This window comes from Paenibacillus sp. FSL K6-2862, from assembly GCF_038005125.1.
GTDB classification, from domain to species: Bacteria; Bacillota; Bacilli; order Paenibacillales; family Paenibacillaceae; genus Paenibacillus; species Paenibacillus illinoisensis_A.
Genome location: NZ_JBBOSN010000001.1, coordinates 2,735,856 through 3,197,228 on the forward strand (window position 1 = coordinate 2,735,856; position 461,373 = coordinate 3,197,228).

The 461,373-nt window shown below is 45.8% G+C and carries 382 protein-coding genes, 4 pseudogenes, 3 riboswitches and 1 other annotated feature (2 of these 390 running past the window's edge); of the genes and pseudogenes, 297 read left to right on the plus strand and 89 right to left on the minus strand.

Annotated elements, in window-relative coordinates:
- The 6 genes from MHB82_RS12670 to MHB82_RS12695 form a co-directional block, all read left to right on the plus strand.
- Nucleotides 1-1,067 carry the 3' portion of an ABC transporter permease gene (locus tag MHB82_RS12670; protein ID WP_341174821.1) on the plus strand. 895 nt of this gene lie to the left of the window's left edge, so only the last 1,067 of its 1,962 coding nucleotides appear in the window; its start codon lies off the left edge, out of view; it ends in the stop codon at nt 1,065-1,067.
- A gap of 190 nt (nt 1,068-1,257) precedes the next feature.
- Nucleotides 1,258-2,697 (plus strand): 4-hydroxyphenylacetate 3-hydroxylase family protein, encoded by a 1,440-nt coding sequence (locus tag MHB82_RS12675; RefSeq protein WP_341174822.1) that lies wholly within the window; start codon nt 1,258-1,260, stop codon nt 2,695-2,697.
- A gap of 191 nt (nt 2,698-2,888) precedes the next feature.
- Nucleotides 2,889-3,596 carry a response regulator transcription factor gene (locus tag MHB82_RS12680; RefSeq protein WP_341174823.1) on the plus strand — a complete coding sequence of 236 codons (708 nt, stop codon included), beginning with the start codon at nt 2,889-2,891 and terminating at the stop codon, nt 3,594-3,596.
- Nucleotides 3,574-5,013 (plus strand): sensor histidine kinase, encoded by a 1,440-nt coding sequence (locus MHB82_RS12685; protein ID WP_341174824.1) that lies wholly within the window; start codon nt 3,574-3,576, stop codon nt 5,011-5,013. The genes MHB82_RS12680 and MHB82_RS12685 overlap by 23 nt, the downstream gene beginning before the upstream one ends.
- Before the next feature lie 95 nt (nt 5,014-5,108).
- A complete protein-coding gene (locus tag MHB82_RS12690) occupies nt 5,109-6,188 on the plus strand; it encodes an AI-2E family transporter (protein WP_095358392.1) in 1,080 nt (359 codons plus the stop codon).
- A 230-nt stretch (nt 6,189-6,418) separates the two neighbouring features.
- Entirely contained in the window at nt 6,419-6,817 is a 399-nt protein-coding gene (locus MHB82_RS12695) for an Asp23/Gls24 family envelope stress response protein (protein ID WP_095358391.1), read from the plus strand.
- 95 nt (nt 6,818-6,912) lie between these two features.
- Here the strand turns inward: MHB82_RS12695 and MHB82_RS12700 are convergent, their stop codons facing one another.
- Nucleotides 6,913-7,755, minus strand: coding sequence for an AraC family transcriptional regulator (locus MHB82_RS12700; RefSeq protein WP_341174825.1), 843 nt, complete (start codon nt 7,753-7,755; stop codon nt 6,913-6,915).
- Between the two features lie 202 nt (nt 7,756-7,957).
- On the opposite strand from MHB82_RS12700, the gene MHB82_RS12705 reads away from it, so the two are divergent.
- The 3 genes from MHB82_RS12705 (at nt 7,958) to MHB82_RS12715 (ending at nt 12,039) form a co-directional block, all read left to right on the plus strand.
- Entirely contained in the window at nt 7,958-8,962 is a 1,005-nt protein-coding gene (locus tag MHB82_RS12705; RefSeq protein WP_095358390.1) for an aldo/keto reductase, read from the plus strand.
- 249 nt (nt 8,963-9,211) lie between these two features.
- Complete coding sequence (locus MHB82_RS12710; protein WP_341176631.1) at nt 9,212-10,753, plus strand: acyl-CoA synthetase; 1,542 nt, start codon at nt 9,212-9,214, stop codon at nt 10,751-10,753.
- 41 nt (nt 10,754-10,794) lie between these two features.
- Nucleotides 10,795-12,039, plus strand: coding sequence for an aminopeptidase (locus MHB82_RS12715; RefSeq protein ID WP_095287487.1), 1,245 nt, complete (start codon nt 10,795-10,797; stop codon nt 12,037-12,039).
- Between the two features lie 77 nt (nt 12,040-12,116).
- On the opposite strand, the gene MHB82_RS12720 is transcribed toward MHB82_RS12715, so the two are convergent.
- On the minus strand, nt 12,117-12,575 hold the full coding sequence (locus tag MHB82_RS12720) for an AraC family transcriptional regulator (RefSeq protein ID WP_095358674.1): 459 nt from the start codon (nt 12,573-12,575) through the stop codon (nt 12,117-12,119).
- A 236-nt stretch (nt 12,576-12,811) separates the two neighbouring features.
- Here MHB82_RS12720 and MHB82_RS12725 point away from each other — a divergent pair, with 236 nt between their 5' ends.
- Complete coding sequence (locus MHB82_RS12725) at nt 12,812-13,696, plus strand: leucine-rich repeat domain-containing protein (RefSeq protein ID WP_341174826.1); 885 nt, start codon at nt 12,812-12,814, stop codon at nt 13,694-13,696.
- Between the two features lie 45 nt (nt 13,697-13,741).
- Here the strand turns inward: MHB82_RS12725 and MHB82_RS12730 are convergent, their stop codons facing one another.
- On the minus strand, nt 13,742-14,374 hold the full coding sequence (locus tag MHB82_RS12730) for a nitroreductase family protein (RefSeq protein WP_110822426.1): 633 nt from the start codon (nt 14,372-14,374) through the stop codon (nt 13,742-13,744).
- 131 nt (nt 14,375-14,505) lie between these two features.
- Between MHB82_RS12730 and MHB82_RS12735 the strand changes: the two genes are divergently transcribed.
- Nucleotides 14,506-14,745, plus strand: coding sequence for a hypothetical protein (locus MHB82_RS12735; RefSeq protein ID WP_095358385.1), 240 nt, complete (start codon nt 14,506-14,508; stop codon nt 14,743-14,745).
- 144 nt (nt 14,746-14,889) lie between these two features.
- Here the strand turns inward: MHB82_RS12735 and MHB82_RS12740 are convergent, their stop codons facing one another.
- Both MHB82_RS12740 and MHB82_RS12745 read right to left on the minus strand, forming a co-directional pair.
- Nucleotides 14,890-15,666 (minus strand): M15 family metallopeptidase, encoded by a 777-nt coding sequence (locus MHB82_RS12740; protein ID WP_095358384.1) that lies wholly within the window; start codon nt 15,664-15,666, stop codon nt 14,890-14,892.
- 262 nt (nt 15,667-15,928) lie between these two features.
- Nucleotides 15,929-16,291, minus strand: a complete 363-nt coding sequence (locus MHB82_RS12745) for an iron-sulfur cluster biosynthesis family protein (RefSeq protein ID WP_110822424.1) — start codon at nt 16,289-16,291, stop codon at nt 15,929-15,931.
- Between the two features lie 217 nt (nt 16,292-16,508).
- Between MHB82_RS12745 and MHB82_RS12750 the strand changes: the two genes are divergently transcribed.
- Genes MHB82_RS12750 through MHB82_RS12765 form a run of 4 tightly spaced genes read left to right on the plus strand, consistent with a single transcriptional unit; the run spans nt 16,509 to nt 21,041 of the window.
- Nucleotides 16,509-17,513, plus strand: coding sequence for an ABC transporter ATP-binding protein (locus MHB82_RS12750; RefSeq protein ID WP_341174827.1), 1,005 nt, complete (start codon nt 16,509-16,511; stop codon nt 17,511-17,513).
- The gene (opuFB, locus tag MHB82_RS12755) at nt 17,506-19,020 is read left to right on the plus strand and encodes an osmoprotectant update ABC transporter permease/substrate-binding subunit OpuFB (protein ID WP_341174828.1); all 1,515 of its coding nucleotides are present in this window, start codon (nt 17,506-17,508) and stop codon (nt 19,018-19,020) included. Before MHB82_RS12750 ends, opuFB begins: the two co-directional genes overlap by 8 nt.
- A 36-nt stretch (nt 19,021-19,056) precedes the next feature.
- Nucleotides 19,057-20,400 (plus strand): dihydrolipoyl dehydrogenase family protein, encoded by a 1,344-nt coding sequence (locus MHB82_RS12760; protein WP_341174829.1) that lies wholly within the window; start codon nt 19,057-19,059, stop codon nt 20,398-20,400.
- 29 nt (nt 20,401-20,429) lie between these two features.
- Nucleotides 20,430-21,041 carry a DUF1349 domain-containing protein gene (locus tag MHB82_RS12765; RefSeq protein WP_341174830.1) on the plus strand — a complete coding sequence of 204 codons (612 nt, stop codon included), beginning with the start codon at nt 20,430-20,432 and terminating at the stop codon, nt 21,039-21,041.
- A gap of 180 nt (nt 21,042-21,221) precedes the next feature.
- Here MHB82_RS12765 and MHB82_RS12770 read toward each other — a convergent pair whose 3' ends face one another.
- Entirely contained in the window at nt 21,222-21,680 is a 459-nt protein-coding gene (locus MHB82_RS12770) for an SET domain-containing protein (protein ID WP_095358378.1), read from the minus strand.
- A 160-nt stretch (nt 21,681-21,840) separates the two neighbouring features.
- Between MHB82_RS12770 and MHB82_RS12775 the strand changes: the two genes are divergently transcribed.
- From MHB82_RS12775 to MHB82_RS12795, 5 genes are all read left to right on the plus strand, one after another.
- Nucleotides 21,841-23,397: an ABC-F family ATP-binding cassette domain-containing protein gene (locus tag MHB82_RS12775; protein ID WP_095287476.1), complete on the plus strand. Its 1,557-nt coding sequence runs from the start codon at nt 21,841-21,843 to the stop codon at nt 23,395-23,397.
- Between the two features lie 485 nt (nt 23,398-23,882).
- A complete protein-coding gene (locus MHB82_RS12780; RefSeq protein ID WP_341174831.1) occupies nt 23,883-29,093 on the plus strand; it encodes an S-layer homology domain-containing protein in 5,211 nt (1,736 codons plus the stop codon).
- A 254-nt stretch (nt 29,094-29,347) separates the two neighbouring features.
- The gene (locus MHB82_RS12785) at nt 29,348-31,183 is read left to right on the plus strand and encodes an assimilatory sulfite reductase (NADPH) flavoprotein subunit (protein WP_341174832.1); all 1,836 of its coding nucleotides are present in this window, start codon (nt 29,348-29,350) and stop codon (nt 31,181-31,183) included.
- A 50-nt stretch (nt 31,184-31,233) separates the two neighbouring features.
- Nucleotides 31,234-32,955 carry an assimilatory sulfite reductase (NADPH) hemoprotein subunit gene (gene cysI / locus MHB82_RS12790; protein WP_341174833.1) on the plus strand — a complete coding sequence of 574 codons (1,722 nt, stop codon included), beginning with the start codon at nt 31,234-31,236 and terminating at the stop codon, nt 32,953-32,955.
- Between the two features lie 288 nt (nt 32,956-33,243).
- On the plus strand, nt 33,244-33,960 hold the full coding sequence (locus tag MHB82_RS12795; protein WP_095287765.1) for a YebC/PmpR family DNA-binding transcriptional regulator: 717 nt from the start codon (nt 33,244-33,246) through the stop codon (nt 33,958-33,960).
- An 86-nt stretch (nt 33,961-34,046) separates the two neighbouring features.
- On the opposite strand, the gene MHB82_RS12800 is transcribed toward MHB82_RS12795, so the two are convergent.
- The 4 genes from MHB82_RS12800 to MHB82_RS12815 form a co-directional block, all read right to left on the minus strand.
- Nucleotides 34,047-34,532: a DMT family transporter gene (locus tag MHB82_RS12800; RefSeq protein ID WP_341176632.1), complete on the minus strand. Its 486-nt coding sequence runs from the start codon at nt 34,530-34,532 to the stop codon at nt 34,047-34,049.
- 17 nt (nt 34,533-34,549) lie between these two features.
- Complete coding sequence (locus MHB82_RS12805) at nt 34,550-35,248, minus strand: Crp/Fnr family transcriptional regulator (RefSeq protein ID WP_341174834.1); 699 nt, start codon at nt 35,246-35,248, stop codon at nt 34,550-34,552.
- A 45-nt stretch (nt 35,249-35,293) separates the two neighbouring features.
- Nucleotides 35,294-35,719, minus strand: coding sequence for a DMT family transporter (locus MHB82_RS12810; RefSeq protein ID WP_341174835.1), 426 nt, complete (start codon nt 35,717-35,719; stop codon nt 35,294-35,296).
- 251 nt (nt 35,720-35,970) lie between these two features.
- Nucleotides 35,971-36,768 carry a Nif3-like dinuclear metal center hexameric protein gene (locus MHB82_RS12815; RefSeq protein ID WP_341174836.1) on the minus strand — a complete coding sequence of 266 codons (798 nt, stop codon included), beginning with the start codon at nt 36,766-36,768 and terminating at the stop codon, nt 35,971-35,973.
- 422 nt (nt 36,769-37,190) lie between these two features.
- Between MHB82_RS12815 and MHB82_RS12820 the strand changes: the two genes are divergently transcribed.
- The 14 genes from MHB82_RS12820 (at nt 37,191) to MHB82_RS12885 (ending at nt 57,068) form a co-directional block, all read left to right on the plus strand.
- Nucleotides 37,191-37,784 (plus strand): biliverdin-producing heme oxygenase, encoded by a 594-nt coding sequence (locus MHB82_RS12820; protein ID WP_095358372.1) that lies wholly within the window; start codon nt 37,191-37,193, stop codon nt 37,782-37,784.
- Nucleotides 37,785-37,876: 92 nt separating this feature from the next.
- Complete coding sequence (locus MHB82_RS12825; RefSeq protein WP_341174837.1) at nt 37,877-40,417, plus strand: diguanylate cyclase domain-containing protein; 2,541 nt, start codon at nt 37,877-37,879, stop codon at nt 40,415-40,417.
- A 206-nt stretch (nt 40,418-40,623) separates the two neighbouring features.
- Entirely contained in the window at nt 40,624-42,213 is a 1,590-nt protein-coding gene (locus MHB82_RS12830; protein ID WP_341174838.1) for a TerB N-terminal domain-containing protein, read from the plus strand.
- Between the two features lie 7 nt (nt 42,214-42,220).
- Nucleotides 42,221-43,564, plus strand: coding sequence for an ATP-binding protein (locus MHB82_RS12835; RefSeq protein WP_341174839.1), 1,344 nt, complete (start codon nt 42,221-42,223; stop codon nt 43,562-43,564).
- Entirely contained in the window at nt 43,561-45,768 is a 2,208-nt protein-coding gene (locus MHB82_RS12840; protein ID WP_341174840.1) for a DEAD/DEAH box helicase, read from the plus strand. The genes MHB82_RS12835 and MHB82_RS12840 overlap by 4 nt, the downstream gene beginning before the upstream one ends.
- A 340-nt stretch (nt 45,769-46,108) precedes the next feature.
- Complete coding sequence (locus MHB82_RS12845; RefSeq protein WP_341174841.1) at nt 46,109-47,062, plus strand: EamA family transporter; 954 nt, start codon at nt 46,109-46,111, stop codon at nt 47,060-47,062.
- Between the two features lie 229 nt (nt 47,063-47,291).
- The gene (locus MHB82_RS12850) at nt 47,292-47,717 is read left to right on the plus strand and encodes a cupredoxin domain-containing protein (RefSeq protein WP_095358366.1); all 426 of its coding nucleotides are present in this window, start codon (nt 47,292-47,294) and stop codon (nt 47,715-47,717) included.
- A 97-nt stretch (nt 47,718-47,814) separates the two neighbouring features.
- The gene (locus MHB82_RS12855; protein WP_341174842.1) at nt 47,815-48,831 is read left to right on the plus strand and encodes an SDR family oxidoreductase; all 1,017 of its coding nucleotides are present in this window, start codon (nt 47,815-47,817) and stop codon (nt 48,829-48,831) included.
- Nucleotides 48,832-48,847: 16 nt separating this feature from the next.
- The gene (locus MHB82_RS12860; RefSeq protein WP_110822407.1) at nt 48,848-49,501 is read left to right on the plus strand and encodes a carboxylesterase family protein; all 654 of its coding nucleotides are present in this window, start codon (nt 48,848-48,850) and stop codon (nt 49,499-49,501) included.
- Nucleotides 49,502-49,613: 112 nt separating this feature from the next.
- A complete protein-coding gene (gene treR, locus MHB82_RS12865) occupies nt 49,614-50,324 on the plus strand; it encodes a trehalose operon repressor (protein ID WP_095358363.1) in 711 nt (236 codons plus the stop codon).
- Nucleotides 50,325-50,595: 271 nt separating this feature from the next.
- On the plus strand, nt 50,596-51,576 hold the full coding sequence (locus tag MHB82_RS12870) for a glycoside hydrolase family 5 protein (protein ID WP_095358362.1): 981 nt from the start codon (nt 50,596-50,598) through the stop codon (nt 51,574-51,576).
- Between the two features lie 255 nt (nt 51,577-51,831).
- Complete coding sequence (locus MHB82_RS12875) at nt 51,832-53,901, plus strand: bifunctional aldolase/short-chain dehydrogenase (RefSeq protein ID WP_095358361.1); 2,070 nt, start codon at nt 51,832-51,834, stop codon at nt 53,899-53,901.
- Nucleotides 53,902-53,918: 17 nt separating this feature from the next.
- Entirely contained in the window at nt 53,919-55,190 is a 1,272-nt protein-coding gene (gene rhaA / locus MHB82_RS12880; RefSeq protein ID WP_095358360.1) for an L-rhamnose isomerase, read from the plus strand.
- Between the two features lie 204 nt (nt 55,191-55,394).
- Entirely contained in the window at nt 55,395-57,068 is a 1,674-nt protein-coding gene (locus MHB82_RS12885; RefSeq protein ID WP_095358359.1) for a ribonuclease J, read from the plus strand.
- 122 nt (nt 57,069-57,190) lie between these two features.
- Here the strand turns inward: MHB82_RS12885 and MHB82_RS12890 are convergent, their stop codons facing one another.
- Nucleotides 57,191-58,270, minus strand: a complete 1,080-nt coding sequence (locus tag MHB82_RS12890; protein ID WP_095358358.1) for a bifunctional 3-deoxy-7-phosphoheptulonate synthase/chorismate mutase — start codon at nt 58,268-58,270, stop codon at nt 57,191-57,193.
- Nucleotides 58,271-58,810: 540 nt separating this feature from the next.
- Between MHB82_RS12890 and MHB82_RS12895 the strand changes: the two genes are divergently transcribed.
- From MHB82_RS12895 to MHB82_RS12905, 3 genes are all read left to right on the plus strand, one after another.
- Nucleotides 58,811-59,800: a LacI family DNA-binding transcriptional regulator gene (locus tag MHB82_RS12895; protein WP_095358357.1), complete on the plus strand. Its 990-nt coding sequence runs from the start codon at nt 58,811-58,813 to the stop codon at nt 59,798-59,800.
- A 161-nt stretch (nt 59,801-59,961) separates the two neighbouring features.
- The gene (locus MHB82_RS12900) at nt 59,962-61,437 is read left to right on the plus strand and encodes a glycoside hydrolase family 32 protein (protein WP_341174843.1); all 1,476 of its coding nucleotides are present in this window, start codon (nt 59,962-59,964) and stop codon (nt 61,435-61,437) included.
- A gap of 26 nt (nt 61,438-61,463) precedes the next feature.
- The gene (locus tag MHB82_RS12905) at nt 61,464-63,428 is read left to right on the plus strand and encodes a sucrose-specific PTS transporter subunit IIBC (protein WP_341174844.1); all 1,965 of its coding nucleotides are present in this window, start codon (nt 61,464-61,466) and stop codon (nt 63,426-63,428) included.
- 84 nt (nt 63,429-63,512) lie between these two features.
- Here MHB82_RS12905 and MHB82_RS12910 read toward each other — a convergent pair whose 3' ends face one another.
- Entirely contained in the window at nt 63,513-63,905 is a 393-nt protein-coding gene (locus tag MHB82_RS12910) for a hypothetical protein (protein ID WP_341174845.1), read from the minus strand.
- 478 nt (nt 63,906-64,383) lie between these two features.
- On the opposite strand from MHB82_RS12910, the gene MHB82_RS12915 reads away from it, so the two are divergent.
- On the plus strand, nt 64,384-64,773 hold the full coding sequence (locus MHB82_RS12915; RefSeq protein ID WP_341174846.1) for a hypothetical protein: 390 nt from the start codon (nt 64,384-64,386) through the stop codon (nt 64,771-64,773).
- A gap of 71 nt (nt 64,774-64,844) precedes the next feature.
- Here the strand turns inward: MHB82_RS12915 and MHB82_RS12920 are convergent, their stop codons facing one another.
- The gene (locus tag MHB82_RS12920) at nt 64,845-65,744 is read right to left on the minus strand and encodes a manganese catalase family protein (protein WP_181429961.1); all 900 of its coding nucleotides are present in this window, start codon (nt 65,742-65,744) and stop codon (nt 64,845-64,847) included.
- Nucleotides 65,745-65,870: 126 nt separating this feature from the next.
- The gene (locus MHB82_RS12925; RefSeq protein WP_341174847.1) at nt 65,871-67,595 is read right to left on the minus strand and encodes a cellulase family glycosylhydrolase; all 1,725 of its coding nucleotides are present in this window, start codon (nt 67,593-67,595) and stop codon (nt 65,871-65,873) included.
- A 450-nt stretch (nt 67,596-68,045) separates the two neighbouring features.
- Between MHB82_RS12925 and MHB82_RS12930 the strand changes: the two genes are divergently transcribed.
- The 6 genes from MHB82_RS12930 (at nt 68,046) to MHB82_RS12955 (ending at nt 76,364) form a co-directional block, all read left to right on the plus strand.
- Complete coding sequence (locus MHB82_RS12930; RefSeq protein WP_341174848.1) at nt 68,046-69,848, plus strand: sensor histidine kinase; 1,803 nt, start codon at nt 68,046-68,048, stop codon at nt 69,846-69,848.
- A gap of 18 nt (nt 69,849-69,866) precedes the next feature.
- Complete coding sequence (locus MHB82_RS12935; protein WP_110822393.1) at nt 69,867-70,622, plus strand: response regulator transcription factor; 756 nt, start codon at nt 69,867-69,869, stop codon at nt 70,620-70,622.
- Between the two features lie 153 nt (nt 70,623-70,775).
- Nucleotides 70,776-72,089 (plus strand): ABC transporter substrate-binding protein, encoded by a 1,314-nt coding sequence (locus MHB82_RS12940; RefSeq protein ID WP_341176633.1) that lies wholly within the window; start codon nt 70,776-70,778, stop codon nt 72,087-72,089.
- A gap of 263 nt (nt 72,090-72,352) precedes the next feature.
- Nucleotides 72,353-73,234 carry a carbohydrate ABC transporter permease gene (locus tag MHB82_RS12945; protein ID WP_095358348.1) on the plus strand — a complete coding sequence of 294 codons (882 nt, stop codon included), beginning with the start codon at nt 72,353-72,355 and terminating at the stop codon, nt 73,232-73,234.
- A gap of 23 nt (nt 73,235-73,257) precedes the next feature.
- Entirely contained in the window at nt 73,258-74,103 is an 846-nt protein-coding gene (locus tag MHB82_RS12950; RefSeq protein WP_110822392.1) for a carbohydrate ABC transporter permease, read from the plus strand.
- A 5-nt stretch (nt 74,104-74,108) separates the two neighbouring features.
- Entirely contained in the window at nt 74,109-76,364 is a 2,256-nt protein-coding gene (locus tag MHB82_RS12955; RefSeq protein ID WP_341174849.1) for an FAD-dependent oxidoreductase, read from the plus strand.
- A 75-nt stretch (nt 76,365-76,439) separates the two neighbouring features.
- Here the strand turns inward: MHB82_RS12955 and MHB82_RS12960 are convergent, their stop codons facing one another.
- On the minus strand, nt 76,440-77,030 hold the full coding sequence (locus MHB82_RS12960) for a TetR/AcrR family transcriptional regulator (protein WP_095358345.1): 591 nt from the start codon (nt 77,028-77,030) through the stop codon (nt 76,440-76,442).
- A gap of 178 nt (nt 77,031-77,208) precedes the next feature.
- On the opposite strand from MHB82_RS12960, the gene MHB82_RS12965 reads away from it, so the two are divergent.
- Nucleotides 77,209-77,979: an SDR family NAD(P)-dependent oxidoreductase gene (locus MHB82_RS12965; RefSeq protein ID WP_095358344.1), complete on the plus strand. Its 771-nt coding sequence runs from the start codon at nt 77,209-77,211 to the stop codon at nt 77,977-77,979.
- A 172-nt stretch (nt 77,980-78,151) separates the two neighbouring features.
- Here MHB82_RS12965 and MHB82_RS12970 read toward each other — a convergent pair whose 3' ends face one another.
- The gene (locus MHB82_RS12970; RefSeq protein ID WP_095358343.1) at nt 78,152-78,742 is read right to left on the minus strand and encodes a biotin transporter BioY; all 591 of its coding nucleotides are present in this window, start codon (nt 78,740-78,742) and stop codon (nt 78,152-78,154) included.
- Nucleotides 78,743-78,855: 113 nt separating this feature from the next.
- On the opposite strand from MHB82_RS12970, the gene MHB82_RS12975 reads away from it, so the two are divergent.
- The 7 genes from MHB82_RS12975 to MHB82_RS13005 all read left to right on the plus strand — a co-directional run bounded on the left by MHB82_RS12975 (nt 78,856) and on the right by MHB82_RS13005 (nt 84,219).
- Nucleotides 78,856-79,701, plus strand: a complete 846-nt coding sequence (locus MHB82_RS12975; RefSeq protein ID WP_341174850.1) for an ATP-binding cassette domain-containing protein — start codon at nt 78,856-78,858, stop codon at nt 79,699-79,701.
- The gene (locus MHB82_RS12980; protein WP_341174851.1) at nt 79,698-81,431 is read left to right on the plus strand and encodes an ATP-binding cassette domain-containing protein; all 1,734 of its coding nucleotides are present in this window, start codon (nt 79,698-79,700) and stop codon (nt 81,429-81,431) included. The genes MHB82_RS12975 and MHB82_RS12980 overlap by 4 nt, the downstream gene beginning before the upstream one ends.
- Before the next feature lie 143 nt (nt 81,432-81,574).
- On the plus strand, nt 81,575-81,868 hold the full coding sequence (locus tag MHB82_RS12985) for a hypothetical protein (RefSeq protein ID WP_095287440.1): 294 nt from the start codon (nt 81,575-81,577) through the stop codon (nt 81,866-81,868).
- 182 nt (nt 81,869-82,050) lie between these two features.
- The gene (locus MHB82_RS12990; protein WP_341174852.1) at nt 82,051-82,626 is read left to right on the plus strand and encodes a GNAT family N-acetyltransferase; all 576 of its coding nucleotides are present in this window, start codon (nt 82,051-82,053) and stop codon (nt 82,624-82,626) included.
- On the plus strand, nt 82,623-82,973 hold the full coding sequence (locus MHB82_RS12995; RefSeq protein WP_341174853.1) for a VOC family protein: 351 nt from the start codon (nt 82,623-82,625) through the stop codon (nt 82,971-82,973). The genes MHB82_RS12990 and MHB82_RS12995 overlap by 4 nt, the downstream gene beginning before the upstream one ends.
- Nucleotides 82,974-83,014: 41 nt before the next feature.
- Entirely contained in the window at nt 83,015-83,563 is a 549-nt protein-coding gene (locus MHB82_RS13000; protein WP_341174854.1) for a hypothetical protein, read from the plus strand.
- 65 nt (nt 83,564-83,628) lie between these two features.
- The gene (locus MHB82_RS13005; RefSeq protein WP_341174855.1) at nt 83,629-84,219 is read left to right on the plus strand and encodes an HAD-IA family hydrolase; all 591 of its coding nucleotides are present in this window, start codon (nt 83,629-83,631) and stop codon (nt 84,217-84,219) included.
- A 74-nt stretch (nt 84,220-84,293) separates the two neighbouring features.
- Here MHB82_RS13005 and MHB82_RS13010 read toward each other — a convergent pair whose 3' ends face one another.
- Nucleotides 84,294-85,841, minus strand: coding sequence for a sensor histidine kinase (locus MHB82_RS13010; RefSeq protein WP_341174856.1), 1,548 nt, complete (start codon nt 85,839-85,841; stop codon nt 84,294-84,296).
- A complete protein-coding gene (locus MHB82_RS13015) occupies nt 85,841-86,524 on the minus strand; it encodes a response regulator transcription factor (RefSeq protein ID WP_110822383.1) in 684 nt (227 codons plus the stop codon). Before MHB82_RS13015 ends, MHB82_RS13010 begins: the two co-directional genes overlap by 1 nt.
- Before the next feature lie 196 nt (nt 86,525-86,720).
- Between MHB82_RS13015 and MHB82_RS13020 the strand changes: the two genes are divergently transcribed.
- The 5 genes from MHB82_RS13020 (at nt 86,721) to asd (ending at nt 93,024) form a co-directional block, all read left to right on the plus strand.
- Entirely contained in the window at nt 86,721-88,970 is a 2,250-nt protein-coding gene (locus MHB82_RS13020; RefSeq protein ID WP_445671228.1) for a glycosyltransferase family 39 protein, read from the plus strand.
- Between the two features lie 47 nt (nt 88,971-89,017).
- A complete protein-coding gene (locus tag MHB82_RS13025) occupies nt 89,018-90,004 on the plus strand; it encodes a glycosyltransferase family 2 protein (protein WP_341174858.1) in 987 nt (328 codons plus the stop codon).
- The gene (locus MHB82_RS13030; RefSeq protein WP_341174859.1) at nt 89,997-90,440 is read left to right on the plus strand and encodes a GtrA family protein; all 444 of its coding nucleotides are present in this window, start codon (nt 89,997-89,999) and stop codon (nt 90,438-90,440) included. Before MHB82_RS13025 ends, MHB82_RS13030 begins: the two co-directional genes overlap by 8 nt.
- A gap of 1 nt (nt 90,441) precedes the next feature.
- Nucleotides 90,442-91,314, plus strand: coding sequence for a UTP--glucose-1-phosphate uridylyltransferase GalU (gene galU, locus MHB82_RS13035; RefSeq protein ID WP_095358332.1), 873 nt, complete (start codon nt 90,442-90,444; stop codon nt 91,312-91,314).
- A gap of 183 nt (nt 91,315-91,497) precedes the next feature.
- Nucleotides 91,498-91,770 (plus strand) — a binding site (T-box leader).
- 168 nt (nt 91,771-91,938) lie between these two features.
- Nucleotides 91,939-93,024 (plus strand): aspartate-semialdehyde dehydrogenase, encoded by a 1,086-nt coding sequence (gene asd / locus MHB82_RS13040; protein WP_127535993.1) that lies wholly within the window; start codon nt 91,939-91,941, stop codon nt 93,022-93,024.
- 66 nt (nt 93,025-93,090) lie between these two features.
- On the opposite strand, the gene MHB82_RS13045 is transcribed toward asd, so the two are convergent.
- Entirely contained in the window at nt 93,091-94,059 is a 969-nt protein-coding gene (locus MHB82_RS13045; protein WP_153978271.1) for a bile acid:sodium symporter family protein, read from the minus strand.
- Between the two features lie 142 nt (nt 94,060-94,201).
- On the opposite strand from MHB82_RS13045, the gene MHB82_RS13050 reads away from it, so the two are divergent.
- The 8 genes from MHB82_RS13050 (at nt 94,202) to MHB82_RS13085 (ending at nt 106,351) form a co-directional block, all read left to right on the plus strand.
- Nucleotides 94,202-94,672 (plus strand): DUF6376 family protein, encoded by a 471-nt coding sequence (locus tag MHB82_RS13050; protein ID WP_341174860.1) that lies wholly within the window; start codon nt 94,202-94,204, stop codon nt 94,670-94,672.
- A 29-nt stretch (nt 94,673-94,701) separates the two neighbouring features.
- Complete coding sequence (locus tag MHB82_RS13055) at nt 94,702-95,013, plus strand: hypothetical protein (protein WP_095358329.1); 312 nt, start codon at nt 94,702-94,704, stop codon at nt 95,011-95,013.
- A gap of 108 nt (nt 95,014-95,121) precedes the next feature.
- A complete protein-coding gene (locus MHB82_RS13060) occupies nt 95,122-95,919 on the plus strand; it encodes a sulfite exporter TauE/SafE family protein (protein ID WP_341174861.1) in 798 nt (265 codons plus the stop codon).
- Nucleotides 95,920-96,107: 188 nt separating this feature from the next.
- Nucleotides 96,108-98,492: a polyprenyl synthetase family protein gene (locus MHB82_RS13065; RefSeq protein WP_341174862.1), complete on the plus strand. Its 2,385-nt coding sequence runs from the start codon at nt 96,108-96,110 to the stop codon at nt 98,490-98,492.
- A gap of 273 nt (nt 98,493-98,765) precedes the next feature.
- Nucleotides 98,766-101,399, plus strand: a complete 2,634-nt coding sequence (locus tag MHB82_RS13070; protein ID WP_095358326.1) for a PAS domain S-box protein — start codon at nt 98,766-98,768, stop codon at nt 101,397-101,399.
- A 567-nt stretch (nt 101,400-101,966) separates the two neighbouring features.
- On the plus strand, nt 101,967-102,698 hold the full coding sequence (locus tag MHB82_RS13075; RefSeq protein WP_341174863.1) for a Stf0 family sulfotransferase: 732 nt from the start codon (nt 101,967-101,969) through the stop codon (nt 102,696-102,698).
- A gap of 141 nt (nt 102,699-102,839) precedes the next feature.
- Entirely contained in the window at nt 102,840-104,585 is a 1,746-nt protein-coding gene (locus MHB82_RS13080; RefSeq protein WP_341174864.1) for an ABC transporter ATP-binding protein, read from the plus strand.
- On the plus strand, nt 104,582-106,351 hold the full coding sequence (locus MHB82_RS13085; RefSeq protein ID WP_095358323.1) for an ABC transporter ATP-binding protein: 1,770 nt from the start codon (nt 104,582-104,584) through the stop codon (nt 106,349-106,351). Before MHB82_RS13080 ends, MHB82_RS13085 begins: the two co-directional genes overlap by 4 nt.
- A gap of 95 nt (nt 106,352-106,446) precedes the next feature.
- Here the strand turns inward: MHB82_RS13085 and cyoE are convergent, their stop codons facing one another.
- Nucleotides 106,447-107,376, minus strand: coding sequence for a heme o synthase (cyoE, locus tag MHB82_RS13090; protein ID WP_095358322.1), 930 nt, complete (start codon nt 107,374-107,376; stop codon nt 106,447-106,449).
- 404 nt (nt 107,377-107,780) lie between these two features.
- On the opposite strand from cyoE, the gene MHB82_RS13095 reads away from it, so the two are divergent.
- The 5 genes from MHB82_RS13095 (at nt 107,781) to MHB82_RS13115 (ending at nt 113,070) form a co-directional block, all read left to right on the plus strand.
- A complete protein-coding gene (locus MHB82_RS13095) occupies nt 107,781-108,704 on the plus strand; it encodes an NAD(P)/FAD-dependent oxidoreductase (RefSeq protein WP_341174865.1) in 924 nt (307 codons plus the stop codon).
- 291 nt (nt 108,705-108,995) lie between these two features.
- A complete protein-coding gene (locus tag MHB82_RS13100; RefSeq protein WP_095287417.1) occupies nt 108,996-109,583 on the plus strand; it encodes a TetR/AcrR family transcriptional regulator in 588 nt (195 codons plus the stop codon).
- A gap of 59 nt (nt 109,584-109,642) precedes the next feature.
- The gene (locus MHB82_RS13105; protein ID WP_110822687.1) at nt 109,643-111,124 is read left to right on the plus strand and encodes a DHA2 family efflux MFS transporter permease subunit; all 1,482 of its coding nucleotides are present in this window, start codon (nt 109,643-109,645) and stop codon (nt 111,122-111,124) included.
- A 291-nt stretch (nt 111,125-111,415) separates the two neighbouring features.
- A complete protein-coding gene (locus MHB82_RS13110; protein ID WP_341174866.1) occupies nt 111,416-112,060 on the plus strand; it encodes a hypothetical protein in 645 nt (214 codons plus the stop codon).
- 35 nt (nt 112,061-112,095) lie between these two features.
- The gene (locus MHB82_RS13115; protein WP_341174867.1) at nt 112,096-113,070 is read left to right on the plus strand and encodes an MBL fold metallo-hydrolase; all 975 of its coding nucleotides are present in this window, start codon (nt 112,096-112,098) and stop codon (nt 113,068-113,070) included.
- 40 nt (nt 113,071-113,110) lie between these two features.
- On the opposite strand, the gene MHB82_RS13120 is transcribed toward MHB82_RS13115, so the two are convergent.
- Nucleotides 113,111-113,689, minus strand: coding sequence for a LysE family transporter (locus MHB82_RS13120; RefSeq protein ID WP_341174868.1), 579 nt, complete (start codon nt 113,687-113,689; stop codon nt 113,111-113,113).
- Nucleotides 113,690-113,819: 130 nt separating this feature from the next.
- Here MHB82_RS13120 and MHB82_RS13125 point away from each other — a divergent pair, with 130 nt between their 5' ends.
- Nucleotides 113,820-114,374 (plus strand): helix-turn-helix domain-containing protein, encoded by a 555-nt coding sequence (locus MHB82_RS13125; RefSeq protein WP_341174869.1) that lies wholly within the window; start codon nt 113,820-113,822, stop codon nt 114,372-114,374.
- Between the two features lie 144 nt (nt 114,375-114,518).
- Here the strand turns inward: MHB82_RS13125 and MHB82_RS13130 are convergent, their stop codons facing one another.
- The gene (locus tag MHB82_RS13130) at nt 114,519-116,921 is read right to left on the minus strand and encodes a LamG-like jellyroll fold domain-containing protein (protein ID WP_341174870.1); all 2,403 of its coding nucleotides are present in this window, start codon (nt 116,919-116,921) and stop codon (nt 114,519-114,521) included.
- Between the two features lie 347 nt (nt 116,922-117,268).
- Between MHB82_RS13130 and MHB82_RS13135 the strand changes: the two genes are divergently transcribed.
- The 6 genes from MHB82_RS13135 to MHB82_RS13160 all read left to right on the plus strand — a co-directional run bounded on the left by MHB82_RS13135 (nt 117,269) and on the right by MHB82_RS13160 (nt 128,285).
- Entirely contained in the window at nt 117,269-121,039 is a 3,771-nt protein-coding gene (locus tag MHB82_RS13135; RefSeq protein WP_341174871.1) for an alpha-L-arabinofuranosidase C-terminal domain-containing protein, read from the plus strand.
- 176 nt (nt 121,040-121,215) lie between these two features.
- Nucleotides 121,216-122,121 (plus strand): ABC transporter permease, encoded by a 906-nt coding sequence (locus tag MHB82_RS13140; RefSeq protein ID WP_341174872.1) that lies wholly within the window; start codon nt 121,216-121,218, stop codon nt 122,119-122,121.
- A gap of 15 nt (nt 122,122-122,136) precedes the next feature.
- Nucleotides 122,137-123,027: a carbohydrate ABC transporter permease gene (locus MHB82_RS13145; protein WP_341174873.1), complete on the plus strand. Its 891-nt coding sequence runs from the start codon at nt 122,137-122,139 to the stop codon at nt 123,025-123,027.
- 80 nt (nt 123,028-123,107) lie between these two features.
- Nucleotides 123,108-124,883 (plus strand): sensor histidine kinase, encoded by a 1,776-nt coding sequence (locus MHB82_RS13150; RefSeq protein ID WP_341174874.1) that lies wholly within the window; start codon nt 123,108-123,110, stop codon nt 124,881-124,883.
- Entirely contained in the window at nt 124,861-126,519 is a 1,659-nt protein-coding gene (locus MHB82_RS13155) for a response regulator (RefSeq protein WP_341174875.1), read from the plus strand. Before MHB82_RS13150 ends, MHB82_RS13155 begins: the two co-directional genes overlap by 23 nt.
- A gap of 122 nt (nt 126,520-126,641) precedes the next feature.
- Nucleotides 126,642-128,285, plus strand: a complete 1,644-nt coding sequence (locus MHB82_RS13160; RefSeq protein WP_095358310.1) for an extracellular solute-binding protein — start codon at nt 126,642-126,644, stop codon at nt 128,283-128,285.
- Nucleotides 128,286-128,922: 637 nt separating this feature from the next.
- On the opposite strand, the gene MHB82_RS13165 is transcribed toward MHB82_RS13160, so the two are convergent.
- Nucleotides 128,923-129,051 carry a DUF4023 family protein gene (locus tag MHB82_RS13165; RefSeq protein WP_095358309.1) on the minus strand — a complete coding sequence of 43 codons (129 nt, stop codon included), beginning with the start codon at nt 129,049-129,051 and terminating at the stop codon, nt 128,923-128,925.
- Between the two features lie 152 nt (nt 129,052-129,203).
- On the opposite strand from MHB82_RS13165, the gene MHB82_RS13170 reads away from it, so the two are divergent.
- The 5 genes from MHB82_RS13170 to MHB82_RS13190 all read left to right on the plus strand — a co-directional run bounded on the left by MHB82_RS13170 (nt 129,204) and on the right by MHB82_RS13190 (nt 133,683).
- A complete protein-coding gene (locus MHB82_RS13170) occupies nt 129,204-129,956 on the plus strand; it encodes a TrmB family transcriptional regulator (RefSeq protein ID WP_341174876.1) in 753 nt (250 codons plus the stop codon).
- 93 nt (nt 129,957-130,049) lie between these two features.
- Nucleotides 130,050-131,213, plus strand: a complete 1,164-nt coding sequence (locus MHB82_RS13175) for an MFS transporter (RefSeq protein WP_341174877.1) — start codon at nt 130,050-130,052, stop codon at nt 131,211-131,213.
- Between the two features lie 193 nt (nt 131,214-131,406).
- A complete protein-coding gene (locus MHB82_RS13180; RefSeq protein ID WP_341174878.1) occupies nt 131,407-132,411 on the plus strand; it encodes an ROK family protein in 1,005 nt (334 codons plus the stop codon).
- Nucleotides 132,412-132,583: 172 nt separating this feature from the next.
- Nucleotides 132,584-132,877, plus strand: a complete 294-nt coding sequence (locus tag MHB82_RS13185; protein ID WP_341174879.1) for a DUF3817 domain-containing protein — start codon at nt 132,584-132,586, stop codon at nt 132,875-132,877.
- A 200-nt stretch (nt 132,878-133,077) separates the two neighbouring features.
- Nucleotides 133,078-133,683, plus strand: a complete 606-nt coding sequence (locus MHB82_RS13190) for a pentapeptide repeat-containing protein (protein ID WP_095287398.1) — start codon at nt 133,078-133,080, stop codon at nt 133,681-133,683.
- Nucleotides 133,684-133,816: 133 nt separating this feature from the next.
- Here the strand turns inward: MHB82_RS13190 and MHB82_RS13195 are convergent, their stop codons facing one another.
- The gene (locus tag MHB82_RS13195) at nt 133,817-133,948 is read right to left on the minus strand and encodes a hypothetical protein (protein WP_255247833.1); all 132 of its coding nucleotides are present in this window, start codon (nt 133,946-133,948) and stop codon (nt 133,817-133,819) included.
- A 202-nt stretch (nt 133,949-134,150) separates the two neighbouring features.
- Here MHB82_RS13195 and MHB82_RS13200 point away from each other — a divergent pair, with 202 nt between their 5' ends.
- From MHB82_RS13200 to MHB82_RS13225, 6 genes are all read left to right on the plus strand, one after another.
- Nucleotides 134,151-134,483, plus strand: a complete 333-nt coding sequence (locus tag MHB82_RS13200; protein WP_341174880.1) for a thioredoxin family protein — start codon at nt 134,151-134,153, stop codon at nt 134,481-134,483.
- Nucleotides 134,484-134,590: 107 nt separating this feature from the next.
- Nucleotides 134,591-135,607 carry a LacI family DNA-binding transcriptional regulator gene (locus MHB82_RS13205; protein ID WP_341174881.1) on the plus strand — a complete coding sequence of 339 codons (1,017 nt, stop codon included), beginning with the start codon at nt 134,591-134,593 and terminating at the stop codon, nt 135,605-135,607.
- Nucleotides 135,608-135,730: 123 nt separating this feature from the next.
- Nucleotides 135,731-136,726, plus strand: coding sequence for an ABC transporter permease (locus MHB82_RS13210; protein WP_341174882.1), 996 nt, complete (start codon nt 135,731-135,733; stop codon nt 136,724-136,726).
- A 15-nt stretch (nt 136,727-136,741) separates the two neighbouring features.
- Nucleotides 136,742-137,629 carry a carbohydrate ABC transporter permease gene (locus MHB82_RS13215; RefSeq protein WP_095287395.1) on the plus strand — a complete coding sequence of 296 codons (888 nt, stop codon included), beginning with the start codon at nt 136,742-136,744 and terminating at the stop codon, nt 137,627-137,629.
- A gap of 77 nt (nt 137,630-137,706) precedes the next feature.
- A complete protein-coding gene (locus MHB82_RS13220; RefSeq protein WP_341174883.1) occupies nt 137,707-139,350 on the plus strand; it encodes a sugar ABC transporter substrate-binding protein in 1,644 nt (547 codons plus the stop codon).
- Nucleotides 139,351-139,371: 21 nt separating this feature from the next.
- Nucleotides 139,372-140,724, plus strand: a complete 1,353-nt coding sequence (locus tag MHB82_RS13225) for a glycoside hydrolase family 30 protein (RefSeq protein WP_341174884.1) — start codon at nt 139,372-139,374, stop codon at nt 140,722-140,724.
- A gap of 62 nt (nt 140,725-140,786) precedes the next feature.
- Here MHB82_RS13225 and MHB82_RS13230 read toward each other — a convergent pair whose 3' ends face one another.
- Entirely contained in the window at nt 140,787-141,185 is a 399-nt protein-coding gene (locus MHB82_RS13230) for a hypothetical protein (RefSeq protein WP_095358301.1), read from the minus strand.
- Nucleotides 141,186-141,481: 296 nt separating this feature from the next.
- On the opposite strand from MHB82_RS13230, the gene MHB82_RS13235 reads away from it, so the two are divergent.
- Entirely contained in the window at nt 141,482-142,495 is a 1,014-nt protein-coding gene (locus MHB82_RS13235) for a glycosyltransferase family protein (protein WP_341174885.1), read from the plus strand.
- 28 nt (nt 142,496-142,523) lie between these two features.
- Complete coding sequence (locus MHB82_RS13240) at nt 142,524-143,579, plus strand: glycosyltransferase WbsX family protein (RefSeq protein WP_341174886.1); 1,056 nt, start codon at nt 142,524-142,526, stop codon at nt 143,577-143,579.
- Nucleotides 143,580-143,665: 86 nt separating this feature from the next.
- On the opposite strand, the gene MHB82_RS13245 is transcribed toward MHB82_RS13240, so the two are convergent.
- Nucleotides 143,666-144,499 carry an AraC family transcriptional regulator gene (locus MHB82_RS13245; protein ID WP_341174887.1) on the minus strand — a complete coding sequence of 278 codons (834 nt, stop codon included), beginning with the start codon at nt 144,497-144,499 and terminating at the stop codon, nt 143,666-143,668.
- Nucleotides 144,500-144,617: 118 nt separating this feature from the next.
- On the opposite strand from MHB82_RS13245, the gene MHB82_RS13250 reads away from it, so the two are divergent.
- From MHB82_RS13250 to MHB82_RS13340, 19 genes are all read left to right on the plus strand, one after another.
- Complete coding sequence (locus MHB82_RS13250; protein WP_341174888.1) at nt 144,618-146,078, plus strand: alpha-L-fucosidase; 1,461 nt, start codon at nt 144,618-144,620, stop codon at nt 146,076-146,078.
- A gap of 664 nt (nt 146,079-146,742) precedes the next feature.
- On the plus strand, nt 146,743-151,977 hold the full coding sequence (locus MHB82_RS13255; protein WP_341174889.1) for a S8 family serine peptidase: 5,235 nt from the start codon (nt 146,743-146,745) through the stop codon (nt 151,975-151,977).
- A gap of 302 nt (nt 151,978-152,279) precedes the next feature.
- Nucleotides 152,280-153,284 carry a Gfo/Idh/MocA family protein gene (locus MHB82_RS13260; protein ID WP_341174890.1) on the plus strand — a complete coding sequence of 335 codons (1,005 nt, stop codon included), beginning with the start codon at nt 152,280-152,282 and terminating at the stop codon, nt 153,282-153,284.
- 22 nt (nt 153,285-153,306) lie between these two features.
- Nucleotides 153,307-154,251: an AraC family transcriptional regulator gene (locus MHB82_RS13265; protein WP_341174891.1), complete on the plus strand. Its 945-nt coding sequence runs from the start codon at nt 153,307-153,309 to the stop codon at nt 154,249-154,251.
- The gene (locus MHB82_RS13270) at nt 154,244-155,335 is read left to right on the plus strand and encodes a Gfo/Idh/MocA family protein (protein WP_095358295.1); all 1,092 of its coding nucleotides are present in this window, start codon (nt 154,244-154,246) and stop codon (nt 155,333-155,335) included. The genes MHB82_RS13265 and MHB82_RS13270 overlap by 8 nt, the downstream gene beginning before the upstream one ends.
- Before the next feature lie 212 nt (nt 155,336-155,547).
- On the plus strand, nt 155,548-156,294 hold the full coding sequence (locus tag MHB82_RS13275) for a FadR/GntR family transcriptional regulator (protein WP_095358294.1): 747 nt from the start codon (nt 155,548-155,550) through the stop codon (nt 156,292-156,294).
- A complete protein-coding gene (locus MHB82_RS13280) occupies nt 156,294-157,505 on the plus strand; it encodes a M20 metallopeptidase family protein (protein ID WP_341174892.1) in 1,212 nt (403 codons plus the stop codon). Before MHB82_RS13275 ends, MHB82_RS13280 begins: the two co-directional genes overlap by 1 nt.
- The gene (locus MHB82_RS13285; protein ID WP_341174893.1) at nt 157,502-159,070 is read left to right on the plus strand and encodes an ABC transporter substrate-binding protein; all 1,569 of its coding nucleotides are present in this window, start codon (nt 157,502-157,504) and stop codon (nt 159,068-159,070) included. The genes MHB82_RS13280 and MHB82_RS13285 overlap by 4 nt, the downstream gene beginning before the upstream one ends.
- A gap of 104 nt (nt 159,071-159,174) precedes the next feature.
- Nucleotides 159,175-160,092: an ABC transporter permease gene (locus MHB82_RS13290; RefSeq protein WP_110822343.1), complete on the plus strand. Its 918-nt coding sequence runs from the start codon at nt 159,175-159,177 to the stop codon at nt 160,090-160,092.
- A 15-nt stretch (nt 160,093-160,107) separates the two neighbouring features.
- Nucleotides 160,108-161,037, plus strand: coding sequence for an ABC transporter permease (locus MHB82_RS13295; RefSeq protein ID WP_110822342.1), 930 nt, complete (start codon nt 160,108-160,110; stop codon nt 161,035-161,037).
- A gap of 26 nt (nt 161,038-161,063) precedes the next feature.
- The gene (locus MHB82_RS13300) at nt 161,064-163,082 is read left to right on the plus strand and encodes a S9 family peptidase (RefSeq protein WP_341174894.1); all 2,019 of its coding nucleotides are present in this window, start codon (nt 161,064-161,066) and stop codon (nt 163,080-163,082) included.
- Complete coding sequence (locus tag MHB82_RS13305; RefSeq protein WP_341174895.1) at nt 163,079-163,540, plus strand: hypothetical protein; 462 nt, start codon at nt 163,079-163,081, stop codon at nt 163,538-163,540. Before MHB82_RS13300 ends, MHB82_RS13305 begins: the two co-directional genes overlap by 4 nt.
- Before the next feature lie 234 nt (nt 163,541-163,774).
- Nucleotides 163,775-164,143 (plus strand): hypothetical protein, encoded by a 369-nt coding sequence (locus MHB82_RS13310; protein ID WP_341174896.1) that lies wholly within the window; start codon nt 163,775-163,777, stop codon nt 164,141-164,143.
- A gap of 19 nt (nt 164,144-164,162) precedes the next feature.
- Complete coding sequence (locus tag MHB82_RS13315) at nt 164,163-165,395, plus strand: sialidase family protein (RefSeq protein ID WP_341174897.1); 1,233 nt, start codon at nt 164,163-164,165, stop codon at nt 165,393-165,395.
- A gap of 122 nt (nt 165,396-165,517) precedes the next feature.
- Entirely contained in the window at nt 165,518-166,231 is a 714-nt protein-coding gene (locus MHB82_RS13320) for a glycosyltransferase (protein ID WP_341174898.1), read from the plus strand.
- A gap of 188 nt (nt 166,232-166,419) precedes the next feature.
- Complete coding sequence (locus MHB82_RS13325) at nt 166,420-166,812, plus strand: hypothetical protein (RefSeq protein WP_341174899.1); 393 nt, start codon at nt 166,420-166,422, stop codon at nt 166,810-166,812.
- A gap of 307 nt (nt 166,813-167,119) precedes the next feature.
- Nucleotides 167,120-168,820, plus strand: coding sequence for an NAD-dependent malic enzyme (locus tag MHB82_RS13330; protein WP_095358288.1), 1,701 nt, complete (start codon nt 167,120-167,122; stop codon nt 168,818-168,820).
- Nucleotides 168,821-169,001: 181 nt separating this feature from the next.
- Nucleotides 169,002-169,964, plus strand: coding sequence for an AEC family transporter (locus tag MHB82_RS13335; protein ID WP_095358287.1), 963 nt, complete (start codon nt 169,002-169,004; stop codon nt 169,962-169,964).
- A 110-nt stretch (nt 169,965-170,074) separates the two neighbouring features.
- Nucleotides 170,075-172,339 carry a hypothetical protein gene (locus MHB82_RS13340; RefSeq protein WP_341174900.1) on the plus strand — a complete coding sequence of 755 codons (2,265 nt, stop codon included), beginning with the start codon at nt 170,075-170,077 and terminating at the stop codon, nt 172,337-172,339.
- Between the two features lie 103 nt (nt 172,340-172,442).
- Here MHB82_RS13340 and dapA read toward each other — a convergent pair whose 3' ends face one another.
- Nucleotides 172,443-173,339: a 4-hydroxy-tetrahydrodipicolinate synthase gene (gene dapA / locus MHB82_RS13345; RefSeq protein WP_095358285.1), complete on the minus strand. Its 897-nt coding sequence runs from the start codon at nt 173,337-173,339 to the stop codon at nt 172,443-172,445.
- Between the two features lie 78 nt (nt 173,340-173,417).
- On the opposite strand from dapA, the gene MHB82_RS13350 reads away from it, so the two are divergent.
- The 8 genes from MHB82_RS13350 to MHB82_RS13385 all read left to right on the plus strand — a co-directional run bounded on the left by MHB82_RS13350 (nt 173,418) and on the right by MHB82_RS13385 (nt 182,397).
- Complete coding sequence (locus tag MHB82_RS13350; RefSeq protein ID WP_341174901.1) at nt 173,418-174,350, plus strand: LysR family transcriptional regulator; 933 nt, start codon at nt 173,418-173,420, stop codon at nt 174,348-174,350.
- A gap of 276 nt (nt 174,351-174,626) precedes the next feature.
- Nucleotides 174,627-175,904 carry a BNR-4 repeat-containing protein gene (locus tag MHB82_RS13355; RefSeq protein WP_341174902.1) on the plus strand — a complete coding sequence of 426 codons (1,278 nt, stop codon included), beginning with the start codon at nt 174,627-174,629 and terminating at the stop codon, nt 175,902-175,904.
- 272 nt (nt 175,905-176,176) lie between these two features.
- Nucleotides 176,177-177,331, plus strand: a complete 1,155-nt coding sequence (locus tag MHB82_RS13360) for a glycosyltransferase family 2 protein (protein WP_095358283.1) — start codon at nt 176,177-176,179, stop codon at nt 177,329-177,331.
- A gap of 33 nt (nt 177,332-177,364) precedes the next feature.
- A complete protein-coding gene (locus MHB82_RS13365; protein WP_341174903.1) occupies nt 177,365-178,645 on the plus strand; it encodes an aminotransferase class III-fold pyridoxal phosphate-dependent enzyme in 1,281 nt (426 codons plus the stop codon).
- A gap of 59 nt (nt 178,646-178,704) precedes the next feature.
- The gene (locus tag MHB82_RS13370) at nt 178,705-179,736 is read left to right on the plus strand and encodes a zinc-dependent alcohol dehydrogenase (protein ID WP_341174904.1); all 1,032 of its coding nucleotides are present in this window, start codon (nt 178,705-178,707) and stop codon (nt 179,734-179,736) included.
- Nucleotides 179,737-179,816: 80 nt separating this feature from the next.
- The gene (locus MHB82_RS13375) at nt 179,817-181,061 is read left to right on the plus strand and encodes an MFS transporter (protein WP_095358280.1); all 1,245 of its coding nucleotides are present in this window, start codon (nt 179,817-179,819) and stop codon (nt 181,059-181,061) included.
- 64 nt (nt 181,062-181,125) lie between these two features.
- Nucleotides 181,126-181,719, plus strand: coding sequence for a DUF1349 domain-containing protein (locus MHB82_RS13380; protein WP_341174905.1), 594 nt, complete (start codon nt 181,126-181,128; stop codon nt 181,717-181,719).
- Nucleotides 181,720-181,755: 36 nt separating this feature from the next.
- Nucleotides 181,756-182,397, plus strand: a complete 642-nt coding sequence (locus MHB82_RS13385; protein WP_095358278.1) for an HAD family hydrolase — start codon at nt 181,756-181,758, stop codon at nt 182,395-182,397.
- Here the strand turns inward: MHB82_RS13385 and MHB82_RS13390 are convergent.
- A complete protein-coding gene (locus MHB82_RS13390; protein ID WP_341174906.1) occupies nt 182,394-183,209 on the minus strand; it encodes an AraC family transcriptional regulator in 816 nt (271 codons plus the stop codon). The genes MHB82_RS13385 and MHB82_RS13390 overlap by 4 nt on opposite strands.
- Nucleotides 183,210-183,452: 243 nt before the next feature.
- Between MHB82_RS13390 and MHB82_RS13395 the strand changes: the two genes are divergently transcribed.
- The 4 genes from MHB82_RS13395 (at nt 183,453) to MHB82_RS13410 (ending at nt 187,282) form a co-directional block, all read left to right on the plus strand.
- The gene (locus MHB82_RS13395; protein WP_341174907.1) at nt 183,453-184,580 is read left to right on the plus strand and encodes an NAD(P)/FAD-dependent oxidoreductase; all 1,128 of its coding nucleotides are present in this window, start codon (nt 183,453-183,455) and stop codon (nt 184,578-184,580) included.
- A gap of 24 nt (nt 184,581-184,604) precedes the next feature.
- The gene (locus tag MHB82_RS13400) at nt 184,605-184,895 is read left to right on the plus strand and encodes a hypothetical protein (protein WP_110822329.1); all 291 of its coding nucleotides are present in this window, start codon (nt 184,605-184,607) and stop codon (nt 184,893-184,895) included.
- 14 nt (nt 184,896-184,909) lie between these two features.
- Nucleotides 184,910-185,803 (plus strand): TetR/AcrR family transcriptional regulator, encoded by an 894-nt coding sequence (locus MHB82_RS13405; protein WP_341174908.1) that lies wholly within the window; start codon nt 184,910-184,912, stop codon nt 185,801-185,803.
- 246 nt (nt 185,804-186,049) lie between these two features.
- Nucleotides 186,050-187,282 (plus strand): cytochrome P450, encoded by a 1,233-nt coding sequence (locus MHB82_RS13410; protein ID WP_341174909.1) that lies wholly within the window; start codon nt 186,050-186,052, stop codon nt 187,280-187,282.
- A 109-nt stretch (nt 187,283-187,391) separates the two neighbouring features.
- Here MHB82_RS13410 and MHB82_RS13415 read toward each other — a convergent pair whose 3' ends face one another.
- A complete protein-coding gene (locus tag MHB82_RS13415) occupies nt 187,392-188,831 on the minus strand; it encodes a DHA2 family efflux MFS transporter permease subunit (protein WP_095358660.1) in 1,440 nt (479 codons plus the stop codon).
- A gap of 282 nt (nt 188,832-189,113) precedes the next feature.
- Between MHB82_RS13415 and MHB82_RS13420 the strand changes: the two genes are divergently transcribed.
- The 9 genes from MHB82_RS13420 to MHB82_RS13460 all read left to right on the plus strand — a co-directional run bounded on the left by MHB82_RS13420 (nt 189,114) and on the right by MHB82_RS13460 (nt 197,388).
- Nucleotides 189,114-189,716 (plus strand): TetR/AcrR family transcriptional regulator, encoded by a 603-nt coding sequence (locus MHB82_RS13420; RefSeq protein WP_095358272.1) that lies wholly within the window; start codon nt 189,114-189,116, stop codon nt 189,714-189,716.
- A gap of 28 nt (nt 189,717-189,744) precedes the next feature.
- Nucleotides 189,745-190,383 carry an NAD(P)-dependent oxidoreductase gene (locus tag MHB82_RS13425; RefSeq protein ID WP_341174910.1) on the plus strand — a complete coding sequence of 213 codons (639 nt, stop codon included), beginning with the start codon at nt 189,745-189,747 and terminating at the stop codon, nt 190,381-190,383.
- Between the two features lie 82 nt (nt 190,384-190,465).
- Nucleotides 190,466-191,233, plus strand: a complete 768-nt coding sequence (locus MHB82_RS13430) for a hypothetical protein (protein WP_341174911.1) — start codon at nt 190,466-190,468, stop codon at nt 191,231-191,233.
- 109 nt (nt 191,234-191,342) lie between these two features.
- Complete coding sequence (locus MHB82_RS13435) at nt 191,343-192,017, plus strand: response regulator transcription factor (protein WP_095358270.1); 675 nt, start codon at nt 191,343-191,345, stop codon at nt 192,015-192,017.
- Complete coding sequence (locus tag MHB82_RS13440; RefSeq protein WP_341174912.1) at nt 192,014-193,390, plus strand: sensor histidine kinase; 1,377 nt, start codon at nt 192,014-192,016, stop codon at nt 193,388-193,390. Before MHB82_RS13435 ends, MHB82_RS13440 begins: the two co-directional genes overlap by 4 nt.
- Nucleotides 193,391-193,594: 204 nt before the next feature.
- Complete coding sequence (locus MHB82_RS13445) at nt 193,595-193,957, plus strand: hypothetical protein (RefSeq protein ID WP_181429956.1); 363 nt, start codon at nt 193,595-193,597, stop codon at nt 193,955-193,957.
- 2 nt (nt 193,958-193,959) lie between these two features.
- The gene (locus tag MHB82_RS13450) at nt 193,960-195,678 is read left to right on the plus strand and encodes an ABC transporter ATP-binding protein (RefSeq protein ID WP_095358268.1); all 1,719 of its coding nucleotides are present in this window, start codon (nt 193,960-193,962) and stop codon (nt 195,676-195,678) included.
- A gap of 211 nt (nt 195,679-195,889) precedes the next feature.
- Entirely contained in the window at nt 195,890-196,312 is a 423-nt protein-coding gene (locus MHB82_RS13455; protein ID WP_341174913.1) for a MarR family winged helix-turn-helix transcriptional regulator, read from the plus strand.
- Nucleotides 196,309-197,388 (plus strand): threonine aldolase family protein, encoded by a 1,080-nt coding sequence (locus MHB82_RS13460; RefSeq protein WP_341174914.1) that lies wholly within the window; start codon nt 196,309-196,311, stop codon nt 197,386-197,388. The genes MHB82_RS13455 and MHB82_RS13460 overlap by 4 nt, the downstream gene beginning before the upstream one ends.
- Nucleotides 197,389-197,485: 97 nt before the next feature.
- Here MHB82_RS13460 and MHB82_RS13465 read toward each other — a convergent pair whose 3' ends face one another.
- Nucleotides 197,486-198,403, minus strand: coding sequence for an AraC family transcriptional regulator (locus MHB82_RS13465; RefSeq protein WP_341174915.1), 918 nt, complete (start codon nt 198,401-198,403; stop codon nt 197,486-197,488).
- 235 nt (nt 198,404-198,638) lie between these two features.
- On the opposite strand from MHB82_RS13465, the gene MHB82_RS13470 reads away from it, so the two are divergent.
- The 11 genes from MHB82_RS13470 (at nt 198,639) to MHB82_RS13520 (ending at nt 210,486) form a co-directional block, all read left to right on the plus strand.
- Nucleotides 198,639-199,625: an aldo/keto reductase gene (locus tag MHB82_RS13470; protein ID WP_341174916.1), complete on the plus strand. Its 987-nt coding sequence runs from the start codon at nt 198,639-198,641 to the stop codon at nt 199,623-199,625.
- A 215-nt stretch (nt 199,626-199,840) separates the two neighbouring features.
- Entirely contained in the window at nt 199,841-201,007 is a 1,167-nt protein-coding gene (locus MHB82_RS13475) for an MFS transporter (protein WP_341174917.1), read from the plus strand.
- Between the two features lie 158 nt (nt 201,008-201,165).
- Nucleotides 201,166-201,798: a pentapeptide repeat-containing protein gene (locus MHB82_RS13480; protein ID WP_095358262.1), complete on the plus strand. Its 633-nt coding sequence runs from the start codon at nt 201,166-201,168 to the stop codon at nt 201,796-201,798.
- Nucleotides 201,799-201,849: 51 nt separating this feature from the next.
- Nucleotides 201,850-201,948, plus strand: a riboswitch (guanidine-I (ykkC/yxkD leader).
- 108 nt (nt 201,949-202,056) lie between these two features.
- Entirely contained in the window at nt 202,057-202,398 is a 342-nt protein-coding gene (locus tag MHB82_RS13485) for a DMT family transporter (RefSeq protein ID WP_095358261.1), read from the plus strand.
- Complete coding sequence (locus MHB82_RS13490; RefSeq protein WP_110822322.1) at nt 202,395-202,709, plus strand: DMT family transporter; 315 nt, start codon at nt 202,395-202,397, stop codon at nt 202,707-202,709. Before MHB82_RS13485 ends, MHB82_RS13490 begins: the two co-directional genes overlap by 4 nt.
- 109 nt (nt 202,710-202,818) lie before the next feature.
- Complete coding sequence (locus MHB82_RS13495) at nt 202,819-204,156, plus strand: DEAD/DEAH box helicase (protein ID WP_341174918.1); 1,338 nt, start codon at nt 202,819-202,821, stop codon at nt 204,154-204,156.
- 275 nt (nt 204,157-204,431) lie between these two features.
- Nucleotides 204,432-205,373: an ArsR/SmtB family transcription factor gene (locus tag MHB82_RS13500; RefSeq protein ID WP_341174919.1), complete on the plus strand. Its 942-nt coding sequence runs from the start codon at nt 204,432-204,434 to the stop codon at nt 205,371-205,373.
- A 189-nt stretch (nt 205,374-205,562) separates the two neighbouring features.
- Nucleotides 205,563-206,855, plus strand: coding sequence for an ABC transporter substrate-binding protein (locus tag MHB82_RS13505; protein WP_341174920.1), 1,293 nt, complete (start codon nt 205,563-205,565; stop codon nt 206,853-206,855).
- Between the two features lie 78 nt (nt 206,856-206,933).
- Nucleotides 206,934-207,824 (plus strand): carbohydrate ABC transporter permease, encoded by an 891-nt coding sequence (locus MHB82_RS13510; protein ID WP_341174921.1) that lies wholly within the window; start codon nt 206,934-206,936, stop codon nt 207,822-207,824.
- Nucleotides 207,824-208,630 (plus strand): carbohydrate ABC transporter permease, encoded by an 807-nt coding sequence (locus MHB82_RS13515; RefSeq protein WP_341174922.1) that lies wholly within the window; start codon nt 207,824-207,826, stop codon nt 208,628-208,630. The genes MHB82_RS13510 and MHB82_RS13515 overlap by 1 nt, the downstream gene beginning before the upstream one ends.
- A gap of 89 nt (nt 208,631-208,719) precedes the next feature.
- Nucleotides 208,720-210,486 (plus strand): glycoside hydrolase family 2 protein, encoded by a 1,767-nt coding sequence (locus tag MHB82_RS13520; RefSeq protein WP_095358255.1) that lies wholly within the window; start codon nt 208,720-208,722, stop codon nt 210,484-210,486.
- A gap of 337 nt (nt 210,487-210,823) precedes the next feature.
- Here the strand turns inward: MHB82_RS13520 and MHB82_RS13525 are convergent, their stop codons facing one another.
- Both MHB82_RS13525 and MHB82_RS13530 read right to left on the minus strand, forming a co-directional pair.
- Nucleotides 210,824-211,249, minus strand: coding sequence for a MaoC family dehydratase (locus MHB82_RS13525; RefSeq protein ID WP_095358254.1), 426 nt, complete (start codon nt 211,247-211,249; stop codon nt 210,824-210,826).
- Nucleotides 211,250-211,280: 31 nt separating this feature from the next.
- The gene (locus MHB82_RS13530; RefSeq protein WP_341176634.1) at nt 211,281-212,150 is read right to left on the minus strand and encodes a MurR/RpiR family transcriptional regulator; all 870 of its coding nucleotides are present in this window, start codon (nt 212,148-212,150) and stop codon (nt 211,281-211,283) included.
- Nucleotides 212,151-212,333: 183 nt separating this feature from the next.
- On the opposite strand from MHB82_RS13530, the gene MHB82_RS13535 reads away from it, so the two are divergent.
- The 11 genes from MHB82_RS13535 (at nt 212,334) to MHB82_RS13585 (ending at nt 224,589) form a co-directional block, all read left to right on the plus strand.
- Nucleotides 212,334-213,353 (plus strand): Gfo/Idh/MocA family oxidoreductase, encoded by a 1,020-nt coding sequence (locus tag MHB82_RS13535; protein ID WP_341174923.1) that lies wholly within the window; start codon nt 212,334-212,336, stop codon nt 213,351-213,353.
- 165 nt (nt 213,354-213,518) lie between these two features.
- Entirely contained in the window at nt 213,519-214,514 is a 996-nt protein-coding gene (locus tag MHB82_RS13540; RefSeq protein ID WP_341174924.1) for a LacI family DNA-binding transcriptional regulator, read from the plus strand.
- A 106-nt stretch (nt 214,515-214,620) separates the two neighbouring features.
- A complete protein-coding gene (locus tag MHB82_RS13545; RefSeq protein ID WP_341174925.1) occupies nt 214,621-215,532 on the plus strand; it encodes a helix-turn-helix transcriptional regulator in 912 nt (303 codons plus the stop codon).
- Between the two features lie 87 nt (nt 215,533-215,619).
- Entirely contained in the window at nt 215,620-216,894 is a 1,275-nt protein-coding gene (locus MHB82_RS13550) for an ABC transporter substrate-binding protein (protein ID WP_341174926.1), read from the plus strand.
- A gap of 48 nt (nt 216,895-216,942) precedes the next feature.
- A complete protein-coding gene (locus MHB82_RS13555) occupies nt 216,943-217,833 on the plus strand; it encodes a carbohydrate ABC transporter permease (RefSeq protein ID WP_341174927.1) in 891 nt (296 codons plus the stop codon).
- Nucleotides 217,834-217,848: 15 nt separating this feature from the next.
- Nucleotides 217,849-218,730, plus strand: a complete 882-nt coding sequence (locus MHB82_RS13560; RefSeq protein ID WP_095358247.1) for a carbohydrate ABC transporter permease — start codon at nt 217,849-217,851, stop codon at nt 218,728-218,730.
- 285 nt (nt 218,731-219,015) lie between these two features.
- Nucleotides 219,016-219,939 (plus strand): UDP-N-acetylmuramate dehydrogenase, encoded by a 924-nt coding sequence (gene murB, locus MHB82_RS13565; RefSeq protein ID WP_095358246.1) that lies wholly within the window; start codon nt 219,016-219,018, stop codon nt 219,937-219,939.
- 208 nt (nt 219,940-220,147) lie between these two features.
- Entirely contained in the window at nt 220,148-221,308 is a 1,161-nt protein-coding gene (locus tag MHB82_RS13570; protein ID WP_341174928.1) for a type III polyketide synthase, read from the plus strand.
- Nucleotides 221,295-222,017, plus strand: coding sequence for a methyltransferase domain-containing protein (locus MHB82_RS13575; RefSeq protein WP_110822311.1), 723 nt, complete (start codon nt 221,295-221,297; stop codon nt 222,015-222,017). The genes MHB82_RS13570 and MHB82_RS13575 overlap by 14 nt, the downstream gene beginning before the upstream one ends.
- A gap of 60 nt (nt 222,018-222,077) precedes the next feature.
- Entirely contained in the window at nt 222,078-223,223 is a 1,146-nt protein-coding gene (locus tag MHB82_RS13580; RefSeq protein ID WP_341174929.1) for an NAD(P)/FAD-dependent oxidoreductase, read from the plus strand.
- Nucleotides 223,224-223,401: 178 nt separating this feature from the next.
- Nucleotides 223,402-224,589 carry an aminotransferase-like domain-containing protein gene (locus MHB82_RS13585; RefSeq protein WP_110822309.1) on the plus strand — a complete coding sequence of 396 codons (1,188 nt, stop codon included), beginning with the start codon at nt 223,402-223,404 and terminating at the stop codon, nt 224,587-224,589.
- Between the two features lie 135 nt (nt 224,590-224,724).
- Here MHB82_RS13585 and MHB82_RS13590 read toward each other — a convergent pair whose 3' ends face one another.
- On the minus strand, nt 224,725-225,150 hold the full coding sequence (locus tag MHB82_RS13590) for a hypothetical protein (RefSeq protein ID WP_095358241.1): 426 nt from the start codon (nt 225,148-225,150) through the stop codon (nt 224,725-224,727).
- 139 nt (nt 225,151-225,289) lie between these two features.
- Nucleotides 225,290-226,564, minus strand: a complete 1,275-nt coding sequence (locus tag MHB82_RS13595; RefSeq protein WP_341174930.1) for a stalk domain-containing protein — start codon at nt 226,562-226,564, stop codon at nt 225,290-225,292.
- A 226-nt stretch (nt 226,565-226,790) separates the two neighbouring features.
- Between MHB82_RS13595 and MHB82_RS13600 the strand changes: the two genes are divergently transcribed.
- The 6 genes from MHB82_RS13600 to MHB82_RS13625 all read left to right on the plus strand — a co-directional run bounded on the left by MHB82_RS13600 (nt 226,791) and on the right by MHB82_RS13625 (nt 232,769).
- On the plus strand, nt 226,791-227,123 hold the full coding sequence (locus MHB82_RS13600; protein WP_341174931.1) for an antibiotic biosynthesis monooxygenase: 333 nt from the start codon (nt 226,791-226,793) through the stop codon (nt 227,121-227,123).
- A gap of 205 nt (nt 227,124-227,328) precedes the next feature.
- Nucleotides 227,329-227,637 (plus strand): hypothetical protein, encoded by a 309-nt coding sequence (locus tag MHB82_RS13605; RefSeq protein WP_341174932.1) that lies wholly within the window; start codon nt 227,329-227,331, stop codon nt 227,635-227,637.
- A 254-nt stretch (nt 227,638-227,891) separates the two neighbouring features.
- A complete protein-coding gene (locus MHB82_RS13610) occupies nt 227,892-229,865 on the plus strand; it encodes a 5'-nucleotidase C-terminal domain-containing protein (protein WP_341174933.1) in 1,974 nt (657 codons plus the stop codon).
- A 204-nt stretch (nt 229,866-230,069) separates the two neighbouring features.
- The gene (locus MHB82_RS13615; protein WP_341174934.1) at nt 230,070-231,098 is read left to right on the plus strand and encodes a helix-turn-helix transcriptional regulator; all 1,029 of its coding nucleotides are present in this window, start codon (nt 230,070-230,072) and stop codon (nt 231,096-231,098) included.
- Between the two features lie 256 nt (nt 231,099-231,354).
- Nucleotides 231,355-231,771, plus strand: a complete 417-nt coding sequence (locus MHB82_RS13620; RefSeq protein WP_341174935.1) for a MerR family transcriptional regulator — start codon at nt 231,355-231,357, stop codon at nt 231,769-231,771.
- 23 nt (nt 231,772-231,794) lie between these two features.
- Nucleotides 231,795-232,769 carry an aldo/keto reductase gene (locus MHB82_RS13625; protein WP_341174936.1) on the plus strand — a complete coding sequence of 325 codons (975 nt, stop codon included), beginning with the start codon at nt 231,795-231,797 and terminating at the stop codon, nt 232,767-232,769.
- Between the two features lie 106 nt (nt 232,770-232,875).
- On the opposite strand, the gene MHB82_RS13630 is transcribed toward MHB82_RS13625, so the two are convergent.
- Nucleotides 232,876-233,937: an S-layer homology domain-containing protein gene (locus MHB82_RS13630; protein WP_341174937.1), complete on the minus strand. Its 1,062-nt coding sequence runs from the start codon at nt 233,935-233,937 to the stop codon at nt 232,876-232,878.
- Between the two features lie 186 nt (nt 233,938-234,123).
- On the opposite strand from MHB82_RS13630, the gene MHB82_RS13635 reads away from it, so the two are divergent.
- The 5 genes from MHB82_RS13635 to MHB82_RS13655 all read left to right on the plus strand — a co-directional run bounded on the left by MHB82_RS13635 (nt 234,124) and on the right by MHB82_RS13655 (nt 239,174).
- Entirely contained in the window at nt 234,124-234,729 is a 606-nt protein-coding gene (locus MHB82_RS13635) for an esterase/lipase family protein (RefSeq protein ID WP_445671229.1), read from the plus strand.
- 170 nt (nt 234,730-234,899) lie between these two features.
- Nucleotides 234,900-235,487: a sugar O-acetyltransferase gene (locus MHB82_RS13640; RefSeq protein ID WP_095358658.1), complete on the plus strand. Its 588-nt coding sequence runs from the start codon at nt 234,900-234,902 to the stop codon at nt 235,485-235,487.
- Between the two features lie 207 nt (nt 235,488-235,694).
- Nucleotides 235,695-236,594 (plus strand): AraC family transcriptional regulator, encoded by a 900-nt coding sequence (locus tag MHB82_RS13645; RefSeq protein WP_341174939.1) that lies wholly within the window; start codon nt 235,695-235,697, stop codon nt 236,592-236,594.
- A 16-nt stretch (nt 236,595-236,610) separates the two neighbouring features.
- A complete protein-coding gene (locus tag MHB82_RS13650) occupies nt 236,611-237,600 on the plus strand; it encodes an aldo/keto reductase (protein WP_095358231.1) in 990 nt (329 codons plus the stop codon).
- Between the two features lie 137 nt (nt 237,601-237,737).
- Nucleotides 237,738-239,174: an amino acid permease gene (locus MHB82_RS13655; protein ID WP_095358230.1), complete on the plus strand. Its 1,437-nt coding sequence runs from the start codon at nt 237,738-237,740 to the stop codon at nt 239,172-239,174.
- Here the strand turns inward: MHB82_RS13655 and MHB82_RS13660 are convergent.
- Nucleotides 239,167-239,793 (minus strand): LysE family transporter, encoded by a 627-nt coding sequence (locus tag MHB82_RS13660; RefSeq protein ID WP_341174940.1) that lies wholly within the window; start codon nt 239,791-239,793, stop codon nt 239,167-239,169. The two genes, MHB82_RS13655 and MHB82_RS13660, sit on opposite strands and share 8 nt — an antisense overlap.
- A 133-nt stretch (nt 239,794-239,926) precedes the next feature.
- Here MHB82_RS13660 and MHB82_RS13665 point away from each other — a divergent pair, with 133 nt between their 5' ends.
- Genes MHB82_RS13665 through MHB82_RS13675 form a run of 3 tightly spaced genes read left to right on the plus strand, consistent with a single transcriptional unit; the run spans nt 239,927 to nt 243,903 of the window.
- Nucleotides 239,927-241,540: a spore germination protein gene (locus tag MHB82_RS13665; RefSeq protein WP_095358229.1), complete on the plus strand. Its 1,614-nt coding sequence runs from the start codon at nt 239,927-239,929 to the stop codon at nt 241,538-241,540.
- A gap of 13 nt (nt 241,541-241,553) precedes the next feature.
- The gene (locus tag MHB82_RS13670) at nt 241,554-242,762 is read left to right on the plus strand and encodes a Ger(x)C family spore germination protein (RefSeq protein ID WP_341174941.1); all 1,209 of its coding nucleotides are present in this window, start codon (nt 241,554-241,556) and stop codon (nt 242,760-242,762) included.
- Nucleotides 242,763-242,799: 37 nt separating this feature from the next.
- Nucleotides 242,800-243,903, plus strand: coding sequence for a GerAB/ArcD/ProY family transporter (locus MHB82_RS13675; protein WP_095358228.1), 1,104 nt, complete (start codon nt 242,800-242,802; stop codon nt 243,901-243,903).
- A gap of 37 nt (nt 243,904-243,940) precedes the next feature.
- Here the strand turns inward: MHB82_RS13675 and MHB82_RS13680 are convergent, their stop codons facing one another.
- From MHB82_RS13680 to MHB82_RS13695, 4 genes are all read right to left on the minus strand, one after another.
- The gene (locus MHB82_RS13680; RefSeq protein WP_095358227.1) at nt 243,941-244,252 is read right to left on the minus strand and encodes a spore coat protein; all 312 of its coding nucleotides are present in this window, start codon (nt 244,250-244,252) and stop codon (nt 243,941-243,943) included.
- 13 nt (nt 244,253-244,265) lie between these two features.
- Nucleotides 244,266-244,457, minus strand: coding sequence for a spore coat protein (locus MHB82_RS13685; protein ID WP_341174942.1), 192 nt, complete (start codon nt 244,455-244,457; stop codon nt 244,266-244,268).
- Between the two features lie 107 nt (nt 244,458-244,564).
- Nucleotides 244,565-245,404, minus strand: a complete 840-nt coding sequence (locus tag MHB82_RS13690; protein WP_095287311.1) for a manganese catalase family protein — start codon at nt 245,402-245,404, stop codon at nt 244,565-244,567.
- A gap of 161 nt (nt 245,405-245,565) precedes the next feature.
- On the minus strand, nt 245,566-246,084 hold the full coding sequence (locus MHB82_RS13695) for a DUF3231 family protein (protein WP_095358226.1): 519 nt from the start codon (nt 246,082-246,084) through the stop codon (nt 245,566-245,568).
- Nucleotides 246,085-246,248: 164 nt separating this feature from the next.
- Here MHB82_RS13695 and MHB82_RS13700 point away from each other — a divergent pair, with 164 nt between their 5' ends.
- Complete coding sequence (locus MHB82_RS13700; protein WP_095358225.1) at nt 246,249-247,103, plus strand: manganese catalase family protein; 855 nt, start codon at nt 246,249-246,251, stop codon at nt 247,101-247,103.
- Between the two features lie 73 nt (nt 247,104-247,176).
- Here MHB82_RS13700 and MHB82_RS13705 read toward each other — a convergent pair whose 3' ends face one another.
- The gene (locus tag MHB82_RS13705) at nt 247,177-247,524 is read right to left on the minus strand and encodes an AMP-dependent synthetase and ligase (protein WP_095358224.1); all 348 of its coding nucleotides are present in this window, start codon (nt 247,522-247,524) and stop codon (nt 247,177-247,179) included.
- 263 nt (nt 247,525-247,787) lie between these two features.
- Here MHB82_RS13705 and MHB82_RS13710 point away from each other — a divergent pair, with 263 nt between their 5' ends.
- The 4 genes from MHB82_RS13710 to MHB82_RS13725 all read left to right on the plus strand — a co-directional run bounded on the left by MHB82_RS13710 (nt 247,788) and on the right by MHB82_RS13725 (nt 251,244).
- Entirely contained in the window at nt 247,788-249,194 is a 1,407-nt protein-coding gene (locus MHB82_RS13710) for a PQQ-binding-like beta-propeller repeat protein (protein WP_341174943.1), read from the plus strand.
- 187 nt (nt 249,195-249,381) lie between these two features.
- Nucleotides 249,382-249,765 (plus strand): GntR family transcriptional regulator, encoded by a 384-nt coding sequence (locus tag MHB82_RS13715; protein WP_095358656.1) that lies wholly within the window; start codon nt 249,382-249,384, stop codon nt 249,763-249,765.
- Nucleotides 249,762-250,628: an ABC transporter ATP-binding protein gene (locus MHB82_RS13720; protein WP_341174944.1), complete on the plus strand. Its 867-nt coding sequence runs from the start codon at nt 249,762-249,764 to the stop codon at nt 250,626-250,628. Before MHB82_RS13715 ends, MHB82_RS13720 begins: the two co-directional genes overlap by 4 nt.
- Complete coding sequence (locus MHB82_RS13725) at nt 250,621-251,244, plus strand: ABC-2 transporter permease (RefSeq protein WP_341174945.1); 624 nt, start codon at nt 250,621-250,623, stop codon at nt 251,242-251,244. The genes MHB82_RS13720 and MHB82_RS13725 overlap by 8 nt, the downstream gene beginning before the upstream one ends.
- A 64-nt stretch (nt 251,245-251,308) precedes the next feature.
- On the opposite strand, the gene MHB82_RS13730 is transcribed toward MHB82_RS13725, so the two are convergent.
- Both MHB82_RS13730 and MHB82_RS13735 read right to left on the minus strand, forming a co-directional pair.
- Nucleotides 251,309-253,075: a methyl-accepting chemotaxis protein gene (locus tag MHB82_RS13730; RefSeq protein ID WP_341174946.1), complete on the minus strand. Its 1,767-nt coding sequence runs from the start codon at nt 253,073-253,075 to the stop codon at nt 251,309-251,311.
- Between the two features lie 270 nt (nt 253,076-253,345).
- A complete protein-coding gene (locus MHB82_RS13735; protein WP_095358219.1) occupies nt 253,346-253,981 on the minus strand; it encodes a TetR/AcrR family transcriptional regulator in 636 nt (211 codons plus the stop codon).
- Between the two features lie 358 nt (nt 253,982-254,339).
- On the opposite strand from MHB82_RS13735, the gene MHB82_RS13740 reads away from it, so the two are divergent.
- From MHB82_RS13740 to MHB82_RS13750, 3 genes are all read left to right on the plus strand, one after another.
- Nucleotides 254,340-258,380 (plus strand): S-layer homology domain-containing protein, encoded by a 4,041-nt coding sequence (locus MHB82_RS13740; RefSeq protein WP_341174947.1) that lies wholly within the window; start codon nt 254,340-254,342, stop codon nt 258,378-258,380.
- Between the two features lie 162 nt (nt 258,381-258,542).
- Nucleotides 258,543-261,377: a glycoside hydrolase family 2 TIM barrel-domain containing protein gene (locus MHB82_RS13745; RefSeq protein ID WP_341174948.1), complete on the plus strand. Its 2,835-nt coding sequence runs from the start codon at nt 258,543-258,545 to the stop codon at nt 261,375-261,377.
- Between the two features lie 160 nt (nt 261,378-261,537).
- Nucleotides 261,538-262,164, plus strand: coding sequence for a spore coat protein (locus MHB82_RS13750; protein ID WP_181429955.1), 627 nt, complete (start codon nt 261,538-261,540; stop codon nt 262,162-262,164).
- A 189-nt stretch (nt 262,165-262,353) separates the two neighbouring features.
- Here MHB82_RS13750 and MHB82_RS13755 read toward each other — a convergent pair whose 3' ends face one another.
- On the minus strand, nt 262,354-263,166 hold the full coding sequence (locus tag MHB82_RS13755; protein ID WP_341174949.1) for an undecaprenyl-diphosphate phosphatase: 813 nt from the start codon (nt 263,164-263,166) through the stop codon (nt 262,354-262,356).
- A 449-nt stretch (nt 263,167-263,615) separates the two neighbouring features.
- On the opposite strand from MHB82_RS13755, the gene MHB82_RS13760 reads away from it, so the two are divergent.
- Complete coding sequence (locus MHB82_RS13760) at nt 263,616-265,337, plus strand: ABC transporter ATP-binding protein (protein ID WP_341174950.1); 1,722 nt, start codon at nt 263,616-263,618, stop codon at nt 265,335-265,337.
- Nucleotides 265,338-265,453: 116 nt separating this feature from the next.
- On the opposite strand, the gene MHB82_RS13765 is transcribed toward MHB82_RS13760, so the two are convergent.
- Entirely contained in the window at nt 265,454-267,226 is a 1,773-nt protein-coding gene (locus MHB82_RS13765) for an ABC transporter substrate-binding protein (protein WP_341174951.1), read from the minus strand.
- Nucleotides 267,227-267,365: 139 nt separating this feature from the next.
- Here MHB82_RS13765 and MHB82_RS13770 point away from each other — a divergent pair, with 139 nt between their 5' ends.
- The 4 genes from MHB82_RS13770 to MHB82_RS13785 all read left to right on the plus strand — a co-directional run bounded on the left by MHB82_RS13770 (nt 267,366) and on the right by MHB82_RS13785 (nt 271,989).
- The gene (locus MHB82_RS13770; protein WP_341174952.1) at nt 267,366-268,601 is read left to right on the plus strand and encodes an MDR family MFS transporter; all 1,236 of its coding nucleotides are present in this window, start codon (nt 267,366-267,368) and stop codon (nt 268,599-268,601) included.
- 379 nt (nt 268,602-268,980) lie between these two features.
- Nucleotides 268,981-270,429, plus strand: coding sequence for an amino acid ABC transporter substrate-binding protein/permease (locus MHB82_RS13775; protein ID WP_095358211.1), 1,449 nt, complete (start codon nt 268,981-268,983; stop codon nt 270,427-270,429).
- Nucleotides 270,422-271,150, plus strand: coding sequence for an amino acid ABC transporter ATP-binding protein (locus MHB82_RS13780; RefSeq protein ID WP_095287293.1), 729 nt, complete (start codon nt 270,422-270,424; stop codon nt 271,148-271,150). Before MHB82_RS13775 ends, MHB82_RS13780 begins: the two co-directional genes overlap by 8 nt.
- Before the next feature lie 146 nt (nt 271,151-271,296).
- Nucleotides 271,297-271,989 carry a hypothetical protein gene (locus tag MHB82_RS13785; RefSeq protein ID WP_341174953.1) on the plus strand — a complete coding sequence of 231 codons (693 nt, stop codon included), beginning with the start codon at nt 271,297-271,299 and terminating at the stop codon, nt 271,987-271,989.
- 58 nt (nt 271,990-272,047) lie between these two features.
- On the opposite strand, the gene MHB82_RS13790 is transcribed toward MHB82_RS13785, so the two are convergent.
- The gene (locus tag MHB82_RS13790; protein WP_176475987.1) at nt 272,048-272,185 is read right to left on the minus strand and encodes a hypothetical protein; all 138 of its coding nucleotides are present in this window, start codon (nt 272,183-272,185) and stop codon (nt 272,048-272,050) included.
- Nucleotides 272,186-272,345: 160 nt separating this feature from the next.
- Here MHB82_RS13790 and MHB82_RS13795 point away from each other — a divergent pair, with 160 nt between their 5' ends.
- From MHB82_RS13795 to MHB82_RS13835, 9 genes are all read left to right on the plus strand, one after another.
- On the plus strand, nt 272,346-273,224 hold the full coding sequence (locus MHB82_RS13795; protein WP_246310935.1) for an ABC transporter permease: 879 nt from the start codon (nt 272,346-272,348) through the stop codon (nt 273,222-273,224).
- Nucleotides 273,224-274,093, plus strand: coding sequence for a carbohydrate ABC transporter permease (locus MHB82_RS13800; RefSeq protein ID WP_095287290.1), 870 nt, complete (start codon nt 273,224-273,226; stop codon nt 274,091-274,093). The genes MHB82_RS13795 and MHB82_RS13800 overlap by 1 nt, the downstream gene beginning before the upstream one ends.
- Before the next feature lie 23 nt (nt 274,094-274,116).
- The gene (locus tag MHB82_RS13805; protein WP_341174954.1) at nt 274,117-275,649 is read left to right on the plus strand and encodes an extracellular solute-binding protein; all 1,533 of its coding nucleotides are present in this window, start codon (nt 274,117-274,119) and stop codon (nt 275,647-275,649) included.
- Complete coding sequence (locus MHB82_RS13810) at nt 275,646-276,971, plus strand: Gfo/Idh/MocA family protein (protein ID WP_095358205.1); 1,326 nt, start codon at nt 275,646-275,648, stop codon at nt 276,969-276,971. The genes MHB82_RS13805 and MHB82_RS13810 overlap by 4 nt, the downstream gene beginning before the upstream one ends.
- A gap of 175 nt (nt 276,972-277,146) precedes the next feature.
- Nucleotides 277,147-279,423, plus strand: coding sequence for a helix-turn-helix domain-containing protein (locus tag MHB82_RS13815; protein WP_341174955.1), 2,277 nt, complete (start codon nt 277,147-277,149; stop codon nt 279,421-279,423).
- Nucleotides 279,424-279,460: 37 nt separating this feature from the next.
- Nucleotides 279,461-281,518 (plus strand): glycoside hydrolase family 65, encoded by a 2,058-nt coding sequence (locus tag MHB82_RS13820; protein ID WP_341174956.1) that lies wholly within the window; start codon nt 279,461-279,463, stop codon nt 281,516-281,518.
- 127 nt (nt 281,519-281,645) lie between these two features.
- Complete coding sequence (locus MHB82_RS13825; RefSeq protein ID WP_341176635.1) at nt 281,646-282,749, plus strand: glycoside hydrolase family 88/105 protein; 1,104 nt, start codon at nt 281,646-281,648, stop codon at nt 282,747-282,749.
- Entirely contained in the window at nt 282,746-285,316 is a 2,571-nt protein-coding gene (locus MHB82_RS13830) for a glycosyl hydrolase family 95 catalytic domain-containing protein (RefSeq protein ID WP_341174957.1), read from the plus strand. The genes MHB82_RS13825 and MHB82_RS13830 overlap by 4 nt, the downstream gene beginning before the upstream one ends.
- Nucleotides 285,317-285,553: 237 nt before the next feature.
- On the plus strand, nt 285,554-287,107 hold the full coding sequence (locus MHB82_RS13835; protein WP_341174958.1) for an acetamidase/formamidase family protein: 1,554 nt from the start codon (nt 285,554-285,556) through the stop codon (nt 287,105-287,107).
- A gap of 76 nt (nt 287,108-287,183) precedes the next feature.
- Here MHB82_RS13835 and MHB82_RS13840 read toward each other — a convergent pair whose 3' ends face one another.
- Entirely contained in the window at nt 287,184-287,630 is a 447-nt protein-coding gene (locus MHB82_RS13840) for an Lrp/AsnC family transcriptional regulator (RefSeq protein WP_095287284.1), read from the minus strand.
- A gap of 326 nt (nt 287,631-287,956) precedes the next feature.
- Between MHB82_RS13840 and MHB82_RS13845 the strand changes: the two genes are divergently transcribed.
- Nucleotides 287,957-288,703 carry an SDR family NAD(P)-dependent oxidoreductase gene (locus MHB82_RS13845; RefSeq protein WP_095358201.1) on the plus strand — a complete coding sequence of 249 codons (747 nt, stop codon included), beginning with the start codon at nt 287,957-287,959 and terminating at the stop codon, nt 288,701-288,703.
- Nucleotides 288,704-288,771: 68 nt separating this feature from the next.
- Here MHB82_RS13845 and MHB82_RS13850 read toward each other — a convergent pair whose 3' ends face one another.
- On the minus strand, nt 288,772-289,566 hold the full coding sequence (locus MHB82_RS13850; protein ID WP_095358200.1) for a helix-turn-helix transcriptional regulator: 795 nt from the start codon (nt 289,564-289,566) through the stop codon (nt 288,772-288,774).
- Nucleotides 289,567-289,799: 233 nt separating this feature from the next.
- Between MHB82_RS13850 and MHB82_RS13855 the strand changes: the two genes are divergently transcribed.
- Complete coding sequence (locus MHB82_RS13855) at nt 289,800-292,043, plus strand: AraC family transcriptional regulator (protein ID WP_341174959.1); 2,244 nt, start codon at nt 289,800-289,802, stop codon at nt 292,041-292,043.
- Between the two features lie 114 nt (nt 292,044-292,157).
- On the opposite strand, the gene MHB82_RS13860 is transcribed toward MHB82_RS13855, so the two are convergent.
- On the minus strand, nt 292,158-293,042 hold the full coding sequence (locus tag MHB82_RS13860) for a carbohydrate ABC transporter permease (RefSeq protein ID WP_341174960.1): 885 nt from the start codon (nt 293,040-293,042) through the stop codon (nt 292,158-292,160).
- Between the two features lie 414 nt (nt 293,043-293,456).
- On the opposite strand from MHB82_RS13860, the gene MHB82_RS13865 reads away from it, so the two are divergent.
- The 4 genes from MHB82_RS13865 to MHB82_RS13880 all read left to right on the plus strand — a co-directional run bounded on the left by MHB82_RS13865 (nt 293,457) and on the right by MHB82_RS13880 (nt 302,976).
- The gene (locus MHB82_RS13865; protein WP_255247859.1) at nt 293,457-294,314 is read left to right on the plus strand and encodes an ABC transporter permease; all 858 of its coding nucleotides are present in this window, start codon (nt 293,457-293,459) and stop codon (nt 294,312-294,314) included.
- A 62-nt stretch (nt 294,315-294,376) separates the two neighbouring features.
- Nucleotides 294,377-295,876, plus strand: a complete 1,500-nt coding sequence (locus tag MHB82_RS13870) for an extracellular solute-binding protein (protein ID WP_341174961.1) — start codon at nt 294,377-294,379, stop codon at nt 295,874-295,876.
- A gap of 32 nt (nt 295,877-295,908) precedes the next feature.
- Entirely contained in the window at nt 295,909-297,054 is a 1,146-nt protein-coding gene (locus tag MHB82_RS13875) for a glycoside hydrolase family 88/105 protein (protein WP_341174962.1), read from the plus strand.
- 228 nt (nt 297,055-297,282) lie between these two features.
- Nucleotides 297,283-302,976: a pectinesterase family protein gene (locus MHB82_RS13880; RefSeq protein ID WP_341174963.1), complete on the plus strand. Its 5,694-nt coding sequence runs from the start codon at nt 297,283-297,285 to the stop codon at nt 302,974-302,976.
- Nucleotides 302,977-303,099: 123 nt separating this feature from the next.
- Here MHB82_RS13880 and MHB82_RS13885 read toward each other — a convergent pair whose 3' ends face one another.
- Both MHB82_RS13885 and MHB82_RS13890 read right to left on the minus strand, forming a co-directional pair.
- On the minus strand, nt 303,100-303,654 hold the full coding sequence (locus MHB82_RS13885) for a hypothetical protein (RefSeq protein ID WP_341174964.1): 555 nt from the start codon (nt 303,652-303,654) through the stop codon (nt 303,100-303,102).
- A 129-nt stretch (nt 303,655-303,783) separates the two neighbouring features.
- On the minus strand, nt 303,784-304,563 hold the full coding sequence (locus MHB82_RS13890; protein WP_341174965.1) for a DUF817 domain-containing protein: 780 nt from the start codon (nt 304,561-304,563) through the stop codon (nt 303,784-303,786).
- Nucleotides 304,564-304,828: 265 nt separating this feature from the next.
- Between MHB82_RS13890 and bamE the strand changes: the two genes are divergently transcribed.
- The 9 genes from bamE to MHB82_RS13935 all read left to right on the plus strand — a co-directional run bounded on the left by bamE (nt 304,829) and on the right by MHB82_RS13935 (nt 312,963).
- The gene (gene bamE / locus MHB82_RS13895) at nt 304,829-305,590 is read left to right on the plus strand and encodes an outer membrane protein assembly factor BamE domain-containing protein (RefSeq protein WP_341174966.1); all 762 of its coding nucleotides are present in this window, start codon (nt 304,829-304,831) and stop codon (nt 305,588-305,590) included.
- Between the two features lie 446 nt (nt 305,591-306,036).
- Nucleotides 306,037-306,471, plus strand: a complete 435-nt coding sequence (locus tag MHB82_RS13900; RefSeq protein ID WP_181429954.1) for a CPBP family intramembrane glutamic endopeptidase — start codon at nt 306,037-306,039, stop codon at nt 306,469-306,471.
- 158 nt (nt 306,472-306,629) lie between these two features.
- Complete coding sequence (locus tag MHB82_RS13905; RefSeq protein ID WP_341174967.1) at nt 306,630-307,316, plus strand: hypothetical protein; 687 nt, start codon at nt 306,630-306,632, stop codon at nt 307,314-307,316.
- 197 nt (nt 307,317-307,513) lie between these two features.
- Nucleotides 307,514-308,899 (plus strand): ATP-binding protein, encoded by a 1,386-nt coding sequence (locus tag MHB82_RS13910; protein WP_341174968.1) that lies wholly within the window; start codon nt 307,514-307,516, stop codon nt 308,897-308,899.
- Nucleotides 308,900-309,059: 160 nt separating this feature from the next.
- A complete protein-coding gene (locus MHB82_RS13915; RefSeq protein WP_095287272.1) occupies nt 309,060-309,404 on the plus strand; it encodes a YojF family protein in 345 nt (114 codons plus the stop codon).
- Between the two features lie 23 nt (nt 309,405-309,427).
- Nucleotides 309,428-310,102: a bacillithiol biosynthesis deacetylase BshB2 gene (bshB2, locus tag MHB82_RS13920; RefSeq protein WP_110822675.1), complete on the plus strand. Its 675-nt coding sequence runs from the start codon at nt 309,428-309,430 to the stop codon at nt 310,100-310,102.
- Between the two features lie 177 nt (nt 310,103-310,279).
- Nucleotides 310,280-310,711: a MarR family winged helix-turn-helix transcriptional regulator gene (locus MHB82_RS13925; protein ID WP_341174969.1), complete on the plus strand. Its 432-nt coding sequence runs from the start codon at nt 310,280-310,282 to the stop codon at nt 310,709-310,711.
- Nucleotides 310,712-310,809: 98 nt separating this feature from the next.
- Nucleotides 310,810-311,895 (plus strand): YhgE/Pip domain-containing protein, encoded by a 1,086-nt coding sequence (locus MHB82_RS13930; RefSeq protein ID WP_341174970.1) that lies wholly within the window; start codon nt 310,810-310,812, stop codon nt 311,893-311,895.
- Between the two features lie 231 nt (nt 311,896-312,126).
- On the plus strand, nt 312,127-312,963 hold the full coding sequence (locus MHB82_RS13935; RefSeq protein WP_095358186.1) for an alpha/beta fold hydrolase: 837 nt from the start codon (nt 312,127-312,129) through the stop codon (nt 312,961-312,963).
- Between the two features lie 90 nt (nt 312,964-313,053).
- Here the strand turns inward: MHB82_RS13935 and metE are convergent, their stop codons facing one another.
- Nucleotides 313,054-315,348 carry a 5-methyltetrahydropteroyltriglutamate--homocysteine S-methyltransferase gene (metE, locus tag MHB82_RS13940; RefSeq protein WP_341174971.1) on the minus strand — a complete coding sequence of 765 codons (2,295 nt, stop codon included), beginning with the start codon at nt 315,346-315,348 and terminating at the stop codon, nt 313,054-313,056.
- 229 nt (nt 315,349-315,577) lie between these two features.
- On the opposite strand from metE, the gene MHB82_RS13945 reads away from it, so the two are divergent.
- Both MHB82_RS13945 and MHB82_RS13950 read left to right on the plus strand, forming a co-directional pair.
- Nucleotides 315,578-315,781 carry a DUF6366 family protein gene (locus MHB82_RS13945; RefSeq protein ID WP_095358184.1) on the plus strand — a complete coding sequence of 68 codons (204 nt, stop codon included), beginning with the start codon at nt 315,578-315,580 and terminating at the stop codon, nt 315,779-315,781.
- A gap of 116 nt (nt 315,782-315,897) precedes the next feature.
- Nucleotides 315,898-316,371 carry a GNAT family N-acetyltransferase gene (locus MHB82_RS13950; protein WP_341174972.1) on the plus strand — a complete coding sequence of 158 codons (474 nt, stop codon included), beginning with the start codon at nt 315,898-315,900 and terminating at the stop codon, nt 316,369-316,371.
- A 208-nt stretch (nt 316,372-316,579) separates the two neighbouring features.
- Here the strand turns inward: MHB82_RS13950 and MHB82_RS13955 are convergent, their stop codons facing one another.
- Together MHB82_RS13955 and MHB82_RS13960 are read right to left on the minus strand one after the other, a co-directional pair.
- Nucleotides 316,580-318,895 carry an MMPL family transporter gene (locus tag MHB82_RS13955; protein WP_341174973.1) on the minus strand — a complete coding sequence of 772 codons (2,316 nt, stop codon included), beginning with the start codon at nt 318,893-318,895 and terminating at the stop codon, nt 316,580-316,582.
- 41 nt (nt 318,896-318,936) lie between these two features.
- Nucleotides 318,937-319,548, minus strand: coding sequence for a TetR/AcrR family transcriptional regulator (locus tag MHB82_RS13960; protein ID WP_249280998.1), 612 nt, complete (start codon nt 319,546-319,548; stop codon nt 318,937-318,939).
- 207 nt (nt 319,549-319,755) lie between these two features.
- Between MHB82_RS13960 and MHB82_RS13965 the strand changes: the two genes are divergently transcribed.
- The 13 genes and pseudogenes from MHB82_RS13965 (at nt 319,756) to MHB82_RS14025 (ending at nt 330,170) form a co-directional block, all read left to right on the plus strand.
- Complete coding sequence (locus MHB82_RS13965) at nt 319,756-320,808, plus strand: ROK family transcriptional regulator (protein WP_341174974.1); 1,053 nt, start codon at nt 319,756-319,758, stop codon at nt 320,806-320,808.
- A gap of 37 nt (nt 320,809-320,845) precedes the next feature.
- Nucleotides 320,846-321,418, plus strand: coding sequence for a sugar O-acetyltransferase (locus MHB82_RS13970; RefSeq protein WP_110822257.1), 573 nt, complete (start codon nt 320,846-320,848; stop codon nt 321,416-321,418).
- A 223-nt stretch (nt 321,419-321,641) separates the two neighbouring features.
- Nucleotides 321,642-323,111: a sensor histidine kinase gene (locus MHB82_RS13975; RefSeq protein WP_341174975.1), complete on the plus strand. Its 1,470-nt coding sequence runs from the start codon at nt 321,642-321,644 to the stop codon at nt 323,109-323,111.
- A gap of 5 nt (nt 323,112-323,116) precedes the next feature.
- Nucleotides 323,117-323,809, plus strand: coding sequence for a response regulator transcription factor (locus MHB82_RS13980; RefSeq protein WP_095287261.1), 693 nt, complete (start codon nt 323,117-323,119; stop codon nt 323,807-323,809).
- A gap of 119 nt (nt 323,810-323,928) precedes the next feature.
- Nucleotides 323,929-325,437, plus strand: a complete 1,509-nt coding sequence (locus MHB82_RS13985) for an S-layer homology domain-containing protein (protein ID WP_341174976.1) — start codon at nt 323,929-323,931, stop codon at nt 325,435-325,437.
- 9 nt (nt 325,438-325,446) lie between these two features.
- Nucleotides 325,447-326,148: an ankyrin repeat domain-containing protein gene (locus tag MHB82_RS13990; protein ID WP_341174977.1), complete on the plus strand. Its 702-nt coding sequence runs from the start codon at nt 325,447-325,449 to the stop codon at nt 326,146-326,148.
- 808 nt (nt 326,149-326,956) lie between these two features.
- The gene (locus MHB82_RS13995; RefSeq protein ID WP_341174978.1) at nt 326,957-327,472 is read left to right on the plus strand and encodes a nucleoside deaminase; all 516 of its coding nucleotides are present in this window, start codon (nt 326,957-326,959) and stop codon (nt 327,470-327,472) included.
- Between the two features lie 82 nt (nt 327,473-327,554).
- Nucleotides 327,555-327,878, plus strand: a complete 324-nt coding sequence (locus MHB82_RS14000; protein WP_341174979.1) for a hypothetical protein — start codon at nt 327,555-327,557, stop codon at nt 327,876-327,878.
- 59 nt (nt 327,879-327,937) lie between these two features.
- Nucleotides 327,938-328,081, plus strand: a pseudogene (locus tag MHB82_RS14005) (GNAT family N-acetyltransferase); the annotation flags it as partial.
- Between the two features lie 58 nt (nt 328,082-328,139).
- The gene (locus MHB82_RS32095) at nt 328,140-328,283 is read left to right on the plus strand and encodes an NUDIX domain-containing protein (RefSeq protein WP_445671230.1); all 144 of its coding nucleotides are present in this window, start codon (nt 328,140-328,142) and stop codon (nt 328,281-328,283) included.
- A 141-nt stretch (nt 328,284-328,424) separates the two neighbouring features.
- A pseudogene (locus tag MHB82_RS14015) lies at nt 328,425-328,888 on the plus strand (NUDIX hydrolase).
- A 250-nt stretch (nt 328,889-329,138) separates the two neighbouring features.
- Entirely contained in the window at nt 329,139-329,366 is a 228-nt protein-coding gene (locus MHB82_RS14020) for a hypothetical protein (RefSeq protein ID WP_341174980.1), read from the plus strand.
- Between the two features lie 87 nt (nt 329,367-329,453).
- A complete protein-coding gene (locus tag MHB82_RS14025) occupies nt 329,454-330,170 on the plus strand; it encodes a phosphotransferase enzyme family protein (protein ID WP_341174981.1) in 717 nt (238 codons plus the stop codon).
- A 38-nt stretch (nt 330,171-330,208) separates the two neighbouring features.
- On the opposite strand, the gene MHB82_RS14030 is transcribed toward MHB82_RS14025, so the two are convergent.
- Complete coding sequence (locus MHB82_RS14030) at nt 330,209-330,547, minus strand: winged helix-turn-helix transcriptional regulator (RefSeq protein ID WP_110822248.1); 339 nt, start codon at nt 330,545-330,547, stop codon at nt 330,209-330,211.
- Nucleotides 330,548-330,756: 209 nt separating this feature from the next.
- Here MHB82_RS14030 and MHB82_RS14035 point away from each other — a divergent pair.
- From MHB82_RS14035 to MHB82_RS14070, 8 genes and pseudogenes are all read left to right on the plus strand, one after another.
- Nucleotides 330,757-331,340 (plus strand): annotated as a pseudogene (locus tag MHB82_RS14035) (arginase family protein); the annotation flags it as partial.
- A gap of 108 nt (nt 331,341-331,448) precedes the next feature.
- Entirely contained in the window at nt 331,449-331,955 is a 507-nt protein-coding gene (locus MHB82_RS14040; protein ID WP_095358172.1) for a GNAT family N-acetyltransferase, read from the plus strand.
- Nucleotides 331,956-332,204: 249 nt separating this feature from the next.
- On the plus strand, nt 332,205-332,957 hold the full coding sequence (locus MHB82_RS14045; protein WP_095358171.1) for a response regulator transcription factor: 753 nt from the start codon (nt 332,205-332,207) through the stop codon (nt 332,955-332,957).
- The gene (locus MHB82_RS14050; RefSeq protein WP_095358170.1) at nt 332,926-334,581 is read left to right on the plus strand and encodes a sensor histidine kinase; all 1,656 of its coding nucleotides are present in this window, start codon (nt 332,926-332,928) and stop codon (nt 334,579-334,581) included. The genes MHB82_RS14045 and MHB82_RS14050 overlap by 32 nt, the downstream gene beginning before the upstream one ends.
- A 212-nt stretch (nt 334,582-334,793) precedes the next feature.
- Nucleotides 334,794-336,431, plus strand: a complete 1,638-nt coding sequence (locus tag MHB82_RS14055) for an extracellular solute-binding protein (protein ID WP_095358169.1) — start codon at nt 334,794-334,796, stop codon at nt 336,429-336,431.
- Nucleotides 336,432-336,545: 114 nt separating this feature from the next.
- Nucleotides 336,546-337,493, plus strand: coding sequence for an ABC transporter permease (locus tag MHB82_RS14060; RefSeq protein WP_095358168.1), 948 nt, complete (start codon nt 336,546-336,548; stop codon nt 337,491-337,493).
- Between the two features lie 10 nt (nt 337,494-337,503).
- Nucleotides 337,504-338,391, plus strand: a complete 888-nt coding sequence (locus tag MHB82_RS14065; RefSeq protein ID WP_095358167.1) for a carbohydrate ABC transporter permease — start codon at nt 337,504-337,506, stop codon at nt 338,389-338,391.
- Between the two features lie 33 nt (nt 338,392-338,424).
- Nucleotides 338,425-339,561: a glycoside hydrolase family 76 protein gene (locus MHB82_RS14070; RefSeq protein WP_341174982.1), complete on the plus strand. Its 1,137-nt coding sequence runs from the start codon at nt 338,425-338,427 to the stop codon at nt 339,559-339,561.
- Between the two features lie 143 nt (nt 339,562-339,704).
- Here MHB82_RS14070 and MHB82_RS14075 read toward each other — a convergent pair whose 3' ends face one another.
- Nucleotides 339,705-341,762 (minus strand): GxGYxYP domain-containing protein, encoded by a 2,058-nt coding sequence (locus tag MHB82_RS14075; RefSeq protein ID WP_341174983.1) that lies wholly within the window; start codon nt 341,760-341,762, stop codon nt 339,705-339,707.
- 311 nt (nt 341,763-342,073) lie between these two features.
- On the opposite strand from MHB82_RS14075, the gene MHB82_RS14080 reads away from it, so the two are divergent.
- The 8 genes from MHB82_RS14080 to MHB82_RS14115 all read left to right on the plus strand — a co-directional run bounded on the left by MHB82_RS14080 (nt 342,074) and on the right by MHB82_RS14115 (nt 356,869).
- Nucleotides 342,074-343,222 (plus strand): GntR family transcriptional regulator, encoded by a 1,149-nt coding sequence (locus MHB82_RS14080; RefSeq protein ID WP_341174984.1) that lies wholly within the window; start codon nt 342,074-342,076, stop codon nt 343,220-343,222.
- A 157-nt stretch (nt 343,223-343,379) separates the two neighbouring features.
- Nucleotides 343,380-345,584 carry a hypothetical protein gene (locus MHB82_RS14085; RefSeq protein ID WP_341174985.1) on the plus strand — a complete coding sequence of 735 codons (2,205 nt, stop codon included), beginning with the start codon at nt 343,380-343,382 and terminating at the stop codon, nt 345,582-345,584.
- 40 nt (nt 345,585-345,624) lie between these two features.
- Complete coding sequence (locus tag MHB82_RS14090) at nt 345,625-348,720, plus strand: alpha-mannosidase (RefSeq protein WP_341174986.1); 3,096 nt, start codon at nt 345,625-345,627, stop codon at nt 348,718-348,720.
- Between the two features lie 37 nt (nt 348,721-348,757).
- Nucleotides 348,758-349,684: an ABC transporter permease gene (locus MHB82_RS14095; RefSeq protein ID WP_110822239.1), complete on the plus strand. Its 927-nt coding sequence runs from the start codon at nt 348,758-348,760 to the stop codon at nt 349,682-349,684.
- 12 nt (nt 349,685-349,696) lie between these two features.
- On the plus strand, nt 349,697-350,593 hold the full coding sequence (locus MHB82_RS14100; protein ID WP_110822238.1) for a carbohydrate ABC transporter permease: 897 nt from the start codon (nt 349,697-349,699) through the stop codon (nt 350,591-350,593).
- 67 nt (nt 350,594-350,660) lie between these two features.
- Nucleotides 350,661-352,313, plus strand: coding sequence for an extracellular solute-binding protein (locus MHB82_RS14105; protein ID WP_341174987.1), 1,653 nt, complete (start codon nt 350,661-350,663; stop codon nt 352,311-352,313).
- Between the two features lie 172 nt (nt 352,314-352,485).
- On the plus strand, nt 352,486-354,483 hold the full coding sequence (locus MHB82_RS14110) for a glutaminase family protein (RefSeq protein WP_341174988.1): 1,998 nt from the start codon (nt 352,486-352,488) through the stop codon (nt 354,481-354,483).
- Between the two features lie 220 nt (nt 354,484-354,703).
- A complete protein-coding gene (locus tag MHB82_RS14115) occupies nt 354,704-356,869 on the plus strand; it encodes a helix-turn-helix domain-containing protein (protein ID WP_341174989.1) in 2,166 nt (721 codons plus the stop codon).
- A 99-nt stretch (nt 356,870-356,968) separates the two neighbouring features.
- Here MHB82_RS14115 and MHB82_RS14120 read toward each other — a convergent pair whose 3' ends face one another.
- The 8 genes from MHB82_RS14120 to MHB82_RS14155 form a co-directional block, all read right to left on the minus strand.
- Nucleotides 356,969-358,480, minus strand: coding sequence for an extracellular solute-binding protein (locus MHB82_RS14120; protein WP_341174990.1), 1,512 nt, complete (start codon nt 358,478-358,480; stop codon nt 356,969-356,971).
- Between the two features lie 43 nt (nt 358,481-358,523).
- A complete protein-coding gene (locus tag MHB82_RS14125) occupies nt 358,524-359,405 on the minus strand; it encodes an ABC transporter permease subunit (protein ID WP_183520357.1) in 882 nt (293 codons plus the stop codon).
- A 19-nt stretch (nt 359,406-359,424) separates the two neighbouring features.
- The gene (locus MHB82_RS14130) at nt 359,425-360,348 is read right to left on the minus strand and encodes an ABC transporter permease (RefSeq protein WP_110822672.1); all 924 of its coding nucleotides are present in this window, start codon (nt 360,346-360,348) and stop codon (nt 359,425-359,427) included.
- 346 nt (nt 360,349-360,694) lie between these two features.
- Complete coding sequence (locus MHB82_RS14135; protein WP_095358648.1) at nt 360,695-361,330, minus strand: LysE family translocator; 636 nt, start codon at nt 361,328-361,330, stop codon at nt 360,695-360,697.
- 112 nt (nt 361,331-361,442) lie between these two features.
- On the minus strand, nt 361,443-362,192 hold the full coding sequence (locus MHB82_RS14140) for a YqcI/YcgG family protein (protein ID WP_341174992.1): 750 nt from the start codon (nt 362,190-362,192) through the stop codon (nt 361,443-361,445).
- 93 nt (nt 362,193-362,285) lie between these two features.
- Nucleotides 362,286-362,855 carry a YdeI/OmpD-associated family protein gene (locus MHB82_RS14145; RefSeq protein WP_341174993.1) on the minus strand — a complete coding sequence of 190 codons (570 nt, stop codon included), beginning with the start codon at nt 362,853-362,855 and terminating at the stop codon, nt 362,286-362,288.
- A gap of 43 nt (nt 362,856-362,898) precedes the next feature.
- Nucleotides 362,899-363,414 carry a DinB family protein gene (locus MHB82_RS14150; protein WP_341174994.1) on the minus strand — a complete coding sequence of 172 codons (516 nt, stop codon included), beginning with the start codon at nt 363,412-363,414 and terminating at the stop codon, nt 362,899-362,901.
- Nucleotides 363,415-363,497: 83 nt separating this feature from the next.
- Nucleotides 363,498-364,415 (minus strand): helix-turn-helix transcriptional regulator, encoded by a 918-nt coding sequence (locus MHB82_RS14155; RefSeq protein ID WP_341174995.1) that lies wholly within the window; start codon nt 364,413-364,415, stop codon nt 363,498-363,500.
- A gap of 167 nt (nt 364,416-364,582) precedes the next feature.
- On the opposite strand from MHB82_RS14155, the gene MHB82_RS14160 reads away from it, so the two are divergent.
- The 4 genes from MHB82_RS14160 (at nt 364,583) to MHB82_RS14175 (ending at nt 367,457) form a co-directional block, all read left to right on the plus strand.
- Nucleotides 364,583-365,059 carry a DUF2975 domain-containing protein gene (locus tag MHB82_RS14160; protein ID WP_095358151.1) on the plus strand — a complete coding sequence of 159 codons (477 nt, stop codon included), beginning with the start codon at nt 364,583-364,585 and terminating at the stop codon, nt 365,057-365,059.
- Between the two features lie 9 nt (nt 365,060-365,068).
- Nucleotides 365,069-365,302, plus strand: a complete 234-nt coding sequence (locus tag MHB82_RS14165; protein WP_341174996.1) for a helix-turn-helix domain-containing protein — start codon at nt 365,069-365,071, stop codon at nt 365,300-365,302.
- A gap of 165 nt (nt 365,303-365,467) precedes the next feature.
- Nucleotides 365,468-365,995, plus strand: a complete 528-nt coding sequence (locus tag MHB82_RS14170) for a sigma-70 family RNA polymerase sigma factor (protein ID WP_341174997.1) — start codon at nt 365,468-365,470, stop codon at nt 365,993-365,995.
- Nucleotides 365,982-367,457: a DUF4179 domain-containing protein gene (locus tag MHB82_RS14175; RefSeq protein WP_341174998.1), complete on the plus strand. Its 1,476-nt coding sequence runs from the start codon at nt 365,982-365,984 to the stop codon at nt 367,455-367,457. The genes MHB82_RS14170 and MHB82_RS14175 overlap by 14 nt, the downstream gene beginning before the upstream one ends.
- Before the next feature lie 47 nt (nt 367,458-367,504).
- On the opposite strand, the gene MHB82_RS14180 is transcribed toward MHB82_RS14175, so the two are convergent.
- The 3 genes from MHB82_RS14180 to MHB82_RS14190 all read right to left on the minus strand — a co-directional run bounded on the left by MHB82_RS14180 (nt 367,505) and on the right by MHB82_RS14190 (nt 372,441).
- Nucleotides 367,505-368,305, minus strand: a complete 801-nt coding sequence (locus MHB82_RS14180) for a hypothetical protein (protein ID WP_341174999.1) — start codon at nt 368,303-368,305, stop codon at nt 367,505-367,507.
- Between the two features lie 474 nt (nt 368,306-368,779).
- Complete coding sequence (locus MHB82_RS14185) at nt 368,780-369,829, minus strand: Gfo/Idh/MocA family protein (protein WP_341175000.1); 1,050 nt, start codon at nt 369,827-369,829, stop codon at nt 368,780-368,782.
- 248 nt (nt 369,830-370,077) lie between these two features.
- The gene (locus MHB82_RS14190; protein ID WP_341175001.1) at nt 370,078-372,441 is read right to left on the minus strand and encodes a beta-galactosidase; all 2,364 of its coding nucleotides are present in this window, start codon (nt 372,439-372,441) and stop codon (nt 370,078-370,080) included.
- Nucleotides 372,442-372,561: 120 nt separating this feature from the next.
- Between MHB82_RS14190 and MHB82_RS14195 the strand changes: the two genes are divergently transcribed.
- Nucleotides 372,562-373,407: a helix-turn-helix domain-containing protein gene (locus MHB82_RS14195; RefSeq protein WP_341175002.1), complete on the plus strand. Its 846-nt coding sequence runs from the start codon at nt 372,562-372,564 to the stop codon at nt 373,405-373,407.
- A gap of 111 nt (nt 373,408-373,518) precedes the next feature.
- Nucleotides 373,519-374,142, plus strand: coding sequence for a hypothetical protein (locus tag MHB82_RS14200; RefSeq protein WP_341175003.1), 624 nt, complete (start codon nt 373,519-373,521; stop codon nt 374,140-374,142).
- Between the two features lie 142 nt (nt 374,143-374,284).
- Here MHB82_RS14200 and MHB82_RS14205 read toward each other — a convergent pair whose 3' ends face one another.
- Nucleotides 374,285-375,139, minus strand: coding sequence for a bifunctional 5,10-methylenetetrahydrofolate dehydrogenase/5,10-methenyltetrahydrofolate cyclohydrolase (locus MHB82_RS14205; protein ID WP_341175004.1), 855 nt, complete (start codon nt 375,137-375,139; stop codon nt 374,285-374,287).
- Nucleotides 375,140-375,190: 51 nt separating this feature from the next.
- Nucleotides 375,191-375,272, minus strand: a riboswitch (ZMP/ZTP riboswitch).
- Nucleotides 375,273-375,446: 174 nt separating this feature from the next.
- Here MHB82_RS14205 and MHB82_RS14210 point away from each other — a divergent pair.
- From MHB82_RS14210 to MHB82_RS14225, 4 genes are all read left to right on the plus strand, one after another.
- Complete coding sequence (locus tag MHB82_RS14210) at nt 375,447-375,836, plus strand: ribonuclease domain-containing protein (RefSeq protein WP_445671257.1); 390 nt, start codon at nt 375,447-375,449, stop codon at nt 375,834-375,836.
- 16 nt (nt 375,837-375,852) lie between these two features.
- Nucleotides 375,853-376,128 carry a barstar family protein gene (locus MHB82_RS14215; protein ID WP_095358141.1) on the plus strand — a complete coding sequence of 92 codons (276 nt, stop codon included), beginning with the start codon at nt 375,853-375,855 and terminating at the stop codon, nt 376,126-376,128.
- A gap of 358 nt (nt 376,129-376,486) precedes the next feature.
- Entirely contained in the window at nt 376,487-376,732 is a 246-nt protein-coding gene (locus MHB82_RS14220; RefSeq protein ID WP_146239877.1) for a hypothetical protein, read from the plus strand.
- A 228-nt stretch (nt 376,733-376,960) separates the two neighbouring features.
- Nucleotides 376,961-377,974, plus strand: coding sequence for an ABC transporter substrate-binding protein (locus MHB82_RS14225; protein ID WP_341175006.1), 1,014 nt, complete (start codon nt 376,961-376,963; stop codon nt 377,972-377,974).
- Nucleotides 377,975-378,039: 65 nt separating this feature from the next.
- On the opposite strand, the gene MHB82_RS14230 is transcribed toward MHB82_RS14225, so the two are convergent.
- On the minus strand, nt 378,040-378,801 hold the full coding sequence (locus MHB82_RS14230; RefSeq protein ID WP_341175007.1) for an MBL fold metallo-hydrolase: 762 nt from the start codon (nt 378,799-378,801) through the stop codon (nt 378,040-378,042).
- 215 nt (nt 378,802-379,016) lie between these two features.
- On the opposite strand from MHB82_RS14230, the gene MHB82_RS14235 reads away from it, so the two are divergent.
- Nucleotides 379,017-379,433, plus strand: coding sequence for an Lrp/AsnC family transcriptional regulator (locus MHB82_RS14235; RefSeq protein WP_341175008.1), 417 nt, complete (start codon nt 379,017-379,019; stop codon nt 379,431-379,433).
- A gap of 131 nt (nt 379,434-379,564) precedes the next feature.
- Here MHB82_RS14235 and MHB82_RS14240 read toward each other — a convergent pair whose 3' ends face one another.
- The gene (locus MHB82_RS14240) at nt 379,565-380,017 is read right to left on the minus strand and encodes a hypothetical protein (protein ID WP_095358136.1); all 453 of its coding nucleotides are present in this window, start codon (nt 380,015-380,017) and stop codon (nt 379,565-379,567) included.
- 48 nt (nt 380,018-380,065) lie between these two features.
- Nucleotides 380,066-380,344, minus strand: coding sequence for a hypothetical protein (locus MHB82_RS14245; RefSeq protein WP_341175009.1), 279 nt, complete (start codon nt 380,342-380,344; stop codon nt 380,066-380,068).
- 418 nt (nt 380,345-380,762) lie between these two features.
- On the opposite strand from MHB82_RS14245, the gene MHB82_RS14250 reads away from it, so the two are divergent.
- The 4 genes from MHB82_RS14250 to MHB82_RS14265 all read left to right on the plus strand — a co-directional run bounded on the left by MHB82_RS14250 (nt 380,763) and on the right by MHB82_RS14265 (nt 384,345).
- Nucleotides 380,763-381,104, plus strand: a complete 342-nt coding sequence (locus MHB82_RS14250; RefSeq protein ID WP_445671258.1) for an iron chaperone — start codon at nt 380,763-380,765, stop codon at nt 381,102-381,104.
- Between the two features lie 177 nt (nt 381,105-381,281).
- Nucleotides 381,282-382,367 carry a threonine aldolase family protein gene (locus tag MHB82_RS14255; RefSeq protein WP_341176636.1) on the plus strand — a complete coding sequence of 362 codons (1,086 nt, stop codon included), beginning with the start codon at nt 381,282-381,284 and terminating at the stop codon, nt 382,365-382,367.
- Nucleotides 382,368-382,526: 159 nt separating this feature from the next.
- Nucleotides 382,527-383,780, plus strand: coding sequence for an MFS transporter (locus MHB82_RS14260; protein ID WP_095358132.1), 1,254 nt, complete (start codon nt 382,527-382,529; stop codon nt 383,778-383,780).
- Nucleotides 383,781-383,991: 211 nt separating this feature from the next.
- Nucleotides 383,992-384,345: an MmcQ/YjbR family DNA-binding protein gene (locus MHB82_RS14265; RefSeq protein WP_095358645.1), complete on the plus strand. Its 354-nt coding sequence runs from the start codon at nt 383,992-383,994 to the stop codon at nt 384,343-384,345.
- Nucleotides 384,346-384,462: 117 nt separating this feature from the next.
- Here MHB82_RS14265 and MHB82_RS14270 read toward each other — a convergent pair whose 3' ends face one another.
- The 3 genes from MHB82_RS14270 to MHB82_RS14280 all read right to left on the minus strand — a co-directional run bounded on the left by MHB82_RS14270 (nt 384,463) and on the right by MHB82_RS14280 (nt 387,550).
- Complete coding sequence (locus MHB82_RS14270) at nt 384,463-385,293, minus strand: carbohydrate ABC transporter permease (protein WP_095287216.1); 831 nt, start codon at nt 385,291-385,293, stop codon at nt 384,463-384,465.
- Between the two features lies 1 nt (nt 385,294).
- Nucleotides 385,295-386,167 carry a carbohydrate ABC transporter permease gene (locus MHB82_RS14275; protein ID WP_095287215.1) on the minus strand — a complete coding sequence of 291 codons (873 nt, stop codon included), beginning with the start codon at nt 386,165-386,167 and terminating at the stop codon, nt 385,295-385,297.
- Nucleotides 386,168-386,236: 69 nt separating this feature from the next.
- On the minus strand, nt 386,237-387,550 hold the full coding sequence (locus MHB82_RS14280; RefSeq protein ID WP_341175011.1) for an ABC transporter substrate-binding protein: 1,314 nt from the start codon (nt 387,548-387,550) through the stop codon (nt 386,237-386,239).
- Between the two features lie 209 nt (nt 387,551-387,759).
- On the opposite strand from MHB82_RS14280, the gene MHB82_RS14285 reads away from it, so the two are divergent.
- The 3 genes from MHB82_RS14285 to MHB82_RS14295 all read left to right on the plus strand — a co-directional run bounded on the left by MHB82_RS14285 (nt 387,760) and on the right by MHB82_RS14295 (nt 391,455).
- Complete coding sequence (locus tag MHB82_RS14285) at nt 387,760-389,523, plus strand: cache domain-containing sensor histidine kinase (RefSeq protein WP_341175012.1); 1,764 nt, start codon at nt 387,760-387,762, stop codon at nt 389,521-389,523.
- 18 nt (nt 389,524-389,541) lie between these two features.
- A complete protein-coding gene (locus MHB82_RS14290) occupies nt 389,542-391,053 on the plus strand; it encodes a response regulator (RefSeq protein WP_341175013.1) in 1,512 nt (503 codons plus the stop codon).
- A gap of 96 nt (nt 391,054-391,149) precedes the next feature.
- A complete protein-coding gene (locus tag MHB82_RS14295; protein ID WP_341175014.1) occupies nt 391,150-391,455 on the plus strand; it encodes a hypothetical protein in 306 nt (101 codons plus the stop codon).
- A 54-nt stretch (nt 391,456-391,509) separates the two neighbouring features.
- Here MHB82_RS14295 and MHB82_RS14300 read toward each other — a convergent pair whose 3' ends face one another.
- A complete protein-coding gene (locus MHB82_RS14300; protein ID WP_341175015.1) occupies nt 391,510-391,923 on the minus strand; it encodes a MerR family transcriptional regulator in 414 nt (137 codons plus the stop codon).
- A gap of 294 nt (nt 391,924-392,217) precedes the next feature.
- On the opposite strand from MHB82_RS14300, the gene MHB82_RS14305 reads away from it, so the two are divergent.
- Complete coding sequence (locus MHB82_RS14305; protein WP_341175016.1) at nt 392,218-393,258, plus strand: NAD(P)-dependent alcohol dehydrogenase; 1,041 nt, start codon at nt 392,218-392,220, stop codon at nt 393,256-393,258.
- A 145-nt stretch (nt 393,259-393,403) separates the two neighbouring features.
- Here MHB82_RS14305 and MHB82_RS14310 read toward each other — a convergent pair whose 3' ends face one another.
- A complete protein-coding gene (locus tag MHB82_RS14310; protein ID WP_341175017.1) occupies nt 393,404-394,894 on the minus strand; it encodes a glycoside hydrolase family 43 protein in 1,491 nt (496 codons plus the stop codon).
- A gap of 176 nt (nt 394,895-395,070) precedes the next feature.
- Between MHB82_RS14310 and MHB82_RS14315 the strand changes: the two genes are divergently transcribed.
- Nucleotides 395,071-395,994, plus strand: a complete 924-nt coding sequence (locus MHB82_RS14315; RefSeq protein ID WP_341175018.1) for an ArsR/SmtB family transcription factor — start codon at nt 395,071-395,073, stop codon at nt 395,992-395,994.
- Nucleotides 395,995-396,363: 369 nt separating this feature from the next.
- Nucleotides 396,364-398,349, plus strand: coding sequence for a methyl-accepting chemotaxis protein (locus tag MHB82_RS14320; protein ID WP_341175019.1), 1,986 nt, complete (start codon nt 396,364-396,366; stop codon nt 398,347-398,349).
- A 121-nt stretch (nt 398,350-398,470) separates the two neighbouring features.
- Here the strand turns inward: MHB82_RS14320 and MHB82_RS14325 are convergent, their stop codons facing one another.
- Nucleotides 398,471-399,343 carry an AraC family transcriptional regulator gene (locus tag MHB82_RS14325; protein ID WP_341175020.1) on the minus strand — a complete coding sequence of 291 codons (873 nt, stop codon included), beginning with the start codon at nt 399,341-399,343 and terminating at the stop codon, nt 398,471-398,473.
- Nucleotides 399,344-399,577: 234 nt separating this feature from the next.
- Here MHB82_RS14325 and MHB82_RS14330 point away from each other — a divergent pair, with 234 nt between their 5' ends.
- Nucleotides 399,578-400,777 (plus strand): MFS transporter, encoded by a 1,200-nt coding sequence (locus MHB82_RS14330; RefSeq protein WP_341175021.1) that lies wholly within the window; start codon nt 399,578-399,580, stop codon nt 400,775-400,777.
- A gap of 84 nt (nt 400,778-400,861) precedes the next feature.
- Here MHB82_RS14330 and MHB82_RS14335 read toward each other — a convergent pair whose 3' ends face one another.
- A complete protein-coding gene (locus tag MHB82_RS14335; protein ID WP_341175022.1) occupies nt 400,862-401,551 on the minus strand; it encodes a DUF421 domain-containing protein in 690 nt (229 codons plus the stop codon).
- A gap of 247 nt (nt 401,552-401,798) precedes the next feature.
- On the opposite strand from MHB82_RS14335, the gene MHB82_RS14340 reads away from it, so the two are divergent.
- The 7 genes from MHB82_RS14340 to nspC all read left to right on the plus strand — a co-directional run bounded on the left by MHB82_RS14340 (nt 401,799) and on the right by nspC (nt 409,686).
- Entirely contained in the window at nt 401,799-402,548 is a 750-nt protein-coding gene (locus MHB82_RS14340) for a gamma-glutamyl-gamma-aminobutyrate hydrolase family protein (protein WP_341175023.1), read from the plus strand.
- A gap of 205 nt (nt 402,549-402,753) precedes the next feature.
- Complete coding sequence (locus MHB82_RS14345; RefSeq protein WP_341175024.1) at nt 402,754-403,341, plus strand: hypothetical protein; 588 nt, start codon at nt 402,754-402,756, stop codon at nt 403,339-403,341.
- 660 nt (nt 403,342-404,001) lie between these two features.
- Nucleotides 404,002-404,580 (plus strand): TetR/AcrR family transcriptional regulator, encoded by a 579-nt coding sequence (locus MHB82_RS14350; RefSeq protein WP_341175025.1) that lies wholly within the window; start codon nt 404,002-404,004, stop codon nt 404,578-404,580.
- 169 nt (nt 404,581-404,749) lie between these two features.
- On the plus strand, nt 404,750-405,910 hold the full coding sequence (locus MHB82_RS32100) for an SDR family NAD(P)-dependent oxidoreductase (RefSeq protein WP_445671231.1): 1,161 nt from the start codon (nt 404,750-404,752) through the stop codon (nt 405,908-405,910).
- Between the two features lie 118 nt (nt 405,911-406,028).
- Entirely contained in the window at nt 406,029-406,379 is a 351-nt protein-coding gene (locus tag MHB82_RS14365; protein ID WP_341175026.1) for a DUF3221 domain-containing protein, read from the plus strand.
- Nucleotides 406,380-407,318: 939 nt separating this feature from the next.
- On the plus strand, nt 407,319-408,557 hold the full coding sequence (locus MHB82_RS14370; protein WP_095287196.1) for a saccharopine dehydrogenase family protein: 1,239 nt from the start codon (nt 407,319-407,321) through the stop codon (nt 408,555-408,557).
- 1 nt (nt 408,558) lies between these two features.
- On the plus strand, nt 408,559-409,686 hold the full coding sequence (gene nspC / locus MHB82_RS14375; protein ID WP_341175027.1) for a carboxynorspermidine decarboxylase: 1,128 nt from the start codon (nt 408,559-408,561) through the stop codon (nt 409,684-409,686).
- A gap of 97 nt (nt 409,687-409,783) precedes the next feature.
- On the opposite strand, the gene MHB82_RS14380 is transcribed toward nspC, so the two are convergent.
- Both MHB82_RS14380 and MHB82_RS14385 read right to left on the minus strand, forming a co-directional pair.
- Complete coding sequence (locus MHB82_RS14380; protein WP_341175028.1) at nt 409,784-410,662, minus strand: aminoglycoside phosphotransferase family protein; 879 nt, start codon at nt 410,660-410,662, stop codon at nt 409,784-409,786.
- A complete protein-coding gene (locus MHB82_RS14385; protein WP_341175029.1) occupies nt 410,659-411,546 on the minus strand; it encodes an AraC family transcriptional regulator in 888 nt (295 codons plus the stop codon). Before MHB82_RS14385 ends, MHB82_RS14380 begins: the two co-directional genes overlap by 4 nt.
- Nucleotides 411,547-411,703: 157 nt before the next feature.
- Here MHB82_RS14385 and MHB82_RS14390 point away from each other — a divergent pair, with 157 nt between their 5' ends.
- The 4 genes from MHB82_RS14390 to asnA all read left to right on the plus strand — a co-directional run bounded on the left by MHB82_RS14390 (nt 411,704) and on the right by asnA (nt 415,000).
- A complete protein-coding gene (locus MHB82_RS14390; RefSeq protein WP_110822199.1) occupies nt 411,704-412,615 on the plus strand; it encodes a DMT family transporter in 912 nt (303 codons plus the stop codon).
- A gap of 43 nt (nt 412,616-412,658) precedes the next feature.
- On the plus strand, nt 412,659-412,991 hold the full coding sequence (gene csaA, locus MHB82_RS14395; RefSeq protein WP_110822198.1) for a chaperone CsaA: 333 nt from the start codon (nt 412,659-412,661) through the stop codon (nt 412,989-412,991).
- 225 nt (nt 412,992-413,216) lie between these two features.
- A complete protein-coding gene (locus MHB82_RS14400; protein ID WP_095358105.1) occupies nt 413,217-413,852 on the plus strand; it encodes a LysE family transporter in 636 nt (211 codons plus the stop codon).
- 134 nt (nt 413,853-413,986) lie between these two features.
- The gene (gene asnA, locus MHB82_RS14405; protein ID WP_341175030.1) at nt 413,987-415,000 is read left to right on the plus strand and encodes an aspartate--ammonia ligase; all 1,014 of its coding nucleotides are present in this window, start codon (nt 413,987-413,989) and stop codon (nt 414,998-415,000) included.
- 51 nt (nt 415,001-415,051) lie between these two features.
- On the opposite strand, the gene MHB82_RS14410 is transcribed toward asnA, so the two are convergent.
- Nucleotides 415,052-416,422 carry an amino acid permease gene (locus MHB82_RS14410; protein ID WP_341175031.1) on the minus strand — a complete coding sequence of 457 codons (1,371 nt, stop codon included), beginning with the start codon at nt 416,420-416,422 and terminating at the stop codon, nt 415,052-415,054.
- Nucleotides 416,423-416,695: 273 nt separating this feature from the next.
- Between MHB82_RS14410 and MHB82_RS14415 the strand changes: the two genes are divergently transcribed.
- From MHB82_RS14415 to MHB82_RS14450, 8 genes are all read left to right on the plus strand, one after another.
- Nucleotides 416,696-418,957, plus strand: coding sequence for an excinuclease ABC subunit UvrA (locus MHB82_RS14415; protein WP_341175032.1), 2,262 nt, complete (start codon nt 416,696-416,698; stop codon nt 418,955-418,957).
- A gap of 92 nt (nt 418,958-419,049) precedes the next feature.
- Nucleotides 419,050-419,520, plus strand: coding sequence for a GNAT family N-acetyltransferase (locus tag MHB82_RS14420; RefSeq protein WP_341175033.1), 471 nt, complete (start codon nt 419,050-419,052; stop codon nt 419,518-419,520).
- Nucleotides 419,521-420,175: 655 nt separating this feature from the next.
- Entirely contained in the window at nt 420,176-421,333 is a 1,158-nt protein-coding gene (locus MHB82_RS14425) for a glycosyl hydrolase family 88 (protein WP_341175034.1), read from the plus strand.
- 211 nt (nt 421,334-421,544) lie between these two features.
- Complete coding sequence (locus tag MHB82_RS14430) at nt 421,545-423,146, plus strand: response regulator transcription factor (protein WP_341175035.1); 1,602 nt, start codon at nt 421,545-421,547, stop codon at nt 423,144-423,146.
- 23 nt (nt 423,147-423,169) lie between these two features.
- Nucleotides 423,170-424,909 carry a cache domain-containing sensor histidine kinase gene (locus MHB82_RS14435; protein WP_341175036.1) on the plus strand — a complete coding sequence of 580 codons (1,740 nt, stop codon included), beginning with the start codon at nt 423,170-423,172 and terminating at the stop codon, nt 424,907-424,909.
- A gap of 180 nt (nt 424,910-425,089) precedes the next feature.
- Entirely contained in the window at nt 425,090-426,406 is a 1,317-nt protein-coding gene (locus tag MHB82_RS14440; protein ID WP_341175037.1) for an ABC transporter substrate-binding protein, read from the plus strand.
- Nucleotides 426,407-426,468: 62 nt separating this feature from the next.
- On the plus strand, nt 426,469-427,404 hold the full coding sequence (locus tag MHB82_RS14445; protein WP_341175038.1) for a carbohydrate ABC transporter permease: 936 nt from the start codon (nt 426,469-426,471) through the stop codon (nt 427,402-427,404).
- A gap of 1 nt (nt 427,405) precedes the next feature.
- Complete coding sequence (locus MHB82_RS14450; protein ID WP_341175039.1) at nt 427,406-428,242, plus strand: carbohydrate ABC transporter permease; 837 nt, start codon at nt 427,406-427,408, stop codon at nt 428,240-428,242.
- Between the two features lie 146 nt (nt 428,243-428,388).
- On the opposite strand, the gene MHB82_RS14455 is transcribed toward MHB82_RS14450, so the two are convergent.
- From MHB82_RS14455 to MHB82_RS14465, 3 genes and pseudogenes are all read right to left on the minus strand, one after another.
- Entirely contained in the window at nt 428,389-429,669 is a 1,281-nt protein-coding gene (locus MHB82_RS14455) for a glycoside hydrolase family 27 protein (protein ID WP_341175040.1), read from the minus strand.
- Nucleotides 429,670-429,778: 109 nt separating this feature from the next.
- Nucleotides 429,779-430,660 carry an AraC family transcriptional regulator gene (locus tag MHB82_RS14460; RefSeq protein ID WP_341175041.1) on the minus strand — a complete coding sequence of 294 codons (882 nt, stop codon included), beginning with the start codon at nt 430,658-430,660 and terminating at the stop codon, nt 429,779-429,781.
- A gap of 57 nt (nt 430,661-430,717) precedes the next feature.
- Nucleotides 430,718-431,391: pseudogene (locus tag MHB82_RS14465) on the minus strand (YczE/YyaS/YitT family protein).
- A gap of 164 nt (nt 431,392-431,555) precedes the next feature.
- Here MHB82_RS14465 and MHB82_RS14470 point away from each other — a divergent pair.
- The gene (locus MHB82_RS14470; protein WP_341175042.1) at nt 431,556-432,074 is read left to right on the plus strand and encodes a GNAT family N-acetyltransferase; all 519 of its coding nucleotides are present in this window, start codon (nt 431,556-431,558) and stop codon (nt 432,072-432,074) included.
- 141 nt (nt 432,075-432,215) lie between these two features.
- Here the strand turns inward: MHB82_RS14470 and MHB82_RS14475 are convergent, their stop codons facing one another.
- Nucleotides 432,216-433,547 (minus strand): APC family permease, encoded by a 1,332-nt coding sequence (locus MHB82_RS14475; RefSeq protein WP_341175043.1) that lies wholly within the window; start codon nt 433,545-433,547, stop codon nt 432,216-432,218.
- Nucleotides 433,548-433,808: 261 nt separating this feature from the next.
- A riboswitch (guanidine-I (ykkC/yxkD leader) is annotated at nt 433,809-433,915 on the plus strand.
- Between the two features lie 70 nt (nt 433,916-433,985).
- Between MHB82_RS14475 and MHB82_RS14480 the strand changes: the two genes are divergently transcribed.
- The 9 genes from MHB82_RS14480 (at nt 433,986) to MHB82_RS14520 (ending at nt 446,383) form a co-directional block, all read left to right on the plus strand.
- Nucleotides 433,986-434,708 (plus strand): urea amidolyase associated protein UAAP1, encoded by a 723-nt coding sequence (locus tag MHB82_RS14480; RefSeq protein ID WP_341175044.1) that lies wholly within the window; start codon nt 433,986-433,988, stop codon nt 434,706-434,708.
- A gap of 1 nt (nt 434,709) precedes the next feature.
- Nucleotides 434,710-435,378, plus strand: coding sequence for an urea amidolyase associated protein UAAP2 (locus tag MHB82_RS14485; protein WP_341175045.1), 669 nt, complete (start codon nt 434,710-434,712; stop codon nt 435,376-435,378).
- Nucleotides 435,371-438,994 carry an urea carboxylase gene (uca, locus tag MHB82_RS14490; RefSeq protein WP_341175046.1) on the plus strand — a complete coding sequence of 1,208 codons (3,624 nt, stop codon included), beginning with the start codon at nt 435,371-435,373 and terminating at the stop codon, nt 438,992-438,994. The genes MHB82_RS14485 and uca overlap by 8 nt, the downstream gene beginning before the upstream one ends.
- Nucleotides 438,991-440,739 carry an allophanate hydrolase gene (locus MHB82_RS14495; RefSeq protein WP_341175047.1) on the plus strand — a complete coding sequence of 583 codons (1,749 nt, stop codon included), beginning with the start codon at nt 438,991-438,993 and terminating at the stop codon, nt 440,737-440,739. The genes uca and MHB82_RS14495 overlap by 4 nt, the downstream gene beginning before the upstream one ends.
- A 654-nt stretch (nt 440,740-441,393) precedes the next feature.
- Complete coding sequence (locus MHB82_RS14500; RefSeq protein ID WP_095358088.1) at nt 441,394-442,251, plus strand: aldo/keto reductase; 858 nt, start codon at nt 441,394-441,396, stop codon at nt 442,249-442,251.
- A 139-nt stretch (nt 442,252-442,390) separates the two neighbouring features.
- Nucleotides 442,391-443,827, plus strand: coding sequence for a spore germination protein (locus MHB82_RS14505; protein WP_341175048.1), 1,437 nt, complete (start codon nt 442,391-442,393; stop codon nt 443,825-443,827).
- Nucleotides 443,828-443,852: 25 nt separating this feature from the next.
- Nucleotides 443,853-445,034, plus strand: coding sequence for a Ger(x)C family spore germination protein (locus tag MHB82_RS14510; protein WP_341175049.1), 1,182 nt, complete (start codon nt 443,853-443,855; stop codon nt 445,032-445,034).
- Nucleotides 445,035-445,046: 12 nt separating this feature from the next.
- Entirely contained in the window at nt 445,047-445,274 is a 228-nt protein-coding gene (locus MHB82_RS14515) for a hypothetical protein (RefSeq protein ID WP_110822183.1), read from the plus strand.
- A gap of 14 nt (nt 445,275-445,288) precedes the next feature.
- The gene (locus MHB82_RS14520; RefSeq protein ID WP_341175050.1) at nt 445,289-446,383 is read left to right on the plus strand and encodes a GerAB/ArcD/ProY family transporter; all 1,095 of its coding nucleotides are present in this window, start codon (nt 445,289-445,291) and stop codon (nt 446,381-446,383) included.
- Nucleotides 446,384-446,449: 66 nt separating this feature from the next.
- Here the strand turns inward: MHB82_RS14520 and MHB82_RS14525 are convergent, their stop codons facing one another.
- Nucleotides 446,450-446,851 (minus strand): collagen-like protein, encoded by a 402-nt coding sequence (locus MHB82_RS14525; RefSeq protein WP_341175051.1) that lies wholly within the window; start codon nt 446,849-446,851, stop codon nt 446,450-446,452.
- Nucleotides 446,852-447,054: 203 nt separating this feature from the next.
- Between MHB82_RS14525 and MHB82_RS14530 the strand changes: the two genes are divergently transcribed.
- From MHB82_RS14530 to MHB82_RS14560, 7 genes are all read left to right on the plus strand, one after another.
- A complete protein-coding gene (locus MHB82_RS14530; RefSeq protein WP_341175052.1) occupies nt 447,055-448,224 on the plus strand; it encodes a sensor histidine kinase in 1,170 nt (389 codons plus the stop codon).
- A gap of 5 nt (nt 448,225-448,229) precedes the next feature.
- Complete coding sequence (locus MHB82_RS14535; RefSeq protein ID WP_341175053.1) at nt 448,230-448,895, plus strand: response regulator transcription factor; 666 nt, start codon at nt 448,230-448,232, stop codon at nt 448,893-448,895.
- Between the two features lie 234 nt (nt 448,896-449,129).
- Nucleotides 449,130-449,636, plus strand: coding sequence for a DUF6622 family protein (locus MHB82_RS14540; RefSeq protein ID WP_341175054.1), 507 nt, complete (start codon nt 449,130-449,132; stop codon nt 449,634-449,636).
- Between the two features lie 320 nt (nt 449,637-449,956).
- Nucleotides 449,957-450,286: an ArsR/SmtB family transcription factor gene (locus tag MHB82_RS14545; protein ID WP_341175055.1), complete on the plus strand. Its 330-nt coding sequence runs from the start codon at nt 449,957-449,959 to the stop codon at nt 450,284-450,286.
- Complete coding sequence (locus MHB82_RS14550; RefSeq protein ID WP_341175056.1) at nt 450,283-450,699, plus strand: SRPBCC family protein; 417 nt, start codon at nt 450,283-450,285, stop codon at nt 450,697-450,699. The genes MHB82_RS14545 and MHB82_RS14550 overlap by 4 nt, the downstream gene beginning before the upstream one ends.
- A gap of 17 nt (nt 450,700-450,716) precedes the next feature.
- A complete protein-coding gene (locus tag MHB82_RS14555; protein WP_341175057.1) occupies nt 450,717-451,313 on the plus strand; it encodes a YdeI/OmpD-associated family protein in 597 nt (198 codons plus the stop codon).
- 235 nt (nt 451,314-451,548) lie between these two features.
- Nucleotides 451,549-452,421, plus strand: coding sequence for a YitT family protein (locus MHB82_RS14560; protein ID WP_341175058.1), 873 nt, complete (start codon nt 451,549-451,551; stop codon nt 452,419-452,421).
- Between the two features lie 171 nt (nt 452,422-452,592).
- Here the strand turns inward: MHB82_RS14560 and MHB82_RS14565 are convergent, their stop codons facing one another.
- Nucleotides 452,593-453,690, minus strand: coding sequence for a glycoside hydrolase family 88/105 protein (locus MHB82_RS14565; protein WP_341175059.1), 1,098 nt, complete (start codon nt 453,688-453,690; stop codon nt 452,593-452,595).
- Between the two features lie 139 nt (nt 453,691-453,829).
- On the opposite strand from MHB82_RS14565, the gene MHB82_RS14570 reads away from it, so the two are divergent.
- The 3 genes from MHB82_RS14570 (at nt 453,830) to MHB82_RS14580 (ending at nt 455,207) form a co-directional block, all read left to right on the plus strand.
- Nucleotides 453,830-454,666, plus strand: coding sequence for an AraC family transcriptional regulator (locus MHB82_RS14570; RefSeq protein ID WP_341175060.1), 837 nt, complete (start codon nt 453,830-453,832; stop codon nt 454,664-454,666).
- Between the two features lie 87 nt (nt 454,667-454,753).
- Nucleotides 454,754-454,981 carry a small acid-soluble spore protein Tlp gene (gene tlp, locus MHB82_RS14575; RefSeq protein WP_095358074.1) on the plus strand — a complete coding sequence of 76 codons (228 nt, stop codon included), beginning with the start codon at nt 454,754-454,756 and terminating at the stop codon, nt 454,979-454,981.
- A gap of 37 nt (nt 454,982-455,018) precedes the next feature.
- Nucleotides 455,019-455,207: a hypothetical protein gene (locus MHB82_RS14580; RefSeq protein WP_110822176.1), complete on the plus strand. Its 189-nt coding sequence runs from the start codon at nt 455,019-455,021 to the stop codon at nt 455,205-455,207.
- A 63-nt stretch (nt 455,208-455,270) separates the two neighbouring features.
- On the opposite strand, the gene MHB82_RS14585 is transcribed toward MHB82_RS14580, so the two are convergent.
- Both MHB82_RS14585 and MHB82_RS14590 read right to left on the minus strand, forming a co-directional pair.
- Nucleotides 455,271-456,089 (minus strand): MerR family transcriptional regulator, encoded by an 819-nt coding sequence (locus tag MHB82_RS14585; RefSeq protein ID WP_341175061.1) that lies wholly within the window; start codon nt 456,087-456,089, stop codon nt 455,271-455,273.
- 21 nt (nt 456,090-456,110) lie between these two features.
- Entirely contained in the window at nt 456,111-456,644 is a 534-nt protein-coding gene (locus tag MHB82_RS14590; RefSeq protein ID WP_341175062.1) for a GNAT family N-acetyltransferase, read from the minus strand.
- 220 nt (nt 456,645-456,864) lie between these two features.
- Here MHB82_RS14590 and MHB82_RS14595 point away from each other — a divergent pair, with 220 nt between their 5' ends.
- Nucleotides 456,865-457,908, plus strand: a complete 1,044-nt coding sequence (locus MHB82_RS14595) for an NAD(P)-dependent alcohol dehydrogenase (protein ID WP_341175063.1) — start codon at nt 456,865-456,867, stop codon at nt 457,906-457,908.
- 223 nt (nt 457,909-458,131) lie between these two features.
- Nucleotides 458,132-461,373 carry the 5' portion of a glycoside hydrolase family 3 C-terminal domain-containing protein gene (locus tag MHB82_RS14600; protein ID WP_341175064.1) on the plus strand. It continues 1,210 nt past the right edge of the window, so only the first 3,242 of its 4,452 coding nucleotides appear in the window; the start codon lies at nt 458,132-458,134; its stop codon lies off the right edge, out of view.

Genomic DNA, 461,373 nt, shown 5'->3' on the forward strand with positions numbered 1-461,373 from the left:
CGGCATTTACCGGCATTGGCACCATGCTGGCGATCGCTGATCCAGGGTTGTCGTCGATGACGAACCCGTATGCATTCACTTACACGAATTCATGGGATACACCTGAGGCAGAGGGGGATATCAGTCAGATTGAGGAAACGCTTGTTGACCATGAGGTCCCCTATGTAAAAGGCAGCTACACCCAGCTGTATGAGAATAACACTGGCAGCAATATCATCAAATTGAGTGAATACAACCATCTGGCCAAGGCCCTTGGTTACGAAGAACGCACGTTGGATACGGAAAATGGGGCCTTTATGACTCCATCGAATCTGACAGCACGTAAAGAGCTGCGTAAACAAGTGGAGCAGGGGTTCTCACCAACACAGGTCGATCTTGAAGTTGAAAATTATCATCAACAGGTTCAGCTGTCTCCTCCAGCTACCGAAATCGTTATCCCTGTTGATTTCAAAGTGGACATCTACGTCATTTCCGATGAATTGTTTGAAAAGATGAAGCGAGCGTACAATGAATTCCTAGACTTGAGTGAAGATTACTATTCCAATAAAATGACTCAATTTGTGGTGGAAGACTGGATGGGCACGCGGGCCTTCGCCCCTGAACTGGTTAATTCGATTCAGGATCAGCCGCGTACGAAAGGCTACTTCATGTTCAGTGCTCTCGTTGTGGACTGGCTGAATTCGAAACAAACCAATGGGATCATTTTGATCCTGAGCGGTCTGATCGGTATTGTCTTCTTTACCTTTGCGGCAAGCTTTACCTATTTTAGACTCTACGCGGATCTGGAAAGGGATGAAGCACAGTATCGCATGATTGGCAAGATGGGACTCAGTCGTCCTGAACTTCGTAAAATTGTAACTCAGCAGCTGCTGCTTATGTTTTTCCTACCATTACTCATAGCTTTGATTCATAGTTCGGTAGCGTTTGTGGCGCTGCAGCAGTTGGTCGATTTTTCGGTTATGGGATACAGCCTGCGTATCTTCTTCGTTTTTGCCACCATGCAGATCCTGTTCTTTGCGCTTGTGCGCTGGCGGTATTTACGCCATATGTACTCCAAATTAATCTAAACTGGCATGACCTAGGCAAACATCGGACGCTTCGTTCGGTGTTTGTTGACTTTTCTATCCTGGACACAGTACTATTTCAATAGATACAAATTGTATCATAGCGTGTATCATACATAACTTGACCATATTACAGTTGTACTTTGAGATTGGTAGCCATAACAGGCTTTTTGCCTGAGAGGGAGGACTTATCATGAGCATCACGATGTCTCGCGGACAAGCTTACATACACCGATTGAATGATGAGCGAAACGTATGGATGGATGGCAAGCGTGTCCGGGTAACCGAACATCCCGCCTTTCAGGGAACACTGCAGACCATTGAGAACTTGTTCGATTTGGTGGATGATCCGGATACACGAGATACGGTAGCATACTGGGATGAACAGACGGGGAGTTATGTGCATCAGGCTTTTCGGGTGCCTCACGCTTCTCAAGATGTCAGCAGTAGAGCGGCAGCATTTCGGCTCTGGTCGGATCGAACCTATGGAGTCATGAGCAGACTGTCGGATTATGCCCGCTCGCGTCTTGTCGGATGGTATGCCACACGTCAAGATATGGCACGACACGATCCCATGTATGCAGATAAGATAGCAGCCTACTATCAGGAGGCCAAACGAAAAGATGCTTTTCTGACGATTGTCCAGCGTGACCCGCAGATCAACCGTTCTCTGCCTGTTGGGGAGGATGAAGATGCCATGCTGCGGATTGTGAAAACCAACTCGGAAGGGATTATTGTTCGGGGTGCCAAGATGGTGGCGACCGCAGCTCCTTATGCAGATGATATCATTGCGTATCCGATTCAGCGGATTCCGGGACATCTGCCGGAACTGGCACATATGGTGATTGTTCCTGTGGGAAGTCCGGGTTTACATCTGATTTGCCGTGAATCTTTTGCCGCTCCGCAGTCGGATGCTGCTCATCCTCTTAGTGCCCGTTATGATGAGATGGACGCTGTACTATTTTTTGATGATGTATGGGTTCCATGGGAGCGTGTGCTGCTGCACAACAATCCGGAAGCCGTGTGGCAGGTTCGCTGTAACGCAGCCTCTTCCAGTCTGGCCTACCATCAGAGCATCATTCGGCTGCACTCCAAGCTGGAATTCATCACCGCCGTCACAGCAGCCATAGCGCAGGAGATTGGTGTGGATTCATACCTGAATGTACAGGAACAACTCGGAGAGATGATCAGCCAGATGCAGACCATTGAGGGCTTGATCGTTGCTTCTGAGGCCCAGGCACAGCCAGATGCACATGGTAACTGGCTCCCGTCATTCAAATACATTGAGACAGCTCGTAATCTGGGCAGCCGATATTACCCGAGAGCAGTTGAAATTCTGAAAACCATTGCAGCTGGTGGACTGATTCAGATCCCTTCGGGCAGATTCGATCTGGATGAAACGGTAGGACCATTGATGGCCAAATATCTTGGTGGAGTGACACTGCAAGCGCCAGAGAAAATTCGTCTGTTTCAGCTGGCTTGGGATCTGACCGGAAGTGCACTTGGGGCGAGGCATGATCTCTATGAGCGTTACTACGCAGGTGATCCGGTTCGCAACCGTGCAGGCCAGTATATACAATATGATAAGGAAAGTTTGAATAAAAAGGTTGAGCCTTGGCTCCATATGAAGTAGTCATTGAAGCTTCAGCAGCATTGAGTTGAATGGATAGAAGAATTACGAGCCCCGGCACATGCCAGGGCTTTTATTTAGGTTATCTTTAGATTTGATTTAGGTGGATTTAAGGGACGTGGTATATAGTAGTAAGATACATGTAAAAGAATACAATGCCGATGATTGAGGAATGAAGAAATGAGAGGAATAACATGAGATACACCGTATTGATTGCAGATGATGAACCAGAGATCGTAGAACTGCTTCAACTGTACCTTGAAAAGGACTATGACATCAGGACTGCCGCGAATGGAGCGGAGGCGCTGGAATGCATTCGTTCTGTACCGGTCGATCTTGTCATTTTGGATATTATGATGCCTGTAATGGATGGACTTCAGTTAATCAAGCAAATTAGGGCAACCCATCATATGCCCGTCCTGTTTCTATCTGCCAAAAGCCAGGACCATGACAAGATTCTCGGACTTGGACTCGGTGCGGATGATTATATTTCAAAGCCGTTTAATCCGCTGGAGATTGTTGCTCGTGTAGAAGCTTTGTTAAGACGTGTGAATCAATTTGACGCCCCTGAATCCGCAGCACCCCAGGAGACTAATCTTGTTCTTGGTGAACTTATGCTGGATCGCTCCAAATGTGTGCTTTTTCGATCAGGCAAACCTGTAACCCTAACCTCCACGGAATACAAAATTGTGGATCTGCTGCTGGAGCAGCCTGGCCGGGTATTCACACGCAAGAAAATATACGAGGCGGTGTGGGGGGACTATTACGCGCATGAAGATAGCACCATTATGGTGCACATCAGCAACATTCGCGAGAAGATCGAGCGCGACTCCAGACAACCGGAATATTTAAAAACGATAAGGGGACTCGGATACAAAATTGAAGCGCCAACGGAAAGCTAGAGAAAAGCGACTTTTGCAAACGTCCCTGACACTGGACTTCCTGCTGTTCAACTTCTTTTTGCTGCTGCTCGTCTTGATTGTCTATCTCATGGTTTCGCTGGATGTCGTGGATTTCCGCATTTCGGATCAGGTGGTTGATCCTGATCTGAACGTCGAGGCGCACGTCTATGCAGCCGAATTGAACAAGCGGCTTGAGGATGACTCTTCAAGCATGGAAATTCAGCGTCTGATGGATAGCGGAGGGTGGATCGAAATTCTGGATGCAGATCGTTCGGTCATTCGCCAGATCGGTGTCAAGCAGGATGCAGTTACATATTACAGTGAGTCGGAGTTGTATGCCGGACTGGAGAATCGAAGCGATAGTACATATTATTATTCCATTTCTCCATACGCAGCAGAGAGAGATGCGAAGTATGTACTGCTGAAAATACCGCGTGATCTGGTGAGTATTCGTATGAATGAAAATCTGCTGATTACCAATCTGAAGCACCCTTTGTCATTTTACATCATGATCGGAGTTGGCTTCGTTCTGCTCCTGATATTCGTATACAGCTATTGGGTCGCACGCCGTATCAAAAAACCACTGAGTATTTTATCACTGGGGCTTACCCAGATGATTCAGGGAAATTACAGTACACGCTTGTCCATCTCGGCAGAGAAGGAATTTGTCCAGATCGGCGAGACGTTTAATTATATGGCAGATGTCATCGAGAATACCTCGGCTGAAAAGCGGTATGCGGAAGAGAGCAAACAGCGGCTGATCGTGGATCTGTCGCATGATCTAAAAACACCAATTACCTCCATACAGGGATATGCTCAGGCTCTAGTGGAGGGACGGGTAGAAAACCAGGAAAGGCAGCAGCGTTATCTGGGATATATCTATAACAAGTCCGTTCAGGTGGCACGAATGATACAGAACATGCTCGAACTGCTCAAGGTGGACTCACCCGATTATCACATGCAGATCCAGAAGAGAGAGATCGGGGAATTCGTGCGTGAAGTCATGGCGGATACCTATGGTGAGATTGAGCAGAAACAATTTGTGCTTCATGTGCTGGTACCTGATCAGGAGATATACGCCAGATACGATCCTGAATTACTGTCACGGGTTATTCAAAACCTCATTACCAATGCGCTGTCCTACAATCCGAACGGAACGGAGCTGCGGGTGGAATTGATTCCGCTTGATACGCATGTAGTCATTGAGGTTGCAGACACGGGGGTCGGTATTCCCCAGGAACTGTGGAGCACCATTTTTGATCCATTTGTACGAGGAGATGAAGCACGCACCGGTACCGGCGGAACCGGACTTGGACTCGCGATTGCCCGGCGAAATACAGAGAAGATGGGCGGACGACTGATCCTGTCCCAGCGAGGCAAGGAGACTACTGTGTTTACCATTCAAATTCCAAACTGATAAGTTGAATGTACATTTAAACGGTTAACGAAGAGGGCAGAAAAAACCTGTAGAAAAATCCTGAAAAAAGAAAAGGTTATGTGGAGGGGAACATTTTGTTTAAAGCAAGTTCGTTTGTCCGTTTCAGCATTGCGCTGGCTCTGGTGCTCGTCAATATCTACCTGTTATCACGCGTCAGCTTTATCTTTCAGCCGCTGGTGACCATGATTACAGTTATCACAGTGCCTATGATGCTGTCCGTATTCTTTTATTATCTGCTAAGGCCGCTCGTGAATTACATGGAACGGAAGAAGCTGAACCGAACACTCAGCATATTGCTGATCTATCTGGTCTTCGGTGTGCTGCTCGTCCTGTTCATTGTGGGGTTATGGCCGTCCTTGCGTGAGCAGCTGATCAATCTGGTGGACAATGCACCGAATTTGATTAATTCACTCAGTGTACAGTTGAGAGAACTGGAGCAGAACGGAGCGATCACGGCATTATTCCCAGAGGGATCCACGCCGTTTTCTCAGCTTACGGATTATATTAATAAAGGATTTACCTTCGTGACCAACTATGTGAGTGGATTGTTCTCGCTCATTTCCAGTTTTGCGATCATTCTGTTTACGTTCCCGATCATCTTGTTCTACATGCTGAAACAGGGAGAGAAATTCGGCCGCAAACTGGTGCATATCGCACCTAAACGGTTCCAAAAAGACAGCCGTGAGGTTGTTCTTGAGATCGATCAGGCACTTAGTGGCTTTATTGTCGGAAGAGTACTGGTTAATCTCGCGCTCGGTGTACTGATGTATATTGGTTTCCTGATCATTGGTCTGCCGTATGCACTGCTGCTTACCGTCGTTGCCGTAATTATGAACTTTGTTCCATTTATCGGCGCTATCGTGTCGTCCATCCCCATTGTCATTATCGGTCTGATTCAGTCGCCATCGGTGGCGATCTGGTCGCTGATTATTATTCTGGTGGCCCAGCAAATTCAGGACAATCTGGTCGCTCCGTATGTGTTTGGCAAAAAGCTCGACATTCATCCGTTGACCACCATTATATTGGTGCTGGGTGCAGGGGATCTCGGCGGCATCATTGCCATCTTGATCATCATCCCTGTCTACATGATCGTTAAAATTATTCTGGTCAGAGTCTACCAGCTGTTCTTCAAGGAAAAATGGCAGAATGCCTGATTATTCGATAAGTGTTGTCTAGAATTAACACGTTAACGGAAAGTGCAGAACCAATCTGAAGAAGCGAAGCGTTCGCGTTTATCCCCGGATTTCTCCCTTGGAAAGGGAATCAAAGAAATCTGGGGGTAACAGCGATCGGAAGATGGTACTGCAATTGGAGTGACAGAGTGTAGATTGAGTAACTACCTTATATTTTAATCATTCAATTAACCATAGAAGGAGTGGGAACCATGTCTGAAATCATCCCTAAAGAATATATCGAACCCGAATACATCGAACCTCAAGCCGTCCGGATGGGTGCCATTCACATCTCTAATGATGTCGTATCCAAGATCGTGGGTATAGCAGCTCAGGCCACCTCCGGCATCTCTTCCATGTCGGTTGGTTTGACCGAAGGCATTGCGAAGAGCATCAGCGGCAAGAGTCTGCAGAAAGGCATTGACGTTGATGTAAAAGATGACCAGGCCTCCATTCAGCTGCGTATTAATGTGCAGTACGGGTTCAAGATGCACCAAGTGTGCAAGGAGCTCCAGCACAATGTACAGCAGGCCGTGGAGCAGATGACAGGCATTCTGGTCAATGAGATTAAAGTGCATGTCGTCGGTGTATCCATGCAGGAGCAAGTGTAGCTGAGATGGTCTCTTGCGGAAAAGGAATGAAGATTATCGATGGACAGGTTATGCTGTCTGAGCTTATGTGTAAGTAAAAGAACAGCACCCTCCCGTTAACTGCTTAACCGGGAAGGTGCTGCTTTGTGTTTACGGTAATGGGTGGGGGCTTCGCCCATCACCTTTTTGAACATTTTGGAGAAGAGAAGCTGATCGGAATATCCGACAGAGCGGGAGATATCTCCAATGGTCAACCCGGTATCTAGAGTCAGTTCGGCAGCCTTGCGCATCCGGTAGTTGACCAAATAGGATTGAATGCTGGTGCCCATCCGGTCTTTGAACAGGGAGCACAGATAGCTGCGCTGCAAGCCGATATGAGAAGCAATGGATTGCACCGTGATAGGATTCGCATAGTTCATCTCAACAAAGTCCATGACCTGGGTGACATATGTTTCTTTGGAGAACTCTTGCTCGGGTGGAAGGATGTCTTCGTTTGCATGATCGATCAGAATGGAGAAAAATTGGTATAACCATCCAGTCATGCTAATCTCCCATCCTTTGTGTGTATTCCGGGAACGGATCATGCGATGCAGACAGGAACGCATTTCATCGTCATTTTCCAGTTCGAAGATCGGATGCTGCTCCGACAGACAGGCCTGCTGTAATAGTGAATGGGAGGCATTTCCTTGAAAAGCAACCCAGCTGTATTCCCATGGATCTTCCAGATCAGCCTTATAGTGCACGACGGAATTCGGGACGATGAGGAAGCCTTGGCCCTTATGCAGTTCATAGGTTTTGCCTCCGACTTCGAAAGTACCCTTGCCATCCAAAATATAATGGATTTTGTAATGATCCCGCATGGCTGGGCCGAAGTGGTGACCCGGTGTGCAGGGTTCGGTTCCATAATGAAGGAGCTGCAGATCCTGGAACGGATTGTTTTTGAACATATATGTAATCAAGGCATTCACTCCTGTGTAGTTTATTTCATCTTGCATTTTAACATGTTTTTAGTATGTGGATATGAAATAAAGATGTGATTCTATGGATAGACAACAAGTATTATTCCATATGGTTATAGCGATATGCCATATCGTTTTGGACCGAAACTGACTAAGATGAAAGGGTATTCACCCACTTTAACAAGAAATGAGAGAAAATGATATGCCTTATACTGCTAATGAACAGCGTTACGATGAGATGAAGTATGCACGTTCCGGCAAATCCGGAATCAGACTGCCGCAAATTGCACTTGGCCTGTGGCAGAACTTTGGCGGAAACCGCACGCTGGATATTCAGGAAGAGATGATTCTGCGTTCATTTGATCTCGGAATTAACCATTTTGATCTGGCGAACAACTACGGACCACCCCCAGGATCTGCCGAGGAGAACTTTGGTGTCTTGTTCAAAAAACATCTGCGCCCATACCGGGATGAACTGCTTATCTCGACGAAAGCCGGATATTATATGTGGAAAGGTCCCTATGGCGAGTGGGGTTCCCGCAAAAACCTGATTGCCAGCCTGGATCAGAGCCTTGGACGGATGGGGCTTGAGTATGTGGATATTTTCTATCATCACCGTCCGGATCCGAATACACCGCTGGAGGAAACGATGGCTGCGCTGGATCATATCGTAAGACAGGGCAAAGCGCTGTATGTCGGATTATCCAACTATGATGCGGAGCAGACAAAAGAGGCGGTCGCCATTTTGCGTAATCTGGGAACGCCTTGCCTCGTCCACCAACCGAACTATTCCATGCTTAACCGCTGGATCGAAGACGGATTACAGGATGTACTGGATGAGCAGGGCGTAGGCTCCATTGCATTTTGTCCTCTGGGGCGAGGTCAACTGACGAACAAATACGTGGACAAGATCAAGGAAGAACGTGCGAACCCGACAGGCAATATGAGAACAGAAGCCTATACAGACGAACGAATTGCCAAGTTTGAAGCTCTTCAGGCCGTTGCTGAGCGCAGGGAGCAAACCATTTCCCAACTGGCGCTGAATTGGATTCTCCGTGACAACCGCGTAACCTCTGCATTGATTGGCGCAAGCCGTGTTTCACAGATCGAAGAGAATGTTGCCGCATTGAAAGCACCTAGCCTGACAACCGAAGAATTGAATGAAATTGAAGGCATTCTGAACGGGATTGGAAATTACGCCTGGTAAAATAAATGGAACGAAAAACGTTCAGAAATCACGAATAAAATCGTGAGAATAACACAAGTCAGTTGTAATGAGAGTTCATTATAATTGACCTGTGTTTATTTTTTTTCAAAAAGGTGTTCATATCATAGCACCTGGTCCTAGGATTTAGGGTATAATATATAGATGCTATACATTTGAAATATGAAGGAGAGGCTCCATTTGAATTTTGAACAGTGGATTTCGCCTGAAACCTATAACCTGACATCCGAGATGGAGAACCACCCGTCAGATCGGATTGCACTTAGATGGCTCAGCGATCAAAAAGAATTAGAAGAGATTACGTACGGAGAGTTGTTTAAGCAGGCTAACCGTCTTGCCGGAGGCTTGCGTGATTTGGGCTTGGAAAAGGGTGATCGGGTGCTGGTCATGGTACCACGCCGCATCATTGCCTATGTCATTTATATCGCTTGTCTGAAACTAGGGATTGCCGTGATTCCTTCGTCCGAAATGCTGCGTGCCAAGGACTTGGAGTACCGCCTGCGGCATTCAGAGGCGCGTGCGGTCATTGTATGGTCCGAGACAACGGCTGAAGTGGAGAAAATGGATGCAGACCTGCCTGCACTGGCTCACCGCATAGTGGCATCACCATCTGGCGACAGCAGCGTTCCCGCTGAGGGCTGGGTTAACGTACATCAGCTGATGGAAGGTCAGTCGGATGAGATGAATGCCGTAGAGACACACCGTGATGATATCGCCATTCTGGCCTACACTTCCGGCACAACCGGAAATCCAAAAGGAGTTGTACATAGCCACGGCTGGGGATATGCCCACCTGCGTATCGCTTCCACGTTATGGCTGGATATTCAGCCATCAGATATCGTATGGGCCACAGCCGCGCCGGGATGGCAAAAATGGATCTGGAGCCCGTTCCTTTCCGTACTCGGAAGAGGAGCAACAGGTCTGGTTTATAACGGATCATTCCAGCCAAAGCGCTATTTGGAGCTAATGCAGGAGCATGGCATTAACGTACTATGCTGCACACCAACGGAATATCGTCTGATGGCAAAAGCCGATGACCTCGGTCACTATGATCTGTCCAAACTCCGCAGTGCAGTATCAGCTGGTGAACCCTTGAATCAGGAAGTGATTGAGATCTTCCAGCGTCACTTCGACCTGACCATTCGTGATGGATACGGCCAGACCGAAAGTACATTGCTGATCGGCAGTCTGAAAGATGCGCCAGTACGGATCGGGTCCATGGGACAATCGATTACGCCGGGCCTCATTGAGATTGTTAACGAGGACGGGCAACCTCAACCTGCAGGGGTAGTGGGTGATATCGCCGTTCATCAGGATATGCCTGCCTTGTTCCGTACGTATTATAAGGATGCAGGGCGGAAAGAAGCAAATCAGCGCGGGGAATATTTCGTAACAGGTGACCGCGCACGCAGGGACGAAGAAGGATACTTCTGGTTCGAAGGCCGCAGCGACGATATTATCATCAGCTCCGGATATACGATAGGACCGTTTGAAGTGGAAGAGGCGCTGATGAAACACGCCAGTGTGAAGGAGTGTGCCGTCGTTGCCAGTCCGGATGAAATTCGGGGCAATGTGGTCAAAGCCTTTGTTGTGCTCAGAGACGAGTCCCTTGCTTCACCAGAACTGGTGCGTGAGCTGCAGCATCACGTCAAGGAATGGACCGCACCATACAAGTATCCGCGCAAAATTGAATTTGTGACGGATCTGCCGAAGACGAATTCTGGCAAGATCCGCCGGATTGAACTGCGCGAGCAGGAAAAGAAAAATGCGTAAAACATGAATTAATTCTATATGAATCAGGAGTGAATGAACCTATGAGTAATTTCGAGCAAACGTTTGAGCAATCGTTGGAACAATATGCAGAACTGGTGGTCAAAGTAGGCGTGAACATTCAAAAAGGACAGGATCTGCTTGTTACAGCTCCTATCGAAACGCTTGAGTTTACTCGCCTGATCGTTGCAAAGGCATATGCTGCCGGGGCCAAGTATGTACAGGTGGATTTTGAAGACGATCAAATTACACGCAGTCGTTTCCAGCAAGGTTCTGACGACAGCTTCGATTACTATCCGGCATGGAAAGGCGACATGATGGAGAGATTTGCAGAGGCTGGCGGCGCTACCTTAACGATCAAAGTACCGGACCCGGAACTGTATAACGGAATTGATTCCGACAAGGTTTCTCGTGCTACCAAGGCGGCTGCCCAGGCACGCCGCGGTTATTCGAAATATACGCGCAACCATGAAATCAGCTGGTGCCTGATCAAGGCGCCGACCAAGGCATGGGCGAATAAGGTGTTTGCCGACATACCTGAGGAAGACCGCATCAATGTGATGTGGGACACCATCTTCAAAATGAATCGTGTGGATGGCGGTGATGCCATCCAGAACTGGAGACAGCATCTGGACACACTTAACACGAAGAGTGATCAGCTGAATCAGAAAAATTATAAGAGCCTGCACTACCGCGCACCAGGAACGGACTTGAAAATTGAGTTGGTAGACAATCACATCTGGGGTGGCGGCGGAAGTGAGAATAAAGCAGGTGTGTATACAGTTGCGAACATGCCAACCGAAGAAGTATTTACTATGCCGAAACGCAGCGGTGTTAATGGATATGTCAGCAGTACGATGCCTCTGAACTTGAACGGACAGCTGGTAGATCAGATGAGAATAACGTTTAAGGACGGCCAGGTTGTAGCTTTCACAGCGGCTTCCGGTGAAGAGCATCTGAAGAACCTGTTCGCTACGGATGAAGGAGCGCGTTATCTGGGTGAGGTGGCACTTGTACCGCATGATTCACCTATCTCGAACCTGAATCGTATTTTCTATAATACCGGTATTGATGAGAATGCATCCTGCCATCTGGCTGTAGGCAGCGCATATCCGTTTAATATGAAGGATGGCACAACGATGTCCAACGAGGAATTGCTTAAACATGAGTGTAATGTGAGTTTGACTCACGTCGACTTCATGATTGGATCGGCTGAACTGGACATTGACGGCGAGCTGCAGGATGGCACAATTGAACCAGTATTCCGCAAAGGCAACTGGGCATTTTAATATTTTTACAGAGTAGACTAGTGAAAAAGTGACTTCAATGATGAAGTCACTTTTTTTGTGCTGTCCAACGGATTAGTTTAGACCTGTTTCACAGGCACACATATTTCGCACTCATGCTGTTCGAGGAGATCCCAACGATATCGCTCCAGAACCGGTTGGTGATCCATGATATAACGGTTGTTTTGCAGATAAGGGATTATTTCATTCCATGCTTGCTGAATACCTTCTGGCGTGTGTCTAACCTTGCAGATGAGATAGTTCCCGCCCTGGAGCTCTCCAATCTCTATCGAGTCATCTTCAGGGAGTTCAAGTTCATGGAGCACGATTGCGGCATCGTATCTGCAGTGGTGCGGTGGTGTCGTTGATGGGTTATCCTGTGGTATGCCATATAATACGGCAGCTTCTGTGAGTAATCGTTTCTCGTTTGCCCACTGTTTTAACTGGTTCATAGCTTGGACGTTTGCAGAACCATAAGGACCAACCTGCCTTACATAAGCGATTCGACATGCCGCCAGATGTTCCATAGACATTTCCATTTTCTATCTTCCCTTCCCAAAGGAATTCTCTTACTTGATGGATGTTAACATGGTATAAAAAAATTTGCATAACTCTTTTCGTATAAGGAGAGACGCAGGAGGGGACTTCGTTTAACGGTGGGTTCTAGGTCTTGTATGTAAGCTTCCTGATTGATTCCTGAACCGGTTCACCATAGAATAGGGATGATATGCATGGTGGACGTTTCGATATGAAATGAGGAAGGGAGATTCCGGAAATGGATATTACACATGCCTTTACGGATGAACGTTTCAGACAGTATGTATTGGACCAATTTTGTAATCAACGGGATTCTATTCAGGAGAGTGACATCCAAGAGGTAACTTCATTGCAACTCACAAGTCAAGATGTGAGAAGTCTGAGCGGGATTGAACATTTCAGAGACCTCGAAGAACTGGACTGTAGCTATAATCAAATAACGTATGTGGATCTTGGGCGCATTAATAAGCTCAGAATTTTACACTGCAAGGAAAATCAAATTCTCTCGCTTGACCTTAGCTCGAATACCGAATTGGAACGATTGGATTGCAGCTTCAATCGACTGCGGCAATTGGATGTAAGTCATAATCCCAAACTTATTCATCTGGAATGCCATTGGAACATGCTGTCCCAATTGGATCTGGACAAGCAGGTAGAGCTTGAAGAACTGGGTTGCAGCTATAATGCTCTTTTTTCACTTGAGCTTCATCATAATACATTGCTTAAGCAGCTTAACTGCGCCAGTAATTACCTTACGAGTGTGGATCTAACGAATGGCTCATTCTCCAACTATCAACTGAATTTGCCGATCCAAGGGGGAGGTGAGCTCGTCGTTACCGCACAGGTTTCGACTAAGGCAGAGATGGAAGAACTGACTCCGTATATGGAAGAAGCGTGGAGGCGATGGCAGTCGCTTGCTGAACAAGCACTGGTGTTCATCGCCGAAGCGCATCCGGATGAGGATATATCAGAATTGGTTTTGGCAGATGTGGAATTTCAGGACTGTGAGGTTTTCAGGCTCGGGTATGACGCGGGTGATACACCAGCAGGCCGAATGTACATCTATGCGGAGTTCGATGAGAACCTACAATTGTCGGAGCAGCTGATCTATGAAATGTATTAAAGCCACGGAACCGTGGCTTTTTTTGGTATATCTATTTGAATGGATTTACTCTGCATGCATTTTATTAAAGCTGACGTACTCGTTGATGGGTTTACGATAGCCGCGTGGGCGTTGTTTGGCTTCTGACTTTTTACCAATCGTAATCATCATGACAGGAACGTAATGTTCGGGAACATTCAGACTGCTCTGCAGTTCATCGGCGTCAAAACCAATCATGGGACACGTATCCCATCCCATATCCTGTGCAATCAGCATCAGCTGCATCGCCGACAGGCTGGCATTACGGATCGCGTCTTCACGCTGAAACACACTGCCACGGGCTTCGTAGAAATCAAAAACACTTTGGGACTCCTGTTCATATTCAAACGGATTGAGCACACCCAAATGCAGTAAACCTTCGTTAATCGTGCGGATGTGGTGGTGAGCCTTGATATCACCCAGAACAACGATGACAGCCGAGGCTGTTTTTACTTTGTATTGCTGTGAGGCTTCGTATGCTTTTTCTTTTTGGGCCGGGTCGGTCAAGACCAGGTAGTGGGTATGCTGAAGGTTAAAGGCTGATGGGGCAAATTTGTTTAATGCAAACATCTGCTGCAAATCGGCTTCCGGGATTTCGATACCTTCTTCAAAAATAACGGCAGATCTACGGTTTTTGACCAAGTTTTCCAGTGCACTCATGGTGGTTTACCTCGCTTATGTATAAAGTATAAATTGACTATAACACGCTTGGTTACTTTTGGTAAGTATTATTTTCGAATAAGACAAGACCAAAGGGCCATAACCTTTAATAAAAACAGTAGAGGTGAAACATGAGGACGTTCATCACCAGATTCAGGAGGGAGAGCTCCTATCACGAATTCAAGGTATATGTCATTCAATCCTCCACATTGAAGCGATTTTTCGTCATGGAAATCATCGTTGGCACGCTTGCCTACCATGCTGCATTTTATTTGTGTCACAATGCACTCCTGGCAGGAGCAGGTTCCTGGGCGGGAACCGAAGGTTTGAAACGACTGCCTCTAGCGGTCAAAAGAATGGTCAGTTTTTAATCATAAAAATGTTGCTGCAGAAACCTATGATGTCTTAACCAAAAGCATCATGTAGTTATCGTGTAGTATGCAGGAGCAGAATGCCCCCTTCCGGGCTCCGGCTCCTGGTTCAATTTTTTTCCTTAGTGTACAGCAACCTCTTCGTTATTTGGCGCGCTCCAGATATTGTTCCAGAGTAAGTTTCTGACTTGTAATTTCCCCAGCGATATAGACCCCAACGTAACGCACATGCCAGGGTTCATAAGAGTAACCGGTCAACTTCTCCTGATCCTTGCCATATCGAATGATAAATCCATACTTGTGGGCATTGGCCTTCAGCCATTTGCCCTCTTTGGTGTTGCCGAAGCTCTGCTGCAGATCGTAGCCTACGGATGCACTGGAAATATCCATGGCAAGTCCGGTTTGATGTTCACTTTGACCTGGGCGAGCACTTGTCTTGTTGGCTACAGCTTCACCTTTGATACTTGCATTTCGTTCGAAGATGGATTTCTGTGTCGAATAGGAACGGTAACCAGATACGGCTTTGATGTCAATGCCGTCTTTTTTGGCTGCTGCAAACAGCTTTTCGATCGCGGTAGCAGCGACCTTACGCATTTGTTTCTTCGGACTGGAGCCGGAGAAGCTGAATGGAATATTCGGTACAACCAAATCTTTGGGTGCATAGGTTGAAGGCAGATTTCTTTTTTTGTTCACGAGTACCACGGTGCTGGCTAGATTCGTTACCGTTGCGAGACCGCTGCTGCTTGTTTTAATGGTGCGGCTTGGCGCGTTATCATGCAAAAATTGAGTGAAACTAGAGCTAGCAGCCGATGCGACTGGCGTCATGGATGGTACAAAGGGAAAGGCAGTGAAGGCAGCTCCTGCTACGACAGAGCCTATGAGTAGAGTGGATATGATAGATTTGCGTGTGAATGATTTCATGATGTTCCTCCTCGGGTTAATGAATCTCTGGCATGCTGCATCTGATCGATACCAGGCATGCGTTTCTATATACCGAGTATACTAGAGGATTATATCCATAGGTTCTCCAATTGTTTCCGAGTTGTAAACAAATCATGCGAGATTCATAGTTTCGGTCATTTGGCCAAAAGGAACACCAAAAAAGACTCTGCATTCAGTGCAGAGTCTTTGCTTATCGGATAAATAACGTTCTACGATTGTTTGAGATCATGAAGGTTATTGTTTACAGCATGCATGCATCAGGTGCACTGGATTTTCCCGCACTTACAGCTCGCGTATCCCTAACCCGAACGTTGCTGCTAAGTACACCGGAATCACTGCTCAACGTGAAGGAAGGATAGTTTTCCTCCGTATCCAGCTTCATATGCTGTTCGAGATTTAATTGTTGCTTCGGATCAACATAGAATGGAACCAGGTTGGTCTCGATCTGCTCATCCAGTGCAGCAGGTTCATCTACAATCAAGAGGACCAGAATTCCGTTGCAGCCACAGCCTTCAGTGTCATAAAACACTTTGAAGTAGCCAGGTTGGTCATTCAAGCTCTCGGTTAATCTCGCTGCAGCCAGATCTGTAATTTGAATATGCATCGCGCTCACTCCTTATATGTTGAAAATAATCCTGAAATGTAAATGAAGTAGTTGACTCTCCTTTCATTATACCACCTTGCTTCCAAATCAACGCAAATAATTTATACATGTCTGGTCGGATCGGAAGAAGATCTCCGTGCATGTGATGATTATTGGGGTGTTCTTTTGGGGAAATAGATGAGATATGAAAGGTTAATTAAAGGAGAGACATGTACGGATGATTGAATTCAAAAATGTATCCAAGCAATACCCTGATGGGACACAGGCTCTTCATCAGGTTAACCTCAAAATCAATAAAGGCGAACTAATGGTCATGATTGGGCCTAGCGGCTGCGGCAAAACGACGATGCTCAAAATGATAAATCGCCTGATTGAACGAACGGATGGAACGATTCGTATCCAGGAGCGGCCAATCGATGAATTTAACATTCACGAATTACGCTGGAATATCGGATATGTACTGCAGCAGATCGCCTTGTTTCCACACATGACAATTGCCGAAAATATCGCTGTTGTTCCTGAATTGAAAAAATGGAAGCCTGCCCAGATTCATGAACGGGTACATAACTTGCTAGATATGGTGGGATTAAACGGAGAGACCTACAGTGATCGCAAACCAGCAGAACTGTCGGGTGGACAGCAGCAAAGAATCGGCGTACTGCGGGCACTGGCGGCAGATCCCAAGATTGTGCTTATGGATGAACCGTTCAGTGCACTCGACCCAATGAGCAGGGAGAAATTGCAGGACGATATTCTGGAGATTCAGCGTCAGATGAAGAAAACGATTGTGTTTGTTACGCATGACATACAAGAAGCCATGAAGCTGGGTGATCGCATATGTATTTTGAAGGATGGACAAGTACTGCAGGTGGGAAAACCTGAAGAGCTGTTACAGAACCCCGCGGATGAATTTGTGCGTCATTTTGTCGGAAGTCCTGGCACAGACGTGAATCAAGATCATAGCGTGAACTTGTCTTCTCATACTCAGACAAATTTCAATCTTGAATCGATTATGACACCTATTGCACCAGGCCATGTTCCGAAGTCTGCCAAGACAGCAGTCCCGATTTCTATGACATTGACGGAGTTATTGGATGTCTTGGATGCATACGATACCTTGCTGGTCGAGAAGAATCATCAGATTGTAGGACAAGTGAGCAGGGCGGATGTGCTGAGGTACTGGTCTGGTCAGCTGCAAGAGCGGGGTGAGACCCATGAGTAAATTCTCAGAGGTATTTAATGAGCGCAAAGGGCAGCTGTTAACAGCTCTTCTGGAGCATGTACAGATTTCATTTATCGCCCTGTTTCTCGCTGTTCTCATTGCAATTCCACTCGGCATTTACTTAACCCGAAAACCCAAAGTTGCTGAACCGATCATCGGTGTTACGGCTATCTTGCAGACCATTCCATCACTTGCTCTTCTTGGGTTGCTCATTCCGCTGTTCGGTATCGGTACAGTACCAGCGATTATTGCACTAGTGGTATATGCCCTGCTTCCGATACTCCGCAATACTTATACAGGGATAACCGAAGTGGACCCTTCCATGATTGAAGCCGCCAATGCGATGGGCATGAATAGTCGACAGCGTTTGAGCAAAGTGGAGCTGCCGCTTGCAATGCCTGTCATTATGGCAGGGATTCGTACGGCAATGGTTCTTATCGTGGGTACCGCAACTCTAGCAGCATTAATAGGCGCAGGTGGCCTCGGTGATCTGATTCTGCTTGGGATCGATCGTAATGATACAGCACTTATTATTTTAGGGGCGATACCGGCAGCATTATTGGCGATTTTGTTCGATGTCCTGCTTCGGCAGTTCCAACGGCTGTCTTTTCGAAAAACGGTTGGTACACTTGGTACACTGGCCTTGATCGCTGTACTTGTGATTGCCATTCCATTACTATTCCGCAGTGAACAGAAGGATCTGGTCATTGCGGGGAAGCTGGGTGCAGAGCCTGAGATTCTCATTAACATGTACAAGCTGCTGATTGAGGAGCACACAGATCTTTCGGTTGAATTGAAACCTGGTTTGGGGAAGACTCCCTTTTTGTTCAATGCTCTACGATCCGGCGACATTGATATCTACCCCGAATTTACTGGAACAACAATATCTGAATTCTTGAAGGAAACGGCTGTTAATACGGATCGCACACAAGTTTATGAACAGGCAAGAGACGGAATGCTTAGCCGTTTTGGTATGGTGCTATTGAACCCGATGGTTTACAACAACACGTACACGTTGGCAGTCCCGGAGAAGGTTGCCGACCAATATGACCTAAAAACCATATCAGACCTTAAGTCTGCTCAGCAGCAGATTAAGGCTGGGTTCACACTTGAATTCTCGGACCGTGAAGACGGTTATCTGGGGATACAGAAGAAATATGGCATTCAGTTTCCTGACGTCGCCACAATGGAACCCAAACTTCGATATGCAGCTCTTCAGCGAGGTGATATTAATCTGGTTGATGCCTATTCCACGGATAGTGAGCTCAGGCAGTATAATCTCGTGGTGCTTGAAGATGATCAGGAGCTATTCCCGCCATATCAGGGAGCTCCGCTGCTGCGCAAGGAGACGGCAGATGCCTATCCGCAGCTGATCGAGATACTGAATCAGCTGGCGGGACGCATTACAGATGATGAGATGCGTCAGATGAATTATGAGGTGAATGTGAATGGAGCCCGTCCGGAGCAGGTTGCGTCCGACTATTTACAGAAGGCGGGTTTACTATAAATTTCAATGGGGAAAAGGGAAGAGGAGGAACAATTCATGACACAAGTATACGATCTAATTGCAATAGGAACTGGTAGTGCAGCGAATTCAGTTGTATCTCGCTGTGCTGAAGCCGGGTGGAAAATAGCCGTGATTGATGAGCGTGAATTTGGCGGAACTTGCGCCCTACGAGGCTGCGATCCGAAGAAAGTACTAGCAGGAGCTGCTGAACTGATCGACTGGAATGAACGGATGCTGGGGAAGGGTGCTCAAGGAAGGACGACCATAAACTGGCCGGAACTTATGGCCTTCAAACGAACATTTACGGCGAGCATTCCGAGAGCCAGCGAGGATAAATTCAAACAGGCCGGTATGGATACATTCCATGGCAAGGCTTCTTTTGTAGATGAGAATCACATTCGTGTGGGAGATGAAGTGCTGCATGGAAAACATATTCTGATTGCAACTGGCGCGCAGCCTGCACCGCTCCCAATAGATGGCTCAGAACATCTTCTTTACAGCGATGATTTTCTGGAACTGGATCAGCTTCCGGATCAACTGATTTTGGTGGGCGGAGGTTACATTGCGTTTGAATTTGCCCACATCGCTGCAAGAGCAGGAAGCGATGTGCACATTATCCACCGGGGAGAGCGGCCGCTGGAGCAGTTTGATCCGGAGCTTGTTGACTTGCTGGTTCAAAAATCGGAAGAGATCGGCATTCACGTTCATCTGAACGCGGAAGTGAAGTCTATTCGGAAACAGGGGGAGACCTTCGTGGTCAGTGGTACCCGGAACGGAGCCGATCATCAGTGGCATGGTGGACGGGTGGTGCATGGAGCGGGACGTATCCCTAATATGGATAGTTTGGAACTGGAAAAGGGAAAGGTCAGCTATAGTGAGAATGGCATCACCGTGAATGAGTATTTACAAAGCACCAGCAATCCCCAAGTATACGCAGCCGGTGACGTTGCTGCAACGAAGGGGCTTCCCCTAACGCCTCTGGCAGGCCAAGAGTCACGGGCTGTAGCCTTCAATTTGCTGAAGGGCAACCATACGGTGCCGAACTACAACGTTATGCCGTCCATCGTGTTTACCGTACCATCGCTGGGCTCTGTTGGTCTTAGTGTGGATCAAGCGCAGGAGGAAGGCTACGAGGTGAAGGTAAATGACATGTCGCAATGGTATACTTATAAACGGACAAATGAGAAGTATGCCATGGCCAAAGTCGTGATCGACAACGACTCAGGACGTATCCTGGGAGCCCATGTACTGGGCAGCGAGACCGAAGAGCTGATTAACCTGTTTGCCATGGCCATTCAGTTCGAACTGACAGCCGATCAATTAAGCACCATGAATTTTGCATATCCTACCGCCGCATCGGATTTGGGCTCTTTGATTTGACGTTTTGATTAGGGGAGGGTGTTGAAAACATGTCTGCAGCACAATTTCTGGGCACATCAGATGCCAAATGGACCACTGAACCGGTTGCAACCCGTACAGAGGGAGAGCGTTTCATCGTGGAGGCACAGGAAGGCAGTGATTTTTGGGAGAACACGTTCTATGGATTCAGTCACCAAAATGGACATGCCCTTCTGACGCCTTGGGACGGTTATGAAGCCGTCGAAATTACGTTTGATCTAAGTTCTTTTACTGAACTTTATGATCAGGCAGGTTTAATGCTCTGGCACAGCCGTGAACAATGGATCAAGGCTGGCGTGGAAGTAAACGATGGGATCGTTCATATCGGCGCTGTGGTAACGGATCACTTCTCGGACTGGTCGCTATCGCCTGTTCCGGAATGGGGAGGACGTAAGGTTACCATTCGAGCTTCCTACCACAACGAAGCGGTAGTCATTCGGGCGCGTACGGACGAACATCCTTGGCGAACCATTCGGGTTGCGCGGTTTGCCTATCCGGCGAACAAGCAGGCAGGTCCATTCCTGTGTTCACCCAAGCGAGCGGGATTTGAAGTTGCCTTCACGAAGTGGAGAACAACGGCACCTGATAAGGATTTGCACACCGATCCGCCCATACTGGATTGAGAACGGAAGCAACCGTTGAACGGTTCTTTCCATGCCAAACAAGCAAGTCCTTCCTGTATGGAAGGCTTGCTTGTTTACGTTTTGGGGAGGGGAGTAGACAGAATCCTCAGCAGGAATTCCGCGAGATGTGACGCTGCGATTATTCTGTCTAGTCTCTGGATTACTCATTTTTACATCAAATTACTTCGTTTCGTTGTTCTCACCATTATCATTCTCTTCGTTACGTTCCTCAGCTTCGTTCAGCTCACGCATCCGTTCTTCATAATCGTCCAGGAACCATAACGGGTCCATGTTGTCTTCTTCGCCATTGTAATTGATCAGGATCTCTTCGCCCGCTTTGATATCTGTATAAGCATAGAAGTCAAATGTATGGTTTTCAAAGTTGATATCATAGGTTGCGTTGGGCTCGTACGAATGATTGATCAAGCTGCCGTATCCCAGCAAAATGGCGGTGTGGTTGGCACCGTACTCAAATACATAATCCTCCAGGATCGTTTTTTCGACATGTTCGTGGTCTTCGTTGGGATAAGGGACAACCGGGGCCTGATGAATCAATTGACCTTTGGGAATATCCACTGTGGCAAAAACCCCTCGATTAAATTCGCCATCACCCAATTTGGATTGTTTTACTTCAATCATAATGTTCACCTGATGCTCGCCTGAGAGAGCTCCGTTCTATAGTAGTTTAAGGCCAAATTTTAACCGATTCATGCATATAAGGCAAATATGGCGTTGAGTTGTGCAGGTTATAACGATTATAATATACAGGAATGAAGTCTATATAGAAAAGGTGTCATGAATGAGCATATTAAATGTGGAAAAATTAAGTCACGGTTTTGGTGACCGTGCTATCTTTAACGACGTATCTTTCCGCCTGTTGAAAGGCGAGCACATTGGACTGATCGGGGCCAATGGTGAAGGTAAATCCACCTTCATGAACATTATTACTGGCAAGCTCCAGCCCGATGAGGGCAAAGTCGAGTGGTCCAAGCGCATGCGCGTGGGATATCTCGATCAGCATGCCGTGCTGAACAAGGGACAATCCATTCGTGATATCCTGCGCAGTGCGTTCCAATACCTGTTCGACATGGAGCAGGAAATGAACGAGATGTATGGCAAGATGGGAGACGTTACTCCCGAGGAACTCGAACAGCTGCTTGAGGATGTTGGAACCATCCAGGATACCCTGACCAACCAGGACTTTTATATGATTGATGCAAAAGTGGACGAGACTGCACGCGGTCTGGGTCTGACGGATATCGGTCTTGATAAGGACGTTAATGATCTGAGCGGTGGTCAACGGACCAAAGTGCTGCTTGCCAAGCTGTTGCTAGAAAAGCCGGATATTCTGCTCCTCGACGAGCCGACGAACTATCTGGATGAACAGCATATCGAATGGCTGAAGCGTTATTTGCAAGAGTATGAGAATGCATTTATTCTGATCTCGCATGATATTCCGTTCCTGAACAGTGTCATTAACTTGATCTACCACATGGAAAATCAGGACCTGACCCGTTACGTGGGTGATTATGATCACTTCCAGGAAGTTTATGAAATGAAAAAGCAGCAGCTCGAATCGGCCTACAAGCGTCAGCAGCAGGAAATTGCCGATCTGAAGGACTTTGTTGCACGTAATAAGGCCAGTGTGGCGACACGCAACATGGCGATGTCCAGACAGAAGAAGCTCGACAAAATGGATGTGATTGAACTCGCCAAGGAGAAGCCGAAGCCACAGTTCAACTTCCGTGATGCCAGAACATCCGGCAAGCTTATTTTTGAAACCAAAGGACTGGTGATCGGGTACAACGAGCCATTGTCCAGACCGCTGGATCTGCGTATGGAGCGTGGTCAGAAGATTGCACTCGTGGGTGCAAACGGAATCGGTAAAACGACCCTGATGCGCAGCATTTTGGGTGAAATTCCGGCCCTGGAAGGAACAGTTCAGCGCGGGGAGCATCTGGAGATCGGGTACTTCCAGCAGGAAATGAAGGATGCGAACTACAATACCTGTATCGAAGAGATCTGGCAGGAGTTCCCGTCTTATACACAATTCGAGGTTCGTGCTGCCCTTGCGAAATGTGGACTGACCACGAAACACATTGAGAGTAAGGTTGCTGTGCTGAGTGGTGGAGAAAAGGCTAAAGTGCGTCTCTGCAAACTGATCAACAACGAAACCAATCTGCTTGTACTCGACGAGCCTACGAACCATCTGGACGTGGATGCCAAGGATGAGCTGAAACGCGCGCTCAAAGCCTACAAAGGCAGCATTCTGTTGATTTCGCACGAACCGGAATTCTATCGTGATGTTGTGACGGAAACATGGAACTGCGAATCGTGGACAACGAAAGTATTCTAAATTGATGTCGAAAAGAAAAGGTGAGACTTTTCGCAATCTGAAAATACATCCGTTTTGGCCCCGATTGAATGGTGCCAAATGAGCACAAATGCGAATAAACTCGAACCAAAAAAAGAACACGTATTTTGCTTGCGGAAGTAGGCAGGATACGTGTTTTTTTGCGTGATTCTGCGAAAAATGTTCGAGCTGTGATGCGGTTGACAGCGTCAATAAGGCGATAATATAATGCGAGAAAGCACTTACATTCATGTGACATAAGCAACCTGTTTCACTACTTAGGGCAAAGAAGACACGGTAATCCGTATTGGGATCATTGCACTTAGCAGGGGAGATAGGTCTTTTTTTGCCCTCTAATGAAACCGATTTCATTAGCCGAAGGAGGTGAAACGCCTTACCGCGCGCTGGATACACAGGTAACGCCGAATAACAGCACCGTGTTATCAGGACCATGCTTTCATTTTCCAAGGCAAAGGAGAGAATGGATATTGGATAAACTCAGAAAGCCGCTCATATTCATGTTGTCTGCTACGCTCGTGTTATCTTCCGGACCTTTGATGCTGCCAGGCAAGACATATGCTGATGCTTACAGCATGGCTGGTACGCTGCTGCAGGACGATTTTTCTGATGGGGATTACTCGGCATCACCCGCATGGAACGTAAGTTCAGGTCTATGGGAGGTAAGCTCAGATCCTACAGACGCATCGAACCAGACGCTTTTTCAGAGCGATACCGGGGAAGGCATCATCTCCACCGGTGACATCATGTCCGATATGACGGTGTCCATGCGCTTTTACACGGGAGATGGTCAGGGATATCCGGGAATGCTGCCGCGGTTTCAGGATAAGAGCAATTTTTATTATTTTCAAATGCAGGTTCCAGCCAATAAACTCGTCTTCTCCAAGCGGGTGAATGGAGCGGATACCACCTTAAAGTCAGTGGATTATTCTTTTGCCAAACATACATGGTATACCCTGAAAATAGTGCTGTCAGGACCTTCCATTCGCGGGTACATCGTCGAAAACGGAGCAAATCGGTTGGTGTTCGATCTGATCGATACTACATACGGTGCGGGCAGCCTCGGCATACGAAATCGCTGGCAGTCGGTTCATGCAGATGACGTGATCATCACCGAGCCGCCGCCAGGAAACGATGCTGTGCTCTCAGTCGATGGGCAGACGTCATCCTCGGTCTCGCTGCAGTGGACCGAGACAGCAGGTGCGACCAGCTATCGCGTGTATCGTTCCACCTCGCCTGAAGCGGGATATTCCCTGGTGGCGGATACCGAATCACTTGGTTATGTAGACGATGGTTTAATCACCGATACGGTCTATTATTACAAGCTCGCCTATGAATACGGGGGAATGACGGAATCGTTATGGTCGGCACCACTTGAGGTTCGGACAGCAGCAACCGCACCGCAGGCTCCAGGAGAATTGAAGGCTCTGGCCCTGGATACATCCAGTGTGAAATTGTCTTGGCCAGCTGTGGATAAGGCAACCGGATACCGTATCGTCCGTTCTGAGGCGGGCAGTGAGCAATATGAGCAGGTGTACGAAGGCCAGGCACTCACTTACACGGATCAAGGTCTTGCATCCGGCCAAGGCTACGGCTATCGTGTAACGGCGTATAATGCCGCCGGAGAGTCCGAATATGCAGCTGCAGAGGTGACAACGTACCTGACGGACTCCCCCGCCGAATTTACCGTTTCGGACGTAACCGATACGTCGATTAGCCTCGGATGGAAAGCGCTGCCGGGTTCCGAAGTGACGTATTCCGTATCCAGGGCCACCAGTGCAGGCGGTACGTATCAGGAGGTCTATAGCGGTGACGGTAACACATTTAACGATGGCAGCCTGACGATGGGCACAGGATATTATTATATTCTTCAGGCAACTGTGGATGGGGTTCCTTCTCCTGCATCTGCACCACTGAGTGCTGCCACAATTCGCACGAGCTTTACACCGGGCCAGTTATGGCCGGATCTGAATGGCAAGCCCATCGATGCACATGGGGCTGGCTTTTTCTACGATGAGCAGACAGAAAAGTACTACTGGTATGGGGAATATCATACGGGAGGATGGCCTGCCGTTGGTATTCGCGTGTATTCATCGACGGATCTGCTGAACTGGACGGATGAAGGCATGGCACTCACCATGATTCAATCCATGGATGATTTCGAGAAGGATCCGCTGATTTCCAAATTGTATGCTGGACGTGATGATAAGGTGGACATTTGGGCCGATATCCGTAGAGGGCGAATTATTGAACGTCCGAAGGTGATTTATAACGACAAAACGAAAAAGTACGTCATGTGGGCTCACATGGATGGAGACAAGGATCCCTACAACGATAGTGCCAATTACGGAAAAGCACAGGCTGGTTATGCCATTAGCGATTCGCCAACGGGGCCGTTCGTTTACCAGAAGAGCTACCGGATGGACAGAGCTCCGGAAGGGGAAAAAGATTACTTCCCAAGCGATCGGGGCATGGCACGTGACATGACTTTATTCAAGGACGATGACGGTACGGCATACCTGATCTATTCCAGTGAGGAAAATCTGACCCTGTATATTTCCAAACTGAACGAAGATTACAGCGATGTGACAGGTTGGCATAAGCAAGGTCTCACGGATGAGAAAGGCAATCCGGTGCGAGATGCTGCGTATCAGGCGGAATACGGCGTTGATTACGTCAGAGTATTCCCGGGTGGACAACGCGAGGCACCCGCCATGTTTAAATATCAGGGCAAATATTACATTTTGACCTCCGGTGCATCTGGGTGGTCTCCAAACGAAAATAAGGTAACTGTGGCGGATAACATTTTTGGCCCATGGACCACAATGACGAATCCATTCATTCGTACCCTGCCGAGCGATCCTGATCCAGGCAAGGCATTCGGCACGCAGACTACATCGGTCATTCCTGTTGACCCTGAAAAAGGAAAATTCATATACGTGGGAGATACGTGGAACGGCGGGAATTTCTCCAATGATGGGGCTAAATACGTATTCTTGCCGATTGAGTTTGGCATGGGCTCCGACATTGCAATTCGATGGTACGACAGCTGGACACCTGATTTGCTGAATTCAATGGGCAAGGTGGACATCGCCGATCCGCTGCCTGAGGCCGTGCCTCTGGGGAAAGCACCCTCTCTACCAACAACGGTTAACGTGCGGGATGGAGGGTCGCTTGTGCCAACACCAGCAGTATGGACGGTGGATAACCGGGCGATGACTGCAGGTGATTTTGCCAAACCGGGACCAGTTACGCTGCAGGTCACGACACCGGAGTACGGCAATAAGAAACAGGCAGTCCGTGTATATGTCGTACCGGAGAACGCACTTTATTTCGTGAACAGCGGAGGCTATGAAACGGCTGATTACAAACTAATGGGTGAATATATGAAAGGTTCGCTAGTCAATCCGGGAACGGCTGACCAGCAGTATGCCCCGGCAGAAGGACGGAATTGGGGCTATGTTAGTGCTGATGCATTGCCATCCGGTTCAGATGGCGGGGATATCTACTCCACCGTGCGCTATTTGAACGGTGGCAATGTGAGCAATTCACCTAAGGGCAGTGATCTCACCTATACCTTTGAAGTTCCGAATGGAACTTATGATGTATACGCGGGTTTCAACGATCCGTGGACCAATACGTCCCGCAGAGCAAACTTCCTGATCAACGGCAATAACACGGGTCCGGTGACGTATACGCCTGCTAATGTCAGAGCTCATACAGGGATTGCCGTTACAGAGAATAAGCTTGAACTGACGGTGCGCAATACGGCTTCACAGGACCCGCTGATTAGCTGGATCGTGATCGCCAAGCCGGGTGCAGTTCCACCGATGGACAACACGGCCGGGCTGAATGCTGAAATAGCGGATGCAGCGAGTGCTACGCTTCGCTGGGATGCTCAGCTAGGTGCAGCAAGCTACAAGCTCTACCGTTCGAATAAGGAGCAGGGGGAGTATAATGTCGTTTACAGCGGTAGTCTTCGGGAATACACCGACGGTGGGCTGCGTCTTGGCACCGATTACTATTATAAAGTGGAGGCCTTTGATGCCTCAGGGCGTACCATTCGTGGTTTATCTTCTGCTTATCTAGTGCGTACCGCTGAAGAGGCCGCTGCTGATGTGGCTGCACGCATTACAACCTTGGAGCAGCCTTCTACAGGTGTCAAGCAGTTAAAACTGCCGGTCGTACCGCAAGGTTTTACAGTAAAGATCGCTGCAAGCTCGTTACCATCCGTCATTCAAACCGATGGAACAATCGTGCCTCCATCCAAGGAAACTGCGGTGACATTGGAACTGGAGGTTACTCGAACCTCGGATGACAGCAAAGCCATGACCCAGCCGTTAACGGTGTACGTACCTGCGTATACGCCTTCCCCGGGCGGATCCGGCCCCGATGGTTCGGGTGGTAGTTCAGGTGGGAATTCAAACGGAGGCTCGAGCAATTCCGGAGGCCAACCGGGGTCTGGTACTCCGTCACCAGGGAATGCTTCGCCAAAACCTGAACTACAAAAGGATCGTTCCATTCTTGAGTTAGAAGGGGTGGTCGATAAGAATGGGGTTGTGCAGACGAGTGTGGATGCTTCTGTAATCAAAGAAGCCCTCCAAGTTGCACCTCCTACAGGTAAGGGTATTCGTCAGGTTGAACTTCGGCAGAAACCAGTCTCAGGGGCGAGCACGTATGAAGTGTCCCTGCCAGCCTCCGTGTTGAAGGATCAAGGCGAATCGCATGTGTTCCAGCTCGTTACGGAACTGGGAACACTAGAACTTCCTGCAAAGCTGTCAACAGAAGACTTGGCAGGCAACGAACTGGCTAAGGTTCGATTCATCCGCACGGACCTGCCAAAAACAGTCGCCGATCAACTCGGAATACAGCATGGAGTACGCCTTGAACTCGTTTTGGATGGCGATGCTTGGCCAGAAACACATGAGCTGAAGCTTCACCTGCCTTACCGATCGTTGCAAGGTGCAGAGCGAGATAGAATCGTAGCGTTCGCGTTGAATGCGAACCATGTGGCAACCCCGCTGCCGCAAAGCCGTTACGATCAAGAAAAGAGGGAAGTAGCATTCTCCGTGGTGTCGGCAGCAGGAAATTATGCAGCCATATCTGTGCAGCAGGAATTCACAGATATCACCGATGTGCCATGGGCCAAGAATGCATTGGAGGCACTGGCTGTCCGCGGCGTCTTGGATGCAGCTGAAAACGGCAGCGAACGTCAATTACATCCGAAACAAGAGATGACGCGTGGTCAATACGTTCAGTGGCTGATTACGGCACTCGGCTTGAATGGTGCGCCTGGTATTCCGTTCTCGGATGTAAGTACTGACGCTTCGTACTACGAAGCTGTTAATGCCGCTCGCTCGCTTGGCATTACTAGCGGCACGGGAGATGGGCGCTTCAAGCCTGAAGCCACCATCACCCGTCAGGAATTGATGACGCTGACGGTAAGAGCGCTCGAGGTGGCAGGGCTGGTCGAACCCGAATCGGCTTCCACAGATAGCCTTACTCGTTTCCGCGACGCTTCTGCAATCCGTCCATATGCCCGGGACAGTGTGGCCACTCTAGTGGATCTTGGTATCGTTAGCGGGTACAACGGCGAGGTCAAGCCGCTTGCCGAGGCGACCCGTGCTGAATCGGCTGCACTTGTGTACGCAATGATGGACAAATTGGTGTGGCCTAACTAACGAAAACAATATAATGAAGTAGAAGAAGAAAAGGCTTACTGAGGCCTGGATTGAAGGTCTCAGTAAGCCTTTTTTGCATGACCATAAATGGAGTGGGTTCGTACATATTGTTCCTTTATCAGCGAAACTGATAAATGTTATAAAATGATTGAAATTGACCCCTAACACCCGGTGTGTTAGGTTCTAGAGAGTAGAAATAAATTTGATCATTTTAGTAGGAATTAAAATTGAAGCAATGCGCGAGGTGGCAAATGGTGGAACTTCAAGTGACAAACAGCCCTTTTAATCAGGAACAGGTTGAGCTGCTCAACCGTCTTATTCCTACATTGAACGATGCACAAAAGACTTGGCTTAGCGGATATTTAACAGCTATTCAGGGGATCGCAGCAGTAGCGGCCGGAACAGGTGCAGCATCAAATGTACAAGCGGAAGCGGTATCGGCTGTCAGTGTACCCCCGGCTTCCCGGGAAGTAACGGTACTCTACGGATCCCAAACAGGGAATTCCAGCGGATTATCCAAGAAGCTGGCTAAGAAATTGGAAGAGCAAGGTCTTCAGGTGACGTTATCATCAATGGGAGATTTCAAACCGAACGGACTGAAAAAAATTGAGAATCTGCTCATTGTTGTCAGTACTCACGGTGAAGGCGAACCGCCGGATAATGCGATTCCGCTTCATGAGTTCCTGAACAGCAAACGTGCTCCGAAGCTTGATGGATTAAAGTATTCCGTGCTGGCGCTGGGAGATACGTCGTATGAGTTCTTCTGCCAAACTGGCAAGGATTTCGACCAGCGTCTGCAGGAGCTTGGAGGTACGCCAATTGTTCCTCGTGTAGACTGTGATGTTGATTTTGACGAAGCGGCAGCGGAATGGATGAATGACGTTCTTGCCTCCCTTAGCAGTACGCCAGCAACTGCGGGTACCGTATCCAGCGAAGCTGTCGTCGCTGCGGTGAGTGGCGGGGAATCCGAGTACAATCGGACCAATCCATTCAAGGCAGAAGTGCTGGAGAATCTTAATCTGAACGGCAGGGGATCAGACCGGGAGACTCGTCATATCGAATTGTCTCTGGAAGGTTCCAATCTGGACTACGAGCCGGGAGACAGCCTGGGTGTATTCCCGGAAAATCATCCTCGTCTGGTAGATGAGCTGATTGCAGCCATGGGATGGAATGCCGATGAACGTGTAACGGTGAACAAATCAGGAGAGCAGGTATCGGTATATGAAGCGTTGCTGCGCTATTTCGAAATTACTGCTGTGACCAAACCTGTAGTCCAGGAGCTTGCAAAACTAAGTCCTGACAGTGGACTTGCCGATTTGCTCGCAAATGACGCCGAGTTCCGCAATGTTATGAACAGCTGCGATCTGCTGGATCTGGTGCAGGATTATCATCTGAAGGGCATACCGGCGGGAGAGTTTGTTGCCGTTCTTCGTAAAATCCCTGCACGTTTATATTCCATCGCCAGCAGTTCGAAGTCATTCCCGGATGAAGTACATCTTACGGTGCGTACGGTGCGTTACGAAGCGCGCGGAAGAGAGCGTTATGGCGTTTGTTCAGTTCATCTGGCAGAGCAGATTGAGGCAGGAGACAGCCTGCCCGTATACATCCAGCATAACCCGAACTTCAAATTGCCGGAGAACCCGGATGCCCCAATCATCATGATTGGGCCTGGAACGGGAGTAGCCCCATTTAGATCGTTCCTGGGTGAGCGTGAAGAAACGGGAGCACAGGGCAAAACGTGGTTGTTTTACGGGGATCAACATTTCCTCACGGATTTCCTATATCAAACGGAATGGCAGCGCTGGCTCAAAGACGGCGTGCTCACCAAGATGGATGTGGCCTTCTCTCGGGATACGGAGCATAAGGTATATGTTCAGCATCGGATGCTGGAGAATAGCAAAGAGCTGTATCAATGGCTTCAGGAAGGCGCAGTCATCTATGTGTGCGGTGATGAGAAGAAAATGGCGCATGATGTTCATGGCGCACTTGCTACCATTCTTGAACAAGAGGGCGGTTTGACTTCTGAGCAGGCCTCGGAGTATCTGACTAGGTTGCAACAGGAAAAACGTTATCAGCGGGACGTGTATTAATTCGGAAATACCGGATGAAGGCACCCGCAGAGACGAGAGGAGAAAGCAGCATGGCTTATAATAACTTACTGAATCCGCAGCGCGCCAATAGTGATGTGGAAGATATAAAGATCAAAAGTGATTACTTGCGCGGCAGTCTCACCGAAACACTGGCGGACCGTATTAGTGGTTCGATTCCGGAGGATGACAACCGGCTGATGAAGCATCACGGAAGCTATATGCAGGATGACCGTGATCTGCGCAACGAACGAAACAAGTCGAAGCTTGAGCCTGCTTACCAGTTCATGCTGCGTGTACGAGCTTCGGGCGGAATTGTAACTCCTGAGCAATGGCTCATGATGGACCGAGTCGCCCATAAATATGCGAACGGAACCATTCGCTTGACTACACGTCAGTCTTTCCAGCTTCATGGTGTATTGAAATGGGATCTCAAAAATACGATTCGTGAAGTGAACGACTCCCTGCTGAGCACACTTGCGGCATGTGGAGACGTGAACAGGAACGTGATGTGTAATCCGAACCCGAATCAGTCCGATGTGCATGCAGAAGTATATGAGTGGGCTTGCCAAGTGAGCAACCACCTGGATCCGCGTACTCGGGCATACCATGAGTTGTGGCTGGACGGGGAGAAAGTGATCGATACCGGAGCGAGTGACGAGGAAGTGGAACCAATCTACGGCAAAGTATATTTGCCGCGGAAGTTCAAGATCGGGATTGCTGTTCCTCCATCGAATGATGTCGATGTATTTTCACAGGATCTTGGGTTTATCGCCATCGTAGAGAACGGCAAACTGCAGGGATTCAACGTGTCGGTAGGCGGCGGAATGGGGATGTCGCATGGTGATCCGAAGACATATCCACAAGTGTCCAAAGTCATCGGCTTCTGCACACCGGAGCAAATGATTGATGTTGCGGAGAAAACGGTCACGATTCAGCGGGACTATGGAGATCGTGCAGTACGGAAGCATGCACGATTCAAATATACCATCGATGACCGCGGGCTCGGCTGGTTCGTGGAGGAATTGACGAACCGCCTGGGCTGGAGCTTGGAAGCAGCACGCGCTTACCATTTTGATCATAACGGAGATCGGTACGGCTGGGTCAAAGGCAGCAATGGCAGATGGCATTATACGTTGTTCATCCAAAATGGACGGATAAAAGATATCGACGGCTACCCGCTTATGACCGGATTGCGTGAAATTGCCAAGATTCATAGCGGAGATTTCCGGCTGACAGCCAACCAAAACCTGATTATCGGGGACATTAGCAGTCAGAAGAAGAAAAAAATTGAAGCGTTGATTCAGCAGTATAATCTTACGGATGGGGCTCATTATTCTGCACTGCGCCGAAACTCCATGGCGTGTGTGGCACTTCCTACATGTGGTCTTGCCATGGCGGAGTCCGAACGGTATCTGCCGTCCCTGATCGACAAGCTGGAACCCGTTCTGGATGAAGCAGGGCTGAGAGACGAAGAGATTGTCATTCGTATGACTGGATGCCCGAATGGGTGTGCGCGCCCAATGCTCGCCGAGGTTTCATTTATCGGGAAGGCTCCCGGCAAATACAATATGTATCTGGGTGGCAGCTTTACTGGTCATCGCCTGAACAAGCTCTATAAAGAAAACATTGGTGAAGCAGAGATCCTGAATACGTTGACTCCGATGGTGCATCAGTATGCGAGAGAACGTCATGAAGGGGAACATTTCGGTGATTTTGTTATTCGTGCCGGTTATGTGCCTGAAGTGCTGGATGGACAGCAGTTTCATGCCTGATTGAATCGGATTGTTAGAAGAGCATTCCTGCGGGAATGCTCTTTGTGCTAGATTTATTGATTGATCTGGTATTCGGCGAAGCTCCTCATACATTAGGAAATCAAAGTATATTTAGGAGGGAGCCGAAAGGTTAATGAAATGTCAAATGACGTTTCAGGCTGCATCTGACGACCGTTTGCTATGAAACATTACCATTATTTCGTCATACTGAACTTGTTGAAGCAGTCTCAACAAGATATAATAACTAGGTAGAATGCAGATTACATGTTGAAAGTGAGCGGAAACGATATGGGTCGTAAGTGGAATAATATTAAGGAAAAAAAAGCTTCAAAAGATGCAAATACAAGCCGGGTTTATGCTAAGTTCGGCGTTGAGATTTATGTAGCTGCCAAGAAGGGTGAACCAGACCCGGAGGCAAACCGTGCGCTGAAAGTCGTGCTGGAACGTGCGAAAACGTATAATGTACCAAAAGCGATTATCGATCGCGCGATGGAAAAGGCTAAAGGCAGCGGGGATGAGAACTATGAAGAGCTGCGTTATGAAGGCTTCGGACCGAATGGTGCGATGGTCATCGTGGATGCACTCACCAACAATGTGAACCGGACAGCGCCTGAAGTTCGTTCCGCGTTTAACAAAAACGGCGGAAACATGGGCGTCAGCGGTTCGGTTGCTTACATGTTCGATCCAACTGCGGTCATCGGTGTAGAAGGCAAAAACTCCGAAGAAGTGCTGGAAATCCTGCTTGAAGCAGACGTGGATGTGCGGGATATCGTGGATGAGGATGAATCCGTGATCGTATATGCGGAGCCAGACCAATTCCATGCCGTTCAGGAAGCTTTCAAAGCTGCTGGTGTTACTGAGTTCACCGTAGCCGAGCTGACGATGCTGGCGCAAAACCATATCGAACTTCCCGAGGATGCACAGGCTCAATTCGAAAAATTGATTGATGCTCTGGAAGACCTGGAAGATGTTCAGCAAGTGTACCACAACGTAGAGTTTGTATAAGATATCATGCATATGCTTGTGTCTATAAGAAAAAGAGTGTCCAATCCATCTTGCTGATGGTCGGACACTCTTTTTTGCATGTGTAATTAAGAATTGGACCGCAGAGCACGACGAGGTTTCTCTGCTGTATTGCTTTTACTGCCGCCAAATTTGAACAATACAATTCCCCCCACGATGACAAGCACACCGAGCAGCTGATTCCAGGAGAAGGGGATCTTCTCCAGCCCAAGCCAACCCATCGAATCAAACAACAGGGCAAAACTCAGCTGGGAGGTCAGGACAATGGATATGGCAAAGGTAGGCCCGAGCAGCTTCATTCCCTGAACGAGACAGAATACGACGCCTACCCCGATAGCACCGCTTACCCAGTACCATGGCTGCATATGCTGGAAGCTGAACGTGTTTTTGCCTTCCACCAGCAGCGAAATCAGGAAAGAGGCAAGGAATCCGGTGAAAAGAACCATCGTCGTCGTGGACCATGACCCAGTCTTTTCATTGACTTTACTATTAAAAACGGTTTGCAGACTGACGAGTGCACCTGCAAGTAATGCGAGCAAAATACCCGTAACAATCATTAGCTGTAATCTCCTTATTCATAGATGTTGTGACCTGCAATTTGACGCAAACCGGCTCGATCCTTGACCTGAATAAAACCTTGGTTGCGTTCAATGAACCCGTCCGTACATAGCTTTTGGATGACCCGATTTAGATGCCGGTAGCTTGTGCCGATCAGATTGGCAATGTCCGTCAGATTGAACGAATCCAGTCCCTCATGTACGACGGCACCTGCCTCCTCGGTGGAGATGGACAGCAGGTAACTGGCTAACCGCACCTCAACTGGGTACATCAGGTTGAAACTTGAGAAGTTTGAATCGATGTAGAACTTATGAGAAATGATCTTTAGCAAAAATTTAAGCAAAGGGGCATAGTCGCTGGCATGTTCGGCCAGGTGTCGGTAGTGGATACGCAGCATGACGACAGGTGTGACAGCCTGCACGGTATTAATGATATGACTTTCCCGGACATACTCCACGTCCCCAACAACTTCAAGTGGGGTTTTGAAGCAGAGCACGAGTGTTTTATCCTGGGCAGACGTCGTAAAAATCTTGATTTTGCCTTCTACCAGTACATATAAGTATTCGGATGCTTCACCTTGGCGGCAGATCAATTCACATTTTTCAAAATGACATACGGTCATCAATGGACGCAGGGGTTCGGGAAATACGGTTTCGAGCTGGTACTGCTTCAAGTAGTATAACAATTGATTTTCATCATGGATTTCTTCCATAAAGTACTTCGCCCCCGACCTGTTCTTTTGAAAACTAAAAAGAAACTACAGTTTCATAATATTAACACCCGTAATCATGAGTGCTATGCCTAGAAATTGCGGCAGCTTCATCTTCTGCTTCACGACACCAAACCACCCGTTGACGTCGACCAGAAAAGTCAGGAACAGCTGTGCAATCAGCAGGGCAGAGATCGTGAAGGTTACCCCAATTTGTTGAATGGCAGACACTTCACTAAAAATAATAACCGCACCGAAAGCTCCTCCGGCGAGATATAGCGGTTTGACTTGTTTTAATCCCTGAAGATTGACATCACGGACAAACATCAGAATGATGGCTGCCAAGATAAAGCCGGTAAACTGTGTAATGGTGGCGGCTTGCCATGTACCCATGTCCGTACTAATCCGGGTGTTGGCCACACCTTGCAGCGTAATGCAGGCACCGCCGAGTAATGCAAAAATAATTCCTTTCATGCTGTACGCTCCTTATCACTGTGTTACTTCGACTTCTATTAAATGATAGAAGTGCCCCGATCGCCAAGGACAAATGTCCTGAACTCTAAAACCATAGCCATCAGCGTACAACATTGGAGCATAAAAATCCACACGTGAGCGAAGTGGAGGTCGTACAATCTAAACTTAATCAGTCAGACAGCAACTAAGGATGTTTTGGAGGAAAAAAAAGAAGCCCTCTTCGCAGAGGGCGGCGATCAAGTCAAAATCAATTAAAGCACGTTATATACAGGCTGTTCTCCAACAAAGGTCACAGGTAATTCAGGATAGGCTTGATCCAGCTTCATTGCTAGGAGTTTCATCCCGGAAGACTCACTTTCGGCATGACCGATCATAATAAGAGCCTGCTGCCTGCCTTGCTGTACAGCATCACGTATGTATTCCGGTGTTTCCCATTCGAAGCCTTCGCCTGCAATAATCAGGTTCAATCGTTCGTTATGCAGTAGGGGGATCGTTAGATTCCCATTACCGCGAAAACCAACCAATACGGCTGCACGCTGGCAAGTCATCTCCAAGTTACCGGCAACGCGCACATATTCAATCTGAAGTGTATGTTTGATATGTTCTGCAATTTGCTGAACCGTCATACCTGGATCAAAGGAAAGAATATCTGCTTCCGGCTTCCTTTGCTCAAGGAAGGATGTCCATCCCAATGCTTGAACTAAACCTTCGGTGATGCCGTCGGGTTGAACTTGGTGAATGGAATCATGACAGCGATAAATGGCAATTCCGGCTTCATCAATGAGGTTCCGCTTGGTCTTGTAGACAGGATCTTCGGTTAGCCAATCCGTATGACTATGGTGGTTATAGAAGGGGGGCTCATGGGCGATGATCAGATTGGCTCCCTGTTGAACCGCACGTTCAATGACCTGGTGAGTGGGCATGAATGCAACAACAACACCAGTGACGAGTTGATCCATCGATCCGCTAATTAACTGATCCACGGTGCTATCCTGCAATTCAACATGAGCAGTCAAATGATCGATAATTTCTTGAACACGTACCTCCATAAATACGATACCTCCAATGACAGAATATATCCTCAGTGTATCATTTTGATGAAACGCCAGCATTAATCAGTGTAGACTTGCTATTAAATAATGGGTGGTGTATTTCATTGCTAGATTGACAATGTTAATAACGGAAATAAATTAATGGTGGCTCCCGGCAAACATGATGGTAGGGAGCATTTTACCTCGCATTACAACGAGAATGGACTACACATATGAGGGAGAACGTATTTTAACAACTGTATAAAACGTTTCAAAGGTAACGGTACGGGGTACAAGTAGTTTTCTTCTGCGAGAAAAAGTATACTTACATAGAATCTTTATCTGGATTAGTGGGCACCTATTGTAACCTGCACTGAACATCATGTTGTTTTTGTTTGTTTTAATTTTTGATAAAGGAAGTAGAGAAAGGTGATGATTACATGACAGCCAGTACCATTATGGAACGTCTGAAGAGTGAGACAGCTCATTATCACAGACAAGTGGAACAGAACGACTATGCGAAGGCTATTATGAATCAAACCGTGAGCTTAGAAGAGTATAAGGAATATTTAGCGAAATTTTATGGCTTCTTAAAACCATTGGAAGAACATGCACTAGAGCAGCCGTTTTGGAAGAGCACCGGACTGGACTACGAGATTCGGGGGAAAGCTGCATTACTTGAAAACGACCTGCGTAATTTAGGTTCCAGTGATGACGAGATCAAGCAGCTGCCAAGATGTGAGGAACTGCCGGATATATCTTCACCTGCACGATTGTTCGGGTATCTGTACGTCATTGAAGGTTCCACCAACGGAGGTCAGATCATAACCAAACGTCTATCTCAGTTTTTGCCGATTGATGCGGGTCGCGGACTTGAATACTTCAACGCTTATGGTTCCGAGACCAGAACAAGATGGGCTGAATTCATGGAGCAGCTGGTCCAATTCGCTCACAGTGAGGAAGAACAAAATGAAATGGTTCATACAGCTTCGGAAACTTTCCGGCTGCTTGACCAATGGATTAATACCAAATGAGATATATAAATAAGTAATAAGCAAATCTATGTAATGAAAGAATCCTTTTAATTTATATATGGGGGATATCATGAGAGGGGTATTTTCAGGCCATGGCCGAATCGAAGTCCAGGAAAGATAATAATCTACTTAACCGTACGCTGCTTCATCAAGGTACGTACACCAATGATCCTATAGATCTTAACAATTGTGATAAAGAACCGATTCATATTCCCGGCTTCATTCAGCCTCATGGTGTACTACTGGCTGTTAATACCCAGAATGTCCCTACCATTGTACAATGCAGTCAGAATACAGAAGAGCTTCTCGGCCTTGAAGCCGATAAAGTGCTCGGTCTGCCTCTCGAAAATCTGATTGGCAGAGAGAGTCTTCACCAGATCCTTGCACGCAGCTTCAGTGCTTCTGTAACCTCAGATCTGCAATATATGGATCTCACCATCAACATCGCTGGACATGATCAGGTGTTCACGTCGGTGATCCATGAGAGCGAAGGTTTGCTCATACTGGAGATGGAGCCTTCCAATGAGAGCAGAACGATGGAAGGTAATGATTTTGAGTGGATCTCACGCTTTTTTGGACGGATCAAGAGCACGGACAGCCGAATTGAGGCCAGTCAGATTGCAGCGGAGCAAGTGAAGGAAATGCTCGGTTATGACCGGGTCATGATTTACGAATTTGACGAGCAATGGAATGGTAAGGTCATTGCCGAAGCGCGTGAGGAACAGCTAGAACCGTTTCTCGGACATCATTATCCGGCTTCGGATATTCCTAAACAGGCGCGTGAATTATATTTGCGGAACTGGCTGCGTACCATCGTTAATGTCAACTACAAACCTGTAGAGATCATCCCTACACTGCAGCCTTTGACGGGTAAATCACTCAATCTGAGTCTTTCGGTCCTGCGCAGTGTATCGCCACTGCATATTGAATATTTACAGAACATGGGTGTTGGGGCGACAGTAACGATTTCTCTGATTCATGACAATCAGCTGTGGGGATTGATTACATGCCATCATTACTCGGCCAGATATGTACCTCATCGTGTACGAAACTTATGCAACTTCCTGGGTGCGTTTTTCTCCAGTGAATTGTTCCAGCGTCAACAGCTGGATGAATATCAGGCAGAGATCAGGTCGCGGGAAGCTGCTTCTCGGATTTCGAGCATTTTTATCGGGAATACCAGCCTTGCCCGAATTCTGGAAGAGCTTCAGAGTGAAGAGCAAACGTTACTTGGTCTCATGAGTGCCTCCGGGGCTGCCATTTGCTATCAGGACAAATTAATGTTGTATGGCGATACACCGACACGAGAACAAGTGCGTGAGCTTGCCGCTTGGCTTGCGGGTAAATCAGATGACTATAGTTACCATACATCCAAGCTGAGTTTGGAGTACAGTCCTGCGCTAGCTTACAAGGAGAAAGTGTCAGGTGTAATCTATGTTGCAATTTCACCCGGGCAGCATCATTATATGATCTGGTTTCGGCCTGAGGTGATTCAGCTTGTGGATTGGGCGGGGGATCCGGCCAAAGCAGTTATAAAGAACGATGACGGTGTGCGTCTTTCTCCGCGAAAATCATTTGAGAAATGGCGAGAGGTTGTACAATCCACCTCCTATCCATGGACAACAAAAGAGCTGAATGTGCTGCCTTTGCTCAAAAGCATTGTGCGCCGTCAAACGGAAAATCAACTGGTTCAGGCCGAAGAACAGGCACTGCAAAATGCACGTGTTTTGCGGCAAAATGAACAACGCTATTTGCAGCTGATGGAGTTCTCACCTGTAGCCTTCTTTACGTTGACGGATGGCAAAATTATATACTGCAATAACAGGGCGGTAGAACTGCTGGGGTATGAAAACTCCAAGCTTCTAAACGGCATGGACTTCAGCCAATTCGTACCTGATAATGCAAGAGCCGTCTTGCAGCAGCATCTGGAAGAGTTGAAACTGGATGATACACGTTTGTACACAAATCAGTCCTATTTCACAACAGCTGCAGGAGCTTCCCTGCTCCTGGAAGTTACACTTGCTTCGGTTATGCACGCAGGCAAACCTTCGGTTATGGTCGTTCTGAACAGTGGAGTATCCAACCACGAGCAGGAACGTTATACGGAGACAACCAATCAGCTGCAAAACTATCTTAATACAGACCCGTTAACGGAGATGCCAATTCAATCCATATTTAAATCTCAGCTTCAGGAAGATTGGGATGCGTGTTTGCAGGAAAAATGCAGTCTGGGACTGCTGATTATTGATATCGACGATTTCCGATCCTACAATGCTACCTACGGTCTCCAGGGCGGAGATCTCTGCCTGCAATGGATAGGCGAAGTGCTGGCTGTCGTTAGTGAGCAGAATGAAGCGCTGATCTCCCGCCTGCGCGGAGGAACGTTCATACTGAAACTCAAGGGCACAACGTCAGAACAGGCTGACCAGCTTGCAGAAGAGATCAGGCAACATGTACTTGCTCTTCAAATTCAGCGGGACCCGTCCAGCCCGGATGAAGTCGTTACCGTCAGTGTGGGCGGTGCTGTCATGGTGCCAGAAGAGAGTCTGGCCGTGTCTGATTTAATTGAAAAGGGAACGCAGGCATTGCTTCAATCGAAGAATGAAGGGAAAAATCGGATCACTATGGTCTGATATCCTTCACGGATCACAAATTCATTTTAGCAAGGCTGTTGATCAATTATAGGGTGGCGTTTGAACTGGAGATCAGTTTGAACGCCATTCTTTCTTTTTTTGAAAAATGCATTCTCATCGCCATTGTCACAGGACAAGTGCTATAATGATGCATATGGATACACTTGTTCGTATTATGAATGATGGAGGATGGTGAAACAGTTTCAATGAAAGACCATTCAAGACAGTTGGAATTTATGGAGATCGATCTGACCGAAGAGCCAGAAGCCTCGGCTATTCCGGTGCCTGAACGTTCAACCATTCCCCACAGGCAATTTCATTCAAGCCAGACTGGCGGCAGCATATTGTCTTCGGAGAAGCGATTCGTGGAAGAGGCGTGGCAGCTTGAAGAAGCCGAGGGAGAACCTGCTCCGTTTGTTCCTTTTATGAGCTACTGGCCGACTTATGGTGTCATGAACGAGTCCCAGCGAGAGTGGTACTTGTACTGGAGGTCGGAAGTGAGGCAAAGACGTTTCCCGGATACAGATCTGTCCTACGTATTCGTTCATACGTATGAATTGATTAACGGCGTAGGGTGGAGAGATCCTCAAGCGGGTTTCGATCAACTGAAACAGTTATGGATACATTACCGTGTACGGAATCCGCAGCTGGACATGTATATGCAGGAATGGCTCGTGGATTACATGCTGGTTCATCAACTGGACATGCCGTTGTCCGAGATTCTCGACATTTCAAGCGGATATCTTCCCGCTGAGATACAGGATATGGAGATGCAGCGGATTTTGCAGAATCGAATCTCCGATGTTTCGTTGAATCTGCTGCTTCGATATTATGACTATGACATCACGCTCAGCAAATTTTATAGGGATGGCGGCCAGGAAGTGCTGGAAGAGTTTATCCCCAAGGTTATGGTGCTCGTAGATTCCTATCTTCTACGAACACGTCAGGAAGGGATCGCGAACCAGTTTATACAGGGTAAGCCGAGAACAACGGAGCGGGTGCTCTTTCGCAAAGCGGTATATGACGATACCCTTTATGGGAAAACGGTTCCCTTATCCTATGTTCCGGTTGGAGAGAATTCGGATTTTGTTCAGTTGGTTACACGCATCTTTCGCTGTACCGAAAACAAATGCCGGGAACTGCTCGGATTCAGAGGCCGATTGCGTGGAAAGACTCTGGAACCTGAACTCGCAGGCTTGATCGAACGTTATTTGGACAAGGTATATGCTGCTAAACAAGCAGAAGCCGCCGAGAAACCAATGATTCGAATTGATCCGGAGAAACTGACGTCATTACATCAGGAGAGCGAATATGTCCGCCAGGCTTTAACGATTGAGGAAGATGTGGACAGGGGACATGAACCGGCTCCCTTCGAACATCAGGCTGCGGTTGAGGGAGAAGCGAACGACACCGTGAAATACATGACCGAACATAATAAGGATCACTCTCTCGAACCAGAGGCTGATGAGGGGTTAGCTGAACGTTCCGAAGCCGTCGTACCGAACGATAAGCCAGTCCGTTTGCAGTGGGAGGAAGCGATTGCCGGGGATTTGGATGAAGAATGGCTCCACTTGGCGGACCAGCTTGCTCCTCAGCATGTGCTGGCCATTCATGCTCTGCTCGGCGAGGACCCAGATACTGAACTGAACCTTGTGGCCGAACAATATGGAACAATGCCTGCACTTCTGCTTGATGAAATTAACGATCTGGCCATGGAAACGATGGGTGACCTACTGATCGACAGTGACCGGATTGTTTCTGAATATATGAATGTATTTGAACATGTGAAGAGGTGAGAGGACAATGACAGATTTAAAAATACCGAAACGGCTGACCACCGCGCTGGTGAATTCATTGACAGCGGGTGTTGTACCGCGAATTGGATTGGAGCAGATTGCCGTCGGCCGCAAGCCCGAAGTGGACGCGATATTGCGTGATCTGGATAACATTGCCGAAGGCGGAGCAGCATTTAAACTGATTACAGGAAGGTACGGCAGTGGGAAAAGCTTTCTTTTACAAATGATTCGGAACTATGCGATGGACCGGGAGTTCGTTGTAGCAGATGCAGACCTATCCCCAGAGCGAAGATTGGTAGGTACCAAAGGTCAAGGACTCGCAACGTATCGAGAACTGATGACCCGTCTGTCCACGCGCACACGTCCGGATGGTGGAGCACTTGAACCGATTCTGCAAAAGTGGATTGCTGCCCTGCAGCAGCAAACGATGCAGAACCAGGGCTTGCGACCTGATGATCCTGCCCTGCCGTTAGAGGTAGAGAAGCAGATATACGCGGTCACGAACGAAATGCAGAACCTGGTGCATGGCTTTGATTTTGCCAAAGTTCTTGCTTCGTACTGGAACGGATACAAGCTTGGAGATGATGATCGCAAACAGGCTGCGCTTCGCTGGCTAAGAGGGGAGTATGCCACCAAGACGGAAGCCAAAAAGGAACTTACTGTCGGCGTGATCATCGATGATGACAACTGGTATGATTATTTCAAATTATGGTCGGAGTTTACGGCACGTATAGGTTATAAAGGATTACTGCTCTTTATTGATGAAGCGGTGAATCTGTACAAGATCACAAATAGCATCTCTCGGCAAAGCAATTATGAGAAATTGCTGACCATGTTTAATGACACGATGCAGGGCAAGGCGGAGCACCTCGGCATCTTTGTTGGCGGTACGCCGCAATTTGTAGAGGATGAGAGACGCGGATTGTTTAGTTATGAGGCGCTTCGTTCCAGACTGATCGATGGTCGTTATGCAGCGAGAGAATATGCGAATTATACAGGGCCTATTCTAAAGCTTGCGATGTTATCTCATGAAGAGATTCTCATCCTGCTGCAGAAGCTGCGTCAGATTCATGCCCTTCATTTTGGTTACCGGGCCAGCTTGACGGATAAAGATCTGGTTGATTTCATGCAAACAGCGGTGAACCGTCTCGGGGCGGATGAGCTGTTAACAACCCGTGAAGTAGTACGAGATTTTATGGATGTACTGCATACGCTCCACCAGAATCCGGAAGTGACCTATGCCCAATTGCTTGGTGAGCGGGCAGCCGAGCCACAGGATGGCGGAAAAGGAAATGCATCATCTTCTGCTCCGGATGAGATGGACGATTTTCTGGCGGAATTTGAATTATGAGGGACAATCCTTTTTACAGACTGGCGCCTTTTGTCCAGGAATTTATATATAAAAAAAGATGGGATTCGCTTCGCCCTGCACAGATTGAGGCTTGTCATATCTGCTTCGATACCCCGCATCATATGCTGATCGCGGCAGGAACGGCATCAGGCAAGACGGAAGCAGCCTTTTTTCCAGCACTGACAGAGTTGTATGAACGTCCTTCCAAATCAGTGGGCATTCTGTACATCGGACCACTTAAGGCACTGATCAATGATCAATTCGAGCGCCTGAAGGATCTGCTATCTGAGGGCAACATACCGGTGTGGCACTGGCACGGGGATGTGCCTCAAGCGGAAAAAACACGATTGGTGCGAAATCCGTCCGGCGTGCTCCAGATTACACCGGAATCGCTCGAGGGCTTGCTCATGAACCGTCCCAATGCCATACCAGCGCTGTTTCATGATTTGCGGTACGTTATTATTGATGAGGTCCATGCATTTATGGGAGCAGATCGGGGAATTCAGGTATTAAGTGAACTGGCCCGGATTGAGCGGATGGCTGGCTGCAGACCCCGCAGAGTTGGATTATCTGCGACACTGAGTGATTATGAGGCAGCAACTTCATGGCTGGCAGCAGGAACGCAGGAAGGGGTAGATGTCGTGTCTTCTCCAGGCGGCCGCAAGCTGCGCTTGCGGGTGGAGCATTTCTCTTTTCCGGATGCCCGGGATGAGGAGCAGGCTGAACATCTGCACAACGCACGCAAGGCCTTTTACGATTTCATCTATGAGAGTACCCATCGTAAAAAGGCGCTAATCTTCACCAACAGCCGAACGGATGCCGAAGTAACCATCCTTGAAATGAGAAGAGTCGCTGCACGCCGGGAAGAAAGGGATGTATTTCATGTGCATCATGGGAGCATATCATCCATGCTTCGCGAAGAGACGGAGGCGGCCCTGCGGACCGGGGTAGGTCCGGCAGTAGCTGCGGCTACGGTAACATTGGAACTGGGGATTGACCTCGGTGAATTGGAACGGGTTGTGCAGCTCGGTGCCCCTTACAGTGCTTCGAGTTTTGTCCAGCGTCTGGGAAGGTCAGGAAGACGGGATGACATGGCTTCGGAAATGTTATTCGTTTGTCCGGAAGAAGAGGATGAAGAAGCGCAGCTTCCAGCTCGCATGCCATGGACGCTGCTGCGTGCGATTGCTGTCATAGAACTGTATGTGAAGACCAAATGGGTCGAACCGCTTGATGCTCGCAAAATGCCAATGGGTGTTCTCTACCATCAGACGATGAGCATGCTGAAAAGTATGGGGGAGGCAGAGCCTCGCGAACTCGCGTATGCCGTGCTGTCACTTGCGCCGTTCAGTCAGATCCGGCCCGATCAGTACCAGACATTCTTAAATTATCTGATTGAAACTGATCATCTGCAGTGGACCGAGGAACAGACATTAATCATTGGGCTCACTGGCGAGAAAACGGTCAATAATTATCGCTTTTACGCGGTTTTCAAAGATGATGAGGAACACAAGGTGCTGAATGGTTCAGAGGAAATCGGTTCGATAACGACAGTTCCACCGCCAGGCTATTGCTTTTCCCTTGCAGGAAAGCTGTGGAAAGTCGAAGAAGTGGATCATAAACACAAAGCCGTATATGTGAAGGCGGCCAAAGGCAAAGTGGACACCCTATGGCTTGGAGCAGGGGGTGACATTCATACGCTGGTCATTCAGAAAATGCGTGAGGTCCTGTCGGATTCAGTGATCTATCCTTATCTGTCTCCACAAGCAGTGAATCGCTTGGAGCGTGCACGCCGGTTGGCACGGGAAAGCGGATTGCTGAAGCAGGTGGTTATTCCGGCTGGTGGTGATTCCCTGTATGTTCTCCCTTGGGTGGGAAGCAAATCGTTTCGTACACTGGAACGACTGATGAAGCATAATCTGTCCGATCGATTTGCGCTGCGGTCTGTCGTGCCCATGGAGCCTTATTATTTTGTCGTCTCTGGTAAAGTGGATGCACGAACACTACTGGCAGAGATTATGAGCGAATGCCGAACCGTTGAGGATGCTTCAGGACTGCTGGCGGAAGACGAGGCCCCGTATCTAGGCAAATACGATGAATTTGTGGCCCCGGCACTGATCCGGGAAGCTTTTGCCGTGGATGGCTTGGATCTGCAAGGTTTACAGGAGGGTTTGGAACAAACGCTGGCTTGGGAATCTCCTGAATGAGATAAGGCCGTGAATGATATCGTTCGATACGCCTAGCTGTCCAATTTCATTTTCGATTGAATGATGGGGTTGACACCATCTCACCTGCCATGTAATATATGAAAAGTCGTCACATACGTAACATCACAAAAGCATACTTCATTTCGTATAACCTCGCAGGCCAAACGTGTACACAGGGCGAGGGTCTCTACGGGAAGCCTATACTTCCTAACTACGATGCCAGGAATTTCATTTATTCCTTGCACGAAGTTAGGATTTTTTGCGTTTGGATGGCAGGTTGTGACCTTGGCATGAATTAGACATGCGGACGTATTATCGATCATCAGGAGGTTTATTCATAATGAAATACTATTTGTCCGTTCTCGCTGGAGCGATGAGCTATGGCATCTTATCAACTATAGTTGTGCTGGCATACGGTGAAGGATATCAACTCGGAGAGGTTGTCGGTTCACAGCTGGTCACGGGGTTCATCCTGTCCTGGTTGCTGGCATTATACACGAAATTTAAAACAAAACGCAGATCACAAACTAGCAAAACAGCAGCAGCAGCGACCCGTGTGTTTACGCGACTTACATGGAAGCAGCGTCTACTGTTAATGGCTGCAGGTACGCCAACAGTTATTACAGGTTTGGTGTATTATCAGTCATTACGTTACATTCCCGCATCCCTCGCCATTATTCTCTTGTTTCAGTTTACTTGGATTAGCGTGTTGATTCAGGCGGTAAGTAAACGGCAACGTCCAGACAAAGTAACCTTCCTAACACTGATTATCCTGTTCGGAGGTACTCTCCTTGCTGCAGGATTCCTGGAGCAGGGACTGAGCGAGTTTAACGGTCTGGGAATTGCACTCGGACTGATGGCGGCTGTGAGTTATTCACTGTTTGTGCTGTTTAGCGGCAAAGCTGTCCCGTCAGCTCATCCTGCTTTTCGCAGCGCGTGGATGGTTACCGGCGGATTGATTCTGCTCTGCATTCTGTTCCCGCCGACATTCCTGTTTAACGGACTGATCTGGAGCCAGCTGCTTGTGTTCGGATTACTGCTCGGTTTCTTCGGTGCTTTCATTCCGCCAGTGTTGTTCGCCATTGGGGTTCCTCATATTGGGGGCGATATGGCAGGCATTCTGGGTGCAGTTGAGCTTCCGGTTGCGGTGCTGTTATCCTCCATCGTCCTTCATGAGCATGTCAGCGGACTGCAGTGGTTTGGCGTCATTATCGTTCTGATCGGCGTTGCACTGCCAGAGTTATATAAGCTAAGGCTGAAACGGAGTCGAAGTGCTCCGCAGTATTCCTCTTAACTAACCCAGTAAGCCGGGGATGCGCTAGAGTTATCATGGATATAAATATAAAACAGTAGAGAAGCCTGAGTAATCAGGCTTTTTCTAATGAAACGAAGTTTTCAGTTGGATATACAGCCCTCACTTGCTAAGTATGATCAGACATGGCCCATAGGAGCCATTTTCTTCTGCAGTGGGTTAAGGTATGATATAGGCTGTACATTTATTTCAGGAAAAGAGGCATGCTGATATGAATAGCTCGATTAAGAAAATGTGGCCGTGGCTTACGCTGGGCCTTGCTGTTATTGTATTACTCGGATCATTTTTGGTTTATTTCATGGGCAAGGACATGTCTCCAGGGGCAGGAAGTTCGGTAACGGCGCAAGCGAAGACGTCTGAAGAATTGGAAGGATATGAAGTTATTGATGTGAATGTGAGTAATGACGGATTTGAGCCTGGGGTGATTGAAGTTAAAGCCGGAGTTCCCACTAAAATTAATTTTATTCTTACCCGGTCAGTCACCCATGTGAAATCGGTTGGTTCACAGGATCTGGGAATGGATTTGTACATGCAAAAAGGAGACAACTACTACACGGTTGATGAAAATTTGCAGCCTGGAGAATATGAAATTCACTGCGGCATGTACATGATATACGGAACAATTAAGGTCGTTTAAACGAGAGGAGCAGAGTCGGTGACAAGCTGGCTTTGCTCCTCTTTTGCATGCGTGCTATCATGGACTTGTGAGACATTTCATCTGGAGGTGGCTTAATATGAAAGCGCTATTTATTGGAGGAACGGGTACAATCAGTACAGCAATTACGCATCAGCTCGCGAGTCAGGGTTGTGAGCTTTACTTGATCAATCGGGGCAATCGTAATGATGATCTGCCCGCGGAAGTCAATGTGCTGCAGGCCGACATCAATGATGAAGAACGGGTGGCAGAACTCATTGTGGATCTTGAATTTGATGTCGTTGCAGACTTTATAGCTTTTGTACCGTCACAGCTCGAGAGAGATTATCGTTTATTTAAAGACAAAACCAAACAGTTCATATTCATAAGCTCGGCATCAGCTTATCAGACACCACTTGCCGACTATCGCATTACGGAAGGCACACCATTATCCAATCCCTACTGGGAGTATTCACGCAATAAAATCGCCTGCGAAGATTATCTGATGAAGCAGTACCGGGAGCATGGTTTTCCGGTGACGATTGTACGTCCAAGCCATACGTATGGTGACCTGTCTGTGCCTCTGGGCGTGCATGGTGCCAAAGGAAGCTGGCAGGTTCTCAAGCGAATTCGTGAAGGCAAACCCGTAATCATTCACGGTGACGGCACATCACTATGGACGATTACGCATAATAGTGATTTTGCCAAAGGTTTTATCGGTCTTATGGGTAATATCCATGCCATTGGTGAGTCTGTACATATTACCTCGGACGAGTCCGTGACGTGGAACCAAATCTATGAAATTATCGCTGGAGGACTTGGTGTCAAGCTGAATGCGGTTCATGTCCCTTCAGAATTCCTGGCTGCATGCAGTGATCAGGACCTTCGCGGCGGTTTGCTTGGAGATAAGGCCAATACGGTTGTATTCGACAATAGCAAACTCAAGAGGCTTGTACCTGAATTTGTAGCAACAACGAGAGCGGATCAGGGAATACGGAAAACGATACAGTATATGCTGGATCATCCAGAGCTGCAAACCGAAGATCCTGAATTTGATGTTTGGTGTGACAAGGTGGTTGGAGCTCTGGACGAAGCGTTGAAGAAGATTAGAGAATAGAAGTGAGGGGACAGTCATGACCCAGACGGGGCATCGAATCGTCAAGGAAATAACCAAAACGTTGACATTGGACTACTTGCTGCACATTCCGGATACGGAAGAACAACCAGCAGATAAGAAGTGGCCTGTTATTCTGTTTCTTCACGGATCAGGCGAACGTGGCAGTGATTTGAATAAGGTGAAAGCGAACGGACTTCCGAACATTGTAGATCAGGACAAGAGCTTTCCGTTTATCGTCATATCACCTCAATGTCCGGAGGATGAATTCTGGGCAATGGAAAAGGAAGCTCTGCATGCCATTGTTGAACATGTGCTGGAGAACTATCCTGCAGATCCGAAGAGAGTATATCTTACCGGATTAAGCATGGGCGGTTACGGGGCATGGCATCTACCCATCGACTATCCCCATGTATTTGCTGCCGTAGCCCCCGTGTGCGGGGGAATCGATCCTTCCAAAGCAGAAGCCTTACGTGATGTGCCGATCTGGGCATTTCACGGTGCCAAGGACGATGTCGTTCCTCTCTCGGAATCACAAGGAATTGTGGATGCCCTTGAAGCGATAGAGGCAAACGTGAAGCTGACTGTCTATCCGGAAGGGAACCATAATGCTTGGGATGAGACATACAGCAATCCGGACCTGTACAAGTGGTTTCTGAGTCACTCCTTGTAAACTTTTATGTATCATCCTTGCTGGTAGAACCACCAAGTGCATTAACCCTGCCAATAATGCTATAATAGGTTGCTAATATGATAAAAAGGGTAATGAACTATGGTGATGACTGATGAATAACAAGTTTATCCGAATCTACGAAGATATCGCAGCTCATATTCGGACTGGAGAGATCGAGGCTGGTTCGCTTCTGCCATCGGAGCTTGATTTGTCCGAAAGCTATCAGACGTCCAGAGAGACGATACGCAAAGCGCTGAAAATGCTGTATGAAGAAGGTTACATTCAGAAAATTCAGGGTAAGGGATCCATTGTATTGGATATCCGCAAGATTGATTTTCCCATTTCGGGACTGGTCAGCTTCAAGGAACTGGCCAAGAAAATGGGACAGCGGGCAAGAACACATGTTGAGGAACTAGAGGAACTGAAGGTAGATCAGGCCTTGTTTAAAACCATTCATTTTGGGATGGGCGAACAAGTGTGGAAAATCGTGCGTGTAAGAAATGTGGATGGAGAACGTGTCATTCTGGACAAAGACTATGTCAGTCAACGTCTTGTTCCGGGATTAACCAAAGAGATATGTAATGATTCCATTTACGAGTACATTGAGGATCAGCTCGGATTGTCCATTTCTTTTGCCAAGAAAGAGATCTTGGTGGAAGAGCCTACCGAAGAAGATCGAAGACTGATGGATCTGGAAGGTTTCCACAATGTTGTCGTTGTACGCAGCCAGGTCTACCTGGAGGATGCGAGTCCTTTTCAGTTCACGGAATCCCGGCACCGTCCGGACAAATTCAGGTTTGTTGATTTTGCAAGACGAAAATAATTGTATTGGATCAAAAAGAAATGCCTGTCCACTTCTTCATCATTGGACGGGTATTTCTTTTTTTCCATAAAGAGTTAAGAATGAGTTGACTAGTAAGCGTTTTCATTTTATTATAATCTCATAACTTAAACGATAAAGTAAATTATAAACATAATATTTAAAATTGTTTATTCTTATAACTTTATTTATTAGTTGATAAATTTGATTTTAGTTAACCTGTTGCCTTATGTAGGGTTAATTGAAATATAAAAAACTCAGGAGGTTATATGCCATGGCCAAGTTGCAAAAGGGTACAATCTTAACAGTCATTGCAGCACTGATGTTTGTCATTTTGGGGAGCGCGGCGCCCAAAGCCGCAGCAGCTACAGGTTTTTACGTGAATGGAGGCAAATTGTACGATTCTACGGGTAAACCATTTTACATGAGGGGTATCAATCATGGGCACTCCTGGTTTAAAAATGATTTGAACACGGCTATCCCTGCGATCGCAAAAACGGGTGCCAATACGGTACGAATTGTTTTATCAAACGGTACACAATACACCAAGGATGATCTGAATTCCGTAAAAAACATCATTAATGTCGTAAATGCAAACAAGATGATTGCTGTGCTTGAAGTACACGATGCCACTGGGAAAGATGACTACAATTCGTTGGATGCAGCGGTCAACTACTGGATAAGCATCAAGGAAGCACTGATCGGGAAGGAAGATCGGGTTATTGTAAACATTGCAAACGAGTGGTACGGAACATGGAACGGAAGCGCGTGGGCTGACGGGTACAAAAAAGCTATTCCGAAATTAAGAGATGCGGGTATTAAAAATACCTTGATTGTAGATGCAGCAGGCTGGGGTCAGTACCCTCAATCGATCGTCGATTACGGACAAAGCGTATTCGCCGCGGATTCACAGAAAAATACGGTGTTTTCCATTCACATGTATGAGTATGCAGGCAAGGATGCGGCCACCGTCAAATCCAATATGGAAAATGTGCTGAATAAGGGGCTGGCCTTAATCATTGGTGAGTTCGGAGGATATCACACCAATGGAGATGTCGATGAATATGCAATCATGAAATATGGTCAGGAAAAAGGGGTAGGATGGCTTGCATGGTCTTGGTACGGTAATAGCTCTGGATTAAACTATCTTGATTTGGCAACAGGACCTAACGGCAGTTTGACGAGCTATGGTAATACGGTTGTCAATGATACTTACGGAATTAAAAACACGTCCCAAAAAGCGGGAATCTTTTAAAGCTATACCTATTTCAATCGATATTGTTCGGTAAGCATGATTGAATTTTAAACGGCATGTTAAAACTCTACTGGTTTTCACTGCATTCTTGACACTCTGACGGCAGCGTCAGGGTGTCTTTTAATTTAAACGAATTAGCAGGGAGATCGATCTTTTGAATATTTCCGTTTATATTTAAAATCTTTTGTTTTCAAAACAAAACAAAGATGTTAAACTCTGATTAGGAATAAAACAAACATTATCGGAGGGAAATGAATGGTACAGAGTTTATGGAATTCTTCACAGGCTTCTGAGCAAACAACGGGACTTGAGCAGCTGGTTTACCGATCCAATCTGATTGGCGCAGACCGCAGTGTATGCAACATTTATGGTGGAAATACGTCTACCAAAACAACAGTGAAGGATTTTCGTGGACGTGATGTAGAAGTCATGTACGTGAAAGGAAGTGGCTCCGACCTGGGCTCAATGCAAGCGAAGCATTTTACAGGCCTGGCTCTGGAAGACATTCGTCCCCTGATTGAACGTGAATCAATGACGGATGAAGAGATGGTTGAATATTTGGGTCATTGCATGATCGATTCCAAGCACCCTCGTGCTTCGATCGAGACCTTGCTGCATGCATTTCTTCCATATAACCATGTGGACCACACACATCCGGATGCAATTATCAGTCTGTGCTGTGCAGATAACGGGAAAGAGTTGGCGAGAGAGATTTATGGAGATCGGTTTGTATGGGTCCCATATGTTCGCCCAGGTTTTACATTATCCAAGATGATTGCTGAAAGCGTATTCGCGAATCCGAATGCGGAACTGGTTCTAATGGAGAAGCACGGACTCGTCACTTGGGGAGAGACGTCCGAGGAATGTTACGCACAGACCATCAAGATTATCAATGAGGCGGAAGCGTTCATTGAAGCTCGTGTGGATGAAGGAAGTTTGTTTGGTGGCGTTAAACATCCGGCGCTTGCTGCTGAAGTGCGGCGTGAGATTGTAGCCAAAATCATGCCAACGCTCCGCGGTGCAGTATCGGATAGCAAAAAAATGATTCTGTCCTATGACGATCAGGACGATGTACTTGCTTTTGTCGGTGGAGCCAATTCACCAGAGCTGTCACAGGTGGGGGCGGCATGCCCGGATCATCTGGTACATACCAAAGTCGTTCCGTTGTTCATCGACTGGACGCCGGATGCCGAGGATATCGATGGTCTGAAAGCCAAGCTGACCGAAGGCGTAGCTCAATACAAAGAGCAGTACAAACAGTATTTTGAAAGCAACAAAAACGACGGCGATGTCATGTTTGAAGCAGCCCCTCGCGTTATTCTCATCCCGGGTGTGGGCATGATCAACACAGGCAAGAGCTGGGCGCTATCCCAAGTAAGCGGAGCACTGTATCACCGTGCGATTGCCGTCATGCGGGGCGCGACGAGCCTGGGTAAATTCGTATCCCTTAGTGCAAATGAGTCTTACAATGTAGAATACTGGCCGCTTGAATTGTATAAATTGTCCCTTGCACCGGCCGAGACGGAATTCTCCCGGAAAGTAGCGTTTATTACAGGTGGCGCCGGTGGGATCGGCAGTGAGACTGCACGCAGGCTGGTATCCGAGGGGGCTCACGTCGTTCTGGCTGACCTGAACCTGGAAGGGGCTCAAAAAGTAGCCCAGGAAATCAATGACCAATATGGTGCTAATCGCGCATATGCGCTAAAAATGGATGTAACGGATGAGGCAGCTGTGCAATCGGCATACGCTGAAGTAGCTGTACAATATGGTGGAGTGGACATTATCGTTAACAATGCGGGTCTTGCCACATCGAGTCCATTTGACGAAACATCCCTGAAGGAATGGAACCTCAACATGAATGTGCTGGGTACCGGATACTTCCTCGTTGCCCGTGAAGCGTTCAAGCTGATGAAACAGCAGGGAATAGGCGGCAGTATGGTCTTCATCGGGTCGAAAAACTCGGTCTATGCTGGTAAAAGTGCATCGGCATACAGCTCGGCGAAAGCCCTTGAAGCTCACCTTGCACGTTGTATTGCAGCTGAAGGCGGCGAATATGGCATTCGTGTCAACACGATACTTCCTGACGCGATTCTGCAAGGGTCTGCGATCTGGAATGGTTCCTGGAGAAACGAACGTGCGGCAGCGTATGGTATTGAGCCCGATCAACTGGAGGAGTACTACCGTAAGCGTACGACATTGCTCGTAAATATTTATCCGAAAGATATTGCGGAAGGAATTGCCTTCTTTGCTTCTTCCAAATCCGAGAAAACAACCGGATGCATGATGACCATTGATGGCGGTGTACCGGCAGCATTTACACGTTAAGAGGAGGGTTTCTGCGAATGGATAACCAAGTCAAGCAAGCGTATGAAGCAGCCAAATTGTTATATGCCCAGCATGGAATTGATACGGATGAAGTATTGGAGAAGCTTGCAGAGATCAAGGTATCTGTGCATTGCTGGCAAGGTGATGATGTGAAAGGCTTTTTGAACCAGGATGGAGAGTTGACGGGAGGCATTTCCGTTACAGGTCAATATCCGGGTGCAGCAACCACTCCTGCTGAACTTCGGGCGGATCTGGAACAGGCCTTTTCGCTGATACCAGGCAAGCATAAGGTCAATCTGCATGCGATCTATACCGATACGGACGAAAAAGTGGAGCTGGATCAGATTGAACCCAAGCATTATGAGAAATGGGTGCAATGGGCGAAGGAGCAGGGACTGGGGCTTGATTTCAACCCGACGTGTTTTTCTCACGAGAAATCGAGCGACGGGTTTACACTGAGTCATCCTGATCCGGAGATCCGCAAGTTCTGGATTGATCACTGCAAGGCGTCTCGGCGCATCGGCGCTTATTTCGGCGAGCAATTAGGCCAGACGTGCGTAACCAACGTTTGGGTTCCTGATGGCTTCAAGGATAATCCGGTTGATCGCATGACACCACGCAAACGCCTTAAGGATTCGTTGGATCAAGTATTTGCAGAGAAGCTTGATCCGAAGCATAATCTGGACGCGGTTGAGAGTAAACTGTTCGGCCTTGGTTCGGAAGCTTACGTGGTTGGGTCACACGAGTTTTATATGGGATATGGATTGCAAAATGATACCTTGATCTGCTTGGATGCAGGCCATTTCCATCCCACAGAGGTCATCTCCAACAAGCTGTCCTCCCTTGCACTCTTTACAAGTGGCATTCTGCTGCATGTGAGCCGTCCAATGCGTTGGGATAGTGACCATGTCGTCATTATGGACGATGAACTGTTGGAAATTGCACGCGAACTTGTTCGTCACGACCTGTTGCCAACGACGCATGTGGGTCTTGATTTCTTTGATGCCAGTATCAATCGGGTAGCGGCTTGGGTTGTTGGAACGCGTAACACGATCAAAGCTCTGCTGCGTGCCATGCTGGAACCGGTGGATGCACTAAAAGCCGCTGAACTGCAAGGTGATTATACGGTTCGGCTTGCACTGACTGAAGAATTCAAATCCTATCCATTTGGTGCCATCTGGGATTATTATTGTGCCCAGCAGGGAGTGCCTGTTCGCGAGAAATGGATCTCCGAGATCAAAACCTATGAAGAAGATGTTTTGCTGCAGCGTGGTAAATCGCTCGTTTAACTTAATCTTGTAAAGCAATTTTGTATTACTTCATCCTAAACTGATAAAAGTCCGCATTGGAGCCTGCGTTCCATTGCGGGCTTTTTGGCGTTGCAATCATTCACGATGCATAAGTAAACCGAGAAATAACATACTACAAATACATAAACAGACTTATAGAATAGCCCAGCTACTGCAGCAAAGCGAAAAGGAGGATGCTTCAAATTGAATCTAGCCCACAATAAGTTGTATGTCGCTGCACTTGGCGGCGTAAACGAAATTGGTAAGAACATGTACATTATTCAGTACAACAAGGATATTATCGTCATCGATTGTGGTTCCAAATTTCCGGATGAGACCTTGCCGGGCATCGATCTGATTATTCCGGACGTCTCCTACTTGCTGGAGAATCTGGACCAAGTGAGAGCACTTGTGGTTACTCATGGACACGAAGATCACATTGGGGGCATACCCTATTTTCTGAAACAAATGAATATCCCTGTATATGCATCCAGGCTTACCCGAGGGTTGATTGAACTGAAGCTGAAAGAGCATAACATGCTGCGAACGGCAGATCTTCATACAATCGATGCTCACTCCACTGTAAAGCTGGGGGATATCGACGTTTCCTTTTTTGCAACGAGCCACAGTATCCCGGACTGCCTGGGTGTCTTCTTCCGTACACCTGGTGGAAATGTGGTACATACCGGCGATTTCAAGTTCGACATGTCACCCGTGAATGGGCCTTATCCTGACCTGTATCGAATGGCTGAGATTGGTAAACAGGGCGTTCATCTATTGCTGTCCGAGAGTACGAATGCTGAACGGCCTGGATTTACACCCTCGGAGCGAGTTGTAGGTGATCGTATTCTGGATGCATTTATTCGAGCCAGGCAAAAAATATTTATCTCCACCTTCGCTTCTAATGTCAGCCGGGTCCAGCAAATTGTGAATGCCACCTTTGAGACTGGGCGCAAACTGGCCTTGCTGGGCAGAAGCATGGTTAACGTCGTGTCGGTTGCCAGTGAACTGGGATACCTTGATGTTCCTGATGGTCTGCTGATTGAAGCGATCGATGTGGATCAGTTTCCTCCCGAACAAGTGGTCATTCTCTGTACGGGAAGCCAAGGTGAACCTATGGCTGCACTGTCTCGGCTCGCAACAGGTAAGCACCCTCATGTGAGAGTGGCAGCAGGTGACACCGTCATTATTGCAGCAGGAGCAATTCCGGGCAACGAACGCAATTTAGCCCACGTTATTGATAACCTGTATGTACTGGGAGCAAGAGTACTATATGGTTCGAGCGGGTCGGGGGGAATGCATGTATCGGGGCATGGCAGTCAGGAAGAGCTAAAGCTGATGCTTACACTCATGAAGCCGGATTATCTGGTTCCTATCCACGGCGAATTCCGCATGCTGTACCAGCACCGATTGCTGGCTGAAGCGGTTGGCATAGACCCGGATCACGTATTTATCGTAAATAATGGTGACATGATTCAGTACAAGGACGGCGAGGCATCACCGGGTCCCAAAATCGCTTCAGGCAACAGTCTGGTTGACGGCTTGATTATGGGGGATGTAGGTAATATTGTGCTTCGGGATCGCAGACAGTTATCGTCAGACGGTATGCTAGTCATTGTGACGACACTTAGCAAAACGGAGAAGCAAATGGTCACATCTCCAGAGATCATTTCCAGAGGATTCGTGTTTGTGAAAGACTCGGAGGAATTTATGCAGGAGATTCATGCCCTGGTACTGTCCAGAATGGAAGAATTGACCGGAGCCGGAGTGAACCAGTGGAATGTCATCAAAAGAAAGCTTAAGGACGAGATCGGACATTACATTTATGCCCAGACGAAACGAAGACCGATGATCCTGCCTATTATCATAGAGGTATGAAAAATGGTTAGAATAAGAAAAAGCCTGAGGAATGCTCATTCATATTTAATGAATAGGCAACTCCTTCAGGCTTTTTGTTTATTGTTTGATTAAAAAATTCTGTTCACTATCTTCTGCGACTATTAATCCTTCAATAAACCGGATTGTCTCACAGAGGAGAAGAACTGATGGAATTGTTCGATGTTCAACTGCTGCGCACTATCGGATAGCGCGACCGCTGGATTGGGATGCACTTCCACCATAACGCCGTCGGCACCAGCCGCCAGAGCAGCTTTGGCGCATGGAGCCAGAATATCTTTGCGTCCGGTAGAGTGGGTTACATCCACCAAAACGGGAAGATGGGTTTCCTGTTTTAGAATAGGAACGGCAGAGATATCAAGGGTATTGCGTGTGGCTTTTTCATAAGTGCGAATCCCTCGTTCGATCAGCATGACTTGTTTATTCCCACGGGACACGACATACTCCGCAGCATGCACGAATTCATCAATGGTTGCTGCCAACCCTCGTTTTAGCAAAATCGGAATACGAGCGTCGCCTGCTGCTTTGAGCAACTCGAAGTTTTGCATGTTTCGGGCACCGATCTGGATCACATCGATGTAATCCGCTGCCAGCTCGATATGGCCTGGATGCACAATCTCACTGATCGTTTTGAGACCGAACTCGTCAGCCACTTCCTTGAGAATTTTCAGTCCTTCAATCCCTAGGCCCTGAAAATCATATGGAGAGGTACGTGGTTTAAACGCTCCGCCGCGCATAACCGAGATCCCGGCTTCTTTCAAAGCTTTGGCAACCTCCCGGACTTGCTCGTAACTCTCGACGGAACAAGGTCCGGCAATCATTATTGGTTTGCCCGCCCCAACCTGAATGTCACCAATGGAAACGATCGTATCCTCCTGCTGGTTTTTACGGCTAACGAGAAGCTGTTTCTTGTGATCGTCGACCTGCAAATGCAGCGAAGCCTGAAAGATCTGCTTGAACAGCAGCTTGATGGCATCATCATGGAAAGGCCCAGGATTGGCTGCCGTCAATTCTTCGAGCATTTCTTTCTCACGAACGGGGTCAAACTTGGGAACGCCCTGTTTTTCCTTGATCTGACCAATTTCCTGTGTGATTTGCGCCCGCTCTGATAGTAAGTGAAGCAGATCATGGTTAATCTCATTCAATCGGCTTCGTAATTGTTCCAAGGATTTGTTCTCGTCCATTTACAACCACTCCTCCATTACGTTGGATATGAATTCATTTTATTGAAAAACAAAAAAGCCCTTCATCCGCAAGGGACGAAGAAGCCGTGGTACCACCCTAATTAGAAACGGTTCAGCCTGATTGCAGGCATGCCGAATCTCACTTTGACCTTTTAACGCAAGGAACGGATTGTCCTAGAAGCTGACTCTTGAAGAAGCCGCTTTTCAGCAATCGGCTCGGGAGTGAACTTCGGCGGATGGTTGCCTCGGGTGCTCTCAGTCTTTGGCACCACGTCCCTGTAATCAACGCCAGATTCCGCTTACTCTTTCCGTCATAGCCTGTAAACTGTTTATTGATATGTTAGTATTCCATCGTGCACGATATGAATTGAAGTTATACTAGCATGTACACCATATACATGCAATGAATTGAAGTGATGCCGCACATCAATAACGCTGTACTGCAGCACAATGCTATTCGCCACATTGACGTCAACCAAGTATAATAAGAAGGGTGCTTTATCCATTTTCATTTTTAAGCTGTACACAAGAGGAGTAACTATGAACAAAACCATTTCTGATATCGCTCAACTGGCCGGCGTGGCCAAAAGCACCGTTTCCCGTTTTCTGAATGGCGGTTCGGTCAGTGAAGATACACGTCAGAAGATTGAGCGCATTATCAAACAATATAATTACGTACCGAACACCTTTGCACAGAGCCTCAAAGCGAAGAAAACCAGTATTATCGGAACAGTCGTCCCGCGGCTGGACTCATTTGCAACTTCACAGACGCTTATCGGCATAGATGAGGAATTAAGAACCAATCAGTACCAGATGTTGATTGCCAATACAAGCCAGGATATGCACCGCGAGATCGACGCCATTTATGATTTTGCAAGGCAGAAGGTATCCGGCATTATTCTGCTTGCCGCAGAAGTGACTGAAGCACATCTGAAGGCAGTCGAAGAGATTGGCATTCCGGTGTTATTGGTGGGACAACAGCATGAACGTCTGCATAGTCTGGTTCACAACGATGACCAGGCCGGATACGATATGGGCAAATATGTGGTGGAGAAGGGGCATCGCCAGATTGTTTATATTGGAGTAACGGAGAGGGACCAGGCCGTCGGCATACATCGCAGACAGGGATTTCAGCGTGCCATCGCCGAAAATGGCGGGGATCTGTGTAATGTTACCTACTATGAGACAAGCTTCAAAATGTCCGAAGCGATCGTTACAGCAGAAGCCATTCTTCGGGACAATAAACCGAGCATCATTGTAGGTGCCACGGATAACATCGCACTTGGTGTTATGAAGACTGCTTTCTCTAACAAGATTCGAATACCTCATGAATTGTCAGTAGCTGGATTTGGCGGATACGATATCACGGAAATGATTCATCCGGCGCTGACAACAGTGAAATTTCATTATTTGCAGGCCGGTAAACTGGCTGCGAGCCATATGATTCGTCAGGTTACAGGTGAGCCGGTAGGGAAGCAAACTATACTTGATGTGGAATTGATTCCCCGAGAAAGCGTTGACAACGTATAAACGTATCCTTTATGATAATTCCATCGAACCGGTTCCATTCGTTTGAGATACTCGAATTGGAATAGTGGTTTTGGCTGTATGCCGTGGAATTATTTTTTTATTTGCGTTGGAACCGGTTCCTCTTCAATGTAATGATTTTAGGCAAGGTTAGGAGATATGTTATGAAAATGACCAGAGAGCAGCGCTACCGATTCATTGAGCAGGCGGAAGAAGGAGAGATTGATAAGCTGAAAGCGTTGATTTCCGCTTGCTCGTGGAGACAATCCTATCATATTCAACCTGTTACGGGTTTACTCAATGATCCTAACGGATTCTCATACTACCAAGGACACTATCATCTCTTCTATCAATGGTTTCCTCTGGGAACAGAGCACGGAATGAAATATTGGTATCATGTTCGCTCGACAGATCTTGTGAACTGGGAGCAGGTGGGCATCGGCATCCGTCCCGGTGATAAGTTCGATTCGCACGGAGCTTACTCAGGAAGTGCCATTGTCAAGGATGACAAGCTGCATTTGCTCTATACAGGCAATACCAGGGATGAAGCATGGATCAGACATCCGTTTCAATGCTTGGCGATCATGGATGAAAGCGGTTCAGTTGTGAAAGCCGAGCAGCCGGTTATATCGTCAGTACCGTCCGGGTACACAGAGCATTTCAGGGACCCGAAGGTTTGGCAGGATGGGGATACCTATTATTGTGTAATCGGAGCACAGCGGACAGACATGACAGGATGCGCGGTGTTGTATCGATCATCCAACCTCACCGCGTGGGAGTTTCTGGGTGAGATTCAGACACAGCTCTCGCAATTCGGCTATATGTGGGAGTGTCCAGATTACTTGGAGATGAATGGCAGAGGCGTGCTTCTTTTTTCACCGCAGGGTATCGAAGGTGAAGGGGATTTGTACAACAACATTTTTCAGTCAGGTTACCTGATTGGTGAGCCATTGAATCTACAGACGAGAGAGTTTGATCACGATTCTTTTCAGGAATTGGATCGCGGGTTCGATTTCTATGCGCCACAATCGATGGAAGCGCCGGACGGAAGACGCATATTGATTGGATGGATGGGACTTCCGGATGTGGAGTATCCAACCGATGCGAGCGGATGGGCACATTGCCTTACGATCCCGCGCCAGTTGTCCCTGAAAGACAGCAAACTCATTCAGCAGCCTGTAGATGAGATGAAGAAATTGCGTCAACAATCCGAGGGGCACCGTTATCAAACGACACTTGATAACAGATCTGAAAGTGTTGCTGCATTCAGCGGCACTGCCTATGAGCTGGAGTGTGAAATCAGTCATTTTGATGCTGAACGATTCGGGATTGAATTTCGAACAGGCGGTGAAGAAAAGACTGTTTTGCAATACGACCGTCTCCAGCAAAAGTTGATACTGGACCGAACCTTATCAGGTGCTCCAATGGGGGGCATGAATGGCACGGTACGCCAGTGCAAACTGAACGGAGATCGGATCAAGTTACAACTGTTTGTAGATACGTCATCGGTTGAAATATTTGTCAATGATGGGGAAGAGGTATTCACAAGCCGAATTTTCCCAAGCCCCGAAAGTACGGGAATTCGTTTTTTTGCGAGTGGAGGCAAGGCTGAGTTCAAAGCGACCAAATGGGATTACTAGATATCAGGTGAGGGGAATGAAATACCATGTCGGATAACCAACAAATAGCCAAGGAAGTCATTCAAGCCATTGGGGGCAAAGATAACATCGCATCATTTGCCCATTGCGCGACACGTCTTCGCATTATGGTGAATGACAAAGAGAAAATCGATCAGAAGCAGGTCGAGAATATAGACAAGGTCAAGGGTGCCTTCTTCAATTCCGGACAGTATCAGATTATTTTTGGGACAGGTACCGTGAACCGGATCTTTGAAGAGGTCGAGAAGCTTGGAATCGAAGGTACCTCCAAGGAAGATGTGAAGAATCAGGGGAAAAAGGAAGGCAATGCATTTCAACGAGCAATCCGCACGTTCGGAGATGTGTTCGTACCTATTATTCCTGTACTGGTGGCTACAGGGTTGTTCATGGGGCTGCGCGGACTGCTTACCCAGAATGAAATATTGTCCTTGTTCGGTGCAACCCCTGAGGACATTTCGCCCAATTTCCTGTTGTTTACGCAAGTTCTGACGGACACTGCATTCGCATTCCTGCCTGCACTGGTGGCCTGGTCTGCATTCCGCGTATTTGGCGGCAGCCCTGTGCTCGGGATTGTGCTCGGACTGATGCTTGTCAATCCGGCACTGCCGAATGCTTATGCTGTGGCAGATGGATCGGCTCAAGCATTGCACATGTTCGGATTTATACCCGTTGTAGGCTATCAGGGGTCCGTTTTACCTGCATTTTTTGTGGGACTTATTGGAGCGAAGTTCGAAAAGGTTCTGAGAAGACGCGTGCCGGAGGCACTGGACCTGATCCTCACGCCTTTTATCACACTAACGGTTATGATCACATTGGGACTCTTTGCCATCGGTCCTGTCTTTCATTCGCTTGAAGAGTGGGTGCTGCATGGGACGACAGCTGTCCTGGACCTTCCATTCGGTATTGCCGGATTAATTATTGGTTTCTTCAATCAGATTATTGTCGTTACCGGTGTGCATCATATCTTTAATTTTTTGGAAATCCAGCTGCTGGAGAAAACCGGTTATAATCCGTTCAACGCCATCGTAACTTCTGCAATGGCTGCACAAGGAGCCGCTTGTTTAGCGGTAGGATTAAAAACAAAGAATACGAAACTCAAGGCACTTGCCCTGCCATCGTCCTTATCCGCTTTTCTCGGGATTAGTGAACCTGCCATTTTTGGGGTAAACTTGCGCTTCATGAAACCGTTCATTATGGGACTGATTGGTGGCGGAGTCGGTGGTTTTCTCGCATCCTTGTTCCATCTGAAGGGCACAGGCATGGCCGTAACGGTGATTCCGGGTACATTGCTGTATCTGAACAGTCAGCTGCCTCTGTACATTCTTGTGAATGTGGTTGCTGTGGGTGTGGCCTTTGCGTTAACCTGGTTCTTCGGTTACAAGGATCAGCCATTTGCTGTAGAAGAGACAACGAAGAGTGGCAATGAGAGTGATCCTTCGGCTGTCCAAACCGCAGGTATGGATGATCGTATCAATCAAACAGCTGTACATCGGCCTCAGGTGGATATGTTAGAAATTGCTTCGCCGATGACCGGTACAGCGGTGGCTTTGGCCAACGTGCCTGATCCTGCATTTTCAGAGAAGCATATGGGAGAGGGGATTGCCATTGAGCCTACGGAGGGTAGAGTGTTCGCACCTTTTGATGGCGTCGTAGCCCATGTGATGAACAAGAGTAAACACGCTGTTATTCTGGAGCATGAGACTGGCCTGCAGATGCTTGTTCACGTTGGAATCAATACCGTAGGTCTAAAGGGAGAGGGCTTTACCGCTCATGTCCAAAGCGGAGAGGTAGTCACCGCTGGACAGTTATTGATTGAGTTCGACATGAACGCAATCCAGGCTGCGGGGCTGCCACTCATCACTCCCGTTCTGATCCCGAACGGAAATGAAATGATAGAAGAAGTGCAGACGGCCAAGATTGGCAGCGTACAGGCGAATGGGGACAACATCCTTGTCGTGAAGTTTAAACAATAATGAACAAAGCAGGCAGAGAGAGCTGATGAATTTGACCAGGCTCATTGCCTGCTTTTTTTGCTATTCCTTCATGTAACAAGTGTATTAAAACGAATAATAGGTGAGTGCATATTCCATCAAAAAGGCACGCACCTGTTCCTGGCTCATAGGCAAATTCCCGCAGTTATCCAGATTGAAGATCAGATTGTCCAGGCATTTTAGAAGAAAATGAGCACGAACCTCTCCCCACAGACATTGGTGCTCGGTGATGTAGTGGATAGCTTGCTTCGGTTCCAGCCCTTTTAACCCTCCGAATACCGTAGCCCATTTGACCAGATCGGCGGGCTCTGAACCTCTCGGTAAATTAAATTCTGCAAATCCGTGAATGGCTCCACATGAAATTTTGAACAATCCACAGTAGCTGTCTGAATGTTTGTGGGGGAGTAAGGGCAGCTTTCGCATATCGTACCGAATGATTTCCATGGAAGTAATCTTCATTTCATGGTTTATTGTTATTTGATTTATGAGTTTACAACTCGGAAACACGCCACCGACCTCCATCGAATGTATGCGATTTTAAGTTCTTCAACCATTGGTTTATGTTACGGCTGAGTGACGATGAAGTAAAATGTCGGGGGTCTTTTATTTACCGCATTTAAGTGCTTCCGGATGGACATTTCCGTGATGTAAGCGATTAAATCGGGATCAGTCTGCTATTTTTGCTGATTACATCCGTTTATTCCCTTGGCTTATTTCCTCCACGGTAAATTGAAGCTAGATGAAGCCAGGAGTAGATTATGGTTAAAATGAACTTGAGTTTCGTCAGAATTGGCTGATTTACGCAGTAAATCGTTCCCTAACTGCCTTGCAGCCCTGCAAGTACAGGACTATGATTCGCTCATACCGTGCTAGCGGATATTTATTATTGCTGGCTTGGAGACGAAGGTGAGGGAGTACGATGGCGGAGGACGCTGTAATGTTGGTTTCAACGGGACAGAGCTCAGCAGGAATGGAGTTTGTTCGTTTATTGCTGAAGAGAGGAATGGATGTAATCGTGCTTGTCCACAATCCAGAAGAGGAGCAGCAGCTGATTGAATTGATCGATAAAATCTCTGTGTATCGCCTCTATCCCTCTGGTTCGGCAGACAAGACGCCCGTTACTATAGATTGTGCGGTGAAACATGCCTTTGTATTTGAAAGAAATCTGCCAGAGTGCTGTCAGGACATTCAATTATGCCATAGCTGGTGCCCGCAGCGGCTTTATGTAGTTACAAGCAGCCTGAATCCGGTTCAGCTGGTTTACCGCGGGTTGGGAGCCTCATATGTCATACACAGCCGAAGTGGGGATATATCGTTTGTATTGTGATAGGACGTTCATGCAAAAATAACAAGCGGTGATCTCGAATAATGAGATGACCGCTTGACATATGTTCGGCTCTACAATCCTGCTTGCCGCTTCAGCCGTTCTGCAATCTGTAACAGATCTTCCGCAGAGACGCCAGGGGCGAATTCTTCCGGTAGGTCCGGCAGATCGGGAATAGCGCCACTGTGTCCGGGCAGCCCTGCGAATGCCTCCAGTTTTCCGCCATCTGTCGGATGTGTGCCTTTCCAGATCTGGGCGATGTTCTGGTAGTCCTTGTCACTAAAGGTGTAAAGCCTACGATGTTCACCCATGGCTTCCCATTTCCGGGTCGTATCAAACACCTTATTGTCCAGGCGGGGAATAGGGAACATCTTGGTCACATCAACGCCAGTTGCAATCTGCAGCGCTTTGGCATAAGCGAGAATATGTACGCCACCACGGACGAGCAGATAACCGGTCATCTCCCGGGCAGTTGGATGATCCGTCATCTCGTACACTCTCATCTTGTGGGTACGTGCACCACATTCGAGGAAAAAATTATGCAGCAGGTCGAAGATTAGATTGCCGCTGTTCACGACATATGAACCGTTCCAGGGTCTGCCCATGGAATCAAACGGGAGCGCAGTCTGAGCCGATTCAATGAAATGTGAAGTGATTCGAGCATCCTTACCTGCACGAAGCGGGGTGGTATCAGGGTCTCCTGGAGTAGTAGTACCAACCAGCATCAGATTAATGGTATTGGCGACAAGCTCCACATGACCGAATTCTTCAGCTGTAATACTTGCCACAATGTCATAAAAGGCACGCAGCTTTTTTTTGCCCCGGAAGTTGAAGGACTGAAACATATAGTTGTTTAACGTGGACATCTCGCCGAACTTTCCACCAAGCAGTTCCTGGACTGCGCTTGCTCCATTGGGGTCCGGGTTATTGGAGATCGGCAGTTCAATTGCAAGGCGGTCTACCCGTTTAAACATGATATTGCCTCCTCAAGCCAAATTACTGTAAAGGTATGAGGCATGACTTGTACGTTATTCGGACTTTGGTCAAAACAAAAACGTTCTGTCAGAGCCTTGCTCTGAACAGAACGTTCGCATTTGTGACTAGGACGTTTTACCAACAACACTTGTGCCGTCCTTCGTTATTTTGTAGGTGAGTACTTCTCCACTCCAGAAGTGGAATTTGAGAATAACCTCACCATCATTGGTTTCGTTGAAGAAGTTTGGTTTGAGTTCAATAATATTGCGGCTATAATCCGGGCTAAAGGTGTAAGAGAACTCCTTGAAGGATGTCCAGTTTTGCGGCCCGGCGTTACCTCCTGTGGCATAAGTCGCTTCCATCGTGGCCAGCTGGTTTCCGTTAAATGTGGTTGGAATTGCAAAAGAATCGGTAGTTCCTGTAACATCGCCCAGCACAGGCGTATCATACGTAATGATATTCAGGTTCCAGTCGGCGCCTTTGTTGAATTTCGCTGTAAGCTTCGCATTGACACCAAGATTGCCGGAAGCGGTCAGTTTGGTTAACAGACTGGATTTAAGGGTCAGCACGTTATCCTTAATCGTGTAATCCTTGCCTTTAGACAGTTTCTTGTTACCGTTAACCAGGGATTTGAAGGTGTTTCCATTCAGATTCAATCGGATCGTTTGATCTTGAACGGCTGCTCCTTTTTTGAGGTGCACCAGATCGGATTCGGCTGTGGACGAACGACCTTTCCAGCTCGCTTTCATCGTATTATAGAGATCAGGGTCAGACCAAGTATAGTTTGTACGACTGAAATGCTGCCCGTTATCCCACAGCATAGTGGTCATCTTCTTTTGACGCAGATACTGTCCAACGAATTCGAAGAATTTCAGTTTCTCACCTTGTTCGATGACACCCGTATGCTGATCAAAGCCCAGCAAGCCATATTCACCTACAATAACTGGAATGCCTTTGGCTACAAAAGCGTTGTATACGCGATCGAATGTATCCGTGATGTCTTTTTGTACTTCTTCATTAAACTTGGTAAAACCAGCGATGTTCACACTAAATGGCCAGAAGCCATAATAGTGAACTGTTGCAATAATGTTAGGATCGTTTAATTTCGTGATCGTCTCATTTAATGCATCCAGATCGGCTTGTGCGGATGAGGTGTGCATCGTTGGGAGTACGAGTGGACGTGTCTTGTTGTTTCCGCCAGAAGACCTTACAATTTGATGAAAAGAAGTATTAAGCTCATCGAGCATACGGTACCCGACAGCGGCATCGGTTGTTCCACCTTCTGTGAAACGGGGCTCGTTAATACTTTCGAACATCAGCTTGGAAGGAGCATTTCTGAATTGTTTGGCAATCTGGGTCCATACGGAATTATAGCGTGCTAGCACAGCGTCATGATCCTGCTCCATGTAACTGACCCATCGCCAGGAATCATGGTGGATATTAAGCATGACATAGAGATTGGCATCGAGTGCCCAATCCACAACTTCCTGTACACGGTTCATGTAGGCGGGATCGATGGTGTAGTCGGGTGCGTCGCCGATGTGGGCTTCCCAGGTCACAGGAATGCGAATGCTCTTATAACCTTGCTTGGCAATCTGCTTGATCAGTTCCTTGGTAATCCGCGGGTTACCCCAGGCCGTCTCATCTTCGCCCACAGCGTCGAGCGAATTACCCAAATTCCAGCCTGGTTCCATGGCGCTGACGTAGGACTGGATTTTGGTTGGGGCAGCAGGTTTACTTGGCTTGCCTTTGTGATCAGGAGCTGCAGAGGCCATGGCAGAAGAGAACAGAGACAGAATCAGTGCTGTGATCAGTGTGAGGGATAGAACATTTTTACGATTTTTCTTCATTAACAGTATCTCCTTCATTCTTGGAATAGTTGAACTGATAAATTATGCTTGCTCAGATGGAGAAAAAGCTCAGTTATAAAACAGTCCAGACAGGTTGTACGAAGGAAGGATCACCTCCAGAATATGTATTGAAAGCGTTTTCGTAGATGTTAATATAACATAGAATAAAAGAAGCGAATACCATCACAATTGGAACAGAAATCAGTTGTAAATTAGTGATCCATTTCACGATAATAGGATGAACGAACTTTTCGTATATGAAAGCATAAGTTTTCGAAGAGAAGCGGGCTTTAATGTGTAGATATGTTCTATGCAATGAGAAATATGTTTCTATGACTCGAGTGCAGGGTTCTTTAAAATGAAGATATCGTTAGCAAAATCAGCCGTCCAGCTGCATGAACAGGGTGATATAATAAGTTCACCAGAGGGCTGCAAAAGGAGTCGGTTCATATGCGGAAGTGGCTGGGATGGATGATCCCCCACAAGCTCAAATACCGTTTGTTTGCAGGATTCGCGCTTGTCATTCTGCTTCCATTCAGCATTCTCAATCTGTACAACTACGAAAAAATTGAATCGCTTGTGCAGCAGAAGATCAGTGAACAGAGTCATGAACAGCTGGATAATCTCCACCAGTCGCTGGAAGATCAGCTCAGTATCGCTTTCAAAACATTGATCTTCCTGGAACAGGATTCCGAGGTTCGCCGAATTCTGCAAAACCCTGGCGAGCGCAACGTCCTGGATAACAAGGAGCGTATGGAGGACAAATTCAAAGGATTGAATAACAGTTTTTTTCTCTACAATCCATCTGTTTATTTTACGCTGCTCGATGAAGACGGGCATATCTACACCTCATATCAGCCCAAGGTCCCGCTAGATTATGAAACTGTTGCCTCGGATCGTTCCTTTTTGGCTCTTCAGGACAGCGGAACCTCATATGTGTGGACATCGAATGATGAGAATTACGTATCTCGTGATGTGACCAGGAGCCCAACCCTGTTATCCTTGTACGCCAAACTGCGTGACCGGAATAACAATACATACGGACTGGCAAGAATCAGTATTGATTTCTCCTACTGGTTTCAGTCTGTATTGCAGAAGTCCGAGAGTGACCAGCTCTACTTTATCATGACCCGCCAGGGTGAAGTGATTGCTCGTTCCAACTCCGAATCTAAGCTGCCTGTTGAAGTTGTTCGGGAGGTTTCCCGCGAGCCGAGTAATGGATACTGGACTGACAAATCCAGTGAGTCACTCATTAACTATAGTTATCTGCCTTCACTGGATTGGTATATGATAAACCGCATTCCCTTACAATTGTTGTTTGGTGAGATTGAAAGTCTCAAGAAGCATTATTTCGCAACTTTTTATGCCATCACGGCCCTTTTTATTGCTATTGCTTTCATGATTGCTTATACATTTACAAGGCCGTTATCCCGTCTACAAGTCAAGATGAAAGAAGCAGTTGGCAAGGATCTCCGCATACGTCTGCCAGAGGAGAATCACCGGGGAGAGGTGCTGGATCTTACACGGACCTTCAATACGATGATGGTAGACATGAACCGACTGGTTCAACAGCTTCGTGCCGAAGAAAGGCAGAAGGATGCCGTCCATTTTCAGATGCTTCTGGCTCAGATGAATCCACATTTTCTGCTCAATACGCTCAATACATTGAAATGGATCGGCCTGCGGAACGGGAATGAAGAAACGGTGGAAATATGTCTTTCACTCGGTAAATTGCTGGAAACCAGTCTCAATTCAGATGTGGATCTCATTCTCCTACGTGATGAAATGGATCTGACGCGAGCTTTTCTGTATATCCAACAAGTCAGATATGGAAATGTGTTTGCTATAGAGTTCAGTTATGACGAAGAGCTGCTGTATGCCCTGGTTCCCAAGCTCAGTCTGCAGCCTTTGATTGACAATGCGATTCGCCACGGGATTGGCAATATGTCAGAGGGAGGCCGGATCCAGATCCGGATGTTTAGAAATACAGCTGTGCCTGATCGTTTGACGCTGGAGGTCGAGGATAACGGGGTAGGAATGGATCATTCGAAGAATAACAGGGAGCAGGGTCGTCAGAGACCGAGTATTGGGCTGCAGAATATAAGGGAGCGACTAAGACTTCTATTCAAGGACAAAGGCGAGCTCGAGGTGATCTCGTTGGAACAGGGTACACTGTGCCGGATTCATCTGCCTGTTTTGTTGTCCGAACCATATGCGAACCAAAACCTGGGCAACAAGAATGACGAGGATTAACGGAATGGAGGGACTACGATGTGGAAAGTATTACTGGTAGAAGATGAGACATTCGTCCGGGAGTCCGTGAAGGAGATCATTCGTTGGGAGGACATGGGGTTCACGCTAGCAGGAGAAGCAAGCAATGGATTGGAAGCGTTACCAATGATTAAGCAGGATCCTCCGGATCTTGTTCTGTGTGACATTGTCATGCCGCAGATGGACGGATTAATGTTACTTCAGGAAACAAGGAAGGCTGGCATCCAATCCAAATTTGTCATGCTGACATGTATGGGCGATTTTGAATCCATGCGGCAGGCGATGGAATACGGAGCTTCCAATTACATTCTGAAGTTGTCGATGAGTGTGAAGGATTTGCGGGAAACCCTTGTTAAGGTAAGCAAGGAATTATCGAGTAACGGAGTGCCACAAGAGCGGGCCATTCGTCCCGCGTCCACAGCGCCCAAGGAGAAAATTACACATCCGGAAGTGAATAAGATCATCCAATACATTGAACAGCATTATGATCAGGATATTACACTGAAGTTCCTCGCACGTTACGTCATGATGGGGGAAAACTACGTGAGTGCCCTGTTTAAAAAGAAGACCGGGGAGACGCTGATTCATTATTTGCATCGAACACGAATTAACAAAGCGATCGAGTATCTGACGGATACCGATTGGCCTGTGAACCAGATTGGCCACCAGGTCGGTTTTATGAACGATAATTATTTTATCAAAATCTTCAAACGAATGACGGGTACAACCCCGAGTCAGTATCGTCATCAGAAATAGAACAAAATGACTTGACTGAAGGATGATAACGGTTTCAAATGTGTATTTCTGTTCCATGGCAATCATGATTCTGTTACTTACGACCATTCTCACTCATTTGCTATCCTTAAGTTGCAAACTTCAATCCAGAATTTACGAGGGGGTCGTCTCTTGGTGAGAAAAAAAGGCTTGGTAGCACGAATGGTATCACTTGTCCTTGTTGTGGGCATGATCGCAGGTTGTTCCAATGATTCAGGTTCCAATGCTCAGACCGGTGCGTCTGACAATGCGGGTGATACAGTCAAATTGAAAATGTGGGGAGGCGTGCCGCCTGAAGCGGGGCCGCAGGCAGTCATCGATGTGTGGAACAAGGAGCATCCCGAAACACAGATTGAATACGTGCGTTATGTGAATGATGACGAAGGCAATCTTAAATTGGATACCGCCATCATGACAGGTCAGGATGTGGATTTATTTGTGAACTATACGATTTCCCATACGGCCAAGAGGGTAGCATCCGGTGCTGCGGCTGACCTGAGTTCCTTCACCGACTACAACATCGACGAGAAAATGGGTCCTGATGCGGAGGGTTGGAAAATTGATGGGAAGTATTATGGTGTCCCTACCACGAAGAGCACCTATTTCGTAGCACTGAACAAGGAAGCACTCGATGCGGCCAATCTGCCTGTCCCGAAGGACTGGACCTGGGATGAGATGAGAGAATATGCGAAAAAGCTAAAAAAGGATAGTGGATATGGGTTCATTCAAAACACAGAACCGTTCGTTGATTCGATGGATTCCGTCCTGTCACAGGAAGGGTATACCAAAGCAGACGGAACGTCTAACCTGGATCATCCCATGGTGAGAAAATGGTTGGAAACCCTGAATGCCATGATGGCTGAGGATAAAACGACACCGCCGCTCGGAGAGCAGCTGACGTCGAAAATGCCTGTGGAGCAGATGTTTCTGAGCGGGGAAGTACCTATGCTTAACATTGGCGCATGGCTTCTACGCAGCTCGAACAATTTTACCGATTACCCGCGGGATTTCACCATCGCCTTCGCACCAGTACCGCGTTTGTCTGAAGATAAGGAAGGCTATGTTATGCGAGGTGGACTGGGTGATTACATCTCCATTAATGCCAAATCGAAACATCAGGAAGCAGCCTGGGAATTTCTGAAGTGGTATGCGGATGGCGGCATGGCCCCAATGGCTGAGGGAGGACGATTCCCAGCTTCCAAGGATGCAGATCAGGATAAGGCGATGGAGAGCATGCTTGGGGACAAGAAAGATACGTATGATCTGGAGTCACTCATGTATGTCATGTTTGATTATCAAACCCCAACCTATGTCCGGACTGTGCCTCAGGAAGTGATGGATTTGCGAGCGCAGGAGTACGAAAAGTATTTTCTGGGCGTACAGGATCTGGACACAACGATCTCCGCAATGGTCTCCAGACATAATGATTATCTCAAGACGGCCAAATAAAAAGAGCAACATTATTCGTGTACTCCAAAAGGTTGAAATATCGAGACTGCTCCATATTTATGGTGGCAGTCTCTTTGTTTTGACAGCAGAGGGATAGGCATTTGCGGAATAGAACAAATTGATGTTTCTCTATGATCGGACCGCCTGTGGCAAAGCATTTTTTGCATCATTCTGTTTTATGAACAAGGTGGATTTGTTACTTATGGGAACATTGCCGGGTTGGTAGACTTGGGTTATCCCTGGAAGAAACGAGGCGAAGAACAATGCACAACAACTGGATGAGAAGACAGCGCATGCTGGGATATATTTTTGTCGGTCCAAACATGCTGGGCGTTTTGCTTTTTTTCCTGATCCCGGCCATCTACTCTTTTGGTCTCATGTTCACGGACTACAAATTTATGAACCCGGATATGACGTTTATAGGTTTGGACAATATCAAGCGACTGATGAAAGACCCGCTGTTCTTTCTATCCTTGCGTAATACCCTGATATTTTTGCTCGCCGTACCTGTCTCAATTGTGCTTGGTTTTATTGTAGCCGTGATCCTGAATCAAAAGATTTATCTGAAAAAGCTGCTGCGCGGGTTGTACTTTATGCCTTATATCACGAGCGGAGTGGCCGTGGCATTTGTCTGGATGCTGCTGTTTCAGCCGAATCAGGGTCCGATCAACGGTTTCTTGCGCAGTATTGGCGTAGATAACCCACCGGGATGGCTTTCCACGACAACCTCTTCCATGTACGCCATCGATATCATCTGGATCTGGTTTATGCTGGGCTACAACATGATTATTTACCTTGCTGCCTTACAGGAAGTGTCATCCGAACTGCTGGAAGCAGCCAAGATCGATGGAGCGAGACCGCTTCAGATTTTGCGCAGAATCATATGGCCTCTGGTTAGTCCAACCACATTTCTGCTGCTAATTACCGGACTGATCATGGCTATCAAAACGTTCGGAATCATCCAGGCCACGACACAGGGGGGACCTGGTAATAGTACAACCATCCTGTCTTTGTATGTATACCAGAATGCGTTCCGTTATTACGACATGGGGTACGCCGCTACGGTCTCCTGGGCACTGTTCGCCATTATTCTGCTGATTACCGTTCTTCAGTGGGTAGGGCAAAAACGCTGGGTCCATTATTAAAATGATGAGAGGAGACCGAAGAAATGGAAATCAAAAAACGCCTATCCATCCTGCAGCCAAGCAGTTTGTTCATCACCATCATCATGTTGGCTCTGGCCGTGGTCATGATTATTCCTTTTCTATGGATGATCAGCACCTCGCTGAAGACACCTGCTGAAGTTTTTAAGTATCCGATTGAATGGATTCCATCCAATCTGACCTGGGAGCATCATCAAAAAGTATGGTCAGGCGCCAAAAGCTTCGCCACGTATTATTTGAATTCACTCAAGATATCCATCATTGGCATGGTAGGCGCGACATTTCTTTCCGCTTTTGCCGCATACGGATTCGCCCGAATTGAATTCAAGGGTCGGAATACGCTGTTTCTGCTCTATCTGTCGATGATGATGATTCCGCCGCAAGTGCTTTTCGTTCCGAAGTTTATCATGTTTGAGTGGGCGGGAATCTATAATACACATCTGGCATTGATTCTGCCTGGTTTGTTCACCATTTTCGGGGTGTTCATGCTTCGTCAATTCTTCCTGTCCATTCCGAATGAAATATCGGAGTCAGCCTTTATTGATGGTGCGGGACATTTCCGCATATTCTTTCGCCTGATTCTTCCGCTTGCCAAGCCGGCGCTTGCCACACTGGCCATTATTGATTTTTCCTGGCAGTGGAACGACTATGAGAATGCACTTGTATTTCTGATCGACGAGAATCTGTATACGGTACCTCTGGGACTGCAAAATTTCATATTGGAAAATACGGTGGATTATAATGGCATGATGGCTGCTGCTTCAGCGGGGATTATCCCCATGATCATTGTATTTGCTATAGGGCAGCGTTACATCATTCAGGGGTTGACCAATTCTGCCGTGAAAGGGTGATGAACATGAGAACTGAACAGATTACCAGTGATATTACGATTGTCGGGGCCGGGCTCTCGGGCATCTGTGCTGCCATCGCAGCGGCGAGATTGGGAAGTACCGTGTCATTAATTAATAACCGGCCTGTGCTTGGCGGTAATTCAAGCAGTGAAGTGAGAGTGTGGGTTTGCGGAGCAACAGCACATGGAACGAACCGGTATGCCCGGGAGACGGGCATCATGGGGGAGCTGTTTCTGGAGAACCAGTACCGCAATCCGGAAGGCAATCCCTATTTGTGGGATCTGGTTCTAATGGAAGCCGTTCGAGCGGAAGAGCGGATCAGCCTGTTTTTGAATACGGATGTACACGAGGTGGAAGCAGAAGGAACAGAGGAAGACCGCCATATTCGATCGGTGACGGGGTGGATGATGGGATCGGAACGGCGCATTCGCTTTGAAAGTCCGGTGTTTCTTGATTGTTCAGGAGACGGCTTAGTCGGATTTCTGGCAGGAGCTCGCTATCGTCTGGGCCGGGAGGCGGCGCATGAATATGGAGAAGAGTGGGCGCCTGAGACGGCGGATCAAATAACGCTGGGAAGTACGCTGCTATTTTACACGCAGGATGCAGGTAGACCTGTTCGTTTCGTGCCGCCGTCCTTTGCCAAAAACATTGAGGAAACGCCCATTCCAATCAAACGTGTCATTCGCAGCGGTGATTCAGGCTGTCACTATTGGTGGATCGAATGGGGAGGGGAGCTGGACACGGTTCACGAGAATGAAAGGATCCGGGATGAACTTTGGTCGGTCATTTACGGCATTTGGGATTATATTAAAAATTCAGGGCAGTTTGATGCAGAAACGATGACACTGGAGTGGGTGGGTTCCATTCCGGGGAAAAGGGAATACAGACGTTTTGTGGGAGATTATGTACTTAACCAAAATGATATTCTTGCCCAGGAGCCTTTTGCCGACCGGATTGCTTTTGGCGGGTGGTCCATTGATCTGCATCCACCGCAGGGCATGTACGCCGAAGCCAGCGGTTCCAAGCATATGCATGCCGACGGCATCTATCATATTCCTTATCGCTCACTGTACTCAGTGAATGTGTCGAACCTGCTCTTTGCGGGAAGAAATGTAAGTGCTTCACATGTGGCCTTCGGTACGACGAGAGTTATGGCTACCTGTGCGGTGATGGGTGAAGCTGCCGGGACGGCTGCTGCGCTATGCGCAGCCAAAGGGGTATCGCCACAATTGATTCATAGCCAGCATCTGGAGGAATTGCAGCAGACCCTGCTGCGGCAGGATGCATCGGTCATCGGTTTGAGAAATGAAGACAGGCAGGACCTGGCTCCTAAGGCTGTAGTAACTGCTTCAACCTCGTGTATGACCATTGCAATTGATCAACCGGCAGCGTCCTATGGATTGGAGAGAGATATCGGAATTCTATTCCCTGTTGATCCTTCGCTTCAGGGGATGGAGTTACTGGTATCGGCAGAGGAAGATACAGAGCTCCAAGTAGAACTCTGGGATACAGGGCGGGAAGAGAACTACGTTCCAGCAAAACAGATTACCGAAACGACCATTCGTGTAGCTAAGGGTGAAGAGCAATGGGTTCATGTTAACATCCAATGGGAGCCTGTCCAGTCGCAGAATGCATTTGTTGTTATCAGGCAGAATGACAGAATTAGACTCTATCAATCTAGTCAGCAAGTAACTGGTGTGTTGGCCTTTGAGAAGGGTGCTGCCCCGCACGCGGTCGCTTCCCTTGAGGATCACGATGAGTCTCAGCCCGTTGTTGCATGGAGTATGAAGGCGCTGAACCGCAAACCATTTTGTTTTAAAATTACAGGAAAGACGGATGCCTATCTGCCGGAAAAAGTAATCGATGGCTATAAGCGCCCTTATGGCGGCCCTCATTCTTGGATGTCCCTTCCTCTGAATGAGAACGAAAACGGGGAAGCCTGGGTGGAGTTGGAATGGGAGCATGCGGTGTCCATCCGTGAGATTCTTCTGACGTGGAATGATGATGTGAATGAAGATCTCATTAATCTGCATCATCACCGGACTCCGTTCGAGATCATTCCGGAGCTCGTAAAAGCGTACCGGATCGAGGCAGAGGTGGAAGGCAAACGGGTTCTGGTTGAATCCGTAAAGGACAATCGTAAACGAACAAACCGAATGGGTTTGAAGGATAGTCTATCAACTAAAACGTTACGTATCATAATTGAGGAGACCAACGGCGCTCCTTGTGCCGAGCTGATTGAAGTCCGTGTATATTCCTAAAAAAGGCAGCGCCGACGGCGCTGCCCTTTCATTTTAAATTTGTCTCGAATGGAATGGGTTAAAGCGATCAAGGGATTACTTTTTTACATGGAAAACTGCTGTGGATAGCAGCATTAATTCTACAATTTGAGTACTCATATACTCAGGAGTGGTGGGGAAGTCCTCTTCAATCCAGCGAATCAACAGTCCAGCAACGCCATGCGCCCGGTAGATAAACAGCCACTTCGGATCAATCCGTGATCCTTCCTCCAGTTCATATTCATATTCAGCGACAAACAGGTCTTCGATCGTCTTCGCCAGTTGGTAGCGAAAATCAACCTGGATATGGTCACTAAGCAGCAGCTTATATATAGAAGCATGTTCTTTCAAATACAGAAACAATGTGATGTCTTCGGTGTGCATTTCTTTCAGGTTTACTCTCGTTATGTACCGATAGGGATGCTTGATTTGATTAACAAATTCTTCGAGAACATCCTGAATAATTTCACCTAGCAGATCCTCTTTAGTTGCAAAATTGGCATAGAATGTTCCCCGATTATAGCTCGCTTCCCTTACAATCTCCGAAATGGAGATCTGTTGAAAAGGTTTATCCTGAAGTAAACGCAAAAATGTATGTTTAATATCAGATTTGGAGCGCAGAATGCGCTTGTCCAGCTGCATGGTCATCTTATAATCACCTCTATTACAGTATGGTTGAATTGTCATAATGACGCAACTTAATGAACAGAACGTCATGTTCTGTTCATTAACATACAGATAAGGACATATTACGGATTGAATAAGGGTAATGATATGGATATATTGAGGATTGTTTAGAATTCATATTAAATTGGAGGTATTCATAATGACATTTCCCGTTTTGGAAGGAAAAGTAGCAATCGTAACAGGTGCAGCCATGGGCATGGGCGAAGCAACAGCTAAACTGTTTGCCGCAGCCAAAGCCAAAGTCGTGGTAGCGGATTTTAACGAAGAAAAGGGACAAGCAGTTGTGGAAGCAATCCGTGCGGAAGGCGGTGAATCCGCTTTCGTGAAAGTGGATATTTCCAAATCCGAAGAAGTACAGTCTATGGTTAAATTTGCAGTGGATACGTACGGACAACTGGATGTGGCTGTGAACAATGCCGCCCTTACTCCGGATGATAAACCAGCAGCGGAATTCGACGAAGCCTACTGGCACCGCCTGATGTCCGTTGACCTGACAGGTACTGCGCTCTGCATGAAATATGAGCTTCAGCAGATGCTGAAACAAGGCAAGGGCGGATCCATTATTAACATCTCGTCCGTGAGCGGGTTCCGTCCTCAACCAAACAACATCGCTTATGTTGCTGCCAAACACGGTGTTGTCGGCATGACCAAAGTTGCCGCTATGGAAAACGGACCGCACAATATCCGTGTCAACACGGTTGCTCCAGGCGCGATCGACACGCCGATGCTGCGTGGTGCACTGGATCAATTCGGCTTCACGGCAGAAGAGTATGCACCACAGCTCAGTTTGCTGAATCGTTTTGGACAACCTGATGAGATTGCTCAAGCAAGTCTGTGGCTCGCATCCGATGCATCTTCATATGTGACTGGCACGACAATTCATGCCGATGCAGGATACACATCACGATAAAAGTTCTCATTTCGCTAACTGGTCGTTAGAGCTGGGGGCAAGGATCGCCTTCATGCTTCAATTCACTAGCTAAGTTCCTGATTGTATTTAAAAGTCGTTTCCAGCGTGAATGTAAGTACCTTATCACGCGGAAACGACTTTTTTGCTTGAGAATTTTTATACGATGTGTTCCTTAGGAATCTGCCTTCACAATGGTCGAATTCAGATTACCTGTCAGTCGCTGCGGTGGGAATACCATACGAACTGGGGCGATAATGATCGCAGCAAAGATTGCTTTGATCAGATCTCCGATAATGTAAGGATAGAAACCTTGAATCATGGCTTCCGGAAGAGACATTTTATAGGCATAAGCCAGCCAAGGTACGCCCGAAACATAGATCAGCAGCGATCCGAACAGTTCAAACACGACAAATGCCAGTACATAACCGCCGATCCCTTTCAGCTTGATTCGTGCCAGCAATAATCCAATGAGCAGGGCTGCGAAAGGCCACATCATGACGTATCCGCCTGTTGGACCCAGGAGTACGGCGAGGCCGCCGGCCCCGTGCAGAAGTGGGAACCCTAGAGCAGTCAAAATAACGACAAGAGCAATACTCAGAAAACCGTATAACGGGCCCAGTAATCCTCCCGCCAGCATGACGGCAAGTGTCTGCAGCGTAATAGGGACGGGTGAGAAACCGATGGGAATACTTATGTAACCAAAAAGAACTAGTATAGCTGCCATGAGTGCACTAAATACAATACCCCGCAAAGATAATTTCATGATTGAACAATCCTTTCGATTTTGGTAATCTTATTGTTAACCAAAACAGGAAACGGTGGTTAACGATTTGGATCGTACCACAAAAGAAGCAAAAGGGAAAGGACCAAATTTCGATGCAGGACGTTATACCTTTAATTACACTGGAACAAGCGCGAGTTCATTATGCGGCCGAATCCGGCCAGGTTCGCAAGGCAGTCGATGGGGTTTCCCTGAACGTATATCCCGGAGAATGGATCAGCATTGTGGGAGCCAATGGCAGCGGGAAAAGTACTCTGGCCGCAGTGCTGATCGGCTTCACACAACTATCAGGCGGAACAAGACAGGCCGCTCCTGAGCTTGCCGTTCGCGGAGTGCTTCAGCAGCCTGATGCGCAGGTGCTTGGAGATACGATTGAGGAAGAGTTTCATTTCAGTCTATCGCCGTTCGTTGATTCCGTAGAGGAACAATTACGGCGTAGAGAAGACGCTTTACATATGGTTGGCCTTCAATATTCCCCGGACACATCCATATCTCGTTTGTCTGGCGGTCAAAAGCAGCTGCTCAATATTGCGGTAGCCCTGGCCTCGAAGCCGGATGTTCTCGTCCTGGATGAACCTACAGCCATGCTGGATCCGGGAGCGAGAGAGCGGATAGAATCCATTGTGGAATCTGTCGTCCGGCAAGGAACCGCAGTTGTCTGGATAACGCATCACCTGGAAGAAGCAACTCTAAGTAATCGGATTATGGCTATGGAACAAGGACAATGTGTATATGATGGGATACCATCGTCATTTTTCTATGGAAGTACGGTCGAGACTCCCCCGGCAACCAAGGCTGAGGAACGTACACCCTGTGAGCGACTGAGACTAGACCCACCCTTTACAGTAAAAACAGCTCTCCTTCTCAAACAGCAAGGTTTTTTGAATCAAGCCGCCACACCACTCCGGCCAGAACAACTGGTGGAGGAGGCTGCCCGATGACTATTGAACTGGATCACCTAACCGTAGAAGCGCCTGAATCCGGAACGAGGGCACTTTTGCAGGACATGTCCCTCCAGTTGAACAGCGGTGAAATAACCCTGTTATTAGGCTGCACAGGATCCGGTAAAACCACTTTATTGCAGACCATAGCAGGTCTCAAACCACCAAGTGCTGGTCACATTGCATTGAACGGTGAACCATTCTGGCAAAATGGGAAGGTACCGCAGTCTATTTTGCTGCAGATGGGATTGGTGTTCCAGTTTCCCGAGCAGCAGCTATTTGCCCGAAGCATTCAGCGGGAATTCTCGTACTCGCTTCGCCCGTACCCACTATCGGATGAACAAAAGAAATGCCAGATGACCGAGTCGCTTGTACAATGGGATCCGCCAACGGATCCAGATGAGATGAAACAGCGCTTCAATCCGGATAGATCTCCTTTTGCGCTGAGCGGGGGTGAACGAAGAAGGCTCGGCCTCGCACTCGGGATGGCAACGAAGCCTGAGTGGCTTCTGCTTGATGAACCCAGCGCTGGATTGGAAGCGCAGAGCGTTTTGCTTCTGCTTGACGTGCTTAAACGGCACCGGAATGTAGGTAAGGGAGCCATTGTGGCCACGCACGACCTGGATACATTTTTGCCGATTGCGGATCGTGTTCTTTTGCTGCGGGAAGGACGGTTGATTGCGGATCTTACACCGAGAGAACTTCATATGCATCCCGAACTGCTGGAAGAGGCGGAGATCGGGTTGCCGCCTTCCATGCGACTTGCCCAGCAGTTGAGAGCGGCTGGTATGGACTTGCCCACTGCAATGACACCTGAAGAGATGGCTGCAAGTATAGCTCAGACTTCTTTCCAGGCTTCGAATGAGCTTCGTCAGCAGGGAGAACAGTCCAGGAGTGTGCCAGGGACAAGTGAAGCGAGCCAGCAAGAGTTAGCAAAAATGGAGCATTCCATTGAAGCTCAAGAGGCAACTCCACCCAATGACCTTTACCGTAACATGGACCCGCGTCTTAAATGGCTGCTGTATATTCTGCTCGTAACGGCAGCAATGCTTCAGCACCGCTGGATTGGGTTATCCCTCACACTGGTACCGGTCGTTTTGGCGCTAAGTATATTGCCCCGTCAGACTCTGGCAGGCTGCGTGAAGTTAATGAAGCCCTTATTGCTGTTCTTCATTATATCAACAGCGTTATCTGGAACCACGCTTGCTACAGAGGGAGAGAGTCTACGCTTCGGTTTTTCCTTGCTGCAGGCGGAGGCAACACTCCTGAATGTGTATCGTTTGTTTATCGTTACTTTGGCGAGTCTCTGGTTTTCGCTAACCACGCCCTATGGCCGAATGGTAGAAGGGTTAAACTGGGTACTGGGCATAGGTAAAAAAATTAGGCTGCCTGTTGCTTCGTTTGCACTTGCCGTTTCATTGATCTTCCGGTTTATTCCGATGATCTGGAGCGAGTGGCAGCGCTTCTCGCTTATCGTTCGATCACGCGGTAAAGCTGCCCTGAAACCCAATACGGTTCGGGTCCGGGACATCGGACCGATGGTTATCCCCTTATTAATGTCGTTATTGCAGCGAGCGGAAGATATGACGATTGCCATGGAGATGCGGAAAGTGCGGGAAAATCCGATGCTTGGCGTACGTTCTACCCTGTTGGTATGGTCCAAAAGGGATACGATCATCTGTTGTATTGGACTTATTGTATTTGTTTTGTTTATATCGATACGTAAGTGATGACGAGAGAGCAATGCTCAGATTCATTCTGTGAATCAAGGTATGAAACGCAGTGTTTTCCAGGGATGATGCATAAATGGTATGGTTTTCGCTCAAAATAGACGTGCTTTGGAAACCTCAAGGCGGATATGGAGGGACGAACAATGAAGGACAAATTTTTGCACGAAGAACGGCGCGAATATACCGATCTGTCCACGGTGGAGTCGCAGCGGAATGATCTCGCACTAGAGGAGTTTCCGGAAGGGCCTTACGGCTCATCGTTACTGTCAGAATCACTTGGAAAGAGTTCGCCGTGGCGAGTGGATCAGCGATCCGCACATCGGTTTGACTATGAGAACCACGAGCTTCATGAAGGGGAAGTACGGGATTATCCAGGTCAGGATGTCTTCGACGAATCGGTTCCTGATCGCGTGACAAAGCCCCAATATTCGGAATAATCAGAGCGGTTCATCGTATACAAAAATAAATCACAGTCTCCTGGCATAACGTTCTGCTTGGGGACTGTTTGGCGTTCATTTCAGTGAAAAAGAATCTACCACCGGTTCCACAATTTGGGTTATCATAGGTTTAGTTCAACAGATGGTGAGTACAAGAACAGACGGGAAATGGGGATGAAGAAATGAGAGAGATTGACTATAGCCATTACTTTTGGCAGGATGAGCAGATCAGGCTGCGTGCTCTGCGCGAGGAAGATTGGGAAGCTCATTATTATAATCGGTTTGATACACCTGCCCGTCGTCTGCTCGAATGTGCAGTGGAACTGCCGCCGACGTCTGCCGAGGCCAAACATTTTACAGAGAGCTTCTCCAATTTCTCCAGTACACATGGACGCATCATGTTCTCGATTGAGGATTTGCATGGAACGTACGTTGGGGGCGCGAACATAAACAGTATAGATGAGAAGAATGGGACATTTAGCATTGGAATCCAGATCGATCGTGATCATCGGGGCAAAGGGATTGGAACGCGAGCCATTCGGATTATGCTGAAGTATGCCTTCTTCGAGAGAAGACTGAACAAATTTAACGATAGCGTCCTCGAAGGGAACGAACCCTCAGCAGCCATGATGAGAAAGCTGGGTTGCGTTCAGGAAGGTGTTCGACGCAAGGTCATATATACGAACGGCAGGTACCATGACATGATCCTTTTCGGATTAACCAAGGACGAGTTTGTGGAGAAGGAGGGAATGGTATGAGCCCGATATTAAATCAGATCGGTACAGTGTTTATACCCGTCCGTGACATTGAGCGTGCAAAAGATTGGTATTGTGACCTCTTGGGCTTGCCTGCGGATGGCGAGATCCTGTTTGGTCATTTATACATCCTTCCAATGAACGGAACACGGATTGTGCTGGACAGCAAAATTTATGCCGAAGCGCATACGTTCAAAACGCCTGCATTCCATTTTGATACGGAAGATATTGAGAAAGCCTATGCGTTTATGCAATCCAAGGATGTTCACATAACGACACCCATTGAGCATGATCACTGGTTTAACTTTCAGGATCTGGATGGAAACCTGTTAATGGTGTGTAAGTGTTAGCTCGTAAAATGAATAAAAGGTGAAGTGTAGTAAGGGGGAGCATGAAGAAAATAATCTGGATAAGCACCATCCTGTTTGTGCTGTTGATTGTAGGTCTCAACCTTTTCTGGAATCGGATATTCGGATATCCAACATTGGACCAGGCTGTCCAATCCAATTGGAAGACACCGGTGAAGATTGTGAATGTTGATCAGGAGAATCAGTTGGTCCTTTATCTGGACGAAACACAGTATGTATTTGCAGCCTATGAACAGAAGCGTGGGAGATTTCATGTAAATGCGGACACCGAGTCGGGTTGGACGGCCAGTTCAGATCTGGGTCCTGCGTTCCTCGTTGTCGCGGCCCCCAAAAACAATAGCGGAAATTTCATGTGGGGTGCCTTATATTCTGACATATCCATTGCCAAATTCCAAATTGAATATATTAATGGAGAGACTCATGCTGTAGAAGCAATAAATAATACGTTTATCGTGAGAATGCCAGTAGCCTTTCAAAACGAATCGCAGCTTAGTCTCATGGAGACGTTCGACAATATCCATGCCATCGATGCCAATCATCAGGTGATCCAGTCATGGAAACCGGAGAGTTAGTATGAGTTGGGGATATGGTGAGGAAACATTTACTCGAGAAAATCAATTTTAACAGAGGTGATGGAATGGAAGATAAACCTCAGCTTGTTTTGGATATGGCCGGAGTTCTGATTACGAATCTTTCCTCTTCATTTTGGCAGGAGCTTGCAGGTCATGCAGGCACGACTTTTTCTATATTCATTGAACAGCTGAGCGCTATTCGGAAAGACCTATGGACAGGAAAATTGAAAGAGGAACAGTTCTGGATCTGGTTGCAATCCCAATACCCCAAGATTGACAAAACTTATGCTTATGAATTGCTGGAGCGTACGACACAATTATTACCTGCGATACATTATCTTGAACGATGGAGTCAGCACGCTGATATACATCTGCTAAGTAATCATTGCCATGAATGGGTTAAACCGATATTGCTAATGATTGAAAAGCACACCGAGAGCATTACCATTTCGAATCAGGTCGGGTTCTGCAAACCCTATAGAGAAATTTATGAAATCGTAGAATCTCATATGAATTCCAGAACTCGTATTATATTTGTGGATGATCAATTGAAAAACTTTAAGTCTGCTGTGGAGCTGGGATGGGGAACAATACTTGCAGATGAACAACATTATTGGATTGAAAAAATAGACCATATACTTACCGTAGGAGTTTAGAATTGAAAAAAATGAGTATTAAGCCAATAACCCTTTCACAGTCTATTAGGAGCTGGAAAGGGTTATTGGTCATGCTAATGATCGAAAGTTGCCTCAGATAAGTCAGACAAAGGCAGTAAAATGGTAAACGTTGTTCCGCTGCCTAACTTGCTGTTTACCGCAATACTTCCGCCATGCGCTTCCACAATGGAACGTGTAATGGCTAGGCCGAGGCCAGCGCCGCCTTCCTTTCTGGAACGGGAAGAGCTGGTCCGGTAGAAGCGTTCAAAAATATAGGGAAGATGTTCCGGTTCAATTCCGGTGCCGTTGTCTTTTACGGTCAATTCGGCCTTGTTATGAACAGCATATAGCGCCACAGTAATGGAACCGGATTCCGGGTACGTATGCTGCACCGCATTGTGGAATAAATTGAGAACCACCTGCTTCAGCTTGTGCGGCTCAGCCATTATGGTTAAACCGGCAGTCAGGTCAAAGTGTACATGGCGCTCCCGTGCCATCATGTTCAGCTGGGGCTGCATCTCCATCAGCAAATGATCCAGCTGAACAATCTCCTGTTCTTGCTTCGGAGCTTGATCAAGCTTGGTTAGCATAAGCAAATCTTCAACCAGTTTGTTAATACGGACAGACTCCCCATACATGCTGTCCAGTGCCCGATACAGTTGTTCATGATTGGACGCTGCGCCCCGCTGGAGAACTTCAATGAATCCGTGGATGGACGTCAATGGAGTACGCAGTTCATGGGAAGCATCGGACAGGAAACGCTGCATCTGTTCTTTGGATTCACGTTCCGCTTCAAATGATTGCTCGAGTCTTTCGAGCATGCCGTTGAACGACTGCGCGAGCTGATCCACTTCCTGTTGACCCTGGGTGGCGGGAAGACGTTCTGCCAAGCTGCCTGCATCGATCCGCTGGACGGTATCGACCATACTGGATAACGGAATCAGTGTACGGCGGAGCGTTTTGGTATAGAGAATGAGACCTGCCACCATCGCCAGAATGGATAACATGACGAAGATGAGCAGCTGTTTAACCATGAGATCTCTTATCGGTTTCGTGGGGGTACCCATCTGAACCATGGTGAAATCCCGATTGCGCGGACCGGGCGAGGCAAAAACGATTAACTGCTCACTGCCTGTACGATCCGTCACGATCTGGTATGGAGCATGTCGTTTGTCCAATAATTGGTCCGTGATTGTTTTGTATTCAGCGGCAGTGAGTTGGGGTGCTGCCAGACCGTCTTCTTTACCGAATACATCCTCGAATGTACCATTTCGATCGAATAGGGCAAGTGAACGATCGGGAATGTAGAGCATCCTGTTACCCGACACGCGCGAATCCAAGCCTGCCTGTCCGGCAAATGGGTTGTTGAATGACTCATTCCGCGAAGATAAGCCGAGCCAGACAGGAGGCATGGACATGATCTGCTCTTCCATCGTTTTCGCCTGATTGCGATACAGAAAGCTCTCCATAATCCAGAACTGAAAAATGCCAATTAACAAGAATAAGGCAGCAAGAATAAACAGAGAACGTGCGAGCAGCTGAGAACGGAGCGAACGGGGCCAGATCAATCGCTGCAATTGTCCCAGAAGAGATTTGGTGGTTGGATTCGTCGAATGACTCATCAGAGATCCACTCGATATCCAACACCTCGAAGAGTGCGAATGAGTTTGTGCTCTTTATCCCCAAGTTTGTCACGCAGTGATCTTATATAGACCTCGACAATATTTTCTTCACCACCAAAATCATACCCCCACACACGACTAAGAATTGTCGCCTTGCTTAGCACGATACCGTGGTTTAGCACAATGAACTTCAATAGTTCATATTCCGTAGGGGACAACTCAAGAATCTGATCATGATAGGTGATCTCCTTCCGCTGATCGTCGATTCGGAAAGGACCATGTGTCACGGCCCCAATGAGTAATGGAAACTGATTACGCAGCCTTGCCTGAATCCGGGCGAGCAGCTCATCGAAGGCAAAGGGCTTGATCATATAATCGTCAGCACCAAGCCATAGACCTTTAACCCGGTTCTCGACTTCGTCCTTGGCTGTGAGCATGATGACGCCAACCTGGGCTCCAGTCTTGCGCAGACGTTCAACCACCTCGAATCCATCCATTTCCGGCATCATGACGTCCAAAATGGCCATATGCGGACGGAACTCAAGTGCGAGTTCAAGCGCTACAGCACCATCCGGAGCCGTGCGTACATCGAAGCCCTCATTACTCAATCCAAGCTCCAAAAATTGCAAAATATGTGGTTCATCATCCGCCAAAAGGACTTTAATCCCGGTACTTAACTTCATAAGCGGGCATGCCTCCCTGTTAAATCCATCTATTGAATGCCTCAAAAAGTTGAGGGCTTTATGTTGTATTATCGCTTGCCAAGCTGAAAATTAGCTGAAAGGTTTGGAACTTATCCTCAGTTAACATTCAGCGGGGACTCATCCCAATTTTATTTTGGCATGTCACAATACAGTCATGAAGAACGATAAGGAGTGATTGACATTGAAAAATGCCAAACGAAGGATTGATCTGGTCCTTCTGCCGATTGTCATATTGGCGGCAATACTGAACGGATACGGAATTTGGAACGATCAATATGCCAATTCCTACTATACGACCGCCGTAGGGAGCATGCTGAGAAATTTCCACAATTTCTTCTACGCATCCCTTGATTCGGCTGGCTCCGTAACGGTAGATAAACCACCCGTCGTGTTTTGGATTCAGACGGCTTTTGCCTATGTTTTCGGATTGCATGGATGGAGTGTTATTTTGCCGCAAGTGTTAGCGGGAATCGGTTCGGTACTGATCATTTATTTCATGGTTAAACCAACCTTTGGACTTGCTGCGGCACGTATTGCTGCTCTGGCCATGGCTACGGTTCCCGTTGTGGCGGCAGTAAGCCGTACCAACAATATCGACAGCATGCTGGTGTTTACGCTATTGCTCGGTTCCTGGTTTTTGTTCAAAGGTACCAAGCAGGGCAGTCCGTGGCGGATCCTCGTAGCATTTGGCCTTATTGGACTGGCATTTAACATGAAAATGCTTCAGGCCTACATGATCCTTCCGGCATTTTATATCTTTTACCTGCTTGCATTCCAGGCGAAATGGAGAAAGAAGATCCTTCTGCTTATTGGTAGTACCGCAGTACTGGAAATTGTTTCCTTATCCTGGGCAGTGACGGTCGATTCTATACCGGAAAGTCAGCGGCCTTACATAGGAAGCAGCGAAACCAATTCGGTGCTGGAGCTTGCATTTGGCTATAACGGTCTGTCCCGTCTTACAGGTCAGCAGAACAGAACCGCTGGCGCAGGCATGCCTAACATGGCAGATGATAGAAACCGTGACGATGCTTCAGCCGCAGCCTTGGATTCTGATTCATCAGACAACTCCGTTGCTGCAGGCAAGCCATCCAGCGACGGTTCAACGGGTGAGATGGGGCAAATGAACAGAATGAATTTCCCGCAAGGCGGACTGATGCCGAACAGCGCTGAAATGCCAAACGGAAGGAATTTCGGCGGCAATGGTGGCGGAATGGGTGGCATGTTCGGCACAGGGGAAAAAGGTGTGCTTCGATTGTTCCAGACTGAACTGTCGGGGCAGGCCAGCTGGCTTCTGCCAACGGTACTGCTGGGATGCATTGCTCTCTTTGCGGGGCTCAGACGGAGAAATATTAAGATGAAACATAAGGAAGCTGCGTTTTGGCTGATCTGGTTGCTTCCGGTTGCAGCATTCTTCAGTGTGGCTGGTTTCTTCCACCAATATTATCTGATCATGCTGGCCCCGCCAGTTGCAGCTTTGACTGGTGCCGGATTTGTAGCCATGTGGCAGGCCTATCGAGAACGTAACGGATGGCAAGCCTGGCTGCTTCCTCTTGCCGTTCTGCTTACGACGATCTTCGGCTGGTATATCATGCAGGTCTATGATGACACCATCGGTGCAGGCTGGTCGATCAGCGAACTCATTGCAGGTATTGTGATTACGCTCATCCTAATTGTTATGCTCAATCGTTCACAACAATGGAAGCAAGGCATCATCGTGGCAGGGTTTATGGTTATGCTTATTGGTCCAGTCTATTGGGCATTCACGCCAATAACCTACGGCGGTAACAGCATGATTCCTGCGGCGGGTCCTACGGGTTCGAATGGAATGTTCGGCGGCATGGGCATGGCTATGGGAGGCAGACAAGGTGATCGAGATAGCGAGATGACTCCACCTAATGCTGCAAGTGATACGGACTCATCCTTCCCTGGTGCTTCTGACAGCGGAACTGCTGATGATAATTCGAGTACAGGAACACCTCCGGCATCTGGTGGAAACATGTTTGGCGGTGGTGGCATGGGAGCAGCTGGCGGACGAGGCGGAGCCGGAAACAGGAACGAAGAAGTAGATAAAACAACACTGAATTATCTCAGAGAAAATAACACAGGAGAGACTTATCTTTTCGCAACGACAGATTATAACCAGGCAGCTCCATACATCATTGATGAGAACGAGGCTGTCATTACACTCGGAGGCTTCTCCGGTTCTGATCCGGTGTATACGACCGAGGAACTGGAAGAGCTTGTGAAGAGCGGACAAGTGAAATACTTCATGGTTGGCGGCATGGGTGGCCGAGGAGGCAATTCGGATATCAGCAGCTGGATCATGGAACATGGTACCGAAATTCCGACATCTGAGTGGATGACAGGTACGGATAGCGGAGCTGGCTTCGGCGGACAGAGCACCCTATACGAAGTGAAGTTATAGAGATGGTCAAGTGGAACGAACCGAAATTGAAAAGGGAGGGAACGAATATGGCCCAAAAGTGCCGTTACAGCATCATTATTCCGATGTACAACGAAGAGGCAGTCATTGAAGAGACCTATCGACGTGTCAAAAAGGTTATGGGCAGTACTGGAGAAACGTATGAACTGCTGTTTGTCAACGATGGCAGTATCGACCGAAGTGCGCAGATGATCCGTGACTATGCACGTTGGGATGAAAGTGTAAAATTAATTGATTTTGCACGCAACTTCGGTCACCAGATCGCTATTACCGCAGGGATGGATTATGCAGCAGGTGATGCAGTAGTCATTATTGATGCAGACCTTCAGGACCCTCCCGAACTGATTCTGGACATGATTGCCAAATGGAAAGAGGGCTATGAGGTAGTCTATGCCCGCCGAACCAGACGAAGCGGGGAGACCCGATTCAAGAAATGGTCTGCAAGCATGTTTTACCGCGTACTCCGGGCTTCAACCGATACGGATATTCCAGTGGATACTGGAGATTTCCGCTTAATCGATCGCAAAGTGTGCGATGAAATGAAACGCCTTCCGGAAAAAAATCGATTTGTCCGTGGTTTGGTCAGTTGGGTTGGATTCAGACAAACAGCGATCGAATACGAACGGGATGAGCGTCTGGCAGGCGAGACGAAATATCCGTTGAAACGCATGCTGAAGCTGAGCCTGGATGGCATTACTTCCTTCTCGTATAAACCGCTCAAGCTTGCGGGTTACGTGGGCGCTATTCTGTCCGTAGGCGGATTTATCTACATGCTCAGTGTGATCATTTCTGCGATTTTTACCGATTCAACGATCAAAGGCTGGCCATCCATCGTCAGCATCATGCTGATATTTAATGGATTTATTCTCATTATGCTGGGCATTCTGGGGGAATACATTGGCCGCATCTATGATGAAACCAAGGCGAGACCCTTATACATTGTGCGAGACGTGTATCAATCGGAGAGTCAGTCCGGACAAGTGCGAATGACAGGCAGAGTTGCTCACCATGATTAATCGGTTGGCCACTCTGATCAAATTCGGGATCGTGGGTGTGATGAATACGGCTGTGGATGCATTGGTGTTTACCATGCTCGCCGCCCTGGGCAGACCCGCTCTGATTGCCCAGCTCATTTCCTATAGCTGCGGCGTATTGAACAGTTATTGGTGGAATAGACGATGGACGTTCAGGGATGCCAGAAGACAAGGTCCAAATAATGAATTGCTGCGTTTTGTGATTACAAATCTGATCGTTCTCGTCATATCATCCCTAATCTTGTTTCTCTCGAACCACATACTTGGCTGGAATCTGGTCATAAGCAAAGCAGCAGCGACCATCTTGGGGATGATTCTGAACTATATTGCCAGTCGATATTGGGTTTTCTGTGCTGTCTCTGCCACAGCGTCCTATCCGAATCCGAATACAGATACGAACGAAAGGAGTATTTCATGATATGAGAATCAAAAAGGCAGTCATTCCGGCAGCCGGACTCGGAACACGCTTCCTGCCGGCAACCAAGGCTCAGCCGAAAGAAATGCTGCCCATTGTGGATAAACCCGCCATTCAATATATTGTTGAAGAAGCGGTTCAATCGGGCATTGAAAATATTATCATTGTGACCGGACGCAACAAAAAATCCATCGAGGATCATTTTGACAAATCGGTGGAACTGGAGCATTCCCTCTATGCCAAAGGCAAAAAGGATTTGCTCGAGCAAGTGCAGGCGATAAGTGATATGGCCAGCATTCATTTTATCCGTCAAAAAGAACCACTGGGACTAGGACATGCCATCGGATGCGCGCGTCAGTTTGTGGGAGAGGATCCGTTCGCAGTGCTGCTGGGGGATGATATTATGGTATCCGATCCGCCGGCACTTGCACAGATGATTCATTTGTATGAAAAGACCAACAGTCAGGTCGTGGGTGTACGTCAAGTGCAGCCTGCAGATGTAAGCAAATATGGAATTATCGATTCAGCAGGTGCAGAGGATCGGGTCCACCGAATTACGAATCTGGTGGAGAAGCCCTCAATGGAGGAGGCGCCATCAAGGACTGCGGTAATGGGACGTTATATTCTGAAACCATCGATATTTCCCATTTTGGATCGGATCGAGAGAGGCGCAGGAGGAGAATATCAATTAACCGATGCGTTAAAAGAAGTGAGTCAGTTGGAAGAGCTGCTTGCTCTTGAGCTTGAGGGCCGCCGCTATGATATTGGCAATCAGTTCGGTTACATCCAGGCTATTTTGGAAATCGGACTTATGCGCAAGGAGCTGCAGCCGGTACTGTCACCATACCTCAAACAGCTCGCAACGCAGTGGGGCTGATTGTATAATGTTTAGCTGCATTAGGTAATGAGGTAGGATATGGTAATCTGAGCATAATGCAGCTTGTCCTTCTGGTAACGAATGCTTTTGTCACTAAAACGTAGTAAATAAATATCCAATTGCAGCAAATTATAAAAAATATGTTTACTTCGCAATGGTAACTTTGATATTATAATCGCAATATCAAATGCGACGAAGAGACGAGTAAATAAAAGTATTCTTTCTCAGAGAGCCCCGGCAGCTGAAAAGGGGTAAAGAATTTTTATTGAATAAAGACTCAGAGCAGCACATCGGAACTTGGCATATAAGGGATGGTGTGACAGGAGCTCCTGTTACAGAGCTGGAGTATAGGCTGTTACAACGGATTAACGGTTGTATCCTTAACTCTTAGAGGCTGATATGGCGACATATGGGCGAATCTGGGTGGTACCACGAGTGTTCAATCTCGTCCCTGAGACTTTTGTCTTGGGGGTGGGATTTTTTTGGTTTTTCCGGGGTGCTCGCAACACGCTTTGGAATCACCTGAATAGTGTTTACTAAGGGAAGAATCATGAAGTCCCATCAACCGATGCAGGAATGAAAATAGCGATTATTGAACTCACACCGAAAGGAAATGATGATTATATGACAGCAAAATTGAAAGTCGGTATTGTCGGAGGAACAGGAATGGTAGGCCAGCGTTTTGTGGACCTGCTGGATGGCCATCCATGGTTTGAAGTAACAGCTATTTCGGCAAGTGCCAACTCGGCAGGCAAAACATACGAAGAATCCGTTCAAGGCAGATGGAAACTCGCAGTTCCCATCCCGGAAGCTGTGAAACAAATCGTTGTGCAGGATGCCTCCCAGGTTGAAGCGTTTGCCAGCCAGGTTGATTTTATCTTCTGTGCAGTAGATATGAAAAAGAATGAGATCCAAGCGCTTGAAGAAGCTTATGCCAAAACCGGCACACCGGTTGTCTCCAACAACTCGGCTCATCGCTGGACTGCCGATGTACCTATGGTTATTCCAGAGATCAACCCAGGACACTTGGAAGTGATTGAAGCACAGCGCAAACGTCTGGGCACCAAAACAGGATTCATCGCAGTTAAACCAAACTGCTCCATTCAGAGCTATGTACCTGCACTGCATGCGCTTCGTGAGTTCAACCCGACTCAAGTGGTTGCTTCCACGTATCAAGCCATTTCGGGAGCAGGCAAAAACTTCACGGATTGGCCTGAAATGCTGGATAACGTCATTCCATACATTGGTGGCGAAGAAGAGAAGAGCGAGCAAGAGCCGCTTCGCATCTGGGGAAGCGTGCAAAACAACGAGATTGTGAAAGCTTCGTCTCCACTCATCACGACGCAATGTATCCGTGTTCCGGTAACGGATGGGCATCTGGCTACGGTATTTGTCAACTTTGAGAAAAAACCTTCCAAAGATGAAATTCTGGAGCGTTGGTTGCAATTCAAAGGGCGTCCACAAGAGTTGGAATTGCCAAGTGCACCGAAACAATTCATTACGTACTTTGAAGAAGAGAACAGACCACAAACGAAGCTTGATCGTGACATTGAACGCGGAATGGGTGTATCCACAGGAAGACTACGTGAGGACTCCCTGTATGATTACAAATTTGTGGGATTGTCCCACAACACGCTCCGCGGAGCAGCAGGCGGTGCAGTTCTGATCGCGGAATTGCTTAAAGCTGAAGGATATATTCAACCGAAATAAAAAATGATCATTTGAAATACCAAAAAACGCCAACCGTTGTTGGCGTTTTTTTTGGTTTTTACGTCCCTAGGCTGCCGACGTTTTGTCTGCATTTTGCAGCAGTTGAGAGCGCCGTCCTAGCAGATAACCTGTCAGGGAAGCCAGCATTTGCTGAAATACCATTCCGAGAACAACCGGCACAGCAACGGGAGGTGGGAAATAGGATACGGCAAGCACCGCTCCTGCGCTGATATTGCGCATGCCTCCATTGAAAACGAGAGCCACCTGGTCAGCCTCATTCCAACCCAGCAATCTTGCAATGAAATAACTGAGTGCATAGCCTAAGGAAGCCAGGAAAATGATAATTGCCGCCAGACCTGCCAGTCTCCAGTTGAAATCGGCCAGGTAAGGAGCAACGACCGATCCGTTGATAGCCACTACCACCGCCATAAACAACTTGGAAAATGGATTCAGTCTTGGGCCCCATACCGGTACAATGGCTCCCTTGGTCCATTCATTCAGCAGCATACCCACCAATGATGGCACAACGATCATCCAAAACAGACTGCTCATGATCGCTCCCATATCCAGCGTAACGCTGGTGCCGATCAGGAGTGAAAGAACACCCGGAACGACGAATGGGGCCAGCATGGTGTCAATCAGGATAATGGATAGCGTCAGTGCAATATTGCCACGGTAAATGCTAACCCAGATGAAGCTGCTTACACCAGTCGGAATTACGGCTGCCAGAACAAGTCCGGTTATCGTATAAGCGTCCATGGGAAAAACCAGATGCCCCATACCGAGTGCGATCAAAGGCATCGCCAAATGTAATATGAATAGACAAACAAACAGGGGAAAAGGCTTTTTCAAAACATTCAGAAAATCCCTGAACCCTAGACTGATGCTTCCTGCAAACGTCATAAATGCAAAAAGCCAAGGTGACAAAAAGGTGTACGAAGAAAGAAAACTTCCGCAAAGTACGCCAATGATAATGCTGGTTGGAGTAATCAGTGGCATGATGCGGTTCAAGCGCTGATTCAAAGCCTGAAGCATATTCATGACATCCCTTTACCGTGTGATTCTTCCATTATACATGTTCAATCCTATGAGTGCAGACCGATTTGCATTCAGGTATCCGGAACAGCTATCATTCAATTAGGTAAATGACTTCTGAAACAAGGAAGGGAAGATGCTCATGATTTTACGTAAACGAAGGCAAACACTGATCATGACAGGCTTTATTGCTGCAAATATTTTTGTCATCTCGGCTTGTTCTGTTATGGAGCAGGCAAACGAAAGTTTAAACTACGTTAGCGGAGCAACGGACTATATTGAGCAAATATCCAGTGCTGGCGCGGAGCTCCAGCAGCTCGCATCGGATGCCGTCAACAATCCCCAGATCACCGAGCAGATTCAAACGAAAATTGATCAGATTCAAGCGGAAGCAAGTGAATTCTCACAGCTTACGGCTCCGGCTATCGGTGAGAGCATCCATGAAAATTTGGTCAGTTATAACAATCAGTTAACCGAAGTTGTGGATCAATTCGAGACCACCATAGCAGAGCAAGGCTTCACTGCAGAAAACTGGGAAAAGACCGGAATCCCGGATCTGATCAATAATATCAACAGTCTAAAAGATCCGTTGAGCGGATTAGGGAATGAATAAGCTAAATATTCAAATATGAAGTAAAAAAGGTGCGAAACGATGTAATTCGTTTGGCACCTTTTTTTATATTTCTACATGTTGGAGTATTCGATTTCAATTGCTCTCAGGGCTTACCGCTTATCGAGCCAGCGGAGACGTGGTACAATGAGCAGGAATGTTTTTTATCATTTTGTGGTGTCATACACAATGCGTACACCGAGAGAGCCGTAGCTTTCTTCCTTATAATTGCACTGGCTGCAGGTCTTGGTGGCGCAGAGCGGATCACTGGACACATGCAGTTTTTCGTTGCAGTGAGGGCATTTATTTTCAAAAAGAGTCTTGAACAGATTAAGCATGCTTAATCACTCATTTCTGATTAATTTACTTGGTTTTTATTATAGCCGATAAATTTCGCCGCGTATACAGTTTTTTGACAAGGTTTTTCAAGCGCAAGAAAGGAAGAATTACCGATGGATGTTCTGCTTTTTATCATCATGTTTATACTGGGTCTGGTCGGTTCCTTCTTTTCCGGTTTACTGGGTATTGGTGGAGCTATTATTAACTACCCCCTGCTGCTGTACGTTCCCTCTCTTATGGGTATTGAGCCTTTTACTACACATGAGGTTTCCTCCATTAGCATGTTCCAGGTATTCTTTTCTTCGTTGGCAGGTGTAATCGCATTTCAGAGAAAGAAGAGGAGGGCCGGGGACGGGCATGCTTTGGTGAATAGGACGCTCGTGGTATACATGGGCTTCAGTATTCTCATCGGCAGCTTAATCGGAGGCATCATATCCGGCCATCTGGATGGAGATGTCATTAACCTGATTTACGGCATATTGGCGGTCATCGCCATTGTCCTCATGTTGATCCCTGGAAGAGGTACAGAAGCTTCTTCTGATGTAGTGGAATTTAACCGATGGATTGCGGCAGGTTCGGCTCTGGCAGTGGGCGTTGTCTCGGGAATTGTTGGCGCTGGCGGTGCATTTATTTTGATTCCGATCATGCTGACGGTGCTTCGTATTCCTACGAGAACGACGATCGCCTCGTCCCTGGCCATCGTGTTAATATCCGCGATTGGTGGAGTCATCGGGAAAGTCAGTGGTGGAAGCATTCCGATTGAGCCGATCATCTACACCGTTATAGGGAGTCTGATAGGAGCATCACTTGGCTCGAGAGTCAGTTCAATGATGAATGTAAGTGTGCTTCGCTATGGTCTAATTGTTCTTATTGCTGTTACTGCCGTTAAAGTGTGGGCTTCTATCTTATAAAACAAGGATCAGTGGAGTGACCTTGACGATTACGTAACCAAACGCTTCAAGCGCCGTATAAAGGTTATGAACATGAGCTGGCGAATTTGATACAGCATGAATTCACAACAGTTTTCGTCCATGGAGCACCCTCAATCTCCTCTCATGGATACATGTTTAACATTAATAGAAGTTGAGGTATCCATCCTATGAATAACGCACTTATAGATCATGCCGAAGCAGGATATCAGTTAGCCGAGCATAAGGCAGCCCAGTACTTTGCTTCCCTTCATAACCAGCTAATGAATAACTCATATACGACGGTTCTAATGCAGGATTTTCATCAATGGCAAAAGAAACATATTCATCGATTCTCATGGTTACCCTGGATATCACGAACCGCAAGAAAACCCGATTCCCGGGATGTATATAGATATATCCACTGGTTGAACGTAACCGGCAAACTGGACGAGTACCTCGATCGCAGCATCTCCTATATTTATATGAGAGATCTGGGCAAGGCGCTGGATACCCCTGAGACGCAGGCTCGTATTCAGCGGGTTGTGCAGGATACGAAGAAATACTTCATGCGTAAGGATGGAGCGAAACGACAGGGCCAGCCCGATTTTATCAGCCTGGCTGCATTGTATCGCTGGGCTCAGAAGGAAAACGTGGAGACTGCCGTAATCTGGCTGATTCAGAAACTCGAAAACGTCGCTTCAAATATCCCGAAGGAGCTCGATGCAGAGCAGGCACAACGCAAGCTGATTAAGATCATTCTTGGCGTTGTTCTGCATGTGAATGATGAATTGGATGAGACGACGCCAATTCCGGAACGTTCGAAGAGATTTGATGCAGCCATCAGATTGGGATATTCATACGGGTTAACCTATCCATTTATAGACGATCTGTTGGATTCACAGGCCCTGACTTCCCAGGAGAAAGAACAGTATTCCCTCCTGATTCGAAAGGCGCTGCTTACAGGAATTGTACCTGACATTGGCGAGTGGAACGGAGACAGTGAGGAAGTCATCCGCTATGTTCACTCGGAGCTGCGGGAGGCATTTGAATACATCAAGAATTACCAGCGACCTGAGATGCAGCGAACTTTTTTTGAGCAATCTTATGTTTTTTTTCACTCCCAAGAGCTGGACCGGGCGAAGAAACTTACCAATGCGAACTATACCAATGAAGAGCTCTATATCCCGATTATTATCAAGTCATCTTCATCCAGGCTGATTGTTCGTTCCGTTCTGAGCGCTTCGGAGGATGAAGGCTTTGATGTCCGCACGTTCTATTATGGAATTTACAATCAACTGGCAGATGATTTTGCAGATATGTTTGATGATTTGGAAGAGGGGGCAGTGACTCCGTACACGTATTATTTGAAGTACCGGGATCTGCGTCCTGACTTAATTAATCCATATGAGCTCTATTGGACCGTGATCTCTCACTTGATCCATAATGTGTATGACTCGGATGCCAAGACACGTGAGGTCATACTGGATCGTGCGATCAATGGCCTCAAACGCAGCAGAGAACGACTGGGACCGGCGAAATATAATGAAATTATGGACATCTTTGCTTCGGGTCAGCCTGAATTTAACGATCTCATTCAACGAATGGTTCGAAAAGCGGATGACGTGGACTTTCTCGATAAATTGCTCAGGGATCAGGTTGTTGTCCATCTGAAGAATGACAAAAAGGAAAAAGAGGATTTTATTCAAACGGTTCGAAACGTTCGTGAACGGATTAACATGGAAGTTCAAATATCCAAACCGATTGCAATTCCGGAAATGAAAGAAACGCTGATTGATGCAGCCAATTACAGCCTGCAGGGCAGCGGCAAACGGCTGAGGCCGATCTTGACCTGGGTTATGGGTGTGCGAGAGTATGGGCTGTCAGAAGCATCGATCGTTCCGCTATTAAGGTCACTGGAGTATATGCATACCGCTTCGCTCATTTTTGATGATCTGCCAACGCAGGATAATGCTTCAACCAGGCGGGGCCGTTCAACCTTGCATCAGGTGCATAACAGCGCCACAGCTGAATTAACAGGCCTCTTTCTGATCCAGAAAGCCATTGGAGAACAATCCTCGCTAAGTCAATTCGATGCTGCAACGGTGCTAACCTTGATCCGATATTCGGCTGAAAAAGCAGAAGACATGTGTATGGGGCAGGCGATGGACCTGAACGCCAAAGGTAAAGCGCTAACGTTGGATCAGCTGAACATGATCTGCTTCTACAAAACAGGCATTGCCTTTGAAGCGGCGCTTGTCATGCCTGCTATTCTGGCACAGGTCAAGGATTCTGAAATTTCCGCCTTGAAGACATTTGCCTACCATGCGGGTATCGCTTTTCAAATCAAGGATGATCTGCTGGATCTGGACGGGAATGACATGGTGCTTGGTAAACCAGCCGGGCAGGATGTCCGCAACAACAATTCAACCTTCGTTTCCATCCTTGGGGAGGATGGAGCGAAAAAAGCAATGTGGGAACATTATGGTCTCGCAACGGATGCACTTGCCGAAATGCCGAAGCATATCCCTTTTTTGAAACATCTGTTGGATTACATTGTTGGGCGTGAGCGCTGACAGATTTTACTCGCGATTTCGTGCACCATTTGACTTATAATTAACTTTAGCGACAAAGGTCGGGAATTCCATGTCTATGGGATCCAGGCCTTGTTTCCGTTTGAATGACACAAATCACTTGGAAAGAGATGTTTCAATCGCTATAATACGGGGTACTAAGCAGTTATTATGGTTCTAAAACCACTATTCCTTTCGGAACGGACAAGATAAAGAAAAATTTGAAATTTCGACAATCTATTGCATGAGTATATATATCAAAAAGGAGATCTTAAAATGCAGGTTCAAAAGGTTGACCATCACGAATTGTTCGAACAGATTTATAACCAAGCACCTATTGGAATTGCACTTGTAGCTCCTTCAGGTCAATGGATGAAAGTAAACCCTGCATTTTGCTGCATGATGGGCTACACCAGTGAGGAACTCATGAATCTCAGCTACCAGGATATTACACATCCGAACGACTGCCCGCAGGATATAATCTATGCTGGCGATTTGTTTGAAGGCAGATCAAATGAGTATACGTACGAAAAGCGCTACATCAAAAAAAATGGTGACGTACTCTGGATTTCATTGCATATAGCCTTGGCTCGGGATGAAAGTACAGATGAGCCGCTTTATTTCATTTGTCATATTGTAGATATCACAGATCGTAAGTTGTCTGAACAAAAACTTCTGCACAGTGAAGAGATGTTCAAACTGATTTCGGATAACGCACAGGAGATCATCTACATCGCCAATTTTGAAGGAGTTTGCCGGTTCTGCTCACCTTCTGTTCAAGATCTGCTGGGTTACTCTCCAGAAGACATTATCGGTCAAAATAACAATGCCTATTTCCATCCGTTTGATTTGGAACAGATCTCACAGATGGACTTGACTACGGGGAATATTCTGAATATCAGAGTTCGCCATAAAGATGGACATTATCTATGGTTTGAGACCACATACAAGATTATTGGGGATGCCGAGCAAGAACGGCAGATACTTACCATTGGACGAGACATATCTGAGCGAAAGAAACATGAAGAGATCAGTGCAGAGGCCGAACGGATTGCGATGATTGGTAGTTGGGAATGGGATATGGTCAATGACCAAATCGCCACTTCAGATCAGGTACTTGAAATCTTCGAGCTCGAGCGCACACACAAACGCTACCGGGCAAGGGATGTTCTTCGGGTGATGAATCCCGCGGATGCAGCATCCTTGCAAGAAAAAATCAGAGGCACGAAGCAAGGAGAACCGCTTGATTTCGAATATAAACACATACGCTCTGATGGGAGTGAGAAATATCTTCATTTGCGCGGTCTGATTACGTTCGATGAACATCAACAGCCCGTACAATTGAACGGAACATTGCAGGACATCACCGAACGGAAACTTATTGAATTTAAACTTCAGGAATCCGTGGAACGTTACACTTCACTTAAGAAATATAATCATGACGCCATTATCTCGTTTAACATGGACGGCAACATCATGAATGCGAACCCGGTCGCAGTGAAGATGACAGGTTGTCCTGTGTCAGACATGATCGGCACGAGTATTAGCAGATTCATCGGAGCTGTCAATCTGGGGATGATCCTGCGCAGCAACTACGAATTGGCTGAGAAGGAAATTAACGCTGTTCGTCACACGGATGGCAGTGAGACAGAAGTGTTGGCTACACTTGCTCCGATCATCATCAACAAGACCAATGTTGGATTCTATCTGATTGCGAAGGATATTACGGAACAGAAGAAGCTGCTTGTGGCCAAAGAGACCGCCGAGAGAATGAACAAGGCCAAAAGTGAATTTTTGGCCATGATGAGCCATGAAATTCGCACACCGATGAACGGTGTTATCGGTATGACAGACCTGCTTCTGGATACGCCGGGACTTAGTGAGGAGCAAGAGGAATATATTCGTATTATTCAGAAGAGTGGAGATTCCTTGCTGGCCATCATTAATGATATTCTGGATTTCTCAAAAATTGAGTCAGGTAAAACGGATCTGGTAGATGATCCTTTTGATGTTGGGGAAATCGTGACAGAGACCGTGCAAATTGTGAAACCACTGGCTCGTGAAAAGAAGCTGGATATTCGTTTATGTCTGGATGAGGCCATACCGACTCCGCTCTATGGCGATGCTTACCGTTTGAAACAAGTACTTACCAACATTATCGGCAATGCGGTCAAATTTACGCCAGAAGGCAGTGTGGCAATTGAAGTCGGAGTTAATGAGCAGTGCAGCAATAACATCCTTCTGCAATTTAAGGTGAAGGATTCGGGCATAGGGATTCCTGCTGAGAAAAGACAACAATTGTTTGAGCCGTTCTACCAGTTAGAGAACTTTATGACCCGTAAACCTCAAGGGACTGGTCTGGGGTTAGCCATCAGTAAGAAGCTGGTAGAGCTCATGCAGGGAGATATCTGGATCGAGGAATCGGACGAACCAGGTACAACATTTATATTTACGGCTTCCTTCAAATTAAATAATGATGAAGGTAGCAACCAGTTTGATCAACAGCAGAAAAAGAACAGAAGTACACCTCTGCGCATTCTGATTGCGGAAGACAATGAGGTTAATCTGCTTGTTCTTAGCCGGATGGTTGAGAAAAAAGGGCATTTTGTAGATCATGTGGCAGATGGTGTGGAAGCAGTTGAGAAGGTCAAACGTAATGCATATGATATTGTTTTTATGGATGTGCATATGCCGCACCTTGACGGATTTGAAGCCACCAGAGCGATTAAGGAACTTTCGGACCCTGAAGCATGTCCATATATTGTTGCGGTTACGGCAAACGCCGTCCGAGGCGATAGGGATAAATGCTTGAAGGCAGGCATGGATGATTATGTAAGCAAACCTATTAAGAACGAGTCCATCATGCAAGTGATGGAGAGGTATTACCACAAGAAACAAATCCATCACTGACCTCGTAATAAAGGATCATTTCTGAACGAGTCAGCACTTGATGGGCATTGGAGCCGCTAGCTTATCCTAGATAAGTTAGCGGTTTTTTGGTCCGATTCCTAATCTGGGGTATGATCGTTAAGCTTACCTCATATGATGATCAACATGTAGGAAATAACAATTTAGACAAATTGTTCTTGACGTAATGTAGTGGAGCGAATACAATAAACAACAAATATGTGTAACGGGTGGGTAGATGAATATGTTCATGCCAATAAGGGATTTACATTCAATAACTGAATAAGCATGAGCATAGATACGATCTTAGGATGAATGTCAGTGTGTAGACAGTCGTGCTTGTGCAGCCCCTGTCGTGGACACTATTCATTTTGCGATGCAGAGGAGAAATCCGGAAACGATTTTTGATTTCATATGGTTCTCTTGTTGATACAAAGCTGTAGATGAACATCAGTTCATCTATGGCTTTTTTGCATGCATCCCGCCAATCGGTTTCACATGGAAAGGAGATCTTGTAGGCTACGGGCTTCAATTCATTTTATATCCTAAGGGAAGAAAGTTGGTAAAGGTATGAATAAACCTTCTCAAAGCTATACGATTTGGTTTTCTCAACGCACAGGCAGTACACTGCTCGGTGAAGCTTTAAGTTCAACAGGCGTTGCAGGTAAACCTGGTGAATGGCTGCATTTCCAGCACAAGAGTCCGGAAACGTTGCAGCACGCAGATCTGGAGCAAATCTGGAAGCTGGGTACAACACCCAATGGGGTTTTCGGCATCAAAATTAATTTTGAACAGCGTTGGATCGATGCCATTCGCAAATTGTATCAGCTGCCATCCGAAACGCCGAGGGCGGAAGTATGGAGTACAGGTTTCCCGAACTGCACGAAGCATATTTATATGACACGTCGAAACAAAGTGAGATTGGCTGTTTCCTGGTGGAGGGCTATTGTTTCAGGTGAGTGGCATCGTCAGCATGGTGCTCAGGCTGAAGAGAAAGATATTGCAGATCAATACCATTTTGATGCCATTAAACATTTGCTAGTTGAGAGCAGTATGTGTGAAGCTGCCATCGAAGATTTCCTTTCAGAGTCAGGCATTGTTCCTTTAACGATCGTATACGAGGATTTCATACAAAATTACGAGGGGACTGTCCGGAAGGTGCTGGAGTACTTGGATGTTTCGTCTGCTGACGTTACTATAGCGTCCCCGGCTTTTGACCCTATCGCAGATGAGATATCCGAACAATGGGTTCAAAGGTTCCGGGAAGATTGCCAGAAGGGTTGGGAGAATACAAGATGGTAAAACAACAAGTCAAATATGATGTTTGGGTGCAAGAGAAGGTATTTCATGTTGTTCTGCATGATTCGTCTTAGCTATACATCATGAAAGTCATAAAGAGTTCATTGAAAAAGGAATTTAAATAGACGTAAAGGGGTGGGCAGCATGCCCAAACAAGAAAAAAGATCCATGACCTGGCTCTTCCGTTATCTGAAGCCTGTAAAAGGTCGACTCGCTCTGCTGCTGGTAATGCTGCTGACTTCTACCGGCTTGCAGCTGCTGAATCCGCAGATCATCCAGCGGTTTATTGATACAGCCGCTAGCGGTGGAATGCTCACAAATCTGATTCAGCTCGCGGGCCTCTTTCTGGTCGTTGCTGTATGTAATCAGTTGATTACGGTGGCAGTCAGTTATTTTGGAAATGATGTGTCGTGGCGTGCAACTAATCAGCTGCGGGGAGATCTGCTTAAACATTGTCTGCAACTGGATATGCGTTTTCACAATGTAAAAACACCCGGGGAGATGATTGAACGTGTCGATGGAGATGTTACGAGCATTTCCAACTTTTTTGCCATGTTTATTGTTCAGGTCATCGGGAGTTTTGTATTGCTTGCCGGCATACTCGGATTTATGTTCACGGTGAATGTACCTATTGCAATCGTTATGACCGTGTTTACGTTATTATCGATTTTATTTATGGTATTTATCCGTAATCTGGGCGTACAATCTTCCAAAAATGAGCGAGAAGCAAGTGCATCCCTGTTCGGCATGATCGAAGAACGGATTGCCGGAATTGAAGATGTACAGGCGAACGGGCACGTGCCGTATGTCATGAGCCGTTTCTACAAATTAATGCGGATGGTATTCCTGAAAGGCCGGAGAGCCTGGATGCTGCGAGTAATTCCGTGGAATACCACCGTGATTTTATTCGCCATTGCTGTTACAGTGGTTCTCTTGCTGGGTGTTCATTATTTTATGGAAGGGGCGATTAGCATCGGAACCTTGTTTCTGATCTATCAATATACCCAGATGCTAAATGATCCGATTGAGATGCTGGGAGATCAGGTGCAGGAGTTTCAAAAAGCGAAATCCGGTATGCTTCGTTCCAGGGAACTGCTTGCCCTGAGCAGTGAAATCAAAGACGGAGACCAGGAACAGCTGCCGCATGGTGCGCTTGGTCTTGAATTTGAACATGTACACTTCAGCTATAACATCGATAAGCCTGTTTTACAGGATATTCATTTTAAGATTGAGCCTGGGCAGAGGCTTGGAATTATTGGTCGCACAGGGAGCGGTAAGTCAAGCCTGAGCCGGGTGCTGCTTCGTTTATATAATCTGGACCGGGGTGTTATCCGCGTTGGCGGTACGGATATTTCCAAACTTAGCTTGAAGGCACTGTACAGACGGGTGGGTATGGTCACGCAGGATGTTCAGCTGTTCGATGGCACACTGCGGGATAACCTGACACTGTTCAATCAGGAGGTGTCGGATGACATGATCCTGGAAACGACGGATCGACTGGGTCTGCGTCAATGGATTGATACCCAGCCAAATGGGCTGGATACTCATTTGACGGCGGGTGGTTCATCCTTGTCCGCTGGGGAAGCGCAATTATTTGCTTTAACCCGGGTATTTCTGACCGAGCCGAGTCTGGTTATTCTGGATGAACCATCCTCACGTCTGGATGCGGCTACGGAACACTTGCTCCAGTCGGCTGTCAACCAGTTGATGCAGCAATGTACGGGAATTATTATTGCTCATCGTCTGGCTACGCTTGAACAGGTAGATCAGATTATGGTATTGGGGGATGGCCGGATATTGGAATTCGGTGCGAGGGAAGATCTGGCGAATAATCCGAATTCTCATTATGCACGGCTGCGAATGACAGGCAGAGAGGAGGAACTTGCGTGAATGTGGCAGGGTTTATTGGACGGCTGTTTCGATTTAGAACTGTATTATTCATCATTAACGGTTTGTTGTGGTGTTTGTTTCATTCCTTGCCATTAGCTATTGGTATTGGGATGCAGTGGTTTTTTGACCGGGTGACGATCGGATCCAGTGACTACTTATGGCTGGCAGTGCCGCTAGTATTCATTGCGCTAGTAAGATTAGCCAGAGTAGGCACGTTCTTTGCTGCTTTCTATGCGTGGATTACATATGTCTTTCACATTCAGGCCATTCTTCGTACCAATATGCTGGCTGGCATTATGCGTTGGCCTGGACGTAATCTTCCGGCTTCACCCGGAGAAGCGATGAGTCGCTTTCGTGATGATGTGGACGAAGTTGTCGAGTACGCTGAGTCCTGGGTAGACTTCTGGGGAAGGCTTGTGTTTGCAATTGTATCCATCGTCATTATGGCGAACATCAACTGGAAAATCACACTGGTTGCCGTCATGCCATTACTTGTAGTTACGCTGCTGAACAATCTGTCAGGTAATCGCGCACGTAAATACGCCCAGAAAAATCGGGAGGCGACAGGGCGGATTACGAGTTTTATAGCGGAAACGTTTGGTGCTGTGCAAGCGTTGAAACTGGGGCAGGCTGAGCAGCATGTTTCAGCCCGGTTCAATGAACTCAATGAGGATCGTCGTCAAGCAGCCTTAAGGGATAATCTGTTCAAACAGTGGATGAGATCCCTGAATCAGCATGTGCTCAGCATTTGTACAGGGTTAATCCTGCTGATGTGTGCAGCCGAAATGAGAACCGGACAATTCACTGTAGGTGACTTTGCCTTGTTTACATCGTATCTTGCTAATATAGGCTTTAGCATTTCCTTATTCGGGTACATGGTATTCCAGCATAAACGACTGAAGGTCTCATTTGACCGCATGCGCAAGCTGTTTCGTCCTGGTGAAGAGGATTGCATCATCGAATCAAGAGAGATCTATCTGTATGAGGATCCGCCGGAACCAGTTGAACTACAGAGAGAAAAGGACGATAAACTTAGGGAGCTGGAAGTCAGCAATCTGTCATACCATTATCCTAATTCTTCAAAAGGAATTCAGAATATTAACCTCCGACTGAAACGTGGACAATTTATTGTGATTACCGGACGAATCGGATCGGGAAAATCTACACTGGTGAGGACACTTCTTGGATTATTGCCGAAACAGGAGGGGCGTATTCGGTGGAACGGGGAAGAGGTAGATCCAGCAACATTCTTGATGCCGCCTCGTGCGGCTTACACGCCCCAGGTCCCTCGATTGTTCAGTGATACATTGAAGGAGAACATTGTGCAAGGCAAAAAGGGTAGAGTAGGCGAATCGCTCGCACGTGCCATTCGCCTGGCTGTTATGAAAAAGGATATTGAACACCTCGATCAGGGATTGGAAACCTCCGTTGGTCCAAGGGGTGTCATGCTGTCAGGTGGACAGATTCAGCGTGCAGCCACGGCACGGATGCTAATGACTGAAGCGGATCTGTATATCTTCGATGATCTATCGAGTGCACTGGATGTGGAGACGGAAAAGCAGGTGTGGGAGGGTTTATCCAACGAGCAGCATGTAACATGTATTGCCGTTTCACACCGGCGGGCAGCACTCTCCAAGGCAGATCATATTATTGTATTAAAAGATGGCCGTATTGAAGCAGAAGGAAGCTTGAGCGAGCTGCTTGCGACCAGTGAAGAAATGCAATTGCTCTGGCAGGGAGAGCAAGCGCCTGTGAAAGTGGGATAAGATCAGATTCAACAACCACATAAAAAGCCGTACAGTTAACTCTTTGCAAGAGTTTGTCTGTACGGCTTGTTTGTATTCAACTTTGCTGCAATTCTTTATCTGAGCAGCTGTGCAATCAGGGAATAAGCGATGATCACCAGGAATACAATCGTAATGTGATTAATGGAGAAAATGAACATTTTATGTGACCATTTCTTGGTTTGGTTACGATCAAATGTTGCCACGCTAAGAATGAGCCATGCCAAGCTGACCAAGAAAGCAACAATTGCCACTAACGGGCTAAGCGGCCAGAATAAAAAGCTGGAGAGCAATAACAATACCAGATACACATTCGTTTGAATATACGTGCGTCTGATTCCTTTGACAACAGGAAGCATTGGGACACCAGCTGCCTTATATTCGTCAAATCGGCGGATGGCAATACCGTAAAAGTGTGGCATCTGCCACAAGAGCATGGTAACCACCAAAGCCCAGATTTCGAAATGTCCGAGTTCCGGTGAGATTGCAGCCCAACCAATCAGTGGTGGAACGGCACCGGACAAGCTGCCTACTTCCGTATTGTAAATTGTTGTGCGTTTGGTCCACATGGTATATGGGAAGACATAAAGCAACAATCCCAGGATACCAAATACTGCTGCGGAAGGCGAAGCAATATACAGTAGAATGCCCCCAATCACCGTAATGGTGATCCCCAGAATCAGTCCGGACTTGGTATCAACTTGACCGGTAACGGTCGGACGTGTTCTTGTACGTTCCATAATCGCGTCAATATCCCGGTCGTACAAGTTGTTGAACACACCAGCAGCCCCGATGATCAGAGAGGAGCCGATGACAGACAGTATGATCGGCACAATGTTGGCTATGAATGAGGCATCAAATACATACAATGCCAGACACAAACCGGCAAGCATGGCGATCAGATTGGACTTGATGATTCCGACTTTGATCGTATCAAAGAATACTTTCGGAATGGAGCTATACTCTAGTTCAATTTTGGGTTGAGACCCCTTATTCAATGTTTTCAAATGCTCACTTCCTATATCTATACTTATATATCTCGTGCCCTTATTATAGCATTTAGTTTACTATGTGAATTAAAACACGTTTTTGTTTAAAAATACTGTCAATTGATTGTGAACAATTTAAAAACAAGGTTTTTTTTAATTGTTAAAAATGAATTTCTGTGCTACAGAAGTCATGAAAAAAACGAAGATATATTAATAATTGAGAAAAATATACTTGCGTTTTTGAAAGTAAGGCTCTATTGTAGATATAAAGGATCTTTAATTGATTTTAAATTCATTCTCTTTATTATAGCCTATATGGTTGTTATTGTCAGGGGAAGCTGTTTTAATCCATAGGCGATGAAGGAGAGAATCTTTTTTGGGGTTAATTAGAGACTTTAAGTATCTGGAAAGGGTGTTTTAAAATGAAAGAAACAGTAGATGTGATTATCATAGGCGGGGGACCATCCGGTCTGAATGCCGCATTGGTCTTAGGAAGAGCCAGAAAAGAGGTTGTAGTGATCGACGAAGGGCGCCCCCGTAATATGGTGACTCGTGAAACTCATGGTTTCTTGACAAGAGACGGGGCAACGCCTAGTGAATTCCGCCAAATTGCCAAAGAGCAGATCCGCGCCTATCCTTCTGCACATATCATAGAGGACACAGCCGCTGCGGTCACAGGAACGGAAGGTTCATTTGAAGTAACAACGGTAGAAGGAAAGATCGTAAGAGGCCGGAAGCTTCTTTTTGCAGTCGGAAAAAAAGACCAGCCTCTCGACATTCCCGGACTGTCTGCGGTATATGGCAAGAGTGCCTTTGTATGCCCATACTGTGACGGCTGGGAGTTAAGGGATCAACCACTTGGCATCATTGTGAGTGGGGATAAAGCCGTACACATGGCCAAAGTCATATCGGGTTGGACGAACCGATTCACCATACTAACGAACGGAACTGAAATGACGGAGGATCAGCGGGAGGAATTGAAGCAGCATCGGGTGTCTGTATTAGACGCACCGATCCAATCCATTGATTCGGAGGAAGGAATGGTTAGGCAGATTGTGCTGGAGGACGGAAATACCGTGGAGTGCACAGGCATTTTCTTCGCACCCAAGCTTGTCATCGGTTCGCACCTGGCTCAAACACTGGGGTGTGAAGTAACGGATTCGGGGACAATTAAGGTTGATGAGTTGGCCAAAACGTCCGTACCGGGCGTCTTCAGTTCGGGAGATGCAGCATCGGAAATATATCAGGCGATAACTGCAGCTTCGTTGGGCGCGCTCGCGGCCGTTAGCATGAATAGTGAGCTGAACGCCGAGGCCTGGGATAATTCAGGAAAGTTACAAATGTGATAGTTGAGTAGAGTAGATCAGCTTGGTTTTTAATGAAACTTGTCGGCAGGTAAACGGAATGTTGATTTTTCAGAGATCGAGTACAAGCAACGTACTAGGATCAAGGCGGCGAAAAGCCGCCTTTTTCTATTCTTAGCCGATGATCAGGTCCCTTCACTACTTTTAATATGAAGATAACAAACTGTTAGCGTTTCCATAACATTTCTTTGATAAAGTTGTTGACAGTACTTCTGGAAACGGGTTTAATTATGTAGACCGATTGTTATAATTCAGATTAAGGAAGTGGCTCCATTGAGTGAAAAGTCTAATGCTAAAGAACAAATTGTCAGCACAGCAGCCAGACTGTTTTTTTCACAAGGATATCATGCGACCGGTCTTAATCAGATTATTAAGGAGAGCAGTACGCCGAAAGGATCGTTATATCATTATTTTCCGCACGGCAAGGAAGAACTCGCACACGAGTGTATCCAGAAAGCCAATGAACACATCATGCAGAAATTCGAGGATACCTTTGCAGCACATGAGAGCACAGGGGACGCCATCCAGCGATTTATACATGACATGGCTGATGAAACGGAAGCGGCTGGTTTCACGGGGTTTCTGCCATTCAGCTTTTGGGCAGCCGTGGAGACTTCCTGTATCAGTCATCAACTGCGTGTGGCATGTCAGGGTGTATTCGCGAACTGGCAGAACATCATTACGAAACATCTGATGATGGAAGGCGTTGGTGAGGAGAAAGCACGAGAAACGGGTCTTTTGGTCATCTCTTTAATGGAGGGAGCACTGATTATCAGTCTGACCAATCAGGATAAACAGCCTCTGCTGACGGCTGCTGATTATTTGTCAAGTGTGGCTAAGAATGCCAGAGGGATTCATTAAGTCTGCACAAAGAAAGAAACAGTTATAACGTTTGAGGAGGATGGATCGTGGAGGTTTCCATGAAGGCTGGTTCTGTACAGGACCAAGAAGAAACAAAGCAATATAAGGTACTGCCCATATTATTCGCGATGCTGTTGAGCGGATTCATTGGCCTGTTCGGTGAAACAGCGCTTAATGTGGCACTGACGCCGCTGATGGCCCTGCTTGAAGTTGGACCCACAACGATTCAGTGGTTGACGACAGGTTACCTGCTCGTACTGGGTATTTTGGTGCCGGTTTCCGGTATGTTATTACAATGGTTTACAACGAGACAGTTGTTTACAACCTCTCTGATATTTTCGATTGCGGGAACCATTGTTGCTGCACTCGCACCAAGTTTTGAACTGCTTTTGGTTGCAAGGGTGCTGCAGGCTGTAGGTACAGCCCTATTGCTGCCATTGATGTTTAACACGATTTTGGTTATTTTCCCGATTGAAAAACGTGGTGCTGCCATGGGACTAATCGGTCTCGTAATCATGTTTGCTCCAGCGAGCGGTCCGAGTATTTCCGGATTGATTTTGGCTAATCTGAGCTGGCACTGGATTTTCTGGATTTCATTGCCGTTCTTCATTATCTCACTGGTGTGCGGCTTGTTGTTCTTACCGAATATTTCGAAACTGACCAAGCCGAAAATTGATGTTATTTCCATTATATTGTCTACCCTCGGTTTTGGCGGAATTGTATATGGATTCAGCAGCGCGGGTGGACATGGGGATACAGGCGGAGGCTGGACCAGTCCGGTCGTGGTAATTACCCTGGTTGTCGGAGTAGTGTCCTTGCTGCTATTCAGCATTCGTCAGTTACGAATGAAACAGCCAATGATGGATTTGCGCGCATTCAAATATCCGATGTTTACGATCGGCTTGATCCTGATCTTCATCTGTATGATGATGATGTTGTCTTCAATGCTGATCCTTCCAATGTATCTGCAGCAAGGTATGGCTGTGACAGCACTGACTGCAGGTCTGGTATTGCTGCCGGGCAGCTTGCTGAACGGATTCTTGTCTCCAGTTATGGGACGTTTGTTTGATAAATTTGGTCCAAAATGGCTCGTTATCATTGGCCTGGCGATTGTGGCTGTTGTTCTGTTCATGTACACAGGCATTACGCCGACGACGGCTTTGGGAACAATCATTACCATGCATGTGTTCATGATGATCGGGATTTCCATGATCATGATGCCTGCTCAAACGAACGGTTTGAACCAGCTGCCGCCAGAGTATTATCCTCACGGCACAGCGATCATGAATACATTACAGCAAGTATCCGGTGCGATCGGTACTGCGGTTGCCGTAAGTATTCTGAGCGCGGGTCAGACTCGCTTCTTGAGCAATGTAACTAACCCGGAGAGCCCGGAAAACCAGCTCGCTGGTTTCACGTCAGGGGTACAGAATGCATTTGTATTTGCACTGGTTCTTGCCGTGATTGGTCTGGTGATCTCTTTCTTTGTTAAACGGGTGAAGGTTGGATCACAACAAGGTCAACAAGGCCCTATGCATTAATTCAATATCACTTAACATTAAACGATGTTCTTCCAGCTGCGGCTGGGGGACATCGTTTTTTTATATTTTGTCACCTTGACATGGAACGGGTTTCATCCATTAAAGTGGAAAAAAGTCAGCTGCAGTACGTCAAAAGTCACATATATGAACATGAAAGCAAATAGTTCATGTTCTGGCGAAATTGGATATGTTCAACTTCTAGTTTAGCGACAATAATAGTGAAGTGAAGTAAGATTCATCACAAAGTGGAAAACGTTTTAGCTTTGATAATCGACCAAGGAGAACTCTTTTATGAAAATCATTCAACCATTACCACCACATCTGGAAGATATGCTAATGCGTTATGAACGGAACGGGCACCTGAACATGCAGGCTTCGCTGCTGGGAAAACAGTCTGTTGTCTATAAAGTACAGGAATACTGCCTCAAAGTGTACACCAAGCGTGGGAAGATCGGTGGAGAACTCGAGGGCGAAGCCATCATGTCCATGCAAAGCAACAGCCATGTCCCCAAACTGTATGCCTACTCTCCAGGATATTTTATCTTGACCGAATGGATTGATGGATATAATCTGAGACAGTATCGAGAGTACTTTGGGCATATTCCGTGCAACCTGATCTACGATATGTTATATTCCGAACTTGAGCAGATTCAGTCTGGCTATCGGGATTGGGATGTGATACGTTATGAAAATTTGCTCTGGACCCACGAGGGAAAAGTGAAAAGAACTGATTTTTGGCTATGTGAGCCTGCAGGACCCGAGCGAGAAGGAATGGAAGAAGCGGTGATCCGTAGAATCAATGGAGTTCAGGCTGGTGATGAAGCCGAAGTGAAGGAATTACAGGAGTATCTGTTTCGGCACGGCCTTACAGCTTCAGAAGTTAAGCACGCATTGGAGCAGTTCCAATCCCAGGTTAATGAATCCATTATTTCATAGTGAACCTGCCATTATGAAGAACAGAAGGTAATAAGATGACCAAATACGAAAATCAGATTCCAACATCGATGAATGTGAGCTTGAAGGCTATGCTGAGCATGCTTCGGGATTCCCTTAGAAGTGGTCAGGACCGAAGACCTTTAAGTCATATACCGATAGTGAAAAGTGAGTTTAGCGAAAGGTTGAACGCTGATGATCATCCACAAGTAACATGGTTCGGACATTCGGCTTTTCTGCTTGAAATCGAAGGAACCAGATTGCTTTTTGATCCCATGCTGGGGAACCGTCCATCTCCGGTATCATGGGTGGGGACGAAGCGCTACAACGTCAATTTGCCAGTTCAGCCAGAAGATCTTCCGCCGCTGGATGCCATCATCTTATCTCATGATCATTATGATCATCTGGATTATTCCTCCATTCGGAGGCTGATGAATAAAACCGCACGGTTTATCGTACCTCATGGCGTACGCCGGCGTTTGATTCAAATCGGTGTGCCTTCGGATAAAATTACCGAGCATGGCTGGTGGGACGAGCTTCAATTCAAGAGCCTGACACTGGCATGCACGCCTGCAAGGCACTTTTCGGGGAGAGGATTATTCGATCGTAACTCCACGCTATGGTGCTCATGGGTGATCTCGGGACATGAGACAAAGGTGTTTTTTAGTGGAGACAGCGGGTACGGACGTCACTTCAAGGAGATCGGTGACAAGTATGGGCCATTCGACTTGACGATGATGGAATGTGGACAATATGACGAACGGTGGGCCAACATACATATGATGCCGGAAGAAACCGTACAAGCCCATCTGGATGTAAAAGGAAAGCTTCTCATTCCTATTCATTGGGGAGCATTCACTCTTGCCTACCATGCTTGGACCGATCCGGTTGAACGAATTACCCAGGCAGCACAACGCGCGAATGTCGACATCGCGACTCCGAAAATTGGAGAAAAGGTGCAAATCCACAACGGAATTTATCCAATGGAACGTTGGTGGAAATCCGGCTTCTAGTAATATTACAGCGTCTACTCAGCACATGAGTGGACGTTTTTTATTTTAACATTGATAATGCACTATAAATTAAGAGGATGCCCATAGCCATATTGAATGGACGCTCATATCTCACGAGTACACTCTGAAATATCACTCCGCATAAGGCCCATGTCATATTGGCACTGATCCCTACAATCGTTAACAATACAGAGAATACCATCATGTGAGCATGTGACTGGGCAAGCGGCAAGACAAACACTGAGATTGCGGTTAAACCATACAAAATGACTTTGGGATTCATGAACTGTAGAGTGAAGCCAAACCAAAATGAATAGGGATTGGTGCGATTGTCTACCTGTTGTGAAGACGTACTACGCATAATTTTGAACGCCAGATAGATGAGATAGACACATCCCAACACATTCAAAACGGGTCTGATTCTCGGAATAGACTGATGCAGAACAAGATTGAAATAACTGGATAGAAACATAATCAGCAGGCAGCCCGCGGCTACACCACCAACAAAAGGCAATGTCTTGGCAAATCCCCGAAGTCTAGCTTGAGTCAAGGCGATAATGTTATTGGGACCCGGTGTAAATGATGCGACAATGGCATACGTCAATAAAGGAATAATCATGATTGTCCTCCTCAAAAAGTTCGTTGTATGCTATAATTGCATAAAATGTACACTATAACGTTTGTGCGTTATTATTGTACGATATGGACTATATATTGCACAACACCATTTTTAAAGAGGTGGTTACAGGTTGGAAAATATCAATGTTGTACTTGCTCAAAATCTGAAGCAGATCCGAGAGCAAAGAAAGCTTAGTTTAGATAAGGTTGCCGAAATGTCAGGGATCAGCAAGACCATGTTAGGTCAGATTGAACGGGGAGAATCGAACCCTTCCATCGCTACCGTCTGGAAAATTGCGAACGGCCTCAAAGTTTCGTTCACCGCATTAATTCATGAGCCGAAATCGGATGCGTCGATCGTGACGGGTGATGATATTCACGTGTTAACGGAGGAAAACGGAAGAGTACGGATTTATCCGCATTTTCTCTTTGAAGAGGGGCGTCGGTTCGAAATGTATGTTCTGGAGATGGATGAGGCAGCTTCATGGAATGCAGAGCCGCACATTGATGGAACAGAGGAGTTTATTACCGTCTTTGAAGGGGAAATTACGATTCATGTCGGGGGAGAAGATTTTAAGGTGAAGCGGGGGGAGTCCATTCGCTTTCGAGCAGACAAGCCGCATCGTTATATAAACTCTGGAGTTTCGGAGAACCGACTTAGCATGGTTATTCATTATCCGGGTTAAATAAATAGTAGGTGGGAGTCAGCAGCTTGGAATTGATTTTCAGATGTCCATACAACAAAAAATAAAGTAGCCGGTTATGCGTGGCTACTTTATGTGGAATTATCTATTTCATTCAGATAATAAGGGGGAATCCAGTTCAACCGTTCAAGGCTGGACTGCTGCTTGACGCTGGATTTCTTTGGCGCTTAGCGCTTTGTCATACACTCTAACTTGATCCATTTTGCCTTGATAGAACGGATCGGCAGCATATCGACTTTTGCCCAGATAGGCTTCCGAAGCTTGTAGATCCTTCGGATTGAACGTGATTTCAGAGCTGCTCGCTACTGATTTGCCGTTTACATATAAGGTGCCCGTGTCTCCTTGCAATGTAACGGCGACATGAACCCATTGATTGCTTGGCAGCGCTTCAGTCGCGATCAGACTCTGATCACGACCCTGATCATGAATGGTGAATTGCAGAGCACCGTTATGTTGGGATGGTGTAAGGAACATATGTCTGGTCAAGCCATTACCGAAGTCGAATATACGCTGCCAAGCTCCGCCCCCATCCCAGTTTACCCAAGCACTGAACGTGAAGTCCGTTGTGTCTGTGAGGAGTCCAGGCAGTTGAATGTAGCTGTCTTTTCCGTTAAAGGCAACAGCCTGATTCTTGTTGCTAACCGCTGAGCTTACTACATTAAAAGACTGGCCATGATAACCGTTTTTACTAAAATCCTGTGCGATTTTAGCGAGTTTTTTGTTGTCAAACGTATACTCGCCCAGCAGTGGGCCAACTGCCTGTTCAGGTACGGTCACGCTGAATGTTTTGCTGGCTGTGGCCGTCCCTTTTCGAATGGTTGCGGTCAATTTTACTTTGGCATCCCCTTTGCCGCTGCGTGGCCGATTTACTGCTCCATCAGCCGATAGGACAGAGGGAAGAGAAGATTTCCATGTGATCTGACTATCACGTGTACCTGTGGTGGGGAGGGAGAGATCATAGAAAATATTCTCCGTATTTCCAAGCGTCAGATCCTTCTTCACAGCCTGTACCACATCCTGATCTTTCATGGCATTCATCTGGCTTCCCCAGACCGCTACACCGGATGAAGAGAGAGCACTGAAGGTTAGCGCGTTCTGCTGGGATTCCGCATCCCATTCCTGGGTGAAGACACCTTCGTATACTACATTATTGGTCGTTATTTGTACCTTGTTGTCCTCCAGGAGGCTCCATGTCCCTGTTACAGCACCAGTAACCTGGCCGTTTGCCGCAAACTGAACGATCTGGGATGACTTGATCTCAGCTGTGATATCCTTCCCATGATTAACCCACTTATATGAACCAGCTGCACTTTGTTCGGTCACTTGAACTGAATCGCTCTCCATGCCTGCATAACGGTAAGGAGATACGACAGGCCATCCTTCGGAGTTCATATGCATCTCATGAACCCGCACCTCATGTTCTTCTCCTCGATTCGGAAAGCGGGAGTGGAAGATGAGGAAGTGCTTGCCGCTCTCTTCATCATAATAAGCAGAGTTGTGTCCTGGAGATACATATCCTGTCCCCTGACCCGTACCAGGGTCGCCGATCTGTCTCTCGAACAGGTAGTTCCCGAGTAATTTTACGCCAAATGGCTCAATGGATTCATCATCAAACAAAGGTTTATTCTTGTCTGCCATAACCTTGATCATATCGTTGCCTTCAGCATCGTAGAAGGGACCGTCCGGTGTTTTGGAGCGGGCAACACGAATGTTATATCCACCGTCAGCCGCGAGTCCTCCATAAGACAAGTACAGATAATAATAATCGGTTTCGGGACTGTAGAGCATATAAGGGGCCTCAATTCTGCTGTGGTTGCCTCCGGTCAGCTTCTTGCCATAACCTTGATTAGGTAGTGGTTTGCCGGTAGTCTCATCCATTTCGAGAATGAAAATCCCCCCGGAATAAGAACCGTATACCATCCACAGCTTGCCGTCTTTATCATAAAACACATCCGGATCGACCACGTTGGGATGCTTGGTCGCATCATAGATGGTGCCATCTTCACTAATTTCATCCCACATGCCTGATTTCAGCAAAAGTCCCTGATCCTTGTATGGGCCTTCAATGTTGTCAGCTACGGCGACTCCAAGGGCGGACCGGGGAGAATCCCCTTTGCAGGCATTGTAATACATATAGAATTTGCCATCTGCCAGTTGAATGACATCGGCTGCCCAGAGCGTATCCGTCTGAGCCCATTGCAGAGCTTCTGCGAATTCCTTGGTTACATTGGGAACGACAGGATTGTCATCCGTGACGCCTGAAGCGACGGAATCCCAGCTGATTAAATCTTTGGACTTAGCTACCTGCAGATGGGAGCCGAAGACATAATACGTATCATCTACCTTGATGACAGAAGGGTCATGAACGGAGACGTTTTTAAACGCAGGTAACTGATTTTCGTTTAATATAGTGGAACTTTGCGAATTAAAAGCAGTTGAGGTTGTATTGTCCGCCAAAGCGGAGACTGGCGAAAGAGCTGGTGCAGAGAGCAATGCCGTACTAAGTGCAATGACCAAATAACGCTTCATACGTGTCCCCTTTCTTCATTCACAAAAATATAAAACAAGTTAAAAATACAACGGATGAACGTGGTAGTGCAGTCCTCCTTTCAGTTATTTCTATAATCAAGCGCTTACATTTGCTATAATATCAATTAATTTATATTTTTGTAAACCATGTTGTTGAATCAAGTTAAAAAAAAGAAAAATGAACAGCTAAAGCTTGAATTTATTTTGAATTTAGCACCGATTAGAAGTTTTTAGTTGAAAATCCAATTCGAAATGAGTACTATAACGAATATATGATATATTTATACTTTTATTAATGACTAACATTTTTATGAATTAATTGATGATCTTACATAGGAGGCATAACGATGAGCAGTTATCAGGATCATATCATTGCACACTACAAGTTTGAGGATGCGGACAACATCGGTAAGGATTACTCCGGCCAAGGCAAAGATGGCATTGCTGCAGGTCTTTCCGTACCGTCGGTGGCGAAAGTGAGTGGAAGGAATGCGGCTACTTTTGCAGGGGGAGACAATGGAACATCGTATCTTCAGTTACCTTCAGATCTATTTCAAAATGTAAGCGATAAAACAGGCATCACTGTGGCAACCTGGTTACATCTGAACAAGGGCTCCAATGTGTGGGAACGGATTTTTGACTTTGGAAAAGGAGAACAGGGCCCCTATCTGTTTTTGACGAGACAGCTGAGAGGAACGATGTCTGCCGAAGGGGATCTGGTTGTGGATCCGGGCCGAGGATTTGCAACGGGGGAATGGATGCATATAGCTTTATCGGTAGCTGGTACTCAGGGAGGTACGCTCAGCAGTGCTGGCCCGATCGTTTATGTGAATGGAGAGAAAATAGCGGATGGGTCCATCAGTCAGACGTCCAGTGGTAATTATGCGAAGCTCCGCAGATGGTTCGATTCCTTCACGGATTCGGCCAATTATAGCCAGAATTACATTGGTCGCTCTCAGTATGCAGCCGACGTTGATTTTGCCGGATCACTGTCCGACTTTCGGATATATCAGGCCGGATTAACCATGGATGAAGTCATCGAAGTCATGTGTGAATCATTAACCGATGAAGAGATTGTTACGTTGGCAGGAGATAAATATTTATCATTTCCGACCCGAATTATTACGAAGAATATTTCGCTGCCTGTTGACTTGCTAGGTGGGAAAGTGAATGTCGACTGGCAGTCCAATCGTCCTGACGTGCTGTCGCATGATGGGGAAGTGCAGTCCATTACCTCGCCACAGGAAGCAAGATTGAATGCGATCTTGAGTAAAGGCGAAAGCACGCTGAGTAAAAGTTTTGACGTGTCCGTATTGCCGCAGGATCTGCCGCCCTATACCATAACAATCCACGGCGATCAGCAAGTCGCTGATATTAGCGAGGTCATGTACGGTCTGTTCTACGAGGACATTAACAATGCGGCGGATGGCGGAATCTATGCCGAGCTGGTTCAGAACCGTTCATTTGAATCTTTTGCATTTGATACATATTCACATACCTCCGGTGAATGCGGATGTTCAACGGGGCGGAACCGGGATCCGTTATTCGCCTGGTCTGGTGATACCAGCAAAATGAATGTTCATCACGAAGGTGGATTGAATGAACGCTTCAAACTCGAAGACCCAGATGTAAATGCTTACTATGTGACGGTTCAGGATGGAGCAACAATACGAAATCGTGGTTTCTCCGATACCAATCAGCATTGTGCCATGTCCATCAAAAAAGGTGAACAATACGACTTCACCATCTGGGCAAAGGCAGAATCGGCCGGTACGATCACCATACAACTGCAGGATGGCTCGGAAACCGCAATCAGTGATTCCGTCAAGATTCATGTAGATGGAGGAGGTACCTGGAAAAAGTATGGTTCTGTCCGCGTGGATTCAGATACGAGTAATCAGGCTCTTGTTCTTACCGGAACAGAGACAGCACTTGGACAGCTCGCGCTTACGTTTGAAGGAGATATTTCCATCGATATGGTGTCTCTGATCCCGCGCGATGTATGGGGCGCAATTCCGGATGAAGCAGGCATTTCCGCATCAGCGCATGCCAACTACAAGGGGAACCCGAACTATCGACTGAGGAAGGATCTGGTTCAGGCTCTCGTTGATATGCATCCCAAGTTTCTGCGCTTTCCGGGAGGATGTATCTCTGAGGGGTCCTTTATCTGGGATAATGTGTACGACTGGAAGGATTCTATTGGGCCGGTTGAGCTGCGCAAAGAGAACTACAATGTCTGGGGTTATATGATGACGATGGGTCTTGGGTACATGGAGTACTTCCAGCTTGCGGAAGACTTGAATGCCGCTCCGGTTCCTGTAATGGCCTGTGGAGTTCTGTGTCAGGCACGTTCGGATTACGCACATCCGGCTGGTGGCGCATTAAGAGATTATTACATCAAAAACTTCACCGATCTGATTGATTTTGCCCTGAGTACAGATGTTGAACATAACGAATGGGCGGCAATACGCAGCCAAATGGGGCACCCTGATCCGTTCGATCTGCGCTACCTTGGTGTAGGCAACGAGAACTGGGGAACCGAATTTTTCGCCAACTTCGAAGTGTTCAAAGCATCCATTGATGAATATATGAAGCTAAACTATCCGGATCATGAACTGCATATCATTTCAACCGTTGGTGCACAAGCGGACGATGATGCATACCAACAAGGCTGGAAGTTCCTGAGCGGTAACCTTACGGGTTCGGCCCAAATTGCGTTTGCCGATGGACAGAAGGTCATTGAAGAAACGGTAACCTGGTATGAGAAGCAGGATGATTACATGGATACCATTGCAGACGAACACTATTATCGGTCCAATGATTACTTGCTGAATAACGTGGACCGTTACAATTACTACCATCGGGCATATCATGAAGATGGGCAAATCAACTGGAACGAGACTTCCAAGGTATTTGTCGGAGAGTACGCATCCACGGACAAAAATACACTGGCCGGTGCCGTTGCAGAAGCAGCAATCATGACCGGCTTCGAAAACAATGCAGATGTCGTTCGTTTGGCTGCCTACGCGCCATTGTTCAATAAGGTGCTGACGGATGGAACCTATCGCTGGACACCGGATTGCATCTGGTTTGACGATGAAACGGTATGGTATACACCGAACTACTACGTACAGCACCTTTTTGCGAAATACGTTGGAGATCAAGTGATCGACACTTCGTTTAAGACGTACAGCAAAGGAAAACAAGTGGAACTCATCCCTCATGGAGGAATTGAGATTGCAACCGGTCATGCAGACATCGTCGTGAAACGAGTTACGGTCACATCCAATCAGGATGGCAGCGTGCTGTTGAGTGAAGATTTCAGGGAGCAGACGGAACTGAGTAAGGCGTGGGGTATGATTCCTGGTTCGAACGGATTTACACTTGAAGCCGGTAACGGACTTGTGCTGAAAGCGCAAACCAGCGGCCTGAACGGGATATATCTTTTGAATGATAAATGGACCAATTACAAGGTGCAGGTGGAAACCAAGCGCTTATCGGGTGATGACGGTTTCTATGTTGGCGTGGGACTTACGGATATTTCTTCTGACAAGAAGGATGTCATTGAATATGCAATTGGTTACGGTGGTGATGCAACGGGAGTGAAAGTTTACAAACAAGGTATCGAAGGATATACTCTCGGTGATTATTCTTCAAGTTCCGCAGCGGGTAACCTAAGAGCTGCGAATTATGAACCGCTGGAGAGCGGTACCGATTATACGATCACTGTCAATTATGGCGGCGATACAGGAAAGAGCTTAATCTGCTCCTACACAGACGGACATACAACCAGCAAAGTGCTGGATTACAAGCTCGAAGCATATAACCGTGAGGTGTTCCATTCCGTTACGAGAGATCAGCAGCATGTATATGTAAAAATGGTGAATGCCGATAGCGTGGACAAAGCCACACACGTCCATCTTGAGGATCTGAATGTGAAATCTGCAGCACGGTTGATCACACTCAGCGGAGATCAATCATTGGTTCATGTTCCGAATGTGAACCAGAAGAATGATGAGAAGGTGGTTCCACTGGAACGGGAGATTGTACTGGACGGTGAATCTGTAGTTCTTCAGTTACCCGCTCATTCAGTTAATGTATTGATTTTGGATTTGTAGTTTCATTTATGCTTCTCCCCTCGGAAGAGAACATTATTCATGAAAAAACCGCGAGTAATCGCGGTTTTTTTGTGTTTTCAGATGGAGAGTCAACAGAAGATACCCAAAGTAAATAACCTACACTATTTCATCAGCATGCCTGCTCCTATAATAAATTTTGAAGGAGGAGACAGCTCATGCGTTCCAACTACAAACAATTTATCAGAAACATTCCGCTTCATCTTATGATTCTGCCAGGTTTGATCATCATTATTGTATTCGGTTACATTCCAATGGCAGGTCTCTCGATTGCCTTTCAGAATTTCTCTCCGATTGCCGGATTCAAGAACATGAACTGGGTAGGCTTGGATAACTTCAGATACCTGTTTGATCTTCCAGGGTTTGGCCAGGTCGTGTGGAATACGGTATTCATCTCTGTCATGAAAATTAGTTCCGGCCTTGTGATTCCGGTGCTCGTAGCCTTGCTGCTCAACGAAGTACGCAAAACCGGATTTAAACGAACGATTCAAACGGTCATTTATATGCCCCACTTTTTTTCGTGGGTAATCCTGGCCGGCATTATCGTGGATGTGTTGTCCCCGAGCAGTGGGATCGTGAATATGCTGCTTAAGGCACTCGGGATGGATCCGATTCAATTTCTTGCCAGCAACGATTGGTTTCCGTACATACTGGTCATTACTGATCAATGGAAAGAGTTCGGTTTTGGCACCATCATCTATTTGGCAGCACTGACCAGCATTGATAAGTCTCTCTATGAAGCCGCCGTCATGGACGGGGCAGGACGATGGAAGCAGACCTGGCATATTACGCTGCCCGGAATTCGTCCGATTGTCATTCTAATGGTTACCCTTAGTCTTGGAAACGTACTTAATGGCGGGTTCGATCAGGTGTTCAATTTGTACAACCCGCTCGTCTATGAATCCGGTGATATTCTGGATACGATGATCTATCGAATCGGTTTGCAGGATGCCCAATATTCAGTTTCTACGGCGCTTGGCCTCATTAAGTCGGTAGTTTCATTCATCTTTATCGGACTTGGTTATTTTCTGGCCTATCGGTTCGCCAATTATCGCATATTTTAGAAAGGAGGCAGAATCATGCACCATGCATCGAGAGCCTATCGCTGGTTTTTAGGGTTTAACTACGTCATCCTGACGATTCTTGCCTTGCTCTGCCTGTTTCCGATCGTGAATATATTGGCGATATCGTTCAGTTCGAGTGATGCAGTCAAAGCCGGTAATGTTACATTCTGGCCCGTGGATTTCACGTTATCGTCCTATAAGTACATTTTGGAAAATCAACAGTTCCTTAACTCGTTTGGCACGAGTCTGCTTCGGGTGGTATTGGGAGTTGCCACGAATCTGATCTTTACAATTCTCGTGGCTTTTCCTCTCTCCAAAGAAGCTTCCAGGTTTCGTTCCAGAACGTTCTATGCCTGGATATTTGTATTCACCATGCTGTTCAATGGAGGGTTGATTCCAGGTTATCTGGTCGTTAAGGAAGCAGGTCTGCTGGATTCGATCTGGGCACTGATTTTACCGGGGGCGGTTCCCATCTTCAATGTACTGCTGATGCTGAACTTCTTCAGAGGATTGCCAAAAGAATTGGAAGAAGCCTCATGGATGGATGGTGCAGGGCATTTCCGTACACTGTGGAGCATCTATCTGCCCATTTCCCTGCCAAGCATTGCAACCATCACGTTGTTTGCCATGGTCGGACACTGGAATGCCTGGTTTGATGGCATGATCTATATGAAAAGCCCGGAACATTATCCGCTCGCTACGTATCTGCAATCCATGCTGCAGCAAGTGACGATGATCCAGAGTGAAATGATGACGCTGGAGGATGCAACGCTGTTAAGCCAGGTGTCCGATCGAACGACCCAGGCGTCCCAGATTTTTTTATCCGTGATTCCCATTCTGCTCGTCTATCCATTTCTGCAGCGGTATTTCGTCCATGGGCTTGTTGTCGGGAGTGTAAAGGGATAAGATCGGTAGGAGGAAAAGCGAGTAGAGGAGCCGATTTCCGGCTCCTTTTTTGCTGCTTGAGGAGAGGAGTGGAAGGGGCAATGAGATTATTGGGGGGGAGCTGGAAAACCAACTCCATTGTGGTCAAACTGATGATTGCTTTTGTATTGGTTATTCTCCCGTTGTATGGAAGCAGCATTGTAATTACACATAATAGCTCCAAGCAAATGCAGACCGAAGTGGAAAATGCGCATGATTCCAAGCTGCACTTCTACCACAATCATCTGCAATTCGAATTGGAGCGAATGAGCAGTCTCGTCAATGAATTTTCGTTCGATGAACCGATGTCCACACTAAGTACCAGAGCACCCATTATGAGTCGGTATGAGATTACATCCAGTCTGAATGACATACATAAGAAACTCAGTCAGATCATGGTGACCAGTCCTTACATCAGTGATGTTGTGTACTATGTTCCTGCGCTTCATAAGCGGGTAAGTGCTGTGGATGGCATCCGCAGCGTTGAGGACGACGAGTGGAAAGCTCTGCTTGCGACGATGGGGAATCTGAATGGGGAGTTATCCACTTCGGCAGATGATCTCTATTTCCTGAAGAGTAATCCGTACAATATGAATCACGAGGAGCCGCCCAATTTTATATTGGGATTACGCTTATCTGCGGATGAGCTGAAGAAAAGGCTGCAGCAGCTGTCGGAAACGGGCGGTAGTGATATCACGCTGAGCTTTGGTGACAAGCACGAAGTTGTCATTTCCTCCTCAGAGCAGGCGGTCTCTACTGGACTATTACAGATGCTCCCAACGGAATCTCAGGATGCGCTGCACGTAACGAGATACCACTCCGATCATCATTTGTATTACTCTCTCTATGATTCGGATCATTCTTTCACATTAACCTCCAGTATTGCAGAAGAAGTGCTTCAGGCACCACTGGAACGATATAAGTTATGGTTATGGATGTTAACCGTGATGTCGATGGTCATCATTGTCATCTTCTCATTATCCGTGTACAAATCGATCCACAAGCCGTTATCTGCACTTGTCAAAGGATTCAGAATGGCGGAGCAAGGGCAGCCAGACATTCGTATTCCCCATTCAAGACGGGATGAATTCGGATATTTATACTCTCGTTTCAACCATATGATAGAGCGCTTACATCTTTTGATTGAAGATAATTATGTTGCCCGAATACGAACGAGTGAAGCAGATCTCAAACATCTTCAATCCCAGATTCAGCCTCACTTTCTATACAATAGTCTCTTCAGTATTAAGCAGATGGCGGAGGTGGAGAACGTTGAATTAATCCAGGAGTTTACCGACTATCTGGGTCAGTATTTCAGGTATATGTCACGTGACTCCCGCACAGAAGTCTCGCTCGGTGAAGAAGTAGACCATGCAATGGTCTATGCTGCGATACAGAAGATCCGATTCGGATCAAGAGTACAATTGCTCATCGAGGATATAGACCCTATGTACAGATCGATTGCGATCCCGAGAGTCATTGTTCAGCCAATTGTGGAGAATGTCTTCGAACATGCACTTGCCAAACGAAGTCAGGGAGGTATTCTTAAACTATCTTATCAGACGACGGAGGACAGGCTTTCCATTCTGATTGATGATGATGGTGATCAGTTAACGGACGAGATGTTAGCTGGGCTGGATCAGTCTTTTGGGGAGCCTGCGCAGAGACAGGAAGATGAAGAAATCACGGGGCTTATCAATGTGAACCAAAGACTGAGAATCAAGTTTGGTTCACATTACGGTCTCGCTGCTAGGCGCAGTGACCTGGGTGGTTTATGTATTATCGTGAATGTTCCATGGAAAGGGGAGCTGCCTCATGCAGCGGATGCTGATCGTTGATGACGAACCGGTGATTTTGGACGGACTATATGCCTTCTTCCAGAAGGCGAATTTTCAGGATATGGAGATTATCAAGGCTCATTCTGCCTTTGAAGCGATTGAGTGGTTAAATTCCGTGAAGGTGGATATTGTGCTTAGCGATATCTGTATGCCTGGAATGGATGGCATGGAGCTCATTGAGAAAATCATGGACCGATGGCCCAGATGCAAAGTATTGCTGCTGACAGGCCATAACGAATTCGATTATGCACATCAGGCTATTCGCAATCCCTGTGTGGTGGACTACCTTCTCAAGACGGAGGGCATGAGTCAGATTCGTACGGCCGTAGAACGTGCTTTGGCACAAATCTCGGAAGAGAATGATTTCAGGTACCAGAATGCCTGGTTCCGCAGCAAGCTGCCAAGAGCCCTGCCCCAGCTGCAGCGTCAGTTAATGCTTGATCTTATGAAACGAACGGAAAGGCATGATGTTTCCTCGCTTCAGGAGGAATTGGATGCTGTACAGCTTCCTTTTCGCTCAGGGGAGTGTGTTATTCCAGTCATTATTCGAGTGGAGGAATGGAACAACTATCAGACGCAGGCTGATCGAAGTTTAATCAGGTATGCTGTGGCTAATGTGGCAGAGGAGCTGCTTCAGGATAAGTCGACAGTCAAAGCTGTTGATCTGGATTATCAGGTGATTGCTTGTTTGATCCAGCCAGTTGCGGAAAGTACAGCGTATCGTGGAAATGCACAGGAACAGTGGGAGCAAACCCTTCGCTTTGTCTATGGAACGCTGGAGTCAGTGCAGCAATCGTGTGCAGATTGTCTTAATCTCTCGGTGTCGATCATGGTCAGTGAACAGGCTGTAGCTTGGATGGAACTGAATCAGACTATCGCGCAGTTGCGATTATCCATTCATGAAGGACCAGGACTCGGGATGGAAAAGCTGATTCGTGTCAACGTGCAGCCGGTAATGAACGTGGCACCAAACCCACTGAGCCAGCAGGCGGTTGCGTCGCTGCATCTGGATCAGGTCAAGCAGCATGTCGCAGCGGGAGACAGCGAATGGATGACTTCATTTCAGAAATGGACTGAGAGTTCGAAGGAGGGGCTTCAAGATCCGTTCTTTCGAATGAAGGTATACACCGAAGCAGGGAGTATCTTGATTGAACTGCTTCATGAATTGGGCTTATACGAACCTGCGAAGGAAGAGGTGGGTCTCTCCCGGATGCTGCATTTTGATATCCATACACCGTGGCCCGAACTCGTTATCTTCTATCAGTCTGCCTTTGAATGGATGATATCGAAGCGGAGCGATACCCGCCTGAATGACCAGTCTCAAATCTTGATCTCGATCCATCAATACATCAAGCAACATCTGGAGGACGATCTCTCTCTTACCCGTATTGCGCAGGAAGTCTCTCTCAATCCTTCGTACCTGTCTCGTTGGTATAAACGAGTCACGGGCAAAGGCATCTCGGAATATATTCATGATCGCCGCATTGAACGAAGCAAGGAACTGCTGCTCGGTTCTTCATGTAAAATGCATGAAATTTCCGCCAAGGTCGGGTTCAGTGACCAGCATTACTTTTATCGTTTTTTCAAAAAAGCAATCGGCTGCACGCCCCAGGAGTACCGGGATCAGAAAAGTTAAAATACGTTTTAAATGGTAAATCAAAGATACCAGATGTAAACGAGATCCACTCGAACTGATAGCGCTTTCTTTATACAATGAAAACATACCTCACGGGAGGAACAAAAAGGGGGATTCGTCGTATGAATATGTCATTCAAAAGGCTTTCATTGTTATCGCTTAGCATGATCCTGGCAGGGACTCTTGCAGCCTGTTCATCAGGTGCAGGTAATGCAGAGAGCGAAACCAAGCCCAGTACACAGCAGGATGCTGGAGGACCACTCACCAAGTATGACCCGCCAATTAAATTAACCTCGACGATGAACGAAACGGGTAAGGAATCGCTTGCACAAGGGGATACACATGCGAACAATATATGGACCCGTGGTTACAAGGACGAACTTGGCATTGAAGTAACGTATGACTGGATTGTGCCGGATGCCAATTACAACGATAAAATGAATGTAACCCTCGCAAGCGGAGATTTGCCAGACGTGTTGAAAGTTAGTGCGGTGCAGTTCGAGCAATTGCATGAAGCGGGCATGCTTGAAGACTTAACGGAAGTATATGATAAGTACGCATCGGATCTGGTCAAGGAATTTATGTCAGCAGAAGATGGAGCAGGTTTAAAACCCGTGACCAAAGATGGCAAGATTTACGCCATGGTTAGTTTTCCGGGTTCACTTGATTCATCAGACATGATCTGGATCAGACAGGACTGGCTGAAAAAGGTAGGGCTTGAAGCGCCAAAATCGATGCAGGATGTCATCCAGATTGCAGAAGCGTTCACGTTCGAAGATCCGGATGGCAATGGCAAAGATGATACATACGGGATCGCGCTGAACAAGGATTTGCCCATCAATGCGTTCCTGCTTGGGTATCATGGATATCTCGAAACCTGGATCAAGGATGCATCCGGACAGGTTGTGAATGGTACCATTCAACCTGAGGTGAAGGAAGGCTTGAGAGAACTGCAGAATTTGTATCAAAAGGGCGTGCTGGATCCCGAATTTGGGGTGAAGGATTTTGCGAAGATGATGGAGGACGTGAACGCTGGGAAGTCTGGCATGTTCTTTTTGCCGCAGTGGGCTCCATTTCAAGTCAGCAGCATGATCAAGAAAGACCAGAACGTCGATTGGTTGCCTTATCCGGTACAATCCATCGATGATCAGCCAGCCAAAACACAGAACCACCTCAGTCTGGGCGGCATATTCGCAGTCCGCAAAGGGTATGAGCATCCGGAAGCACTCGTTAAATTGCTGAATTTCCAGGCAGAGAAGATGTTCGGAGAATCTGCAGAGAAGGAACGCGCAGATTATTTGAATGGTTTAACCGGGCTTGGTTTTCATAACGCAACGGTGTCCAATCTGCCTGCCAACAAAAACGTAAAGGCCCAGGACGAAGTGGAACAGGCCCTGAAAACGGGAGACGTATCTGGACTTGGGCTTGAAGCGAAGCTGTTCTATGATGATATTATGGATTACCGTAACGGCAATCTGGATAAATGGCATATGGAACGCATCTTTGGACCGGAGAGCTCACAAGGCGTTATCAAGTACTACCGTGACAATGACCTGATCGTGATGAATGAATTTATATATGCACCAACGAGAACCATGAATACGAAGCAGGCTACACTGGATAAGCTTAGAGCGGAGACATTTTTGAAAATTATCTATGGCAACCTGTCGATTGATGAATTTGATAACTTTGTAGCCAACTGGAAAAAACTTGGCGGAGATCAGATTACACAGGAAGTCAATGAAGCCATTAATGCCAATAAATAAACAAGATGTGCCACAATACAATTGAATTTGTATTGTGGCACTTTTGCTGCTTGAATATACTTTCAATATATTGGGACTATCGTGTGCTTCATGTGGTTAAAAAACGGGATGGCTTCATTTCTTATTTGCGCTTCAACAGTATAACCCCGGAGATCGCAGATGTGTTTTTACGATATACGACTTTAAAGCCGATATCATGATCCAGCAAACAGTTTAGAGCATTGATTAACAAAGCACCAGGTACCAGGGAGAATGTGCATGGTGATGTGTTTCCGATCACACGAACACTTCTGATTCTTCGAGCAGATCCCGGTACAAGCGGGTTTCTGGACCAATAGATTAACACGAGATCAGGTTGACGTGGTGCCTTTGTACAAGTCCGACAAGCCATCGTATCATCTCTTTTCTATTAATAATAGGTTCTCTATATTAAATGAAAAGTAGTGATAGGATGTGCTGGACGAACTACTCCATGCGATATAAACAGGCGTATGCCATGTAAGAAAGCTTGAAAGTGAAGTCAGTTTGATAGAGAGGAAAGAAGAGGAAAGGACCTCTATCGCGAGATCCTTTCTCTTGCGGGAATAATGATTACGAAGAAAGCTTCGTCGGAATGACTATAATTCAGTCAGTCAACTTACTTTTTGGTTCCGTGCTGTTTGGTTGGTAGCTTGTCGCTGGGTGTTCCTTTACCGTTGTTCTTGTTATGACGGGCCTTTTCGGCATTCTCATTTACCTTTTGTACAAATTCATGGGTGCTTTCCATGGACGATACAGCTCCTTTATAATCAAAATGTGTACCCGGATCTTAATATAACCATCCGAAGTCCGTAATATGAAACTGGACAAGGGCAGGGCCGATGTCTAAACTAAAAACATACAGAAGGATACATAACAAGAAGGAGCGCGGGTCCAAACATGTTGCAGAAATTCGGTTTTACGCAGTACGAAAGTCAGGTGTACGAGGCGATCTTCGCTCAAAAGGAACCACTCGATGCATCATCCATCGTCAATCACTCCAATGTGCCCAAAGCCAAAATTTACGAAGTATTAAACCGGCTTATCGATAAAGGAATTGTATTAACCACCATGCATGGCAAGAAAAAATTGTATACAGCCGTGGATCTCCAGTCCGTTATTTTGAAGATCAAAGCGGATTTTGAGAAGGATATCGAGGAATTGAACACCTATAAAATCAAACGAACGTTTACGGATGAGCATATTTGGACACTGAAGGATGAAACATCAATTGGTTCCAATATTGAGCAGCTTATGGCAGAGGCCGATTCATCCATTCTGTTTCTAGCTTGGAATGAGAAGATGGAGAACTACCGTAGGCTCTTGGAACAAAAGGAAAAGCAAGGTGTGCATGTTGAGGTATTGTCGGTAGGAGGATTAGAGACATCCTTAACGAACAAGTACGCTTTAATTCCCATGCTGGACAAGCTGGAACCATTGCAGCTGCTGATTGTAGACCATGCCTATCTGCTGTTCGCAGGAATTGAAAATGACTCCTGGAAAGCGATTAAGACCATGTCCAAGCCGATTGTCAAAGCGATGACGGATTATTTTTATCATGACATTGCCCTCACTCAGATCACCAAAAAATATGGAGATCAACTGCTGCAGGACGAAGAAATATCCAAGCTGCTGGCCCGGTTGATTTATTAGAAAGCTATTCTTTTATGGAATAGTTTTTTTTATTGAATTTTTACTCTCATTAGGTTACTATCGTAGTTGTAACTTTATGGGAGGATTCATGAAATGAATAAAAAAGTATATTTGCTTGCGATTGCGGCATTTGTGGTTGGAACCGTGGAACTCATTTTGGGTGGTATTCTCGATCTGATTGCTGCAGATCTTCATTTGACTCTGGCGAAGGCCGGTTATTTAATATCCATCTTTTCGTTGGTATATGCCATATCTGCGCCGATTCTGTTAAACGTAACGGCCAGATTTGAACGTAAAAAGGTATACATGTACACCCTGCTGATCTTCCTGGTCAGCAATCTTATTTCCGCTTTCAGTGCCAACTTTTATATGCTGATGGCAGGCAGGGCACTCGGGGCTGCGACAGGCTCGCTCATTTTTGTATTGTCCCTGACACTTGCTGCTCGCATTGTGGAGCCGCAGTACAAAGGACGTGCGGTGGGGATCATTACGATGGGTGGCAGTGCATCACTCATTCTCGGTGTGCCGCTCGGAATATTCGTGGGTAATCTGGCAGGATGGCGTGAAGTGTTTGTTTTCATTGCCATAATGACTGCCATTGTCATGGTAGCCATTGGTCTTGTCATGCAGCGGGTTCAGCCGGTGCCTGTCGTCTCTCTGAAGCGTCAGTTTGCTGCACTGTGGAATCCGAGGATGCTCGCGATTCATGCGACCACCTTATTGGTGCTGGCGGGTCATTTGACGTTATATGCGTATTTCACACCATTTCTCCAGGAAACAATCGGTGCAAGTTCGACTATGGTTACCTTTATCTACATGATGTTTGGCATCGCGGCTGTTGCCGGTGGGGGACTTGGGGGCGTATTATCGGACCGTCTGCATCCGGCAAAAGCCATCGTCATTGTGTTAATTCCTTTCATTATGAGTATGGCGGTTATCCCATTCAGTGTAGGACTGCCTCTAATCGCGTTCCTTATTCTGCTGAGCATCTGGAGTGCCTTGAGCTGGACGGTTACGCCAGTGCAGAATAGTCTGATTATCAAAACATCTCCAGAAGCAGCGGAATCACTGATCAGCACCAATTCGGGAATTGCCCACGCAGGGATTGCCCTTGGCACGTATGTTGGCGGGATGGTGATTGATCATTCAACCATTCTGTATAACGGCTGGGTTGGTTCAATTCTGATTCTTCTGGGCTTGGTTTCGGCCATATATGCGATTAGTCGCAAGGAACAATCGGTACAAGCCACTGCATAAGAATGATACGAAAAGAGTGCATCAGTCTATCGAACTTGGGTAGAGGGTGTGCTTTTTTTAAAATTCGTAAACCTGAACAACGCAGAATGAGTGTCATGCCAATGATTCGTTTTTATAGCAGCCGTTTTTAATCACTTTCAAGATATTGTATAGTGATTACATTGACGTTCGAAATTTGGAGGCTGGAACGCTTATGAAAATAGCAAACGCTAATTTGATGAAAGAGATTAATATAAACAACGTACGCCAAGTCATGAAACAGGTGGAGACAGCAACCAAGCCCCAACTTGCGTCCTTGACCAAATTGAGTGTGGTTACGGTGAATTCACTGGTCAAGGAATTGTGCGAGCTCGGTGAGCTGTACGAGGATGAGACAATACCTTCCAACGGAGGCAGGCCCGCTTTAACCTATCGTTACAATTATGATTTCAGCCTGGCCCTGGTGATCTATATGAATGACAAGCAGGGACAGGATCTTATTACGGCAACCGTCATCAATTTGGAGAATAGCATCTTGCTGAAAGAAGAACATACATTGCCTGAATTTGACCAAACACAATTTCTCGGACTCATTGAACCTATTCTCGCTCAGTATCCTTCTATTAAAGGCATTGGAATCGGGATTCCCGGGCAAACGGTGAACGGAGAGATCACGGTAAGCAGTCATCAGCAGCTGAAGGGTTTCCGGATGGCTGAAGAGATTGAAGCAAGATTTGGACTACCGGTCATGGTGGAAAATGACGTTAATGCTGCTGTTAGCGGTTATTGTTCTCAGCAGGAACTGGATGAGGGAAACAGTGTGATCGGAATTTACTTCCCGACTAATTATCCTCCAGGCATGGGCATTTACCTTAATGGCAAAGTCGTTAAAGGCAAGAACGGCATGGCTGGGGAAATTAAATTTCTTCCCTTAGAGATGGACTGGTACAGTGCAATGGAGCCGGAGGTGTTTGCTGAAACGGTATATCAAATCATTCATACCGTAAATGCGATCCTCGCACCGGACAGGGTTGTTATTTATCAAAGTCAGGTAGAAGCAGAGGCGTTTATTCAGGGCTGGGAATTGTATCAAGCAGGGCAGCTCATGCCTGTTTTCCCGGAAGTGATTTTAAATGAACCCTTTCAGGAGCATTTTGAAGCGGGCATGCGGTGGTTAACCTTAAAAGAACTTGAGCCTAACATCATTCAAATTTCGTGAATCCTATATGGAGCTTCCACAAGCCGCATTATGTTCAAATGACTACGCAGCGATGCAGATTCAATAATTATTCAAATTTGAACCATTTTTGCTTCCAAGCCATGCGTTATACTGAATGTGGAGAACGTTACATAATTCACAAACCAGGATTGGAAAGGTGAGATGGAATCTGATGAAGACAGTGATCGGCCGATTCAAAATTGCAGGAATATGCGAAGGAGTTTCCTTGCTCCTGCTTGTTCTTATAGCCATGCCTTTGAAATATTTCGCGGATATATCTTCTCCGGTGGCCATTATGGGCATGATTCACGGGATACTGTTTCCGCTGTATCTTATTGCACTGGTACATTTGGCTGTTGTAAACAGGTGGAAGGCGGCACGCTGGTTCATGGGTGTCGTGGCCGGTTTGCTGCCCTTTGGAACATTTGTTTTTGAATCTTATTTGAAGAAGAGAGACTGGAAATAAACCTCATACTCATGATGAAAAAGGCGATCAGCCTACTGTAAAGCACAGTAGCAGAAGAGACGCCTTTTTTTGTTAGCTGTGATCGTGGCAAATTAAATGCCTTGACTTTTACGGTCACTTAGGCAGGTACTTGACAGGGGTATGGTATAGTATAAAAAGTTTGGATGAATAGAATGAAGATGTAAGCAGGAGGTTTAATCGTGTACCAATATAAGGATCAGGAATATGAAGCGGTGCATTTTGACGGGCATGACTTGAGATACGGGGAGCTGATGCGCTGTGTTTTCAAGCAATGTACCTTTATGAATGCCTCCATGGAGGAGATCGAGACGAGCAATTGCCGGTTTATCGAATGCGACTTCAGAGGAGCGAGCATGAACGGATCGTTTCATACGGAATCTGCTTTTGAGAACTGTACATTTAGCGGAGCTAACCTTTTTGTTTCCAAATTTACGTCCTGTAAAATGACCGGTTCTGATTTCTCTGGAGCACAGATGGATGGTGTTACCCTTATTCAGGGGGACTGGTCGTATACGAATCTGAGACACACGAAGCTGGGCAAACAAGATTTGCGGGGCATCCGCTTCTACGAAACGGATTTCTCGGATACGGACCTTGGAAAGGCAGATCTCAGAGATTGTGACATGACCCGAGCAACACTGAGCAGGGCCAAGCTTATGGGAGCGGATCTGCGCGGAGCTAATCTGGAAGGCATTGATCTGAAATCCCTGGACGTCAAGGGTGCACGTATAGACACGGAACAGGCTGTATTGTTTATGCGTTCTTATGGCGCAAAGGTTGATTAACACCAAATGAAATGGACACAAACCCGTATGAATCCACAGGTTTGTGTCCATTTTCATGCCATCTAGAAGCCGACGTTATATGTAATCACTAAGAAGTTAGCTTTTGAGAATTTGTTGAAAAGGTACGAAGCGCTTATTTAACTGTACCCGTTTGACGATCTGACAGTAGACTGAATCCGTTGTCAACCGAAGCGGCGGAGGCAGAAGCAGCAAATGAAGCGAACAGACAGAGGGCAGCGAGGAATAACATGCTTTTTCTTTTCATAGATAAACCTCATTTCATATATGATGGTTATACTTATCCAGTGTAATCCAAATTGGGGTAATTTGGAAAGTGAAACTTTATGATTTATGGAACTCCGTCTGGTAATGAATAGGTAATCCACTTCGTTGTGCATTTTATAAGTGCATGTATTCATGGTACACTCATACTTGCTATATCATTTTGGATTGAGATGGAGGCGCTAATGAAAGAAATACATGAGTTAACATCCATGGACATGGTTGATTCGTTTATCCAGCAGCATAAGCTGACTTTTCTGTATGTCTCCAGGCAGGAATGCAGTGTATGTCATGCCTTGCTGCCCAAGATTAGAGAATTGCTCCAGCCTTATCCTTCAATTGCTCTGGGACACATTGATGCGAATCAGGTGGAAGAGGTGGCATCGAAGTTCCTCATTTTCACCGTTCCGATTATGCTTGTTCTGGTTGAGCAGAAGGAAGTTGTGCGGGCGGACCGGTTCGTTCGTCTGGATCGTTTGGCAGAGCAATTGGAGCAGATTTACAGCTCATACGCATGAAAAAAAGCATAGAGCATCAGCATTAAAAAATTAAAGTGTTGTGCTGAAAGCGGTTTTATGCTAATTTAACAATATAAAAACGTTTTTATAGCAAAGGACTAATCATTATGGCTAAGATTACGATCAAAGATGTTGCAAGAGAAGCAGGCGTTTCCATATCCACCGTTTCCAATGCTCTGAATGGTGTGGACGTGCTGAATCCGGAGACGAAGTCTCATGTGCTGAAGGTGGCTGAGCGGTTAAATTACGTTCCCAATCTGAATGGCAAGTTGTTAAAATCCGGACAAACCAAAATGCTGGGCTTCTTCACGACCAGTGTATCAGGCCCGTATTTTTACAAGCTGGTTGAGTCGATGTCCCGCGAGTGTGATCGCCTCGGATATGGGCTAAATGTATTTGTCACCAAGGATAAACAGGTCATCATGAGCAATATCATGGGGCGCCGCGTGGATGGTGTCATTATTTATGAAGAGCTGCGAATTGATGAGCAGGATATTCTGTCCATGCAAAAAGACAAGATCAAGGCAGTCTTTCTGGACCGTGTCTATCAGAGTGAAACGATGGGAAGCGTCATTTTTGACTCGTATGTGGCAGCATACGAAGCAACGAAGTACCTGATCTCACTTGGACACAAGAAGATTGCTTACATCTCCGGGGTGGATACGATGTTTGACAGCGTGCAGCGTAGAGACGGGTATCTGGCAGCTTTGCGTGAATACCAGCTTCCGATGGATGATGACTATATCATTCAGGGTTATTTTGAGGAAGAGAGCACGTACAGTGCCATTAAGTCCTTTTTGCACCTGCATCCAGGCAAGCGTCCCGATGCATTTCTCGCGGGTAATGACCTGAGTGCGGTTGGCTGCATTCATGCATTAAAATCCGAAGGGTATGAAGTTCCTCAAGATGTTAGTGTGGTGGGGTTTGACGATATTGATATTGCTCCGTATTTTTCACCGCCGCTCACAACGGTAAGGAATCAGATTGCAAGGCAAGGAATACTCGCTATTAACCAATTGGTTGGCATGATCAAGAAGAAAGAGCAAGGTGCAGCTCAAAAATTATCGGGTGAACTCATCGTCAGAGGTTCAAGCCACGTAAAGATCGGCCGGAATGATATATGAAGCATAGTTGTGTAGGATCATTTCGGTCTTTTTTTAAATGAAGGAAGCTGAATAAGGGGGTTTTTATGCAGAAAAATAAAAACGTTTTTATGAGTATGGAAAGTCAGAGGGGAGCTATGGAACGTGAGTAAATTAGCTGTTGAGAAGGCAGCCAGGAATACGCCGATTGGGTCAGGTCCTAAACACAAAAAGCCGCTAGGACAGCGGGTTAAAGAGTTCTTCATCGACTATCGCAGGCAGTGGGAAATTCAGTCCATGATTATACCGGGCATTATCTTTATGATCATTTTTTGTTACATTCCGATTTATGGTCTAACGATTGCTTTCAAGAATTACACGGTCATTGATACACTCGCTACCGCACCGTGGGTAGGCTTGGAGAATTTCAGAATTATCCTGTCGGATAAATATTTCTGGGATGCGGTTGTGAATACGCTGGGCATCAGTTTTCTCAAATTGGGGATCGGCTTCGTCATTCCCATTATTCTTGCAATCATGATCTACGAGCTGAACAGTGGACGGTTCAAGAAATTTGTGCAAACGGTTTCATACTTGCCGCACTTTTTGTCCTGGATCGTACTTGGCGGCATGCTCATCACCTGGTTCTCAACGACGGGGCTGTTCAATCAGATCCTGCTCAGTCTGGGCTTGATTGAACAGCCGCAAAACATCCTGCTGGATGCCGGAAAGTACTGGTGGATTGCTACGTTATCGGATATATGGAAAGAGGCCGGCTGGGGGACCATCTTGTATCTGGCCATTATGTCGAAGATTGACCCCACGTACTATGAAGCTGCCAAAATTGATGGTGCAAGCAGACTTAGACAAATCTGGAACATTACGCTTCCGAATATGAGATCCATCATTAGCTTGAATCTGATTCTAACGGTAAGCGGTTTACTTGGCTCCAACCTGGACCAGACACTCGTTCTGATGAACTCGCAAAACCGAGAAAAAGCAGAAGTCATCAACTCTTATGTATATCGTATGGGGATGTCTCAGGGTGACTTTTCGTATGCGACAGCGGTTGGACTCGCTGTCTCGATTGTGTCCGTCATTTTGCTGGTTACCGCAAACAAGATCACGAGCAAGCTGAACGATAATCAATCTGTGCTGTAGAAGGAGGCGTAACGCGTGAATGGAAAGGTGGCAAAAGAAGATCTCGATAGCCGGATCTTTGATACGCTGAATATTATTTTGCTGGTCATATGTACCATTGTTATTGTGGTCCCGCTTTGGAATGTGGTTATCTCTTCCTTTAGTTCCGGCAGGGCGCTTGCGGAAGGCGGGTTCATTTTCTGGTCACCAGAGTTCTCACTGGAGAACTACCGGGCTGTATTTAATGATTCGAGTATTTGGCAAGCCTTCTTCATTTCGGTTTCCAAAACGACAATTGGAGTGGTTACTCATGTATTTTTCTGTGCCATGGTGGGTTACGGCCTGAGCAAAAAATACATACGGGGCAGGAAGCTATATGTTGCCATGGGTGTTATCACGATGTTCTTCTCGGGCGGGATGATTCCAACGTACCTGTTGATCAAATCACTCGGCCTGCTCAACAGCTTCTGGGTATATATCATTCCGGCGCTGTTCAGCTTCTATGATGTTGTCATTCTGATGAACTTCTTCCGGAACGTCCCGGATTCTCTGGAGGAGTCAGCCAAAATCGATGGCGCCGGAGACTGGCATATCTTCCTCAAAATCTTCATCCCGCTCTCCATGCCAGCAATGGCTACCATTGCGCTGTTCAATGGAGTGGGGCAATGGAATGACTTTATGACAACCAAGTTGTACATTACGGATCAGTCATTATATCCACTGCAGATGATGTTATATGAGATTATTGTGCAATCCCAGACGCAATCCATGCAAAATATCGGAGGCTCTGCGGTCATTGAAACAACGACCAAAGGTGTGCAGCTCGCCACGATCGTCATTACTACTTTGCCCATCGTGCTGATCTATCCCATCCTTCAGAGATATTTTATATCAGGAATGATGCTGGGGGCTGTCAAAGAGTAAAGCTAAGCTCAAGCTGGATCTATCAAGGTTTTTGAATGCCTGTGCAGGTATTTACCACATTCTGAGGAGGAATCTCGATGTTGAACATGAAGAAGGCCATCGGTCAGACGGGAATTAAACTAAGTGCTGCCCTGCTGACAGCAGTATTATTGGTTACAGGATGCGGAGGAGGAGCAGGTGGCTCCGGTGAGGGGAACTGGGTTTCCATTGAAGACCGATACACGGTTGATCCAGAGACGCCGGCATGGCAGCTGGACAAAAAAGAAGAGGTAACGGATCTAACCTGGTACGTTAACGCAGACTGGTGGAATACCGATTTTGGCAAAGACATCGTCACAAAGAAAATCAAAGAAGATTTGAACATCAACATTAAATTCATAACAGGGGACGATACGAAACTGAATACCTTTTTTGCCGGTGGGGAGATGCCCGACCTGCTGACCGTATTCGACTCGAACTCTCCTGTCGTGCAAAAGGCTGCAACCTGGGCACTGCCGCTGAATGATCTGGCTGAGAAATACGATCCGTATTTCAACAAGGTGGCTGCGGCAGATACTCTTAACTGGTTTCAGCTGTCTGATGGCAAGACCTACGGATATCCGAACTATTCCAATACACAAGCCGATTATGATAGCGGTAACATTCCAGCCAAAACAGCATTTATCATCCGTAAGGATGTCTATGAGGCACTGGGAAGTCCAGTTATTGGAACACCGGAAGAATTCCAGAGCGTAATGAAGCAGATCAAAGAAAAGTTTCCAACGTTGATCCCATTCGGATTTAACGCCATTGGAGAGGGTACAGGTTCGCTTGGAGATACGCTGCAGGATTTCATCGGTGTACCTCTGGAGAACGAGAACGGCGGATTCTATGATCGTAATCTGGATGAGGACTATCTCGCTTGGTTGAAAACGCTGAACACCGTATACAGAGATGGCAATATCAGTGATGACAGTTTTGCAGATGATGGTACGGCGTTTGAGGAAAAAGTGAAATCGGGAAAATATGCAACGATGCTGCTGGACGGCACACCACAGCAAGGAGGCAATCTTCAAATTTATATGAGTGCTAACCCTGGCAAGGAATATATCGCAATTGACGGTCCACAGAGTACCAAAGGCCATGCTCCAACGTTGAATCAATCCGGCATAACGGGCTGGATGATCAACTTTATTTCCAAGGACAGCAAGGATCCGGCCAAAGCCATTCAGATCTTCACGTATCTGCTCAGTGAGGAGGGGCAGACGCTAATGAACTACGGTATCGAAGGTGAAACTTACCAGACCCAAGCGGACGGTACGGTTGAATTACTGCCAGCCGTGAAGGACCTGCAGCTCAATAATGCGGATAAGTTCAAAAAGGATTATCGCATGGGAGAATTCATGTTCTTCGGTCATGATCGTCACAAAGCGTTAAGTGCGGATGCTTTTCCTGAGTCGATTAAACAAATGCAGGAATGGGGCAAAGGCAAGCTGAAACCTCATTTTATTCTGGAGAATATCAATCCGGATCAAGGAACACAGGAAGCACGTGCCTTGTCTGCCATCAACACCAAATGGAATTCGACACTGGTTAGCATGGTTCGAGCGAAGGATGATGCTTCATTTGATGGTGCACTTGCCGCTTACAAGTCATTCCTGGATGAAAATCGTTGGGACGAGATCGTGAAGGTCCGCAGTGAGAAGATGAAACAGAATAAGGAGAAATTAGGCATCCAATAAAAGAAACCCGGAGGGGATCAGATGAGTCAATTTACGATCTATCGATCAACAGGAGAACATGAACTATTTAAGCCGGTATCAGAGGAACAATTGAAATTGCTTCAATCGGACCGGGAGCCAATTGAAGTCAAGCTGGATGATCAGCATACTTTTCAGGAGATGGATGGTTTCGGAGCTTCATTTACCGATTCGTCAGCGTATCTGATTCATCAGATATTGAGTGAAGAACAAAGGGAGGATCTGATGATAAGGCTGTTCCACCCAGAAAATGGCATCGGCTTGTCGGTCATTCGCAATCCAATGGGCGCTTCCGATTATGCCAGAACGGTATACAGCTATAATGATCTGCCAGAAGGGGAAACTGATCTGGATCTCGCCCGTTTCAGTATTGCCCATGATGAGGAGGATGTAATTCCCTTAACCCGGAAGGCGCTCGAATTAAATCCGGATCTGAAGCTCTTTCTTTCGCCCTGGAGTGCCCCGGGTTGGATGAAAACAAGCGGGTCCATGATTACGGGACAACTGAAGCCTGAGTATTATCCGGTGTATGCCGAATATTTTGCCAAAACCATCAAAGCGTACGCGGAACATGGATTGCCCGTCCATGCAGTGACACCGCAGAATGAGGCATTGTATGAACCGGGCCATTATCCAGGCATGCTGATGCCTGCGGAAGCACAGGCGGATTTTATTAAAAATTATCTGAAACCTGCCTTTGTCAGCCAAGGTATTCAGACCAAAATTCTCTGTTATGATCACAACTGGGATGAACCGGGTTATCCACTTACGGTGCTGGAGCAGGCGGGAGAGGAAGTTGACGGCGTTGCCTGGCACTGGTACGGGGGTGAAGCATCGGCACAAACAAAAGTCTATCAAGCGTACGCCGGAAAGGAAGTACATTTTACAGAAGGATCAGGAGGGGAATGGATTCCTCCGTTCCAACAAGCGTTCTCAAACGTCATGCGTACGGGAATTCAAATATTACGCAACTACAGTAAGTCTTTTGTACTTTGGAATATGGCACTTGATGAAAACAATGGGCCGACGGTTCCGGGCTTTGGTCGCAGTACTTGCCGGGGAATCGTGCAGGTGAATCAGCAAACAGGTGAGCTTGTGTATACGCTGGATTATTATGCCTTGGCTCATTTTAGTGCAATCATTCGCCCGCAGGCCGTTCGAATTGACTCCAGTTCCAGTCAAGAATCCATATATAACGTTGCCTTCCGTAACAAGGATGGTTCAATTGCCGTAGTGCTCTTCAATGAGGGAGAAGTGTCCGAAAATATCCGATTGAAGATACGCAATGATGAGCTTCTGAATCTGACAATGGAGCCACAAAGCGCCTGGTCTATATTGATTCCCAATCCATCATAAGAACAGAGAAAAGCCGATATGCAGAGAGAAACCACTCTGCGTACCGGCTTTTTGCATACCTTTTATATCATCTGAATAGCGAGATTCGGTGTTCCTCCGCTATCGTCGACGAATAATACATATTGATTCCCACTCGTTCCTGTCAAAACCAGTCCGGGTTGGTTCAAGACGCCCGGATTATAATATAACAACTGCTGCAGAGCCGGTAAGACAGCGGGAAGGGTTGGCTGATTCAGAGCCATGATCTGGGTAGCTGCTTTTACACTGTCCCCTGCCTCGATCACTCCGCCGACACCAAGGTTATTCGTAATGGATGCACTATCATTAATCTGCAGGTTGTTCGCAATGGTCTGGTTTCCGTTGACCTGCAGGTCTACTCCGATCGTTTCATTGCCATTCACTTGCAGATCCTGATTGATGGTCTGGCTTCCCGTTACGAGAATGCTATTAAATGTTGGCAAACATATCAACTCCCATCTGGTCTTGATATATTCTATGAGGACAAGATCCGGATGGACACGGGGTTCTTGCACATTTATAAGGAGATTTCCCAATCACTTCTGGTTGAACACCTAAAAATACAACTCTAGAAACCTAGCCAGTCTTCCATGCATATTGTAGGCAGTGAGCGTCAATCCGCTTGAGACGGGAGGGATCGGTCATCGCTAAAAAGAGACGGATGCAAGTTAAATCTCAAAAAAACAAGCTTTCTGCAGAGCAACCCAACCGAATGTTGATAAAACAGGTGAATGCCACTTTGAATCGGAAACTGAAGTCAATTCAGCATCATCTGACCGCCCAACAGGCGGATCTGCAGCAGCATATGATGGAAACTCTACAGGATGTCATTCATCCACCCAAGGAAGTTCCTCCGGATATCGTCTACAAACAATTGAATGTTCTCTTCATTACGCCTTGTAATGATCGAGCATCCTCTTCCATTTCCATTCTCGTGGAACAGAGTTTGAGGCATCTGGTGAAAAGCATATATGAAATGAAGACGATTCAGCCTGTTGGACCTTATTTGGAACGTTCCAAAACGGACCTGGTTCTCGTACTGGGCGGGGAAGATGGAGAGATTTTGCCAGAGGAGAGCATGGAAGCCTTAAGGACCTCACCGATCAATAAGGCCATTTGGTTAACCGACCTATCCGGTGTGAAGCATTCGGAATCATTCATTTCCATATTTGACTATGTGTTTACACAGAAAGCGGAGAACATTCCAACCTATGGACGCATGAGTAATGCACGATGTTATGAGGTTCCTTTTCCGCCAAATCCTAACGTATATTACCCGCAGTCCGTACTCAAACAAGATGAGTCGGATGTCTATATCATTGGAGATGCTCAGCCGGGCAGCAGCCTTGTTGAGTTGGCGAATCATGCGTTGTTATCCGGCAAAAAGGTTCGAGTGGAGGGGGAAGGGTGGAAGCGATTCGGATCGTTTATACCCGTGCATGCACATGAGGATCGGGCTGCGTTATACAACGGCAGCAAAATGGTTATTCAGGACAACTCTTCGGTTAGGAGCGTGTTGGAGGTAGCCGCTTGCGGCACGTTTCAGCTGAATTCGATATCGACGAATAGGAATCTGGATACGGACGTGTTCCAAAGCTATAACTCGCAGGAGGAGCTCATAGAGAAGTTTGACTTCTACTGGAACCGGGTGGATCAGCGAAGACTGGCGGCTTCCAGGGCAATGGCTTATGTCAAATACAATCATTCCTATCTTCAGAGCAGCCTGCAGCTTCTGGATCGAATCTTCCGATAAATCCGGCTGACGTATGGAGGAATCCCGATTGAAACTTATTGCGTTGCATTTACCTCAATTTCATCGTATTGCCGAGAATGACAGGTGGTGGGGAGAAGGTTTCACCGAATGGACCAATGTGAAAAAGTCAGTTCCCTTGTACTCCGGGCATGTTCAGCCCAGGAAACCATTACAAGAGAAATACTATGATCTGACCGACCCTGCAGTGCGCAAATGGCAGGCAGATACAGCAAGGAATCACGGGATATACGGATTTTGTTATTATCACTATTGGTTTAAGGGCAAGCGTCTGCTCGAAAAGCCGTTTGATGAGATTATACAAACCGGAGAACCTGATTTTCCATTTTGCCTGTCGTGGGCAAATGAAACCTGGACACGTAAATGGGATGGTCAGGAATCGGACGTTCTCATTTCACAGGACTATGGGGACGAGAATGACTGGAAAGAACATTTCGAATATTTGGTAAGGGCATTTAAAGACAAACGGTATATCCGGGTGGACGGTAAGCCCATGTTCCTTATTTATCGGCCTGCCAGCATCCCCCGTTGTGAGGATATGATTCGGTACTGGCGCAAACTCGCAGTGAAGCACGGGCTTGAGGGTATTCATTTTGTTGAAACGATAGGCGGTTTCCCGACTTACGACAGTCAGGTGTTTGATGCAAGCATGGAATTTGAGCCGCATTATACCTTTGCCCATGGTCACACTAACGAAATTTGGATCGAGCTGAACATCGGCAGTCGCAAGCATACTGTGGTGAACTACGACAAGGTATGGTCTGCCATTCTGGAAAGATCACCGCATCGAAACGGGGAGATCATCTACCCTGGTGCTTTTGTAAATTGGGATAATACACCCCGTCGGGGCATGGACGGGCAGAGTACCATCGGCTCGACTCCGGAGAAATTCGGGGTATATCTGTCAAGGCAGCTGGAACGGAGCAGGCATGGGTACAAGAGTGAGTTCATGTTCGTCAATGCCTGGAATGAGTGGGCGGAAGGGGCATACCTTGAACCGGATGAAGAGTACGGATATGCCTATTTGAAAGAAATCAAGAAACTCATCCAGGCAAGGAGTCATTGAAATTCATAACCAGCTGTTGTAACTCACGGGGTTCCTTACTCAGGGAACTCCTTTTGATGTTCAGGAACAGGGATACATAACCAGTATTATGTTACCAATAGCGTCGTTTGTTTGCGGAATTCAGTCGGGGTTAAACCTGTATGCTTCTTGAACAGCCTCGAAAAATAATACAAATCCCGAAATCCGAGATGTTCAGCAATGATGGTAATGGTGTTCTGCGTACAGCTGAGCAGCTCCTTGGCTTTGTCCACTTTTTTGCCCGTAATGTAGTGAATGGGCGGTATGCCAACCTGCTGCTTGAAGAAGCGAATGAAATAGTTGGGATGCATATAAGCGATCTGCGCCAGATCCTGAACGGTAATATTTTCTTCAATATGGGCATCGATATAGGCCAGTATGGCAGACATTTTCTCCATGACGGGTATATTCAGATACGTGATCTGTTCCAGATCCAGATTCATCAGATAGTGGGATATAAGCTCCATCAGTTTGCTTTTGGCCATCATGTGAGCATACACTTCACCCGATCTCGCATACAGAAGAATATGATTGAAGATTTCATTGACCAATTCAGGGCGTTCTATGGTGCAGAAGTGAGGGAACTTCAAAATTTGAAATAAATTAATTCCCCCGACCTTAGCGCTGAAATGACACCAATACTTCAGAAAAGGCTGTTCGCTAATGACTGAATAGGATTGAGTAACCCCCTCAGGCATCAAATATAGCTGTCCAGGTACAGGATAATACTCCTGATCCCCAATCTTTAACCATCCTTCTCCTTCGCTGATCCAATAAAATTTGCTGTAGTCGGGGGTGTAATCCAGATCACGCCAGTCGGCATCGCACCGATTGTAGTTGACCATGTACAATTCCACCTGCAGGTTGGACAGGTAGTTCGTAAGCAGCGTCTGATGATTCATGAGCATATCTCCTTACAAGGTTATTATTGTGCATCCAAAAGTTAGTGTTCTGCATGTCTATCCCTTCAACCTACCGCTACAATACTAGGGAACAGGATAACGAAAGGGATGAGAACAGATGATGGAGCATACCGAATATTTGCAAAAGATTGAAGCCACCATTGCTGAAGGCCGATTCAAGGATAACTGGAAGTCACTCCGTGCGTATCAGGTCCCGGATTGGTACAGGAATGCCAAGTTCGGCATTTTCATTCACTGGGGACTGTATTCCATTCCAGCTTATGATAGTGAGTGGTACTCACGTAATATGTATATCCAGGGTTCCAAAGCCCATGAACACCATCTTGAAGTATATGGACACCCGAAGGATTTTGGATATAAGGATTTCATTCCCATGTTCCGTGCGGAAAAGTTCGATGCAGACGAATGGGCCACACTATTCAAAAAGGCTGGAGCCAGATACGTGATGCCTGTCGCTGAGCACCATGACGGATTTCAAATGTATAAAAGCTCCATTTCCCACTATAACACAGTTGAAATGGGACCCAAACGGGATCTTCTGGGGGAGATGAAGACCGCTTATGAGAAGCAAGACCTTACATTGTGCGTCTCCTCGCACCGGGCAGAGCACTGGTTCTTCATGTCCCACGGGAAGGAATTCGAATCGGATATCCAGGAACCCCTTAGTCGCGGAGATTTTTACTGGCCTGCCATGCCAGAACCCGACCACCATGATCTGTATGGCTCGCCTCCTTCCGAGGAGTTTCTGGAAGACTGGCTGATTCGCTGCTGTGAGCTGGTGGATCAATATCAGCCGCGAGTCTTTTATTTTGATTGGTGGATTCAGACTGCAGCCTTCAAGCCCTACCTGAAAAAATTCAGCGCGTATTACTATAACAAAGGAGAAGAGTGGGGAATTCCTGTAGTCATTAACTACAAACATGATGCGTTTGTGCTGGGGTGTGCCGTTCCCGACGTGGAACGAGGGCAGTTTGCCGACCTCAAGCCTTATTACTGGCAAACCGATACGGCCGTCGCCAAAAACTCCTGGTGTTACACGGAAAATAACAACTACAAAACAGCGAATGAAATCATCAGGGATCTAGTCGACATTGTGAGTAAAAACGGCAATCTGCTTCTCAACGTGGGACCAAAAGCGGATGGCAGCATACCCGAGGAAGACCGGGATATTCTGTTAGCCATAGGGGAGTGGCTCGAAGTGAACGGAGAGGCTATCTATGATACTTCCTTCTGGCGTACTTACGGTGAAGGACCGACAGAAGTGAAGGAAGGCCAATTCACGGACGGAGATACCAAGATGTTTACCAGTGAAGATATTCGTTTTACAGTAAAAGACAGCTTTCTCTACGCCACGGTTCTTGTCTATCCGGACAACGGAGAGGTTCGTATTCGATCCATGAAAGAGAATTCACATCACTTCCATGGAATAATCGAAAGCATTGAGATTTTGGGATTTGATGAACGCCCTCAATGGGTAAGAACAGCAGATGCGCTGACGATCACAACAACAAATGTGAAGAGCGAATCGCCTGTTGTATTCAAGATTGAAATGGACTAAGAAAAGGATGGAGCCGGCAGCATTGTCGGTTCTTTTTGTTATTCCAATGGTTGTGTCGAGGGTGTGCTATGTATTTCAGTTGTCTCTTACACAGCAAGTCTTAGTCATAAAGACATGATTTGAATCTAGCACAATACCAATGGTGCGCAATTATGAAAAAATGATTTCAAGTTAAGAGAGACATCAGACATATAAAAGCATTAAATAGTCTTATTTTCAATATTTTTCTAGAAAAGTGCTTGTATATATCAAATGGTGACGATATACTATTCCATAAAAATCCAGTTAAATTGCAATTTGGTTATTACATGTAATTTTAAAGAGATTCCTACATCACTCGCACAAATCGCAAATGAACGTTTCATTCACTCCCTGGCAAGCTTTCTGCTAACGCAGGTGATTACCCTCCTATATGAATGCTTATCAACATTCACTCTCATGTTTGGGCCTATCAATCTTCCATTTCTAAACTTTCAAGACTTACAATCTGCTGCTACCGTTTCATATCGCCTGTGTAACCAGACCTTTAAAGGAGGTGAGGCTCTATGTAATGATTCGGGCGTCTATTGGTGTCCGCAAAAGGCCGTAATTCCATTTTGATTTTAATTGAGAAGGGCTTAAGCACCAGAATAATCCAAAAACCGGGTAAAAGGAGTGGAAAAGTTTGATTAAGAGTAATCGGTTACGCAAGCCCATCTCCATGGGCCTCTCGCTTCTCCTTGCATTTTCGATTGTACATCCGGTTTCAGCTGAAAACTCCACATCACAAAAAATCAACATGAAATCAAGCCTGGCCAAGGTTTCGACATCCAAAGTCAACGCGAAATTGACCAAACAGTTTGAGGATAGCGACTATGTCACCTATCTCGTGAAAATGAAGGAGCAGGTGGACACGTCAGCAGTCTCGAAACAGGCCATGGAAAAGGCGACAATCGAGAAACAGACGGCTTCAGCGACCAAGCTGTCCGTACGCAATTCGGTTGTCAGCTCTCTCCGGGAAACGGCTTCGCGGACGCAGTACACGCTCGAAAGCTATCTCGAGAAACAACTTGACGAAGGCAAGGTCAAAGAATATAAAAGCTATTTTATCGTCAATTCACTCGCCGTAACGAGTACCAAGGAAGTCATGGAACAGATTGCTCTGCTGCCTGAAGTGGAGAAAGTTCTCCCTAACGAAACGCGTTATTTGCAAAAAGCTGAGGTGAACAAAGAAAAGGCAAGTGCGGCTCCGGCTGCAGATCCTGCAAAAACACCGGTCAAAGAAGATGCAGCAACTTCCAAAGACTCGGCAGCTGCAACAAAGGATAACCTGGCAACAGAAAATGTTGAATGGAATATCGATTATATCAATGCACCCGCAGTTTGGGAGAGAGGAATCGATGGAACAGGCATCGTCGTTGCCAACTTGGATAGTGGGGTTGATTACAATCATCCAGCTCTTCGCAGCAAATGGAGAGGATTCGATGCATCTGGTAATATCGTTGATCCAGAGCTTAGCTGGTATGATCCACATAGTAACGCTTCCCTGCCTGCGGATGAAGACGGGCATGGTACACATACGATGGGTACGATGGTGGGTTCGGAGGAAGATGGAAGCAATCAGATCGGTGTGGCTCCAGGTGCCAAATGGATCGGTGTGCGGATATTCAATCCGGAAACCACCGATGCCATTATCCTGGACGGCGGGCAATGGCTGATCGCTCCAGTGGATGCCGAAGGCAACCTTCATCCTGAGCTCGCCCCGGATGTTGTCAACAATTCCTGGGGTGGTGGTGCAGGACTGGACGAGTGGTTCCGGCCGATGGTACAAGCCTGGCGGGATGCACAGATTTTCCCTGAGTTTTCGGCAGGTAATGTGAGATTAACGAATCCAGGTGGCCCAGGTTCAGTTGCGAATCCAGCGAATTATCCGGAAAGCTTCGCTACAGGAGCAACAGATATTAACGGTAACCTGGCCTCATTCTCACTTCTGGGTCCATCTCCATATGATGAAATCAAGCCGGAAGTCTCGGCACCAGGAGTCAATATCCGATCTGCTGTTCCTGGCGGGGTATACGAGGGAGGCTGGGATGGAACATCTATGGCTGGTCCCCATACGACAGCACTTGCTGCATTACTGCTCCAGGCCAATCATTCCCTGAGCGTAGATCAGCTGGAACAGATCATTATGGATACGGCAACACCGCGAACGGACAGTCAATATCCGACTTCGCCCAACAACGGTTACGGGCATGGCATTATTAATGCCTTGGACGCTGTGGGTTCCGTCCTAGAAGGAATAGGAACCGTATCAGGACGAGTGGTAACGGCAGGAGATGATCTGGAAGAACCGGTACTCCAGCATACACCTGTGAATTCAGCTTTTACCGGACTCGACATTCCGCTGACGGCTCATGTAACGGATAATGTGGGAGTGGTCTCCGTAGAGGCTTTTGCCAAAACAACGGGAACAAGCCAGTATGTCTATCTGCCGATGAATCGCATAGCAGGGGACAGCAAGGATGGAACCTATTCCGCTTCCATTCCGGCATTCTTGATCGAACCTGCAGGCGTGGAATATTATATCCGGGTTAACGATTACGGCAACAACGGATTTGACAGCCAGGTGTACAAAGTGGCTGTATCCAATGGGGTCCAACCTGGATATGTTCAGGATTTTGAAGAAGATCAGTTGGGCTTCACAACTGGCGGTACAGGAAGCACATGGGTTTGGGGTGCGCCAACCAGCGGACCTGGCAGTGCAGCCTCCGGTGAGAAGGTCATTGCCACCAACCTGGAAGGTACGTATGCAGCAAACAGCAACGCCTATCTGCTCGCTCCACCTATTGATCTTACCGAAAGTCCAGAAGGGGCATTACTCTCGTTCAAACACTGGTTTGATCTGGAGAGCAATATTGACTTCGGTAAGGTATACATCGCCACGGAAGACAGTGACTATGTATTTGAAGAACTGTTAAGCTTTACGGGCACAGGCGGTGATTGGAAAACCCAGTATGTGGACCTGCGTGAATATGCAGGACAACAGGTATTCATCCAGTTTAATCTGACCAGTGACAGCACTGTACAGAAGGCAGGCTGGTATATCGATGACTTTTCTGTACAAGCACCAGATGATATCGCCCCGGGTGCACCTGTAGAGCTGAGCGCTACAGCTGACGTTTTGGGTAATGTGGCGTTATCCTGGAATGGACCTGACAATGAGGATTTGGAGTCTTATGTCGTGTATCGTTCGACAACTTCGGGTTCCGAATACGAGGCGATCGGAAATACAAGAGCGACAACATTTACGGATACAGCTACAGTAACGGATACAACGTACTATTACACCGTTGCGGCTCTGGATTATAGCGGCAATGAGAGTGAAAAGTCGAATGAGGTATCCATATCGGTTGAGGTGCCGGAAGACATTTACGTCGACCAATTTGACGGTAGTGACGATAATGGCTGGACTCATTCGGGAACGAAGGATGAATGGGAACGCGGGGTTCCAGTTAATGGACCAGCAAGTGCCGTTTCTCCGCCAAATGTCTGGGCAACGGATCTGGACAGTACGTATGAGAATGGTTCAAACTATTCACTGGTTTCACCCGTTGTGGATTTGACGGATACCAATGATGCTACCCTGACATTCAACCACTGGTATGAAATTGAGGGCGGATATGATTTTGGCTATGTGGAAGCTTCATCTGATGGTGGAAGCACATGGTCAGAGCTGGGCAAGTTCTCTCATAATTCTAATGGCAAGCAATGGACACCGGTTTTTTATGACCTGAGTTCGCTGACTGGAAACGAAGTTCAATTCCGATTCCGCCTGACCTCAGATAGCAGTGTGGTCAAGACCGGCTGGTATATTGACGATTTCCGGATCTTGAGCATTGCTCCAGAGACGGTTACACAGGATAGTTCGGTAGTGCTCAGCAGTGACAAGCCAAAACCGGAATATGACAACTCCTGGTACAAGGTTACACGAACCGATAAGGCAGAATTCAATCAATCCAAGCAGCGGCAGCCTGTGGCTGAGAAACCGGAAACAGGCACTGTTAATCCACAAAGCCTGCCTGCAAGTGCAACGGTTACGGTCATTGAAACCGGACGTTCGGTGAAAACAGATCCATCCACAGGGAAATACAGCTTCACTCATGTGGCGGGTGATTATACATTGAAAGCGGAGGCTTATGGTTATTATCCGCGTACACAAGCAGTAACCATTACCGATGGTAGTGGTGCAAAAGCCAATTTCAATCTGGAAGCTATACCTCATGGTACGATTGAAGGTATCGTTACTGATGAACGGACAGGAGAACCTCTGGCTGATGCTTCTGTTCTGGTACTGGAAGATGCCCAGATAGGTGAGGTTCGCACCGGGTCGGACGGCAGTTTCGTACTTGATGTGCTGGAAGGAAGTTACACCGTCTCCGTCAGAGCTGCAGACTATTACAGTAAAACCGTTAATGTGACGGTACCAGGAAATGGTGCTGCGGATGCAAGTGTGGCATTGAAGCCGTTTATTGGTTTCCCTGGAGAAATCGCATATGATGACGGTACAGCGGAAAATGCAAGAGCCTTTGTAGCCGCAGATAATGCCTGGGCGGTCCGGATGACACCTGAGCAAGCAACCGCTCAAGTAACAGGCGCATCGTTCCGGTTCTGGAACTCAGAGTGGCCTGTGCCTGGTGGAACCGCATTCCAATATGCTGTCTATGATGCTTCCGGGGCGAATGGAGCACCGGGGCGTTTGCTGGCAGGACCGTTTGAGGGAACAGCACTTCGCAATGATCAGTGGACCAGCGTTGAATTCCCAGAACCGGTCATCACGAGCGGAGATTTCTATATCGTGTATGTACAATCTGTTGCAGGAACAAGTGCTCCGGGACTGGCTACCGATGAGAACGGAACCAATGCCGGACGAAGCTGGCAGCGCGTAAGCGGCGTATGGGACACAGCACCGGCAGAAGAAGGTAACTATATGATCCGGGCAGTGGTGAGATATCCGGTAAACGCACCCGTACTTACGGCACCAAGCAATACCTATACCAATAAAACTACATTCACCGTATCAGGTACTTCTCCGGCGAATGGAGCTCAGATCAAAATTTACAATGGCAAAGATGTAGCAGGGACAACAACGGTAACCAACGGAACGTTCAAGTTTGACGCCAAACTCCGTTCCGGAGTCAATGCCTTTACTGCAGAGGCAATAATTGATGGTAAAGTAACGGATCGCTCACTTCCTGTTGTTATTATCCAGGATCTGACGCCTCCGCAATTAACACTTCTTACGCCTGAGGAAGGAAGCCGAACCAACGCTGAAGTCGTGCATGTTACAGGCAGCGCCGTGGATCAATTCCTCAACAAGGTTACGGTAAACGGCGAGACAGTCAAGTTGGAGAAAGACCGAAGCTTCAGTCATCGTATTCTCGTCAATGAAGGCGAAAACACGATTACAGTCATTGCGACGGACGTCGCGGGCAATAAAACAACGGTAACCCGTAAAGTCTACGTGGAAACAACGCTGCCTGAGTTGACCAATATTGCACCTGCCGAAGATGTGCGAATTGCGTCCGGAGAAACCGTAACGGTCTCCTTCGACAGTGCTCCAGGACTGCAGGCTTCATTCCGAATCCAGCTGCCGCTGAATCTGAATGCGGAAGGCGGATCGGAGATTCCACTGGTGGAGACAGAACCCGGTCATTATACGGGCACATATACTACACCTTCCTCGTTAGTCCTTGAGGGTGGAGTCATTGTGATTCGCGTTCAGGATGCAGCGGGCAACAAAATCGAGACCGAAGCACCAGGCCGGTTATACGTAACTGCCGGGGAAGAGAACACCCCTGAACCGGAACCAGATCCGGAACCAGAACCAGAGTCACCTGTAGAAGAGAATTTGCTCCCTTAAATCGCGAAAGGATCCAAGAAATAGAATCCATTCAATGAAATAAGACCAGGGCCATGCAATTGCATGAGCCCTGGTCTTGTTTTGGATGTTCAACATGAGCCTTTAAACCTCAATGTGAAGCCTTCTAACCGAAAAATCATGGAGGAGACAGCTTCTTGGCTTGTTGAACTCAGAATGTCGACTCTGAATAGGATGTCGTAATTTTATATATTTGTTGTCGTCTGTTTCTATTAAAATTAAACGAAGTCTGTGATAACTTATATTTAAATGTCAGGATATTATATACTAGGAGGTAAGACATCGTGACCATTCGAATTGGTAAAATAAGCTTGTGGCATGTGCATGCATGGGATTATATCAAGCAAGTCCAGGAACATGAGGATACTGAAATTGCAGCTGTATGGGATGACAATGCTCAACGCGGGCAGGAAGCTGCCGAACGACTGAATGTACCCTACTTTTCATCTCTTGAAGAGATGCTGGCACAGAAGGACATTGACGCCGTGATCGTGGATGCACCTACTCGTGACCACCAGGACGTTATCACCGCCGCTGCAAGAGCAGGTAAACATATTTTTACGGAAAAAGTCATTGCTTCAACGGTAAAAGAAGTGAATGCCATCCTGGATGAAGTCCGTGAGCAGGGCGTCAAGATGACCGTATCCTTACCTCGATTAAATGACGGATATACGCTAACCATTCAGGATGTGCTCCAGCAAGGTTTATTGGGGAAAGTGACTTATGTCCGGGTTCGCCTGTCTCATAACGGAGCGATTGCCGACTGGCTGCCACAGCATTTTTATAACTTGGAGGAATGTCAGGGAGGTGCTATGATTGACCTGGGGTGCCATCCGATGTATTTAACCAGACTCTTTTTGGGTCAGGAAGTGACAGGTGTGAGTGCCAATTTCGGCTATGTCACAGGCAAAGAGGTAGAAGATAATGCAGTTGCAACCCTATTTACGGATTCTGGAGCGATCGGTGTGGTTGAGGCGGGTTTCGTGAACAGTCACTCTCCATTTACCATTGAAGTTCATGGAACGGAAGGGACCTTGTTGTATGGTACTCCTGACGACAGGCTGCTGATCCGGACCAATGCGGGTACAGAGGCGGTTAAAGAGTGGACTGAGCTTCCGTTGCTGGAGAAAAGAGAAAGCGCATTCAGTCAGTGGGTTTCCCATATTCAGAATGATTCCTTGGCTGCTGAGAATCTGCAGATTGCTGCCGAGCTGACACGCCTGATGGAAGCTGCAAACACCTCTGCCAAGGAAGGACGCAGGATCTCCCTCAGTGATTTGCAAGGTTAGGCTGGTTGGGGAGGTACGATAATTGAACCGATATCCTTTTGAAAAAATGCTTGAACGACAGGATCTCCTCGAGCGTTTGGACATTACCATTGCTTGGGGACATTACGAAATACGGGTTTTACGATTTCACTTGACGTCATTTCCGGCAGGTCGAATCGTTGATTTTCATAACCATGCGGAATTTGAATTTCATTTTATACCGCGGGGCAAGGGGAAAGTTATTCTGGGAGACCAGATGCATTCCTTGTCCGAAGGCATGCTTTATTTGACCGGGCCTGGCGTCGTTCACTATCAGGAGGCCGATGCCGAAGAAGACATGGATGAACTATGTCTTCATGTGGATATTGTCGAGCAGCCCAGAGAGGATGTAGATCCGTGGGAAGCCGCAGAATCCGAGGAAACGATCGCCAAGCTCAAGGCGCTGCCCCTCGTTCCGGTGTATGATTATCACCGGGCCATGAACTGTTTTTTGGAAGCGTATGAAGCATGTGATCGTAAACTGATCGGGTATTATACATCCATTAAACAGCTTGTGATCAGCATTCTGCTGAGAACCGTTCGTGCCCATGATAACGGCGAAATCCGGGTTGAAGCACCGGAGCGGGATATGTCCATGTACAGGTATGAATATGCTGTGCAGTATATGGAGGCCAACTATTCCAATGTTGTCACACTGGAACATGTGGCAGAGAAGCTACATATCAGCACCAGACAACTGCAGCGGATATTTTATCAGGTGCAGCCAGGCATGCCGTTCAGCCGTGTGCTGGAAGATATTCGTCTTGGCGCGGTGTGCCGCAATCTGGAGGAGAGCAACGGATCGATTGAACAGATCGCACTTGTCTCCGGTTTTACCAATGCCAACTATTTGCATGCCGTCTTCCGCAAGCGCCTGGGGATGACCCCGTCCGCTTTTCGGAAGATGAAACAAACCAAATCAAAAGTGAGGGTGAATGGATATGAGTAAAGTGTATCGAATTGGAATTGTTGGATGTGGCGGGATTGCGAATGGCAAGCATCTGCCAAGTTTGAGCAAGCTCGATAATGTTGAACTGGTTGCATTCTGTGATATTGTTCCTGAACGGGCTGAGGAAGCCAAAGAGAAATATGGCAGTGCAGAAGCCGAAGTATACACGGACTATCAGGAGCTGCTGAAAGATGAAACGATTGACATCGTTCACGTACTCACACCTAATATTTCGCATGCCGAAATCTCCATTGCTGCGCTTGAAGCCGGCAAACACGTCATGTGTGAAAAACCGATGGCGAAGACATCCGCCGAAGCACAGAGCATGCTTGAAGCAGCTGAACGCACAGGCAAAAAGCTGACCATTGGATACAATAACCGCTTCAGAGAAGACAGCTTGTACCTGAAGCAGATGTGCGAAGCAGGCGAGCTGGGATCGATCTATTACGCCAAGGCACATGCGATTCGCAGAAGAGCCGTACCGACATGGGGTGTTTTCCTCGATGAAGAAAAACAAGGCGGCGGACCACTGATCGATATCGGTACACATGCACTGGACCTGACACTCTGGATGATGGACAATTACAAACCGAAAGTGGTTCTGGGCACGACCTATCATGAGCTCTCCCAAAAAGAAAATGCAGCAAATGCATGGGGACCGTGGGATCCGAAGAAATTCTCGGTTGAGGATTCGGCCTTCGGCATGATCGTGATGGAAAATGGTGCGACCATCATGCTGGAATCCAGCTGGGCGCTGAATTCGCTGGATGTGGATGAAGCAAAATGCAGTCTTAGTGGAACGGAAGCCGGAGCCGACATGAAGAATGGCCTGCGCATTAACGGCGAGAAATTCAGCCGTCTCTATACGAATGAGATCTCCCTTAGTGCAGACGGCGTAGCGTTCTACGACGGGAAGTCGGAAAGTGCGCCGGATGTTGAGATGAGAAAATGGATTGAAGCTATCGATAAAGATCAAGAGCCTGTAGTTACACCTAAACAAGCTCTGGTTGTATCACAAATTCTCGAAGCTCTCTATGAATCTGCCCGCACAGGAAAAGCGGTGTACTTGAACGAGCAAAACTAATTCTTTAGATGCCAAACCAATTAAACGATGGGAAGACGCTGCTGATATTTGGCAGCGTCTTTTTCGTTATTAGACTATGCATTTCGTCGGATTAAAAAAATATTTGTAACATTTCGAAAAAAAATCATTGCATATATGTTTACTCGGAATTATATTATGAATAAGAGTTTAATGGTATAAGGTTTAGACATTATATCGATCGGAGTGTTGATATGTTCAACCAAGCGACTTTCCAGTTTGAGAAAGTTTCTGCAATAAAGGTCAGTGAGTTTATCAGAGAACAGTTAGAGGAAGCTATTATCCTTAAAGAAATCATGAGTGAAGATCAGCTCCCTTCGGAACGTGAACTTGCCGAAATATTCAATGCAAGCCGAATTACGGTTCGTGAAGCCTTATCTGCTCTTGAGAGTAAGGGATTGATTGAAAAACGTGTTGGTGCCAAGGGAGGAACATTCGTACTCCCTATTACGGCTAATGCACACAAAAGAACCAAGGAAGAAATTATGCGTGACTGGGATCAGATGTTACATGTGTTTGAATATCGGACAATCGTGGAGCCGGAAGGTGCTTTTCTGGCTGCTGAGCGGATCACCGCAGGCGAACTGGAGCTTCTGGAAGGTTACATCAAACAGAGTACTGAGCCAGATTGTACCCGGGAATGGTTCAGGGCACTGGACGTCAAGTTTCATCTGTCAATTGCCAAGGCGTCAGGGAATCCTTACCTGGAAACGGCAGTCAGACAGATTCGTACCAAGATCAATCCTGCGCTGGATCTAATGCCATACGATGAGAACATTCGGGTCCTTAACCAAGGAGTACATACCGAGATACTTGAAGCACTGAAATCACGTGATCCGGTGAAATCTCGAGATACGATGAAACGTCACATTGCATTTTCCGCTGATGCCATCTATTCACGGTTGGTCTCATCAGAACCACAGGAAGGGAATGAGCACTAATGGAACAAACAACACTATTTGAACTCGCACAGCAGCTGCAGCCGAAGCTCACGAACTGGCGGAGAGACCTCCATCGCCATCCTGAAATCGGATACGAAGAGGTGCGGACTTCAGGCATCGTGGCCGAGCATCTGGAGAGCCTTGGGCTTGAAGTGACCCGTCATGTTGGCAGGACCGGGGTTGTCGGTTTGCTCCGGGGGGAAACGGATGGTCCAACCATTGCACTCCGGGCAGATATGGATGCCCTTCCGATCCAGGATCAGAAATCGGCGGAGTACAGTTCCCAGGTTGAAGGCAAGGCTCACTTATGCGGTCATGATGCCCACACCACCATTTTGATGGGAGCGGCTGAACTGCTTACCGGTCTCGGCAGACCGAAGTCGGGCAACATCAAGTTTGTGTTCCAGCCAGCAGAAGAGGGACTGGCCGGCGCACGGGCCATGATTCAGGACGGTGTACTGGAGAATCCGAAGGTAGATGCGATCGCAGGTCTGCATGTGACACCTGGCCAGGATACGGGCACCGTTGGTGTTAGTAAAGGGGTTGCTTTTGCTTCAGCAGACCGTCTGGTGATTCGTGTATTTGGCAAAGGTGGACATGCTGCACGGCCGCATGAAGGCATCGATGCGATTGCTGTATCTGCTCAGGTCATCACAGCGCTGCAGAATATCGCCAGTCGTTTGGTGGATCCGCTGGAGCCTGTTGTGGTTACCATTGGCAAAATCACTGGCGGGTATATGGGCACAGCCATTGCGCCAGAGGTGGAGATGATCGGTACGGTCCGCACACTGTCACCCACCCTTCGTGAACGCATGCCTGCATTGATTGAACAAGTCGTTAGCGGGGTGTGCGCTTCCTTCGGCGCAGGGCATGAAGTTGTTTATGGCGATGGATATCCGGTCGTGGTGAACGATCATGCGATGGTTGACCTGCTTACCGAAACTGTTGATGGATTGGATTGGGCAAAAGGATGGAGCAGCATTCCACCTTCTACTGGCGGTGAGGATTTTGCCTTCTATTGCGAACAGATTCCTGGCGTTTTCTTCCGTCTTGGTTCGGGCAATGAGGAAGAGCGGACAAGATATCCGCTGCATCATCCGATGTTTGATCTGGATGAAACGGCAATGCCTTATGGTGTAGGCATGCTGTCATCCATAGCGCTTGAGTTTTTGGCAAGACACACGACTTCTGAGGGGGAACGTTCCAAATGAAAAAAAGACAATGGACTGGCATGTGGATTACATTACTGGCTGTAGCATTGGTGCTCAGCGCATGCGGTGGAACAAGTACAGGCACTGACAGCAACTCGGCATCAAGTGGAAGCGAAGGCAGCGGAGCTGCCAGCACAACACTTACGATTGCAGCAGCTACGGATATTGAGAGCTTCGATCCGCATAACAACAACAATACATCCAGTGAGGCGGTTCTGGTTAACGTATTCGATTATCTGATCAAAAACGACAGTGAACAAAATAAAGTGCCTGGACTTGCTGAATCCTGGGAACAAGTGGATGACACCACCTGGCGTTTCAAGCTGCGTGAAGGGGTTTCGTTCCATAATGGCGATCCATTCACTTCAACAGACGTCAAATATACAATCGAGCGTGTAGCCAAAGATGAAACGCTTAAACAAAACAGCTATTTCAAAAATATCGTTGAAGTTAAAGCCGTAGATGAGCATACGGTGGATATCATTACAGACGGACCGGATCCGCTCCTACTTAACCGTCTCTCCAAAATGGGAGCAGGCATCCTGCCTGCCAAATATATCGAGGAAAATGGCATGGATGCTTTCCTGAAACAGCCGGTAGGAACCGGACCATATAAATTCAGCAAATGGACCAAAGATGATCGTGTGGTACTCGCGAAGAATGAGAACTACTATGGCGATGAACCGAAATGGAATGAAGTCGTATTCCGCGTAATCCCTGAGGCTTCCACACGGGTATCCGAACTGCTCGCGGGTGGAGTTGACGTAGCTGCATCGATTCCATCTACAGACATCGCCCGCATTGAAGGTGAAGCAGACAAGAAAATTGTCAAAGCGCCAATCCAGCGTGTGCTGCAGCTGATCTTCCGTCAGACAGAAGGCAGCATTACAGCTGATCCGAAAGTCCGTGAAGCCATTGATCTGGCCATCGACAAACAAGGTATTGTCGACAGCATTGCAGGCGGAGCAGGTATCGTCACCCGTACATCGGTAACGCCAGGTAACTTTGGTGCAGATCCGTCATTATACAAAACATCCCTATATGATCTGGAAAAAGCCAAACAGCTTCTGAAAGAAGCGGGTTACGCTGAAGGTGAAGCCGAGATGACTATTTCCGTTTCATCACAATATAAGGAACAGGTCGAAGTTGTGGCTGCCATGCTGGAGCAAGCAGGCTTCAAAATCAATATGGACGTGCTGGAGCCAAGTGCTTTCAGTGAACGTTACAGCTCCAAATCATTCAAGGAAATCTTCATGATCGGTATCGGCAATTCCTTGTTCGACGCTTCAAACAACTACAATCGTTACATGTTGGAAGAAGCAAAAGGAGAGTCGGATTACGATAATCCGGAAGTGGAGGAATTGCTTCAATCTGCATTGGTGAACATGGACCCTGAGGCTCGGGAAAAAGAGTACCAGCAAGTACAGCAAATCTTCGCAGAAGAACGTCCAGCCGTGTATCTGTACCAGATGGAAGGGGTCTACGGAACGAATGCACGCGTGAACTTCACGCCGCGCAGTGATGAAATGTTCTATGCCGACGAGATTACACCTGCAGCACAGTAAGACCCGGCAGAACAACTGGTCATTGCAACGTTAGGCCGTGAACGGCAGGGACTGGGTAGACCAAGTTCCTGCCGTTCTTTTGTATCGCATGGAGGTGAATAAGGATGGGGAAGTACGTATTCAAATCTTTACTGCAAGTCATTCCGGTATTATTCATTGTATCGCTGATTGTGTTTATATTGGTCAGGGTCACGGGTGATCCTGTTGCCCTGATGCTCCCCGAGACTGCCACAGCGGAAGACCGCGCAGTGCTTACAGAAGCGCTTGGGCTGGATCAACCGCTCTACACGCAATACATGAAATTCCTGGGCAGTGCATTGCAGGGCGATTTTGGTCAATCTTTTCGCTATGGACAACCAGCCCTGCAGCTTGTTCTGGAGAGATTGCCTGCCAGCTTTGAACTAGCTGTAGCAGCCATGCTTTTTGCCGTTCTGATGGCTGTGCCGCTGGGTGTCATTTCGGCGGTTAAACGTAATACGTTTACCGATCTGATCATTTCGGGGATATCCGTCATCGGTAAGGCGATGCCGAACTTCTGGATGGGTATCATGCTGATCCTGTTGTTCTCTGTAATATTGGGTGTTCTGCCCGTCTCGGGCCGTGGTGGTCTGTCGCATTTGATCTTGCCCGCATTTACCCTTGGTGTAGGTCTGGCCGCACAGATGACCCGTCTTATTCGTTCCAGTATGCTGGAAATTCTAAGTCAGGATTATATTCGTACGGCACGAAGCAAGGGGCTTGGCCGGATGGTCGTGATTGGGAGACATGCGTTCCGGAACGGCTTGATCCCGGTGGTAACGATTATGAGCTTGCAGTTTACGAGTCTGATCGGCGGAACACTTATTACGGAAACGGTGTTCTCTTGGCCGGGGCTGGGACAGCTTCTGGTCGTCGCCGTCAATACACATGACATGGCGATTGTACAGGCAGCCGTGTTTGTCATTGCATTAATCGTAGTTATAACCAATATCCTGACGGATGTAGCATACCGGCTGCTTGATCCGCGCATTAAATTCGACTAGAGGGAGGTGCAACCCATGTCAGGGAACAATGAAATGCCAATTCCGGGTGCGGATCAGGCAAACGGAAGTTCACGTACGCAGGCAGGATTTCGCTATCTCTGGAAACAACTGATCCTCAGTAAAACCGGGCTGCTTGGTTCAGTGCTCGTTTTGCTGGTTGTCTTGATCGCCATATGTGCACCTCTGTTAACGAGTCATGATCCCGCTGCTGTCGACCCGCTTAATCGTCTTAAACCTCCAGCCTGGCTCGAAGGAGGAACTTCGGAACATTGGCTCGGTACGGATAACCTGGGCAGAGATATGTGGAGCCGGATCGTCTACGGTGCGCGTGTTTCATTAATTGTAGGTATGGGCGCGGTCATAGTCTCGGGAGTGATCGGCGCCATACTGGGGCTGTTATCCGGATTTTATGGGAAATGGCTGGATGCGGTCATCATGCGGGTGGGAGATGCCTTCATGGCCATTCCTACCATTCTGTTTATGCTCGTTGTGATGGCCATCGTTGGTCCGGGCATAACAACATTGATCTTTGTCATCGGTGTGACCAACTGGGTTCCGTTTACCCGTATCGTTCGAAGTGAGGTTCTCAGTATCAAGGAGCGCGATTTTGTTCATGCTGCCAGATCCATTGGAGCCAAGAATGGACGGTTGATTGTAAAACACATTCTGCCGAATATTCTATCTTCCTTTATCGTCATCTGCGGTATGAACGTCGGAACGACCATTATAATGGAAGCTTCGCTCAGTTTCCTCGGTCTGGGCATTAAACCGCCTGACGTTTCATGGGGAGGCATGCTCAGTGATGGAAGACAATATGTAGCCACAAGCTGGTGGGTCGCCACATTCCCTGGACTAGCCATCACACTCACAGTGCTTGGTGTTATTTTCCTCGGTGATTGGTTGCGAGATGTACTTGATCCACGTACGGAAACGAGTAAAAAATAACAGGACTGGGGAAAGGGGACCTTCATATGAACAAACGACCGATCATGCCGAAGGATTTATATCATTATCGTTCCATTAGCCAACCCGTAATCCATCCGAATGGACAGGTGGCCTACGTAGAGCAGACCATAGACCGGCAAAAGAACGAGTACAACACCCGGATTCGGGGAATCTCGCTGGATGGCAGCAATGATGTCGAGCTCACGAATGGAACCAAGGACACAGCGCCGAGCTGGACACCGGACGGAACACGGCTTGCTTTCTTGCGTTTGGAAGAGGGCGGCAAAGGATTATGGATACTTGCATCAGGTGAGGACGAACCTGTTAATCTTATTCCGCCCGATCGTAAAATATTGGATTACGCTTGGTCACCTGACGGCCAGTATGTTGCCTTCACCAGCAAAGTGCAGATAAAAGGCGCAGGTGACAAAGATGAGGCGAAGAATGAAACGGCATCTAAGCTGCGTGGCAAAGTGTATGAACGTACAACGCCGAAAGCGGAGGGATCCGGTTGGTGGGACGGTCTCTACAGCCATCTGTTCGTTTATGAGGTTGGAAGTGGAGAGATCACTTCAGTGACCACCGGACCATGGAACGTCAGTGGGCCCGAATGGTCACCGGATAGCCAGAATCTTGCTTTTATCTCAAAGCAGGTGGAGGATAAGGAAGCCGATGCGGATCTGCTGTACTTCGCTGACGTATACACGATTCGGCTGGGAGAAAGTGCGCCTTCCAAAGTGACGGACTCCAGTCTGCTGGTGAGCCAGTTCTCCTATTCTCCGGATGGTCAGGTACTTAATCTGATCGCCAGCGACAGGGAATTCGGCAGCGGCAGTCATAACCGATTATATACAGTCCCCGTGCAAGGCGGAACACCTAAGCCGATTACAGCAAAATTGGATATGCAGTTAGGCAACACTGCGCTCGGAGATATGAAATCCGCCGGTCCGTCTCCATCTCCGGTCTGGGATGTGAACCATCCTGAACGAGGCATGCTTGTACTCGGTACGCACGATGGAAGCGTGGATGTGTACCGAATCCATGCAAATGGAGACTGTCAGCCCTTGACCGGAAAAGGTGAAAAGGATGTGTACCAATACACATTGTCACCCGATGGAGCTACACTCATTATTGCTGCACTTACTGCTGATCACCCTGCGGAGCTGTATCGCGTGGATGTTGAGACTGGCAAAATGATCCGGCTCACCCGGAGAAACGACGAATGGATCAACGCACTCCAAGTAAATGTACCTGAACGGATTGAATTTACATCCACAGATGGCTGGCGCATCCAAGGTTGGCTGTTGCAGCCTGCGAGGCAGGATTCGAGCGCCAAAACTCCGCTGATTCTGCAAATCCATGGAGGCCCGCATGCAATGTATACGGGCACTTTCAGTTATGAGATGCAGACACTTGCAGCACAAGGGTATGCCGTTGTATGGGTGAATCCGCGAGGGAGTATGGGATACGGACAGGAATTTGCCAGAGCTTGCCGTGGCGATTTCGCGGGTGGAGACTTTCGTGATTTAATGGAGGCGGTTGACCATGTCCTGGACACATACGAAATATTTGATGAATCACGTCTGGGTGTTGCAGGCGGCAGTTACGGAGGGGTCATGACGAACTGGATCGTTGCCCATAGTAACCGGTTCAAGGCCGCTGTAACCCAGCGCTGCATCTCCAATTGGCTCTCCATGTACGGTACCAGTGATATAGGCATATCTTATGTTGAGGGAGTCATTGGGGGTAATCCGGCAGAGAATGCCGAGCTGTTATGGGCCCGTTCACCGCTGGCTCACGCACATCAGATCGACACACCGCTTCTTATCATGCACGGAGAGCAGGACTATCGGACTCCAATTGCCCAGGCGGAGGAGCTCTACACCACGCTCAAACGTTACGGCAAAACAACCAAACTGATTCGCTACCCTGGTTCCAATCATTCGCTGCTGAAAAGCGGCAAGCCTTCACTACGAGTAGATAGTTTCGAACAGATCAATGCCTGGTTCAATCAGTATCTTCAAGAAGAGACGGTTGAAGCATGAGTCAGGTGCGGCTTTCGATTCCTGTAGGGATGCTGGTGGAGAATGTTCTGACGAGTGGTGAACCGATTGAGGTTATTATCGATCGTTTGCACCGAAGGGATCTGGCTCCTTTGCGGTCCAAGCTCAAGGAACCAACCATGGATTTGGAAGAACGGTTGCAGACGGCAGAGGAAGCTGGTGAGGATTGGGCTGAGGCCATTCGCAGCGGATACGAGTTTAAGTTTTTGCATATCAACGGGCTGAAACGAGTGCTGGACTTTCGGTTTAATCGTAAGATTGATCGGGACTACAGCCAAGAGGAGTTAACGCTGCGGAATATCCAATTAAGCACTCAAGAGATAGAATTGCTGCGCATGCTTATTGGCCGGCAGTGGGAGATTGTTGAAGAAGAAAATAATGAGGCGGATACTGTGCTCTTAACAGATACTCTCGTGTGGATAGAACTAAAATATCAATAATTCAACCTAGATAAATTGCAATCGTATAGTGAAAGGTCCTGGGGAGTTGTACCAGGGCTTTTTTTGTTTTATTGAGCGAAGAGGCAAGATGCGCACGATTATGCGGTGCATGAAAAAGGAACAGGATCATTCGCTGAGGCACTTATATTAGCCGTGACGGCTGATAGACAGAAACATAGTATAGTCTAAACGGAAGAAGTGTACCTTTTCCTGCTAAGAAGGGAGTGAATTGTTTTGCCGAATAGTACAGGTCTTGTCTATAATCCCGTAACTGGAGAGACGCAATCCACTCAGGTCATTGTAACCTGCATCAACGATTCACTTAATGCTCCCGCCAATATTGAACTTGAAGTATTCAGGTGGGACACAACCCAAACTACACGCATTCCAGTTGGTCATGAGCTGTTTCAATTGACTCCCCAAGCTACGAGAACATTTATCTATCCACTGCTTAACGCTGCTTTTTTTGAAGTGCAAAGTGATTATTTCAGTGCTACAAGCACCATTATCGATGTGTATGCTGTTAATTCTACAGGTCAAATTATACAGCGAATTCTCCAGTCGGAGATGACCTTAATAGATCGATTTACAAATATCCCTTAAAGGAATAGAGGTGAGTATATTGCCAGTAGTGAATATTACCGGTGCCTTGGCAGGCAACCAGTTTGAACCTTCCATTGCTGTAAATACGCTAAATCCGAATATCATGTGTGTTGTTGCTGTGGATACCAGTACAGGGCCCACGCTAACAGGTTTCTATCGTTCAATCGATGGTGGAAACACATGGTCGACGACAGTGCTTCCACAGCCAGCCGGATATTCGGGGGCAGAGGCACCTACCATTGACTATACTTTTCCAAGTACCTTTATAGTGACCGTTCATGTGTTCAATGGAATCAATGATGGGACAATCGTCAGTTATACTTCGTTTGATGATGGTGAAACATGGCAGCCTCCCGTAATTGTGCAAGCAGGATATGGGACAATTGTTCATAATGATGAGCCATTCATTGCCGTGGATCGGTCTCCAGGCAGTCCGTATCGTGGGCATGCCTACGTGGGGTATACACCCCTCGCAACGACATCTTCTGCCATTTTTACGCAGAGATCGGTGAATCAGGGTTTGACCTGGGAACCACCAGACAGACAGTCCAACCCGCGTGGGATTCATGACCGTGCAGCGTTAGCCGTTGGTTTTTCTGGTGAGGTCTATGCCGGGTATATTATTACAGGACCTGCCAGTCCTTCTGCATTACTGAGGATATCTTATGATGGAGGAATCAATTATCAGCCTCCCATTGAACGTCAGGCTACGTTTATCTCCTCAGTTGTACCAGCTCCTTCGCCATTACCAGTGCCCAATTATGCTTTTCGAGTTCAAACCAACCTGTGTCTGGGGGCCGACATATCCATTGGACCGAAAAGTGGAACCGTATACGGAGTCTGGAACGATGCCCGAAATGGTTACACGGATGTGTTCCTCAGCCAATCTCCTGATGGACTGCTCTGGTCAGCTCCTGTAAGTATAACGGGTGCCCCTCCAGGTACACAGAATTTCTTCCCATTTATAACCGTGTCCCCGTTTGCGGGAACGATTCGGGTCATTTATATGACCAACCGGATCGACGGATTCCTTCTGGACGTATTCGTTGCTGAATCTTTTGACGGCGGGGTGACGTTCAGTAATCGTAGACTCACGACGACTTCTTTTAATCCGAATGGAAATAATCCGGTTCCCACACCGCTCATTGGGGATTATATTACGGCTGCCACCGCCGCTCCTGATAATCTGGCTGCCGTGTGGATGGCGACCACGCCACCAACAGGAAAACTGGACGTGTATTTTGGTACGTAACCATGCTTGGGGAGCCTTGGCAGGTCAGCCAGGGCTCAATCTATAATTCTTTTCTATTAGCCTACACCTGATCTATTCTTCTACATATGATGAAAGATCATTCATAGAAGAGAGGTTAAGCCTTGAACAAGACAGAGGGTGGACATGGGGTTTCCATTATAGTATGTACGAACCGATCACAGTTTTTTGATAACATTCTGACGAATTTTAAGAGACAGCGGTACCGGAGCAAAGAGTTGATTATCATTCTGAATCATGATGGCATGAATCTGGAATCATATCGAAACCGTGTTCGAGGCCACGCCAATATTCATGTATATCAGGTTCCTGAGAGAATCTCGTTGGGACAATGTTTGAATGCAGGGATTGAACGTGCCCGCTTCTCGTTAATTGCTAAGTTTGATGATGACGATTATTATTCTGCCTATTATCTGAAAGAACAAGTAGGGGCATTAAAACGGACCCGAAGTGATATCGTGGGCAAACATTCCTGTCTGGTATATCTCGGCGCTTCGAAAAAACTACTGATCAGATCCCCTAAGGAAGCCAGTAAATTCTCAGAATTTGTGCAGGGGGGCACGATCCTGTTCAAAAAGGAAGTGCTCAAGAAGGTTCGATTCACCGACCGTTCCGTGGGGGAAGATGTTACTTTTCTGAGGCAATGCAGGAGGAAAGGGTTCAAAACATATGCGACCTCACCCTATAACTATGTCTATCACCGGAGGCAGAACAAGAAAAGCCATACGTGGAAAGCGGATGATACATTTTATCTGCAGGGTAGTAAACTACTCACCGTTACAGATCAGTTTCGCCCATTCGCAGACAAGGAAATTTAAAAGGCGGCATCCATGAAGTAAAACGGCGCTCCTGTGAGCGCCTCCTTAAACTATCGAGTGATTGAAGATAAGGCTGAAATCAAACCTAGTGTACACAGCAGATCAAGTCACACGGATTCAAACAGTTGCAGGAATATCGCATCTAATCTTGAAGTAATCTGTAAGAAGTCTCATTTAAGGAGGATGAAATGACGACAACGTTAACGATCGTAATCATTGGTATAGCAATTGTTGTGTTCGGGTTGACCACAGGATTGATTCTCGTCTTAAATGTCACTAAAAGGCTGCGAACGGGTCAAGAGAAGATGCAAAACAAAAAGGAGATTTTGAGCTTCGGAATGCCTGCAGAAGCAATCATCCAGGATATCGCTGAGACTTCATCCAGCATGGATGGACGGCCTGGCGTACGTCTTGATCTGTTAGTTACCCAGGAAGATGGTCAGACCTTTCAAACCATTGTGAAGACATATATTCCAATCATACATGTCCCAAAATTTCAGAGAGGAAGCGTAATAGATGTGAAATACATAGAGGATGGAGCAGTGAAAAAGGTAGAGGTTGTGGATGCTTACATCCCGTAACAATTCATTTCAAACAGATGAACGTATTAAAACCGCAGCAATGCGGTTTTTTCTTATGTTTATGTACTGTCATTATTCCTCATGTCGAAATCCAAAGAATGCTATAAAATGATTTTCTTGAAAAATAGAAAATTGATAAATATTATTTATCGAATTGCAACTAAATTCCTTTCATGAAAGTTTCATAACTTCGTTTACATCATAGTGAAAAAGTCATATAATTGTCATCGGAAGGTTAACAACTAACTTAAAGTTATCTAGTGTTAAAAAGAAACTAAAGAGACATCATGAAAGAAGGCTAGTAGCGATGAACACATTTTTTGTTGATTCGAGCGGGAATCTGAAAACACAATTAAGAGGTAAAGAAGTTCTATCCAATCCAATTCTGAACAAGGGTATTGCCTTTACCGAAGAAGAGAGAAAAGAACTGAACCTGAACGGCATTTTGCCGCCGATGGTTTTAAATATTGAAGAACAGGTGAGCCGGGTTTATCAGCAGCTGCAAAATGAGTCTGATAACTTGCGTAAAAGCATCATGCTGAATGACTTGTTTAACCGAAACATTGTTTTATTTTATCGATTATTGAAAGAACATCTTAGTGAAATGCTGCCGATTGTATATACACCTACGGTCGGTCAAGCGATTCAGGAATATAGCCATCAATACCACAGACCTGGCGGAGTGTACCTCTCTATTAACGATATGGACGGCCTGGAGGAGGCATTCCGAAACAGTGGTCTGCAAGCTGGAGACGTGGATCTCATTGTGGTAACCGACTCGGAAAGCATCCTTGGTATCGGAGACTGGGGTGTAGGCGGCATTAACATTGCCATCGGTAAACTAGCAGTGTACACCGCAGCAGTAGGGGTTGATCCAAGCCGAGTACTTCCAGTGGTACTTGATGTAGGAACGAACAATCCTACTTTGCTGAATGATCCATTATATGTAGGGAATCGTCATGAACGTATCCGCGGTGAGAAGTATGATCAGTTTATTGAAGCTTTTGTGAAGGAAACGACCAAATGGTTCCCCGACGTGCTGCTTCACTGGGAAGACATGGGCAGCGTAAATGCCAGAAACATCATCCATAAATATGGAGAAGAGCTTCTCACCTTCAACGATGACATTCAAGGAACGGGTGCCGTTACACTGGCTGCTGTGATGTCAGGCGTTCAGGTTACAGGTGTACCACTTCGTGAGCATCGCGTACTGGTATTTGGCCCAGGGGCTGCCGGTATTGGTAATGCGGATCAGATCAGAGATGCCATGATGGAAGAAGGACTTACGCAGGAAGAAGCAGAAAACCGGTTCTGGGCGTTTGACTATCGCGGTATTTTGACGGACGAGATCGAAGGATTGTTCGAGTACCAAAAGCCGTATGTACGCAAAGCGGACGAGATCAAAGACTGGAATCGGGATGAACAGGGGCAGGTTAATCTGCTTGAAGCTGTTACTCGTATTAAACCGACCATTCTGATCGGTACATCGGGTGTTACAGGTGCCTTCAACGAACAGGTTGTGAAGGAAATGGCCAAGCATGTGGAACGTCCAATCATTATGCCGATGTCCAATCCAACTTCCCTCGCCGAAGCAGCTCCAAAAAGCCTGATTGAATGGACGGATGGCAAAGCATTGATCGCAACAGGAAGCCCATTTGAACCTGTAATGTATAATGACATTCAGTTCGAAATCGGTCAATCCAACAATGCGTTTGTTTTCCCTGGTCTGGGATTGGGAGCTATTGTAGCGAAAGCTTCGAAATTTACGAAGAATATGTTTACAGCAGCGGCGATCGCGGTAGCAGGTGCAGTAGATTCTTCTGAACCTGGAGCTCCACTGCTGCCAAGGGTGAAAGAATTGCAGGATGTTTCTTACAAAGTGGCAGTTGCAGTAGCGAAAGCAGCAATCGAAGACGGCGTTGCCCGCCGTCAACTCGAAAACGTGGAAGAGGCGATTAAGGATGCCATGTGGCACCCTGTATATAGACCGATCCTTGCAGCAGTTTGATAACTGTGAACACGCAATGGTTTGAATATGACAATACGTCACACCGAGAGAATACCTGTCCATCCGTACAGGTATTCCTTGGCTGTGTCCAAAATTGAAAATAACATATCACATGATCAAAATTTTTGTCATTTGTTGAAGTGTTGCAAATGCTCAGATCATAAATGGAGGTTTGACCAACATGTCAGTAAGTGACATTTTCATTATATTAATTCCTATATTTTTCGTAATTTTACTCGGTTTTTTTGGAGGCTATTTCAAAGTATTTAACTCCGCATCCTCCAAAGGCCTGAATACACTGGTGACCAAGTTTGCGCTGCCGGCGCATTTGTTCATTGGTATCACTACGACTAAAAAAGAGACCCTGATTGACAAGTGGCCATTCTTCATGACCATATTCTTGGGGATTATCGGTTTCTATGTTGTGCTGCTGCTGGTGATGCGTTTCATTTTCAAAGTCAATCTTAGCCAGTCATCGATCTTTTCATTGAATGCTACTCAACCTTCGTTTGCATTTATGGGGATTCCGGTTCTGGGTAACCTGTTCGGTGCGGCTGAAGTCACCATTCCAATTGCAATCACGGGCATCGTAGTTAATGCGCTGCTTGATCCAATCGCGACCATTGTCAGTTCTGTGGGGAAGAAAACGGAAGAAGGCAAGCAGAATGGTCATGGCGAAAGCTTGTTAAAACTAACGATCCATTCCATCATCCATGGTCTGAAAGAACCGCTTGCCTGCATTCCGCTTCTGGGTGTAATCCTGACGCTTGTTGGTTTCCAGTCACCTCAGCTGCTGCAAAGCTCTTTTGATCAGATCGGTAGCATTACTTCCGGAGCAGCGCTGTTTGCAATCGGGGTAACGGTGGGCATTAACCGGATCAAATTCAGCCTGAATGCCATCAGCATTTCACTGTTGAAGGTGATTGCGCTGCCGTTGTTTACGTACATGTTTGCATTATTGATGGGACTATCATCAACCGACATGACTATGGTCATCCTGCTTGTATCCTTCCCAGGTTCAGCCGTAGCTGCGATGATTGCATCCAGGTTCGATACACTTGAGGTGGAGACGGCATCATCCTTTGTCATGAGCTCCGTCCTGTCATTGATCTCACTGCCAATCCTCATCTCCATATTGGTTTGACTCAGAAGAAGCCGCGATATTCGCGGCTTTTTTCCGTTTCTGAACTTAAAAAGTTGCGTATACGATGAAAATTATGAATAATGTTTAGATGTGCGGAAGGAGGAGGTTAATTGAAAAAGAAGAAGAATAGAATTCCGTTTACAATTCTCGTATTTTTTGTTCCTGCGATGATCTTGACGGTACAGATCTGGAATGATTATCGAGGTGGGGTTATGAGCGTCCAAGATCAATATTCCAATTTGACAGGCATGTATTATCTTGATGGCGGGAACAAAATTGTAGCTTTAACGGATGAAATGGACGGCGAGTATTCGAGGCTCCACATGTATGAGGCTAACACGGGAAACCTGATCAAAGAACAAATGATCCGTGCCAATTCTCAAGGTCCATTAGCAGCAACTACATATCAGAATAACGGTGTGATCATCCCAACATTAGATAGCAGTCAGAGCTTACAGCTGACTCACGTACGGGATACGGGAGAAGTGGCAGAATTAGCCCGAAGTACAATGCAGCTCGATACTCCTTGGGCAGGTGTACACGCATGGCGTGGCAGGCTCATTGTGAATGGAGAAACACAAGGTTCAACGACATACCTTGCAGAGGTCAGGGACGCAGAAGTAAAACTAGTGATTCTTAATAGTCCAGATGTACTTCCGTCGGATCCGGAAAATATCTCTGACTTAGACGTGAGCTTCAAAAACGAGCTGCCTGTTCCTGTATTTGAAGTTGTACTTGAACATGGCCGAAGGGCCCATGTAAGTGGAATTCTTCAACAGGATGGTCTTCCTGCCGTGAAGATCCAGTCCGAGGATGTAGGCATTTTCCTCGCACAGGAACAGGCTTCCAATATGTTCGCCAAATCATTTGGCGTTGATAACACTCGGTTGGTTCGCGCCGAGGATTCCAATCCCAAACAAGTCCGTTTCTATAATGCCAAAACGAATGAGTGGGGATCTGTAGTCAATACTCCCAAACCGGTATACCAAGCGAGTGTTTTCTTATTGAATGACCAGGAGGTTTTCATTGTCGGATCTTCCATGGAAGCTGAGAAACAAGGTGAAGTTCGCGGTTATATCTATAATGAAAAGAAAAAGTCTTTCATAGATACAGGAGCAATGGTGGGGCATTTAACATATGAGGACCTGAAGAACACGGACGTTGAATTTTACAAAGCTCTCGAAGATGATACGCTCTATTATTCCGACGGTGATCAGGTGGCAGGCGCCATGAACGTGGAGACAGGACTAGTCCATATGCAGACGAAGGATCAGATGCTCGAATGGATCAAAGCAGCGAATGATGGACAGTTATCCTTCCGTGGTTTCCTAGGTCGTATTGGTGAAGGGGGGGTTCTTGTCCTCAACTGGGCAGTTTGGCTTGCCATTCCGCTGTTAGTTATTATCGTTCCACAGTTCATCCTGCCACTAATGTTTAAACGGCGTACACGGCAGATTAATGAGGGTGAACTGTTGAATGGTACGATCATGGAGATGGCAGAGACAGGCACCTACGTCAACAATCAGCCTCTCGTTCGCTTCAAAATTCGTTTCGAGCTGGATGGTGAACGGAAGGAGGTTGAACTCAAAAAGGTCATCTCTCTCCTGAATGCTAATCGTATCGGCGATCAGGTAGTTATCAGCTATAATCGGGAAAAGGAAAAGGCCATGTTGATATCCGATGAGGATTTACAGGACCAGATGCCTTCAACCATACATCATGCTGTTCTTGAACGTATTGATCACTATGGATTCCTGAATCGCGGCAAGGTCCTCCTGCTCCATTTTACAGCGGATGATCAAGAATACGAGGTGCCGGTTGTGCAGCCTCCGGGCTTCAGCTACCGTGTAGGGACCGAGGCAACTTTGATTCTGGCTGGAGGCCAGGTTCGTCTTCAAAGTTATGGTGTGAGTACTTCGGAACTTGCCGATCAATTGGCGCTGGAGGCAGAAGTTGTCCGAATGGAGAAGAAAGAGACGGAGTTCCTCGATCGGGAGCTATTGGTCATGGATTTGATGATAACAAGTGGTGAGGACAGCATACGCAAAACAAACAGCCTGTTCGTACCATTGGGTACTGATGTTCAGAACGGAACGCGGATTCCAATGCATATGAAACGTGAAGATTATGAGCGTGAACTTCGGTTAGCCAAAGGCAAACAGGGTGCGGCCACGATTCGCACCGTCATGTATGAAGGGATAACTGCCGGCGAGCGTCCCTTGGCGCGGATTACTGTGGATCGAGGTGGACAGATCTATGAAATTCGTCAGTCGATCGATCCTATATTCGGTGTAGAGATCGGCGACGAGCTCTGGATCAGTTATGATGAACAGACACGTGAAGCTCTCATCCTAAATTATTCATCAAATGGATAGCATCCCTCAGCAAACGCTTGTATTTAGAATTTCATAAAACACATTGAAAAGGCCGCAGATCTGCGGCTTTTTCAATGTCTATTCACTGTAGTTAATGATGTGTTTAGCTTACTGCGTTACTGCTCACCAAGTATTCATCCATCTTCGCTTTTAATTGTTCAGATGCCGGCATCAGCGGCAGGCGCAGTTGATCGCAACTAATGATTCCTTGATTGACAAGCAGCCATTTGATCATGGCAGGAGCAGGCTCTGCAAAGAGATGGTCAATAAAAGGAGCGACTCGAGTAAACTGCTCACGCGAGCCCTCTTTGTCCCCATTTTTAAAGCGATCGTACACCTCAATGAATTGCTCTGTGTTAATATTGGCAGATGCCAGCATGCCTCCAGCAGCACCTTCGCTTAACATATCGTAAAAGAATGCATCATCCCCGCACAGGATGGGTTTGGATCCGCTTCGTACCAGCTCCGACATTAATTCCACGCCGTTGGTGCTGTCCTTAAGGCCAATAACCCCGTCTAAGTTCATTATTCTTTTCATCGTATCCACGGAGACACGTACACCCGTGCGTGCAGGGATTTCATATACAATAATGGGTACTCCCACTTCAGCAGTCACACGAAAATGTTCAAAAATGCCTTCCTCTGTTGGTCTGTTGTAGTAGGGAGTGACTACAAGAACGGCGTCCGCTCCGAGTTCACCAGCCATTTGTGTACGCTTGACCGTTGATGCTGTATCGTTGGTTCCGGTCCCAACGACGATGGGTATTGTTTTATTTATGCTTTGCAAGGTTTCCTTCGTGACTTGAACGAGCTGCTCCACTTCATCCCATGAAACCGTAGGTGACTCTCCGGTAGTGCCGTTAATAACTAAACCGTGAATTCCGCTATTCGCCATATGTGTGATGTAGTTCCGAAAGGAAGGGATATCGAGCTGATTATCCTTCGTAAAAGGGGTGATTACCGGTACATAAATACCTTGAATCTGTTGTTCGGTTAGCATAATATGGCCTCCATTTAAGTTGAAATGACATTAAATTCACTTTACCATGGGAATTAGCATCATAGTTAACTATAATAGATGATGGGTGTTATCGATTATTTTGATAAGGTAGGGTTCAGGAACATGGATTTGAATTATTTTCAAACCTTTCGTGAAGTGGCCGTGCGGCAAAGTTTCACCAAGGCGGCAGAAGAGCTTGGCTACGCACAGTCGAGTGTAACGACACAGATTCAAAAGCTGGAGAAAATCTATCAGGTCAAATTATTCGAACGTTACAATAACAATAAAATCCGACTTACTTCAGCAGGGGAAGAATTGTTCAAGCTCTCCGGGCAACTCCTGGAGATATATGAACATTCGCAGGAAAAGCTGACCAAACAGGGCGGAGGTTCCCTTACCATCGCAACGATGGATTCGCTGGCTTCCTATTTTCTTCCTGCCCCGATTCAGACGACACGCAAGCAGTATCCTGAACTGGGTATTCGGCTGCAGACGGATCGCGAAGACATGATTTTGCAGAAAGTAAAAGAGGGAGAAGCCGATGTGGGACTTATTCTGGCGAATGCATCATCCGAATCAGGATTGCAGTGGATCACCATCCGGGAAGAGCCGCTCGTCCTCATCGTTAACACAGATCATCCCCTTGCGAAGAAGCAGAAAATTGAACTGGGCGATCTGGCTGACGAAGAATGGATTATGCCCGAGGATACCTGCAATTACAGACAGCTACTGGAGAGAGTATTGAGGGCTAACGTTATTCCTTACAAAGTAGGTCTGGAGCTTGGAAGCCCTGAGGCGATTAAGCGAAGCATTATGGCAGGATCGGGAATTTCGCTTTTGCCTCAAATGATCGCCCTCGATGAGATCCGGCGGGAGGAGCTAACCGTATTGCCGCTGGAGCATGGTGATTTCAGACTCGAAATCCAGTTAGTCATTCACACCCGAAAATGGGTATCTCATGCATTGCGCCAATTTGTCACAAACCTCGGAGCTAAGGAGACTGAATGGTAACCCATTCGGTCTTTTTGGCGGTGGAATATTTCGAAAACGTTTAGCAAAACCGGAAGTGATGAAATGTTCTATTGCATCTTATCTTGAAGCTAAAATATCAAAATTATGTTCTATTAAAAGCATGATTTTGTATATGACGTACAGAGGAAAACTCATGTTACCATGATGATGGCGCTAACAAGCACCCAGTAAACTGTAAGCGCTTTAATTATTCCCGGCCGGGGATCCTTTCTCTACGAATTCATGTTACACCAATCATGAAGGAGGCGAATGATCTTGGGAAAAAGCAGGTTCTGGAAGATAGGCGCCGCTGCCGCATTGCTCATATCCGTATTGCCAACGAGCATTGGTATGGCAGCAGCAGCACTCACGGAGGTACCTTATGCCATGGATTCAAGCAATCAGGCGGGATGGTGGACGCCGCTTGAGACATATGGAACGGGAAATGAGTATGCGTACTTGGCATATAACGGCCCGGGAGGCTCAGAGAGCACACATACTGTAAATATCGCAAGACGGGACGGATCAGGAACGTGGTCCAACATTCCGGTGATGAATGGCAGCAGCATTGCACAGTACAGTGATGACATTGGGCACAACCAACCTTCCATAGCACGAGACGGCAGCGGCCGATTTCACGTCTTTGCATCCATGCACAACGATAGCTGGCGTTATTTCAGGTCAGATACCGTTGGAGGCGCTCCGCAGAATCATTCTTCCGATATGCCTTCCTTCTCCACTTTCAAGGGGACATACCCCGTTCTGACAACAGCACCAAATGGTGATGTCTATCTTTTAATTCGATCAAGCGATGACACGACTGGATATCGGCCTGGAATTTTGTATCGCTGGAACAATGCCCAGTCCAGCTGGAGCCAAGAGGCGGTCGTCGGTGCGAACGCGGGTCGTTCATTCTATCCCAATGATCTGGTTTTCGATGCGCAAGGTGACTTACACATCCTGTTTGAATGGTCTACTTTTGTTTCGAGCGCACTACGTCATGATTTGTCTTACGTAAAGTACAGACCTTCAACAGGTACTTTCTATAAAGCTGATGGCAGTGTCATAGCTTCACCCGTATCGCTAAGTAATGTGGATATTGTCCAGCCGTTTGCTCCAACCGAGGCCTACGTCAAGGATGGAGGCGATCCAGGGGGACCGGGAATCCAGAGCGCCAAGCTGGCCGTAGATTCAGCAGGCAATCCGAAGATTGTCTACCGATACCGGGAGGAAGGAAGCACGAACTTCTCCGTGAAATATGCTTCTTATGATACAGGTGGATGGACGCAGCAGACCGTATATAATGCCACGGCAACAAGAGCGGGAATTGATATTACGTGGACGGGGTCAGAAGTCCGGGTCTATTATACGAAATATAGCGGCACCGACCGTGCATATATGGCGGTTCCGGACGGCAATGGCGGATGGACCCAGACGTCGATTGCTCCCGGCAAACCAATTGAGAGGCTCAGTGTTGAGCGCAATGCCAATGGTGTCGACATTCTGTACCTGGTGGATATCACCAATCGCAAGCTGTATTACGGAAGAAACTAAGCTGTTTATCCACTTCTGAAAAGTACCTCTGGAGAGTCAACCGCACAGGCAGTGCGGACTCACTCCAGAGGTGTTTTTTTGATCATATTCAAATATTAATAGAGTTCAGAATTTGAGATTTCATAATTACAAGAAATGATATAAATTTCTAGTAGACCCAAACAATTACCAAATTAAGACAGCATATTCGGAACAAGGAGGCTGGTATCCAGACATACTTTCCAGAGTGAACAGCTTGAACGCATTCCATCATATCCAATAGGAGGGATTCCATGCTTTATACGATTATTGTGCCAGTTAACCAGGATTATAATATTCTGAACCTGTTCACCGATTCACTGCTTCGGACGGTAAGCCCGTCTACACAGATTATCTTCATCAATGATGGTTCCGGCTCGGCTGTCTTTCAACATCTGGAGAAACTGAAGCAGGAAGTTCGAGAAGGGGTAACGATTGAAATTCTTCAGCATGATTTTCCACTCGGTTGCGCAGTATCCATTAACAGTGCGCTGCGGCGAGCGGAGGGAGATTATATTTTCTTCCTGGATTCCGACACCATTCTGCAGCCGGATTGGCAGTCCTTGATGAGAGAGACGCTGGATAGCGATATTACCATCGGCATGATTGGCGGTGTGCTGCTGTATCCGCAAACCGGGGGCGTGCAGCACTGCGGTATTGCTTTTGCGGACACCATCGGCAGGCACCTTTTCCTCAATGCATCTCCTGAAGATATTCCAAAAGAGACGTTCTCGGTGCAGCTGGTTGTATTCGCCATGTTCGGCATGAAGCGGGAAGTCTACGAAACGATCGGTACCCTGGATGAGAAATTTTTCAACGGATACGAGGATTTTGATTACCAGATGCGTGCACGTGCAGCCGGATATGATACAGTCATTAACCCAAACATTCGCGCTTATCACTGGGAGCGCAGCAGCGGCATTCATCGAAATTTCAACCGGAAAAACAATTTGGCCCGCTTCTGGAAAAAGTGGGGGAGTGAGATCGAGGCAGATGTTTGGCCGTTTGTGTTCAGCCACTTGAAAGAACAGCTGGGTAACCAACTGGAGCACCAACATCTGCCGATCGTCGGCATTGATCTCGCTGAAGTACGCAGTGATGCTGATACGTTCTGGACCAAGCTTGAGGAAGCTGAGATTGCACCTATTACAGAGGTGCGTGATTATTCCAACCGCTTCAATTCGAACGGGGCCATCTGGTTGCCGCAGGTACTGGGCAAGGAACTCATTCACAGTGAAAACCGGTTGCTGTTTTTGGTAGACAATTTCGCCCGTTTGCTGGAAAACCGGTACTGGATCGAGATGAGGCATGCGCATCGGGCCAAGGATCTGATTATCGATTTGTATGGCAATGTCATCACGATGGATCGCATCTATGACGGCTGCTGGCCTGGAACCAAGGTTCGTTAACCATTAAACCTAGTATAAAGGGAGGAACTATAGGTGAAATCAAAAGAGAGCACGGTGGACCGTGCCGTAAGGTTTACCCGTAATCTGGAGTGGCTTGCGCACGTTGAAAAGGTTATTCCAAGCGGATGCAGTACACTTGCCAAAGCGCCTGAACGGTTGTTTCCAGGCTACACGCCCGTGTGTTGTGCGGAAGCACGGAATTCCCGCTTTATCGATATTGATGGGAATGAATGGCTGGATTGCGAGATGGCCATGGGTACCGCTCCTTGGGGGCATGCGCGGCATGAAGTTCAATTGACCGTCATTCATCAGTTGAAAAAAGGGACAAGCTATTCCATCCCTGCTGACATTGAACTGGAGTGTGCTGATCTGATCCTTCAGCGGTTTGGTGGGCGATATCCTTCATTGCGATTCACGAAGAGCGGTGCGGATGCTGTCAGTGGAGCCGTGCGTCTCGCTAGGGCAGGAAGCGGCAAAAGCAAGGTGATTGCAACAGCCTATCACGGGTGGCATGACTGGTCAGCCTATGGTTATTATGGTCGGGAAACGAAAGAGCGCGGCATTCCGGTTGATATCGAACGTACAACGATCTGGGTGGACAAGCCTTCACCAGAACGAATTGAAGCTCAGATCATAGCGTCACCTGAAGACATCGCCTGCATTGTGCTGTGTCCCAATGAATGGAAGCGTGAACAGCTGGAGCAAGTCGTCTCCCTTTGCCGATCATTGGATATCATTGTGATTTTTGATGAAGTTACTTCGGGCATTCGTATGGGCAAGCAGGCCACAGCAGGAGAGTATGACATCTGGCCTGATCTGCTCTGTATCTCCAAAGGAATGGCGAACGGATTGCCCCTTGCTGCCGTGATGGGACCCGAACATTTGATGTCCCTATCAGGACAAGTCAGATTCAGCAATGCGCATTCCAGTGAGACCACTGCACTTGCAGCAGCCATCGCATGTGAGCGATTGATGCAAGCTGCCAAGGTATGGCCGAGCTGGCGGGATGCCACCATCCGAATCATGGATCTGATCGAGGCAGAGCTTGTGCTTCTTGGGCTGACGGACCAATTGGCATTGAAGGGTACCTATGCAAGCTTCTACATTCATTCAATTACGGAGGAGAACTTCCAATCGGATCCCTTCCGTGAGTTTATCGTAAAGAAAATGGCACACTTCGGCATTTTCACCAAAGGATACTTTATTTTCTCGGATGCCCATACGCGCGAAGAATTGCTATGGGTGGAAGAAGCCCTCTTGCAGACCCTTTCGGATTGGAAAGAGCTGCGTAAACAGGAGCATCTTGCTCGGTAACGTATTCGAAAACGTTTATAACTTCATCCCTACAGGGAATCGATTAGGAGGAATCATCCATGAAAGCACTCGTATATCAGGACCATAAACAGGTAGCGTTACTTGATGTTGAACAACCAAGCATCCAGAAGCCGAACCAGGTTAAAGTCAAAATTTATGGCTCAGGCATCTGCGGCACAGATCTAAACATTGTCAAAGGCAAAGTTCCGGCAAACAAGGGAACGATTATCGGTCATGAAGGCGTGGGTACGGTTGTGGAGGTGGGCCCTGAAGTCCGTGGATTTCAGGTAGGCGACCGCGTTCTGATTGATCCCACTCAATCCTGCGGAACCTGCTCCTACTGCCGCGAAGGATTGTTCATCTATTGCGAAAACTTCGATGACAATCAGGTAGGCATGACCACGCACGGTACATTTGCGGAATATTATGTGGGAGATGAGAAATACATCTACCCGATTCCGGATTCCATGAGCTGGGAAACGGCGATGATGATTGAACCGCTTGGTTGTGTGCTGCAGACGTTTATGAAAGCAGGCGTGAAGCCAAGCGATTCAGTACTCGTTCTGGGTTCAGGCGCCATTGGTTCCCTGTGTCAGCTCGTAAGCAAACGATTGGCACGGCTCACCGTTGGTACCGAAGTAGACCCGTACCGCAAAGAGTTTGCTTCAGGCATTGCTGATCATGTGTTCTATCCTCAGGAACTGACGCTGGATAATGTATATAAAATCAACAACAACAAAAAGTTCGACATCGTAGTCGATGCGGTAGGGAATCAGCTTCATGTTGGATTTGAGATGATTGCCAAAGGGGGAAGAATCATTCCCATGGGCTATGACGACAGCTACAAAGTAACCTTCAAATCAACAGATGTAATTAATGACGGAATCAGCATTATTGGCGCCGTAGCCGTGCATTCGATGATTAGTACGGCATTGAAATTCGCGCAAAGCATTCCGGAACTGGAGCGTATGGTGACGGCCAAGGAGCTGCTGTCTGATTACGAGGAGGCTTTCAACGGTACAGTGGGGTATCATCTGCGTACCGGGGAGCCCCTGCCGATGAACTCGGTCAAAACAGCTTTGATTTTATAGAAGTATAGAATTCTCGGAATTGCCGCTGCGATGGACCATCATCCGCGGCGGCAAGATCCGCAGAAAGAGGGGGATGTGGAGTGAAGCTGCTTCAGGATTTGCCGAGAAACCCGCGGTATTCCATTTTGCTTGAACCGGTATGGGCCATCCCGGGCACGATTGTCCTGTTTTATGCTCCTTTATATATGAAGGAAGCCGGACTCTCGGACATCGAAATCGGTTTGATCAATTCGGTGAATCTTTATTTTGCCTTTATATTTCAATTGTTCGCCGGTTCAATTACGAACAAGCTGGGCCGGAAACGGACGACGCTGATCTTTGATCTGGTTGCATGGAGTATTCCAATGTTCATCTGGGCATTTTCGCATAATTTCTGGCTGTTTCTGATCGCTTACCTGCTGAATGCCACCTCTAAATTCGTGACGGTATCCTTCAACTGTCTCATCATTGAGGATGTCGAAGAACATAAACGCTCCAGAGTGTTCGGCATTCTTAACATGATTATCACGGCAGCTGGAGTATTAACGCCGATCGCAGGTGTAGTTATTGCTGATTTTGGTATTGTGCCAACGCTGGCCAGCATCTATTTTGTCGGAGGAATACTGATGACCGCCATGTTCTTCATTCGCAACCGATATACCGATGAAACCGAGGTTGGAAAAGAGTTGATGGGCATGCATAGTCAAACGAGGGTGCTGCACAGCCTTGCTTCAAGTTTGCGACTGTTCGGCAGATCGTTTTATAAACGAAGACTCTTTCCGATCATATTGATTACCGTGCTTTCCAATCTGATTTTGCAGCTGAACTTTTTTCAGGTCATTTTCTTCAAGGAACAGCTCAAGTTTAATGATCGTGTGATTTCGTTTATCCCGGTAGTGACGGCATTAACGGTCATGCTGCTGTATTTGGTCATCATACCACGCCTGAAACAACGATCAGAGGAGAAGTATGTTGGGTTTTCCATCATATTAAGTACAATCGGAGCCGTGCTGTTTCTGTTGATACCTGTTGGAAACATAGCGATGCTGTTCCTGACCCTGATTGTGCTTGCAGCCGGTAATTTTATTCTGCAGACATACCGGGACTCCCTGCTCATGAACAGACTGGGCACGCATGAAAAAGCCGATATGTTCTCTGCCGTACAGACGGTTATGACACTAACTGCCATTCCATCAGGTTATCTGACAGGATTGCTGTACCATCATCATCCCGTACTTTTGTTCAGCGTCATTCTTGCACTGTACGTTATCCTGATGGTCATTATGTTATTCCTGCCTGATCCACAGAAACATACCCAAGTGATCGAAACTTACAAAAATATGTAGGAGAAGGGGTTTTCTGTATATAGGAAGAATATGTAATACAGAAAACGACTTGGGAGGTAAAGAGATGTCAAATGTATTTGCAGCAGAAACAAGAAGTCAAATGAACTGGATGAATGAACCTGAAAGCTGGTCTTACACAGAAGAGGGCGTACTTATTGTCGAGGCTCAGGCTGATACCGATTTTTTTCAGGACCCCGCGGGCATTAACGTCCGTGCATCCGCTCCATTCCTGGCCATACCTGTACCGGGTGATTTTGAAATGACCACCCAATTAACTGTGGACATGAAACACCAGTATGACTCCGGTTGCCTGATGGTCATGGCAGATGAACGCAACTGGTGCAAGCTTTGTTTTGAGTATGATGGAAAAGCAGCAACCATTGTGTCGGTGGTTACCCGGGACGGTTCCTCTGACGATTGCAATTCGATTGAAGTACCCGTACCCGATCCATACCTGCGCATACGCAAGGTAGAGGACTGCATTTCATTTTTTTATTCACCCGATGGGAAAGAGTGGAAACTAATTCGGTACTTCGGCATGCCGATTCAGGGGGAGATTCAGGCAGGCGTCGTTGCACAGTCACCAACCGGAGCAGGTTGTACCTGTCGCTTTTTGTCCTTGGAGGTTACAAGGCCTGACTTGACTGCACGCTTCTAAGCTATTTCCCCCGCCGATCATTGGAGGGAGAGGTTCATGATAAAAGCATTTATTTTGGATTTTGATGGACTGATCCTGGACACAGAGACACCTTGGTATTATGCTTTTCGGGACATTTATCAGGAACACGGCCTTGAACTAGGACTGGATCTTTGGTCCAAAAATGTGGGAACCAACTTTGAAGAGTTTCATCCGTTTCTGTACTTGGAACAGGCACTGCAAAAACCGATTGATCATGACCAGATCAAGCTGTTATCGGAACAGAAGTATACATCCTACCTGGGTCAGGCAACCATCCTGCCGGGAGTGCATGAACTGCTTCGGACAGCTCGTGAAAAAGGGATTCAGCTTGCCGTTGCTTCAAGCTCCACGCGCGATTGGGTGCATGGCTATCTGCACAAGCTGGGTATATTCGAACAATTTGCGGTCATTCATACGGCTGAGGATGTCAAGCGGGTCAAGCCAGATCCGGAATTATATCTTCTGGCTCTGCACAGTCTGGGAATCGAAGCTTCGGAAGCGGTTGTTTTCGAAGATTCGCCTAATGGGCTAAAAGCAGCCAAGGCTGCGGGGATTCGCTGCGTTATTGTGCCGAACGAGGTAACTCGCGATCTGGAGTTCCAGCTGCATGATCTGCGGTTATCCTCGCTGGCTGAGATCGATGTGGAAATTCTCTAACCCAGGTACTGCTTGCGTAACTCAATCGGAGAGATTCCTTCGAATTTCTTAAATACGGAACCAAAGTAACTGGCACTGTTAAAACCGACTGCTTTGGCAATATCATGAGCGGTAATGGCATCATTCTCGATGAGCATTTCCTTGGCTTTCAGCAGACGATATCGTGTCAGATACTCAAGCGGAGTCATTTGAAATTCCTTTTTGAATATCCGGTTTAAGTGCTGTTCGGTTACGTTCATCTGCTGAGCCAGCATGGAAAGCGAGATATCCACATGATAATTCTGTTTGATAAAAGTAACGAGTCCGCCAAGCTTTAGGCGTGCATCGGAGCGTTCATAAGCACCATAACGATCTCCTTCGATCGTCAATCTGACCAGAAGCATGTAGAGCAATGCGGATACGTGCCAGATCTGATCCTTGTGCCGGGACTGCAGCGCCAGCGTTATTTCATGCAGAAGGATATGAATCATTCCATCCGGCTTGAAGGCGCGCAGCTCCCCGATCTGCAAGGTATGCAGGAAGCGGGGCAACAAATAGCCATTAAACGTAAGACAATCAAACAACAATGAATCACTCAGATTGTGATAACGATAGGTAACTTCAGGAAACATAATAAGAGCGGTTCCTTCACGGATCAGGAATTCATGATTTTTGGCTGCGATTCGCCCGGTTCCTCCGATGCATTGTACAATGGTGTAATCCCGTGAATGGTCGCTCCAATGCTTGAATTCATCAGCATTCATCTGGATCTGCCCTGTAATCATTAGTGGCATATCGGCATCCAGCGGATTCTCCATGCTAGGTTTCGGCATCGTTGAGTTATTCCTCTTTTCGTTAAAGGATCTTGTGCGTTAAGGGCGCGGATACAGCGTTAAAAGAAACCTAATTTGAATTATATTACATAATTAACATTATTTTAAACGACATGATTGCAACATTGGATCAGAGAGCGAAAACCTTTTAGTTTTTCATGCTGACATGGGCATCTCTTGCTAATCGGATGCGAAACAGTATACGCTATAATGGAAGCAGTGATAGAGGAAAGGGATGCAAGCATGAAGAAAGTCATCGTAGTAGGATCAGGAATACTGGGGGCTTCGACAGCCTATCAGTTAGCAAAAAGGGGTGCGGAAGTCATCCTTGTGGATCGTGGTGATATCGGACAAGCTACGGATGCTGCCGCAGGCATCATCTGCCCCTGGTTGTCGCAAAGGCGTAACCAGGATTGGTACCAGCTTGCCAAGGCCGGCGCACGCTTTTACCCCAAACTTATTGAAGAACTGCAGAGCGAGGGAGAAACGGAAACCGGGTATGCCCGAGTGGGGGCATTGAGTATTCATTCGGATATCGAAAAGATCGGCAAGATGGAGGATCGTGCTCATCTTCGAAGAGCAGATGCACCGGAAGTCGGGGAAATTACAAAGCTTAACGAAGAGGAAACGCATGCACGGTTTCCATTGCTCGGTCCAGGTTATCATTCAGTATATATTAGCGGTGCAGCGCGTATAGATGGTCGTGCCTTGCGAGATGCCTTAATTCGATCCGCACAGCGGAATGGAGCCATCCTCATTCATGGAGATGCTGCTCTTCTATTCGATTCTGGTCGGGTAACCGGAGTGTCGGTTGGTACAGAGCAATTTCTGGCAGATGAAGTCATTGTATGTGCCGGAGCATGGGCCAATTCGATCATGAAACCTCTGGGTATTCACTTTAAGGTTCATTACCAAAAAGCACAAATTATGCATTTGCAGGTATCCGATCAGGAAGAGACAGGAAGTTGGCCTGTAGTTATGCCACCTTCTGATCAATATCTTTTGGCTTTTGCCGAGCACAAAATCGTGATCGGGGCCACACATGAAAATGAAATTGAAGGTTACGATACCAGAATCACGCCGGGCGGTATGCAGGAAATCTTGAATAAAGGGTTGGAGCTCGCACCGGGATTGACTAATAGCACCTTTGAAGAAGTAAGAGTTGGCTTCCGGCCGTTTACGCCAGGTTTTCTTCCGGTCATGGGAACTGTACCAGGATGGAAGGGATTGATCACAGCCAACGGGCTTGGTGCTTCAGGCTTAACGATGGGGCCCTTTATCGGCAGCCAATTAGCAAAGCTGGCTCTGAATCAGGAGCTGGATATCGATATCCATCCGTATGATCTTTCCAAAGCGATGGATGAATCTTAAGAAGAAGGAATGTTGAGGTGAACCATGACCTATTCACAGCGTTTAACCCAAGCAAGCTCTTCCGATGTATCCTATTTGGAGTACCAGATCGGTGCGGCGGAAGACGAATTGAAACAAGCCGAAAGGCAGCAGATCAAGTACGAATCTGAACTGAATCAGCTCAGAACGTCTCAGACGGATGATGCCCATTTATTCCGGGATACCGATATTGAAGAAGATCTGCAGAATCAAATAGCCGAAGTGAAGACTCGTATGGAAGCAATCCGTACACGGCTAATTCAATTGCAGGATGATATGGAGAAGTTGGCAGATTGAGAGGTATTTACCTTATGAATAAACGAAAACAACTGCTATTGGACACGGCACTTATACTTTTTGAGAAAAATGGCGTGTCTAATACAACCATCCAGATGATCCTTGATCATTCAGGTGTATCGAAAGGCACATTTTATAAATTTTTCAATTCAAAGGATGATTGTGTTCTTGCGATCCTTGAGCAGCGCATCCAGGAAGATATGATGATTCGTCAGGAACTTGAGGCACAAAATCATAACTCTGACTTTGATTTGCTGGTAGAACAGATCGTGGTGCCGATGATATCCCCGGACAAACAGCGAGTGGTTGAGTTGTTCTGGACAGGATTTTATTCAGGGGAATTTGATGTCGAAAATCTCACACGAATCCAGTTAAACTGGCTTGCTGGACGACTTGTACAGTTATTTGGTGAAGAGGTAAGGCCATACGCCTGCGAAGGGGCCATTTTTTGTTTCGGAATGGTTCACCAGATCTCGAATACATGGAGAAACTTTCATTTGAACCAGCCTCACTGGAAAGCACTTGTGCCGAAGCTCCTGAACTATACCGAGGTCCTGCTGAGAGACATGGTGGACAAGCAGGAGCATATTATTGACGCAGCCAGTCTGGCTGTTATCGATCCTGAATTCAAGCAGACGGTACCGGATAAGCAGCATCTGCTTGCTGAGCTGGAGAAGTTCAACCGTTCTATTCAGAAATCGCACGTGTCCATCCATGCCAAGGAACTAACCCAAGGACTATGGTCCCTGTTTCGGGAAGATAAGCTTAATTTTTCAATGCTGAGGATTACATTAACAGCCTTTCAAGCTGCTTTTGATTCCGGATCGGAACAGGTACAATCAAGAACGATTGCTCAGTTATGCTGGTGGTTTATTGAAATGAATGGAATGATCGAGGATGCAAAATAGCTGGTAAACAATACAACAATCTATTTGATATACGAATCGTATAATTAAAACCCTCTTTATTAGAGGGTTTTTTAATTAGTTCAAATGGTTTATATCATAAAATAGACGAATCGTATAAAATTTAACTAGGTGCTGAACTGTCAATTCATGTACCGAAGAAGGAGGAGTGGCCTTTACGATATTCCAAGCAAGAACCTTTACACGACTAGCATTCAAACAAAAAATATTCCAGGAGGTGGCGTCAGCATGTACAAAGAAGTGATTCGAGTTGAGGATATCACTAGATTTCAGTCCAGATCCGAGGAGTTTTTTCCCATCCAATGGTATCAAAAAATGTTGTCCGAAAGCCCAGTGCACTACCATGAGGATACCGATACCTGGAATGTATTTAGGTATGATGATGTTAAACAGGTTCTGAGCAATCATGAATATTTCTCCGCTGAGGGAACCCGAACAACCATAGCTGTTGGGGCGAAGAACAAGGAAGGCACACCTCCGGACAAGTTGAATATTTCAAGCATTGATCCGCCAAGACATCAAAAAAGTCGCTCATTGTTATCTGCAGCCTTTACACCCCGCAGTCTCAAAAACTGGGAACCCCGAATTCGCAATATTGCGAAGCAGCTGGTGGAAGACCTGGAGTTTAATAAGACGATTGATATCGTTGAAAAACTTGCTGCTCCACTTCCTGCCATGGTTATGGCGGATTTGCTCGGGATCCCACTCTCGGACAGCCACCGGTTCAAAAGCTGGGTAGATATTCTCTTTCAACCTACCACACAAGAAAACGCACAAGAAATTGAAAAAAAGAAACAGGCTGCTGCTCAGGAATACTATCAATTCCTATATCCTCTCGTAGTGAAGAAGCGGGAAAATCCCGGAGAAGATATCATTACCGATTTGTTGAATGTCGACGTAGAGGGAGAGAAATTCACGGAAGATGAAGTCGTTCGGACAACGATGCTTCTGCTTGGTGCTGGCATAGAAACGACAAGCCATATGGTTTCAAGCACGTTTTATTCTTTCTTGTACGACGAGGGGAATCTATACGGCCAGTTAAGACAGAACCCGGAACTGGTTCCACTTGCTGTGGAAGAAATGCTACGATACCGATTCCATAATGCGAAACGACATCGAACCGTCAAGAAGGACAACCAGCTGCTTGGGGTTGATCTGAAAAAAGGGGATGTCGTCATCTCCTGGATGAGCGCGGCGAATATGGACGAGCGTATGTTTGATAACCCGTTTGAAATTGACATTCACCGTCGCAACAATAAAAAACATCTCACCTTTGGCAATGGTCCGCACTTTTGTCTCGGGGCACCACTGGCAAGGATGGAGCTAACTCTTGTATTAACTGCCTTTGTGGAGAGGGTTAATCATTTAGAAGCTGTGGACACATTTGAGCTTGAACGTAATCTGTCCACTTCTGCTCCAGGACAGTCCTTGACGCATTTACCGCTGAAGATGTTCGAATAAGGTTAGTTTAACGATGATTCAAGTAAAGATGATTCAAGTAAAAAGCGCCAGACAGGACATGAAGTTCGTCCTGATCTGCCGCTTTTTTTAGTTTGCTATCATTCCCAATTTAATTCGAATTCATGGAAACTTTCTGTCTAACAGGCATTTTCACTTCTTCTTCAGTGGCCTGCTTCGTACGTTTGATGAAGAAGGAGAGTGCGAGCCCTACGACTGCTATGCCGATAATAACGACATAAGCATCGTTGATTCCCTGAATCATGGACTCCATCGCCAATTGTTCGCGGGACAAGCCGTTCGCAGCACCACTTGCGATCATATCCTGAACATGTGTCGTTGTACGACTGGTCATGACACTCACGAGTAATGAAGTACCGACTGCGCCAGCGACTTGTCTGACCGTATTGGAGATTGCTGTACCATGAGGACCGAGTCTCGGTGGCAGCTGATTCAGACCTGCGGTTTGAATTGGCATCATGAGCAGAGCCATACCAATTCGGCGTCCAGTAGACATCAGAACCAAGTAAGTGTAGCTGGTCGAATCGGTCAGATCGATAAAGCCGATCGTCGTTACGATTGTAATGACCATACCGATGATGGCAAGCCATTTTGCACCGAAGCGGTCGAACAAACGTCCAGTAACAGGCATCAGGAATCCCATGACGAGAGCACCTGGAAGCAGCAGTAATCCGGATTCGAGTGCGGTATAACCTCGTGCATTTTGAAGATACAAAGGCAGCAGCATCATGTCTGCATACATAATCATCGTAATTGCGATATTAATGATCGTGGTCAAGGAGAACATATTATACTTGAACGCACGAAGGTCGAGCAGCGGGGCTGCAGAAACGAGCTGACGCCAAGTGAACAAGGCGAGGGCCACGATTCCTGCCACAAGACAGATAAGCACTTCTGCACTGGACCATCCCAGACTTCCTGCGCGGCTAAATCCATACAGCAGTGCACCAAAACCAATGGTCGATAAGGTCACACTAAGCGTATCAAATTTCGTATCAATGCGTTCCGATACATTTTTCAGATATACAAATGCACATCCGATAACAATGACCGTCAATGGGATCATTCCGTAAAACATCGTTTGCCACGAATAGTTCTCGAGCACGTACCCAGCGAGGGTAGGGCCGATTGCCGGGGCGAAAATGACAGCGAAGCCGACCATCCCCATGGCAGCTCCTCGTTTCTCAGGGGAGAACAAAGTGAGAATGACATGCATCAGCAGCGGCATGATAATACCTGCTCCAGCAGCCTGCACCATACGGCCTGTTAGCAGTGTACCGAAGTTGGTCGCTAAAGCCGATATGATCGTACCGATCAGGAAGATGAACATGGAAGCCTGAAAGAGCTGCCTTGTTGAGAAGCGCTGCATGAAATAAGCAGTAATTGGAATAAGTACTCCATTTACCAGCATGTAGCCGGTGGTTAGCCATTGCGCCGTTGTAGCGGAGATATTGAAATCACCCATCAACTCCGGAGTGGCAACACTCATTAGGGTTTGATTCAATGTGGCAAGAAATGCACCCAGAATCATGACAAACAGTATGGGACCTTTTTTGATGTTTTTCTCATCATCTAATCTAGCCTGACTCAATCCATTCCATCCTTTCAATCTACACGTGACTAAATTTACAACGTGTTGTATAGTTTACATTGTATTTATTGAATTATATACATATTCCCGCAGATTACAATTTACACTTCTGGGCATATTTGTTGCTTATTTTACAGAATCGTTATTTATGTAGCTTATTGCGAAAATAAACGACTCATTATTTAAAATTGTAATTTTCTCAAATTGAAGGAGTGATACGTTATGAAAAACGATAACAAGTCAGCTACCGATCCGAGAATACTTCGCACAAGACAGCTTATTCGGGATGCCTTCGTAGATCTGCTGCAGGAAGTGGATATCGAGAAGTTAACGGTGAACCGGATTGCCGAGCGTGCAACCATTAACCGGGTAACCTTCTATCTTCATTATCGTGATATTACGGATATGATGGAGAAGATGGCGGACGAGATGAACGAGCATATTGAACGGATCGTTGATCAGTACCACCGATTTGACAATCATGAGACAGAGGACGCCTGGCCAGTTCTGGTGAAAGTGCTTGAGCATTTTGCGGATCATCCCAAATTCTATCGAGTCGTGCTCGCCTCCAAACGAACCCCTATCTTCACAGAACGGTTGTTGAAATTGCTCACTAGACTCGTTACAGAGAAGATAGAGAAGTTGGAGATGGAAAGTGCTTTTGCGCAGGCAGGCATCCATAAGGAAATTGCAATTTGGTACACCTCTTCGGCACTGATCGGAACCATTGTGGCCTGGCTTCGCAATGACATGCCATATGCACCACATTTTCTGGCTAAACAATTTTCGTTGATTCGCTCGTATTCATACAAAGGGTTCATGTAAATAACAATGAAGAATGGATGTGGGACAATTGAACATCATCATATTTGGAGCGACCGGAAGAACAGGCAAGGAGCTGCTGCAGCGTGCACTTGATGAAGGGCATACCGTAACTGCATTTGTCCGAAATCCTTCCAAACTGGGCATTTCTGATTCAAAATTAAAGGTTGTACAGGGCGAAGTAACCCGGTATACGGATGTCGATCATGTCCTGAAAAAAGAAAAATTTGACGCAGTCTTTTCGGTTCTTGGTGCGAAGAGCATGTTCAAAAGAGATCTCGTTCTTATCGATGCTCTGAAAAATATCATCCAGGCGATGGAAAACAACGAAGCAGGCAAACTGATTCATGTGTCGTTTATTGGTACTCACAGAGAGGCCGGTAAGCTCGGTTTCTTATACAAATATGTCATCCCGAACGTCATGACCAATCTGCTTCGCGATCACCTGGACAAGGATATCCTCGTAACCAGCAGCGAGCTAAATTGGATACTGGTTCAACCTCCCGTGCTCACGATGGATCGTTATAATGGAAAGTATGTTCACGAAGCGGAGATCCACCCGGACAAGTCTCGGAAACTCAAGCTGTCGCGTGCCAATTTGGCTGATTTTATGCTTAAACATGTGAACGATAGCTCGTATGATCGTAAGGCCGTCTTGGTTACAGAGTAGGTCATCCCGGACACCAATTCAGGACCGCCCATAGGCGGTTTTTTCAAATGACAAAATACTGTAAGGCGAGGAGGGAACGTTTATGCTGTTAGATTCTATCCAACATAAACATCTGATTGAGATCATGAAGTCACTTCCCCTGAAACAAAAGTACACAAAAGCGGATCTGTTAATTAATGATCTGAAATTGGGATCAGCAGGAAACGTTGAGATGTACTATTCTCCGCATAATGAATTCATTAATTCCTCTGCCAAAGTCATGCTTGTTGGCATTACACCGGGTTGGCAGCAGATGGAGATTGCTTTTCGCACAGCCGTCCAAGCTTTGAAGCATCAGGCCACCTACGAAACAGCCTGTCAGGAAGCAAAGTTTGCTGCCAGAATGGCTGGCGTCATGCGAACAAACGTAATCCAAATGCTTCAGGAGATAGGACTGCATCATTTTTTAAATGTACCTCATGTGGCAGCGCTCTTTGATCCTGAGTCTAACCTTCTGCACACCACTTCCCTGATCCGGTATCCCATCTTTGTGAAGCAGCAAAATTATACGGGACATCAGCCTGCCATCACCCAGAATAACTTTCTATATGAAGCTGTGATTGGGTCTTTTCTGCCTGAGTGGAGTCAACTGAACCAAACCTTAGTTATTCCGCTTGGGAAGTCAGTTGAAGCTGTGCTTCATCAATTGCTTGATGAGAAACGTATACAGGAGAAAAGGATATTGTGGGGCTTCCCCCATCCATCCGGTGCTAACGGTTATCGGCTCAAACAGTTTCAACAAAACAAGGCAGACATGCAGCATAGATTGAACAATCTCCATACAGCTGATCCTGCCTATGAAAAGCAATGAGAGTTTCAAGCGGCAGTCTGGATAAACATCACACTCGGGGTCAACCAAGTAAATTAATAGTATAATAGTTGAGACTACTTAGAATGCATTGGAGAAAAAGGAGAAGCACATGCCGACAATACTTGTTGCTGACGATGATGCGAACATTCGCGAACTGGTCTGTTTATTTCTGAAGAATGACGGTTTCACAACGGTAGAAGCAGCAGATGGCAAGCAGGCCCTGGCGGTTTATGCCTCGACACCTGTCGATCTGGTTGTGCTTGATATCATGATGCCGATTATGGATGGTTGGACATTATGCAAGGAACTTCGCAGGGCAAGTCCTGACCTTCCTTTGCTTATGTTGACTGCAAGAGGTGAAACTTGGGAGAAGGTAAAGGGTTTTGAACTGGGAACAGATGATTATCTGACCAAGCCGTTTGATCCGCTGGAATTGACGGTTCGGGTTAGAGCACTGCTGAAGCGCTACCGGATCGGTTCAACACAAACGATTCAGCTGGGAAAGCTCATTTTGGATAAGCAAACCTATAAAATCACGAATGGCACGGAATCCCTTACGCTGCCGCTGAAGGAATTCGAGCTTCTATACAAACTTGCGGGGACACCTGGACAGGTGTATACGCGTGAACAACTGATCGATCAAATTTGGGGAATTGATTATGCCGGAGATGATCGAACGATTGATGTACATATTAAACGTTTGAGAGAAAGGTTTGTCGCTTCAACTGATTTTCGAATTGAAACGGTGCGCGGCCTTGGTTATCGGCTTGAGGTTAGTGAATGATCAGGTCTCTGTATATCCGTGTGGTACTAACCTTTTTAATTTCCGTCATCGCGGGTACGATCATCGCTTTCGTGATTACCTTTTTGGTATTCAGGGGGAATATGAATGAGAATGTCCAGGAAGAATTATTGAGTTTCGGACAGGATATCGTGCGTATCTATGAGACTATTCCATTGCATGAAGCAGACAAATTTGTGGGAGGGATGAAGCAGCTCAACTCCTATTATATCCGCATTTACGACGAGGATAATACTGAGGTCTATTCCTATGGAGCACTGGGTGACCAGGCTTCTGCTCGGGTGTCATCGGATCAAGTAAAGAACGTACTGAATGGGGAAATCGTTCGTGCTGATTCGTCCAACGAATCTACAGGTTTTGTCGGATTGCCGTTAATGACGGAAACGGGGGCGAAAGCGTTATTTATACAGCCGCTCTTATCACCGTACACTTCTTTCAACGTAAGATGGTTATCCACTTTCCTGATATATTCTTTGGTCATAGGGAGTTTGTTGATTCTGATTGCTTCCATATACGTGGTGAAACCGATTAACAAACTTACCAAAGCAACCAAGCGTCTGGCATCAGGTGATTTTAATGTCAGGCTGAATATTAAGCAAACGGGAGAGCTTGGAGCTTTGGCTAGAAGCTTTGAAGAAATGACGCATGATCTGCAGCACCTGGAACAAATGCGCAGAGAATTCGTAGCTAATGTTTCACATGAGGTTCAGTCGCCGCTTACTTCCATCTCCGGGTATGCCCAAGCGCTCAAGCAGGTCAATCTTGCGGAGCATGAACGAGACCGTTATCTGGATATCATTATTGCTGAAGCAAAGCGAATGTCCAAAATGAGTGACAGCTTGCTGAAACTGAGCTTGCTGGAATCCGATTCGCAATCATTGCGATTCACGGAGCGCAATCTTGATGAACAGATCCGGCGCGTAATTGTGGCACTGCAGCCACAATGGACTGCCCGAAACATTGAGTTCGAGCTGGATCTGCAGGCGATTAAAGTAACAGCAGACCATCATCAGCTGGATCAGGTATGGATGAATATTCTCGGGAATGGTATCAAATTTTCAGAAGATGATGGTACTATGGCTGTCAGCATGAGACAAGTTCACTCTGATGTGATCATACGTATATCCGATAACGGTATTGGCATTGAACCAGAGGATCAGCAGCGTATTTTCGAGCGCTTTTTCAAGGCGGATCGTTCCCATGGCAGCAAATACGAGGGTAGCGGGATGGGACTCGCCATCGTTAAACAGATTGTTTTACTTCATAAGGGAGACATTCAAGTAGAGAGTAAGCCGGGTGAGGGAACAACATTTGTCGTGACCTTGCCGATCCATCCTGCCGAAAGAGATAGATAGAGATTGCAGTGTCTTCTGTGGTCTGGCTGCTATCTGCTGAGGATTACATACAAGAACACTTGTATGTGTCCTCAGCATTTTTTTCATAGAAAAGGAAAAATCACATAACTGGAAAAAACAGGTTGACAGGATGTGGTTCTGCGTATACAATCGTATACATATTAATTCGTATACAAATGTATACGATATGGAGGTGTTCTTGAAATGAGAGAACAATACGCTAGTGAGTCTGTAGAACGTCAAAATATGCGTTCAGGACGTGGACGCGGAGAAGAAGAACAACGTGGTGAACGGTCCAGAAGGGGCAGAGGACATGGTGAACATCAAGGTAAGCGGGGGAATGGGGCACAAACTTTCCGTCGTGGCCGCATTCTGGTATTTCTGGAGCAAATGCAAAATCGAAGAACAACTTTGGCTAGACAGCTGGGTCAAGCGGAATATGAGCATATTCGTCCGATGATTAGCGGTGAATTAAAAGCCATTGACCAGGTTATCGATGAATATATTCATCTCTTCGAGCTGCAGGATGAAAATGAAAGCCCTAATAAGGATTTGGAGAGTGAATAAGAATGATTCGTCGTTTCTTTTCGTATTACCGGCCTTACAAGAAACTGTTTGTCATTGATTTTGGATGTGCAGTGATCGCAGGTTTGCTGGAACTGGCATTTCCTCTTGCCGTGAGTAAATTTATCAATGAATTATTGCCAGGCCAGGACTGGCCGCTCATTATATTGGCCTGTATTGTTCTGCTGTCGATTTATGCACTTAACACAGCCTTGAATTATGTGGTTACATACTGGGGACATATGCTCGGTATTAACATTGAGACCAACATGCGTGAGAAGATGTTCGCTCACTTGCAGAAGTTGTCGTTCCGTTTCTTTGATAATCGCAAAACGGGCCATCTGATTGGTCATTTAACGAATGATCTGAACGACATCGGAGAGGTTGCTCACCATGGACCGGAGGATGTGTTCATCGCTGTGATGACCTTGATCGGTTCATTCTGGCTCATGGCGAATATTAATCTGGAGCTTGCATTGATTACATTTATTATTATACCGATCATGGCCTGGGTCATTATCGTGTTTGGTGGACGCATGACCAAAACATATCGTCGACTCTTTGGAAACGTGGGTAATTTCAATTCCCGGATCGAAGATAACGTAGGCGGAATTCGTGTCGTTCAATCCTTTGCGAATGAAGAGCATGAGAAAAAACTATTTTCCGTCGACAATGAAAACTTTCGTCAAACCAAACTGCTTGCTTATAAAACGATGGCCAAGAGCATCTCGGTCAGCTATATGATGATGAGACTGGTCACTGTATTTGTGATGATCAGCGGTGCATGGTTCTTTATTGACGGCAAAATCGATATGGGTGACTTCATGGCATTCCTGCTGCTGTCCAATATCTTCTTCCGTCCAATTGAGAAAATCAATGCAGTCATCGAGAGCTATCCGAAGGGAATTGCCGGCTTCAAGCGCTATCTCGAAATTATTGATACGGAGCCTGAAATTGCGGATGCCAAAAACGCAGTTGAGCTGAAACATGTTCGGGGCGATATCCGTTTCGAGAATGTATCGTTCGGTTATGAATCCAGCCGCCGTATACTGAATAACATCAGTCTGTCTATTAAACCGGGTGAAACCGTTGCATTCGTTGGACCTTCCGGTGCAGGAAAAACAACCATCTGCAGTCTGCTCCCAAGGTTCTACGAAGTGGAAGAGGGAAGAATCACAGTAGATGGCGTTGATGTTCGGGATGTCCAGCTGCAATCCCTTCGCAAGCACATTGGTATCGTTCAGCAGGATGTATTCCTGTTCTCGGGAACCATCAAGGAGAATATCGCGTATGGGGATCTTACGGCAACGGATGAGCAAATCTGGGATGCTGCCCGCCGGGCGTCGCTGGAGGAATTACTTCTCACATTGCCGGACGGTATCGATACGATCATCGGTGAACGTGGGGTTAAGCTATCAGGAGGGCAGAAGCAGCGTTTGTCCATCGCTCGCATGTTTTTGAAAAATCCACCGATACTGATCCTTGACGAAGCTACATCGGCTCTGGATACGGAAACGGAAGCTTTAATTCAGAAATCTCTCGCAGAACTGTCTGTGGGCAGAACTACGCTGGTCATTGCACACCGCCTGACAACCATCAAGAATGCGGACCGTATCATGGTTGTGAACGCGGATGGCATTGCCGAGCAGGGGAATCATGATGAGCTTGTTGCAGCTGGTGGGATCTATAGCCGACTTCATCAGGTGCAGTACAGTCATTCATAGAAAAAGGTTGTTGAGGCTGAACCGCGCAATTTGCGCGGTTTTTTGCTGTTTTATTTGCCTCCAATAGACTGCAATCGTATTTTTTTTCGGCCGGCCCGATCATTATGTTGACAACGTCCACTAATCAACTTATTATAATGTTGACAATGTCCACTAAAAGGGAGGGTTTCGCATCGACTCTCAGCATATACATTCTGATATTCTGGCTGACATGCGGCGTTTTAACCGTTTTTATACCAATATTCTTGGCGTATTGGATAAGTACATCCTTGGTACGGGGTATTCGTTTGCCGAGGTAAGGGTCATCATTGAAATTGGTATTCGTGGAGAAAGTATTGCCAACAATCTGGTGGATACACTGACCATTGATCGCAGTTATATGAGCCGAATTGTGAACAAGCTGACCAAGGAAGGTCTGCTCATCAAAGTGAATTCGGAAGCTGACAGCCGGGTCAGTCTTATTCGCCTGACGGATAAAGGCAAGGAACTTTACGCTGAATTAAACGATCGGTCTGACCAGCAAATATTGAAGTTAATGCAGAATCTGGATGAGGAAGAGATCCAAGAGGTCTATGCTTCCATGATGAACATACAAGAGAAGTTGACAAAGAAAGCAGGAGAGACAACACGATGATACGATTCGAATGTGATTATAACGAAGGTGCGCATGAACGCATTCTGCAAAGACTGATCGAGACCAATATGGAACAAACGAGCGGTTATGGCACAGATCCCCACTGTGATCGGGCGAGAGCTCTTATTCGTCAAGCGTGCGATAGCGAGCAGGCTGATGTGCATTTTCTGGTTGGAGGCACTCAAACAAATACAACGGTCATTGCATCCATACTGCGTCCCTATCAAGGAGTCATTGCTGCTACTTCGGGCCACATCGCTGTTCACGAAACGGGGGCAATTGAAGCAACTGGTCATAAAGTACTTACCGTTCCCAGCGAAGACGGGAAGATCACTGCTGGCCAAGTGCAAGCAGTCTATGAAGCGCATAAGAGTGAGTCTTCTCCAGAGCACTGTGTACAGCCAGGGATGGTTTACATATCCCAGCCAACCGAGAACGGTACGATGTATAGTAGGGCAGAATTGCAGGCATTATTTGAGACAAGTAAGAGATGCGGACTTCCTTTATTTGTGGATGGGGCAAGGCTCGGATACGCGCTTGCATCCCCGGATTGTGACATGACCCTTGCTGATCTCGCCCATCTATCTGATGTGTTCTATATTGGAGGGACCAAGATCGGAGCCTTGATGGGGGAAGCTGTAGTCATCCTGAATGAGGCACTGAAGCCTGATTTCCGTTACATGATCAAGCAGAAGGGTGGTCTGCTCGCAAAAGGCAGATTGCTGGGCATTCAGTTCGAAACATTGTTCGAAGACGGATTGTATCTGGAAATTTCACGTCATGCCATCGATATGGCCATGCGAATTCACGATTCGCTTGAAGAACAGCATATCGGGTTCCTGTACGAATCACCAACCAACCAGCAGTTTCCGATCTTGCCTGATGTTTTGCTTGAGAAATTACGCAGCCAATACACGTTCACCTTCTGGGAGAAGGTAGACGCCACACATAGTGCAGTCCGTTTTTGCACCAGTTGGGCGACGAAGCAGGAGAATGTGGATTCGTTGGCTCGTGATATCGCTCGATTAATGCATGAATTTAGTGAAACCCGAGAACTGGCTGAAGCACTGGTTTAAACAGTGAAAATGTAGGCTCGATAGTTGCGATATACTGAAAAAGGACGACATATGGTCGTCCTTTTTTTTGTTAGCTTTCACTGGAACAGTTGAGAAGTTATTCGCTCAAGATCAGATCATATTTTTCCTTCAGTCGTTTAATATCACTTCGTGGAGGCGCGCCGAACATGCGTGAATATTCACGGCTAAACTGTGAGGCGCTTTCGTAGCCAACCCGAAATGCTACATCAGCCGCATCGGCAGACTCCGCCATCAGAAGGCGCCGAGCTTCCTGTAATCGCAGTTGTTTTTGGAATTGCAGCGGACTCATGGCCGTGATCTCCTTGAAGTGCCGATGGAATGAGGATACACTCATGCTGGCTGTCTCTGCTAGATCTTCGATGCGAAAAGGCTGCTCCCAGTGATGAACGATATACTCGATGGCTTCCCTAATCCGGTACGTACTGCTGCCTTCTACCGCGATCTGGGCCAACTCGCCTCCGTAAGGTCCCTGGAGAAGACGGAACAAAATCTCCTTGGTGTACAATGGGGCCAGAAAAGGAATTTCCTCCGGAGTATCCAGTAAGCGGATAAGGCGAAGCACAACATCCTGAATGGAAGATTCCATCTGTCCCACGAACATGGCTCGTCTGGCGTTTTCTCTGGAAGTGACTTGTATATTGCATTCATTCAGTACTTCCAGAATTTGATTCTTCGTGAACTCTAGCTTAAGACTTAGATAAGGTGCTTCCGCGGACGCCTTAATAATCTGTCCAATTACCGGAAGATTCATCGAAGCGATCAGATAATTGGATGGTCCATATTCAAAGCGCTCCTGCGCGAGCAATACTTCTTTTACACCTTGCACGATGACGCAAAAAGCAGGCTTGTAAACTCTGTATGCCGGTTCGGTAATACTTGTATGGTGATAGAAAAACAGGGAAGGGATCAGCGTTTCCATTGCACCGTTGCGTACGGAGTGACGCTCAACCAACTCGCTCAGTTCCCGTTTCTGTTGAAGTAGTTCCTCGGTCATGTAGACTCCTCCTTACGGCTATAACCTCGTTTTATTATACGTCTTAATTCTCGAAAGCAAAAGAACCCGTGATAGGAATAGGCAATCAATTAAGATAAATGATATACCGCCTGGTAAGCATGCTTCGGCATAATGAGATTAACTTCACAGGATCAAGCAATTGGGAGCGTATGGGGTTCGAGTACTGGATTCTGATCATTAATGAAACTAATCAAATGAGAAAGGATGATGAATGATGCAAAAACGCATATTGGGAAACAGCGGGCTGGAGGTTTCGGCCATAGGCCTGGGTTGCATGGGAATGAGCTATGGGTATGGCCCTGCTTCGGAGAAGAAGGAGATGATCTCCGTTCTTCAAAAAGCAGTGGAACGTGGTGTGACGTTCTTCGATACCGCTGAAGTATACGGTCCATATACCAATGAAGAGCTAGTAGGAGAAGCCCTTAAAACCGTTCGAAATCAAGTCGTCATTGCCACCAAATTTGGTTTCGATATACAGCACGGCAAACAGAGCGGTATGAATAGCCGGCCCGAACATATTCGCAAAGTGGCGGAAGAGTCGCTGCAGCGTCTGCAGATTGAAGCCATTGATCTATACTATCAGCACCGGGTCGATCCGGATGTGCCAATCGAGGAAGTGGCAGGAGCCGTCCAGGATTTGATCCGGGAAGGAAAAGTAAAACATTGGGGATTGTCCGAGGCAGGAGTGCAAACGATCCGGCGTGCACATGCTGTGCAGCCTCTTGCAGCAGTACAGAGTGAATATTCCCTGTGGTGGAGACGCCCTGAAGAGGAGTTAATCCCTGCATTGGAGGAGCTTGGGATTGGTTTCGTTCCATTCAGCCCTCTGGGTAAAGGATATCTGACAGGAAGTTTTAACGCAAAAACGACATTTGAACAAGGTGACCTACGCAACATTCTGCCTCGATTCACACCTGAAGCGCTAGAAGCGAACCAGGTATTGGTTGATTTGCTAAAAGAAAAAGCAGAGGAACTGCAAGCCAGCCCGGCCCAAATAGCGCTTGCGTGGCTGCTTTCCCAGAAATCTTGGATTGTGCCGATTCCAGGCACGCGCAAATTAAACCGCTTGGAAGAAAATCTGAATTCGGCAGATCTTAAGCTTAAGCCTGAAGATGTACACAGCATTAATGAAGCAGCCTCAAAGATCACATTGGTGGGTGCGCGATATACGGAGGAACTGGAGCGAAGAACTGGTCTGTGACACCATCGCCAAATAAAAATAATTTGAGAACGTAAATCATGGAATATGTTAAACTTGGACGAACCGGAAATAAAATGAATGAAGTCGCCCTGCTGGCGACTTTTTTAATAGTCCACTCCGTTTTTCAGTTTTGTAGAATATAGAGAGGCCTTACTTTGGTAACGGAACAAATGAAATGGTTAAAATCGTATTGATTGATCAGGAGGGATGAATGGTTGGAACGTTTATGGACCAGGTCCTTTATTTTGATGACATTGGGATTACTATTTTTATTTACTGCCTTTTATATGCTGTATCCTACGCTTCCGCTATTTATTAAAGAGATGGGCGGCAATGAACAGCAAGTGGGACTGGCAATGGGAGCATTGATGTTATCTTCTGTCTTATTCAGGCCGTTTGTCGGTGGGTTGCTGGATCGATTCGGCAGGCGTCCGTTTATGATTGGAGGACTGCTCGTTTTCATTGCATCCATGTATATGTATAACTGGGTTGGAGGCGTCTTGGTACTGATGGGACTCCGAATGATACACGGTATAAGCTGGGCTATGTCGACGACTTCCATGATGACTGCCGTCACCGATATGATTCCGGCCAATCGTCGCGGGGAAGGGATGGGGTGGTTCAGTACCTCCATGACTTTCGCGATGGCGATTGGCCCCATGATCGGATTAAGTATCATGCAAGGCCAATCCTATCAGAGCATGTTCCTGTTTGCAGTTGTTCTATCTGCCGTTGCACTGTTATTGACGCTTGCTGCTAAAATGCCGTTCATACCGACAGCGGATCAGAAGAAGATTCAGATATTCGAAAAATCGGTTTTGCCTGTAATGGCACCGATATTTTTTCTTTTTGTGGCGTATGGAGGAATTACAACGTTTGTTCCGCTATTTGCAGCTGAGATCCAGGTCAATTCCGGTACTTTTTTTCTCATCTACGCAGCAACGCTTGCCCTTTCTCGTCCAATCGCAGGAAAACTCTCTGATCGAATCGGAGAGGTGGCTGTGATTGTGCCGGCTCTTATCATTACGATGGCGGCACTCCTTGTCTTGAGTTTCTCGACCAGTTTGTTTGGGGTATTGTGTTCTGCTGTTCTGTACGGCATTGGTTTTGGATCTGCGCAGCCTTCTCTTCAGGCCATAACACTTCGTATGGCGCCGAAGGAACGTCAAGGTGCTGCCAATGCCTTTTTCTCGACGGCGACGGATCTGGGAATTGGCCTGGGAGCCATTTTGCTGGGATTGGTTTCGGAATACATGAGCTACAGCGTTCTATTTAGTGTCAGCGCCTTATCTGTTTTTGTAGCCTTGTTGTTGTTTGCTATACATGTGAAAAAGTCCAATCAAGGGAAGAGAACGTATCTGCAGAAAGATGAGGCATTGTAGCAGCCATAACATCACCGTATGCTGTCTTTTCTCATATTGCTCTAAAATCATGATTGATGCCGTGGGAAAAAGGTTGGTTACAATTTTAAGCAATGGAAAATGGTTTTTGGATATCAGTCGATTGTGATTCGTAGCTTATAAAGAAACGGGGAAAAAGCATGAAAATAGATAGCCCGAAAATTCAGGAACAATCGATGACCGTAGAAACCATTCATGTGTTGGAGTCCAAAACAGAATACCGGAATCAACTCATTGAACAGATCTCACTCGATAACCAGGAAGCACTCAAAGTATCCTTCGAGAATGTCATTTTCAGAAATGTGATGATCTCTGATTCCACGCTGGAGCAATTTGAATTTACGGATGTTGTTTTTGAAAATTGTGATTTCTCCAACGTCAATTTCTCAGGTGCTATCATGCACCGGGCCGCATGGACCAACTGCAAATTTGTTGGCACGGATTTTTCTACCAGCAGAATGCAAAATGTTCAATTTGCTCAGTGTGTGGGGGACTACTCCAATTTTAGATTTGCCCATCTTAAACAAGTCGCTTTTGCTGAATGCTCATTAATTAGTGCTGACTTCGCCTATCTAGCCTTGCAAAAAATGCAGCTGGACCATTGTAATATCGATCAGGCTTTCATGACAGGTACGAAATTAAAGGGTTTGGATCTTAGCAATTGCCAATTTGACTCGCTCGTATTGAACATGGAAGATCTGAATGGCTGCGTTATTTCACCTTATCAAGCGGCGACCTTCGTCGGATTAATGGGAATTGTGATCAAATCATAAAAGACTTGCCCCAAGGGAAGAAGTGTGTATAATAGGTAACATAAAATCATACGACATGCTTTCTAGGGTTCCGCGAGTGAGATCGGCCTGGTCCGAGAGAAAGCTCATAACCTGATGGTTATGCCACGGAGGGATAAAAGCCTGGGAGATAAACTGCTTGAATGCAGTTTGTTTCCCGGGCTTTTTTTATTTGCTCTCTAAGACACAACCTAATCGTTGTTGTTGTATGAAATTAGATACCAAAAGGAGTAGGTCAAAATGAACAAAACCTGGTTGTCTGTTGTGATTGCAGCCCTTTTTGAAGTGGGTTGGGTGATTGGCTTAAAGCATGCGAGTGGTCTGTTGGAATGGGGAGCAACGGTGATCGCCATTGGTGTAAGCTTTTCCTTGATGATTGCGGCTTCCCGTACACTTGATGTCGGAACGGTATACGCAGTATTTGTCGGATTGGGAACGGCTGGCACGGTGTTGGCAGAGATCCTGTTATTCGGGGCTGCTGTCCAAGCTGGGAAAATGATACTCATTGGTGTGTTACTGCTCGGAGTAATCGGACTGAAAATGGTAAGCAAGCAGAAAACGAAGGAGGCGCATCATTCATGAATTGGGTATTTCTTATTATGGCAGGCCTATTCGAGATGTTGGGTGTATTGATGATTAATAAATGGAACAAAGACCGTAATTGGATATCCATCCTGCTCTTAGTTGCAGGTTTTGGGTTAAGCTTCTGGCTGCTGTCTCTGGCTATGAAAACACTGCCCATGGGGACGGCGTATGCTGTGTGGACAGGAATAGGTGCTTCCGGAGGAGCGATTCTTGGCATGATTTTCTATGGGGAATCCCGAAACGCACTCCGAATACTGTTTATTGCGATGGTGCTTGGATCTGCGGTTGGGTTAAAACTGGTAAGCTGACATTGGGATTAAAAGATAATATACAGATCGTCTTTTTAATGGTATCCTTATTCGTTACGTGTGATAACAAGATACATCTAATATATATGGACGTCATGAAGGAGACTCAATGAACTTTAAAGACTTGAATATCATTCCACCCATCTTAGAAGGATTGAACAAAGCGAACTATACGAACCCTACACCTATTCAGGAACAAGCAATCCCAGCCGTATTGGCAGGCAGAGACTTGCTTGGCTGTGCACAGACAGGAACAGGGAAGACGGCAGCATTTTCGGTGCCGATCATTCAATTATTAAGCGAAAATCCTAGTGGTCCCAGACAAGGACGCCGTATTCGCTCCTTGATTTTAAGCCCAACCCGAGAGCTTGCTATCCAGATTGCGGATAACATTAAGACGTATAGCCGTTATACGGATATTCGCTGCGCCGCTATCGTTGGTGGTGTTTCACAGAAGGTGCAAGAACGAGCGCTGAGCCAGGGTGCAGATATTATTATCGCCACGCCAGGCAGATTGATGGATCTGGTTAACCAAAAACGTATTGATTTGAAATCCATTGAGATTTTGGTATTAGATGAAGCTGACCGGATGCTGGATATGGGCTTTATTCATGATGTGAAGCGAATCATCTCCAAGATGCCGAGCAAGAAGCAAACCCTTTTCTTCTCAGCTACGATGCCTCCGGAAATCACAAAAATGGTCAAAACGTTACTCATAGATCCTGTGAAAGTTGAAATTACGCCGGTATCTTCTACGGTAGACCGAATTGAACAGTTTGTGTATTTATTGGAGAATGGCAAGAAACAACATATGTTGAATCATATTTTGCAGGATAAATCCATTGTTTCGGCACTGGTGTTCACCCGCACGAAGCGCGGCGCTGACCGTGTTACACGTGAGTTGACCAAAGTAAATGTTACTGCTCAAGCCATTCATGGTGACAAGTCTCAGAATGATCGACAAAAAGCATTGAACAATTTCAAAAGCGGAGTCACCCGAGTGCTGGTAGCGACAGATATTGCGGCAAGAGGAATTGACGTGGAAGAGCTCTCGCATGTCGTCAACTTTAACCTGCCTAATATTCCGGAGACCTATGTACATCGAATTGGCCGCACAGGCAGAGCAGGGCATAGTGGTATGGCAATCTCTTTTTGTGATAAGGAAGAAATGCCGTTCCTCAAGGATATTGAGAAGGTAATCAAGAAGAGCATTCCCGAAGTCAAAGATCATCCTTATCCGATGACGAGTGCTCCTGTGTTTGTAACAAACAGCAAGGGATCGAAGGCTGCAGCTAACAGTTCCATGACCAATAAACCGGCCAAGGCTAAGAAGAACCCTGCGCGCAAACCCAAGTCTGAATGGTTTACCAAGCCGGGGAAAGCACAAAACAGTAATTTCAAACCCCATAAATCCAAAAGCAGTAAAGTCAATAAGAAAACGGTCTAACAAACGGGCAGAATTGCTTAGTTGAACTATCCCCGAATCGTTCGGTAAGTCAAACACCTTAAAAAACCTTCCATGTTGTATGAGAAGGTTTTTGAGGTGTTTTTGCGTTGCGTTGGTTATTAGAGTGAATAACACTTTTGAAGTGAAGTTGAAAGCAGGCATTCGATAAAAATCATTTAATACAAAATAAAAGGTTTAATACAGCAAATTTGACTCTTTGGTAACATACAAGTAAAATTATTGAAATACAATCTTAGAATGAGGTGGATTACGCAATGCTTGAGCTTAGTTTTGATGACCCGGACAAGCTGGTAACGGTTACCCATGCCTTATCTACACGTTCCCGGGTAGATATCCTCCGCCTTCTTAATTCCAAAAACCTAAATATCGTGGAGATTGCTGAAGCTCTTAAACTTCCAGTATCCACCGTAGCCAACAATATCAAGATTTTGGAGGCTGCAAGATTAATTAATACAGAGCTGCTGCCGGCTTCTCGCGGCGCGATGAAAGTATGCAGTCGTAATTATGATGATATACACATTGCACTGAATTTGGATAAGGCGGGTCCCAGAGGTGGTGTTCAAGTCTATGAGGTAGACATGCCCATAGGTCATTATAGCGATTGCGAGGTATCTCCAACCTGTGGCATGGCCAATGCGGATGGAATGATTATACGTGAGGATGAACCTTCCAGTTTCTTTCACCCAAAGCATATTGGAGCTCAGATTATGTGGTTTCGAAAAGGATATGTTGAATATTTGATGCCACTGGAAATACCGCCCGGCGCAAGGATTGAATCGCTTGAAGTATCTATGGAAATGTGTTCTGAGGCACCTAACTACGATCACAATTGGCCTTCCGATATTTCGGTATGGATTAATGGCGTGGAGATTGGCATGTGGACATGTCCTGGGGACTTTGGTGACAGAAGGGGAAATCTTAATCCAGCCTGGTGGTATGAGTGGTCTACCCAATATGGTTTGCTGAAGACATGGCGAGTAGACAAAGAGAAGACTTCGCTTGATATGGAGAAGGTTTCGCCTGTTACATTAAATCAACTGAACCTCATGGATAGTCACAAATTGCGCTTGCGGGTGGGCATCAAACCAGATGCTGTTCACCAGGGTGGGATGAACCTGTTTGGCAGAGAATTTGGAGATCACGATCAGAACATCAAAATGACCATAAATTACGTAATGAAATCCGATGTGGATTGAAGAGAAAAGCTTTAGTTGCGGATAAATTGTAACTAAGGCTTTTTTTGATTGGATAATTACAATAAATATAATTGAAAGCGTTGACATTAAGGAGTTTGGTGGCTATAATCCCACTATAGATACATAAATAATGTAACAAATCAATTATATCGTTTGTATCTATAATATTAGAATAAAGGGGATACTCGCATGAAAAGAAGAGTGGGCTTGTTGGCACTAACATTACTTCTCTCTGTGTCTATGATTTTAAGTGCATGCAGTGGAAACAGTGGTGGTGCCGACGGTGATGCCGCAAGTGAAGGGAAAGTGAGCTTGTCCTTCTGGACATTGTTTGATGGTGGCGATGGGGCAAACATGCAAGCATTAGTTGATGAATTCAACAAAACCCATCCGGACATCGAAGTGAAAAATACCAAGCTTGCCTGGGGCGAGTATTATACCAAACTGGTCACCGCGGTTGGTAATGGCAACGGACCGGACATCGGCATATCCCATTCCTCTAGGCTCCCCGATTTGATTGATCAGGGGGTAGTCACTGAACTCGATACACCCGCTGCAGATGCAGGCGTAGATTGGAATTCCTACAATCAAAATCTTTTGAGTGCGGTTACAGTAGACGATCAGCATTATGCAGTGCCCATTGATACACATGCTTTTATCATGTTTTACAATAAAAAGCTGCTGAAAGAAGCTGGTCTGCTCGGCGAAGACGGAAAACCCGTGTTGGAACAATCAGCTGATGGTTTTGTAAGTTTCCTTAAAACATTAAAAGAAAAGTTGCCAGCCAAGGCTACTCCATTTGCACTATCCAATAACAATGATGATCCTTTTCGACTATGGTGGTCATTGTATTCGCAATTGGGTGGGAATGATTTAATATCGGACGATCTGAAATCTGCGGCTATTGATAAAGAAAAGGGGATCAAAGCAGCCGATTATATTCAGAAGTTGTATACCGAAGGCTATATCAAGAAAAATGATCCGGATTTTTATAAAAATTTCCAAAGCGGAACAGCCGCAATTACCATGACGGGTGTCTGGACGACAGGAACATGGGAATCCACCAAAGATTTTGAGTTTGGTGCAATGCCGATACCTAAATTTTACGATCAGGAAGCAACATGGGGAGACTCTCACACGATTATTCTGCCTTTGACTCAGGATGAAGACGAAGCAAAGCGTAAAGCGGCGATGATTTTCGCCGATTGGGTTGCGGATAATGGCCAGGTATGGGCCAAAGCCGGCCATATTCCTTCCAAACCATCCGTTCTGGAAAAACAGGAATTTAAGGATATGCCTTACCGCAGCGATTATTCTGAAGTAGCAAGTGTCGTTAAGTTCAGCAAAAAATCAACCAAAACTGCCCAAATCCGTGAAGAAGTCGCCTTTAAATTTTTGAATGAAGTATGGGTCAATAAAATGACTCCGGCTGATGCCATGAACAACATGGAGGCAGGCATTCAGAAAATACTGAGTGAATAGAAGGAAGACGGGTCACGCAAGCTTGCGCATATGTAAGCATTAAAGTTGGCTTGCGTGTCGATCAAAGGGGAGACGGGTATGAAGTTCAAAAAAATGAGGACGGAGATGCAGGCGCTTCTCTTTCTGCTTCCATTCCTTATTGTGTATGTGTTGTTTACCATCTGGCCGATGATTAAAGGCATTGAAATGACCTTTTACAAATGGACACTCATTAAGAAAATGGACTTTGTTGGCCTGGATAACTTCCGCAAGGTACTTCAGGACAGGGAAGTCTGGGAAGCGATATGGCACTCGACCTTCTTTGTTTTTCTAAGTACTCCGACCATGATTATACTTGCCATAGTGCTGGCTTTGATTGCGAATCGAAAATCGGTTCTGCAAAAGTTTTACCGGATTATCTTTTTTATCCCAAGTGTACTCTCGGTTGCTGTCGCAGCTTATCTGGGGTTGTTCGTATTCCAGCCTTATACCGGGTTTGTCAATTCTGTACTGCATCTCATAGGCCTGTTACCCCAAAACGCCGAAATTTTCTGGCTGACCGAAACAAACCTGGCCTGGATCGTCATTACCGTTGTAACTTTGTGGTGGACGGTAGGCTTTAACTTTATTCTGTATTTGTCGGCGCTTCAGGAAATACCGGATGAGATCTATGAAGCTGCACGATTGGATGGAGCGAGTGACTCGCAAATATTTTGGAGAATTACCCTTCCATATCTTTCTCCACTCACCAAAACCATTACGATGCTTCAAATTATCGCTTCATACAAGGTCTTCATGCAGATCTATGTTATTACAGGCGGAGGCCCACTGGATCAGACACGTCCGATTATCCAGTTAATCTATCAAACCGGATTTAGAAATAATAACCTCGGTTATGCCGCGACGATGTCCTATATTTTATTCTTCATACTCCTGGTGTTATCCGTGCTGCAATACTGGATGAACAACCGGAAGGGAGTGGATAGCTGATGAAGTGGCTGTTTCGTATAAGTTCTGCATTGATGGCTGTACTGTTTGCGGCTCCGTTGGTTTGGATGCTTGTTGTATCGATCAAGGAAGAAGGCATGAAGATCATTACAGTCCTGGATTGGTTTAAGCCTCCGTATTCTTTGGCTGTGTACGAAGAGATTCTAACGACGACCAAATTGTCTCAATGGATTGCCAACAGTTTGTTCGTGGCCGTGATTGTAACGTTGCTTACTGTTATTTTTGCAGCAATGGCGGGGTTTGCGCTATCCAAGGTACCATTTCGCTATCGTACCATTGTTTTCTTTTTCATCCTTGGAGGCCTGTTAATTCCGGGGGAAGCTACCATTATTCCACTCTATCAGGTGGCAAAAGATCTTCATTTGCTGAATTCGTACAGCGGACTCATCATTCCGGCTCTTGCTTCGCCTGTAGCTGTCATTGTACTCAAAAGTTTCTTTGACGGTGTTCCCAATGATCTGCTCGAAAGTGTACAGATTGATGGTGGTGACTTCTGGAGAATATTCACCAGCATCATGTTACCTCTCACTCGTCCAGCAATGGCTTCCATGGCCATTCTGACGTTTATCGGTTCCTGGAACAACTTCCTGTGGCCGTTCCTTTCGATCACCGACGACAATTTATTTACACTGCCGATGGGTATTCCTACGCTGATGGGTCAATATTCTGAGGATTATGTCAAACCAATGGTTATTAATGCAGTGGCTTCAGTACCTATCATTATTTTGTTTATCATTTTTGAGAAGCAGATTGTCAAGGGAATCAGCATGTCCGGAATTAAGGGGTAATGTGAGCAAGTCTGAATTTCATAAAACGATAAAACTGCTATATCAGGCCAGCGCGCCCAATGTAGCTCAAGGGAGAATGGAGAAACGATATGACAACCAAATTTTACAATAAGGATTATCCAAGACCGCAGTTTGTACGTAAAGACTGGCTGAATTTGAATGGCGAATGGGACTTTAGTTTTGATGACAATCAGGTAGGTGAGAGTGAACATTGGTATGATCAAGCTGAATTTCCAAAAGGACTCAAAATTAAAGTTCCCTTTACCTATGAAACTCAGGCAAGCGGAATCGGAATCGAGACATTTCATCCACTGGTTTGGTACCGCAAGCTGGTGACCATTCCTCAAGAGGTAAAGGGCAAGAGAACTATTCTTCACTTCCAAGGGGTGGATTATCGCGCAAAATGCTGGGTGAATGGAAGGGTTGCGGGTGAACATGAGGGGGGATATGCGGCATTTTCCTTCGACATTACACCATATATCACTTACGGTTCGGAGAACAATATTGTTCTTGAAGTAGCAGACAGTCAGAGTGCAATGCAGCCTCGGGGGAAACAGCGCTGGGTAGATGAAAACTTTGAATGCTTTTATGTGCAGAGCACCGGGATTTGGAAGAGTGTCTGGCTGGAGCATGTGAGTGAAGCAAGGGTTGAAACGGTCAAGATGACGCCCGATATCGACCGTCATATGATTCGTTTGGACTTTCAATTGAATGGGATTGAAGGCAGGAACAACTTACGTCTGGAAACAAGGATTGAGCTGAAGGGTCAGCATGTGCAAACCATCAGCCTGTCTCCGGATAGACCTTGGATGACCGTGGAGGCCAGTGTCAAACATGAGGCGGGCGGCCCGTGGAAACAGTCGTTGTGGTCTCCGGATTCACCGAATCTGTACGATATCGAGTTTGTTATGTACGAAAATGAGAAGGAAATCGATCGGATTCATTCCTATTTCGGCATGCGAAAAATATCGATTGAAAATGGGCAGGTTCTGCTGAACAATGCTCCGCTCTATCAACGACTTATTCTGGATCAGGGTTATTGGCCTGAAAGCCACTTGACACCTCCATCAGTAGAAGCGCTGATCGAAGATATTGATAAAATTGCCGAGATGGGATATAACGGCATTCGCAAACATATGAAACTGGAAGATCCACGCTTCTTATATTGGTGTGATGTAAAGGGTATGCTGGTCTGGTCGGAAATGGCTGCGACCTTTGAATTCAATGATGAAGCTGTTAGCCGTTTCACCAAGGAATGGCTCGAGATTGTACCACAACAATACAATCATCCAAGCGTGATCACCTGGGTTCCGTTTAATGAATCATGGGGAATACCGACAATCGCTCACGAGGTGGCACAGCAGCAGTTTACGCAATCCATTTATCATCTGACCAAAGCCATTGATCCTTATCGTCCGGTCATTACTAATGACGGATGGGAGCATACGGTATCGGATATTCTGACAATCCATGATTATGTGGAGTCAGGAGATGTCTTTTTGGAACGTTATCAGGATAAGGACATGATTGTAAACAACAAGATCTCCTCTAATCGATGGAAGTTTGCTTTTGCCGAAGGTTACGAGTATAAAGGACAGCCCATTATCATCAGTGAATTCGGGGGCATTGCCTTTCAATCGGATGAAGGCTGGGGCTATGGCAATCAGGTGGACTCCGTTGAAGCCTTTGTTGAACGCTTTCGTTCAATTACGGGAGCGATCAAGGCTATTCCTTATATCTCGGGCTATTGTTATACACAGGTCACGGATGTGCAGCAGGAGATTAATGGTCTGTTAACTGAAGACCGTCAGCCGAAAGTGCCGCTGGAAGTCATCCGCAAAATCAATCTGGCATAAAGGCTCAAGTATACATTACAGATTCATGGTGAACAGGAGTGTAGATCACAATGTTACGTGAAGATTACCCAAGGCCGCAATTTGTGCGACAGAACTGGATGAGTTTGAATGGGGAATGGGAATTTGTATTTGCAGACTGATGAAGTTCGATTATTCAGTCTGGAACCAGGAGATATTTATGGGGCTATGAGCAGGCTTAATGTATGCTGAGCTATTGCATAAAAATGGTGAAGAAGAACCGACTCGTACGGAGTCGGTTCTTCTTCAACCAAAGATAGACCATTAAAATTGGATGCCAATCCCCAACATTTTGATTATGTTACACTTGCAAGTAATCTTAATTATCAATTAACGCGCTTAATTCTGCCTGGAATACTTTTTGATGATTTTGATTATAGGTCGTGAGCAGGACGGTAACAATGCCATTGCCTCTGCGTCTTGGGAGCAGTTCAATCACCTCTGCAACTACGCTCAGCTCATCATCCGGAAATACAGGCTTGATAAACTGAATATGATTCATCCCCGTACCTGCGACAACATTTTCTCCGTAAACGCCTACTTCAATCCACAGCTTAAAGGAGATGTTCATCGTTTGCATGCCGGAAGCAATCAGACTGCCGAAACGTCCTTTTTTGGCCTTTTCCTCATCCAAATGCATGTACTGTGGATCATAAATCTTCGCAAACTCCATAATATCGGTCTTGGACAATTTAATCGATTTGGTTTCGTAGCGCTGACCTACGGCATATTCACTAAATTTCAATGCGGACACCTCGTTCATTTCGTATGTTTATTTATATATCATTCATCATGTCACTCATGGCAAATTTCTGAAGAGACTCTGTGGCCGTTTGTTTATTTTTGGCATAGTCCATATTGTAAATGCAGGAGAACAACACGTTTAACACATATTCCAGGGCAATCTGCGAAGAGAAGGTTCCAATCTTGGTGAACTTCTCCTCGTCATTGGCAACCTGTAAACATAAAGTACTCCATTTAGCCAACTCACTCTGGGGCTTTGCTGTTATTGTAACAAACGGAATGCCTTCACGTTTGAAGTGACGTGCTGCCTTCATGTAGTTTAATGACTTCCCGTGATACGTTAGAAACAGGGCACAGTCTCTTGAAGTTACATTGATAGTATGGTGCGCCCACTCGGAAAGTTCCGTCGCAATGATCGCATACTTGTTGATTTTAATCAATTTATTTTGGAAGCTTTTGGCCCGGATCTGCGAATCGCCCAAGGCATAGATGAAGATTCGATCTGCTTGGTTCAGCAGCAGTGCCGTTTGGGTAAGCAGAACGTCGTCCAGAATGGCAGCGTTTTTTGAGATCGTTTCTTTCATCAAATCGGCAATCTCTGCAGCCACCTGAAGAGTAGATTCACCGACACCAAAAGGATAATTGGCATCAACATGGTTGGAACCATTCTGGGTACTTTGCTGGAATTCACGGGCAAGTGTGATGATAAATTCCTTGTAACCTGTCATCCCGAGTTTGCGTGTTAGACGGTTTATGGCAGAATGCGATGTATATGTAACTTGAGCAAGCTCCTGAATATTGCAGTGAAGCATGCGTTCCCGCTGACTCAAAATATAAGATGCAATGCTCTGTTCGTTAGGTGTAAAATGCTGCATTTCTGACAATTGCATCAGCAGTTTCAATCGGTTCACCCCGGATTCTATCATTCTGTTGAGTTAAATTGATGTTTAATTGAACATTTTGCCCAATATTAATGTGCCATAATAACTGAACTTTGGTCAAATGTACCATAATGCATGGATAACCTTTACGCGCAGCACTCTTCTTCTATAATAAAAGAAACAGAGCAGCAGGGGGGAACAACCATGTTAACGATTGGTTATATTGGCAATGGCAAAAGCACAAACCGTTATCATCTTCCTTTTTCATTGAATCGGGAACACTTAAACGTAAAAACGATCTATGCCCGGAACCCGGACAAAACGGATTGGGACAAGGTGCCAGGGATTCACTACACGAACGATATGTCGAGCCTGATGAATGATGAGGAGATTCAGTTAGTTGTAATCTGTACGCATACAGAATCTCATTATAGCTATGCCAAAATGGCACTGGACCATGGTAAACATGTGCTTGTTGAGAAACCGTTCATGTTAACCAAAGAGGAAGCGGAATCCATATTTCAATACGCCAAGGAGAAAAACCTGGTCATTCAATGTTATCAGAATAGAAGATATGATTCGGATTTTCTGACAACTCAAAAAGTTATTGAATCCGGGAAGCTTGGGGATCTACTTGAAGTGGAGATGCACTATGATTATTATCGCCCGGAAATTCCGAACGGCACGACGGAGTTCTCTCCTTACAGCAGTTACCTATACGGACATGGAGTACACACGATCGATCAAGTGATATCCTATTTTGGTCAACCGGACACGATTCGTTCAGATGTGCGTCAATTACTCGGTGCTGGGAGAATGAACGATTACTTTGATCTGGACTTTTATTATTCAACCCTGAAGGTATCCGTTAAATCGAGCTTTTTCCGTTTGAAACCACGCCCGAGCCTGATTGCTTATGGTAAAAACGGAGTGTTTGTCAAACAAACGGAAGACCGTCAAGAGGAACATTTGAAATTATTTTACCTACCCAAAGGACATGCTGATTTTGGTGTGGATTTGCCCCAACATTATGGCACGCTAACCTATATAGATGAGGAAGGTATGTATCATGAAGAGAAGGTGGTCTCTGAAAGGGGAGATTATGCCCGTGTGTACGATGATATCTATGAGGCCATCATTCACGGCAAGGATAAAGTCATCAAGGATGAAGAAACGATAACGGTGATGGGCATTCTGGAAGAGGGCATAAAAGGCTTAAACTAATAACTTACAGGTACTGATCGGTAGAAATTACGGATCAGTACCTTTTTTCTATAAACAAGGTTTGCCGAGGAGACATGCACCAGATAGCGTGATAAAATGCAGTGAATGATTCATACGATGTTGTTTCTAATAACAAAAGGATTAGTTTTTTGAGGGAGCATTATAATGATAACCATTAAAGATGTAGCAAAGAGGGCTGGTGTGGCCAGTTCTACCGTATCCTGTGTGCTTAATGGAAAAGACAATGTAAGTGAACTGACAAGACAGAAGGTGCTTGCTGCAGCTACCCAGCTCAATTACGTGAAGCATGGACCTGCTTCGGAATTAAAACGTAAAAATACACAAACCATCGGCGTGATGGTTCACGATATGTCTAGCCCCTATTTTTCCGATTTGGTACCGGGCATCGAATCAGCGATTAAGAGTCATGGTTATGATCTGATTGTATGCAGTTCAATGGGCGGGGAGAAATCCACGGCGAACCGATATATTCGGGAAAAGCGAATCGATGGAGCCATTGTGATCGCGCAGGATATTCCGGATGAATTACTCACGGAAGCTGCAGCCAGGGAGTTTCCGATCGTGGTGATGGATCGGAAACTTGCGAATGAACATATCGTTAATGTTCTAATGGATGATGAGCAAGGGGGATATTTGGCAACAAAATATCTGATTGATCAAGGTCATCACACGATCGCTTACATTAACGGACCGTTCAGTTCGGATTGTAATCTTCTTCGTTATCAAGGATTTTTGAGAGCGCTGAGCGAAGCCGACATCGAGGAAAAGAGCGAGTGGAGACTGGGTGGACAATTCTGCAAAGAGAGCGGTTATCATGCTGCCAAGATGCTGATAGAGAATGGTCTTCCCTCGGCTGTGTTTTTTGCAAATGATGACATGGCAATCGGTGGTCTGGAAGCATTCCGCGAGCATCACATTTCAGTACCGGAGCAAGTATCTGTCGTTGGATTCGACAATATCCATGTATCACAATATGTTTCTCCGCCGCTAACGACGTTTCGACAACCTAAGACAGATGCCGGATTGCTTGCTGGACATTTGCTCATTCAAATGTTGAACGGGGAGCAGGTTAAGTCCGTGTTTACCTTGGATATTCAATGTGTGGAACGTCAGTCCGTTCGTGCAGTGACGATTGAGTAATCTTTTTAAGCCGCCCTATAGAGCGGCTTTTTTCATGTGTGAAATTTATTTTCCTGATCCATTCGAAAGGAATCCTGCTCTTCATGCATAATATGATTACTAGGGCTTGGAAATTGGAAAATATGGAAAGGGTGATCTGATGGGAGTTCCAACGTTTCTTGAAACAGGTCATATGACAGAAGGGTTCCCGATCCGGGTAATTCACACGGGTGAACAGTTTAATTTTGCTGCACACTGGCATGAAGAGGTTGAATTGGTCGTTGTGAATGGAGAACGCGCGAGAATTGGAGTGAACAACGAGGTCTATGAGCTTGTACAAGGAGACGTTCTGCTGATCAAGCCGGGAGATGTACACTGTTTTTTGCCAGGTACCGAGTATTTAACCATTATCCTGTTTCGGCTGGAGTGGGTAACGGGAAATGTGGCAGCAGATCCTGAATCCCATGACCTCCGCGAACTTTTTCATAAGACAACAATGATTCCGTCGCTCATCTGTAATGAGAAGAATCTGGACCGATATATCAAGGCCATTTCCGAAGAGGAGAAAAGGCAGCAGCCGGGATACCGCTGGTTAATGGTAGCAAGGCTGTACGATCTCATCGTCCACCTGCTTCGGACCAAGGAACCAACCACAGAGCCATGTGCTTCCAAAGAGACCTGTAACGGAGCCAAAAGATTCGAATTCCTTGAATCGGTCTGCGAATATCTGGAGGAACATTACGCTGAACCCATCAAGCTGGATCATGTGGCTGAGCATATTAAATTCAGCAAATTTCATGTATGCAAGCTGTTTAAGGAGACTAAGGGAGTCACGTTGATGGAGTACCTGAACCACTTTCGCATTATCAAATCGGAATGGGCATTATTGTTTAGTCAGACCTCCATTTTGGATATCGCCATCGGGCATGGATTTAACAATGTGAACTCCTATAACCGACTGTTCAAAAAATATAATGGCTGTACACCTTCTGAATTCAGGAAGAAGCATCAGACCCATATCACAAAATATGAAGGATGATTCACAATATTTGAGGAGAAAGCCCTCTCCAAAATCACTATACTCGAATAAAATGTAAGCGTTTCCTTTTATCGAAGGAGGGGGCCCATGAAGACATTTAAATTGAAGTATCTCTCGATTATTGCACTTGTAAGTGCAGTGATGATCGTATCCGGTTGTCAGTCCAAGGGAGAGCAGGCATCCAAGCAGGAAGAAATTACGGTGTGGAGTTTTACGGATGAGGCCGGTTATGCCATTGAGAAGTTTGAAGAAAAATATCCAGACATCAAGGTGAATTTCGTCAATATCCCCGGAAACTTTTACATTACCAAATTAAAATCCGCACTACAGACCACGTCGAAAGCACCTGATGTATTTATGATTGAAAATGCAAACATCAGAGAGCTGATTGATGTACCTTATCTGGAGAATCTGTCTTCATCCCCGTATAACGCGAATGAGCTGATTCCAGAACAATATCCATTTGTGCAGGCGAATGAAAAAGACAGTGAAGGCCATATTCGCGCCATTGGGTATCAGGGGACACCAGGAGGCATCTATTATCGCAGGGATTTGGCGAAAGAATATTTGGGAACGGACGACCCCGTGAAAGTGGGCGAACAGATCGGTACATGGGAAGACATATTTGAGATTGGAGAGAGGGTGCAGCAGGAGAGCGGAAATAAAGTACATGCACTGGCAAACTGGAATGCCATATCCAACTCCTATGATGGAATCCCTTGGGTAAAGGATGGCAAGCTTGTCATCGATCCAACGTATATGGAGGTATTGGACCTTGTGCGGGAAGCTCGTCAGCGCAAGGTGCTTGCGGAGTATGAAGAAGGAAGTGCGGGGCACGCCGCTTCGATGCAAAAGGGGGAAGTGATGTTCTACCCTGGTGCAACCTGGGCTTTGCAATATACCTTCAAGGCGAATGCGCCGGACACCGAAGGGTTGTGGGGGCTTGCACCTGGTCCGTCTTCATTTAGCGCAGGAGGCACGTATATCGCGATGTACAGTCAGAGTGAAAAAAAGGATTCGGCTTGGAAGTTTATTGAGTTTTATAACTTTGACCATGATTTCCTGTCTGAGCTGGCGAAGGAACAGGATTATTTTACAAGCAACATGGTCGTGAATGACCAGCTGGCACCATCCGTTACTTCAGCTTATTTGGGAGGGCAAAAGCATTTCGAGTTTTTCTCCGAGGCAGCCAAACAGGTTCCGGTCTACGAGCGAACCAAGTATGACTCTATTATTAATAATGACATTTATAAAAATGTGCTTCAGTTGTATCTCAATAATGATATCCAGACCAAAGAAGAAGCGGTGAAGCGAATCAAACGCGATGTGAAATTGAGATTTCCTGAGCTGGAAGTGGATTAGCCGAGGAGAACGGACCTTTTAATCATCCGATGACTGGAGGAACACATCATGTTTGTCAAATCGATCCGCAAAGACCACTATGGCTATTATTTTATCGCTCCATTCTTTATCATTTTCGCTATTTTTGGGCTCTACCCTATTCTTTATTCTCTCTATATCAGTTTTACCAACTTTGATGGCATTACGACCCCTGAGTTCGTTGGGGTCGGAAACTATATTTCTGTACTGCAAGATCCGCTTTTCTATAAAACGCTGTTCAACACATTATTCATCTGGGGGGTATCTGTCGTCCCGCAGCTTACCGTCTCTCTTGTTCTTGCTTTTATCCTGAACGATAAGCTGCTTAAGGGAAGAGATTTCTTCAGAGCCGTGTATTTTTTCCCGAATATCGTTACGGCAGCATCACTTGGATTGCTTGTCAGCCTGATCTTTGATTGGCAGTCCGGCGGTCTGAATCACTTCCTGGTGCAGATTGGGCTGATTGATGATCCGATCAACTGGAAGAATGATCCGTGGTTTATGAGACTTATTGTGTCAGCCATTCTGTTCTTTCAATATTTCGGATATTCAATGGTCATTTACCTTGCAGGGCTTCAGGGAATAGACCCGGCTCTACAGGAAGCGGCCCAGATGGATGGGGCGAAGAAGAAGCACATTTTTATTCATATTATCGTTCCAATGCTGCGACCGATCATTCTGTTTCAGATGATTACCTCCATTATTGGAGGCATTCAGATTTTCGACCAGCCGTTCACGCTCACCAATGGAAATGGTGGACCGGACCGTGCTGCCATGACCAGTATTATGTATCTCTATAATGTAGCATTCCAAAGCACACGCTTCGGTTACGGCGCAGCTATCGCCTTCTGTCTGTTCGTTATCATCATTCTCTTATCCGTTGTATCCTTCATCATGACCAGTCGGAAGAGTCGTTCATAGGGAGGGGGAAGTACTATGCAAACCGCAAAATCAATTGAGCAACCGAATGCAGCCATCCAGCAATATGCCAGCACGAAGCAGCTTACGATCGGCAAAGTGATCATCTACTTGTTCCTGACTGGTCTCGCTGTGATCTGTATCGTTCCGTTTTATCTGATGATTATCTATGCCACGCATAATAATGCGACCATTGCATCCACCTTTACTTTCCTTCCCGGACCATTCGTAGCGGATAATTACTTCAACATGGCCTCCAAAATCAACATTTGGCGCGGATTTGCGAACAGTCTTTTTATTGCCGGCACTTCGACTGTGCTATCACTGTATATCGGTTCATTAACCGCATATGGATTTGCCAAGTTCAAGTTTAAGGGACGTACCTGGCTGTTTATGTTTTTGCTGGCCACGATGATGGTGCCCGGGCAGCTGGCTCTGATCGGGATGTACCGGCTGTTCAGTACACTGGGGCTGTTGGACAGCTATGCAGCCATTATTTTACCAGCGGCAGCGAATGCTTTTAACGTCTTTTTTATCAAACAATTTATGGAAAGCAGTATCCCTGACGAAATCATTGAATCGGCACGTGTGGACAGTGCAGGAGAATTTCGGACATTCAATCAGATTGTGCTGCCCATTCTGGGACCTGCCATTTCGGCACTTGGCATATTTACGTTCATCGGCTCATGGAACAACTTCCTCACACCGCTTGTTTTGTTCTTCTCATTGGATAAATACCCGCTTCCAGTCCTCGTTGCTCTGGTTCAGGGCTATTATGGCATGGATTATGGGTTGTTATATCTGGGAGTTGCGATTTCGATCCTGCCGATCATCATCGTCTTTGCGATCTTCTCCAGGCAGATTATAGGCAGCGTGGCGCTGGGAGCTGTGAAGGGATAGGTACCTTATATAGTAGGATTAACCTCTGGGCCAAGTGCCCTTTTTTTGTGCTTATATTTAAAATGAAAAAAGGAAGACAGCAAGCATTATGCTCACTTACTTGAAATGAGTTATAATGAGTAAGGCCAAAGCAACGCTTTACCAAGTCGCCATATGGCGGCTTTTTCCAGTCCTGCACCATCATTTTAAATAATTAATGATTAATTCGAATTAATTGCGACAAAATGGAGCTATTCAGAGTAAAATAACCTATACGATGCAATCAAGACAAGGTGGTAGAAAATCATGAATTCATATCAGTTATTAAGCAAAACCCTGTTTGACAACTTTCACGAAGACCGCATTCGATATTCCGAACCGATCCGAAATTATACGTACACGCGACTCGGCGGGGAAGCAGATATTCTAATATTCCCCGAGACCATAGATGAAGTAGCCAAAATTGTGAAGCTGGCGGTTCAGCATGATATCCCGCTGACTATACTGGGATACGGCTCCAACATGATTGTCAGAGATGGCGGCATTCGGGGGATTACCATGTCGCTGCAGAATCTTAATCAGGTCCATGTGAATGGTCATACGATGACAGCACAGAGCGGTGCAGCCATTATTGATGTATCCCGGCAGGCGTTAGATGCAAGTCTTACCGGACTCGAGTTTGCCTGTGGCATTCCGGGCTCGGTAGGTGGCGCGCTCTATATGAATGCAGGAGCATACGGAGGACAGATGTCCGATGTGGTCGAGTCTGCCATTGTCGTGACAGAGGCAGGCGAAATTATTACGATGCAGAGCGAGGAGCTGCTGCTGGGTTATCGCAAGAGTGTATTTATGGGCAAAAGGGATATTATCATCGAGGTGAAGTTCCAGCTGCAGCCGGGAGATCCGGTAGAGATCAAGGCGAAGATGGATGAACTTACTTATGCCAGAGAGTCCAAGCAACCACTGGAATATGCCTCCTGCGGAAGTGTCTTTAAACGTCCTGAAGGCCACTTTGCCGGCAAATTGATTCAGGATTGCGGACTTCAGGGCACTCGCATCGGCGGTGCGGAAGTATCTCGTAAACATTCGGGCTTCATCGTGAATGTGGATAATGCTACGGCGCAGGATTACATCGATATGATTGCGCTCATTCAGGAGAAGGTGCGCAGCCAGTTCAATGTGAATTTGGAAACGGAAGTCGTCATCATTGGCGATGAATTGAATAAATAATGGGACGCAAGTCCACACTTTTTCGATAAGTCGCCTTCAGGCGGCTTCTTTTTTTTACTCTTTCCCGAAGAAGAGCACCTGAATGGAGAATGTGGGTCAGCATAAACCATATACATAAATATAAAGGAAACGACAGATTACAACGACGCTCTTAAGGGTAAGTGTTGTTAATTAAAGGATATCTCTCATCCACCATAGGAGGTTTAAAATGAATCAACCCTTGTATAACCATACGGATATCGCCATCCTGGGCATGGGAACTGCACTGCCTGTTCATGAAGTTGCCCAGTCCGATATTGCTGAACTCATTGCCTCATCGCTTGAGGATCAACAGGATTTGGCCCGGTTTGCCAAAAGAGTGTTCAGGTCCTGCGGCGTAGAAACACGTTATACGGTTGAACCCAGCTATCTTGGGACACTTGAGGACTGTCGTTACCTGCCTTCGGGGGACCATTCTCAGATTCCGTCCACGCAGGAACGAATGGATACATATAAACGGGAGGCTCTCCCGCTTGGAATGGAGGCTGCCCAGAGGGCATTGAAGGATGCGAGCATGTCTCCTGAACAGATAACACATATCATAACGGTCAGCTGCACAGGACAGTATCTGCCTGGTCTGGATGTCATGCTTATTCGTGATTTAGGATTATCTCCCCGCGTAAACCGGTTACCGCTTATTTTTCAGGGCTGTGCGGCGGGATTAAAAGCCATACAGATGGCTCGTGATGTCGTCCAGGGAACGCCTGATGCACAAGTGCTGGTCGTTTGTGTTGAACTCTGTACCCTGCATTTCCAACCGGTTAAGGAGAGAGGGGCGCTGTTTGCAGCCTCATTCTTCGGGGACGGAGCTTCTGCTTGTGTCGTTGGAGCACCGGAATCCGAGCAGCGGCATTATCTCGATCTTGGAACCGGATATTCCGTTCTTCTTCCTGATTCAACGGAGGATATGACATGGGAGGTAGGCAATCAAGGTTATGATCTGTACTTATCGCCTCGCATCCCCAAACTGCTGGGTGCTCACTTGCAGAACGAGCTCTATCAATTGCTCGGGAGCGACAGTTTACCCGAACTATGGGCTATACATCCAGGCGGACGGGGGATCGTTGACTCTGTTCAGGAAGTCATGAATTTAAGAGCAGAACAGACGATGTACAGCAGGGAAATTCTTAGAACCGTAGGCAACTTATCATCCAATACCATTTTATTTGTACTTCATGCCATGCGTGAGGATATGAAAGCCCGTAATCAATCTGTGACGGAGGGTGTGGCGATGGCTTTTGGACCTGGGCTGATCGCGGAGCTCATGAAATTCACTTACGTTCCGTCCTATACGCCAGCGCTGAAGGAGAAGGATCATGTCCTTCTTTAGAAACTTGTCGATCCGGGCGAAGGAAGATGAATTGATGGATGATTTCTCCATGGGCGGGGAAGAATTGCGTGAAGCACTGAAGCACCTGCGTCGTCTCAATAAAATATTTGCCGCTCCCGGCCCTACTCTCGATGGTGTTGAGAAGTTATGGATATCTGTCGGTAGACCTCTTAAGCTGAGCATTATGGATGTAGGAGCTGGCTCTGGAGACGTGAATCAGAAGCTGCTTCATTGGGCGAATCAGAAGGGGATTGACCTTACGATTACATTGGTCGATCTGACCGAGGAAGCTTGCGAAGAGGCAAGACTGCTCTTTCAAAATGAACCAAGGGTCAATGTACAGCGTGCCGATGTCATGAAACTGCCGGATGCATCGGCAGATATCGTTACAGGGTCGCAGTTTGTACATCATTTTGACGGACAGCTGCTGCTTGATATCGTTTCACATATGCTGCGTGTCTCCAGATATGGTGTTGTGATTAACGATATCCATCGCCATCCGGTATCCTATACCGCGGTCTGGCTTACAACCCGGATGATCTCGCGTAATCGTTATATCCGTCATGACGGTCCGCTGTCTGTTGCCAAGGGCTTCACGGCAAAGGATTGGCAGGAGTTAAAACAGCAATTGAATCATGACACCATGACCTATGAATGGAAGCCGCTGTTCCGCTACTCTGTCGTGATACCGAATCACCAGGCAGGTTAATGAAGGTGGCATTTATAGTCACGGCTGCTCAAAATTCAACTTAAAGGCAGGTGATACTTGGTGTCCGAATCAATAGATGTCATTGTTATAGGTGCTGGAATCGCTGGCAGTTCGTGCGCCCTGCAGCTGGCCAGACAGGGTCATCGTACGCTTCTATTGGATCGACAGTCATTTCCCAGGCACAAAACCTGCGGCGAATTCATGTCACCAGAGACCAAAGAAATGCTGGAGTATCTAAATATTCAGCTTCAGGAAGTGAAGCCCAGCACGATGGATCATGCACAGATCATTATGCCTCAGGGCGGTCAGATTGAAGCTGCCTTGCCAGGACCGGCTTATGGCATCAGTCGACATGAACTGGATCGCATTCTCCACAAGCAAGCTGAAGCTGCGGGAGCCAAAATCATAACAAAAGCAACCATCATTGGTATTCAGCTGCTTGAAGATGATTGTTACGAGGTGCAGGTCAAACAAGGGAAGGAACGATTAAGCTATAGAACGAAGGCTGTCATCGGAGCATATGGGACCAAAAAGCCACGTGGAATGACGTCTCCGCCTGAAATCCGGGATGAAACTGTATATGTTGGGATAAAGTCTCATTACAGCGGACTTGACATGCCTGCTAGAGTTGAACTCTATTTCTGTAAGGGAGGATACGTCGGCATTTCACCGATTGAGAATGGCTATGCGAATGTAGCAGCCTTGTTAACGCTGGATACGGTGCAGGGAAGCGGCAAGTCTGTAACCGATATCCTTCAGGCAGCCTCCGAAACGAATGGAAGGCTCGCAGCAAGACTGGCAGATGGAGAGCCTGTTCAGGGAACTCAGGTTTCCATAGCTCCGCTTCACTTGTCGAACGTGCCTGAGCCTTGGTCCGAGTTCCCGCATATTGGAGATGCGATGCTGATGATTCCTCCCCTGTGCGGTGACGGCATGTCCATTGCGCTGCGTTCTTCCATCTTGTGTGCGGAATGGACCAACCGTTATTTGCAAAAGGACATCGGATTTACGGAATGGAAGGAAGGATATACAAAAGACGCCAGCGATGAATTTACAGAGCTGCTTCGGCGTGCACGAAGAATCCAGAAGCTGGCTTTTGCCAAAACCAATAAATATTATCCCGCGCTCGCCCGCGTATTTCCTGGTTTGGCAGCATATCTGGTTAAGGCTACAAGGTTATCAGAGATGAATGCAGCTCGCGGATAATGTGGGAAACAAGCATAATGGTGGATCTGTAAGAGGCGGCTTATGTCGACCTCTTTTTTATTGTTTTTGACGAATTTGAAGCAGACCATTTTGTAAACAGAGAAGTACTCGTATAATAGAAAAGAATGTAGAAGTAGTATTGAGCGTCAGATTTGAAGCAGGGAGGCATTATATTAAGATGAACTATTCATTTTCTAACCGGATTGCTGCGCTGCAGCCGTCCATTATTCGAGAGATCCTGAAGGCATCCTCGGGTCAGAACGTTATTCCATTCTCTGCGGGAAATCCCGCTCCGGAGACGTTTCCCATTGAAGCCATACGGACATTCACTCAGTCCATTCTGGAGCAGGATCCGGTAACGGCTCTGCAATACGGGATAACCGAAGGTTACGCCCCGCTGCGTGATACATTGACCCATCACCTGAAGACGAACTATAACACAGGCACAGCATCGGACGAGCTATTTATTGTCTCTGGTGCACAGCAAGGCATTGAGCTTGCCTGCAAAGTATTCTGCAACGAGGGAGACACAATCATCTGTGAAAGCCCAAGCTTCATAGGATCGTTGAACTCCTTCCGGGCTTCAGGTGCAAGGCTGGTTGGCGTTCCAATGGAAAGCGACGGTATTGATATAGGCAAGCTTGAACTGGCACTGCAGACGGAACAGAATGTGAAATTGATCTACCTGATCCCGAGTTTCCAAAATCCGACGGGAGTAACGACAAGTCTGGAGAAACGCAAAGCCATTTATGCTCTTGCCAAACAGTATGGTGTGATGATTCTGGAAGATAATCCATACGGTGAGCTTCGATTCAGTGGAGAAGATGTGCCTACGATCAAATCCATGGACGAAGAGGGGCTAGTGATCTATGTGGGCTCCTTCTCCAAAATCCTGTCTGCCGGCTTGCGTGTTGGCTATGTGCTGGCACCGAACGAAGTCGTGCAGAAAATGGTGGTTGCCAAACAGGGAGAAGACGTACATACGGCGATGCTTCCTCAAATCTTGGCCTACAAGTTCATGGCTGAATACCAGTATGCAGAACATATCAGCAGTATTCGTGAAATATATCGCAGAAAATCTGCCTTAATGATGGACAAACTCAAGGAACACATGGGGAATTCCATTACGTTTACCCAACCGGATGGTGGACTTTTCCTCTGGTGTGATCTGCCGGCTCATATTCCGATGCTGGATTATGCCAAGGCAGCTGCAGCCAGCGGCGTAGCGGTTGTTCCAGGCACGGCTTTCCTCGTTGATGAGAGTGAACCTTGCAATGCGATCCGATTGAATTTCTCCACACCTTCCGATGAACAGATTGTGAAGGGGATTGAAATACTGGGGCAGGTATTGAAGCAGTATTCTTAATAACTTCTGATCTGGGTAGCTCCCTGTACAGCTGAAGTGGCATCTAGCCCTTTCAACTGTGAGGGGGCTTTTCTCCATTCAAAAACCCTACCGCATTTGCAGCGGTAGGGTTTTTGAATGGGAATCGATCGATGATCAATCAGATACGAGGAAGCCGTCAAAATTTTCGGGACCGACTCGAACCGTTCCGAGCAAGTTTGTACTGATAAACGCTGAATACGTCAGTTGTGGTGTAATGGGCGGGTTAAAGTCATTCGCTGAAAAAGTAATGATTTCAGGTGCGAGTATACCGCTCAATCCATAGGTGCTATTTGCCGAATAGATGATAGGGTCTGTGGCCAGCGTACCTCTCACAATGGTAACTCTCACTACGAAAAACGCCAGAGGTAATTGAACCGTAATCGTCCCTTTGAGTTGAACTCTGGGATTAGCTCCTGTACCCGCAGTAATAAGACCAATCTGGGCAAATAACGTAGGCGTATTGATTACCGGTATGGGTACTGAGATGGAGTTGGTCGACGTTGCATTGATCGCGACTCTTGCATCCAGAAACTGAGTCATTCTGCATACCTCCTATCCGATAAGATAGAATAGTATATTCATAGAAGAAAAGTTCGCATGGACTCATTTCATGTGAATGGCTTGATGCCATTCACATGAATTTTTTATATGAGAATGACTTGCACAAGGTATTCTTTAATTACTCTTTGATGACTGACGAATTCACGGCTTCTACCATTTGATTGTTGAATTCACGGAATAAGCCAAGGCGCCAGAATGCTGCTCCTTTGAGATCATATCTCTTGGCCAATCCAAGCTTGTCATCAACGGAGGTTCCCGTTTCGCTGTTTAAGTTAATCCCAAGCAGCAGCTTATCTTTTGGAACGCCTGCGTTAAGTGCAAGCTGGATGGCTTGGTCAACAAGACTATTGGGTTCCGGAACCTGTGCCTTGGTACCCGCAGGGTTATATTGATAAGCCATAATAATAAGATCATCTGCCAAGGAAGCGAGCGTTTTGTAATCATAGCCTTTATAGGCACTGTTCAGAGGTGGTACAGCCAGTGATATCGAAATGTCATGAGGCAAGGACGCTTTTAACTGTTTGACATAGTCGTTAAGCAGCTTCTGCTGCTGCTTGGCATCCAGTTTGAAACCCAATCCTTCAAAATCAAGAACGACGCCGCCGAATCCATTCTCCGTAACTGCATCGTTAATGCCCTGAATCGATTTCTCGCGCAGACTGCTGTCACTCAAAACTTTGGTTAGCTCGCCTTGACCATCCAGTGCATATACCATAAGGTATGGTTTAATATTCTGATCTGCAGCATCCGCCACGATGGTCTGAGGGGTCAGTTCGCCTGCTGCCTCAGGCAGATAATATTCATCCCCTTGAAGCGTGAATTGGCCATCCCGGTCGATTCGACTCCAGCCAAAAGCTACGGAGTTCATGGATTGGACCAGATCGATTTCATGAAATGCCCGCACGGCATAAAATGCTCTCAAATGCATTTCACGCTGTGGGGATACTAGAGAAACTGTACGTGTAGCCTGATCCCAGCCCACTCCGACGCCGAATTGGCTGCTGAACGAACTGAGCGGAATGAGTACGCGTCCTTCTCGCTGAACCGGGGCTGCAGCAAGCTTCACTTTGGTGCCATTGACGGTGGCTGTGGTATTCCCCACTTGAAGAAGTACCTCTGTAGCTTGACCTTTAACACTGCCTACGGCTTTGACGGTTTGCGTTTTGCTGTTCCACGTAATCTGGATTCCTAATGCTTCACCTACGGTACGGAAGGGAACATAAGTAACTCCCTTATCAACTCGCGGGGCAGCATCAAATTGGAGTACTACATTATCCAACTTGACCGATATGGCAGGTGCTGCATGCACATCACCGATGTTTACCGTCGTTCCAAGCAAGGACAAACCAATCAAGGTGGCAGCAATGGTTTTACCTATGTGTTTACGAACCATGTTTTTGTATTCCTCCACATTCATAAAATGGTAGAAAAAAGGACATATGGACAGTAATCTAGCATAGTGTAGTATAGCAAAATTTTCATAGAGTTCCAATTACAAGATAGACTAACTTGGCTTTATTGATAATCATTTTCAATTAGGCTACAATAGTGGAAAGAGTAAACCAAAATGCGGTTAGGCTGGTGGGTTTCCAGTGTAACTGCAATCAGGAGGAATAATGATGTTGATTCAGACGCGCAGTATGGTTATAGAAAAAGGACATAGTGACAAGGTGCTGGAACGTTTCAATGGCCCAACCCCAGTAGTGGACATGCCTGGTCTGATTGATTTTAGTGTCATGGTCAACAAGAAGAGCAAGGAACATGAAGAGGTTATGGTTTTGATCCGTTGGGAATCAGAAGAAGCGTGGAAAAACTGGGAGAAAAGCGATGCACACATCCAGGGCCACCGCAGCAAAAGAGGGCAGGAGAAACCTGCGTATCTGATCAGCACAATCGTAAATATGTATGAAGTCCAGACGGTGAAAACAGGCACAGGTACGGTTCAACAATAGGTTCTACAATAGTGTTTATATGAAGATCATCAGGACCTCCACGGGAGGTTCTTTTCATTCAAACCAGCAACAAATAGAGCGCACGCATATATAGAGAAATTAACATCCTTTGCGGCTGCAGAGCGCTTTTCTTGCCGAAACGATACGTAAATTGCTATTATGAATGAAAATATATACTTGAATTAATCAATCTGGAGGCATATCAATGAATCAGCGTTTCCGTATCACCCGAACTATGCAAGAACAAAATGGGGAACCATCTATTACTCTCGAAGAGTGCAAGGCATACTTTGCAACCCAGCCTGACTTTACGTATTCACAGGTTTACATTGTTCAGGGAACCGAAAGTACCATGTCCATTGATGGAGATTTCTTTATGTGGAAGCAGGATAATGTGGACATTCCTTTCCGGCTATATTCTGGGGATCTGTACGTGGCCATTTCCAGTGAAGCTGTGGTTCCCAAGATGATTGAAGTCGCGACTGCTCTGCAAGCAGATATCGTGGAAGGATAATAAATTTGAAGTCTGGTCCTTAAGTGGATCAGGCTTTTTTTATTATGACAAAACAATAATTCGTAGACTCCTAAATATTGGTTTATTACCAATAAAATAGGTAATTAACCTGCCGCAACAACAAGAATTTGTTGCAAAATGTAATAATTTAGTTCAAAACGTAAATTTAATCTCCAATTATTTGATTTATCTTGTTATGATCTAGAGGATAGACTTGGTAACACACATCATAAGACAAGAGGTGAAAGGGATTTATGAAGCATCGTAGTAAGCTCAGCTGGATTGTCATCATGGTTTTGGTGTTCTCTACTCTTTTTGGTGGAATTGCGGCTGCCGAGACGTACACCGTTAAAAAAGGAGATACGTTGTGGACCATCGCCAAAACAAATGGGACAACCGTAGCAGAGATGCAAAAGCTCAATCGATTGAAAAACGTGAATATCCTTCAAGTGGGCCAAAAGTTAAAGCTTCCTGAGAAGCCGTCCACAGGGAGTGAGGTTCCTCAAAAAGAAGAGGAAGCCGAATCCACTACAATCACCATCCTGGGTACCTCTGACGTGCACGGGAATTTGTGGGGCTATACTTATGAAGATAGTGCGGAAACAACGAATAACGGGCTCGCACGGATATCTACATATGTCAATGATGTGAAGAAGACCTCCCCTAACGTGCTGTTGATTGACAATGGGGACACATATCAAGGCAATATTTTAACAGATGATATTTATCGTAAAAACACGGATGTCATTCATCCTGTTTCCAAAGCCATGAATGCCATGAAGTACGATGCTATGGTTTTTGGTAATCATGAATTCAATTTTGGACTGGATCATGTGGATCGAATTATGAAAGAACTGAACTTCCCCGTACTTGGAGCCAATATCCAGACAGAAGATGGCGGGACACTTGGCGAGCCGTACACGATTATCGATGTGGATGGCATAAAAGTAGGGATTATCGGTGTAACGACACCCAATGTACCTCGTTGGGACGGCGATAAGGTAGACGGCCTTACGTTCAAGCATATGGGTGAAACGGTGAAGAAGGTTGCACAGTACCTCAAAAATGAGAAAAAAGTGGATGTACTTATCGCGAGCGCGCATGCAGGCATGTTTGCTGAGTTCGACGAAGACGGAGCTTCAGACTCGGCTGAACGAATTGTAAACATGGTGCCTGAGCTTGATGCCATGCTGGTTGGGCACATGCACATCGTGGTTAACGAAAAAATCGGACAAACCGTGATCGGTGGCCCTCGCAACCTTGGCCGTGACATTGTGCGTTTTGATATCGAAGTGAAAAAAGATCAAGGTAAAAATAAAGTGACGGACCGTCAGGTTCAAGTGGTAGACATGGCTTCCTACACCCCTGATCCGGCGATTCGTGACTTGGTGAAGGAAGAACACGAAGCTACGATCCAATTCATTACAGGTGGTGGTTCTGCTGGAGCGGAAGGCTCGTCTGGTGGTATCTTTGGTCAGGCAACCGAGGACTTCCAGCCTGTGAATGAAATTAATGGGATTCCTGAGGGCAAGCTACAAGATACAGCCGTGGTTGATCTGATCAACAAGGTTCAGATGGAAGTGAGCGGAGCGGATGTTTCGGCTGCTGCACTCTTCAAAGACACCTCCAATCTGAAAAAAGGCAATATCACTTATGCGAATATTTTCGATATTTACAAATTCGATAATGTGCTCTATACCGTTAAGGTTACAGGTAAAGAACTGAAGGCGTATATGGAATGGTCTGCTTCACACTACAACCAGTGGAAAGAGGGAGACGTTTCGATCAGCTTCGATCCTGAAGTTCCAGGTTATTTGTATGATATGTTTGCTGGCGTAGACTACAAAATCGACCTGTCTAAGCCTGCAGGGAAGCGTATCATCGATGTAATGTATCAAGGCAAGCCTCTGGCTGATACGCAAGAACTGAAGCTTGCTGTAAACAACTATCGATACAGCAGCGCATTGAAAGCTTACAAATTGGTAGAAGCAAACCGCGATTGGGAATCACCACGCAGCATTCGGGATTACCTGGTGGAATACATTCAAGAACATCAGGAGATTTCCCCGGAAGTGGAAAATAACTGGGAGATCGTTGGAATCGATCTCGCAAGCCCTTATCGGGATGAGATCATTCAACTGGTGAATGAAGGCAAGATCGATGTTCCTTATGACCAATCGCTTAATGTGAACGAGCTGCTCAAGCAAGGAATTATTAAGAAACAATAAGAAGTAAACTGCTTCCATATTGCAAGAACAAGAAGTCGCCATCATGGCGGCTTTTTTGCATTGAAGTCAAAGGGGTTAGGTCAGTTTATGGGGGATAGTGTGGTTTTGGTTGTTCTTCTAGTTGAGATGACCATCAGATTAGACATCTGGTGGACGAAGGAGTATTCTTGTTTATACTTATGATCCATTGAAGGAGATCGAAAGATGAAGCCGCATTCCAATGAACGTATTAAGATTCCAGCCGGATTCTGGGCAGGCTTGGAGCAATTGGGGATCGACACCCATGACGTAGCCCGCAGAGCACAACTGCCACTCACCAAGATTACGAATACAATCGTCAATACTGACCAATATTTTGCAATCTGGCAGGCTTATTCCGACCTCATGGGTGACACGGCTGAAGGAATCATCAAACTGGCAACCGCTTTTGAAACAGCCCACTATCCACCAAGTGTATTAGCCACTTACCATGCTCGTGACTACCGTGATGCGCTATATCGGATGGCTCGGTACAAACGGATGTGTCCTCCCGAAAGCTTGCACATTACCGAGGAGGATGATCGCTGCATTATTGAACTGGAGTGGATGAATGGTGGACCGTCTGGACCTCCCGTCCTGGTTGGAATCACGCTGGCCTTTCTTCTGGAGCTAGGACGCCGTGGTACATGGCAGTCTTTGAATGCACTGCAGGTCGAATTCTCACAGCCCATGGGAGACGTGAAGGCTCTGGAAGCTTACTTCGGCTGCCATATCCAGATGGGTGCACCAAGCAATCGATTGATTTTGCGTCAAAAAGATCTGGATCTTGCCTTCATCTCGTATAACGAAGAACTGCTTGAGATATTGACGCCCATACTTGATCGCTCGCTAGATGAACAGAAGCAGGCTCAATCCATGACAGAAGCGGTCGTATGGATTCTGAAACGGAGCCTCACAGGTGGACGTCCCGATGTCCAAGTCGTAGCGCAGGAGTTAGGCGTAAGTGATCGAACATTACAGCGCAGACTTACCGATGAGAACACCAGCTTCAAACAGCTGCTGAACCAAGCCAGACATGAGCAGGCTCGAGTATACCTTACTGATCCTTCACTTGATATCAAAGAAGTGGCCTTTCTTGTAGGGTATGAAGACCAGAATTCATTTTATCGGGCCTTCCGGCTATGGGAAGGGGAGACGCCTACGAATTGGCGCTCAAAGCAAGAAAGCAGCCGTAACAGGATAGTCATGAATTGATGGATCGAAGGTAAACTACCTTTTTCTATAACAATATACGATAGTCTTCTGACTTACTGATCATAAGAACCTTGAAAATTCAAGGTTCTTATATTTTGTTCCGGACAGGTGGTTTAGACACCAGGTTGAACCCCTTTTAATAGGAGAAAAGGCTAGGAGAAATTCAAAAAAATAGATGGTTGACTTAAAGTGCACATTAATACTTATGATGTGAAAGAGCCAGCCGGACATGTGAATCCAAAGGAGGAATAATAATATGAGCTTTACCATCAAAGAAGCATCCGAACGGCTAGGTTGCCCGGCACATAAAATTCGTTATTACGAGAAAGAAGGTTTGCTCCCATATATCAGAAGGGATCAGAACGGAAATCGTTTGTTTGAAGAAGAGCATCTGGAATGGATGAGAGTGATGTCCTGTTTTCGAGCAACAGGCATGAAAGTGTCCGTATTGAAGCAGATGGTTAACCTTGCCATGGAAGGTGCTTCAACGATACCCCTCAGAAAAGCAATACTTACACAATATAAAAAAGAATTGTATCAACGACAAAACGATCTTAATCAAGCGTTAGAAGCGGTGAATCAAAAATTATCAATCTATGATGATATGGAAAAAGGCAAAGAGGATTCAGAAAATAAATTATTACAGGAAATGTCCAGTTTGAAGCACATTTAATCGAACAGGAGAGGAAGATTGGGATGAAGTTTAGTCAAACATTGGGAAACAGTAATTTGAAGGTATCGTCGGTAGGAATGGGATTAATGGGGATGTCTCCGGGGATGTACGGTGAGGTTAACGATGAGCTTTCTATCCAAACGATACATCGTGCTCTGGAAATGGGTGTAACGATGCTGGATACGGCTGATGTCTATGGAAATGGCCATAACGAAGAACTTCTGGGCAAGGCGCTCAAAGGTCGGCGCGACCAGGCGATCATTGCTACCAAATTTTCATATACGCCAAATTATGAGCAAATCAGTGGTCATCCTGATTATGTTAAAAAAGCAGTGGATGCAAGTTTGAATCGATTAGGCGTAGAATATATTGATCTCTATTATCAGCATCGCGTAGATCCCAATGTTCCTATCGAGGAAACGATTGGCGCAATGTCCGAATTAGTACATGCTGGAAAAGTTCGCTGCCTTGGACTTTCGGAAGCATCCGCAGCGACGATTCGCCGAGCACATGCGGTACATGCCATATCCGCTTTACAAAGTGAATATTCTCTCTGGAGCCGGGATATTGAAGATGAAATTCTTCCAACCGTTAGAGAATTGGGCATTACTCATGTAGCCTATAGTCCGCTAAGCCGTGGTTTTATCACAGGTGAATTACGTACGTTTGAGGATCTCGCTGCAGATGATCTTCGCAGATATATGCCTCGTTTCCAAGGTGAAAACTTTCAAAAAAATGTTGAGATCGTAGATCAAATCAAAAAAATAGCCAGCGAAAAGAATTGCACACCTTCTCAGCTTGCTATTGCCTGGACGCTGGCCAATGGGGCATTGCCGATCCCTGGAACGAAACAGATCAAATATCTGGAGGAAAATGTAGGAGCATTAGATATCGAGTTGACTCCTGAAGATCTGGTACACATTGAAAATGTAAGCCCCAAAAATGGGATTCATGGTACCCGATATCTTAAGGAGCAGATGAATCTCCTTAATGGCTAAATCAAATGATCATGGGTAATTGAATATAATCGAATAGATACAAAAAAACCACTGAATTAGGATTCAGTGGTTGTTAGTGTTAATGAAATAAATGAAGGATTAGAGCCTATTCTTCATAAGGAAGGATGGCATAGATCTTCCAGCTGTTATCATTCAATTTCTTGAGTTTATACAATCCGTCCATGGAAACCGTTTCTTCTTGTTGTTCTTTACCCGAATGGACCGTTACTTTCATCTTGCCGCCTTCTGCTTCTAATACAGCCAGACGGTTAGAGCTTTCGATCACGGAAAAGTCCGGTTGGGAGAGCATTTCAATATCCATTGAGTTTTCTTCATCCGCTGCAGAAGTTAAATCCTCCAAATACGTGAAGTTGGATGAAAGCTGATATCCAGTGTAATACGTTGCATAGGTTACGGACAACTGATCATATTTATGATCCGTCATGGCTTGAATCTCCGACTCCGTAGCAGTGGAAGCAAGTGCAGTCAGTTCAGATGTCTCCGGCAGCTCGGTTTGCTCCAATTGTAAAGCACGTTCTAGCATAACTACAGCTTGAGCACGTGTAGCTTTTGCGAAAGGTTGAAACGTAGTTGTTGTCATTCCTGAAACAATACCAGCCTGGCTCGCTTTGGTAATGGCGGAAGCTGCATAGTAGTTTGGAACGTCCTTGAAGGTTTTGGAGGCACCTTTAAACTCCACCGTATCGGAGAACGCACGTACGACCATTACCGCGATATCGCCGCGTGTGATCGGGAGGTCAGGTCCGAATTCAGTGCTGCTTACACCTCCAACGACGCCAAGTGAACTGGCAATCCGAATGGACTCAGCATACCATTTGCCTGCTTTTACATCACTGAAGGATTTTCCTTGAGCTGTACTATGTAGTCCTGTAGCTTGAACAAGAATAGCTACGAATTCTGCACGAGTGATGGGATGATTGGGCTTAAGAGCGACCTCGCCATTGCCCAGGCTGTAACCGTTAAGAAGGTCAGCGTTAACGAAATTGTCAAGCGTATCGTACGCCCAGTGGCCATCAATATCTGTCGGGAAATACAAATCTAGCGATTTGTACGAAGCGGCAGCATGGGCTTTGCTCCACGAAAAAGGGAATACCACAAGGATCATGGCGAAGAAGAAAAGAGTGATGCGGTTAATCGTTTGTCTCATCTAGGAAGTTCCTCCTGTAAATTGAAATTTGCCGTCATTCAGCATAACAGAGAAGGGGGTGGATGGCTAAAGGAAATCTTTACTAACGATTTAATCTATTAAATTTGAGACTAAAGATCCATTTATATTCCATTTATTCACTTATATTATATATAGTGTAAATTATATTTTAGGAGGATGAATGATGTGAAAAAGAGTAAATTGTTTTTTGCCATGATCATGAGCATACTGATAGCCATTTCGATACCTGGTATCGGACAAAGCTCAAAGACATTCGCTGCGACAGAACGGACACCTGTTGTCTTTGTTCATGGATTAACAGGTTCCGATAGCAATTTCACTTATATTGAAAGTTATCTGCGTGGTCAAGGTTGGTCCAGAGATGAGCTGTTTGCGATTGATCTGCCCAGCAAGCAGGGGAATCAGCTGTTGAATTCTGCAGCTATCAGTCAATTCGTAGACAATGTACTTCGGGAAACAGGTCATAGCAAAGTCAACATTGTGGCTCATAGTATGGGCGGGGCTAATAGTTTATATTACATATTAAACCGTGGGGGTTCTACCAAAGTAGACAAGCTGGTCACCTTGGGAGGCGCCAATCGTTTGACTACAACTTCAGCCCCACAGGGAGTTGAGGTTACTTCCATCTACTCTACTAGTGACACGATCGTATCTCCTGCACTTTCCCGCTTGAGCGGAGCGAATAACATACAGGTTTCGCTGGTGTCCCATATCGGTCTGCTCTTCAATTCAAGGGTTAATGCCTTAATTAAGACAGCATTGGATGAATAGAGAGACAGCGGCAGCTGAATGAAACATGAGTGATCCAAGAGGTCACTCGTGTTTTTTTTGTATTTTGCTAACAGATGAATTTATAATAGATTGTATTGTACATTGCTGCGTCCATACATAGAATTTTGGCTACTTAAATAGACACAACGAAGGAGCTTACACGAATGACGATGACCGAGAAAGAAAAAGCACAACAAGGACTCTTATATGACAATAACAACGATCCGCAATTGGTAAACGAACGCCTTGAAGCAAAAGAGCTGTGCTACGACTACAACCAGCTTCGTCCGCGCATGATATCCGAAAGAGAAGCCATGATGAGAAAAATTTTGGCAAAAACAGGAGAGAAGTTTTGGATTGAACAGCCTTTCTATTGTGACCAAGGATACAACATTGAGATTGGAGAAAACTTTTATTGTAATCATAATACGGTGATGCTGGATGCAGCGAAGATTACCTTTGGCACCAATGTGTTCATTGCACCGAATTGCGGATTTTACACTGCTGGTCATCCCCTGGATGCTGAACAGCGTAATCAAGGGTTGGAGATTGCCCTTCCAATTACAGTAGGGGACAATGTATGGATTGGCGGAGGCGTATCTGTGCTGCCAGGTGTAACGATTGGAGACAATACGGTGATTGGCGCGGGAAGCGTAGTGACGAAGGATATACCAGCAGGAGTCATTGCTGCAGGTAACCCATGCAGAGTCATTCGAGCGATTACGGAAGCGGATAAGAATAAATATCCTAGAGGGTAAATTGGTTATAGCCCAAGAGAATAGAAGAGAGAACGGGAGCCAGTTTACTGGAACCCGTTTTTGGTTTCATTGATTTGGCGTTGACGGATGCATACCTTCAGAAGAATGAACGAAATGATCACATGACTTGAGCTTCAGAGCAAAGTATTTCTTGCAGAAAAGCGTTATTGTTATGTTTGCAGGAGATGACAGAAGGTAGGAAGAAGAATGGATGTACGACGAACCGAAAAATTAATTCATGCTCCAAAAGGAATGGAACAGGCACCAGACAAAGAGGGAAGCTTGAAATGGAATGGGCTTACAGTCATCCAGTTTTGTTTGCATACGCAGGGAACCAGAGGAGGATTTTTCCTGAAAGATCATCTGCTGCTGTTCGTTAAATCAGGTGTATACACGGTTAAATTCAAGAACGAAAAGCATACGGTGCGGAGCAATGAAATGATATTCTTGCACAAAGCGATCAAGGTAGACTACGAGAAGTCGGGTGAGCCCGGTACCGAATATTTGCTGGATTATATGATGTTTTATCTGAATGAGGACATACTTCATAAGTTCGCAGATTTTGCAGATTGGAAGAGCATTCATCCCACCAATGATGTCGTTCCGTTATCTGTCATTCCAGTTAATGAACCAATGAGAGCATATATTGACTCCCTAAAATCATATTTTAACCAATCTGATTCGATCAGCGACGGATTGGTAGGCGTCAAGTTCATGGAGCTGCTGTTTCATCTTGCTGAAGCAAACACGAACTTGCTACAACAGCTGTTGTATCCCCATCCTGCTGAACGGAGTCAGATTGAACAAGTTGTAGAAGAGAATGTAACCAATCCCGTTTCCATTGAAGATCTGGCCTATTTGTCTGGCAGAAGCCTGTCAACGTTCAAGCGGGAATTTCGGGCATTGTATAACTCTTCTCCGCTAAAATGGATCCGTAATCGCAGACTGGATCTGGCCAGTCAGCTCCTGCTCGAGACGACACAGTCGGTAACTGATATTTGTTATGCCTGCGGGTTCGAAAATACGACTCACTTTTCCAAGGTGTTTAAAATGCGCTTTGATCTATCGCCAACTGAATATAGACGACGGAACATTAGAAAAGAATAACGAGGAGGACGAAAAGATGGACTATGTGAAGCTGGGGAAGACAGGGTTGGATGTGTCTAGAATTTGCCTGGGATGCATGGGGTTTGGCGATGCCAACCGCTGGATTCATCAATGGGTACTGAACGAAGAGAATAGCCGGCCAGTCATTAAGAAGGCTCTGGAGCTCGGTATTAACTTTTTTGATACAGCGAATGTCTATTCTCTGGGGGCAAGTGAAGAGATCCTTGGGCGGGCCTTGAAGGATTATGCCAAACGAGATGAGGTTGTAATTGCCACCAAGGTGCATGGACGAATGCATGAAGGACCGAACGGTGCCGGATTGTCCCGCAAAGCCATCATGAGCGAAATTGATAAGAGTCTGATGCGACTTGGAACCGACTATGTGGATCTGTACCAAATTCATCGCTGGGACTACCATACCCCAATCGAAGAAACGATGGAGGCATTACATGATGTAGTCAAAGCCGGAAAAGTAAGATATCTCGGTGCTTCTGCGATGTACGCCTGGCAGTTCCAAAAGGCCTTATTTGTCGCTGAGCGCAATGGCTGGACCAAATTCGTTTCCATGCAAAATCATCTGAACTTGCTGTACCGTGAAGAGGAACGTGAGATGCTTCCCCTATGCAAGGAGGAAGGGATCGGAGTCATTCCCTACAGCCCGCTTGCTTCAGGAAGACTGACACGTGACTGGTCGGAAACAACGCATCGCTCCGAGACGGATCAGGTTCAGAAATCCAAATACGACTCTACTGCCGATACGGATCGCTTCATTGTAGAGCGGGTTGCAGAGATCGCAAGCAAGCACGGTGTTCCGCGGGTTCACATTGCTCTGGCATGGCTTATGCAGAAGCAGCCCGTAACAGCCCCCATTATTGGTGCGACGAAGATATCACATTTGGAGGATGCCGTTGCAGCTATGGACCTGAAGCTGACAGAAGAAGAAATCGCGTGGTTGGAAGAACCCTATGTGCCACATCCGGTTGTGGGTTTAATTCCAATTCAATAATTGATGTGAATATATTAGCGGATGAAGGGCTTGCCCTATCGTTCGCTTTTTTGTTTTTCTGCCTTCAACATGAAAAAGGGTCAAGTGGGAAAGGATACCTTAAGCGGTCCAAAATATTACAGAAGAGGAATGAAGAAATGAGTAAAGCATCAGAGGCCTCAACGGAGGAAAAGAAACTAAAGTGGTGGCAGCTCAGCTTGCTTGGTGTAGCAGGCACAATTGGCACAGGATACTTTCTGGGCTCCAGCCTCGCGATTTCGATCGGTGGCCCGGCAGTATTACTGGCTTACATTTTGGCTGCACTCGGTACATATGTTGTTTTTGATGCCTTGGCGAGAATGACATCGGATCATCCGGAGCAGGGATCTTTTCGTTCCTATGCCAAGAAGGCATTCGGAAGCTGGGCTGGCTTTGCCAGTGGATGGGTGTATTGGTTTTCGGAGCTGCTTATTATGGGAAGTCAGTTGACGGCCTTGTCCATTTTCTCGCGTTTTTGGTTTCCGAATGTTCCTCTCTGGATATTTGCAGCCGGATTCGGAATTGTCGGTCTTTGCATCGTGTTCTTCGGGAATAAAGGGTTTGACCGGGTTGAAAATGTACTTGCCATTATTAAGATCGCAGCAATTCTTATGTTTCTGGTACTTGCCATCGCGCTTCTCGCAGGATGGATTGGGGGAACAAAATATGAGCATAACGTACCGCTGAGCATGACTGAAATTTTCCCGAAAGGCGGGATCGGTCTGTGGTCTGCGTTTCTATTTGCCTTTTATGCCTATGGGGGAATTGAGGTGCTCGGAATCATGTCCTACCGCCTTCAAAACCCGGAAGAGGCTCCCAAGGCAGGCAAAGTGATGCTGATCTCGCTTTCAACGGTATACGTTGTGTCGATTGGACTGGCTCTGACCATGGTCCCACTTGGTGCCTTCAATCCCAAAGAGAGTCCCTTTGTACTGGCACTGAGCAGTGATCATTTAGCCTTTGTTCCGCATTTGTTCAATGGAGTATTGATTGTAGCAGGTTTCTCTACCATGACCGCGTCACTCTATGCGGTGACTTCCATGATGCTGACCTTGGCCCAGGAAGGAGACGCTCCGCGGTTATTCTCACGAAAATGGAAGGAGAAGTTTCCATTATTCGCGCTCTCACTGATCGGATGCGGGCTTATTGCAACCATTGTCATGTCTTTGCTGCTTCCTGGCAAGGTATACGAATATGTAACAACTGCAGCCGGATTAATGCTCATGTACAATTGGTTGTTCATTTTGCTATCTTCCGGCCGACTTCTGAAAGCAGGGAGGTTCAGCGTTGTCAAACGATGGATTGGGTTGGTACTGATTGGCCTCGCTATAACAGGTACGCTTTTCCATCCGCTGAGTCGACCTGGCTTCTTTATCAGCCTGCTGCTTGTCTTACTTATTGGAATCAGCGATATGATTGTGCAACGAGTTCGCAAGAAGAAGAAAAATGAAGAGTCTTCCACCACAAATCAGGAAGAAAAAGAATCACACAACACCCTGGAAAGTCCCAGCTTCCACATTACCGGGATTCGGCTTCGCAAGAATAAAATCAAATGAAAAACAGAAACTGAACAGCTTTCGCTCCAAAATAACATCCGAAACCGACAAGAGAGAGGCCGGAAATGATGGATATGCCCTTAAGGACGCCTAAAGTAAGATACTTGCGAAATAAACTCGCAGCGGCGGCCATGAATATATCCCAGATCAGGATACCCAGAATAACGGCTCCGCTGTTGATTAGCGTCTGCTCCACAGTTGAATCATTCACGGCCTTGGCCAGAATGGATCCGTAAATGCCAAGCCAGAACATAATGGATAGGGGATTGAACAGTGACATCAGGAATCCATTCATGAACGATTTGGATAGCGCTGCTTCGTCCCCTCTAATATTCGACTGCGTGAGGGTTCCTGCATTTTTGATGCTCTCCACACCGGTATACACAAGTACAAAAAAACCGAACAGCCATAAGAAAGCCTTTACAAAAGGCAGATCCAGCAAATGAATGATGCCGAAATAGACGAGCAGCATGTAAATAATATCAGCAGCGATCGCGCCGAGTCCAACAAACCAGGCAGGCATGAACCCACCCCGAACACCCTTGTCCAACTGAGCGGCATTGATGGGACCGATTGGGGCTGATAATGAAATCCCCAGTAAGATATAACCTAGTATCATGGAACGTCGTCCTCTCCTTTCAAGTACTTTATCAGCTTATTCGAGGGATTACTTAAATAGGACAACGTCTAGATTTTGGCATAATCTTTACGGAAATGATCCATATTAAACGGAAAATAAAGGAGGTGAGATTATGCTGTTCCGCTGGATGAAAAGAGTATTTCAATCTCAGCCGCAGAACAAAGGGGAAGAACAACAGAGACAAACAAAACAACCAGTAAAATTGGGCCCATCTCTTCAAAATAAATTTGAATTGATTAAAAAGGCGTTTGAGAGTAGTCCTGATTTTGTCGCTCGTGATTTTCCTAATCCTGTGCCAAGTCATACTTCGCTGGCTGTCTGTTATCTTGAAGGATTGACAGACCCATCGCTTGTAGGAGAACTCATGGAGAAAGTCATTCAAATAGTCAAGACTTCTCCACAATGTGAAGAAGAAGTTCCCGATCTGTCCCTCGAATTAAGCCTGCCTTCAGGAAATATCGAAAGAATAGAATCCCTCGAGGAAGTGTATCAAGCGGTATTAACCGGACATCTGATCATTCTTGTTGAAGGGATTGAACATGTCATAGCTGTATCTGTTTCCGGAGGGGAACGAAGATCAGTAGAGGAGCCTACTTCCCAGACGGTCGTTAGGGGACCAAAAGAGGGCTTTACAGAAGAGCTTGCTACGAATATTACTTTGATTCGACGAAAGATACGGTCACCGGATCTGAAGTTTTTTAAACACAATATTGGTGAATATACCCAAACCTCGGTAGCTGTGGCCTATATCCAGGGGATTGCCAAACCGGAAGTGGTAGATGAAGTCAATAAAAGACTCCGTTCAATTCATACAGACAGCATATTGGAGAGTGGATACATCGAAGAATTCATTCAGGATGCGCCTCTAACACCTTTCCCAACCATGCTTAACACGGAACGACCAGATACCGTTGCTGGTAGTTTGCTGGACGGACAAGTTGCCATTCTAATTGATGGAACCCCCTTTGCCCTGGTTGCTCCAGTCACCTTTTTCAACTTTTTTCAGACCACAGAAGATTACTACCAGCGTTATGATATCTCCACTTTTTTGAGAACCATTCGTTTCTTGTCTTTTCTAGTCTCTTTATTGCTGCCATCTACTTTCATTGCTTTAACTACGTTCCAGCAAGAAATGATACCCACCACATTATTAATCACTCTGGCAGCTCAGCGGGAAGGCGTCCCTTTTCCTGCGTTACTTGAAGCCTTGCTTATGGAAATTACATTTGAGGTTATTCGTGAGGCTGGAGTTCGGATGCCGCGAGCAATAGGACCGGCGATCTCCATTGTCGGTGCATTGGTTATAGGTCAAGCTGCAGTAGAAGCTGGGCTGGTTTCGGGAGCGATGGTTATTGTGGTATCTTTCACGGCCATATCGAACTTTGTTATTCCATATTTCAGCATGGCAACAGCAGTCAGGTTAATGCGTTTTCCATTTATGGTGCTGGCAGGTACCCTTGGTTTGTTCGGCATATTGGCAGGTGCAGTGCCTCTGTTGGCTCATTTGGTGTCACTAAAGTCATTCGGCGTGGATTACTTAATGCCATTCGGTCCATTTTACAAGTCAAACATGAAGGATCTGATCTTGCGGGTACCTTGGTGGGCGATGAAGACAAGACCGGCTGAAAAAGCGGATTCAAATAAAACAAGGCAAGCTCCGCATCAATATCCGGCAGGTTCAGACAATGCCATAAGCAGTATAAACCAATCTGATGATAGCGAGTAAAGGAGCAGTTTATGTGATTCCTGTGAATAGACGACACATGTTTTTAGCGCTTATGTGGGTAACTTTACTTGGAGGTTGTGGTAATCGGACTGAAATGAACGATCTAGGCATTACATCAGCAACGGGTTTTGACAAACAAAACGGAAAATGGAACATCACTTATCAGGTTATTGTACCACCAGCGAGCAGTACAAGCGGATCCTCAGGGGGAGGCTCTCAGTCTACCGTGACCACCTTTACTTCTCAAGGAAAAACGATCAGAGAAGCTGTTGCAAAAAGCAGTGTAGAAAATCCGAAAAAGTTGTATTTTGCACATACCAACGTGTTAGTAATCGGGGAAGAAGCAGCAGAACAGGGAATTGCGGAAATTCTTGATAATTACTATCGTAATATCGAACCCCGCGAAACCGTAAAGATGCTTGTCGCAGATGGGGAAGCAAGGGATTATCTGAATAAAATGGTTCCACCGGAAAAGAACCCAGGTCGTGCCCTTTCCGATATCTTACAACGAAATCATGAGCGGGGATCCTACTATCCTCTAGTTAACCTACACGAATTTGCTATGAAAATCTCTTCTGACAGCGGAGCGGCAGGGATACCCATCGTAACCGTCAAAGGTCAAGATCATAAAAAAATTGAAAATATAGATGTTTTTAAAGAGACTTCATCACCAGCCAAATTAAGACTGGAGGGGTTGAGCGTTTTCTCTAAGGACAAGAAAATTGGAAAGCTAAGCCAAAGTGAAAGCTTGGGGGTAGCTTGGCTAACGGATCAGGTGAAAAGGACGAATCTTAGATATGTAGGTGAAAATGGAGAAATCAACTCATTTCTTGTTCGAAAAGCAACTGTAAAGACAAAGCCGATCAAGACGGGCTTCCATTATACCATTCGTGTAGATGCGAAAGTGAGCGGAGAGCTGGAAGAGAGCACTTCCCCGAAAAAAATCTCGTCTAAAGAAAGTATCAATGAGTTACAGCATCAGGCTGAACAGTTGATCGAAGCACAGATGATGGAAGGGTGGAAGGCAACTCAGCAACTAAAAGTGGACCTATTGGGGATTGGGAACAAAATTCATCAGCATCAACCCAAAGAGTGGAAGTCCCTAAAAGAATCCTGGCCAGAAGAAATTAGAAACATGGACATTAATATCAATGTGGAAGTTAGCGTGAGAAGAACAGGATTACTTCAGGACTCTTTTAGCAAATTGCTTGGATCCGAATAAGGAAAAGGTGTAAACTCACTCAAGGAGATGAAGAATAATGACCACAGCTAATTCTCTTCGCATATCGGAACTGGCTGTTTGTCTTTCCCTATTTGAAGTTGGAAGTACAACTTTATTTTTAATGGGTGGGGAAGCCAAACAGGATGCGTGGTTAGCCATGCTTGCAGGGGCTCTAGCCGGGTTGTTACTGTTACTTATTCATTTGGGAATTCATCATCAGGAACCTGAATTGGATTTGTTTCTGTTGTTTCGTCGTTATATGGGTAAAATCATGGGAACCATACTTAACTTGATGTTTGTGGGTTATTTTGCTTATGAGGCTTCCCGAAACTTACGTGACTTAAGTGAAGTCACCGTATTGACGCTGCTAAACAGAACACCAATGTGGCTTATCACCGTGATCACCATCCTGGTGGTCTCCAATACTGTACGATACGGATACCGTGTCCTGTTTTTAATGTGTATGATTTTGTTTCCTATGATGCTGTTGGGATATACCTTGATCAGCATTTTGATTCCTTCAACAGGCATTTTTCACGCGGAACTGATATTACCGGTTTTGGAGAATGGATGGAATCCCATTTTCAAAGCTGCATTTCCTGAAATCATTTCCTTTCCATTCGGACAAGTTGTTTTATTTCTGGTTTTTTATCCATATGCTCGTAAAGGAAGAAATTTTAATAAAGTCGTGATCACTGCTTATATCGTAACTGCACTTGCTCTAACTTTTATTAATCAACTTATTATTTTTGTGCTAGGCACTAAGATTGCTGCGTATAGTACTCTGCCACTCCTCGAAACGGTTCAAATGATTGAATTGACTGAGGTGTTCGAGCGGATGGATGCTCTGTTTACTTTGCTTCTATTTTTAGGGTTAGGCATTAAAATTGCCGCCTTCTTTCATGGTGCTGTTATAGGTCTTGAAAGAGTAACAGGAGTCAATTACAAGAAGTGGGTCTTTGCGGTAGGGATCCTTCTATGTGGTTTGTCATTCTTGTCACCGACTTATACTGAACATATAGAAGTCGGTCGGGGGGTTACATTGAATTATTCTTCTCCTGTATTCCAAATTTTCCTTCCGATATTGTTATTTGTAGTTATCTTACTAAAAAAAAGAACGAACAAAAAAACGACTCCGTGAAAAACAGAGTCGTTTTTTTTGATGGGAAAAGTAACATTTAGTTAGAATCCACCAGTTTTAAAGCTTTATCCGACTTTTCCAAATCATGCTCAACTTGTTCTTCGATATTGTAAGGATGATACATTTCATTTTTGATCATATAATCGGCGATTTTTTGATGCGTATCAATTGCGGTGTCCAGTTGGGCCTTCAGCACTTTTCGAACTCGCGGTGTCGCCGTTTCGGTAAGAGCAATCGCGTAAGTGCGTACAGCTGACTTGGCTGACAGAAGCATATCGGTAGCAATCGCTAGATCATCCATTGGTTTGATGGCCTTTACCAGCATTTCTTTGGTCATCGTCGTAGACATAATAAGCTCCTCCTTATTTCAATAGGGATTTCAACTCTTCAATCGCTTGGGAAGAATTGTTCAGATCGTCTTCAATCAAGGATTTCAGTTTCTCGTCTCGGACCAGTTCCAGCATGGTCACCGATTTAGTAGCACATGATGTTTTGAGCGTTAGCAGTTCGTGAATTTCAAGTTTCTCGTGTACTGCAAGTTCTTTCGTCGCCATCGTGAAACACCTCCAGATATCGTTGTCTATTGATTAGTACCCAAAATAATAGAGTAGAAACGTAAATCAAATAATATATTAAAATGAATTTTTCAATGGGTTAACGATTACTTATCGCTCGCTTTTCCGTCGAGGTCGTGATGAAGTTCTGTGGCAGGAATGACAGGCTCGTAGACTTGTCCTTTGGGAACCGGGTTGGAAACGTACACGAAATCACCAGTACCATCCGGAGCACTTCCTTTCGCCCATAAACCTTCACTGGATTCTGTTCCTTCGGAAAGATTCCAGAACTCATAGGCTTCAGGTTGAGATTCCTGCTCGGCCTCTGGTGGGAAGGAAGCAGGAACAACGACGCCGTTCTTTTCCTCCAATTCCTGAATGGCAGCCATCCACTGGTACTGATGGTAACGGTCACGTGCCAACATTTTGCGGAACGTCGCCCGAACGCCTTCATCGGTAGTCATGTGATAGAGTCTTGCTACCTGGAGACGGCCCTGACTTTCGGCATGCAGGTTGGAACGCATATCTGCAAGAAGGTTGCCGCTTGCCACAATATACGAACCGTTCCAAGGTACGCCGGTAGAGTTCGTAGGTAAGCCGCCGAGTCCGCTCACCAGCAGATGTTGAGGATTGATTCCTCCCATAATGGCAGCAGTAACAGGGTCCTCAGCTGCTTTTTGCTGTTCAGCAGGTGTGGCGCCATCCAGCAGCTGGCTAATCAAAGCGCAGAGCATTTCAACGTGGCCGATTTCCTCTGTGCCGATATCCATAAGCATATCTTTATATTTTTCTTCGCCACGACAATTAAATCCTTGAAAGAGGTATTGCATCATTACGGTCATTTCCCCGAATTGTCCTCCCAATACTTCCTGGACCTGACGGGCGAATACGGGATCCGGGCGATCTACTTTTACTTCGAATTGTAATTCCTTTTGGTGTCTGAACATGTGAATCCCTCCATTTGGTATGGTTGATTAATTCTAAATCTATATAACCTGTCCAATTAATTCTAAACAAAAGGAAACAAAAAAAAAGACAAAGAGGGAGCAGTATGATGCTCCTTCTTTGTCTTGAATAGGCATTAAATGTTGCTTAAATTAGGCGCTGCTTAGGCTTTGTCTGAATCTGGTCTTTTGATTTGAAGAGGAGGAGGAACAAGCCAGCCTTTTTCTTTGACCAATTGCAAAATGCGCACGCCTAGTGCCGCTTTGGTTACGTGATATTTGGCGAATAATGCACCGATATCTTCCCGGATGGATTGTCCCATGACCTGGCTCGCAGCAACCAGACCCAACGAAGTGTCTGCTGCGATTTTGGCTGCAATCTCAGGATCAGTGAACCTTGCGCCTGCGGGGATATCCTCCAATTTGACAGGAGGTCTTTCGGGCAACATTGGGGCTGGAGCAATGCCATTCTCGGTTAACAAAGCATCGCACTCTTTGATTTCCAGTTTGGCCTGATCCAGCAGGTCATCTAGGATTTTTTTAAGATCCTTATCTCCGGCATGGTTCATGTACGCCTGGTAACAGGAAATGGAGCCTTTTGCCACCATGGAGCATTGCCACACGCTAAAGATTTCTCCGTAGTGCATAGGTTCATCTTTGGGATTGCCACTTAAAATACCCATTATCGTATCCCTCCACATATTCAGTCATTTTACCGGGTTAGGTTCTCCTTAATAAAAGAATTATATTCTTGCTTCGAATCCAAACTTTGGTTGAGCTTACTTTCACATAAATCCAGGAAGAAGGCAGAAACTAAGGCTGTAATATACTTGAATGGAGGACGACCATGTTTTTTTATAGAGAAGATCTGATTAATATGATTGTACCGGATAAGCCGGATCCGGCAGCAGCCAAAGTGTTACAGGAAACATTGGGCGGACAATTTGGAGAAATGCGTACAATGATGCAGTTTTTCTTCCAGAGCAGCAACTTCCGCGGAAAAGCAACACAGTACAGAGACCTGCTGCGCGGAGTTTTTCTCGAGGAATTAAGCCATATTGAATTGGTGCAGCAAACGATAAATCAGCTCTTAACCGGAGCAGGCGCAGAAGGAGCGGGAGATGCGGGTATTGACGGGGCTCCATTGGACGAAGCCATCAAGCACGCCAATCCTCATCACTACATTATGGGGGCTCAGAGCTCATTGCCTGTAGATGCTGCGGGTAACCCATGGCTTGGAAATTATGTGTATGATCATGGCAATCTGGTCAGCAATTTGCTTGACAACGTTGTACTGGAATCGACGGGAGTATTACAAAAAACAAGAATCTATGAAATGAGTACAAACAAAGCGTTCCGTGAAACGTTGGGTTTCCTGATTGTTCGTGATAATGCACATCAAAATGCATTCGCAAAAGCCCTCGAAACGTTGGGTGTGAATTGGGGAAAAGTGTTCCCAGTGCCGAACTACGATATCAACAAATATCCGGAATGTCAGAAATACGTTGACCTCGGCTTCCATAATGCCCAGTTTAACTTCCGGTTGGACAATACCCGGATTGCTGAAATATATAGCGGCCAATCACCTAGTCGTAACGGCGGTGAGCTGAAAGTTACTGACCCACCACAGGGATTCCCGCTCCCATATATGCCTGAACTTCCTAATGAGCATAGTCCAGGCCTGCATGACTTGAATGCCTGAGCACTTCCTTACATGAAATAATAGCTGCAAAAAAAGAACCCATATCCATGGGTTCCTTTTTTTTATACATATGTTATTGACGATGCTGGTTTGGAAACTGTCCGAACGTTTGCCCAGTAATACCGACATTCGGGTTGTTGTATGGTTGATCCACGAAGGATACGTGTTGAGTTGTGTTTGCCAGTTGTTGAGCAAGGCTCGCGATTTGCTGCAATTGCTGGATAGCTGTTTGGTGTCCTTGAAGTGCTGTCTGAATAATGTGAGCCGCTTGCTGCTCGCGTTGAGCCAGTTGTTCAAGCTGCTGAGCATTGCTCTGTTCCTGTCTCAGCAGTTGTTGATACTGCATGGACGCTTGCTGTGTTTGCTGCGTGAGCTGCTGAGCCAGTTGGGAAATTTGTTGGGACTGTGAAAATTGATTCAAGTGAGTTGCCTCCTAAATGTCATTTGGATTACTTGAAGTAGTATGCAAATCAGTTTGGTGAAATATTCATGATTTACTAAGAAAAAGGGAGTATAACCGTTTCCTCAGGATGATCTAAGTTGAACAAATTACAGACAAGCTATAATTTGTTAATTGCTCCCAGATTAATCCTCTTGTATACTAGATTCGTTCCAAATGTTTACTTTTTACGCAATCAAGATTTAGTAGATTTAAGAGCTTTACTAACAAGAAGGAGGATTTCCATGCTGAACAAGCAGACTAAATCACAAACGGAGAAACGAAAATATCATCCCTACGTTCGCACCTTTACAGGGCTGACTGCAGCTATGATCGCTTTTAGCGGAGGGTACACTGCGATGCCTTCTCAGGCACTGGCGGAGAAAGCGGATATCTCCATCTACGATTGGAATTCATATTCCAAATTAACGGTACCTGAACTTAAACCTTCCTGGACAGTGAAGGTAGACTCTTATACAGATCAGAATGAAAGCTATCAAGGACAACAGGCTGTTGCAGAAGACGGTAAAGTATTTGCCTTTTCTAATCGCAAGCTGGTCGCCTTGGATGCAGCAACGGGCAAACAGCTCTGGACATTTGGTAAAGATCTGACCCCGAGCATGGTTTATGACAATGGCGTTCTGTATGGCCTAACCTCCAGCCATAAGCCATATGCGGTAAATGCCAAGACTGGAAAGGCTGTATGGCAATCGGGCACATCCACATGGATGGATACGCGTGAACGGACAGAAGCATTAATTCCTACTGCAGATACACTATATGTCATCAAGGGAAGCACCACCTATGCTTTTGATCGGAAGACAGGCAAGCTGCGGTGGAAGGCTGATGAAGCATCAGCCGAAGGCAATGGTACCGCCTATCTGCAGGAATCGGATGGAGTGGTGCTGCGAACCTTCTTCGTGCAGGGTGCACTGACTTCTGTGCAATTGAACGCTTATGACAAGAAAACCGGGAAAAAGCTATGGAGTGAGTTTGGACAGGGAGAGGCACTTCAAATTAAAAATGGATTGGTATATTCCGTCGATTATTACACTCCGCTGCTTCAAGATTATGAATCTGACCCGGACCGGAAAGTAAAGGTGAATGCCTTTAATCTCAAGACAGGAACACGTAAAGGAAGCATGGACTTCACTTGGAAAATGTCCGGCGACCCGCCGTATGAGCGCGGCCAAGGGAGTGTATTGGCTAATGATGGGAAGATATATATTGAACAGGCAGGCAAGATTGCTGAATATGATCTGAATACGTACAAGAATGGTGATGCTCCAACGAGGACGTTTCAGCCTCCTGGCGGGGTGAGTGGAGAACTGGTAGGGGTTGTTCAGGAACGTCTGATCTACAGGGACTCTGTTACAGATAGCGAATTAAAGGGTGTTAAGCTGGTAAACGGCAGTGCGGTTCAATGGAATGGCGATGCTCCTGTGTCGCAGGTTAGCATATATGGCAAAGGAATCTATCGTGCACAGCGTAACGGGACACTGCTTGGAATCAATATGCTGACAAGCCAGCCTGTATTCCGTGTGAAGACCGGGGCTGATTTTCACGAGGCAACGCTGAAGACCGGCAGCATGATTATTATACAGGCCGAAGGCAAACTGATTGGCGTCAAGCTGCCAGCATCGCTGAAGTAGTGGGCGATTGAAGAGTGGTGCCGTGAGGGAAAATAAATATAACTTAGAGGGACGGATATTTCCGTCCTTTTTTGCTGTGCATAAGTGTCTTATAAGATGGGCAAATATGGATTGACGAACGAGTATATAGTGTATATATTATATATACACACTATATACTTAATAAACACCAACGAGGTGAATGACCATTAAAATTCTGATATCCAACGCTTCGAGCGATCCCATCTATATGCAGATATTAACCCAGATCAGACAGAGTATTTTGAGCGGAGAGTTGGTTGCCGGGGATAGTCTTCCCTCCATCAGGCAGCTCGCCAAGGATCTGCAAGTCAGCGTGATTACCACCAAACGTGTCTATGAAGAGCTGGAAAAAGAGAAATTAATTGATTCCGTCGTAGGCAAGGGCTGTTTTGTCTCAGGGGCCAATCAGGATTTTATACGCGAGCAGCGGATGAAACGACTGGAAGAGAAAATGCTGGAGATTATTCGGGAAAGTAAGGAATTAAGCATGACGGAGCAAGATGTAATTCATCTTTTTACTATGTTGTCTGAGGAGGAAACTTCATCATGAATGCAATTGAACTGCGTAATTTAACCAAGGTGTATCCCTTATTTAAGGTGGACAATGTATCTCTGGATGTAAAACAGGGGTATATTACTGGGCTCATTGGACCGAATGGGGCGGGGAAAAGCACCCTGATCAAAATGATCATCGGCTTGATCCACCCAGACTCAGGTACGATCAGGACACTGGGACATGAGATGCCCGCACAGGAGGTAAACATTAAGCAGCGTATTGGTGTCGTATCCGATGAATGCTTTTATTATGAACATCTGACGATCCGTGAAATGAAAAAAATGATTGCACCCTTTTATAAGAAGTGGGATGAGCAGAAATTCAATGGCTACCTGGAGCAATTTGAATTGTCGCCGAAGAAGAAAATCGCTGATTTGTCGAAAGGGATGAAAATCAAGTTCTCTCTGGCCATCGCTCTGTCACACGATGCTGATCTTCTCATTATGGATGAGCCGACATCCGGGCTTGATCCTGTATTTAGAAGAGAGCTTCTGGATCTGCTCTCGGATCTGATACAGGATGAGACAAGATCCATTATTTTCTCAACGCATATCACGACAGATTTGGAGCGTATAGCGGACTATATTGCATTCGTCAATCAGGGAAAACTTGTTTTTAACGAAACGAAAGATGATGTACTTGAGAGATATACGATCGTTAAAGGAGATATGGAGCTGCTAGATGGGGATACCCGGAATCAATTTATCGGAATTCGCGAGACAGATGTTGGTTTTGAGGCACTGGCAGACAATAGGGAAGAGGCCGCACGGTTGTTTGGAAGCTTTGCCCTTTTGCAAAGACCAACCTTGGAGGATCTGATCTACTTTACCGCAAAAGGGGGACGAAAACATGCTTAACCTGCTTCGCAAAGACTTCATAGCATTAAGAAGTTCATTATGGACAATAGGATTATATCTGATTGTGTTTAGCTTGGCCTTTATACCTAAGAGTGAAATGTCGATGTATTTTGTGGGGATCTACACCGCATTTGGTTCGGTAATCTTGGCAACCATGATCGATATCAAAAACCACAATCATAATTTCTTGCTTACCCTGCCAGTCAGCCGCAAAAATGTCGTGCAAGCCAAATATGTATCGGCGATCCTATATACCTTATTTGGCGTGTTCGCCTCGTTCGGAATTCACTGGCTGGTCGACTTGAACTTCCCTGAATTAAACAAGCCAAGCTACACCCTTATGGACATCATGGTTTCCATAGGCATGGTAATAGTGCTGGTATCCATCTATATGCCGCTCTTTTATGCACTTAGTAAAAAGGGAGCCGGAATAATCAATGCCATATTCATGGTTGCACTCATTCTTCTTGCGCAGCCCTTTGCCGTGCTTATGAATATGGTCAGTGAGAAGGGCGTAGATGGCCAACTTATAGCCATAGTATCGATTGGGATAATATTCATCTTCGGTGCATCCTATGTGTTAACCACTCGTTTGTTTGCGAGAAAGGATTTATAAGAATTTGATCAAATGATATTAAGAAAACCCCGCCGCCTGATTCGTCAGGTAGCGGGGTTCTTCATTATTTTGGATCTGATTTCGTGATTTCGATCTGAAATTGATCGGAATATGATTTGAGGTTTCCCGCAAGGCCAGAGAGCTGCCCGGAAATGTTCGATAGTTCGCTCGCGGATCGCTGCTGCTCCTCGGCACTGGCCGTGACTTCTTCAGCCATGGCCGAAGTTTCCTCTGTTGCAGAAGCGATATAGCTTAGGTGCTGTTCCACTTCCTGACGAATGGAATGCATTTTCATTGTACGGTTCTCCAAACGCTGAGCCAGCTCATGCACTTCAGTCGATAATTGGCTAACCTGTCTGAACGCCTGAAGGCAATCAGCGATCTGCTCTTCCTGCTCCTTGACCGCTACCATATTCGCTTCAAATTGATGGCCCATCCGTTGGATTTCTTGAACAAATGAACTCAGAATCCCATCAATCTCCTGGATGGAACGTTCAGATTGCTGAGCGAGCTGGCCCATTTCACCAGCAACGACGGCAAAACCTTTACCTGCCTCACCAGCGCGGGCTGCCTCGATGGAAGCATTCAGTGATAAAATCTGGGTTTGTTTCAGGATATTATGAATTTGTCCACTAATGGAAGCAGCGAGCTCTGATTGAGTGGTTAAAGAATTGGAAATTTCCTGCTGATGCTCAACCCGCTTGGCATTCTCCCGACCCTTCTCAAGCAGAACTTCATGTTCGCGTGTAACTTGTACTTGTACGGCAGATAGCTGCTCAGAAGTATGGGTGAACTGCTGCACGTATGAACCAACCTCATCCATAATCTTGCCGAGGTTCTCTGAATGCTGGACGGAGTGTTCTGTCTCTTCTGCCTGTTTCATAGAGCCTATGGCGATTTCCTCGATTGCTCTGGAAAGTTCTTCGGTCTGACGCTGGTTTGTCTGAGCGGTTTCCGCAATATTTGCCGAGGACTGCTGCAGCGTATCAGACCCTTGCTGTATTCCCTTCAGTATGTTCGTTAATTGTGAAGCCATGACGTTAATCAGGTCACTGATGTCACCAAGCTGATCGTTGGACAGATGTTTGGATACCACTGTGAGATTCCCATCCGCGACCTGTTCGAGGCTTGACTTGATATCGCGCACTTGTCTGAGGATGCCTCTTACCACCAATAGCATCATGACCAGCGATAGAATCAATACAACCACAAAAATCGGGATAATGGTCCGATATGCATTATTCACCGATTCAGCGGACACTTGATTCACTGATGCAGCAGAAATATCAATGCCCAGATAGCTAATAACTTCACCTTGTGAATCCTTGATTGGTGTAAAGGAGGAGAGAAGCTGTCCCCAGGTTGGATCATCCACAATGCCTGTAGTAACGACTTCACTGTTTAGCAAGCGTTCCTGAATCTGGGGATTGAATTCCATTGTCGTTCCGTAAGGGCTGTATTCCGCATCGTCCCAATCTGCCCCATCTACCGTGTAAATCCACCCGTCCGCCGTTTTGTTATACATATATACATAGAGGGCTCCCGATTGAAGCCGGACTTTAACGAGTTCGTCTCTAAGACTTTTGTATTCATCGCTTTCCTCCGAAGCCGTAGAGGATAATGTCTTGATCAATTCCGATTCCTGGCCCAGCAGGGAGGCGGTGTTTACTGCTAACTGCTGATTGTTATGCTGCATGGTCATTACTGAAGCATTTTCACTGGAGTGGATGGTCGTCCACATAATGAGACCGCCCATGGCCAGTAGTGGCACCAGAATGATTAAATACAGTTTGAGTCTTAGATCCATCTTTATCTTGCGTGTCTGTCTCACGTTCTGTTCCCCCTTGGAAGTAGTTAAAACAACGGGTTTTTCGTATAACCCCATACTATTTATCGTAAATTGAGAAGAATAAATGAAGATCAGTCCTAGATTTACATTGACATATGTGAACATTAGCTGCTTAGAAAACAGAGAAGACCCTGATCTAAACCGGTTTGAACGGAACGATCTTGACCTCTGAGATAAAATGGTAAGTGGATGCTGTACAAAAAAAAAGACCTAATCCGGTTGGATTGGTCTTACCAGGGTTCATGGAATTTTTCAATTACTCAAATGCTGTACCAGCATCTCAATGAATCGTTTGGCGAATTTCAGATCGCTTTGAACGGTAACGTGATCTTCTTCTGAAGCCAGACTCATTTTCTGCAGCATACTCATCATGGATACAAAGATAAAATGGGCTGTGTTAAGGGGATCAGGATCAGGCTTCAACGTACCATCGTTATATCCGGTCTCCAGAGCATCTAAAAGGAAATGTTGTTCCTTTTTACGTTTAATAAACAGATTGTATTGTTCTTTCAATTCTTGGCCTGAATCATAGGCATCATAATGCAGGTCGAATAATAATACGAATTTGATATAACCGAGATGAGTGGAGGCGTAATGGACCCAGGCTTCGAGCATGGAAGCAAGCATCTCTTGGCCGCTCATTTCTGGTGAAGCCGCTTTTTTCACGTATCCGGTCATACTCTCCAGAATCTCCACTTGGACCGCCAGAATCAGTTCGTCCATGGATTGAAAGTGCTTGTAAAAGGTAACCCGACTTATTCCGGCTTCGCTGCATATATCTTTGATATTCACATTAAGAAAGCTCTGCTTCATGCATAATTCTTTGGCTGCTGCAATTAGAGCTTCCCGGTTTTTGTTTTTAAAATTTTGGTGCCAGTTCTCAGTCATAGGAGATAACCTGTTCCTTCACATGTTTTTTTGCATCGTCCGGACAGGGCGAGCCCAAGGATAAGTGCACCAACAATATAAGGAATATGGATGTGTTTGTCAAACAGCAATCCAGCAAACAGTGGTTCAATAATGATCCCTATGCTGAAATAAGTTGTATTAACCTGCAGCATATCCCTGACGAACTACGGCGGAATTGACGATCGTAGCTCTCAATAAATATGAATATATTTACATGTAATTTACATAAACATGCAAAAGTCAACATGTTCTTCTCTTATGATATAGCTGGATAATCTAGTAATCATTCATGTAATAGCGCTAGATTCACATTATTGCCAATTGAGAGGAGAACATGATGATTAACCCATTGTACAAAAAGGTTCTGGCCATCCTGCTATCAACCGCACTGGTTATTGGATGGTTTGGGGGACTGGGCTCAGCACCAGTAGTTAAAGCAGCGGAGACGGTTGAACCTCAAGCAGATATCTTGCTTAGCAAAAATTCAACGTGGAAGTATTTTGATCAAGGTCAGGATTTAAAATCGGTATGGCAGGCTGTCTATGAAGACGATACATGGGCAGTAGATAATGCTCCTTTTGGTTACAAAGACAATGGTAGCGGCATATCAACGACATATTTCGGACCGCTTCATACAGAAGTGGACTATGGTGGTAACAAAAGTCTGAAACACCGCACTACATATTTTCGGACAACGCTGACAGTCAACCAGGAGCAAATCCAAAACTATGGTCAAATTCTGGGTACCTTCGGCATTGACGATGGTGCTGTTTTATATGTAAATGGCACGGAAGTTCGCAGATTCGGCATGCCTGATGGTGAGATTAACTTTTCCACCAAAGCAACATCTTCGAAGGATCTGCCAGTCATGTATGAAGATGTGGATCTGACCGAACCGCTTCAAACTCTCCTGCATGACGGGGAGAATATTATCGCAGTGGAGGTCCATCAGCAAAGCGATGGAAGCTCAGATCTGTACTTTGATATGGAGCTGAGAGCGTTAACTGAGGCACCGGCAATCGAAATTAGCAAAGTTACAGCTACGTTCCATGGTGACGCCAAATCGAGCAAGGGGTTTACCTGGTATACACCGCTTGCTTCGACTAATAGTCAGGTGCAAGTGGTCCGGAAACAGGACGGGGCTCCTGATTTCAATGCAGCACAAACGTTTAATGGTGAAGCGATCATCTCCAGAAACTCTCCGGGAGAAATGGTTCATAAAGCAGAAGCTTCAGGACTTGATGCAAACACTTCATACTATTATCGCGTAGGTGACGAGACGCTTGGCCTCTGGAGTGAAACAGGAGAGTTCGAGACAGCTCCAGAGGGTGGAGCATTTACTTTTGTTGACTTAACGGATACTCAAGCGAAGGATGAGGAGGAGGCTCGTTTATCCGCGGAAACGCTGTCCAAGGCACTAACTACCGTTCCGAATGCAGAGTTTGTCGTTCACAACGGTGATGTTGTTGAGAATGGGACCTCGGAACAAGAATGGAACTGGCTGCTTGGGTATTCTCAAGAGGATTTGATGAGAACGACAATAGTACCTTCCGCAGGCAATCATGAGAACAAAAACTATGCATTCTATGATCATTTTAATGTAAAACAGCCGGAGAATGCGGCGACGGTCACAGGTGCTTATTATTCTTATGATTACAGTAATGCACATTTTATCGTTCTGAACTCCAATGAAAATTCGACGGATTATGCGAACTTCTCGAACGAACAAGTGGAGTGGATGAAGCAGGATGTGGAGCAGGCCAAATCTGCTGGAGCTGAGTGGATCATCGTCAATATCCACAAAGGACCGTATACAACGTCCAATCATGCGACCGACAGTGATATTATTGGTGAAAACGGGGTTAGAAATAAAATTGCCCCGCTTATGAATGAGCTTGGCATCGATCTTGTTCTTCAAGGACATGATCACATCTATGCTCGGACCAAACCGATCAAGCAGGATGGAACAGCTGAAGAAGTTTCCACAATAGAGGAAACTTTTCAAGGACAGAGCATTAAATACACCGTTAACCCGGATGGAACTATTTACATGATTCCAGGTACAGCAGGGGCCAAAGTATACTTCAAAAATACGAAACCTCAACTTGGCGATGCATACTTTAGCCTGTTTGAACGAGCAGAAGAGAATCATGCCCGTGTTTATGGAGATACAACGAGTGCAGCAAGAGGTCAGGTTCAGAATTTCACCTCATTGACTGTTAATGGCGGCAAGCTTACAGCGATCGTTTATGAAATCGATCAGAATCGATATAATGCTGAACCTTTTGTCGTAGATACATTCGGAATTACCAAGGACACACAATCCAATGATGAGCAAGTGAGCAAGGTTACAGTTACGTTTAATGGAGATCCAACCACTAGTAAAGGATTTGCCTGGTATACATCCGAACAGGTTCCAGGAAGTGATCTTCAGGTTGTTGAAAAAACAGCAAATATCGCTGACTTCTCCAGTGCAATCTCTTATGAAGGGCGTTCCGACCGCTCCGTGAATTCGTCTTCTGAACTTGTACACAAAGCGGAAGCAACGAATCTGAAGCCAGATACGCTTTATTCGTTCAGAGTGGGCGAAGCTTCCAGCAATACGTGGAGCAAGACGGGCACGTTCCGTACAGCGCCGAAGACAGGTGCCTTTACATTTATTGATCTGGCTGATACGCAGGCGAAGGAAGAGGATGAAGCGATCCTTTCCTCCGAGACACTGGACAAGGCACTTGCAACCATTCCGAATGCACAATTTGTGGTGCACAATGGAGATATTGTTGATAAAGGTGTTAAAGAAGAGCAGTGGAACTGGCTCCTCGGTCATTCTCAATCAAGTCTTCTGAATACAACGATCGTTCCATCGGCGGGTAATCATGAAGATGAAAACTTCGCTTTTATCGATCATTTCAACCTGGATGTACCGGAGAACTCGGCAACAGAGACAGGGGCTTATTATTCCTACGATTATAGTAATGCACACTTCGTGGTGTTGAATTCAAACGAAGATTCAGAAGAGTATAACAATTTCTCGGCAGAACAGGTACACTGGCTGCAGGACGATGTAAAAGAAGCGCGCAAAAATGGGGCAGATTGGATCATCGTCAATATTCATAAAGGTCCTTATACAACGTCCAATCATGCGACAGATTCGGATATTATCGGACCAAACGGAGTACGTAACAAAATTGCTCCGCTGATGGCAGAACTGGATATCGACTTTGTGTTACAGGGGCATGATCATATTTACGCCCGCACCAAACCGATTGATAAGACAGGAAAGGCAAAAGATGCTGTCAAGATTACGGAAACATTGAACAGTAAACAGATTGAATACGCGGTGAACCCGGATGGCACCATTTATCTGATTCCAGCAACAGCCGGACCGAAAGTGTACTACAAAAATCAGGATCCTGTTCTTGGGGATGCGTATTACAGCTTGTTTGAGTTGGCAGAAGAAAATCATGCTGCAAAGTATGGACCAGATCCCAATGACGATCGTCGTCCGAAACGCGGACAGGTTCAAAACTTTGTTGGCATCACCATCGATGGGAACAAACTTACAGCGGTAACCTATGAAATTGATCAGAATATTAATGACGCAAAACCGTTTATTATTGATCAATTTGGCATGATCAAGAAGTCGAATACGGAAACGCCGAACCCAGGACCGGGTACATCCAACCCTGGCTCAGGTGGCGGTTCTGGGAACAATGGCGGGTCTGGAAGCAGTACCCCAACACCTGGAACAGGTGCTGAGACGACGCAGCCCGGAACAGAACAGGGAGGCAAACCGGATACCAGCAATCCGGGTCAATCTGGTGGTGGCAACAATGAGAATGTACGACAGCTGAAAGATACGGAAGGACACTGGGCGAAGTCGCTTATCGATCAAGCTTTGACCGCAGGTTTTGTACAAGGTTATGGCGATGGAACCTTCCGTCCGAATCAAAAAGTAACCCGTGCGGAGTTCATTACCATGCTGGGCAGAGCCATGAAACTGAATACAAGCAGCACGGTAACCACGTATACCGATGCAAAACAAATTCCCATCTGGTCTGCTCCATACATTGTGGAAGCAGCTTCAGCAGGCATTATCAGTGGGTACACAGATGGATCATTTAAGCCGAATAAACCACTGAACCGTGCTGAGTTGGTGACCATGATTGCTCGTGCAAGCAGCACACCGGAAGGCTCCACGGCTTCGCTTTCTTTTGAAGACCTGGATCAGATTCCTGCATGGGCAGCGCCGTATGTGGCTTCCATGGTTGAGGCCGGCTTGATTGACGGTGTAGGCGGTAATCGATTTGCACCATTGCAAACAGCAACGCGGGCTGAATCGGTCAAATTAATCTTAAGTCTTCTGGACGAAAAATAAATATTCGTTGATAGTCAGCCTGACCCTGTAAGGTTATTTACCTGGGGTCAGGTTTTTTTTGTAAACAGAACGATCCTTATCTTTAAATTTCACAGATAGGTAATCCATTCTCTGATACAATGATAGACAAGTGCGGTTAACCCAAAATTAGGAGTTGAAATCATGTTGCCCATCATTAACTTGCAAGGAGTCTGGAGAATGCAGCTTGACGAGAACAAGCTGGGAATCAATACTCCGTATGACGACACGATTACCATGCCAAATACAACGTCCCATGCCAGAAAGGGAAAGAAAAACGAACGGGCTGAGATTGGAGCGCTCACGGACGAATACGCTTTCGAGGGATGGCTCTGGCTGGAGAGGGAGTTTGAGGTTCCGGAGGAATTGGCAGGAAAGTACTGCTGTCTGCATCTGGAGCGTACACGGGTTACAACAGTCTGGGTTGATGATATTCCACTAGGTACACGTAACAGTCTCAATACGCCCCATGAGTACGTGCTTAAGGAAGGGCTCTCTGCCGGTACTCATACGGTTAGAATCAAGGTGGACAACACGAGTTACCCAACCAAAGGCGGGCATATGACCTCCAAGGATACACAGACGAACTGGAACGGCATTACGGGCAAACTGGAATTGAAATTCAGCAATGAAGCAAGTATGAGTGATGTGCAAATTTACACCGATGCGACGCATAAATCGATAACGCTTTCGGTGAAATTGGATGGAGTGCTACAGAATACTCAAATTGCAGTGTCTGCCATGAGTTTCGCCATTGATGAGCAAACTTCCGATGCAGAAGAAGTTGTACATGAAGTTGCCGAGCGGATATACCCAGTTGATCATAACGAAATGAGTATCTCGTATTCATTGGGAGATGAAGCGCTCTTATGGAGCGACGATGCACCTCATTTATATAAGATTGCCATCACGTTGCGAGAAGAGAGCGGGAGAATTATCGATGATCGGGACATCGTAATTGGACTGCGGGATTTCAAGGCGAGTGGAGACAAGTTTACAATTAATAACCGGCCAACCTTTTTACGAGGCAAGCATGATGGATTGATCTTCCCGTTAACTGGCTATGCACCAACGGATGTGAACGAGTGGGTGAGAATCCTCGGCATATCCAAATCCTACGGTATTAATCATTATCGATTCCATACCTGCTGTCCACCTGAAGCAGCATTTGTTGCAGCCGATATGCTGGGAATCTACATGGAACCCGAGCTGCCATTTTGGGGAACGATTACGGATGAGAGCGATGCGAACCATAACCAGGCAGAACAGGATTATTTGATTGAGGAAGGCTTCGCCATTCTGCGCAGCTTCGGGAATCATCCTTCGTTTGTCATGATGTCACTGGGGAATGAGTTGTGGGGGAGCAAGGAAAAGCTTAGTGCTATTCTGAAAGACTATAAGGCATATGATCAGCGCCATCTATACACGCAAGGCTCTAACAATTTTCAGTTTACTCCGGTTATTCTGGAGGAAGAAGATTTCTTCAGTGGTGTGCGGTTCTCCCGCGACCGCTTGATCAGAGGTTCCTATGCGATGTGTGACGCTCCGCTGGGCCATGTTCAAACCGATCTGCCTGGTACCATGAAGGATTATGATGAGCACATCCACCCACAGCAGCACACTGGACTAAAGGATTCCCATTCGCAGGAACAGGAGATTCAGATCCAATACGGAACAGTCTCCAAAACGGTGAAAGCGGCTGCAACAGACAAGGAGCTCATTCCGCATTTACCTGTGGTCTCTCACGAGATTGGGCAGTATGCCATGTATCCTGATTTTGCAGAGATTGAAAAGTATACAGGCTCGATCAAAGCACATAACTTTGAAATCTTTCGAGAACGATTACAGGCTAAGGGAATGGGGCATCTCGCTGAATCGTTCTTCCGTGCCTCAGGTCAATTGGCCGTAGATTGTTACAAGGAAGAGCTTGAGGCAGCTTTCCGATCCGAGCGACTTGCAGGCTTTCAACTGCTTGACTTGCAGGACTTTAGCGGACAAGGGACGGCTCTTGTTGGCATATTGGATGCATTTATGGACTCCAAAGGTTTAATCAGTGCTGAAGAATGGCGAACCTTCTGCTCGGATGCTGTCCTTTTGGCTCGCTTTGAGAAGTATAACTATGCGGCTCATGAGACGTTCAACGCATCGGTAGAGTTGAGTTATTATCGTCAGGTCCCTCTGAAAGGGGAAACGTTGCGATGGGAATGTACTCAAGGAACCCGCGTTATATCCGAAGGAGAACAGCTCATTACAGAGGATCTTCTCAAACCTTACCAGAAGCTTGGGAACATTAATGTAATTCTGCCAAGTGTAGAGAATATGACTCAGGTAACGTTAAAGTTGTCCATATCGAATACGGACATTTATAAATCCTATAGCATTTGGGTCTACCCTGAGCAAGAGGATCGCCAATTTGCTGGCGCGCCAGTGTACAAGGAGCTGACAGAAGCAGCGCTGCAGCGGTTGGAAGAGGGGGGATCAGTTCTTCTGCTGGCTTCTCCCGGACAGGTTAGCAACGCTATTGAGGGCTTATATAGTACTGATTTCTGGTGTTATCCCATGTTCCGCTCTATCTCGGAAAGCATGAATAAACCTGTTCCGGTAGGGACGCTTGGTTTGCTGATTCAGAATCATCATCCGGCTCTTCAGCATTTCCCGAGCGAGAAGCACTCCACTTACCCATGGTGGAATATTGTTACCCATTCTCGTTCCATCATTTTGGACGACCTCCCGTCAGATTTACAGCCGATTGTGCAGACGATCGATAACTTTGAGCGTAATCATAAGCTTGGACTGTTATTTGAGGGCAAAGCAGGCAAAGGCAAAGTGTTAGTTGGGGCAATGGATTATGATCAGCTGCTTGGTCAGATCGAAGGGCGACAATTTATTCACAGTCTGCTGCAATATATGGAAAGTGATGATTTTCAACCGACTTACGAGATGACTGTTAACGCATTGAATCAGCTGCTTTTTAAATAAAATGGATGTAGGAAAGACCGCCTCTTGAGACGGTCTTTCTTTTTTGCAGCATACATTAACCAAAATTTATGCCGAATAACTTGAAGAAGCAAACTTCATAATACATTAGTCTGCGAAATGGGACAGCCAAAAATAACAGATTAATGGGAGGTAATTCTACATGCAATTGCAAAATCATCAAAACGTTGAAACAGGAACGATCCCACCACAACTCAACCATGGTGGACATGAGATGTTTGATGTCCATGAGGTGCTTGCTGGAGCCATTAATACGTTAAATACCTATACGATGCTGAGTCAGCATGTCCAAGATCCGGAACTGCGCGATATTTTGCTGCGTCAAAAACAATTTATGTCCGAAGAATACAACATTACGCTGGAATGCTTCAGAACTGGACAAGATCCATCCAAACCGACGCAAAGCTATAAAATGTCACAAGACAACGACTTCACATATGGCATGAAACCAAGCCAACCGAAGAAGCCAATGCTCTCTGCAACTGAAATTTGTGACCAAAGCATCTCTCTGAGCATGTTGAATGCAGTAAAATCAGGAGCAGTAATGAAAACAACGGCTGCGCTTGAATCCACAAACCCGGTGGTACGTCGTGTACTGGCAGATTCACTGCCAAACTGTATTGAGATGGCGTATGAGATTTCCATTTATCAAAACAAGAATGGATTCTATCAGGTGCCACAGCTCCCGCAGCAGGATATGCAGCAAATGCTGAACGGGTACGCGCCATCCATGATTGCATCCCAAACAGGTGGAAACTTGCCACACTAATCTTTAACGTGTAGAACCAGACCCCATAGAGGACATGCTCATGTCTACTATGGGGTTTGTCATGCGTTTTGTTTATAACCTTAAATATTTGAGACATTAATCTTGAGCAGTTTTTGATCCGAGGTGAACTATAAAAAAAGAACACCGGGCTGAACGCCAGATGTTCCTTTGCAGGTACAGGTCTTAAAGTTACAAGAAGATAAGCAATAATGTTCCGGCAATAAAACAGTAGTAGGAGAAGTATTTCAAATTTCCTTTGGCCATAATGCCCATGAACCATCTCATTGAGAAATACGTGACTACGAGTGTCGTTATGAAGGCAATCAGATAAGGAATGGCAAGCTCTGATCGATTGGGGTCGTTTGCGATGTCGGATGCTCCCATGACCAGTCCACCCAAGCTAATCGGAATATAGAGCATAAAGGAAAATCTCAATGCAGTTTCCTGTTTCATACCGACCGCAATGGAAGCTATTACGGTAGCTCCGGAACGGCTGATCCCCGGAATCAAGGCAACGGCTTGAGCCAGCCCAACCAAAATCGCATCTTTGGTAGACAGATCTCCATCACGCTTGCGGCCACGCAGATTGCGAATGAGCCACAAAGCAACTCCGGTAACTAATAAAGCAATGGAAACGGTATGTACGGAAGTGAAAACTTCTTCAATGCGATCCTTGAACAGCACTGCAGCAAGCGCAGCAGGAATGGTTCCAATAATGATGTATACCACAAACATAAATTCTGCTCTGTATTGTTGGTCCCGTGTACGAAGGTATTGAACTACGCCAACAATCAGCTTTTTGATATCTTCACGATAAATAAAAATGATAGCTATTAGCGAAGCTGTGTTGGTTAGAATTTCGAACGATAAGCCGTTTTGTTTCATCCCCATCAGCCGCTGTGCAATGATCAGATGTCCACTAGAAGAAACAGGGATAGGTTCCGTTGCTCCTTGGACCACTCCCAAAAACAAATACTTCAACCACAAAATAATGTCTTCCATCTTCTCCTCCTTGACGTTATTTCAAGAAAAAACACATAGGTTTTCATTCTAACATGATCATAGCTTGTTCCCTTGTTGAGTTGCAAGTTTTAATAAAGTTGCACAAATTCACTTGAAATCATTGGTTGATTTTAAGGAAGGCCAAAGGCTATACTAGACCATATCTTTTGAATTGAGGTGAAATGAATGTCTTACCGTATCGTTCGAAGTAACTAGTTTTCGGGCCGGATCAAAACGCGTACCGGCTATCAAGGGGGGCGTCTGCCCATTGATCGCATGAAACTGGAAACTTCGGATGGTGCCCAGGCAATCATTTTGTTCGCAGGCCAGGACACATCAGATCTATGGAACCTACAATGACCTTCTCATAGAGAAGGACTTGCACAGGTCCATAACTGAACTCGTCCTGGCCTTTTTCTCATTTTAAAAGATAAAGGGGCAGGAGAACGGTGTTAAAACAATGTTTATTTCAATTAAAATGGTGGATTTTCCTATACATTGCCTTAGGCTGGGCCATTCAGCTATTCAGCAGCCTGGGGATATTCTTCTTCCAGAAGATATTGGATACGACAATACAGGTTAATCGGATGGACGAGATGATCCATTTGATCATGATCTACGGAGCACTTTTGGTGGGGACGGTCATTCTGAACTACGTAGATGAGTATCCAAGCGTTTATCTTTCCAAGCGGTTGACCGAGCAATTGAAGATCATGGCACTAACCAAAATAGCAAAAATTGATTATCAGGCATATCAAAACGTGGGAACTGGACAAATGATCAAAGTCATCGAAAATGGTGCAGAAGCAGGGAATGAGATCATTTATGGCTTTTACCTCAAGACATTACATGAATTGCTGCCGACGATTTTGTTCAGCCTGCTGTTTATCAGCTTCTACGATCCACGGATTATGATCATTATTGCGGCGGGTTATGTCGTCGTTTTTGGCGTAACGAACCTGATCCTGAAATTTCTGTACCGAATGAAATCAACGATATTGAACGAACAGGAGTCCATCTCCAGATACTCTATACGCGGATTCATGGAACTGGTCGTATTTCGGACGAACAAACGATATGAGAAGGAAATGGCGAAACTCAGCGCATCAGCAAGGCTAATGATTAACAAAAGCGCGCAGCTGCGGATGATTCATGAAGCTTTTTTTGCGATATTTGAGGTGTTTATCACCGTCATTAAGCTTGTCATCCTGTTCTTTGGGGTTAAGAGCGTTGTTACAGGAGACTCCTCCATTGGCGTTATTGTGGCATTGTTTCTTTTCATAGAAAAGATTTACTCACCTATCGCCATTTTCAATGTGCTGTTTGTGGATTATCGGCTGAATCAAGTGACCTATAAGCGGTTTGATGCGTTCATTCAAGCTCCGGAGGACCGCAACCTGGATCGTGGTCATGAAGTGATGGGGCTCAAGGGGAATGTGGAGTTTCGCAATGTGTCATTCGGTTATAGTGGGGATAGTATCTTACATGATATCTCGCTGACCATTCCCCAAGGTTCCTCCGTTGCATTGGTTGGCAGGAGTGGGAGCGGAAAATCAACGATGATCAAGCTGTTAACCGGCCTGTTAAAAAAGAACAGCGGCAAGCTGCTGGTGGATGGCCTTGATATCGACGAGCTGAAGCTGAATAGCTACTATGACCATATCTCATATTTGTCACAGGAGACGCCAATCTTCGATGCGACCATCCGGGACAATGTTTGCTTTGATCAATCGATTTTGGATGAAGCTATCTACGAATTGTTGGATAAAGTTCATCTTAAACATACCATTCTGAAATGGCCGGAGGGATTAAATACGCTTGTTGGCGAGAGAGGGTTGAAGTTGTCCGGCGGGGAACGTCAGCGGCTTGCCTTCGCCCGAATCCTGTTACAGCGCAGAAACGTGTTGATTCTGGACGAACCGGTGTCGGCTCTGGACAATATAACGGAGAAAAGCATAATGGAAACGATCCTGAAAGAGTTCAGCGGCAAAACAGTCATTATCGTCGCACATCGATTGAACTTCATCCGGCAGGTCGACCAGATCGTGGTTATGGACGAAGGAAAAATTGTCGGTCATGGACCTTTCGACAAATTGATTCAGAACTGCGAACCATTCCGTGAGCTGTGGCTAAGAAAGGACGCGGAGCAAGCTTTGCAGCCGATTGAATGATGGTGGTGGGTAGATCCGTTTCTTATATACCTTAGGTTCGGATTGTTCCAGAAAAGATGAGAAGATACAACAATAAAAAAGGATTTCCGTCATTGGACGGAAGTCCTCTTTTTATTTTACTGCTTAATCCATATCTTAGAAATGTCCATAAAACCAAAGTCCGACGTCTGCAGACCTGAAAGGCTCTGATTAAGCTGAGCCCTTTTGTTCACATGAGCCCCATGCAATATCCAACAATTAAGGCGTAATATATCTTCAGCTTCATTCAGCAGGCTTATCCGATCAGGTTCATCCAGCTGTGCAAAAGGCTCCAGCTTATCATCCAATATGGATATCTGTTCAGTTGACATGCAGGCATTGAACTGATTGGACAACGTCTTGAAATAGTGAATCATGCCGTATTGCCAATCCTGCTCCAGAATCTCCTCCGCCATGATTAAATCGGCAAATGATGTCTCTTCAGGCTGCAAGTTATCGATGGAAGCAGCCACCTCAATGTGCAGTCCAATTGCTGCTGCACGTTGCTGTATCCAATGTGCAACACGCATATCCTTGTTAACGGTGCAAGATAGAATCAAGGTCTCGCCCTGATAACCGCTGCTGTCCAGCAATTCACTTGCATGATCAAGCGATGCTTCTGACCAATGCTGCTGCGCACTTCTCCATGGGAGAAAGCTGCTTGCGGGTGTAATCAGATTCTCACCCAATTCAGCGACCAGAGCTGCGGAGTCGTACACTATTCTCAGTGCTTGACGAAAATGGAGATGGTGGTGAACGCCAGGCTTCTGGAAGTTAAACAGTAAATACTGGCATCCGAGTGCAGGATAGTCAATATCTTTTGGTGTTTCATCATTTACAGACTTCTTCAAGTGATCTTTTCCTTGCAATTCGTAATATCGGTGCTGGCTGCCCAAGTCCGGCACAAACCAGATATATACCTGATCGAGGAGGGGACGAAGCCCATAATAGCTGTCAAATGCACGAAGTACGAGCACTTCATTATCTAGTTCACTAATCTGGAAAGGGCCTGTACCGATCAGTTGGTTCGAACTGTCAACATCATAGGGGAGAATTGTCATGGGAATGCAGCTGAACAGGTGTAGAAAAAAACGATTGGGCTGATGGAGATAAAAACGAATACAGTAATCACCATCTAATTCGGTGTGCTCGATATCCCGGTACAGCCATAATGAAGGACTTTGGACCTCATGCAGACGCTGCCACGTTGACTGCACATCTGCTGAAGTCATGATACGTCCATGATGAAACCGGACACCCTTACGCAGATAAAAGACCCACATCTTGTAGTCCTCACTGCATTCCCATGAATGTGCAAGACTTGGATGGAAAGTCCCGGACTGAGCATCAAAGGTAATTAATGTATTGCATATCTGACCTAACAGGTAAGTCTCAAATGCCGTGTAGACAGAAGCCGGATCCAGGTTCCCCAGACGACGCGAACGCATCATTCGAAGTACATCCTGACCCGAGCGTGTTTCCATATGGCTGTGAAAACCCATCTGCTGGTTCAACAAACGGAGCAATCTCTGCCTGATCACGCCATTCAAGTCCCAAGATTCCAGCGAACCGATGAGTTCGACAGCTTCCTTCATTTTGCCGTTGCTTATTAAGCCAAGAAAGTGATCTTCCATTACTTCGTCCGTACTCTTTAGAAGTGTCAATTTGGAATGATGTCCCCTGCCTATCCCCGGCTGCCAACAAATGAAACCAGCTGCTTCCAGCTTACGCAGTATGAATTTGACATTCCGTGGAGTGCAGAATAGCTCGGTCGAGAGGTTTTCTATGGTTATCGCAGCAGGTTCATTCACTTTAAGGGACAACTGCTCTGATGTGACAAGCCGAAGGTAGTGTGTAATGTATGTATCCATAGGTCTGCTCCTTTATAAAGGGTGAAACGCAAAGTAAATTGCTTACACTTTTATTTCCCCCTTTGATCCTTACAATTATAACTAATGAAAGTGACATGCGCAGTCCTTTTTTAATTACCCGGAATAGGAGATATACCTTATGAAGCAGCTTCTCAGGCAAATACACCCTTTGGCGTTGACCATCATTATCGGTACCATGTTCGGACGTCTGGTGACATCCATGAGCATTCCGTTCTTATCCATCTATTTAACTCGCGTATTGGAGGCCTCACCGACAGAAACGGGCCTAACCGTTGCCGTAAGCTCGTTGGCTGGCGTACTAATTAGCTTCTACGGAGGATACATCTCGGATCGGATAGGTCGTCCAATTGTCATGCTGGTCTCGGTGTTTAGCTGGGCAGGCGTTTTTTTCATCTTTTCATCGGCGCAGCATTTATGGGTATTTTTCATTGCCAACACACTAAATGGCTTATGTCGTGCTTTTTTTGAGCCGACTTCACGGGCGTTATTGTCGGATATAACGCCTTCACGGCACAAGCTGCTCGTTTTTAATCTGCGCTATGCCGCGATTAATCTTGGTGTTGTTTTTGGCCCAATTATCGGACTTTACCTTGGATCGGCCGAATCGACGTTTCCGTTTATCATAGCAGGCATGGTATATGTGATGTACGGACTGGTCTTGTTGCTTCAGTTTAGCATTAGGCATACGGATCTCCCTAGACCAGTCAACACTCTTGCACCAAGCCTGAGGACTGCTCTGAGTACAACCACTAGAGACCGGGTATTCCTGATGGTCCTCATTGGAACAACGTTCTGCGAACTGGGTTATGGACATTTCGGTTCAACGTTAGCGCAGTATCTGACCCTGAATCCGAATATAGAGAACGGAAGCCAAATATTCTCTTATATGTTCTCTCTTAACGCCATGACCGTGCTCCTCGTGCAATACCCGATTGTACGGACGGCCAGGCATTATTCGCCAATTGCCTCGCTCATTCTTGGTAATATTCTTATCGCTGGAAGCTTGCTGCTGTTCGGATGGGCAGACGGACTGGTAGTGTTATTCATTAGCGTCATCCTGTTTACCATTGGAGAAGTGCTGCTGTTTACCATGATGGACTTGTTCATTGACCGGATTGCTAAGCCGGAGAACAAAGGAATCTATTTTGGAACCATTGGTTTTAATCATTTGGGCAGTGTGATAGCACCGGTGTTTGGAGGTCTGCTTCTTGGTCATTTTGGGGCAGCGAATGGGGTTTCTGTCTTTGCTCCTCTGGCGCTCGCAACAGCGCTGGGTCTCCCTTTTCTATGGAAGGCACGTCAACATGAAATTTCGCGAAAACGTCAAGAAAAAGTGTTTCAAGCGAGTGCTTAAAAAGGTAATGGAAGGTGCGGCTGTTGACAGTTATAAGTACATGGTTGAGACGAAACATTTTTGATTGAAAGAGGGATTATTGTAAATGATAAACATATTCCGGATGGATTCCGTACGAAAAAAACACATATTCAACATTCACCAAAAATTGGTTGGGTTGCGGGATGATCGAAAGGACGAGTGCGCTTTACAACGGTAAATAAAGAGTGGATGCGAAATGAACCCTCATCAGTCACACGGGAAGCCTCCTAATGGAGAAGAAATCAATACTTAAAATTTAAAATGTTTATTTTCACAAAAACAATATGACTGTATAATGGGCAATACGTCTGAAAAAAATGTAACACAGTAACGTAGTAGACCGAGAAGGGGAGGACATATGAAAACAACAAAGGTCTCGTTTTTTGTACTTTCGCTAGTGCTGCTCTTGGTGACCGGACTATCCGGTTGGGCGGGGGCTGCTGATGCAGAATCTAACACCGGCAAAACCTATGTCATCGGCACAGACATTACCTTTGCTCCGTTTGAATTTCAGGATGTGAATGGTGATTTTGTCGGAATCGACATGGATTTGCTCGATGCCATTGCCAAAGATCAAAATTTTAAGTATGAAATTAAAGCTCTCGGATTTAACGCTGCGGTGCAGGCACTTGAGGCAAATCAGGTCGATGGTGTTATTGCGGGAATGAGTATTACTGATGAGAGAAAACAAAAGTTTGATTTTTCAGATTCATACTTCGACTCAGGCGTAGTTATGGGCGTTAGCGCCAATAACGATTCCGTAAAAAGTTATGAGGACCTCCGAGGCAAAAAAGTCGCCGTGAAAACGGGAACAGAAGGATACACTTTTGCAGAGTCTATTGCCTCGAAATATGGCTTTACAATTGTACCGTTTGATGATTCTTCACAAATGTATGATGATGTCAAAACCGGAAACTCCGTAGCCTGTTTTGAAGATTATCCTGTACTTGCTTACGGGGTGAAGCAGAATAACGGTCTTAAAACGGTTACAGAACCCGAAATAGGAGGTTCCTATGGGTTCGCCGTAAGTAAAGGGAAGAACCAGGAACTTCTGCAAATGTTCAATGATGGACTAACAAATATCAAGGCAAACGGGGAGTATAAACGTATTACTGAGACCTATGTTGGTGAAAATGCTTCGACAACTGCCAATATGGGGCGTTGGGAGTTGGTTCAGAAATCCCTGCCATCCCTGATTAAAGGTCTGGGTAACACGCTCTTATACACCATTGTTTCATTGTTTTTTGCCTTTATTCTAGGATTGATCTTCGGATTTATGAAAGTGGGACATAATAAATTTCTTCGCGGTGTAGCCACCGTATTTGTGGATGTATTCCGCGGGATTCCATTGATTGTCCTGGCTTTCTTTATCTACTTCGGGATTCCGCAGGCGCTGGGCTTCACCATGCCACTGTTCCTGGCAGCCATTCTGACGCTTAGTTTGAATGCAGGAGCATATGTTACCGAAATTATTCGCGGGGGGATTCAATCGATTGATCGTGGACAGATGGAAGCTGCCCGTTCACTGGGTCTGCCTTATCGCAAAGCGATGATGAAGATTGTTATCCCTCAGGCCATCCGGATTATGATTCCATCATTCATTAATCAGATGGTCATTACACTGAAAGATACGTCGATCTTGTCCGTCATTGGTCTGGTGGAGTTGACGCAATCGGGTAAAATTGTCATCGCAAGAACGTTCGCCTCTTTTGACATCTGGTTGACCGTTGCGATCATGTATCTGATTGTCATCATTGCATTGACTAAAATCGCTGACTATCTGGAGGTGAGAGTTCGCCGTGGGTAAAATTAAGGTTGAAGGATTGAAGAAAAGTTTTGGCTCGAATCAGGTTCTGAAAGGTATCGATATGACGGTCTCCGAAGGTGAAGTGGTTTGTGTCATCGGCCCGTCCGGTTCGGGGAAAAGTACGTTTCTGCGCTGTATAAACCAATTGGAAGAGATCACTGCAGGCCGGGTTATCGTTGATGACCAGGATCTGAATGATCCGAAAACCAATATCAATAAAGCTCGTGAAAACATTGGTATGGTATTTCAGCACTTTAACTTGTTTCCGCATTTCAACGTGCTCAAAAATATCATGTTCGCACCAAGAGAGCTTGGGAAGTTGAACGAGCAGCAAGCTCGGGAAACTGCGCTGCGCTTGCTTGAGCGGGTAGGCTTGTCGGATAAGGCGGACAGTTACCCTAACAAGCTTTCGGGTGGTCAAAAACAACGGGTTGCCATTGCTCGCGCGCTTGCAATGAATCCAGACGTCATGTTGTTTGATGAACCGACCTCTGCGCTGGATCCCGAGATGGTTGGTGAGGTTCTGGGCGTAATGAAGGACCTCGCTAGCGAGGGAATGACGATGATGATCGTAACCCATGAGATGGGATTTGCCCGTGAAGTTGCCGATCGGGTGATCTTCATGGATGGCGGATACATCATCGAGCAGGGTACGCCTGCCGAAATATTCGGTAATCCGAAGCATGAGCGGACGATCAGCTTTTTGGAAAAAGTTCTTTAATATCCAACAAAAAAACCTTCAAGACACTGTGCTTGAAGGTTTTTTTGTTATATATAAATCAGAAATCGAGAGGTTAAATATGGTAATATTAGAAGGGTTTTATTTTTCTCATAAGTTGATTTAAATAACAAGGAGGTTCGGAGATAATGCAACTTCGAATGAAACGACGGATCGTGATACTTTTAGTTGTGATTATTTTCTTGATCTCCTCGTTTTTATCTTATGTCTATCTTAACGATAGACCGGGTGGATTTTCAGATCAACGGATGTCAAAATTGCTTGGCATGGATGAGACCATACATATCCCTACTGGGAAAACTCCGGAAATGGCGATTCAAAAGTTTAGATCTGAACAGTATACATCACAATTTATCCATGAAGAGCCAGTGGAAGGCGGTATGATTGTATTTACACAAAGAGCAAGCACAGAATCCAGTAACCTTCAAATAGAGTATGTGCGAAAGAGGATTTTTGGTTGGAAATGGGGATGGGGAGGAGGATACGGGATTAGTAAATCTCCATCAAATTCACGCGCATTGGACTATATGAGTATGCCTCGCTTGGAACATATCGAATCTCCTTTTCCCATCATATTCGGAAATGTACTGAACCCTGCAATCAAGAGGATAACGGTCGAAACGAAGGGAAGTGGAAAACAGATTTCTACTGAAGCTAAAATGGTTGAGGTGGGGGCTGAAAGAAACATATGGTTTGTATTGCTTCCCTCGTCTGCAAGCACTCCATTCGAAATAAAGGCATTTAACGAAGAAGGCGTACTTATAGCAATTAAGGAGATTAATGATCCCAACGACAGTGGATCTCTACTGATTGAAGACTGATTACATTTAGTGTGTTAAGAAATACTATCCGAAACAATGAGCTTAACTGCTGCGTATCTTAGGTCGCCTCATATGGCGGCCTTTTTGATGATTTTACCCGTACCAACCGATTCTCCAGCGAATGAACCAATCCTGCGAAAGGTTGCTGTGTAAGCGATTGGTTCATGATTTGGCCGATTGCACGATTGTTGATCATGCTGCTCCTCCATATGATGTGAACAGAGGATCCTGCTCATCATTCACATTATTAACTGCTAAAGGGGGCCCGAGATTGTATGGCTGAGCTCACGGAAACACCTGCACGGCAACCCGGAGTTACAGTGGGCAAACGCATCAAAAAAGGATATTTGCGAAACATGAGGAAACATTGGATGCTGTACGTCATGATCTTACCCGGTATTTTGTTTTACATTATATTTAAGTATATCCCTTTGGGAGGAAGCGTCATTGCATTTCAGAATTTTCAGATCATGAAAGGGATCTGGAGCAGCCCATGGGTGGGCCTGGATAACTTTAAGTTTATTTTTACGTATCAGGACTTCTATAATGTACTTCGAAACACAGCTCTGATTGCGTTCTACAAGCTGGTCGTCGGATTTCCAGCTCCCATCCTGCTTGCGCTGCTGTTTAATGAGGTACGGAAGATGCTGGCCAAACGTTTCCTGCAAAGCCTGTTCTATTTACCGCATTTCCTCTCTTGGGTCGTAGTGGGGGGAATCGTCTTTGAAGTTCTTGCCTCGGGTGGTTTTGTAAACGCTGTCCGTGGATGGTTTGGCTTCGAGCCCATTCTGTATATGCAGCAAGAGCAATATTTCCGGCCCATTGTTGTCTTGTCTTCCATATGGAAGGAAGTGGGGTGGGGGACCATTATTTATCTTGCAGCCATCAGCGGTGTTGATCCAACCCAATATGAAGCTGCCGTCATGGACGGAGCTAATAAGTGGAAACAGGCGATTTATATTACACTGCCCGCGTTGTTCCCAACGATCCTGATTCTGTTCCTGCTGAATATCGGCAATTTTCTAGAGCTTGGTTTCGATCAGGTGTATAACCTGCTGACGCCAATGACCTATTCGGTAGGGGATATAATTGAGACATATGTATACCGCTCAGGTGTGCTGCAGGGGCAGTATAGTGTCACGACAGCCATTGGACTGTTCCAATCCGTCATCGGGTTTATCCTGCTCTGGGTCTTCAATCGATTGGCCAAAAAGACAGGGGAGGGGTTGTGGTGATGAAACAAACCTTTGGTGAAAAATGCTTTCAAGTCGCCAACTATGTGTTCTTGACAGCTGCAGCTTTAACCATGATCCTGCCATTGCTTCACCTGCTCGCTGTATCCTTAAGTTCGCCGGTTGCCGCCGATTCCAAGGAAGTTTTTCTGTGGCCGGTAGGCTTTACGATGGCTTCCTGGAAACATATTTTACAGAGTTCGGGCCTTTGGCAATCGTTTGGTGTAACCGTATTCATCACGGTCGCAGGTACAGCGCTGAGTATGCTCTTTTCTGTTCTGACCGCCTTTCCGTTATCACGCAAAGAGTTTCTGATTCGCAAGCAGGTCATGCTTGGGATAGTCATCACGATGATCTTCAATGCACCGATGATTCCCTTCTTCCTGACGGTCAGAGAGCTGGGGATGATGAATTCCATATGGGCACTGATTATTCCGGGGGTCATCGGTACGTTCAACATGGTCATTCTGCGCACGTTCTTCATGAACTTGCCGAAGGAATTGGATGATACTGCCCGGATTGATGGCTGTCACGATTTTCGAATCCTGTTCCAGATCTATCTGCCGCTGTCCAAACCGGTTCTTGCCACAGTCAGCCTGTTCTATGCCGTAGGATACTGGAATACGTTCCAACGCGCCGTACTCTTCGTTCGGGATCCTGATCTATGGCCGCTTCAGATGAAGCTGCGTGCCTATTTGACCAGTCCAGAAGAACTGGCTCAGGTAAATATGTTCCTTGATGATTACGACTTCAACACCACGACATTGAAAGCAGCAACGATTCTTTTTGCAAGCGTTCCCATTATATTGGTGTATCCTTATTTACAGAAATATTTTGTCAAAGGTTCGCTGCTTGGATCGCTAAAAGAATAAATCTTGATCAAGGGGATGATTCGATGAGAAGACGACTGACCCAAAAGTTTGTACCGATCGTGCTCAGTATGGCCATGCTGGTAGTCGCCGGTTGCAGTTCCAACACCGGCGATTCAGGGAGTGGTTCTGCTGAAGGGAGCTCCGGTATCCCAATCGTGAAAGTATTCAAGAGTCATATGGGCATCGGGAGCATGCCCGCAGCTGATGATCCACACGTGAAATATGTTGCTGAGAAGACGGGCGTCCAATACGAGCTGATTACAACGCCTCCCGGCTCGGAACCCTCGGAATATCTGAACCTGATGATCGCTTCCGATGAGCTGCCGGATATTTTACGCCCGATCGGAGGTGTAGAACAAACATTGATTCAACAAGGTGGAGCGCTGCCGCTGGATGATCTCCTCCCTGAGTACGCTCCGCATGTCTGGGAAAGTATTCCTCAAGAAGCCTGGGATATTGTTCGCTCAGCTTCTCCCGACGGCAAAATTTATTATGTACCTAAAGTATTCCTTGTCCCGGAACGGGCACCTTTGATCCGCAAGGATTGGCTGGATAAGGTGGGCATGGAAATGCCAGCAACCGTTGACGAATATGTTGAAATGCTCAAAGCCTTCCGTGACAAGGACCCGAACGGCAATGGCAAGGCAGATGAACTGCCCACAAGCGGAAGGGAATTCGGAAGATGGATGGACCATCTGTTTGCCATGTACGGAGTCGCCATGTGGGAAGGGTATCCGGAATGGGATGAATACAACGGCAAGATTCAGTATGCCGGGACAACGGATAACATGAGAGAAGCAATTAAGTTCATCCGGATGTTATATGAAGAAAAATTGCTCGATAATGAAACGTTTTTGAACAAAGGCGAAGTATGGCAGGCCAAAATTAACAATAACCTGGTGGGCAGCTGGTACCACCTTCCGGCGAATGTTCGGGATCGTCTTAACGCCATGCTGACACAGGCACCGGATGCCTATATCGCAGCAATGCCGCTGCCAAAAGCCGAAGGCTTCGAAGCGTTCGTAACACAGAAGAGCATGGGTGAGCCGGAATGGATGATCCCGGCCGCGAAGCAGGATAATGCGCCTAATGCATTGAAGCTGCTTGATTTCTTTTACAACCCTGAAAATGATGAATTTGTCCGTTTCGGACTGGAAGGGGAGCAGCATGAAGTCAAAGACGGACGCAAAGTTATTCTTCCGCCTGCCGACAACAAACCGCTTGCCTTGGGTATGAAGAACTTGACTACTGCAGAGGACATGAACAAACGTATTGAAGAGACTTATCCGGAGGACCAACAACAGATGGTGAAAGACATGTTCGTTGTGAGCACAGCCGATGCCCGGCAAATTGCGGGTGATGGCCTGCCGGCTTCCGTGTATGAAGGGTTTCCTGATATCCAGTCACACAAGCTGTTTCAGGAAGTATTGACCAAGATCGTTATCGGAGAGCTGCCTCTGGAGGCTTACGATGAATACGTGAAGAAATGGAATGCCTCTGGAGGCGAAGTGGTCACCCAGCGGGTCCAGGAATGGTATGAGAAGGTGAAGAAGTGAAAAAAAGATATGCTATATGCGGAGTGAGCGGCAGAGCTTTGGGGCAGTTCGCCAAGCCTATTCATGAGGTGTTCACTCACAACTCGGAGATTGTGGCACTGTTGGATACGGATCCCGCGCGATTCGAAGCTTATCGTGCGCGCTTTCCACATCACTCCGAAGTTGCTGTGTATGGAGCATCTGATTTTGCATCCATGGTCGAGGATACCAAGCCAGACTGCATTATTGTCGCCGGCAGGGATGATACCCATGTCCACTATATTACCGCCGCGCTGGAGCGGGATTTGGACGTAATTACCGAGAAACCAATGGCGACAACCGGAGCAGACGCCAGGCGAATACTGGATGCTGAAGCGCTGAGTAAAGGCAAAGTCATCGTAACATTTAACTACCGATATATGCCCATTCACATGCGGATCAAGGAATTGATACAGGAAGGCAAGATTGGCCGAGTCACTTCCATCGATCTCAACTGGTACATTGATACGCATCACGGCTCCAGCTATTTCAAGCGCTGGAATCGTGAGCGGGCTTATTCGGGTGGACTGTCCGTTCACAAAAGCACCCATCATTTTGACCTGGTTCAGTGGTGGATTAACCAAAAGCCTGTGGAAGTCTTTGCTTATGGAGCACTGAATTATTATGGTGCAGATGGGGAGTGGAATCCGGCACGGGAAGATGGGCGGCATTGTCGTACGTGCAATGTCTCGGAAGATTGTGCGTATTACTCCCGTTGGACACCACGCAGTCGGCAGATCCGCGTACCGGATGATCATCTGAACCTGCTGGGTTCGGCCACTACGGACTTTCCATACACATCATATCGTCCAGATCAATGTATTTTTGATTCCACCATCGAGATTGAAGACACGTATACAGCATCTGTGAGATATAGTGGCGGGGCACTCATGAGTTATTCGGTCAATTTTTCACTTCCTTATGAAGGCTATCGGCTGGCTGTGAACGGTACGAAGGGGCGCCTGGAAACACTTGAATACCATATGCCTGCACGTACTCCTTTTCCGACTCCGGTTCAGACCATCGACTATTTCCCCCTGTTTGGTTCCAAAGAGACCATACACGTCGTACATCGGGAAGGCGGACATGGTGGAGGGGATCCATTACTTCTAGAGGATATCTTTCTTGGAGAAGATCAACACCGTCCTTTCCGGATTCTCTCCGGAGCCGTGGATGGAGCTTACTCCGTCGCAGCAGGCGAAGCCGTATGGCGTTCGGTCTCCGAGCATCGTCCCATAACTATAGAAGCGGTGCTAGGAGGCTGGGGGAATAAGGTGTCTGTGCAGAATTCGAGAAGTGAGTGAACATTTAATTACATTAAATGATGGTGAAAACAGCCATAACAGCGGGCAAGTGTGAGATCGAGATGCTTGAAGAAGTCAAAATAGGCTGTTAGGCCGGGTCGCACCGGGCAGGGCGAAACTGTATAATTGCGGTATATTGCACATAAGGTGGGAGATAACTGTGACCCTTTCCTTTTTGAAGTGGTTAAAATTCAATTTCACCAATACCCAGACCCGGCTGCTGCTTATTTTGACCATTGTTGTCTTCATGATTATTATCGCAGTAGGCATGACAACGTATTATTCGGCCAAGTCGGTATTACAGCAGGAGCTCAGTGAACCGCAGCACCAGATGCTGCGCATCAGTATGAATGATATTGATGAAGTCATTCGGGAAAGCGACCAGATTGCTGTGAAAATTGCACTGAATAACCATGTGTATAAATTTCTCACGAGTGAGGTACAGGGATCATACCGCAATGTCACCGAATTGGTACAGTTTCTTGAAACCTTGACTAGCAGTACTCCTTTTATTAAAAGCGCTTACATTTATGATGTGGAAAGGGAGAGCATGGTCGCTTTTCCTCAGGGATATAGTTCAAGCAAAGTCAATTTTCCAGATTCGGGCTGGGTAGGTGTGGCTGCTGAATTAGATGACCGCCCCATGCTGGTGAAGCGGAGGGAGATTGCTGCAGGTTCAGCGGTTCCTGCCTCCCAGATTACACTGTATCGCAAGATTATGCTGGCGGGTCAACTTAAAGGGATTATTGCCATCAATTTCAAAACAGATCAAATGTTCAAGCACATGCTTCTTTCTTCCGTCTCTGATCTCGATAATCATCGTTTCATTCTGGATGCCAACAATAAACCATTATATGACCTTGGTAATTATCCAGTAGAAGAGGAAGCGGTGGAGCAGGTCCTCGCGACTCTGGAAGGAGAAAAGCTTGGTGAGTTCAAGCACGAGGGCCAATTGCTGCTCGCTTCACAGACGATGTCCCCGTATACAGGTTGGCGCTATCTTTCAATTATTTCCCAGGAAAGTTTACTGTCCAATGCCCAGAAGATTAGGAACATTGTATTCTTCGTTTCACTGTTGGCACTTGCCGCAGGCGCCGCTACGATTGCTTTTTATAACAGAGCAGCCTTTAAACCGGTGAAACGGATGAGACAACTGCTTAGCGGATATGACCGTCACCGTATCAGTCCAGAGTTGATTGATCTCGAGAAAATAACAGGGCAACTGCTGACGGACCATGCACAGCAAGCCATTAATCTCAGACAAACACTTCCTGAAGCATCCTCCAAATTTCTGACCGATATCTATGCGGGACACATGACGGGTTACCGGGAAATTGGTGAAAAGTGGAATCGATACTTCAAGGAATGGAGTGATAGTCCGCTGACCGTTGCTATATTGTCTATTGATAATTATCATGCATGGTGCGAAAGGTTTAAGAAGTCGGATCAATCCCTTCTGAAGTTTGCCATTGCCAATATCATTGCAGAACTGCTGTCAGGGGAGTGGCGTCTCACTCCTGCAGATCTCGGCAGGGACCGATTGTTAATCATGCTGCAACCGCTTGATCTCGTAAGAGAAACGGATGCATCCACTTCAATTGGTGAAGCACTGAGAATGATTCCGAAACTGCTCAAGTTCCAGGTCTCTGCAGGCGTAAGCGAGGACCAAGGCGGACTCAAGGACCTTCAACAGGCGATGCAGCAAGCGGACAGCGCGCTGGGTTTCAGGTTGTACCACGGTTATGAACAAGTGATACGGTTTGAGGACATTTCTGGTCACGAAGAACCTGGACGTGCAGAGGAAAATGAATTCATGTCCCAATTGACTGAAACGATCGAAGCCGGCAGTGGTGAAGATGTAATCAGGCTCATGGATAAAAGATTTAACCGCATGAAGAGTGAACGGTGGCACCCGTCCTCGGCGATATCCTTTCTTGAATCTGTAGCGGAGACGCTGGAACGAATTCGCATGAAACGGGATCCTAAGGCTTGCGGGTTCCGAGTTTCCGGTCTGCGGACGATGAATCTGGAGTCTGCATGGTCAATGCTGCGCTATGAGGCAGAAGCGCTCGCAGCATGGTATGACAGTATGCAGCTCAGGAAGGACTATATCGTTTGCCAAACGATGATTGCATTCATGAATGACCATCTGGAAGACCCGGTTAGTATACAGGACATTGCTGAGCATGCAGGTATCGGTTCCAGTTTGGCAAGTCAGCTGTTCAAGCAGGAAATGAACGACACCATTCTTGGTTACTTTACGAAGCTGCGTATGGACAGGGCTTGTGAGCTACTGCTGGAAACCGACTACAGAATATCTGAAATCGCTTCTATGGTGGGGTATCAACATGAGAATAGTTTTATTCGCGTATATCGCAAAACCAAGGATATTACACCGGGAAAATACAGAGAGATGATGCGGGCCCGCAGGGATTCCTTGTTGGAATCCTAGTCTCCCATCCAAATGAAGAGAAGGAGGAACGGTTTACATGAACCGTAAAACGATTGTCACTCGAAATCATCCGGTATTGACCCAGCTTGAGCCCAGGTCTCCTTTGTCTGTCGGCAACGGCGAATTTGCGTTCAGTGCTGATTTTACCGGCCTTCAGACCTTTCCAGAGGCATACGAAATCCCTCTTGGCACGCAGTCCAATTGGGGATGGCATTATACTGGAGGGCATGAGGTTTTTAGCGATGAGGATATCGTCTACCAGTCGTTTGAAACGTATGGACGGAAAGTGGAGTATCCCATGAAACCTGAGAATCGAGAAGAAGCTTATCACTGGCTGCGGCAGAATCCACATCGACTTCAATTGGGACGCCTCGCGTTTCGGATACTGAAAGAAGATGGAGAAGAAGCAGATTCGTCACATGTGATTCCGCTACGACAAGAATTGAATCTGTGGACAGGTACAATTCACAGTGAGTTCACCGCAGATGGGTTCAGGGTTCAGGTGGAGACTGCCTGTGATCCTGCGAACGATGGCATCGGCATTCGTGTACATTCAGAATTAATCCGCAAGGGGCGTCTGCATTTGTTCCTTGTTTTCCCCTGTCCGGATATGACACATCGGAGCTGGTCCAAGTCCGTATTTCCCGATTGGGAACAGGACTGCAGACATCGGACCGAGCTAATGGAGAACGATTCGGCTTCAGCTTCATTGAAACGGATCTTGGATGAAGACGAATATGGAGTGAGGTGGATCTGGGACAAGGGGCGACTGGAGCAGACCGGAGCTCATAAGTTCACACTTATTCCCGAAGCGCTGCAGCATTCGGATACCTGGTCTTGCAGTGTTGCTTTTGCAGCATCAAATCCATCAGTTCAACCAGCTGAGACCGTATTCCAAGCCAGTTCGGTCCACTGGGAGCAGTTCTGGAACAGTGGAGCAGCCATGGATCTATCCGGCAGTAAAGATCTCCGAGCAGCAGAACTGGAGCGACGAATTGTGCTGTCCCAGTTCCTGTGTGCCGTGCACACTGGCGGCTCCATGCCGCCTCAGGAAACGGGCTACATGTATAATAGCTGGTTCGGTAAAATGCATCTGGAAATGCACTGGTGGCATGCTGCACATTTTCCTCTGTGGGACCGTACAGATCTGCTTCGCCGAAGTATGGATTGGTACATCACCATTTTGCCCAAAGCTCGTGAACTGGCACGTTCACAGGGATATGCTGGTGCGCGCTGGCCCAAAATGGTCGGATATAACGGTGGGCAGAGTCCGTCACCGGTAGCACCAGGGTTAATCTGGCAGCAGCCTCATCCGATGGCACTTGCCGAGATGTGTTATTTGGCCCGGCCTGAGAGGTCTGTATTGGAACGGTATAAGGACATCGTATTTGAGGCAGCTGATTTTATGGTGTCTTTTGCCCACTGGGATGCAGAAAAAGAGGCATATGTACTTGGACCGCCGTTGATTCCGGCTCAGGAGAATCATGCCATGAATGAAAGTCTGAATCCGCCATATGAGCTGGAATACTGGAAATTCGGGCTGGAGATTGCCGCTATGTGGGCGGAGCGGCTGGAGCGGCCAGCGAATCCGGATTGGAAAAAGGTTGCGGCTCATATGGCAAGTCCTGTGCATGAGAATGGAGTTTATCTTGCGCACGAGAATTGTCCTGACACATTTACTGCCAAGAACCATGATCATCCTTCCATGCTCGGAGCGCTCGGCCTGCTTCCTGGAACTCTGATCGATAACAGAATCATGAAAAATACACTTCTCAAAGTGAAAGAATGCTGGGATTGGGAATCCGCATGGGGATGGGACTTTCCGATGTGTGCCATGACAGCGGCAAGGCTGGGAGAACCTGAGCTGGCCGTTGACTTTTTATTGATGGATGCCACCAAAAACACCTATTTGCCCAATGGACACAATTATCAAAGGCCAGGATTATGGGCGTATCTGCCCGGGAATGGTGGACTGTTAACTGCAGTAGCGATGATGGCTGCCGGATGGAGTGGTCAGGAAGGTGGAAACAATCCGGGATTTCCGCAGGATGGGAGTTGGTCAGTTCAATGGGAGGGGCTACACACCTTGACCTGATCCGATTAAGTGATCGTTTGTTCACACGTTGAGAAGTCGGGATTGGCTTGAGCAATAAAACGCGAGCGAAAAAGGAGCGATTACGTTGGTTGAAACGTTAACAAAGGTCTCTACTCAGAATCGCAGAATGTCTGCCAAAATTGCGGATACGCTGGTCTCCGAATGCCGGGATGGCGATCACCCCAAAATTGCAGGGAAGTGGGGGTACGTTGCCGGAATGACGCTTCTGGCCCTGGAACGTGCCGCAGTATGGAACAGTGAACCTCGATATAGTGAACTGGTTCTCCATCATATGGATGGCCTGATCGATAAAGACGGTACCATCAGAAACTACCAGCTTGAGGATTATAACCTGGACATGATCAATGAAGGCAAAAATCTCTTCTCCATGTGGAAGCGTACTGGGGAAGAGAAATACCATCAGGCCATCTTGCGACTGGTCGCCCAGCTGAAAGGGCAACCTCGAACCAGTGAGGGCGGATTCTGGCACAAAAAAATATATCCGTTCCAGATGTGGCTTGACGGGATCTATATGTCTTCTCCGTTTCTGGCCGAGTATGGCCGTGTGTTCGATCACCCTGAGAGCTTCGATGAAGTCGCGCGTCAGATCCTGTTGATTGAGCGCAAGACCCGGGATCCGCGAACCGGTCTGCTGCACCATGCATGGGATGAGAGCAGGGAACAGCGCTGGTGCGACAAAGACACGGGTCAATCCTTCCATGTCTGGGGCAGGGCGATGGGGTGGTATGCGATGGCTGTAGTGGATGCATTGGAGCATTTTCCAATGGATCATTCTCAGCGCGGCCAGATCATGGGTATCTTCGAGAGAATGGCTTATGCAATCGCCCATGCCCAGGATCAGGAGAGCGGACTGTGGTATCAAGTCATGGACCAGAACGGCAGGGAAGGCAACTATTTGGAAGCGTCGGCTTCATGCATGCTGACTTACGCCCTCGCCAAGGGCCAGCGTCTGCATTATTTGGCTGAACTGGATCGCAAAGTTGTTGATCGGGCGTATGCCGGTATTCTCAGTCGCTTGGTCACGGAGGATGAACAGGGGGTGCACCTGCACCGCATTTGTCATGGAGCTGGACTCGGAGGCAAGAAATATCGGGACGGTTCTTATGCCTACTATATTAGCGAACAGATCGTCAGCGATGCCCAAATGGGAGTTGCGCCATTCCTGCTGGCCAGTATTGAAATGGAGATGCGGGGAGCAGGGAAAGCGTGAGGAAATTAAACGGAACTCATGCGGGCAGACCCGAAAAAAACAAGATGCTTCTAAAGTATCCCGCTTCATGGTGGAAGGGGATGTGGCGGGAGGCGCTTCCTTCCGGTAATGGAATAATGGGTGCCTCTGTGCGAGGTGGTATACATCAAGAAGTGATTTTACTGCAGCATGGTGAACTATGGCATTGGGGAAGAAAGGATGAACTCCCCGACGTCAGTCACACATTGCAGGAGACCCGGAGACTTATGGACGCTGGGGAATTTTCGGAGGCGAGCTGGCATCTGACCCGTGCCATGCAAGCAGAAGGATATGCTTCCAAATTGTCCTCCCGTTTTCCTCTGGCTGAATTGACACTCACCATGAATTGTGACAATGCTTTTCACCATTATCGCAGGGAACTGGATATGGAAACGGGAGAAGTTCATGTCTGCTGGGAGGAAGGGGACCGAAAGATTTCAAGAAGTCTTTTTGTCTCTCGTGCAGATGATTGTGTTGTGTTCAGAATAATCGCTGAAGTACTGAGCACGAGCGATTCGGTACAGGTTCGGGAATTAGGAAGTACACAATTGATATCGGGAAGTGTGGGTCTTCAATTTCCGCCGGGTGACCGTGAGCGGGATGATGAAGAGTTTAAGGAACTGAAAATGTCCGTTACGGTCAGAACGGATGAAGTTGAGCAATACGTATTTTATAGTGGCAAAAATGATGATGGACAGGATTATGGAGCTGTCATGCGGCTAATCCGTGAGGGAGAGGAACCTGGGGCTGGAGTGAAGCCTTCCCATAGAACAATACATTTCCCGGGAAAAGGGGTTGCCATTCTAGGCAAGGATCAGCGAAATGACAGCGGAAAACAAGCAATTCACGCAGAACTCCCATTTGAAACGTCGGGCGATGTGCTCGTTCTCGTTAAAATGTTTGTTACAGGCAAACGAGAAGAGGAATGGGTACGACTGAAGCGGGAGTTGTCAGGGTTAGAGGCTGATTATAATTTAATACTATCCAGACATACAGAGCTGCATAAGCCCCTGTTTCACTCCGCAGAGCTTGATCTGGATGATGCGGCTGATGATGGGCGCAGTAATGAGGAGCTTCTGTTAGATGCCTATGAAGGCGATGCTCCCTTGGGGTTGATTCGCAAGATGTGGGCATTCGGTCGATATTTATTCATTAGCGGAACCTCTGAGGAAGGACATATGCCTTTTGGGCTTTACGGGCTCTGGGGAGGAGATTACCGATTAATCTGGGGTCATCACATGGCGAATGAAAATGTTCAGATGATGTATTGGCATTCGGCTGTTGGCGGATTATCCTGCATGAACCTGTCTTTGTTCCGGTATTATACCGGTATGATGGATGTCTTCAAGGAAAATGCACGCAAGCTCTATGGCTGCCGCGGGATCTACATCCCTGCTGGAACTACGCCAGGCATGGGCATCCCTAATCAGATTGTTCCTGTAATCATGAACTGGACCGGAGCCGCCGGGTGGCTGGCCAGACATTATTATGAGCATTTTTGGTATACCGGTGATATGCAATTTCTGCGTGAGCAGGCGCTGCCCTTTATGAGCGAGGCATTGCAGTTTTATGAAGATTTTCTGGTGCTGGACGAAGAGGGCTTGTATATGATATATCCATCCGTTTCACCCGAGAACACACCGCAGAATTTCATGCCTCAGGATGGTAAACAGCTCGCACATCCGATGCCTACAGCCATTAATGCCACAATGGACGTCGCCATCATCAAGGAATTATTACAGCATACCATACAAGCGAGTCGGATAATCGGTGTTAATAGCAGCAAAATACCAGAGTGGGAAGCCATGCTTACACGTCTGCCTTCCTACATGTTGAATGAGGAGGGTGCTGTCAAGGAATGGCTTCATCCTGCGTTTGAGGATCGGCAAGATCATCGTCATCTGTCTCATCTCTACCCTGTTTTTCCAGGACAGGAAGTCAATCGGGAAGACGACCCACTATTATTCGAAGCCTTCGAGCAAGCAGTACACCAGCGGAGGCTTGGAGCACAGAGTGGGTGGTCCCTGGCTCACATGTCATCGATCTATGCTCGGCTGGGCGATGGAGAACGGGCTTTGGACAGCCTGGATCATCTTGCCCGGTCCTGTGTACTATCTAACGGATTCACACTCCATAACGATTGGCGCAATATGGGAATTTGCCTGACGTTAGATGCAGCTCCAGTTCAGCTGGATGCCAATATGGGCTGGGTTAATGCCGTACAGGAAATGCTGCTTCTGGTCTCGTCTCAACGGATCAAGCTGCTTCCGGCACTTCCTGCCAGAATGCTTCGTGGAGAGCTGCACAATTGGCGTATACCCGGAGGCGTTCTGTCGCTTGCATGGGACCGCAAGTCAGGGACATTTCAAGCCGAGTTAGCCGCCACTCGGCGGATGTCCTCAAAACTCCAGCTTCCAGATTGGGTCGATATCTCATTATGTAAACAGCAAGGCAAGAAGAAATTCAAACCAATTTCCATGGAAAACGATGCATTCCTGCTTCATTTAGAAGAGGGAGAATGTTGGTCAGTGAAACTGAACACGGTGTAATATGAGACGCTTAAGAAGTCGCCCAAGTGGCGGCTTTTTTTAGTGGATTTATAGATCATAGAATTCCGGAGGGTTAGGAAAAGTTAATATTATTAATATATTTTCGCTGTTTATATTAAGAAAGTAAATTGAAAAACGATTAAAACTTTATATTGTTAACTTTCGGATTGTCTGTTATACTTCGGTTCATAACAAGTTAACTAATATGACATGAGAAGATGACAGGAGGAGTTACGAATGGGAAATCGACTGAAATGGAAGGTTTTCGCTGCTTTTTCCATTGGTTCACTGCTAATACCAGGTGTAAATGTAGTTAATGCTGACATTGATCAAGTGTCGATCAAACCAAGGACGCATGTCCTGAAGGCAAATTCTGAAAATGTCCGGTGGGGTAACATCGGCAAGGGTGAAGCAGTACTAACCGTCAACTCCGGAGATATCGTTACGGTAGATGCGATTACCCACCATTCCGGCGACGACTATGAACGAATGATCAAAGGTGACGCTGGTGTCGAAGATATTTTTCATTGGACCGAATCCGAGAAGACGGAAGCAGATCGTGGTCCGGGAGTACATATCATGACAGGCCCAATCGCGGTTGAAGGAGCGGAACCGGGAGATGTACTGGAAGTGAAGATTTTGGATATGAAACTTCGTCCTAATGGTAACGGCGAATATGCAGGGAAAACATATGGTTCCAACGTGGCTGCAAACTGGGGCTTTCTATACGGAGAGATGGAAGAAGAACCGGTGACACGTGAGGTTGTGACGATTTACGAAATGGATTCAGAAGGCGGTACGGATTACGCTAAGGCACTATATAGCTACAGATGGACTCCTCAAACCGATCCGGATGGAAATGTGCATCCTACAATAGATTATCCTGGTGTGGTCGTCGATCATACAACGGTGAAGGAAAATCACAATGTCCTGAAAGACGTTCGAGTGCCTGTTCGACTCCATTTCGGTACCATGAGCGTAGCGCCGAAGGAAGCGGATATCGTTGATTCGGTTCCACCTTCTTATTATGGCGGAAATATCGATGACTGGCGTGTTACGGAAGGAGCAACCATGTACTATCCGGTTTCCGTCCCGGGAGCGCTGCTGTCGATCGGTGATCCACATGCAGGGCAAGGAGACTCTGAATTAAATGGTACAGCCATTGAAACTTCTGTAACCGGAGATGTTCAGATTATTCTTCATAAAAAGGATAAGCTGGATAACAAATTAAAGTCGTTAAACTTCCCATTGTTGGAAAATGAGAACGAGTGGGTGGTCCATGGCTTCAGCTATGCTAACTATCTTGAAGAACTGGGTGAGGATGCCCAGAAGGAAATCTTCGAAAAATCTTCTCTCGATAAGGCGATGAAAGATGCTGCGCATAAAACCAAGGCTTTTCTAATGAGAGGCATGGAACTAACCGAAGACGAAGCTTACTCTTTAATGTCGGTAACCACCGATTTTGGAGTTACACAGGTAGTCGATGGGAACTGGGGAGTTCATGCGATCATTGACAAAAAATTGTTTGGAGAAGCTGAACGGGTTATGACACCATTACGCAGCAGCTTTGAACAATTTGGTGCCAAGATCGAATGGGAGCCAAAGTCGAAAATGGTATCCATCCTGTATAATGGCAATACACTGTCAGCGAAACTTGGAGAAACGAAGGCTTCATTCAATGGAGAAACTGTTAGACTGATTGCTCCTATTCAATTAGATGCCCAGAAGTCAGCTGAGGTAAGCGAGTATTTCGTCGATTTCTATCAAGCCAAGCTTTCCAAGACAAACTAACTCATTTCATAAAGCAATAATTCCATATCATTAATAACAAGAACCGTTGGTCTTAATGCCTGACGGTTCTTGTAATTTATATATTCAATCCATCCTGATTTTTGTGTCGTTTCATCAGAATCTGCGTTTCAGCGCGGACGATACCTCTCAGCGAATATATGGATTCGTTCATGAATTGTTCCATCTCTTCAATACTCTCGACAAGAATATGTATATGGAGGATGCAGGGACCAGTCATTTCGTATAACACAGCAACTTTATCGTTTTGTTTCAACGCCTCTATGATCTCATTCAAATGTGCAGGCTCCACTTCTAGCTCCAAATAGGCAGATATCTTTTTGCCGAGCTTTTCAGCGCTAATTACAATGGAGAACTGTTCAATGATTCCTTGATTGACAAGCCGGTCTATGCGCTCTTTGACGGCAACTCCAGACAATCCAACCTCTTTGGCCAAATCGGTATAAGATATCCGGCTGTTTTGAGCCAGTCTTCGTAAAATATGACTATCAATTGAATCTAACATGAGTTTCACTCCTTTCCGCTTCATATTGTAACAGAAAAAAAGACAGCCCGCCCGTGCGGGGTACATAATCCCTGAAATTTGGAACACACTAACAACCGAATTGGGATGAAGTATTTCTGCTGAGTTGCTTCAATATTTCCGCTTAATATTACTTGGCATGTTAACTGGTAAATATATAGTAGCTTGACAATACTCATTAAGAGGAGTACGATTAATTGTGTCAAATAAACGACAAAACTTACGTAATGACTAAATCATATGATTATGGTTACATATAAAATTGCGTTAGTTTTGTCTAAAATTCAACAATTACTGGAGGAATCACCATGACTAATCTTAAAGACAAAGTAGCGATCATTACAGGCGGAGCTTCCGGAATTGGTTTGGCTACAGTAAAAGCCTTCTTGGATAAAGGATCCAAGGTTGTTATTGCAGATTATAATGAAGAGCACGGCAAAGCTGCCGAGCAGGAATTGAAACAAACATATAATGATGATGTCGTGTTCATCAAAGTTAATGTTGCCGACGAAAAACAAGTTGAAAACCTGGTTACCGAGACAGTGAAGCAGTTTGGTAAACTGGATGTCATTTTCAATAATGCAGGTATTGGTGTTCAAAAGCCTTCGCATGAATTAACGGACGAAGAATACAAACGTGTCATTGCAATCAATCAGGACGGTGTATTCTACGGTGCGAAATATGCGATCCGTGAAATGCTGAAAACGGGTGGAGGATCTGTAATCAGCACTTCCTCGATCCTGGGTTCCGTTGGTGAACCAACATCTATGCCTTATGCGGCAAGTAAAGGTGCAGTCAACCAAATTACGAAATCACTCGCTTTGGAGTATGCTGACCGTAACATCCGTGTCAACGCAGTTGCTCCCGGATTTGTAGAAAGTGGCATGGTAAACAAAGAAGCTCTTGGTGAATTCTATGATGGCCTGGTTGCCAAACATCCACTTGGACGTCTGGGCAAACCGGAAGAAATTGCACATGCAGTCGTATTCCTGGCTGAGAATGATTTCGTTACAGGAACAACGGTCTTCGTAGATGGCGGATATCTTGCTCAATAAATATGGATTTTAATATGAAGAAGGCTCCCTTAAAGGGAGCCTTTTTTAATTCCTACTTTGTTTTGTTGTCATTTTAAGTAGGTGCTCACATTATTTCGAAATTCCCTGGGTGTAATTCCATACATGGCTTGAAAAACGCGATTAAATGTCCGCTGGCTTTCGAAGCCTGCACTGCTGCTTACAGTGGTTAAGGATACATTCGTTGTTCGGATTAATTTTGCTGCATATTCGACCCGCAGCATGGAGAGGTAATTGCGAAAATTCATCTGTATACGTGCGGAAAAGATGTGGGATATATAATATTTACTCACATTGAACTCGGCAGCAAGTGTGTCTAGGGAGAGGGGCTCCGTAAAATGATTAGCCATGTATTCCATAATTTTATAAGGCATATCCAGTACAGGAGTTCGTTGTCGCTGTTCCAGCTGGGTGTGAGCTAGCAGATGCGACAAGATGATATGGGCCCAACCAAGCTTGATGGCATAATCATCTTCTTTTTTCACCTTTCTAAATGCATACACCGCATCTCTATGTATATATTTCTTCAAAACAAAGGGAGTTACAGGCTGAAGCTGATTGAAATCGGGGAAAATGCCTTCAAATACTTTGGGATTAATAATAAGCAGAATGGCATTTGCAGTTTGTTGACCACTTTTAACATATCGGTGAATGATATCCGGAAAAATGACAGCTGCGTCACCTGGTTGCAATTCATAAGAAACGTCGCTAATCTCGACAGACTGTGTGCCTGAGTAGACGTATAATACCTCAATTGCACTGTGCATATGTGAGGGAAAAGCGATTTGCCTGGCATTGCGGATAATTGCAAAATCATCTTTGCGAATCTCGTAAAATGGCAGCATGATTCAATCACTCCTGTGCAATATTTGGCTACTTTCGAATACGTTATGTCTAAACTCATATCATTTGCTGTGTTAAAATTCAAGTGAATATTCCCAAATGAAGGGAGAAAAATGATAATTTCTCCTCCTTTATTTGTAATCGCTTACAATTAGGATACTCCATAATCTTTGGTATTTGTATGCCGCTGGATAACCAGTGAATAACGCACAATGTGGAAGGAGGGATCTGTACTTTGAGAAAAAGTAGAACGTTTTACAATATTTTTATTCCGGTTCTGCTTCTTAGTGTTGGGATTGTAATCGGTTTTGGAAGTTACATCTATATCTCAACCACCAATTCTGTCGTGGACCGGGTTGGGGACGGCCAACAGAGTCTCATCACACAGATTCGTAATACACTGGAACAGAAAATCCAAACCATAGAATATGCGTTTGCTACCTACAGCACGACTCCGTCATTTCGATCGGTCATCAATAGTCCGATGACGGAGCAGCAATTTGAAGCGTATCGGGAATTGAGGTCCCAACTTGGCTATATTGCTACCATGGGTCTTGAAGGTGTTCAGTACACGTTAGTCAGCTTGCAGCAAAAATGGAGTTTGTCCAACGGTACGGTATTCCGGCTGACTTCCGAAGAGACGGAGGAGTTTCAGAATCAGTTTGCGAAGCAGGAAGGCAGCGGCTTATATTGGACGAAAACAGCTGACGGTATCCGGCTGCTGCAAGGACTTCCTGCACATTCCAAGAAAAAACAAGCTGTTGCCTTGTCAGATCTATCCCTTCAAACGCTTAATCGTTCGTTGCTGGTTAAACCGAATACATCCATCTATATTCTAAACAGACAAGGGGAGCCGTTGTACACAACGAGGTCGGATCAAGAACAATTATCCAACCAGCAAATGAAACTCATCAGCGAGCGTACCGTTAAACAGGCGCAGACTGGACAATTGGAACTACCAGGCACAGCGGGAGATAAAATCATCGCCCTATACGCACGATCAGATTACAACAGCTGGACGTATGTTACGCTACTTGATCCAAAAGAAGTCAGCGGCGCCTTAATGCCGATCCGAATTGGTCTTTTTGTGATGGGAATCGTGATTATGGCGCTCATGGTCATTATAACCTACATGATTTCTATCTATCTCACCAAGCCTTTTCGCAAGATTCAAAAGAGTCTGGCAGACGCTTCCAAGCCAATGGTCAAGGATGAAGTTGATTGGATTATTCAGTCGATCGATTCAATCGTTTCCGAGAAAAAGGATTTGGAACAGCTTATTCAGCTAGAAAAACCAAAGCTCGAATCCCAATTTGTTCTTAATTTACTACAGAACCGCCTGACAAGAGAAGAAGTAGAGAAGAATCTGGAGCGATTCGGATATAACATCGACAGCAGTTCAGTTTTCATCACGATGCTGATCCAAGTGGATCGATGCGGTGAAGGGTCACTGTCGGATAAAGATGTACTTTTACTTACTGTAAACCAATTGGTACAAGAAATTATTCCGGCGACAGAACGTATGCTGCCCGTCGTATTGAACGAGCGTACCCAAGCGACGTTATTGTTTTGCAGTTCTGACAAAGTAGCTGAGATGCGGAACCTGATCTCGCAATATGCGAAGAAGATGATCATCTCTTCAAGAGATTATTGGAATGCCTCGGTGAGTGTGGGTGTTAGTGCACCTTATGAGGATCTAATGAACAGTCGTGAAGCATGTGCAATGAGTCTTGAAGCGTTATATCAGCGATTGAAACTGGGTAAGGAATCCGTCATCTTTTATGAAGATATCTCTAGAGGGAATACCGGACCAACGTTACTTCATTACCCCAAGGACCTGGAATCCCAGCTGTTTGATGCCATTCGGCTTGGAGACAAGGATGAAGCAACCCGAACGCTGTATCCTCTTCTCGCCGACATGATGAAGCATAGTCAGAATCCAATGAACCTGGAGATCACACTGATTCGATTCGTGAACAACCTGATCCACCTGGAGCAGCTGATCGGAGCAGAAGTTTTGTTAACTCAGAGCAATGCCACGCTGTACCAGAGGCTTCTGAATACGCTAAATCCGGAGGAGATCGAGCATATCCTGGTTCATGAAGTCATTTATCCAATGGTTGTTAGTATGCAGGAAAAGGCGAACCACCAATTTCGTTCGGTCGCTGATCAGATCGCTGCTATTGTACGTACGGAATATGATCAAGATCTTTCACTCGAATCCATTAGCGAACGGCTGCATTATACACCCAATTATCTCAGCAGCATATTCCGCAAAGAATATGGGATGACCTTCAGCGATTATTTGATGGGGTTCCGGCTTGAAGTGGCGAGGAAATGGCTGGTTGATACAGACATGCCGATCAAGGACATTGCAGAACGTCTCGGTTATCAGAATTCGCAGAACTTTATTCGTTCGTTCCGCAAAAAAGAGCACGTCACACCGGGCGCATATCGAAAAATGAAGCTTGAGCTGTGAAGGTAAGAGAGTTATTCCAACATGGCGATAACGTTTGGAGTAATGTAAGCAAACCAATCCCCTTAGGTCTTTGGCCTAAGGGGATTGGTTTTATATTCAGAAGCAGCATGTTGATTAACCTTTTACTGAACCAAGTAAAGCTCCTTTTGTGAAATGTTTCTGTACAAATGGATAGGCAATGAGCATGGGAACGGTTGCAACAACGATTACACTCATCTTAATGGTCTGTGACGGAGGTACAATATCAACCGCGGAACTATTGCCTTCCATTCCGCTCGATACAATGACGATTTGACGAAGAAGTACCTGCAGCGGCCACATTTTGGATTCATTGAGATACAGAATGGCGTTCATATAAGTATTCCAGTAGGACACACCGTAAAAAAGAGATAATGTGGCAATCGATGGCAGAGCTAGTGGGAGCATGATCTGCCACAATATGCGGAAGTCGTTTGCACCGTCTATTTTGGCGGATTCCTCTAGGCTGTCTGGTAGGGATTGGAAAAAGTTGCGCATGATAATCAGGTTAAACGCATTAATTGCTGTAGGGATTATCATGGACCAGTAGGAGTCGATCAACCCGGCTGCTTTTACGATTAAAAAGGTGGGAATCATACCACCGCTGAACAACATGGAAAATACAACGATAAAGTTGATGACGTTTCTTCCCAGAAGATAGCGTCGGGATAATCCGTATGCCATAAGTGCTGTAAGTGTCATGCTGACAGCGGTACCGACGAGGGTGATGAAGATGGAAACACCGAGCCCTTTGAATATGGTTGGAGTGGACAGGATATACCGATAGGCGTCGAGTGAAAATGACGTTGGAAACAAAATGAATTTCTTCTGCACGATCTCCTGGGTTGAGGCAAACGAGCTGGCAACCACATTAATGAAAGGCAAGAGGCAGGCAAGGGCAAAGAGAAGAAGAAGTGTATAGTTCACAACGTTAAATATGACGCTTCCGAGCGTTTCCTTCTTGAGTGCGGCTTTTGACATGTCGATAGGTTCCTCCTTAAGTATTGATCTCTTCCCACCATATCAAGGGTTATGGATAACGTATATAATCATATCCTAAGACCTTGCTGCAGCCGGCTTGAGAGGGTATTTCAAGGAGAATCAACCGGATAATCATTAACCGAGTTAATAATCATAAGCTACAATTCACACTGGAAAAAGCCTTGTCGCAAGCCTTTATGTCACGATTACCGGAAGCATGATAGCTAATGATTATGTACGGAATGAATCTGAGCGGATATGCTTGACTTCGAACACATGTTAACCGATCAAGGAGGTCAGCGAGCAGTGAAAGATTCCAATTCCTCAGTTGTTTCGTTACAAGGCAAACTGCATCGAAAGACCGGAATCGGTCATCAATTAAGAAGTGTCGTCGCCAACAAACTTCTGTACCTGATGATTCTTCCGGGGTTTGTCTACTTTGTTATCTTCAAGTATTTTCCGATGGGTGGATTGATCATTTCATTCCAGGACTATCAGCCGTATCTTGGTATTAAGGATAGCCCGTGGGTCGGTTTCAAGCATTTCATTCGGCTGTTTACCGAACCAACCTTTGCCATGCTGCTCAGCAACACACTAATATTGTTTGCGCTTGAATTGATCATTTTTTTTCCGATTCCCATTATTCTTGCGCTAATGCTGAACGAAGTCAGGAGTAAGATGTTCAAAAATTCAATTCAGACCATTGTCTACATTCCACACTTTATGTCCTGGGTCATCATCGTATCGATTACCTATGTATTTCTGAGTGTGGATGGTGGGCTTGTTAACGAGATGATAGCTGCTTTTGGCGGTAACAAAATCAGCTTCCTCACCTCGCCAGAGTGGCTTCGTCCCATGTACATTCTGCAGATTATCTGGAAAGAGGCCGGATGGTCCACCATCATTTATCTTGCGGCTATTACGGTGGTAGACACGCAGCTTTACGAAGCGGCAGATATGGACGGTGCGAGTCGTTTACGTAAAATGTGGCATGTGACCTTGCCAGCCATTCGCCCCGTTATTATTACGTTGTTGATTCTTAAAATCGGTAATACGCTTGAGCTGGGCTTTGAACATATGTATCTGCTTCTTAATTCACTCAATCGGGAAGTTGGAGAGATCTTCGATACGTACATCTTCACGGCCGGCTTGAAGAACGGGCAATTAAGCTTCAGTACCACGGTTGGTTTGTTCAAAGGCTTGGTTGGACTGATATTGGTGATTATAGCCAATAAGCTCGCCAAAAAGTTTGGTGAAGATGGAGTCTATTAACTCGCTTAGAATAGCTGAAATAGATAACAACAAAACATAAAACATGTAAAGGGGATATGTACATGAAATTCCGTTACGCCAAGTTGATAGCGTTTTCGATTTGTACCAGTCTGCTGCTGAGTGCCTGCGGGGGAGAGAATGCAGAGCCGCAAACGAATGCGGATGGAAAGCCTATTATTAGCTGGTTGAACATACTGCATTCTGCTTCGCCGCCAACGGATACCGTGTTGAACAAAATCGAGGAACTGACGAATACGGATATTCAATTTTCCTGGATTCCGGATGCCTCGAAAGAGGAGCGTTTGAACACTTCTTTAGCCTCCGGCTCTCTGGCTGACATTGTTTCACTCACGATTCTGGAGAATTCGTCGGTTCGAAATGCACTGAAGGCCGGTGTCTTCTGGGAAGTGGGGCCTTATCTGGACGAATTCCCGAATCTGAAAGAGATATCTGCGGATATGAGAAACTCCGCTTCGATTGATGGGAAGTTGTATGGGATTCCAATGCAGAAACAGGTTTCCCGTAACGGTGTCATCATTCGCAAAGACTGGCTCGATAACGTGGGATTACCTGTACCCAAAACAACCTCTGAGCTGATGGAAGTTGCCAAAGCATTTACCGAGCAGGACCCTGACGGTAATGGCAGCAAAGATACGACCGGTTTCATTGATCGCAGCGATCTTGTATTTGGTGCTTTCAAGACACTGGGTTCATACTTTGGAACCCCGAGCGGATGGGCGGTCAGCGAGGATGGCAAAGTAACGCCCGAGTTTGAATCCGAGGGTTACGTTAAAGCAATGGATTATATGAAAGAGTTGTACGACAACGGCTATATCAACCAGGACTTTGCAGTAACGGCCAAAAAAGATCAGCAGGAGGGCTTTGCACAGGGCAAAGCGGGAATCTATGTTGGTGCGCTGTTTGATAGCAAAAACCTGCTCAATCTGGCCAAAGGTGTACAGGATGACATGGATTTGATCATGGTGAATGACATTACTTCAACAGGTAACGAAAGTGATCGGGCCATCTGGTCCACGTCCAATGGTGTAGGAGGGTTGCTGGCATTCCCCAAATCGGAAGTGAAGGATGAGGCTGAGTTAAAACAGGTCTTGAAATTTATGGACGATCTGATGAGCGAAGAAATATATACATTAATGACTTATGGTATTAAAGATGTACACTACAGCCTGGAGGGCAATGCGGCAACAATTACCGATACCAAACTCTGGGAACAAGAAGTACAGCCGTTCTCTTCATCACGTCCGAATGAGAATGGGTACGACATTCATGATTCAGACCCATTACGGGTGGAGTCCGATCGTTTAATTCAGGAGAACACAAAGTATGCAGTACTTAATCCGATGTACTCCCTTGAATCTGCGACGTTCTCCGAGCAAGGATCGGAACTGCAAAAAATCATCACGGATGCTACGTACAAATACATTCTCGGAAAGCTGGATTTGCAAGGGTTCCAGGATGCGGTGCAGACTTGGAGAAAATCAGGTGGTGACAAGATTATTACGGAATATGAGGCAGCGTACCAAGCTGTGCAGAACAAGTAAAATCATGACTCATCGAAGGAGGAAGAGAAGCCATGATTCAGATTCAATCTCCATGCCTGTGGGCAGTGCATACCGCAGATACCATTATGGAGCGTACGCCCAGACTGTATGAGGCAAACGGGTATCATGGAAAATGGTCGTATGATTATGGGGTTATTCTGAAGGGGTTCGAGCTGCTGTGGAAAGTGACCGGCGAAAGCAAGTATGCAAAGTACATTCGGGACAACATGGATTATTTCATACAAAGTGATGGAACAATCCGCGGATACCGCCAGGATGAGCATAATATTGATCATCTAAATAACGGCAAGCTGCTTTTTGGATTGGTTCAGATGACTGGCGAGGAGAAATACAAAGTGGCTGCCTCTCTTCTAAGAGAGCAGCTTCGCAGTCACCCGCGTACGTCAGAAGGGGCGTTCTGGCATAAGCAAGTGTATCCTTATCAGATTTGGCTGGATGGATTATATATGGGCGCTCCCTTTTATCTTGAATATATGCTTCAGTTCGAACAGGAAGATGAGCAGGACCTGGATGATGTGACAAGGCAGTTTATTCTCTGCGCACAACACAACCGTGACGGGAAGACAGGTCTACTCTACCATGCCTGGGATGAGAAGCGTACGCAGCCTTGGAGTGATCCGAATACCGGACAATCGCCCAACTTCTGGGGCCGGTCCATGGGTTGGTTCGTCATGGCGCTGGTTGATGTACTGGAATTGCTTCCGGACACTCATCAGGACCGCACGAAGCTGATTGAGATTCTGAATGATACGATGTCAGCACTGCGAAGTTTCCAGGACACTTCTACCGGGGTGTGGTATCAGGTGATTAATGAAGGAACCCGAAAAGGAAATTATCTGGAGGCCTCTGCCTCAAGCATGATTGTATATGCCATGGCCAAAGCCATTCGACTGGGTTGGTTACAGGACGAAAACTGGCTGAACTCGCTGGACCATGCCTACGCCGGTTTAATTTCAGAATTTGTCATGGAAACCAAAGAAGGCTGGGTCAACCTGTACAAAAACTGTCAGGTTGCAGGTCTTGGAGGAGAACCGAGACGGGACGGTACCTATGCTTATTATATTAGTGAACCGACTATTACCAACGATCAAAAGGGGCTGGGAGCTTTCTTGCTGGCCTGCACCGAATATGAATACATGTTAAATCGAAAGGGATAGTTCATTCAGCTGTAATGCCCGTATTCGTTAAATGGATCAAAACGATACGGGCATAACATACTCCTTACACCTTTTTTGTTCACAGGACAATACGGGTTATTCAATTTGATTAAATGTGATAACGCTTACATTTATTGAAGGAGGTGATCGAATCTGCTGAAAGGTTAATTGCCTCTCAGTGCTGCGTTTGCCAATTGGAGTATACGAAACCGGAGGAGGAAGATTTTATTGAAAAGGATTGTGTCGCTCATCTTGATCGTATCAATGCTGTTCAGTGTTTTGCCGGGAATGGCTGCTGCGGAAGAAACAGGAGATTCAGGTATGCTGCCTGCTTTTCCTGGAGCTGAGGGCGGTGGGATGTATACGACTGGCGGCAGGGGAGGTGCAGTTTACGAAGTAACTACCCTGGCTGACTCGGGCCCTGGCTCTCTTCGCGAAGCCGTTAGTCAAAATGATACAACCGTCGTATTCAAAGTGGGTGGAACCATTCATCTGGAATCTCCTCTGGCAATAACGGGTTCCAATATTACGCTGGCAGGACAGACTGCGCCTGGAGAAGGGATCACCGTCTCCGATTACTGGACCACATTTCAGGCAGATAACATTATCGTAAGACATATGCGCTTCAGGCTTGGAGACAAACACCCCAGTGAGGATGATGTATTTGGAGGACGATATCATAAAAACATCATCATCGATCACTGTTCATTCACCTGGTCTGTGGATGAAGTCCTTAGCATGTATGTAAACGAAAATACTACCGTGCAGTGGTCCGTCATTGCCGAGAGCATGCTGATGACGACTCATCAAAAGGGCAGGCATGGATATGCCGGCATTTGGGGCGGAAACAATACCTCATTCCATCATAATATCATCGCCCACAATGTAAGCCGTAACCCGAGATTTGCCGGGTCTCCCGGATTTAATACCGAATCCTACAACAATGTCGTATACAACTGGGGATTTTTCTCTGCCTATGGCGGTGAGGAAGGCAACTACAATTTGATGAACAATTATTACAAATACGGCCCTAATACGTATCGTTCCGTACGGGATCAGCTTTTCCTTGATGTAGGAGCCAATACCCGCCTCCATGTTAGTGGCAATATAGTAGACGGATATCCGGAGATTACTGCGGATAACTGGCTTGGGGTCGGGACTCTGGCAAATCCGGAATCGAAGCTTGAATCTCCGGTTGTCATGTCCAATCCATCACCAATGGATGATGCGGAAACGGCGTATGATCGTGTCCTTGCCGAAGCTGGAGCTGTTTTACCGAGAAGGGATGCGATTGACGCAAGAATCGTTAATGATGTTAAAAACCGTTCCGGTCAGCATATCAATTCCCAAAAAGAAGTGGGAGGATATGTGGAGTTTGAAGAAGTGTTATCCACGCTGGCAGATGATGATCATGACGGAATGCCGAATGATTGGGAAATCGCTCAAGGGTTGAATCCAAACGATGCCTCTGACCGAAATGAAATTCATGAATCGGGATATACCTATCTTGAAATGTATCTGAACAGCATAACAGGTAATGGGTCTGCGAACCCTGTAACTTCGATTGATTCTCCTGCCAACCATACGATTGCAAAAGAGGGTTCTTCCATTGAAATTGTGGCTTCAGCCTCTGATCCGGATGGCACAATCTCCAAGGTGGAATTTTATCAAAACGATATTAAACTGGGCGAAGATGATACGGCTCCATATGCTTTGAGCTGGGACAATGTAAAAGATGGTACACATTATCTCACGGTTCGAGCCATTGACGATACGGGAACGGCAACCCAATCGAATAATGTCACTGTACATGTGAATAAGGAAGGCAGTATTACACCATGGGCTTCAACAGACATTGGAGCACCTGGCATTGCCGGCCATACACAGCTTGGTGCAGGAGAAACGGATGTAACTGTAAAATCATCAGGTGACATTGCCGGCACTTCGGATCATTTTCACTATGCCTACCAGACACTGGAGGGAAATGGTGAGATCGTCGCTAGAGTCGATCACGTGACGGCCACGGATGATGGAGCAGAATCAGGTGTAATGATGCGCGAGAGTCTGGACGCTTCCTCTCCATTTGTCGCCCTAATGACATCCTATGTCAAAGGCGGGCAAAAGGCGGTTCATTTGACGCGTGAAACCGAAGGGGCGGATGTCTCCGTTCAGGAACCAGAGACGTTTATCACGCTCCCTTACTGGGTGAAGCTGGTCAGGCTCGGTGATCAAGTTACATCTCTCGTCTCCAAAGACGGAGCAGACTGGTCCGTCGTGAATGCTGTAGACTTCCCCGTGAGCAGCACCGTTTACGTCGGACTTGCGGCGGATGCTTCCAAACCGGACGACGAAGTAGATAAACTAAATACATCTGTATTTTCTGGTGCAGCTGTTCAGCAGCTGGATGCAGATTTCCCTGCGGCCCCTACGCAACTAAGAGCAGAAGCAGGACCGAAATCGGTCACATTATCCTGGGATGAGGTGAACCATGCTGTCTCCTATTCTGTTTTCCGTGCGGAAATTTCCGGAGGGCCATACACGGAGCTCCAGAGCGGGATTACATCTTCTTCATATACGGATATGGACCTGACTGTCGGGAAGACATACTATTACGTCGTGAAAGCAGTAAATGACAAAGGAACGAGCTTCTCCTCTGAAGAAGCGTACGCCGTTCCCGAAGGTGAGCTTGAAACCATCGAATATATTCATGATGACTATGAAGGACTTGAGGTTAACCAAACACCACCCGGGTATGTCGTGCTCCCTGATCCTCAAGATGCGGACCATCGGGTTGAGGTGGCGGAAGTACCCTCTGGAACCACCGGTAATACGTCGACAAAGTCTTTAAAACTGTATGATAATGCCCCAGGCACAACACAATTTACACGTGCATTTCAACCTCAGCTTGGCAGCTTTGTGTTGGAAACGGATCTCATGTCACCTTCCTGGCCTGGAACAGCCTATGTATTGCAGCTGCAGAATAACGCAGGAACCCGCACGCCTCTTTCGATTGAAATGCGCAAACCGGCTGCTCCCACAGCAGAAGACACCTATACGCTGGTTTATAAGAAAGACGGCCTGGATCATAAACTGATAGACGCTCCTGCAAACAATCAATGGTACAACCTGAAGATTACTGGCAATGTAGCTATGCAAAAAGCGGATATCTATATCGACAATGTACGAGTAGCGGATAACATTCCGTTCCAGGCGGATGTGCTCTCCGATGGAATTGGTCGCATTCTGGCCAAAACCCCTGGTACAGGAAAAGGAACCATATATTACGATAACCTTCATCTCTACGTTGAACCTGTGGCAGCACCTAAAGGGCTCACTGCACAGCCCGGAAACGGAATGGTTAAACTTAACTGGGACGAAGCCGAAGGAGCATCAACTTACAATATCAAACGAAGCACAGGGGGAGAGTCAGCTTACGAACCAATTGCTTCTGAAGTCGCAGAGACCAGCTATATCGACGACACTGTTGTAAATGGTACAACATACCATTATGTCGTCACTGCACTGGGTGCTTCTGGAGAAAGCGGACCCTCCAACCAAGTGGAAGTCACACCTTCAGAGGATGCCGTGAAACCCGAAGCTCCAGAGAAACTGGAGGGGAAATCCAGAGATACACAGGCGGAATTGGCATGGCAGCCCATCGAACAGGCGAGTCATTACACGGTTAAACGCAGCGTTCAGGCAGAAGGCCCATTTACTTCTGTAGCGGCGAAACTGACGCAACCTTCCTTCCGGGATGGTGGACTGGATAACGGGGTCACCTATTATTATGTCGTTTCAGCAACTGGCATTGGTGGTGAAGGAGCCGATTCAGCGCCTGTTGCTGTTACACCGTCCAGAGCGTTGTCTACACCTGAGCCTGTCGTAAAACCTCAGCCTAATTCAATCGAGGCGGAGTGGCAACCAATTGAGGGAGCGGCAACCTATCAGATCAAGCGCTCCAATGATTTAAATGGAACATATGAAGTGGTAGCTGAAGCCCAGTCCCAAACTTCATACACAGATACAGGACTCACGAACGGTGTACCTTACTATTACAAAATTATTGCTGTAAACGGAGATACGCATAGTCTTGAGTCTGCCCCAACAGGAGCAAGACCGTCCGCTGATGACGGAACCCTCATGTCTCCAACAGGATTGCAAGCAGAGCCGGAAGATCGTGGAATCACTTTAACCTGGGAAGGCGTACAGGGAGCAGACAGCTATGCTGTAAAACGTAGTGACTCCCCCGACGGGTCTTTCACATCGGTTGCTGCGGAGGTGACCGAAACATCGTATACCGATTCGGGCCTAACCAACGGGAAGACATACTATTATTTGGTGACAGCAAAAAACGAAGCAGGAGAGGGGATGTCATCTGTTTCAGTATTTGAAACTCCGGCAGTCACTTTAACCGTTGCTTCCGATGGTAGTGGAGAATTCGAGCGAGTGCAGGAAGCCATTGATGCAAGTCCTGACAACGCGACTGTACCTACCATTATCCGAATCAAAGATGGGGTCTATCGTGAAAAATTAAATGTGCCATCGAGTAAAAACCACCTGCGGATGATCGGAGAGAGCCGTGAAGGGACCATTTTGGTCTACGGAGATTCGGCTAGCACACTAGACGGGAATGGCAATCCACTCGGTACATCGAACAGCTACAGCTTCAGGGTTCAAACGAATGACTTTACAGCTGAACATCTGACAATACAGAATGATGCGGGTGATCATGCCGGGCAAGCGGTAGCGCTATTGGCACGTGGGGATCGCCTTGTGTTTCGTGATGTCAGTCTGAAAGGCTGGCAGGATACGTTATATGTCAATGACGGCAGACAATATTATGTTGACTGTTACATCGAAGGCGATGTCGACTTCATATTTGGTAATGCCGCTGCTCTCTTTGAGAACAGCATCATCCATAGTCTAAGTAACGGGTATGTGACTGCGGCCTCCACAGCTGAGGGCAAGCCAGGGTATGTTTTTCTAAACAGCCGAATTACTGCCGAATCTGGACTGACAGGCAATGTGGCTCTTGGCAGACCGTGGCGGCCGAACGCGAGTGTTGTCTACATTAACAGTTATTTGGATGATCATATCAGTCCTGCAGGTTGGAATAATTGGGGCAATGCTGATAATGAAAAGACCGCCCGTTTCGCTGAGTATGCCAGTTATGGACCCGGTGCCAATGCCAAAGGAAGAAGTAACTGGTCCACTCAGTTGACTGCGGGAGAAGCAGAAAAATACCTTCCGGCTAAGCATTTTGCAGGATCAGATGCATGGAATCCATCAGTAGAGGTTTCATTGATTCATGCGAATCGGGATCTGGCCAGTTTATCCGTGAATGGTAAACCTCTGTCGGGATTTAACTCGTCTCAGAAGAACTATGAGGTTGAAGTTAAAGGGGGCAGCCCCCTGCCTCTTGTTTCAGCGGATGCTGTATCCGGCAGATCTGATGTTGAAGTGAAGCAAGCTGCGGCTGTACCAGGTCAGGCCGTGGTGAAGGTTACGGGGCAAGACGGTGGCGTGAAATCCTATATCATCAACTTCTCGGCGGAAACCGTTAGAGATACCACGGCACCTGTGCTGCGGCTCAAAGTGAATAAACCGGTTTTGAAAGAAAATGCAAACAAAATGGAGACCATCCGTGTTACAGCGGATGCCACCGATCAAGGAACAGGGGTAGCCTCTGTCAAGCTCATATCCATTACAAGCAACCAACCGGATAAAGGCAAGGGAAGTGGAAACAAATCACCTGACATTCAGGGAGCAGCGTACGGAACTCCTGATTTTGAATTTAAGCTACGTGCCGAACGTACAGGAAAAGGTAAAGGTCAGGATCGTGTATATACGATTACTTATGAGGCAGCAGATCGAGCAGGAAACACTTCGCGATCATCGGTTAAAGTCGTTGTAAAAAAGTAATTTTCATACTAAATTGACCTGGAACGGTCTGAGTAAGTAGAGCTTAAAGGTTAGTTTTCTAGAGGAAAAAGAATTCAGTCAGTCACAATAAAGGACGCCAGTATTGGCGCCCTTTTTGTGATGTTATTGAGGAATAAGCTTCAAGAAAGCTTTGTTATCAAAATCGTCAGCTTGAATTAGCCAATTACCATCTTTTTTGATAAGGGAAAGTCGTCCTTCCAATGGAACACGTTCCAGATTTCCATTTTGCTGATCCAACACGAGATCCATTGTGTAGTCCAGATCAACATAATTTTCGAGCTCCTGATACACAGTGAACTTCATATTTTCGGGTTGAAGTGAGGCTTGTTGAATCTGTGCTGCGTTCAATGCCAGCAATGCGTAACTATAATTCACTGGTTTATCCTCATAACGTTCAGCATAGTAAGGCTCCATCTCGGCATAGCGCTCAAGCACAACATCTTCAGGTAAGGGCGATTCCGGGACCTCGTCGATGGTATATTCTTTTGTCTTAAAGACTTCCGCTGCAATGGTGGCTTCTTGAGTAGGTGTCATGGTCGTATTTTTATTAGGTACGGATTGCTCGGTTTCGTTCGTTGCCTCGGTTTGAAAACACCCGGTCATCATTATAATGATAGACAATAACATCAACCCAAACAGCCAAGAATGTCGCTTCATCCATCAAAATCCCCTTTCTATTAGAATGACTATCCATCTTATACGTTTCAGACGGGAATGAGTCTCCTAATTTTTGCTAAAGGAGTCATTGTTGGATGGTTAGACCATTTCTAATGTCAGTCTTAATACTTAGTTGGGGCCAATGTTAGTTCGATTGGCTTTGACATATTTAAGCTGGGCGACAATGATGACGCTAATGATCACGAGCAGGAACCATGAGCTGATTTTGCTGAAACTAACCAATTGCCAGGCATCGTGCTGGTCAGGGTATTTCCAGCCATTAAAGAATGTAGCAATATTCTCGGCAGCCCAGATGAAGAACCATACAATGACAAAAGCGAGCGATAAAGGCATGCGATATGTCATGGTCCGTACCCGGTAGATGATCCATGTTTTCCAAAAAACAATAAAGACCAGAGCCGTGAGCCACCAACGAAAATCAGGAATGAAATGGTGGGTGAAGAAGTTGAGATAGATGGCTCCTCCGAGCAGAAAGGAGGGTACAAATCCAGGCCATCCTGTCATGTCCATGCGTAATCTGCGCCAGATCTGACACATAAAGCTTGCCACACTCGCATACATGAAGCCGCTGTACAGCGGCACTCCGAATATTTTGGTGAATCCAGGCTCTGGATATGACCATGAACCCATGCTTACTTTGTACAGTTCAAGTACCAGTCCAATAATATGAAACACACATATGACTTTGATTTCATCCCGGGTCTCCAACCCACTTCGGTACATGAGATATTGGACACCAAGCAAGATCAGTAGAATGGCATCATAGCGATGAAAGAATGGAATCTCGATCACGCTGGTGATGGCTAGGGTTCCGAAGATGGCCACAGGGAAAATGCAGCTCATCGCCTGATGATAGCCGAAATGCAGCAATTGAATAAAAGCTTTCAAATCGGGAAATCTCCTTCCGGTACTTGTTCTAAAATGTTCTGGAATTCATGTTTGTCTTCTATAAGTACATATGTAGAGCTACCGTTAATCATACAGAGTCGAAATCGAAGAAAAAAGAGAAATTAAATGATGAATCTCTTCTTGTTTTTGTTTAGGCATATATGTGTCAAAAGACCTGAAAAGGTTTAAATTTATATACAAAAGTTGCTTCATAAGAGAAAATTAGGATTTATACATAGGAGAGAGGAAGATTAGGTTTGAAGAAATGGCATTACACTTTATTACCACTTATGCTATTCGGATTACTTGTGGCTTGTGGGGGCAAACGGGGGTAACCCCGGAAGTGTACAAACAAATTCAGGAAGGCATGAGCCAGCAAGAAGTAGAAGAACTGGCGGGTCAGCCCGCTGAGAAAGAAACCAATAATCCCTATGATGTATGGATTTATGATGGACAAGATGGAATTGAACGAGGCGCAACGGTGCGCATTGAATTTTCCAAAGAGGATCAGGTTCTGTTCAAATCTCAGAAAAAGCTGTTTGAGGCGCCCAAGGCCGAAGAGAAAAAATACACTCCGGAAGGAGAGCTGAAGGAGTTCATCACCGCATTCAACAACCTTGTCAGTCAATATGAAGACGTGGAGTTCCTTCAGCCGATTTCGATGGAAGGTCTGGATTTCAAGAGAACAATCTTTTACGATGGACAAGGCACGATCATTACGGTATCCGATCCAGCAATGATTAATGATGCCAATCAATATACGAACAAGATGCATTTTGAAATCGAAGAGGATGGGACATTAAACGAGATCTACTATATTGGTGCGGATCTTGAATATCCTGTGCTGGTGTTACATGCCCTGAACGTTAGGGAGGAAACCATTGATCAAATCCTGACAAGTTATAAGGACATTGATGTGGAGACCCTGGAAAGTAAAAGTTTTAACTTTAATGAAGAGCCTTACTTCATTTCCATAAAGAATGGATCACCTAAAACTTTAGTCGTTACCAAGAATGATAGCGAGTAAATTATGTGTCCAGCGTACTGTCAGACTCGACAACTTTTGTTGTCGGGTTTTTGTTGTTGAATAAAACTCAGGTGATTATTCAAGGCATAAAGCGTAGGTATGGATCACGGTATGTTATGATACTATATATTGGATTCTCAAGTGTGAATATATAGCGTGAGAGATTAAAAATGATTGTGGAGCCATTTATGAAAATCAAATCACTGATTTTACTAAGTTTCAAAATTATCCTTATATTCCTGATCGGTTATACCATATCGCACTTCCTACGGGAGTGGATTAATGAGGTTTGTTATTCCCTGAGAGTAGCTAATGAAGTGCGTATTATCCTATCCAGATTTAGTGTGATTGCTTACATAGTTCCTTTCCTTATGATTAATGTGCGCAGCATTTTTTCTGCTGAAGTTCTACGAGTAGGAAACTTCCGGGCAAGCATTTCTTTTCCCTTGATATGGCGAGGAAAAGAAGACCCGGTGTGGAGATTTCTTGGCATTTTTGCAGTTGTAATGGTGATCGGAACAAGTTATTTTATCTATTCCTATGCAAGTGGTTTAAATCATAACGAATTCAGGCTGCTGTTGTATTATGGACTGATATTCTCTCTCGTAAACTCCATTTTAGAGGAGTGGGTATGGAGGGGCGTCGCACTTAGCCAATATATAAAATGGTCTGGTAGCGTTTATGGATTAATCGTTACAAGTCTGCTTTTTGGGATGTCCCATTATGACTTGGGTTTCTCCATTTGGGTATGCATTGCCTTTTCAATCGGTGGGTTCTTTATGGGGGGAGTCGCCATTCGATCTAAGGGAATCATTGCTTCCATTCTGATGCACATCTATATGAATATCATTTTTACGATGACGGGTATGATCTTTAGTTGAACCAGGAATCTGGATAGAAAAAAAGTACATCTATCTGAAATTATATAGAAATAATCTCCAGTAGTAGATTAACTCGTGGTATGCTACAATTCTCAGACGTGCCAATTTTTGCATTCATATTTTGGCTTGTAATATCTCTAGAAACGGCAGATGATGATTTGATTAAGAAAAATTCCAAGTTGATCTGGATATTCGCAGTCCTTATTTTAATTATTATTGGGTTCTACAACTATCAACTCCATGCGGCGAGGGAACAGACGGAAAATTTGAAAAAACTGTACCAAACCAAGAATGATATTGGCTTTTTGACGCTTTTGAGAGAAGGGCATTCCTATATCCCCTTGGCAGAAACACTTGAGAAAATCAGCAAAGTAACCGACGAGGAAGATCCTGCTAAGGTGCAGAAACTCATCGAACTGGCCAAGAGCCAAGCAGACGAAGCTGATTACTATCTTGGAACTCTTATTCAGTTTAGTGATAGTTATGTAAATGACATCAATCCTCAATTCATGGTTAATCACACGGTTATGACCTCGAAGAAGCAGGAGGATATGTATATCCTTGCTTCGCAAGCAGGTGTGTTTATGACAATGTACCAGATTAGCTACAACTATTGGAAAGATAAACCCAAACAGATTCCTCAGGAAACAAAAGAAATGCTCCATTCCATGGCCAAAGAGCTGAGAGCTCTGGACGATACGCTGCAAGAGTTTAAGGAAAAGGCTATTTACGCTATCGAATGGGGAGAATTTTCAACCAAAGAGCAGATTAAGGATTTTACTCAGAGAGCCATCAAGCCTCATTTAGAGAAACTAATCAAAATGAAGAGCGAGTTTGGAGGATAATCCAAGTTATATCACTGAAAGACGAATAATGGTCCATAAGTAAAATAGATTCCAGGATTGATTACGATACAAGTCGCCGATATGGCGGCTTTTTTTCGATTACGTCGACAGTTTCGTATTTTTTCCATAATAAATGTGACGTATAAATTTATATCCTTTATAGTAGAAAATAAAAGCAAAATCCGAGGAGTCCTTATATGAACAAACAAGCAGTACCGTTAAATTCGTTGACCAGTGTCACGGACGGAGGCCATATCATTTATTTGTTCGAGGATTTCGATCGTTATGTTGATAATGCGGTATCCTATATTCTAACGGGTATAGACCAAGGTCATCACATCTTATTGATAGAAGAAGCAGACACATATCTTGATATTTATAACAAGCTCAACGATGTTATCTCTGGTGACCAGCTTCAGTATCTTCATTATGCTAACAACGTGGATTATTACGGATCACGAGGGGATTTTAGTTTTCAGCATATTCTCACTCATTTTCATCAGGTAATGGGGATGGTACAAGAGAATAACATGTCCATTCGTACGTGGGCCAATGTAATGACGTGGGGGGAACATAGCGAAGAAAAAATTCAGGGGAATTTGATCAATTATGAGCGACAGACTTGCGGTGTAGTCTGTGAATACGGGATGGTATCTGTATGCGCATATAACGCATCCGCCATTTCTTCGTCATTGCAGCTTAAGATGATGAGAGAGCATGAGTACATAATGACTGACGTGGAATTTGTAAAATCACCCTTATATAGTCACCTGCCTTCGGAAGAGGTCATATTCCCTTCACTTTCAGTACAGAGAAGATTGCTGAACGAACAGAAGCATCTCTTAATCGAGAAGGAAGCCATGGAAATGGCCAACCAGGTGAAGAGCGAGTTTATTACCACCATGAATCACGAGATTCGTACCCCGATGAATGGCGTGATGGGAATCACGGATCTGCTGGCTTCAACCGATCTTACCGATAAGCAGAAGGAATATGTGGCCACACTGCAAAGAAGCGGGAAGTCTCTGCTGCGTATCGTCAATGATATTCTGGATTATAGCAAATTGGATTCAAATCATGAACAGCTCCTGAAGGAAGCCTTTAGTATCAGAGAAGCCGTAACGGATACGCTGGATATTCTTAGGGTTGGAATTCTGAATAAGAAACTGCAAGCCAACGTTTCCATTGATCCGGATATTCCAGAGATTCTGATCGGGGATGATGGAAGATTCAGACAGGTGATTCTAAATTTGCTGGGAAACGCAGTGAAATTTACGGGTGAAGGTGACATTTCCTTGGAAGCCAGACGGCTCTCCACAGATGCTGGAAAGGTCCGGCTTCAATTTACGGTCAGGGATACAGGAATCGGAATTCCTCAGGATAAACGGAGTCAATTGTTTATTCCATTTCACCGAGTGGATAACAGTGTTACTCGCCGGACGGAAGGTACAGGTCTCGGATTAGCGATATGTCATCGAATTGTACAGTTCATGAATGGTGAAATTGCTATTGAAGCGGAAGATCCGACTGTGCGCGGGACCACAATTACCTTTACAGCGGAATTCGATACGTATACAGCATAAGGAATGCAATAAACCTATAACTTAGAGGCTCATTTAGAGGACATAGTAGTGCTCACCGATGTATTGTAAGCGGTCAGTTGATTACGAATTGTTATTTCTCCATGAACATATGGTAAAATGAATGAAGTATTTATCTTTTAGACCACATAAGGAGATCACTATGCAACTTATACAACCTCAAGATGTCCAAGCCCGGCTCAATGGTTTCATTGATCAGGATCTATACTTACACCTCGAAATGACGACAGGTGCGTACGCCAATCACTATGATAGTACTCGTCACCCTGCCTCGGCTTTTATTTCCAATGCGGCCATTCGATACACACAGGGATCTATTTCAGGCACCAACCCATACCGGGTTGGTTTAAAAACGACGACGGGTTGGGTTTATGCGGAAGGCCTTACCCATATTGATGAAAATGAAAAGGATCGGCTGATTTTGGCGGGTCACGACAGCCAGGGGAAATTGGTTGTGGCCTTTCAACTTAGTCGGGAGAGTTTCTGATGGAAGCGGAGGATCGAAACAGCATGAACAATAAATCATACGAAAATGAACGAATTTTGGTGATATATCCCCATCCTGACGACGAGGCTTTTTCCGTTGCCGGAACGCTCGCAAAATATATTGATGGCGGTGCATACGTTACGTATGCTTGCCTGACTTTAGGCGAGATGGGACGCAATATGGGCATTCCGCCATTTGCGAACAGGGTCACTCTGCCTGCCATCCGCAAGGTGGAGCTCGAAGAGTCTGCTCAGGCGATTGGTATTCAAGACTTGAGAATGCTTGGTTTTCACGACAAGATGATCGAATTCGAGGATGCACATCTGCTTGATAGCCGCATCATGGATTTGATAGAGGAACTCAAACCAACCATCGTATTTACCTTTTATCCAGGTTATAGCGTGCATCCCGATCATGATGCTACGGGTGCTGCAGTAATACGGACTATTTCCCGGCTGCCGGCAGAAGAGAGACCCGTCGTATATTGTGTAGCCTTCTCCAAAAACCATGAGCAGGCCATCGGAAAGCCAGATGTACATGTTGATGTAAGGGGATATCTGGAGCAAAAAATGGGAGCCATTCAGGCTCACCGTTCGCAATTTCAGGCTGCGGAGCTTGTCGGCAACCGGAAATTGGATGACGAAGAAATTCAGCGCAGATTCGGCAGAGAAGCATTCTGGACGTATCGCTTTGAGTAAAATGTCTTCACTCTGTTCAACCAAAGAACAGCGGAGCCGCCTTCATGGCGGCTTTTCCATTTTAACCGAGAGAACGTACGGATCAGAAACATTAGATTGACAAAGATTCAAATTAGGGATATTCTTCTTAAAGAATATTAATAGGCTATGCTAGTATTTCAGGGAGGGCTTAACCTGATGTCAACTCATCAAGAGAAAGATCCCATTGGATTGTTATTATCCAGAACATACTTTGTCCACAAAAAAAGAGTTACCCATCTACTGCAGGATTACGGCATAACACCTGAACAATATGGGATGCTCGAACAACTGTATCAGAACGAAGGCATTACACAGAAGAAGTTATCCGAACTTCACGGTAAAGATCAAACGAGTGTCGGCAAGACATTGGAGCGCTTGGAGCACAAGAATCTTATTATTCGAAGCACCGATCCTGTTGATCGACGAGCCATCCTGCTGCGGCTTTCCGAGGAAGGGAAAGAGCTTTATTTACAGGTAGTTCCTCTGATGAATGATATGGATCAGTCATTAAGGGAATTAATTACCCCGGAAGGGGCAGAACAACTTGCCGTACTGCTCAACAAAATTTATGAAGGAATCTCCAGCTGATTCGTCAGCTGACTTTTTTTGCAGAGATACATGCATGGCCTATTATATGTTAGCCTATTAATTTGCATCTGGAGCTTTTCCAAGAAGGAGAGAAATTCATGTCTGTTTTTTCAGTATTAAAAGATTTTTTGAAGATTCTACAAACCAAGATCGGGTTGGTCTTTGCTTTGGTCGTTCCGCTGATATTCACCATTGTCTGGTTAACGGGTTACAACGGAGCAACTGAACGATTGGACCAACTTAAAATAGGTATTATTAACTCGGATGGAGCAAATGGACAGAAAATAGAAAAGATCATTCAGGAAACAGTCCCTTTCAAAACAGCAAACTATGCCTCTCTTGAGGAAGCTGAGCAAGACATGAATGATGGGGATATTGGTATGATCGTAAGTATTCCTGCCCAGTTCGCTGCGAACCTGGACAAAGGGGAAGGGCAATTAACGTATTATGTCAATCAGGCAGCATCGGAAGTTTCCCGATCCATATTGGAGGGTTCGGCTGAAGGTATATCTACCAGCGTAGGTGCTCAGCTATCAGGAATCGTTCAAAAAGAAGTGGTCACGACAAATGTGGTGAAGTCTAACAACATCACCAATTTTGCACTAAGTATGCTGCCCATGATCCTTGGTTTTATCACATATATCGCAGTGATGACCATGAATATTCAATTGAATCTGTCAACCATGATCCTTAGCCACAAGTACGATCGATGGAAAATTTTCTGGGCCAGACAGCTTCTGCTATTGATGGTGTGCATCGTAGCACCTCTCATTATAACGACTGTAGCCATGTTGTTTGTCACACCTGTCGCTTCCTTCTGGGAAATGTGGGGATTCCATATTCTCGTATACATTGCCTGCGTATGCCTGACTCAAATGTCATTTGTATTATTTGGTGGATTGGGCGCACTGTTTAACGTAGCGATGATTCCTTTCCAGCTCATGACTGCAGGCAACATTATCGCAACCGAAATGCTTGCACCATTCTATCGTCACATCGGGGATTTCCTGCCTGCATCCAACGCGGTTCGGGGATACGTCCGACTCATCTATAGCGGAGCACCAGTGACTTCAATCGTGATTAACCTTATTTTGATTGCACTGGTTACATGGGGAATAACCTGTGCACGTGTGGCTTTGCATAGAGCACCAGCACCTGGCGCAGCAACCACTAACGCTCATTAAATATGACGAGCAATATATACGCACAGAAATGAAATGTGTTTGCATGATAAGTCGCCTAGCAGGCGGCTTTTTTGCTGGAATGACAGGGTGGCATTTCGAAGGTTTTCCGCTGCATTCAGTTCAAATGGCATACTCCATCTAATTCTTGGGTACGATTGACAATCAACGTTTGCATATGTAACATTTAAATAGTAACAAACAAAAATATAATAACTAACGGAGGGATTTTCCTTGGCTAAAGTAAATGTAGGCGAAGAGAATGCACAACCAATTGAACTGTATTATGAAGATCATGGCGCGGGAAAACCCATCATCCTTATTCATGGATGGCCATTGAGCGGACGATCCTGGGAGAAGCAAGTACCTGCCCTGATCGAAGCAGGCTACCGTGTTATAACGTATGACCGTCGTGGCTTTGGTCAGTCTTCCCAACCTTGGGATGGTTATGACTATGATACCTTTGCTTCGGATTTACATAAATTGATTCTGCAGCTTGATCTGCGCGATGTTACACTGGTAGGGTTCTCCATGGGAGGCGGCGAGGTAGCTCGCTATGTCGGAACTTACGGAACCGAACGTGTTTCCAAAGCTGTATTTGCGGGAGCAGTTCCTCCTTATCTCTATATAACTGAAGACAACCCTCAAGGTGGATTGGATGATGCAACGATTGCAGAATTCCAAAAAGGCGTAAAAGGGGATCGTCTTGCATTCCTGGAAGGCTTCACAACTAACTTTTTCGCCGCAGGGGACCGTACGGACCTTGTGAGCGAACCGTTCCGCATCTATAACCGGGATATTGCAGCTCTGGCTTCCCCTAAAGGAACATTGGATTGTATCGCTGCCTTTGCTCTTACCGATTTCCGTCAGGATCTGGAGAAATTTAATATTCCGACACTGGTTATCCATGGTGATTCCGATGCCATCGTGCCTTTGGAAGTGAGTGGACAACGAACTCATGAATCGATCCCTGGTAGCCGTCTGGTGGTTGTAGAAGGTGGACCACATGGATTTAATGCGACCCATCCTGAACAATTTAATGCAGCATTGATTGATTTCTTACAGGGTTAAGGTTAACTGAACTGATAACTTTAGAAAAAATCAAGAAATGAAAAAGAGCAGGGCACCCCATGAGAAGGAGGGGCGTCCTGCTTTTTAAATTTACACCGCTTTGATGGAATGATGTTGTTCACGAGCGATTTGGGTCGCCTGAACCATGTTACGCAAGGAAGCAACCGTTTCTTCACGTCCACGGGTTTTCAGGCCGCAATCGGGATTAATCCAGAAGAGCTTGGGATCCAGCACACGCAGGGCGCGTTCAATCATGGTTGTCATTTCTTCCACGCTCGGGATCCGAGGACTATGGATATCGTACACACCCAGGCCTATGCCGAGCTTGTAAGTATTTAATTCAAAGCTGTGAATCAGCTCGCCGTGACTTCGTGATGTTTCTATGGAGATGACATCAGCATCCATGGCTTCAATAGAATCGATCATGTCATGGAATTCACAGTAACACATATGGGTATGAATTTGCGTTGTTTCTTGTACCGTACATGTGGAGATGCGGAAAGCTTTGACCGCCCAGGCCAGATAATCGGCTTGCTCATTTTGCTTAAGTGGAAGGCCTTCACGAACAGCAGGTTCATCCACTTGGATCATGCCAATACCCGCCTGCTCAAGAGCTTCCACTTCCTGTCTGAGCGCATAGGCCAGCTGATAAGCAATGTGCTCGCGCGGTATATCATCCCGGACAAAGGACCAGTTCATAATGGTTATCGGTCCGGTCAGCATCCCTTTTACAGGTCGCTGGGTCTGTGACTGAGCGTACTTGGTTTCTTCAACCGTCATTGCCTGAACAAACGCAACGTCACCGAAAATGATCGGTGGTTTTACACACCGGGAACCATAGGATTGAACCCAGCCATACTGAGTGAAGGCAAATCCTGCGAGTTTCTCACCGAAGAATTCCACCATATCTGTACGCTCAAACTCCCCGTGCACGAGGACATCCAATCCGATCTCTTCCTGAATTTGAATCCAGGCATCAATTTGCTCCCGAATAAACTGGGCATATTGCTCGTTGCTCAACTCACTCTTGCGCCATAGTTGCCGGGTCTTGCGTACCTCTGCAGATTGAGGGAAACTGCCGATCGTGGTTGTCGGAAAAAGAGGCAGCTTCCATTTTTCCTGCTGGGCAATATGACGTTTAGCGAACGGGAGCGAACGCGCAGGCTCTTGTAATCGGAGTGCTGCAACAGCTTGCTGCACGTCAATGCGATTACGTTCTTGTGACTGCTTAAGAGGCAGAAGCACCTCATCTGCTTTATCAATCGCCTCCAGAATGTCGGCATGTCTTGATGTGCATGCTTTTGTCAGAAGAGCAATTTCCTTCAGCTTCTCATCTGCAAAGGCGAGCGAGCTCTTCAGCACAGGGTCGAGGTTCGACTCGCGTTCTGTTGTAACAGGCACATGCAGCAAACTGCAGGACGATTGCACAATGATACGATCAGGTGCGACCTGTTCAATCAGTACATCAAGCAGGGACAGTTTCTCTTGAAGTGAAGCCTTCCAGATTCCGCGACCATCAATAATGCCTGCACCCAAAATCTTGTCAGCCGGGAAGCCATTTGTCTTAATGGATTGCAGATTGCCCGAGAGCCCTTGTACAAAATCCAGTCCAATTCCCTGTACCGGAAGGGTAATAATGTCGCTATAATTCTCCACAGATTCAAAGTAAGTCTGCAATAGAATGTTCAAGTTAGGGACTGCGGCTGCAAACGTCGTATAGATGTTTTGCAGAAGCTGTAGGTCATCCTTACTTAATTCGGTAACCAGAACAGGTTCGTCAATCTGCACCCACTGTACACCTTCTTCTGCAAGTTCCCTAAGCACCTGCGTGTAGAGTGGAAGCAAACGTTCCAGCCAGGCTTCCGTCTCGGATTTGTCGTAACCTTTGGAGAGCTTCAGGAAGGTTAAGGGTCCGACGATCACCGGCTTGCCTTCAATCCCGAGCTTCTCTTTGGCTTCGCGGTAAGCGATAAGAGGTTTATTTTCGGTAAGTGCCGGAGTTACATCATTCAGCTCCGGGACGATGTAGTGATAGTTGGTGTTGAACCATTTCGTCATTTCGCTGGCTGCAGCATCCTTGGTACCTCGTGCAATGCCGTAATACACGGACAGAGGAACGGCTCCGCCGTCATATGTAAATCGTTTGGGAACAATACCGAACATCACGGCCGTATCAAGAATGTGATCATAATAACTGAAGTCGTTGACTGGAATGAGATCGATTCCTTGATCATGCAGCTTGCGCAAATGGTCTAACCGAATCTCCTGTAAACGGGTGTGAAACGTGGGTTCATCCAGTTTGCCCGACCAGAAGGCTTCGAGTGCTTTTTTCCATTCCCGATCAGGGCCAATTCGTGGGTAACCCAATACACTGCTTTTAGTCATCTTCATAACCCCTCTTCAAATGTGTTACAGAAAAGTTATCACAGTTATGAAGTTATAACGTAATTCCATTAAATTATATCTAGCTATAGCCTGAGACTATATCAGAAGAGCGGAGATTGGTGGAAAAAGAATTGGAAGTTTACTCCATATGGTATGATTGCCTAAATGCATACACAAACACTGACTCTGATGAGAGAAGTCATCGATCTGAACCATTGGAGGGGAAATGATGAATAAAGATCAAGAAACTCCCGAGAAGATGAGAGAGCGACTACAACGAGAAGAGCAGCGTGATCATGCTGGGGGTACGTTCAAGAATGGATTGGATCGTGCACAATTCGGTAATCTGGGAGAACTGGCAAGCAGTTTGGGATGGATCGGTACAGGCGTGGTTATCGTAGTAATTATTGCTGTTTTTGTATGGTTGAAATAATTTTTTACTTATACAAAAGATCTATCGATGGAATGATTGACGCTGGGATCAACAGGTGTTATTTTATACACATCCGTAATACCAATAAAACCAATAGAGTAAAGGGGGTTTGGCATATGTCGTTGGTTGTACAAGCGGCTGCTGAGGACGTACGCAGTGAAGATTCAGTACAGTTGATCCGGGAATTAAGCAGTGAGCTGGGCTTGTTATACGGTGGGGATGGAACCGCAGGCTTTCAACCATCGGACGTCGAAACGCCACGTGCTGCTTTTATTGTAGCCAGACTGGATGGGCATCCGGTAGGGTGCGGAGCCATTAGGCCGCTGGATGATCAATCCGTTGAGGTTAAGCGTATGTACACCAGACCCGGTTTTCGTCGTAAAGGAGTTGCTCAGGCCATACTTGAGGAAGCCGAACGCCTTGCCGCGGAATTTGGTTATACCAATCTGAAGCTTCAGACAGGACCACTTCAGCCAGAAGCTGCAGCGCTTTATGAAAGAGTAGGGTACTACAGCATTCCGATATTTAGTGGAGACTGGGACAGGGTTCTGGCTTTTCAGAAAGACCTAGTGCATCAGCGAGTGAATTGAATTGACTAAATATGTATTAGTAGATCACGAAAATGCATAAATAAAGCACTCTCAAGGCTTTTTAATTGTCATAGGACAAGTAGAGGCCAAGAAAGTGCTTTATTTTGGTTTGTTAAGGGCTAACAGATTCAACAAATCATGTGTTTATAACGTAGGAAATGAGTCCAGTTTTGTCACAACAGACAGGTGAAATCCGATCCTAATTATCTTACTGTTTTTCCTTTGCATTCAGTTCAGCAATGAGCTTGTCACCTTCAACATCGAGGTTGGGAAGCGAGCGATCCAGCCATTTTGGCAGCCACCAGGCTTTATCTCCGAAGAGAGACATGACTGCCGGAACCAGCGCCATCCGAACAACGAATGCATCAATCAAAATGCCCAAGGCCAAGGCGAATCCAATCTGTTTAATCATAATATCATGCGTGAAAATAAAGCCTGCAAACACGGATACCATGATAATCGCCGCTGCAACCACAACACGGCTGGCCATTTGATAGCCGTTCATTACACTTTGATTCCCGCGATGACCATGTACATAAGATTCTCTCATCGAAGAAACAAGGAAGACCTGATAATCCATAGCCAGACCGTAAAGAATTCCTGTTACCATGATTGGAATGAAACTGAGCAGAGGACCGCCCGTGTCAAAATCAAACAACGCTTTTGCCCAACCCCACTGGAATACGGCAGTGGTCAGACCGAATGTAGCCAGAATACTAAGCAGGAATCCAATCGTTGCCTTGATTGGAACCAGGATGGAGCGGAAGACCAGAAGCAGGATAACCAGAGACAGAATAACGATAATTCCGATATATACCGGGAAGACTTCAGCCAATTTGGCTGACATATCAATATTGACCGCTGTAAGTCCGGTAACGCCAAGCTTCATATTGTGATTGGTTGCAATGGTAGAGTCAGGAGAACGCAATTCTTCAACCAGCTGTTTGGTTGCGGCATCGGTTGGACCCGAATCTGGAATGAGACTCAGAATAGCCATTTTTCCATCTTCACTCACACCTGCTGGTGTGACGACAGAGACATGTTCAAATTGTTGCAGATCCTGGGCGATGGCGCCCAATGTTTGTAATGATACGGTTTGAGAAGCGTCCGTAGGTTCCGCAACAATGAGTAAAGGACCGTTAAATCCTTCACCAAAACCTTTCGTAATGGCATCGTAACTTTGCCGTGCAGTCGTATCCAGGTTAGCAGTTGCGCCAGAAGGCATGCCCAGTTCCATTTTGGCTACCGGGATTGCAGCCGTACCCAGAACGACAATAACAGCTACAATGACAAGCCAGCGGAATTTAACGACACCAGAGATCCAGCGATTAGCAAACCCGTTTGATTTTTTGTGTGCATTGGCCTGATTTTTCTCTCTTGCTTTACGAGAGCAGATGCGCTCACCCAGTAGACCCAGCAATGCAGGGAGAAGAGTAAGGGCAATCAGTACGCTGAACAGTACGGTAACCGATGCGACGATAGCCATCATGCTCAGGAAGGTGATACCAATAACCAGCATTCCACAAAGTGCAATGATCACCGTTAATCCAGCAAAGAACACGGCACTTCCTGCTGTTCCTACAGCTCTGCTGGCCGCTTCGCGTGCATTCAGATTCTGGTCGAAAATCAGTCTGCGCTGACGATTGACGATGAATAATGCATAGTCAATACCAACGGCAAGTCCGATCATGAGAGCGAGTACAGGCGTAAAGGATGTCATGCTGACAAAGTTGGAGACAGCAAATGCTCCACCAACACCAGCCGCAACCCCAAACAGGGCAATGACAATCGGCAAACCTGCGGCAACTACGGATCCTAGTGTCATGAACAACACAATTGCCGCAATGACCAATCCGTAGATTTCGTTGGTTCCAATCGGTATGCCCACTTCTTTCAGGGAATCACTTGGCAAAACCGAGATATTTGTACCTTGTTGGGCTTCGCTTACTGCATTCACAACCGAATCCGTGACACCTTTAGGCAGGGAGTTTTGCTGCACTGTGAATTGGAACTGGAACAGCGCAACATCTCCAGCGTTTGAGATCAACACGCCAGGTACTGGCATTCCTTCAATCATGAGTGGTCCATAAGGAGGCAGGTTGCTTGGATCCGCACTTTGCTCGCCTGCTCCAGCAGCACTCTGACTGGCCTGTTCCTGCATAGCTGAGGCATCGGCGCCACTGGCAGCAGCGAGCTCAGCAGGGTTAATAACATAATCCAGTTTGTAAACTTCACTTACTGCCTTACTGATGGCTGCCAAATTCTCAGGCGTATCCAAACGCTCGCCTTCAGGGATATTAAATATTACGCTGCCCTGACCACCAGAGGCTTGAGGAAGCTCCTTTTCCAATTTGTCCAAGACGTTCTGGGATGCTGTTCCTTCAAGTTTGATGTCTGAAGAAACGTGCACTCCGTTTATGCCAAGTGCCGTTCCTACAATGCCGAGCACCAAAATCCAACCCATAATGAAATACCACGGTTTATCGTAAGCCGTTTTCCCCAGCCTGTAGAGTAATTTTGACATCGAATTGATTTCTCTCCTTCTATCTCTAATGTTCGCCTCTTCTAAAATCCATCTCGCAAATACGTAAACATAGAATCTATGTATTCATCAAATGAAATAGATTCTTCCTTATCTCCTGAAGGAAGCCCAGGAAGTTGTACGTGTACACTCCCATCCAGCATAGGGATAATTGCCGCACAAACAGCGCCAGCAAGAAAGTGATTATACCCCGCCGGGTAACGATCACCGAATAGTTCACTTAACATCAATTTAGCACCGTTTTGCAAGCGATTCAGCAGGGTTAGCGTATGAGGCATTAAGCTTGGATAGATCTTTGAAAGTTCCAAAATCTGATAAATTCGACGAAGGACTTCTTCAGTCAATTGCATCTTAATGAACTGATACATCACCTCCAGTGGTGTTGTATCCTCAGGCAGCTGACTGATCATTTCGAAGTATTCCTCCATTCTGTGAAAGTGTTCACCAGCCATGACCACGGCTTCTTCCTTACAGGAAAAATGATTGGCGAACGTTCTTCGCGAGTATCCGGCACGCTGCACAACATCCTCAACCACAAATCCGTCCATTCCATGCTCTAATGCAAGTTGGAATGCAGCTTCAGATAGGGCACTTGCAGTCGCTTCCTTTTTAATGGCTCGCAAACTCTGTTTCAAATAGTCTCACCTCCAGTTCCTCAATGGATTTGTGAATGGTTCTATCATATCAATTCATTGCCCATTGTGCAATTTTACCCAAAGGGTAATTTTGCTCAAAAGGAATTTAATCATTTTATTAAGACTAAGCTTGCTGAAATTTGTGGACAGCGTTGTGAAAATCAATTATGTTAATACTTAACGAAAGTATTTTCATAAGTGTGAGAGGTGAGAAGCATTACAAAAGGACCCATTACGAACAACACCATGCGAGTGAAGAAAATGAATGAGGAATTGGTGCGACAAACATTAAGGACAATGAGACAAGGTACCAAATCCATGGTTGCACAAGCAACAGGGTTAAGTGTCGCTACCTGCCGCAGCATATTAATCGATCTGTTGAATGCAGGTGAACTGGTGGAACTGGATATGGAGCAATCGAGTGGGGGCAGGCCCGCTCAGATTTATAAGTATAACGAAAACTATGCCTACATCGTGTGTCTCATCGTGAAGGCAGGAATCAGTCATCACTCTATCACTTATGGCGTGGTTAATCTGGCAGGGGAAACTGTGGAAAAAGGGGAACTGAATACGGAAACGGATCAAATGAATGAAGGCTTCATCATTCAGCTTATGGATAGCCTCATCAATAACCATCCGCAGATCCGAGCTGTGGGTATCGGTGTTCCAGGTGCTGTTCATCGAGGCATAATCAATGTGTCGGATATCCCTAACCTGGTCAATGTTCCACTGGCCGATTCCATCCGAGAAAGACATGGGGTCGAGGTTATTGTAGAGAACGACATGAACCTGACGGTGTACGGTCTATATCAGAAACAGGAATACGAAGATGAGGAGTCTATTATTGTCGCGACCTTCATTGAAGGCTCCTTACCTGGTGCAGGAATCATGATTGATGGGCATATTCACAGGGGGAACACCCAGTTTGCCGGAGAGATCGCCTTTTTGCCACTTGGCCTTTCCCATGATGAGCAATTCATGTTACTCCATAATCGAGATACGTTCCATACACTTGCTGCACGTTCAGTATCAAGTCTGATAGCCGTAATGAACCCCGAGACCCTTGCATTGACTGGCACGTTGGTACAGCCGGAGGATGTAGAGATTATTCGGAATGAATGCTTGAAGTACATACCAGAGATGCATATGCCTCAGATGAGACTATTGAATGACCCAGATGAGAATTATATGTTTGGATTAATATCAATGACTCTGGAAAGCCTCTCATATTCGCTGCAGCTTGTGGAAAAACGGAGGTAACGTGAACTATTACAATACGGAGAGGGATGTTAGATATATGGATACAAAAACGGAAAGACAGAAGATGCTCGCTGGAGAGCTCTATAAAGCTTGGGACCCTGAACTGACGCGTGATCGAGCGTACGCAAGACGGATGACTCGTATGTATAATCAGAGTACCGAAACGGATGAGGAACTTCGAACAGATATCTTGAAAAAATTGTTGGGATCAACTGGTGAGCACTTAAGCATGGAGCCTAACATCCGGTTTGATTATGGCTACAATATCCATGTGGGTGATCACTTCTACACCAATTTCGATTGCACCATCTTGGATGTGTGTGAGGTAAGAATCGGCAGTCACTGCTTGTTTGGGCCAGGTGTTCATATTTATACGGCGACACACCCGATTGATCCGTTGGAAAGAAATGAAGGGCCCGAATACGGTAAGCCGGTAACCATCGGAGATAACGTGTGGGTAGGTGGACGAGCGATCATTAATCCTGGAGTCACCATTGGCAATAATGTAGTCATTGCATCCGGAGCCGTGGTTACCAAGGATGTTCCGGACAACGTGGTTGTTGGGGGGAATCCAGCCAAGGTGATCAAGAGCATTGAAGTTTCGCAGTAATCTCCCATGCTGTAATGAAAGCTGAGAACACATATTTTTGTAACAGGTTGTTGTTATGAGATTCGTGGAAGACTGCTAAATCTGCATAATGGGATGATAGAATTAAATCAAAGCCGATATGGAGAGCGTTCCATATTGGCTTTTTTGCATCTGGGCAATTGAATCCATCTTGTGTTAACATGTGCACTAACTAATCCTATACCATGCTTATAAAGGGGAACCCATGTCCATTCGAATAAAGATGCTGCTATCCTTCACGGGCATGCTCGTGATAAGTCTGCTGTTTATCCTGCTTACGGCAAGTCTGTACACGATTGCGGCAACAGGAGATCTGCAGAGTTTTCGTGATATTTATAAGGTGCATTATCAGATCAACCCACTGACTGAACAGGGAGAATCGATCTTTCAAGAGATGAAGTTTATGGCCAAAAATGAACCGGATGAGCTGCAAAACAAAGATTTGCTGCGTGAATATGACATGAAACTTCGAGCCGAGAAGTCAGGTCTCTATGTCAGACGCGAGAACAGCCAGATCTTCGAATCGCTGACCTTCAACCAGCCTGAACTGAAGCAGGCACTGCCTGCCTATGATCTGAACAACTATCAGATACGCAGTACGTTTAATATTGGTGAACGCTTCTATGCCTATGCCAAATTTGACTTTAAGTATACGGACGGGGAACGGGGAAGCATCTTCGTCATTCGTGAACGGAGTCCTTTTGCCGAACTGACCCGTAAGCTGCTGCCCGTGATGTCACTCCTGCTCATCGGGGTGCTCATTATTGCAAATCTGCTGCTGTTCCGCTGGATTACTCGAAGCTTCATTAAACCATTGAATCAGCTGAAGAACTCCGCAGAGCAGATTAAGGAAGGGAATCTCTCCTTCAAGCTCCAGGTTCATTCCAATGATGAGGTAGGTCAGCTCAGCGAAGCGTTTGAGAGCATGCGGAACCAACTGCAGCGTTCCAATGAACTAAGGCAGCAGGACGAAGCGAATCGCAAAGAGCTCATCTCCAACATTTCGCACGATCTCCGGACACCGATCACCAACATTAAAGGCTATATTGAGGGGATTCGTGATGGCGTGGCGAACACTCCGGAGAAAATGGAGACCTACGTTAATATCATTCATTCGAAGGCAGTCAGCATGGATAAGTTGGTGGACGAGTTGTTCCTCTATTCCAAGCTGGATTTAAATCAGGAGCCTTTCCTGTTCAAGGTCATAGACCTTGTTGATTTCCTTGAAGACAGCATTGAAGAGCTGAGATACGATCTGGAGGATAACGGGGTCGCACTCGATTGGGATAACCAGTCGTCAGGTCCAGTAATAGCTTCAGTAGATCTCGACAAACTAAAACGTACTGTCGTCAATATAGTCGATAATGCACTGAAGTACATGGAGAATGAACACAAACGATTCGGCATTACACTTCAAGCAGATAACGAATGGATTACGATGGCGTTTAAGGATAACGGCAAGGGAATACCGGAAGAGGCGCTGCCTCACATCTTCGAGCGTTTTTATCGTGCAGAGCAATCTCGCAATTCCTCGACAGGAGGAAGCGGACTAGGACTTGCGATCGCCCGTCAGATTATCGATGGACACGGAGGATGCATTTGGGCAGACAGTGTGGCTGGTGAAGGTACAACGATTTATATTCAATTAAAAAGGCTCATGGACAGGGGGGAGTAGCGGAAGTGACAAGCATATTAATCATTGAGGACGAAACAACCATTGCCGAACTGGAGCGCGATTATTTTGAGCTTAACGGATTTACGGTGGAGCTCTGTCATAACGGAGAGGAAGGCCTGAAGCTCGCTCTGGAGGGAGATTATAGTTTGATCATTGTTGACCTGATGCTTCCAGGGCTTGACGGATTCGAATGCTGCAGGCGTATACGTGAGGTGAAGGAAGTACCGATTCTTGTCGTCTCTGCCAAAAAAGAAGAGATCGATAAGATCAGAACCTTTAATTTGGGGGTCGATGATTTTATTACAAAACCGTTCAGCCCAAGTGAGCTGGTTGCTAGAGCAAAGGCTCATTTAACCCGCTACGAGAGACTGCTGGGCATGAGCAAACCGGTTGAGCAGGATGAGATTCACATTCGCGGGCTTCATATCGATAAAGGATCGCGCCGCGTTTTCTTGAACGGGGAAGAGGTCGCGATTACAACCAAGGAATTCGATCTACTTGTGTTTTTGGCGAGTCATCCGAACCGTGTGTTCAGCAAATCCGATCTGTTCGAGCGGATCTGGGGTATGGATTCCAGTGGAGACATAGCAACAGTTACGGTTCATATTCGCAAGCTGCGCGGTAAGCTGGAGACCAATCCCAAAAATCCGGATTACATTGAAACCGTATGGGGTGCGGGCTACCGGTTTACCGTTTAAGTTTCGGAAAAAATTAGTTTCTGTTTATATTTTGTTAATCATTTTGACCTTGGGAGTTTCTTTTTGTCCTCTATTCTATAGATACAGGCAAGAACAACCTATAGAGGAGGAATTCAACCATGAATCCGACAACCCGAAAAATCGCTGCATTTCTGACCATATCTGCATTAGGTACATCAATATTCCCGCTTGCTGCGAACCAAGTACATGCAGCTACATACGTTACAAACGCTGCCGCAACAACGGCACAGCTTAGCAGTCAGCAGATCGACACTGCCATCAAGGAACTGAACAGCTTGGGAATCATGAACGGATATGCCGATCAATCCATGGGTGAACAAAGAGCCATTACTCGCGCAGAACTAGCTTCACTAGTGTATAAAACCTTCAGTCTAGAAGACAAGACGGGAGATAGCGTAGATTTAACAGACGTTAATCCGGCTGCATGGTATGCAACTTATGCAACAAAGCTCGTTGAACTGGGCATCATGGAGGCAAATGACGGTCAATTCAATCCGCAAAGCCAAGTTTCCGATGCCGAACTTGAGCAGGTTGTATCCAAAGCGATGCAGCGTGACGTGAAATCCATTCACCATTGGATGAGCACGTTCTATGCCGAGAACGGGTCGTCTACCCGCGGCGAAACAGCGGTGCTGCTGAATACGGCCCGCCAAGCCATTCCTTCTGAGCAGGCTAAGATCGAGAGTGTACGATCATTGAATGCCATTACGCTGATCGTGACTTTTGATAAACCACTCACAGCAGCAGATGAAGTATTTGCCAAAGCACAAACGGATTTTGCGCTAAGTGGCGGATTGACGTTAACCAATATGCCTCGCCTGAAAACAGGATCCATTGCAACTTACATCGTTCCAACATCTGTTCAAAAAGCAGGTGAGGTGTATAACCTTACTTATAAAGGACAAGATGCGGGTTCCTTCGAAGGCAGTGGAACAAAATTAAATATGACGAAAGTTAGTCAAGTAACGAACGATACGTTCGAGATTGAAGCGTTACAGGAAAACGGTGTAGTTGATTACGGTTATATCATCTCAGCTTACAGTGGTGGTCGAGGGGCAAATGCGTTCGTGCTGGACGACCAGGAACAAGCTGGAGGACAAACGTATCAGATTATCTCTTCCATGCAAGCAAGACAAGTCATGATTACGCCGGAAGGCGGAGAACCGATCGTTGCCAGATATGTTCCGTTTACGCAATCAACAGACGGCAAACAAGAACCAAAGTTCAGATTGCCTGATGGACAGACCCTGCAATCCGGTGTCCAATATACCGTATCTTCGGATTGGGCGAACATCGATAATGCGACATTCACCGCACAATCGTTTGATGCGCTGCAAGTTGCAAGTGCACAGGCGGTGAGTGAAACATCCATTGAAGTTACACTTGCACAAGATCCTGGGGATGAGCTCTTTTCGGGCCGAAGTGTAACGTTAACCTCCCCGAGCGGTGATACCCTGACGGCGACATATAAATATTCAAGCCGGAAAGGTGCAACAGGAGTTTTCGATCTCGTTAACGATGGCAAGTTAAGTCCAGACACGACCTATGAAGTCAGCCCAGTGGGGGATTGGAGTGTCGCTTCGGAGGTAACCGTAACGCTACAGTAAGGAGGCAGTATGAGCAAGTCAATATTGATAGCTATTCTAATCAGCACGGTGTTCGTCATCCAAGGCTGTGCTCCGGCAGTAAATGACAACTCCATAGTGGAGGAGCAGGCAACTTCCCTGAATGAACAGCTTCTAGAAGCGGCGGAGGATTCAAACCCTGAGAGGATCGAAAGACTAATCCAAGAGGGTGCCGATATCAATGCTCAAGATAATAGCGGAAGAACAGCTGCGATGATTGCGACCTACAACCATGATCTGGCATCGGCTCAAATCCTGATTGAAGCTGGTGCAGATGTTAACATACAGGACGATATGAAGAACAACCCGTTTCTGTACGCTGGTGCTGAAGGGTACTTGGATATTTTGAAGCTCACAATTGATGCTGGAGCCGATCCATCGATGACGAATCGATATGGAGGAACAGCACTGATTCCCGCTTCAGAGCATGGATATGTGGATGTGATACGGGAGCTTCTGACTGAAACTTCAGTGGATGTGAATCATGTCAATCAATTGGGCTGGACGGCATTGCTTGAAGCGATCCTTTTGAACGATGGGAATGCACGGCAGCAGGAATCGATCCAGCTACTGATTGACCATGGAGCAGATGTGAATCTTGCGGATGCTGATGGTGTATCGCCACTGATCCATGCCAAGAAGAAGGGCTTCAAGGAAATCGAGGAGATTCTGCTTCAGGTAGGTGCGAAATAGAGTAAGGGAAGATCGATAGTATGTAAAGAAACAGCATTGCAACGTAGCATGTGGATTATCTATTATGCATATGATTGTAGAAGAAGTCGCCGATGTGGCGGCTTTCTTTGTTTTAGGGATAGAAGTTTGAAAGTTGAAATGAATTCATTCCAATCCACTCGTTTTTAGGCTTTGCAATCGCAAATGTTAGGCTGATGGGTGTTAGATATACCTTTTCATTTATAAAAATATATCTTTATTGGTGTAATATGGGTTATCATTTGAGAAGATTAAATCTTGCGGTGTGAATTTTAGGCGGAAAGGAACGGGAAAGTGGAAAGAACATTTAATACGGTTTATTCAAGAGTGAAACGGAATTTGATAACGATGTCCATGATGGGAATTTATTTTTTTGTTAGTCTCAACAGGAGCGATGAGCGATGGTCTACGATTTTTCTCGCGTTTTTTACCATATACGTTTTGACTTATATCATTGTGCTGTTAAAAATGTTATTTACGAAACTAACGTTTACGTTCGGAACAGATTACGTTGTTTCCTCGAAGGGAAAGAAATTCGAAGCTTCTCAAATCAAGTGTATCTACATGAATAACCAGAGAATTGGTTTCAAACTGCATGGCCGGTGGTTAGTGCCAATGGAATTATGTTTCTTTTTTGATAAGAATGAAGAACGCGAAGGGTTACAGCAGCTTCACCAATGGGCAGAGCACAATAAGTTAGAAGTGAAAAGGAGATTCTTTCAGACATTGACGTAATATATCGGATGATAATAGTTTCATTCAGCTCAATCTCAATGAGGTAGGTGTGAACATGGATCGAGACCGCATGTATCTTCTAAAAGCATTTGAACAGGCTGAAATGGCAAGAGATGAAGGAACCTTTCCCATTGGCGCAGTCATTGTTGATGACCATGGTGAGCTCATCAGCGTTGGCAGGAATAAAGTATTCTCCCAATGTGACACAACCGCTCATGCGGAAGTAGAAGCAATTAGAAAAGCAGGTTCATACATGTTGGATATGAAGAGCAAGAGATTCAACCAGAATAACGTTTTAACATTATATACAACTTGTGAACCTTGCCCTATGTGCAGTTGTACCATAATGATGACATTCTCAATCAAGCGAGTGGTGTGGGCTGCCAACGATGTAGCTATGGGGGCAATGCGCAAGTTTACAGAAGAATTTTTATTGTTGGATCAATTCAAAGACATATCTATTGAAGCTGCTCCATATAAAGATCTCGAAGTGAGGCAAAGAAAACTAATGGCGGATTTCAATACAAGTCGTGGTTATGAAAGCACAGACTGGCATTTGGAAAAGATGTAACAAAAAATTTTAAGAAATAGTCAGGACAATACACATAAACCTATGTCACCTTTAATCTAATAGATGGTTGAAAGGATTTCTTATGAAAAAAATGCTGTTCTCTATACTATTACTACTTTTTCTTTGTGGATGTAGTAGCAATCACTTTGATCAAAAAACATGGTTTAACGAACCAGAGAAAAGAAATAGTATGGTGCATAGCCTGCTAAAGCAGTTTGAACTAATAGGCATGACGGAGACGGAAATTATTGACTTGCTTGGAGAACCTGCACAAAAAGTAGACGAGCCTTCTCGTCAATATGTTTACTATTTGGGAAGAGCGGGATTAGGAGTAGATGATCGCTTGTTACGACTTCATTTTAATAAAGAAGGTGGAATTGAAAGTCATGAGGTTACTAACGATTAGATCGTTTGCGACATAAAGTCATGGAAGATCTAAATTATGAAAGGAGGGATCAACTAATCGTGATAACACTCAGAAAGATTACATTGGATAACCGACGTACGATCTTTAACTTAGAAGTTGCAGAAGAGCAGCAAAAATATGTGGCATCCAATCTTTCAAGTGTAGCTTCGTGTTTTGTTTTAGCAACCAATGGAGGCTCGCCTTCATCGGGGTTGCAACGAGACATGAATCTCGCGAAAACATATCAGAAAGGAACACTTAATGAAAAAACATCCTAAACATAGATTAACTGCTGTAGCAGTTGTAATAAATGAGGAGAATAAGATCTTACTAATCAATGGTCCCAAAAGAGGTTGGGAAATGCCAGCAGGCCATGTTGAGGAGGGAATTGAGAACATCAAGTGAAAGTATCGAGTTAGGTTATTTCGATATTGAGAATGCGAAGAGAATGGTGACTTGGCGATCTTTTAAAGAACAAATTGAGTATTGTACTCATCATAAAGATCCGTTTGTGTTTGAGTTCAATCACTAGAGAGCAGAGGGACCATGGATTATATAAAATGGATTAGAAATAAGGTCGGAAAAGATATGATTATTCTAAATTTTTCAGGCGCGATTATTGAGAATGAGGCACAAGAGATTCTACTTCAGAGAAGGCGGGATCGAAATGCGTGGGGGTTTCCCGGAGGCGCAATGGAACTGGGAGAATCAGCGCAGCGGTAGAAACAGCAGTTAGAGAAATAAAAGAAGAAACAGGTCTATTCATATCCATTGGGGAACTAGTTGGCATATATACAAAGTATTTTGATGAATATCCTAATGGTGATAAGGCTCAGACCATTGCATTTATGTATCACGGAAAAGTGATCGGTGGACAATTAGCTGCTTGCAGTGAAGAGAGCCTTGAGCTGAAGTTTTTCCATCCTGACTTTATGCCGGAGTTGTTTAACCAGCAGCACAAAGATGCTTTTGACGACTTTAAAAATAACCGTATAGGGGTTACTAGATAATCTGATGATATGAAGTTACATAAGATATGGCCACATAAGACAATCTTTCAATATGCCTGGGAATTAATTAAAACCATGACAGTCCTGATGTCATGGTTTTTCTCATGGTATGAGGAATATATGAATCCCCTGACAGGTAAAAATCGGTTTCTAATGAAACGTTACCTATATCCCAAACAACAGGATACCTATAATTATTCATATGAGGAACATGACCAAATTAACGAACGAAAAGGAGTAAAGAAAACAAATGAAAGACTTTTTTCGATATGACACGATGGAAGAAAAAGAATCTATGCTGGCTAGAGCCAGAAATGTGGCACTAACTGCATTACAGCAGTATGATTTGGCATGGGAACGCATTCAGTTTATACACTTATCCGATACGATCACGTACAAAATTGAAACAAGTACACCCGATTCTTATTTGCTTCGGATTCATTCCGATCGTTGGAGCAAGGAAGAAATACAATCCTAACTTCTATTTCTTCAATCCTTGAATGCAGTGAATGACATTCATGCCCCAGTGGGGATTGCCTCTCTTACAGGCTCTCATGTCGTAGAGATGGATACAATTAAGGGTTATAGACGACCGTATGTTACGGTGATGAAGTGGGTGGAAGGGGAGCATATAAAGGGTGAATTGACGGGAACTATTGTAACTAGAATGGGAGAAATGATGGCCAAGCTTCATGAAGCTGTTTCGGGCTTTACCTTACCTTCCAACTTTGTACGTCCGGTCTGGGGAGCAGACGCTTTTCGAAATGAGCTGGTGAAGCTTGAACGTTATTATAACCGATTTTTGTCCGATCAAGCCTGGACGGAATATCAACATGCTATCGAGAAAATATTAAGCAGACTTGCTGACATGGACAAAAATGAACAAAACTATGGAATAATTCATGCTGATTTGCACGCCGATAACATCGTTTTCAAAGATGGTCTCCCGTATCCAATCGATTTTGGAAGATGTGGCTTTGGCTATTTTCTCTATGATCTGGCAGGTAGTTTAATTGGACTTTATCCCAGAGAACGAATGACCTTTATCCAAGGTTACGAGAACGTGAGAAAACTGGGAACAGATTATCTTCGAGACTTGGAATGTTTCTTCATTATGTTCATGATTGAGAACTACTGTCATCACGCCTCTAATCCAGAAGAAACGTCAAATTTAGTGGATGAACAACCATATGCTCAAGCATTAATCAGAGAATTTTTAAAAGGAAACCCTTTTTTGTTTGTTCCGATTGAACCAGTGGACGTGGGTAAGGTTCAACAGTGAATTGCAAACAATGAAATCATTGAATCGCTAGATACGAGTTAGGGTTGATTCCTAACTCCCCATTCACATAACTCTTCCATAATCGGCAGCAAGCTCTCTGCCTTAGCGGTGAGACTGTACTCGACCTTGGGTGGAACTTGCGGGTACTCCTTCCGGTTCACCAGACCATCGGCTTCCAACTCTTTGAGTTGTGAACTTAGCATTTTATAGGTTATCGCTCCAATTTGCCTCTTCAAGTCATTGAATCGAACGGTTTGACCTTCAGCCAGAAGGTAGAGGATCACCATCTTCCATTTACCTCCGATGACAGACACTGTATAACCAAAAGGGGTATCCTGAATGTTCTTCACTTTACCTTTATATTCAGCCATGCTCATACGTACACTATCCTTCCGGGTAGTACTTATCATTAAAGTGCGTACTACGATTATCTTTTCGTTCAGTTTATACTAGCCTTACTTTCAAGTAAAGGTGAGTATCATATTTCTACAAAAACAATACGCTTGCTCATGCCGCAATGGCAGGGGGGACAACAATCCTGACATTCTTTTGGAGCCGAACTTTTAGCCTGTCTGGCACCCGATAAATTTGGATTGATGCACACAGTGATCTGGTTCGATATGTTGGCTATGATGACGGACATACGCTGCCACTCGGGAATCTTCTGGTGAGGGAGACGAGGAGTTCTCGAGACATGTGAAGGTTCCTTTGAAACCCGAAAATATCTTTATGGCTGGATTGGCAGTTCCTACAGAACAAGAGATGGAAGTGATTTCGGAAGCATTTGAAAGATTGGGTGTATACACTGAGGAATCAGATAGAGAAGTCATTCAAAGAATGGGAATCAAAACAGCCGGAACAGAGGAGTTATCCAACAGCACAGAAGTGATTAAAGAATGGATCAGAGAAAGTGGGATCAAACATCTCGCTATCCATATTGATCTGGATGTGCTGGACCCCCAAAAATTCCGTTCTCTACTATTTGCTAACCCTGACGAACCGTATGTTTTCTCACCTGCCGGAAGCATGCAATTACCACAACTTCTGCATTTGCTTAAGGAGCTGTCGGAAGAAACAGAGGTCGTGGGACTGGGTATAACCGAGCATATGCCGTGGGACGCGATTCATATGAGAGATCTACTCAGCGAGATACCGATATTAAATACGTAATTGTGCAAAGATTCGAACATAGGTGTGGCTAACATTCTATCGGAATATTTGATACGATGTAGGGAGTCTGAATTAATTGAATAGAGAGCTAAGAAAGGCAGGCTGACCATGAATCTTATCTTTCCGAAAGTTAGTACACCTGAAGAAATCGCTGAGCTGTCCCGATTGGCCGCCGGAATTTGGCAGGAATACTACGTATCCATTATTACGCTTGAACAGATTGATTACATGATTCAACAATACCAATCGGTATCAGCTGTTACAGAACAAATCCATGAGCAGGGCTATGAATATTATTTCATGCAACGTGATGATAAGCCTGTAGGATATATGTCTGTAAGAGTAGAGGAAGGAAAAATGTTTCTGAGTAAGTTTTACATCGGGAAGGAACATAGAGGCCAAGGCTTTGCCAGCCTGGCGTTCGCTTTTCTGGAGCATCAATGTATAGAACGAGGCATTAACCTGATCTGGTTGACTGTCAATCGCCATAACGAATCAAGTATTGCTGTCTATGAGAAAAAAGGATTCAGGACTGTCCGGGAACAGGTTGCGGATATCGGCAATGGGTTTGTCATGGATGATTTTGTTATGGAAAAGGCAATCCACGTTTCTTAAACGAAGCTTTCAGGTCAGTTCAATAGGATGAGTCAAACGGTGAATGATGTATTGATCATCTTGAGAGAAGAAGTCGCTTAAATAGCGGCTTCTTTTTATTTAATAAAACACGGATCTGAAAATACACATATTAATGAAAGCCCTTTCTTCATTCTATGATATACTACGTTGTAACTGACAACCCATGAATAACGAAGAGATATTTCTGCTGGTTATCCTCTCACTTTCACGCGCAAAGGAGATGTCTGGATGTTTAATGTTCTTGTTGTGGATGATGAGTGTGTTCAAAGAGAAGGAATCAAGGATTTGATCGCCCTGTATGGATTTCCTTTTCACATCATGGAAGCGGAGAACGGAAAGAAAGCAGAGCAGCTATTGATACGAAATGCAATCGATATTTTGATTACCGATGTCAAAATGCCGCTCATGGACGGACTGGAACTTAGCAGGATCGCACGCAAAACACAGCAAAATATCGATATCGTTATTTGCAGCGGGTATGATGAGTTTGAATATGCACGCAGTGCCCTAAGGCTCGGTGTCGTCAATTATTTGCTCAAACCGCTTATGAAGGAAGAGTTTTTGCAGGTGATGGTGGAGATTACGAAAATGAGTCCTTACGCTGGGAAGCCTGAGCCTGAAACGATGGAAATGAAGGTGATCCGACAGGTGAAGGACTATGTGAAGGATCATTATCAGAAAGATATCTCTCTAACAGAAGCAGCTCACGACGTGTACCTGTCTCCAGGATACTTAAGCATTCTGTTTAAGAAAGAAACCGGAGAGAACTTCTCCAAATATCTGACGGATTACCGGTTGAGCCGTGCGAGCCATCTGCTTGTTCACTCCAATATGAAAATTAATGATGTTGCGGTGGCTGTCGGCATTGACAACCATTCATATTTTGCCAAGCTGTTCAAAAACAAGTTCGGCGTTAGTCCGTTACAGTTCAGAGAGTGCGGGGTGCTTCATGATCGGGTGGATCAAGAGCAGGTTCAATGATATCAGGTTCCGCAACAAATTATTGCTGTCTCATCTGGTCATTGCCCTCATTCCCATTCTTTTGCTTGGGCTGCTCTCTTTCATTCAATCCTATCGTATTCAGATGAGAGAGCTGCGAAGCGAAGCTGAAGCAAGCATGGAACAGGTAGCCAGCATTATGGATTACAAAATCAATCGTTACAATACGCTTAGTGAGTTTATGGTACTTAATCGAGATTTCTCACAGATTTTTACCAAAGACTACGATGAAAATTATTATCAGATGTACCTGGATTTTCGTGACATTATGGAGCCGATGATCTCGAACATCAAAATGATGGACGATGATATTGAAGGGATCACCTTCTACACATCCGGAGAACTGCTCGGAATTCGCAATAACATATTGCCGATAGGGGAGCTCAGGAGCAAGGCGTGGTACGATGGTTTCCGGGGCAGACGCTGGATAGTGGACGGAGAGAAGCTCTACCTGGTTCAGGAACTGATCAGCAATCCCAGAGACAGCAACTTTATGGTCATATCCATACAGCATGACAGCATTTTTGGAGATCTGGATAATCTGTCTGAGCACGTATCCGTTCATATGGAAGATCCGGATCAACATATCATTTTTCAGGAAAAAAGAAAGCGGATTGGTGCAGTCGATTTGGAGAAAAGGGAAATAACAGACCTGAGCTTAAGCCGATCCCTTGCCAGCAATGGCTGGACGATCTACTACAATTTGCTGAATACCAATGCCTACGCGAATGCAATGAGCATTTTTCAAATCACATTATTCGTCATCATCCTCAGTCTGATCATAACCTTTCTGCTGATATATATCATCTCCACTAACTTTACACGCCGAATTCTTCGCCTCAAGACCAAAGTCGACAAGGTGGAACGAAACAATCTGGATGTGATCATTCAGAGCTCCTCCCGTGATGAATTTGGTGAGCTGACGAATGGGATTGGGAAGATGCTCAGAAGGATCAACAGTCTGATCTCACAGGTCTATCGCGCTGAGATCGCCAAGAAGGAAAGTGAATATAACAGGCTGATTAGTCAGATTAATCCTCATTTTCTGTATAATACACTCTCATTTATCAGATGGAGGGCCGAGAAGAAGGCCGATATTGAAACAAGCTATATGGTATCAGCGTTAGCACGTTTCTACAGAACGACGTTGAATCAAGGAAGGCATATGACCACGATTGAGGCTGAGATTCAGCATATTAAGGCATATCTGGACTTGCAGCTCATTATGAATGATGGTCTGTTTGACGTGGATTATGATGTTGACGAAGCGGTACAGCTGGAACAAGTCATTCATTTTGTGCTGCAGCCGATTGTGGAAAATGCGATTAAGCATGGTTTTGTAGAGGCAGCAGCGAAGGATTACTGCATTCAGATTACGGTCCGGCGAGTGAGCGAAGGCATCAGTTTAGCTGTTACGGATAATGGCGTAGGCATGACCTCACAGCAGATCACACAGCTGTTAACCAGTGAAAATGGAGGCTGCGGTGTGCGCAATGTTAATGACCGAATGAAGCTCTATTACGGGCAGGACTATGGGCTCGTTATTCGTAGTGAACCCGGTTGTGGAACAGAAGTATCCATGGTGATTCCGGCATCTTCACCGTAAGCAGCAGGAATACTCCAAATAAAATGCTAAGAAACGAAGGCGGTTGCTGCGGCAGCCGCTTATTTTGTTTCCGTGTTAGAAATTACAAGGCCCACAAGATAATTGAGGTCATGAAAAAAGTGATACATATCCGAAAAAAATTGCATATACGCCAAAAATGAAAACGCATACAATTTGGTTATTCAAGTAAATCACATAAAGGGGATGACAGGATGCACAAACGGAGCAAGATCGCTTCACTGATGATGGCCTGTATGGTGCTGGTTGTATTTAGTGGCTGCAGCGGGGGTAACAGTGATAACGCACAGCCGCAGATTTCAGAGCAGGACTACGAACCTTACGGCAAGTATGAGACGCCAGTCGAGTTCACGATCGGCCGTAATACCAATCATGTGAATAACCTGCCTCCTGGTGACACCATTGAGGACAATTTGGCCACACGGTATGTAGAAGATCGGGTGAATGTCAAAGCGAAGGTGGCTTGGGAAACAGACGACATGGATCAGAAGCTGTCCTTATCCATGACCACGGGTGAATTGCCTGACGTTATGTTAGTTAGCCGTGAGATATTTAATCAGTTAGTAGATAATGATCTGATCGCCGATATGACAGAGGTTTATGAGAAGACAGCATCCGAAGGTGTGAAGAACATCTATGGCTCCTACGGCGATTTGCTGCTCGATCAGGTGAAGGTCGATGGCAAAATTATGGGGCTTCCGATGACAAACATCGGTAATCAGCACCAATTGCTGTGGATTCGGAAGGATTGGGTAGATAAGGTGGGTGCCAAGCTGCCAGAAACCGCCGAAGATGTGTGGAATCTCGCCAGAACATTTGTTGAAAAGGACGTATCTGGCACAGGCAAGACGGTGGGCATGGTGATGGATTCGAATGCGATGAATTTTAGCCCGATGTTCGCGACGCATGGCGCGTTTCCAACGAATTGGATCGAGAAAGAGGGCCAGGTGGTATACGGATCCGTTCAGCCTGAGATGAAGCAGGCACTCGCTGAGGTTAGCTCCATGTACAAAGAAGGCTTGATTGATAAACAATTTGCAGTCCGGTCGAGTGAAGAGAAGGAAGCGCTGGTGATCAACGGACAGGCAGGAATTGTCTTTAATCCATGGTGGATCGGCTATACCAATTACAAGGATTCCATCAAGCAAAATCCCGAAGCCGTATGGGTCGCGGTATCTGCACCGCTGGATCAGGATGGCAAGTTCAAAACGATTCGTCAGGATCCTGTAGGGGGAGGAATTGTTGTCGTGAACAAGAATTTTGCCCATCCTGAAGCCATAATGAAATCGGTCAATCTGACTACGGATTTTCTGTATTCCTTAACGGATGATGCGATTAACTACAAGAAGGAACATCCCGATGAGATGTTGACTGATGCGAGCCGCTGGAATAACGATCCTACTCAGATTCCAATGCAGGTTGATTATGACGATGTGCTCAAGCGCTATTACGAAGATCTCATGAAAGCCGATGAGTCCGGAGATGCTTCCACCGTTCAGGAAGACCGGGTTGTCTCGTTCAAGGCTTATCAGGAATTCAAAGAGAAAGGCAATGACGTTGACGTCAACACCTATGGCGAATATCTATCTCGAATTGAAGGACAACGAGAAGCGAATAATCCCAATCTGGAAGTGACTCCTGCAGGCTTTTACGGGACTACAGAGACGATGAAGCTGAAATGGGCGAACCTGCAAAAGCTGGAAGAGGAAACAATTCTCAAGATCATTATGGGGCAAGCGCCTATTGATGAATTTGATACGTTTGTCGATACATGGAAGCGCACAGGCGGAGATGAGATTACAGAGGAAGTGAATGAGATGGCTCAAAGGTAATACAGACTGTGTGAAGCAGGACCGCAGTATAGCGGAAGCCTGGTACCAGACTTCCGCACTTCTTTTTGCGATATGAGCTGCCTGTAGATACAGCAAGATGGAGGTGAGAAGGCAATGGCGCAAGCAGAAACGTCGATACCACCCAAAAGGGAACTACGATCAGTCCAGAAGAAACGTAAGCGATTTGACGAAATGACCTATCATTTTATGCTGCTGCCTGGCATGGTGATGCTGTTTATTTTCTCGATTGTGCCCATGTTCGGTGTAATCATGGCGTTCCAGAAGTTCATTCCTGCCAAAGGCATATTCGGTTCCAAATGGGCGGGGCTCAGCAACTTCACCTATATGTTTCAACTGCCGGACGCGAAGCAGATTTTTATCAACACGCTGGTCATCGCGGTCGGGAAAATTGTGCTGGGATTGATTGTCCCTATTGTATTCGCCCTTCTGCTTAATGAGGTTCGTTTGAAAGTGTTCAAGAGCTCGATTCAAACAATTGTGTACTTACCGCATTTTATGTCATGGGTTGTCTTGGGCACGATGCTGACCATGATATTTTCTTTTGACGGCATGATTAACAATTTCCTTGAGCTTCTCGGTTTGGAACGCATCATGTTTCTGGCAAGCAACGATTGGTTCAGACCGCTGCTGATTGTAACGGATACCTGGAAGGAGTTCGGTTACGGAACCATAGTCTATCTGGCGGCATTAACGGCAATTAACCCTGCCTTGTATGAATCCGCTGCAATGGATGGTGCGAATCGTTGGAAGCAGACGCTCCATATTACGCTGCCAGGCATGTTTCCAACCATTATCCTACTGGGTACATTGAGTCTCGGAAACGTACTTAATGCCGGATTCGATCAGGTGTTCAACCTGTATAATCCGCTTGTATATGAAACGGGTGATATCATTGATACCTTTGTGTACCGCATGGGTCTGATCAATATGCAGTATTCGTTCGCAACAGCCATTGGTTTGATGAAGTCGGTAATCAGCTTTGTTCTGATTGTCATTTCGTATAAACTGGCTTCCAAGTATGCAGGGTACAGAATTTTCTAGGAGGGTTAGCATGATTCAATCCAAAACACTCGGTTCCAGGCTATCCCGACTATTGATTATGTTCACGTTGATCCTGATTACATTCATGTCCCTGGCCCCGATTGTAAATACGATTATGGTTTCCATCAGCAGCAGTACGGCAGTTAATGCAGGCCGGGTTTATTTTCTTCCGGTGGAGCTGAACTTCTCATCCTACGCACAGATTTTGAAAGATACGAAGTTCTGGAATGCGTTTCTGATTTCGGTTGAACGGGTGGTGCTTGGCGGTGCGATCAATATGATTTTGACCATTCTAATGGCCTATCCATTGTCACGCAGTATTTCACAGTTCAGATCCCGGAACACATACATGTGGGTTATCGTGTTTACGATGTTATTTAGCGGAGGTATTGTTCCTTGGTACATGGTGATTAGCAAGCTAGGGCTGATTAACAGCATCTGGGCGCTGGTTTTACCGGGTGCGGTACCCGTATTCAATGTGATTCTGCTCATGAACTTCTTCAAAGGCATACCCAAGGAACTTGAAGAGGCTGCCTTTATTGACGGAGCGAGTCCGATCAAAATTCTGCTTAACATCTTCATCCCGATTTCCATGCCGAGTTTGGCGACCATTATGTTATTTGTCATCGTTGGACATTGGAATAACTTCTTTGACGGAATCATTCTCATTAACGACAGCTCCAAAATACCACTACAGACTTACCTGCAGCGGCTTAGTCTTACGCGAGACCAAATGCAGAATCTCTCTGTTGAACAGCTTCAGCAGTACAATAAAATTTCGAACACGACTTTGAATTCTGCCAAAATTCTGGTCTCGATGATTCCCATACTTTTAATCTATCCTTTTCTACAGCGTTATTTGATCCACGGTATCGTCCTCGGGGCAGTAAAGGAATAATCTGATGACTTTAAGAAGGGAAGGGATATTCGAATGCGAAAGAAGAAAATCGTAAGTCTGACGGTGGTGCTCAGTATAATTCTGGTTACGACGATGGGTGCAAGTGGTGGAGGCAAAAAGCACTATGCCAGTCAAGCGCAGTGGGCGCAAGAAAAACTGGAACAATATTACTGGAACGATGAAGCACAAATGATGAATAACGCTTATCCTTCGACACCGGAAGGTGAAGAGCCTCTGAATTATTGGTGGAAAGCTCATGCGGTTGATGCACTGGTAGACGGATACGAACGAACAGGTGACGAAGCGTATACGGAACGGGCGGAAGAACTGGTGCGCAGTATTATTGAACGCAATGGTTCACTTCATAATGAATTTTATGATGATATGGAATGGCTGGCTCTTGCTGCTCTCCGTTTATACGATGCCACAGGCAGTGAAGAAATGAAAGATTACGTGCTGGAACTCTGGGCAGATATCAAGACAGCCTGGTGGGAAGATGACCTTGGAGGCATGGCTTGGAAGAAGGACCAGCGATACAACCGTAATGCGTGTTCAAGTGGTCCGGCTTCGATTCTGGCAGCAAGGCTGTATGAGCGTTTTGGTGATCCTCAGGATCTGGAATGGGCTCAAAAAATATACGAATGGGAAAAACGCTATCTCGTTAATCCGCAAACAGGACTTGTCGCAGATGGCTTGGTGCTGCGTGAAGACGGTACACTTGATGTGAATGAAGCATGGATCTTCACCTATAACCAGCGCACATTCATAGGTGCCGGAGTAGAACTCTACCGGATTACGGGAGATCAGGTGTATTTGCAGGATGCAGAGAAGACAGCAGCAGGTTCCCTGAAGACCTTGACGAATCAGAAAACAGGAATTTTCTTAGAGGATGGGGATGGAGATGGTGCCTTGTTCAAAGGCATATTGATCCGTTATATGGTGGAGCTGTATGATGCCGGGCATAACAAGACTCTGAAGCAAGCGATCTTCCGAAATGCAGATGCGTTATGGAAAGGCAGCCGGAAAAACGGATTATTCGGTCAGGCCTGGGGTCAACCCGCTCAGAATCCGCTCCATCTTACGGCCCAGCTAAGCGGTGTCTTTCTGCTTGAGGCAGCTGCGAAGCTGGAGACAGGTAAACATTCCAAGCCAGGAAAACAACAGAAATAGCAAAAGTTAAAAAAGTGTTAGGTTGAAACCTTTTGGGCATGAGCAATTCGGGTTGTCGCACTACGTAAAAGAAGCATCGTAGCCCTATTAAGGGTTACGATGCTTTTAAGCGTTGGGGTACTATGCCGTATGAAGCATGAAGACTATTTAATAGCAGGCAATTGCTTACTTTCTCGAATGAGGGAGAAATAGTCATCCGCTCGAACCACTTCAAATTCTCCTCCCAGCTCTTCGGTGAGTGCAAGTGCATCGGATGGAGTCATGCTCCAGGCAAGCAATCCAAGAGAAATGAACAACGGCGACTTTCCATCCCAGGTCGCTTTTGCTTCATTGAGGACCTGTAGCCCGTCCTGGGCCGTACTTATTCCACGAATCGTAGATACCGGCAGACTCTTGCCAACGATCTCAACGCCATAGTTATCTTCATAACTAATGAATAGACCTGGCGAATGATAGTCTTTCTCGTAAGCGTTTGCCTTAAATGGGGTGAGTGGTATATTTTCGCTGTCTTCCCGGTTTAAAACATACGAGATTGTCATGCCAGTCTTTTTGAGATATTTTTCGGTTTGTTGCAAAAATTGCCGGAAGCTCGAATCTGGCCATGCACCCGGATAGAAATATCCCGCACCGGATGGTCCGGCAATCAGCAGATCATTGGCAGTTGCCGTATTCACATAATGATTCAATATCGCTGGTGCGCCCTCATAGAGAAGCGGGCTTGACGTCCAGTTGAGTGGAACCTTGCCTCGCGCCGGATCGTCCCACATCACGCGCATGCGATGCTGGTTGTATTGAAAATTATCGCCTTCAGTGAAGGTATACGTTACATAAATTTTATTCTCCAACTGGGGACGTGGAGATTTTTGGACAGGCTTGAACTTCGGCTCGGTTCCCGAGAATACAGTCAGATTACTGAACCAGTCGGCAGCGAGTACGTAAACACCATAACGGGAGGCAATTTCAACAGAGCTGAATTCACCTTCCACATCATTGCTAAACCAGCCAAGGTAGGGCGTTCCCGATTTTACATCAGACATGATTTTCTCAAAAAGAGCTTTTTGCTCAGGTACATTGGAGTCAAGCCAAAACACCATCGCTTTATTGGCGACCGCATAGTCCCTTAAATAACCATAGGGTTCACGCTGTTCTGCAGAGAGAGGACGGATATTCCCAGCGGATACCTTATACTGGTTCCACATGTCCACTTCAGCTGTCAGTTCATTCGTTCCGGCAGGAGGACTGAATTCATACACAAAATAATTGCCATTATCGGCGAACCGATGACCGCCCTGACTCTCAGCAACCTTGGAATTCTGTCTGTCATACAGAAATGCTTCTTCTTCGGGGGTGCCTGCAACGAAGTTTGCAATTACTTTTCCATCTGCCTTCACTGTGACTTCATGCACGGCTGGTCCCCAGCCATCCTGAGTTATAGCGTCATCAAACCGAAGGTATACCTCGGACTTGCCAAGTAAAGAAGAAAGGTCAAGGGAGTATATGTCTCGGTTGCTGGCATCACGTATTGGCTGCTCTTCCTCAGCAATGGTCACAAAGGACTCCGGAAGGCCGGATGGAATTCGAATCGCTGTATCTGGACCAAGTCCGACTAACATCTGGTGGGTCGTTTTCTTCCACAGATTCTCATATTGCCAGGTATAAGCATCAAGCCGGCTGCTGAATTTGCCCTGCAGATCATCAAGGATCTTCAGTTTATATGGGGCTTTGGACAATCGGGCGGCAAGCTCTGGACTGGCAACAACCGCATCTTTCAGACCAGCAAGCGTGGTGGCCACATTAATTGAATCAGGCAACTTCGGGTCATACACAATCATGCCTTTGACATCGTTACGATATGCCGAGAACACTTTCCAGTAATCCTGATGAAGCGTATAGGGTACATTGAGATCATTGAGCCAGGTCATTTTTCCTTCTTCCTGGGACTCGATCAGATAAATCCGCGGTTGTTTCCTGTTAACGATCCCCTGCAACGTTGCAAAGAGCAATTTGATATCACCTGGCGCATCATAGATATCAGCTGCATCCAGATGTTTCGGCTTCTTGAAACTGGGTAGTTCCCGGTTAGCTTTGGAATCCACAGGCTTCGTGGTTTGAACAACGGTTTCCGAAGCAGACGCCGCTCCAGCAGTTAAGGAAAAAGCACATAGGAAGGCTAAACAGAGCATCTTGAATCTACGAGCCATGGCGATTTCACTCCTTGTTTGTAGTCAGAAATTAGAGCGTGTGTATCCCTCAGTTATCTCATCCTCCTTTTGCGGCCGAAAGCCAGACACACTTCTCATTTCAAGATATATTAAATATATTCATATATGTTATTGCAAGGGTTTCGACAAAACTTCCCATTTTTTTAAGGAAAAGCGACATTCCTATCCAGATATTTACCTGGAAGAGTAATATAATACTGCGGTTAAGTTCAGCTTGTTTATTGCGCTTGCTTGTGAAAGGATATATTATATATCTCAAATATTACGAATGAATTGGTGATGTGATCCGAATGAGTACAAACGAACGAATTCCGTTGTATCAGCAAATCCAGGACTATGTCAGACATATTATAACTACAGAAAAGATGAAACCCGGCGATCGCATACCGACAGAAAAGGAACTGATGGATCAGTTCCAGGTCAGCAAAATCACCGTGGCCAATGCCTTGACCGGATTAGCGAATGAAAAGTTGATCGACAGGGTGCCCGGTAAGGGGAGTTTTGTGGCTGAAGAAAACGATATCGTAGCTGCGCCGCGAGCAACGACGATTGCATTGAAGGGAAGAGAAGGTACACTGGCAACCGGGATGGTCGGTGTGGTTATGCCTTCAATCCATGATTACTTTGCCATCAGACTTGTTGAGGGAATTGAACAGGCGCTTAGCGAAAAAGGTTATCGCAGCATGGTCATGTTTACACAAGGCAGGCTGGATAAAGAGAAGGATGCCATCAAGGAACTGAAGGCACTTGGCGCTGAAGGCCTGTTAATTTTTCCTGTCGATGAGGAAAACTATAATGAGGAGATCCTTGGCATGAAGCTTTCTGGCTTTCCTTTTGTACTGATCGACCGCTATTTGCCTGGTGTCGAGACACACTATATTGCGGCGGATGGACGACGCGGTACAAAACTTGCCGTAGAGCATCTGTGGGAGCTTGGCCATCGCAATATCGCCATCTGTTCGGATTCGCCACTGCAAACCGTCACGGTTCAGGAGCGGATCGAAGGTTATATCGAGGCATTGAAAGGCAAAGGATCGTTAATTAATCCGGCCCATATGATTACAGATTTCCAACCTTTAAGTGTGCTTAAAGATGCGGAATCCCACCCCTTGTACAGGTATATAGTTAACCGAATGGTCACGGCATACATTTCGCTCAACGGAAGGCTTGGTGTGCAGATTTATCAAATGGCGAAGCAAGCAGGGCTTCGGGTGCCTGAAGATGTATCCATCGTAAGCTTTGACGATCCAACTTCCATTGTGGAGGAATTCAGCATTTTTACCCATGTGAATCAGTTTGAACGAGATATGGGATACCAGGCTGCGATTAAATTACTTGAAGTGTTGCATGGCCATGAAGACACGAAGAGTTATAGTAAAATACTGATTGAACCTGAACTTATGATACGCCAGACCACTGGCAAAGCTTCTCAAACCTGAAAAGGATGCACATGAAAACCTTCTCCGTCAACACCGGGAAGGTTTTTTGTTTTATTAAAAAACATATTGAATATATTCAATCCATATATTATAGTCTAGAAAATGATGGATAATCATACAACACAGTCCAAACCACATATCACAAGGGGGTTAGAATGTGTCCCGAGACCGAAAAGAAGAGCGCACCGGATTTCAGGAATCTGCTCCGTATCATCCCGACTATGATTTGCAGACTGACTTTGTAATGGTTTATGGCATCGACGAATCCATGCCGGAACGCATCAAGCAATGGAAAGACAAAGGATATATTGTGCATCTCATGACCGGGGTTGCCTGGGGAGAATACAACAATTACCTTGATGGCGAGGTAGATGGCATACCCCACTGGGATGAGGCTCAGATGGATCGTCACCAGCAGATGATTCTTCATGGAAATAAACCGGTTATTCCGTACATGGTACCAACCATTTCATTCGGACGTTATCTAGCCGAGCGCATTCGAATCGCTGTAGATGCTGGCGTTGAGGCTATCCATCTGGAAGAGCCTGAATTCTGGGTGAATGGTGGATATTCTGAAGCTTTTAAGAGGGAATGGCAGCTGTATTACAAGGAATCCTGGATTCCGCCGCATGCTTCGCCGGATGCTCAATATCGTGCTTCCAAATTAAAGGCTTACTTATACACCCGGGCCCTTGATCGGTTGTGTGCCGAGATGAAGGATTATGCACTGCAGCGATATGGCCGTGACCTCCGCTTCTACGTTCCGACGCACAGTCTGATCAATTACACACAGTGGCGAATCGTCAGTCCGCAATCCCAACTTGTTGAGCTGGCTTCCATCGATGGATACATAGCACAGATATGGACAGGGACATCGCGTACAGCCAATGTGTATGAAGGGGTGCGCAAGGAACGCACATTTGAAACCGCTTACCTTGAATACGGCGTGATGCAGGAACTGGTACGCGGAACCGACAGACGCATGTGGTTTCTGCATGATCCGATCGAGGATAACCCGAATTACACCTGGGCGGATTACAAACAGAACTATCTAAAGACGGTTGTCGCCTCGCTTCTGCATCCCGGGGTTGCCCATTACGAAGTCGCGCCATGGCCACGAAGGATCTTTCAAGGGACTTATCCTACGGAAGAAGGTTCCGCCAAGGAGAGAATCCCCGCAGACTATGCAACAACGCTGCTTCAGGTCATGCATACGCTGGGTAACCTGGACCAGAGTGTGAGCGAAGTCGATAAGAATTCGCTGCAAGTTGGTGTTCTTATTGCCGATTCTGCGATGTTTCAGCGAATGAAGCCTCATCCAGAGGCGCCAAGTCCAGGAAAGTATGATGGAACAGATCCTGAAGGGTTTCAAGAAGAGGGGGATACCGAACTGCTCGATTTTTCTCCTTTTTATGGTCTAGCGCTTCCACTGCTAAAACACGGTGTGCCCGTCCGTCCCCTTTTACTGGATAATGTGCGGCGGTATCCGGGTTATCTGGCGCCCTACCATGTCCTTGTCCTGAGCTATGAGTTTATCAAGCCACAGTATCCGGATGTTCATTATGTGCTGGCACAGTGGGTGCAGGATGGCGGGGCGCTGATCTATGTTGGCGATGATAGTGACCCCTATCATGATATTCGCGCGTGGTGGAATCTGGATCAGGAAGAGGGAAGGTCTGGAACCAAGTATCATTCCCCGCGTGAGCATTTGTTCGAGCAGCTTGGTCTGAAGGAGGAAGTGGGCCGCGCCCACCGGATAGGCAAGGGAGGGATGGTCTGGCTGAACGAACACCCAGCAGAATTTACACGATCCAGGGCAGGAGCTGATCTCCTTCGTCAATCGGTTCAAGATATCATTGCCGCGCTCAACCCATCAGCTATCCAGTGGGAACCGAGACCGTATTTCAAAATTAGACGCGGCCCTTACATCATCGGTTCTGTTTTGAATGAGTCGGTAAGCGAAGAACCCCTGGTCATATCCGGCCCAGTGGTGGATTTGTTTGATTCGAAGCTCTCTGTACTAAGCCAGGTGGTTCTGAAACCTGGAGAACAGACGCTGCTCTATGATGTTGAGTCAGGACGTCCAGCGACTGGAGAAGTTTCTCTCATCGCGGCTTCTTCCCGAATCGAAAATTTGTCCGAATCGGGTACAGGTTTTCAATTTTTGGCGAAAGGACCCGCCCGTCTGCAAGCAACCGCGCGTTTGTACAGCAAGGTGAAGCCTGTATCGGCCCATTACATTGTTCAAGGTCAAGCGGTATCCGCAGCTTGGGAATGGGATCCGGATTCACAGACCGTGCTTGTTCAATACGAGCATGGGAATGAAAACAATGCAGAGGTACATGTGAGATGGTCTTCCTGATTTCTTAGCCCAATCACCGTAACAGAGAGGAGCAACGAACATGCCATACGAACCGATCAGGCCGGAACGGTTAAAACAGATGTTATATAAACTTCGAGAAGCCATATATAAGCCAATTACCGAGCTGGAAGTAAAAGCGTGGGTTACGCCTGAGCCCGTATCCTATGAATCCCGGATGTCGGGAACGGAAGTTACGCTCCATCCAGGAGAACGCTGGGGAGAGCTATGGGACTGTGCCTGGTTCCGTTTCGCAGGTAAAACTCCAGCCCTTAAAGTCAACAGTCATGAGAGCATCGTCCTCTTGTTGGACGTCAGTGGCGAACTATGTCTTGTCGACCACGAAGGAACACCAGTTCAGGGGTTGACGACCATTAACTCCGAATTTGACTTCTCCTTGGGCCTGCCTGGCAAGCGAGTCGTTCAGCTCCGTGAGGCATGTATCAGAGGAGATGAAATCGAAGTATGGGCTGAAGCGGGCAATAATGATTTGTTTGGCAAGTATCAAGGCGGTTCTATGAGAGAGGCTGTTATCGCAGTCTGCCGGGAAGACATTCGTAGTTTGTACTACGACACCGAAGTTCTACTGGAGACGGCAGAACATCTCCCAGCGGGAACAGCTCGCAAGGAGAGAATCTACCAGACACTCTATGACGTGTCCTTGCAGCTGACTGATTTCTCGGAAGAGCGTATTCGACTAGCGAAGAGACAAACGCATGAACAGCTCAGCCTTGAAGGGGGAGACCCGGTTTTAACCTTGAGTGCTGTAGGTCATGCACATATCGATTTGGCCTGGTTATGGCCGATTCGTGAAACGATCCGTAAAGGGGCTAGAACGTTCTCAACCGTGCTTCGCATGATGGAACGTTATCCGGACTATGTGTTTGGAGCGAGTCAGCCCCAGCTGTACGATTGGATAAAGCAGCATTATCCCAAGTTATATGAGCAGATCAAGGGACGAGTACGTGAAGGAAGATGGGAGCCGCAGGGAGCCATGTGGGTGGAATCGGATACGAATGTGCCGGGCGGAGAATCCCTTGTACGGCAGATTCTGTATGGCAAACGTTATTTTCAACAAGAGTTCGGGATGGAGATGAAATCACTTTGGATGCCTGACGTATTTGGTTATTCGGCAAGCTTGCCCCAATTATTGAAGAAATCCGGGGTCGATTATATGATGACCCAGAAACTTTCCTGGAGTGAGTACAATCGGCATCCCCATCATTCTTTTATGTGGGAAGGGATTGATGGCTCAGCGGTATTAACGCATATGCCTCCCGAGGATACGTACAACAGCCCGGCAGCACCCCGTTCCATCGCCAAGGCTGAGCAGGGATATCTGGACAAAAATGTATCCGGCTACGCGCTGATGCTCTTTGGAATAGGGGATGGGGGAGGAGGACCGGGTGAAGAGCATCTGGAACGACTCGAACGGACCAAGAACCTGCTCGGCTTGTCTCCCGTTATACAAGAGCCTTCATGGACATTTTTTGAAAAACTCAATGAAGATCGAGAGAAATTCCAGACGTGGCGCGGGGAGCTGTATCTGGAAAAGCATCAGGGTACCTTGACTAGTCAGGCGCGAAGCAAGCGGTATAACCGAAAAATGGAGAAAGCGCTGCGTGAATTGGAATTTGCATCCGTTCTGGCGGCAGCCCAGTTAGGTCACTCTTATCCCTCTGATCTACTTGAAACCATCTGGAAGGAAGTCTTGTTGTACCAATTTCATGATATCCTTCCGGGATCATCAATCAAGCGGGTATACGATGAATCACTAATCAGGTATGAAGAGCTGTTCATCCAAACAGAGAACATGATTGCAGATACCTACAGCCGTTTGGCAGATCAGATGGCTCTACGCGAGAAGTCACCCTCAGTATCTGCAGTGGTGTTTAATTCATTACCTTGGGAGCGACAGGAATGGCTTCACATGCAAGGCCGATGGATGAAGGTTCAAGTTCCCTCCATGGGATACACGGTTGTACCTGAATATTCAAACCAGAGCAGCATAGCTGAGTCCGGAGCCTGCATTGTACTGGAATCAGGGATACTGGATTCAGAGTTACATGTAAATGTGGAAGAACGCTTCATCGAAAGCGACTCCTTCTTCGTGAAATTTGATCCGAATGGTGCCATTCTCTCTATCCTGGATAAAGCAGAAGCACGAGAAGTCATTCCACAGGGACATCAGGGAAATAAACTCCGTGTGTATCATGATGAAGGAGATGCATGGGATTTCAGCCATGATTATTCAGAAAAGGCCGGTGTGCCGCTAACATTGCATGAAATTCGTGAACTTCGCGAAGGGCCCAGGATTGGACTGATCTTCCAATACAACTATGGCAAATCCGAGTTGACTCAGAGTGTTATTCTTACTGAGGGCAGCCGGAGAATCGATTTTGTAACCAAAGTGGATTGGCGAGAAAACGCCAAGATGCTGCGTACGTCTTTCCCGGTGAATGTTCGCACAGATCAGGTGCATTGTGAGATTCAGTTTGGCAGTCTATCCAGACCGACCCACCGGAATACCATGTGGGATTTTGCGAAGGATGAGATCTGCGCACATCAGTGGATCGATATATCTGAGCCCGATTACGGTGTGGCATTACTCAATGATTGCAAGTATGGTCACAGAGCCTTTGATAACGTGCTTGACCTGAACCTGCTTCGCAGCAGCTCGTATCCTGATCCTGAAGCAGATCGTGCTGAACACGAATTCACTTACTCGTTATATCCGCATCAAGGGAATCACGTTCAAGCCGAAATCTATAGAAGAGGCAATGAACTGAATATCCCTTTGCGTGTAGTGACGTTACCCTCGGTAGGCGATAAACAGGATGGAAATCTGCCTTTCTCAAAATCATTCCTGCAACCCGACCATACACACGTCATGGTGGAGTCCATCAAAAAGGCTGAAGAGGGTGACGAGATCATCGTTCGCCTGTATGAAACGTCTGGAACACATGCTCAAACGGTCATTCACCTTGGATTCGATACCGCTGAGGCCTGGAAAACTGATCTGATGGAGAACATCATGTCGCCACTTCCGATGACAGATCCATCCCAAATATCGCTATCGTTTACGCCATTTGAAATCATTACTCTGCGTTTGAAGTTGTTGCAGGTACAGCAAAGGTAGCGGGTGTCCTTCATTTTGAGAAAGGAGAGGTGGGAATGTGATCAAGCCAAGAGCAACCAACAATCGATTGATGAAGCGAATCTGGCAGCATAAACTCTTTTATTTGTTCATGCTGCCAGGTATTATCTGGTTTTTTCTTTTCTCTTATGTCCCATTGTACGGAATCCAGGTTGCCTTCAGGGACTACAACTTTATGGGTGGATTTACCGGAAGCCCATGGGCGGGTTTCAAGTATTTCGAACAGTTCTTCAATTACTATCAATCCGGTGACATTATCCGCAATACGATCATCATCAGTCTTATGAAGCTGCTGATCGGTTTTCCGATGCCCATTATTCTTGCACTTCTGTTAAATGAAGTCCGCATGATCCGGTTTAAGAAGACAGTTCAGACGTTATCCTACTTGCCTTATTTCGTATCCTGGATCGTAGTGGTCACGCTGATGCAGAGGCTGTTGACCCCATATGGCGGACCAGTCAATGACTTCATGGGAACGATGGGGGCAGAATCAATCCAGTTTCTGAATAATCCAACCTGGTTCTATCAACTGATTGTTGGATCGGACATCTGGAAGAACATCGGCTGGAACTCCATTATCTTCATGGCTGCCATCGCAGGGATCGATCAGCAGCTCTATGAGGCTGCCAAGATTGATGGTGCTGGACGTTTCAGGCAGATGTGGCACGTGACACTTCCCGGCATTCGCAGTGTGGCGATCCTCTTGTTCATTCTTGCCGTAGGCAGCTTGATGAGTGCAGGATACGAACAGCTGCTTCTTCTGAATGGCCCTGCTACCGCGAGCATTGGGAGCGTACTGGACGTTCATGCCATCAACTCCGGGATTCGCGAAGGGCGCCTCAGTTATGCCGCAGCTGTTGGGTTATTCCAAAGCATTATAGGACTTATTCTGGTACTGACCGTCAATCGCATTGCCCGCAAAGTCAGTGATGTATCCCTGTTCTAAGGAGGTGACGATATGGAACGAAAATGGTCTGTATTCTCAGTGTTCAACTATACTTTTCTTGCGTTGGTCGGTTTCTCCATGATCTACCCGTTTATTTATATTTTGGCCTACTCATTAAATGAAGGTAAGGACTCGATGCAGGGGGCAATCTATTTTTTACCCCGAAAATTCACATTGGAGAACTATGCCGAGGTATTTGATAATGCACGCATCTGGAAGGCATACCAAATTACCCTCATGCGCACCGTGCTGGGTACGTTCCTGCATGTGATATTGTGTACCCTTATGGCTTATGCACTTTCCAAAAAAACATTGCCTGGCCGATCCTTTTTTACCTTTTACATCTTTTTGCCCACGATTTTCAGTGCGGGTTTCATTCCGTTCTTCATTACACTTCAAAAACTGCATCTGATTAATACCTTTTGGGTGTACGTTTTGCCTCTGTTATTCAATTTCATGCACATCATCATTATTCGAACGTTTCTGCAAGGTATACCGGAGGAATTGGAGGAGTCTGCCCGTATTGACGGCTATGGCGATTTCCAGATCTTTGTGAGAATTATCCTGCCTCTTTCCGGCCCGGTGCTCGCAACCATTTCGTTATTTATCGGAGTAGCTCATTGGAATGACTGGTTTTCTGGTGCCTACTACGTATCCAACAAAAATCTGATCCCGGTGCAGACCTTGCTGCAAGAAATGCTGACGGAAGCAGAAGCATTATCCAATTCCATGCAGAGGGCAGCACAGCAAGGTGGCCAGACGGTAGGTGGAGTCGGCGGGGCAGGAGCAACACCGGAATCCATGCGCATGGCCCTGCTTGTTATTACGGTTTTTCCAATCTTGTGCATCTATCCGTTTCTTCAACGCTATTTTGTCAAAGGAGTCATGATCGGCTCGGTTAAAGGTTAATCATATCGGTTCGATCGATCAGGCTTAACCTTGATTCATTGATATCCATATCCAGGAGGCGATTGGTGTGAATAGGATTTGGTCGAAAGGCATGTCCGTATTACTCGTATCCATTATGACTGGAAGTTTGCTGAGTGGTTGTATGAATTCATCAGGGAATGGAGAAGGCGATGGAGAGGGTGGCGGAAACACGCTGAAAATATTGCATAATTGGAATGGTTCGGGCGGATCGGATAATGGAATCACCCCTATAGAGGAAGTCATTAAGGAAAAGACCGGAGTGACCCTGGAATGGGAATATACCAAAGGCAGTGAGACCGAGAAAGTGAATCAGATCTTCGCCACACAGGATTTGCCTGATATATATACCGGACCGGCTTGGGGAGGGGAGCTTGATGGGATCATCAAAGCCGCCAAAGAAGGTCAGTTAGTCGACATATCCGATAAGTTGGACAATTATCCCAACCTCGCCAAGTCGATCGCGGAAGAAAACGTGCCGCCAGCATTATATGAAAAAGCGATCAATGCATATGACGGCAAAAAGTATCTGCTTTTGCAGAATCAGCCCGCTACAAACGAAGACGGTATTGATTGGCTCTACGGGTTCTATGTACGCAAAGACATTGCCGAAAAGGTAGGTGTGGACCCGCAGTCGGTAGTAACGAAAGAGGATTTTTATGCATTTCTCAAAAAAATAAAAGACGCCAACCTGCAGGAAAACGGGCAGCCCGTATTCCCACTGGGCGGATTCAGTAACGGTTGGGCAGTAGGTATCGGCAATACAATGTTCTATTCTGGAGCAAGTTACGTAGACAAAGGTGATGGTTCATTAGAGCACAGTTTCTTCACGCCAGGTTATGAAGAATACATGCTGTTCTATCGTAAACTGTTGGCAGAAGGCCTGCTCGATCCGGATGTATTTACCCAAACAGACCCCATCTCTAAAGAAAAGATTAATCAAGGCCGTATTGCCATCCTCGCCGCACATTATCCGGCCATCTTGGATGCTTCGAAGGAATATGTCACCTCTCATCCCGGAAGCGATTACATTCCGGTTGGTCCGTTAGAGCGTGCGGATGTTGATCCGAGTCGCCCCGTGGACCTTGGTATTCAGGGCAACAACGTAACGGTTATCACCAAAAGCTGCCAAGGTGCATGTGTGGATGCAGCACTTAAGTTTCTGGACTACATGGCTTCTGACGAAGGCTTTATGCTGGCCAGATATGGGGTGCAAGGCGTTCACTGGGATATGAAGGATGGCAAACCTGTAGCCAATCAGGAATGGTTTGAAAAATTCGCAGCTGATCAATCCGGTAAAGTTCGCAAGAGTGTAGGTATTGGCATTGGTCTGGAATCGCTAACCGGACTTGATCGCATCAACTCATATGCCGGAGGAGATATCTGGGCAGATCAGGACAGACTGGATGCCATGGATCATGCTCGTAAAATACTTCGTCCAAACGGTACTCAGGTTATTACCGCCTATAATCCGGGGGATGTCATCACCAAAGCACCTGAATGGGAAATGTTGAAGCCTTCCATGGACAGGATGGGAGATGCCTGGAAGGAAGCTGTTTTTGCGAAATCGGATGAAGATGCCTTGAGCATCATTAACGAATTGAGGGATCAGCTGAAGAATACCGGATACGATCAAGCGATGCAGTTTACCAATGAAAATCTGAAAGGAAAAGACGTGGTGACCGTCCAGATGCCGAACTGATTTTCCTAACACGTAAAGCCATCATGAGAGAATCCATGGGCTTTGTAATGCCTTGCCAGGAAGGCAAACAAAGCCCTTATGGATGAGTAGAGCAATGACCTTTAGAAGTTTAAAGTCGTATACATTTTAATATTCAGAATAAACAATAAATCATATGAAGGAGCTGTACGTCATGACAACAAGTTTCAGGCCGCCAGCGGTGCCGCTAGTAACGGTCGACCCGTATTTTAGCGTATGGTCAACAGCCGATCATCTCTATGAAGAACACACTCGGCACTGGACTAACAAAACTCAGGGCATGGTAGGCATGGCAGTGATCGATGGGAAAATCCGAAGATTTATGGGGAAAATGGATTCACTCGATCGTTCTGCAGATGTGGAGGGAAACGCCACACTTGTACAGACGAATCTGACAGTTGAACCTGTGACGACTCGTTACACGTTTGAAGGGGAAGGCATTGAGCTTCAGGTTGAGTTTATCACGCCGCTATTACTGGATGATCTTGAGGTCTTATCCAGACCCGTGACGTATGTTACATTCCTTGCTCGTGCGATCGATCGTCAGGAACACCAATTGAAGATTTATTTTGATGTAACAGGAGAATGGTGTGTGAATACACCAGAGCAGCAAGTGACCTGGTCTTCTTCTATAATCAACCAACAATTGCATGCATTGACTATGGGAACGGTTGAACAGCCCCTATTGAAGCTTGCTGGCGATGATACAAGAATAGACTGGGGATATATGTATCTGGCGGTTCCCCTGTCCCCCCGAAGCCAATCGGTTGTTCAATCAGTATCAAGTCGTGAGCAATATGCTCAAACAGCGGAGTTGAAAGTAGAAGAGGATGGCCATAAGCCAAGGGCAGTATCTGATCATATGCCTGTCATGGCAACGGAGATGGATATGGGTCTCGTCCATGAAGAAACGGTTTCCGGTTATCTGATGTTAGCGTATGATGACATTCACTCGATTGAATATTTTCAACAACCTTTGAACGCCTATTGGAGAAAAGATGGAATGAACTTTCATGACATGCTGATTATGGCAGCACAGCAGTATGAAGAGATTAGGAAGAGATGCGACACCTTTAATCGTGAACTCCTGCAGGAAAGTCAGGAGGCGGGCGGCGCTTCTTATCGAGACATTCTGGCGCTCACTTATCGTCAAGCCATTGCTGCGCATAAACTGGTTGTTGATGAAGCGGGCGAAGTCTTATTTTTCTCCAAGGAAAACTTCAGCAATGGCTGTATTGCCACGGTGGATGTAAGCTACCCATCGATTCCGCTGTTTCTGAAATATAATCCTGAATTGGTCAAAGGCATGATGCGTCCCATCTATAAATATGCCAAGAGCTGTGAGTGGTCGTTTGATTTTGCGCCCCATGATGTCGGGACTTACCCGAAAGCGAACGGGCAAGTATACGGGGAGAACAAGCTGGAGTACCAGATGCCGATCGAAGAATGTGGCAACATGCTTTTGATGGCGGCGGCGGTTAGCAAATATGAGATGCATGCTGAATTTGCTCGTGAGCATTGGGAACTTTTGACGAAATGGGCATCTTATCTGCTGCAGCATGGTCTGGATCCGGACAATCAGCTATGCACCGATGACTTCGCAGGTCATCTAGCACATAATGCCAATCTTTCCATCAAAGCGATATTGGGGATTGCTGCCTATGCTTATATGTGTGATCAGCTCGAGCTGCAGAAAGAAGGAACCATATACCGCGAAGCGGCTGCAAAGATGGCGAAAGAGTGGGTCTCCATGGCGGATGCCGATGATCACTATAAGCTGACGTTTGACAGCTCCAATGAATCATGGAGCATGAAGTACAATTTGGTGTGGGATCGTCTGTTAGGCTTCAATCTGTTTCCAAAAGAAATTGCTGTGAAAGAACTCAATTATTATGCACGTCAACAAAATCGATATGGAACGCCTCTGGATAGCCGGGATACGTATACCAAATCCGATTGGCTAGTATGGTGTGCCTCCATGAGCGAAACACAAGAGCAGTTTGAACAAATGATTTTGCCACTATGGCAATTCATGAATGAGACAACAAGTCGTGTGCCAGTAACCGACTGGTACGATACCCTAACCGGTAAACAGCTGAACTTTCAGAATCGATCCGTTGTTGGGGGATTTTTTATTCATCTGTTAAAATAATTCCTTTTTCACAGACATACGCTCTCTCAAGGTAAAGTTAAAAAGGATTGACGTATCCTCATCTGGGAACTAATGTAATAATGTAATGAACCGGAATCCACCAGGAGGCATTATGAAATTACGTTCCCTTTCTTTTTTATGGAAGCTATTGTTATTCTCTATTGTCATAGGAACTCTCCCGGTAATTGTTCTTGGTAGCTTTTCCTACTATAATTCCTCCTTGACCGTCCAGGAAAAGGTGAATGAAGGCAATAAACTTCTGCTGCAGCAAACGCAGATGGGTGTAGAGCAAATGCTGAGAACCGTAGATAACTCGGCGACGCAGTTCTTGCAATCTCCGATCGTTAGACAGGCATTCAGCAAGCCGATTACGAATGAGGATTTCGAAATGGTTCATGAGCTGTATAAAGGTATTGCTACGATTCAAACGTACGAGATGGGAATTAAGGAGATCTATTTGTACAGCCTGAACAAGGAATGGCTAGTCACAAGCACCGGTGTGAATGAATACAGCTCCCCTGAATTCAAGTCACAACTCGAGATGTTTTCTCGCGAGCAGGCTGGATCCTTCTGGAGCAGAGGGCAGGATAATCTGCCGGATTCGTCGGAGTCTGTCTATTTCGTCAAAAAATATCCCTTTAACGCTGCGAATCCCAAAGGCCTGATCAGTGTAGCGCTGTCTCCTGATGTGATAAGGAGAACGTTATCCGTTCAAAACGGCAAAATAGCAAACGCTTTCATATTGGATCGTGATTATAAGCTTATTCATCGAAGTGATGGAGGTGCGTCACCAGGAAGCAATATGTCGGGGGAGTCCTATCTTCAACAGCTTCAAGAAACCGAATCTGCCACCGGGCAGTACATATCCAAGCATGAGGGAGAGACGGTAACCGTCACCTATCGTAAATCTTCCTACAATGGCTGGGTGTATGTCTCGGTGGCCTCTAACGAACAAGTGAACGAACAGAATCAGATTATTGGCTGGATTACCTTACTCGTTTGCTTTTTGATATTGTTCATTACTCTGATTCTGGCCTGGTTCGGTTCGAAGAGAATGTACAGCCCGATTCGATCCATCTATTCAACCCTTGCAGCTGTATACTCCCCGCAGGCAGGGAGGGAGAGAGCTGCGGGAGAGCTGCAAGTGATCGGAGAGCGGGTAAACGATCTGATTCATAACCACTCTGTTGTCATGAACGAGCTCCAGGGCCAACAATCTCAGTTGAAAGAGTTTTTCATGCATAAATTATTGAAGGGTGAGATTGCTCATACTGATTTTGAAGAGAAATTGGGACTGTATGGCGTTAAGCAAACATGGTCGTCCATGAGTCTGATTGCGATCCAGATGGATACCCTTATAGGTACCCGCTATGAGGAGAGGAATCGGGACTTATTATTGTTTGCAATCAGTAATATGGTGGGTGAACTGATACCAAGTGATAGCAGGTTGGTACCCGTAGTGGCCACTGATTACCAAGTTACCCTGATCGGCTCATCCAACGAGGGTGCAGAGCTTAAGGAAGAGTTGTTCATGTTGTGTGTGGAGGTCCAGAAGGCGATTGCCCAATATCTGGGGATCCGGGTTAGTATCGGAATTAGTCGTCCATTTCACGTTTTTGACCAGGCAAAGAATGCGCTGCATGAAGCCATGACATCACTGAAGTTTAGTGTAGGACTTGGGCAAGAATCCATTCTGTTTATAGAGGACGTGCAGCCGCAGAAAAATGATCCAGGCAGGTTTCCACATAACCGGGAACTGGCGCTGTTTGATGCCATACGAGCAGGAGATCTGGCCCAATCCGAGATCGAATTGGAACATTTTATGGAGGAACTGTTTCCGGCCCAAACACCATTTCAGCACTATCAGTTGTCACTTTTGAGGCTGCTGGTGAATTTTCTCAAATTCGGTCATGAGCTTTCTATTCCAATGGAAGGCATTGAGGGAGATGAATCCTCTTTAATTGATACATTATTTAAGCTGCGAAACGTTACGGAGATGAAGTCCTGGTTTTGGACATTATTTGTTGTGCCCTACGCCAAGGAGCTGGAGCATCGCCGAGAATCGCAGTTTAAGCATATATCGGAAGCCATCGTCGACATGATTCATCGGGAGTTCGATTCGGAATTAACCTTGGAAAGTTGCTCGGCTCGAATCAATTATCACCCCCATTATGTGAGCCGGGTATTTCGACAGGAGACGGGGGTAAACTTCGGGGAGTACCTGACAATGTACCGAATGGATATGGCCAAGAAGTGGCTAAAGGAGACGGATATGAAAATTGCTGAAATTGCAGAACGCCTGCAGTACAATAATTCGGCCAATTTTATTCGCTCCTTCCGGAAAATTGCAGGAACGACTCCCGGAAAGTACAGGGAAGAACATTAACTTGCTGCCATACTTGTCTGAGACAAAAAAAACCCCAGGTCACGAGATAAAATCATCGTTCTGGGGGCTATTTATGAATTGATGAGATTATATCCGATACTACTTATTCACAGATTTGGCGTAATCTGCATTAATCTCTTCAATAATCTTGCTTCCGCCACCTTGCAGCCACTTATCTACCGCCTGATTCCAATCCTCTTCGCTAGCAGTACCCATAATGTACTTGACTGTGGCATCCTGTATGATTTTATTGAGTTCATTGCCGAGCTCAATGGCGGTATTAGAGATATAAGGAGAGGCAGGATTTTGAATGGCAAAAGTGGCGTTGTCTTTGAACAATTCTGTGCTGAGCTTCTCCAATTCAGTACCGAAGTTCTCCACCTGATCCTGCAATATCATAAACTGGTTGCTATCCGTCATTTCTGACCGCAACTTGGGATCCGGGTTTTGCTTGTATTCTCCATTTTCAACGGTGTACTGCTTACCTTCAACGCCATATTTCAAAAGGTTTTGCATGTCCTTCTCCGATACCTTATCGAAGTAAGCAAGAATTTGCTTCAATTCCTCTTCCGTTTTGACACTTGTTTTCGGAATCATGTACATTCCCAAATAACCTGTGCCTGCTCGAGTAGCATCTCCGTTCGGGCCAGAGATCCGGTTAATCAGATTGATTTTGGCATCGGGGGTGACCTTCTTGATATTCTCTTCAATGTTCTTTCCATCCACCATGTTGTCAATCCACAATCCTGCCTTACCTTTATACATCACCGATCGACCGTCCTGAACGAGCGCAAAATCCTGATTGATAAGGTTCTCGTCATATAGTTTCTTGTAAAACTTCATGGTATCCATGTATGCAGGGGTCATGTGAGCCGGGGTTAACTGCCCGTCTTTTAGTTCCCATTCATTTGGGCCTCCCAGATAGACCAAGATGTCTTTGAATCCGGCGATATTATTTCCCTGCATGCCTACCGCGAGACCAACGGTATCCTGTCTGCCGTTTTGATCCGGATCTTTTGTGGCAAACGCTTTCAAAACATCATAAAGTTCATCCACATTCTTAGGAGCTTCCAGACCCAGATTGTTCAGCCAGTCCTGTCGAATCATCAGACCGAATCGGGCAATATCCCTTTCGCGATACAGGCCATAGATTTTGTTGTCTATGGATGAGTTGCTTAACACAACATCAGACATCTTGCTCAGATTTGGATAACTTTCGAGATACGGTCCCAATTCCCAGAACATGCCTGAACGGGCAGCATTAATGATAAAAGAAGCTTTTGGCTCCAAAGCAACGAACGTTTTGGGCAGCTCGCCGGAGGCAACGGTAGCACTTAATTTATCTGTGTAGGATGAGGAGGGGACCCAGGACACGGTTAGATCCGTGTTCGTTTTCTCCTCAAGCTGAGCCAAAATGGAGCTGTTCGCATTCATCTGTTCCGCGCTGTATGTTGGCAGCATCATGGTCAAAGAGAGAGTGCCTTGGGCACCGCCCGTACCTGTCCCCTGAGCCTCGTTGGAATTGTTACTGGCACATGCTGTAATCATTAAGCTTAATGAAGCGATAAGAGCTCCAGTGCTAATCAACGACTTCCGATATGATTTCTTCATATTCAAATCCCCCTAATCGTTATTTTCATGATTTAAGTTACGATCAGCCTTTTACAGAACCAAGTAATACGCCTTTGGCGAAATGTTTTTGCAAAAATGGATACACGAGCAGGATCGGTAGAGTGGATACAACAATGACAGCCATCTTAATGGATTGCTCCGGTGGGGAAACATAGTCTGATTCCATGGCAGTGGAGTCCCCGATTCCGCCAGAAGCCAAAATAACGAACTGCCGTAATAGCACTTGAATAGGCCATTTGGTGTTATCGTTAATATAGAGCACAGCACTAAAGTAAGTATTCCAATGCCCTACGGCGTAAAACAGGGAGAAGGTAGCGATTGCCGGCATGGAAAGAGGCAGCACGATGCGAAAAAATACGCTTAAATCATTGCATCCATCAATCTTGGCTGACTCTTCCAAGCTCTCGGGAAGCTGCTGAAAGAAATTGCGGATAATGATCAAATTAAAAGCGCTAATGGCTCCAGGTATAAGCAGGGACCAGTACGTATTGATCATACCTAACTGTTTGACCACGAGAAACGTTGGAATCATGCCGCCACTGAATAACATCGTAAAAACGATCAGCATGAGAATAGGTTTGCGGAAGTCCATGTCCCTTCGCGCCAATGGATAGGCCATTAAACAGGTTAAAAATATGTTGATCAGCGTGCCGAACACGGTAATGTAGATGGTAACAAGCAAGCTTTTGACAAGAGTGGGGGTTGAGAAGATGTACTTGTATGCATCCAGTGTAAACTCTGTTGGAAATAAAATGAACCCACGTAATAATAATTCCTTCTGAGTGGCGAAAGAGCCGGCAATAACATAAACGAAGGGGAGTACCGTGAGCAGAGCAAATACAGTCAACAGCGTTATGTTTAGTACATCGAAAACTCGACTTCCCACGCTAGGTTTGATAGGCATTTCATGATGAGCTCCTTCCTTAGTAAATTCCTTCTTCACCAAACCTCTTGGCCAGATAATTGGCTACAACTACGAGCACCAAACCGATTAAAGACTTGAACAAACCAACTGCGGTACTGAAGCTGTATTGCCCTTGGCTGATCCCCACGGAGTATACGTAAGTATCAAACACTTCACCGACTTCACGGTTCATGGCGTTGAGCATCAGGAAGATCTGTTCGAAGCCGGTATCCAGGAAGTTCCCCAGACGAAGAATCAACAGAATGATAATGGTGCTGCGAATGGCAGGCAGGGTAATATGCCAGAGCTGGCGAAGCCTGTTCGCTCCATCCATTCGCGCAGCTTCATACAACTGCGGATCGACCCCTGACAGCGCGGCAAGGAAAATGATCGTTCCCCAGCCGGTTTCTTTCCAGATCACCTCAGCAGTTACGATGGTTCGAAACCACTCATTGCTCGCCAGGAAATTAATCTTATCCCAGCCAAAGTACACCAGAAGGTCATTGACGATACCGCCTTCTGTAGTTAAGAAAATGTAAGCAATCCCCACGACAACTACCCATGACATAAAATGCGGGATATACACCAGTGTCTGAATTGTTCGCTTAAAAAAGTGGTGGCGAAGTTCATTTAACATAAGTGCAATAACAATGGGTAAAGGGAAGAAAAACAAAATGTTGAGCATGGCAAGCATGAGCGTATTCTGGAAAAGAACAATAAAGTTAGGATCGTTAAATAAGCGTTCAAAATGTTTGAGCCCTACAAAGGGACTATCCCAGAAGCCAAGGAATGGCTGGTAATCCTTGAAGGCGATGAGTATTCCATACATGGGCCAGTACTTAAATAAAAGAAAGTACAGCAGGCCGGGCAGAAGCATGAAGTATAGCCATCGATTTCTTACCATTCTGCCTAACAGCGTTGGTGCTCTGGAGGCGGGGAACATGAGTGAGGTAGCTTTTGTATTTCTTTGCATCTGACATCATTCCTTTCCTCAAGAGTCTCATATGGGGATGCAACCTTAGCTGTATCATAGTGGCGGACTGAAATTACCGTCGATAGTCCCTGATTGTGGAGATGGTCCTTAGAGTGCGGAATAGCGCGATATTACAGCGTGTAGTCATCCGTTGCGCTGGTGTTCATTACTTGCTTTTTGCCGTGTAAACAGCGATATAGCGCCATCAGGAGCACATGTTCATGAAGACACAACAAAAAAGGAACCCTAAAAACGGGCTCCTTATGTATCTCGTCATTCTTTAAGATTTGGAGGGTTGTCCAACCAGCTAAGGTAATCACTGAATATACGTCCAGAGAGAAAGTACGAATTCATACAAAAAATAAAACGAAAACCCGAGCAGAAGTATGCCTGCTGCAATGGAAACCCAATGGATCATTCGCCGGCTCATCACTTTTCGTGTGATAGAAACCAGAGAGACCAGGCCAAGGTCGTGGATCAGAATACCGCACAGCACACCACAGGCCGCAATAGCAAAGCTTTCCTTCCCAGCTGAACGATAGGAATCAGACAGCACGGCTCCGAATACGGAAACCCAAAAGATCAGATTACCCGGGGAGATGGCTACAAGCAGGCCGTTACGGTACGTTTTCCAAAACGATTTCTTCACCTTCTCGTCGGCTGGTGTGATATCCTGGTCTGCATTTCGAATTGAATCATAGCCGAGATAAGCAAGAAAACCGGCACCAACAAGCCAGAGAGGTATCTGGACATAAGGTAGGGAGAGGATGGAGGCGAATCCAAAATACATGGCAAGGATCAATGCTGTATCCAGGGTCATTCCGCCCAAACCAACAGCCCAGCCGTGAATGAAGCCATTCTTCAAGCCCTGTTTGGTCATCTCTACGGTGATTGCTCCGACTGGCATGGCGATAGCTAGTCCAATCAGAACATATTTGATATACAGTTCCATGTCCATAGTCATTTCCCTTTCCTGAATCCAGTTAATGAGACGCTCCTCCTAATATCTGCAGAGTACAGCTTATTCGAAGGAGGCCTCATTTAGGACAAGAAAGGGTAAACTACTATTCCTGAATCTTCTCCGCTTGAAGAGCACGAAGAAAAGGACAACGAGAAGGGGAGGTGTCATCATCTCTAAGAAAGTACTGCTTATATTCGAGATTCCCCTGCGATCCATACTGTTTTAATTCAGGATGAGCAGGGACAGCATCGTATTCGGCAAGTCGTTCACGAATCTTGGGCCCGATGGCAGCAGCTTTCTTGGGGTGAGCATTCCACTGGTCAAGTACCCAGCGAGGTGTCAGTGCGAGTATAAAATATGGGAAACTTCGGCTCTGCCTATTGGTGTGAGCAGGGGTCCCGCAATAGACGAAATAACGCTCATCGTCATAACAGAATTCCCATAAGGGATTCTCCGGGTTCTCCGGTATATCATCCGGCCATGGCTTTACATCCAAATCACTGACCTGGCTTAACAGTCCCCAAAAAAACGCTTCATACTCCAAAACCGTTCTTGCTGTATCCCTTAATTCAAGAAACACAATCAATGAAGAATATTCACCAAAAGAACGCGAGGTCCGGCCGTATTCCGAAATGATCTTCGCGAGTTTACGATCGGCGGTCTGGTGATCTGAGCCAGAAACAAAACCATACCGGAGATGCCCCATGGCGAATGCCTGCGTCGCCGGAATACAAGGGAAACGTGCTTCCCGATCACTCATTTTGGAGGCAAACAAGCGGTAGGCATCCTTTTTCCATTCTTCCAGAGGAGCATCGTTGTTCTCCAGTTCAGAATGTTGATACAAAAGCGACATGAACAGTCCTCCTTTTACCTATAGGATATCGTCCAGAGGCAAAATGGTGACTGTCCCACATCACTTCGGGTGCGTTAGGCGGGGGGATACCATTCAGTAATTTAAAAGGCGCCCACCGTCATGCCATTGACCGTACATTTTGTTATCTCTTGTGTGTGTAATGAATTTATCCAATCTGTGATTAAACGTTGCTGGGTGATTCTTAACACTCTGGATTGTGTCAATGCGTACTCTTGTATATAAAGCGGGAAAAGCCATGAAATTTTCATAAGTCTGTGTATCCTCTTTAAGCCGAATCTCAATATCCTCAGGAATGTGAAAAGACTCAATTTCCATGGTCGGAAGCACGCGCCTTCCTTCATCTCTCATGAATCCCAGCTTTTCAAGACGCCTTACCCGTTCTTTGTTCAATTCAGTCCAAGAGCTGTTATGGATTCGGGGTGACAATCTCTGTGCAAGCTCTGTATTCGAAATTTTCTTCTTCAGCCCATCAATCCAACCAAAGCAAAGGGATTCTTCCACGACGTCCAAATAAAATAACGTACCCGGCCTAGGAGTCATGCTTACAATAACCCAGCAGGAGGTTTCCGTCCTGCAGTGGGTCTGCAACCATGATCTTAAGTCTTCTCTTGAGTTTACAGAGAGTAAATTCTGAATTTCCATTGTGCGACTGCTCCAATCCTGTTGATCCTGATTCGTTGTTGATTTAATTGGACTGCACGGGTTGCTGATACCAAAACAGACAATAGTCGTTCATGACGGATGCATGCCCCATTTGACGAAGCATTGTAGATACATTGCCCCTGTGGTAGGTCCCGTGATTCACCACATGCAGCAGCATGTTGGACAACGTTGTTTCGCAGATGCCGGCGTATGGATTATCAAGTATGATGGTTTGCTCCAAATCGGTTTGACGCTGTATCCATTCCTTGTACCGTTCTGCCAATTCGGCATAGGTGTCCATGTACTCATCGACGGTAAGGAATGTTTTTCCATTCAATGGCATGCACTCTTGCAGCGCTTCACCCATTGCCATACCTGATAAAACGAGATACCACATCTGATCGACTGCGTAGATATGGCTTAGGGCATGGGCGAGGGTGGGGAAGGAACTGTTCAATTCCTGACTTAGAACAGATGAGGGCAATTCTTTGATTCTGCCCAAGATGGTTTGGTTGGCCCACGTGTGATAATTCAGCATCTCCATTGGAACATTTGACATTTGAAAGGTCTCCTTTTGTTGTGCAATGATTTTTGTTTTGGTATCTGTTGTGATTATAAAAAAAAAAGTATGACAACAGAGTGTCATACTTCTTCGTATAGCAGGATTGCTTGTTGCAGCTGTTCTTTCAAAATCCCTCGAAGTTCTCGCGGCTTAATCACTTCGACTCTACTACCCAAACCCAGCAGAAATGATTGAAGCCACCTTGCCTGTAGGGGTTGGTAAACGGAAATTTGCATGGTCATGCTTCCGTCCTCGTTAAATTGCTTCTCTGCCTGATGAAAATGATCCAGCGCTTCTGCTAGTGCCTCAGGCGCAACACGAAACTCAACGTCACTTATCTGATTTTTCCATTCCTCGTTTCGCAAAGAACGCTCTTTTGGCATCTCACTATGCGGTAGGAATGAGTCTTGGGTTAGCGAGAGGTTCATCATACGAGACAGACGAAATTCCCGGTAATCCTGCCGTATTCGGCAGAAACCATATACGTACCAATTACGATATTTAAAATAAAGCATCACCGGCTCCAACTCGCGGGTTGTGCGTTCATTCCGGCTGTTAATGTAATCGAAACGGACAACGGTATGCTTTGTGATCCCCGACCGTAGCTCACGAAGCGCATGGTGATCCGTACGGTGAGTTTCCAAGTCAACCGCCAAAGTGGGTGATTGCTGCTCAGAGCCAACCGTTTGTAGTCTTTCAATCGTGCCCTGAGCACGCTCATCCTCAAATACAGTGGAGAGACTGCGCAGAACGGTAATAAGAGAGTGAACATCGTACGACCCGAGCAGGCTTTTGTCCATTTTGTATCCGTCCATCATGCCATACCCGCCGTTCATTCCCTGATAGGAAACCACTGGAAAGCCGGCGGCACAGATCACGTCGATGTCCCGATAGATGGTTCTTGGGGATACCTGAAACTCTTCGGCCAGCATGGAAGCAGAGACAACTTCGTTGTTCAGCAGCTTATAGATCATAGAGATTAATCGTTCCAATTTCATGAGTAAGGACCGCCTTGTCCACTGGTTTTATTCATAATCGTTGGTCGTTATTATATCACAAATGATTGCATAACAATAATAAAACAATAAAAATCAATAATTATTTATTGTAAAACGATAAATAATGTGATAAATTCAAATCACTTAAAACAAGAGAGGTGCTTTTTGTGAAACGAGGTTCAACAATCTTTCTGAAAATGGCTGTTCTGCTTATTGGGCTTCCCATTCTGGCGTTGTGCATCTTCGGCATACCTTGGTTAGCGAATCATCCGGTGAATCCGAATTATGCTGGTTCGCTATATCCTATTGTGATCATTATGTATATCTCTGTCATACCGTTTATCATTGCGCTGTTCCAGTCATTCCGTCTCCTGAGCTACATCGACAAGAATGAGGCTTTCTCTTCAATTTCGGTCGGTTCTTTAAAAATCATAAAATACTGTGCTATTGTAATTAGTAGCCTATATCTCGTGATGCTGCCGTTCGTTTTTCTTGTAGCAGATAAAGATGATGCTCCAGGGCTTATTATTGTCGGAATGGTTCCCATCTTTGCTTCGCTGGTCATTGCAGTGTTTTCCGCTGTTCTCCAAAGACTGTTACAGGAAGCCATTGATATTAAATCCGAAAATGACCTAGTGGTTTGAGGTGAAGACATGGCTATTATAATCAATATTGATGTGATGCTGGCTAAGCGGAAAATGACAGTTACCGAACTTGCGGAGAGAGTTGAGATTACGATCGCCAATATTTCCATATTGAAGAACGGGAAGGCGAAAGCGATACGTTTGTCCACTTTGGAGGCCATTTGCAAAGCGCTGGATTGTCAGCCGAGAGATCTATTGGAATATAGAGCGGATGAAGATGAAGACGCCATTGAGCAGTCTTGATAATGATGTAGATACAGAAGGCAGTCGAACGATTATGTTCGGCTGTTTTTGCTTAGAAAATAAGAATTTAATCATGATTTAAAAATAATAGTCACCTTTTGTGAACCAAATGAAGCCATTGGTGATCTAATGATTAGATAGTATTGAGGAGGAGGGGAATTTTTCGTGGATTTAAGCGAGAAAGCAGAACTTGCACGAAAAGGGGATAAGCAAGCATTTGTATCATTAATACACACGATTCAGCAGAGCCTCTATGTTATAGCAAGATCAATCGTAAAGAACAACGAAGATAGTGCAGATGCGATGCAAGAGACCATTACCAAAGCATTTACGAGTATACATACATTAAAAGAACCTGCTTATTTTAAAACATGGATTATTCGGATACTAATCAATGAGTGCAATCAAATGAATAGAAAAAAGAAGCGAGTATCTCTGCTCCCTTACGACTTGAGAAAGACTTCATACCAGGACGAGTATGAACAGGTAGAGCTATTTGAGGTGATTGATGAACTGGATGAACAGCTTCAAACCATCGTCACACTCTTTTATATCGAGGATTTGGCGATTAAGGACATTTCCAAGGTGCTTGGAATTTCTGAGGGCACTGTAAAGTCACGTCTGTTCAGGGCTAGAAAACTACTTTCTGAGCTCATGCTAGGGGAAGGAGAAGATAAATATGAGTTATCATGATCCGTTTGATCACGAAATTAAACAGTTTCTTAAGCAGAAATCACAAGACGTCGTCCTCCCCGATACAGTCCAAATGGCTGTGGAGAATGCTCTTTCTTCACTACCTGAGCAAAGGTCGAAAAAGAACGCTCGCCTTAATCGTTGGAGAAGGACTGCAGCGTCCATAGCTCTTTTATTTGCTCTAGGGGCGGTCATGATCTATACAGTTCCAACCTTTGCTGAAATGATCAGATCTTTATTTGCCAAAGATAACCCCGATATCGGACTCCTGCGAGCACAAGAGCTGGGATTAGTACATAATCCACATATTAAAGTAAAGGACAAGGGTTATACGCTTGTCATTGAGGAAGTTGTAGCAGATCCTACACGAGTGACGCTAGCGCTCCAACTTTTTGATAAAAAAGGAGAGCATGACCGGCATAAGCTGAGTCTAGGGGAGCAGAACACCATTACTATTAAAGATGCTCAGGGAAACAATGTGGGCAGTATGTACGATATGGGTTATACAAATGATTTTTATTATATGGTCGAATTCTTTAGTGAGCCGCTCCAAACGGACAAGATTACGATTGAGGGAAATATTAATAACCTTGGAACTGGCAATCAAAGTACGATTGAAGGAAATTGGAATTTTAGCTTTGACCTGGATATGAAAGAGGCGAACAGTAAGACCCGAGTAGAGGAACTCTCTGGAACTTACACAACACCTCATGGAATGACCGTCAATCTAAAAAGGATCACACGAATGGTACAGGGTGTACGATTCGAACTGGAGACTGAGCTCGATGATGCAGCAATGGCTAGATCCCCCGGTGATTTATGGGAAAAACAAGCATTGAGCTTTCACTTTGAGAATCTCGAAAACGAAGAAATACACTCAGTAAATCCATGGAAAACTGGTTATATGGACAGCCTGATGACATCTGACTATAACGTTATTGAAAAAGGAAAAATGAGATGGAGCTATACGTTTAAGTATCTCCCTGAGAATGAACCTTACCGTTTTGTATTGGATGGATACTCTATTGCAGAAGTGGATGGTAGCAAGTTTTCCTTTAAACCTGCGGAGTTATCAGAGCCTAAGTCTTTTAAGGTTTTGAAGGATAGATTGGACGTCATTGGGACTTCGTTGGAGAAATCACAAAGTGGTGGCGAAACAGAAGAACTAGCTGTTTTATTCTACGGAGAAATGCAGAATGAAATTCGTAATGATGAGTGGAAAGCATATGATTCTGCAGGTAAACAGTATAATGTAAGCAAAAGAGGCTCATCGGGACTGGAGAACAGCTTACCTGATCATTGGAGAGAGGGATATATAAGCATGGGAGACCGTACAATGGATAGTCCTTTCGAATACCGTATTGAGGGGTTAGATCATATTCCAGAAGAGCTTAGCCTAGTGAGAGAAGTGGTCGATAAACGATATAAAGACCCTAACTGGTCCGTAATACTAAATGAGTAACCCAAAACGAACTTATTCCTGTCATGGAGTAAGTTCGTTTTGGGTTTCTAATGAATGAGTTCAAACCATTGAGCCCATTCCTGTTTGTTGATTTTTTGTACTGGCTTAACTTGATTAGTCTTTGTGTTATATCTAAACAGAATCAGTTGATCAGAGGGATACTCACTAATGTAATCCAGAGTGTTCCCGTTTTTTTGCCATAGAACAAGATTAGTACTTATATAGTTGGTTCTTCTCGGGAGATAGTGGAAGCTGTCCTTACTTGGATCATATATGGCTAACGAGCTTTTTGCAGTATCTCCAAATGAAATGGCGATCTCATCTCTTTTGGGTGACCAATGATAGGAGGCAATGGTTTCAATCGGTTGATTTCGATCTTCTTGCAGACGATCATTTAATACCATTAACTTTCCGGTTTTAACATCCACAAGAATAAGGGTTTTGCCCGCACTCCGCTCAGCATGAATGGCAATCCAATCCTTCGACCGGGAAACATCCATCCTGATAATATTCAGCAGTTGATCATCGAATTTTCCCGTATTTATGGTGTATGTTTGCTCTCCTGAGGTGACCGTAATGGATTCAATCACGTTTTGTTCGAATGAAGCCCGATCAGGTTTATTCACCACGTCTGCTTCTAAAATAACATTCATTCCTGTCCAAACTATTTTTTTCGCACTGATCTTCTTATTAAATTGGTTTGCGTTTGGGTAAATGGACGAATCAACGACTTTGTATTCTACTGAACTTTTAGCAGCTGTCTTTGCAGCAGATTGTTGTGGCACAATCAGCATGTACAACGAACTGAGCAGGATAGCACCTGAGAAAAGAATATGCGTATATTTCATGATTACATCTCCTTATTGATGGGAGGAGTGAAGTGAAGTCGATCCTCTGAAGTGGCTGTCTGTAGAGATAAACGCCAAAAGAGTCTGTAAGGTTTATAATGAAATAAAAAAATCAGCGCAGAGAATAGGACATCATATTTACTTCTTTTCTTTGTTCTCTTTTTTGTTCTTATCTGACAGTGAAATAGTGGCTATCAAAGAAGCAATAAAAACGACGATTAATATGGTATTAGACGGTACCGTTTTGACGATGTAATCTTGAAGCAATAGAAAAATGATGGATATGGCTAAGATAGCTCTCATGACTCGAGCTGATGAACGGTCCGGATCCTTGGAATGTTGGGATATAAGATACATGACATACCACAGCCCGAGAAAAAAGAATATAGAACCTGTAATGACGATTGCAAACATGTAAGAAACACCTTTCAAAGAGCGATTTCGTTAAACGATTCTTCAGATGACTAATTAAAATCAGATGCTTACCGATTCCTGAGTTGAGATTGCTTTCTCGATGGCGAGAGACAAACGCACATCCTTAAGAGCTTCGGTCAAGGGATAAAAAGAGATATTCTCTCTTACGAAAGCAGACATGCGCGTCAAAATTTCAACCATGGCCAGCTCTTCATCGGAAAACGGGGCAGAAGAGAAGGGATTACGGTACAGGCACTCTTGTCCTGCGCGTAGCTCACGAAGGGAGAGCGGTCCCAGACTTCCTTCCATGCCGCTTTGAATTCGGTGGATGGAGTATGTATCATACGCATCGGTACCCAAGCTGATCGTGACTTCGTTATCCCGGATCTCCCCATGGGACCCGCGAATCAGAACCCGGTTTTGACGAAGAGGCGAAAAGTATTGAGAACGGGTAAAGTCAAGCACAGCACTCTTGCCGTTATGGAAAGACATCATGGCGATCTCTTGAACTTCATTCTCGATTCGATCCTGGACTTGTCGACCGCGGTAAGGTACTTCCAGAATCGGAAGTTCGAATCGGCGGCCGACAATTTCACAGCTGATATCCGTGAGCGACAGCCAGTTACGGATCAGACTGATCCCATGATAACCGTGTGCTACGGATGCTTGTACATGATGAACCTGACCCAGTTTCCCTGACTGGATCAGGGACATTCGAGCGAGCTGATGCGGCAGCAGGGGATACTGTTCTGCAATCTGGATCTGACCGTTTTTCTCGGCAAAAGAGGACATTGTCCTCAGGCTTTCTTCATCAAAAGCCGGCGGCGTTTCAACCAAGAGAGGAACTTGTAGTGAGACAAGTTCTTCTAGGACGGCAGGAACGGATGTTTTGGACACAGCAACCAAAAGAAAATCACAATGATGGGCCATCTCATAGGATGACTCGTACAGGGTGACGCCCCAACGTTTGGCAGCCTCCGCATATTTAGCCGAATTACGCACGACTATTCCGCTGATTTTGAATACATGGGGGAGCTGCTTCGCGATCCGCAGATAAGCTTCTGCTCTCCAGCCGAATCCTATAATCCCAAAGCTGATTGGTTTACTCAAAAAAATCTCCTCACTTCTCATGCTTCTACTGAAAGAAATATGTATGTGTATTACCTATATTTTCTATTCAAGGATACCACGTTGCTAAGCATTTACAACGAAAGAATTGGAAAAAGGAGGTGTAACCCGAATATCGACAAGAGTCTGATCGATGTTTAATCCGTCGTATGATGAAGTTAACCTACACAGCGATATGAGAAAAAGCCCTGAGTTGTTCGATTTGAACGAATTCAGGGCTTTATGTGATGTTAGTTGGAGAATGGGACGGATAGTTGTCCAATCGCAGCAGCAGTTTTAACCGGATACAACGCGACTTGATATTGCGGAATGGCTTCGATTCGGCGGAATTCGGCGATTTCGACTCCCTCAAAGCGCTCAATTTGTGCCTGATTGACAAAGGTATGGACCGTTCCTCTGCGCTGCGGCGTTATGGATAAGTGCAACTCAGAGAATTCAAGCTGAGTGTAGAATTCCTTTAAGCCTATGGACCAGGTCTTGCCGTAAAAAATATGATCCGTAATAAGCTGGCCATTCAGGAACGCTTCGGCCACATCACCTTCATAATCGATCTCAAGCCACACATCATGAACATGCGCCGGCCATTCTCCGGCAAATTGCAGCAAGGCCGATTTGTCCGCTGGTTTCTTCATCAACACCTCTGGTGTATACTCAGGCAGGTCTATTGTATAGGTAGTGAAAAGAGTGGACCCCCCGTTTTGACAATGAACAGTACTTGAACTTTGGGTTTGCAAATCTTGCTCTGGCTTGGGATACAGCGAAATAGCAATATGGGAAGACCCTGTCGATGTGCAGATAAGCTGATGATTACTGACTGTTACGGGGCAATCGCTGATAACCAGCGTTGGTTGTCCCCATAGTTCAAAGGTGTATGCTTTTTGCGCTTCTTCTCTTGAAAGCAGCACAAAACGTACGGAATCTCCATCTGTGGTTAGGAAGTTAACTGGATTATTTTTGTCCACGCTTGGTTGAATCACATAATAAGATCCGTGGTCCAATATTACACTTCCGCTGCACTGCACATCCTTTAGATTCGTTTTGGAAACGACGTATTCCGGTGTCATGCCTTCATGTGCATAGAAGAAAACCGCTTTGTCTTGATTTGTATCGATCATGGTGAGCAATGGAGCCGTTGCGCTAAGTAGGGACACGCCATGAAGTTCCAGATTGAATGGCAGCATCAATCCGATTCCTTCAGGAAGCTCAAGTTCACCTTCAGCAGGGAAGGCAACGCTGCCTTTGGAAGTTTCCAATTCGATTCGTGTTTTACGGCGGGGCAGGTCGATCTGGTCCTGAAAATTATTCAGGAAAACAAAGCCAGAGCCGTCCTGATGTCTGACGCACCAGCGTAATGTCTCAGTATCTGTCGGATCGATGGCAGACTGTCCCTCTGGCAGTACCGTTTTCATCGGAGCAAGGACCGATCCGAAAGACTCAAGAAACAAGGAGATGGCGCGGATGCGGTCATAGGATGCACCGACTCTGCCGAATTCACCCAATGGAGACTGGTAGTCATACGTAATTTTCGGCAGGAATTGCTCATTGAGGTAACTCTTCTTGCCGACGGGGTTGGAGCCGCCGTGATACATGTAATAACCCAGCAAATTGCTGCCACTGGCCAGTTTGACAAGGGTCATGGCTTCAATGCTGTTTTCCGGGACATATGGCCTCACATTATAACTAACCTGCATACCGCCAGCCATTTCACAATACGCAACGGGATATTCAGGCGTGTCGAAATGAACGGGCTCTGCCGGAGTAATATGAAGATCACGATACACAAATTCCTTGCTTGGAGGCTGGTCAGGCAGCCATGAGGTATAAGCATAACCTGCAAGCATGGGCAAAAAGCCCTCCTCCGGAACGGAAGCTCCGCCCCAAGCGGTAGCCGTGAAGAACAGAGGACGAATGCCTGCATCCTCGGCAATGCGGCGCAGTTCGGCCAGATGAGCTGTACCTCCGGTTCCCGAGGACAGAAACTTACCGGCTTTGTAACCCCAGGCATCATTCGGTGCTCCGGCGTGCATGAATTCATTTTCCAACTGCACGGCTATCACGGGTCCTCCATCCTGATACAGGCTGCCTTTCATTTGACTAGCGATTTCCCGATACAGTCTGCGTGTCAGCTTCAGATATCCGGGATCATTCGAGCGGATCTCAATAGGCTTGGAAACTACCCAATCCGGGATTCCTCCATTGCGAACTTCGCCGTGGCAGAATGGACCGATACGAAGGATGAGGGGCAGATCCAGTTTGGCACACAGATCGATGAAATGGCGCAGGTTCCGATTTCCACCCCATTCAAAAATCCCTTCTTCTTCCTCATGAAAATTCCAAAATACATAGGTGGCGACGATGTGAATTCCACCGGCCTTCATTTTCAGCAGTTCTTCTTCCCAATACAAGTATGAAAACCTGGAGAAGTGAAATTCACCTACGATCGGGATGAAGGGCTCGCTATTACGAGTCATATAATAATTGGTGAATCCAAAGGCATCTCCTTTGGGATTGGCTCCGCCAAGCATACCCAATTTTCCCGGATGGATTTTCTTACGGTCGGCATCTATTAATGATAATTTTGAGATGTGACTCATTGCTGGGACAACCTCCTTGTGATATGTTCTTTACGATGAATTCTACTGTGTTCAAAAATAAAAGAAATATCGATACAGCTACATTTTATATGGAATAGATCATAGCGAGGTAGTGTGATAATGGCTGAAAAACATGCGGATTATGCTATAGTTGGACACAGACCCTTTGGAATATTGATCGCAGGTCATTATAAGGAGTTGAACGGATATGAGATTCATCGACCAACAGGGAGCATCGACTGGTTATTAATGTATACGCTTTCCGGTGAAGGGGAAATACAGCATAGCAAAAATTCGATAACCTGCACAGCGGGGGATGTGGCGATTCTTATGCCAGGGCTTCCGCACCATTATAGAACGAAGCAGGAACATTGGGAATTTATATGGGTACACTTCATACCCGATCCCCATTGGAGTACTTGGTTGAAGCTTCCCGAAACGTCAGCTCGATTCATCTACCAGCGGATTGTTTCGGAAGACGTACAGCATGATATTCAGAATGCTCTTCAAAGATTAGTGCGTCACAGATTTTCGGAAGGCCGTTCCGAGCAATATCGCCGTTTATCCGAGGTGGCCCTGGAGGAGACGTTGATTCACATTCAACACAGCTATCCACCGGATGTTCCGGCGGCTATGGATCCCCGAATTGCGGAGATCATGCGGTATCTGCAGATGCATCCTGCGCAGAAGATAAGCATACCGGAACTTGCGAACCGATGCTGTTTATCCACCTCACGCCTCTCTCACTTATTTAAGGAGCAGGTAGGGGATACGATTCTGAATACAGTTCACAAGTTCAGGTTGGAGAAGGCAGCGCAGCTTCTCGCTGGAACGAACCGGCAAATCGCAGAGATCGCTGCGGATGTTGGATTCGACTGCGGTATACATTTTACAAGAAAATTCCGTGAAGCCTTTGGCGAGACACCATCGGCATTTCGTAAACGGAAAAATAATCTTCAAGCTTGATTGTTAGATTGATCTAATAAGCTGCTGAAGCGAAAGACAAACCAAATGAAAGCATTTATAATGTGTAGAACGTAAAATACAGTTGTAGCATCAGAGGAGGACAAGTGCAGCATGAACCTTTTTTACATCCAATCCACCGTACAAGGAACTGATCGAACTGCAGCCTTCCTGGAAGATAACTTTATCGGGATCGATTGGCCAGCTACAGGGGATTTGGAACAACTGCCGGCTGAAGAATGGAAAGAGCAAATCAGGCAGCATTATGCAATACCTGAATCGGAACTGAGCGGAGTAATAGCTACACTACAGACATTTGTAAACATCATGCAGGATGGAGATCATGTCTTAATTTATGACGATGAGTGGGTATATGTTGGGGATGTGGGTGACTATTTTTACGATGATTCCGTTAGCACTGGAGAAGATTCGATATGTCATCGGAGAGGCGTAACGTGGTTGGGGCGCATTCCACTGAGAGAGATAAACGATAAGGTACGTGCTCTGATTTCGAGTGCTTCGATTATTTCAACATTCGAGTATCCACTCTCACAGGCTCAATTGGATCCGTGGCTTTCAAGAACTCCCGAAACAGAAACGGCAGTTCAACATTCGTTTGGCGTAGATGACGGGACGGTACAGGAAGCTCTCGATGTACTAAAGAATGCATTACAGAGCGAAGATGAGGAACTTCGTATTCGTGCGGCGACGGCCATTTTACAATATGCCAAAAAATAAAAGAACATGAACAGTTAAGTAGTAACGAAAATTGAATTAGCAGACGTACGAACTTTCAATATACATTAGCCCTTACTTTTTTACACTAAGAAGCACGTAAAGCCCTCATGAAACGAGTGAGCTTTGCGTGCTTTCATACACATTATGATGTTTTTTCAGATTGCATGCAGGCTGATTTGATCGTGTGTTCGATCAGTGTAGCAATGGTTACGGGACCCACCCCGCCTGGTACGGGTGTAATGGCAGATGACGGAGTCAAGCAGGATGAATAGTCCACATCACCGATATTGCCTTTATTGTAGCCTGCATCAATGACAACTGCACCAGGTTTAATCCAGCTTCCTTTTACAAAACAGGCTTTGCCAACGGCAGCAATCACAATATCTCCCGATTTCACGATTTCTTCCAGATTGACGGTTTTGGAGTGACAAGTAGTTACCGTTGCATTTCGGTTAAGCAGCATGGCTGAAACGGGTTTACCCAGAATTGGACTTCTTCCTATGACCACAGCATGCTTGCCTTCGATGGGAATGTTATAGAAATCCAGAATACGGATAATCGCTTGTGGTGTGCAGGAAGGGAAAGCGGCGACTCCAAAGGCATTTAACGCAAACCCTAAAGTGGTAACGCCATCCACGTCTTTCTCTATGCTTATTGCATCAAAAGCGGCTCTTTCATCAATATGATGCGGTACCGGGTGCTGCAACAGAATGCCATGAACGGATACATCTTCATTTAATTTGGTTATTTCCTGAATCAATTGTTCCGTTGTGGTCTCCGCAGGCAAAACCACTTTAATCGAATGTACCCCTATTCGGGCACATGCATTGCCTTTCATTCGTACATACGTTTCTGATGAGGGATCATCACCAACCAAAATAGTAGCCAGACAAGGCGTGATTCCTTTCTCCTTCAACCCGGCAACCTTCGCAGTCATCTCTTTCTTCATGAAGTCTGCTACCGTTTGTCCATTCAACATTAGCTTCTCTGTACTCATGCTCATCATCGCCCTTTCCAAATAAAAAGAGGCAAGGAAATAAAACTTCCTTACCTCTGCCCAGGCGTACGGCTTGATTAGACATCATATGCTCCCTCACGGTTCACCGTGTTCGCCAGTTACATATGACCATATTACATTGATAGTACTTCATTTTGAAATGTACATCAATCCTTTTAACTTTTAGCTATACTTGGAACGGTGTGCAGATTGGTATATACTTTTTTGAGTTAAGAAGATTAAAAGGAGATTATAAGCAGTGTATATTAAAAAATGGCTAGGTGCTGTACTCATTATTCTTGCGACGATGCTGTTCGCAGGTTGTTCACTTGAATCGCTATCTGTAGATGAACCGAACCAGACTCGTGCTGTCTTGAACCAATTTGATGATGTTGCCAATTATCTTGCCGAGCATCAGGAACTTCCGGATAATTATATTACCAAGAAGGAGGCCAGAGCTTTAGGCTGGGAACCAAGTGAAGGAAATTTGCAAGATGTGGCCCCAGGCAAAAGTATCGGCGGTGATATTTTTCAGAATCGGGAAGGCCTGTTACCCAAGAAAAAGGGAAGAACGTGGTACGAGGCAGATATCAATTATTCCGGTGGAACCCGGGGGAGTGACCGAATCCTCTATTCCAGTGATGGCTTAATATACAAGACAACCGATCATTATCGCACGTTTGAACAAATCAAATGACCAAAGGTAGGATGGTATGAAGACAGTAATCATTGATGGAAATGATATTCATGGAAAAGAAGAGCTGCATGATATTCTTCAGGCGAAGCTGGGATTAGATGACTCTTACGGGCGGAATCTTGATGCGTTATGGGATGTCATTACAGGCTTCATTTCAATTCCGCTAACCATTCGATGGGTTAATTTTGAGGCCAGCAGGGCTGTGCTTGGAGAATATGCTGATCAGCTATTGGAGTTAATGCGTGACGCAGAAGAAGAGCTGGATCAGTTTCAATTGGATCTGAAAATGTAAAATCGAACGGGCAGTCCCCTGAGGACTGCTTTTTTTGTTGTGCAACATGTTCCATGAGATTTCCGTTAATGAGTTTAGGAATCCATAGGAGGTGAGGGTCATCCCCAGGAAGTTATTGTACTTCATTTATGTTCTGTCACTGGTTAGTTTGACCACATCTTGTTCGAGCGCATCTAAGAATGTAGAGGCTGATAACAGTCTAAGCGGACTATATATTACAGCATTGGAAGAGGTCATACTGACAGATTCAGCTCTCAATAGATCGATGGAGTATATATCAATAGACTATGATCAGACTCCCGCATTAAGTGATTCGGATGGACAACATATAATGGAGTTCTTACGAAGGAAATATAAGGTGGACGTTTATAACCTAACGTATGAACAATTGCTTAAGCAAGGTTTGAATGAAGGTAATGAAAGCAATCTCCGAGGAATTTTACTGCAGATCGAAAAGGTTGAGCTGGCGGACGAGAAGAACGAGGGCACACTTGTGGTAAGTAAATATCGTTCAAATGAGGGTTCCATCTCTGTAAAAATAACGTTGCAATATAGGGATAATAATTGGATGGTAGTTGATCTTGTTACCTTGAAAGAGAGCTAATACTGGAGAAGGTTGCGAGACTAAAAAGTTTTACGAAGACTAAACAATCTGTCTTGAAAGTCGCCAATGGCGGCTTTTTTTGATCCTGGAATGGATGTATGTTTGAGGGGTGAAACATGCATTATAACTACATTTTACAAAGAAAACTAGAATTAGCTTGTCAAATAGACTGCATCATGATAAAGTGATAACGATTATCAATATCATTTAAAAAAGGGTGGGTTTACATTGTTGAGACGATCTAATTCGATCTTGCTTATAGTGGCATTAACCGTGCTGCTGGTACTAAGTGCATGCGGTCAGACAGAGGCGACGAGTACAGCAACGGATGCAAGTGCAAACACGGCAGAGAAGACAACTGACTCAACATCAGCAGCTGAACCAGCGACAACTGACGAAGGGGAGACGGTTACATACCAATCGGATGCGGGAGAAGTTGAGGTACCCAAAACGCCACAGCGTGTCATTGATTTGACGGCGTTTACGACAGGATACTTTGTAGCACTGGATGTTCCCGTGGTAGGAGCTCTGTCTGGAGCAATGGGCAATAAGTATATTAAGGATCAATTGATAAGCGAAGGAACGACCGATCTGGGTGAGCAGCCTACAGCGGAACAGCTGGTAAGCCTCAAACCGGATCTGATCATCGCTTATACGGGCACAGAAGGTCTTGATCAATTGTCTCAAATTGCCCCTGTAGTGCAGATCCAATATGGTAAACTCAACTATAAAGATCTTATGCTTGAATTAGGCAAGCTAACGAATAGGGAAGATGCAGCGAAAGCGTGGGTTACAAACTGGGAAGCGCAGATTAGCGAATGGAAGCCCAAAGTAGAAGCCGCAGTCGGTGACCGCACTGTCTCCATTCTAAATCCATACGCGAAGGGATTGTACGTATTCGGCCATAACTATGGTCGTGGCGGTGAAATCCTCTATGGTGAATTTGGCTTGAAAGCCCCGACCAAGGCTCAGGCAGAAGCGATTGACAGCGGAACAGGCTTTGCTTCGATCTCCATGGAAGTCCTGCCGGAATATGCAGGTGACATCATCTTTACCAGCCCGTGGTCGGGAGATACAAGTGATTCCGAAGTCGTATACAGCAATACATTGTGGGAGAATCTTCCTGCTGTTAAAGAAGGACATGTCTTCCAGCTGGATAACACGTCGGACACATATAACGATCCGATCACTTTGGAAGGACAACTTAAATTTATTACAGACAGCTTGCTTTCTGTGAAGTAAGCAGCAGAAGAACACTCCTGACCGTCATGAAGTTGACGGAGGAGTGTTCCTTTTTTATAGCTGAATTATAATACGTAGGATTCTCCATCCTCAGGAACAGCAATGTTACTGGTGATCCCTTTATCTTTCAAAAAGCTTCTTAAGTCTTCTCTGGAGAGACCCCAATGGTTAACTGCTTCCATGTGGACTACAATGATTTTCGCGTCTGGTGCAGCTTGGTATACTTTATAGATATCGTCTATGCCCATAACCAAGGAACCACCCTCCAGAAACTGATTATCTCCTCCATTAACAACAAGAACTTCAGGTTTGTGAGTGTGGATCACTTCTTGAACAGAGTCGACCCAAACGGTGTCCCCTGCTACATATAACGTCTGCTCACTAGTGTGTTTAAAGACTACACCACATACTTCGCCAGCAAGCTTCAAGACTTCTCCTCTCCCATGCTCCCCTTTTGTTTTAAACAGTTGAATTCCATGAAATACTGAATCTTCATGGAGAATCTCTACGTTGTTAAAGCCAGCATTTTTAACTTCAGACGCATCAGCTTCGTTCTGTACAAACATTTTGATGTCTTTGGGCAGCGCTTCTTTTGCCTTATCATCAAAGTGGTCCAAATGAAGATGAGTAACGATCACCGCGTCGATACCTCGGATTATATTTTCAACAGATGTCGGAAGGTCGACCAGTGGATTCATCTGATCCTGCCTCGCAGAATTTGGGAATGGAGGATACACGCCCTTGTCGGCCAGGAATGGATCAATTAAAAAGTGTTGTCCTGCATATTCAACGATAATTGTAGCATTTCGGATTTGAGTTATTTTCATTGTAATTCTCCTTTGATCATGAATATATAAATAGCTTACACGCTCCGCATGTCTGCGTACATGCATAGAATCAAGTCTTTCTTCTCATTTGCTTGAATAATGAAAGTATTTCTTTTCTTGAAGGGTTTGTATGTAGAATAGAGTAAGCTTTACTTATCTCATGATTTGGGTTTTCATTGGTGTTGATACTAAAATTAAAAGGGGTAGGATAACGAGTGCTTGATCACATAGATGAATTAATTATTAAAGAGCTGTCCGAGAACAGTCGAATAACGATGAAAAAGCTGGGGGAGAAGGTTCATCTCACTGGACAAGCAGCTGCTTCGAGAGTGTTGAAACTCGAGGAAAACGGAATTATTGAAAAATACACCGTCCAAGTAAACCAAGTTAAATTAAACTGTTTAATCCATGCGTTTATCACGATCAAACTGACGAATCCTCACCATCAGTCATTCTTGTCTTTTGTTAAAAACGAAAAAGATTTTGTAATCAATAACTATAAAGTGAGTGGAAACGGATGCTACATTCTGGAGACCAGATTTCCATCGAATGAAGTGTTAGATCAATTCCTTGTTCGTTTAAACGAACATGCGAACTGTAATCTTTCCATTGTCATTAACAAGCAAAATTGAATATGAAACAAGGATAAGGATGCCTGATCCATCCAGCTCTAGCCATCGGAGAGTACTGGATTGGTCGAGCATCCTTATTATTAGTCTGAAAGTGCGAGACATGATAGCGTTATTTTGTCCTAACCATCAACTTAGTCATCGGAATACACAGTTGCGTTAAAACTTTCGGGTCCGAGCCGGACATTACTTACGCCGGTATCCGGACCATATGAGAATGTGGCATAGGCGGAGTAGACGAGCTGGCCATTTGCCGGGGGAGCGACATTATAATCAGAGCCCGTAAAACTAAGCACACACGGACTGAAGAAAGGGTTGCCGAGGACAGTCCTTTCTGCACGGTACACCAGCTGCTGCGAAGCTCCCAGACCACGATATACCTCAATGGCAAGAGAACCATTGTTAAATAACTGATTGGCGGTTACCGTTACGATACCTGAGAAAAGTGTGCGGATGATTGGTCCCGGATTACTTACTTGCAGCCCAACCTGGGCGAACAATAACGGAACACCGTTTGTGAAACTGGGAGTGAGAACGCCCTGACCTTTAGATCCTTGAGAAGTTCTTGCATCTAATGTCTTAACCATTTGAAGTTCCTCCTTTCTTCGAAGCTAAGGAGTAATCGAAACGTAGAGTTAATCGTCGCTGTAAGCGACCGCATTGAAGCATTCCGGTCCAAGACGGGTGGCTTGTTCTGATGCGGATACAGGAACGAACGTTGCAAAGCAGGAGTAGATGAGCTGCTCATTGGCTGGTGCAGGCACATTATAATCCGAACCTTCGAAGCTCGCCAGAATCGTACTGTCGTTAGGAAACACAGGCTGAGAAAGCACATAGATCGGTTGGCCCGTATAGGATGCCCCTCTGAATATTTCAAAACGAATAGAAGAAGGCAAGGAAGACACATTGGACACCGAGATCCGATAGGTCCCATTAAATTGCGTTCAAATGATCGGCCCCGGATTAAAAATATTGAGTCCAACAATCCCTAGCAGGGTAGGGATATTTGCGCCAAGCGATACGTTGAGCGGGGTAATGCCTGCTGACCCCAGTGACGTACGGGCGTCAAGTGTACGAACTATAGCCCTTTCCTCCAATCTATCAATTTGCCATATGATATGTTGCTCATCGGGAGGAGTTGTCCGCTTAGCGGCAAGAACTTTAATCTGCTCCAGAGAGATACAGCATGAATCAAACGAATTTTTGTTTGGAGACTTGAAACGAACGTGTATACTTGATGAAAAGAGTAAGTTACCAAATAAACAAACGAACTAAACTATTTTCTACATAGGAGGAATTTACTTGAAAGAATTTGAAGATTTTCTAGCACGGATGGATAACCCGGAACAGCGTGCTCGAGCAGAAGAAGTGCTAAATTGGGTGTCTACGAAATTTCCTAACCTTAAGGCCAAGATTGCTTGGAATCAGCCAATGTTTACGGATCATGAGACCTTCATTATCGGATTCAGCGTTGCCAAACAGCATATGGCGATTGCTCCCGAGAAGGCAGGCATTCTTCAGTTTTCAGATGAGATTGTGGAGGCTGGCTATGATCACACGAAGGAATTGATTCGAATCAAATGGAGACAACCCGTGGATTTCTCTCTGCTGGAGAGAATTATTGCTTTCAATATTGCAGACAAGGCAGACTGCTCGACTTTTTGGCGAAAGTAAAAGCAAAGCATGATATAACGGCTTTTCACGAATGACAATGATTATGTAAAGGTTAAATAGAAAGGTGTGAGCCAGATGGGGCAACATACGGGTAACCAAGCTAAAGATCAGATCGAAGAGACATCTGCTGAAGAGACTGCAGGGTATGGCTTGAGCGATACACCGGATACATCATTAATGGATGCGTTCATGGAGGCTGAGTATAACGTTGGCGGTCATGGCAGTCGCAAAATCAAGGTTCTCCAGGAAGCATTTCAGCACATTGATGGTGAGATGTACAGCGATCATTACGGGAGCGGAGAAACCATTGAACATTTCCAGCGGCAGATGGCTGAAGTACTGGGCAAGGAGGCAGCCATCTTTTTCCCAAGTGGTACCATGTCACAGCAGATAGCGCTGCGGATTTACTGTGATCACAAGGGACTGAAGCGTGTAGCTTATCATCCCCTGTGTCACATTGAAATTCATGAAGAGAATGCATTGAAGGAGCTTCATCAGATAGAAGCGGTTCTGCTCGGTGACAAGGACCGATTGATACGATTGGAAGATGTACAAGCTATCGAAGGCGACATAGCCTGTCTATTGCTTGAATTGCCCCAGCGGGAGATTGGCGGCCAGCTGCCTGCATATGAAGAACTCGAAGCCATCTCGGCTTATTGCCGTGAACGGGGAATCAGGCTGCATTTGGATGGAGCGAGACTGTTTGAGATCACACCTTACTATCAGAAGTCGGCAGCTGAGATCTGCAGCTTGTTTGATAGTGTGTATGTATCTTTTTATAAAGGCATCGGCGGTATTGCAGGAGCCATACTGGCTGGTGATACGGATATGATAAAGGAGTCCCGAGTTTGGAAACGCCGGTTTGGCGGGGATCTGATCGGTCTGTATCCATATATTCTAAGTGCCCAATATTATTATGATCAACGCATCAATAAAATGGGAATTTATTATGAACAAGCGAAGCAGCTCGCTTCTTTGCTGAATCAATGTCATGGAGTACGCACGCTGCCCGAAGTACCCGTGTCGAATATGTTTCATGTGTACATCGAACGAACCCCAGCTGAAGCTGAACCCATTCTCAGCAGAATGACCGAGCAGTTTGGAATAGGGTTAACTTCGTATCTAAACGAAAACAGCGAGACCGGGCATTGTTCATTTGAACTTTCTCTGGGAGACCGATATGAAACCATACCGGAAGATAGGCTGCAATCTGCTCTGATGTGGCTGGATGAGCAGCTGCGTTCACATGGTCCGAAGGGCTGAGTTGGACTTCATTGTTAAATTCATGAAATTTGTTCGAATTGGAAAAATCAGTCTTTAGTCGGAGGCGTGGGAAGATGATGTCCGTATAATTATGATTTGAAAGGAGACGTCAGATCATTAAAGTATGGACATCTTTATGACAAATGGAGGTTGAGGGGATTGAATAGGCAAGTCCAAGGCACTAATGCACCAAGCCTGTTTCGCAATCGGTTTCTTCAGACAATCTTGTTATCCAGCGTTCTCCTACAGATCGGCATATGGGTTCGGAATTTTGCAATTTTACTGTACGTGGCAGAGACAACGAATAATGATCCATACGCCATTTCACTCATTAGTGTGGCCGAGTTTGCCCCGATTTTTGTGTTTTCGTTCATCGGAGGTACCTTTGCTGATCGCTGGCGGCCAAAACGAACGATGATTTGGTGTGATGTATTATCTGCCGTATCGGTATTTGCAGTTCTCCTGACCATACATTACGGCTCATGGCATTCGGTCTACCTTGTTGCATTTATTTCGGCAATTCTGTCACAGTTCTCCCAACCTTCAAGCATGCGATTGTTTAAGTATCATGTTGCAGAAGAACAGCTGCAGCAAGGCATGGCTCTATTCCAATCGCTGATGGCCATCTTTATGGTGCTTGGCCCAATGCTTGGCACCTTCGTATACAGCACGTTTGGCCTGGAAATATCCATCGCTGTTATGGGCATCGTTTTCCTGCTATCCGCACTCGTTCTTGTTCGCCTGCCCGAGGATCAGATGCAGACACAAACGGCTGGGGCTAAAGGACAGTTCCGAAAAGAATTCGTGGAAGGGTTTCGTTACGTTTGGCAAAGTCAGGTGCTCCGGATGCTCGGGCTGGCGTTTATACTTGCTGGTCTCTCCGTTGGCGTAGCTCAAGCGCTCAATCTGTTCATTGTTACAGAGCAGCTTGGCAGGAGCAAGGAATTCCTGCAATATCTTCTGATGGTGAATGGTGCAGCCATGCTAATTGGTGGGGGAATAGTAGCCACATTTGCGAAGAAGGTTCCACCACAAATTCTGCTGGCGATTGGAATGGTAGCGGGTGCGGTCTGTACGGCCATCGTGGGTTATTCAACAAGTGTTCCCGTCACGCTGACCGTTCAATTTTTGAATGGACTGGTCTTCCCTTGCATACATATAGGAATCAGCACCATGATTCTGAAATGGTCGGAGGCTTCCATTGTGGGCCGTGTGAATGGCGTTTTGAATCCGATGTTCGTAGGCATGATGGTCATTTCCATGTCCTTCGCAGGTGCGTTAAAAGATGCCTTTTCACTGAGCACCATCTATAGCGGAGCAGGTTTTCTATTTCTCATTGGTGCACTGGCCATGATTCCAATCATGAACCACAAAGCACCGGATAAACTACCGCAAGTTGCGCAAGAGGTGTAGTACAGCAGTAGCTTCATATATGCAATTCACGGGAATCGGCATGAAGTGCCGGTTCTTTTTTGTCATTCACGATGATGTAACCTTGCATATAACCACCGGTTCATACAGAATGGGATGGAGGGATTTTATACTGAGCGTCTTTCGACTCGACCTGATTCATTGCAATGAGGATGGAGTAAACTCAGAGAACGATAATGGAGGAAAACAGATCATGACGTTGGAAGAATTAACGGAATACTGCTTGTCGTATCCCAGTTCATATGAAGATCATCCATTTGGAGAAGGATGGACGGCGATACGCCATCAAGGAAACCAAAAATTATTTGCACTCATATTGCACAACTACAACGGACATGTCAGTGTCAATCTGAAGTGTGAGCCGGAACGTTCAGATTTCCTGCGAAACGCATTCCCGGAGGTTATTCCCGGTTACCATATGAACAAGGAACACTGGAACACGGTTAATGTGGAAGGTAATCTGCCTGTGGAGGATGTGCAAGGAATGATTAAGCACAGTTACGAATTGACAAGGCCCAAGCGGGTAAAAAAGAAGAGCGAAGCTTAGTGCAGGATAGTATCTTCCCATTAAGTTGAAGACAAAGGTTAAACGACAAAAACCCACCTTGTTAGGTGGGTTTCTTAGGGTTTGATTAAACATCGTGAGCTCTGGTTGTAGAGCTGCTTAGCCTTTGACAGCTCCAGCTGTGAGGCCGCTTACGATGTATTTCTGACCGAATAAATACAGGATGAATACAGGCAGCGAAGTCAGTACAAGATTGGCAAAAATCAAATTCCAGTCCCGGCTGTACTTGCCGTAAAAATTGTAGATCGAAAGCGGCATCGTCCACGTGGAGCTATCTGTCAGGAAGTAAACCGGAATCGTGATGTCATTCCATACCGACATGAACACCATGATGGCTACCGTCGCGTTAACAGGCAGAATGAGCGGCGTGACGATCCGGAAGAAAACGCCGAACACGCTTGCCCCTTCCAGAAACGCAACTTCGTCGAGCGCTCTTGGAATGGTTTTGATAAAACCACTGTACAAGAATACACTGAATGCCGTATTCAGAGCGGCATAGATCAGGATAACGCTTGTAATGCTTCCGTAGAAGCCCAAGCCCTGTACAACCCGAATCGTTGTAATGATCGACATTGGAGCAATGAGTCCCATGAAGAAATACATATAGATCGCTCCGGAGACTTTCGTTTCTCTGCGTGCAAGAATGAATGATGCTGCCGAAGATGCCACGATATTGATTACCGAGGATACACCAGTAATCCAGATACTGTTGAGAAAAGCCCTAGATAGGCCGCCTTCTTCGAAGACCCGCACGTAGTTCGAGAACTGCCATGTATCAGGTAAACTAAGGGAGAAGCTGAGTACCTCGGCGCTTGTTTTGAATGAACCGAAGATCAGAATCACGAGCGGCAGGAGAACAATCAGGGAGGCCAGAATTAGAAATCCTTCCACAATGTAATTGCGGATGGCAAGTTTGCGAGTATAGCCCATGTTATTCGGTAACCTCCTTACGACGCATGAAAATCAGCAGCGGAATGGCGATAATGGTGACAACGACGAACAGCAGTGTGTTGACTGCGGTACCGAGTCCCCAGTTGCCTTCACCGAAGGAGCGCAAAATAATGGTACCCACAACCTGAGAAGCATTACCCGGACCTCCGCCGGTCATGACGTAGACTTCCGAAAATACTTTGAGTCCACCGATAAGTGTCAGCATCAGGTTGATATTAATGGCTGGCAGCAGCAGTGGCAGTGTGATTTTAAAGAAGCTTTTCCATGAGCTAGCCCCGTCAATGGTAGCCGCTTCGTAATATTCCTGGGAAATGGATTGCAGCCCGGCCAGATAGATGGCCATTTGAAATCCGGCGCTTTGCCAAATGGAGACGATGGCGATGGTCCAGATGACGATGGACGGATTGGTCAGCCAAGCCTGGCTTAATGAGTGCAAGCCTACAGCTTCGAGCAAATTGTTAATCGTGCCTTCGGTTCGCAGCATCGGTGTAAACAAAATACTGATGACGAGAATGCTCAGAATGGAAGGGGAGTAGAAGATGGCACGCAGCAGATTCTTGGTTCTTAATCTCATGTTCAGTCCTACGGCCAGCAATAGACCGATGACATTTTTGCCAACGACAGTGACAATCGCGAAGATCGCCGTGTTTTGCAGTGCTAGGATCAGCGTTTTGTCAGAGAAGATCTTCTTGAAATTGTCCCAGCCGATGAACTGAAGTTCCAGTCGATCCAGCCGCCAATCCGTAAATGAGTAGTAGAATCCTGCGATGGCAGGGATGACGAAAAAGATGGAGTAGATCAGCAATGCCGGATAGATCATGTAGTACGAATACAGATTTTTAGCCCTTTTCATGTCTCACGCTCCGTTATAGCTCGGGCAGCATAGATAACAAGAATCTATACTGCCCGGTTTTTTATCTTCTTAGAAACCGGCCACACCTTTGTCCTGCATCAGCTGGCTGAACTTCTCGTCCCACGCCTTCAGTACTTCTTCCGGTGTCAGTCCGCCTGCAAATTGATCCTGCAGCAATCTGTACAGTTCACTACGGTCAACGAGCATATACGCATCAGTAGTTAGCACCGTTTTCTTAGGCGTAATGTAATTGTCTACGATATCCTGTTTATAGGCAGGCAGCTCAGGCGTTGTTACGTCACTGAAATTGGATACATAACCTTTCGAATCAACGATCTGCTGAGCAACTTCCTTCGAAGCAATAAAGTCGAAGAACTGTTTGGCTTCTTCCAGATGTTTGGATTTCTTCGGAATGAACAGCTGCCCGCCGAGTGGACTTGCGCCCAAACTCGCATCCTGGGAAGACGGAATAGGGAACACGCCGAGTTCCATGCTAGGGTCCTGCTCTGCCACACCTTCAATCAACCAGTCACCCATAAACATCATGGCGACTTCCTTGTTCAGGAATTTACCCACGGCCATATCGTAGCTGTCGCTAAGCACGTCTGTGTTGGTGTAGCCTTTGGTGTACACTTCGTACTGCTGCTCCAGGAAGGTTTTGAACTCCGGAACATCGGACCATTTTTTCTTATTGCTGTTCAGGTCATCAAAGAACGTAGGATCATTCTTGGCTACGAAGTCGGCAAAAGCTGCAGCGGGCCAGATGTTGGCTGCCCAGGCATCTTTGTAAGGCATAAATACGGGAGTGATGCCGCTCGCCTTGATCTTTTCGCATATAGCCAAAAACTCTTCATAGTTTGTCGGAATGGACAAACCAAGGTCCTCAAAGATCTGTTTGTTGTAAACAACCCCTTGCATGCCTGTATCCTGGCTGACATGGAAACTGTAGAGATGACCGCCGGAAGAAAGGACGTCCTTGTTCACAATTCTGCTCGCCCAAGGTTCGTTATCCAGAATTTCAAAATTACGTTCCAGGTTCAGGTCCGTCACAGCGCTTGCCAGGTTGTATTGAATGATATCTGGGGTTTCATCAACAGCCAGCTTGGTTTGCAGTACGGTCGTGGTCTGTTCTGCTGGTATAAGCTGTAGATTCACACGTACATTCGTCTGTTTTTCAAACTCATCCAGAATGTCCTGCTGAATAAAGGCAGAGTCCTGCGAGCTTTTGGAAATGGCGAGTTCCAATGTGACCTTGGAACCTTTGCTGTCTCCGCCAGCAGCTGTTCCGGAATCACTTCCTCCAGATCCGCATGCGGTTAATGATATGGATAATAAACTGGCCAAAACGATGGATGCTGCTTTTTTTCTTTTATGATTCTTCAATGCAAATCCCCCTCTAAAACGTTTAATGAATCCGTTTACAATCTCGATTATAAATTTTTATCTGTTCCCGGTACATGTCTGTGCTTGAACGTTCATGTGTAATATTCTGAACTTGAAATCGCTATCATTTCAAACGTTCACATGATACAGTAGGACATAATTGATTGAGAGACGCAACATGATGGGGGAACAGGAGGACATGGAGAAGGATGATAAAGCTGATACATCGGGCAACACAATTCAGTTTGCAAACGAAGGTATTATTGACATTTCTGGCCCTGCTAATGTTCGTGCTGGGCTGTTTTATCGTTTATGTAAACATTATCGTTATCCGCCCGCTCAAACAAAAAACGGAGCAGGATATGCTTGTGACAGCGACTAAGGTCAGAGAGCAGGTTGATCTCTATGTCGAGCAGCAGAACCAGTTGTCCCAGCGAATTTTGGCCAGCAAGGATATCTTTGCAACGATGGAGAAGAGTTCCGCGGCTCACAGTAATTACGAGAGGCTGAATCAGATCCGGAAGCTGAAAGACATCATGTTTCAGGCCATCGGACCCAGCATGAATATGAAGGACATGACGATCTATGGCAAGGAAGGGGTGCTGCTTACCTCTTACTTGGGAAGTGGAGATCTTCCCGCGATGCTCAGCAATATGGTGGCTAACAGCGGCGATGGAAGAGAGTGGGAAGGGAACGGATTCATTCTGGTGCGCCAAGAGGATACGATCTCCTTCGTCCGCACGATCAATGATCAGAACGGGAAGGTGTACGGTTATCTGAGTATTCAAATGGATCAGGCTTATATCCAAAAACTCACTGACGGAATTGCTGCAGGCGAGGTGTATATTCTGAACCAGCAAGGTAATCAAATGACCGGATCGGAATCAGGAACCACGTTGTCGAAATGGACCAAACCGTTATCCGACGAAGGATTGGACGTGGACAAACTGAACAACTACGTCACGCATTCGACCTCCCCCAGCACGGGATGGATTACTTATATTGTTACACCGAAACAGTCAGTACTGGGCTCGATCCATTCGGTACAGAGTATGTCGATTCTACTGATTACAGCCTTGATGCTGGTGTCTTTTGTGTACATCCTCTTGACCACACGCAATTTGCTTCTTCCGATCCGCAAGCTTCGCAGTCAGATCTGGCGTATCAATTACAGCAACATGAATCTGAAGGTGGACGAGAGACCGAAGAACAATGACTTGCTGCTGCTGAATGAAGCTTTTCAGGATTTGATGGAACGGTTGCAGCAATCCATAGACCGGGAAAAGGCAGCACTACATGAAGAAGTCATGGCACGCAATTCGGCTTTGCAAGCTCAGATTGCTCCTCATTTTATACACAACGTCCTGTATCTCATCAGCATTGCAGCACAGGAGGGAAAGACCAAAGTTGTATCGGATATGTGCAAACATCTCTCGGACAGTCTGCGTTATATTGTCTCCTCGCCTTACGCACATGTGACTTTGGCAGATGAGCTGGAACATACCAGGCACTATTTATCACTTGTACAGCAGAAGTATGAAGAAGATCTGGAGTGGGAGATTCATGCCGACGCTTTGGCGAGCGAAATACGACTTCCGAGGCTGGTTATTCAACCTTTTGTAGAGAATTGCATTGAACATGCCTTTTCCAATACGGCTCCGCCTTGGCGTATTCAAATTACGGTGAAACAATATAACGGACTATGGGCTCTGGAGATTAAAGATAACGGAGAAGGCTTCCCACTTGATAAAATGCAGGAGATCCTCGCAAAGGTTCAGGAATCCGCTGCTGGAGAGAACCATCTTCTCAACCATCCAACGTCCCTTGGTAATATGGGGATGCTCAATAGCATCAACAGGCTTAAACTCATGTATAGCAATCGGCTTTTTTTCAACATTTTCAACAATCACGCGCATGGCGACAAAGGAGCCACCATTCAAATCATCGGCTCGCTGACAAAGGACTTCTACTAGGCAAAGGGGAGACATGTGATGTATAACATCATGATTGTAGAGGATAGCAAACCAATATTGCGTAATATAAAAATGCTTTTGGATGCGCTTACCCTACCCATTCAAGTGGTGGCTACGGCAGCGAATGGAGAGGATGCCCTGGCTGCAATTCAGCTTGAACCCATTGATCTGCTGCTAACCGACATTCGGATGCCGAAGATGGATGGACTATCGTTGATAGAGCAGGCGAAGAAGGCAAATCCGGACTTGAAAGTGATTCTGATTAGTGGCTATAGCGACTTCGAATATACACGAAAAGCGCTCAACCTGCAGGTGTTCGACTATTTGCTGAAACCGGTGGAGCAAGAAGCGTTAGAAGAGGTCATGAGACGGGTGATTGACCAGCTTGATCAACAGAAATCCAAAAATCAGAATGACCTACGAGAGATTGTCGACCCTCAGTGTTATGCTGAAGTTCAAAAGGGAGAGGATTTATCGCTCTTTTCTCAGATGATGATCATTTTGCGCAAGCAGCCATTTACACCCGGGAAGGAACAATGGACACTGCAGACGCTTCTTGGCGCCGTGGAGGTTCTTTTTGCTCCGCAGCCTTGTCGTGTGTTACAGAGTCAAACGCCGAATCAATATATCCTTTTCGTAAACAAGGGAGCGCTTGCTGCTTATTCCTCCATGCATGAATGTCTGGAATCACTTCGTCGGCATTTGGCTACGTATCATATGGATGCGATGATTGGAGGGCAGCTGCTGTCCTCTGATTCGGGACATCTGCCTGAAGTCTATCATCAAATAACGTCGATATTGTCTGCACAGCAGCGGTTGAACCAAGGATTGGCACTCGATACCGGAAATCCGGTTTCGACGGCCAGGCTGGAATCAGGATGTCTGGATTCCGCCTTGGAATCCACATTTGTGCAAATGATACAGGCTTATCAGAAAGATCGCTTCGCTCTGAAGCTCTCCGAGCTGCTTGAACGATGGGCGGGGGAGCATGTGCATGTGAGAGAGGTGGAACGTTTCATTGGGTTATTAGTGGATACATTCGCTCATTTGTACGAAGAACAAGGATCGGGGATCAGGCTCGGTCTTGAGCATCGGGCCAAACAGCTCTTGGAAGCACCGACATATGCCGACTTCTGCCAGGAAATACAGGAATGGACAGGGCAGTGTTTTGATATGCTGCAGTCGCATGTCCGAAAAAGCAAGGAGCTCCTATTCGAGCAGATAGATGAATACATCAAGCTTAATAAATATTCCCAGTTATCCATCAACGACATTGCTTTGAAGTTTCACGTCAGTCCATCTTATGTGAGCAGGGTGATCAAAAACGTAACGCAAGCCACGTTTGTTCAGTATTATACCCGGCTGAGAATTCAGGAAGCCTGCAGGCTGATGGAACAGCAACCTGGTATGAAATTTAAGGAATTGTCGGACCTCCTATCCTTCAGTGATCAGCATTATTTCTCTAAGGTGTTCAAGGAATATACAGGATACAGCCCTACGGAGTATAAGGAATTGATGCCTGATATTTAGAATAATTTGTAATAATCCTTCTTGGGTAATAGTTAGATAGAAGGGGGGATTTGCATTAGAGCATTCAAAGGTTCGTTATTTGGTTGTGTAGTTGTTATGTTATTTTTGTTGCTTGCTTGCGGTGCAGATGATATTAAACACAGCAAGACGGATCATTGGGATGTTTCGCTGCAGCGATCCACAGGTTCATACGGAATTGTCTATATAGGGGATGAGACAAAAATTAGCGATTTCAAATATGATGTTTCCGGAACGAACATCTCTCAGCAAGGTAGTGCTTTGAGTGATCATACCACACCCTTTAATATGTCCGGAACGGTGACGGACTCTGAAAAGAACAGTGATCCCATTCAATTCGTGATAAGCTGGAACAATCAAATTGAATCCGTAACCTTTCAGTAAGAAACACCAAAAAACCTAGCTCCCAAATGGATTCTAGGTTTTTGGTGTTTTTCTTTAATTGGTCACCGATTGACCCATCTTATTCTTTTTATGAATATCTTCCGTTCCTGCAGCGATGGCGGTTTTATAATAGTCGCATTTGTGTTCAATGACTTCCATGGTCTTTCTCAATTCTTCCATTTGTGCTTCCACACTGGCTTTACGTTCAATGAACATGTCGTATCTCTCCTGCAGCGTGGAGTCACCTTCGGAACACCATTCAATGAAATCCTTGATATCCTTAATCGGCATACCAGTGAGCTTCAGGCACTGAATAATTTTCAGAAAATCAATGTCCGATTCTTTAAACTTGCGCACTCCGCTCGGGGAACGTTCGACAAAAGGCATGAGCCCTTCTTTATCATAATAACGCAATGTATATACGGTGAGATTCAATTCCTTGGCAACTTCGCTGATCGAGTATGTCATACAGATCTTCCTTTCTAACAGCATAGACTTCGAGTTAACTCTAGTTTCTGTGGGGAATCTTATCACGGTATATATAGGATGTCAAAGTCAGCAAAGACATAATGGGGGCTTAGAAATATCTTTATCTATTCCTATAAAAAATTGGAAAAGATATTTGACCTAGAGTTAACTAGAGGGATTAAGATGATTTTGCGAGAGAAAGAGAAGGAATGATTGACCAATGTATCAATCGTGATTCTTGCCCCTGAATGGGTGTATTCTCTTGGAAAATGAACATCTTAGGAGGTTTCTATTATGATAACTGCTAAAGCACGTGCTGTGGACGGACCGGATCAATCGTTCCGCTCAGCTGAAATCAAACGACGGGATCTGGACACACATGATGTCCTGATTGAAATCAAATATGCCGGCATTTGTCACTCTGACATTCATACGGCTCACGGTGAGTGGGGCCCTGTGAATTATCCGCTGGTTCCCGGTCATGAAATTGCAGGAATTGTCACAGAAGTAGGACCTGAAGTTTCAAAATATAAAGTGGGTGACCGAGTAGGCGTCGGATGTATGGTTGACTCCTGTGGGGAATGCGAAAATTGCCGCCGCGGAGAAGAACAGTACTGCCTTAAAGGCAATATTCAAACGTATGCTGGGGTTGATAAATACGGTGAACCCACACAAGGTGGATATTCGACTCACATCGTTGTAACGGATAATTTCGTTGTCCGGATTCCGGATAACATTGCGCTGGATGCCGCTGCGCCGTTACTCTGCGCAGGGATCACGACGTACTCGCCTCTCCATCATTGGGGAGCAGCTCCAGGCAAAAAAGTAGCGATTGTAGGTATGGGCGGGCTCGGTCATATGGCTGTCAAAATCGCACATGCCATGGGCGCCGAGGTAACAGTGCTGTCTCAATCCCTGAATAAAAGGGAAGATGGTTTACAGTTTGGTGCAAACCATTATTACGCCACAAGTGAAGCTGAAACGTTTGAGAAACTTGCGGGTTCCTTCGATCTGATCATTAACACGGTAAGTGCCAATATCGACATTAACGCTTATTTCGGATTGCTTACGCTAGATGGTACACTTGTAAACGTAGGTGCACCTGGTGAGCCGCTCGCAGTTAACGTCATGTCTCTCATCGGTCACCGTCGATCATTTGCAGGCTCCATGATCGGTGGTATTCGTGAGACTCAGGAAATGATGGACTTCTGTGCGAAACATGACATCACACCTCAGATCGAAGTGATCTCGGCTGATCAAATCGACGAAGCTTATAAACGCGTACTTGCTTCGGATGTGAAGTACAGATTCGTTATTGATACAAGCACAATGTAAGTGCTGAATTAAAATTAAACTTCATGTAAAAAGACTGTGAGGATGTCTCCAAAGTGTTAACTTTGAGGACATCCTCGCTTTTTTTATGGGCAGTTAGTTATAAGTTAAAATGTATATTTCTATTGTTTAACTCGGAGATTTTCTTTTATATATAGTCGCACTTGAATTCAGAGAATTCTGCGTGAGCTCCTTCGGCATAGGCATACAAACCAATAACGACGCCTGTAAATCCGCCGGCTACCTCAGAGGATAGATATTTCGTATGTGCGCTGCCTAATTCAATCTCCTCGCCCTGGGTATCCAAGCTAAAGGTATAACGATCATTGGTTGCCCGGATCTTCAATGTGGCGTGATTACGGCTTCCGAGATCCACTTCTTTTTCAACCGATTTGATATCTCCAATATTAAGGCGCTCGATTACCTTATAACCTTCAGCGTCTTTCCGTATAGCCAGATCATAATGATGGTGCTCATCCATGTACAGGGTGATGCCTGCTTCTCCGTCTGTAAGATGAACATTACAAGAAATAATGGCATTGAAGTCCTTTTGCCGTATACCGATGAAGGTAGGTGTGCCCGGTTGATCGAGTGAGACGTCGGTTCCTTTAAGCGTTAGCTTGTTGGATTGCAGCTTATAATTCTGTGGATGAGGATGTCTGAGATAACACCAGTCCTTGTCCCATTCCGTGTTGTCAAAAGTAAATGACTTCTTCTCCGCCTGAACGACAGATTCGGATATCCGGTCTGTTTCAAAAGTTAATAAAGTCGTTCCATGGTGACCTGCTGTAAACCAGCCGTCTTCATCAAATGTTACAGGTGCTACAAAAACTTCGCGGCCCAGATGATGAAACGTCTGCCATTGTCCAATTTGCCGGAATCCCAAGTGGAAGAGCCACCAATTTCCCTCATCATCCTGAACCAGATCGCCATGCCCAACACCCTGCAGCTCATAACCGCCCAGGTTACGGTTGGTTAACACCGGATTGTGAGGATAGGCTTCGAAAGGTCCGGAGACAGAGGATCCGCGTGCGTACGTTTCCATGTGACCGTATTCGGTGCCTCCTTCAGCAGCCAGCAGATAATAAAGACCGTTGATCTTATACATATGAGGACTTTCCAGGTAACGTCCACCCGTACCTTGCCATATGGTCCGGCTTGGCGTAAGCTTTTTGCCGGATTCAATCTCAATCTCACATTGAACGATCCCCGAGACCCCGAAATCGTCGGAACCGTTACTCATAAAGTACGCTTTTTGGTCTTCGAAATATAAGTCCGGATCGATGCCACCCTGATCCACGAATATGGGCTCAGACCACTCGCCATAGATATCGTCTGTCCACACATAGAAGTTCTGGCGGGTCGTATCATTCGTGGTCGTCATGTAGAATCGCCCGTTATGATGCCGAAGGGTAGGAGCGAATACGCCTCCTGAACTGTTCACATGTGCAAGCTGAACCTGACTCGTTTTGGTTAGACAATGACCAATTTGTTCCCAGTTAATTAGGTCTTTGCTCTCGAATATGGGTACTCCGGGGAAGTATTGAAATGAACTGCAAATCAGGTAATACGTATCGTCCACTCTGCATACGCTTGGATCTGGATAGAACCCTTTGATAACGGGATTGTTAAACTGCATTCGTTCTTTCACCTCGATGATAAATTCATAAAAATAAGAATTCTAATAATAGGAAGCTACTGAAATTAAACACCAACCCGCTGTTCATTTCAATAGAAGGGACTTGTAATTTCAAGTTATATTCTTTAAATTTATATAAATGTGATTTCATTGAAGTGAGCAGGAGAGTGTGAAAAATGATTCAATCGAACGGGGAGTCCCGGTTTATGCCTTTATACGATGCGCTGGCCAGTGAAGTTCGCTGGCGGATTATGGAGTTGATAGCCGACCAGGAGATGAGTGTCAAGGATATTGCCACACAGATCAAACTTAGCCCTTCCATTGTCACAATGCATATTCGAAAACTGGAACAAGCCGAATTAATCGGAAGCCGCAGAGTCCGCCGTAATGGAGGAACACACAAAATGTGTTTTCTCAAACAAAAAAAGATCGAAATTGAGCTGCCCGCAGCCAGCAAAGTTACCAACATGAGGGAACAGACCATTTCGGTGGGTCATTATACTGCGTTTGATATTCATCCCACTTGTGGTCTGGGTACAAGGGAAAAGGAAATCGGGGTATGGGACGATCCTCGCTATTTCCTGGATCCTGAACGGGTTCAAGCTTCCATCCTGTGGTTTGGGAGAGGTTATGTGGAGTATAAGACGCCTAACTATCTATATCCTGAGCCCAGTGTGAATGCTATAGAAATTTCCATGGAGATCGCTTCTGAAGCACCCGGTCTAAGAGATGATTGGCCATCAGATATTACGTTCACCTTTAACGGTATTAAGCTTGGAACCTGGACAAGTCCAGCGGATTTCGGCAGGGCGGCACGAGGCAAATATACACCCGAATGGTGGCATCGCAACGTGAATCAATATGGATTATTAAAGACGATTCGAGTGGATGCTTCGGGGACAACGATAGATGGAAAGTGGATGTCAGACGTGACGCTGAATGAGGTGAAGTTGGGTGAACCGTTCTGGACACTCAGGTTTGCGGTTGAAGAACAAGCGAATCATGTCGGGGGAGTGACGTTGTACGGAGCTGGTTTCGGTAACCATGATCAGGACATTGTGATCCGAGTATATGTTGATGACAAACCAAATTATGGTTAACATAGCCGTTCGATCTATGCTATAATACAAAACAAATAAGGCTTGTTACTGATTTTTATCAGGCAATACCTGTGTATATGTATGCTCAACGTTTCTTTGAGTGTGCATATATATGGGTTTTTTTGCGTTTACATACGGTAATACATCGACAATTACGGGAATTAAATCACTGAAGAAGTGACGTCTTTTACAGAGCGATTATTAGCTATTAATAAAAATAAATATATACCATTAATTAAATTATTTACTAGATATACCGATATATAGTTTTGTTCTTTATTTTAACAAGAGAGGGAGATCCATTTGAACGAAAAGAAGAAAAAGAAAAAAGCGTCATTATTCACGAGACTAGCATCTGTATTACGTTTGATGAGTACCAGACTTATAGCTGCTTTCCTAACGGTTCTTATCATTCCAACAGCACTTATCGGATATTTCTCTTATCACAGTGCACAAGAACAGGTTCAAAAAAGTATGACCGATCCGATGAATACGATAATAACAATGGCAGGGCAGCATATTAATAATCTAGTAGGGACAAAAGCAGAACTGTTAAGTTATATAGATCAATTGTTAAATGCTGATGCCAGTCAGGTGAACATTGAAGCAGTGCAAGCAGAATTAAACCAGTTAGCATATACATATCCTGATATTCTAGCGATTACTGTAGGTAACGATCAGGGCAGCTTTATTGCTTCTCCAGAGATCGGAGATACAACATATGATCCACGCAGTACGGAATGGTACACCAATGGTAAAAATAATAATGGATCGGTCTATTTTTCTAACATTATGAAAGACTCCGATTCCGGGGAGATTTATGTGGAGATATCCCAGGCTCTCTCAAGTGGACAAGGCGTAGCAAGCATAAAACTTGATCTGGCGCCATTAGCAGAAGAGATCTCCTACGTGGATGTTGGGGGGAACGGAAGTTTGATTGTAGTCGACTCCAATCGAACCATCGCCGCCTGGGCTGGTGCGATTGTTGAAGGTGGAGGAGGAGAGCTTGGCGGGGCACTTATTGATGGGATACCTGTCCATCCGAATACAGCATCTAGTCCTGATGAACCCATGGCATTCTCCCAATTTGTCCGAACCGACCTGGAATATGACTTGGAGGTTTACAACGGCGTTAATGCGTTAACCGGCTGGAATGTCATCGCTTTGATGGGGCATGAAGATTTCATCGCAGCTGCGAAACCAATATTGGTCACTAGTCTTACCGTAATTATCATTTCTACATTGCTGGCTGGAATAATCATATTCTTTATTTTGAGATCTTTCATGGTTCCTATGCAAAAATTACGAACGGCAACCCGTCGTGTTCGAGAAGGGAATTTGACAGAACGGGTTGATCTTAGGAATAAAGATGAGTTCGGCATATTGGCTAATGATTTTGACCAAATGACCATTTCATTACAATCTGTCGTGACAGAACTTAATGAGACATCGTCGCTTCTAAACCATACCTCACAAATGATACAGGAAAGCACTGAACAAACGAACACATCTGTTCAGCATGTTGCTGAAACGATCCAGCAGACCGCTGAAAGGGCAGTCGCTGGTGCAGAAAGTTCTGAACAAACAGCGAACGCAGTGGAAGAGATGGCCAGAGGGATTGGTACCATTGCTGAATCTGCAAGTGCCATTGTAGATTCGGCTGAAGAGACAGAGCGAGCTGTCGCGAACGGTGGGAGGACCATCAACCAGGTTGGCGACCAAATGGAGCACATCCTAGTGGCCGTCCAGGAAACCTCAGCATTGATTAACGAGCTGTCTAATCTATCAGCAGAAGCGGGTAGAATGAACGAGGCGATTGCGGATATCTCTCGCCAAACGAATCTTCTATCACTTAATGCTTCAATTGAAGCAGCGAGAGCAGGGGAGCATGGAAAAGGTTTTGCTGTCGTTGCAGGTGAAGTACGCATGCTGTCCTTGCAATCCAGACAAAGCGCGGAGGAAATTGGCGCAACCATCGGCAAAATGCTCGACCTGATCGAGAAATCCACATCACTAATGAATGAAAACGTTCGAAATCAAGTCAGCGAAGGGATGCGCATCAGCCGCGAGGCTTCAGCAACCATCTCGAACATTGAACAATATACGGCTCATATCGTGGATCAGATCCAGGATGTGTCTGCTGTATCAGAGCAGCTGGCAGCAAGTACGGAGCAAGTCTCTGCTTCAGTGGCAGAAATGGCCAATATCTCCAAAGTGTCTGCTGACAGTGCCCAGACCACTTCGGCAGCAGCCCAAGAGCAAATGGCGGCCATGGAGGAGATTGCTGCTTCATCCGTGCAATTATCCAAAACGGCTGAAAATATGCAAAACTTGGTCCGTCGATTCACGCTCTAAGTTGAATAAAAGTTTAGGTTTGAATGACAAAGGCGCTCCTTATCAGGAGCGTCTTATTACATGTTATCTTAGTAGCCGTGATAGTGTGTTAAGGATTAACTAGATCAGGGAGATATCTCTTTTATGATGAATGGGAGCTAGTATCCCCGAACATATCTTTTTGATTTCGCTTGCGAAAGCTTCGCGGGGATTCACCGACCGTTTTGGTAAAAAGAATGGTGAAGTAATTGGGGTTATCATACCCAACCAGCTTGGCAATTTCCCATATTTTCTTCTTGGTTGAAACTAACAGCCGGGTAGCTTCACCCATTCGTCGTTGGATCAAGTAATGATAAGGGGAGGTACCGTAGCGATTTTTATACATATGAATGAGGTAATAGAAATCGATATGAAACTGTTCGGCGAGTTCCTTCAGTTTAATGTTTTGCCGGTAGTTGGTATCCAGATAGTCCTTAATACTCTCAGCAAGGGTATTGCTCCGTATGATCTGTTCAGAAGACTGTTGATGTCGGGACATGCGTTCGATGATCAGTAGTACGGCTTTTAACACATGTTGGGAGATGCGCTCGTATCCATCCTCACGAATGGAGAATTCACTGAATAAGGTCTGCATTAACGTATGCAGCTCTTCCGAATACCGGTTTGCGCGAATGATTGGTTCACTACCTGGTGGTACGACCCAATCGGCATCGCTATGGATATCCTCTTTGAAACGAAAGCCACAATAAAAGGTGGATAACGGATATTCGGGGTCAGACTTTTCTTCGTGAAGCGTTCCTCTATTGTATATGAGCAGGTCTCCCTTTTGGGCCAAGTGCCTCGCACCATCAATGGTGAATGATCCTTTGCCTTCATTAACATAAATAATCTCGTGCAAATCGTCATGCTTATGCGTCGGAAAACTCCACTGGGGATTGCCGGCCAGCTTCCCGACATAAATAATGATACAATCCTGATCTTCATATCGTTGTTCGGGTTCGTGGCGTGTATCCATCTATGTCTTCCCTTCGAGGTTCTATGATGAAAAATGACAACATACATCATGTTTTGAATCAAATCCACAACAACCTTGATTGTCGTCTGACAAGTCTGACAGTACAATTTCACTATCCAATATGTACTATATATCGAAATCGAAGGGATGGGAAAGCAGAAAATACATAGAGTAGGAGCTGTCTTAAGAATTGAAGCGCTTGCAACATTAGAAAGGATTAGTGAAATTAAATTGATGACCAGAACTAGAGAAAATCTACTTATTTTAACGCTTACGCTCGTCAGCTTTGTACTGGGAACAACCGAGTATGTCATTGTGGGTGTGTTGAAAGAAATTGAGAGTTATATGAAAGTATCTCTCGCTGCTGCAGGTGCCCTAGTGTCCGGATTCGCTATTGCTTATGCAGTGGGGACACCATTCGCCGTGGCTTCCTTGGCCAAAATTTCCAGAAGAAGCTCCATCTTAATTGGATTTGCCATTGTGCTTGTGTTGAATGTATTAACTGTGTTCTCAACAACATTCCCTTCCTTGATGGCTATTCGCATCGTTTCGGCCGTTGCTTGCGGACTTACGATATCGCTTTCGATCTCAATCGCAAGCGACGCCGTTCATCGGGATCGGAGAGGGGAAGCTATTGCTTGGATTTTGGGCGGGTTTTCTATCGCGAATGTACTAGGTGTGCCGCTCGGTACATTTATTGGGCAGCATCTGAACTGGTCCATGACATTCGTAGTTACTGCATGCTTCGGTGTTGTTCCGTTTGTATTCATGTTCCGAATCCTTCCACGCCGCACGACTACCGTTACCGGTTCATTTGGTGATCAGATGGCTCTCTTTATGAAACCTCGCATATTGTTGGCCTGCTTAATTCCCGTGCTGGGCAACAGCTGTATCTTCGTCACTTTTACTTATATTACACCGCTACTCAGCGAGTCTATGGGGGTGCCCGTACGTTGGATTAGCGCTATACTCCTAATCTATGGGGCATGCAGTATTCTGAGCAATTGGATCGGTGCCAAAATAGCCAAGGGTGATTTTCTACCCAAACTTAAGTGGCTTTTCGTCATCCAAGCGGTTATTTTCCTCGGACTGAGTTTCGCTGTGTCCAATCTGTGGCTAGGTTTGACATTCCTGCTACTGATCGGCTGTCTGTCGTCGTCAATGAGCGCAGCATCCCAGTTGTATCTGTTTGATGTATCTGGATCGATTGCACCGGAATCCAAAGCTTTTGCATCCACACTGCTGCCTGTGGCGGCCAATGTGGGCATTGCTCTCGGTTCTGGGGTCGGTGGAATTGCCGTTAATCTTGGCGGTGTGGCATGGGTGCCTGCGGTAGCCGTGGTATTAGCTTTGCTGGCTTTTGCCATTACAAGAATATGCCAGCGTACCATTCAGTTGAATGCGGATGAAGCGACCACAGCAAACGCTGCGTAGATACATGAGTACCAAAAAAGACCAGGTATATGGGCTTACCATGTACCCGGTCTTTTTATTTATAATGGACCGAAGAGATTTGAATTAAGCTTTTCCGTTTTTGCTTTTCGGAATAATGTATAGTTCTCCGTCGTCACCATATTCTGCATAGGCGATATCCTTTATATTGTCATAGCCCTGCTTCTGAATTTCTACCTTGACCATCTCCATATCGATATTTTTACCTTTCATGGACTTCTTAAGCAGCTCTCCTTTATCAATTACGGTTACCGCAAAACGATCAGGTGATGTCTCCATACCCATATCTTCTGCGGTAGGTGGTTCGTACTCGGGCTTGCGAAGCACGGATAACGATCCATCCGTTTCCAGGATGGCGTATTTCACTTCCTGAATTGAAAATACATTCTGTTTACGAAGCATGGAGAGCAGCTGCTTAAATTCAATGTCGTATTTTTTTAACAAGCCTTGATTGACTTCTCCATTATCAATTAAGAGCACGACTCGTCCTTCCGCGACATATCCGAACTTCACAAATCGCGTTGTGGCTTTCTCGAAAAGGTATGAGAGTGCAGTCCAAAGTGCTAATGCGAATAATAGATGAGATACCTTGATCTCATCATCATACAGCGTATTTCCCACAATCTCACTGAGCACCAACGAGGATAGGAAATCGAGCGGTGTAAGTTGGCTTAGCGTTTTTCTGCCGGTAATAAAGGCAATGGCCCATAGGCCGAAGAAGCTAATGACTAGTTTGATGCTTAACTCCAGGAACATTCCTATCCCTCCCAAGTTCGGAATCTTGATTAATCATTACCCGGGATATTCTATAAATAACATATTGGATTATTTACCAGTGAAGCTAAATCTGTAAAAGGTATGCAGGATTGAGATAGGCAATGGGTAGGAAAATGCAATGATTTGGTGAGTTTGTATATCAGGAGAAATGATAAAATAAATGAAAAGATTTCCGTTTTCTCACAAAGCGATGAACATGAAAATGACCCCATTAGGAGGTAAGCCAATGAAGAAGCCGATGATCGGAGTCCTGCCGCTGTATGATTCCAACAAAAAAAGTTACTGGATGCTTCCAGATTATATGAACGCAATCGAGAGTGCAGGCGGAATTCCAGTGATGCTGCCGTTGACAACAAATCTCGAAATAATCGCAACGTTGGCGAATGAGTTTGACGGGTTCTTGTTCACGGGCGGACATGATATTAATCCGGAGCTTTATCATGAAGATGCAGAAGATACCTGCGGGGAGTTATGCATGGAACGTGATATGATGGAGTCCTTGTTATTTCAGAAAGTAATCGAACTCGATAAGCCTGCCTTCGGCATATGCAGGGGATTACAGCTGTTTAACGTGATACTGGGTGGATCTTTGTATCAGGATATTCCTACACAGCTTCAAGTAAGGAATACCGTTAATCATAAGCAAAACCCACCCTATACGAATCTTGTACACGATGTACATATTGAAAAAGGTAGCTTGCTGCATGACATTATTCAAGTAGATACGATCAAAGTGAACAGTTACCATCATCAAGGAATCAAAATGCTTTCGGATAAGCTGCAAGCAGCTGCAGTCGCTGAGGATGGAATAGTTGAATCCGTAGTAATGCCTAACCAAAAATTTGTGCTGGCAGTGCAATGGCATCCGGAGTACAGCTACACAGTAGATTCATACAGCCAAAAGTTGTTTTCAGCCTTTGTTAGTTCTTGTACATTCGTTGGCTATGATATCAATATGAATGAGATAACAGCATAATGAAAAAAGCAGCTAGATCCTTGCGATCAGCTGCTTTTATTAATTTATAGCGCACATAGGTATATACATTATGGATATGTATTGATTCATGATTATAGATAAATATGTAAAAAATGTATGGTACAATAAAATAGCATGTTAAAGTTTGATCTTCATCCGGATTGGAGGTGAAAATTTGCGATTAAGACATTACATAATTATCTTCTTGTTTGTACTAACAGGTTGTTCGGCAGATAGCGCAGAGGCTATTAAACCGGACCAATCGATAACTGACAGCATCACATTAACTCCGGTGGATCTGACTCAAGGAGAAACGGCAAAATTAAGACCTTTCCTCGGTACTATGTCTGGTGCATTTAAGTTAAGATACGAGGAAGAGAAACCGAGCGCTAGTTTGGATATGGATATATGGGAGAATGGAGTGAAGGTAGATTCTGCAGGATCTATAGGGGACCTGTTCTTCAGTCCGGAAGGACAGGTGAATAACAGTAATGAAATTGAAGTCATTATATCCATTGATACGGTAAGAACAGAAGAAGACAAAGAAGTATGCATTGTTAAAATCAGTACAGGGTCAGGCTTAGCTACGTTTACGCTTCCTTGGAAATCGGAGCTGAAAGGACGAGGGTTGATTCAAAACACCGAAACTTTAACGTTTACACCAGATCATCCAGTTCATACATTCGCTATGCATGCAACAAGTTCAAACCAGGTATTTGCAGGAGGTTTCTCAGAGGAAAGTTTAAGCAAAATCGAATGGGCTCTTGTATTCACTTTGCGCTTTGACGAATAGGAGACTGTGAAAAGGTAGCATCTGAATATAAATCAGATTATCAGATTAAAGTTCATACCGGATTATGAAGCAGCTGCAGTGGCAGCTGCTTCATGTTTTTATTCGAAGTTAAATGAACTTCTGATCAAGTGTTAATCTAATCAATATTTTCGATAAGCCAATTTCCAATGATTTCGTACCATCAACTATTTCAATTAATGAACAAAATGAATGGCAAAAAGTTTGAAACCACAAAGAAAAGGTTTAAATTTATCCCTATTTACAATATTTAAACATATGAAAAATTCACAATAGAAAAAGCTTTCTACGAACTTTGCTTCTACCTACCTTAGCATTCATCAACTCACCCTCGTTGTTTTAAAAAGTTCACGATCCTTAAGAAAAACACAAGCGCTTTTTCTGAGAAGTTGAAGTAAAAGCAAGAACGAGCAGCAAGTATATGGAATTTGAATCTGGGCGATTAATCTATACATGGCTTGAAAAGACAAGGGGAATAAGCGAGAACTTAATTTGAGAACGTTCGGTAAAATTTAATTCTTTACTGATCGTTCTCATTCTGTTAGGATGATTTTACAGGAAAAAGAAACCTATGAGCATCTGTAGAATATTCTTTAAAACGTTATAAACACATTATAATTTGGTGAAAGGAGGGAACCTGAGATGGCGAGAAGCAAAGAATTTGAGGAAAACGAAGTTTTAGATAAAGCCATGAAGCTGTTCTGGGAGCAGGGGTATGAGAAAACGTCGATGAGCGATCTCGTTGAGCACATGGGTATTCATCGGAGAAGCATTTATGATACGTTCACCGATAAACGTACCTTGTTCTTCAAAGCAATGGAACGGTTCGGTAATCGTACCGATGCCAAATTGGCCGCAGGCGTCAAGCAAGCGAAAACAGCCAAGGAAGCTCTTCATTTTATCTTTGATTATATGAGCAGCACTGAAGAGGGCGAGCCACCTGGATGCATGTTTGTCAATTCTGCAGTGGAAATGGCCTGCCGAGATGAAGATGTAGATGCCAAAGCGGTTGGAGCCTTTGAAAAAGTGGAGCATCTTCTTGTGGAGATCGTCACCTGGGGGCAAGAAAATGGGGAGTTCTCAAGCCAGTATGACGCGCAAGAATTAGCGGAGTACTTGCATAATTCTTTAATCGGGATAAGGGTAATGGCCCGGACATCAGTGCCTAAGGAAAAGCTAGAGCGTATTTCCACAATGAGCATGCTTTTGTTAGAAAAATAAGATGAAGTGGTGTCATCTTGACGGGATATTAGAATGGTCATACTCAATAAAAGCAATGGCGGATGGTTAAGTGCAGGAGCCAGCTCTTGCCTTAACCAAATGCAGAACATTCTTTTGCGCCATTTTTAGAATGATCATTCTCATATAAAAATTAAAGGAGTGTTTAAACATGAAGACACTAATTATTGTAGCTCACCCGGATTTGCAAAATTCACGGATTAACCGGGCATTGGTTGATACCATGAGGGAGCAGCCGGATACGACCGTACATGTGCTGGATGAGTTATATCAAGATAAATCTATCGATGTGACCCATGAGCAAGGACTGTTGGAACGTCATGACCGGATTATTTTCCAATACCCTTTATATTGGTACAGCACGCCACCACTCTTGAAGCAGTGGTTCGACGAGGTGCTCGCATACGGCTGGGCATTCGGCCCGGGTGGGGAGTATCTTAAAGGGAAAGAGATCGGCATCGCAATTTCAACAGCAGGCACTGCGGCTTCATATCAGCCCGGCGGATACAATCTGTTTACCATTCGGGATATTGCAAAACCAATGGAGGCGCTCGCCAACTATGTCGGGGCCCATTATCTGCCGCCATTTGCTATCCATAACGCCAATCATATCACGGATGAGCAGATTGCCATTAGCCAAGAGGCTTACGTGGATCATCTAAGAAGTGTAAGACATGTGCAAACATCGGGTTTGGTAGCCGCACGCAACCAAGCAACAGCTGATGAAACAGCAAACCAACTAAGCAAGAAAGGCATCGAAGCCGTGGGTGTAGAGCTGAATGTGACAAACCCGGAGCATATTGCGAAGGTATCCAGATGGATTAGTCACACGTATGGTCAATTAGATATCCTGGTCAATAATGCAGGGGTATGGGCTGAAAAAGAGGATTACGAAGGCGATGCACTACGTGATACGTTTGAGGTCAACACTTTTGGTCCTTATCATCTCACAGAATCATTAATGCCTCTGCTTTTGAATAGTGAGGCCGGTCGGATTGTTAATCAGAGCAGTGCTCTCGGTTCCATACAATTTCTGCTGACCAATGAGCTTGCGCAGCGGATTGCCACACCTGCATATTCAGCATCCAAGGCAGCATTAAATATGCTGACAGCATATTGGGCTCAAAAAGCGCAAGGAACGAATCTTAAAGTGAATTCCGTACATCCCGGTTTGGTTAAAACACAAATGGGTGGTGAAAAGGCAGAGTTATCCCCAGAGGAAGGTGCCAAAACGGCTGTGCGTCTGGCTACCTTGTCTGAAGACGGTCCAACAGGCAGCTTCTACTATATGGATAGTCAGCTTCCTTGGTAAGTCATTAAAGCCGCATATTGCGGCTTTTTTTGTTGGTGGATGTTAGATGAAGAAGCAACAAACGTTTTAATCCAAACGTCTAATATAGGAGGTAGCTGTGTTGTGAGGAGGAATATAATTGAGAAAATCGGTCATAAGTGTGACGCTACTCGTTCTTCTATGTACACTTAGTGGATGTAAAGTATTCTCGACAAGTAAAGTTGGGAATTACATTCTTCAGAAGGAAGAAGATCGAATTCTTGTAGCGGAAAATATATCTAGAGAAGATGCGGATCAACCTTTTGGCGATCTTAGAGAAAAAAAGGTCACCCTAATCCATTATATTGTTGAAGATACTGAGCTCCTTGAGCAGCTTGAAGTAGGAGACAAAGTTAAAATTACTCCCAAAGTGAATGAGGAAGGGTTCTATCATGTCAGACAATCTGATCCACCTCAGATTATCGCAGGCAGGATTGAGAGAGAAGAATGAACCATAAACTTCAATGATTCCTAAAGTAAATAAGTACAAAGAAAAGGGAGAACAATATAAATGGGTAAAGGTGTAAAGTTTCAGTAACTTTAGTAACTATACTAATGTCTGTTGATAAACTTGATTCCATAATTAACTTATTGTATCCGGGAATGCAGAAAAGACTTGTAATTCTTGCGGATATGGTTCGTGACCTTATAAAAATGTTCTTTCTTCAGTGAAGAAGATGATCACTCATATGTTCCTGTTACATTGTGCAAACTATAAGTAAGCATCGGAGCAGAAGAGAAAACCATAATGAATGTCATTAACCAGCTCGGAAAGCTAAACAGAAAAGGCATATCGGATTAAAGGAAACTCTGGACCAGAATGAGGAAAAAAGTTTTTTTGAGTTATCCCTTGATTTTTTTAAAAGTGTTTGTTATTGTTTAACCTGTGATTTTGGAAAGCAGTTATATCAATTGGAACGAGCACTTTCCAGCAGATAATTTTGACCACTTCCATGAGGGAGTCAAGGCCATACGGACAGCCGGGTCAAACGCCGATTGGCAACTTATGTTGCCTTATTGATTGAGTTAAAAGCTCAAATTTTATAAGTTGGTTACTTTACAACCAGTGCAATAGCACATCAACTTGTGAAACGGTCAATAAGAGTGGTAAAGGCGAATTATTTGCTATATAGACTCTGATCTGATATTGATATACATGAGGGAGCTTTCCACCAGAGGAGTTCTTTGAACTTTTTTGGTTATGGAGACTTTACGTTTTTTCACGATGTATATCGACAAGCAAGTGTGATGATGCGCGGATTGCGGCATTTATTCACCTTGCTTTTTTTGTTGTCAGGAATTGACGGAAGTTGAACAATGAGAAGACCTTGAAACGGACATTTGAATCAAAAACCAAAAAAATCTACATATGGGATAGGAGAATGTAAAAATGGGAAAAGCACTAATCATCGGCGCCGGCGGCGTGGCTTCTGTGGCAGTACACAAATGCGTTCAAAATAGCGAAGTTTTTGAGGAAATCTGTATTGCGAGTCGTACCAAATCCAAATGTGATGATCTCAAAGCGAAACTGGACGGTGGCAAAACAAAAATTACTACAGCACAAGTGGACGCGGATAATGTAGACGAATTGATTGCTCTGATCAACGAAGTTAAACCAGATATCGTCATGAACCTGGCTTTGCCTTATCAAGATCTGACGATCATGGATGCGTGCCTTGCAACCAAAACACATTACATGGATACGGCAAACTATGAGCCAGAAGATACTGCAAAATTCGAATATAGCTGGCAATGGGATTACAAAGAGCGTTTTGAAAAAGCAGGAATCACTGCACTGCTCGGCAGCGGTTTTGACCCAGGCGTAACTGGCGTATTCTCTGCCTATGCCCTGAAGCACTACTTTGACGAAATCGAGTACATCGACATCCTGGACTGCAACGGCGGCGATCACGGCTATCCGTTCGCAACCAACTTTAACCCGGAAATCAACATCCGCGAAGTTTCGGCAAACGGAAGATACTGGGAAAATGGTGAATGGATCGAAACCAAACCGATGGAAATCAAACGTGTCTACGACTTCAAGGAAGTTGGCGAAAAAGACATGTACCTGTTGTACCATGAAGAGCTGGAATCTTTGGCGAAAAACATTCCTGGCTTGAAACGGATCCGTTTCTTCATGACATTTGGCCAAAGCTACCTGACTCACCTGAAAGCACTTGAAAATGTGGGCATGACTTCCATCGAACCTATCGAATTCGAAGGCAAACAAATCATCCCGCTGCAATTCCTGAAGGCGGTACTCCCGGACCCGGCATCCCTTGGACCACGTACGGTGGGCAAAACGAACATCGGCTGCATTTTCAAAGGCAAAAAAGACGGCAAGGACAAAACATACTACGTTTACAACATCTGTGATCACCAAGAGTGCTACAAAGAGGTTGGTTCCCAAGCCATCTCGTACACTACAGGCGTTCCAGCAATGATCGGTGCAGCTATGGTCATGACAGGCAAATGGAACAAACCGGGCGTATACAACGTGGAAGAATTCAACCCGGATCCGTTCATGGAAGAGCTGAACAAATGGGGACTTCCATGGGTAGAAGACTTCAACCCGGTTCTTGTTGACGAACTTCCAGAAGAAGCGAAAGAATCGGAGCTCGTTCGTTAAGATGCGGTTTGAGCAATTACCGACACCATGCTTTGTTGTTGATGAGGCGCTTATTGAGAAAAATGTAAAAATCCTTAACGGTGTCATGCAGCGTACAGGTGCCAAAATCGTGCTGGCTCAAAAGGCATTTTCCATGACAGCGATGTATCCACTAATCGGACAATATCTGAGCGGGGCAACAGCAAGTGGGTTATATGAAGCCCGTCTGGGCCACGAGGAAATGGGCAAAGAGAATCATGTATTTGCACCAGCCTACCGCGAAGACGAGATCGATGAGATTATTTCAATCTGCGATCACATTATTTTCAACTCTTTTTCGCAGCTTGCGAAATTTAAGGATAAAGCACTTCAGGCTGGCCGCAAGATTGGCTTGCGTATCAATCCTGAATGTTCAACCCAAGAAGGGCACGAGATTTATGATCCGTGCTCTCCGGGTTCACGTTTCGGTGCCAAACAGGAGGATTTCCGTGCAGAGCTGCTGGAAGGCGTCTCCGGTTTGCATTTCCATACATTATGTCAACAAAATTCCGACGATCTGGAAACGACGTTGAACGCGGTGGAAGAGAAGTTCGGACAATGGCTGCCTCAAATGGAGTGGATTAACTTCGGTGGTGGACACCACATTACGCGTGAGGATTATGACATTGCAAGACTGGAAGCATGCATCAAACGCATGCAGGATAAATATGGCCTGGAAGTTTATTTGGAGCCAGGGGAAGCTGTTGCGCTTAACGCGGGTTATCTGGTGACTTCTGTGCTGGATTTCCACAAAAACGGAATGGACATTGCCATTCTGGATACGTCAGCCACTTGCCACATGCCAGACGTACTGGAAATGCCATATCGTCCGCCGCTTGTTGGCTCCGGAGAAGCAGGAGAGAAGCCTCACCTGTACCGTCTTGGCGGTCAAACTTGCCTGTCTGGTGATGTCATTGGAGATTATTCGTTTGATGAGCCTTTGAAAGAGGGCGATCGTCTGGTGTTTGAAGATATGGCGATCTATTCCATGGTCAAAACGAATACATTCAACGGAATGCCACTGCCAGCCATCGCTGTAAAACGCAAAGATGGCGATTGTGAAGTTGTCCGTGAATTCGGATATCAGGATTTCAAAATGAGACTGGCTTAATTAGCTATTATCTATATTATCAATCATAAAACCGGATTCCGCCAATAGGAATCCGGTTTTTATGTTTTATCTTAGATGCACTACGATGAACTAGGAACTATAGTGTTTTATAATCTCGGATGATCACATCGATAACCCGTTTTCCCCAGTTGGATGACTCCGAACCTGGTTCATTCCAGGCATAAGTGATAAGTGCTTTCCATAATGCCCATCCACGTGCACGGTTAATCATATCTTGGTCAGCATTCATTCGGCGGAGGAAAATATCACGACTCCTATCATCAAAAAAGTTCCATGCCATCACCAGGTCGCTGGAAGGATCACCTACGCCCATCGTTCCGAAATCAATGACACCGCACAATCGGCCGTTTTGTACGAGCAGATTTCCTACAGCAACGTCACCGTGCAGCCAGAGCGGTGCAGCTTCATATTTTGTGGCAAGGGCAAGCTCCCATATTTCCAATAACAGCTTTGGATTGTACTGACTGGGTAAAACGTCTATGACGGATCTGGTGTCCTGGTCATAAACAGCCAGGTTTCCTCCGCGATGAAAATTTTGGATGCCTGCGGGAATACCTTGGCTTGCATCAATCGCTTCCAGTTCAATTAGAAAACCAGCGAGATCCTCAGCAAATGTGTTCAGATCCGTTATATTTTCAACTGTGACTGTGCTGCCTTCAATCCATTGGTTAACAGACCAGGGAAGAGGATATTCTACCGTTGGTTCACCTTTTGCAATCGGTGCCGGAATCGGCAAGGAGAGATAAGGCTTGAAAAAGGGCAGCCATGTCAATTCTTTTTGAACAGCAGAGGCATATCGCTCATGACTCGGTAAACGAACAGTCATCTCATTTCCTAATCGATAGGTCCGATTATCGTGTCCACTTTTGTCTACGGGTGCAATGGTTAGGTGTTTCCACTCGGGAAATTGACTCTGGATCAATTCACGTACCAGTTCAGTCGTAATTTCAATCATTTCACTCGCCCCCTGCGGAAATCGTTAGGTGTTCGTTGTTGATGCTGTTTTTTGAAAGACTGAATAAAGTGATTCACATGATTGAAGCCCACTCTATGGGCTATCTCCGTTATTGTATAGTCGGTCGAGCTTAATAACTCGCAGCTTTTTTTAATTCGATACTTAATCAAGTAGGCGTAAGGGGTCATATGAATTGTACGCTTAAAACTTCGGGTGCATTCCGAAACACTCAGATGAGCTGCATCCGCGATCTCCTGTAATGTGATCGGATCTGCATAATGACGGTGGATGAAACTGAGCATGAATTGAAGTCTCTCCTGTTGCCGCTTCACGTTCGCTGATGCTTCCTCTGTCGATAGCGAGAAATTGGAGATTATGGTCAGCCACAGCTGTACCGTCTGAATGGAAACCTCGTATTCCCAGCCCCATTGTTTGGTCTTCTCAAATCTTGCTTTCATATCCCACAGCATTTCTAATACTTGGATTTCCCATGTAACTTCGCCTTTGATTACAAGTGATACGAAAGATGAGTTGGTATAGGGGAGGACATAGTTTCTCTCCATAGCACTATCAGAGTAGAAAGCCAGCAGTTTCTCCGGAAAATTAAAACTGACATACTGTCCGTTATGCGTCAAATGGGTCGTCACATGAAGAATGCTTTTATTGATCAGAATGGCCTGACCTGTATGTAATTCATGATCCATCCCGTTAACCTGGATCACCAGTGTTCCTTTGGTAACCAACGTGATCTGTAAATCTTCATGCCAATGCAGGTCGTTAAACCCTCTCCCTTCAGGGATGCTATCGTGGATCGTATGCGTGTACATGATATAAGGGAAGGAAGTATCGGGATATTGGATGGTCTCATGTAAGGGTTTCTCCATGGGGTTAATTCCTCTCAAATGACGATATTTCGATATAAATGAAAGATATTATTACACTAATGATCGATAAGCGGTGATATTATTATATCAGATCTTAAGGTTATCAATACAATCCTGTGCACAGACGATTGGATAAAACATCCTGGAGGCCTTACATGTGAAAATCAAACCATCGTCATTACCGCTTCATCCGTATGTATTGCTTTTAATCAGCATCCTGTCTGTTTCGATCTCATCGATTATGATCAAATCATCAGATACGGCAACAGCTGTGGCTGGAATGTACAGATTGTACATATCCGTAATCATTATGCTTCCTTTTGTACCCTGGAAAGCCCTTCGAATCTCTAAGATGAACAAGAAAGACTGGGTTACCGTGATGGTAGCAGGTCTATTTCTTGGATTACACTTTTTATTTTGGATGGAATCCTTGGTCCATACTTCGGTGGCGAGTTCCATGGTCATCTTGTCATTGCAGCCTTTATTCGTAATGATTGGCTCTTATTTTATGTTCAGAGAACGAAACAGCATGCTAACGATCATTTGTTTAATTGCTGCCCTCATTGGTTCAATTATCATAGCTTGGGGAGATCTAGGGATTTCGCGTGAGGCGTTACTAGGAGATGGGCTATCCTTGTTGGGAACCATTTTGGTCTCTGCTTATATGCTTGCAGGGCAGAAGGTCAGCCGTAAAATAGACTCGAATTTATACAGTATCCTTGTTTTTTTCCTGGGCGGGACCGTGATGCTGGTTTATTGCTTGTTCAATCAAATCCCTTTGGTGGGTTACAGTTCTTCGGATTGGACCTATTTCTTGTTGCTCGCCGTAATCCCAACCATTTTTGGTCAGAATATTTTTAACCTGTTATTAAAAACGATCGGCGCTACGACGGTTTCTGTAGGGATTATTGGAGAGCCTGTTCTGGCAATTATTCTCGCATATCTATTTTTGGGAGAAACGATATCTACATTTCAATTAACAGGTGGATTGATTACATTGTTAGGCATGGGCATGTACTTTTGGATACGATCCTCAAGTCATTTCGTAGCTAAAGAGAAATGGATTTAGTGTATTATATTGGAATAGAATAAAAGATGAGGAGATTATATACATGGCAACCATTGATGATTTTATGAAGCTGGATATCCGGATTGGAACAATAATTCATGCTGAGTTTTTTGCTGAGGCAAAAATGCCGGCGATCAAGCTGGAGATTGATTTTGGAGAAGAGATTGGTATCAAGAAATCGAGTGCACAAATTACGAAAAGATATGAAGCGGAAGTGCTCATAGGGAAACAAGTTATTGCTGTTGTTAACTTCCCTCCGCGCCGTATAGCCGGATTCAAGTCGGAGGTATTGGTTCTAGGAGGTGTACCCGAAAAAGGGGATGTGGTGTTGTTAAAACCGGACATTAAATTACCACCAGGAACACCTATAGCGTAAAAGATTCTCGGGTTAGCGATCAAACTAAAAATCGTACGATGTAGAGGCATCAAATAACGACGTTATATAGAGGCTATTTCCAGACGTGTTTATCTGTCTGTGAAATAGTCTTTTTATTTTTCATAGATAAAAGCGATATAAACGGTTGTTATATTGTCATGTTAAGCGTAATTAGATCATAAGATGGGGAAATAAACTGGACAAGCGAGTAGGAGTGAGGAAGTCTTGAGTGTTCAACTTCTGATCAGTTATATTTTCCTTGGTTTGACGCTTGCTGCTCCCATTGGGCCTGTCAATTCAGCCCGGTTGGACAAAGGCATCAAAAATGGTTTTTGGCATGCCTGGATGGTCGGGGCAGGTTCCATGATCGCCGATGCTGCCTTTATGTTGTTGATTTATATGGGCTTGGTTCAATTTCTCAATATCCCCTGGGTACAAATTCTCCTCTGGCTCGTTGGCGGGTTCACGCTAACCTATACTGGCATCGAAAGCATTCTGCAAATGAACAAAGTGAAGCTGCATTCGGCCAAAAATCGCAAGGATTCCCTCTTTCACTGCTTTATGCTGGGATTTTTCATGTCGATTACCAGCCCGATGTCCATTATTTTCTGGTTAGGCATTTATGGATCCATTCTGGCCAAAACAGCAGTATCATTTGGGACAAGTCATCTGCTGATTTACAGCAGTATGATCTTCATCGGATTGACGCTCTGGGATTTGCTTGTGGCGGGGTTAACTACAGGAATGCGGCGTTATCTCAATCAAAGAAGCCTCTCCATCATATCCGTTGTATCCGGTTTGTCTCTGGTTGGGTTCGGCGTTTATTTTGCGCTTCAAGGGCTGCGTGCACTGTTCTCATAGAGGATGGGCGTACACCCAAATGCTTCAATTCTGGAGTGGGACAACGCGACACCGCCATGATAGGCACATAGACTGCTCTCATCAGTTATGCAGAAAACTGCATGATAATCAAACTGAAGGGACGATGTACTTTCATGCTGCGAACGATAGTTGTACCGAACAAGTACAAACCGATGCTGAACCTAAGGGAAACTGCTGAGGCCATACATTTTTCAAAAAAGAAGTTTCAGGAACGATTGGAGCAGCATTTAAATCTCATACAGGTACCCTCACCTGTTCTTTTGCAAGAAGGTACAGGAATTAACGATAATCTGAACGGAATAGAGCGTATCGTTTCCTTCGATGCATTGGATATGGAAGAAAGACAGATTGAAGTTGTTCAATCCCTTGCGAAGTGGAAACGGATGGCTCTGAAGACATATGGCTTTCAGGTGGGTGAAGGATTATACACCAATATGAATGCCATCAGACGGGATGAGTGGATGGATAACCTCCATTCCATCTATGTGGATCAATGGGACTGGGAGAAGGTCATTGCTGAAGATCAACGCAACCTAGCGACTCTGAAGGAAGAAGTAAGCAAGATCTATCGTTCAATTCAAGCAACAGAGCAAGAACTCTGTACTCGATACTCATGCCTTGAACCCATTCTGCCCGATCAGATTTTCTTCATTACAACACAAGAGTTGGAGAACCGATTTCCGGATCTCACCCCAAAAGAGCGGGAGAATGAGATTACACGCCAATACAGTGCTGTTTTTATCATGCAGGTAGGCGGGCTGCTGAATTCAGGGATTGTGCATGACGGTCGCTCACCGGATTATGATGATTGGACGTTAAACGGAGATATTTTATTATGGTTTCCTGTGCTGGAGCAGGCCCTGGAAGTCTCATCCATGGGAATACGTGTTGATGCCGCTGCACTTGAAAAGCAATTGAACCTGAGTCAAGCGAACGAACGGGCCGCTCTTGATTTTCATCAATCTGTCTTGAATGGAGAACTTCCTTTCACGATTGGAGGCGGGATTGGTCAATCCAGACTGTGTATGTTTTTGCTGCGAAAAGCGCATGTTGGAGAAGTGCAGGCGTCGGTGTGGAATGACAGAACGTGGCGGGAATGCGAAGAGGGAAATATTCCTCTATTATAGATAGCGTTTGTAACAGGAAGAGGATATCCTCGCGGGATACCCTCTTTTTTGCTACGTCGAGATCTTATGTTTTTTCCACCATCTTGTCATGATCCAGGTGACCAGAGCTATAACAAAAATCATGATCAGACTTACATAAAAGCCTACCCGGATGTCCGGTTTCATTAGCGTCCCACTTACTGCGCCCAATAACAGAACCAGACCGGAAATGCCAAGTATCACATCCCTGGCGCGGATCTGAAGTATTTTGAAGGCAGCGATAATGATAAAGGACCAGTTATACATCTGCAATATACCGGCTGCAGTAGTGATATACTCATATATCTTTCCTGGGAGCAGCAGGGCTGTCACAATGGAGGCGCATAGTCCAACCGCTGCAAGCACAAGGGAAGGTAGAGGAAGTTGTTTGAATTTTAATTTCGCCTTGAATAGCTTAGGCGCGTCTCCATCCTTGGACATGGTCACCAGAAGGTTGACGACAGCAAACAACGAAGCGCTCATGGCCGAAAAACCGGCCAAGATGATGGCGCCATTGAATACATGAGGAAAGAATTCCAAATGATACGACGATAGAGCCGTAACAAACGGGCTTTCCTTTTCATTCATCTTCGTATAGTGCACCATGAACACTGCCATGCCAATCGATAACATATAAAGGATGGAGAGTCCGGTTAACATCACCTTTCCGGCTTTAGGGGCGTCCTTTTTATCCTGTAACTGGACGGACATGAGTCCAATAGTCTCTACACCGCCATATGCGTAAAACGCGTAGAGAAGTGAAGACCAGAAGGCTGAAAACTTACCTGGGAACAGTTCAGCAGCTGAACTTGGCATGCCAGGCCGTTCATTGCTTCCCCCATGGATCCAGCCGAAGAGTGCTGCTGCAGCCAGCAGAATAAACATGACAATAGCTGCGGTTTTGACCACAGCAAGAACATTCTCAATCTTGTCAAACCATTGTGTCCCAAGTAGGACAACAAAAATAGAGAGTACAGCATAACCCGCCGCAAAAACCCAGAGGGGAACATTAGGAAACCAAAATCGGGAGAGAATGGACAAGGCCGTTAACTGGCTTCCCATGATTAAAATTTTGGTGCTCCAGTAGTTCCATCCACTGCCAAAGCGGGCCCAACGCCCAAAGGCTTTGCCTGCATAATAACAGAATGAACCTTCCTGAGGATCTGCAGTTGTCATTTTAGCCAGGAAGTGAAACACAATATAGGTACCCAGAGCGGCTATCAAAAAGGATAGTACCATTGAAGGTCCGGTCTGTTTGATCCCTATTCCCGAACCCAGAAAGTATCCGGTACCAATCGTACAGCCGATGCCAAGCAGGGATAGCTGCCACCATTTTAAGTTTCCCTTCTCCTTACCTTCCGATGAAGAGGAAGCATCTTGTGCAGCACAACTTAAATCCGTCAAAGTAGGTACACCTCTCCTTCTCAGATAAGGTGAACCAATAGAGGATAAAATATGCCTCCACTTGTTACTTACGCTTTTTCGGGAAAAGAATAGAGGTTCGTTGACACAGCTCTAAATGGTGTCTTACAATCTAAACGTCATGACATGGTATCTAATCCCACAACCGTCTACACACATTGAAAATCAAGATGGATCCCTCTCAATGAAAATTGAACTTGAATGTCCAAGTTATGGCTTTATCCTATGAATAAATAAATCGGAGGGTTCTAACGCATGAGCGAATCTAATCAGGAGTACATTGTACTCACTGGTGCAAGGGAGAACAACCTTAAGAACGTATCCTTGCGCATCCCAAAGCGTAAAATTACGATCTTCACTGGAGTATCCGGATCCGGCAAGTCATCGATTGTCTTTGATACAATTGCCGCAGAGTCCACACGATTGTTAAACGAGAACTTCAGTATGTTCGTGCGTACGTTTCTGCCTCGTGTACCGCAGCCAGATACCGATGCCATTGAAAATCTGAGCATGGCGGTGATTGTGGACCAGAAGCGGCTCGGCGGCGGATCTCACTCCACAATGGGAACAATCACCGATATTTCACCTATTCTTCGTCTTTTATTCTCTCGCGTTGGACAGCCTTATGTCGGGCCAGTAAACATGTTCTCGTTTAATGATCCACAAGGCATGTGTTCTGAGTGCAACGGAATTGGACGCAGACTTGGCGTGGATATGAGCAAGGCTGTGGACATGGAGAAATCTCTAAACGAAGGGGCGCTCATGCTCCCGGATTATGCCGTCGATGGCTGGGATTGGAACATGGTGCTCCAATCAGGAGACTTTGATCCCGATAAGAAGTTAAGCGAATACTCCGAAGCGGAATTGGACCTTCTTTTATATGGAAAGGCAAGAAAAGTAAAGATGGATTTCGCTGGTAAAGCAACGAATATTACCGTAGAAGGTGTTATTGAGAAATTCACGAACAAGTACATCAAGCAGGATGTTAAGACGAAATCGGAACGTACTCAAAAAGCGGTAATGCCGTTTATCTCTGAAGGTCCTTGCTCCAGCTGTAATGGTGCGCGACTTAGTCAGGCAGCACTCAGTTGCAGAATTAATGGACTGAATATTGCGGAGATGTCTGCCATGGAAGTGGGGCAGCTTATTCGCGTCATTCGGGAAATGAATGATGCAGTTGCAGTACCGGTCGTCAAGTCTTTGTTGGAACGGCTGCAGCATCTAGTGGATATTGGACTGGACTACCTGACATTGGATCGTGAGACAGATACGTTATCCGGCGGCGAGTCGCAGCGTGTCAAAATGGTGAAGCACCTAAGCGGCAGCCTTGTCGATGTCACCTATATCTTCGATGAGCCCAGTGTTGGCTTGCACCCTCGTGACGTACACCGATTGAATGAATTGCTTCAAAAGCTGCGCAACAAAGGTAACACCGTGATTGTTGTTGAGCATGATCCGGATGTCATCAAGGTTGCGGATCATATCGTGGACGTCGGACCTTACGCTGGCAAACGCGGTGGTACTATTGTATATGAAGGAAGTTTCAGTGGATTGCTTGAATCTGGCACTCTGACTGGCACACATATGAAGCGGCCTTTGCAATTAAAATACGACTGCAGACAGCCATCCGGCAAACTGCTTGTTAAAGATGCAACGTTGCATAACTTGCAGAATGTGAGTGTAGATATTCCGACCGGAGTGCTTACTGTCGTTACAGGTGTTGCCGGATCGGGGAAAAGTACGCTAATCAACGAGGTGTTTCTCAGTCAGCATGCAGATGCAATAGTAATCGACCAGTCTGCAGTAGGTGTAAGCACACGGTCGAACCCGGCAACGTACACGGGCATTATGGATGACGTGCGTAAAGCGTTTGCCAAGGAAAATAAGGTGAATCAGGGCTTGTTCAGCTTCAATTCCAAGGGAGCGTGTGACAACTGCCAAGGACTTGGTGTCTTATATACAGACCTTTCCTTTCTGGACAGCGTGAAGCTGCCATGTGACGTATGCGAAGGCAGAAGGTTCAAAGACGAGGTGCTGGAATACAAACTTGGCGGCAAGTCGATTGCTGAAGTGCTGGAGATGACCGTTGAGCAAGCGCTCGAGTTTTTTCAATTAAAAGAAGTGGTACGCAAGCTTCAGGCGATGAGCGACGTCGGATTGAACTATATTACACTTGGACAGCCGTTAAGCACACTCTCAGGCGGGGAATGCCAAAGAATCAAACTCGCAAGTGAACTGCACAAAAAAGGCAGTATTTACGTAATGGACGAGCCGACGACAGGTCTTCATATGTCGGATATCGGTCATCTTCTGGAGATCATGAACCGTCTCGTGGATGCAGGCAACACGGTTATTGTGATTGAGCATAATCTCGATGTGATCAGCCAGGCCGATTGGATTATCGATATGGGACCGGATGGAGGAAGCAAGGGTGGACAAGTTGTATATGAAGGTATTCCTTCACAGATCATCCATGCAGAACAGTCGATTACAGGGCAATACTTGTCTATGAATTGAAACATTATTGGCTGTCCAGCCATACGATTCAGAACGTCTGATGACTACTTGGCGTAAATGGAACAGGAACATACTTACGGAGGTTTACTTTTATGTTGATCAGAGAGATCGAAGAAAGAGATAATCAACAGGTGGAACATCTGATCAGAACGTGTTTGATCGAATTTGACGCGAACAAACCAGGGACAGCCTGGACAGATCCACATTTGGGAGATTTCTATCATCTGTACCAAAATGCGGGGTCTAAATATTGGGTAGTTGAGCAAGATTCTACGGTCGTAGCGGGCTGTGGTATTGGTCCGATTGACGGTTATCCTCAGATTTGTGAGTTGCAAAAAATGTATGCATTCAAAGAAACGAGAGGTACAGGTATTTCAAGAGAATTACTGCACGTTGTCCTTGATTATGCGAAAGATCATTATGAACAATGTTACCTGGAAACCCTGAGCAATATGACTGCAGCCAACAAGTTTTATGCGAAAAATGGATTTATTGCATTGGACAACCCCTTGAATGGATCTGAACATTATGCATGTGATACGTGGTATTTGAAAACATTATAAGTGATCTGATTATCTCGAAAATTTGCATTACCGGTAGACCCAGAGAGATGGGGTTTATCGGTTTTTTATTTTTATAAATCACTGCAGGCGAGCCAACAGTAGCTAACTGCACAGGATTACCTTTTTATGTATAATCAGAGTGGGAAATGGTTTATCCATGAGCTTGTAACTAATAATTATGAATAGAATGGAGGAGGGAATATATGCTCGCTATCATCTTAATTTTGGGTTTGCTCTTTATTGTTGCTTACTTGCGTGCGATCTATATGAAGCTTGAACGAATTGTTGAGGTCTTGGATCAAAAAAATGAATCCTGATAATAGATTGCCATGGGACTGCAATTATTATCAACAAGAAGGTACTCATCTTAGAAGTGTTACATAATAGAGAACGATAAAGAGGAGCTGCAGCGGGCAGCTGCTCTTTTTCATTTTGAAGCACGATTTTAATCTACTTGGGCTAAAAATATGCATCGATATGATTAGTGGTTTCGGATAAAGGTGACTTTGCTCTGCCTTCACGTAGTTCTTAAATTTATAGCATAGGAAGCTTAAAAAAACTGCATACAGACATCTCAAGACGAGTGGTATTCTAAATTCGATATGTGGTCCAGATTGGCAAAGACAACTTCTCAAGAAGAAAGAAGGACTGATGTATGCTTACATTAGACGACAAAACGGTATGGGTAAATCACGTTGTAGACAAAATCACGGCAAAAATGGATTGGGTCAGTGTTAAATCCAAAAACAAAATTCCATATACGACCATTGATGGTGAACATGATGACAGATCGGTCCATAATCCAACCCGTTCAGCTGACGACGGAATATGTTGGTGGACGAATGGATTCTGGGGAGGCATGATGTGGCAGCTGTTTAATGCAACGAGAGAACCAAAATACAAACAAATTGCTGAAATCTCTGAAGTAAAATTGGATAGCTGCTTCCTGGAGTTTGATGGGCTGCACCATGACGTAGGATTTATGTGGCTGCCGACGAGTGTAGCCAATTATAAACTTACTGGGAATCCAGATTCGCGCAAAAGGTCCCTGCATGCCGCCAATCTGCTTGCTGGCCGGTACAATCCTGCAGGGGAATTCATCCGAGCCTGGAATGATATTAAGGGTGAAGACACAAGGGGATGGGCGATTATTGACTGTATGCTTAACATACCACTTTTATATTGGGCCTCGAATGAAACAGGAGATCCGCGTTTTAAGCACATTGCGATGAAACATGCCGATACCACGATGAATACCTTTGTAAGACCAGACGGTTCGGTTAACCATATTGTTGAATTGGATCCGGCGGTGGGTGGGGTCATTAGAACCTGTGGAGGACAGGGATACGCGGAAGGTTCTTCTTGGACGCGGGGACAGAGCTGGGCACTGTATGGTTTTATGATGAGCTATAACTGGACACAAAAAGAGGAGTATCTGAATACGGCTAAACGAGTAGCCCACTATTTTATCGCGAACATTCCTGAACACGGAATCATTCCTATTGATTTTAGGCAGCCTGCAGAGCCTGTACTGGAGGACTCAACAGCAGCGGCCATCGCTGCCTGTGGCTTGATTGAGATTGCCAAGATTGTCGGAACTCACGAGAAACAGTTATATTTGAATGCAGCGTTGAAGCTGCTCCAAACGCTAGAACAGTTACGGACCGATTGGACTCCCGGCTGCGATTGTATTCTCCAAAACGGTTCAGCAGCTTATCACGCCAAAAGCCACCATCAGTCTATTATCTATGGAGATTATTTTTTTATTGAAGCCATATTCAAACTAAAAGGTACGGATTTATATATTTGGTAGAATGATAACGATAATGAAGAGAAACAACCCACAACCGGTTAAGTCGTGGGTTGTTTCATATGACTGAAACATATCGTTGTATAATCGATGAATGAAAATTGTGCAGCACAATTTCTAAATAAAACGTACAATGAGATGCAATAGATCATATTCCCTCCTGCATGCTTATGATCATTTGGGGTATAGAGGCGAAGTTAAGGAAGGTGAATGTATGGAATACATAAAATTATTACTCGCAGATGATGAACCCATCATATTGCGTGGGCTAAAAAAACTGATGTCCTGGGAACAGCTTGGAATCCGGATTGTGGCTGAAGCTAATGATGGGATCGAACTACGAGATCTGATAGCCAGACATAATCCTCAACTTATTATTAGCGACATCAGTATGCCAGGTGGAAGTGGGATAGATGTGATTACGGAGTTGAATGAACAGGGATACAGCGGCAAGGTTATATTTATTAGTGCTTTTCAAGAGTTTGGATATGCCCGTCAAGCGATTCAGTTAGGAGCACTGGATTATCTGGTAAAGCCAATAAATAAAGTTCAGCTGGAGAGGGTAGTTGGGAAAGCCGTATCTATGATCCGCGAAACATCGGATGGTGAACGAAACAAAAAGATGTTAAATTACTATGAGGAAAAAAATCGAGCCAATACCATTGAGAAGCTTCTTGACGGATTACTGGACGGTGATACGAATACCATACCTGACTTGACACAATTGGGTGTCATCGTAGTTAGCCGATTTACTACCGTTTGTGTATTGGAAATGGATGATTATGCCGACACCTCCCGGTGGGAAGATCGTGAACGTCATTTGGTGAACTTTGCAGTGTCCAACATTATTCGAGAGACATTGGATCAGGAACCAGTGATGGGAAAGGGTTTGCTAGTTCAAAAGGAAGGATTGTTTACGATCCTGGTTCAGCATGAGGAGAAAGACTATCCTCTTCAATTGGCACAAGACCTTCGCCATAAGATTCAGCAATATTTGAAGCTAAGTGTCTCGTGCGGAGTTGGAACGAACAAGGCTGGCTTGGAGAAAGCAGAAGAAACTTACCGCGAAGCATTGAAAGCGCTTCATAGCAAGTTTTTTATGGGAACAAATCAAGTTATTCGTTTTGGAGAAGCAGACACGGAAGCGAATAAAGAGAACAGGCCCATTACCGTTCTTCAATCCCATCTAGTCAAAGCATTAACCGCTATGGAACGAGAGAAGATCGAACCGCTGATTAAGGAGCTCCTTGAACAAATCAGGATACAAGCGGGAAACAACAAAAACCTCGCGCTTACAGGAGTATATAATGCGGTTTTGACATTGATTCAGGAATTGGAGAAGTTCGGTGGAGAGTTAGAGGGGTACCAAGGAGGCTTGCTTGAAAGATGGAATGACTGTCTCTCTTATGCAGATGTTGCTCAAGAAGTCGAAGCAATGTTAACGGAAATGCAGCAGAAACTTGCGAGTAAGGTGTCAGGAAAAGAAAGAGCGCTGCTTACGAAAGTCAAATCGTATATTGAAGAAAACTATGATAGCAACATCACACTGGAATCCATGGCAGCCCTGGTCTATATGAATTCCTACTATTTCAGCAGTTTCTTCAAAAAGCACACCGGTCAAAATTTCAAAAACTACGTCACAGAAGTGCGTATGAGTCACGCGTTAAAGCTGCTTATGGAGACGGAACTCATGGTTTATGAGATTGCCGACCGTGTGGGCTACAACAACGTAAGGCATTTTAGTGATATGTTCAAGAAAAGATATGGAAAGGTACCGCAAGACTACAGGCAGTCCTTCCGTCAGTTTGAAACATAACCGATAAAGAAGGTGTTTCCTTCATGCGCTTTTTGACCAAAAGCATATTTGTCAAATTCTCAGCTTCCTTTATTTTGGTGGGGCTAATCCCGCTCTTTGCGCTAAGTTATTTCTCCGTGCAAATCTTCTCAAGCTACGTGGAACGGTACACTACGAGTAATCAGCAGCAAATGATTATGTATATGAGTTACAATCTGAACTCAGCATTTCAGCAATATAATGATATTTCCAAGCTTATGTATAACGTACGCTACGAGGGTTTGGCCGAAAACATCAATCAAAATCAGACGTTCAATGTCAATGAGCTGGAGCAGATCAATTCAATTCCCATCGACTCGTTTCTGAAGACATTAGTGTTTAGCGACAATTATATATCAGCTGCTTATTTTATGAGGTCGTCAGACGGCAAAATCTACTCTCAAGAAAGAGAGAATAGAGGCATAACAGAGGATGCACTTCCGGTTCATGAATGGATAGAAACGATAAGAAGCCAGCCTTCCAAGGCTGCGCTTTTCCCGACGCATAAGGATGATTACTTTACTGGTTCCAAACGCGAAGTATTTACTCTTGCACGTAATCTGATCGATACCTCCGGACGTCTAACACGGGAACCTAAAGTGGTTGGTACGCTCTTCCTGGACGTCGATACCACCATGTTCCAGCAATTTCTGAATGAGCTTTCTCTTGGTACTCAGGATGAATTAGTTCTGCTCAATAATCAGAATGAGATGTATTTCAGCAACCAAAAGGATAGGACACTGGATGAATTCATCTCCAAAAGTAAGGATACCGAAATGCTGGTACTCCGGGAAGACATCCCTTTTATTCATGGTCAATTGGTTGCAATTATTCACCGAGCCGGGTTGTTTGAACAGCTTTTCTCCGCCAGGGCTACCGTATATCTCGCCATCCTCATTTGCACCATTGTATTAATTGTTATGGGGGCATGGTTTTCACGACGGCTCGCAGCACCCATTCGCAAGCTGATCCAGCAAATGGCCGTAGTGGAGTCCGGGAAGCTGAATGCCAGACTCCCTGTTACCAGCAATGATGAAATAGGCAGACTGACCCATGGATTCAATCGAATGGTTGAGCGGTTGCAAGTACACATTGATGAAGCTTATGTCGCTCAGATCAAACAAAAGCAAACCGAACTAAACGCACTAAAAAGTCAAATCAGACCGCACTACCTGTATAACACGCTTGAAGTGATTCGCATGAATGCAGTAGATAAAGATGCGGAAGAAGTCGCTGACATGATTCATTCCTTGTCCAATCAACTGAAATATGTCATTGATTACGGAGAAGATCGTGTAAGTCTATGGAGAGAAGTCGAACATCTGCATGATTATTTCTACATCATCTCCATTCGTTATGAAAATAGATATGTACTGCAATGTGACATTGCTCCTGACGTGCAAATGGAATGGCCGATCTTGAAATTATGTTTGCAGCCTATTGTCGAAAATGCCATTCAGCATGGACTTCGTGAAAGGAAAAAAGGGACGGTTGGGGTAACGATAGACAAGCAAGAGCAGAATCTGGTCATTGTTATTTATGATAACGGTATAGGCATAAGCGAAGAGAAGCTCAAAAGCATTAATGAAGGTCTGTACACGGCCAATCCGCATAACAGATCAGTGGGGCTGAAAAATGTACATGAAAGAATCCGATCGATGTATGGAGAAAATTATGGCCTCTCTGTGAGTAGTCAGGAAAATATCGGGACTTCCGTGCTGCTCAGCTTTCCTGTTCCTGAATAGCGCCACCTTAAGAGCGAATGATCTTGTCCGCTCTTTTTTTATTCTTAAATTTACACCACATGAGGCTTTAAAAAGTTCATACAAACAAAAACCAGGCAATGCTATTCTAAATACGAAAACGCTTACCTGTAAGGGAAACTGATTTTAACTTTGTTGATATGGAAGGGAGTTTTGCACGATATGCTGAACAAATCAAAATTCAAGTTGTCGGCTTTGCTGCTTGCAGTGACTATGACCTTAGGTGCTTGCAGCACAAGCAGTAGTCCGAATTCCGATGAAAACGGGTCAACAAGCAGCAGTGACAAAGTAAGTTTCACCATTGGTTATGCTTCAGGTGATCCTGCTGCCAAAAAGGCGATTGCTGATTCCATCAAAAGATTCACGGAGGCTAATCCAAGTATTGAAATTAAGGATATGAGCGAGAACACAAGCAATTCCTACTTGGACTGGTTGAAAACAAAGGATGCGGTCGGCGAGTTCCCTGACCTTGTTGAGATGAGGGATACAGAGGTTTTTGCGGATGCAGGTAAAATCGTGGAACTTCCTTCTGACCTGATTGAGCTGTTTGATTCACCACCTGAAGTAGACGGGAAAATTTGGAATGCTCCTATAGCCAATAATGTGCCTCAAGGGATTATATACAGCAAAAAGGCATACGCCGATGCGGGGATTACTGAGCTTCCCAAAACGTATGACGAATTCATTGCTATCCAGGAAAAACTGAAGGCCTCCGGTATAACTCCGATCGTTGTTGGAGGCAAAGATATTTTTCATATGGGGTTCTGGGTGAACAAGTTTCTTATTGATGAAGTATATGCGAAAGATCCAGATTGGAATTCCAAAAAGACAGAGCAGGCTGTCAGCTTCGCAGATGAAAACGTCGTGCAGGCGATGACGGATTACAAAGCGTTGTTCCAAAATTATGTAGACAAAGGTTGGCTAAGTACTCCTGATAACCAAACAGCTTCTTTTCTGATCACGGGAAAGGCGGCACAACTATACTCGGGTACTTGGATGTTCTCACAGATCGAAGAAGCAGACCCAAGCTTTGAATACGGTTTCTATGCAGTTCCGGACCGGGAGGGTCATGTGAATGTGATCGGACTTCCATCACCTGCCGGATGGACACTTTCTGCTGAGGCGGCTAAGGATCCGAAGAAGACGGAAGCCATCAAGAAGTTCATTCGTTTCTTCTTTGAGCCAGAGCAGTACTCCCAGTATCTTGCAAGTGTTAACGGAATCCCATCTACGCAAGCAGAAGTGACATATGAAACCGGAGAAGCGATGCAGACGGCCCTGGATCTGATGTCAGATCCGAACGTAACGAAGTCCTTGGCGATTAACAATTGGTGGGGAGAGAACTTAATACCGCCACAATTCCGGAACTGGTTCTATAAAAAGCTGCAGGAAATGGTCCTCAATGATGGTGATGTGAAAACGTATATGGAACAGGTTGATGCGGAATACGATAACCAGGTCAAGGCGAATTCGATGTAAAACTAATTCGCGGGGGACCGCTGCTCGGTGGTTCCTCCTTGGATAAGGAAGGAGTATATGAAATGGGAATACCTGCATCAACGGAGAAAGCAACTTTGGCAGCAGCAGCAACTCGAAAACGGAAGAAAAAGCATCATCCTTTTGCTGTTGTTTTTATACTTCCGTCGTTAATTTTGTACACGCTATTTGTTATTGTGCCTACTCTGGGGAGCGCATATCTAAGCTTTACGTCCTGGGATGGCATAAGTGAAGATATCCGTTTTATCGGCTTTGCTAATTTTGTTGAGATATGGAGCAGTCCGAGGGTTCATAATGCCCTCAAAAATACGCTAATCATGACGGTGAGTCTGGTTGTACTGGAAAATATCGCTGCGATCGCCATGGCCCTCATGGTGGACAAAGTCCGTTGGTTCAAAAATTTATTTCGGAGCATATTTTACTTTCCTACCTTACTGAGCGGAATCGTAATGGGCTTCGTGTGGGCGATGATCCTGAATTACAACTTTGGTGTGGTAAATCAAATTCTGAACCAAATTGGCCTCGGAAGCTGGACAGTGGATTGGTTGGGTGATCCCAAATACGCTATGCTGTCCGTGATCCTGTCTACCGTATGGAAGGGGGCAGGTTACTATATGATCATTTACTTGGCCGGACTTCAAAGTATTCCCGCAGAACTGTCCGAAGCAGCCAATATAGACGGTGCCAATGGCTGGCAACAATTTCGATTCATTACATTTCCACTGCTTGCCGGGTCCGTTACCGTATGTATGGTTCTTTCGATGATTAGTGCACTGAAAATATTCGATCAAATTGCGGTAATGACCGATGGAGGACCAGGCTTCGCAACAGAAACATTGACTTATATCATCTACAAAGTCGGTTTCGGGGAATTAAGACAGGGTTTCGGGACAGCTCTAGCCATGGTGCTCTTTGTGATTATTCTTATTATCACTGTGATTCAAGTGAAAATCCTCCGCAAGCGGGAGGTGCAGTATTAACATGAGTATGCAGACACGCAAAAAAACAACCGATGTCATGCTCTTCGTCATTATTTTGATATTCGCTATCCTTTTCTTTTTTCCCATCTTCTTTAATTTAATGTCTGCCTTCAAAAGCAATGGTGAAATCATGCGAAATGCGCTCTCATTACCAACTTCGTTGTATCTTGAGAATTTCAAGTACCTGTTGACCGAGACAGAGTTCCCGAGGGCGATCCTGAATAGTCTGATCCTGACCGTAGTCTCCATTGTGATGCAGATATTGATCATCCCTATGGCGGGTTATGCCATTGAACGGAGAAATGCCAGATGGACGAATTTTGTATTTCTCTACTTCCTGGCAGGGATGATGATTCCATTTCAGGCATACATGATTCCATTATTTAAAGAATTGAAAATGCTGGGCCTCTATGGCAGTCTCGCTGGTCCAATATTGGTTTATATCGCAGGAGCTATTGGATTTGGTTGCCTGCTGTACACCAGCTTTGTTAAAGGGATACCGAAGGAAATTGAAGAAGCGGCGGAAATTGACGGATGCAGTCGTTACGGCATTTTCTGGAAAATTGTATTCCCACTGCTCGGACCGGTCACAGCCAGTATGATTATTCTAAACGGCTTGGGTATCTGGAACGATTTTCTCATGCCAATGCTCGTTCTTCCTTCAGGTGAGCCCAAAACCATGGTTGTCGAAATTTACCGTTATATCGGTGAGTTTTCCTCCAGATGGGATATGATATTTGCCGGAACTGCCCTGTCGGTGGTACCTGTGCTGATCGTTTTTGTTGCTCTGCAAAGATACTTTGTGAAGGGGATCTCTGCCGGAGCAACCAAGGGATAAAGATCAGTATACTTCTTATAACAATTGAACAAATAAGGATATGATAATAAAAACTGATGAAAATAAGAAATGAGCCAGTCGCCATAATATTTCGGGCTCCTGGCTCATTTCGGTATCGGTGTTGCTCTAAACCAGGTAACCTAGGTTCAATAGAATCGATAGAGTCGTACGCCGTGCGAAGGAATCTTCGTCTGTAGAACGTCTCCTGCAAGTTCTGCTGGCGTTTCATTCCACAGCTCGGTGCCCGAGGTATAGCCCGTAAGACCGATGTCATCAACAGACATACTTACCGGGAGCTCAGAATCACCTACATTGAATAATGCAGCGTAACGGGATTGATCAGCGGCTTCTGCTGTCCAGACAATGAGATTGTCTTGGCGCAGCCTTTCCTGGGCTCCATGGCTATCCTGATTCAAGCGCAGCACTTCTTTGTTGGTTAACAGGGATAGGGTCCATTCGTCACAGTCACGAAGCTCACCGCCGAAAATGAGCGGAGAGCGGAAGATGCTCCAGAGTGACATCATTGTCAGCTGCTCATCCCGTGTGAAGCGAGTCCAGCGATCCGCGCCACCTCCGTCAACGGAACGGATTCCGATATGGCCGAGCGGGAGCATGTCGCAGTCCGGCCAGCAGCCCGCCTCCGGGATACCTTGCCAGGTTCGGCAGCGGTCAAACATATCCAGCAGCAGCGGCCATTGATCCCAGAAGTCATCCGTGACCCGCCACATATTGGCATGATCAGCGAAGAACGCGGAGTATTCGGCAGGAGCGGGACCAGGAGAGAGACTCAGTACCATGGGCCGGCCGCAGCGTTCAATGGCTTTGGAGATTAGCTCGATCTCAGGCTGATGGGTATCATACAGTCTGGAGGCAGCGATGTCGTCTACCTTGACCAAGTCCACGCCCCACTCTGCGTAGAGTTCAAAAAGAGAGTCGTAATAGGCCTGTGCACCTTCCTTCGATGCGTCAATGCCATACATATCCGTATTCCAAGGACAGATGGAATTGGTATGTGCAATATCACGTGCTGTAACGCTTGTATTGAGAATAGGGGTAGCTGCATGTGCAGCCTGCCTTGGAATCCCACGCATAATGTGAATGCCGAATTTTAATCCAAGGCTATGTACATAATCGGCTAATGGTTTGAATCCTTGGCCACCTTCTGCAGAGGGAAAGCGGTTCTCGGCAGGCATAAGCCGGGAATATTCGTCCATCACCAAAGGAACAAAAGGCCGGTATTGAGATGAATTCGCATAAGGTTCATACCATTGGATGTCGACGGTAATGTAGTTCCAGCCGAAGGCTTTGAGATGTTCAGCCATGTATTCTGCATTCCCTCGAATTTCTTCTTCCGTTACGGCCGCACCATAACAATCCCAGCTGTTCCAACCAAGCGGTGGTGTGGGTGCTGCATGCTTGTGATTCATGTGTAATCTCCTTTGACTGATTAATTATTGCTGTGGTTATGTTCATCTTAATCAAGGAGATACGCAATATCTATAGTAATCTTGGAAGTTGAATTGTACTATATTGCTGTTAATCAAAGAACAGTTTGCGATAAGCAAGGCTCTCGCCCCCGCTGCGAAATTCTCCTGGGGTAAGTCCGATCATGGTACGAAATGCTTTAATAAAATAACTTCCGCTGGAATACCCAATACGCTCGGCAATCAAGTCAATGCTCTGCTCGGTTCCCCGAAGCAGTTCCATGGCTTTGTCAATGCGAATTCGAGTTAAATAAGCAACGGGAGTAAGTCCTGTGCTGGCCGAGAAGCGCCGTATCAGATGGTATTTGGACAAAGAGACATGTTCGGCTAACTGATCGATACTAATCATTTGTGAATAATGCTGCTCTATATATTCAGCTGCACGCTTGACGTTATCCGGCCAAGTATACTTGTTCCGCAGAGTCGTAACCTGCAATCTGGCCAGCTCGGTCATGAATTGATATACCGAAGAAGATGCGATCAAGGGATCGGAGATTCGGCCGGCTGCTGCGTCGTTCACAATCATTCGCAACAACTTTACTGGTGCACAGTCTGCTGGGAGGTAAGGGACTTCCCCGGCTTCGCGTAAAAATTTACGCCAGTGAGGCAGAATTAGATTCGGGCGGAAAAGCAAAAACAGAAATTCCCACGGCTCACTGGATTCAGGGTGATAGTAATAACGATGGGGTCCAGGGATTTCAGCAAGAAAGGCCTGTCCGGCAGAGACACGGTGCAGCTGTTCTCCTGATTCGTATACTCCTTGGCCAGAAAGCGTATACTGGAAAAGGAGGAGAGGCCCATCGTTTCGTGCAAACCCGTCCCAATGATAGGAAGGATTGCTGATGGTATCGGAGCCTGCCGCGTATAATATACATAGCTGCAGTTCCGGATCTTCAGCGAATCGAAAGCCATATGTACCTTTGGGTATGTCCATGAATATCTCCTTATGGTTCTAAGAATATATGCGATTTAGCTAGTGGAATAAGTATGATTATAATGGAAATAGCGACCGTTTGTTATGTTTACTGTTCGCACGGGAGGATTTCATGAATCTGACCATGAGCTGGCCTGATGGATGAAACGTTCCAAAATTCTTTTGGTCAAAGGCATGAAGATATTCAATATGAATCCGCCTAAACAAACGGTTAGAATCGTTCCCATCCCGATGGGTCCTTTTAAGATCAACGCTAATCCAAGGAAAATAAGATAAATGATCGTTCTAGCTACAAAGAGATTCGTTCGGGTTAGTTCCTGTACAATTAATGTTAATCGGTCCAGTGGGATCGGTGCAAAATGGGTCAATAAGTATGTAGCCGTTCCTATTCCGATGAGGATCAGACCGATGACCATGTACAGCAATTTATGAAGCCATAACTCAGGTGTACTCCAGCTGTGCAATAGAAAAAGCCAAATATCGATGCCAATTCCCGTAACAAATGCGGTTAACAATCCTAAAATTTCCGGTCTGCTTTTCAGTATGAGCGAATTACAAGATAGCAGAAGTAACGCTACGATAATCTCCCAGCTGCCTACAGAGAGCCCCAACTGAACGGACAAACCTACCAAAAGAGCGTCAAAAGGGGAGGTTCCGAGGTCGGAATGGATTGTGAGTGAGATACCAAGAGTCAATATCAAGATTCCAACGCAAAAAAATACATATTTCAACTGCATCTACCTCTTTTTTTATGTTTTTTTGTTGCAAATACAACATGTTTGAAGTAGATTAAATATAACTACTTTTTATTGCATTTGCAACAAAAAGAGTGAGGATTCAAAGCGGGAAGAGGACTACGAAAAGCGTTTAATCCATAAAGGGGCGATATCTTAACATGACAATGAAAATTACGAAGTGCAGTCGTGAAGATCTGCAGACACTCCAAAAAATCAGTATAGAAACGTTTCATGATACATTCAAAGATCAGAATACGCCTGAGAATATGGAGGCATATTTGGCAAAAGCATTTCACTCGGAACAGCTGGAAACGGAGTTAGCTAATCCATCTTCAGATGTTTATTTTATATATTTCAACGAAAAACTAGCTGGCTATTTGAAGGTCAATGTCAATGATGCACAATCCGAGAAAATGGGGGAAGAGTTCCTTGAGATTGAGAGGATCTATATTAGAAGCCCGTTCCAAAACCATGGTCTGGGTAAGCATTTATTGAATAAAGCAATCGAACTAGCGATGGAGAAGAACAAAAGCAAAGTATGGCTAGGGGTATGGGAGAAAAACAGGAAGGCAATTGCCTTTTATAACAAGATGGGATTTATCCAGACAGGGGCCCATTCCTTTTATATGGGGGATGAAGAGCAAACCGATTTTATTATGAGTAAAACTCTTGTATAGCATAGAAAACTTCATAGTTCCTGCATTGTGAAATCAAAATATGAGTACCGTAAAAAAGAACCTGAATACTGCATTCAGGTTCTTTTTCTATGGTACTCGCAGGGGGAGAAAGCTTACTGATAAATGAATGATTGATTTCACTCACATGGCCTCTTCAATCTCTGGCAATGCCTTGGATACTGAAGAAGATCTCATTCGTTGATTCACATACAGAACGAGGCCAAGAGCGATCCAGCCCGTACCAAGGAGCAAAGAAGAAGCTTCAAGTTGAGTGATGAGGTATAGAATGAACAATGCGCCTAACAAGGGAAAGATCATTCTCACAATCCAGTCCTGCACACTGCGTTTTTTCTCGCGAATGATGTAATGACAGATGACGGAAAGATTAACGAACAGGAAGGCCGTTAGCGCACCGAAACTGACAAACATGATGGCGGTCTCCAGACTAATGAATAAGGCAGCCAGGGAAATGACGCTGACCAGCACAATGTTGAACACAGGTGTACGGAATTTGGGGTGAACAGAACTAAATTTCCGAGGAAGCAAGGAGGATCTACCCATGACAAACAGCAGCCTTGAAACGGTTGTCATGGAGGACATGCCCTGTGCGAGTACGGAGAAAATAACGACAAAGGTGAAGATGGATGCAAGCGTTCCGCCGCCTATAACTTGCATTAATTCGAATCCTGCAGCGTCCATATGTGTAAAAGTGAACGAAGGATACATTTGTTGAATTAAATATGCCGTTGCAAAATACATGATTCCCGCGACGCTAACGATAATCAGGATGGCCCGAGGTATCGTTTTTTCGGGTTTTCGCGTTTCTTCCGCCATCGTTGTAATGGAGTCAAAACCAAGGAAAGAGAAACAGACAAGAGATGCACCCGCCATTACCGCGGAGAAAGGAACTCCTTCTACGGAATGAAGAGGATTGAATCCTGCAGACACGCCTTGTGTCACTGCTTTGTATACAAGAAATGCACAGAAGCCTGCTATAAAAATGATCTGCATCAGAACAAAGATTTTGTTGACGTTCGCTGATGTTTTAATGCCGATAATGTTGATGGTCATCACAATTAGGGTTAGAAGCACAATCCAGACAGGAGAAGGGATGGAGGGAAACTGAGCATGTAGATTTATGCCAAACATGAGTACAGCTACAATGCAGGAAAACAGATAATCAAGCAGAATCACCCAGCCCACCAGAAAACCAATAAATGGATTCATAGCCTGGCTTACATAGGTATATGCGGAACCTGAGACTGGAAAAGCCTTGGCCATCTGTCCGTAGCTGCCAGCTGTAAATAAAATGGCTACAAAAGCAAGGACATAGGCAGCCAGGAGCATGCCTTGTGAACCCTCATGCAGCACGCCGAAACTTGTGAAAAAAATCATGGGAGACATCCAGGCCAGCCCCATGGTCACCACATGGCTCAAGGAGAGATTTCTTTTAAGTGTTATATTTTGTGACATTATAAAACCTCCTTCAGAATCGAGAATGATACATCGTTATGCTATGTCATGACACTTCACATTTTTACAGGGGTTTTATCAAAAATCAAGTTATTTTTTTGGAGCTATACGAACATTAGTGCATTTTCTATAGTAGGTATTTCGTTATTTTGAGAAGAATGAGAAAAAAGTGCAAGTGAAATTGTTTTTTTTATCGTATATTTTTAAAAAAAGTATTGTGAAATGTAATTTTACGTGTTAGTATTCATAACATCAATTAAATAAAATGTTTTCTAGGGTTCCGAGCCATCCACTGGCTGACTGGTCCGAGAGAAAACGCATTGGGAGATTAAACCTGATGTACACGGCGGGATAAAAGCCCGGGAGAATCGATCAAAGAGCAATCTTTGATGTTTCTCCCGGGCTTTTTTCTATACTTTTCTACAGGAGGAATGAACAATGACAGCTCTATTTACAATGACGATGCAGCCTGGAAGCAAATGGTCTGCTCATGTAGGAAGAGGAAAATCCATTACATTAAAGGCAACAGGGGATCGAGCCAATGTGTCGGCATTGTTCTTCCATGCACAAGATCCAGCGGAACGGTACAACATGCCGGATACGCTCAAAGCCCAACATACCGCTTTTCTGACAAGAGGCAATATATTGATGACGGATCAAGGAAAGGCGCTTGCTTCCATTACGGAGGATTCGGTAGGGTGGCATGATCCTTTATCGGGATATACAACCCGAGAGGGTACGGATGAAAAGTATGGGAAGACCACATATCAGGAGCAGCGCAATGACTGGCTGAGAAGCGGGGAAGAGAACTTTAAGGTTGAACTGTTCCGGAACAATCTGTTGCCACGCGATATCGGGGTACCGATCAACTTTTTCTCCAAAGTCGTTTGTGAGCTGGACGGAACGATCAAATACACGCTGCAGGAAACGTCAGCACGCTCGGTGACTATTCGTACAGAAATGGATATGCTGCTCGTGTTATCGAACACACCTCATCCACTTGATCCTTCGGGACAATACCCGGACGCATCGATTGTTGTTTCCGTGGCAGATGCCGAACCTGTCTCTGAGATGGACCCTTGTGTGCTGCACTGTGCAGAGAACCGGAGAGCCTTTGAAAATACGTGGAACGCATATGCTTTGCTGAAGGGAGCCAACTAATATGAGTACATTTCAACCTGTCCAGAGTCCATTATTGACCGAAAAAGCCTTGTATGAGCAAGTCATCACTGCGGGTGATGGCTGGATACATGATTTGCTCCCAGGCCAGGTTCTTCGCATAGTTGATATGGAAGGCAATCAAGCTGTTGATACGCTGTTCTATTCCACGGAGGATCCGTCAGATCATTATAGTGCAGTGAGAACGATTACCCGCCAGGGAAATCTGTATTTGACAACAGGTTCAACGCTGCTCGCTGAATCAGGCCGAGAGTTGTTGCGGATTACAGCCGATACCTGCGGAAGGCATGACACCATCGGTGGCGCCTGTTCCGCTCAGAGCAATACCGTCCGCTATGCGCATGAAAAGCTGCCCATGCACAACTGTCGTGACACCTTTATGTTAATGCTCTCTCAGCGGGATGAATATACCAAGCGGGACCTCGCCCCGAACGTCAACTTTTTTATGAACGTGCCAGTGACACCGGAAGGAGAGTTAACCTTCGCTGATGGTTTATCTGCACCAGGTCGCTATGTTGAACTCCTTGCTTTGGCACCGGTAACCGTGCTGATCAGTAACTGCCCACAGTTGAACAATCCATGCAATGCCTACAACCCAACACCAGCCAAAGTCCTTATATGGGATGCAGAAGGAGTGAGCGCCAATGTTTAATAAGGTACTGATTGCGAATCGGGGTGCCATTGCGGTACGCATTATTCGGACTTTGCGTCAGATGGGTATCTCCAGTGTAGCTATCTACACGAAGGCAGACCGAGACAGCCTTCATGTTGAGCTTGCGGACGAGGCAGTACTGATTGGAGAAGGCCCTGCTAGAGAGAGTTACGTGAACGCCGAATTGGTACTCCAGACAGCAGCAGAGGCAGGGGCAGATGCGATTCATCCCGGGTACGGATTTCTGAGTGAGAACGCAGCTTTTGCCAGAGCGTGTGCTGAGCGAGGTATTACGTTTATCGGTCCCTCTCCTGAACATATTGAGCTCTTCGGCTTGAAACATACGGCACGAGCAATGGCTGCAGAAGCTGGAGTGCCCTTACTGCCAGGCACAAGCCTGATACAATCGCTGGATGATGCGGTTCAACAAGCTGGAATCATCGGTTATCCTGTAATGTTGAAATCCACTGCCGGTGGTGGTGGAATCGGCATGCGGGTCTGTGAACACGAGGATGTGCTTAGGGAGGCATTTGAATCCGTAACACGTTTGGCATCCGCCAATTTTAATGACGGGGGCGTGTTCATTGAAAAGTATATTGCACGTGCACGTCATGTTGAGGTTCAGATTTTTGGCACAGGTAATGGTGAAGCAGTCGCTTTGGGAGAGCGTGATTGTTCGGTGCAGCGGCGCAATCAGAAAATCATTGAAGAAACCCCTGCGCCATGCCTGCCGGATGTAATCCGGCAAGAGATGCATGACTGTGCCCGCAGACTGGCGATTTCGGCAGGTTACCGTAACGCGGGAACCGTTGAGTTTCTGTACGACCCTGATGAGCAGCAGTTTTATTTTCTCGAGGTGAACACCAGACTTCAAGTGGAGCATGGAGTGACAGAAGAGGTACTTGGCATTGATTTGGTGGAATGGATGGTCAAGGAGGCAGCTCACGAGAGCGATTCATTGAACATTACGGTTCCCGTACCAACAGGACACAGTCTCCAGGTACGTCTGTATGCTGAGGATTGCATGAATGATTTTCGGCCGAGCGATGGACGCATTGATGCCATTCACTGGCCTGATGACGTGCGAGTTGAAAGCTGGATTCAGCCTGGATTGAACGTAACTACGTTGTATGATCCGATGCTGGCCAAATTAATTGTGCACGCGAGCACGCGTGTTGAAGCTATAGACAAAATGAAGAATGCTCTTCGTCAGCTTAGGGTATATGGTGTCACCACCAATCAGGCTTATATTGAAGCGTTTTTGGATAACGATGCATTCGCTAAAGGAGAAGTATATACCCGAATGCTTTCGGGCTTTAAACCGACGGAGCGCGCGATTGAAGTTCTGGACGGAGGTGTTCAGACGAGTGTACAGGATAATCCCGGCAGAATCGGCTACTGGGATATCGGCGTACCGCCGTCCGGCCCGATGGATCAGCTTGCCTTCCGCATTGGCAACAGACTGCTTGGTAATGACGCACAAGCGGCCGGACTGGAAATGACACTGCGTGGGGGAACTTATCGCTTCCGGGATGAAATGACCTTCTGCCTGACAGGAGCAGATATGAAAGCTGAACTGGATGGCGTACATGTGGAACCCTACACACCGACAAATGCATCTCCTGGTGCGGTGCTGACTCTGGGTGAAGCCAAACAGGGAATGCGAACGTACCTGCTCGTATCCGGGGGGCTCGACATGCCGATCACACTTGGCAGCTCAGCAACCTTTACATTGGGGGGATTCGGTGGGCACCGAGGGAGTGCGCTGCGAACGGGTGCAGTGCTCCGCGTGCATGAAAGAGGAGGGAATGCTCCGGCTCTGCTTGCTCCGCTCAGTACAGAACGCAGACCACAATACAACAATGAATGGACGATTGGCGTGATACCGGGACCTCATTGTACGGACGAATATGTTCTTCCGGCTTATCTGAATCAGCTGACGGAGACGACATGGGAAGTGCATTTCAACAGTTCCCGAACAGGTGTACGATTGATTGGTCCGGCCCCGCTGTGGGCAAGAAGCGACGGTGGAGATGCAGGACTTCACCCTTCCAACATTCATGACAACGCCTATGCCGTCGGTGCACTGGATCTGACAGGCGATATGCCGATCCTGCTCGGTCCGGATGGTCCAAGTCTTGGCGGTTTTGTCTGTCCGGTGACAACGGCCACCGCTGAATTATGGAAGCTGGGTCAACTCAGCCCTGGTGATAAAGTCCGTTTCAGACTCATTACCCTTGAGGAAGCCGAGCAGTTAAGAGTAGAACAAGAGTTGTACCTGCGTGAACTGGACGTTCCGCATGAGTTACCGGTTTTGGTCGAAACTTCAACTGGTGAGTATATGCCGATTTTGGCACAAGCGGTGGAAGACAGACGTTTCTCCATTACGGTACGCTGCTCTGGTGATGAAAATATTCTGGTCGAATACGGAGAACGCGAGTTGAACTTGTTATACCGATTCCAGGCATACGTACTTATGGAAGCAATCAAGGAGAATGGAAACATTCCTTATATCGAACTGACACCAGGCATTCGCTCTCTGCAGATCCACCTGGATGCAACCCGTATGACGGCAAAAGAAGCGGCAGCACGAATCATGGAGCTGGACCTGCAGCTTCCTGAGCTGGAAACGATTGAAGTGCCTTCGCGAATTGTCAAATTACCATTGTCTTGGGATGACCCAGCGACGCAGCTCGCTATTGAGCGATATCAGCAAAACGTTAGACCTGATGCACCTTGGTGTCCCAGCAACCTGGAGTTTATCCGGCGTATGAATGGACTCGGTTCGCTGGAAGAGGTAGCGGAAATTGTATTCAACGCCTCGTATCTCGTCATGGGACTTGGTGACGTTTACCTGGGAGCACCAGTTGCCGTACCACTGGATCCGCGCCACCGGCTCGTAACCACCAAATATAATCCTGCACGGACATGGACTCCGGAAAATGCCGTAGGCATAGGCGGCGCTTACCTCTGCGTGTATGGCATGGAAGGTCCGGGTGGATATCAATTTGTCGGTCGTACAGTGCAAATGTGGAACTCGTTCAGGGAAACAAGCAATTTCGAGGCAGGAAAACCTTGGCTGCTGCAGTTCTTTGATCAGCTTCAATTTTATCCTGTTACGGAAGCTGAGCTGCTGAAAATGCGTGAAGAATTCCCGCGAGGAGGATTTGAACTTCAAGTAGAGGAAACCACATTCCATCTGGGGTCCTATCTGAACTGGTTGAAAACGATTGAGAACGAGTCCGGAACTTTTCGTCAGCAGCAGCAGAGTGCATTCCAGGCTGAACGAAATTACTGGAAGGAACTCGGTATTGCGGAGTATGTTTCCGAACCTGAAGCAGCGGCAGCACTGGAAGAAGTGGAGATGCCGGAAGGGAGTCTGGGTATGAGCAGTTCAATGTCGGGTAGTGTATGGAAGGTGCTGGTTGAGCCTGGCCAGGAAGTGCGAAAGGGAGACACTATTATAATAGAAGAAAGTATGAAAATGGAGTTTCCGCAGCTCGCTCCAACGGATGGAATTATTGCTTCCATTTACGTCTCGCCCGGTGATCAGATCAAATCGGGAGACTGGATTGCTGCCATCATTCCAACGATTAAGGAGGAGGTTGCACGATGACGGTAAATGCCATCCCGGAAATGATGTCGATCAGTAATCTGCGTACAGGATATCTACGAGGAAGCTTCACACCAGCGGAAGTGGTGGAGAGCATCATCGAGCGGGCAAAGGATACGGAGGATTACCATGTCTGGATCACGCCGCCGTCTAGGGAACGAATTACGCCGTACCTGGAGAAACTTCAGCACTTGTCCATTACCGAATACCCGCTGTGGGGCATTCCTTTTGCCATCAAAGACAACATTGAGGTTCAAGGGTGGCCGGTAACGGCTGGTTGTCCTGAGTTCTCATCAGTTTCAGAACAACATGCCGTTGTTGTAGAACGACTTATTGCTGCAGGTGCCATACCTGTCGGTAAAACCAATCTGGACCAATTCGCCACAGGACTGGTCGGAACGAGAAGTCCTTATGGGGAGACGTGTAACGCATTGCGGCCCGAACTGATCAGCGGAGGATCCAGTTCAGGCTCGGCCGTAGCGGTGGCGCTTGGGCAAGCAGCGTTTTCACTTGGGACAGATACCGCCGGGTCAGGCAGAATTCCGGCTGCACTGCATGGTCTGGTTGGTTACAAACCTGCAGTAGGCGCATGGCCTTCCGCTGGTTTGGTGCCTGCATGCCGCAGTATTGACTGCATTACCGTGTTTACCCATGACCTTGAAGATGCTGTTTCTGTTGACCGGATCGTACGAGGCCCGCACGCCGAAGATGCTTTCTCCAAAACACGTCCTTTGGGACCAACCCGTGCACCTGCCAAATGGTTGTTACCCAAAGGAGAGCTAACTTTCTTTGGTCCCTTTGCGGAAGCGTACGAGACGGCTTGGCAAACCGCCAAACAAGCCTTGCTGCAGTCAGGAGTACATGTCGAAGAGGTCGATATATCCATGCTGCAAGAGGCCGCAACGCTTCTGTATGAAGGACCGCTTGTTGCTGAACGATGGGCGGATCTGGAGATGTTCGCCCAGCAGCATCCTGGAGCGTTATTTCCTGTAACGGAGAAAGTGCTCCGAACAGGCAGTAAGGAAACATTTACGGCTGCTGCACTATTCCGGGCACAGCACCGACTAGCTGAAATTCGGCGAAGCACGGCAGAATGGCTGCATAACGCCGTTCTTGTATTGCCAACCTGCGGAGGAACATGGACAAGAGAACAAGTGCAGCAGGATCCGATTCAAACCAACAGCCACATGGGATTGTACACGAATCATTGCAATTTGCTCGATTTGAGCGCCATTGCTGTTCCGGCAGGCAAGGTAGCAGAGGATATGCCTTTTGGAATAACCTTGTTCACATTGCCTGAGCAGGAAGCTTCCATGGTTGAAGCGGCAAGAATACTTGAGCCCCATCACAAACGTCTCTTGGTTGCTGTCTGCGGACTGCATATGAGAGGTATGTCACTGGAACCCCAGATGACTGGGTTAGGAGCCTTTTTTGTGGAGGAAACCCGAACCGCTCCAGAATATCGTCTGTACAAACTGAACACAAGTCCTGCAAAACCGGGGTTAGTAACTTCCCTTGAAGAGGGGACATCCATAGATCTGGAACTGTGGAGCATGCCACTATCCTCCTTTGGTTCATTCACTGCAGCCATTCCTGCTCCATTAGGGATAGGGAAAATTAAGCTTCAGGACGGCAGGGTGGTATCCGGATTCATATGTGAAGCTTCGGCTGCTCAGGATGCGGTGGATATGTCTCATCTCGGAGGATGGAGAAACATCGTTGCTGGTGATGCAGAAGGCACGAAATAGTGGTTTTTGTTTACGGAGGATAAGTAAGGCTAAAATGTTGATTAATCATTCATGGGTCACATCTCACATTAGAGTCGCTATTTTTAGCGGCTTTTTTTGTATAGCTTTCTTTTTTTGTTTGAACATTATAGGGATATTAGTATAGAAAAGAGAGAGTGACTTTATTTAGAAAACACATCTTCAAACTAAGGAATATTCATAGTATTTATTATGTAAACTTTCATTATTTATATTGATAACTGATTCTATAAATTCTACAGATGGTAGACCCCCATCTATGGATTTGATAAATACACTGGGGGATATATTCCTCTCTATACATTTTGAACGATTAACATGTCTGCGCCTTATTGAATTGTTGAATAATCATATTCAAATAGTTTAAGACCCTTGAGATGGTATCTAAATCAAGTGAGCTAGCAGCCTCATTTTCCAAAAAAATTATACGATCATTCACAAAATGAATAGAAGTATACACATTAAACATAAGGACAGCGGTCTCTTCTGTAATAGAGGTAACAACACTTTTTCATCTGCGTAAGAGGAATAGGCAAACATATGAGACAAATGAGATAACTGATATTATTTCATTTGTTGCATAATAGGATTAGGCGTTTCGTGGATTATCTATAGCTTGAATAGGAGGAATGAAGAATGGAATATGTAACATTAAATAATGGGGTACAGATGCCGATTCTCGGATATGGAGTTTATCAAATTCCAGATCAGGACGAATGTGAAAAATGTGTGCTAGATGCGATAAGTGTTGGATACCGTTCCATTGATACGGCACAGGCTTACCGGAATGAAGAAGCCGTGGGTCGTGCCATCCAAAAAAGCGGTGTGCCGAGAGAAGAATTCTTCATTACGACGAAAGTCTGGATATCCAATGCAGGTTATGAAAGGGCGAAAGCTTCAATTGAAGAGTCCCTGAGAAAACTACAGCTTGATTATCTGGATTTGCTTCTGATCCATCAGCCGTTCAGTGATTACTACGGAACATACCGGGCTATGGAGGAATACTATAAGGCTGGTAAGATCAGAGCCATCGGGGTAAGCAATTTCTATCCGGATCGATACATCGACCTGGTACAGTTCAGTGAAGTAGTACCTGCAGTCAATCAGGTTGAGACACATGTTTTCAACCAACAGAATAAGGCGCATGACATTATGAAGAAATACAATACGCAGATTGAATCGTGGGGTCCTTTTGCTGAAGGAAGAAAGGAACTGTTCACGAACGCTACTTTGCAAGAAATTGGGGATCAATACAATAAGTCGACAGCACAAGTCGCTCTGCGCTTCCTCATTCAACGTGGTGTGGTTGTAATTCCGAAGACGGTTAATAAAGATAGAATGGTACAGAATTTTAACGTTTTTGATTTTCAATTAACCGCTCAGGATATGGAAAAAATAGCTGCTCTGGATACAGAAGAAAGTGCATTTTTCTCTCACTATGATCCGGAAACCGTTGAATTTTTGACGGACTACGCCAAAAAAGGGTTGGAATAAAGTTGTAATATATGTGTACTAGTGGTGACCGTCCAATTGGACGGTCTTTTTTTGGCTTAATGCGATAGCGTGATTCTGACGGGGAGAAGTTTATTATTCGAATTAGTACCAATACTACATATCCAAGGGGATGGTGAAAATGAAGTTACAACACGAATTTTCCAAGCAAATTTACCAAAATATAGATCTCATATGTGACTTCATGGGAAAAAGTTCGGATTTTGTTGTTCGCGAGATCACCGTTGGCAGTTACCACGCGGCCCTTTTTTATTTGGACGGTATGACAGACATGCAGAAGATACAGGATAACGTAATTCGTCCGCTGCAGGAGACTTCTGCAGATGAGTTAAGCTTATCTTTCCTAAAAGATAGCGTTCTTGACGTTGGTGAAGTAAGTTTCTCTGACAACATTGAAGATGCATTGGAACAGATTCTATCAGGTGGACTTCTCCTGCTAATCGACGGGATGGGGGAAGGGTTAGTCGTTTCCATACCTGGTTGGGAAGAACGCAGTATAACGGAATCGAAGACGCAGCCTGTAATCCGAGGTCCACAAGAATCGTTTACGGAGAATCTTCGTACCAATACAACGATGGTCCGTCGCCGAGTGAAGGACACAAGAGTTCGACTAACAAACGTCAAGGTTGGCGAAAAAACAAAGACAGACATATCGGTCATGTATATGCATGGAGTTGCTGATGATGAATTGGTACGAAACATGATATCCAGACTGAAAAATATGAAAGTGGATCGCGTGCTTGAAGGGGAGTACCTCGAAGAATGTTTAGTGGAGAACAAGCAATTGACCATTTTCCCTATATTTTATAATTCGGATCGCCCAGACTCTATTGCAGCAGGTGTGATGGAAGGAAAAATCGCGATATTTATCGACGGAACTCCCTTTGTCATCCTTGCGCCTGCAGTATTTGTTGATTTCATTCAATCCGCGGAGGATTATTATCAATCTTTTATTTACAGCAGCATCATTCGAGTCTTAAGGTACATCTCCCTGGCAATATGTTTGCTGGCTCCAGCTATATATGTGGCACTAACTACATTTCATCAGGACATGATCCCAACGGTTCTATTACTGAGTTTATCTGCGCAACGTGAAGGTGTACCGTTTCCTGCATTTGTTGAGGCGATGATTATGGAGGTCATATTCGAGATCCTGAGAGAAGCAGGTCTACGAATGCCGCGGACGGTCGGTCAGGCCGTTTCGATTGTTGGGTCCATTGTCATCGGCCAGGCTGCTGTAGAAGCTAACATCGTTTCGCCCGTTATGGTCATTGTTGTTGCGATTACAGCGATTTCAAGCTTTGTCATCCCGTCCTACACCATGGCTATTCCCATCCGGATATTACGGTTTGCTTTTATTGGAATGGCCGCTATGTTTGGCGTATACGGATTGACGGTAGGCATGCTCATACTCCTTGTGCATTTGAATAGTCTTCATTCATTCGGTGTGCCATATATGAGTCCAATAGCCAATTTTCGATCGTCGAAACAAAGTGATGCCGTACTGCGGTTTCCATTTAAGAACAAAGCAAATCATCACAACAAACCAAGGGAGTAAGCCAATGAACTCGTACCGATCCACCATGTCTAAAGTGATAGTCTACATCTTGCTTATGGTCATTGTTACGGGTTGTTGGAGTAGTAAGGAGTTAAACGAAATATCCGTCGTGATGGCTATGGGCATTGATACCGTAGATGGCCAGTATGAGATTAGTCTGCAAGTGGTTGATCCGTCTCAGATGTCTCGTAATCGAGCGATGGAACGGTCACCTACAATCGTTTTTTCCAGCCGAGCAAACACGCTGTTTGAAGCTCTTCGAAAACTCACCACGGAATCATCAAGGAAGATGTATCTGTCTCACTTAAAGTTTGTAATCTTTGACGAAGATACAGCAAAAAAAGGAATCAAGAAGCCGCTGGATTTCCTGTTTCGTGATCATGAAGTTCGGCCTGATTTTCATTTGGCTGTTGTCAGAGGCAGTTCAGCTAAGGATGCTGTTACGTTTGTGGCTCCAACCGAGGTTTTGCCTGCAATGGATATGTATAAAGCTCTGAATGTGTCTGAAAAGACATGGGCACCCACTTCCGCGGTCAATGTCAAAGACCTTCTGCAGCGTTTAAAGAAGGATGGCATTGAGCCGGTCTTGACTGGCATTCGGCTGAACAATCTAGACAAAGGATTAAAGGTGGATAATGTGACTAAATCGCCACAACACGCAAACTATTTATTTACCGGCATTGGTGTCTTTCAGGGAGATCGTCTGATCGGCTGGATAGAAGAGTCCAAAAGCAAGGCGTTTACCTACATATCAAACCGTGTTTCCAGTTCTGTAGCTTCCGTCACATGTCCGAATTCAGAAGGGGAATTTGCTTTTGAAGTCATACGTAACAACGTTAAAATGAAACCGGGCATAAAAAACAATGAACCGATTGTCTCTCTTGTCGTGGAAACTGAAGCAAACATCGGAGAGGTTGAATGTGATGCTGACCTGAAGGATGAGAAGACATTTAATGAGTTTCAGGCAGTAGCCAGAGAAGAACAAGAACAGATCCTGAAGGAAGGTATTGAAAAAGCGCAGCAGATTGGCTCCGACATATTCGGATTCGGGGAAGCCTTTCATCAAAGATTCCCTCGTGAGTGGCACCAATGGAGAGGGGATTGGAAGCAGAAATTTCAAAAGCTTGAGGTCAATCTGGATATTCATTTCCATTTAAACCGGGTTGGGAAAATCACCAATCCCATCGACTCTGAACCGCAACATTAGGAGTGAATGTATATGCTGTATGCGGTACTTATCATCTCGATCCTGAACATGTTTTATGAGTTTCGTCAATTGAAGGAGAAGCACCATGTGCGTGAAATGGTAGTTAGCTCCATTTTGTTCGCCGCAGGAGCGATATTGATCGTTCTGAAAATCGGACACGTTGAACTACCGAGTCCGTTAGCGGGTATCCGGATGATATTTCAACCGGTAAGTCAGTACATTGCAAGTATTTTATCTTAAAGGGGGGGACGGGAGTGGGTAGCAAGTTAACTGTTCGACAAGCCATCACATGGTTTGTGTTGTATCAGATCGGAAGTGCATATTTGGTGCTTCCAGCTGCGATAACTTCAGTTGCTAAACAGGATGCCTGGCTTTCCGTTCCGATTTCCCTGGCTTTTCATTTGCTTTTGATACCGTTATACACTTCCATCGTCAGGCAAATGAAGGGCAGAACCTTCGTTGAGTATCTCCGAAATGTCTTTGGTCCCTTGGGCGGAACCATAAGTATAATTTTTATATTTGCCTTTCCCTTTTTGGAGTGCATCATGACACTTCGAAATCTGGGAGACTTTGTCACGACCTCAATAATGCCCGAAACTCCTTATGATGCCATATATTTTATTATGCTCCTAGCTGTCTATTTTGCCGTTCGCTCGGGTCCGGTTGTTATCGGGCGTTGTGCGGAGATTCTTATCTTTTTTCTTCTGGCCCTATACTTGTTGGTTAGGATCACACTTTTTTCGGATGCAGATTTCAAAAACCTTCTTCCTGTTTTGGAAAACGGACTGAAGCCTGTCGTTCTCGCATCCATTAATCTGTTTGCTTTTCCTTATCTGGAGGCGGTATTGTTTCTTTTCTTTGCCCATCACTTCCCTGATCCGAAAAAGTGGAGAAAATCGGTGATTGTAAGTGCTCTGATTAGCGGAGCCATGTACTTTTTCATGGTTATGCAGATCATCGCTGTGATCAGCGCTGGTGTCGTGGCGGACTTGACGTTTCCTACTTTTTTTATTGATCGGACGATTAGTATTGGTGAGTTTCTTCAGCGATTTGAAATCATCCTTGCCATTGTTTGGTTCGTTACGATTTTCTTTCGACTTGCATTGCTTCTATATGTTTCAGCAGAAGGGCTTGCAGAAGCTTTTCGTCTTCGAAGCATGAATTCACTATTCATTCCTTTGATACTGATGGTGTTGGCCATGGCTGATTTTATCTGGCCCAACGTTTCATATATCATTGAAATAAATCAGATTTGGCCTTACTACGCCATGATCTTCGGCATTGGGTTCCCAATCGTGCTCTGGTCGATTAGTAAAATGAAGGGTCCATTGGAGTCTATCAACAAGTAGCAAGACCCTGGATTCAATGTAAAACACCCTGATTGTGCAGATAACCACAATCAGGGTGTTTAAGTATTAGAAACAGCTGAAGGAGCTAATCCGCTGCAGGTCAATGCCGCTGTACACCCAGAAGAATCCAGTCCAGCGGAAGCCGGCTACCGAATTTCTGCCGACAAATACCGGGTACATCCAGAAACCGGGACCGCGATTCGGCCAAATATAAGTGTAGCGGAACAGACACCCGGATATTGCTCTTGGATCTACTGCAAACAAGGAAGGCGACTGCTGTGGAACAAATGAAGGCGGCGGTCCGGGAGGGGGTTGCACGCCTTGCGGTCCACCGCCTCCACCTCCGGGGAACGGGGGAGGACCTGATGGACCTCCAGGGCCTCCAGGAAACCCAGGTCCGAAAATTCCACCAGGACCGCCTGGTCCACCAAACCCACCACCAGGTCCAAAGGGAGGTAAAAATGTCATACATCATCACTCCTGTTCATTAGTCTAAGGTATTGTATGTAGGCACTTGAACAGGGGAATGGGTTGAAGCCCATGGATGCCGAAATTTTGTAGGCTGTTCGGTTTTATGGAATCAACACTCTTGTCCTGAGTATTGAGCTTAACGTATAGTATTTAATTGCTGGGCAATTCATTAGATGGGTAGGTTTTCCGTGGCATCTACATTGAAGGAAGAGAAATTATACATCAATTTGATTCGTATACTAGGAACTTTGCTCTTGGCATTATCCTACTTTTATGAATATACCAATCAGGCTGCCATCAGCTTAATTGGTGGGTTTCTTGTATTGTTGCTGTACATGGTCTTAATCTGGGCGGAGACAACGTGGTGGAATGAAGTGAAGTATTATGTTGTTTCAATGATGATCATCTCGATTATTCTTGTTCTCCACTATGTTTTTGACTCACCACATACCACATTACTATGGCCGCTTTACTTTATTATCCTGTTGATGAATCGAGTGTATCCCCGTGTTTCGCTGATTATGGGCTTAATTACGTTATCTTGTATTGCTTGGGTAAATGCGTTGTCTCTGAGTACGATCTTAGGACTGCTTGGCGTGATGCTTGTTGCTCGAAGTATCAAAATTCGAAGAGATGCTCATCTTCTGACAACTCTTCATCTTAAAGAACTAGATAGAGCACATCAGGAGCTGGAGGTAGCTCATAAGGAGCTTCAGGAAGCGACTGTACATTCGATACGTTATGCAGCGTTGGAAGAAAGGACAAGACTTTCAAGAGAAATTCACGATGGACTCGGCCATCAATTAACATCACTAATCGTACAATTACAGGCGCTACAGATTATGCATGTAACTGAACCTGAAAAGGCTTCGGATTCCATCAACCAGTTACTTGGCATTGCCCGTCAAGCCATGGCCGAAGTACGAGTAGCTGTCAAGGAATGGACCAACGACGAAATGGGCTTGGGAATCGTTGCCCTCAAAGGCCTGGTCTCTCAAACACAAGGTAGATCTTCCGTGCAGTTCAAATTCAATCAAAACTCGGAGTTATCCGAGTGGCCAATTGAAACGAGTATTGTGCTATATCGAGTTCTACAAGAATCGTTAACCAATATCCTTCGTCATTCAGATGCAGATCAGGCCTGGATTGATATTGATGAAGCTGGTGACAGAATACAACTTACAGTCACAGATAATGGCAGAACTGAAAAGGGAGGAGCAGGACATTTGGGTTATGGGTTGAATGGAATCATAAAGCGATGTGAAGAGTGGGGCGGAAGTGTTTCTATTTCATCAGTCGAGCCACATGGTTTTCGTGTAAAAGTTATGCTCCCTGTTGAGCGTATAGCTATTGTGGAAGAGAAGGAGTAATGTTTATGAAAGATGTAATTCGGATTGTGCTTGCTGATGATCAACCTTTTATCCGACAAGGGTTAAAATACATCATAGATTCTCAGAGTGATATGGAATGCGTGGGGGAAGCGAGCAATGGGAACGAAGCTTACCACATTTCATTGGAAATGAATCCCGATATTGTATTAATGGATATTCAGATGCCGCATTCATCGGGGCTTGAAGCAACTCAAAAAATTCTGCATGATAATTCAAAAATTAAAATAGTGCTCTTAACCACCTTTGATGTGCAAACCTATGTTATCGAAGGTATACGAGCTGGCGCAGTAGGTTACTTGTTAAAGGACACGGATATGAAGGAAATCCTTGAAGGTATACGCTGGGCATTTCAAGGGAATGCGATCTTCAGGACACCAACGGCCAGCAAAGCACTGGCTGAAGCTATCTATAGTGATGGAAAACCCATACAATCAGGGCAAGTAACGAATTCGTCAGATTTGCTGACAGAACGCGAGTTAAATGTGCTGCAACAAATGTCTTACGGCCGCCGTAATTCTGAAATTGCTGAAATTCTATACATCTCCCAAGGTACAGTCAAAACTCATATCCATCGCATTCTCCAAAAACTTGAAGTTGAAGATCGTACTCAAGCTGTCGTTTTGGCAATACGAACAGGGATGGTAGAGTGACCAGTGAAGTAAAGCAATATATAGAAAGACCGGCGAGAGTTGAGCCGGTCTTTATTGATTTTATGACAAAAGTCAGGTTGACTGGTGACATGTATATCTCTAGATAGAGCTATTGCAAAACCAAAATCAATCGCTAAGTGGATGTGGGGTATCATAAAATTCTTTACTATTGAATTATAAGTTCAAAAAAACTTCATTGCATAAGTGCATGAGATGACAATAGGAGGAAATATAATGAACATCACAGTCCAACAGATTATTGTAAACACACCAACCTGGGTATGGATGCTCTTAGTGGCTTTATTTATACTGGGCATAAAAAATTCACAGGAAAGAGCGGTTAACTTGGCCAAGATGTTTGTTGCCCCATTAATATTCATGATATGGGGTCTGTGGACCATAACGACATCATTCTCTCATATCGGTGTAACCTTAACGAGTTATGTTATCTTTATCGTTCCTGGCTTTCTGATTGGATATGTCCTGAACAAAAACTTTCAAGCATTTTATATCAAAAATTCAACCTTTTATAAGAAGACAAGTTATCTTCCTCTGGTGATCGTCCTGCTTAACTTTGTAGTTAAGTATGGTCTGAATGTCATGCTGGTCTTCTATCACAGTGATCTTTTCCACGTGATATACTCTTCTGCGAACGGATTAACTGTCGGTTTGTTCTTTGGTGGAATAGTGTATACCATTCTTATCAAATCAGAAATAAAGAATTCGAAAGTAGTAGCATAAATATTGTTGGGAGCAATTATCAATAAGCGTCGTTCAGAACATAGACTTTCCTTTCACAAAAGACCCATTGACTAACTGGATAAACGTAAAAACACCTCATAAGAGGTGTTTTTTTATTTGGAAATTTGCTGTGAACCGAGAAAGAAGCCGCTCATAGGCTAATTTTTAAATGGTGTTGACACGACACCTTTTGGTGTCATATAATCAATTCGACACCAAAAGGTGTCTGATTAGAACATTTCACAAAAATATATAGCGACATTAAAAACAAATCCTCCGTATCATCCGTGTTCCGATACAGCAGATTGGAGGGAAGTGGCGTGAGTGAGAACCAAAGATCACGTGATGTATTTGATGCCATTGCAGATCCAACCAGGCGCCGGTTGATGGAGATGTTAACCGAAGAAGAGGAGGTACCGCTTCATGAATTAACCTCACAATTCGAAATGGGACGGACAGCGGTATCCAAGCATCTGACCATTCTTAAAGAGGCGAATCTGGTCGTTGACCGAAAAGTCGGCAGGGAAACGAGGTATAGGCTCAATGCTTCACCATTACAAGAAGTTCAAGATTGGGTGGCTTTCTACAGCAAGTTCTGGAGTATAAATATGATGCGCCTGGACCAACTATTAAAGGAGGAAGAAGAATGAGTTTAACATTGGAATTGGACTATCAGTATGCGACGTCGATCGAGAAGCTCTGGTCAGCCTTAACGGATTCAAGCAAGCTTGCCAAGTGGGTAGCCAACATTCATACCGGTCAAGGAATGGAGAATGATTTCAAACCAGTGGTTGGTCACCGTTTTCAATTTCGAACGCAGGCAACGGAGTACTGGGACGGAATTATTAAAGGAGAAGTCCTGATCGTAGAAGAACCACATTGCCTCTCCTATACCTGGGAAAGCGGAGAGAAACATACGGTTACGTGGACATTACAAGATTTAGGAAACGGTACAGTAAACCTTCACCTTGAACAAACCGGAATTTCCAATCCTCAAGCACTGGCTGGTGCCAAGTATGGCTGGAGTAAATGGTGCGAAGGGCTTGAGAAGCTTCTGGCATAATCTAAGGAGGGACATCGATGTTAAAAGGTGAGAGAAATACAAAAATTGATCCCTATTTCAACAAGCTGAAGAATTGGAAAGAAGAATTCGAGCTGCTGCGGGAGATCGTTCTGGATTGCGGGCTCACAGAAGATTTTAAGTGGATGCATCCCTGTTACACTTTGGACGGCAAAAATATCGTTTTGATCCATGGTTTTAAGGAGTATTGTGCCCTGTTGTTTCACAAAGGGGCGCTGCTAAAAGACCCTCATGGAATCCTGATTCAGCAAACAGAAAATGTGCAGGCAGCACGTCAGCTTCGGTTCACCAATGCTCAGACGATTCAAGAAATGCAGCTGATCATTCAGGATTATATTGAGGAAGCCGTCCAGATTGAGAAAGCGGGTCTGCAAGTTGAACTTAAAAAGCATGACCAGTATATCCTGCCTGAGGAATTAGCCAACAAATTTGTTGAAATACCTGATCTGAAAACAGCTTTCGAAGGACTGACACCAGGACGCCAGAGAGCATATATCATGCATTTTTCTTCACCCAAACAATCCAAGACCCGAGAGTCGAGAGTCGAAAAGTACATCCCGCATATCCTTGATGGGAAAGGACTTAATGACAAGTAATTGAGTATTTGTGGGTATAAAATGCGTCACACCATAAGTCGCTGATATAGCGGCTTTTTTGTGTTTTTATTAAAAATTTCATGACTGTACTTTTAAGGTTTGTCAGGGGATACAACGGGTAACAAGAACGAAAAAAAGCAATACTAACAGTCATAACTAATGCGAAAAATTTGTCAAGTTGGTGATTATTAATATAAACTATATTTTATGAGTTCTTATCCAAGGAGGAAATTGAATGCATCAAAGAAAGAAAGCAAAATCGAATAAGGCAAGAATTTTTTCGAAAATTTTATTGATCATCATCGGGGCTTTTATAACGGCATACGGTCTTGAAGCCATTTTGATCCCCAACAATGTCTCGGACGGTGGTGTAACGGGTCTGAGTATCGTTGGTTCACAATTGTTTGGATTGCCGCTGGGGATGCTGATCGGTATAATCAATATTCCTTTTGTGTGGCTGGGATATAAGCAAATAGGTAAAAGCTTCGCTCTCTATTCCATTATCGGTATTGCTTCACTCGCAGTAAGTACCAGTCTGATGCACCATGTACCTACAATTATCGAAGGGGACACCTTGCTGGTTACCGTTGTCGGCGGGATTATCATCGGTTTCGGTATGGGTCTGGCACTTCGTAATGGCGGGGCGTTGGACGGAATAGATATGCTCGCAGTACTGCTATCACGAAAAGTTCCTTTTGGTACCAGTGATCTAATCTTGTTCCTAAACATGTTTGTATTTATCGTCGTTTCATCTGTGTTTGGTCTGCAAGGGGCCATCTTGTCAGGGCTGGCTTATTTCATTGCTTCCAAAGTTATTCATATCGTTGAAGAAGGCTTGAGCGGTTCCAAAACGTTTAAAATCATCACCAATCAACCCGAAATCATGGTCGAAACTATTCGTGACCGTTTAGGTCGTGGAGCAACCTATACGGATGCTTATGGCGGATACTCTAATGAACAATTTAAAGAAATCACTTGTGTAATCAACCGTATGGAAGAGAGCAAAATTAAAGAGATCATTCATGAAATTGACCCGAATGCTTTTGTAGTTGTGTATGATGTAGCAGAAGTGAAGGGCGGCAGCTTCAAAAAGAAAGATATTCACTAATACTTAAGCATGATGGAAAATCATAAACATAGATACAACAAAAGGTCGCTAATTCTAGCGACCTTTTTTTATTGCTTTTTATATTTTTTATTATCAAACGTCAATTACAGGCTTCCGATCCGCTTCAAACAGAAACAAGAGACTGTTGTCCCTGTCTTCTTTGCGTTTAACCTATTTTGCTGCCAAATTCATCTCGACACACATGAGTATGAAGGCACCTGCCCCGTGCAGATCGTTTTCACTGGTTGGCCGAGCAATATAGTGATCATAGTCGCCGATTCCCGTGCCAATACAGATATTACCGATGATAACGTTCCCATTTTCGTCAAACTGTAGTGTATCAATAACGCCTTGGTAACCTTTCCATGCATATTGCAAATATTTAGGGTCCAGATAGCCGAATCGAACGGCTTTGGCAATGGCATGTGCAAAGAGAGCCGTACAGGAATTCTCATGCCAGTTATCCGGATGATCTCCTTTGTCGATGACTTGATACCATAATCCGGTGGCGGGATCCTGGTAATTGGTCAGAGCGATCAGCAGATCCTGTACGATCGTTACGAGTTTATCTTTGTCCGGATGATCCTCAGGCATGTATTCGAACATTTCAAGCAGTGCTACCGGATACCAGCCAATGGCCCGGCCCCAGAATTCCGGAGCAAGACCCGTAACAGGGTCAGCCCATTTGGCTTCTTTTGTCTCATCCCATCCGTGGTAGAGCAAGCCAGTGACAGGGTCTTTTGTATGCTTTTCCATAAGCAGCGCCTGATAGGTCATCATATCGATGTAATCGCTCTCACCGAATGTTTTGGCGAATTGCACCGCGATCGGTCCAGCCATATATAAACCGTCCAACCACATTTGGTTCGGATAATGTCCCTTATGCCAGAATCCGCCTGATGCATTAGTGGGCCAGGATTTTAGGAGAGGAACTAAGGTGTGAAGCGCCTTTTTATACCGTTCATCTCCCGTCTGCTCGTAGAGAGTGAAGAGAAGAACACCGGGCTGGATGTCGTCGAGTTCGTCAGACTTAAACTTTTTGATGCTGCCATCCTCCAGAATCTGACTATCGACCCAGCCTTTCAAGTAATCATAGAGCTTTTGTTCTCCGGTTTGTCGCCAACTTTTCTCCATCCCGGATAAAAAGACACCCTGATGATAATGGAATCGGTCTGGCGGAAGATGCTCCGGCTCGAATGTATCCATAATGGCCTCACAGGCTTTTAACGCCCATTGAATTGGCGTCAAGGTAGATGAAGTGGTTTGCATGTATCCTTCCTCCTTGGTTGGTTGTAATCCCATTTTACCAACAGATAATGTACATGATTTGCGGAAAATGCCCATTTCTTCTTATTTCTTGCGATATAATATAAACATCAAGGACGGAACGGAAGGGAGCATGACTTTGATGGGGAATCTATACTTTGAAAATTCGGAGAGTACATTCCTGGTATCCCACCGAAAAGCATTAAGCCATCATATGCCGGTAAGCCATTTTCACAGCACATATGAAATCTATGTGTTGATGTCAGGGCAGCGGGAGTTTTTCATCCAGGACCGGACGATTACCATCGCGGAAGGCGACGTGGTTATTATTTCTCCCAACGTTCTTCATCGCACGACCAATGCGGAACGGCCAAAGCATGAGCGGCTTATTATTAATATGCATGCCCAGTATTTTTCGGTGGACGGTTCCCATGAAGAAGTGCTTCAACCTCTGCTTCAGCGGGATTATTTGATATTGAAAGGTTCCCTGCGCAGTAGAGAGCTGATCGATATGCACACAAGAGCCATTATGCAGGAGATGAAGGAGCAAGGAAGCGGCTTCGAATTGTATGCCCAGACACTTGCCGTGCAGCTGCTTATCATGTGCTGTAGACATTTCAAGCAGCATGATGCGGAACCGCTGGCATCGCCAAGTCCCATGCATGAGCGTATTTCAGAAATTGTCCGTTATATTAACGACCATTACATGGACGAACTGTCGCTTCATTTGCTGGCAGATCAGTTCTATATCAGTCCTTATTATTTGAGTCGATCGTTCAAAGAAGCGACAGGATTCGCTTTTGTAGAATACGTCAATAGTGTGCGAATCAAGGAGGCAAAAAAGCAGCTTGAGAGCTCAAACCTCAAGGTCAATTTGATTGCGAGGAAGGTTGGATTCGGGAGTGTAACCCATTTCGGTCGGGTATTCAAAGCCGTCACAGGCCATTCACCATTGCATTATCGAAGGAAAGGAGACTGAATTTCATGCATAAGCTTCACTCTCTTATGGAACACTTCTGTAGTGCGAATAAACAGCACTGATTCCATTTTTGGGGAGGTGAGATGTATGAGCAAACCGGATAACCGTGAAGACAATGTGCAGCATTTGCAAAATGCAGTTCAAAACACAATCGAAAATTACCGGGAAGCCGAGGATTATCTTGAAGAATTCGGTGATGAAATTCCAGCTCGGGAAAAAGGTCAGATTGAGGAAAAAAATGAGCGCCGTAAACATAGCATTTCCGGATTCCGTGAAGAAATTCAAGATGAATCCAAGCATCAGCAAAACTCATAAAGTGGAGACTATTTCGGTGTTGTAGGAGGGTTAGCAGATGACGAATCAGGATCCACAAGAACTTCTTAAACAAAAACACGAGCTGGACGAGCATAAAAGACAGTTCACCAATTTTGCCCGAAGCGTATCAGGGCAGGGCGAAGTAGAAGCCGGGCAAGAGTTCAGTCATGACCGGCAGGATGACGACCAAAACCGCATGAAATCTGTTGAGAACAAGCGTGCTTAACAGATGAACCCCGCAAATAAGCTGATCCTTTATCGGATCGGCTTATTTGTTCCTAACCTATTTTTATTCGGTTGTGATTCTCACCTGGATTTCCGTCAAGAATTGATCGGAAACGATGGTATCCCGATTATCAATTTCATAAATTTCAAAAGGATCTCCGGATATGTTCAGCCCTTGTTCGCTTGCATACTTAATCACGTCCAGCATTTTCTCGTGACTTTGACGATAATGACCCCGATAGTAGAGTGACAAATAATCACCTGCAGGCAGCGAATAATCTGGATCAATTCGTTCTGCTTCATCCGAATTAAATATAAAGAACACGGAATTAAATACATCTTTTACACCTTGCTTCAAGTCTTCAAGAGAAACTGATGCCCCGTATAACTGATTCCCAAAATCCAACACGTGACTATTATGTTTCTTGTGCAGCTTCTTAACCGCATAATCCATCTCCTCATCCCTGGTGATCCGTGTATTCAATTGCAGACAAGGTCTATCGGGGTAGGTTTTGATGGTAAAAACACCTGTCTTGATCTGTCTCGCTTCGGTCAGTACCTTGATTCGGCTCTGAATGATCTGCTGGTTCATTTCAAGCTTGGCAACCTGCGCCTGGATCAGCTGTTGTTCCTTGAACAACAATTCAAGCGTATTTTCAACACTTTGATCATCCAGATACGCTTTAATCTGCTGCATGGTGAAGTCCAGCTGACGCAGGTCGCGGATGATATTCAGTTTATACATATCTTGAAGACGATAGAGGCGATATCCGTTGCTATCCCGCGCAGGAGACAGTAATCCCAATTTCTCATAATAACGCAGCGCATCAACACCTATGCCGTAGAGCTTTGCGATTTCATTGATTTTATAATCGTTTTTCATGGTTTTCCCTTCTATCTGCACTTATCTATTCAATGTGTACACGTAAGAGTCGGAGGCGCCATACACTTCCTTATACAATACGTTTCGAACCGTTTCAAACTCACTAGAAGTCAAAGGGGCCGGATAACTCATGATCTGAAGAGGCAAGGCACGCTGCCCCTCACGAAGAGCCGGCTGAACATACGCATAATCTTCCAATTGAAATCCCAGTCGTTTATAGAAACCGATTCTTCTGCATTTCAGATCATCCTCAGGTAGTTCAACTTCCAATACAACGGGTTTGTCCGACTTCTTAATGAAGCGTTCCATCATCCGTCTGCCTATACCGCCACCGCGAATGGCTGGAGAGACGGCTACATTCTCAATATACCTGAATTTTTCGAACTCCCATCCAGCGAGGAAGCCAATCACTTCATTTTGATCGTTCTTCTCAGTAAATAGGTGATAACGTGGATTAGCCAGCAATCTCTTCTGGTGTGCGTATTCCCGGTACTCTGATTCAGGAAAAGACTGCTTCATAATTTCAAATACTTGATCAAATGGATCAATAAACATTATTATTCCTCCTGATTCGTAAAAACCATATCTGCTATGGATTACGATAAACCCTGGTACAATACCAGAGTCAAGCCAGCTGGAATACCTGTTCTAAAGGGTACACTTCAAATCTATACATTAAATCGGCATCTACATCCTCAAAATGAAACGTCATTTTTTTCCAAGCGTATCAGTTGTTTGAAGGCGAAACACATTGTCTATTGAATGGAGAATGCCCATGAGCGAAATATGGTTGACTGACACTGGAATATCCCCAAAAATGAATGCAGCAGTAATGAAAGCGGTGGTCTACGATACCTACGGAACGCCAGAGGTCCTGCGAGTAAAAGAGGTAGATGTTCCGATGCCGAAAGACAATGAAGTATTAATTGAAGTACATGCGACTTCGGTGAATTCCTGGGATTGGGATCTTCTTCGCGGGAAACCATTTGTTAACCGCATAGGTGCGTTTCGTCACCCGCGTTACCCGATTCTTGGTGCAGACATTGCAGGGAGGGTAATCATGGCTGGACCCGCTGTCAAACGATTCAAACCGGGTGATGAGGTGTTCGGAGACCTATCCAGCTGTGGCTGGGGAGGATTCGCGGAGTATGTGTGTGCGAATGAGGAGGCGTTGACTCCCAAGCCAGCGGGAATCACTTATGTACAGGCAGCATCCATTCCACAAGCGGGCGTTCTAGCTCTGCAAGGAATTAGGAAGCATGGGAACCTGTTAAAGGGAGAACATGTTCTAATTAATGGAGCCGGGGGCGGAGTTGGGACGTTCGCCATTCAATATGCCAAATTACAGGGAGCAGAAGTAACTGCGGTGGATCGTGGTGAGAAGCTGGATATGCTGCTTGAATTAGGCGCCGATCACGTTGTGGATTATACCAAAGAGGACTTCACAGCGAGTAGAGCAGCATATGATTTGATTCTTGATGTTGTCGGCAACCGATCTGCTTTTGCGTTGAAGCGAGCGTTAGTGAAGGGGGGCACCTATGTCATGATCGGAGGCCCTATGCCGCATATCTTGCTTAACTTAGTATGGAGCCCGTTCGTTTCTTGGCTGGAAAAGAAGAAATTAACTCTTCTTATCCATAAACCGAACCATGGAGACCAGACCATCTGGAAGGAACTTGTTGAATCAGGCCAGGTTACTCCACGTATTGATCGGGAGTATGCTTTGAGTGAAACATCTCAGGCCCTTCGTGACCTGGGAGAAGGTAGGGTAAATGGAAAAGCTGTTGTCAGCTTGAAGAAAACTAAAAATGATGATTAATGATGGCAGTATAACGTATAAAATTGATGTGAGATGATCTATGATTATTTTAAAATTAAACGAAGAGATTGCAGCCGCATACTTGCGGCTTTTTTTGTGCTGGCTTCTCCGTATAACGTTAACCTAAAAATACTGTACTTCAAGGCACAAACAAAATGCACTGCGGGCCCCTTTATAATCAATAACTGAAAGCGATTACAATAAATGGGGAGGGGTGCAGCGCATGCCAAGCATTTTAAGACAAAAAGTGGGCAAGAGGATGCTCTCAATGGTAACGATTGCGAGTCTGATGATGGGTTCATGGGCCACTATACCGTCATCTGTTTCCGCTGCGAACGAAGTTAAGTTTAATACTCAGCAAGGAGGCGTATTTGATGGGATGCCTTTGTTTGACGGTAATCCCGAGCATTTAAACTCTTTCGTGGATACCTATTTTGATTACACCGGGCTAGAAGGACCAGCAGTATATGTTACAGGTTCTCGTAACCACTATACCCTTACGAAAGGACCGAATGCTGGCAAGGTGATTCCCGGCGCATTATCGGCTGCAGACAACGTTCAGGGGGTATCGACAGATTTTCCCGCGCTTATTGGCATGGGACAGAGTTGGAATAAGGATCTTTTGTCCGATATCGGAGAAGTAATGGGCAGTGAGAAAATCAGTAAACTGAAGGTTAAACAAGGCGAGTCCAATATTCACGGGGGGAACGATGCTTCTCTAAGCGTTGCATTCACGGTTGTCAGTGACATGCGGATCAATCCGCTCAGCGGCCGCTTCGACGAAGGATTTTCTGAGGACCCGAATATGGCTGGAGTACTGATTGACAAGATGGCTACCGGTTTAAGCGGAGTGGACCAGCCGGCCAGTGAGGATGGATTCTGGATGCGAGCTGCCGTAGGAACCAAGCATTATTCCGTCTATAATGCACAATGGTTTAGGCAAACCGCTAATAACAGCGCGGGAGCACGTTCGTTATTCGAGTATCAAACGAAAGCGGCACTGCCGGGTTTCGAATCGGGTGCTTTAGCTGGTACAATGACTTCCTATGGCCGGACAAACGGAATTCCTAATATCCTTTCTCCACTGCAGCTATTGGCCAACATGAACGCCAAATATGGCGTATACAGCTCACCTGATTTTAACGGTGATGCCATTGTGTCCAACGCAAACCAGCTCGGGAACGGGTACGATGATCGGTATGCTGTGGATCGTGGTCATGCAACCGTCCTTATGGCTCTTGCCAAAGCCAATGCGGGACGGCCTTCAGGTACGACTCCTGCCGATGTGACTGACCTTGTGGCCCTTGTGGAACAAGGAGAGTACGGTATTACCAAGGAAGAGCTTATTGAAGCGGCCAGACCCCATGTAAACCAACTTGTGCGTTTAGGTATTTTTAATGAAACCGATGAGCAGGGCATTCCGAAAGATTATCCGTTCGCGAGTGAAGCGAGGGACGTACGAACATCTCCACCTTCTGACTACAACCAGTTGGACCATCAGGAAGTAGCCCTTCGTGCGGCTCAGGAAAGTATTGTGCTACTCAAAAATGACAGTACGCTTCCACTCAAAAAAGGAAATCGTGCTGCTGTCTCCGGCGTGTATGCCGATGCCCGTTTCAAAACGACATACTCAGTCGGGGAGACACCCGAACTGGAGAACTCCGGTGAATCTCCACTGCGTTCCATCATCAAAATGAACGGAAGCAGTAACGTAAACTATGCTCCGGGAGGTGAAGTCATTACGCTGACCTCCAAAGCCAACCAACAAACCGTTACCGCAGATGTGTACAGTCCAAATGCCGGAACGGAGGGAGCGCAGCTCATCACGACTTCGGATACGCCAGCAGAGGACAGTTCTTCCCATTTGTTCCGTGTATATGATTGGGGTCAAGCGGGGGCGAGTCTGCTGTCACTTCATAATCAACGTTGGATTACTTCGCCTGCGACCTATAATGCAGCGGTGGGTAACACGGATGGCACGAGCTTGAATCTGACAAATAACGATTGGAGCCTGCCGGATATGATGGGAGACACGAGTGCCATCCCGCCAACGCTGCGAATGGAAAACAATGAGGATGGATCCGTATCTATTGTTGCTAATGGCTACCGTACTGGATTCTCCGGCGACTTCACCAACTGGTATTATGCCAACGGGCGCTTCATCCAAGTAGATGGGAACGGAAAGCTCGTGACTGCACCGTCACCGCTGGGAACAAGAGAAAATGCTGCGAATCGCCCCGACGTGGCTAAATTTGAGAAGAGCATTGTGAGAAGTGCGGGCGAAGATGCAGCAGCAAGAGCTGCTGAAGACGATTATGCGATCGTTTTCGTAGGAGCACCACCACGTCACAGTGCAGGCGAGGGCAATGATCGTTCAAGCCTGGATATGGGTGAGGCTGATTATGCACTAATTGATAACGTATCCGCTGCTTTTGCAGCCGAAGGTAAGAAAACGATCGTCGTTATTAAATCGAGTTTTCCTGTAAGTATGGAACGCATTCAAGACAATCCAAACGTATCCGCCATTGTATATCAGCCGTATGGCGGTCAATATGATTCATATGCACTGGCCCAGGTACTGTATGGTGAATACGCCCCGACAGGCCGCTTGACGTCCACATGGTATGCGGGCATGGATGCTTTTCCGGCGATTAACTCCTACGTCGTGCCGGAAGGAAACACATCTAATCTCGACAACATCGACCCTCGTTTCACAGTTGATATGACAAATGCAGATCCCATTGAATCTGGGTTGACGTACATGTACACGGATGCCAAGGTGACCTATCCGTTCGGTTATGGACTGTCTTATTCTAAATTTACCTACGATTCACTTAACGTACCTTCTTCGGTTTCAGGGGAAGAGCCGTTCGCGGTTTCAGTCCGTGTTACGAATGCGGGTGAAGTTGAGACGTCCGAGGTGGTGCAGTTGTACGCCCGTAACAGAAGTTCCGCTTACGGTGCGCATGCGCCCAAGAAGAAATTGGCCGCATTTGATAAGGTCCATCTCGCCCCAGGTCAAACGAAAGAAGTGCAGCTTGAGGTCGATCCACAAACGCTCGCATTATGGGATGTGAATCGGAACGATTGGATCGTTGAGCAAGGAAGCTATGATTTTATGATTGGAACTTCGGCGGCAGATGCGGACATGCAAGTTTCCAAGTCGTTAAACATTACTGGGAAGTCGGTGGCGACTTTATCTCTTACCGAGCCCATCAATGTATTTGATCATGCATTTGCTTCCAATGAAGTCGTTTATCACGAAGTGTCCAAGGAGCGCACTGCAGCCAAGTTAAAAGCAAAAGCGATTGTAGGAGGCTACTATGCCGTTCGTTCGAAGCAAGATGGATCGTGGGTTGCCTTACCGAAGGTCGATTTGACAGGTGCTCATAAGGTGAAAGCCTCAGTCGCATCCAATGCAAAAGGGGGGACGATCTCATTACATGCAGATAAGCCTGACTCTGT

Excerpts from the sequence above, each read along its gene's own strand:
- MHB82_RS12675 (WP_341174822.1), top strand. The coding sequence starts at position 1,258 with ATGAGCATCACGATGTCTCGCGGACAAGCTTACATACACCGATTGAAT.
- MHB82_RS12680 (WP_341174823.1), top strand. The coding sequence starts at position 2,889 with ATGAGATACACCGTATTGATTGCAGATGATGAACCAGAGATCGTAGAA.
- MHB82_RS12695 (WP_095358391.1), top strand. The coding sequence starts at position 6,419 with ATGTCTGAAATCATCCCTAAAGAATATATCGAACCCGAATACATCGAA.
- MHB82_RS12705 (WP_095358390.1), top strand. The coding sequence starts at position 7,958 with ATGCCTTATACTGCTAATGAACAGCGTTACGATGAGATGAAGTATGCA.
- MHB82_RS12710 (WP_341176631.1), top strand. The coding sequence starts at position 9,212 with ATGGAGAACCACCCGTCAGATCGGATTGCACTTAGATGGCTCAGCGAT.
- MHB82_RS12715 (WP_095287487.1), top strand. The coding sequence starts at position 10,795 with ATGAGTAATTTCGAGCAAACGTTTGAGCAATCGTTGGAACAATATGCA.
- MHB82_RS12720 (WP_095358674.1), bottom strand. The coding sequence starts at position 12,575 with ATGGAAATGTCTATGGAACATCTGGCGGCATGTCGAATCGCTTATGTA.
- MHB82_RS12725 (WP_341174826.1), top strand. The coding sequence starts at position 12,812 with ATGGATATTACACATGCCTTTACGGATGAACGTTTCAGACAGTATGTA.
- MHB82_RS12730 (WP_110822426.1), bottom strand. The coding sequence starts at position 14,374 with ATGAGTGCACTGGAAAACTTGGTCAAAAACCGTAGATCTGCCGTTATT.
- MHB82_RS12735 (WP_095358385.1), top strand. The coding sequence starts at position 14,506 with ATGAGGACGTTCATCACCAGATTCAGGAGGGAGAGCTCCTATCACGAA.
- MHB82_RS12740 (WP_095358384.1), bottom strand. The coding sequence starts at position 15,666 with ATGAAATCATTCACACGCAAATCTATCATATCCACTCTACTCATAGGC.
- MHB82_RS12745 (WP_110822424.1), bottom strand. The coding sequence starts at position 16,291 with ATGCATATTCAAATTACAGATCTGGCTGCAGCGAGATTAACCGAGAGC.
- MHB82_RS12750 (WP_341174827.1), top strand. The coding sequence starts at position 16,509 with ATGATTGAATTCAAAAATGTATCCAAGCAATACCCTGATGGGACACAG.
- opuFB (WP_341174828.1), top strand. The coding sequence starts at position 17,506 with ATGAGTAAATTCTCAGAGGTATTTAATGAGCGCAAAGGGCAGCTGTTA.
- MHB82_RS12760 (WP_341174829.1), top strand. The coding sequence starts at position 19,057 with ATGACACAAGTATACGATCTAATTGCAATAGGAACTGGTAGTGCAGCG.
- MHB82_RS12765 (WP_341174830.1), top strand. The coding sequence starts at position 20,430 with ATGTCTGCAGCACAATTTCTGGGCACATCAGATGCCAAATGGACCACT.
- MHB82_RS12770 (WP_095358378.1), bottom strand. The coding sequence starts at position 21,680 with ATGATTGAAGTAAAACAATCCAAATTGGGTGATGGCGAATTTAATCGA.
- MHB82_RS12775 (WP_095287476.1), top strand. The coding sequence starts at position 21,841 with ATGAGCATATTAAATGTGGAAAAATTAAGTCACGGTTTTGGTGACCGT.
- cysI (WP_341174833.1), top strand. The coding sequence starts at position 31,234 with ATGGCTTATAATAACTTACTGAATCCGCAGCGCGCCAATAGTGATGTG.
- MHB82_RS12795 (WP_095287765.1), top strand. The coding sequence starts at position 33,244 with ATGGGTCGTAAGTGGAATAATATTAAGGAAAAAAAAGCTTCAAAAGAT.
- MHB82_RS12805 (WP_341174834.1), bottom strand. The coding sequence starts at position 35,248 with ATGGAAGAAATCCATGATGAAAATCAATTGTTATACTACTTGAAGCAG.
- MHB82_RS12810 (WP_341174835.1), bottom strand. The coding sequence starts at position 35,719 with ATGAAAGGAATTATTTTTGCATTACTCGGCGGTGCCTGCATTACGCTG.
- MHB82_RS12815 (WP_341174836.1), bottom strand. The coding sequence starts at position 36,768 with ATGGAGGTACGTGTTCAAGAAATTATCGATCATTTGACTGCTCATGTT.
- MHB82_RS12820 (WP_095358372.1), top strand. The coding sequence starts at position 37,191 with ATGACAGCCAGTACCATTATGGAACGTCTGAAGAGTGAGACAGCTCAT.
- MHB82_RS12825 (WP_341174837.1), top strand. The coding sequence starts at position 37,877 with ATGGCCGAATCGAAGTCCAGGAAAGATAATAATCTACTTAACCGTACG.
- MHB82_RS12830 (WP_341174838.1), top strand. The coding sequence starts at position 40,624 with ATGAAAGACCATTCAAGACAGTTGGAATTTATGGAGATCGATCTGACC.
- MHB82_RS12835 (WP_341174839.1), top strand. The coding sequence starts at position 42,221 with ATGACAGATTTAAAAATACCGAAACGGCTGACCACCGCGCTGGTGAAT.
- MHB82_RS12840 (WP_341174840.1), top strand. The coding sequence starts at position 43,561 with ATGAGGGACAATCCTTTTTACAGACTGGCGCCTTTTGTCCAGGAATTT.
- MHB82_RS12845 (WP_341174841.1), top strand. The coding sequence starts at position 46,109 with ATGAAATACTATTTGTCCGTTCTCGCTGGAGCGATGAGCTATGGCATC.
- MHB82_RS12850 (WP_095358366.1), top strand. The coding sequence starts at position 47,292 with ATGAATAGCTCGATTAAGAAAATGTGGCCGTGGCTTACGCTGGGCCTT.
- MHB82_RS12855 (WP_341174842.1), top strand. The coding sequence starts at position 47,815 with ATGAAAGCGCTATTTATTGGAGGAACGGGTACAATCAGTACAGCAATT.
- MHB82_RS12860 (WP_110822407.1), top strand. The coding sequence starts at position 48,848 with ATGACCCAGACGGGGCATCGAATCGTCAAGGAAATAACCAAAACGTTG.
- treR (WP_095358363.1), top strand. The coding sequence starts at position 49,614 with ATGAATAACAAGTTTATCCGAATCTACGAAGATATCGCAGCTCATATT.
- MHB82_RS12870 (WP_095358362.1), top strand. The coding sequence starts at position 50,596 with ATGGCCAAGTTGCAAAAGGGTACAATCTTAACAGTCATTGCAGCACTG.
- MHB82_RS12875 (WP_095358361.1), top strand. The coding sequence starts at position 51,832 with ATGGTACAGAGTTTATGGAATTCTTCACAGGCTTCTGAGCAAACAACG.
- rhaA (WP_095358360.1), top strand. The coding sequence starts at position 53,919 with ATGGATAACCAAGTCAAGCAAGCGTATGAAGCAGCCAAATTGTTATAT.
- MHB82_RS12890 (WP_095358358.1), bottom strand. The coding sequence starts at position 58,270 with ATGGACGAGAACAAATCCTTGGAACAATTACGAAGCCGATTGAATGAG.
- MHB82_RS12895 (WP_095358357.1), top strand. The coding sequence starts at position 58,811 with ATGAACAAAACCATTTCTGATATCGCTCAACTGGCCGGCGTGGCCAAA.
- MHB82_RS12900 (WP_341174843.1), top strand. The coding sequence starts at position 59,962 with ATGAAAATGACCAGAGAGCAGCGCTACCGATTCATTGAGCAGGCGGAA.
- MHB82_RS12905 (WP_341174844.1), top strand. The coding sequence starts at position 61,464 with ATGTCGGATAACCAACAAATAGCCAAGGAAGTCATTCAAGCCATTGGG.
- MHB82_RS12910 (WP_341174845.1), bottom strand. The coding sequence starts at position 63,905 with ATGAAGATTACTTCCATGGAAATCATTCGGTACGATATGCGAAAGCTG.
- MHB82_RS12915 (WP_341174846.1), top strand. The coding sequence starts at position 64,384 with ATGTTGGTTTCAACGGGACAGAGCTCAGCAGGAATGGAGTTTGTTCGT.
- MHB82_RS12920 (WP_181429961.1), bottom strand. The coding sequence starts at position 65,744 with ATGTTTAAACGGGTAGACCGCCTTGCAATTGAACTGCCGATCTCCAAT.
- MHB82_RS12925 (WP_341174847.1), bottom strand. The coding sequence starts at position 67,595 with ATGAAGAAAAATCGTAAAAATGTTCTATCCCTCACACTGATCACAGCA.
- MHB82_RS12930 (WP_341174848.1), top strand. The coding sequence starts at position 68,046 with ATGCGGAAGTGGCTGGGATGGATGATCCCCCACAAGCTCAAATACCGT.
- MHB82_RS12935 (WP_110822393.1), top strand. The coding sequence starts at position 69,867 with ATGTGGAAAGTATTACTGGTAGAAGATGAGACATTCGTCCGGGAGTCC.
- MHB82_RS12945 (WP_095358348.1), top strand. The coding sequence starts at position 72,353 with ATGCACAACAACTGGATGAGAAGACAGCGCATGCTGGGATATATTTTT.
- MHB82_RS12950 (WP_110822392.1), top strand. The coding sequence starts at position 73,258 with ATGGAAATCAAAAAACGCCTATCCATCCTGCAGCCAAGCAGTTTGTTC.
- MHB82_RS12955 (WP_341174849.1), top strand. The coding sequence starts at position 74,109 with ATGAGAACTGAACAGATTACCAGTGATATTACGATTGTCGGGGCCGGG.
- MHB82_RS12960 (WP_095358345.1), bottom strand. The coding sequence starts at position 77,030 with ATGACCATGCAGCTGGACAAGCGCATTCTGCGCTCCAAATCTGATATT.
- MHB82_RS12965 (WP_095358344.1), top strand. The coding sequence starts at position 77,209 with ATGACATTTCCCGTTTTGGAAGGAAAAGTAGCAATCGTAACAGGTGCA.
- MHB82_RS12970 (WP_095358343.1), bottom strand. The coding sequence starts at position 78,742 with ATGAAATTATCTTTGCGGGGTATTGTATTTAGTGCACTCATGGCAGCT.
- MHB82_RS12975 (WP_341174850.1), top strand. The coding sequence starts at position 78,856 with ATGCAGGACGTTATACCTTTAATTACACTGGAACAAGCGCGAGTTCAT.
- MHB82_RS12980 (WP_341174851.1), top strand. The coding sequence starts at position 79,698 with ATGACTATTGAACTGGATCACCTAACCGTAGAAGCGCCTGAATCCGGA.
- MHB82_RS12985 (WP_095287440.1), top strand. The coding sequence starts at position 81,575 with ATGAAGGACAAATTTTTGCACGAAGAACGGCGCGAATATACCGATCTG.
- MHB82_RS12990 (WP_341174852.1), top strand. The coding sequence starts at position 82,051 with ATGAGAGAGATTGACTATAGCCATTACTTTTGGCAGGATGAGCAGATC.
- MHB82_RS12995 (WP_341174853.1), top strand. The coding sequence starts at position 82,623 with ATGAGCCCGATATTAAATCAGATCGGTACAGTGTTTATACCCGTCCGT.
- MHB82_RS13000 (WP_341174854.1), top strand. The coding sequence starts at position 83,015 with ATGAAGAAAATAATCTGGATAAGCACCATCCTGTTTGTGCTGTTGATT.
- MHB82_RS13005 (WP_341174855.1), top strand. The coding sequence starts at position 83,629 with ATGGAAGATAAACCTCAGCTTGTTTTGGATATGGCCGGAGTTCTGATT.
- MHB82_RS13010 (WP_341174856.1), bottom strand. The coding sequence starts at position 85,841 with ATGAGTCATTCGACGAATCCAACCACCAAATCTCTTCTGGGACAATTG.
- MHB82_RS13015 (WP_110822383.1), bottom strand. The coding sequence starts at position 86,524 with ATGAAGTTAAGTACCGGGATTAAAGTCCTTTTGGCGGATGATGAACCA.
- MHB82_RS13025 (WP_341174858.1), top strand. The coding sequence starts at position 89,018 with ATGGCCCAAAAGTGCCGTTACAGCATCATTATTCCGATGTACAACGAA.
- MHB82_RS13030 (WP_341174859.1), top strand. The coding sequence starts at position 89,997 with ATGATTAATCGGTTGGCCACTCTGATCAAATTCGGGATCGTGGGTGTG.
- galU (WP_095358332.1), top strand. The coding sequence starts at position 90,442 with ATGAGAATCAAAAAGGCAGTCATTCCGGCAGCCGGACTCGGAACACGC.
- asd (WP_127535993.1), top strand. The coding sequence starts at position 91,939 with ATGACAGCAAAATTGAAAGTCGGTATTGTCGGAGGAACAGGAATGGTA.
- MHB82_RS13045 (WP_153978271.1), bottom strand. The coding sequence starts at position 94,059 with ATGCTTCAGGCTTTGAATCAGCGCTTGAACCGCATCATGCCACTGATT.
- MHB82_RS13050 (WP_341174860.1), top strand. The coding sequence starts at position 94,202 with ATGATTTTACGTAAACGAAGGCAAACACTGATCATGACAGGCTTTATT.
- MHB82_RS13060 (WP_341174861.1), top strand. The coding sequence starts at position 95,122 with ATGGATGTTCTGCTTTTTATCATCATGTTTATACTGGGTCTGGTCGGT.
- MHB82_RS13065 (WP_341174862.1), top strand. The coding sequence starts at position 96,108 with ATGAATAACGCACTTATAGATCATGCCGAAGCAGGATATCAGTTAGCC.
- MHB82_RS13070 (WP_095358326.1), top strand. The coding sequence starts at position 98,766 with ATGCAGGTTCAAAAGGTTGACCATCACGAATTGTTCGAACAGATTTAT.
- MHB82_RS13075 (WP_341174863.1), top strand. The coding sequence starts at position 101,967 with ATGAATAAACCTTCTCAAAGCTATACGATTTGGTTTTCTCAACGCACA.
- MHB82_RS13080 (WP_341174864.1), top strand. The coding sequence starts at position 102,840 with ATGCCCAAACAAGAAAAAAGATCCATGACCTGGCTCTTCCGTTATCTG.
- MHB82_RS13095 (WP_341174865.1), top strand. The coding sequence starts at position 107,781 with ATGAAAGAAACAGTAGATGTGATTATCATAGGCGGGGGACCATCCGGT.
- MHB82_RS13105 (WP_110822687.1), top strand. The coding sequence starts at position 109,643 with ATGAAGGCTGGTTCTGTACAGGACCAAGAAGAAACAAAGCAATATAAG.
- MHB82_RS13110 (WP_341174866.1), top strand. The coding sequence starts at position 111,416 with ATGAAAATCATTCAACCATTACCACCACATCTGGAAGATATGCTAATG.
- MHB82_RS13115 (WP_341174867.1), top strand. The coding sequence starts at position 112,096 with ATGACCAAATACGAAAATCAGATTCCAACATCGATGAATGTGAGCTTG.
- MHB82_RS13120 (WP_341174868.1), bottom strand. The coding sequence starts at position 113,689 with ATGATTATTCCTTTATTGACGTATGCCATTGTCGCATCATTTACACCG.
- MHB82_RS13130 (WP_341174870.1), bottom strand. The coding sequence starts at position 116,921 with ATGAAGCGTTATTTGGTCATTGCACTTAGTACGGCATTGCTCTCTGCA.
- MHB82_RS13135 (WP_341174871.1), top strand. The coding sequence starts at position 117,269 with ATGAGCAGTTATCAGGATCATATCATTGCACACTACAAGTTTGAGGAT.
- MHB82_RS13140 (WP_341174872.1), top strand. The coding sequence starts at position 121,216 with ATGCGTTCCAACTACAAACAATTTATCAGAAACATTCCGCTTCATCTT.
- MHB82_RS13145 (WP_341174873.1), top strand. The coding sequence starts at position 122,137 with ATGCACCATGCATCGAGAGCCTATCGCTGGTTTTTAGGGTTTAACTAC.
- MHB82_RS13150 (WP_341174874.1), top strand. The coding sequence starts at position 123,108 with ATGAGATTATTGGGGGGGAGCTGGAAAACCAACTCCATTGTGGTCAAA.
- MHB82_RS13155 (WP_341174875.1), top strand. The coding sequence starts at position 124,861 with ATGCAGCGGATGCTGATCGTTGATGACGAACCGGTGATTTTGGACGGA.
- MHB82_RS13160 (WP_095358310.1), top strand. The coding sequence starts at position 126,642 with ATGAATATGTCATTCAAAAGGCTTTCATTGTTATCGCTTAGCATGATC.
- MHB82_RS13165 (WP_095358309.1), bottom strand. The coding sequence starts at position 129,051 with ATGGAAAGCACCCATGAATTTGTACAAAAGGTAAATGAGAATGCCGAA.
- MHB82_RS13170 (WP_341174876.1), top strand. The coding sequence starts at position 129,204 with ATGTTGCAGAAATTCGGTTTTACGCAGTACGAAAGTCAGGTGTACGAG.
- MHB82_RS13175 (WP_341174877.1), top strand. The coding sequence starts at position 130,050 with ATGAATAAAAAAGTATATTTGCTTGCGATTGCGGCATTTGTGGTTGGA.
- MHB82_RS13180 (WP_341174878.1), top strand. The coding sequence starts at position 131,407 with ATGAAAATAGCAAACGCTAATTTGATGAAAGAGATTAATATAAACAAC.
- MHB82_RS13185 (WP_341174879.1), top strand. The coding sequence starts at position 132,584 with ATGAAGACAGTGATCGGCCGATTCAAAATTGCAGGAATATGCGAAGGA.
- MHB82_RS13195 (WP_255247833.1), bottom strand. The coding sequence starts at position 133,948 with ATGAAAAGAAAAAGCATGTTATTCCTCGCTGCCCTCTGTCTGTTCGCT.
- MHB82_RS13200 (WP_341174880.1), top strand. The coding sequence starts at position 134,151 with ATGAAAGAAATACATGAGTTAACATCCATGGACATGGTTGATTCGTTT.
- MHB82_RS13205 (WP_341174881.1), top strand. The coding sequence starts at position 134,591 with ATGGCTAAGATTACGATCAAAGATGTTGCAAGAGAAGCAGGCGTTTCC.
- MHB82_RS13220 (WP_341174883.1), top strand. The coding sequence starts at position 137,707 with ATGTTGAACATGAAGAAGGCCATCGGTCAGACGGGAATTAAACTAAGT.
- MHB82_RS13225 (WP_341174884.1), top strand. The coding sequence starts at position 139,372 with ATGAGTCAATTTACGATCTATCGATCAACAGGAGAACATGAACTATTT.
- MHB82_RS13245 (WP_341174887.1), bottom strand. The coding sequence starts at position 144,499 with ATGAATCATCAGACGCTGCTTACGAACTACCTGTCCAACCTGCAGGTG.
- MHB82_RS13250 (WP_341174888.1), top strand. The coding sequence starts at position 144,618 with ATGATGGAGCATACCGAATATTTGCAAAAGATTGAAGCCACCATTGCT.
- MHB82_RS13270 (WP_095358295.1), top strand. The coding sequence starts at position 154,244 with ATGAGTAAAGTGTATCGAATTGGAATTGTTGGATGTGGCGGGATTGCG.
- MHB82_RS13275 (WP_095358294.1), top strand. The coding sequence starts at position 155,548 with ATGTTCAACCAAGCGACTTTCCAGTTTGAGAAAGTTTCTGCAATAAAG.
- MHB82_RS13280 (WP_341174892.1), top strand. The coding sequence starts at position 156,294 with ATGGAACAAACAACACTATTTGAACTCGCACAGCAGCTGCAGCCGAAG.
- MHB82_RS13285 (WP_341174893.1), top strand. The coding sequence starts at position 157,502 with ATGAAAAAAAGACAATGGACTGGCATGTGGATTACATTACTGGCTGTA.
- MHB82_RS13290 (WP_110822343.1), top strand. The coding sequence starts at position 159,175 with ATGGGGAAGTACGTATTCAAATCTTTACTGCAAGTCATTCCGGTATTA.
- MHB82_RS13295 (WP_110822342.1), top strand. The coding sequence starts at position 160,108 with ATGTCAGGGAACAATGAAATGCCAATTCCGGGTGCGGATCAGGCAAAC.
- MHB82_RS13300 (WP_341174894.1), top strand. The coding sequence starts at position 161,064 with ATGAACAAACGACCGATCATGCCGAAGGATTTATATCATTATCGTTCC.
- MHB82_RS13305 (WP_341174895.1), top strand. The coding sequence starts at position 163,079 with ATGAGTCAGGTGCGGCTTTCGATTCCTGTAGGGATGCTGGTGGAGAAT.
- MHB82_RS13325 (WP_341174899.1), top strand. The coding sequence starts at position 166,420 with ATGACGACAACGTTAACGATCGTAATCATTGGTATAGCAATTGTTGTG.
- MHB82_RS13330 (WP_095358288.1), top strand. The coding sequence starts at position 167,120 with ATGAACACATTTTTTGTTGATTCGAGCGGGAATCTGAAAACACAATTA.
- MHB82_RS13335 (WP_095358287.1), top strand. The coding sequence starts at position 169,002 with ATGTCAGTAAGTGACATTTTCATTATATTAATTCCTATATTTTTCGTA.
- dapA (WP_095358285.1), bottom strand. The coding sequence starts at position 173,339 with ATGCTAACCGAACAACAGATTCAAGGTATTTATGTACCGGTAATCACC.
- MHB82_RS13350 (WP_341174901.1), top strand. The coding sequence starts at position 173,418 with ATGATGGGTGTTATCGATTATTTTGATAAGGTAGGGTTCAGGAACATG.
- MHB82_RS13360 (WP_095358283.1), top strand. The coding sequence starts at position 176,177 with ATGCTTTATACGATTATTGTGCCAGTTAACCAGGATTATAATATTCTG.
- MHB82_RS13370 (WP_341174904.1), top strand. The coding sequence starts at position 178,705 with ATGAAAGCACTCGTATATCAGGACCATAAACAGGTAGCGTTACTTGAT.
- MHB82_RS13380 (WP_341174905.1), top strand. The coding sequence starts at position 181,126 with ATGTCAAATGTATTTGCAGCAGAAACAAGAAGTCAAATGAACTGGATG.
- MHB82_RS13385 (WP_095358278.1), top strand. The coding sequence starts at position 181,756 with ATGATAAAAGCATTTATTTTGGATTTTGATGGACTGATCCTGGACACA.
- MHB82_RS13390 (WP_341174906.1), bottom strand. The coding sequence starts at position 183,209 with ATGCCGAAACCTAGCATGGAGAATCCGCTGGATGCCGATATGCCACTA.
- MHB82_RS13395 (WP_341174907.1), top strand. The coding sequence starts at position 183,453 with ATGAAGAAAGTCATCGTAGTAGGATCAGGAATACTGGGGGCTTCGACA.
- MHB82_RS13400 (WP_110822329.1), top strand. The coding sequence starts at position 184,605 with ATGACCTATTCACAGCGTTTAACCCAAGCAAGCTCTTCCGATGTATCC.
- MHB82_RS13405 (WP_341174908.1), top strand. The coding sequence starts at position 184,910 with ATGAATAAACGAAAACAACTGCTATTGGACACGGCACTTATACTTTTT.
- MHB82_RS13410 (WP_341174909.1), top strand. The coding sequence starts at position 186,050 with ATGTACAAAGAAGTGATTCGAGTTGAGGATATCACTAGATTTCAGTCC.
- MHB82_RS13415 (WP_095358660.1), bottom strand. The coding sequence starts at position 188,831 with ATGATTCTGGGTGCATTTCTTGCCACATTGAATCAAACCCTAATGAGT.
- MHB82_RS13420 (WP_095358272.1), top strand. The coding sequence starts at position 189,114 with ATGAAAAACGATAACAAGTCAGCTACCGATCCGAGAATACTTCGCACA.
- MHB82_RS13430 (WP_341174911.1), top strand. The coding sequence starts at position 190,466 with ATGCTGTTAGATTCTATCCAACATAAACATCTGATTGAGATCATGAAG.
- MHB82_RS13435 (WP_095358270.1), top strand. The coding sequence starts at position 191,343 with ATGCCGACAATACTTGTTGCTGACGATGATGCGAACATTCGCGAACTG.
- MHB82_RS13440 (WP_341174912.1), top strand. The coding sequence starts at position 192,014 with ATGATCAGGTCTCTGTATATCCGTGTGGTACTAACCTTTTTAATTTCC.
- MHB82_RS13445 (WP_181429956.1), top strand. The coding sequence starts at position 193,595 with ATGAGAGAACAATACGCTAGTGAGTCTGTAGAACGTCAAAATATGCGT.
- MHB82_RS13450 (WP_095358268.1), top strand. The coding sequence starts at position 193,960 with ATGATTCGTCGTTTCTTTTCGTATTACCGGCCTTACAAGAAACTGTTT.
- MHB82_RS13455 (WP_341174913.1), top strand. The coding sequence starts at position 195,890 with ATGCGGCGTTTTAACCGTTTTTATACCAATATTCTTGGCGTATTGGAT.
- MHB82_RS13460 (WP_341174914.1), top strand. The coding sequence starts at position 196,309 with ATGATACGATTCGAATGTGATTATAACGAAGGTGCGCATGAACGCATT.
- MHB82_RS13465 (WP_341174915.1), bottom strand. The coding sequence starts at position 198,403 with ATGACCGAGGAACTACTTCAACAGAAACGGGAACTGAGCGAGTTGGTT.
- MHB82_RS13470 (WP_341174916.1), top strand. The coding sequence starts at position 198,639 with ATGCAAAAACGCATATTGGGAAACAGCGGGCTGGAGGTTTCGGCCATA.
- MHB82_RS13480 (WP_095358262.1), top strand. The coding sequence starts at position 201,166 with ATGAAAATAGATAGCCCGAAAATTCAGGAACAATCGATGACCGTAGAA.
- MHB82_RS13485 (WP_095358261.1), top strand. The coding sequence starts at position 202,057 with ATGAACAAAACCTGGTTGTCTGTTGTGATTGCAGCCCTTTTTGAAGTG.
- MHB82_RS13490 (WP_110822322.1), top strand. The coding sequence starts at position 202,395 with ATGAATTGGGTATTTCTTATTATGGCAGGCCTATTCGAGATGTTGGGT.
- MHB82_RS13495 (WP_341174918.1), top strand. The coding sequence starts at position 202,819 with ATGAACTTTAAAGACTTGAATATCATTCCACCCATCTTAGAAGGATTG.
- MHB82_RS13500 (WP_341174919.1), top strand. The coding sequence starts at position 204,432 with ATGCTTGAGCTTAGTTTTGATGACCCGGACAAGCTGGTAACGGTTACC.
- MHB82_RS13505 (WP_341174920.1), top strand. The coding sequence starts at position 205,563 with ATGAAAAGAAGAGTGGGCTTGTTGGCACTAACATTACTTCTCTCTGTG.
- MHB82_RS13510 (WP_341174921.1), top strand. The coding sequence starts at position 206,934 with ATGAAGTTCAAAAAAATGAGGACGGAGATGCAGGCGCTTCTCTTTCTG.
- MHB82_RS13515 (WP_341174922.1), top strand. The coding sequence starts at position 207,824 with ATGAAGTGGCTGTTTCGTATAAGTTCTGCATTGATGGCTGTACTGTTT.
- MHB82_RS13520 (WP_095358255.1), top strand. The coding sequence starts at position 208,720 with ATGACAACCAAATTTTACAATAAGGATTATCCAAGACCGCAGTTTGTA.
- MHB82_RS13535 (WP_341174923.1), top strand. The coding sequence starts at position 212,334 with ATGTTAACGATTGGTTATATTGGCAATGGCAAAAGCACAAACCGTTAT.
- MHB82_RS13540 (WP_341174924.1), top strand. The coding sequence starts at position 213,519 with ATGATAACCATTAAAGATGTAGCAAAGAGGGCTGGTGTGGCCAGTTCT.
- MHB82_RS13550 (WP_341174926.1), top strand. The coding sequence starts at position 215,620 with ATGAAGACATTTAAATTGAAGTATCTCTCGATTATTGCACTTGTAAGT.
- MHB82_RS13555 (WP_341174927.1), top strand. The coding sequence starts at position 216,943 with ATGTTTGTCAAATCGATCCGCAAAGACCACTATGGCTATTATTTTATC.
- MHB82_RS13560 (WP_095358247.1), top strand. The coding sequence starts at position 217,849 with ATGCAAACCGCAAAATCAATTGAGCAACCGAATGCAGCCATCCAGCAA.
- murB (WP_095358246.1), top strand. The coding sequence starts at position 219,016 with ATGAATTCATATCAGTTATTAAGCAAAACCCTGTTTGACAACTTTCAC.
- MHB82_RS13570 (WP_341174928.1), top strand. The coding sequence starts at position 220,148 with ATGAATCAACCCTTGTATAACCATACGGATATCGCCATCCTGGGCATG.
- MHB82_RS13575 (WP_110822311.1), top strand. The coding sequence starts at position 221,295 with ATGTCCTTCTTTAGAAACTTGTCGATCCGGGCGAAGGAAGATGAATTG.
- MHB82_RS13585 (WP_110822309.1), top strand. The coding sequence starts at position 223,402 with ATGAACTATTCATTTTCTAACCGGATTGCTGCGCTGCAGCCGTCCATT.
- MHB82_RS13590 (WP_095358241.1), bottom strand. The coding sequence starts at position 225,150 with ATGACTCAGTTTCTGGATGCAAGAGTCGCGATCAATGCAACGTCGACC.
- MHB82_RS13595 (WP_341174930.1), bottom strand. The coding sequence starts at position 226,564 with ATGGTTCGTAAACACATAGGTAAAACCATTGCTGCCACCTTGATTGGT.
- MHB82_RS13600 (WP_341174931.1), top strand. The coding sequence starts at position 226,791 with ATGTTGATTCAGACGCGCAGTATGGTTATAGAAAAAGGACATAGTGAC.
- MHB82_RS13605 (WP_341174932.1), top strand. The coding sequence starts at position 227,329 with ATGAATCAGCGTTTCCGTATCACCCGAACTATGCAAGAACAAAATGGG.
- MHB82_RS13610 (WP_341174933.1), top strand. The coding sequence starts at position 227,892 with ATGAAGCATCGTAGTAAGCTCAGCTGGATTGTCATCATGGTTTTGGTG.
- MHB82_RS13615 (WP_341174934.1), top strand. The coding sequence starts at position 230,070 with ATGAAGCCGCATTCCAATGAACGTATTAAGATTCCAGCCGGATTCTGG.
- MHB82_RS13620 (WP_341174935.1), top strand. The coding sequence starts at position 231,355 with ATGAGCTTTACCATCAAAGAAGCATCCGAACGGCTAGGTTGCCCGGCA.
- MHB82_RS13625 (WP_341174936.1), top strand. The coding sequence starts at position 231,795 with ATGAAGTTTAGTCAAACATTGGGAAACAGTAATTTGAAGGTATCGTCG.
- MHB82_RS13630 (WP_341174937.1), bottom strand. The coding sequence starts at position 233,937 with ATGAGACAAACGATTAACCGCATCACTCTTTTCTTCTTCGCCATGATC.
- MHB82_RS13640 (WP_095358658.1), top strand. The coding sequence starts at position 234,900 with ATGACCGAGAAAGAAAAAGCACAACAAGGACTCTTATATGACAATAAC.
- MHB82_RS13645 (WP_341174939.1), top strand. The coding sequence starts at position 235,695 with ATGGATGTACGACGAACCGAAAAATTAATTCATGCTCCAAAAGGAATG.
- MHB82_RS13650 (WP_095358231.1), top strand. The coding sequence starts at position 236,611 with ATGGACTATGTGAAGCTGGGGAAGACAGGGTTGGATGTGTCTAGAATT.
- MHB82_RS13655 (WP_095358230.1), top strand. The coding sequence starts at position 237,738 with ATGAGTAAAGCATCAGAGGCCTCAACGGAGGAAAAGAAACTAAAGTGG.
- MHB82_RS13660 (WP_341174940.1), bottom strand. The coding sequence starts at position 239,793 with ATGATACTAGGTTATATCTTACTGGGGATTTCATTATCAGCCCCAATC.
- MHB82_RS13665 (WP_095358229.1), top strand. The coding sequence starts at position 239,927 with ATGCTGTTCCGCTGGATGAAAAGAGTATTTCAATCTCAGCCGCAGAAC.
- MHB82_RS13675 (WP_095358228.1), top strand. The coding sequence starts at position 242,800 with ATGACCACAGCTAATTCTCTTCGCATATCGGAACTGGCTGTTTGTCTT.
- MHB82_RS13680 (WP_095358227.1), bottom strand. The coding sequence starts at position 244,252 with ATGTCTACGACGATGACCAAAGAAATGCTGGTAAAGGCCATCAAACCA.
- MHB82_RS13685 (WP_341174942.1), bottom strand. The coding sequence starts at position 244,457 with ATGGCGACGAAAGAACTTGCAGTACACGAGAAACTTGAAATTCACGAA.
- MHB82_RS13690 (WP_095287311.1), bottom strand. The coding sequence starts at position 245,404 with ATGTTCAGACACCAAAAGGAATTACAATTCGAAGTAAAAGTAGATCGC.
- MHB82_RS13695 (WP_095358226.1), bottom strand. The coding sequence starts at position 246,084 with ATGGGTATTTTAAGTGGCAATCCCAAAGATGAACCTATGCACTACGGA.
- MHB82_RS13700 (WP_095358225.1), top strand. The coding sequence starts at position 246,249 with ATGTTTTTTTATAGAGAAGATCTGATTAATATGATTGTACCGGATAAG.
- MHB82_RS13710 (WP_341174943.1), top strand. The coding sequence starts at position 247,788 with ATGCTGAACAAGCAGACTAAATCACAAACGGAGAAACGAAAATATCAT.
- MHB82_RS13720 (WP_341174944.1), top strand. The coding sequence starts at position 249,762 with ATGAATGCAATTGAACTGCGTAATTTAACCAAGGTGTATCCCTTATTT.
- MHB82_RS13725 (WP_341174945.1), top strand. The coding sequence starts at position 250,621 with ATGCTTAACCTGCTTCGCAAAGACTTCATAGCATTAAGAAGTTCATTA.
- MHB82_RS13735 (WP_095358219.1), bottom strand. The coding sequence starts at position 253,981 with ATGACTGAGAACTGGCACCAAAATTTTAAAAACAAAAACCGGGAAGCT.
- MHB82_RS13740 (WP_341174947.1), top strand. The coding sequence starts at position 254,340 with ATGATTAACCCATTGTACAAAAAGGTTCTGGCCATCCTGCTATCAACC.
- MHB82_RS13745 (WP_341174948.1), top strand. The coding sequence starts at position 258,543 with ATGTTGCCCATCATTAACTTGCAAGGAGTCTGGAGAATGCAGCTTGAC.
- MHB82_RS13750 (WP_181429955.1), top strand. The coding sequence starts at position 261,538 with ATGCAATTGCAAAATCATCAAAACGTTGAAACAGGAACGATCCCACCA.
- MHB82_RS13755 (WP_341174949.1), bottom strand. The coding sequence starts at position 263,166 with ATGGAAGACATTATTTTGTGGTTGAAGTATTTGTTTTTGGGAGTGGTC.
- MHB82_RS13765 (WP_341174951.1), bottom strand. The coding sequence starts at position 267,226 with ATGGATACATACATTACACACTACCTTCGGCTTGTCACATCAGAGCAG.
- MHB82_RS13770 (WP_341174952.1), top strand. The coding sequence starts at position 267,366 with ATGAAGCAGCTTCTCAGGCAAATACACCCTTTGGCGTTGACCATCATT.
- MHB82_RS13775 (WP_095358211.1), top strand. The coding sequence starts at position 268,981 with ATGAAAACAACAAAGGTCTCGTTTTTTGTACTTTCGCTAGTGCTGCTC.
- MHB82_RS13785 (WP_341174953.1), top strand. The coding sequence starts at position 271,297 with ATGCAACTTCGAATGAAACGACGGATCGTGATACTTTTAGTTGTGATT.
- MHB82_RS13790 (WP_176475987.1), bottom strand. The coding sequence starts at position 272,185 with ATGATCAACAATCGTGCAATCGGCCAAATCATGAACCAATCGCTTACA.
- MHB82_RS13795 (WP_246310935.1), top strand. The coding sequence starts at position 272,346 with ATGAGGAAACATTGGATGCTGTACGTCATGATCTTACCCGGTATTTTG.
- MHB82_RS13800 (WP_095287290.1), top strand. The coding sequence starts at position 273,224 with ATGAAACAAACCTTTGGTGAAAAATGCTTTCAAGTCGCCAACTATGTG.
- MHB82_RS13805 (WP_341174954.1), top strand. The coding sequence starts at position 274,117 with ATGAGAAGACGACTGACCCAAAAGTTTGTACCGATCGTGCTCAGTATG.
- MHB82_RS13820 (WP_341174956.1), top strand. The coding sequence starts at position 279,461 with ATGAACCGTAAAACGATTGTCACTCGAAATCATCCGGTATTGACCCAG.
- MHB82_RS13825 (WP_341176635.1), top strand. The coding sequence starts at position 281,646 with ATGTCTGCCAAAATTGCGGATACGCTGGTCTCCGAATGCCGGGATGGC.
- MHB82_RS13835 (WP_341174958.1), top strand. The coding sequence starts at position 285,554 with ATGGGAAATCGACTGAAATGGAAGGTTTTCGCTGCTTTTTCCATTGGT.
- MHB82_RS13840 (WP_095287284.1), bottom strand. The coding sequence starts at position 287,630 with ATGTTAGATTCAATTGATAGTCATATTTTACGAAGACTGGCTCAAAAC.
- MHB82_RS13845 (WP_095358201.1), top strand. The coding sequence starts at position 287,957 with ATGACTAATCTTAAAGACAAAGTAGCGATCATTACAGGCGGAGCTTCC.
- MHB82_RS13850 (WP_095358200.1), bottom strand. The coding sequence starts at position 289,566 with ATGCTGCCATTTTACGAGATTCGCAAAGATGATTTTGCAATTATCCGC.
- MHB82_RS13860 (WP_341174960.1), bottom strand. The coding sequence starts at position 293,042 with ATGTCAAAAGCCGCACTCAAGAAGGAAACGCTCGGAAGCGTCATATTT.
- MHB82_RS13865 (WP_255247859.1), top strand. The coding sequence starts at position 293,457 with ATGATTCTTCCGGGGTTTGTCTACTTTGTTATCTTCAAGTATTTTCCG.
- MHB82_RS13870 (WP_341174961.1), top strand. The coding sequence starts at position 294,377 with ATGAAATTCCGTTACGCCAAGTTGATAGCGTTTTCGATTTGTACCAGT.
- MHB82_RS13875 (WP_341174962.1), top strand. The coding sequence starts at position 295,909 with ATGATTCAGATTCAATCTCCATGCCTGTGGGCAGTGCATACCGCAGAT.
- MHB82_RS13885 (WP_341174964.1), bottom strand. The coding sequence starts at position 303,654 with ATGAAGCGACATTCTTGGCTGTTTGGGTTGATGTTATTGTCTATCATT.
- bamE (WP_341174966.1), top strand. The coding sequence starts at position 304,829 with ATGGCATTACACTTTATTACCACTTATGCTATTCGGATTACTTGTGGC.
- MHB82_RS13910 (WP_341174968.1), top strand. The coding sequence starts at position 307,514 with ATGAACAAACAAGCAGTACCGTTAAATTCGTTGACCAGTGTCACGGAC.
- MHB82_RS13915 (WP_095287272.1), top strand. The coding sequence starts at position 309,060 with ATGCAACTTATACAACCTCAAGATGTCCAAGCCCGGCTCAATGGTTTC.
- bshB2 (WP_110822675.1), top strand. The coding sequence starts at position 309,428 with ATGAACAATAAATCATACGAAAATGAACGAATTTTGGTGATATATCCC.
- MHB82_RS13925 (WP_341174969.1), top strand. The coding sequence starts at position 310,280 with ATGTCAACTCATCAAGAGAAAGATCCCATTGGATTGTTATTATCCAGA.
- MHB82_RS13930 (WP_341174970.1), top strand. The coding sequence starts at position 310,810 with ATGTCTGTTTTTTCAGTATTAAAAGATTTTTTGAAGATTCTACAAACC.
- metE (WP_341174971.1), bottom strand. The coding sequence starts at position 315,348 with ATGACTAAAAGCAGTGTATTGGGTTACCCACGAATTGGCCCTGATCGG.
- MHB82_RS13945 (WP_095358184.1), top strand. The coding sequence starts at position 315,578 with ATGAATAAAGATCAAGAAACTCCCGAGAAGATGAGAGAGCGACTACAA.
- MHB82_RS13950 (WP_341174972.1), top strand. The coding sequence starts at position 315,898 with ATGTCGTTGGTTGTACAAGCGGCTGCTGAGGACGTACGCAGTGAAGAT.
- MHB82_RS13955 (WP_341174973.1), bottom strand. The coding sequence starts at position 318,895 with ATGTCAAAATTACTCTACAGGCTGGGGAAAACGGCTTACGATAAACCG.
- MHB82_RS13970 (WP_110822257.1), top strand. The coding sequence starts at position 320,846 with ATGGATACAAAAACGGAAAGACAGAAGATGCTCGCTGGAGAGCTCTAT.
- MHB82_RS13975 (WP_341174975.1), top strand. The coding sequence starts at position 321,642 with ATGTCCATTCGAATAAAGATGCTGCTATCCTTCACGGGCATGCTCGTG.
- MHB82_RS13985 (WP_341174976.1), top strand. The coding sequence starts at position 323,929 with ATGAATCCGACAACCCGAAAAATCGCTGCATTTCTGACCATATCTGCA.
- MHB82_RS13990 (WP_341174977.1), top strand. The coding sequence starts at position 325,447 with ATGAGCAAGTCAATATTGATAGCTATTCTAATCAGCACGGTGTTCGTC.
- MHB82_RS13995 (WP_341174978.1), top strand. The coding sequence starts at position 326,957 with ATGGATCGAGACCGCATGTATCTTCTAAAAGCATTTGAACAGGCTGAA.
- MHB82_RS14000 (WP_341174979.1), top strand. The coding sequence starts at position 327,555 with ATGAAAAAAATGCTGTTCTCTATACTATTACTACTTTTTCTTTGTGGA.
- MHB82_RS32095 (WP_445671230.1), top strand. The coding sequence starts at position 328,140 with ATGAAAAAACATCCTAAACATAGATTAACTGCTGTAGCAGTTGTAATA.
- MHB82_RS14020 (WP_341174980.1), top strand. The coding sequence starts at position 329,139 with ATGAAAGACTTTTTTCGATATGACACGATGGAAGAAAAAGAATCTATG.
- MHB82_RS14025 (WP_341174981.1), top strand. The coding sequence starts at position 329,454 with ATGGATACAATTAAGGGTTATAGACGACCGTATGTTACGGTGATGAAG.
- MHB82_RS14030 (WP_110822248.1), bottom strand. The coding sequence starts at position 330,547 with ATGAGCATGGCTGAATATAAAGGTAAAGTGAAGAACATTCAGGATACC.
- MHB82_RS14040 (WP_095358172.1), top strand. The coding sequence starts at position 331,449 with ATGAATCTTATCTTTCCGAAAGTTAGTACACCTGAAGAAATCGCTGAG.
- MHB82_RS14045 (WP_095358171.1), top strand. The coding sequence starts at position 332,205 with ATGTTTAATGTTCTTGTTGTGGATGATGAGTGTGTTCAAAGAGAAGGA.
- MHB82_RS14050 (WP_095358170.1), top strand. The coding sequence starts at position 332,926 with ATGATCGGGTGGATCAAGAGCAGGTTCAATGATATCAGGTTCCGCAAC.
- MHB82_RS14055 (WP_095358169.1), top strand. The coding sequence starts at position 334,794 with ATGCACAAACGGAGCAAGATCGCTTCACTGATGATGGCCTGTATGGTG.
- MHB82_RS14060 (WP_095358168.1), top strand. The coding sequence starts at position 336,546 with ATGGCGCAAGCAGAAACGTCGATACCACCCAAAAGGGAACTACGATCA.
- MHB82_RS14065 (WP_095358167.1), top strand. The coding sequence starts at position 337,504 with ATGATTCAATCCAAAACACTCGGTTCCAGGCTATCCCGACTATTGATT.
- MHB82_RS14070 (WP_341174982.1), top strand. The coding sequence starts at position 338,425 with ATGCGAAAGAAGAAAATCGTAAGTCTGACGGTGGTGCTCAGTATAATT.
- MHB82_RS14075 (WP_341174983.1), bottom strand. The coding sequence starts at position 341,762 with ATGGCTCGTAGATTCAAGATGCTCTGTTTAGCCTTCCTATGTGCTTTT.
- MHB82_RS14080 (WP_341174984.1), top strand. The coding sequence starts at position 342,074 with ATGAGTACAAACGAACGAATTCCGTTGTATCAGCAAATCCAGGACTAT.
- MHB82_RS14090 (WP_341174986.1), top strand. The coding sequence starts at position 345,625 with ATGCCATACGAACCGATCAGGCCGGAACGGTTAAAACAGATGTTATAT.
- MHB82_RS14100 (WP_110822238.1), top strand. The coding sequence starts at position 349,697 with ATGGAACGAAAATGGTCTGTATTCTCAGTGTTCAACTATACTTTTCTT.
- MHB82_RS14110 (WP_341174988.1), top strand. The coding sequence starts at position 352,486 with ATGACAACAAGTTTCAGGCCGCCAGCGGTGCCGCTAGTAACGGTCGAC.
- MHB82_RS14120 (WP_341174990.1), bottom strand. The coding sequence starts at position 358,480 with ATGAAGAAATCATATCGGAAGTCGTTGATTAGCACTGGAGCTCTTATC.
- MHB82_RS14125 (WP_183520357.1), bottom strand. The coding sequence starts at position 359,405 with ATGCCTATCAAACCTAGCGTGGGAAGTCGAGTTTTCGATGTACTAAAC.
- MHB82_RS14130 (WP_110822672.1), bottom strand. The coding sequence starts at position 360,348 with ATGTTCCCCGCCTCCAGAGCACCAACGCTGTTAGGCAGAATGGTAAGA.
- MHB82_RS14135 (WP_095358648.1), bottom strand. The coding sequence starts at position 361,330 with ATGGAACTGTATATCAAATATGTTCTGATTGGACTAGCTATCGCCATG.
- MHB82_RS14140 (WP_341174992.1), bottom strand. The coding sequence starts at position 362,192 with ATGTCGCTTTTGTATCAACATTCTGAACTGGAGAACAACGATGCTCCT.
- MHB82_RS14145 (WP_341174993.1), bottom strand. The coding sequence starts at position 362,855 with ATGGAAATTCAGAATTTACTCTCTGTAAACTCAAGAGAAGACTTAAGA.
- MHB82_RS14150 (WP_341174994.1), bottom strand. The coding sequence starts at position 363,414 with ATGTCAAATGTTCCAATGGAGATGCTGAATTATCACACGTGGGCCAAC.
- MHB82_RS14155 (WP_341174995.1), bottom strand. The coding sequence starts at position 364,415 with ATGAAATTGGAACGATTAATCTCTATGATCTATAAGCTGCTGAACAAC.
- MHB82_RS14165 (WP_341174996.1), top strand. The coding sequence starts at position 365,069 with ATGGCTATTATAATCAATATTGATGTGATGCTGGCTAAGCGGAAAATG.
- MHB82_RS14175 (WP_341174998.1), top strand. The coding sequence starts at position 365,982 with ATGAGTTATCATGATCCGTTTGATCACGAAATTAAACAGTTTCTTAAG.
- MHB82_RS14180 (WP_341174999.1), bottom strand. The coding sequence starts at position 368,305 with ATGAAATATACGCATATTCTTTTCTCAGGTGCTATCCTGCTCAGTTCG.
- MHB82_RS14190 (WP_341175001.1), bottom strand. The coding sequence starts at position 372,441 with ATGAGTCACATCTCAAAATTATCATTAATAGATGCCGACCGTAAGAAA.
- MHB82_RS14195 (WP_341175002.1), top strand. The coding sequence starts at position 372,562 with ATGGCTGAAAAACATGCGGATTATGCTATAGTTGGACACAGACCCTTT.
- MHB82_RS14200 (WP_341175003.1), top strand. The coding sequence starts at position 373,519 with ATGAACCTTTTTTACATCCAATCCACCGTACAAGGAACTGATCGAACT.
- MHB82_RS14205 (WP_341175004.1), bottom strand. The coding sequence starts at position 375,139 with ATGAGTACAGAGAAGCTAATGTTGAATGGACAAACGGTAGCAGACTTC.
- MHB82_RS14210 (WP_445671257.1), top strand. The coding sequence starts at position 375,447 with ATGCTGTTCGCAGGTTGTTCACTTGAATCGCTATCTGTAGATGAACCG.
- MHB82_RS14215 (WP_095358141.1), top strand. The coding sequence starts at position 375,853 with ATGAAGACAGTAATCATTGATGGAAATGATATTCATGGAAAAGAAGAG.
- MHB82_RS14230 (WP_341175007.1), bottom strand. The coding sequence starts at position 378,801 with ATGAAAATAACTCAAATCCGAAATGCTACAATTATCGTTGAATATGCA.
- MHB82_RS14240 (WP_095358136.1), bottom strand. The coding sequence starts at position 380,017 with ATGGTTAAGACATTAGATGCAAGAACTTCTCAAGGATCTAAAGGTCAG.
- MHB82_RS14250 (WP_445671258.1), top strand. The coding sequence starts at position 380,763 with ATGGATAACCCGGAACAGCGTGCTCGAGCAGAAGAAGTGCTAAATTGG.
- MHB82_RS14255 (WP_341176636.1), top strand. The coding sequence starts at position 381,282 with ATGGATGCGTTCATGGAGGCTGAGTATAACGTTGGCGGTCATGGCAGT.
- MHB82_RS14265 (WP_095358645.1), top strand. The coding sequence starts at position 383,992 with ATGACGTTGGAAGAATTAACGGAATACTGCTTGTCGTATCCCAGTTCA.
- MHB82_RS14270 (WP_095287216.1), bottom strand. The coding sequence starts at position 385,293 with ATGGGCTATACTCGCAAACTTGCCATCCGCAATTACATTGTGGAAGGA.
- MHB82_RS14275 (WP_095287215.1), bottom strand. The coding sequence starts at position 386,167 with ATGAAAAGGGCTAAAAATCTGTATTCGTACTACATGATCTATCCGGCA.
- MHB82_RS14285 (WP_341175012.1), top strand. The coding sequence starts at position 387,760 with ATGATAAAGCTGATACATCGGGCAACACAATTCAGTTTGCAAACGAAG.
- MHB82_RS14290 (WP_341175013.1), top strand. The coding sequence starts at position 389,542 with ATGTATAACATCATGATTGTAGAGGATAGCAAACCAATATTGCGTAAT.
- MHB82_RS14295 (WP_341175014.1), top strand. The coding sequence starts at position 391,150 with ATGTTATTTTTGTTGCTTGCTTGCGGTGCAGATGATATTAAACACAGC.
- MHB82_RS14300 (WP_341175015.1), bottom strand. The coding sequence starts at position 391,923 with ATGACATACTCGATCAGCGAAGTTGCCAAGGAATTGAATCTCACCGTA.
- MHB82_RS14305 (WP_341175016.1), top strand. The coding sequence starts at position 392,218 with ATGATAACTGCTAAAGCACGTGCTGTGGACGGACCGGATCAATCGTTC.
- MHB82_RS14310 (WP_341175017.1), bottom strand. The coding sequence starts at position 394,894 with ATGCAGTTTAACAATCCCGTTATCAAAGGGTTCTATCCAGATCCAAGC.
- MHB82_RS14315 (WP_341175018.1), top strand. The coding sequence starts at position 395,071 with ATGATTCAATCGAACGGGGAGTCCCGGTTTATGCCTTTATACGATGCG.
- MHB82_RS14320 (WP_341175019.1), top strand. The coding sequence starts at position 396,364 with ATGAGTACCAGACTTATAGCTGCTTTCCTAACGGTTCTTATCATTCCA.
- MHB82_RS14325 (WP_341175020.1), bottom strand. The coding sequence starts at position 399,343 with ATGGATACACGCCACGAACCCGAACAACGATATGAAGATCAGGATTGT.
- MHB82_RS14330 (WP_341175021.1), top strand. The coding sequence starts at position 399,578 with ATGACCAGAACTAGAGAAAATCTACTTATTTTAACGCTTACGCTCGTC.
- MHB82_RS14335 (WP_341175022.1), bottom strand. The coding sequence starts at position 401,551 with ATGTTCCTGGAGTTAAGCATCAAACTAGTCATTAGCTTCTTCGGCCTA.
- MHB82_RS14340 (WP_341175023.1), top strand. The coding sequence starts at position 401,799 with ATGAAGAAGCCGATGATCGGAGTCCTGCCGCTGTATGATTCCAACAAA.
- MHB82_RS14350 (WP_341175025.1), top strand. The coding sequence starts at position 404,002 with ATGGCGAGAAGCAAAGAATTTGAGGAAAACGAAGTTTTAGATAAAGCC.
- MHB82_RS32100 (WP_445671231.1), top strand. The coding sequence starts at position 404,750 with ATGAAGACACTAATTATTGTAGCTCACCCGGATTTGCAAAATTCACGG.
- MHB82_RS14370 (WP_095287196.1), top strand. The coding sequence starts at position 407,319 with ATGGGAAAAGCACTAATCATCGGCGCCGGCGGCGTGGCTTCTGTGGCA.
- nspC (WP_341175027.1), top strand. The coding sequence starts at position 408,559 with ATGCGGTTTGAGCAATTACCGACACCATGCTTTGTTGTTGATGAGGCG.
- MHB82_RS14380 (WP_341175028.1), bottom strand. The coding sequence starts at position 410,662 with ATGATTGAAATTACGACTGAACTGGTACGTGAATTGATCCAGAGTCAA.
- MHB82_RS14385 (WP_341175029.1), bottom strand. The coding sequence starts at position 411,546 with ATGGAGAAACCCTTACATGAGACCATCCAATATCCCGATACTTCCTTC.
- csaA (WP_110822198.1), top strand. The coding sequence starts at position 412,659 with ATGGCAACCATTGATGATTTTATGAAGCTGGATATCCGGATTGGAACA.
- asnA (WP_341175030.1), top strand. The coding sequence starts at position 413,987 with ATGCTGCGAACGATAGTTGTACCGAACAAGTACAAACCGATGCTGAAC.
- MHB82_RS14415 (WP_341175032.1), top strand. The coding sequence starts at position 416,696 with ATGAGCGAATCTAATCAGGAGTACATTGTACTCACTGGTGCAAGGGAG.
- MHB82_RS14420 (WP_341175033.1), top strand. The coding sequence starts at position 419,050 with ATGTTGATCAGAGAGATCGAAGAAAGAGATAATCAACAGGTGGAACAT.
- MHB82_RS14425 (WP_341175034.1), top strand. The coding sequence starts at position 420,176 with ATGCTTACATTAGACGACAAAACGGTATGGGTAAATCACGTTGTAGAC.
- MHB82_RS14430 (WP_341175035.1), top strand. The coding sequence starts at position 421,545 with ATGGAATACATAAAATTATTACTCGCAGATGATGAACCCATCATATTG.
- MHB82_RS14435 (WP_341175036.1), top strand. The coding sequence starts at position 423,170 with ATGCGCTTTTTGACCAAAAGCATATTTGTCAAATTCTCAGCTTCCTTT.
- MHB82_RS14440 (WP_341175037.1), top strand. The coding sequence starts at position 425,090 with ATGCTGAACAAATCAAAATTCAAGTTGTCGGCTTTGCTGCTTGCAGTG.
- MHB82_RS14445 (WP_341175038.1), top strand. The coding sequence starts at position 426,469 with ATGGGAATACCTGCATCAACGGAGAAAGCAACTTTGGCAGCAGCAGCA.
- MHB82_RS14450 (WP_341175039.1), top strand. The coding sequence starts at position 427,406 with ATGAGTATGCAGACACGCAAAAAAACAACCGATGTCATGCTCTTCGTC.
- MHB82_RS14455 (WP_341175040.1), bottom strand. The coding sequence starts at position 429,669 with ATGAATCACAAGCATGCAGCACCCACACCACCGCTTGGTTGGAACAGC.
- MHB82_RS14460 (WP_341175041.1), bottom strand. The coding sequence starts at position 430,660 with ATGGACATACCCAAAGGTACATATGGCTTTCGATTCGCTGAAGATCCG.
- MHB82_RS14470 (WP_341175042.1), top strand. The coding sequence starts at position 431,556 with ATGACAATGAAAATTACGAAGTGCAGTCGTGAAGATCTGCAGACACTC.
- MHB82_RS14475 (WP_341175043.1), bottom strand. The coding sequence starts at position 433,547 with ATGTCACAAAATATAACACTTAAAAGAAATCTCTCCTTGAGCCATGTG.
- MHB82_RS14480 (WP_341175044.1), top strand. The coding sequence starts at position 433,986 with ATGACAGCTCTATTTACAATGACGATGCAGCCTGGAAGCAAATGGTCT.
- MHB82_RS14485 (WP_341175045.1), top strand. The coding sequence starts at position 434,710 with ATGAGTACATTTCAACCTGTCCAGAGTCCATTATTGACCGAAAAAGCC.
- uca (WP_341175046.1), top strand. The coding sequence starts at position 435,371 with ATGTTTAATAAGGTACTGATTGCGAATCGGGGTGCCATTGCGGTACGC.
- MHB82_RS14495 (WP_341175047.1), top strand. The coding sequence starts at position 438,991 with ATGACGGTAAATGCCATCCCGGAAATGATGTCGATCAGTAATCTGCGT.
- MHB82_RS14500 (WP_095358088.1), top strand. The coding sequence starts at position 441,394 with ATGGAATATGTAACATTAAATAATGGGGTACAGATGCCGATTCTCGGA.
- MHB82_RS14505 (WP_341175048.1), top strand. The coding sequence starts at position 442,391 with ATGAAGTTACAACACGAATTTTCCAAGCAAATTTACCAAAATATAGAT.
- MHB82_RS14510 (WP_341175049.1), top strand. The coding sequence starts at position 443,853 with ATGTCTAAAGTGATAGTCTACATCTTGCTTATGGTCATTGTTACGGGT.
- MHB82_RS14515 (WP_110822183.1), top strand. The coding sequence starts at position 445,047 with ATGCTGTATGCGGTACTTATCATCTCGATCCTGAACATGTTTTATGAG.
- MHB82_RS14525 (WP_341175051.1), bottom strand. The coding sequence starts at position 446,851 with ATGACATTTTTACCTCCCTTTGGACCTGGTGGTGGGTTTGGTGGACCA.
- MHB82_RS14535 (WP_341175053.1), top strand. The coding sequence starts at position 448,230 with ATGAAAGATGTAATTCGGATTGTGCTTGCTGATGATCAACCTTTTATC.
- MHB82_RS14540 (WP_341175054.1), top strand. The coding sequence starts at position 449,130 with ATGAACATCACAGTCCAACAGATTATTGTAAACACACCAACCTGGGTA.
- MHB82_RS14550 (WP_341175056.1), top strand. The coding sequence starts at position 450,283 with ATGAGTTTAACATTGGAATTGGACTATCAGTATGCGACGTCGATCGAG.
- MHB82_RS14555 (WP_341175057.1), top strand. The coding sequence starts at position 450,717 with ATGTTAAAAGGTGAGAGAAATACAAAAATTGATCCCTATTTCAACAAG.
- MHB82_RS14560 (WP_341175058.1), top strand. The coding sequence starts at position 451,549 with ATGCATCAAAGAAAGAAAGCAAAATCGAATAAGGCAAGAATTTTTTCG.
- MHB82_RS14565 (WP_341175059.1), bottom strand. The coding sequence starts at position 453,690 with ATGCAAACCACTTCATCTACCTTGACGCCAATTCAATGGGCGTTAAAA.
- MHB82_RS14570 (WP_341175060.1), top strand. The coding sequence starts at position 453,830 with ATGGGGAATCTATACTTTGAAAATTCGGAGAGTACATTCCTGGTATCC.
- tlp (WP_095358074.1), top strand. The coding sequence starts at position 454,754 with ATGAGCAAACCGGATAACCGTGAAGACAATGTGCAGCATTTGCAAAAT.
- MHB82_RS14580 (WP_110822176.1), top strand. The coding sequence starts at position 455,019 with ATGACGAATCAGGATCCACAAGAACTTCTTAAACAAAAACACGAGCTG.
- MHB82_RS14585 (WP_341175061.1), bottom strand. The coding sequence starts at position 456,089 with ATGAAAAACGATTATAAAATCAATGAAATCGCAAAGCTCTACGGCATA.
- MHB82_RS14590 (WP_341175062.1), bottom strand. The coding sequence starts at position 456,644 with ATGTTTATTGATCCATTTGATCAAGTATTTGAAATTATGAAGCAGTCT.
- MHB82_RS14595 (WP_341175063.1), top strand. The coding sequence starts at position 456,865 with ATGAGCGAAATATGGTTGACTGACACTGGAATATCCCCAAAAATGAAT.